Origin of the sequence: Pseudarthrobacter sp. SL88 (genome assembly GCF_026672455.1) — a bacterium.
Classification (GTDB): Bacteria; Actinomycetota; Actinomycetes; order Actinomycetales; family Micrococcaceae; genus Arthrobacter.
On record NZ_JAPPRD010000001.1, the window covers coordinates 1,705,812 to 2,167,184 of the forward strand.

The window sequence follows — 461,373 nt, forward strand, 5'->3', positions numbered from 1 at the left end:
GGGCCGGGAGCATCGACCCCGGCCTCGGCGTGCATCTGGCCCGCATCCCACAGGGAAAGCACCAGGCCGTGGTTGGCCTGGATAAAAACCACTTCGCCGGCAACCTCACGGTGAACAGGCCACCCGAGGCCATCGACATAAAAGGCCCGGGAGGCCGGAACACTGCGGACACCTAGCGAGATGAAGTCGACTCTGGGTTGCATGCTTCGATACTGTCAGAAGATGGCAACAATTCAAGGAAACGACCGGGATGCACTGGCCGACAAGGAACAGCTCGCCGCAGTCCGAATTGCCGTGGATGAGGTGGATGATCAAATCGTCACCCTTATTGCGCGCCGCGAACGCCTGATCAGGATCGCCGGCACCCTCAAGGGTGACGACGCCGAAGTCCGCGCCCCAGACCGCGTGGAGAAAATTATCCAGCATGTCCGCTCGGCAGCTAACAAGAAGGACATCGACCCGGACATAGTGGAAGCGACGTACCGGGCCATGATCTCCGGATTCATCGAACTGGAGCTGCGGGTCCACCACGAAGACAACGGCTGACCCTCCCGGGTCACATACCTTCCCCTGCAGCTGTAACGCTGCGGGGAGCCCTAGAGGTTTTCGTCCACCTTCACGCCGGACTGGAAGTCCCGGCCGTCAGCCTCGCTGAAGCCTGTCATCACATGGCCCTTGCCGAGGCCATTGATTGCTGCCATGGGAAAGTTACCTGTGATGGTGCTGCCTGAATGGCTGACGCCGCCCAGGTCATAGTTCTCCTCACAGTTCTGTTCGTGGTTAAACGAAAAGAAGGCTATGGCCTCCCCGTTCATGAATTCAATGCCCAGCCGGCGCTGGGATGAGTAGTCCGGACTCGCCGCCACGAGACCCACCACGTAGGCGCCGGAACCGGGAATGTTGCCGTCTATATCGAACGTGGCCACCAGCGTGGAGTCCTGTGCCTTGATGCTGACTTGTTTGAGGAGTGCGTCAGAGGTGCTCATGCACCCATCCTGCTCCCTGCCGAACTGTCAGTCCACCCCCTGAACCGCGATTCTATGCATTGGGTGGAGCCGGGCGTAGACTGGAATTATTCGAACACATATTCGAATCAATTTCCCAGTTTGCAGTACCAGCCAGTCCCGGAGGCGCCATGGGCATGTTCAGCGAATCAGTTGATGTCGCATGCACCCCCGACGGCCTTCCCCGGAGCCTTGTATGGTCCGGGCGTACGTACGACATCTGTGCCGAACCCCTCCGATGGTACGAACGCCGCCAGTGGTGGGCGGAGGAAAGCCGGGTTCCCCTGGGAAGCGGGCCCGGCATGGTGGACCACGAAATCTGGCGGGTTCAGGTCCTGCCCCGGATGTCGCCAGGGCGTCCCTCCGGCATGGAAAGCCAGCCCATTGAACCACTCACGCTGGACCTCACCAGGCACATCCGCAGCGGCAAGTGGCGGCTCCTGCGCATCCACGACGCCCTTCGACCCAGAACAGCATGAGTTTCACGCACCTGCATGTCTCCACCGCCTTCAGCGCGCACTATGGAGTCTCCTGGCCGGAGGAATTGGCCCAGGCCGCCGCTGACGACGGCGCTTCAGCGCTGGCCTGCACAGACCGCGACGGTCTATACGGCACCATCAAGCACCTCAAGGCCTGCATGGCCGCGGGGCTCGACCCCATTGTTGGGGTGGACCTTGCGGTGCTTGACGACGACGGCGACCGCCGCACAGATGTCGCCGGACGGGTTGTTGTACTCGCCAAGGGGCACAACAACGGGGCCGGCTACAGGGCGCTCTGCCGGCTGATCTCGGACGCCCACTCCAGGACTTCCGGCAAGGCAGGAGGTACCGTCCCCGTGGCCGTTACCCGGGCAGAGCTGGCTTCAAGGACCCTCGACCCCCAAACGCTCAAACCGGTCCTGGTGGTCCTCATTGGGCCAGATTCCGATGTTGGACGCGCCATGGGCGGAAGGCGGTACCTTCGCCCACGCACCCTGTTCAAGCAATGGCTCGATACCATGCCTACAGGGACCGTGGTGGCAGAGATTGTTTCCCAGCTCAGCGCCCCCGGCTCACCCTTGAGCACCGCCCACGCGGTAAGGATGCTCCGCCTCGCCGAAGAACACCGTGTTCCTGCGGTCCTCACCAATGCCGTCCGGTACTGCGGAGCGGACGGAGCACCCACCGCAGACGTCCTCGACTCCGCCCGCACGCTCAAATCACTGCCTGAACTTGCCGGCGAACCCCTCCTGCAGCCCACCGGCCAGGGATGGCTGAAAACCTCAGGCCATATGCGCCGGCTTGCCCAGGAAATCATTTCCGCGGCAGGCTACGGCGCCGCAGACCTCACGCAACTCCTTGCACAGACCGAGGCGCTCGCCGATGCCTGCCGGATCGATCCAACCAGTGACATGGGGTGGAAGCAGCCGGTTGTCCCGGAAGCATCCATCATCGGGATCGACCAGGACCCCGCCATGGAACTGGTCCAACGGTGCCATGCCGGAATCGCCAGGCGGTTTCCGGGCATTACCGGTACCGCGGAGCAAGCCATGCTCACAAGGCTCGAGCATGAGCTGAGGATCATCCGCAACCTCAACTTCTCCTCCTACTTCCTGACGGTGGCTGAGGTCTCCCGGATGATCCAGGACATGGGAGTCCGCGCCGCAGCAAGGGGTTCGGGCGCTTCCAGCCTGGTCAACTACCTGATTGACGTCAGCCAGGTAAATCCGTTGCAGCACGACCTGATCTTTGAGCGCTTCCTGTCCCAGGACAGGGCCACCCTGCCTGACATCGACATCGACGTCGAAAGCGCCGAACGCCACAACGTCTACCGAAAAATCTTCGAACGGTTCGGAGCTGAGCGGGTCACGTTGATGAGCATGCAAAACGGATACAGGGCCAGGGGAGCAGTCCGCGACGCCGGCCTCGCCCTGGGCATGGACGGCGACGAGGTGGGGGAGATCGCCAAGCAACTGTGGCGCTTTTCCGCAGGAAAATTCCGGGAAGCGCTCCAGGAAAAACCTGAACTGCGCGATTTCGCCGGCCGTGTGGAACAACGGGACACGGACGGCAACCAGCAACTGGATCTCCTGGTGGACCTGACGGAGCGCCTTGACCGGTTGCCCCGCCATATCTCCATGCACCCCTGCGGAGTAATCCTGGGTGACGCCACCCTGCTGGACCGCACCCCGGTCCAGCCCAGCGGGTTGGGGCTGCCCATGAGCCAGTTCGACAAACATGACATGGATCCCATGGGAATGCTGAAACTTGATGTCCTGGGCGTCAGGATGCAGAGCGCCATGGCGTTTGCCGTCCGTGAGATCATCCGGATCCATCCCTCCAAGGGCGACGTTGTGGCAGCAGGGCAACATGCGCCCGGTCCGGAAGGGGCTGGCCCTGACTACATTGCCGCCAACGGCCGGATCGATCTCAATGCTGTTCCGCTGGATGACGAAGCCACGTTCGAACTCATCAGGAGTACCCATACACTCGGATGTTTCCAGATCGAATCACCCGGCCAGCGGGAACTGATCGGCAAAATGGCACCCCGGGAATTCAACGACCTCATCATCGACATTTCCCTGTTCCGGCCTGGGCCCATGAAGTCAGACATGGTCCGGCCCTTCCTGGAGCACCGGCACGGCTTCGCCCCCGAGGTATATCCCCACCCGGACCTCAAGCCAGTACTCGCCGAAACCCACGGGGTCACGGTGTTCCATGAACAGATCCTCAAGACCTTCGACGTCATGACCCACTGTGGGCTTGCCCGTGCCGACGAGTTCCGCCGGGCCCTGGGCAATGAAAACCGCGAACCCGCTGTGGAGGGGTTCTTCCGCAAGGCGGCCCGCGCCGAAGGGTATGCCCCTGAGGTAGTGGACAAAGTATGGGGAACCCTGAAGGCCTTTGGAAGCTTCGGGTTCTGCAAGGCACACGGCGCCGCCTTTGCCGTTCCCACATACCAGTCCGCCTGGCTCAAAACACACCACCCGGAAGCCTTTCTGGCGGGGCTGTGGGAACACGACCCCGGCATGTACCCCAAACGGTTGCTGGTCGCTGAAGCACGGCGCCTGGGCATTCCCATCCTTCCCCTGGACATCAACCGGAGCAAGGACGAATACCGGGTGGAACGGATCCTGTCCGGAGCCGATTCAGGAAAGCTGGGGATACGGCTCAGCCTGAAAGGCATCTACGGGCTTTCGGCAACTGAACTTAAGCGGATCGTTGCCGGGCAGCCCTTTGACTCGCTCGCGGACCTTCGGTCGCGTTCAAGGATCAGCAAGCCCAGCATCAAGCGGCTTGCCCAGCTTGGCGCGTTCGATTCCCTCCACCGGGAGGCAGGAGGAACTGCCAACCGGGCCGACCTCGTACAGCACCTGCAACAACTCCAGGTCTCAGGAAGCCGGAAGGGCACCGACGTGCTGGAAGGGCAGCTGTCCTTCCCGCTGGGCGATATTGAGTTGCGCAACGTCAAACCCGGGCTGCCCCAACCGACCCTGGTGGAAACCGTTCGGGCTGAACTTGACCTGATGGCTGTAGATGTCAGCACCCACCTGATGGACAGCCACCGCCCCGTCCTGGAAAGGCTGGGCGTCACTACGGCTGACAAGCTGCTGGGACTGCGGAACGGAACCGAAGTGCTGGTGGCCGGCGTCCGGGTCGCCACCCAGACGCCTCCGATGCGTGGGGGCAGGCGCGTGGTGTTCATCAGCATCGACGACGGTACCGGATGCATCGATTCAGTGTTCTTCCACGAAGCCCAGGAAAGCGCCGGCCCGCTCCTGTTCGGCACGCGGATGCTGCTGATCCGGGGCACCACCCGCAGGACCGGCCCGCGGGGAATCAGCCTAAGCGCCAGCATGGCGTGGGACCTCAGCAGGCCCGAAACGCTGCCGTTCCCGCCGTCGGAAACTCCCTTCCAGGACGTGGCGCACCCGCTGGACGGCATTGCCAGGAGCCTTGCCATCACCGGTTTCAACGGCTGACTTCGGCTTTCCCCCAGCCGTGTGCCGCGTTGGTCGGCCCTCCGCCGAACCGATAGCATTGACGGTGGCTGGCTGTGGTCCCCGTACGCCACAAGCTATGAAGCCTCAACTTTGAATAGGAGACACCCGTGTCAGATGCCCAGCAGATCACCCTTCTCGTCGATGGCGAAGAGACCAAGGTGACTACCGGGACAACCGGTGCGGAACTCTTCTTTGAGCGCCGCGAAGTTGTCGTGGCCCGCGTTAATGGCGAACTCAAGGACCTGGACCAGGAACTGCCTGAAGGTGCCGAGGTGGAAGGCGTCACCATCGAATCCCCGGACGGTCTGAACGTCCTGCGCCACTCCACCGCCCACGTCATGGCCCAGGCCGTCCAGCAACTGCGCCCCGACGCCAAACTCGGCATCGGCCCCTACATCACCGATGGCTTCTACTTCGACTTCGATGTTGCTGAACCCTTCACTCCCGAGGACCTCAAGACCCTCGAGAAGATGATGCAGAAGATCATCAACCAGAACCAGAAGTTCGTCCGCCGCGTTGTCAGCGAGGACGAAGCCCGCGACGCCATGAAGAACGAGCCGTACAAGCTTGAGCTGCTGGGCAAGAAAAACGAAGCCGCCGAGGCCGGCGAAGGCGTGAACGTCGAGGTTGGCGCCGGCGACATCACCATCTACGACAATGTGGAGCGCAAGGAAGGCACCACGGTCTGGTGCGACCTCTGCCGTGGCCCGCACCTGCCCAACACCAAGCTCATTTCCAACGCCTTCGCCCTGACCCGTTCCTCTTCCGCCTACTGGCTGGGCAACCAGAAGAACCAGCAGCTGCAGCGCATCTACGGCACTGCCTGGCCCACCAAGGACGCCCTCAAGGCCTACCAGGAACGTATCGCCGAGGCCGAGCGGCGTGACCACCGCAAGCTCGGTTCCGAGCTTGACCTGTTCTCCTTCCCGGATGAGCTGGGCTCGGGCCTACCTGTGTTCCACCCCAAGGGCGGCATCATCCGCAAGGAGATGGAGGACTACTCCCGGCAACGGCACGTCGAGGCCGGCTACGAGTTCGTCTACACCCCGCACATCACCAAGGGCCACCTGTACGAAGTTTCCGGGCACCTGGACTGGTACAAGGAGGGCATGTTCCCGGCGATGCACGTCGACGCCGAGCTCAATGAGGACGGCACGGTCCGCAAGCCCGGCCAGGACTATTACCTGAAGCCGATGAACTGCCCCATGCACAACCTGATCTTCCGTTCCCGGGGCCGCTCGTACCGCGAACTTCCGCTTCGCCTGTTTGAGTTCGGGTCTGTCTACCGGTACGAGAAGTCCGGCGTGGTCCACGGCCTGACCCGCGTCCGCGGGATGACACAGGACGATGCCCACATCTACTGCACCCGCGAACAGATGAAGGACGAGCTCACCAAGACGCTCACCTTCGTCCTGGACCTGCTCAAGGACTACGGCCTCAACGACTTCTACCTGGAGCTGTCCACCAAGGATCCGGAAAAGTATGTCGGCGAGGACGCTGCGTGGGAGGAAGCCACCCGCACCCTGGCCGAGGTGGCCCAGGAATCGGGACTGGAGCTCGTGCCGGATCCGGGTGGAGCCGCGTTCTACGGCCCCAAGATCTCCGTGCAGGCCAAGGACGCCCTGGGCCGCACCTGGCAGATGTCCACCATCCAGCTGGACTTCAACCTGCCCGAACGCTTCGAACTTGAATTCCAGGCCGCCGACGGCAGCCGGCAGCGTCCCGTGATGATCCACCGTGCGCTTTTCGGCTCGGTGGAGCGGTTCATGGGCGTCCTCACCGAACACTACGCCGGTGCCTTCCCGGCATGGCTGGCGCCCGTCCAGGTGGTGGGCATCCCGGTGGCGGAGACCTTCAACGAGTACATGTTCGACGTCGTCGACCAGCTGAAGGCGGCCGGTATCCGTGCCGAGGTGGATACTACCTCGGACCGCTTCCCGAAGAAGATCCGCACCGCCAGCAAGGACAAGATCCCGTTCGTGCTGATCGCCGGCGGAGACGACGCCGAAGCCGGCGCGGTTTCCTTCCGGTTCCGGGACGGCAGCCAGGACAACGGCGTGCCGGTGGCAGAGGCAGTCAAGCGGATCACCGAAGCCGTCCGTAACCGGACCAGCTAGCGAACGGAACAGCACGTGGAGGAGAACGCAGGCGCCGGGTATCCAGGGGATGCCGGTGTAACCGACGACTTTGCCCTGGCCGGTGTCCCGGACGCTTTCCAGCGCCTGTGGACTCCGCACCGGATGGCCTACATCAAGGGCGGGCAGCACCAGTTCAAGAATGAGAATGACTGCCCGTTCTGCGTGGGCCCGGGCCGAACCGACGAGGACGCCCTCATCGTGTACCGGGGGAAAACCTGCTACGTCGTGCTGAATCTCTTTCCGTACAACCCGGGGCACCTGCTGGTCTGCCCGTACCGGCACGTACCGGACTACACGGACCTGACAGTGGAGGAAACTGCCGAATTCGCCGACCTGACCCAGACGGCGATGCGCGTCCTGCGAAAGGTGTCCAACCCGGGCGGATTCAACCTGGGCATGAACCAGGGTGTGGTGGGCGGTGCCGGTATCGCCGCCCACCTGCACCAGCACATTGTTCCGCGCTGGGGCGGCGACGGGAACTTCTTCCCCATCATTGCCCAGACCAAGGCCATCACCCAGACCCTCGATGAGGTCCGGCAGATGGTGGCCGACGCCTGGCCCGGGGAGACTGATGCTGAATAGGCACGCCCGCGGCTTCTTTACCGCGCTTTTCACCCCGCTGGCCCGCTGGCTCCTGCGCCTCGGTGTCTCGCCCGACGCCGTAACAGTCATCGGAACCGCGGGTGTCGCCGTGGGTGCCCTGGTGTTCTATCCCCTCGGGCACCTGTTCTGGGGCACAGTCTTCATCACGGCCTTCATCTTTTCCGATGTCCTGGACGGCATCATGGCCCGCATGCAGGACGTCAAGAGCCGCTGGGGCAACTTCCTGGACTCCACCCTGGACCGCGTCGCGGACGGTGCGCTCTTCGCCGGGCTGGCGGTGTGGTTCTTCACGGGCGGGCAAAATGCTGCCATCGCCGTGGCGGCCATGGTCTGCCTGGTCCTGGGCATGGTGGTCTCATATGCGCGGGCCAAGGCCGAATCACTTGGCTACACGGCAAATGTCGGCATCGCGGAGCGGGCCGAGCGGCTCGTCTCCGTCCTGGTGGTCACTGGCCTCACCGGCGTGGGACTGCCGCCGGTGGTGCTCCTCGTGACACTGGTACTGCTGGCGCTGGCGAGCTTCGTGACGATCATCCAGCGCGTTTCTTCCGTGCGCCGGCAGGCGCTGGCACAACCGCTTCCCGCGGACGAAACGTAATTGCCGCGGCTGGCCGCCGGGGGACTACTATAAAGATTGCCCGGTCAATGGACCCGGCAATCCGTGTGTGTAGAGTCCGGCATCAGCATGCCCGCCTGCATACCCGGCGAAGATCGTCTATCTACCCATAGGGGTTTTTGTGTCTACACCAGATGTAAGCAACGAGGCCGGTTCGTCCGCGAACAGCGTCACGGGCAGCAACCGCGTAAAGCGCGGCATGGCTGAGATGCTCAAGGGCGGCGTCATCATGGACGTCGTCAACGTTGAACAGGCCCGCATCGCCGAAGACGCCGGTGCTGTTGCAGTCATGGCCCTGGAACGCGTTCCGGCCGATATCCGCGCCCAGGGCGGAGTGTCGCGCATGTCCGATCCGGACATGATCGACGCCATTATCGACGCCGTGTCCATTCCGGTCATGGCGAAGGCCCGCATCGGTCACTTTGTTGAAGCCCAGGTCCTGCAGTCCCTCGGCGTGGACTACATTGACGAGTCCGAGGTCCTCACCCCGGCCGACTACGTCAACCACATCGACAAGTGGAACTTCAAGGTTCCCTTCGTCTGTGGCGCCACCAACCTTGGTGAGGCCCTGCGCCGCATCAACGAAGGCGCGGCGATGATCCGGTCCAAGGGCGAAGCGGGCACGGGCGACGTCTCCAACGCCACCGGCCACATGCGCCAGATCCGCTCCGAGATCGCCAAGCTCGCAGCCCTGCCCGAGGACGAACTCTACGTCGCGGCCAAGGAACTGCAGGCCCCGTACGAACTGGTCAAGGAAGTTGCCGCTGCCGGCAAGCTCCCCGTGGTGCTGTTCACCGCCGGCGGCATCGCCACCCCGGCCGACGCCGCCATGATGATGCAGCTCGGCGCTGACGGCGTGTTCGTCGGCTCCGGCATCTTCAAGTCCGGTAACCCCGCCCAGCGCGCGGCCGCCGTCGTGAAGGCCACCACTTTCTTCGATGACCCCGACGTCATCGCCAAGGCCTCCCGCGGCCTCGGCGAAGCCATGGTGGGCATCAACGTCGACGAGATCCCCCAGCCGCACCGCCTCGCTGAGCGCGGCTGGTAAGTCTCAGCCCGTTGTAACGACGGGCGGCGAGATCCTCTGCGTGCTATTCCCCGCCTCCCGCTGCCGCCATACTGGCGGTAGTTCGGGGCGGGGCCCCTTTTACGCACGCTGCCGGACCGCACCGCCCGTCGCCTGCTTTTTGCTGTAACTTACGACGCCGGTTCCTCACCTTTTTTTGGTGGGGGACCGGCGTCGTACTTCTTTAAGTGGGGTAGGTTAGGGAGCTTGGCTAGTCCAGGCCGCGGCGCTTCAGCAGGGGCTCGAGTTTGGCGTCGCGGCCGCGGAGGATCCGGAAGGACTCCAGGGGGTCCCGGCTGTTGCCGCGCGAGAGCAGTTCCTGCCGGAACCGGTCGCCGTTGGCCCTGGTGAGGCCGCCGTTTTCCGTGAACCAGTCCACCGTCTCGGCGTCCAGGACCTCGCTCCAGATGTAGGAATAGTAGCCGGCGGCGTAGCCCGCGCCGGCAAAAATGTGCTGGAAGTAGCCGGTCCGGTACCGCGGAGGGATGAGGGCGTGCGTGATGCCCGCAGCGGCGAGGGACTTCGCCTCAAACGTGAGGGCGTCGTCCGGGACGGCATCCTGCTCCAGCACGTGCCACGCCAGGTCCAGCAAGGCAGCGCCCAGATACTCCGTGGTGGCAAACCCTTCGCCCCAAAGCCTGGACTCCTCCAGCCGGTCCGCAACATGCTGCGGCAGCGGTTCGCCGGTGGCATGGTGGCGGGCGTAGTTCGCGAGGACCTCCGGCCACATGATCCACATTTCATTGACCTGCGAAGGGAATTCCACGAAATCGCGGGGGACGGCAGTCCCGGAGAACCGCGGGTAGGTCACGTCGGAGAAGAGCCCGTGCAGCGCGTGGCCGAACTCGTGGAAGACGGTCCGCACCTCGTCAAGTGTCAGGAGTGTCGGTTCACCGGGCGCGGGTTTGGCGATGTTGAGTGTGTTCATCACCACGGGCCTGGTGCCCAGCAGGGCGTTCTGGTCCACCAGCGAGTTCATCCATGCACCGCCCCGCTTGGATTCGCGGGAATAGTAGTCACCCAGGAACAGCCCCAGCCCGCCGCCGTCGGAGTCCCTGACCTCCCAGACCCGTACGTCGGGATGATAGCCGGCAAGGTCCTCCCGCTCATGGAAGCTGATGCCGTACAGGGATCCGGCCGCAAAGAAGACGCCGTCCCGCAGCACGCGCTCCAGCTCGAAGTAGGGGCGGAGGGCCTGCCCGTCCACGCTGTACTTCTCCCGTCGGACCTTCGCTGAGTAGAAGGCCCAGTCCCATGGTTCCAGGGCATGGCCCGCGGATTCGGCCAGGGCAGCCGCTTCACGGTCCGCGTTGCGGATAGCGGCGGGAGCCATCCGGTTCAGCATGGACTGCACCGCTTCGAAGTCGGGCGCCGTCTGGCGGTCTGCCACCAGTTCCGCGTAATTCGCAAAACCCAGCAGCGTGGCTTTCTCTGCGCGCAGCCGGGCCATGGACCTGGCCAGGGCCAGGACATCCAGGGTGCCGCCGCTGCTGCCCCGGGCAACAGACGCTTCGAACAGCCGACGGCGGACGGCCCGGTCCGTGAGTGAGGCAAGGGCAGGCTGGTTGCTTGGCTGGATAAGCCCCAGCAGGAACTGCCCCTCATGTCCTGCTGCCCGGGCCGCTTCAGCCGCGGCGGCGACGTCGTCGGCGGGCAGGCCGGCAAGTTCTTCCGCATCCACGACGAGGAGCGCCGCGGCCTTCATCCCCTCCTTGACGCGCTGGCCGAACTCCGTGCCCAGCCGGGCAAGCTCTGCGTTAACGGCCCTGAGCCGGTCCTGTCCGGCGGGATCGAGCTGGATACCCGTTTGCCGGAACTCCTTCAGGTACTCATCCACCAGCCGGACCGACTCGGGGTCACATGCAGAGGTGTCGATGCCGCGGAAACGCTCATACAGTGCATGGTTCAGGAAGAGCTCATCCTGGTGGGCCGAAAACCGGGGTGAGAACTTCGTTTCCAGTTCCCTGATCTCCGGCGAAGCATCCGCCGAGACCAGGGTGAAGAAGGAGGCGGCTGCGCGGTCCAGCAACCGCCCTGACTGCTCCATCGCCACAGCGGTGTTCTCGAAGGTGGGCATCTCCGGATTCTGCGCAATGCGGTCTATTTCAGCGAGATGCTCAGACAGGCCCGCTTCGATGGCCTCGGCGTAATGGGCGGCGTCGATGCGGGCGAAGGGCGGAAGCCCGTACGGCAGGGGGCTGGGAGCCAGCAGCGGGTTAGTCATGATGAAAACCTTTCACATGAGGGCACGCTTCTCAATGCAGCCAAATGCCCGCTCCGAAGGCTGGCCATTCCTAGACTTGGCGGTATGGGGAAAAGTACCGGGAGGGCTCCTGCGCGCTCCCACGCGGGTGTCAGGCTGCGCCACCGGGTCCGCGCTGTGTCGGTCGCGTCCCTGCTGCTCGTGGCCGGTCCGCTCGCCGGGTGCGGGATCATGGCGCAAGGGGGCGGCTCCGGCGAGTCTGCCGCTGGCACCGGGCCCACCAAGAGCGCTTACCCCGGAATGCCGTCCACGGCTTCCGGTGCCCCGACAGCCCCCGCCCCTTCGCAGACACCGGGCAAGGGCCCGCGGTGCCCGGTGCTGCGCTGCGCGTCAGTGGTGGTCACCGGCGGCATGCTGGTCCACAGTGGGATCTGGCAGGAGGTGCAGAAGGAAGCCGCTGCCGCCGGGAAGCCGGGCCTGGAATTCCTGCCGATGCTGGAGGGGCAACGTCGCTACCTGGAGAGGGCTGACCTGGCCATCTGCCACCAGGGGAGCCCCGTGGCAAAACCGGACGGGCCGTTTGCCGGCCACCCCTCGTTCAATGTACCGCCGCAGATCGTCACTGCCGCGAAGGATGTGGGCTACCAGGCCTGCACCACCGCGGGCGACCACATTCTCGACCGCAGTACCGACGGACTCCTGCGGACCGTGGACGCCCTGGACGCGGCCGGCCTGAAACACACCGGTTCCTACCGCACCGCCACAGAGTCCCAACAGATCCTCATCATCCAGACCCCTGCGGCGAAGGTGGCTGTCATCGAGGCAACCTTCGGCCTCAATGGGAAGACTCCGGAATACCCGTGGCAGGTGGACGTGCTGGACCCCAGCGCCATGATTGCCAAGGCCAGGAAGGCGCGGACGCTGGGCGCCGACGTCGTGATTGGTGCCATGTACGCAGGAGACGCGCACACCGGGAACGCCGGTACCCCTGGCGCCCAACAAACCGAGGCAGCGCGTGCGCTGGCGGACAGTGGGCAGTTCAACCTGGTCTATGGCCACTCCCAGGCGGTGCTGCCCATCGAGAACTACAAGGGCACCTGGATCGCCTACGGACTGGGGAGCGGGATCACGGACGTTGCTCCTACGCATCCAGCCAAAAACGAGGGCCTGCTGGTTCGCGTACAGTTCGGCCAGGACGCCGCCGGAATCTGGACAGTCACGGACTTGGCATGGACGCCGACCGTCATGCTTGGGAATCCCTACCGGTGGTGTTCGGTGGCCGCAGATGCGCCTCAGGGGCCGTGCGCCGGCACAGGGGCTGACGCCGCCACGCGGCAGCGGACCGTTGGAGTGGTCGACTCCATGGGCGCCGCAGCTGCCGGCGCCCATGAACTCCTCATCACCCTCGAACCCTGAAGGCCGCCTAAGAGTGGCGGCCGCCCAGAAGCCAAGGGGAGAACCCTAGGCCCGGCGGATCAGCGCGGCCTGCGTGCCGCGTGGTCCCGTGCGAGTTCCGCGTACCGGTCGTCCGGGAGGCCGGGCTCGAAAGCCCCAAACTTGCGTTCAGCAGCTATGCGGATCAGGAAATCCGCGATGGCCGGGTTCTTCGGAAGCAGCGAGCCGTGCAGGTAACTGGCCACAATGTTGCGGTAGCGGGCGCCTTCGTGGCCGTCGCTGCTGTTGTTGCCTGTTCCCTTCGCCACGCTGCCAAGCGGGCGGACCCCGCCCCCCAGGGAGGTCTGGCCGCTGTGGTTTTCGTAGCCCAGCACCTCGCCGAATTCGGAGGTGGCCACCTTGACGTTACCGATCAGGCGCTCATCGGTGCCATGCGTTTCGACGTCGAGGATACCAATTCCCGGAATCACCGAGCCGGTCCTGGTCTTGAAGAACCGGCCGAAGAGCTGGTACAGGCCGCAAATCACCAGCATCGGTGTTCCGTCTTCGGCGAGCTCCTTAAGGGAATCCGCCCGGGCCTGCAGGTCGTCCTGGATGACCAGCTGACCGCTGTCCTGGCCGCCGCCGCCCACAATGATGTCCACATCGTCAGGGAAGGTGTCGCCCACGTTGTATTCCAGCAGTTCGGGCGTATAGCCGTGCCACCGGATACGTTGCTGGAGCACCAGGGCGTTGCCCCAGTCGCCGTAGATGTTCATGTCGCGCGGATAGAGCTGGACCACCCTGAGGGTGCCCTTGCTGCCGGCGGGCGCCGGACCGGATGTGCCCGGCGTTTCCTGGCTCAAGAGACAACCTCCACAGTGGTGATCTTCGACAGTTCGCGGCGGATGGCGAGCATGGCCGTATAAGTACAGAAAATGCGCTTGGGCTGGCCTTTCGCCCCCCGGATAAAAGCGGCGAGGGCCGGCGCAATGTCAGGTTCAACAGCACCGATGCGGACGTCGTCATACTGCAGGCGCAATGCCATGTCGTAGGCGCGGGAACCGGTCAGCTGGTCTACGCCGCCGTCCCGGAGGGAATCGAACTCCACGTCCCACAGCCAGGACATATCCCGGCCGTCGGCGTAGTTGTCGTTGATGGCGATCATGGTGGCGTAGCCGCCCGCCGGGAAGGACTTCAGGCCAAGGCGGAACCCGCTGGGGTTCTTCACCAGTACCAGGTCCAGGGGCTGGCCTTCCACCGTGAGGCTTTCGCCGCGGCCGAAGGCAGGCGCCACCTGGGACAGCGCCGCCAGGAGGGTCCCGTGGTCGGTATCCGCTGCGGCTCCGCCGCAAATGCCGCGCGCCAGGGTCAGCGCCGCGGCTGCGTTGAAGATGTTGTACACCCCGCGGAGCTTCATCGCGGTACTGACGGTACCGCCGTCGTACTCAAACTCGGCCGTGTCCGCACCCACTTTGCGAAGCACGACGTCGGCCGCGGGCTTCTCCGGGAGGCCCGCCGGCGCGGGGCTGCCCGGAGCGGCGCGCATATCGTCGTCGTTGGGGAACGTCCCCAGCAGCGAGTCGTCCAGGCCGAAATACCGGACCTCCTGGCCAGTGAGAGTTTCCGCGATCCTGGCCACCCTCGGGTCTTCGCGGTTCAGCACCACGGTCCCGGTGGTCTTAGCCGCGATGTGCTGCAGGAGCTGGGCTGTCTTGTCGATCTCGCCGAACCGGTCCAGCTGGTCGCGCAAGACGTTCAGCAGCAGGCAGTACTTCGGCGGCACGCTGTTCACGAAGTGCACGGCGTGCGCCTCGTCGAGCTCGAGGACCGCGACGTCGGCGTCCAGCCGCCCGCGCCAGTCAACCTCGCCGAGCAGGGCGGCGGCTACGCCGCGGGTGAAGTTGCTGCCAGTGCGGTTCGTAAAGACCTTCAGGCCCTGGCTTTCCAGCAGCTCCACCACCATCTTGGTAGTGGTGGTCTTGCCGTTCGTGCCGCTGACGACTGCCACACCGTGCGGCAGCGTGGTGAGTGTCCGCCGCATGAAACCGGGGTCGATCTTTTCGACGACGAGCCCCGGAAGCGCGGACCCGCCGCCTCGAAGCCGGGATAGCCGGCGCACCAGTTTGCCGAGCGGAACACTGAGGAAGGACATAATTCGAATATATCCCAGCCGCGGCATGCAACCGCCGGAGTGTGACCCGCGCCGGCCGGGCGGACAGCAGCGGGCCCGTATGCTGGACGGATGACAAACTCCCTTTCCGCCGATTCCGCACGCGTGGGCTCGGGCCTTCGGATCGGCGTCCTGGCGCTTCAGGGCGACTTCCGCGAGCATCTCCGTGCCGCCGCGGAATCCGGCGCCGAGGGGGTCAGCGTCCGGCGCCCCCAGGAACTCGACGGCCTGGATGGGCTCATCATCCCGGGCGGCGAGTCCACAGCCATCGACAAACTCGCGCGTGCCTTCGGGCTGGCGGAACCACTGCGTGAACGCATCGCCGGCGGACTGCCGGTTTACGGTTCCTGCGCAGGCATGATCCTGCTGGCCTCGGACATTGCCGACCCCGCCACAGACCTTTCGGGCGCTCCCCAGCAGACATTCGGCGGGCTGGACATGACCGTCCGCCGCAACGCCTTCGGACGCCAGCGGGAATCCTTCGAGACGGACCTGGACTTCAAAGGCCTGGACTTCAGCGCCACCGACGCCGGTGTGGCTCCGGTCCATGCCGTCTTCATCCGCGGTCCATGGGTGGAGCGTGTGGGCCCCGGGGTGGAAATCCTGGCCCAGGTTGAACCGGCCGATCCCGAGCATGCATCCCACAGCGCCGCGCTGCCCGGGGCGGCTAGAATTGTCGCAGTGCGTTCCGGCCGGCTGCTGGCCACCTCCTTCCATCCGGAAGTGACCGGGGAGAAACGCGTACACGAACTTTTTATCCGCATGATCAGAGGAGAAGCGTAAAGCATGTCAGGCCACTCCAAATGGGCGACGACCAAGCACAAAAAGGCGATCATTGACAGCCGCCGCGCAAAGTCCTTCGCCAAGCTGATCAAGAACATCGAAGTTGCCGCCCGCATGGGCGGACCGGACCTGGCCGGCAACCCCGGCCTTGAACTGGCTGTCACCAAGGCGAAGAAGACTTCGGTCCCCAACGACAACATCGACCGCGCCATCAAACGCGGCGCCGGGCTCACCGGCGAAGTGGTGGACTACACCGAAATCATGTACGAAGCCCGCGGCCCGCAGGGTTCCGCCCTGCTGATCGAGTGCCTCACCGACAACAAGAACCGCGCGGCATCCGAGGTCCGCCTCGCCATCTCCCGTAACGGTGGCACCATCGCCGATCCCGGGTCCGTCAGCTACCTGTTCAACCGCAAGGGCGTGGTGAACCTGCCCAAGAACGGCCTGGGCGAAGACGACGTCCTCATGGCCGTCCTGGACGCCGGCGCCGAAGAGGTCAAGGACAACGGCGAATCATTCGAGATCCACTCCGAGCCGGGGGACCTTCCGGCCATCCGCGAAGCCCTCAAGGACGCCGGCATCGAGTACGACACCGATGAAGTGGAGTTCGTTCCGTCCATGCAGGTGGAGCTGGACGTTGACGGAGCGCGGAAGTTCCTGAAGCTGGCCGACGCCCTCGAAGAGCTGGACGACGTGCAGAACGTCTACAGCAACGCCGATCTCAGCGATGAAGTCCAGGCCGCCCTGGAATCAGAGTAAGCGGCGGCTTTGCCAGCTGACCTGCGCCCGCCGCAGCAGCGCCCATCCCGCCATACTCCGTCCCCATGACTCTCCGTGTCCTGGGCGTGGACCCAGGCCTGACCCGCTGCGGCATCGGGGTGGTGGACGTCGAGCGGAACCGGCGTGCCACCATGGTGGCCGTCGGCGTCGTCGGAACCTCGCCCGACGAATCCCTGGACCAGCGGCTGCTTGTGATCGCGACTGCCATCGACGAATGGCTTGATCGCTATGAGCCCCAGGTGCTCGCCGTCGAACGGGTTTTCTCGCAGTTGAACGTCAGCACCGTGATGGGTGTGGCGCAGGCCTCCGGCGTAGTGATTGCAGCAGCGGCGCGGCGGGGGATCCCGGTGGCGCTCCATACGCCGTCGGAGGTCAAGGCCGCCGTAACGGGCAGTGGCTCGTCGAACAAGGACGCTGTGACCAAGCTGGTCACCAAGATCCTCCGCCTCGACGCGCCGCCCCGTCCGGCCGATGCCGCGGACGCCCTGGCACTGGCCATCACGCACGCCTGGCGCGCCGGAAGCGGGGCATCGGTTGCCACCACCGGTCCGGGCAGTTCGGCACTGACACCGGCCCAGCGGGCATGGGCCGAGGCCGAAGCGAAGGCGCGCCGCGCACGCTGAATGTCCCTGCAGCTTGCTAGGGTATTCGTAAATATGTTCGGATAACCGGCTCCGCCTCTTGCCAGGCAGCGGGCCGGCAGCACAAGCAGGAGCCAGGCCTTGATCAGTTTCCTCCGCGGAACCGTAGCGCACGTAGGCCTGTCCACGGCCGTCATCGACTTGAACGGTGCGGGCATGAGCGTCTACGCCACCCCCCAAACCCTCAGCAGGCTCCACGTTGGCGAAGAGGGAAAAGTTTTCACCTCCCTGATCGTCCGCGAAGATTCGATGACGCTGTTTGGTTTTGCGGACGACGACGAACGTGAAGTTTTCGAGGTCCTGCTGAGTGTGAGCGGCGTGGGCCCGCGCCTCGCACTGGCCGTTTTGGCGGTCCATGAACCTGAGGCGATCCGCGTTGCGGCGCATACCGGCGACAACAAGACCTTCACCAAGGTTCCCGGGATCGGTCCGAAGGTAGCGGGACGGATTGTCCTTGAGCTGGCAGGCAAGCTTGTTCCGCACGGCACGGCTCCCGCTGCCGCCACCACCGCGGCGGAGGCCAGCTGGAAACCGCAGGTGGTTGCCGCCATGACCAGCCTGGGCTGGTCCGAAAAGGACGCGTCGTCGAGCATCGACAAGGCCCTGGCGGACGAGCCCGAAGTGTCCTTCCGCGGCAACGTCCCGGAAATCCTCCGGACCACCCTCCGCTGGCTCGGCCAGGACGGTGCGCGGGCAGGCAACCGCGTAGGCAGCCGTGGCTGAACCGTCACTGGTGGCAGCGGGGGAGGAGCCTGAGGAACGCGCCATTGAAGCCGCGCTCCGCCCCAAGAACCTGGACGACTTCGTGGGCCAGCACCGCGTGCGGAAGCAGCTGTCCCTGGTCCTGAAGGCGTCCCGCATGCGCGGCCGCAGCGCCGACCACGTGCTTTTTTCGGGTCCGCCGGGTCTCGGCAAGACCACCCTCGCCATGATTGTGGCGGCGGAAATGAACGCACCGCTGCGCATCAGCAGCGGCCCCGCCATCCAACATGCCGGAGACCTCGCCGCCATCCTGTCCTCGCTGTCCGAGGGCGAGGTCCTCTTCCTCGACGAAATCCACCGCATGTCCAGGCCGGCCGAGGAAATGCTCTACATGGCCATGGAGGATTTCCGTGTGGACATCGTGGTGGGCAAGGGCGCGGGCGCCACCGCCATCCCGCTGGAACTTCCCCCGTTCACTCTGGTGGGTGCCACCACCCGGGCCGGGCTGCTTCCCGGTCCGCTGCGGGACCGCTTCGGTTTCACCGGCCACCTGGAGTTCTACTCGGTTCCGGAGCTCGAACTTGTCCTGCGGCGTTCCGCCGGCCTGCTGGACCTGAAGGTCAATTCTGCCGGCTTCAGCGAGATCGCGGGCCGGTCCCGGGGCACGCCCCGCATCGCCAACCGGCTGCTGCGCCGCGTGCGCGACTGGGCCCTGGTGCACGGAGTAGACCAGATCGATGCCCGCTCCGCGTCGGCAGCACTCGACATGTATGAGGTGGACAAGAAGGGGCTCGACCGGCTGGACCGTTCCGTCCTTGAGGCGCTGATCACCAAGTTCGGCGGGGGGCCCGTGGGGCTCTCCACCCTTGCGATCGCCGTCGGCGAAGAAACCGAAACAGTGGAGACGGTGGCGGAGCCGTTCCTCGTCCGCGAAGGTCTCCTGGGCCGCACCCCGCGTGGCCGCATCGCCATGGCACCGGCCTGGACACACCTTGGCTACGCCATCCCCGCCGGCGTGTTCGGCCAGGAACAGCTGGATCTCTTTGACCGCGAAACGGGTGCCGAGGTCCCGGGGGACTGGGCCCCGGAGAGCCAATAACAGGCTCCCTCCAGCTTTTCCCCTTAGACTGGTATGACGCTCGGCACGTTCGGGTCTTTGTTGTGCGCATGGCCTGTTGGTCGCGCTGCCGGTGCAGGAGGTCCGTCAGGGATCGGCTTCCATGACTGTTCCGCCCGGCACAGACAAAGTCCGGCGCTGCCGGAAAACCAGCCAGGTACCACAAAGGACGGAATTCCCCTTGGATCCAATGTCAATTCTCCTGTTCGTCATGCTCGGCGTGTTCATCTTCATGATGTTCCGCCGCAACAAGAAGACGCAGCAGCAGCAGGCGGAGCTCCAGTCGAAGTTCGGCCCGGGCGTCGATGTCATGACCAGCTTCGGACTCTTCGGCCGGATCGTTGACATCGATGAGGCCGAAAACAAGGTCACCCTGGAACTCTCGCCGGGCAACCTGGCCACCGTGCACCGGCAGTCCGTCACCAAGGTGATGGAACCGGCCGTTGCGCCGGAAGCCGCTGCTCCCGCCGTACCGGACGATGCCTCGTCCCTGACCGCTCCGGAAGCCGCCGGCACCACGGCTGCGCCGGCCACGGCCGCCGAGACAACAGCGTTCCCGGCCGAGACCCCGGACGAAACCCTGAAGCGCCTCAACGATGAGGGCAAGAAGGACAGCTAGCCCTTCCGGCTCCTTAACCCCTCTACCGCTGCGGACAACCGCCGGTGCACATGCGCACCGGCGGTTCCTCCGTGAATAAGAGAAAGATCGACAATGGCACGAACTGGCCCCAAGAAACCCGGCCTCAGGGTCCTGGTCTGGCTGGGCGTAATCATCGCCGCGTTGACCGCCGTCCTGGCCGCCGGCACCGCCGCCGGACAGGCAAGCTGGTCGCCCAAGCTGGCACTTGACCTCGAAGGCGGTACCCAGATGATCCTGGCGCCAAAGGTCGAGGGCGGTTCTGACATTAATGAGGAACAGCTGAACCAGGCCGTGGCGATCATCCGCCAACGCGTTGACGGTTCCGGCGTGGCCGAAGCGGAAATCAGCACGCAGTCAGGCCGCAACGTGGTGGTGAGCCTCCCCGGCACGCCGTCCACTGCCACCCGCGACCTTATCCAGGCATCCGCGGACATGAACTTCCGGCCCGTGCTCCTGAACGGAGCCGGAGCTGTTGTTCCGGAGGAGTCCCGGGCACCCGAGGATCAGCTGCCCAAGCCAACCGCGGCGCCCGCCAACAGCAGCGACATCAACTGGATCACGCCGGAAATCTACCGCGAGTTCGAGGCCCTGGACTGTGACAACGCCTCAGCCGAGAAGGCCGAGCGTTCGGATCCGACCAAGCCGCTGGTCACGTGTGAACCGGCAACGGACACGAGCCCGGCCATCAAGTACATCCTGGGACCTGTCGAGGTGAAGGGCAGCAACATCGTCACTTCCTCGTTCCAGCTGCAGCAGGGCGCCCAGGGAGCCGTCACCAACGACTGGGCAGTCAACATCCAGTTCAATGAGGAAGGTACCGCGAAGTTCAAGGAGGTCACCGAGCGCCTCAACCAGTTCTACGTGGCCGCCGGCGGCGAGTCGGGCAACGACCCCAAGGCACAGTTCGCCATCGTCCTCGACGACCAGGTCATTTCCGCTCCGCGTTCACTGGCTGTCATCACGGACGGCCGTCCGCAGATCACGGGCGGCTTCACCGAGCAGACAGCGAAGGCACTGTCGGACCAGCTGCGCTTCGGCGCCCTCCCCATCAGCTTCGAGATCCAGAGTGAACAGCAGATCTCGGCGACCCTGGGTGGCGAGCAGTTGCGCATGGGCCTGCTGGCCGGCCTCATCGGGCTGCTCCTGGTGGTGGTCTATTCGCTCTTCCAGTACCGTGCCCTGGGCTTCGTGACCATCGCCTCGCTGGTGGTGGCAGGCGTCCTGACGTACCTGGCCATCGCCATCCTGGGCTGGACGGAAAATTACCGTCTGTCCCTGGCCGGCGTTGCGGGCATCATCGTGGCCATCGGCCAGACGGCTGACTCGTTCATCGTCTACTTCGAACGTATCCGCGATGAGCTGCGTGAAGGACGCGGCCTGGTCTCCGCCGTCGAGAACGGCTGGAAGCGGGCCAAGCGCACCGTGCTCGCCTCCAAGGCCGTCAACCTGCTGGCCGCGCTGGTCCTCTACTTCGTCGCGGTGGGCAACGTGCGGGGCTTCGCCTTCACGCTCGGCCTGACCGCCATCGCCGACCTCATTGTGGTCTTCATGTTCACCCACCCGACGCTGCAGCTGCTGGCGCGGACGCGCTTCTTCGGCGAAGGCCACCGGTTCTCCGGGCTTGACCCCAAGCGCCTCGGCGCCGTACCGCTCTACCGCGGTGCCGGCCGCGTCCGGACCCCCGAAGACCGTCCGGCCAATGTCCGTGCCAAGAATGCGGGAGCCGCCGCGGAAGCGGAACGCAGGATGACCATTGCCGAACGGCGGCTGGCGGAGAAGCAGGAACAGCTCGCCGGTCCCTCGAAGACCGCTGCGAAGGAGAACAAGTAATGTCAGGCTTCGCCAATTTCGGCAACGAGCTCTACACCGGGAAGCGCTCCTACGAATTCGTGGGAGCCAAGAAAATCTGGTTCCTGATCGCGCTGGTGGGTGTGGCGCTGTCCATCATCATTCCTGTAGCCAAGGGCGGGTTCAACCTGGGTATCGAGTTCCGGGGCGGCTCGGAATTCACGGTCTCCAACGTGAAGACCACGGACGCCACGGTGGGGGAGAAGGCCGTCACGGATGTTGTGGCCGGCAGTGTTCCGCGTGTGGCCAACGTGGCCGGAACCACCATGCGCATCCAGACGGACAAGCTCACGGATGACGAGACGCTGCGCATCAAGGAGGGGCTGCATACCGCCTACGGTGTCACCGAGAACGAAGTTACCTCCACGTTCGTGGGACCCACCTGGGGTGCCGACGTCACCAAGCAGGCCCTGATCGGCCTGGTGGTTTTTGTCCTCCTGGCGGCCGTGCTGATGGCCCTGTACTTCCGTACGTGGAAGATGTCCGTCTCGGCCCTCGCCGGGATGCTCGTCACCATGTTCATCACCGCCGGCGTCTACGCCCTCAGCGACTTTGAGGTGACCCCGTCCGCCATCATCGGGTTCCTGACGGTGCTCAGCTACTCCCTCTACGACACCGTGGTGGTCTTCGACAAGATCCGCGAGAACACGGCGGAGATTGACTCCTCAACCCGCCGCACGTTCGCCGAGGAAGTCAACCTTGCCGTGAACCAGACGCTGGTGCGTTCCATCAACACCATGATGGTGGCGATCCTCCCGGTGGGCGCCATCCTGTTCATCGGCGCCGGCCTTCTGGGCGCGGGAACACTGCGCGACCTGTCGCTCGCACTGTTCGTGGGAATCCTGATCGGTACGGCGGCCACCATCTTCGTGGCGGCGCCGATGTACGCCTGGCTGCGGCAGAACGAACCGGACCTGGTCAAGCAGGCCCGGCGTGTGGAGCAGCGGCGCAGCAGCTCCGCCGAGCGCAACGCTTCAACGGAGCCTGCCCAGGCCTGATCGACATAACCCGCGCCGGTCCAGCCGGTGTTCCCGGCCACGGGCCGGACGGTGTGGAAATCACACTGTCCGGCCCGTGGTCGTTTAAGTGCCCCGGTTATAAATCTCTGCGTGCGGAGGAATAGACTGAGGTAATTAAGACGGTGGTGAGGGGTGCTTCATTGGAAGAACGTTCGGCGTCGGCGCCAACGGCTCAGGGAGAAAACAATTCCACCGGTGGCCATACCGGGGTGGCTGCATCGGCGCGCCCCGGATCCTTGGTGCCGGTCGACAACTCCGGCACCCGCGCCACGTTCCCCGGCCGCAGGGAGCGCACCCGTTCAAGGCTTGCCCGCCTGACCGGCCGTGGCGCCGCCACCTATTCACCCATCCTTGAGCCGCTGCTGCGCACCGTCCGGGCCAACAACCCCAAAGAGGACTTCGACCTCATCCAGCGCGCATTCGATGTCGCTGAACGCAGCCACCGGGGACAGAAACGCAAGAGCGGCGACCCCTACATCACCCACCCGGTGGCGGTGGCCACCATTCTTGCCGAACTCGGTTTGAGCGGGACCACCCTGGCGGCGGCCCTCCTGCACGACACCGTTGAGGACACCCCTTACACCCTGGCGGACCTGAAGCGTGATTTCGGTCCCGAAGTGGCCATGCTGGTGGACGGCGTGACCAAGCTGGACAAGGTCAGCTTCGGCGAGGCAGCACAGTCCGAGACCGTCCGCAAAATGGTCGTAGCCATGGCCAAAGACATCCGGGTGCTCATGATCAAGCTCGCGGACCGGCTGCACAACGCCAGGACATGGAGGTTCGTCTCCGCCGAATCGTCCGCCCGCAAGGCCCGCGAAACACTCGAAATCTTCGCGCCGCTGGCACACCGCCTGGGCATGAACACCATCAAGTGGGAACTCGAAGACCTGTCCTTCGCAGCGCTGTATCCGAAGGTCTACGAAGAGATTGTCCGGATGGTGGGGGACAGGACCCCGGAGCGTGAGAAGAGCCTCGGCGTCATCCGCGACCAGATCACCGACGACCTCCGTACGGCCAAGATCAAGGCGACCATCACGGGCCGCCCCAAGCACTACTACTCGATCTACCAGAAGATGATCGTCAGGGACAAGGACTTCGACGACATCAACGACCTCATGGGCGTCCGGGTCCTCGTTGACTCCGTCCGGGACTGTTACGCCGCACTCGGCACCATGCACTCGCGCTGGAACCCGCTGCCCGGCAGGTTCAAGGACTACATTGCGATGCCCAAGTTCAACATGTACCAGTCGCTGCACACCACGGTCATCGGCCCCGGCGGCAAGCCCGTGGAAATCCAGATCCGCACCCATGAAATGCACCGCCGCGCAGAGTACGGCGTGGCAGCGCACTGGAAGTACAAGGACCAGCCCAACCGCGCGGCGGTGGGCCCGGGCAGCCCCCGGGACGGCGATATGGGGTGGCTGCGTTCCCTGGTTGACTGGCAGCAGGAGACCTCCGATCCGGGCGAATTCCTCGATTCGCTCCGATTCGAGATCAACGCCCGTGAAGTTTTCGTCTTCACGCCCAAAGGTGAGGTCATGGCGCTGCCTGCCGGATCCACACCGGTGGACTTCGCCTACGCGGTCCACACCGAGGTGGGGCACCGCACCATCGGTGCCCGCGTCAACGGGAAACTGGTTCCCCTCAACAGTGAACTCAACCACGGCGACTGGGTGGAGATCTTCACCTCCAAGGCGGAAGGCGCAGGGCCCAGCCAGGACTGGCAACACTTCGTCAAGAGCGCCCGGGCACGGAACAAGATCCGCCAGTGGTTCAGCAAGGAACGCCGCGAAGAGGCGATTGACCGCGGCAAGGAGCTGCTGACCCGTGCCATGCGGAAGCAGAATCTGCCGCTGCAGCGGCTGATGACGCACGAGGCCCTCGCCACCGTGGCCGAAGAATTCAAGTACGTGGATATTTCCGGCCTGTACGCCGGTGTGGGAGACGGCCACACGTCCGCGCAGTCCGTCATGGAGAAGCTAGTCGAAAGCCTCGGCGGCACCGAAAACGCCGACGACGACATCAGCGAAGTCAGCATTCCCACCCAGGTCACCAAGGCACGGTTCTCCGATTCCGGTGTTGTGGTCCGCGGTGTGGGTGATGTGTGGGTCAAACTGGCACGTTGCTGCACCCCCGTGCCGCCGGATCCCATCCTCGGCTTCGTCACACGGGGGTCAGGGGTGTCTGTGCACCGCACAGACTGCACCAACATCTCGGACCTCAAGGATCAGCCGGACAGGATTGTTGATGTGGATTGGGCACCCACCCAGTCCAGCGTATTCCTGGTGGAAATCCAGGTTGAGGCGCTCGACCGCAAGTCACTGCTCTCGGATGTGACGCGAATCCTGTCGGAAAATCATGTGAATATCCTGGCTGCCAGTGTCCACACCTCCACCGACAGAGTTGCCATTTCAAAGTTTGCTTTCGAGATGGGTGACCCCAAGTACCTCAGCCACGTCCTCAGCGCCGTCCGCCGGATCGACGGGGTCTTTGATGTCTACCGCACCACCGGGAACAAGCGCCGGAGCTAGCCGGGAAAGCTTTTCCAGTGCCGCCTTTTTGTGTGGCACGCGCGGGGTCGCCTCGATCGCGAGCACCAGCAGCCGCAACCGCACGTCCTTTTCGGGGCGGGCCAGCAGGTTCGCCAGCGTGGGAACGGCACGTTCGGCGTCCACATGCAGGGCGATATCCAGAGCGGTCCGCAGTGGGCTGGACACCATGAGTCCGCCCATGCTGACCACGTCGAAGGGACCCAGCTTCACCTCGTGCAGCGTGCAGCCCCGGGTATTCCGCAGGCTCGAAACGCGGCGCTTGGCGTCCACCAGGAGGGCAAGGCGGTCCGGCTCGTCAGCACAGCCGTAGATCCAGGCTGCAGTCATCCGTCCCGCCACGACGCGCTGCCGGACCTGGGACGGCACGGAGCCGGCGGCAGCACGGGCACGCAATTGGGCAGAGGCGGCAGATCCCGGGAGGGTGTAGCCATGCTGATGGAAGCGGGCCAGGATCCCGTCGGCGGCCAGTGACTGCAGTTCTGGCCAGGCGAAAGGCCGCCCGGGCGCATAGAGTTCCGGGAACCGCGCCGGGGCCGTGTGGTGCGGCGGCGGATACTCCAACCCAGCTCCGGCCGGCGTGGAATCAGATGGTGAGGCCATTCCTCCATCCTGCCAAGGAGGTCCTGATACACGCAGGCCCGATTCGGGTTATGTGGATAACCGGAACCGGGCCTGCGGCGTCGTCAAACAGGAAAGGCGTCAGCTCAACTCGCTGGCGGAACGCTGGATCTGGTCGAGCCAGGCCTGGCGTGCCTCAAGGGCTTCCCTGGCTGCCTTAATCTTGCGCTCGTCACCGCTCTGTTCTGCCTTGGCAAGGTCATCCTGCAGGCCGGCAATGGCGCTCTCGAGCTGTGACAGGGCACTGTTGGTACGCGCCTTGCGCTCGGGGTTCGAACGCTGCCACTGTTCTTCTTCGGCCTGCCGGACGGCGTCTTCGACCTTGCGCAGCCCGGCTTCGATCCTGCCCATGTCGGCCCGCGGGACCTTTCCGGCCTCTTCCCACCGGTCACGGACGGACTGCAGCGCCTTCTTGGCACCCGCCAGGTCCTTAATCGGGAGGATCGTGTTGGCCTCGGCCAGGAGGGCTTCCTTGACCGTCAGGTTTGCGGAGTATTCCTGGTCGATCTCGTCGTTGGCAGCCTGCCGGGACGTGAAGAAGACATCCTGCGCGGCACGGAAACGTGCCCACAGTGCGTCATCGTCCTTGCGGCTGGCGCGGGGTGATGCCTTCCACTGGTCCATGAGGCGGCGGTATTCGCCCGCGGCGTAGCCCCAGTCGGTGGAGCTGGACAGGGCCTCAGCCTCGGAAATCAGCTTTTCCTTGGCGGTCTTCGCAGCGGAATTGTTGCTGTCCAACTGGGAGAAGTAGGCCCGGCGGTGCCGGTCAAACACGGTGCGGGCCGCCCTGAAGCGCTTCCAGAGGGCGTCCTCGTTGCTGCGGCCCAACCGGACGCCGCTCTTCTGTGCGGCCTTCCAGTTTTCGAACAGCTCGTTCATCCGGGCACTTGAGGTCTTCCACTGGGTCTGCGCCGGGTCCTGCCCGGAGATCTCCTCGGCCTCGGACACGATGGCTTCGCGGGCTGCAAGTTCAGCCGCCCGGACGGCGTCGTGCTCTGCCTTTTCCGTCTTTTCCAGCTCGGCAATGTGGGTCGCCAGGGTGTCCAACCGGGCTTCGGCCGCCCGGAGGTCGCCCACCATGTTGCGTTCCGCAAGCTGTTCGTGGAGGTGGGTGACAGTTTTCTGCATGTCGGTGCTGGGCGCCTTGGAGCTTACGCGCTGTTCAAGGAGCACGATCTGGGCCACGACGTCGTCGTACTTCCGCGCGAAGTAAGCCAGCGCTTCGTCATCGCTGACGCCCGGGTACTGCCCGACGGCGTGTTCTCCGCCGTCGATCGTCAGGAAGACGTGGCCGTCGCCTTCCACGCGTCCCCATTTGGCTGCCTCAGCAGGCGAGGTGGCTGGTGCCGCAGGTGCCACGGCAGCGGCCGGTGCAGCAGCCGCCGGCTTTGGACGTGACGCGAAAGCTGCAGGGGACGGGGCCGAAGGCCGGGGTCCGGGTGCAGGAGACGGGGCAGGGGCTGCCGGTTCTGCGTCCGGGGCAGGAGCCTCGGCGGGCTGTTCTGCCTGTGCGCCGGCCTCCTCCACGCCTTCGGTCGCGGCTTCCGGGGCCGTTGCGCTGGTTGCTGCAGTTTCTGCGTCCGTGGCGGGAGCCGCCGCGTCGGTCACGTCTGCTGCTGTTTCGTCGGATTTCTGACTGTCTGTCACCGCTAAAAGTCTTTCGCTTGGAGGGAACTGCTCACGTCCTGCACCGCGGCCGCCATGGCCGGGCTTCCTACTTCAGAGAAAACGAGTCTATCGTGACTGCTTGAACGGGCGCGCCGTCCGTGTCGCTGCTGCCCGGGGTGATCCCTTCGGCAGCGATGCCGGTCACCACGTCCAGGCCTGAGGTCACCTTGCCCACCACGGTGTAGCCGCCGGCGGAATCCGCTGGAATGTTCGTGTCTTTGTAGACGATGAAGAACTGCGTTCCGTTGCCGTAGGCGTTGTTGCCGCTCCGTGCCACGGCAATGGTTCCGGCCGGGTAGGAGTTGTCCGCCGGGGTGTTTTCCAGGGGGCCCCACGTGTAGTTGGGATCGCCCTGCCCGTCGCCGTTCGCGGAGCCGCACTGCAGCACCCCGAAGGCGTCCGAGGTGGTGAGCCGGTGGCAGCTCTTGCCGTTGTAGAAGCCCTCGTCGCTGAGGGACTTGAAGACCGCGGCGGCCTGCGGTGCGGTGGTTCCGTTGAGTTCGACGCCCAGTGGCTTGCCGTTCAGCACGAGATCCCCGGTGAACGTCTTCCCCGCCGCGGTGCCGGCGGCCGGAATGTTGGGCCCGTTAGTTGCCGGTGCTGACGGAGTGGCCGACGCCGACGGGTTGGTGAGGCCGGCTTCGGTGGCAGCAAACTCATCCTCGGTGGGGTTGCCGGCGAAGGCCGTCAGCTGAAGCACGACGGCGAGCACCACGGCGGCGGTTCCGGCGCCGGCGGCGACCAGGTTGTCGCGCTTGCGCCGCTGTTCCTGGTCCCGCCTCAGCTCGCGTTTGGCCTCCATCTGATGGATACGCCGTTTTGCTTCGCGGGCACTGCGTGAACTGGCCGCCAAGGCTCCTCCTCATGTGTGGCTGTGTTGTCTCTGTACTGCCTGGTTGCGCCAGGGTCCGTGGTGGCACCGGGCGCAGACCTCTGACGGCCAGGCCCTGCAGGTCCGGCGTATTAGAGATGCACACCGATGACGCATAAACTGACTGCCGCACATAGTTTATGCATGACAGGCTGGACAGCCGCCGCAGGGCGCCCCGACGGGCGGGACGCGGCTGGCGTCCGGCACCTTAAGAGGAGAGAACTTCCATGGCACGCACCGCCTCCCTGTCCGGATTCCCCGAGTGGCTTCCCGAGGAGCGGCTGGTGGAGCTACATGTGCTGGATACCCTGCGCCGTGTCTTTGAGCTGCACGGCTTCGCCTCGATTGAGACGCGTTCGGTGGAAACGGTGGGACAGCTGCTGCGCAAGGGCGAGATCGACAAGGAAGTCTACGGGCTCAGCCGGCTCCAGGACGATGAGGGCGGGACCCTGGACCGGGGCGGCAAAGCCGACCAGCACGCGCTGGCGCTGCACTTCGACCTGACGGTTCCCTTCGCCCGCTACGTCGTTGAAAACGCCGGCTACCTGGCCTTCCCCTTCCGGCGTTACCAGATCCAGAAGGTCTGGCGCGGCGAACGCCCCCAGGAAGGCCGCGCCCGTGAATTCACCCAGGCGGACATCGACGTCGTGGGCGATGGCGAGCTGCCGTTCCGCTATGACGTTGAAATCGCCCTGGTCATCGCCGAGGCACTCAGTGCGCTTCCCATCCCGGACTTCCAGCTCCGGGTCAACAACCGCAAACTGGCCGAGGGCTTCTACCGCGGCATCGGCCTGACGGACACCGCGGGCGTCCTGCGCAGCATCGACAAGCTGGAAAAGATCGGTCCGGCCAAGGTTGCCGAACTCCTGAAATCCGAACTCGGCGCCACCGATGAGCAGGCACAGAAGGCCCTGCAGCTTGCCGGCATCCGTACCGGGGACACGTCCTTCGTGGCCCAGGTCCGTGCTCTCGGCGTCAGCAACGACCTGCTCGACGAGGGGCTTAACGAGCTGGAGCAGGTCATCGACGCGGCCGTCCAGCGCGCACCCGGCAAGGTGCTGGCGGACCTTAGTATTGCCCGCGGCCTGGACTACTACACGGGCACCGTGGTGGAGACCGTCCTGGTGGGACACGAGCAGCTGGGTTCCATCTGCTCGGGCGGCAGGTACGACGCCCTGGCTTCCAAAGGCAACCGGAAGTTCCCCGGCGTCGGCCTGTCCATCGGCGTGACCCGGCTGGTTTCGCGCATCCTGAGCCAGGAGCTGGCCAAAGCCTCCCGTTCCGTGCCCACGGCGGTCCTTGTGGCCCTCGCGCACGACGACAGCTGGGGCGCTGCGCAGGACGTCGCCGCCCAGTTGCGCAGCCGGGGGATTCCCACCGAGGTGGCCGCCAAGGCCGAAAAGTTCGGCAAGCAGATCAAGTTCGCGGACCGCCGGGGCATCCCGTTCGTCTGGTTCACGGACGACGACGGCACTCACCAGGTCAAGGACATCCGGTCCGGTGAACAGGTAGTGGCCGCCCCGGAGACGTGGATGCCGCCGGCCGCCGACCTCGTGGTGCAGGTGGCAACCGCCGACGCCGTTCCTGCCCACGTCCCCTGAGCAGGGCTCCTCGCTGCTCTCCGTCCTGCCAGAGCTCCGGCCGTGGACGTCGGCTTCCGTCCTACGGGTAAACTCGGACGGAACCGGTCCCGGAACCATCGAGACCTTCCCTAAGTTTTTCCCGCTGTTTCCTCTAGAAAGGTGTGCTGTGCTTCGCACACATGACCTCGGATCCCTTCGTTCCGAGCACATTGGACAAACCGTAACCCTGGCCGGCTGGGTAGGCCGCCGCCGTGACCACGGTGGTGTGGCCTTCGTGGACCTGCGTGATGCGTCCGGCGTGGCACAGATTGTGGTCCGCGAGGAGGAAGTGTTCCACGGGCTGCGCAACGAGTACGTCCTGCAGGTGACCGGCACCGTCTCCAAGCGCCCCGAGGGCAACGAAAACCCTGCGCTTGGCACGGGTGAGATCGAAGTCATCGCCGAGGACGTCACGGTGCTCAACACCTCCGATCCGCTGCCGTTCCAGATTGATGAGCACGTGGAAGTGGGCGAGGAAGCCCGCCTGAAGCACCGCTACCTTGATCTCCGCCGCCCCGGCCCCAGCCGCAACATCCGGCTGCGCTCCGAAGCCAACCGGGTGGCCCGCGACTTGCTCCACGACGAAGGTTACGTGGAGATCGAGACGCCCACGCTGACCCGGTCCACGCCCGAAGGTGCCCGAGACTTCCTGGTTCCGGCCCGCCTGGCACCGGGCTCCTGGTACGCCCTTCCGCAGTCGCCCCAGCTGTTCAAGCAGTTGCTGCAGGTGGGCGGTTTCGAGAAGTACTACCAGATTGCCCGCTGCTACCGCGACGAGGACTTCCGCGCGGACCGCCAGCCGGAATTTACCCAGCTGGACATTGAGGCCAGCTTCGTGGACCAGGACGACGTCATCCGCCTCGGCGAGAACATCGTCAAGGCTGTCTGGAAGCTCATCGACGTGGAGATCCCCACGCCTATCCAGCGCATCACCTACGCGGACGCCATGGCCCGCTACGGTTCGGACAAGCCCGATCTCCGCTTCGGCCAGGAACTGACGGAGCTCACGGAGTTCTTCAAGGACACCAACTTCGGCGTATTCAAGGCACCCTATGTTGGCGCCGTGGTCATGCCGGGCGGAGCTTCGCAGGCACGCCGTGCACTTGATGCCTGGCAGGAGTGGGCCAAGCAGCGCGGGGCCAAGGGCCTGGCGTACGTCCTTTACAAGGAAGATGGCGAGCTCGCCGGTCCGGTCGCGAAGAACCTGACCGACACCGAACGCGCTGGCCTGGCCGACGCCGTCGGCGCCAAGCCCGGTGACTGCATCTTCTTCGCCGCCGGCGAAAAGACCCCGTCCCGTGCACTGCTGGGTGCTGCCCGCGTTGAAATCGGCCACCGCACCGGCCTGATCGATCCCAAGGACTGGGCTTTCTGCTGGGTTGTCGACGCACCGATGTTTGAGCCGGCTGCTGCCGCCGTCGCTTCGGGCGACGTCGCAGTGGGCGCAGGCCAGTGGACCGCTGTGCACCACGCCTTCACCTCGCCCAAGCCGGAGTTCCTCGACACGTTCGACAAGGACCCCGAGTCCGCGCTGTCCTACGCCTACGACATCGTCTGCAACGGCAACGAGATCGGCGGCGGTTCCATCCGTATCCACCAGCGTGACGTGCAGGAACGCGTCTTCGAACTGATGGGTCTGGACAAGGAAGACGCCCAGACCAAGTTCGGGTTCCTCCTCGAGGGGTTCAAGTACGGAGCGCCCCCGCACGGCGGCATCGCGTTCGGCTGGGACCGCGTGGTTTCGCTGCTGGCCGGTGTCGAGTCCATCCGCGACGTCATTGCCTTCCCGAAGTCAGGCGGCGGTTTCGATCCGCTGACCGCTGCCCCGGCACCCATCACTGCGCAGCAGCGCAAGGAAGCCGGCGTCGATTTCAAGCCTGAGGCGGTCAAGCCCGTCGAGGCCAGGAAGGCCGAAGCGGTCAAGTAACGCACCTCGCTGAGCGGCAGGAGGCCCCCGGATTCGTCGGGGGTGCCTCCTGCTCCTGCTTAACCCACCTTGGAGGAGATTGCCGTGTCCAGCACCCAACTTGACGCCGATGTGGCCGGATTCCCTGGCCTCGAAGCCGCCATGGACGCGGCATGGCCTGCGCCGGAACGCCACGACCTGGGCCCCTGGGTTCTTCGTGCTGCCGGGGGAGTGACCCAGCGGGCCAATTCGGTCTGGCCGAGGCCCGCCAGCGGTGCGGGGGAGCCGGAGCTGGCCGGGCTGCTGCGGGATGCCCGGTCCTGGTACCGCAGCCGCCGGCTGCCCCTGATCTTCCAGGTCACCGCCACCGCCGAAGCGGCTGCCCTCAATACCTTCCTGGACGTGGAGGGTTTCACCACGCAGTCCGAAACCCTGCTCATGACCCGGGGGCCAGCGCGCCTCGCCCGGGTTACGGAGCCGCGCCGGGCCGTCGAGCTCGATTCTGTTCCCTCTGCCGAATGGCTTGCCGTGTGGTGGGCGGTGGACGGACGCGGGGGTGACGACGAACTGGCCATCGCCCGGACCATCCTCCAGGGCTGCCCTGCCGTGTACGCCCTGGTCCGGGACAGCGCCGGCCGGCCCGCCGCCGTCGGACGCCTTGCCCTTCCGGACACCGGGCCAGGGGCGCGGGGCGGCCTGTACTCCATGGCGACGAGCCCCGAGGCACGCCGACGCGGTTACGGGACCGCCGTCCTGGATACGCTCCTTACGGCGGGGGCGGAGCGGGACCTTGCCGGGTACTGGCTGCTCGTCACCGCAGCGAACCACGGAGCCCAGGCGCTGTACGCCAACGCCGGATTCCGGGAAACCGGCCGCTACGCCTACCGCCAGGAACGGCCCAAGCGGCAGCTGACCGGCTGCTGACCCAAGCACCGCCACGGCCCGTCAACCCGGTTCGACGGCTCTCTGCCCGGATGATTTGCGGAACGTCGCGCCGGCACGGGCACAGTCGAATGGCGGAAGCTACAGCCCTGGCGGGTCCGTGACGGTGATCCGGATGGAACAGGCGTCGGAGGCGGCCTTCTTAACGACGGCGGCCCGTGGCTCCGGCACATCCAGGTACGCCAGGCGGTGCAGGCCGGCCCACCTGGCCAGCGCCGGGTGTCCCAGGACCGCTTCGGCGAGGGCCCTGTCCCCGCCCGGGCAGACATATTCGAAGGGTTCGGCCGCAAACACCTGGGCGGCCTGCAACGCCACGGCATCCACCAGGGCGTCAGCCTGGTTGGACCGGCGCCGGGCAAACCGCTGTTGTGACTGCCCGCCGGCCGCGGTGCGGGACTGGACATACCTGGTGCCCGCCTTGGAGGCCAGCAAGAGGCCCTCGGCGGCAATGCCGACACCATAGCCGCCGCGCCTGACCAGGAGCAGGCCGCACCGGCGTGGCTGGGCGGCCAGCGACGCGAGGCGTTCCAGCGGGCCGGCTCCCCGTCCGGGCCGCCCATGGGCGGGCCAGGGAGCTTCAAGGAGCGCTTCGGCGCCGTCACCGGCCAGGAGCCGCACGCCGTCGTCGTCTTCCCTTAGTACGAAACCGTCGTGGCTGGCGGCGAACCGCCCGGTCCAGCCGGCCAGCCGTGAACCGGAAACAAACGCCGTCCGGACCGAGGGGGAGCGTCCGCTGCCGGCGGCATTGATGGTCATGGCAGGTTCGGGTTCCTTCCGGATAGCTGTGGCGGGATCGCCGGGTGACTGGAAGTAGCCTATCTATGTGGATGATCTCTTTGGGCCGGGGCAAGGCAATGACGACGACGGCGATTCGGCCGCCGCGGGCAGCGCACCCGTGAGCTCCTCACCACGCAGTCCGCTGGCCGTCCGCATGCGGCCCCGCACCCTCGACGACGTTGTGGGCCAGCAGCACCTGCTGGGCCAGGGGTCGCCGCTGCGCCAGCTGGCAGCCGGAGCCGACGCCGCCGGACCGGCCGGACCAAGTTCGCTGATCCTGTGGGGACCGCCGGGGACGGGAAAAACCACGCTGGCCCATGTGATCGCCCGCGGGCCGGGCCGCAAGTTCGTGGAGCTCTCCGCGATTACCGCCGGCGTCAAGGACGTCCGCCGCGTCATGGACGACGCCCTGACTGCCCGTGACCTGTACAAGACCACCACGGTGCTGTTCCTTGACGAGATCCACCGGTTCAACAAGGCCCAGCAGGACGCTCTCCTGCCTGGGGTGGAAAACCGTTGGGTGGTCCTGGTGGCCGCCACCACCGAAAACCCGTCCTTCTCGGTGGTATCGCCGCTCCTTTCCCGGTCCCTGCTGCTGACCCTCAAGCCGCTCACCGACGCGGACATCGAAGGGCTGCTCAGCCGCGCCGTGGCGGACTCCCGCGGATTGGACGGCAAGGTTGAACTGGACCCCGAAGCCCTGGCGCACCTGGTCCGGCTGTCCGGCGGCGACGCCCGCCGTGCCCTTACCGCCCTGGAAGCCGCGGCCGGCGTGGCATTCGGTGACGCCGACGACGCCGAAGCCGGGCCGGTGACCGTGGAACTCAAGCACACCGAACGGGCCCTGGACGTCGCAGCCGTCCGCTACGACCGGGCGGGCGACCAGCACTATGACGTCGCCAGTGCCTTCATCAAATCCATCCGCGGCTCCGACGTTGACGCCGCCCTCCACTACCTGGCGCGCATGCTTGAGGCCGGCGAGGACCCGCGGTTCGTGGCCCGCCGCATCGTCATCTCAGCGGCCGAGGACGTGGGCATGGCCGATCCCACGGCGTTGCAGACAGCCGTGGCCGCCGCCCAGGCAGTGCAACTGATCGGCATGCCGGAGGGCCGGATCATCCTGGCCGAGGCGGTAGTCCACCTTGCGACGGCGCCAAAATCGAACGCCGCCTACATGGGCATCAACAAGGCCGTCGCCGACGTACGCGCCGGCATGGGCAACGGCATCCCGCCCCACCTGAGGGACTCGCACTACCCGGGTTCCAAACAGCTGGGGCACGGTAAAGGCTACAAATACGCCCACGACGCTCCGCACGCCGTGGCTGCGCAGCAGTATCCGCCGGACGATCTGGTGGGCCGGGACTATTACCAGCCCAACGGCAACGGCGCTGAACGCGACATCGCCGCCAGGCTGGAGCGGCTGCGGAAGATTGTCCGGGGCAAGTAACCGCCGTGCTAAGGTAGATGTTTGTCTGGCAAGGCACGGACGCACAATCCACCGAAATTTTTGTTCGATGGAACTGTGCCCTGCGCCCAGTAGCAAAAGGCAGCGGTTGGCCGATGCTCTCCATCAAGGAGGCCAGTAACACTGACACACCGCAGATATTGGAAGGACACAAGTGGCTAACAACACTCGTGCTCGCCGTCAGGCCCGCCTCTCGCGGTCCCTCGGCATTGCTCTGACCCCCAAGGCCGCCAAGTACATGGAGCGCCGCCCGTACGGCCCCGGTGAGCATGGCCGTGCCCGCAAGAAGCAGGACTCCGACTACGCCGTACGTCTGCGCGAAAAGCAGCGCCTGCGCGCCCAGTACGGCATCCGCGAAGCACAGATGACCCGTGCCTTCGAGGAAGCCCGCCGCACCAAGGGCCTGACCGGTGAAAACCTCATCGAACTGCTCGAAATGCGCCTTGACGCCCTGGTCCTGCGTGCCGGTTTCGCCCGCACCATCGCCCAGGCCCGCCAGCTGGTTGTGCACCGCCACATCCTGGTTGACGGCATCCGCGTTGACCGTCCGTCGTTCCGCGTCGGCGAGGGCCAGCTGGTCCACGTCCACAGCCGCAGCGAGACCATGGTTCCGCTCCAGGTTGCAGCAGCCGGCGCACACCGCGATGTCCTGCCTGCCGTCCCGGCCTACCTGGACGTCAAGCTTGAGGCACTGCAGGCCCGCCTGGTCCGCCGCCCCAAGCGCTCTGAAATCCCGGTGACCTGCGAAGAGCAGCTCGTCGTCGAATTCTACGCACGCTAAATACCAGCAGCGTATCCAAAGAAGCCCGTGGCAAGCGCCACGGGCTTCTTTGTATGTAAGGTACTTGGGGGACATCTGCCCGGCGCGGTTCGCGGGGTGCACAGAATGGTTCCGGTCCACAGAATTTCAAGGAGATGAACGTCTATGACTGGTGGCGATATCGCCGGCCTGGTCGCTGCCGGAGTGTTTGCACTCCTGGTGCTGCTGCTCGCTGTGCCCATCCTCAAGCTGGGCAAGGTGTTAGACGAGGTGCGGACGTCCATCCGGTCACTGAGCGACGGCGCGACGCCCCTGATGGATGAGGTCACGGCCACTGTGACCACTACCAACCAGCAGCTGAAGAAGGTGGACGGCATTTCGTCCAACGTCTCTGATGCTTCCGCCAACCTTTCAGCGTTGTCGTCGCTGGTGGCCGCCACCGTAGGTTCGCCGCTGATCAAGGTGGCCGCGTTCAGCTACGGCGTCCGCAGTGCGCTCTCCAACCGCAAGAAGCCCTCCACCGGCCGCCGCAGCCGCTAAGCCCCGAAAGTACACCATGAAACGACTTGTCTGGATGGGAATCGGCGTGGCCATCGGCGTTATCGCCTTCCGCAAGGTCACTGAGGCCCAGTCCGCTTTGGGCCCGGAAGGCCTCAACAGGGCTGTAGGCAGGCTGGCTGACGGCGTCTATGACTTCGCCGATGCCGTCCGCGCCGGAATGCAGGAACGCGAAACCGACCTGCGGAGTGCGCTCGGCGTCGAAACCGCGGACCTGGTCCGCAGCTGACGCCCCGGGCCATCAGCCCGCAACAACCCGGCAGGGAACCCGACCAGGCCCTGCCGCCTGAACGAACTTTCCGCGTGGTCAACCGCGGACCAAGAAGGGTATGAAACAGCTCATGAAATCGCAGGAGATCACCAAGCGCTGGGTGGACTTTTTTGTCAGCAAGGGCCACACGGCGGTTCCCTCCGCATCGCTGGTGTCCAGCGACCCGTCGCTGCTGTTCACTGTGGCCGGCATGGTGCCTTTCATCCCCTACCTCACAGCCCGCGAAGAGGCGCCCTACACCCGGGCCACGAGCGTCCAGAAGTGCATCCGCACCGGCGATATCGAGGAAGTGGGCAAGACCGCCCGGCACGGCACCTTCTTCCAGATGTGCGGCAACTTCTCCTTTGGCGACTACTTCAAGGAAGACGCCATCAAGTTCGCCTGGGAGCTGCTCACCACCAGCGTTGACGACGGCGGGTACGGCCTGCCGCCCGAGCTCCTGTGGGTGACGGTCTATGAGGAAGACGATGAAGCCAAGGAACTGTGGCTGAAGAACACCGGCGTTCCCGCGGAGCGCATCCAGAAGATGGGCAAAGCCGACAACTACTGGAACACCGGCCAGCCCGGCCCGGCCGGCCCCTGCTCAGAGATCTACTACGACCGTGGGCCCGCCTACGGCATCGAAGGCGGCCCGCTCGCTGACGAGACGCGGTACATCGAAATCTGGAACCTTGTGTTCATGCAGTACCAGATCGACAACGTCCGTTCCAAGGACGACTTCGACATCGTGGGTGAGCTGCCCAAGAAGAACATCGACACCGGCCTGGGCATGGAGCGCCTGGCCATGATCCTCCAGGGTGTCGAGAACATGTATGAGACGGACCAGGTCCGTCCCGTCATTGACAAGGCCGCCGAACTCTCCGGCAAGGAATACACCTCCGCCGAAACCCCGGATGACCCCCACCACACGGACGATGTCCGGATGCGGGTTGTGGGTGACCACATCCGGTCCGCCCTGATGCTGATTTCCGACGGCGTAACCCCTTCGAACGAGGGGCGTGGCTACGTCCTGCGCCGCCTGATCCGCCGTGCCGTGCGGTCCATGCGCCTCCTCGGCGTCGAGCAGGCGTGCCTCCCGGACCTGTTGCCGGCCTCGCGTGACGCCATGAAGGGCGTCTACCCCGTCGTCGACACGGACTTCGCGAGGATCAGCCGGATTGCCTACGCCGAAGAAAAGGCCTTCCTGCGGACCATTGCGTCCGGCACGGCGAGGCTCGAGGACGCAGTCAAGGAGTCCAAAGCAGCCAACAAGCAGCTTTCCGGCGAGGATGCCTTCGCCCTCCACGACACCTACGGCTTCCCCATTGACCTCACCCTGGAAATGGCCGAGGAAGCCGGGCTGAAGGTTGACGAGGCCGCCTTCCGCAGCCTGATGCAGGAACAGCGCCAGCGTGCCCAGGCCGACGCCAAGGGCAAGAAGGGCGGCCATGCCGATCTCAGCGCGTTCCAGGAGATCCTGGCCCAGGGCGAGACGGTCTTCACCGGGTACACCGAGCTCGACGGCGAATCCCGCGTCCGCGGGCTGCTCACCGGCGGCCGTCCGGTCCAGCAGGCAGCCACCGGCGACGAGATCGAACTCGTCCTGTCGGAAACACCGTTCTACGCCGAGGCCGGCGGCCAGGCCGCCGATACCGGCCTCATCACCGGCGACGGCTTCGTGGTCGAGGTCCTGGACGTCCAGCGCCCCATCAAGGGCCTGAGCGTGCACAAGGCGATTGTCCGCGAAGGTGAAATCGGCGCCGACTCGCTGGTGCGCGCCGCCGTCGACCGCGAACGGCGCCACGCCGCCGAGCAGGCGCACACGGGCACGCACATCGTGCACGCCGCCCTGCACCAGATCCTCGGCCCGGAAGCCACCCAGCGCGGATCCTTCAACAAAGCCGGCTACCTGCGGTTCGACTTCGCCTGGGGCGAGGGCCTGAGCACCGCAACCCGGTCAGAAATCGAAGAGGTTTCCAACCTGGCCATCCGCAACAACTACGCGGTGCAAACAAAGGTCATGGGCCTCGCGGAGGCCAAGGCCCTGGGCGCGATGGCTTTGTTCGGCGAGAACTACGGCAGCGAAGTCCGCGTCGTCGAGATCGACGGCGCCTGGTCCCGTGAGCTGTGCGGCGGAACGCACGTAGCCAACACCTCGCTGATCGGCAGCCTTTCCCTGCTGGGCGAACAGTCTGTAGGCTCCGGAAACCGTCGCGTGGAAGCCTTCGTGGGCATGGAGGCCTTCCGGCACCTCGCGGCCGAACGGGCACTCGTCACCGAGCTCACCGACCTCCTGAAGGTGCCGTCCGGGCAGCTGGCTGACCGGATCTCCGCAACGCTTGCCAAGCTCAAAGCCACGGAAAAGGAACTGGACCGGCTCCGCAAGGAACAGCTGGCAGCCGCAGCGGCCCAGCTGGTCAACAGCGCCAGGGACGCAGCAGGCGTCAGCGTCATCGCCCATGACGCCGGTTCCGTCAGCGGCGCCGACGACATCCGCGGCCTGGCGCTGGACCTCCGCAACCGCTTGGGCTCATCACCTGCTGCAGTGGCTGTTGCGGGCGTGGCCAACGACCGCCCGCTCGTCCTGGTAGCCACCAACGAAGCCGCCCGGAACGCCGGAGTCAAGGCAGGGGCCCTGGTCCGCCTGGCTGCCGGAGTCCTCGGCGGCGGCGGCGGCGGCAAGGACGATGTCGCGCAGGGCGGCGGCACCGATGCAGGCAAGGTGGGCGCCGCGCTGGCGGCAATCCTGGACGCCGTCGAGCGGCGCCAGTCCTGACATGACCGATCCCGCAACCGCCGGCGGCTACCCCCAGGGCGTCAAACTGGGGGTAGACGTTGGCACGGTCCGGGTGGGGGTGGCCATCTGTGACCGTGACTCCATTCTGGCCACGCCGTACAAGACCCTGGACCGGAACACCAAGAAGAACTCCGACGTTCGCCTGATCGCGAAGCTGGCGGAGGAGCTGGGAGCTGTGCAGGTCATCGTGGGCATGCCCCGCACCATGAAGGGCGAGGAACACGCCTCGGCCAGGATGGCGTCCGACTATGCCCGGCTGCTGGCGGCCGAGCTCGCCGCCCGTGGCCTGGACGTTCCGGTCAATATGGTTGACGAGCGGCTCAGCAGCGTCACGGCGCACCGCAACCTGCACGAAGCTGGCATGAGCAGCAGGAACCACCGTAAAGTAGTTGATCAGGTCGCGGCGGCAGGCATCCTGCAGCACGCCATCGACATGCAGAAAGCCCGGGGAGCGGATGTCGGCTCACGCGTGGCAGCGCCATTCCCGTCCGTGGACCTGGGGGACAGCGGGGCGGATGAGTCCGTCCGCGCCACCCCGGATACGGCCCGATTTTCAGATAATGGAAGGCAACAGTGAGCCCTGCCAACATTGACGACGCCTCAGGGCCCCTGGACTCCGGGGGAGGGAGGCCGCTGACGCGCAAGGAGATCCGGGCACGGGAAAAGAGCCTCGACACCGGCGGCCAGGGCGCTGTCCCTGAGCAGGCCTACGAGACTGGTGCCGACGTGCCCCCGCAGCCCGCAGATCCTCCCGCCGTCCCTGCGCAGCCGGCCACCGGCCCCACTGCCGCAGCGCCGTTGCCGGCCGCACCGGCCGTGCCCCCTTCCATCCAGGAAACAGCCCCGGACAACAGGACGCCTGACCACGGGATACCTGGCAACGGAACGCCCGACGACGGAGGTCACCATGGTGCCGCACAGCAGGACCCCGCCGCACACGGTGCGCCTGAGCAGCCTGAACCCGTCGCGGACAACGTGAGTGACCCCCACGAACCCGGATCGCGGCACGGCGAAGTGTTCGCTGCCGACGACCACCAGGACCTGCATGCGGCCGGGGAACACCCGGCGACTGACGTTCATGAGTACGCGGGAGACCCGCACTACGCTGACCCGGCCCAGTATCCGGACGGTCACGAGTACCACGACAACGCCCATTACGGTCCGGCCCACGGCGACGCCGACTACCACCACGGCCTCCACGCCGAAGAGGCCGGCCACCACACCGGCCACCCGGAGGACGTGCACCATGCCGATACCGCAGCGCACAGCCTCATCGCCGGTTCACCGGCAACCCAGGTAGTGGGCAGGCCCTCCAAGAAGGTCCGCCGCCGCCGCCGGCTGCTGGCGCTTTTCCTCACCCTCGCCGTTTTCGTTACCGCCGTGGCGGTTGGTGCGCAGTTCCTCAAACCCCTCCTCGGCAGCACCAAAGCCAGCGACTTCCCGGGCCCAGGCTCGGGCCAGGTCCAGGTAACCGTGGACAACGGGGAAGGCACCCGGTCCGTGGCCATGGACCTCGAAAACAAAGGCGTCGTGGCCAACGCTGACACGTTCCTTCAGGCGTTCAGCGCTTCGGGCGGCACGCTGGCGCCGGGTGACTACACCTTCAAGTCTGAAATGAAGAACAAGGACGCAGTCGACGTCCTCCTTGGCCAGGACAAGGGCAAGGTGATCTACTTCGCCCTCAGTGCGGGCCTGCGGGTCAATGAGTCCCTCCAGGCCATCTCCGAAGGTTCCGGCATATCGATCCAGCAACTCCAGGCGCTCAGCAACGAGCCGGCGCAGTTCGGCTTGCCGGCAAACGCCAAGAACCTGGAGGGCTACCTTGCGCCGGGCGAGCACCGCTTCCCGCTGGGCACGTCCGCCAAGGACATCCTGCAGGCCCTGGTCAAGGTGACCGTGGACGAGCTGGTGTCACAGGGCATCACCGATCCTGCCAAGCAGTACCAGTCCGTGATCGTGGCCAGCATTGTCCAGGCCGAAGGCGGCCAGGCCGAATACGGTGACGTCGCCGGAGCCATCTACAACCGGCTCAAGCCCAACGACCAGACCGGCGGCTTCCTGCAGGTCGACTCGGCCGTCACGTACGGGCTTGGGACGAAGAGCTACAACTTCACGGACGAGCAGCGCCAGGACAAGTCCAACCCGTACAACACGTATGCGAACCCCGGGCTGCCTCCGGGACCCATCGGCTCGCCGGGCAAGACTGCCATCGACGCCGCCGCCAGGCCCAAGACCAACGACTACCTCTTCTGGGTGACGGTCAACCTGGACACCAAGGAGACCAAGTTCGCCAAAACCCTGGCCGAACACAATGTCTACGTGGAGCAGTACAACTCCTGGTGCCGGGCGAACGCGGGCCGCTGCACATGACCCTGCGGGCCGCAGTGCTGGGGCACCCGATCAGCCATTCAAAGTCCCCGGCCCTGCATCTTGCTGCCTACCGGCAGTTGGATGCAGACATCAGCTACACGGCAATCGACGTCACCGAGCAGCTCCTTCCAGGCCTGATGGGGCAGGTCCGCCACCAACGGGGATGGTGCGGACTTTCGGTCACCATGCCGTTGAAGACCGCCATGCTGGACCATGTGGACGAGGTCCGCGGCATCGCCCGGACCCTCGGCGTGGTCAATACCGTTTCCTTTGAGGACAACGGACAGGGGCCGCGGGCCATCGGCTCCAACACGGACGTGGCTGGAATAGTCAATGCCCTCCGGCAGGCGGGAGCGACTACCGCACCCTCCGCAGTCATCCTCGGCGGCGGCGGCACCGCGGCGTCCGCGGTCGCCGCGCTGCGGGAGCTCGGAACCCGATGTGTGCAGATCTTCGTACGGGACCCTGCCCGCACCGCAGACGTCCGTACAGCGGCCGCAAACGCCGGCGTCAACCTTGAGGTGCTGACGCTGGCCGAAGCCGTGCTGCCCACGGCTGCTGCCGACGTCGTCATTTCCACGTTGCCGCCCCGGGCGGCGGACGGCCTTGCCGCCGAGATAGCCGCCCTGAAAACGGCAACCCCGGGCGTCCTGCTGGATGTTGCCTACGACCCCTGGCCCAGCCTGATCGCCTCCGTATGGCAGGCGGGCGGCGGTGCGGTGGTCCCCGGACTGGAGATGCTGCTGTACCAGGCAGTGGAACAGGTGCGCCTTTTCACAGGCCGCGGGGATGACGTTAACGCAGCTGTCATAGATGTGATGTGCGCCTCAGTCGGCCTTCCCCGACGGGCTTTGTAACCGCCCTACGTGGCAGGATGGAAGATATGTTGCGTTGGTTGACTGCCGGTGAATCCCATGGTCCGGCTCTGATGGGAATTATTGAAGGCGTCCCCGCCGGTGTTGAAATCACCAGCGGGCACATCGCTGACTCCCTGGCCCGCCGCCGCCTCGGATACGGCCGCGGTGCCCGGATGAAGTTCGAGCAGGACGTCGTCACCATCCTGGGCGGCGTCAGGCACGGTGTGACCCAGGGCGGTCCCGTGGCTGTCCAGGTGGGAAACACCGAATGGCCCAAGTGGGAGCAGATCATGGCGCCGGATCCGGTGGATCCGGAACTGCTTGCAGACCAGGCGCGAAATGCGCCCCTGACGCGCCCGCGTCCCGGCCACGCGGACTTCACCGGCATGCAGAAATACGGCTTCGATGAAGCCCGTCCCGTACTGGAACGTGCCAGCGCCCGCGAGACCGCCACCCGGGTGGCCATGGGTACCGTCGCCGCCCGGTTCCTCAAGCACCTCGGCATCGAGCTCGTCAGCCACACCGTGTCCATCGCCAGCGTATCCGTTCCCGACGGCCGGCCGCTCCCCGAGCCGGCAGATGTCATCGCCCTGGACGCCGATCCACTGCGCTGCTTCGACCGGGAAACCTCCGACGCCATGGTTGCCGAGGTGGACGCCGCCCACAAGGAAGGCGAAACCCTGGGTGGCGTGGTGGAGGTCCTGGCGTACGGCCTGCCGCCCGGACTGGGCAGCTACGTCCACTGGGACCGCCGGCTGGATTCCCGCCTGGCTGCTGCCCTCATGGGCATCCAGGCCATCAAGGGCGTGGAAGTGGGCGACGGATTCCGGACTGCTGCCCGCCGCGGCTCTGCGGCCCACGACGAAATCGTGCGGGATGAAGACGGCCGGATCGTGCGTACCAGCAACAGGGCAGGCGGCATTGAAGGCGGCATGAGCATCGGGGACGTCCTGCGTGTCCGCGCCGCGATGAAGCCGATTGCCACGGTGCCCCGTGCCCTGAAAACGATCGACGTCAGCACCGGCGAACCGGCCAAGGCCCATCACCAGCGCTCTGACGTCTGTGCCGTTCCGGCCGCAGGCGTGGTCGCGGAGGCCATGGTGGCCCTGGTCCTGGCCGAAGCCGTTACCGAGAAATTCGGCGGGGACTCCGTGGCAGAGACCGCCCGCAACATCAAGGGTTACCTGGACAACATTCCGGCGTCCCTGGACTCGATCGGCCAGTAGTGCCCGCCCAGAGCAGTACCGGGCCCGTCGGTAACCGGCCGATCGTCCTGATCGGCCCAATGGCCGTGGGCAAATCCGCCATCGGACAGCAACTGGCCCAACAACTCGGTGCACCGTTCGTAGACACGGATGCCGTGATCGTGGCGGGCCACGGTTCCATCGCCGACATCTTCACCGGCCGGGGCGAACGCGCCTTCCGCGAGATCGAGGCGCGTGCTGTTGCCTCCACCGTTGAAGCGGCCGAAGGCACGGCCACGGTGATCTCACTCGGCGGGGGCGCTGTTTTGGACTCGGGAACGCAGCAGCTGATTGGCCGCTGCACAGTGGTCTACCTCGAATGCGATGCGAATACCGTTGCTGCCCGCATTGCCCGCAACTCCGGACGCCCCCTGCTGGCAGGGGACGCCATGGGGCGCTGGACAGAAATGTTCGCCGCCCGCAAGCCGGTCTACGAGAGGCTTGCAGACATCACCCTGGACGTGCGCCAGGGCTCGGTATCCGAGCTCGGCAACCGGCTGGAAGCAGCGCTGCACAACTACGCAGCTGCCAAACAGGAAGTTGAAAAGTGAACACCTCATCAACAGTCATCAAGGTCACCGGTGAATCCGCAGCCAACAACTACGACGTTGTGGTGGGGCGGGGCCTGCTGGGAACCCTTCCGGAAATCCTGGGGGAGCGGGTGCGGCGCGTGCTGGTCATCCACCCCAGGGCCCTGCGCCTCACCGGCGACACCGTCCGCGATGACCTTGAATCCGCAGGCTTCACCGCACTGACCGCGGAAATCCCTGACGCCGAAGAGGGCAAACACATCCAGGTTGCCGCCTTCTGCTGGCAGGTCCTGGGCCAGAACGACTTCACCAGGTCAGACGCCATCGTCGCCGTCGGCGGGGGAGCGGTCACCGACCTGGCCGGCTTCGTGGCCGCCACCTGGCTACGCGGCGTCAAAGTCATCCACATGCCCACCAGCCTGCTGGGGATGGTGGACGCCTCCGTCGGCGGCAAGACCGGCATCAACACTGCCGAAGGCAAGAACCTGGTGGGCGCCTTCCACCCGCCCGCAGCTGTCCTGGCCGACCTGGACACCCTGGACACCCTGCCCAGAAACGAACTCATTTCCGGCATGGCCGAAGTAGTCAAGTGCGGCTTCATCGCGGACCCCGCCATCCTCGAACTGGTGGAGAAGGACTTTGCCGCGGTCACCGATCCGCGGTCCGAGACGCTCCGCGAGCTCATTGAACGTGCCATCGCTGTCAAAGCCAAGGTGGTCTCCGAAGACCTCAAGGAATCCGGGCTCCGCGAAATCCTCAACTACGGCCACACCCTGGGCCACGCCATCGAACTGGTGGAACGCTACTCGTGGCGGCACGGCGCCGCCGTTTCCGTCGGCATGATGTTCGCCGCGGAACTCGCCCGCAGCGTGGGCCGCCTGGGCGATGCCGACGCCGACAGGCACCGAAGCATCCTCGAAGGCCTTGGGCTTCCGGTCACCTACCGGCGGGACCGGTGGCAGGGCTTGCTGGACGGTATGCGGCGGGACAAGAAGTCCCGCGGCGACTTGCTGCGGTTCGTCGTGCTGGATGGTGTGGCCAAGCCGGGCATCCTGGATGTGCCCGACACGTCCCTCCTGTTCGCTGCCTACCAGGAAGTCGCTTCCTGATGCAGGGCGACATGGAAGGCACCGCCGAATGGCCCGAAGCAGGCTTCCCGGGAATCCGGATCAACCCTGAAACCCTGCTCCCGCAAATCGTCAACGATGATGCGTGCCGGGAAGCGCTTGCGGCCTCCACGGATCCTGCCGACCACGTTTTTGTACTGCTGGTCGAGGGCCACGGGGCAGAAGCTGCCGAACTGCTGGCCGAAGCCAGGTTCAAGGACCCTGAATCCTTCCGGCTGCGTGCCTTCGAGGCAGAGGTCCTGCGGGTTTCGAACCGGTTGGACAGGGCTGTGGAGCTGTTCCGCCAGCTGCTGCACGAGGTCCAGGGCACCCCCAAGGAAGCCCTGGCACTGCAGTTCCTCGGCAAGACCCAGTACACGGCCGGGCAGACCTCCGCTGCCGTGGAATCCTTCGCCCGGGCATTGGACCTGCGCGTAGCACAGTCCGCTGATGCGGCGCTGATCTACTCGTCGACCGTTGCCCTGCAGCGCGCGCGGGACGTACTGGACCTGGCCTGCTGAGACCCCGCTTTGGGCCGCCGGGGAAGTCCGCGTCCAATTGCCGGTAGACTGGTTTTTGAATTTTTTCCCAGCTCCCCGGATCTTTGACAAAAACGTGCAGGCACGCCATGCGGCGGACTGCCCGGCATAGAACGTCTGACCACGCGCCAGACTGAGAAACCTAAGGAAACCCAGTGGCAACCACGAACGACATTAAGAACGGAACGGTCCTGAAGCTCGAGGGCCAGCTCTGGAACATCATCGAGTTCCAGCACGTCAAGCCCGGTAAGGGTGGCGCTTTCGTGCGAACGAAAATGCGCAACGTGATGTCCGGCAAGGTTGTAGACAAGACGTTCAACGCCGGCCTCAAGATCGAAACCGCCACGGTTGACCGCCGGGACTACCAGTACCTGTACCAGGACGGCGCCGACTTCGTGTTCATGGACACCTCGGATTACGACCAGATCACCGTCTCCGGCGCCACCGTGGGCGACGCCACCAACTTCATGCTCGAGAACCAGATGGTCAACATCGCCATCCACGAGGGCAACCCGCTGTACATCGAACTGCCGCCGAGCGTTGTCCTTGAAATCACCTACACCGAGCCCGGCCTGCAGGGCGACCGCTCCTCCGCGGGCACCAAGCCGGCCACGCTGGAAACCGGCTACGAGATCCAGGTTCCGCTGTTCGTCGAAAACAACACCAAGGTCAAGGTGGACACCCGCGACGGCAGCTACCTCGGCCGGGTCTCTGAGTAGTGAGCGCACGCGGTAAAGCCCGCAGCAGGGCACTGGACGTTCTTTTTGAAGCCGAGCAGCGCTCCGTTTCCGCCTTTGACGTCCTCCGTGCACGGCGCGAAAAGACCGACCAGATCGTCAACCCCTACACCCTGGAAATTGTCGAGGGCGTGGTGTCCCGCCAGTCAGCCATTGACGAGTTCCTGGAGACCTATTCGCAGGGCTGGAGCCTGGAGCGCATGCCTTCGGTGGACCGGATCATCCTGCGCATCGGCACCTGGGAGCTCCTCTACAACGACGACGTCCCCGATGGCGTCGCCGTCAGCGAGGCCGTGACCCTGGCCAAGACCCTGTCCACGGACGAGTCGCCCCAGTTCATCAACGGGCTCCTGGGCCGCCTGCAGCAGCTGAAGCCGTCGCTGCTGGCCTGACCCACGAACCAGCCATGAAGGCCGCACCCTGAGGGGTGCGGCCTTCATGCGTTAAGGCGGCCGGCCGCCGTCGAACCCTGTCCTGTTCGCGGGTCAGAACCTGCAAGGTCCGGTTCCGCGAACAAGCCCGGGACGGGACCAAGGAACCCGGCGCACCCCGGTACGGGCTAGGCGACAATTGCTGCCCGGAGTGCCAATACCCGCTGGAGCTGCTTGCGCTCCTCAGCCTGGTGGAGCTGCACATCGCGGCCGCTGAGGATCCGCTGCCGGATATTGGCCAGCACCGTGGCTGCCCTGAGGAAGTCCTTCATCTGTTGTTTCTTGCCGTATCCGGCGGCCCAGTTCAGCACGGTCCGCCGCCCGCCAATGGTACCCAGCAATTCGACCTCCGCCGGCGTAAACCAGCCCGCGGCGGAATACTCAAGCAGCCGCTGCCTGGTCAGCCGCTTTTCCGCCACCCGCAGCACAACAATCCCGGCAACCGCGAGGCAGAAGATGGGCACCTGCACCACGATGTAGTCCACCAGGAAGCCGTTGCCCATGCTGTTCCACCGGTTGTGCAGGAACATCGCCGGCAGCAGTCCCACGAAGAAGGCCAGGATGGAAACTCCGGTGTGCCATCGCCGGGCCGCGAAGCCCATGATCAGCCCGGTGGTCCCGGTGAAAATGGCGTGGGCGAACGGAGACATCACGCCACGGAGGAAGAACACCTGCGCGAAATCGCCGCCCGGGCCCGGCGCCTCGGAGATGGCGCGGCCAAAGTAGAGGATGTTTTCGGTGAACGCGAAGCCGCCGGCAATCGTGAAGGCGAAAACCACGCCGTCCACCGGCCCGTCGAAATGCTTCCTGGCCAGCAGGAGGAGGACCAGCAGGCCAAGGGACTTCGCGAACTCTTCAACGATGGGTGCCTGCACCGTTGCCATGTATGTCCGCAGGTCGGGTTCATCCGAGAACTGGAACGTCAGCACAAACAGCGGCTGGACCAGCAGGGTGACGGCAATCGACACCGCCGCGCCCCACGTGAAGGCGAACAACAGCAGCCGCTTTGGCTCCGGCTCCCACTTGTCGATGATGGCAACGGCCAGCAGTACCAGGGACAGCGGTATCAGGGACGCGATGAAGCCCCCCACGAACCCGGCCGTTCCCGTGTTAGCCAGCAGGAACGGCACCACCAGGAACAGGCTGAGGAAGGCGAGGATTCCGCCCGCCACCGTGAGGCCAACCAGTCCGCCGTTGAGCCTGCCCGGGTTGCGTGCCGCTTCCTGGTCCGGGGGAGGCAGGACGCTGCTGACGGGGCGGCCGCGGTGGTCCGGGGCAGCCAGGTAATGCTGCGGTGCCACCTGGCCCATCCAGCTGGGATTCGCTGGGCCGGGCAGGGGGCCGGAAGCGCCAGGGTGGGGACCGTAGGGCGGGCCCGACGGCGGCTGGCGGGGATGCGTCGACATATCCGCAAGCCTAGGTGGCGGGGTGGTCCGGTCCAAGGACCGTCCGCACGCCGCGTTTCAATGTGACGATCAACGCGTTGATCCGGCGCCGCCGGGGGGCGGGCCTATGGTAATTTTGAAACGCACATGATCCTTTTTTAATTCCGTCCTGTGAGGCGGGGAAAGGGGAGACGAGCGTTGACTTCTGTCACCAGCGCACCGGTTCCAGCCAGGGTAGTACTCAGCCAGGCTGACATAGACCGTGCCCTCACTCGTATCGCCCATGAGATCCTCGAAGCCAACAAGGGATCCCGGGACCTCGTCCTGCTGGGCATTCCCCGCCGCGGATATCCGCTGGCAGTCCGGCTGGCCCAGAAAATCGCCGCCGCGGACAGCACCGTTGACGCCGCCGCCATCGTCGGCCAACTGGACGTCACCATGTTCCGGGATGACCTTTCGCACCAGGGAACCCGCCCGCCGCACCCCACCAAACTGCCCCGTACCGGCATCGACAACAAAGTCGTGGTCCTGATCGATGACGTCCTGTACTCCGGCCGGACCATCCGGGCAGCACTGGACGCCCTCGTGGACCTGGGCCGCCCGCGCATCGTCCGCCTCGCCGTCCTGATCGACCGCGGACACCGTGAGTTGCCCATCCGGGCCGACCATGTGGGGAAGAACCTGCCCACATCCTCCGTGGAAAAGGTCCGGGTCCGGCTCGAAGAGACCGACACCCCGGCCGGCGGAACCCCCGTCAACGAAGTCGTGATCGAGGGCGGACTGTGAAGCACCTGCTCTCCACCCAGGACCTCAGCCTCCACAACGCCATCCGCATCCTCGACACCGCCGAGGAGATGTCGGCAGTGGGCGACCGTGAAGTGAAGAAGCTTCCCGCCCTGCGCGGCCGCACCGTGGTAAACCTCTTCTTCGAAGATTCCACCCGCACCAGGATTTCCTTCGAAGCGGCAGCCAAGCGGTTGTCCGCGGACGTCATCAACTTCGCCGCCAAAGGATCATCGGTCTCCAAGGGTGAATCCCTCAAGGACACCGCCCAGACGCTGTCCGCGATGGGTGCCGACGCCGTCGTCATCCGCCACTGGGCCTCCGGCGCACCGCACCGTCTCGCCGCGACGGACTGGATCGATGCCGGGGTCATCAACGCCGGCGACGGCACCCATGAGCACCCCACACAGGCACTGCTGGACGCCTTCACCATGCGCCGGCACTGGGCGAAACTGTCGGGTACCCCCTCTGAGGGCGCCGATTTGAAAGGGATGCGCGTGGCGATCGCCGGCGATGTCCTGCACTCCCGCGTGGCCCGTTCCAATGTCTGGCTCCTGCGCACCCTCGGTGCGGAAGTCACCCTGGTTGCGCCGCCCACCCTGCTGCCCATCGGCGTCGAAAAGTGGCCCTGCAGCGTCAGCTACGACCTCGACGAGACACTCGCCCGGGGCGTAGACGCCGTCATGATGCTCCGCGTCCAGGGCGAGCGAATGAACGCTTCGTTCTTCCCCAGCACCCGCGAATACTCACGCCGCTGGGGCTTCGATGACAACCGCCTGCGCGCCCTCGACACCCTGGGCATGAAGGACACCATCATCATGCACCCGGGCCCCATGAACCGGGGGCTCGAAATCAGCGCAGCCGCAGCCGACTCACCCCGTTCCACCGTCCTCGCGCAGGTCCGCAACGGTGTGTCCGTTCGGATGGCTGCGCTGTACCTGCTGCTCTCCGGGGACTCCCGGGAAGCGGCCGCAACCCCGGTCCTGGCCACCGCCGGAACCGCCCATTCCACCAAGGAGAGCATCTGATGGCCGGCAACACCGGAACGTACTTGATCCAAGGCGCCTCCATCCTGGGCGGCGAGCCGGCAGACCTGCTGATCCGCGACGGCATCATCGCCGAAGTCGGCACAGGCCTCTCGCCGGAAGGACAGGACGGGGACGTCACGGTCATTGACGCCGCGGGCCTGGTGGCGCTGCCCGGCATGGTGGATGTCCACACCCACCTCCGTGAGCCCGGGAGGGAGGACGCGGAAACCGTGGAGACCGGAACCCGCGCAGCTGCCCTCGGCGGTTATACGGCCGTCCACGCCATGGCCAACAGCACCCCGGTTGCCGATACCGCCGGTGTGGTGGAGCAGGTCTACACCCTGGGACGCACCGCAGGCTGGGTTGATGTCCGCCCGGTGGGCGCCGTCACGGTGGGCCTTGCGGGGGAGCAGCTGGCAGAACTGGGTGCCATGGCCGATTCCCGGGCCCGGGTCAGGATGTTCTCCGACGACGGCATCTGCGTCCACGACCCCGTCCTGATGCGCCGGGCGCTGGAGTACGTCAAGGCGTTCGACGGCGTGGTGGCCCAGCACGCGCAGGAACCGCGCCTGACCGCCGGCGCACAGATGAACGAAGGCGAGGTGTCCGCCGTCCTGGGCCTGGCCGGCTGGCCCGCCGTTGCGGAAGAAAGCATCATCGCCCGGGACGTGCTGCTCGCCCAGCACGTCGGCTCCCGGCTGCACGTCTGCCACGTGTCCACCGCCGGTTCGGTGGAAATCATCCGCTGGGCCAAGGAACGCGGCATCAACGTCACCGCCGAGGTCACTCCGCACCACCTGCTCCTCACCGACGACCTGGTCCGCAGCTATGACCCCGTCTTCAAGGTCAACCCGCCGCTGCGCACCGACGCCGACGTCCAGGCATTGCGCGCCGGGCTGGCAGACGGCACCATCGACGTTGTGGGGACCGACCATGCGCCGCACCCCAGCGAGCACAAGGAATGCGAATGGGCACAGGCGGCCATGGGCATGACCGGCCTGGAGACCGCGTTGTCCGTGGTCCAGCACACCATGATCGAGACCGGCCTGATGACCTGGGCCGACTTCGCCCGCGTCACATCCGCGGCGGCTGCGCAGATCGGCCGGCTGGAAGACCAGGGCCGGCCGCTCGAAGCCGGCGAACCGGCCAACGTCATCCTGGTGGACCCCGCCGCCCGCTGGACGGTGGACCCGTTCCGGATGGCTACCATGGGCCGGAACTCACCCTTCAAGGGACGCGAGCTCCCCGGCAAGGTGGTGGCCACGTTCTTCAAGGGCCACCCCACCGTCCTGGACGGCGAGCTCAACACTCCCTACCCCCACGCCGCAGTCGAGGCAGGCGCCGCCTGATGGAAAAAATCCTTCCGGGACTGGCGATGCTGGCGATCATCGCCGTCGTCTTTGTCCTCCTCGGCATTGGCTGGCGCAACCGCCTGAAGCGCCAGTCCGACGTCGGGCCCCTGCCCCAGGCGCCCGCGGAACCGGGCGAGACGTCCGCCGAAGCCGAGGGACAGTACGTTGCCACCACCACCGGCGGCGACTGGCTTGACCGGGTGGCCGTCCACAGCCTCGGCATCCGCACCAACGCAACCCTGGCCGTGTACCCGGACGGTGTGCTGTTCGACCGGGCCGGCGCCCCCGCCCTCTACATCCCCGCTGCATCGCTCACCGGCGTACGGCAGGAAAGCGGCATGGCCGGCAAGTTCGTGGAGAAGGACGGCCTGCTCGTCCTGACCTGGCTGCACGGCTCCCACGAGCTGGACACCGGCTTCCGGACCCGCCGCGCGGCGGACAAGGACACCCTGTACACAGCACTCCAGGAATTGATCTCTTCAGCCCCGGCGGCTGACGCCACCAGTGGAAAGTAAGACAGTGAAAGCGAATACAGTGACTTCAACCACCGCCACCCCGGCAGCCCCCGCTGCGCTCGTCCTCGAAGACGGACGCATCTTCCGCGGCACCAGCTACGGCGCCACAGGAACCGCCCTGGGCGAAGCTGTCTTCGCCACGGGCATGACCGGCTACCAGGAAACCATCACCGATCCCTCCTACGCCCGGCAGCTGGTGGTCCAGACCGCACCGCACATCGGCAACACCGGCGTCAACAGTGAAGACGCCGAATCGCGCCGCATCTGGGTGGCCGGCTACATTGTCCGCGACGCCGCCCGCCGTCCCTCGAACTGGCGCTCCGAACGGTCCCTGGACGAAGAACTCGTCGAGCAGGGCATTGTCGGTATCCAGGGCGTGGACACCCGTGCCATCACGCGCCACCTCCGCGAACACAAGACCATGCGCGCCGGCATCTTCTCAGGTGACGCGGCCCGGGCATCGGACAAGGAACTGGTGGACGCCGTCCTCGCCAGCGCCCCCATGGAGGGCGCCCGCCTCGCCGAGGAAGTCAGCGTAGACGAAGCCTACGTAGTGGAGCCCAAGGACCACGGCTGGGACGCCGAACCCCGGTTCAGCATCGCCGCCATCGACCTCGGCATCAAGGCCATGACCCCCGTCCGGTTCGCTGAGCGCGGCGTGCGCGTCCACGTCCTGCCCGCCACCGCCACCCTCGCGGACGTCAAGGCCGTCAACCCCGACGGCTTCTTCATGTCCAACGGACCCGGCGACCCGGCCACTGCCGACGCCCAGGTCAAGCTGCTCCGCTCCGTCCTGGACGAGAAGCTGCCGTACTTCGGCATCTGCTTCGGCAACCAGATCCTGGGCCGCGCCCTCGGCTTCGGCACCTACAAGCTCCGCTATGGCCACCGCGGCATCAACCAGCCCGTCATGGACCGCCGCACCGGCAAGGTGGAAATCACCTCCCAGAACCACGGCTTTGCCGTGGACGCACCGCTCGACGGCGCCACCCAGGCCCCGGAGGAGCGCTACGGCCGGGTGGAGGTCAGCCACGTCAGCCTGAACGATGACGTCGTGGAAGGCCTCGCCTGCCTCGACATTCCGGCTTTCTCGGTTCAGTACCACCCCGAGGCCGCGGCCGGCCCGCACGACGCCGCGTACCTGTTCGACCGCTTCATCGACCTGATGGAGGGGACGCGGGACGGTAAGACCGCCAACGAGTCCAAGGATCCCGTGGACTCCGCCCACCCGGCAGGCGCTGAATCGGCAATGCCGAAGAATTCCGACAACAAGACTGAGGACAAGAAGTAATGCCGAAACGTACAGATCTCAAGAGCGTCCTCGTCATTGGTTCCGGGCCGATCGTCATCGGCCAGGCCGCCGAATTCGACTACTCCGGTACCCAGGCACTGCGTGTCCTCAAGGAGGAAGGCCTCCGCGTCATCCTCGTGAACTCCAACCCGGCCACCATCATGACCGATCCCGAGTTCGCCGACGCCACCTACATCGAGCCCATCACCCCTGAGGTGGTGGAGAAGATCATCGCCAAAGAGCGCCCGGACGCTGTGCTGCCCACCCTGGGCGGCCAGACGGCGCTCAACACCGCCATCGCGCTGGACAAGAACGGTGTGCTCGAGAAGTACAACGTGGAACTGATCGGCGCGAACATTGCCGCCATTGAGCTCGGCGAAGACCGCGAAAAGTTTAAAGGCGTGGTGGAGCGCTGCGGTGCCGAATCCGCCCGCAGCCACATCATCCACAGCATGGACGAGGCCCTGAAGGCTGCCGACGACCTGGGCTACCCCATGGTGGTCCGCCCCTCCTTCACCATGGGCGGCCTGGGCTCCGGCCTGGCCTACAACGAGGACGACCTCCGCCGCATCGTGGGCCAGGGCCTTCAGTACAGCCCCACCAGCGAGGTCCTGCTCGAAGAGAGCATCCTCGGCTGGAAGGAATACGAGCTCGAGATGATGCGGGACAAGAACGACAACGTGGTTGTCGTCTGCTCCATCGAGAACTTCGACCCCGTGGGCGTGCACACCGGCGACTCCATCACCGTGGCGCCGGCCCTGACCCTGACGGACCGCGAGTACCAGAAGCTCCGTGACGTCTCCATCGCCGTGATCCGCGAAGTGGGCGTGGACACCGGCGGCTGCAACATCCAGTTCGCCATCGATCCCGCCACTGGCCGCGTTGTGGTCATCGAAATGAACCCCCGCGTCTCCCGCTCCTCGGCCCTGGCGTCCAAGGCCACCGGATTCGCGATCGCCAAGATCGCCACCAAGCTCTCCCTGGGCTACACGCTGGACGAGATCCCCAACGACATCACCCAGAAGACCCCGGCATCCTTCGAGCCGACGCTCGACTACGTGGTGGTCAAGGTTCCCCGCTTCGCGTTCGAGAAGTTCCCGGCCGCGGACAACACCCTCACCACCACCATGAAGTCGGTGGGCGAAGCCATGGCCATGGGCCGCAACTTCACCGAAGCCCTGCAGAAGGCCCTCCGTTCCCTGGAGCAGAAGGGCTCGCAGCTGGACTTCAGCTCCGTCCCGGAGTACGAGGTCGCCGAGCTCATCGAAAAGGCCAAGCGCCCCACCACGGACCGGTTGTACCAGGTCCAGCGCGCCCTGCTGGGCGGCGCCACCGTGGAACAGCTTTTCGAGGCCACCAAAATCGATCCCTGGTTCCTGGACCAGCTCGAACTGCTCAACGAGGTTTCCCGGGAGATCCGCCAGGCCGGCGCCCTCACCACGGACATGCTGCAGCGTGCCAAGCGCCACGGGTTCTCCGACGAGCAGATCGGTGCCCTGACGCACAACTCCGAGGCAGTGGTCCGCGGTGTCCGCCAGGCCCTGGGCATCCGCCCCGTCTACAAGACCGTTGACACCTGCGCCGCCGAGTTCGCCGCCTACACGCCGTACCACTACTCGTCCTACGACGAAGAGGACGAGGTGGCGCTGCACTCCAAGCCGTCCATCCTGATCCTCGGTTCAGGCCCCAACCGCATCGGCCAGGGGATTGAGTTCGACTACTCCTGCGTCCACGCTTCCATGGCCCTGCGCAAGGCCGGGTACGAGACTGTGATGGTCAACTGCAACCCGGAGACCGTCTCCACCGACTACGACGTGTCCACGCGCCTGTACTTTGAGCCTCTGACCCTTGAGGACGTCCTTGAGGTCATCGCAGCCGAAGAACGCACCGGCGGCGTCATGGGCGTGTTTGTCCAGCTCGGCGGCCAGACCCCGCTGAAGCTGGCCCAGCAGCTGGCCGACGCCGGTGTCCCCATCCTGGGAACCTCGCCCGAGGCGATCGACTTGGCCGAGCACCGCGGCGCCTTCTCCCGCGTCCTGGACAAGGCGGGCCTGATCTCCCCGAAGAACGGCACCGCCGTCTCCTTCGAGGACGCCAAAAAGATCGCTGATGAAATCGGCTATCCGGTCCTGGTCCGCCCCTCCTACGTGCTGGGCGGCCGCGGCATGGAGATCGTCTACGACGAGCCGAACCTCTCCCGCTACATCGCCAACGCCACAGAGATCACCCCGGACCATCCGGTCCTGATCGACCGGTTCCTGGAAGACGCCGTCGAAATCGACGTCGACGCCCTCTTCGACGGCACTGACATGTACCTGGGCGGCATCATGGAGCACATCGAGGAAGCCGGTATCCACTCCGGCGACTCCGCCTGTGTCCTGCCGCCCATCACGCTGGGGAGCAACGTCATCGAGCGGGTCCGTACCGCTACCCGCGCCATCGCCGAAGGCGTGGGCGTCCGCGGCCTGATCAACATCCAGTTCGCGCTGGCCTCCGACGTCCTGTACGTCCTCGAAGCCAACCCGCGGGCCTCCCGCACCGTGCCGTTCGTCTCCAAGGCCACAGGCGTCCAGATGGCCAAGGCGGCGGCCCTCATTGGGACCGGCGTGACCATCAACCAGCTCCGCACCGCCTACAAAATGCTGCCCGAGACCGGCGACGGGTCCACCCTGCCCCTGGATGCGCCCGTGGCCGTCAAGGAAGCAGTGCTGCCGTTCAGCCGGTTCCGCACCGTTGAAGGAAAAGTGGTGGATTCCCTGCTTGGCCCGGAGATGCGCTCCACCGGCGAGGTGATGGGCATCGACAAGCACTTCGACACCGCGTTCGCCAAGAGCCAGGCGGCCGCCAACAACGCGCTGCCCACCGAAGGCAAGATCTTTGTCTCCGTGGCCAACCGCGACAAGCGGTCCGTGATCATGGGCGTCAAGCGGCTCTCGGACCTGGGCTTCGAAATCGTGTCCACCGGCGGCACCGCGGACGTCCTGCGCCGCAACGGCATCCAGGCCACCCCAGTCCGCAAGGTGGCAGAGGGCAGCAGCGCCGAGGGCGAAGGCACCATTGCGGACCTGGTCGTCGCCGGCGAGATCGACATGGTCTTCAACACGCCTTCGGGCGGAGAAGCCCGCAGCGACGGCTACGAACTCCGCGCGGCAGCAACGTCCATCGGCATTCCCTGCATCACCACGGTGGCCGAGTTCAACGCCGCCGTCCAGGCGATCGAGGCCATGCGCACGTACGAATGGTCCGTCACCAGCCTCCAGGAGCACGCCGCAGCGCTGGGCGAAGCCCAGAAGGCCGCGGCCGGGAAGGCAGACCTGCAGCATGCCTGAGCAGGTACCAGCGTCAGCTGACGTGCAGGGCCGGGAGTCCTTTGGCTCCCGGCTCGGCGCCGCCATGTCCTCCCGCGGCCCGCTGTGCGTGGGCATCGACCCGCACCCGGCACTGCTGAAGAGCTGGGGATTGGCCGACGACGTCGCGGGCCTGCGCCGCTTCTCGCTCACCGTAGTCGAGGCGGTGGCGTCGCTCGCTGCCGCGGTCAAGCCCCAGGTGGCGCTCTTCGAGCGCCACGGCTCCGCCGGCATGGCGGTACTGGAGGAAGTCCTGGCTGAGTCGCGGGACCACTCGGTCCTGACCATCGCAGACGCCAAGCGAGGCGACATCGGCTCCACCATGGCCGCCTACGCCGACGCCTGGCTGCGCGACGGATCCCCGCTGGCGGCAGACTCTGTCACCCTCAGCCCCTACCTCGGCTTCGAATCCCTGCGCCCGGCGCTGGACCTCGCGGCCGAGACCGGGCGCGGCGTCTTCGTCCTGGCGCTGACCTCCAACCCGGAGGGTGCATCCGTGCAGCACGTCGGGGGAGCGGACTCGGTGGCACGCCGGATCACCTCCGCAGCCGCCCGCGAGAACGAACGGTACCAAAGCGGCCTGGGCTCGGTGGGCCTGGTGGTGGGGGCCACCGTCGGCAGCGCCCTGGCGGACCTTGACCTTGACCTCGCAGCCGTCCGGGGCCCCATCCTGGCCCCCGGGCTGGGCGCCCAGGGCGCAACGCCGGCCGACCTGCGGGCCACCTTCGGGGACGCCTACCCGCTGGTCCTGGGCACATCCAGCCGGGACATCCTGGCTGCGGGACCGGAACCCCGCGGATTGCGGGAAGCCGCCCAGCGGACCCTGGCGGGCCTGCGCCAGGGCTGAGCCGGGAATAGTTCCCGGTTTGCGCCCATCCATTGATTCATCCAGCACCAGAGGGTAGTTTCAGGACAGGTCCAAGGGCGGCCGCCCTTGGATAAATTCCGCCGATTCCGGGGGTATGCGTCATGGTACTGCGACCGTTATCCGCGTCGGAACGGGCCGAGGCCCTGGGCAAGGCGGCGGCCGCACGCGCTGCCCGGGCTGCCGCGAAGGAAAGCCTCAAGAACGGCAAACGGTCCGCAGCCGACATCATCGACTCGGCCGCCGCCGACGACGCGCTGGCGAGGATGCGGGTGTCCGAACTCCTCGAAGCGCTGCCGGGCATCGGCAAGGTGCGGGCAGCTGCCATCATGGAACAACTGGGCATTGCCGCGTCCCGCCGCGTCCGGGGCCTCGGCGTCCACCAGCGTCGGGCGCTGGTAGATTTTATAGACGAACATTAGGGCCGGCCGGCGCCGGCCCGCCCCAACCCCGAAACCTCGGCAAAGGAATACGTGAGCAAGAAACCCGGACTGACAGTCCTCGCAGGTCCGACAGCTGTTGGCAAAGGCACCGTATCCACCTATATCCGCGACAACTACCCCGAGGTCTGGCTGTCCGTCTCAGCCACCACCCGTGCCCCCCGCCCGGGCGAAGTGGATGGCGTGCACTACTTCTTCAAGTCCACGGAGGAGTTTGAACGGCTCATTGCGGAGGGTGATCTCCTGGAGTGGGCAGTAGTGCATGGCCAAAACACCTACGGCACGTTGAAGAGCACCGTCAACGAGGCCATTAAGGAAGGGCGTTCCGTCCTTCTGGAAATCGACCTCCAGGGTGCGCGCCAGGTCAAGGAGGCCGTTCCGGACGCCAAGTTCGTGTTCCTCGCCCCGCCCACCTGGGACGAAATGGTGCGCCGCCTGGTGGGCCGCGGCACAGAAACCCCGGAAGAACAGCAGCGCCGGCTGGAAACCGCTAAACTTGAACTTGCTGCTGAACCGGAGTTCGACCATACCGTCATCAATGACGACGTCCGCCGGGCAGCGGACGAGCTTGTTTCACTCATGGGGCTGACTCCTCATGCACACCTGCAGGAACCGTCAGCCCGCTAGAATTTTTGGAGAATTCGTGTCCACGAACCTTGAAGGCATCATCAACCCGCCGATCGACTCGCTGCTCGAAGCGGCCGACTCCAAGTATGGCCTGGTGATCTTCGGTGCCAAGCGCGCTCGTCAGATCAACGCCTACTACGCCCAGCTGCACGAGGGACTCTTCGAGTACGTCGGCCCCCTGGTAGACACCAAGCTGAACGAGAAGTCCCTCTCCATCGCCCTGCGCGAGATCAACGAGGGCAAGCTGGTATCCACACCGATCGAAGCCGCAGAATAACATCTGCCGCATGACGTGCTGCTGACGGAGGTCACGTGCGCATAGTCCTCGGAGTCGGGGGAGGGATAGCCGCCTACAAGGTGGCATCGCTCCTCCGGCTTTTTACTGAAGCCGGCCACCATGTCACGGTGATCCCCACGGAGGCGGCAACCCGCTTCGTCGGGACTGCCACCTGGGAGGCCCTCTCCGGCAACCCCGTGAGCAACAGCGTCTTCGACGACGTCCACCAGGTCAACCACGTCCGGCTGGGCCACGAGGCGGACCTCGTGGTCATCGCCCCGGCCACGGCCGACCTCCTGGCCAAAGCGGCCACGGGCCAGGCGGGCGACCTCCTCACCAACACGCTGCTGATGGCCCACGGCCCCGTCCTCTTCGCGCCGGCCATGCACACCGAGATGTGGCAGCACCCCGCAACCCGGGCCAACGTGGAAACACTCCGCGGGCGCGGTGCGGCGGTACTGGAGCCGGCTTCCGGCAGGCTGACGGGCTCGGACTCCGGGCCGGGACGGCTGCCCGAACCTGATGCCATCTTCGACGCCGCCATGGCGCTGGTCCACGGACAAACTGATTTCCAGCTTCCGCTGGCCGGCAAGACCGTCACCATCAGCGCCGGCGGAACACGCGAACCACTGGACCCCGTCCGCTTCCTGGGCAACCGGTCCTCCGGCAAGCAGGGCGTAGCCCTGGCCGTCGCCGCACGGAACGCCGGTGCAACCGTCCGGCTGCTCGCAGCCCACATGGAAGTTCCGCCGCCCCCGGGCGTTGACGTGGTCAACGTCGAAACTGCCCTGCAGTTGCGCGAGGCTGCGCTTGCTGCCGCCGTTGATTCCGACGTCGTCATCATGTCCGCCGCTGTGGCAGACTTCCGCCCCGCGGACATCTCGGACACGAAAATCAAGAAACGCGACGACACTGCAGATCCCGTCATCACCCTGGTCCGCAACCCGGACATCCTGCAGGAGCTCGTCGAGCGCCGCAACCAAGGTATCGCCGGTCCAGCAGCGGGCGGCCAGCTCATTGTGGGCTTTGCTGCTGAAACGGGTGACCAGCACGGGGATGTCCTGGCCTACGCGGAGGCCAAACTCCAGCGCAAGGGCTGCGACCTGCTGGTGGTCAACCATGTCGGCTCGGACAAGGTCTTCGGCAAGGACACCAATTCAGTGGTCATCCTGGCCCGTTCCGGCTCCGAACCCCAAGAGGCGTCCGGCACCAAGGCAGACGTTTCCGCGGCCATCATCAGCCGCATCGGTTTCGAACTGAACCAGGTGTCGCCCCGGGCGTGACGTGTTTAGTACCACGTTTGCTTAGTACCGTGACATCCCGCGACGTCTCCTGACGGCCGCGCGTGATCCAACCAGTAAGGTAGTTGAGTGACTTTACCGCTGCACCTTCACCAGACCTCCGGGGCTACGCCCTCGTCCCTTCGGCTCTTCACCTCGGAGTCCGTCACCGAAGGCCACCCGGACAAGATCTGCGACCAGATCAGTGACGCCATCCTGGACGCCCTCCTTGCGGCCGATCCGGAGTCCCGGGTGGCCGTGGAGACCATGGCCACTACCGGGCTGGTGCACGTTGCCGGCGAAGTCACCACCGACGCCTACGTGGAGATCCCGCAGATTGTCCGGGAGACCATCCTCGGCATCGGCTACGACTCATCCGCCAACGGCTTCGACGGCGCACGCTGTGGAGTGTCGGTGTCCATCGGGCAGCAGTCCAATGACATCGCCGGGGGAGTGTTCAACTCCCTTGAGGCCCGCGAAGGACGCCAGGAGGACGACTACGACCTCCAGGGCGCCGGCGACCAGGGCCTGATGTTCGGGTATGCCAGCGACGAAACGCCGTCCTACATGCCCACCCCCATCTGGCTGGCGCACCGCCTGTCTGAACGCCTCACGGAAGTCCGCAAATCCGGCGAACTTGCCTACCTGCGCCCCGACGGCAAGACCCAGGTCACGGTAGGTTACGACCACGACAGGCCTGTGTCCGTCGAAACTGTGGTGATCTCGAGCCAGCACGCTGAGGGCGCCAGCCTGGAACAGCTCCGGTCCGACCTCGCCTCCATTGTCATCAAACCGGTCCTCGCCGCCGCAAACCTTGATGTCTCCCGGGCGGCCAACATCCTCAACCCCGCCGGCGAATTCGTCATCGGCGGTCCCGTGGGTGACGCCGGGCTGACCGGCCGCAAGATCATCGTCGACACCTACGGCGGCATGGCCCGCCACGGCGGCGGAGCGTTCTCGGGCAAGGACCCGTCAAAGGTGGACCGTTCCGCCGCATACGCCATGCGGTGGGTCGCCAAGAACGTCGTAGCCGCCGGGCTGGCCAAGCGCGCCGAGATCCAGATCGCGTACGCGATCGGCCAGGCCCGCCCGGTAGGCACCTACGTTGAAACATTCGGTACCGAGACCGTTGACCCTGCACAGATCAGTGCCGCCATCGCTGAGATCTTTGATCTCCGCCCGCGGGCCATCATCGACGCTCTGGACCTGAAGCGCCCCATCTACGCCAAGACGGCAGCGCACGGGCACTTCGGCCGGGACGACCCCGACTTCACCTGGGAACGCCTGGACCGGGTTGACGACCTGAAGGCCTGCTTCAACGCCTAGCCTCTAGGCTGCGGGGGGCCGCGCCGCCGTGCACGAGCCGCGCGGATGTCGGTGCCCCGTGGTTGGCTGGCCTTTTCGCCCGGGAGCTGAACGGAGGTAGCCGCCATGGCCAAGGACTCCGCACAGCCCGCCCTGGATCTTCCTGTACCGGTCGGCGGGCCGGTCCAGCCCACGCTGCTGCAGGGCTTCCCTGCCAGCACCCAACCGGTCGGCGTACCTTTGGCAGAACACCTGCCGGTGGCACGGGTCCTGGTGGAATCCTCCTTGCCGCACCTCGACCGCCCTTTCGACTACGCCGTCCCCGCTGCCATGGACGCGGACGCCAAGCCTGGCGTGCGCGTCAAGGTTCCCTTCAACGGCCAACAGCTCAACGGCTTCCTGATGGACAGGATTTCCGTTTCCGACGCCGGCCATACGCTTGTGCCGCTGGCGAAGGTGGTCTCCCCGGTGCCTGTCCTCACCCCGGCCGTGGCAGAGCTCGCCAACGCCGTGGCAGCCCGGTATGCCGGAACCGTCAGCGACGTCCTTCGGCTCGCTGTGCCGCCACGCATGGCCAGGCTGGAAAAGGACTACCTTGCCGGTCCCGAAGAAGCCGCACCTGTGCCGGCTGGCCGTGAAGGCGAAGGCAGCCCGTCCGGCGGCGCGTGGGGAGGCTACCGCAACGGCGTGGCCTTCCTCCGCCACCTTTCCGCCGGCGGATCCCCCCGCGCCGTCATCAGCCCGCTGCAAGGCTATGGCCCGTCCGGCTGGCCTCAACTGCTGGCTGAGGCCGTCGCCGCCACCTACGCCGCGGGGCGCGGAGCCGTGGTGGTGGTTCCGGACTACCGCGACCTTGACCGGCTGGAGCAGGCGCTTACGGCCCTGATACCGGTAGAGGCGGTGGCCAGGCTCACTGCCGACGACGGGCCCACACCGCGGTACCGCAGCTTCCTGCGGCTCCTGGCCGGCTCCGCCCGGGTTGCCATCGGCACCCGGTCGGCCGCGTTCGCGCCCGTGGCCAACCTCGGCCTGGTGGCTTGCTGGGACGATGGTGACGATCTCCATATTGACCAGCGCGCCCCCTACGCCCACACCCGCGAGGTCCTGCTCCTGCGCGCCGAACAGGAGGGCTCGGCCTGCCTCCTCGCCGGACATGCCCGGAGTACCGAGGTGCAGAGGCTGGTTGACGCCGGCTGGGCCCTGCCTGTCGAATCGGATCGGCAGACCACCAGGCGCACGGTACCGCGGGTCCTCAATACCGCGGACAGCTTCGAACAGGAACGCGACCCACTCGCCCGCATTGCACGCCTGCCCGGTGCCGCGTGGCGGGCCGCCAAGGAGGGGCTCGAACGCGGGCCTGTCCTGATCCAGGTGGCACGGGCAGGTTACGCGCCGTCACTGGTGTGCGACTCTTGCCGCGAACCTGCCCGGTGCGGCAACTGCCAGGGGCCGCTGGCCCTGGGCGGAAGCTCAGCCATACCCCAGTGCCGCTGGTGTTCGGCGCCCGCACCGGACTGGCGGTGCGTGCATTGCACCGGGCGGCGGCTTCGCAAGGGCGCTACGGGCGTGCTGCGGACGGCGGAGGAGTTGGGACGCGCGTTCCCCGGCACCACTGTGGTGACATCGTCCGGCGATCACGTGAAGGCCTCGGTAGGCCCTGGCAAGGCACTGGTGGTGGCGACGGTGGGAGCTGAACCGGTGGCCGAGGGAGGGTACGCCGCTGCCCTTCTGCTGGACGGCGATTCGTTGCTGCGCCGCGAAACCCTCCGCGCCGGCGAGGACACCGTCCGGCGGTGGTTTAACGCTGCAGCCCTGGTGCGTCCCGCTTCCGAGGGTGGACTGGCCGTCATCACTGCGGGGGACACAGCTGCGGTGGGTGCGTTGCTGCGCTGGGATCCGGCAGGCTACGCCCAGCGGGAATCGTCGCTGCGGGTAGAACTCCAGCTTCCCCCAGCTGTCCGGATTGCTTCCGTTACAGGCCCGCGTGCCGCCGTCGAGCACTTCACCGGGGCAGTCTCTGCAGACTTGGCCGGCTCCGGCATCCACCTGCGCCTGGCCGGTCCTGCCCCGGTGCTGCTGGCCGGACCTCCGGCACCCGGCCGCTCCGGCGAGGACGTCCGGACCCTGCTGTTCTTCCCCTACGGCCAGGCCGCCGTCGTCGTCCGCGTCCTGCGCGCTACCCGTTCCGCGGTAGCTGCCAAACGGGCCGTCGATCCTTTCCAGCTCCGCCTGGACGGCGTGGACGTCCTCTAATGGAGGCGGCTCCGCAGCAGGAGGTTGCTACCGGCGCCGTTTCGCCACGATTTCCCGGGCCGTTTCCATCAGCTGGCGCGCTGATTCATCCCAGGTGAATTCGTTGGCGCGGATAACGGACAGCCGGGAGATTGTCTGCCAGTGTTCGTCATCCTGCAAGCGGGACACGGCCTCCGAGAACTGGGAGGGCGACGCCGGGTCGACGTAGGTTGCGGCGTCCCCGCCCACTTCCCGGAAGATCGGAATGTCGCTGGCAATCACGGGTGTCCCCAAAGCCATGGCTTCCACGAGCGGAAGGCCATAGCCTTCGGCGCGGGACAGGCTCACCAGGGCAGTGGCCGTTCGCAGGTACGAGTCGTACTCCGCATCCGTCACACCGTTGTGGAAGACCACGGAGGCTCCGGCCGGGACCAGCAGTTCCAGCTCTGCGCGCCGCCCGGGCGTGATCCGGCTCAGCAGGTGCAGGGTGTAGCCGCGCAGCCCGGCCATCCCGGCCAGCATCGTTTCCACGTTCTTGTAGGGCATGAAGGAGCCCATGTAGACGATGGTCTTGTCGGCGCCGTCGCCGGGGCGGCGCGGTTCCTGCGCGGGCTGGGGCGCGTTGCTGATGATCCGCACCGGACGCCGGGTGAGGCGGTACTTGGCGATCAGGGCTGCCGTGGTACGGCTGATGGTGGCCACGGTGTCGGCCCGGTTGAGGAGCAGCCGCTGGGGCCAATAGGCCTTGTGGTACAGCCGCCAAAGCAGCCGCACCGGCGCGGGGAGGAACCCGGGTGGGGCGGGGTGTTCGTAGTAGATCAGGTCGTGCAGCGTCAGCACCAGCCCGTACTTGCGTCCCCAGGTTCCCATGGTCTGCATGGGACAGACCACCACATCGGCGTTCAGGGGGTTCACCTTGCGCGCAACGAACAGTTCCAGCGGTGAGAGCGGACTGTTGATGAGGGTGTAGGGGACGTCAGGCAGCAGGGCCAGTTGCCGCTTGTCCGATATCAGCATGCTGACGTCCGCGATCTTAGCCGTGGCCGCGATCAGGCTGGCACCGTAGCGGCTGATGCCGTCGTGATGGTCGGTCCGGGTAAAACGGGCGTCGATGACGATCTTCACGCGGGGTGGTCCTTCAGGAAGGTTTGGATATGGCGGGCAGCCGGTTCCGGCGTCTCGTAGTGGATCAGGTGTCCGACGCCGGGAATCACCTTGAGTTCGGCGTCAGGCAGGAGCGCCAGGAGCTTGTGCTGGTCCGGCAGGGCGGCGATTTCGTCTTTTTCCCCGGCAATCAGCAGCACGGGAAGTTTGAGGCCGGTGGCCACTTCGCTGACATGGTGGCTGACCGAGGCCGTGAAGGACTCCAGCAGGCTGTCCCTGTCCGCAAAGGAACTGAAGTAGGCGTGGTGCTGGCCATGGATGAAGGCGCGGAGCTCCCTGTCTCCGGTCTTGGCCATGGCTTCACTCATGACCCGGACAATCAGCGGGTTGCGGAGCAGTGCCTGGCCCGCTTTGCTGGGGAGCCGGGCGGCGAGGCGGTAGTAGAGCACCGCCAGCCTGGTCATGATTCCCTTAGGACCCTCAAGGGCCGGGGCGGCGATGGGATTGACCAGGATCAGCGGATTCACGGCCCCCGGGTGGCTGGCCGCAAAGTGGGAGGCGACGATGGAGCCGAACGAATGCCCCAGCAGAACCGTGTCCGGCCCGAGGGACAGGGCCTCCATGAACGCTGTGATGAACCGGCCGTACTGTTCCACCGAGTGGGCACCGGACGGGAAGGCCGCGGAACTTCCGAAGCCGGGCAGGTCCGGCATGATGATCCTCATGTCGGGGAGGTGGTCGGCAACGCGCAGGAGTCCGTGGTGGTCACCGCGGAATCCGTGGATGACCAGGATGGTCCGCGTTCCGGGCTGCACTTGCACAGGCTCGTAGGTCCAGTAGGCGACGGGGGCGCCGTCGAGGTGCAGTGTCGAAGCGGTGGTGCGGGCCGCCAGGTCCGCGCTGATGAAGCTGGCCGTGCCGGAGCCGGCCGGGTGTGTTGTGTTCATGGGTGGTCCTGGTTGACGTTGTCCGGGTGGGAGCCGGTGCGGTGCCCGCGGTCCAGGCCTGCGAGCGCCGCCATGTCCCGCGGCGACAGCTCAAACCCGAAGACGTCAAGGTTCTCCCGGATGCGTGCTTCTGAGCTGGCCTTCGGGATGGCAACGTGGCCCAGCTGCATGTGCCAGCGGAGAATGACCTGCGCGGGAGTCCGCCGGTGTTCGGCAGCGCACGCCTGGATGACGGGGTCGGCCAGGACCTGGCCGCGCCCCAGGGGACTCCATGCCTCAGTCAGGATGCCGAGCTCTTTGTGCTTGTGGCGGAGCTCCTCCTGCTGGAGCCAGGGGTGGAGTTCGATCTGGTTGACGGCTGGCACCACTTCGGCCGTCTGCAGGAGCCGGTCCAGGTGGGCCGGCTGGAAGTTGCTGACGCCGATGGCCCGCACCCTGCCCTCCCGGTACAGCGTTTCGAGGGCACGGTAGGTTTCCGGGAACAGACCCTTGCGCGGGCAGGGCCAGTGGATCAGGTACAGGTCAACGTAGTCCAGCCCCAGGTTGACCATGGAGTCGTCGAAGGCGCGCAGGGCTGCGTCGTAGCCGTGGTGATCGTTCCAGAGTTTCGTGGTGACGAAGAGGTCTTCCCGGGAGATCCCCGGAAACAGCTCTCCCGATCCTCCGCTGATACCCGTGGACGGTGTGCCGAGCTGGGCGCTGATACCCCGCGCCACGCCGGTTTCGTTGCCATACATGGCAGCTGTGTCAAAGTGGCGGTAGCCGGCGGCGAGCGCGGTCTGCACCAGCCCTGCGGCGTCGGCGGGCGGCACCTTGTAAAGCCCGAACCCGAGCTGGTTGATCAGCACGCCGTTGTTGAGGCTCAGCCGCGGTGAGGTTTTCATGGTCCCGACTCTACCCATTGCGTGGGGCAAGGCTTTCGAAATCCACCAAGCGGCGCGCGGTGGCCTCATCCAGGATCAGGTCTGTGGCCAGGTTGGCTGCCAGGGCGCCGCGCAGTCCGTTGATCTTGGACACGCCTGAGACCACGCAGATCCTTCGGCGGACCTGCCTGAGCTCGGCCAGGGCAGGGCCGGTGGAGCGTTCGTTCAGGATGATCCCGTCGGACGAGCCGTCGCTGCGGAAGAACACCGTGGCCACGTCGCCCACCACATCGGAGGTGGCCAGGATGTTGAGGTCGGTTTCATCGAGGTAGCCGCCTGCATAGACGTGGCTGGGGTAGTCGGCATTAACGGAGCCCACACCGAAGATGGCGATGCTCATCTTCGCCTGGAGCTCAAGGATGCGCTGCACGCTGCGTTCATTCCACATGGCGGTCTTGGTGGCGGCATGGTCGAAGAACGCAGGTACCGGAAACTGTTCGACGCGGGCACCATAGGCGCTGCCGAACCTGCGCATGATGTCGCTGGCGTAGGTAATGCCGGTGGTGTGCATGTTGCCCGCGCCGTTCAGTTGCACGATGACGCTGTCGTGGGTGATCTTCCTGGTCAGGTGCCGGCTCACGGCGCTGAGGGTGGAGCCCCAGGCCACCCCGATGATGGCGTTGGAGTCCACCAGCGGGCCGATGGTGCGCGCAGCCTGCATGGCCACCCGGTCAAGGGTTTCCGCCTCGTTGAGGGTCTCCAGGACAGGGACCACATGAACGTCGACGTTGAAACGCCTGCGGATCATGCCCTCGAGCTCAGGGCCGGTGTCGAGCGGGTTGCGTATCTGAACCTGCACCAGGCCGGAGTCGCGGGCAGCCGACAGCAGCCGCGACACCGTGGAACGGGACGTCCGGAGTTCGCGCGCTATCGCATCCATGGTGAGGTCCTGCAGGTAATACATTTGTGCAGCGCGGAGCGCGTCTGCGTGCCGTGAGGCGGCCATTTCGGGTCCGATCTGCACATTTGTGCATAGTGCTTGACTCCATTTTCCATTACTCCAAAGAATGGTGCATACAGCGCCGCATCCACGGCGCGGACGCACCATGCACGCAAAGCCCAAGGGAGTCGTTTTGGGACCCAAGGATCCAACTGTCCAACCATCCGCAGCAGCACCCGCGCCAAAGCCGGCGGCGGAGCGCACGTCCGTCCACAACCTCAGGCTCCGTCCGCACGCAAAAGTGCTGGTAGTCGGTGGAGGCATCAACGGCGTCGGAACCTTCCGGGACCTCGCCCTGCAGGGCGTTGACGTGGCCCTCGTAGAGCGCGGCGACTACTGCCAGGGCGCCAGCGGAGCGTCGTCCCACATGATCCACGGCGGCATCCGATACCTGGAAAACGGCGAATTCCGGCTGGTCCGCGAATCAGTGGTGGAACGCAACAGGCTGCTGCGGATCGCACCCCACTACGTCAAGCCGCTGCAGACCACCATTCCCATTTTCAGCACATTCTCCGGAATCCTTTCGGCGCCGTTGCGGTTCCTGACGCACAAGCAGCAGGGCCGGCCGAAGGAGCGCGGCGCCTTCCTCATCAAGCTGGGACTCAGCCTCTACGATTCCTTCTCCAGGGACGGCGGCAGTGTTCCGCGGCACCAGTTCCGTGGACACAAGCGCGCCCTCGCGGAGCTGCCGGACCTTCGGCCCGACATCAAATACGCGGCCACCTACTTTGACGCTTCGGTGCACAACCCCGAGCGACTCACGCTGGACGTCCTGCAGGACGGCGAGAAGGCAGGCCAGGCGAACGCGGGGGGAGCTGCCGGCCAGGGAAGCACAGCACGCGCCAGCAACTACCTTTCCCTGCAATCCATGACCGGCCGCCCCAATCCCGGCACGGGCAAGGGCGGCACCGTCCGGCTGCGCGACGAGCTGACGGGGGAGGAGTTCGACTTCACCGCGGACGTCATCGTGAACACCACCGGCGCCTGGGTGGACCTGACCAACGAAGCCATGGGTACCACGTCGTCATTCATGGGCGGCACCAAGGGCTCCCACATTGTGCTCGACTCTCCCGAACTGCTCGCTGCATGCCGGGGGCGGGAAATCTTCTTCGAACACACTGACGGCCGGATCGTCCTTATCTACCCGATGGGGGACCGGGTCCTGGTCGGAACCACCGACGTCGACGCCGACATGTCCCGGGACGCCGTCTGCACCGACGAGGAAATTGACTACTTCTTCGACCTGGTGGGGCATGTGTTCCCGAACATCCCGGTCACGCGCAACCAGATTGTCTACACCTTCTCGGGTGTGCGTCCGCTGCCCAGGCACGATGCCACCCAGCCGGGCTTCGTCTCCCGTGACTACCGCATCGAAACCCGCCGCCCGGCACCTGCGGGGACCGGCGCCGTCGTACTCAGCCTGGTAGGCGGGAAATGGACCACCTTCCGTGCCCTTGCCGAACACCTCACCAACGATGTGCTGGCAGAGCTCGGCATGCACCGCAAAGTCTCGACAGCGCAGCTGCCCATCGGAGGCGGCGCCGGGTTCCCGGCGGACGACGCCGGAGTGCAGCGGTGGCTCAAGGCACACATGGGCCACGGCCGGGACGCTGACCGCACCGCAGGGCTCCTGACCCGGTACGGCACGCGCGCAGAAGCGGTAATCGAATACCTCGACGCCGGTCCGGACCGGCTCCTGCATTCAACGCGCGAACTGAGCGTCCGCGAACTGGAGTTCATGGCAGCTCACGAACAGGTGGGGCACTTGGTGGATGTGCTGATCCGGCGCACCTCCCTGGCCTTCCGGGGACTCGTGACCGGCGAACTCCTGAACGAGGTTGGCCGACATCCTGTCCGTTCCGCTGAAGTGGGACGCTGCAGCCCGCAGCGCCGAGATCAGCCACGCCCAGGAAGTCCTGCAACGGCTGCACAGAGTGGAAACACACAGCCTGGTCGCTTAGGCCGGGCTGCCAGCCGGGACGAAAAACCGTCCCGGCCCGACGGCCCCTCAACCCGCGAAGGGCCAACAACAAAATATAGAGGAGTCAAAGATGTCTCTTGGAATTGTTTTCTTATCCGAGGTGTTCGGAACGGCGATGCTCACCCTGCTGGGCTGCGGCGTTGTTGCCAACGTCGCCCTGCGGGGAACGAAAGGCAACAGCGGCGGGTTCCTGATGGTCACCTGGGGATGGGGTATCGCCGTGTTCTGCGGCGTGTTCGTCGCCGCAAAGTCGGGCGCGCACCTGAACCCGGCCGTGACCGTGGGCCTGCTCCTCAACGGGAAGGCCGAGTACGCCCCCGGCGTCGCCGTGGACGTAGCGTCGACACTGACCTACTTCGCCGGTGAAATGCTGGGCGCCTTCCTCGGCGCTGTGGTCTGCTGGCTCGCCTATAAGCAGCACTTCGACACGGAAGAGGCTGCTGCCAGCAAGCTCGGCGTCTTCTCCACCGGCCCCGCCATCCGCTCCACCCCCTGGAACCTGGTCACCGAGATCATCGGCACGTTCGTTCTGGTGTTCGTCATCCTCACACTGGGTGGCACCCCCTCGGGCCTCGGGCCGCTGGCTGTCGCACTGCTCGTCGTAGGCATCGGCGTCTCGCTGGGCGGCCCCACCGGCTACGCCATCAACCCCGCCCGTGACCTTGGTCCCCGCATCGCCCACGCCCTGCTTCCCATCCGGGGCAAGGGTTCCAGCGACTGGGGCTACTCCTGGATCCCGGTGGTCGGTCCCCTGGTAGGCGGTGCCCTCGGCGGCATCGTTGCACGGATCGCACCCATCATCATCACTGCCGCTTCCTGAACAGCTGATCCAACCCATCCACCAACCAGACAAGGACGTCACCATGAACCAGTACGTAATCGCCATCGACCAGGGCACCACCAGTACGCGCGCCATCATCTTTGACCACAGCGGCGCCATTGTCTCCTCGGGCCAGATGGAACACGAGCAGATCTTCCCCAAAGCAGGATGGGTGGAACACAATGCCGCGGAAATCTGGAACAACACCCGCGAGGTCATCGCCTCCGCACTGTCCAAGGCGAACCTGACACGGCACGATATCGCCGCCGTCGGCATCACCAACCAGCGCGAGACGGCTGTGGTGTGGGACAAGACCACCGGCGAGCCCGTGTACAACGCCATCGTGTGGCAGGACACCCGGACGCAGGACATCGTGGACGAGCTGTCCAAGGACGGCGGCGGTGACCGGTTCAAACAGAAGGTCGGCCTGCCGCTGGCCACCTACTTCTCCGGCACCAAGATCAAATGGATCCTGGACAACGTGGACGGGGCCCGGGAAAAGGCCGAGGCCGGCAACCTGGTCTTCGGCAACACCGACTGCTGGGTTCTGTGGAACCTGACCGGCGGCGTGGACGGCGGAGTGCACGTCACCGACGTCACCAACGCATCCCGGACGCTGTTCATGGACCTGGAAACCCTGCAGTGGGATGACGGGATCCTCGACGTCTTCGGTGTTCCGCGCAGCATGATGCCCGAGATCAAGTCGTCCTCGGAGGTGTACGGCACCGTCCACACCTCGCAGCTGCTGCGTGAAACCCCGGTGGCGGGCATCCTGGGCGACCAGCAGGCGGCAACCTTCGGCCAGGCGGCCTTCGAAACCGGCGAAGCCAAGAACACCTACGGCACCGGCTGCTTCCTGATCTTCAACACGGGCGAGGAAATCGTCCACTCCAAGAACGGGCTGCTCACCACAGTGGGCTACAAGCTCGGCGACGCCAAGCCCCATTACGCCCTGGAAGGCTCCATCGCTGTCACCGGTTCGCTCATCCAGTGGCTGCGGGACAACCTGGGCATGATCAGCAGCGCTCCCGAGGTCGAAACACTGGCGGCAAGCGTCAAGGACAACGGCGGTGTGTACATCGTTCCGGCGTTCTCGGGCCTGTTCGCTCCGTACTGGCGCCCGGACGCACGCGGCGCGATCGTTGGCCTTACCAGGTTCGTGAACAAGAACCACATTGCCAGGGCGGCGTTGGAGGCGACGGCGTTCCAGACCCGCGAGGTGCTGGACGCGGTCAACGCGGACTCCGGTGTCCCGCTGACCGAGTTGAAGGTCGACGGCGGCATGGTTGCCAATGACGCGCTGATGCAGTTCCAGGCGGACATCCTTGGCGTGCCCGTGATCCGCCCGAAGGTCATCGAGACCACGGCGCTGGGTGCAGCGTATGCGGCCGGGCTGGCCGTCGGGTTCTGGAAGGACCTCGGCGAGCTTTCGTCCAACTGGTCCGAGGACAAGCGCTGGGAACCCCAGCTGGATCAGGCCGAGCAGGACCGTCAGATGCGGCTCTGGCGCAAGGCGGTCACCAAGTCCATGGACTGGGTGGACGAAGACGTGCAGTAGGACCGTTGTCCATCAGGGGCCACCTTGCCATCCAGGCAGGGTGGCCCCTGGCGTTTCACGTCGCCGGTGCGGATCCGGGCGGGAGGTCCCGGATGGCGGGCCCCTGGATGACGTGGCCGTCCACGGTGAAGCGGGAACCGGGCGTTGGGCCTGGCCAACGCAACGGCCGCCGGACCACCTATCCTGCAGCTGAGGCTGCAGGAGCGGGCGCAGGGAAGGCAGACACCGGACAGGGGGCGGGCCGGGTGCGCTAAAGTAGGTCTATGCGTGCGATCCTTCTGCTTAGCCAGCCGCCAGGTGTCCGAAACAACGGATAGCTGAGCGGCAGCCCCTCCTTTGTCGAGGGGCTTTTGTATGTCCGGGTCAGACCGGGCCCGCAGCAGGAGGATCAGGCCGTTATGGCAGCACACGTGCCGTAACAGAACAGAAGAGGGCAGCAGTGGGCGTTCAGCCGGAGACAGACACCGGAACAGCAGCAGTGGCGGCAGATGGGCCCGAAGAGGGCACCTACAGTTTTGCCGCAATGGAGGCCAGATGGCCGCAGGTGTGGGAGGATCTCAAGGTCTTTACCCCGGCCGATGACGGCTCACGGGAACGGCGCTACGTGCTGGACATGTTCCCTTACCCTTCCGGCGACCTGCACATGGGCCACGCGGAAGCGTTCGCCATGGGCGACGTGGTGGCCCGCTACCTGCGCCAGCAGGGGTTCGACGTGCTGCACCCGATCGGCTGGGACTCCTTCGGCCTCCCGGCCGAAAACGCCGCCATCAAGCGCAACGCCCACCCCAGTGAGTGGACCTACACCAACATCGACACCCAGGCGGCGTCCTTCAAGCGGTACGCCATTTCCGCCGACTGGTCCCGCCGCCTGCACACGTCCGATCCTGAGTACTACCGCTGGACCCAGTGGCTGTTCAAGCGCTTCTACGAGCGCGGCCTGGCCTACCGGAAGAACTCCCCGGTTAACTGGTGCCCCAAGGACCAGACTGTCCTGGCCAACGAACAGGTTGTCAACGGCGCCTGCGAGCGCTGCGGCACCGTGGTCACCAAGAAGTCCCTGAACCAGTGGTACTTCAAGATCACTGACTACGCCGACCGCCTGCTCGACGACATGGAACAGCTCCGCGGACACTGGCCCGAGCGGGTCCTGGCGATGCAGAAGAACTGGATCGGCCGCTCCGAAGGTGCGCACGTCAACTTCGTCATAGAGGCCGACGGCGGCAAGCCCGCCAAGAACGTCACGGTCTTCACCACGCGCCCGGACACCCTGTACGGCGCCACGTTCTTCGTCGTCGCCGCGGACGCGCCGATCGCCGTCGAGCTCGTCACGGATGAGCACGCCGCGGCGCTGGACGAATACCGGGAGACGGTCAAGGCACTGTCCGAGATTGAACGGCAGTCCACCGAGCGGGAGAAGACCGGTGTGTTCACCGGCCGGTATGCCGTCAACCCGCTGAACGGCGAGAAGCTGCCCGTGTGGGGCTGCAGACTACGTCCTCGCGGACTACGGCACCGGAGCCATCATGGCCGTGCCGGCCCACGACCAGCGCGACCTCGATTTCGCCAAAAAGTTCGACCTGCCGGTCCGTGCCGTCCTGGACACCGGCGAGGAGGATCCTGCCGCCACGGGCACCGCCACCGCCGGCGAGGGGACCCTGATCAATTCGGGCGAACTGGACGGCCTGCCCAAGGCCGAAGCCATTCCAGCGGCCATCGCCATCCTGGAGCGCCAGGGCACTGGCGAGAAGTTCGTGAACTTCCGGCTTCGTGACTGGCTCCTCAGCCGCCAGCGGTTCTGGGGCACGCCCATCCCCATCATCCACTGCCCCTCCTGTGGAGAGGTTCCGGTGCCCGACGAGCAGCTGCCCGTCACCCTCCCGTCGGACCTGCGCGGCGAGGACCTGGCGCCCAAGGGCACCTCCCCGCTGGCCGCAGCTGAGGACTGGGTCAACGTGGAATGCCCCAACTGCCACGGTGCCGCCAAACGCGACACGGACACCATGGACACCTTCGTGGATTCCTCCTGGTACTTCCTGCGCTTCGTCTCACCGGACTACACCGGGGGGCCGTTCGATCCGGCCAAGGTCAACGACTGGATGCCGGTGGGGCAATATGTGGGCGGCGTCGAGCACGCCATCCTCCACCTGCTGTACGCCCGCTTCTTCACCAAGGTCATCAACGATCTTGGCCTGATTGAAGCCAATGAGCCCTTCAGCGCCCTCCTCAACCAGGGGCAGGTGCTCAATGGCGGCAAAGCCATGAGCAAGTCCCTGGGCAACGGGGTGGACCTCGGCGAGCAGCTGGACAAGTACGGCGTGGATGCCGTCCGCCTGACCATGGTCTTCGCGTCCCCGCCTGAGGACGATGTGGACTGGGCAGACGTCTCCCCGTCCGGATCCGCGAAGTTCCTGGCCCGGGCATGGCGCCTGGCCCAGGACGTGACCAGTGCCCCCGGTACCGAGGCCGGAGCCGGCGACCGTGGACTGCGCTCCGTCACGCACCGCACCATCGCCGACGCTGCCGAACTTCTTGATGCCAACAAGTTCAACGTCGTGGTGGCCAAGCTGATGGAACTCGTCAATGCCACCCGTAAAGCCATTGACTCCGGAGCCGGCGGGGCCGACCCCGCAGTCCGCGAAGCAGCCGAAGCAGTGGCAGTGATCCTCAGCCTGTTCGCCCCGTACACGGCGGAGGACATGTGGAACGTGCTGGGCCACCCGGCGTCCGTGGCCAACGCCGGTTGGCCGGAGCACGACCCGTCCCTGCTGGTCCAGGACACCGTCACGGCGGTGGTCCAGGTCCAGGGCAAGGTCCGGGACCGGCTGGAAATCTCTCCGGACATTTCCGAGGACAGCCTGCGTGAACTGGCGCTGGCCTCGGAGAATGTGCAGCGTGCACTGGACGGCCGCGGCATCCGCACGGTCATTGTCCGGGCACCTAAACTGGTCAACATCGTTCCGGCCTAGCCGCCGATGCAACCTCGCCGGAACCGGCCGCCCGTCAAACCGGGCGGCCGGTTCCGGCTTTTCCGGACTCTGCACGAGGACACCAGGAGGCCATGTGCCCGACAGTAAAGCCGCCCCCTGGCCATGGGTCCGGGCCCGACTTTCCGCGCTGCGTCCGGCGGCCAGGCCCGGAGCAGCCGCTTCCGGTGCGGGCGTGCCGATGGCGCGGACCGCCGTCGTCACCGATTCCGCGGCCGCGCTGCCGGTTGGCTATCTCCGCAGCCTGCCGGCGAAAAGCCTCCTCACCATCACTCCGATGCCCGTCATGGTGGGTTCGGAGATTTACGGTGAGGGCGAGGACGACATCCTGGAAACCATTGCCCTGGCGTTGGCTGCGGGCACCCAGGTCAAAACATCGCGCCCTTCGCCGGGGCAGTTTGAACAGGCTTACCGGTCGTTGCAGCAGCAGGGGTACGAGTCGGTGGTGTCTGTGCACATCTCGGGTGACCTCTCGGGAACGGCAGACTCGGCCCGGCTGGCCGCCCACCGCGTTGGCATCCCCGTGCAGGTCATCGACTCACGGACCGTGGGTATGGCGCAGGGCATGGCCGTGCAGGCAGCGGTGGAGGCTGCGGCCGGGGGAGCCGGGCAGGCCGGAGTTGCCGCGGCGGCTGAGGCCCAGGCGGAGCGCACCAAGGTGTACTTCTACGTTCCCAGCCTGGAACAATTGCGCCGCGGCGGCCGCATCGGCGCCGCCGCTTCGCTGTGGGGAACGATGCTGGCCATCAAGCCCCTCCTCGCGGTGGACGGAGGCAAGATCATCCCGCTGGAAAAGGTGCGGTCGGCGGCCAAGGCGGTGGCGCGGTTGGAGGAAATCGTGGCCGCGGATGCGCTGGCCCGCCCCGCCGGCAGTGTCCGGTTGGCTGTCCATCACTTCGGTAATCCGGAGGAGGCTGAGAGCCTTGCCGTCCGGCTTTCTGCCGCGTTGCCGCAATGCCCGCCCCCGCAGATCAGCTCGCTGCCCGCCGTCCTGGCTGCCCATGCCGGCTTGGGCGTCCTCGCGGTGATCGTAGGCCAGGAGGACACCGCCCCGGCGAGCCTTTCCACATAGGCCCGGGCATGGCTGTTGCCGGGCCGGCACCCTCCATAGCGTTGAGTTATGTCACGCCGGGATGCTGCAGCAGCAGGCCAGCGGGCTCGCCATGCCCGGGCCCGGCTGCAGGCAACCCTGGGTGGCGGGTCCGGCGGAATGCTAGCCGTTGACCATGCCCGGGACGACGACGGCGGGGGCTTCGAGTACCGCGACGCCGGGGCAGGTGGTTTGGTCGCCGGAGACCTGCAATCGGCGGAGCTCGGCCCGAACACGCAGTCCCCGGCCGGCACGGGACCTTCGCTGCGCTGGCGGCTGAGCCTGCGCGTCGCCGTTGCGGTCGGCCTGCTGGCTGTTGCAGCCGGTGTCCTGTTCTGGTGGCAGACGGCCGGTGGACGGCCGGAGATCCTGCCGTTGAACACTGTCAGCCGCGAAAGCGCCCCGTCACCGGATAGTCAGGCCACCCCGGGCGGACAGGCGGGGGAAGGTGCCGGGGCGGAGGAGCCCTCCAAGGCGTCAGACGATGTCATGGTGGTCCACGTAACAGGAGCCGTACTGGCCCCCGGCGTGGTGAACCTGCCGGCCGGGAGCCGTGTCCATGAGGCCATTTCGGCTGCCGGCGGTGCTGCTGCCGACGCCGACCTGGACATTCTCAACCTCGCCGCCGTGGCGGAAGACGGGCAGAAGGTCCACATTCCCCGCCACGGGGAACAGCCAGCCGGGGACACCGGCGTATCCCAGGGCCAGGGAATTGCCACTCCGCCCGGGGCCGCCGGAGCGGGCGCCAAGATCAACATCAACACTGCCGGCGTTGCTGAGTTGGACTCCCTGCCGAAAGTCGGTCCCGTCCTGGCCCAGCGGATCGTCGACTGGCGAAAAGAGCACGGGCTCTTCAACGCGGTCGAGGATCTGGACGCTGTCGACGGCGTTGGCCCCAAGATGCTTGAGACGCTGCTGCCCCTGGTGACGGTCTGACATGCCGGTTGCGGATAACGGGAAAGGCCGGGCCCCGGGTCCCGGGCAGGTGCCCCCAAGCCCCTGGAACCGCTTTGTCGAGTCCGCGGTCCGGGGTGCAACGGAAGGGCCATCTCCTACGGACGCAGGCCGGACCGCGGTTGCCGGCCAATTCGTTTCCGGTGGCGGGAACAGCCCGGCACCGGCAAGCAGGGAGACTTCCACCCGGGCCGGCAGGAGCAGGGGCGCCTTGCAGGCTGCCCGGGTACGGGCAGTCGGTGATGCCCGGCGCCGACTGGGAATTCAAGACCGGGGCGGTGCTCCAGCAGGGGAGAGTGGGCCATCCGGCGAAGGCACCGGACCCCGGAAGCGCACCGATGTCCGGCTCGCCTTGCCTGCCGTCCTGGTCTGGGGCGCCGCCGTCGCCGGGCTCTGGCTGGCGCCGGCCGTATTGCTGGGACTCTGCATCGCCCTGCTTGTGCTGGCAGCCTCACTCCTGATGCTTTTACGTGGCACCGGGATGGGCCGGAACAAGCCTGCAGGCGCAGGTTCCTGGACGGGGCGCCGTCCGGAAAGGAGGAGTTTCCTGGCGACTACTGCCGTTGGCCTGCTGCTCGCGGTGGCTGCGGCGGCGCACTCCGCAGTAGCCTCCAGCCAGCGGTTTGAGGGTCCCTTTGCCGAGGCGGTGGCGGCGGGAAAGTCAGTGGTGGCGGTGCTGGAGGTCGCCGGTGCGCCGCGGCCGCTTCCCACGCCTGGCCAGTCCGGGGATTCCGCCAGGTGGTCCGTCGCCGTGTGGACGCGGGAAGTGAGCACCGGCGGCGTGATGCTGCGGACGCGGGCGCAGCTCGTGGTGACCGGCGGCAAGGAGTGGGAACGGTTGGTCCCGGGGCAGACGGTGCGTGCCGCCGGCAAGCTTCGGCCGCCGGATCCGGGCCGGCCGGAGGCGGGTGGAATGTCTGCAGCCACCGCCCCTGACCTGCGGGGCAGCGGGCGGGGGTTGGAAGCGGCTGCCAAGGACCTGCGTGCACGCTTTGTGGCTGCTTCCGCATTCTTGCCATCCGATGCTGCAGGGCTGCTGCCAGGCATGGTCACGGGGGACACCAGCGCCCTGGATGAGGGCCTGGCCAATGCCATGAAAACCGTCGGCATGACACACCTGACAGCTGTCAGCGGGGCCAATTGCAGCCTGGTCCTCGGTGCGTTGCTGGCGGGCTGCCGCAGGCTCCGGCTGTCGCGGGTTCCGGCCGCCGGGACGGCGTTGGCCGGACTGGGTCTGTTCGTGGTGCTGGTGGGCCCTGACGCCAGCGTGCTGCGCGCGGCCCTGATGGGGGCTGTCGGAATTGCTGCCCTCGCCGGTGGCCGGACCGGCCGCGGGCTGAGCTTTCTTTGCCTGGCAGTCATTGGCCTGCTGCTGCTGGACCCGGCGCTGGGCGGCAGTTTCGGGTTCCTGCTTTCCGTCCTGGCCACCCTGGGCATTATCCTGCTGGGCCGGCGCATCATGGACTGGACTCCTGCGGCCGTGCCCCGCTGGGCCGCCGCAGCTGTTGCGGTGCCGTTGTCGGCCCAGATGCTGTGCGGCCCCGTCATCGTCCTCCTGCAGCCGCAGTTCTCCACCTACTCACTGCTGGCCAATGTAGCCGCGGCACCGCTGGTTGCTCCGGTGACCCTGATGGGAACCGCCGCCGTTCCGCTGCTGGCGGCTGCCCCGTGGCTGGCAGTGGCGTTGATCGCCGTGGCGGGCACCTTCAGCGCCGGTGTTGCCGCGACGGCCTGGTTCTTTGCCCGGCTTCCGGGTTCCTCGTTGCCATGGCCCGAGGGGGTTCCAGGACTGCTGACGATGGCGGTTCTGTCAGCCCTCACCCTCGCGGCGGCCTGGGCAGCTGCACGGCCCCGCAGCGTCAGAGCCCTCGTTCTCCGGTGCCATGGCCGGGTGGTCAGGCTTCTGTGGTTGGTGGAAAGAAGCCCCGAGGCCGCCAGGCACGCGCATTGCCGGGCTGCTTCCAACAACGGCCCCTTCGCCAACGGCTTTGCTGTTCGGCGCAGACGTGGCAGGCTTGAATTCCCCTCACACCTTTCCGGAAGGAACCCATCATGGCTGCTGCGCAAAAGCGCGGAACCCGCCCGCCGGCGTCGAATCCGGCAGCCTGGCGGGACGTAACTCCCGCGGCCATCGTCCTGGTGAGCGGGCCGGAGGATTACCTGGGCATCAGGGCCATGGACAGCGTCCGCTCCCAGGTCCGCCAGGCAGCACCGGACGTTGAAGTGAGCCGGATCAACGCTGCGGCCTACGAACCAGGCTCCCTCCTGATGCAGGTCAGCCCGTCGCTGTTCGGTGAGAGCAAGCTGATCGAGGTTGAAGCAGTGGAGGCCATGAATGAGGCCTTCCTCACCGACGCCCTGTCCTACCTCGGCCGGCCAGCCGATGATGCCGTCCTCGTCCTCCGCCATGGCGGGGGCGCGCGTGGCAAGAAGCTCCTGGACGCTGTCCGAAAGGGCGGCTGGCCTGTTGTGGACTGCCAGCCGCTGAAGAAGGACGCGGACAAGATGGCGTTCGTGTCCGCCGAATTCAAGGAGGCCGGGCGCCGCATCGACCAGGAGGCCGTGCTGGCCCTCGTCAATGCGGTGGGCGCCAACCTCTCCGAGCTGGCGGCAGCGTGCAGCCAGCTCATTGCAGACTCAACAGGGACCGTCACGCCGGATGTCGTGGACCGCTATTACGGCGGACGGGTGGAAGCCACGGCGTTCAAGGTGGCTGACGCCGCAATGGCCGGAAACGGTCCGCTCGCCCTCTCCACCCTGCGCCATGCACTGGCCACCGGGGCAGACCCCGTGCCGCTGGTCGCAGCGCTGGCTGCGAAGCTCAGGACCGTGGCCCGGGTTGCCGGGGCGTCTGGATCCGCGGCCCAGATTGCGGCCGAGCTGGGAATGCAGCCCTGGCTGGTGGAACAGGCCCAGCGGGACGTCCGCCGGTGGACCCCTGACGGACTGGTGCGGTCGATCCAGGCCACGGCTGAAGCCGACGCACAGGTGAAGGGGTTGTCACGCGACCCCGTTTACGCCGTGGAACATGCGGTGACCGTGATTTCCATGTCCGTCCAGGGCAGGTAGCGGCAAGGGCAGGAGCAACAGCACCGGACAGGCAACAGTGCGCTTCTTCCGGCAGTGCCAGCCCTCCATGGGCGCACCGGATAGGCATCCGGAGGTTAAAGGCGTGTGGCCGGTACCCGAGGGTACCGGCCACATCCATCAGTTCATGGAACTGGAAACCTTACAGTGCGTTGACCTTCTTGGAGATCGCCGACTTGCGGTTCGCTGCGTTGTTCTTGTGCAGAACACCCTTGCTGACAGCCTTGTCCAGCTTGCGGCTGGCAGAAACGAGCGCAGTAGCAGCAGCGTCCTTGTCGGAGGACTCAACGGCCGTGTTGACAGCGCGGATGGCCGTCCTCAGCTCAGACTTGACTGCGTTGTTACGCAGACGGGCCTTTTCGTTGGTCAGGATGCGCTTCTTCTGGGACTTGATATTCGCCACGTGTGAACTCTCTATTGTAATGCGGAAATGGTCTAGAGGGCTTTCAAGCTGGCCTTGACTGAGCGGCGTGGGGATACCTATGGCGGCCAGCCATCAGTGACCGTCGACCTGCACGGACACACAGCTATAAAGAATAGCAGGCCAGCGGCGTGACTGGCCATTTTCCGTCCTACCGCCAGCCGTGTCGCGCGCGCAGTCCGGCGGCGACGGCGTCAAACCGGGCCCGGTCCAGCACGGCGCCCTCCCTGCGGATGCTGTCCGGACGGATTTGCAGCACCCGGTCCAGCTTCGCTTCGCTGGGCCGGCCCTGGCGGTCCCAGCCGCCGGCCCCCACGTCTACATAGTCCCGGGAAGCGGACGCTGCCGGTACCCGGTCCTTGCTGGTGAGCATCAGCCCCAGCAGGTATTTTCCATGGCGGCCCACTATCAGGACGGGCCGGTCCTTGCCCCGGGAATAGTCCTCTTCAAAGGGGACCCACGTCCACACAACCTCGCCCGGATCGGGCTCGCCGTCTGGCTGTGGCGCATAGCGGATTTCAGCCCGGCCGGTGAAATCCCCGGGATAGCCTGCAGCAGCAACGCCGTCCATGGTGCCTTGGGCGTTCTGACGGGCAGGTCGCGGGGCCGGACGCCGATGTGCCGTGGGTTTGTCCGCGTTCCGAAGCAGCCTCAGGCCTGCCCGGACAGCGTTACCCAGCGTGCGGAGGTTGATAGCCATGCCGCCACCCTATAGCCCGGGCCTGCAGGCGGGGTGGGTCCGGTGCAGGTAATGCGGTGCGAGTGGCCAGGACGTGGGAGACTGGTGGCTGAAGAAGCGCGGCTAATCCGCGGGCAGCATGTGGTGTGCCTGCCGGACGGCCGCGGAAAAGCCAACAGTAAGGACCCTGCGTGTCTCCCATGGCCCGCACCGCACCGGTGCCCGCCGCGACAGATCCGGCTATTATTCGGAACTTTTGCATCATCGCGCACATTGACCACGGCAAGTCCACCCTGGCTGACCGGATGCTTCAGTCCACCGGAGTAGTCCAGGCGCGTGACATGAAGGCGCAGTACCTGGACCGGATGGATATTGAGCGCGAACGCGGCATCACCATCAAGTCGCAGGCCGTGCGCATGCCCTGGGAAGTGGAAGGCGTCAGTTATGCGCTGAACATGATCGACACCCCGGGCCACGTGGACTTCACCTATGAGGTGTCACGGTCCCTCGCCGCCTGCGAGGGCGCAATCCTGCTGGTGGACGCGGCCCAGGGTATCGAGGCCCAGACCCTCGCCAACCTGTACCTGGCGATGGAAAACAACCTCGCCATCATCCCGGTGCTGAACAAGATCGATCTTCCGGCAGCGCAGCCGGAAAAGTACGCAGCGGAGCTTGCCAGCCTCATTGGCGGCGATCCCGAGGACGTGCTGCGCGTGTCCGGCAAGACGGGCGTTGGCGTGGAGGCGCTCCTGGACAAGATTGTCCGCGACCTGCCGGCCCCCGAGGGCAACCCCGACGCCCCTGCCCGTGCCATGATCTTCGACTCGGTCTACGACACCTACCGCGGCGTGGTGACGTATGTGCGCGTGGTGGACGGCATGCTCCACCCGCGTGAACGCATCCAGATGATGTCCACCAGGGCCTCCCACGAGCTCCTGGAAATCGGCGTCAGTTCCCCGGAACCCACACCCTCCAAGGGCCTGGGCGTCGGCGAAGTGGGCTACCTGATTACCGGCGTGAAGGACGTCCGCCAGTCCAAGGTGGGCGACACCGTCACCAACCTGGCCAAGCCGGCCGCCCAGTCGCTCCCTGGCTACGCCGATGCGAAGCCCATGGTGTTCTCCGGCCTCTACCCGCTGGACGGTGCCGACTACCCGGTACTGCGCGACGCCCTTGAGAAGCTCATGCTCAATGACGCTGCGCTGGTGTATGAACCCGAAACCTCTGCAGCGCTGGGCTTCGGCTTCCGCGTGGGCTTCCTGGGCCTCCTCCACCTCGAGATCACGCGCGAACGACTGGAGCGCGAATACAACCTCGACCTCATTTCCACCGCTCCGAACGTGGAGTACGAGGTGACCCTGGAGGACAAGAAGGTGGTCCGCGTGACCAACCCCAGCGAGTATCCCACCGGTAAGATTGCCGAGGTCCGCGAACCCATGGTCTCCGCCACCATCCTGGCCCCCAACGAGTTCGTCGGTGCCATCATGGAACTGTGCCAGTCACGCCGCGGCGTCATGGGCGGCATGGACTACCTTTCCGAGGACCGGGTGGAAATCCGCTACCGCCTTCCGCTGGCGGAAATCGTGTTCGATTTCTTCGACATCCTCAAGTCCAAGACCCGTGGCTACGGCTCACTGGACTGGAAAGCCGACGGCGAGCAGGTGGCCGACCTGGTGAAGGTGGACATCATGCTCCAGGGCGAACAGGTGGATGCCTTCAGTGCCATCACGCACAGGGAGAAGGCGTACGCCTACGGCGTGATGATGACCGGAAAGCTCCGCGAACTGATCCCGCGGCAGCAATTTGAGGTTCCCATCCAGGCGGCCATCGGTTCCAGGATCATCGCGCGCGAAAGCATCCGGGCCATCCGCAAGGACGTCCTGGCGAAGTGCTACGGCGGTGACATCTCGCGTAAGCGCAAGCTGCTGGAGAAGCAAAAAGAAGGCAAGAAGCGCATGAAGATGGTGGGCACCGTGGAGGTGCCGCAGGAAGCGTTCATCGCCGCCCTCACCACCGACGAATCGAAGGACAAGGCCAAAAAGAAGTGACCACCGCGCAGCGGGGTACCCGCTGATGCCCAGCGTACTTCCCCTTGGTGACCCGGCGCCGTCGGACGGCATCCTGCCTCCGCAGGCGGCCGTCGGCGCGGGAGAGCGCGCGTTCGGGCTGTATGTCCACATCCCCTTCTGCGCCGTGCGCTGCGGTTACTGCGACTTCAACACCTACACAGCCACCGAACTCGGCGGCGGTGCCTCGCAGGATGCCTATGCCGGTACGGCAGCGTCCGAGGTGGCGTTTGCGGCTACGGTGCTCAAGGCATCCGGTGTACCGGACCGCAAGCTCAGCACCGTCTTTTTCGGCGGCGGCACACCCACGCTGTTGCCCGCCGAAGACCTGGCTTCGATTCTTCGGACGGCTATCGACCAATGGGGGATCGAGGAAGGCGCCGAGGTCACCACTGAGGCGAATCCCGATTCGGTGACCCCGGAGTCCCTGGCTGTGCTCAGGGATGCCGGCTTTACACGGGTCTCATTCGGGATGCAGTCCGCCGTTCCGCACGTCCTGAAGGTTTTGGACCGCACCCACACACCGAGCAGGGTTCCCCTGGTGGTGCAGTGGGCACGGGACGCCGGCCTGGCAGTGAGCCTCGACCTGATCTATGGGACGCCGGGGGAGTCGTTGGCCGATTGGCAGTTCTCCCTTGAAACTGCGTTGTCCTATCGACCGGATCACATCAGCGCCTATGCGCTGATCGTTGAGGACGGCACCAAGTTGGCGGCGCAGATCCGGCGCGGCGAGGTCCCGGGCATCGACGACGACGATCACGCAGACAAGTACGAGCTCGCTGACCGCCTGATCACCTCTGCAGGCCTGGAGTGGTACGAGGTCAGCAACTGGGCACGCACGCCGGAACAGGCCTGCCGGCACAACCTCGCTTACTGGCGCGGCGACGACTGGTGGGGAATCGGGCCGGGCGCGCACTCGCATGTGGGCGGCGTGCGCTGGTGGAACGTGAAGCATCCTGCCGCGTATGCCGGCCGGCTGGTGCAGGGGAACTCTCCGGCCGCCGGACGCGAAACCCTGGACGCAGAGACCCGGAACGTGGAGCGGGTCATGCTTGAGGCCCGCCTCCAGTCCGGGCTGGAAGTGGCAAGCCTGGATACAGTGGGGCGGCACCAGATCGCCGGGCTCATTGCTGAGGGGCTGGTGGATCCGGGCGCAGCATTCCGGGGGACGCTGGTCCTGACGCTGAAGGGCCGGCTCCTGGCCGACGCGGTGGTACGCCGGATCCTGCCCGACTAGGGCTGGGATGCTGCGGGTGGGCCCAGGGCCGAAGAGGTCCCCGGACCGGCTTGCGGGGGCAGGGAGCCGGCGGGACTACTTGATCCAGCGCAGGTTGAACTGGTACCGGTGCGGTTGGCCGCGGTTGACGTGGATGCCGGCCGCCACCGAAAAGCACGTCAGGGCAATCCAGATCAACGTGGCGATCACGGCAAAGATGTTTCCGACCACGGGAATGAACACCAGGATGTTCGCCACTACCGCTGCGATGGTGGGCGGCAAGCTGAAGTTCAGGGCCTCCTTCGACTCCTGGGCCGTGAAGGGCCCCCGGTCGCGGAAGATGAGGAAGATCAGCAGGGCGGGGACGCAGCCCAGGATCCCGCCGAAGTGTGCCAGGGTGGCCCATTGCCGGTCTTCGCTGGCCGTGAGCGGCAGCGCATTCGCGGGGACGCCGTGGTATTCGGAACGGCCGGTGCTGCTTTGGCCGTCCCTGTGCTCGCGTGCGTTTTCTGCCACAGTCTGTTCCTTCGAAAAGTGCAAATTGATGCTGGGGATGCAGTTGGTGCTTCGGCGCCCCTGCGGATCGCGGGGCACCGCAGTATCAAGAATACTGGTGTTTGCCGGTCCGGCGTCCGTCAGGGTGCTGTGAGGAAGTCGATGACTTCCTCGACCCGGCCCAGCAGTGAAGCCTCCAGGTCCGCGTAGGTATGGACGGCGCCGAGCAGTTTCTGCCATCCCAGCCCGACGTCCTCCTTCGTGGAGTGCGGCCAGCCGAACGCCTTGAGGATCCCGGTTTTCCAGTCCTGGCCCCGCGGTACGGACGGCCACTGCGGAATGCCCAGCACGGAAGGCCGGATGGCCTGCCACACATCCACATAGGGGTGGCCGACAATCAGGACGTTGCCAGCAGCGCCAGGGCCGGCCATGACAGCGTCAGCAATGCGGGATTCCTTGGAGTCAGGGACCAGATGGTCCACCAGCACGCCCAGCCGACGGCCCGGGCCGGGCCTGAATTCCTTTACCGCCCCGGCGAGGTCGTCGATGCCATGCAGGGGTTCGACGACGATGCCCTCCACCCGGAGGTCGTCTCCCCATACCTTCTCGACGAGTTCGGCGTCGTGCTTGCCTTCCACCCAGATGCGGCTCGCCTTGGCCACCTGCGCGCGCTGGCCTGCGACACGTACGGAACCTGAGGCGGTGCGCCCGGCTGACGGGCCGCCCGCTGCGGGCCGGGGTGCCGGTGGCATCAGCCTGATGGCACGGCCCTCGAGGAGGAACCCAAATCCCAGCCGGAAGGTCCGCGACTTTCCGCGCCGGTCTTCGAGGGCCACCACGTGCATGCCGCCGGACTTTTCCACCCGGGTGACGGCCCCTACCCATCCGGACTGTACGTCTTCGAGCACCATGCCCCGTTCCACAGGCACTTCCGGCAGTTGTGTACGGGCGGGAGCCGACATGTCCCTCGGGCCCCAATTCTGGTAATCCATGGTCACTCCGCCTCGCCGTAGGTCTTGTCCCGGAATTTCGCCCGGAGCGGTACCAATGCTAACAACGGGCCAAGGCATAATAGACTGTTAGCACTTAGGCATGTCGAGTGCTAACAATTCGAGCGCTAACAGTTCGAGTGCATGTTCGAGTGCGTGCAGACTGGCAGGAAGGAACGGGTGGCTGATCCACCCCGACTGGATGGAGGTGGAGTGTGAGTGAGCCGCGCAAGCTTGAAGTACTGCGGGCCATCGTGGAGGACTACGTCCACTCCCGCGAGCCGGTAGGTTCCAAGGCCCTGGTGGAAAGGCATCACCTGGGCGTTTCCAGTGCCACCATCCGGAACGATATGGCGGCGCTTGAGGACGAGGGCCTCATCACGGCGCCGCACACCAGCGCCGGCCGGATTCCCACGGACAAGGGTTACCGATTGTTCGTGGACCAAATTTCGGCCGTGAAGCCGCTCTCGCAAGCCGAACGGCGCGCCATCCAGTCCCTCCTGGAGGGATCCGACGACCTTGACGACGTCCTCGACCGCACCGTGCGGCTGTTGTCCCAGCTGACCAACCAGGTGGCAGTGGTCCAGTACCCCCACCTCAGCCGGGCGCTGATCCGGCACATCGAGTTCGTCCTGCTGGCGCCGCGCAAGGTCCTGGTGGTCCTGATCGCGAACAGCGGCAACGTGGAGCAGCGCGTCATCGACGCCGGGCAGGACCTCGCGGACGAAGCGCTGTCCGCGCTGCGTAGCCGTTTCCTGGGAACCCTGGCCGGAACACCGCTGGCCCGGCTGGCGCAGGCCCTTCCCGCCGTCGTCTCCTCTGTCAGTCCGGGGGAGCGGCAGGCGGCGCAGTCGCTGGCCCACGCCCTGGAAATACTCGCGCACAGCAGTCGCGAGGACCGGATGGTCATGGCCGGCACGGCCAACCTGGCCCGGTCCAATGTCGACTTTCCGCTGAGCATCGGCCCCGTGCTGGAAGCTTTGGAAGAACAGGTGGTGATGCTGCGGCTGCTGAGCGACATGGCGCAGGACCACCGTGGCGTGGCCGTCAGCATCGGCCGCGAAAACCCTTACGACGGCCTGGCCGAAGCGTCGGTCGTGGCCACCGGCTACGGTCCGGACAGCGTGGCCAAGATCGGCATCCTGGGTCCCACCCGGATGGACTATCCCAACACCATGGCGGCCGTCAGGGCAGTTGCCCGTTACCTTTCCCGCATCCTGGGTCCCTGACCGGCCCGGCCCGGCACCACAGCCGCCGGGCCCGCACGGCAGCCCCACCGCAGGCAGTACAACAAGGAAGAGATACGAACTTTGAGCAGCCACTATGACGTCCTTGGAGTTTCACCGGAAGCCACCGGAGAAGAAATCAAGAAGGCCTACCGCAAGCTGGCCCGGACACTCCACCCTGACGTCAACCCGGGCGAAGATGCGGCGGACCGCTTCAAGGCGGTGACGCACGCCTACGAAGTCCTCTCCGATCCGCAGAAACGCCGGGTTTACGACACCACCGGCAACGAGAACGGCACCGACAACGGATTTGGTGGCGGAAGCTACGCCGGCCAGGGCTTTGCCTTCCAGGACATCTTCGACACGTTCTTCGGCGCCGGGGGATCCTCCGGACCCGCCTCACGGGTCCGCCGCGGCCAGGATGCACTCATCAGCGTCCGTATCGAACTGCGGGACGCTGTCTTCGGCGTCAACAAAAAACTTGAGGTGGACACTGCAGTCACCTGCCCCACCTGTGAGGGGTCATGCTGCCGTCCGGGGACGCACCCCGAACGCTGCGACATCTGCGGGGGCAGTGGCCAGGTCCAGCGCGCTGTCCGTTCGATCCTCGGCCAGGTCATGACCGCTGCACCGTGCGGTACCTGCGAGGGTTTCGGCACGGTCATCAAGGACCCCTGCAATGAATGCAGCGGCCAGGGCCGCATCCGGAGCCGCCGCTCCCTGACCATCAAGGTTCCCGCCGGCGTCGCAACCGGAACACGCATCCAGCTGACCGGACAGGGCGAGGCCGGCCCCGCGGGCGGCCCCTCCGGCGACCTCTACGTAGAGGTCCGCGTCAACAACGACGCCACCTATGTGCGGGACGGCGACGACCTGCACGCAACCCTGAACATTCCCATGACGGCGGCGGCGCTGGGCACCGACGTCAGCCTGGAGACCTTCGACGGAACCCAGGACATCGACGTGAAGCCAGGCACCCAGTCCGGTGAAATCATCACCCTCCGCGGCCTTGGCGTCACCCACCTGCGCGGATACGGCCGCGGCGACCTGAAGGTGCACCTGCAGGTGGAAACGCCGGCCAAGCTCGACGCAGCGCAGGAGGAGCTCCTCCGGCAGCTTGCCAAGCTCCGCGGAGAACAGATCACCGAAGGCAAGCTCGCTGCCAGCGGCGGGATGTTCGCGAAGCTGCGGGACCGGCTGGGTAACCTGTAGCGGTGAGCAACCCCGTCTTTTTTGCCTCCGCCGGATCCCTTGACGGGCTGGAGGAGGGCATGGAGTTTGTCCTGGAGGGGCCGGAGGCACGCCACGCTGTTGCCGTAAAGCGCCTCGCGGCGGGCGAAGCCGTGGACATCGTCGACGGCGCGGGTACCCGCATGAGCGGGACGGTGGCCGAGGCCGCAGGCACCCGCCTCACGGTGCGGTGCGGTGCCCTGGTGGAGGAGGCCCGCCCCAGTGTCCGACTGGTGCTGGTGCAGGCCCTCGCCAAGGGCGACCGCGATGAGCTCGCCATCGAGACCGCCACTGAACTGGGCATCGACGCCGTCATTCCCTGGCAGTCCGAACGTTCCATCGTGCGATGGAAAGGTGACCGGGCCGCCAAGGCGCACGCCAAATGGCAGTCCGTGGTGGGCGCTGCCGCCAAGCAGGCGCGGCGGGCATGGATCCCTGAGGTGCGTCCCGCCGTCGACACCGCTGCACTTGCTGCCGCCGTGGAAGCCGCGGACCTGGCAGTCATCCTGCACGAAGACGCAGTGCGGCCCCTCCGTTCTGTGCTGGAAGGCTGGGACGGTGCCAGCGGCACCGGAACCCGTGAAGTGCTCCTCATCGTGGGCCCGGAGGGTGGAATCAGCCCACGGGAGGTGACGCGCCTCTGCGACCGCGGAGCCGTCACGGGCCTTCTGGGCCACCACGTGCTGCGCTCATCCACGGCCGGTCCTGCCGCCGTCGTGCTCTCCAGCGACATCCTGGGGCGCTGGGACGCTACCTGACCTTGAAGGACCGGTTGTCCTCGAACTGGTCCGGCCCGCCGTCGGACCCGGCCTGGGCGACCCTCAGTTCGTAGTCCCCGGCGGGGAGGGTCAGGGCCAGCGTGAACACTCCTGCCTGCCCCTGTTCCGACGACGCCGTGGTTTCGCCGGTGAGGAAGGGCGCCTTGGCGCCGTTGTCCCCGGTCCGCAGGATCTGCCAGCGAAGCTTGCCGCCCGCCGATGTGCTGCGTCCGGTGATTTTGACACTGCCGTCCGCCACTTCGGAGCTTTCCTGGGGATCGATGATCCAGACAGGAGCCACCAGGCCCGCCGTCCTGGTCATCAGGGCGCCCAGCTGAACCTGCCCGAAAGCCATGTAGTCGGTGTGGCCGTCCACAAGGATCCGTACCCGGATCTGCTGGCCGGAGTCGATCAACCCGGAACTGGCTGCGGCAGCAGTGGCCGTGTAGACGAGCTGCTGGACTGCCCGGGCGGCCATGTCCGCATCCAGGTTGCTGTTGAAGGCGTCCTCGGAGACATCGACGGTGATGACGTCCTTGCCGGAAATCGAGGTGGCCAGCTTGCCGGGGTTCTGCCACGGGGTGAAGAAGTCAGGGTCAAGGGGCTTATCGGACATCATGGCACGCAGTGCGCGCGTCACCGGGTTCTCCTGTTCAGGCACGTCCCGGAACTCCCTGTACAGGAAGACGTTGCTGCTGCTGCGGCCTATCCAGTAAACGGGCGCCTTGTTGGACGACTGCGTGGTTTCCAGCGGGGCGCTGGTGGAAGGCGGCTCCGGGCTTCCCGTGGTCGCAGGCCCGGTCATGAGGGTGCCCGTGGGGGAGGGGCCAGGTTCTGCTACGCAACCGGCAAGGATCGGCACGGCCGTCAGGACACCTGCCAGCACGAACGCGCGGGCGCGGCCCACGTGTCGACCTGCCCGGCGGGGCGCAACGGTATCCGGCACTTGTGCCTTTCCTTTCCTGTCGTGAGGGCCGTTCCCCGGTCGGCCCAATGTCACAGCCGTGGCTGGATTTCCAGCATTGCACAGCCCGGCGAAGCGATTTGCCCGGTTCCGGCCATGGGGCACAACTGCAACGGGAACGATATGAGGACGATATGAAGTTGATACCTAATGACCGATACTGCGTGGGCGCAGCTGCTCCCTGTCCCCTCGTGCGTGTGGCCGCCTACGGTCTCCCTCTGTTCCGCTTTGCCGAAGGGCAGGGTGCGCTGGCGTAAGATAAAAGGATCACGGAGCGCAGAAACCTGGCACTGGTTTCCCGGACCGGGACGACAGTAGAAACTACCTCGAGGGGACCACAGGCCTGCGGGCCAGCACCATGACTGAATCAGCCAACGGAAAGCGCCGGCTCAACACGGGAGAGGGCACTGCCGGGGAATTTCCCCACACCCTTCCCGGCGTCCGGACCGAGGTAGTCCTTTTCGACAATTCCGATCAGATGGTCCAGTCACTCGGCAGCCACGATGAGGCGCTGCGGTACATCGAGGAGCAGTTCCCGGACGTCAACTTCCACGTCCGCGGCAACGAACTTTCCCTCAGCGGCCCGGCCGGCGACGTTCCCCGGATCATGCGGCTCCTCCAGGAAGTCCGCGGGCTGGTGGCACGCGGCACTGTCATCACCCCCGCGGTCCTGCAGCAGCTGGTGGCACTGCTCCGGAGCCAGTCGCTCCAGAACCCCGTGGATGTGCTGACGCACGACATCCTCTCCAGCCGGGGCAGGACCATCCGGCCCAAGACGCTGAACCAGAAGAACTACGTCGACGCCATCGATGACAACACCGTCATTTTCGGCATCGGCCCCGCCGGAACCGGCAAGACGTACCTGGCCATGGCCAAGGCTGTCCAGGCCCTTCAGCAGAAGGAAGTCAGCCGCATTATCCTTACCCGCCCGGCCGTCGAAGCAGGCGAACGCCTCGGATTCCTGCCCGGAACCCTGAGCGACAAGATCGACCCCTACTTGAGGCCGCTCTACGATGCGCTCCACGACATGATGGACCCCGAATCCATTCCGCGGCTCATGGCAGCCGGAACCATTGAGGTGGCTCCGCTGGCCTACATGCGCGGCAGGACGCTCAATGACGCATTCATCATCCTGGATGAGGCCCAGAACACCACCCCGGAACAGATGAAGATGTTCCTCACCCGGCTGGGCTTCGGTTCCAAGATGGTGGTCACCGGTGACGTCACCCAGGTGGACCTGCCCTTCGGGACACGGTCCGGGCTGCGGATCGTGGAGGAGATCCTGCACGGCATCGAAGGCGTGAACTTCTCCGTCCTTGATGCGGCGGACGTGGTACGGCACCGCCTCGTGGGAGACATCGTCAATGCCTACAGCATCTGGGACGACAGGCAAAGGAACCGTGCCCGGCAAACGGCCGGCAGGGAAAAGCGGGGGGAGCACGCATGAGCATCGAGGTGAACAACGAATCCGGCGTCCAGGTGGACGAGGCGGGGCTGGTAGCCCTGTCCCGGTACATTTTTGAACAGCTTTACATCCATCCGCAGGCCGAACTGTCCATTCTCCTGGTGGATGAGCCAGCCATGGAGAAGCTTCACGTCGAACTCATGGACGAGCCCGGGGCAACCGACGTGTTGTCGGTGCCCATGGATGAACTCACGCCCGGAACTCCGGACCGTCCCACCCCGCAGGGGATGCTCGGCGACATCGCCATCTGCCCCCAGGTGGCACAAGTCCAGGCCAAAAACGCCGGCCACGCCCTCCAGGATGAGATGCTGCTGCTGACCACGCACGGCATCCTGCACCTTTTGGGCTATGACCATGCCGAGCCCGAAGAGAAAGAAGAGATGTTCGGGCTCCAGCGCGAACTCCTGACCGGCTTCACCGGCAAGGAAGCGCCCGCCGAGACCACCCAGTGACGCCCCTGCTCCTGGTGGCGATGGCCCTGGTCTTCCTGGCCATCGCCGCCGTACTCACCGCGGCCGAGGCCGCCTTCAATTTCCTCCCCCGCCACGATGCGGAAGAAGCACTGCTCCGCAGCCGCGGAACTGCAATGCGCAACATCCTCCGCGAGCCCGTTGCGCATATCCGGGCCCTGCGGTTCTGGCGTGTCTGGTTCGAAATGGCCTCCGCGGTTGCCGTCTCGGTACTGCTCTACAGTCTCCTGGACGACATCTGGCTGGCCGGCCTTGCAGCGACCGGCATCATGGCGCTGCTCGGGTTCGTGATCGTGGGTGTCTCACCCCGCCAGTTGGGCAGGCTCCACTCGGCTGCAGTGGTGCGTTTCACGGCGCCGATGATCCGTTTCCTGACGTGGGTCCTCGGACCCATCCCGGGATGGCTCGTCGCGTTGGGAAGCGCTGCAGCCCCGGGCGCACCCGGAGGGGATGAAGCCTTCTTCAGCGAGCAGGAATTCCGTGAACTGGTGGACCGCGCCAGCGAATCCGACATGATCGAGGACACCGAAGCTGAGATGATCCAGTCGGTGTTTGATTTCGGGGACACCCTGGTCCGTGCCGTCATGGTGCCCAGGACGGACATTGTCGGCATCGACTCCGGTTCGAGCCTGCACGAGGCCATGTCCCTGTTCCTCCGGTCCGGCTACTCCCGGGTCCCGGTCATCGGCGAGGACACCGACCACATCCTGGGGATCGTCTACCTCAAGGACGTGGCCGCCGTCGTACACGAACTGGACGCCGGCGTCGAACCGCCCACGGTTGACTCCATGGCCCGCGAGGTCCGCTACGTGCCGGAATCAAAACCGGTGAGCGACCTGCTGCGCGAACTGCAGAAGGAATCGACGCATGTGGCCATCGTCATCGACGAGTACGGCGGCACGGCCGGCCTGGTCACGCTGGAGGACCTGATCGAGGAAATCGTTGGCGAGATCGTTGACGAATACGACACCGAAAGCGCCGAGGCCGTCGAGCTCGGTGACGGTTCCTACCGCGTCAGCTCCAGGATGAGCATCGATGACCTCGGAGAGCTCTTTGATATCGAGCTTGACGACGACGAGGTGGACACCGCGGGCGGACTCCTCGCCAAAGCGTTGGGACGCGTTCCCATCGTGGGCAGCCGGGTGGAAGTCCAAGGCGTATCGCTGCGGGCCGACCGGCTTGAGGGCCGCCGCAACCGCGTCAGCCACATCATTGCGGCGCCCGTGCCAACAGTAGACACTGACCTTGAAGACCTCTTCCATGAGGCGGAAGCAACCCAGCAGGGAGTTCCACGTGAGCAAGAAAAGTAAGGCCCAGGCAGAGGACGATTTCGGCGGATTCCGGGCGGGGTTCTCGGTCCTCGTCGGGCGTCCCAACGCGGGCAAGTCCACTTTGACCAACGCCCTGGTGGGTAAGAAAGTAGCCATCACGTCTGCCAAACCCCAGACCACCCGGCACACCATCCGGGGGATCGTTCACCGGGAGGACGCCCAGCTGATCCTGGTGGACACACCGGGGCTGCACCGGCCGCGGACCCTGCTCGGCAAGCGCCTGAACGACCTGGTGGCCGACACCCTCGCAGAGGTGGACGCCATCGGCTTCTGCCTGCCCGCCAACGAAAAGATCGGTCCCGGCGACAAGTTCATCGCGGCCCAGCTTGCCGCCGCGGGCGGGAAGCCTGTGATCGCCATCGTGACGAAGGCTGACCTTGTGGACAAGCAGGCGCTGACCGAACAGCTGCTGGCCGTCGATGCCCTCGGCCGTGAAGTATTGGGCGAAGACGGGTGGCGGGACATCGTCCCCGTGTCCGCGAACGATGGATTCCAGGTGGATACTGTGGCCGACGTCCTGATCAGCCACATGCCGCCGTCGCCCCCTCTGTATCCGGACGGTGAACTGACCGACGAGCCTGAGGCTGTCATGGTGGCCGAACTGATCCGCGAGGCGGCGCTGGAAGGCGTCCGGGATGAACTTCCGCATTCACTCGCCGTGGTGGTGGAAGAGATCGTTCCCCGCGAGGACCGGCCGGAAGACAATCCACTCCTCGACGTGCGGGTAAACCTCTACGTGGAACGTCCGTCCCAGAAAGCCATCATCATCGGCAAGGGCGGAAGCAGGCTGCGGGAGGTGGGGACCAACGCGCGCAAGGGCATCGAGGCGCTGCTCGGCACACGCATCTACCTGGATCTCCATGTGAAGGTGGCAAAGGACTGGCAGCGGGATCCAAAACAGCTGGTCAAGCTCGGTTTCTGACGTCTTTGGCGGGGTGTCGCAGGTCACCGCCCGGCGTTTTCCCAGACTCGGCCACTAAAATGGACCGGATTTTGTATTTAGAGGAAGGTTCAACACGTGGCGCGAGGCCGTGGCAAAAACGAGTTCGGCGCTGAGCCGCCACCCGGCTCTGGCCCCGTTTCCAGGCACGCCGACCAGGCCGGCCTGGGCGCTGCCCGGCACTTTGGGCCCATCCGGGGGATGCCCGTCTGGTTGAAGATCATCACCGCCATCGTCGCTGTGGCGTTGGTGGGCGGCCTGGCCTTTGCCGGATTTTGGTTCATCCGCCTCCAGAACAACATCTCGAAGGCGCCACTGAACGCCGGCGGATCGGGCACCGAGGGGCCGGTGAATGACGCCACCGGGCGGATGCAGATCCTAATCCTCGGGTCTGACACCCGCGACGGCAAGAACTCGGAATACGGCACATCCGATGACTCAACGGGCTATGGCAAATCTGACGTCATGATGCTGATGGACATCTCGGAGGACAACAAACGTGTGAGCGTCATCAGCTTCCCGCGTGACCTGCTGGTCAACATCCCCGCATGCAAGGACTCCAAGACCGGCCGTGAATATCCCGCGCGCAGTGGAGTGATGATCAACGAAGCCATGGGTGAGGCCGGAATCGGTTGTGCCGTGGATACCGTCAACAAACTGACCGGACTGGAAGTGGACCATTTCATGATGGCCGACTTCAACGCCGTAAAAGAGCTGTCCAACGCGGTGGGTGGCGTGGACGTCTGCGTCAGCGATGCCATCTATGATCCGGATTCCCGGCTCCGGCTGCCGGCAGGAACCTCTGCCGTGCAGGGCGAGCAGGCACTCGCCTTCCTTCGCACCCGGCACGCGTTCGCCGACGGCGGGGACCTGGGGCGTATCCAGGCACAGCAGGGCTTCCTGTCCTCGCTGACCCGGAAAATCAAGGACGAGGGAACGTTGTCGGATCCGGCCCGGATGCTGAAGATCGCCGACGTCGTCACCCAGAACCTCACGGTGGACGAAGGGCTGGCCTCGGTGCCCACCCTGCTGACCATCGGTAACCGGCTCAAGGACATCGACCTCGGGAAGGTGGCGTTTGTATCCGTGCCCACCACGCCTGCCGTGGCCGATCCCAACCGCCTCGAAATTGCCGAACCCGCGGGTTCCCAGCTTTTCACCGCGCTTCAGAAGGACGTCGACCTGACGGACCCCACTGCACCCACCACGCCGTCGCCCACAGAAAGCCCGTCCCCGTCAGCGACTCCGACGGAAACCGAAGCGCCCCTCCCGCCGTACAACAAGGCCCTCCAACCTGTTTCGGTGGCAAACGGCTCCGGCGTCCCCGGCCGTGCCCAGGAAATCGTCCAGGCACTGGTCTCCGGCGGCTTTACCCAGGCGGCCCAGTTCGAAGCGCAGGCCATAGCCCAGTCAGGCGTCTACTACGGTGCCAACTACGCTGACGTCGCAGCGGACGCGGCCGCGCTCCTGGGGATTCCCGCCTCACAGGTAATCCCGGCGCCCGGGGTGTCGGGTGTCCAGGTCTACCTCGGCAGCGATTTCACGTCGGGGGCCACCTACGGGAGCGGATCCGGCACGGCCCTGCCGGGCGACATCGTCAACCAGACTGCCGGGGATGCCCGCTGCCAGCAGGCCAACCCCGAACTGATCGTCCGGTAGCTCACCAGCCGCGCTGCGGCATCGGAGCCATTACAGCAACGGCCGCGGTGCCAGCCCGTCAGGCTGGCTCCGCGGCCGCTGCCGTTCTCCGGACGGATTACCAGATGCTGACCCGCTCGGCGGACGGCATCCACATCCCGTCCTGCTCGGTCACCTCGAAGGCTTCGTGGAAAGCGTCGAGGTTGCGGGCGATGGCGTTGGTCCTGAACTCGTTGGGGGAGTGCGGGTCAGTTGCCAGGCGGCGGATTGCCTCCTCCTGCCTGATGACCTGGCGCCAGCCGGCCGCCCACGAAGCGAAAAACCGCTGGTGGCCGGTCAGGCCGTCCAGGACCTCCGGTTCCCGGCCTTCCAGGCTGATCCGGTAGGCCTTGTGCGCAATGGCCAGACCCGCAAGGTCGCCGATGTTCTCGCCCAGGGTCAGCCGGCCGTTGACGTGGTGTCCCGGGGCGGCCGCGGGGGAGAGGGCATCGTACTGCGCCACGAGGCGGGCGGTGAGCTTCTCGAACGCCTGCCGGTCCGCGTCCGTCCACCAGTTGCGGAGGGCGCCACCGCCGTCGAACTGGGAACCCTGGTCGTCAAAGCCGTGGCCGATTTCATGACCGATTACAGCCCCGATACCGCCATAGTTAACGGCGTCATCGGCGTCGGCCGTGAAGAACGGCGGCTGAAGGATGGCGGCAGGGAAAACAATCTCGTTCATCATGGGGTGGTAGTAGGCGTTGACCGTCTGCGGTGTCATGAGCCACTTGTTGCGGTCTACCGGCTTGCCCACCTCATCGAGGTGCCGGTCGACGTCGGCGTTATGGGCGCGCTCCACGTTCCCGAGGAGGTCACTGGGGTCTATCTCCACGGTAGAGTAGTCGATCCATTCGTCGGGGAATCCGATCTTGGCGCGGAACCCGTCCAGTTTGCGCAGGGCTTCGGCTTTGGTGTCCGAACCCATCCAGCCCACTTCGGTGATGCTGCTCCGGTACGCCTCGATGAGGTTGCCCACGAGGGTCTGCATCCTTGCTTTGTGGGATTCCGGGAAGTGCCGTGCCACGTAGATCTGCCCGACGGCCTCACCGAGGGCCGCCTCCACTACAGCGACGCCGCGCTTCCAGCGGTCCTTGTTTCGCGGGGTGCCACTGATCGTGGTGCCGTAGAACGCAAAGTTCGCATCGACGACGGCCTGCGACAGGTAGGGTGCCGCGGCGCTGACAACGCGCATTGCCAGCCAGTCCCGCCACGCGTCCAGCGGTTCGGTTTCCAGGAGGGCTGCCGCGCCCGAGAAGAAGTCGGGGGTGCTCACCACGATTTCCTGCCGCTTCTCTCCGGCAATGTCCGCGGCCTCGAACCAGGTGGCAAGAAGTGGGAACAGTTCCCCGGCTTGCTCTGCTGTCTTGAGGTTGTAGGTCTTTTGCGGATCCCGCAGGGTGACGTTGTCCCAGTGGTGCGAGGCCAGCTTGGTTTCCAGGTCCACCACACGTTCCGCGGCAGCCTTTGCGTCCTCCCGCCCCGCCAGCGCCAGCATCGTTGCTACGTGGGTGCGGTACGCGGCGACCGTTGGCGCAAACTTCTCGTCGCGGTAGTAGGACTCATCGGGGAGGCCAAGGCCGCCCTGTCCGGTGTACAGCAGGACACGGTCCGGGTTTCCGGCATCAGGGGCCGGGTAGATGTAGAAGAGCCCGCCCACGTCCGAGCGGAAGAGCCGTCCGGCCAATGCAACGAGGTCAGTGGCCGAGGCTGCTGCGTAGACATCCGCGAGCCGCTGACGGATCGGTTCGAGACCTTTCGCTTCAGCTGCGGCCTCATCCATGAAGCTGTTGTACAGCCCGCCGATCTTGCGTTCTATGCCGCTCGCCGATTCACCCTTGGCGGCGGCTTCCTCGATGATGTCCCGCACGGCGAGTTCCGAGCCGTCCCGCAAAGCGGTGAAGGTCCCTTCCAGCGGCCGGTCGTCCGGAATCTCGGTGGCCTTCAGCCAGGCACCGTTGACGTGCTGGTAAAGGTCGTCCTGCGGCCGGACCGTGTGATCAATGGTGGAAAGGTCGATCCCCGAAATGGGCACTGAAACTCCTTTTGCTGCGACGCCGCTGCCGGCACAAATGCCCGGTGCGTCTGCATGATGGACTTTACGGACGGTAGTGCCCTTTCATCTTACGCACCCGTGTTACCCTCAAAAGGTGCGTGCAGAGTTCCTCCTCCTTAGCTGCCGCGGCGAGGCTACAGACGCTATCTAGCGCAAGGCCCACCCTCGCTGCGGAGTTTGTGTTGCCCGGCCACCCTTTCACTGAAGATCCATAGAAAAGGCCCCAAGTAATGCGAAACGCACAGAAGTCCTCAGGAATGCCCTTCCGCCGCTACACGCCGTTCCAGGACCAGATCACCGTCGAGATGCCGGACCGTACATGGCCGGACAAGGTGATCACCAAGGCCCCGCGCTGGTGTGCAGTGGACCTGCGGGACGGCAACCAGGCGCTGATCGATCCCATGAGCCCGGCACGGAAAATGAAGATGTTCGACCTGCTGGTGCGCATGGGTTACAAGGAAATCGAGGTCGGCTTTCCGTCCGCGTCGCAGACTGACTTCGACTTCGTCCGCCAGCTGATCGAGGGCAACCACATCCCGGATGATGTCACCATCCAGGTCCTCACCCAGGCCCGAGAGCACCTGATTGAGCGGACGTACGAATCCCTCGTAGGTGCGAGGCAGGCCATCGTCCACCTGTACAACTCCACGTCCGTGCTGCAGCGGCGCGTCGTCTTCAACCAGGACGAGGACGGCATCCTGGACATCGCACTCCAGGGTGCGCGGCTGTGCCGGAAGTACGAGGAAACGCTGGCCGACACACACATCACCTACGAATACTCACCGGAGTCCTTCACCGGAACGGAACTGGAGTACGCCGTCCGCGTCTGCAACGCCGTCGCCGATGTCTTTGAAGCCTCGGCAGACCGGCAGGTCATCATCAACCTGCCTGCCACCGTGGAAATGGCCACCCCCAACGTGTACGCCGATTCAATTGAATGGATGAGCCGGCACCTGCACCCCCGCGAAGGCATCATCCTCTCGCTGCACCCGCACAACGACCGCGGCACCGGCGTGGCCGCCGCCGAGCTGGGCTACATGGCCGGCGCAGACAGGATCGAAGGCTGCCTGTTCGGCAACGGCGAGCGTACCGGCAACGTGGACCTGGTGACCCTGGGACTGAACCTGTTCGTGCAGGGCATCGACCCGATGATCGACTTCTCCGACATCGATGATGTCCGCCGGACCGTTGAATACTGCAACCAGCTGCCCGTCCCCGAGCGGTCCCCTTACGGCGGCGACCTGGTGTTCACAGCTTTCTCCGGCTCACATCAGGACGCCATCAAGAAGGGCTTCGAGGCCCTGGAACGCGACGCCGCCGCCGCCGGCAAGGACGTTGCGGACGCCACCTGGCAGGTGCCCTACCTGCCGGTTGATCCCAAGGACCTGGGCCGCAGCTACGAGGCCGTCATCCGCGTCAACTCCCAGTCCGGCAAGGGTGGCGTGGCCTACCTGCTCAAGAACGAGCACAGCCTGGACCTGCCCCGCCGGGCCCAGATCGAGTTCTCCGGTGTCATCCAGCGGCGCACGGACACCGTGGGCGGCGAAGTCAGCGGCGCCCAGCTCTGGCAGATCTTCCAGGACGAGTACCTGCCCTCCGGCAAGACCGACGGCCAGTGGGGACGCTACTCCCTGGGCTCGGTCAAGACCGAGACTGATAACGACGGCGGCATGACGCTGCACGCGTCACTCACCGTCGACGGTGCACAGGTCAGCCGTACCGGTACCGGAAACGGTCCCATCGCCGCGCTGCTGAACATCCTCACCCAAGATGGTGTGGACGTGCGCGTGCTGGACTACAGCGAGCACGCCCTGTCCGAAGGCGGCAACGCGATGGCCGCAGCGTATGTCGAATGCGCAGTGGGCGAGCGGGTCCTGTGGGGCGTGGGCATTGATGCAAACACCAGCATGTCCTCGCTGAAGGCCGTTATCTCCGCCGTCAACCGCGCCATCCGCGACGCCCAGTCCTGATCCGCGGGCCGCCGCGTTGCCCTTGTTTCGGGGCCGCGCGGCGGCGCAGGGGCTGCCGGACCGTTCAGGGATGGGAAGATAGAGCGTGGCCCAACAATCCTTCGCCTCCCGGGCATACCGCGACGACGCCGTGGTTCTTCGTACCCACAAGCTGGGCGAAGCCGACAGGATCATCACGCTACTGACGAAGCACCACGGGCAGGTCCGGGCAGTTGCCAAAGGCGTACGCCGCACCAGCAGCCGTTTCGGTGCGCGGCTCGAGCCGTTCATGGTGGCTGATCTCCAGCTGATCTCAGGCCGGACCCTGGACATCGTGACCCAGGCTGTGGCCAAAGGCGCCTACGGCGGCAGCATCGCCGCCGATTACGGCCGCTACACCGTCGCCGCAGCCATGACCGAAACAGCCGAGAAGCTCACCGACGTGGACGGTGAGGCTGCCACGGCCCAATACAACCTCCTGGTAGGTGCATTGGCCGCCCTGAGCCGGAACGAGCACGCTGCCGGCCTTATCCTCGACTCCTACCTCCTGCGGGCACTGGCCACAGGAGGCTGGGCCCCGAGCTTCACCGACTGCGCCCGGTGCGGTATGCCGGGCCCGCACACGGCATTCGCCACTGCCCTGGGCGGCATGGTGTGCCCGGACTGCAGGCCACCGGGCTCGCCCGCTCCGGCCGCCGAAACTGTCATCCTGCTGGCGGCACTGCTCACCGGAGACTGGCCAACGGCTGATGCTTCCTTACCGCTGCACCGCAAGGAAGCCGCCGGCCTGGTGGCCGCATACCTGCAATGGCACCTCGAACGGGTGCTGAAATCCCTCAAACATGTGGAGCGTAGCTGACAGTGGCCTTGGGAAAAAAGACGAACCCCGCCCGCAGGCGTACCCAACCGGTGGTCCCGCCTTCCCCGCACCCCTCGGGGGCCGTTCCGCCGTCCATCCCGGCTGAATTCATTCCCCGCCACGTGGCCATTGTCATGGACGGCAACGGCCGCTGGGCAAACCAGCGGGGACTTCCCCGGATCGAAGGACATAAGGCAGGCGAACCCGCACTGCTCGATGTCATGGCCGGAGCCATCCAACTCGGCATCGAGTATGTCAGTGTCTACGCATTCTCCACGGAAAACTGGCGCAGGTCCCCTGAAGAGGTCCGCTTCCTCATGGGTTTTAACAAGGACGTGCTACGTCGCCAGCGCAACCAGCTGGACGAATGGGGCGTCCGGGTCCGCTGGTCGGGCCGGCGGCCGAAGCTCTGGGGCTCGGTAATCCGGGAGCTGGAAGAGGCAGAGGACTACACGGCCGGCAACACCACCTGCACGTTGACCATGTGTGTTAATTACGGCGGACGGGCGGAGATCACCGACGCTGTGTCTGCCATAGCTGCAGAGGTCGCCGCAGGACGGCTGAAGCCCGGTGCGATTACGGAGCGCACCATCCAGAAGTACCTTGATGAACCGGACCTTCCCGACGTGGACCTTTTCCTTCGCAGCTCAGGGGAACAGAGGTTGTCGAACTTCCTGCTCTGGCAATCGGCGTATGCCGAGTTCGTATTCATGGACACGCTGTGGCCGGACGTGGACCGGCGGACACTGTGGGCGGCGGTAGAGGAATATGCGCGGCGTGACCGGCGCTACGGCGGCGCAGTGGACGCAGCGGCCCGGCCCGGTGGCTCCTCGGCGCCGTAGGCACTCAGCCATCGCGCGAGGCGGGCGTAGGCGTCGGCACGCACCTCGGCAGGGGAGAGGAAAACATCGTGCAGGGCACCTTCAATCCGCTCCACCGTGACGCTCCGGCCCAATGCCAGGGCCCTGGCCCCGATGATGTTCACATCCAGCACGGCGTCAGTGCGGCGCATGGCTTCGGACCACAGCAGTCCGGTCGCACTCCCGGCGGAGAGCAGCACCAGGATGGGCACCTGGATGTTCAGCCCCCGGGCAACGCGCGCATGGCCCGCCAGCACTGCGCTCAGCCAGCCTGCCCGCACCGGGAAGGCCATCGGTGGCCGGTACCGGTCGTCGATGGTCCACTCTCCCTCGGCCGCGCTGCTGATGGTCCGCCAGTAGAATCCCCGTTCAGGCAGCCGAAGGACGGCCGTGGGCCGCAGCCTCGCCATCGGCGCCATGAGACCCGAAGCGGCGCGCCGGACCAGTGAGCTGCCGTGCATTTCCAGCCATGGGCTGTTGAGCACCAGCCGCGACACGGAACCCGGGTGTCCCGCGGCCCACAGTGCTGCCACGAGGCCCCCGGTCGAATGTCCCATCAGGGTGATGGGCCCGGGCGGGTCCCCGCCTCCGATGATGACCCGGGCCGCCTCAATCTCGGCATCGTAGTCAGCCAGATGCGACACAAAGCCCCCCGGTGCGTCCGGGCGCAGGCTCCTGCCGTGGTTATGCATGTCCAGGGCGTAGAAGTCATAGCCTGCCGAGTTCCAGAACATGGCCAGGTCCACGTTGAAAAAGTAGTCACTCCAGCCGTGCAGGAAGAGGACGGGCCGGCGCGTTTGTTGTGGCGGGGCGGTGCCGCCCGGCGCCGGCCGGAAGCGCACCAGCGTGGCGGTCCGTTGCACGCCGTCGGCTCCCTTGGCCTCGAACGCAAAGGACTGGAATCCGGCGCCCAGGATGTCCTCTTCCCATGCCATGGACCCATGCTAATCCGGCAGCGGGTGGCGCGGACCCAGCAGCCGCGCCCCTGTTTGGGCGTCACCGTTTTGGTCCACGGCCCGTGAGGCGGAAAACTGGTTGCATGCGCGTTTACCCCACATTCTTCAAGTTGGCTTTCTCCTGGATGGACGCCGAGCGCGCCCATACCCTCGGCTTCAAGGGGATCCGGCTGGCGCATTCGTCCGGGGCGGGGAAGGTGCTCCGCAGGCTGACCGCACCGGCCCCATCCCTGCAGACCACCGCCTTCGGCGTCACCTTCCCGTCACCGTTCGGACTTGCAGCGGGGTTCGACAAGGAAGGGCACGGCATCGAAGCCCTCACCGAGCTTGGCTTCGGCCACGTTGAAGTGGGCACCATTACCGGCCAGGCGCAGCCGGGCAACGAGCAGCCGCGGCTGTTCCGCCTGGTCCAGGACCGTGCGGTCATCAACAGGATGGGCTTCAACAACGACGGCGCCGCTGCCGTGGCTCCCCGCCTCAAGTCCGCCCGGGCCGCCCTGCAGCGGACGCACCCCGCGGTGCGGCCGGTCATCGGGGTCAACATCGGCAAGACCAAAGCTGTTGAGCTTGCCGATGCGGTGGATGACTACCGCATCAGCGCACGCACCCTTGCACCTGCCGCCGACTACCTCGTGGTCAATGTCAGTTCCCCCAACACGCCGGGACTGCGGCTGCTGCAGGATGTCGAAACGTTGCGCCCCCTCCTCACCGCCGTTGGCGAGGAAGCCGACCGTGCTGCGGGCCGGCACGTGCCGCTGCTGGTGAAGATTGCTCCGGACCTCAGCGACGAAGACATCGACGCCGTTGCACAGCTCGCCCTGGACCTGAAGCTGGACGGCATTATTGCCACCAATACCACCATCGCCAGGACGGGGCTGGCTTCCCCGGACGAAACAGTCGAACAGTGCGGGGCGGGCGGGCTGTCCGGCGCACCGCTGAAGCAGCGTTCCTTGGCGGTGCTCCGCCGGCTCAAGCAGGCAACCGGAGACGCCCTGACCCTCGTCGCCGTCGGGGGCGTGGAAACAGCCGAGGACGTGCAGGACCGGCTCGACGCGGGGGCGACCCTGGTCCAGGGTTACACGGCATTCCTGTACGAAGGCCCCTTCTGGGCGGCCCGCATCAACCGGCAACTGGCCCGCACACGGCGGTCCTGAAACACTGCGGGTCCTGACCCGTTAAACAGCAGTCCCCGGCAGGTGACCCGCCGGGGACTGTTGTTTAACGGAACTCTGACTCAGGAGGGAAACTGGCCGCGGCTGACCTGCGGCTTGGGCAGCCTCAACTTGCGGAACTGGAGGGAGCGCATGGAACCGTACCAAACGGTGCCGCGCTCAACCTCGCCGAACTTCTCCGCCAGCCGCTTGCGCAGTTTGCGGGACAGCAGGAACACGTCCACGAACACTGCCAGGAACATGACCCAGAAAGCACCCAGGACGTAAATCATGTAATCGCTGGATGCCGGCACCACCAGGGAAACCAGAACGAAAACAAGGGCGCCGAACATGAGAAACTCGCCCAGGCTGAACCGGGCATCGACGAAGTCGCGGGCAAACCGCTTCTGCGGTCCCTTGTCCCGCAAGGGCAGGAACTTTTCGTCCCCGGTGTCAAGGGCCTGGCGCATCTTCTGCCGCTGGTCCTGGATGACCTGGCGCTCGGCAGCCTTGGAGGCCTTACGGTCCTCCGGCACCAGCGGACGCTTGCGGGCGGCTTCCTGGGCCCTCCGCGTTGGAGTGGGGGCACCCTTGCCGATGACACCCGCCTGGCGCGCCGCCGCTTCCGCCGCCTGCTGGTCTACTGTCTCCTGCGCCGAGGGCGCTTCTTTTTTACGTCCGAACACCTGACCAGAATACCTTGCGGGACGTGTCGGGATTCCTTGGCTGCGGCTGTTGCCGAAGCAACAGATGTGACGGGAGTAATGTTTTGGCCATGACTCCCTCGCCAACGGCAACCCCGCATGATCCGCAAGGCCCCTCATCCCCGGGCCCTGAGACAACAGGCCAGACGGACCAGCTCCGGGCCGCCGTCGACCGTTCCTTTGACCAAACACTGCGCCGCCTCAAGGAACTGGTGGCGATTCCCGGGATCGCCTGGCCCAGCTTCGACCGGGCCCCGCTGGAACGCAGTGCCGAAGCGGTGACGGAACTGCTCCGCGACGCCGGACTGGACGAAGTGCAGACCCTCGCCTGCCCCAAGCCGGACGGCACGCCCGGCGGTCCCGCCGTCGTCGCACGCCGTCCCGCAGCTCCCGGCAAGCCAACCATCCTGCTGTACGCCCACCATGACGTCCAGCCTCCCGGCGACGAAGCCCTGTGGGAAACACGGCCGTTCACCGCGGTGGAAAAAGATGGCCGTCTCTATGGCCGGGGCGCCGCTGACGACAAAGCCGGCATCATGGCCCACATTGCCGCCTACGCCGCAGTCTCGGAGGTGGTCGGCGAACTGGGACTGGGCGTGACGTTCTTCTTCGAAGGCGAAGAGGAAGCCGGATCGCCCACCTTCCGGCCCTTCCTGGAGGCCAACCGCGAACTGCTGCAGGCCGACGTTATCGTCGTTGCAGACTCAAGCAACTGGAAAGTGGGCGTCCCTGCCCTCACCACCAGCCTGCGTGGCCTCGTTGACGGCACCATTGAAGTGCAGGTGCTCGACCACGCCGTGCACTCCGGCATGTACGGCGGCCCGGTGCTGGACGCCCCCACGCTCCTCTCGCGGCTGATCGCCACACTCCATGACGACGACGGCAACGTCGCGATCGACGGGCTCGTGGCCACGGACAACGCTGCCGTGGACCTCCCGGAAGCCGACTACCGCGCCGATGCTTCAGTGCTCGACGGCGTCCGGCTCGCCGGAACGGGCAGCATCGCCTCCCGCCTGTGGACCAAGCCTGCGCTGTCCATCATCGGCTTTGACGCCCCCGCCGTGGACGTCGCCTCGAACACCCTGCTGCCGCGGGCCCGGGCCAAGTTCAGCCTCCGACTCGCGCCGGGCCAGGATCCCGCCGCCGCTATGGACGCTGTTGGCCGCCACGTGGAAGCCAAGGCACCGTTCGGCGCGAAGGTCATCTTCACGCCGGGGGAGAGCGGCAATCCCTTCCAGACGGACACCGCATCACCGGCGGCCCGCCTGGCAATGTGGGCGCTGGGGGAGGCCTGGGGCGTCCCGGCCGTCGAAACAGGGATAGGCGGTTCCATTCCCTTTATTGCGGACCTGCTGGAGCTGTACCCTGACGTGCAGATCCTTGTCACGGGCGTTGAAGACCCGGACTCGAGGGCGCACAGCGCCAACGAATCCCTGCACCTGGGCGACTTCCGGCGTGCAATCCTGGCCGAGGCGCTCATGCTTGCCCGGCTCAACAGCGGAGGCCTGGACGTGCAGCCCGGCTGATTCGGCTGACAGGTGGGCAGGGCGTTCCCCGCCAAGCCGGCTAAGGAACAACGGCGAGCCTTTCATGGTTACGTCAGGAGTTAGAGCTACAAGGCTGTCCGACGTAGCATGTAGCTATAGCCCATACCCAATCCGTAGGGGCAGGCACCGCAGAAGCGGAGCCGCCAGGACCCGTCCCAAGAAGGTAGGCCAATGAGCACCGCAACCAATGAGAACAGCACCGCAACCACCAGCGAATCCGGCGAACTGCCGGTCCACGAGGTCAACCTGACCGATGTCGCCGCAGGCAAGGTACGCAGCCTTCTCGAACAGGAAGGCCGCACGGACCTGCGCCTTCGGGTTGCCGTGCAGCCCGGCGGCTGCTCCGGCCTGATCTACCAGCTGTACTTCGACGAGCGGATTCTCGACGGCGACGCCGTACGTGATTACGACGGTGTCGAGGTCGTGGTGGACAAGATGAGCGTCCCGTACCTCAGCGGCGCCAGCATCGACTTCGAAGACACCATTTCCAAGCAGGGATTCACCATCGACAACCCCAATGCCGGTGGCTCCTGTGCCTGTGGAGATTCCTTCCACTAAGCCGGTCATTTTGCCGTATGCCTGCGCCGTGTCTCCTGCCAACCAGATTGGCTGGGAGGCGCGGCGCCGACATGTGGGCGAAACGTCCGGGGGAGCGGTAAGCTCTACACCGAGTAGTAAAACTTTTAGTGTGCCCGGGGCCGCCGATGGCTGCCCGGACAACAGCAACAAGTAGGAAGGGCCGTCTGTGAGTTCGCAGAACCGAACCGGCAGCCGACGCAAAACGATCACAACGATCACTGGCTTGGCAATTGCCAGCGCGTTGGTTTTGACCGGATGTTCGCCAGAGGTAGAGAAGGGGTGGCTGCCGACTGAACGCGGCACCACCAGCAACACCGACCGCATCATGGACCTCTGGGTCAACTCATGGATTGCCGCGCTGGTGGTGGGCACCATTACCTGGGGCCTCATCATCTGGTGCCTGGTGGCGTACCGCCGCCGCAAGGGGACTGTTGGGTTCCCGCGGCAGACCAGTTTCAACCTTCCGCTTGAGGTCTTTTACCTGACCATCCCGATCTTCATGGTCCTGGTGTTCTTCTACTTCACCGACCGTGACCAGCAGGCCATTGATGACCGCTCCCAGCCGGCCGACGTCGTAGTTGACGTCCGCGGCAAGCAGTGGGCCTGGGACTTCAACTACAAGTCCGGCGACGTCATCCAGGAAGACCTCCACGAAGCCGGTGTCCAGGCGCACCTGACCGGCAACACCATCGACAAGGAACAGCTCCCCACGCTGTACTTGCCGGTGAACAAGTCTGTTGACCTCGAGCTCAACGCCCGCGACGTCATCCACTCGTTCTGGGTTCCCGCCTTCCTGCAGAAGCGCGACATGATCCCCGGAAAGACCAACTACATCAGGTTCACCCCCACTAAAGAGGGCACCTACGACGGCAAGTGTGCCGAACTCTGCGGCGAGTACCACTCCGAAATGCTGTTCCGCGTCAAGGTGGTGTCGGAATCTGAATTCCAGGCCCACATGGACGGGCTGAAAGCAGCCGGCAACACCGGGCTGCTGGGCGTGGAGTACGACCGCAACCCTAACCTGAACGAAATTAAGTAAGGGGAGCGACGTGGCTACGTACACTCAATCCGCACCCACAGGAGCCCTGCAGGCTCCGGTGGTACCGAAGTCCAAGGGACGCATCGTCGTCAACTGGATCACCTCCACTGACCACAAGACCATCGGGTACATGTACCTGATCGCCTCGTTCGTCTTCTTCTGCCTCGGCGGCGTCATGGCGCTGCTCATTCGTGCCGAGCTCTTCGAGCCCGGCATGCAGATCCTGCAGACGAAGGAACAGTACAACCAGCTGTTCACCATGCACGGCACAGTCATGCTGCTGATGTTCGCCACTCCGCTGTTCGCCGGCTTCGCCAACGTCATCATGCCGCTGCAGATCGGCGCGCCCGACGTTGCGTTCCCGCGTCTGAACGCCCTGGCCTTCTGGTTCTTCCTCTTTGGCTCCACCATTGCGGTGTCCGGCTTCATCACCCCGCAGGGTGCAGCATCCTTCGGCTGGTTCGCCTACGCACCACTGTCGAACACAACATTCAGCCCCGGCATCGGCGGTGACCTTTGGGTCTTCGGCCTGGCGCTCTCCGGCTTCGGCACCATCCTCGGTGCGGTCAACTTCATCACCACCATCATCTGCATGCGCGCCCCGGGCATGACCATGTGGCGCATGCCGATCTTCACCTGGAACACCCTCATCACGGCCATCCTGGTCCTGATGGCGTTCCCCCCGCTGGCCGCCGCACTGTTCGCCCTGGGCGCCGACCGCCGGTTTGGTGCACACATCTTCGATCCCGAAAACGGCGGTGCCGTCCTCTGGCAGCACCTGTTCTGGTTCTTTGGCCACCCCGAGGTGTACATCATCGCGCTGCCGTTCTTCGGCATCGTTTCCGAGATCTTCCCGGTGTTCAGCCGCAAGCCGATCTTCGGCTACAAGGGCCTCGTTTACGCCACGATCGCCATCGCTGCACTGTCCGTGACGGTGTGGGCCCACCACATGTACGTCACCGGCTCGGTGCTCCTGCCGTTCTTCGCCTTCATGACGATGCTCATTGCCGTTCCGACCGGCGTGAAGTTCTTCAACTGGATCGGCACCATGTGGCGCGGCTCCATCACGTTCGAAACCCCCATGCTCTGGAGCATCGGGTTCCTCGTCACGTTCCTGTTCGGCGGCCTGACCGGCATCATCCTGGCTTCGCCTCCGCTCGACTTCCACGTCTCGGACTCCTACTTCGTGGTGGCGCACTTCCACTACGTGGTCTTCGGAACCGTGGTGTTCGCCATGTTCGCCGGCTTCTACTTCTGGTGGCCCAAGTGGACCGGAAAAATGCTCAACGAGCGCCTCGGCAAGATCCACTTCTGGCTCCTGTTCCTGGGCTTCCACGGCACGTTCCTCATCCAGCACTGGCTTGGCGTCGAAGGCATGCCCCGCCGCTACGCCGACTACCTGGTGGAAGACAACTTCACCTGGATGAACCAGTTCTCCACGGTGGCGTCCTTCGTCCTCGGTGCCTCGCTGATTCCGTTCTTCTGGAACGTCTACATCACGTGGCGGAAGGCCGAAAAGGTCCAGGTTGATGATCCCTGGGGCTTCGGTGCCTCGCTCGAATGGGCCACGTCCTGCCCGCCGCCGCGCCACAACTTCACCTCGCTGCCCCGGATCCGTTCGGAGCGCCCCGCCCTGGACCTGCACCACCCTGAGCTGCGCCAGGTCCACACCGTCGAGTCGCCGGCACCTGCGGCCAGCGTCCTCGGCAACGCCGACCAGAAGGACACCGCACAGTGAAAATCGAATCTTGGATCTTTGGATCGGGAGTATTCTTCTTCATCCCTGTCTCCATCGTGTACGGGTTCCTGACGCATTGGAACGAGTGGGTCGGCACCCTGGGTGTCCTGCTCGTAGGCGGACTGGCCGGCATGATCGGCGCGTACCTTGGTTTCACCGCCAAACGCGTGGGGATGCGCCCCGAGGACCGCAGCGACGCTGAGATCCACGAAGGTGCCGGCGAGCAGGGGCACTTCAGCCCCTGGAGCTGGTGGCCCCTGGTCCTCGGTCTGGCCTGCGCCACCGGGTTCCTTGGATTGGCCGTCGGGTTCTGGATTGTCTTCATTGCTGCCGGCCTTGCGGTCGTAGCGCTTGTCGGCTGGGTTTACGAATACAGCCGTGGGGACCACGCCCACTAGGCAACACACTTAACAACGACGCCGGCCCCCACCATTGGTGGGGGCCGGCGTCGTTGGTTCTCGGCTAGCTTGTGCCGAGCTAGTGCCGGACAGCGGGCTGCAGGGCTCCCTGCGCCGCGAGGAGGTCTCCGAGGGACTGGAGGGCTCCCGCGGCATTTTCCGCGCTCACAGGTCCGTCCAAGGCTGTATCGCTGACCGTGAGCTGCACTTCACAGCCGTGCTGGAAGTCGGCAGCCATCACCTGAAGCAGCGACCTCGCATCGACGGCCGGGCTGCCGTCCTTGGCAATGACCACGGGAAGGCCCGTATCCATGACGGCCCGGACAAAATCGGCCGCAGGCCTTGCATGAAGGCCGACAGAAGCCGTGACCACGGCCTTGTGTGATGGCAAAGGGGACTCCTTCGTCTTGACGGAACCGTCCGTCTGTCGCGTAAATCTTCCAGCCCAAATATATATCCGGCTTCCAGTCGCTGCCGCCATGGAGCCTTCGGCAGGAACACAGCTGGTCTAGACCTGACCTACGATTAGAAACGGTACCAAGCAGGAAAAGGCGGACTCATGGCGGCTGCAGCCAAAACCATCAAGGGCGACATAGACCGCACCAGCGGTGTCGCCATTTACATTCAATTGCGGGAGATTTTGCGCGCCTACATCGCGGAGGCCTGCCCGCCCGGATCGGCGCTGCCTTCAGAGCGTGACTTGGCCGAACGATTCGGTCTCGCCCGGATGACTGTCCGCCAGGCCATCGATGCCCTGGTGGGCGAGGAAGTCATTGAACGCGTTGTTGGCCTTGGTACCTTTGTCCGCCGGCCTAAGCTTGACCTCCAGGTAAAGCTCACCTCGTACAGCGAGGAAATGCAGCGCCGTGGCATGGTCCCGGCCGCAAAGGTCCTCAGCTTTGAACAGATCGGTGCCAGCGCCTTCCTCGCCCGCGAACTGCAGCTGGACGAAGGCACCCCGCTGGTGCGTTTCCGCAGGCTCCTCCTGGCGGACGGAGAGCCCATGAGCGTGGATGAGAACTTTATCCCCGCCCACCGCGTTCCGGGCCTGCTCGACGGCGAGCCCCCCACATCCCTGTACAACGTCCTGAGCGAACAGTTCGGCCTGGTCATGGAGTGGGGTGAGGACATGATCGAGGCAACGGCTTCCTCTCCGTCCACGGCGCGCCTCCTCAACGTGGAAGTGGGTTCACCGCTCTTGAAGATCCAACGGCATGCCTTTGTGGCCCGCGCCATGGTGGACTACTCCGTTTCCTACTACCGGGCAGACCGCTACAAGCTCTGGGTGCCCCTGCAGCGCCCGGGGGCACGCCGGGCGCGGAACCTCTAAGCGGGCTGCGAAGGGGAGCGGCCCCACCGAATCCTGGCGCTGCGGCCACCTGGACGCGGGATACAAACAGAGCAGGGCCCGGTCCTTTCGGATCGGGCCCTGCTCTGTTTGGTGCCTGGGTGAACCTAGTGGGAGAGGCTCTTGGCTTCCTCGGAGGCTTCCACTGCCGCGTGGCCGTGGCCGTGGGCTGCTTCAAGCTCTGCAGGTGTAGCCGGAGCTACACGGTCCTCGAAGAACCACTTGGAGAGGAAGGCGCGGCGCTTCTCGTTGCCGGTCACCACACCGTGCTCGTTCGGTACCGCGGGGAGTACCTCGGGCGATTCGAATCCGACCAGCTTGTACCGCTTGTACTCGTCGAGCGGAGCGTGAACCTCGATGAACTCACCGTGGGGCAACCGGACGATGCGTCCGGTTTCCCGGCCGTGCAGTGCAATCTCGCGGTCTTTGCGCTGGAGCGCAAGGGCGACGCGCTTGGCAACGATGAATCCGATAATCGGTCCGATGAAGAACAGGGCACGGAGCCAGTAGGTGACGTCGTTGAGGGACACGTGGAAGTGCGTGGCAATGAGGTCAGAGCCGGCAGCCGCCCACATAACGCAATACCAGATGAAACCTGCAACACCGATGCCCGTACGGGTGGGGGCGTTGCGGGGACGGTCCAGAACGTGGTGTTCGCGGTTGTCCTTCGTGATCCAGCGCTCGATCCACGGGTAGGTGAACATCACCGTGAACAGAATGCCGGCGGGTACCAGGGCGGGAAGCAGCACGTTGAATGTGAAGACGAAGCCCAGCCAGGTCTGCTCTACGTGCCAGTCACCAAAGGTGCCGGGCATCAGGCGCAGCGCACCGTCCACGAATCCGATGTACCAGTCAGGCTGTGTACCGGCGGAAACGGGGGAGGGGTCGTAGGGACCGTAGTTCCAGATCGGGTTGATGGTGAAGAACGCTGCCATCAGTGCCAGGACACCGAAGACGATGAAGAAGAAGCCGCCGGCCTTGGCTGCGTACACGGGGCCAAGCGGGTAGCCGACAACGTTGTTGTCGTTGCGTCCCGGGCCGGGGTACTGGGTGTGCTTGTGGACCACAACCATGAACAGGTGGAGCACGATCATGAGGAGGATCAGTGCCGGCACCAGCAGGATGTGCAGCATGTAGAGGCGGCTGATGATCGCCGTTCCCGGGAATTCTCCGCCGAACAGGAAGAAGGAGATGTAGGTACCAACCACCGGGATGGACTTGATGACGCCGTCGATGATGCGGAGGCCGTTACCCGAGAGCAGGTCATCAGGAAGTGAGTAGCCGGTGAAGCCGGCAGCCATGGCCAGGATGAGCAGGACGCAGCCCACAACCCAGTTCATTTCACGAGGACGGCGGAATGCGCCGGTGAAGAACACGCGAAGCATGTGTACGGCGATGGAAGCCACGAACAGAAGGGCTGCCCAGTGGTGGACCTGGCGCATGAACAGGCCGCCACGGATATCGAAGGAGATGTCCAGCGAGGAGCTGTAGGCGACCGACATTTCGACGCCCTTAAGGGGCACATACGATCCGTCGTAGTGGGTCTCCGCCATGGACGGGTCGAAGAAGAACGTCAGGAACGTACCCGAAAGCAGCAGGATCACGAACGAGTAGAGCGCGACCTCGCCGAACATGAAGGACCAGTGGTCGGGGAAGACTTTGCGGCCGAATTCCCGGAGGATTCCGGACCCGCCAACTCGAGAATCGACGAAGTCGGTAACCCGGCCTGCCTTGGTTTTGGCGACGAAAGCGGGCTCAGCTGTTGATGCTGCGCTCATGCATATCACGCTCCCAGTAACTCGGTCCTACAGGTTCATGAAAGTCGCTGGTGGCGACGAGGTAGCCTTCGTCATCAACTGCGATGGGCAGCTGGGGGAGAGGGCGGCTGGCCGGTCCGAAGATCACCTTGCACTCTTGAGTGAGGTCAAAGGTTGACTGGTGGCACGGGCACAGCAGGTGGTGCGTCTGCTGCTCGTACAGAGCAACAGGGCAGCCAACGTGGGTGCAGATCTTGGAGTACGCAACGATGCCGTTGTATCCCCAGTCCTCGCGGCCTTCAGAGGGATGCAGGGACGCCGGGTCCAGGCGCATGAGCAGCACAACAGCCTTGGCCTTCTCGTTGAGCTTGCCCTCGTGGAGCTCGTTCAGGCCTTCCGGAATGACGTGGAAGGCCGAACCGATGGTGACATCTGCGGCCTTGATCGGCGTACCGTCAGGGTCGCGGGCCAGGCGCTTGAGCTTGCCGTCCTGCGGCGCCCACATGGTGTGGGCAAGCTTGTTATCGGGCCGGGGACCCAGATCGCCGAAAATAGCCACTGCGGGCAGGGGAGCGAGGGCCACAGCGCCGAGAAGGGTGTTGCGGATCAGGGGGCGGCGCTTGATGCCGGTCTCTTCCACAATGTCATCAACGATGCGGACTGCAGCCTGGCGGTCCTCCTCGTAACGGATGGCGTGGCGCTCTTCCGATACTTCGTGATCCGGCATCAGGGCCTTGGCCCAGTGGACGATGCCGGTACCGATGCCGAGCATGGCGAATGCCGTGCCAACACCAAGGAGGGCATTCTGCAACCGGATGGTTGCGATGTTGGAATCCTCGCCCAGGTCGATGGCGAAGTACGCCACCAGGAAGATCAGGGTTCCAACGACAGAGATGCCAAATAGTAAGGCGACCTGCCGTTCTGCCCGCTTTGCGGCTTTCGGATCCGTGTCAGCCAGGCGCAAACGATGCGGGGGAATTCCAGGATCCTGGAACTTCTCCACCTCATTCTGACCAGCCGTAGCTACGGTGCCCGAGTGGTTCGGACTGCCGTCACTATGGTTGCCCATAATTCGCCTCATCCTTCTCTCGTCCCGGCGGCTGCCGGGTTAGTTTCTAATATCAACCTGCTGGACTTTGCAGCAGAAAGTTTGGTGCGGGACCGCGTCAGGATGTGCGGGACGTCAGCCAGATGGTGAAGGCAATGATGACACCCAGGCCGGCAACCCAAACGAAGAGGCCTTCAGCAACAGGACCCAGCGAACCGAGGTCGGCGCCACCCGGGGAACCGGTGCTTTCGATCTGCTTCAGGAACGTGATGATGTCCTTCTTGCCTTCAGGGGTGATGTTCGAATCGCTGAAGACCGGCATGTTCTGCGGACCGGTCGCCATTGCTTCGTAGATGTGCTTACCTGATACGTCGGCGAGGGCCGGAGCGAACTTGCCGCGGGTCAGGGCGCCACCGGCAGCGGCGGCGTTGTGGCACATGGCGCAGTTGGTGCGGAACAGCTCACCGCCGGCGGCAGCGTCACCGCCGCCGTTCACCAGGTCTTCTTCAGGGATTGCCGGGCCGGCACCCAGGGAAGCGACATAGGCTGAAAGCTGATGGGTCTGCTCGTCGTTGAACTGGGCGGGCTTCTTGAGGGCCTGCGGTCCGTTCATCTGCATCGGCATGCGGCCGGTGCCCACCTGGAAGTCAACAGCAGCGGCGCCGACGCCCACCAGTGACGGGCCATCAGCGGTACCGCTGGCACCCATGCCGTGGCACGTTGCGCAGTTCGCCGCGAAGAGCTTGCCGCCCTCTTCAGTGTCGTTGGCACTGTAGGTGGTAGTGGAAGCCTTTGCCTCGTTGACGGTGGTGGCCACAGCGTACAGCCCACCCGTAAGGAGTAGCCCCATCAGGAGCAGCGCTATTGCTGCCAGTGGGTGACGCCGCTTTTGTGAGAGTGCCTTCACGTGGTGGTTCCTTTATTCGTTCCTGCGACGGCTTGTGGAGCCGCGACCTGAAATTCTGCCTCGTGTAGAAAAAGTTTCAAAACTGGTTACTTGAGTACGTAGATGACCAGGAAGAGGCCGATCCACACGACGTCAACGAAGTGCCAGTAGTAAGAGGTGACAATCGCCGAGGTGGCTTCGAAGTGACCGAACTTCTTGGCGGCGAACGACCGGCCCATGATGAGCAGGAAGGCAACGAGGCCGCCGATGACGTGAAGACCGTGGAAGCCGGTGGTCATGTAGAAGGCGGAGCCGTAGGCGTTCGAGGAGAGCGAGACGTGCTCGGAAACCAGCATCGCGTACTCGGTGGTCTGGCCCGCGACAAAGAAGGCGCCCATGATGAACGTCAGGGTGAACCATTCGTTCATGCCCCAGCGGGAGAACGAGAACACCCCTCCGGTGCGGCGCGGCTGGAGCCGTTCGGCGGCGAAGACGCCCATCTGGCAAGTAAAGGAACTTGCCACGAGGACGATGGTGTTAACGAGCGCAAAGGGGAAGTTGAGCTTGGCTGTCTCGTCCGCCCACATCTGAGCGCTCGTGGAGCGCAGTGTGAAGTACATGGCGAAGAGACCGGCGAAGAACATCAACTCGCTGGACAGCCACACAACGGTTCCAACGGAAACCATATTGGGGCGGTTCAGCGTGGGGTGCGCCGGGGTACTGGGGGCATGGGTCGCAGATGTCACATAGACATTATGTCTGTAAAAGTCCGTGCTGCCCAACGCAAACCGCCTTTTGGGGAGACTTTTTCTACAAAGACGCGAAATCGCGCTGAAAAGTTCCCGCACCGGTTCATATTGGTCAGCCGCCGCCATCCCTCGATAGCATCAGCAGGTGACTTCACAGGCTTCCCCAGCGTCCGGCAACACCTGGCCCCGACTGATCTCAGCGCTGATCAGCGGGCGTGACCTCACCGCGGACAACACTTCCTGGGCCATGGACACGATCATGTCCGGGGAAGCCACGCCTGCGCAGATCGCCGGCTTCCTGGTGGCCCTCAGTGGCAAGGGGGAGACGGTCGAGGAACTGTCGGGACTCGTGGACGCCATGCTCGCACACGCCAAACCCATCAGCATCTCAGGGGAAAAGCTCGACATCGTCGGTACAGGCGGTGACCAGCTGAATACCGTCAACATTTCCACGATGGCGGCGCTGGTCGCAGCCGGCGCCGGCGCGCGGGTGGTGAAGCACGGCAACCGGGCCGCGTCGTCGTCGTCCGGCTCTGCCGACGTGCTTGAGGCCCTCGGGGTGCGGCTGGACCTGGCGATCGACCGCGTGGCCAGGAACGCGGAAGAGGCGGGAATCACCTTTTGCTTCGCCCAGGTATTCCATCCTTCGTTCCGCCATACCGCCGTGCCGAGGAAAGAACTGGCGATCCCCACTGCCTTCAACTTCCTGGGTCCGCTGACCAACCCCGCCAAGGTGCAGGCATCTGCCGTTGGCGTCGCAAACGCCAGGATGGCACCCCTGGTGGCGGGAGTCCTGGCGCGGCGGGGGAGCAGGGGCCTGGTGTTCCGCGGTAATGACGGCCTTGATGAGCTCACCACCACCGGCCCCTCCACGGTGTGGGAGATCCGTAACGGCAGCGTCGAAGCTTTGGAGTTCTCGCCCCGTGACCTGGGCATCAGCCCGGCCACCGTGGAAGAGCTTCGTGGCGGCGATGCGAGGGCGAACGCGGTGGTTGTCCGCGAGGTCCTGGCGGGAAAGGAGGGGCCGGCGCGGGACGCCGTCCTGCTGAATGCTGCCGCCGGCCTGGTGGCCTTCGATCTTTCAGCCGAGGGAACATTCCTGGACAGGATGCACGGTGCCTACGCCCGCGCGGCCGCGTCCATCGATAGCGGTGCCGCGGCCGCAGTGCTTGACAAGTGGGTCTCGCTCACAGCCTCATAGAGGCAGATGCCTTGCCTACTGTTCGAACCCCAGCGAAAAGGCCGCGTCAAGGTCGTGCTGGGAGTAGGCCCGGAACGCTATGTGGGTGGTGGTGTGGACCACCGCCGGAACTTTCGAGAGCCGGTCGGCAATGACATCCGCAAGGTCTTCATGCCGGGTAACCCTGGCGACGGCGATCAGGTCCCACTCGCCGGTGACGGAGTACACCTCGCTGATGCCTTCGATCGCTGAGATCTCCTCGGCCGTCTCGGGAATGCGGGAAGCGTCCGTTTTGATCAGGACGAATGCGGTGATCACGTTGAAACCCTCCGGATCTGTTGCGCCGCGGCATTGACCGGCGCGTTTCTTGGTCCTGCCAGCCTATTACATCAGTGCCTGCCCCGGCCTGATCCAACATGGTGGGCCCGGGGGAGAGCCGGCGCTCAGCTTCGACGGCGCCGGATGATGCGGTACAGCGCCCGGTACCCCATGAGCAGCACGGCCAGGCTGAGGAGGGCGACGACGACGAAAGGCACCACGACGGTCTGCCCCGTAAGGGCCCTGAGCAGCATGCCGCCAATGAGGCTCCCCAGCCATACACCGGCGCCGGCCCGGCGCAGGGACATGGGGGCGCGCCATGCACGTGTTGCGAGCCAGCCCGCGGCCGCCCCGGCGAGGAAAGGCCAGGCCGTGAGAAAGACGCCGGTAATGATCCCGTCCCGGGCATGTGCGTCGCGGCCGATCGCCGCGAACACCAGGATCAGGACAACGTCCGCCACGGCAGCGACGACAACCAAGGGGCTGGAGGCAGGCCCGGATTTCGAAAGACTCATGGTTTCGAGCCTATCCGTCGGCCGCGAAGCTACCCGCATCGGCACCTGCCGCTGTGGCAGGCTCAGAGGCGGTGCACCAGCCAGCCAGGTTCCCACCGCACTGAATATGGGCCGTTGCCGTCCTGTTCAACCAGGATGTGCGTGACCGTGTACGCGATGGCCGAGCCAATCACGGCGCGCACTTTCACCGGCGCTGGCCGGCGCATCAGCACAGGCCTTCCCGGCGCATGCGTCAGTGCCTCTTCCCGCAGTGCACTCGGCGTCCGGCGGCCGGGGGGCTGGGGGAGTACAAACAATGATGTGCTCTGGTCTTCGAGATACGGGGACTGCGGCATCGGGCATCCTGGCGCTAAGGAGTTGCACCGGCACCATCTTCATAGGCGCAGGCGGCTTGTGGAGACGCCGGGAACCCGTTTTGCCAACTGGCGGGCCCGGATTGATGGCGCCTTAGGGGAACGACGATAATCGGCCGGCAAGACGTTTGGCATCCGTAGGCTGTACCCGACTTGCCGGCCGCGGGCTACCTGTCCGCACGCGGTTGGGGGAAGGTCTGGCTGGATGAAGTAGATTCAGTCCTAGGCCTGCCCGCTGGATGATTGACTGCGTTGGAGGAACTGTGAACAAGCCGCTGTGGATCTGTTGCCTGCTCGGTGCGGCCTTGGGCATCGCCATCGGGTTGGCATTCTTTGACACTCCCTTCCTGGGCTTTGCTCTTGGACTTGGCCTGGGGGCGGTGGTCGGGGCCGGCATGGGCGTCCGGCGCTAGACTGGAACGGTCATGAACGGCGCGCGTCCCCGTCACAGCGTATGGCTGGCAGCATTGGCCAGCCTGCTTGTGGCATGCACGCCGGTCAACAGCACAGATGCAGCTGCCGGCGGCGCGTCGCCCACAGCGACCGTACAACCGGCGGGCGGGACTGCCGGGTCTTCCCCGCAACCCGCTGCTGCCGCCACAACGCCGGCACCCCTTCCCACTGTCACTCCGCCGCCGGCACCCGGACCGTATGCCATCAATCTCTACCGCGAAGGTGACTTCGTTCCGCAGTACACCTTCGACTGGTGCGTTGCGGCGAGCGTCCAAATGGCCCACAACCTGATCGATGACACAGGTGGGGGAACGTGGTCGGACAGCGTCCAGCAGGGGGAGCTGTGGGACTTGGCCCGCGCACGGTCATCCGACTCCTTCAACGGTGCCAACCCGTTTGGCTGGGCGCACGTGCTCACCGCTTCCGGGATGGGTCCCTACAGCGTGGTCAGCGTCGCCGACTATGGGGTGGCCCTGCAGACGGCGGCGCGTGCAATCGCCGAGACGGGCCGGCCGGTGGGCCTGGTGATGTGGAGCGGCCGGCATGCATGGGTGATGAGCGGCTTCGAGTCGGTTGGTGATCCGGCGAAGTTCCAGAACTTCCGTGTCACCGGAATCCATGTCATGGATCCGTTGTACCCCTACGGCAGCCAACAATGGGGGCCGTCACCTGTACCCAACAGCCTGCTGACGCCTGAGGAACTCGCCACCCAGTTTGTTGTCAGGGAACCCCGGCGATGGAGTTCGCAGCTGCCGGCCGGATACCTCCTGGTGCTTCCACAGGACGCTGCCTGATGGGCCGATCTGAAGGCCTCGCACACAGAACGAGGGGAGAGGCTGACCGCCCCTTCCGGAGCGGCAGTTTCCAGTTGATGGCGAAATGCGTTATCCGTTTTGTCAGGATGCTCAGGTGTGCTGTTGCTTGAGGCTGACGTAGTCAGCCATTCTCGTGGCCGATCTCGCGGCGTGTTGGGCGATGATGGCGGGGCTGTAGCCGAGTAGATCCATCAGTGTTCGGGCGTCCACTTCCTGGGTGAGATCGCGCAGGGTGGCGTTTCGTGCTCTTTGGCTGTCGATGCCGAGGACTTTGATTCGTCCGGAAAGGGTCGCAGGGTGGATGTGCTGGCCTGCTCGGGTTCCGGGGAACAGCCATTTCGTGTTGGTATTCGTGGTGTTCCGGTTTTCGCTTCCCTGGCGTTGGTGCCAAAACATCTCGGTGATGGCTTCGGGTATTGCGGCGGGGATAGTGCCCAGCTTGAGGAACATGCCCTCGGGACTGCTGTCGATGTCGTCATGGGTGAGCATGGCGATCTTGTTTATGGGGTGGGCCCAGAGCAGCAGGATGAGGCCTGCAAGGCGCGTTGACGTGGTGACGTGGTTGTAATCGAGGCAGTTGCGAACCAGTTCGATACGTTCGTTTTGGGTGATCATCGGCACGGAGTGTGCGGGTCGGAACGGCGCGTCGAGCTGCCCGTACGGTCTGCGGTTTTGCTGGTTGAGCCAGCGTACGAAGTTGCGGACGTGTTTGCGGGTGCTGGGCCCGCTACTGAGATATTCGTCGATGTGGGCCTGCCTGAGTTCGTCAGCTCCGATGGCATGGGTGCCGCGGAGCCAGATGAGAAGTTTGGCGGCTTCGGTAATCTCCTGTTTGGCCGCGTGGGTGACGGTTTCAAGGTTCACGGTTGGGTCCGTGGCTCTGTCGCGGACGCGTTTGAGGTGATGCCATACTGCGAAGCGTTCGATGATCTTGGCTGTTCCATCGTCGGGGAGGCCGCTGATTTTGGTGGCAAGCCATTGCTCGAAGCGTACGAGCCTTTCGTTACCGCGTCCGGGCATGATGCGGTGGTGCATGAGCAGGTAGCGCAGGTGTTCGGCTGCTGTGGACTGGGGGAGCGCGTCGAAGGCTTCGTGGGTGAGTGGGAGTGTTCGGTCGCCGATGGCGTTCAGGAGTTCCCTGGCCTGGGTGCCGGGGCGCATGTAGGTGTAGATGCTTTCGGGCCTGCCGGCCTCCGCCAGGAGATCAATGAGGCGGTGCAGGCTGAGGTTGTCACCAGGTTTGAGCGCTGCGGTGAGGTCGTCCTTGAGAGCGCAGCGGATGCATAGGCCGCCCCGGAACCTTTCGACTTCCCGGTTGCATCGGGTGCAGGTGAGTGTGGTCGTGATGCCTGCGCAGTCGCGGCAGATGGGCTGGTGGTCGGGTGAGCGTCCGGGGAGCATGCGGGTTTCGAGGCAGCGGGGGCATCTGCCGCGGGTGTGGGTGGCCTCTGTGAAGCAGGCTCCGCAGACCGGCCCGTCAGGCCAGCGCACCCTGATTTTGGCCACCAGCTGGTTGCATCGGCTGCAGAGATAATCCCCGCTCGAGCGGGGCCGGCCACGCTTCCTAGGGATCGGCAGGTCGTTGAGTGTGGGCGGCCGCACGGATCCGTTGCCTCCGGTGCCAGGTCGGCCCGGGTTAGCCATCGTCCTCCACGATTCGTGCACGCACTGGGCGGTAGTTGTGCAGGTCAGGGATGTCTTCGCCCGCAGCTTTGCGGTGCCGGATGGTCTTGGCTTCGGTGGCTGAGTAGGTGATGAGGTCGTTGGGTGTTACGTCCAAGGCATCACAAAGCGCGACGAGAACCTTGAAGGAGATCCGTTCGGGTTCCTGGGTCACGATCCGCCAAATTGCGTTGGCAGTCAGGGTGATGCCGCGATCGTGCAGGAGGGCAGCGAGCTCCTTGGCCGTGTGGACCCCTCGTCGGGCCATGATCTCGCGGACCCGCCAGGTGTAGGCGATTTCTCGTCTGCTCATGGGTGCTTCCTTTCTGAGGGCAGCGCCAGGGCCGCTTTGATGGTCCGATCATGCACCCGCTCCAGGGCGAGGCGCTGGTAGTCGGGGGAGGGCAGCGTGTATAGCGACGTCGTGTAGGCGTGATCATGGCCGAGTTGCAGCTGCACGAAGGTCAGGTCAAACCCTTCGCCTGTGGTCAGGTGCGTGGCATAGGAGCGGCGGAAGGAATGCAGGTCCAGTCCTGGCGGGTATCCCAGCTCATCCAGGAAGTCATGGAGCCGGCCGTTCAGGTGCGACTCGCCCACGATTTTGCCGCTGCTGGTGGGGAACAGGTCAGTGACCGGATAGCCGTAGCGGGGGAGCCCGTTTTTGATCCAATCGGCCACCATTTCCGCGGACCACTCCCAAACGGTGAGGACTGAACGGACCTTCTTGGCTGAACCCTTGTGAGGCTTTCCCCAGCGCACGAGGACCACGCCGTGATTTCCGAGGAAGGGTGCCTTGCCGTTGCGGGAAAAATCAGACACCTGCAAGCGGCGAAATTCCTCGGAGCGCAGACCCCAACTGTAGGCCGACTTGAAGGCAATCGCGTCACGCCATGCAGACAATGCGCCCTTGCGGCCCGAGTCCAGGATCCGCTCGACCTCGAGATCTGCAAGGCCGAAGAGTTCCTGCAGTTCACGCTGGCTGAAAGGTCGCTTCCCCGGTCGTGCTTCCGTCGGCTGCGAATGTGTGACCCGGTTCAGTTCGGTCACGACCTGGGCAAAGACCCGGCCGAATAGCTTCGCGCTTTGCTCGCACCAGTCGTAGCGCGGACTGCAGGCGTAGTCGCAGAACAGTTTCACCGCACCCTGATACGACCTGACAGTGCCGTGGGACAGGTTCCTCACGGCACGGGCGTGGGAGAAATAATCGTCGGCGTCGACGAGGCTCCATTCCCATGGATACCTGCCCGAGAAGTCCACGAGGCTCAGTACTACATTGCGCCTGGTACGGATTGTCGCTGCCGAGAAATCCTTCGCACGCTGCTGGCGTTCCCAGCCATCCAGGACGAGCGCTAGGAACGAGTCCGGATCCGGCGTCTGACCGCCGAAAGGAACATAGAGAACATTTCCGTTATCCCGTGCCATGGTTCGCCTCGCATCATCAAGAACCCTTTGCAATTTTCGCACGCAGTTTGCGAGAAACGCAATCGGTCAACGACGAAACCGCAGTTCGGATGCCGAATACGGCATCCGCGACGAGCACGGAACAGTACGCGCCTTCAGAACCCCGGCAATCCTGCCGTCAAGGCAAAATCGCTGGTCAGCACCGCTTTAGGGGAGGTACAGCAGGCGTTTCCCACATCCTCACGATGTGCAGGAATAGCACTTAGAGTCATTACTACTTGACATAATGTTGATTATCGGCGTTCCGGGAGCATGTGCGGATAGGGGCAGCCGGGGGCAATTCCGCAGGTCAAACCGGTGAACCATTGTCTTTGTGGATGGGCTCGTTAAGAATGGGTCAATGACGGTCTACGTGCGTTCACTTGAAACTGCAGTTCCGGCAACAAAGCTGATCCAGGCAGAGGCGCGTGACGTTTTCGCCGCGCAACCCGGACTCAGCAGGCTCGGTTCACGGCTGGTGGGCACGTGCTTCGACTCGGCTGCCATTGAGACCAGGTTCACGGCCGTCAACGAGCTGACCAACGCATTCCGCTCCGAAGATCCACAGTTCTACGACCCGGACTCGGGACTTCTCCTGAATCCCAGCACCAAGGTCCGCAACGACATCTTCGCCCGTGAGGCCACCAAGCTGTTTGTCGAGGCCTCCGCTGCCGCCGTCAAAGCCTGCCCGGACCTCGATTTACTTGACATAACTCATCTCATAACAGTCTCCTGTACCGGCTTTTTCAACCCCGGCCCTGACTACAAGATCGTCCGCGTGCTCGGCCTGGACCCGTCGGTGCAGCGCTACCACCTTGGCTTCATGGGCTGTTACGCGGCCTTTCCGGCCCTCCGCGCGGCCAAGCTGTTCTGCGAAGCCGACCCGAACGCCGTCGTCCTCGTCGTCTGTGCCGAACTGTGCTCACTGCACGTCCGGACGTCCAATGACCCGGACACCATCATGGGATCGGCCCTGTTTGCCGACGGTGCCGCGGCCGCCGTCGTTACGGCCAACCCGGCGGCGGAGGAAACCGCCCTGCTGCAGCTCGACCACTTCGAAACGGTGCTGACGCCGGTTGGCGAGGACTCCATGGCCTGGAACATCGGCGACCACGGCTTCGAAATGGTGCTCGGCAACTACGTCCCGCACATCATCGACGATCACATCGTCGGCGCGCTGCAGCCCCTGCTGGCCCGCGAGCCCCACCTCGAAGCACTCCCCTACACCGGCATCAGGCACTGGGCTATCCACCCTGGCGGCCGCAGCATCCTGGACAAGGTCCAGTCCCGGTTGGGCCTCACCGACGAACAGCTGGTCCCGGCCCGGGAAGTCCTGCGCAACTACGGGAACATGAGCAGCGCCACAGTACTCTTTGTCCTCCGGCACATCCTCGAACAGGACAGCGAACCGGGAGACGAACGGATCTGTTCCATGGCATTCGGCCCCGGCCTGACAGTGGAAACAGCGCTCCTGACCAAGCTGCGGCAGGCGCCGGCAGCGGCCGGGGACCCGGCTGGGATGAGGCAGGAAGAGCTGCTGCAGGAAATCCCGGTGGCCTGAGCCGGTGCGCATCTGGCCCGAGCGTGCGGCAGGCGAGCTGGAACAGATGGACCTGCCGGACTGCGATGCGCGGAAGCTGGAGAACACCTACCGCCAGTTCGGCCCGGTCAACAGGATCGTGTCCGGCTGGAGGCGGCTGTACGTCGCGGAACTTCGTCCTGTCCTGTCAGCCGGACCGGCCAGCATCCTTGACATCGGGTCCGGCGGCGGTGACCTCGCCGTCATGCTCGCCCGCTGGGCCGCCAGGGATGGGCTTGCCGTCAGGATCACGGGCATCGACCCGGATCCGCGCGCGGCTGCCTTCGCCCGCAACCGGCCGCCGACCAGCGGCGTGGACTTCCGGCAGGCGCACAGTGCCGAGCTGGTCAGCGAAGGTGCCGTGTTCGACGTCGTTATCTCCAACCACGTCCTGCACCATCTCGGAACGGAAGAATTCACCGACCTGCTGTCCCACTCGGACGTGCTTGCCCGGAAGAAAGCCCTGCACAACGACCTGCGCCGCAGTCCGGTGGCCTTCGCCCTTTTCGGGGTAGCCACCCTCCCCCTTCAGAACTCCTTCATCCGGGAAGACGGGCTGACCTCGATCCGGCGCAGCTATACGGCCGCGGAGCTGTCCGCCCTCGCTCCCCCGGGCTGGACCGTGGAACCCGGTGCAGCCTTCCACCAGGTGCTGGCACTGCGCAGGCGGCCATGAATGCTGATGTGGTCATCGTCGGGGCCGGGCCGGTGGGCCTGTACCTGGCCGCCGTCCTCCTCCGGCAAGGAATTACCGTCCGTGTCCTGGAACAGAGATCCGCCAGGAACCATCATTCCCGGGCCATTGGCATCCACCCGCCGGCCCTCGCCGCACTGGACCAGCTGGGCATCGCCGGCCGGATGGTGGCCGAAGGCGTCCCCATCCATTCCGGGCTGGCGGTCAGCCGTGGCCGGACCGTGGGCCGCATGCCGTTCGCCGGAGTATCGGAAGCATTTCCGTTCGTCCTTTCGCTGCCGCAGTACCGGACCGAGCAGTTGCTGGAAGAACAGGTGCACGCCCTCGACAGCTGCGCGCTGGTCAGGGGGATGGAGGTACGCGAGGTAGCGTACGACGGCGGCAGCGCCAGTGTGTCGGCAACGCCCGCCGGGGGTGCCGCGCAAGGGAGCAGTACATTCCGGGCGTCGATAGTGGTCGGCGCGGACGGTCCACGGTCCACGGTCAGGGACCTGCTCGGCGTCCCGGTCCTGCGGAAAACCTACCCCGACCACTATCTGATGGGTGACTTCGCGGACCACCCGGAATTTGGTGACCGGGCCGTGCTCTTCCTCGAGAGCGCAGGCATCGTCGAGTCGTTTCCGCTGCCGGGCGCCGCCCGGCGCTGGGTGGTCCGGCTGGGACAACGCGCCGGAGGGGCAACCCCGGAAGAACTGGCCCGGCTCGTAGCGGACCGGACCGGCATCCACCCGGTGCCCGCCACCAATACGATGCTCAGCGCCTTCAGCGTCAGATCATCGGTGGCCCGCAGGACCGTGGCCGGACGCGTGATCCTGGTGGGGGACGCCGCCCACGAAATCAGCCCCATCGGTGGGCAAGGGATGAACCTGGGATGGCTCGACGCCCAGGCCCTGGCCCCGCTGATCGTCCAGACAGTCACGGGCAGGCACGCCCCGGAGGCCTTCCGCGATTACGAGCGGGGCCGCAGCCGGGCAGCCCTGCGGGCGCGGCGGCAGGCTGAAATCAATATGCTGCTGGGCCGGCCGCTGCCCGCCCGGGTCCTTGCATTGCGGAACACCGTGATCGGCGCGGCCGCTGCATCCCCTGCCATCAACCAGTGGGTGGCCGGGCGGTTCACCATGCAGCAGGAGTTCGACGCAACCGGTCTCAGCGGAAGTAGCAGTCGTAGCTGTCCTGGCTGACGATCAGCCCGTCACGGACTTCGAAGACCGACGAGGTCCGCGCCCGGATAGTCTCACCGCGGTCCCAGTAGCGGATGTCCATCAGCACGGTTGCGGACCAGTCAGCTTCGACAGCCACGCGTCCGCCTTCGCAGGTTGTCCTCCTGATGATGAACTCCTGGTTGGCCACCACCTGCGAACTTTGGTCGGCGCCTGCCAACACGTCCGCGAGGGTGCGGGTAGAACCCCCGGGCGCCAGCAGGTGGGGTGCTTCCACGAGCGTGAACGTATCAGCCAGGTAGGGCCTGATCTCGGCCGCTCCCCCGCCGGCTTCCAGGATCCGGATGAACTCGAGGACGCGGTCCACCGGGCCGGAGGACGCCGCGGGTTCAACAGGCTCAACAGGTGCAGCGGGTTCAACAGGTGCAGCGGGTTCAACAGGTGCAGCGGGCGCGCCAGGCACAATGGTTTCGTCAGCCATGGAATAGACCTTAGCGGAGGACCGGAGTCCCCCGGACCGGCCGTTAGGCTTTCACCATGACCCTCTCCGCACCAGCCACGGCACTCACCGCCGAGCAGATCCGCGAGACTGTGGAGCGCATCCTGTCTGCCGGAACCCTCCCGCCGATCGTGCAGGCAGGCCACCCGGCGCTGCGGCAGAAGGCGGCTCCCTTCGACGGCCAAATATCCCCCGACCAGTTGGCCAGGCTTGTTGAGCTCATGCGGCAGGTCATGCATGAGGCTCCGGGCGTGGGACTGGCAGCGCCCCAGCTCGGTATTCCCCTGCAACTGGCCGTCCTGGAGGACCAGTACGACGTTGACCACGAGGCCGCTGCCATCCGCAGGCGTGCGCCGCTCGAATTCCTGGCCATCCTGAACCCCGCCTACACCTCCGCGGGTCCGGACCGCGCCGCCTTCTACGAGGGCTGCCTTTCCCTCAATGGCCTGCAGGCGGTGGTTTCACGCCCCCAGGCGGTGCTGCTGGACTTCGTCAGGCCCGACGGCGGCGCGGAGCGGCGTGAGTTCTCCGGCTGGCAGGCACGCATTGTCCAGCATGAGACGGACCACCTGAACGGGATCCTCTACGTGGACCGGGCGCAGCTCCGATCGCTGTGCAGCAACGCCGAGTACGCTGCCCACTGGGCCGGGCCGGGGACCGGCAAGGCAAGGGAGGGCCTGGGCTTCGATGACGGCCCTGCCGGAATCAGTGTGCCCTAGCCGCTTAAGATAGAGGCCATGCCCCTTCCCAATGACCTGCCGCTGCTATGCCCCCTCTGTTTGAAGCCGTTGGCGGCGGCCGATACCCGCGCCTCGGGACCTGCCCGAATGGCGTGCGGGTCCGGGCACAGCTTCGACGCGGCACGGCAGGGATACTTCAACATGCTGGTGGGCAAGGGCACGTCCTTTGAGGCGGACACGGCTGCGATGGCCGACGCCCGTTCCACCTTCCTTGGAACGGGACACTACGCACCGCTGGCACGCGGGGTGGCAGCCGCCGTCGTACCTTGCCTGTCCAGCGAACATGCAGCCGTCCTGGATGCCGGTACAGGTACCGGCCACTATTTGAGGGCCGTGCTGGACTCTGCCGCGGAGCAGGGCCGGACGGTGAACGCTGTGGGGATCGACATCTCGAAGTTTGCCCTGCGGCGGGCGGCGCGGCTCAACCCGGAGGCCGTCAACCTCGTCTGGGACGTGTGGAAGCGCATTCCCCTGGCCGATGGGTCGGTGGACGCGGTGACGGTCATTTTCGCCCCGAGGAACCCGGCGGAGTTCGCCCGCGTCCTCCGGCCGCACGGCCGCCTTGTGGTTGTCACACCACGGGCCGGGCACCTGTCCACCCTTGCCGCGCTGACCGGCATGCTGGGGATCGAGGAAGGCAAGGACTCCCGCCTGGCCTCCGCCATGGCGGAGCACTTTGACGCAGAGTCGGCTACCGACGTCGATATTCCGCTGTCCCTCACCCGCCGGGAAGCCGCCGACCTGGCCTTCATGGGACCCGCCGGGCACCACCAGGGCCGCGACGCCATCGCAGACCGCTTGGACAGCAGCCCCGAGCCCTTGGCAGCTGATGCGAAGTTCAGGGTGCTGGTGTACCGGCCAAAGAGCCGCCTGTAACGACTTGGCCACTATCCCCGGTCTTCCGCTCCGGGCCCGCACCCCGCCTGTGGTGCCCGACTAGGATGGAAGTCACAGTTACTCAAAGGTCCGCGTCAGGACCTTGTAACGAAGGGGGAACACAGTGTTCGAGTGGTTGGGTGAAAACTGGTGGGCCGTGTGGCTGACCGCATTCCTGGCGTTCGCGGTGGTCGAAATGATCACCCTCGACCTGTTCTTCATCATGCTGGGCGGCGGTGCACTGGCTGCCCTGGTGTCCGATTTCGCCGGCGCAGACCCGTGGCTGCAGATCGTCATCTTCTGCATTGTCTCCTTGCTCATGGTCGCCTTCGTCCGGCCCGTTGCCCTGTCCCACCTGAAGAAGGGCCCCGCCGAGCAGCGGACAAATGTGGACCGCCTCATCGGTGAGCATGCCGTAGTCATGGAGGCGGTGACATCGGATGGCGGCCTGGTGAAGATTGGCGGCGACATCTGGAGCGCACGCTCCGCGGCCGGCATCCTCTCTGCCGGGCAGATGGTGGTCGTCGCAGCCATTGACGGCGCCACCGCCGTAGTGTCGGCGCCGCCTCCGGCCGAAGACCGTACCTGACACAGCTTTATCAATTGGGGAAGAAGGAAATGTATGGATAACGCAGGCAGTGCCGCCTTGGCCGTCGTGCTGGTAGTACTGATCATCTTTGTGATCATCGTCCTGGTGCGGTCGGTCCGCATCGTTCCGCAGGCCCGGGCGGGTGTCGTGGAGCGCCTGGGCAAGTACCAGCGGACGCTCAACCCGGGGCTCACCATCCTCATTCCGTTCGTGGACCGCCTCCTGCCCCTGCTGGACCTCCGCGAACAGGTCGTCTCGTTCCCTCCCCAGCCGGTTATCACCGAGGACAACCTCGTGGTCAGCATCGACACCGTGGTCTACTTCCAGGTCACGGACGCACGGGCTGCCACCTACGAGATCGCCAACTACATCCAGGCTGTGGAACAGCTCACCACCACCACCCTGCGTAACGTCGTGGGCGGACTCAACCTGGAGGAGGCGCTGACCTCCCGCGACCAGATCAACGGACAGCTCCGGGGCGTGCTGGACGAGGCCACCGGCCGTTGGGGCATCAGGGTTTCCCGGGTGGAACTCAAGGCCATCGATCCGCCGCACTCCATCCAGGACTCCATGGAAAAGCAGATGCGCGCCGAGCGCGACCGCCGGGCGGCCATCCTCACGGCTGAAGGCACCAAGCAGTCAGCCATCCTGACCGCTGAAGGGCAGCGTCAGGCCGCCATCCTCAAGGCCGAAGGTGAGGCAAAGGCGGCCATCCTCCGGGCGGATGGTGAGTCCCAGGCCATCCAGAAGGTCTTCGACGCAATCCATAAGGGCAACCCGGACCAGAAGCTTCTGGCTTACCAGTACCTCCAGACCCTGCCGAAGCTGGCAGAAGGCACGTCCAACAAGCTGTGGATCATCCCCAGTGAAGTTGGCGAGGCGCTCAAGGGCATCGGGAGCGCCTTGGGCGGAACCAACCCGGACCCCGCAGCAGCGGGCGGCCTGTTCGACCAAACAGCGGCCAAGACATCTGAGCCCTGATCAGTTCAGGGGCATCACAGCCCTATCGGCAAGGGGAGGAGCCTTCGCGGGTTCCTCCCCTTGTTTTGGACCCACGTGTCTGCAGCCCGTATAATGGGGTATTTGTCCGGCAGGTATTGTTCCGCTGGAACAACAAAGCTTCGGAATGCGTTGAATCTTATGATGCAGCACAGAGCACACAGTAGTCCGGCGGCGTCTCGACGCTGCCGGCTAGCGCGGGTTTCCATTCCGCGAACCGACCAGAGGGAGAAATCATGAGCGATCGCAGCCTGCGGGGTATGCGCCTTGGCGCGCAGAGCATGGAGACAGAGTCAGGCGTCGAGCCGGCTCCGCGCCAGCGTGTCGAATACCGTTGCGAGGACGGCGAGCAGGTCTTCGTCACTTTCTCCTCCGAAGCAGAGATCCCGCCGGTGTGGGTTTCCAAGACCGGCAAGGAAGCGCTGCTGGTCGACGGCGAACGCCCCGATACAAGCAATGACAAAGCAGTGCGCACGCACTGGGACATGCTCCTGGAACGCCGCTCCCTGCCGGAGCTGGAACAGATCCTGGAAGACCGGCTGACCATCCTGCGCGAACGCCGCGGAGAGCGCCGCTCGGCCTAGGCTCCGCCAGCCACAACGTAAAGGAACTGCCCCGGCACATGGTGCCGGGGCAGTTCCTTTTCTGTTGCAGGTGGCCGGAATCTACCGCTTCGCCGCGGCCTTGCGGGTGAGGGTGTTCCAGCGGGCGGCCAGGCCCCATTTGGTGACGTTGATCATGGCCTCGACAACGATATTGCCGCTCATCTTCGAAGCGCCCAGTTCACGTTCCACGAACGTGATGGGGCGTTCCTCGATGCGCAGGCCCATCCGCGCCACGCGCCAGGCCAGGTCCACCTGGAAACCGTAGCCCACGGAATCCACCTGGTCCAGGTTGAGCTTCTCGAGGGTGGACCTGCGGAAGGCGCGGTAGCCGCCGGTGACGTCCTTGATCTTCAGGCCCAGCATCAGGCGGGCGTACGTGCTGCCCACCCGTGAAATGGCCTGGCGGTACAGCGGCCAGTTGACCACGCTCCCGCCGGGAACCCAGCGCGACCCCATGGCCAGGTCTGCGCCCTGCTCCACGGCCTCAAGCAGCTGGGGAAGCTGTTCGGGCTGGTGGGAGCCGTCGGCGTCCATCTCCACAAGCACGTCGTAGCCGGCGTCGAGTCCCCACTTGAACCCGGCGATGTAGGCGGCGCCGAGTCCTTCCTTGCCCTTTCGGTGCAGGACGTGGACCTGGGAATCTTCGGCCGCTTTGGCGTCGGCCAGCTGGCCGGTGCCATCGGGGCTGTTGTCATCCACTACCAGCACATCCGACGCCGGCACGGCGGTCCGAAGGCGCTGGAGCGTCTTGGGCAGCGATTCCAGTTCGTTGTAGGTGGGGATGATCGTAAGGACGCGCACAGAGGGCCTTTCCTGGTGGGAGCGGTCGGTGCACCGGCCGGCAAGCAAGCTGCCTGTTGGCGCAACTACCAAGTATAGGACGGGTGGCTGGGTCAGGATCGCAAGGCCGGGCTTGCGAACAGTTCGACGCCGTTCCGCACCGTCTGCAGGCAGGCGGGGTCGGATCCGGTGTCCAGGGCGGGCAGCAGCGGTGTGCGCGCCCGGGGATCGGTGCTCCAGGACTGGACGCGGCCGTCGGCCACCTGGACCATCAGCTCGTCGACCTCCCACACGGCAAAGCTTGCCGGCGCTCCCGGTACCAGCTGTCCGGCCATGGGGTCGGAGTACTTGGCGGCCCGCCAGCCGGCTCGGGTATGCCCCAGGAACGCGGCCCGGGCGGAGATGCGCTGACCGTCGTTGTGGTGTTCCAGGCATGCACGCACGCTCGACCAGGGGCGGAGCGGAGTCACCGGGCTGTCACTGCCGAAGCATACGGGCACACCTGAGGAGTACAGGGCGGCGAACTGGTTCATGGACCCGCTCCGCTCCCCCAGGCGCTGGCCATACAGGCCGCCTGATCCGCCCCACGCGGCATCGAATGCCGGCTGGGCGCTGACGGTCACCGAATATTTGGCAAGCCGGGCTACCGCATCGGCGTCCGTCATTTCCACATGTTCAAAGCGGTGGCCTGCCGCGCGCACGCGCTGCTCCCCTACCTGTTCCGCCGCCAGGTCCAGCGCAGCGAGTGCCGTATCCAGGCCTGCGTCGCCTATGACATGGAACCCGCCCTGGATGCCGGCCAGCGAGCAGGCTGCCAGGTGCGCCGCAGCTTCCTGAACGCCCAGGTACAGGCTGCCACGCTCCTCGGGGGCGTCACTGTAGCCGGCGCGCAGGGCTGCGGTGCGTGAACCGATCGAACCATCAATGTTCAGGTCACCTGCCAAGCCGCGGATATCGAAGCCAAACTGCGAAACAAGGCTGCGTGCCTGTTCCTCGGTTCCGGCCAGCTCGCCCCAGTAGGGCAGGATTTCCGGTTGTGCAGGCCTTCCGGAACCCTCGGTGTTCCACGCGGCCGCAAGCCGCAAGTCATCCGCGCCACCAATGTGCGGGGCACCCATCTCGGCCAGGGCCACGTAGCCATTCGCTGCCGCCTCTGCCAGGGCCTTCGCCTGGTATCCGCGAAGGACGTCGGCGGGTAAGCGGCGCGCGGACCGCCTGGCAGCCGCATGGGCCGCGCGCGAGACTCTCGCACCGCCGTCGTACCCCTCTGCGTCCTGCAGGCCAGGCTCCCGTGCCAGGGCACCCGAGACCAGCGCAGAGTGGACGTCCACGCGTGACAGGTAAACGGACCGGCCGCCGGCCGCCCGGTCCAGTTCGTCAGCGGTGGGCAACGTCGCGTCCGTCCATTGCGTCTCGTCCCAGCCATGACCCAGGACGGGCCCGCTGCCGCCGGCCGAAGCAACGGCGTCCAGCAGTTCCCGGGCGGAGTTCACGGATGCAAGCTTCAGGGAGCCGAGGGCAATGCCGGTTTCCGTAAGGTGCGCATGTGAATCCACAAACCCCGGCGTGACAAGGGCGCCCCGCAGGTCGATGATGTCCATCGTTGAATCAGCAATGGAGGACGCCGCCTGCTCGGACCCCACCCAAGCCACGGTATCGCCGTCCACCAACATGGCCGTGGCAAACGGATCGGCCGCGGTGTAGACGGATCCGTTGCGGTAGAGCACTGCCTTGGAACGGGAATTGGACTCTGGACCGGACGTGGTCATTGGCGAAAGGCTCCTCGCATAGGGGCGTGCCGGAACAGTCCCGGCACCATGGGGCAGGCGGTACGTTTACTGGACAGATGAATAGGCCACGACGCCGCGGCGGATCAGGTTGATTGCCTCGCCGCACAGCCGGGCGAGCCGTGGTTCGAGGCCTGGAATCTTGGCGATCTGGTCCAGCAGGTCCACCACCTGCTTGACCCAGCGGACGAAGTCTCCGGCGGCGAGGTCGGTGCCGCTCAGCACATCCTGCAGGTGGCGCCCACGGGCCCACTTGTAGATGGGCCACACCAGGCCGAGTTCGGGCTCACCAGTGAGCGGCAGCTTGTTCGATTCTTCGACGTCCTCAAGCGCGGACCATTCCCGGACCACGATGTCCACTGACGTTTCCAGGGAGACACTGGGCATCCGGGGGCGCAATCCGCGGTCCTCGCGCTTTGCCTGGTACACGAGCACGCTGGCCAGGGCGGCAACCTCGACGGCGTCCAGGTCGCCGAAGGCGCCAAGGCGGAGCGACTGGGAAATCAGGAGGTCCTTCTCTCCATAGATCCGCCGGAGCCGCTGCCCGTCCGGGCTGATGGCCAGCCGCCCGTCAGTTGAGGCGTCGAGGTAGCCGTAGGCGGACAGGACGTCGCACACCCGGTCAAAAGTCTTGGCAATGGTATTGGTCCGCCCCTGGATCTGGCGTACCAGGTTGTCCGTTTCGCGACGCAGCTTCCACCAGCGCTCGGACCAGCGGGCATGGTCTTCCCGCTCGCTGCACCCGTGGCACGGGTGGGCGCGCAGGGCACGCCGGAGTTCGGCAATGCGCTTCTCCTGGTCCGGCAGCGCAGTGGCAAGCCCAAAATCGTTGTTGCGGTTGTGGCCCGGCGCGGGCGGCCGGTTCTCGCGCAAGGCGTTCCTGGCCGAGGACGCAAGATCGCGGCGCGACTTGGGGACCTTGGCATTGAAGGACTTGGGGATGCGGATCCGGGTAACGGGCGCGATGGGGCCCTCCAGGTCGTCCGTGCCGATCCTGCGCAGCTGGTTATCGAGGGTCAGCACAGCGGGCCTCGGTTCCCTGCTGCTGTGGTCCGAGCTGAGCACGATGGCCGGTCCGGGTGCCCGGCCGCCGGGAACATCGACCACATCACCGGGCATGAGGCGGGCCAGGGAGTCGTCGCTCATGGACTTGCGTGCGCGGGTTGTGGTGCGCGACGCAGCGTTTTCCACGTCCGATAGTTCGCGGCGCAGCCGTGCGTATTCAGTGAAGTCACCCAGGTGGCAGGTCATGGATTTGGCGAAGCCCGCGAGGGACTCCTCACGGCTGCGCACCTGCCTGGCCAGGCCCACCACGGACCGGTCCGCCTGGAACTGTGCGAATGAGGACTCGAGGATTTCCCGGGCCCGGGCGCGGCCGAACTGGGCCAGGAGGTTGATGCTCATGTTGTACGTGGGACGGAAACTGGAATTGAGCGGGTAAGTGCGCCTGGAGGCCAGGCCGGCCACCGCTGTCGGGTCCCCTCCCGGCTGCCACAGAACCACGGCGTGGCCCTCGACGTCGATGCCGCGCCGGCCTGCGCGTCCGGTGAGCTGCGTGTACTCGCCGGCGGTGATGTCCACGTGGGCTTCGCCGTTGAACTTGTCGAGCTTTTCCAGCACCACCGACCGGGCCGGCATGTTCACGCCCAAGGCAAGGGTCTCCGTGGCGAAGACGGCCTTGACCATTCCGTCGGCGAAGAGCTTCTCCACCACTTCCTTGAAGGTGGGCAGCATCCCGGCGTGATGGGCGGCGAATCCGCGGAGCAACCCGTCGCGCCAGCTCCAGAAACCGAGGACGTCGAGGTCATCCGGCGGAATGTCGTGGCCGGCCTCATCGACGCGTTCGGCGATGATCCGCTGTTCCTTTTCGGTGGTCAGCCACAAACCGGAAGCAACACACTGGGCCACTGCGGCGTCGCAGCCGGCCCTGGAAAAGATGAACGTGATGGCGGGCAGCAGGTCCATCCGGTCCAGGCTGGCGATGACCTGGGGACGGCTGGCCCGCCGCACGCCCGTTTGTTCGGCAGGGCGCGCCGGCCGGTCGTTGCCCCGCCGGCCGCGCTGCACGCGGCCGGGCCGGCTCCGGAAACCCTGTTGACCTTCGTTGCGGGCCACGGTCAGGAGTTCCGGGTTGACGTCGAAGCCGCGGTTCGTGTCCTTGCTCCGGTTTTTGCCGCTGACGTCTTGGGGCTGTTCATCCTCAGCAGCATCGACCGCAGGGGCGATTTCGTCGAAGGTGGTTTCCCCGGCGAACAGGTCCATGATCCGCCGGCCCACCATGACGTGTTGCCAGAGGGGAACCGGCCGGTGTTCGGAGACGATGATGTCCGTGTCACCGCGGACAGTGTCCAGCCAGGCCCCGAACTCCTCAGCGTTGGACACCGTGGCGCTGAGGGATACCACTTGCACCTCGCTTGGCAGGTGGATGATGACTTCTTCCCACACGGCGCCGCGGAACCTGTCGGCCAGGTAGTGCACTTCGTCCATGACGACGTACCCCAGGTCGTCCAGGGTGGCGGAATCGGCGTAGAGCATGTTGCGGAGGACTTCGGTGGTCATGACCACCACGGAAGCCTCGCCGTTGATGCTGGTGTCGCCGGTCAGCAGGCCGACATTTTCGGCCCCGTACTTCTCGCCGAGTTCGCTGAATTTCTGGTTGCTGAGCGCTTTGATGGGGGTGGTGTAAAAGGCCTTGAGGCCACGCTTGAGTGCCAGGTAGATGGCGAATTCCCCGACGATGGTCTTACCTGCACCCGTCGGAGCGGCCACCAGGACGCCCTTGCCCCCTTCAAGGGACCGGCACGCCTGCCGCTGGAAGTCGTCGAGTTCGAAGTCGAGGGTCTGGATGAAGGCACCGAGGTCCGTGGCGGCCTCCGCGCGCCGCTCCGCGCTGGCCCGGTACCTTTCGGCGGGTGAGGGTTCTTCGACATCGTCACCCGGCCCCGGCGAGAACGGTCCGCTGGTGGTTGGGCCTGTGGAGAACGGCCCGGTATTGGAGGACATACACCAAGCCTAATGGGAGCTTAGAGGTTCCCCAGTTCACTGCTGGGGGTTGCGACGTCTGCGGTGGCTTCCGTTTCGGCAGCTACCTTCGACTCGCGGCGCGCACGGCGTTTGTCGTTCATGAGGCAGACGCCGATCGCTGCGAAGAACAGCACCAGCAATGGCCCCGCGAGCATGAACATGGAAATGGCATCGGCGCCGGGCGCCGCGATGGCCGCCAGCACGAAGACCAGGAAGACTGTGATGCGCCAGGCTTTGAAGATGGTGCGTCCGGACAGGATGCCGGCCATGTTGACGCCCACCAGTACGACGGGCACCAGGAAAGCTATACCCAGGACCAGGACCATGCGCGTAACGAACTCGATGTAGGTCCGCGCGTCAATGACGCTGGATGAGCCTTCGGGTGTGAACTGTGTCAGCGCATGGACCACCTGGGGTACCACCAGCCAACCGGCCCAGATCCCGGCAAGGAACAGCGGAACCGCCGCAGCCATGTAGCCCAGCGTGTAGCGGCGCTCCTTCGACGTCAGGCCCGGGGTGATGAAAGCCCACAGCTGGTAGATCCAGATGGGGCTGGAGATGACCACACCGATGAGGAGCGACATCTGGAGCTTGAAGTCGAACGGCGACGCGATGCTGCCGAAGTTGATGGCGGCGAGCCCGCCGGTCTGATCGGAAATGCGGTTGACGGGCTCTGCCAGGGCCTTCAGCAGCGGATCGTAAAGTATCCAGCCGCCGATGCCCCCGATGACGACACCGATCGCCGACTTGATGAGCCGGTTCTTCAGCTCCTTGAGGTGGTCCCAGAGGGACATCCGCCCCTCGGGGTTGGCTTTACGGGCCCGCTTCAGTGCCACTGGGGTTTAGGCGCGGTTCGACGGCGGAACGTCAGTGCCGTCGGTCGGCTCTCCCGGCTTCGCCTTGGGGTGGTTCACGATGGTTCCCTCCACCGGGCCGGAGGCGTCGGTGGACTCGGTTTTGCCGTCGTTCTTCATTTCCTTGACCTCGGACTTGATGATCCGCATGGACTGGCCAAGGCTGCGCGCCATGGCAGGGAGCTTGGGCGCGGCAAAGAGAAGCAGTGCAACGACGATGATAATGACGATGGGCCAGGGGCCATCAAAGAGTCTTCCCATGGGAAATCCTTTCCTCTAAAAACATCCTACTTCTATGTGAAGTCGAGATCTGTGAGAGCCTGCGGCTGGCCCCGGTCCTTCTTGCGCTGCACTCGCCGAAGGCGGCGTTCTTCCCGGCGGGAGGACTTGGATGCCTCGTAATCATGTCGCATGTCGGCTGGCGAGGCAAAAACGGCAGAGCCCGCGGCCGGACGGCCCATGCTGTCCTGTCGATCCTGGTGATCAGCCCCGTGGAGCGGGCCAACGTGGCCCAACTTGTCGCCGGCGGCACCCAGGTCCTTGACCGTGGCCATGAACTTACGGAACAGGCGAACGCCCAGCACAAAATAGAAGAGGAGTGACACGGCAACCAACGCCACCCATAACAGGATCCAGAACCACCAAGGCATGCTGAGAAGTCTAGCCGCCGTACCTTGCCAGGGCGGCTTCCAGCCAGTCCCGGGCCGTGTCAGCAAGCCCGGCAGGTTCGAGGATCCGGACCGCTCCCCCGTGCTGGGCCACGAACATTGGCAGCCAGCCGGTGCTTCCGAACCGTATCTCCGCCACGAGTCCGCCGTCGGGAAGGTCCGCCGTGCGGTCCGCGTAGTAATCCTCCGCCAGGCCCCGGCCCTGCCTGGTGAGCTGCACGGTGACCGTTGTGTCGTCGTCGTTCGGCGTAAAGAGCTTGGCCGGTACACCCTCCGCGGGCGTCCTGTTCCCTGCCACGCGTTTCCCGTTCGGGTGGACATCCTGCACCCGGTCCAGCCGGAAGTTCCGCAACCCGTTGACCCGGTGGCAGAACGCCTCGAAATACCAGGTGTTATCCAGCGAATAGAGCCGGAGCGGGTCGACGTCGCGCTCGGACACGGCGTCCCGCTGCGGCGACAGGTACGTGAGATGGAGTTGTGCACGCGAGGCGATGGCCTCCCTCACCGTTGCGTGGGTTGTTGCGTCGCCGGGTGCAACTTCCGGGCCGGACAGGGAAGCGGCGCGCAGGCCCTCCTCCCCTGCCGCCGCCAGCAGCTTCAGCGTCACCGATTCCAGGGCCCCCCCTTCGGCGACGTCCGGCAGCCCGTTCAGCGTTTCGAGGCCGGTGAGGAGCGCGCAGGCTTCCTCCACGGTGAAGCGAACCGGCTTCTTCAGGTCCAGGTCCTGGGTGATGAAGACATGGTCGTCTTCCCACTGGATGTCCAGCAGGTCATCGGGGTAGCCCTCGGGCAGGCCCGAACAGATGAGGATCCGCAGGTCATCCTCGAGTTCACCGCGGCTCACCCCGAAGTGCTCAGCGACGTCCTGGATGTGCAGGCCCTGGTTGTGGACCAGGAACGGGACCAGCTGGAGCATGCGTTTGAGCTGGTCCTCCGAGGTGCCTTTGCGCACCTTGCGTACGGGGGCGGCCGGGAAAGCATACTCAGGGGCAGGTGCGGCACTGAACGCGGCTGCGGCTCGCAACCTGCGCTCCACGGCCCGGACCAGTTCAGCGGGGGCGACCGGCAGCGCGTCGGGACCGTAGGACGCAAGCTCCTCGGCCAGGACTTCCGGGTCGCGGAAGTCAAGGCTAAGGCGTTCATGGCCTTCGGCAGCCGCCCGGGCGGCGGGATCCTGTTCGGCTCCGGCGTCCCTTGCCCGGCCCCTCAGTGCCAGCAGGCGTCCTTTCCGGACATCCACGACGGCGGTGCGGAGCGGCAGTTCCGGCAGGCGGGCAAGCTCCAGCCGGATGTTGAAGTCGGCAGGCGGCTCGAAGGACTCTTTCGCGAGCGTCGTGACGGGACCCGTGAAACGCGACAGGCGGAAGTGCCGGGGCTCCTGCCGCGCCCGGTCATACCCCATCAGGTACCACTGCCCGAAGCGGCTCCCCAGGCCCCACGGTTCAACGGTGCGGACTTCTTCCCTGCCGGTGGTGCCGGCCAGGTAGGGGAAGGTCACGGCGTGCCGGGAGTGCATGGCCGCCACGAGGTCGTCGAATGCCTGGCCTGCCGGCCTGATGCGGGGCTGGACGCCCGAGGGAAGTTCGACGTCGGCCATCCGCCCGGACGCCTGGAGCTTGCGGAGCGCGCTCTGGGCAGCGGTGCCGAGGGCTGCGCGTTCCCAGAGCTGGGATGCCAGCAGCAGGACTGTCCACTCTTCCGGACCGAGCTCGACGTCGGGAAGCCGGTTGGATTCCTTGCCGATCCGGTAGCGGGTGGTGGCGGGGTCGTCCTCGCTCCAGCCAAGGTCCGTCAGGGTTTCAACGTCGAAGCCGAACTGCCGCAAATCATTCTTGTCGCGTTCGAACATCCGGCCAAACGCGACGTCGTTACCGGACTCGTCGTGGTAGACCTTCTGCCTCAGTTCGCTGCGGCGAAGCCCGTAACGGGTGTTGAGCAAGGCGATCAGGAGGTTCAGGAGGCGCTCAGTTCGGGATAGGGACACCCTGTGTACGTTACTAAAGTCCGTGCCCGAACGCAGAAAGCGCGGCAGCCCGCGGGACTGATGTCCTGCGTGCTGCCGCGCTTCGGACGGCGGAGCTGCGCCGTGCGTCTCCGGCCCGGTCTAGCGGACTCCGACCAGGTCCACGACGAAAATCAGGGCCTCGTTGGGGGCAATCGCCCCACCAGCGCCACGGGAGCCATAGGCCAGTTCCGAGGGGATTTCGAGGCGGCGGCGGCCGCCCACTTTCATGCCCAGCAGGCCCTGGTCCCATCCCTGGATGACCTGGCCGACGCCGACGCGGAAGTCCAGCGGCGCGCCGCGGCCCCAGGAGGCGTCAAACTCTTCGCCGGTGGACCAGGCAACGCCCACATAATGGGTGGAGACGGTGTCGCCGGCTTTGGCTTCGCGGCCGTCACCCTCGATGAGGTCGGTGATCACGAGTTCGGTGGGGACATCGCCCTGGGGGAAGTCGATTTCAGGCTTAGTGCGGTCGAACTCCCGCTGTCCAAATGACATGCTTGCTCCTTTGATCTGTGCTGTGAAGATGCTGGTGTTAATTCCGCGGACTGGCCGCGGCCCGTCTGTAAGTGTGGCTACTTGGCGCCGAGGATGTCCACTACGAAGACAAGATCGCCCTTGGCTTCGCCTTGTCCGGCGTCACCGTAGGCCAGGTCCTTGGGGATCACCAGGAGGACCCGGGAGCCCACCGTCTTGCCGGCGAGGCCCTGGGTCCAGCCCTTAATGACCTGGTTCAGCCCAAAGCTGGCCGGTTCGCCGCGGTCGAAGCTGGAGTCGAACTTGGTGCCGCCCACCAGGTTGACGCCCACGTAGTTGACGGTCAGGGTGTCAGTCTCCTTGACGGTCGCCCCGGTGCCCTTGATGAGGTCCTGGGAGACCAGTGCGGTGGGGGCTGCTGCGCCTTCAACGTTGATTTCCGGTTTGCCGTCTTTTTCCGTCACGGTGGGCAGGCCTGCCGGCGGGGTGACGGTTTCGCCCTGGGGCTTGTCCAGTGCGGGAGTCGCGTCGGCGGCGGAGAGCACCTTGATGATCAGCAGCTGGGTGGGGCTGGCCGGGGTGCTTGGCGCCGGGGTGGCTCCGGTTGACGGGCTGGGGCTGGCCGCGGGGGCACTCTTCTGTCCCGGCACGGCCAGTGCAATGCTGGAGCCGACCTTCGCGCCCACGAACGCGTTGTAAATGACGGCGCTGTTGGTCTTGAGGTCGTCGTTGAGTTCGAGGGGTTCGGGCTCGCTGGGGAAGGTGTCTTCCAGTGTGGAGCCGTCTGAACCGTTGAGGGCGAGGACCGAGATGTTGGCGATCTGGTTTGCCTTCACGGTGTCACCGGTTCCCTCAGCGACAACCTTGACCGTGGGCTCAGCCACTTCGAACGGTTTGGGGAAGTCCACGCCCGGGGCTTTTTTGTCCCCGTTGTCGGTCAGCTTAAGGGTGTCGAACTTGGCAGTGTCGCCAGCGGACTGGCTGGTGGGTTCCGGCTCGGCGGTCGAGCCTCCGCAGGCGGTGAGCAGCAGCAGGCCGGGCAGGAGGATTGCTAGTAGACGGCGCACGTAAAGAACTTTCGTCGGGGCAGGGTGGACGCGATGTTCCGCATGGCAGCGGACAGCATCGCTGCGGGCCCGTTAAAAGGGCCTTATCCAGAATAGCCCGTGAAGCTGGGTGTCAGCCCATAGAGTCCAGGAGGGCATCAACCCGGTCGTCCACGCTCCTGAACGGGTCCTTGCACAGGATGGTCTGGTGGGCACGGTCGTTGAGCTTCAGATGGACCCAGTCCACCGTGTAGTCACGTCCCAGTTCCTGGGCCCGGCGGACAAAGTCGCCGCGGAGTTTGGCGCGGGTGGTCTGCGGCGGTGCGTCCACGGCGTCCTTGATGACGGTGTCGTCCACCAGGCGGCGGACGGCTCCGCGGGACTGCAGCAGGTAGTACAGGCCCCGGCTCCGCGAGATGTCGTGGTAGGTCAGGTCCAGCTGGGCAATTCGCGGCGCATCCAGGCCCAGCCCGTGGCGTTCGCGGTAGCTGTCCATGAGCTTTTTCTTGATGGCCCAGTCAATTTCGGTGTCGATGCTGCGTGTGTCTCCGCTTTCGATGGCCTTGAGGGTGCGTTCCCACAAGTCGAGGATCAGCGGTACGTGGGGGTTGTGGGCACCATGTTCCCGCACGAAGGCGGTGACCTTCGTCAGATACTCCTGCTGGATTTCCAGTGCAGTCAGTTGACGGCCGTTGGCCAGCCTGACCAGCGCGCGGCCACTGAGGTCGTGGGAGATTTCGCGGATGCTGCGGATGGGGTTTTCCATCCGCATGTCCCGCATAATGACGCCGGCCTCGATCATCCGCAGGACCAGGTCGACAGTGCCCACCTTCATCAGGGCGGTGGTCTCCGACATGTTGGAGTCGCCCACGATGACGTGCAACCGGCGGTAGAACTCGGCATCGGCGTGCGGCTCGTCCCGGGTGTTGATGATGGGGCGCGACCTGGTGGTGGCGGAGGATACGCCTTCCCAGATGTGGTCCGCCCGCTGGGAAAAAGCGTAGGTTGCCCCGTGCGGTGTCTTGAGGATCTTGCCGGCCCCGGCGATGAGCTGGCGGGTGACGAGGAACGGGATCAGGATTTCGGCGAGCCGGGAGAACTCACCCCGCCTCGGAATCAGGTAGTTCTCGTGGCTGCCGTAGGAGTTTCCGGCGGAGTCGGTGTTGTTCTTGAACAGGTAGACAGTGCCATTGAAGCCTTCGGCGGCGAGGCGTGCCTGGGCTTCGTCCACGAGGTCGTCCAAAATGAGTTCGCCGGCCCGGTCATGTGCGATGAGCTGGGCAAGATCGTCGCACTCGGCAGTGGCGTACTCGGGGTGGGATCCGACGTCCAGGTAGAGCCGGGAACCGTTCGTGAGGAATACGTTGGACGAACGGCCCCAGCTGACAACCTTGCGGAACAGGTAGCGGGCTACCTCCTCCGGGGCAAGAGGCCTCGAATCGGGGCTTGAATACGAGATTCCGAATTCTGTTTCGATGCCGAAGATTCTCTTGTCCATCTCTCCTCCTACGCCAGCAATGCAGTGATGTCTGCGTCGTTGAGCCTGCGGAAGGCACGGCGGGCGCCGCGGACTTCCTCCGAGTGCCGGTCAAGGACCGCCACTTCAATCGCGCGTGCCGGGACCGGCTTGGCGGTTTCTTCAGCCTCGGCTGCGGGAGCGAGGCCGTTGAGGGCGAGACGGACGGCGTCCGGGAACCCCAGTGACGCCCGCCAGCCCTGGTCAATGGCTGAGGCGACGCGGTCTGCCTGACCGCCCATCACCACGAAGCTGTGTTCGTCCGCGATGGAGCCGTCGAACGTCAGGCGGTAAAGGTGGTCCTCAGCCTGCGTGGCACCTACCTCGGCCACGGCCAGTTCCACTTCGAACGGCTTCTGTTCGGCCGTAAACACGGCGCCAAGGCTTTGGGCGTACACGCTGGCAAGTCCGCGGGCGGTGACATCCTCGCGGTCGTACGAGTAGCCGCGGACATCCGCATAGCGCACTCCGGCCTGGCGCAAGCTTTCGAACTCGTTGTATTTGCCGACGGCGGCGAAGGCGATTTTGTCGTAGATCTCACCGATTTTGTGGAGTGAGGGAGAGGGGTTTTCGGCTACCAGGGCGATACCGTCTTCGCAGCTGATCACCACCACTGACTTTCCCCGCGCGATGCCCTTCCGTGCGAAGTCCGCACGGTCCTTCATCAGCTGTTCGGGAGAGACATAGAACTGCTGCGTCATATCAGGCCTCCCGTCCGGCAATGGTGCGGGCCTCGATGACGCTCAGTGAGGCAGCGGCGAGTTGTTCATCCGCCACGCGGCGGGTGCCGGTGTTGTCCACCGCGTACACCACAGGCCAGAGCCTGCGTACGGTATCCGGGCCTCCTGTGGCGGAGTCGTCATCTGCGGCGTCGAACAGCGCCTCGATGGCAACGGAGACGGCTTCCTCTGCGGAGAGGTTGGGGCGCCAAAGTTTTTTGAGGGCTCCACGGGCGAAGACCGACCCGGAACCCACCGTGTGGTGTTCGTGTTCTTCGTACCGGCCACCGGTCACGTCGTACGAGAACAGCCTGCCGACACCGGCGCTGGTATCGAAGCCGGCGAAAAGGGGTACTACAGCCAAACCCTGCAGGGCCATGGGAAGGTTCCCGCGGATCATCGCTCCCAGCCTGTTTGCCTTGCCTTCAAGGCTGAGGAGGGTCCCTTCGATTTTTTCGTAGTGTTCCAGTTCCACCTGGAACAGCCGCGTCAGGTCAATGGCGATGCCCGCGGTGCCGGCGATGCCCAGGACGGAGTACCGGTCAGCCGGAAACACTTTCTCGATGTGCCTGCTGGCAATGACGTTGCCCATGGTGGCCCGCCGGTCCCCTGCCATCAACACGCCGCCGTTGTAGCTCATGGCCACGATGGTGGTGGCATGGGGCACCTGGAGCGGGGCGGCGGCCGTTGCGCCGCCCTGCCCTGAGCGGTTGAACGGCAGAAGCTCCGGCCGGTCGCGCTGAAGGTGTTCGGTGAATGACGAGGTGGCGTTCGCGGCTACCTTGTTGGCGGTTGATTCCTGCACTCATGCACTCCTAAAACGTGGTGTTCAACGTCGGTACAGATTCCGGCCGTCCGCGGCTTCCGCCACCCTCCGGGGTCCGGGTTACTGGCCGCCCTTTTGGACGAAAGCCCGGACGAATTCCTCGGCGTTCGATTCAAGGACGCCGTCGATTTCGTCGAGCAGGTCGTCCACGCCTTCAGTCGATGCAGAGGCCTGCGCCTCCGGGGGTGCGGGCGGTGTCTCGGGAATGTCTTCGTCGACCTGGCTGTCGCGTGATTGCGGCTGCTGCTGCTCCTGGCCTGCCATTGCTATCCCTTCCCTTTTGTTGCCGGCGGATCCGGCCGATCCACCAATATATGCCCATCCTGCCACGCCCCGGGGCGTCCCGTGCGGTTTACGCCGCAGGCGGAGCGGTGTTGTGTCCCAGCAGTTCACCGAGGAACGGACCGGCCTCGCGGTAGCGCTCAAACAGGGCCCCCGTCAGGGCCTTTGTACCGCGAAGGGGCTCGCGGGTAGGCACCCGCTGCAGCCGTCCGTAGCCAGGAACATCGAAGATGACGGAGTCCCAGCTGGCGCCCACTACGTCCTTTCCGAAGCTGCTGATGCACTTGCCGCGGAAGAACGCCCGGGTGTCAGCGGGCGGTTGCCCCGCAGCTGCCGAGATTGCGGCGTCCTCCACCACGCGTTGCATCCGGTTTCGTGCCAGGACCCGGTAGTAGAGGCCCTTCTCCGGGCGGATGTCGGCCCACTGGAGATCCACCAGTCCCAGCCGGGCGTCATCCCAGTCCAGGCCATCACGCTGACGGTAGCCGTCCAGGAGCGAAAGCTTGGCAAGCCATTCCACCGAGGACGCCGCGGCCGCCCGGTTGCTGTCCAGCTGTGTGAGGACTTCGGCCCAGCGTTCAAGGACCTCGTGGGTATGGCCGTCGCCGTCCACGGCGTCGCCGACACCGGTGTCCTGGGCCAGCTTGGCCGCCGCCTCGTGGTACATCCACTGCAGGTCGAGGGCGGTGACCCGCCGGCCGTCCACCAGGCGCACCGTGGCTGTCAGGGAGGTGTCGTGACTGACTGCCTGCAGGGCCCGCACGGGTTCGTGTACTTCGACCTTCGGTGCCAGCCCGGCCTCGATGAGGCTCAGCACCATGGCAGTGGTTCCGAACTTGAGGTAGTTGGAGACCTGGCTGAGGTTGGCGTCGCCAATGATCACGTGGAGCCGGCGGTACTTGTCCGCCGTGGCGTGCGGTTCATCCCGGGTGTTGATGATCGGCCTGCGGATGGTTGTCTCCAGCCCTACTTCGGCTTCGAAGAAGTCCGCGCGCTGGCTGATCTGGTAACCCGCCGTCGAACTGTCCTGGCCAATGCCCAGGCGTCCGGCGCCGCACACGGCCTGGCGGCTGACGAAGAAGGGCGTCAGTCCGCGGACAATGTCGGAGAAGGGAACCGAACGTGGCATGAGGTAGTTCTCGTGGGAACCGTAGGACACTGACTTGTTGTCAGTGTTGTTCTTGTAAAGATTCACGGGAGGCAGGTCCGGGTCTGCCGCGAGCCGGCGGACCGCGGCCAAGGCCACGAGGTCCCCCGCAGCGTCCCAGGCCACGGCGTCCCGGGGGTTCGTGACCTCTGGGCTGGAATACTCGGGATGGGCATGGTCCACGTAGAGGCGTGCCCCGTTCCCGAGGACCATGTTCATCAGCAGGGACCCGGACTCGTCCTGGCCGTCGAGGTCCAGGTCTTCCCGTCCGTAGGCCAACGCCACCGCTTCGGCGTCAAGAACGGGCGGCTGGTCAGTGAGCTGGCTGGGATGGGCCGACTCCCGGTCCACGGTCCACCCGCGGGCGTCATGCAGCGGTTCCTCGTCCGTGTAATCCCAGCGGGTTTCCGCTCCGCCCGCTGCGCGCTGCCGGGTGACCTGGGCGTACGCCTGGACGACCCGGGCACTCATCATGGTGGCATTGGCCGTGGGCGCTGTCGGAGCGTGGATCCCATATTCGGTTTCTGCGCCCATGACCCGCATGGCGCCGCCGGCGGGAAGGCCTCCCCCGCCCGCCGGGTCCGGTGCAGCCGTCACAGATACTGTCCGGTGGTCGGCGTGGTTTCGATGGACTTGCCGGGTTCCTGTCCGGCCTTGCCCTGGACAATCGTCCGGATGTAGGTGATCCGTTCGCCCTTCTTGCCGGAGATCCTTGCCCAGTCATCAGGGTTGGTGGTGTTCGGCATGTCCTCATGCTCCCGGAACTCATCAACCACGGCACGCAGCAGGTGCTCGATCCGAAGCCCCTTCTGCTGGCTGGTGAGCAGGTCCTTGATGGCGTACTTCTTGGCACGGTCCACCACGTTTTGGACGACGGCGCCGGAGTTGAAGTCCTTGAAGTACAGCATCTCGGTGTCCCCGTTGGCATAGGTCACTTCGAGGAACTCGTTGGACTTGTCGGTGGAGTACATGGCCTCCACGGTCCGCTGCACCATGGCGTCCACCGTGGCCTGCACGTCGCCGTTGTGCTCGGCAAGGTCGGACTCGTGGAACGGCAGGTCCGGAGTGATGTACTTGTTGAAGATGTCCGCAGCCGCTTCGGCGTCGGGGCGGTGGATCTTGACTTTGACGTCCAGGCGGCCGGGCCTGAGGATGGCGGGATCGATCATGTCCTCGCGGTTGGAGGCGCCGATCACGATCACGTTGTCCAGCCGTTCCACGCCGTCGATTTCGCTGAGCAGCTGCGGGACGATGGTGGTCTCGACGTCGGATGAGATGCCGGTGCCCCTGGTCCGGAACAGCGAATCCATCTCGTCGAAGAAGACGACCACCGGGCTGCCGTCCGACGCCTTCTCACGGGCACGGGCGAAGATCAGCCGGATGTGCCGCTCGGTTTCGCCCACGTACTTGTCGAGCAGTTCCGGGCCCTTGATGTTCAGGAAGTAGCTTTTCAGGTCCACGTTGCCGGAGCGTTCCGCGGCGCGGGCGGCCAGCGAGTTGGCCACCGCCTTGGCGATCAGGGTCTTGCCGCAGCCTGGAGGGCCGTACAGGAGGATTCCCTTGGGGGCCTTCAGCCCGTGCTCACGGTAGAGGTCGGGGTGGAGGAACGGCAGCTCCACGGCGTCGCGGATTTGTTCGATCTGCGGGCCAAGGCCACCAATGTCCTCGTAAGTGATGTCCGGAACTTCTTCGAGAACCAGGTTCTCGACCTCGGAGCGGGGCACCTTCTCGAGTGCGTACCCTGTCCGTGAATCGATGGACAGGGCGTCGCCCACGCGGAGCTTTTGTGCGAGCAGGACACCCGAGAGCCGGACCACGCGTTCTTCGTCGGCCCGGCCCACCACGAGTGCCCGGTCGGCCCCGAGCATTTCCTTGAGCGTGGCCAGCTCACCGGCACGTTCGTAGCCCAGGCCAGCCACTACGAGCAGGGCCTCGTTCAGCAGGACCTCCTGGCCCACGGCGAGCTGGTTGATGTTCACCAGGGGGCTGAGGCCGACGCGCATCTTCCGGCCCGCGTTGAAGATGTCCGCAGACTCCTCCGTTGCTGCCTGTCCGCTGCTGCCCGGGGCCGGTTGCCGACGCGGGTTCAGCTGCAGGATGGTGCCAAAGCTGTACGGTGGCTGCCCCTCCTGGTCCAGCGCGTTCTTGAGGCGGAGGATCTCCGCCTTCGCGGTTTCAAGCATGCTGACCAGCTTGGTGTTGTTCTGCGTTGCCGCAGCCAACTGGCGGTCAATGTGCCTGAGTTTGTCCCGGAGGATGTTGACCTGGCGGTCGGCAACCGAGAGGTCATTGGCGGCAAATTGCTCTGCCGGTGTACGTCCGGAGTCCTGGTTCGGTGTCTCCATGATGCATCAGCCCCTTCCTGCTCTTCTCTTAAGACATTAGTCCCAAGAGGGCAGCTAGGGATGGAGACTCCCGAAATGTGGACTAGTTCGTGACCTCGGGGGCGTCCTTGACGTTGGTCCCGGCAATCGCATCGCGGGCGGCGCGGCGAAGTTTCTTGTCCGACACGGCCCGCTCCCCCACGGCCCCGGGGGTCCAGGCGTTGACGTCTTCTTCGTTGAATTCAGTCTTCGACGGCCGGCGCTTGACGGAGATGCCGGTGACGCCGTCGGCGAGCCGCCGGGTGACCAGCAGGAACCCGGTGTGGGCCACCATGCGGTGGTCCGGGCGGACGGCAAGGCCTTCGAGGTGCCAGCCGCGGACCATTGATTCCCAGGCGTCCGGTTCGGTGAACCGGCCGTCTGCGCGGATGGCTTCAGCCGTGCGGGAGAGCTGGGTGACGGTGGCGACGTAATTGATCCAGACGCCGCCGGGGGCAAGTACGGTGGCGACGGCGTCGAGGCATTCCCACGGTGCAAGCATGTCCAGGACCACACGGTCCACGGAGCCGGGGGCTTCGCTGCGGACCACCTCTTCCTGGAAGTCGCCGAGGGAGATCTGCCAGGCCGGGTGCGGGCCGCCGAAGATTGTCTCCACGTTGCCGCGGGCGATGTCCGCAAACTCTTCCCGGCGTTCGAAGGAGTGCAGGTAGCCCTGGTCCCCCACGGCGCGCAGCAGGGAGATGGAGAGGGCACCCGAGCCGACGCCGGCCTCAACGACGCGTGCCCCGGGGAAGATATCCGCCATGGTGACGATCTGCCCCGCGTCCTTGGGGTAGACGACGGCGGCGCCGCGCGGCATCGACAGGACGAAGTCTGAGAGCAGGGGGCGCAGCGTCTGGTACTGCTGGCCCACGTTGTTCACCACAACTGAACCGTCCACCTTGCCAATGATTTCGTCGTGGTTCAGGAAGCCCCGGTGGGTGTGGAAGGCCCCGCCGCGTTCAAGGGTTACGGTGTTCATCCGGCCCCGCTCGTCGGTCAGTTGGACGCGTTCGCCTTCACGGAAGGGTCCGCGGCGCCGCGCGGCTCCGACGGGCTGCGAACCGCTGGGTGCGTCACCGGCCCCGGCTGCTGCTGTGGCGTCGTTGACGGCAGTTTCGCTGCTCATGATGTTCCTCACTCCTGTAAACCTGTGGTGCCTGCGCATGGCTGCCTGGTGCTTGCGTCGGCGGCATGGCACACCGGCAGGTAACTCTACCGGTTCCGGCCGCTCCGCTGCTCGCGGGAGGGCTGCCCGGGGTTCTTATGCCTGGCGGGTGCGGCGGTTCTTCCCGGTAATGGCGGCGAGGACCGCGTCCTGCGTCAGCAGTCCGGTCACCGCCCCGTTGTGGTCAACGACGGCGTAGTGTTTGCCCTCAACCTGGGCAAGGAACTGGATAAGTTCCTGCCCCTTCGACCATTCCGGGACGTAGGCGCCAGGGGCCAGTGCAAAGGACACGGCGGTGACCGGAGTGGATCCTGCCGCTGCTTCGGGAACGGATGCCAGGGCGGCCGGGTCAACAACCCCCTGCGGCCGGCCGTCGGGGCCGCAGACAACCATCGACTTATGGGCGGCCGCACCGTAGCCCAGGAGGTCCCGGACTGAAGCCGTGGCCGGCACCGCGATGGCCGGCGTGGAAAGTCCCGCGGCCGTCACCAGCGGCAGTCGCGCCCGGAGGGTGCCTTGCTGGATCGAGGCCGAGGCTCCCATCCACAGGAAGCTGCACACCAGGACCGTGATTATCACCATCATGAAGTCCGGATCGCTCCCGGCTAACATGGGCCGGAAAATGAACCAGGCCACCAGCGCCACGACGATGATGCGGCCCGCCCAGCCTGCGGCCACCGTGCCCTTCGCCTGGCTGCCGGTTGCTTTCCATACGGCTGACTCGACCAGGCGGCCGCCATCGAGCGGGAGACCGGGGAGGACGTTGAAAGCGCCGATGAGGAAATTAGCCCACATGAAGATGTTGTTGAGGATTCCAACCGCACTGTCCGGCGGCAGGTACGGAAGAAGTAGCCAGCCAGCTCCTGCAAGGACGAAGTTGACCCCCGGTCCGGCCAGGGCAACTATCACGGAACGTCCAGGGGAAGCAGTAAAGCTCTCGAACTGCGTATGTCCGCCCCACAGGTTGAGCACGATCTTCTGTGTCGGCCAGCCGTAGACTCTGGCGCTGAGCGCGTGGGCCAGTTCGTGCACCAGGACCGAAATGAGCAGAAGGACCGAATAGCCGAAAGCGACAATGAAGGCACCGGTCCCAAGATGTGGGTAATTCCGTTGCAGCACCGGCCCATACACAATGACTGTGAACGCGGCGATGATGAACCACGAGTACGCAAGGACCACCGGCACACCGGCGATCCGGCCCAGGGGAATCCCTTCACGGTGGCCCGGTGCCGCAGGTTCAGGGTTTGCCGGTTCCCGCATGCCGGGTTCTCCGGGCGCCGGCGCCGTCACGGCGTTGTCCCGACGGCGGTGGCGGACCCGGCAGCAGGGCTTGCCTTGCCCGCGGCGGCGAGGAGTTCCTCGAGGTCTGTGCGGGAACGACCGGCCAGCGTGTCCCACAGCGTGTAATGGGAGTGCTCGGGCAACGGGACAATGTGTGGAATGGCCACTGTGGTGACCCCGGACGCAACCGCCGCGGCCACGCCTGGTGCCGAGTCCTCCAGCGCTACGCAGTGTCCGGGATGCAGGTGCGGGTCGGTTTCCCGAAGCCGTTCGACGGCGGTCAGGTACGCCTCCGGGTGTGGCTTGCCACGGCTGACGGTATCGCCGGTTACGAGGACCTCGAAATATGGGCGGGGAAGGCTGTCCACCACCTGGCGGGCCAACGGCCCCTCGGACATGGTGACCAGGGCGCACCGGATGCCGGCGAGGTGAAGGTCTTCGAGCAGTTCACGCGCCCCGGGCCGCCACGGCACTTCCTGCCGTACGCTGCTGACTACCTCGGCGGTGAGGTGGTCGATGATGTCTGGGATGCTGAGGGCAACCCCCGCCTTCTGCAGGAGGCCGGCGGAAAATGTCAGGGACTGCCCCACCAACTGCATGGCCTGTTCATGGGACCAGGTGCCGCCGTGGGCTTCCACCAGCGCATGCTCGGCGGCAATCCAGTATGGCTCCGTGTCCACGATGGTTCCGTCCATGTCCCAGAGGACGGCTTTGAGCGGTGATTCCGAGCCATGAAGTTGCATGCCCCAAGTCTACGGGGGCATGCTGGACGGTCCCTGAGGCTACGCCCTTGGCGAATACCCGGCTGATAAGGCCCGTTGTGGCCGGTGTTTGCCGATGTTGCGGCGCTTCATTCCCTGCACGCCCGCACTCCTTGGACGTAGGGTGATGGAATGAATAGCTTCGAGGAAGACACCGCCGATACGGGTGCCGGACCCGAGCGGGAACGGTTCCTGCAGCCAGTTGCCGGGGGGCAGCGAGTCACGGTGATGCTGGCCGCCTTTGAAGGCTGGAACGACGCCGGCGAGGCCGCAAGCGACTCGTTGCGCTACCTCAACAAGCTGTGGGGCGGCAAGAAGGTTGCCTCAATCGACGCCGACGAATATTACGACTTCCAGTTCACCCGGCCCACGGTGCGCAGGAACGCGGCGGGGGAACGGAAAATCAAATGGCCTTCCACCCGGATCTACAAGGCCAGTGCGCCCAACTCCAATGTGGACGTCATCTTTGTCCAGGGCACCGAGCCCTCCTACAAGTGGCGGGCCTACACGGCCGAACTGCTGGTGCATGCCGAAGCCTTGAACGTGGACTACGTGGTGCTGGTGGGTGCATTGCTGGCCGATGTTCCGCACAGCCGGCCCATACCGGTGAGCACGTCATCGGATGATGCTCCGCTGCGGGAGCGCATGAACCTGGAAGCGTCGCAGTACGAGGGCCCTGTGGGCATCGTCGGCGTCCTGTCTGAAGTGGCCCTCCTGGCCGGGCTTCCCACCGTGTCGCTGTGGGCCGCCGTTCCGCACTATGTGGCCCAGGCGCCGTCCCCCAAAGCCCAGCTGGCACTTCTGCACCGCATCGAGGAACTGCTCCAGGTGCCGCTGGACACCCACGAGCTGGCCGAGGAAGCGGACGCCTGGGAACGCGGGGTGGACGAGCTGGCTACCGAGGACCCGGAAATCGCGGCGTACGTCCGCCAGCTGGAAGAGGCCAAGGACACGGCCGACCTTCCGGAGGCCACCGGCGAGTCGATCGCCCGGGAATTCGAGCGTTACCTAAAGCGGCGGGGCCAGGACAGGCCCTGACCACTAACGGCAAAGGGGCCCGGCCGGGAATACTCCAGGCCGGGCCCCTTTGCCGTTAATGGTGGCGCGGGAAGCCTACAGCTGAACGCCCAGGAGGGCGTCGACGGCGTCCCTCACCAAGGCCTGGTCCGAAGCGCTGGCCGGGGCGCCGCCGTCGTTCGCCTGCCGTGCCCAGCGCGACACCGCCGCGACGGCCGCAGGAGCGTCCAGATCGGCTGCCAACGCTGCGCGCATCTCTTCCACCAAAGGGCCCGCGGACCCGCGCGGGGCATGATCCAGTGCCCGGCGCCAGGCGGCCAGGTCCGCCTTGGCTGCGGCGAATCCCTCGTCCGTCCAGGACCAGTCCGACCGGTAATGGTGGGCCAGGATCGCCAGGCGGATGGCCGCGGGCTCCTCCCCCGCTGCACGGAGCTTGGAGACGAGTACCAGGTTGCCCTTGGACTTGCTCATCTTTTCGCCGTCCAGCCCCACCATGCCGGCGTGCGCGTAATGCCTCGCGAGGGGTACCCCGGCCAGCGAGTAGGCGTGCCCTGCACCCATTTCATGGTGCGGGAAGATCAGGTCGGAGCCGCCTCCCTGGACGGTGAAAGGTGCGGGCAGGTATTTCTGCGCAATCACGGTGCACTCAATGTGCCACCCGGGGCGGCCGTCACCCAGGCTGGCACCGGGCCAACTGGGTTCGCCGTCCCGCGCCACCCGCCACAGCAAGGGATCCAGCGCCTGCCGCTTGCCGGACCGGCCGGGGTCCCCGCCACGTTCGGCAAAGAGTTCAAGCATCTCGCTTTCGGACAGGCCCGAGATGGAACCAAGGCTCCACGCTTCGGGGGCCACTGACTGCTTTCCGGCCGCTTCGACGTCGTAATAGACGTCCCCGTCAGGCTCGCCGTTGGTTCCCGGAACTGTGTACGCAAGGCCCTGGCTGACCAGCCGTTCCACCTCGGGCACGATGAGGCTGATGGACTCCACCGCGCCAACATAGTGGTCCGGTGACAGGACGTTCAGTGCTTCCATGTCGGTCTGGAACAGGTCGATCTGGCTTTGCGCAAGCTCACGCCAGTCCACGTTGGTGGCCGTTGCGCGCTCCAGGAGCGGATCATCGACGTCCGTAACATTCTGGACATAGTCCACGTCCTTGCCGGCGTCCCGCCAGGCGCGGTTCAGCAGGTCGAAGGCGACATAGCTGGCTGCATGGCCCATATGGGTGGCGTCATACGGCGTGATGCCGCAGACGTACATGGAAGGCCGGTCCCCGGACTCCAACACCACCTCATGGCCTGCTGCGGTGTCGAACAAGCGGATGGCAGGCATGGTGCCGGGCAGGGTTGGAACGGGGCGGGAAGTCCAGGATTTCACAGACCAAGCCTAGTGCTAGGCGCTTATGACGCCGAAACCGAGGAGCAGGTAGAGGGCCAGGCCCAGGAAGATCCGGTACCAGACGAACAGCCGGTAGCTGCGGGTGGACACGAACTTCAGGAACCAGCCAATGATGACGTAACCCACCACGAACGCGATGACTGTGGCCAACGCCGTTTCGGGCAATCCGTAGGGGCCCGTGATGCCGTCCTTGGATACCACCTTGTAGAGCTGGTACAGGCCGCTGCCGAAGACAGCAGGGATGGCCAGGAGGAAGGAGTACCGGGCGGCCGCTTCGCGTGTGTAGCCCATCAGGAGGCCGGCGGTGATGGTGCCGCCGGAGCGGGAAACGCCGGGAATGAGCGCCATTGCCTGGGCAAAGCCGTAAAGGATGCCGTGCTTGTAGGTCAGCTGGGTGAGGTCCCGTTCCTGCTTTCCGACGGCGTCGGCGACGGCGAGGATCAGGCCGAAGACGATCAGCATGGTGGCTACGATCCACATGCTGCGCAGCACCGATTCGATCTGGTCCTGGAACAGAAGCCCGAGGACGATAATGGGAAGGCTTCCCAGGATGACCAGCCAGCCCATCCGGGCATCCGGGTCCTGCCGGGACACCTTTCCGGCGAGGGAACCCGCCCACGCCTTGACGATGCGGACGATGTCCCGCCAGAAGTAGACCACGACGGCCGTTTCAGTGCCCAGCTGGGTGATGGCCGTGAATGCTGCTCCGGGGTCCTCTGCGTTGGGCAGGAACTGCCCCACGATCCGCAGGTGCGCGCTTGATGAAATCGGTAGAAATTCGGTCAGTCCCTGCACAAGGCCCAGCAGGGCCACCTCAAACCAGTTCACGCTAAGACCCTACGGCATGGGCATGGGTGCATCTGCCCGTAAGCTTGCTGCTATGCAGCAGCGTTACGTCGGCAACAGTGGATTGCGGGTTTCAGCCTTATCGCTCGGCACCATGACGTGGGGCGGGGAAACCGACGAACAGGACGCCTCGGAGCTGCTGAGGACCTTCCTTAATTCCGGCGGCCGGCACGTGGACACGGCGGCGTCATATGCCGATGGCCGGTCCGAAGCGATGCTTGGTTCGCTGCTGGGCGACGTCGTCTCCCGCACCGGGCTGACCATCTCCACGAAGGCGGGGATGACGACGCCGGATGGCCGGCGCGGCGTCGACACTTCCAGGAATGCGATGCTCACCGGCCTTGACGCGAGCCTTGCCCGGTTGGGAACCGACTACGTGGACATCTGGTTCGCCGAGGCCTGGGACGGCAACGTTCCGCTGGATGAAACCCTTTCCGCCCTGGAGTTTGCTGTCCGCAGCGGCCGCGCCCGGTATGCCGGCATCTCGAACTACACAGGATGGCAGGCGGCGAAGGCAGCAGTCCTGGCCGGCTTCCCCCTCGTGGCGGCGCAGGCTGAATACTCCTTTCTGCACCGCAGTCCCGAGGCTGAACTCATACCGGCCGTGGAGGATGCAGGGATGGGCCTGATGGCCTGCGCACCCCTTGGCCGGGGCGTACTCACCGGAAAATACCGGGGCAGCATTCCGTCGGGTTCACGCGGCGCGTCCGCAAGGGGGTCGGCTTCCGTTGAGCCGTTCCTGGCGGAAAAACCGTCCCGCACCGTGGAAGCAGTGTGCACCGCAGCGAAGGGCCTTGGCCGGACGCCACAGGACGTGGCGCTGGGATGGCTGCTGGCGCAACATGGGGTTGCCACCGCCGTTGTGGGTCCCCGGACGCCTGTCCAGCTCAAGGAAATCCTCGAAGCCCAGCTGTCTCCGCTGCCGCCCGAGATTGCGCGGGCGCTGGAAGACGTGTCCGCCGCGGCATAGGCTGGGGCCGGCGGCCCCGGCTACTCTTCGACGATCTCCAGATCCTCGTCGTCCACGTCGCTGTCTTCGTCTTCGTCGTCCTCGTCGTCGAAGACCTGAAGCGGGGTCACTTCGTTGTAGGCCTCGTAGAGGGCGTCTTCATAAACTTCGAATGCATCTGCCACTGCAAAAAAGGCTGCCTCCACGGAGGGGTCACCGTCTCCGCGGCGGTTCGATGCTGCTATAAGGTGTTCTTCCAAAGCGGTGGTCAGGGACGAAAGCGCGACACGCGGATCGATGCTCATGACTTCACGTTAGCGGGAAAAGGACGAAAATGGAGAGCAATGAAGGAACAATTTCTCACCAGCTCGGTCCAGCGGGAACGGGACTATTTGAGGCAGTACGAGTACCTCGTGCTGACGGTAAGTCCGAACGAGTCCCTGCCTGAGGCGCGCCGTCGCCTGGTGGAACACTCCGAATACGGCAAGTGGGAACTGGAGCGCAGCAAGCTCTACATGGGCGGAGGCCGTCGTTTCTGGCTCCGCCGCCGGGTCATGCAGGTCCAGAGGACCGTCTAAGGCACGGCTCCGCACGGGTTAGCCGTCCAGCGGACCCAACCAGGCGTTTGCCACCGTGTTATGGGCGGATTCGTCGTCGGACGGATGGAACATCCCGGCCAGCACGTCGCGGTAGAGGCGCTCCAGCTCGGACCCGCGGAAGTAGCTGGACCCGCCACTGACTCTGATGGCCAGGTCCACGACGCGCCGGGCGGTTTCCGTGGCGTTCACCTTCAGCCCCACCAGCTTAGGGAACCACTGCGGTCCGTGCTCGGCCAGCGCATCAACATCCTCCGCGACGGATGCCAACTGCGGATACAGGTTATCCATCGCCATGGCGGCGTCCGCCACCTTCCAGCGGATGTCCGGATCCTGCGCGTAGCTGCGGCCGTTGTTCTTGAATGACGTGCGGCGTTTGGCGTTTTCCACGCCCAGGATCAGCGCCCGCTCCCCCAGACCGGTGTAGACGGCTGCCAGCAGTATCTCGAAGCAGGCGAAGATGGCGAAGATAAGCGGGTCGGCGTTGGGGCCAACAGGCAGCTTCCGGAAGATTCGGTCCGCCGGGACTTCCACACCCTCCAGGACGGTGGTGGCCGACTGGCTGGCCCGCATGCCCAGCGTGTCCCAGTCGTCAAGGATGCGGTACCCCTCCGTCTGGCGGGTGATGAAGCCGTGGACCAGCTCTCCCACGCCGTCCCGGGCAGCTGCGTCCTTGCCGAAGATCCCCAGCCGTGTCCAGGCGGGCGAAAGGCTGGTGAAGATCTTGGTGCCGGTGAACGAGTAGCCCCCGCCGGGCAAGGGAGCAGCCACGGTGCGGGAGTCGAACAGCACCGAGTCATTGCCGGCTTCGGAGTTCCCGAACGCGAAGACCTCGCCCTGGGCTGCCTCTTCCAGGACGAAATCCAGGGAGGTGTCACCGCGGGCTTTCAGGACGTGCGCGACGCCGGTCCACACCAGGTGCATATTTATGGCCAGGGCGGTGGCTGGCGCTGCCGTCGCCAGCCTGCGCTGGCACTGCGCCGCAGCCGCGAGGCCAAGGCCCAGGCCGCCGTCGTCCGCCGGCACGAACAGCTTGAGGTACCCGGCGTCCGCGAGGTCCCGCAGGTCCTCGTGGAAGAAACCGTTGTTCCTGTCATAGTCCGCGGCACGCCCGCGGATCTTTTCCAGGAGCGGATCCGGCAGCACGTCCTCGGGGGTCACGGGATTTCCTATCAGTAATTGGTGAGCAGGGTGTTCAGGACGCGGGCACCAAACTTCAGCGAATCCGCCGGGACGCGTTCGTCGACGCCGTGGAACATGCCGGTGAAGTCGAGGTCGTCCGGAAGCATCAGGGGCGCGAAGCCGTAGCCGGTGATGCCGAGCCTGCTAAGGGATTTGTTGTCGGTGCCGCCGGAAAGCGTGTAGGGAAGCACCTTGGCGCCCGGATCCTCCGAGTGGAGTGCATCGATCATGGAGTCCACGAGGTTGCCCGCGAATGGGACTTCCAGGGACACGTCGTTGTGGACGTAGCTGACGTCCACGCCGTTGCCCGCAAGTTCGCGGACGATCTCCAGGACCTGCTGCTCCTGGCCCGGCAGGGTCCGGCAGTCAATGAGGGCCTCGGCGGACTCGGGAATGACGTTGTGCTTGTAGCCGCCCTTGAGGAGCGTGGGGTTTGTGGTGTTCTGGAGGGTCGCCCCCACGAAGCGGGCCACAGTGCCCAACTGGTCCAGGAGCCGGTCCGGATTGTCGGCGTCGAACTCGACGCCCGTGAGTTCGGTGACGCCGTCGAGGAACTGGCGGGTGGTGGGCGTCAGTTCGATGGGCCACTTGTATTCGCCGATGCGGGTTACCGCGGCGGCCAGGCGGGTCACCGCGTTGTCCGTGTTGATCTGCGAACCGTGCCCGGCCCGGCCGTGGGCAACGAGCCGGAGCCAGGAGATTCCCTTTTCGGCAGTCTGCAGGAGGTATGTGCGCTGGCCGCCGATGGTTGCCGAGAACCCGCCCACTTCGGAGATGGCCTCCGTGGCACCTTCGAAAAGTTCAGGACGGTTCTCCACGGCGTACCGTGCGCCGAGTGCGCCGCCGGCCTCCTCGTCCGCAAAGAAGGCGAAGATAATGTCCCGCTTGGGCTTCGTGCCTGTACGGGCAAAACTGCGCAGGACGGAGAGGATCATGGCGTCCATGTCCTTCATGTCGACGGCGCCGCGGCCCCAGATCAATCCGTCCTTCAGTTCGGCGCCGAACGGGTCCACGGACCACTGGTCGCGCAGGGCGGGCACCACGTCGAGGTGGCCGTGGACCACGAGGGCGCTGGCTGACGGGTCCTCACCGGCCATCCGTGTGACCACGTTGGCCCGGCCCGGCTCGGATTCGAAGAGTTCCGCATCCAGCCCGACTTCTTCGATGAGCCCTGCAACGTGCTCTGCCGCCGCCCGTTCGCCGGGGCCTGAGCCGTCCCCGTAGTTGGACGTGTCAATGCGGATGAGTTCCTGGCAGATCCGGACAACTTCATCCTCGGGCAGGACGTCAGGCATAAGGGCTCCTCGCTGGGTTAATCGGCTGGTTTGCACACGCGATAGCGATGCCCTCAGCCTACCCAGTTGGCCCGATTCGTTGTTCCCGGAAAGTCATGTTAGAGTTTTTCTCGCTGCTTCGGAGAGGCGCGAAACGTTGAAAGACGAAAGACGCTTCCCGGATTACCACCTGCGCGGGTGGCGGAATGGCAGACGCGCTAGCTTGAGGTGCTAGTCCTCGAAAGGGGGTGGGGGTTCAAGTCCCCCTCCGCGCACAAGGGAAAGCCCCGGAAAATCAGTGATTTTCCGGGGCTTTTTTCGTGCCCTGGATTTTTGGCGCAACCAGTTCACGCTGCCGCTTTGGCTATGAGTTCTGTCATATTGAATCCTGGCTCTCCAAGAGGCGCCCGGCCCGCCCGCGGTGGAATCCCCCGGCCGGGACTGTGACGGACTACGTCCGGGCAACAACCGAGGGTAACCAGACCAGCACGTCACCAACCACGTCTGCGGCCAAGGGGCGGACCTTGCAGACCCCATCAACTTCCCACTGACAAATAGTCCCGCACGCGGCTTCACCACTAGAGTCAAAACAATGCCGAACGAACAGCACACTGATGATTCCCAGTTGACCACCCCGGCGCACCAGTCCGACGGCTTTGTCCGTGTCCGCGGTGCCCGGGAAAACAACCTCCGCAACGTCAGCGTGGACGTTCCGCGGGATGCCATCGTGGCGTTCACCGGCGTCTCGGGCTCCGGTAAGTCGTCGTTGGCCTTCGGCACGATCTATGCCGAGGCCCAACGCCGCTACTTCGAGTCCGTGGCCCCCTACGCCAGGCGCCTCATCCAACAGGGCCACAATCCGAAGGTGGAGCTGATCAGCGGGCTGCCGCCCGCCGTCGCCCTTCAACAGCGCCGGAGCACAGCGAGCAGCCGCTCCACGGTAGGAACTGTCACCACCCTTTCCAACTCGGTGCGCATGCTCTTTTCCCGGGCAGGCACCTACCCCGAGGGAAGCAGCCAGCTCGACTCGGACTCTTTCTCCCCCAACACGGCCGCAGGTGCCTGCAGGGAATGCCATGGCCTCGGAGTTGCCCACACGGTGTCCGAACAGTCACTGGTCCCCGATCCGTCCCTCACCATCCGGGAGGGGGCCATTGCCGCCTGGCCCGGAGCGTGGCAGGGAAAGAACCTGCGGGACATCCTGACCCACCTGGGTTACGACGTCGACGTCCCGTGGCGCAAGCTGCCCAGGAAGCACCGCGATTGGATTCTCTTTACGGAGGAACAACCGGTGGTGGAGGTAACCCCGCAGCGTGACCGGGTTGCCAAGCCATACAAAGGCCGGTTCTGGAGTGCACGGAGTTACGTGCTCCATACGCTGGCCGACTCGCAAAGCGCCTCCATGCGGGACAGGGTCCTGGCATTCATGGAGTCAGGTCCCTGCCGGCGCTGTTCGGGCACCGGGCTGATTCCCGAGGCACTGGCCGTCACCTTCGCCGGCAGGACCATTGCGGAGTTCAACGCACTCCCGCTGGCAGACCTGGCGGACATAGTCCGTCCAACCAGCGAACTGGCACAGGCCGGCACAGCCTCACGCACCCAGCGTTCCGGTGAGTCCAACGAAGTGGCCGTCACCATCACACGGGACCTGCTCCAGCGGATCAACGTCCTCCTGGACCTTGGGCTGGGATACCTGGCCTTGGGCCGGGGAACCCCAACCCTCTCGCCGGGCGAGATGCAGCGGCTCCGGATCGCCACCCAGCTGCGCTCCGGACTGTTCGGAGTGATTTATGTGCTCGACGAACCGTCAGCAGGACTCCATCCCGCAGACGCGGAGCCGCTGCTGGAAGTTTTGGAGCAACTGAAGTCCTCCGGCAACTCTGTCTTCGTGGTGGAGCACAACATGGACGTTGTCCGCAGGGCAGACTGGCTGGTGGACGTTGGCCCCCGCGCCGGAGAAGGTGGCGGCGAAGTGCTGTACAGCGGCCCGGTGGAAGGACTGGCCGAGGTTGAAGCATCCGTGACCCGCCCGTTCCTCTTCGATGCGCCACGGCCATCCGCACCCCCTTCTCCGTCCCGTAACGGTGAACCGCGCGAACCGGCCGGGTGGGTGGAGCTGGAAGATGTCCGGCAGCACAACCTGCAAGGGCTGGACGTCCGTTTCCCCCTGGGAGTCCTGACGGCCGTGACCGGCGTGTCAGGCTCCGGCAAGTCCACCCTTGTTGGCCGCGTTCTGGGCGATGTGGTGGCTGCCTCACTCACGACGGACAGAACAGCAGGGGAACGGGACAGGCCGGCGGAGCAGCTTCATGTAGGTGCGGTCCAAGGGAGCAACACCATCGACCGGCTGGTCACGGTGGACCAGAAACCCATCGGCCGGACGCCCCGTTCCAACCTGGCAACCTACACGGGCCTCTTCGACGCTGTCCGCAAAGTGTTTGCCGGTACTGAAGCCGCCAAAGCCAAGGGGTTCGGCGCCGGCAGGTTTTCGTTCAACGTCGCGGGAGGCCGTTGTGAGACGTGCCAGGGCGAGGGCTTTGTGGCGGTGGAGCTCCTGTTCCTCCCGGGGAGCTACGGACCCTGTCCCGAGTGCGAAGGATCCCGCTTCAACCCCGCCACGCTGGAGGTGGAGTACCTCGGCCGGAATGTGGCCGACGTCCTGGGGATGACTGTGGACCTCGCTGCAGAATTCCTGGCAGGTATCCCCGCTGCGGCCCGCAGCCTCAAATGCCTGCAGGATGTGGGGCTGGGCTACCTTCGCCTGGGACAACCGGCCACGGAACTTTCCGGCGGTGAGGCCCAGCGCATCAAACTGGCCACCGAGCTGCAGCGCGCCCAGCGCGGGCACACCCTGTACCTGCTGGACGAACCCACCACGGGCCTCCACCCGGCGGACGTCCAGCTCCTGATGGCCCAGTTGCACGGCCTCGTGGACGCGGGGAACACGGTGGTGGTGGTCGAGCATGAGATGTCGGTTGTTGCCGCCGCGGACTGGGTCATTGATCTGGGACCGTCTGGAGGGGACCAGGGCGGCCGGATCATGGCAAGCGGCTCGCCGGAAGACGTGGCGCAGGCCGCAGGGAGCCGCACCGCGCCGTATTTGGCGGCAGCGCTCGGCCGTTGATAGCTAGGCGCCGGGTGGGACCGGCTGCTGGCTGACTGAGCGGCCCAGCCACTCGGTAACCAAAGCTTCGATGAGGTCCGGCTGCTCATGCGGGAGCACGTGTCCTGCCTGGTCAAGCACGGCGAAAGTGGCCCGGGGGTAGAGCTGAAGGAGGTCCCAGGCACCGGCGTAGCCCACCGTGGCGTCCTGCCGGCCGGCAAGGATGAGCGTAGGACCCACATACGACTGGCTGTCGGGAGCGGTGCTGCGGAACTCCCACTGCCGCGCAATCCGTTCCAGCGCTGCCTCGTCTGCCAGGCCCAGGGAGGGAGCCACCGCTTCCAGGAATCGGTCCAGCGTTGCCTGCGTCTGGACCACAAAGTACTCCCCGAACGATGCGGCCTCTTCGGTGCCCAACAGCTTGTCCGGATCGACGGAAGCAACCAGGACCTTGTGTTCCGGAACGTCCTTGGCGCTCCCGCCCAGTGGACAGACCAGGGCGAGCCCTGCGACCTGCCGCACCCTCTTGCCCGCCATCGCACGGGCAAAGTAGGCGCCCGCAGAGTGGCCGATGAGCCGGAAGGGTTCCGGGCCGACGATGGCGTCGACGAAACCAAGCAAAAGGTCGAGCACGTCATCGGCACCCGCAAGCGTTGCGGCCGCCGGCGTGCGGCCCATGCCCGGGAGGTCAGGGTAGATCCTCCGATAGCCGGGCAGCCTGCCGAATATTGGCTCAAAAACGGCTGCCATCTCCCGATGGTCCACGCCGGCGCCGTGCAGGACCAGGACCGGGTCGCCGTCGCCGAATGCCGCGTAGTGCACCGGAACACCGCTCACCTCACACTCCACAGCGCCAGCCTAGGCCGCGGCGTGACGCTGCGGAACCCAATGTTTGATGCAAAGCAAAAGGGAGCCCGGTCGATATGATCGGGCTCCCTTTCGTCAAGGCCGTGGGGCTATCAGCCCGCGGGCTGGTCGAACCGCTGCCCGGCCGGATTGGACGGCAGGATGGCAATGATGATGAGCGCCAGGGCCCCCAGGAACGGGACCAGGATGATCAGCACCAGCCAGCCGCTGATGTTGACATCGTGCAGGCGGCGGACCAGGAGTGCCAGTGACGGCACGAGTACTGCCAGGCCCCACACGAAGGCAATGATGGAGCCCACCAGGAAACCCGGCCCGGGAACGCTGGAACCGTTCGCGGCGACGGTGGCACCTGCTGCGCCGCCGACCTGCATGATGATATTCAGGACGACGCTGACGGCAAAGCCGATCAGCGCCCACCACCAGTACTCGCTCCGGCTGGCCCGGCCCGAGAAGGTGGCGTACTTCTTGAAGAACCGCTTGGCGGCAATGGGCAGCGTGGCACCGTAGTACGGAGCCCACAGCGGCGGCTCTCCGCCAGGCTGGTAGGACGTTGCCTGTTGCTGCTGCTGGTTTGGGTATTGCGGATAGCTCATTGATTCCCCCCGGAATGGTAGACAGAGTGATGCGAGACCATCGTAGGGCTAAACGGAGCAAAAACTCCGTTCGATGGATAAACTTCACCGGATTACTACGAAGTGTTCTTCCATGACTCCAGGTGGACTGCGGTGACGTTGATGCCGCAGCCCGTAGGGCGCCTCAGTGCGGACGCAGCGTCCTCGTCCGGGAATGTCGCCTGCGGCCCTCCGGGCGGGAACCCGCCGCGACGGGACGGTACTCCACTCTGCGCCTGTGGTCTCCAGCCCGGGTGTCACGCCGCTCCTGGCGGCGGGCTTTGCGTTCCGGCCGGTCGATGGCGGAGAGGATTACCAGCGTCCCGGCCATCCAGACGAACGCTGTCAGCAATACCAAGGCAATGCCAATCTCGGTGCCCATGACTCCATTTTAGGATCGACGCCGCCGCCCGGCGCTTCCCTAATCCACAAATTTTGCTCAAGCCGGGAACAGGCCGAGGCCGATTACCGCTGACAGGACATCGTCAACCTCTACTCCCAGCAGGGCCGGGTCCGGAACGTCGGAAAAGGTGTCGCCGCGGCGGAGCTTTGCCTTTGTGAGCACAACGTGCGGGCCCGGCGGGGGACCCCAGATTTCCGGTGGTGCCGGCCCGAAGAGCACCACGGAGGGCGTGCCATAGGCCGATGCCAGGTGCGCGGCGCCGGTGTCAGCGGAGATCACGAGCCTGGCGCCGGCAATGATGGCAGCGAACCCAGCCAAACCCAGGCTGCCGGCGAGAACGCATTCCGTCGGGAGCGCAGCCAGCCGGCAGACAGCACGGGCGCGGTCTCTTTCCCCCTCCGCACCGGTGAAGACCACGTGGTGACCGGCCTGTGCGAGTTCCGCGGCAACGGCGGCAAACCGTTCGACAGGCCAGAGCCGGCTGCCGTACGCGGCACCAACGTGCACCACCGTTGCTCCCGGCACAGGGTTGGGAACCCTCGGATGATCAAGCCGAAGATCTGTTGGATCGGTTTCGATCCCGTGCCAGGACAGCAGATGTGCCCAGCGTTCGCGCTCATGCAGTTCTGCCCGCCATGGTGGACCATCAAGGTTGCCACTTCGGTAGGCAATGGTTCGCCGGGCCTCCAGCGCCTCGATCCGGCCAGCGCTTTCCGGTCCGTTTCCGTGGAGGTTCACGGCCACGTCCACCACTCCGGGCCGAAGGGCCAACGGCTCGTCGAGCCCGTGCGTGGGCAGCAGCTCATACCCGCCCACCAGGCCCAGCATCTCGGACAACCAACCCTGGGCTGCATATCGGAGCCTGTGCTCCGGGAAAGCCCGACGGATGGCCTTCAACGCCGGAACGGCCACCAACAGGTCTCCGAGCTTCAGCGCCCGGAGCACCAGCAGTTCGGGCTTGTCGGCTGTTCCGCTGCCCAAAGCGTCCGTGGGCACCACTCCCCCGTTCACGCCAGTGACCTCCTCACGGCTGTGGCCACCAGGTTCCGAACATCCTCGTAGACCTCCCTGACCTCTACGCCGGCGACGATTGAGTCGTCGTGCACACAACGCGGTGCCGTCCAGCCCACCTGCGTTATGTCGATCCCGCAGGTGGGGCACTCCGTGAGCCAGGACATGTGCACACGGTGCATCGCCCGTCCAAGGGCCCCCGCGTTGATGACATTCCCCACCCAGAAAACGCCCACAGTTGGCACACCAAGAGCCTGGGCAAGATGGCGGGGGCCGCTGTCGTTTCCCACCACCACGGAGGCGTCGGCCAGCAGGCCTACCAGTTCGGCCATAGTGAGCTTGCCCGCCAGGGACTCCACGGACTTTGAGGCGGCAGTACCAGCGATCTGTTCTCCCAGCTCCTGTTCGCTGCCATCGCCGATGACCACGACGCGGCAGCCGTCCGCGGCGCATGTGCCGGCAAGCTGTGCAAAGCGCTCAACGGGCCAACGACGGCGGGGGTCGGTTGCCCCCGGGTGGATCACCACGAGGGGCCGCGCACCGTCGTCTTTGGCTGCCTTGCGTATCGCCCGCACCCCCGCCGCGGGGACAAGCCTCGCTTCAAGGTCCACAGGCGTGGCGCCGGCGAACCCTGCCACCTCCAGGGCACGCAGGGGTTCATGCTGGTAGTAGATGTAGGGAACGGTCCGCTCCAGGGCCGCGGCATCCGACGTCTGGGTGCCCACCGTATGCCGTGCGCCCAGGCGGAGCAGGAAAGGGTTCGAGTACCGTCCGCCGCCATGAAGCTGTACGGCGAGATCAAACGGTCGTGCCCGCTGCCGGTCGAAAAAACCATCCAGCTCTGAGTGATCTTCACCACCGGGCCGAACGCCTTCCGCAAACGGCAGCAGGCAGAAATCGTCAACCGGACTTTCCACAGCAGCCAAAAGCGCCTGCTGAACGGGCGTGCCGAGAAGCGTCAGGGCTGCCTCCGGATAGGCCGCTTTAAGCGCCGCCATCGCGGGAATAGCGAAGATCAGGTCACCCAGTCCACCGCCGCGCAGGACGGCAATCCGCGAGATGCCGTCGAATTTCTCCAGGACGGGGCCAACGCCCGTTGCTACCTGGGCGGCACCGCCAAATCCTGCAGTGAGTAGTTCCACGTACGCCCTTTCGGATCCTTTGGACGCACAACTGCCGTTGCGCCCACCGCTTCCGGCACGGAAATCATCCATTGGTCATGGCCCGGCCGCGTCATGGAACCTGTACCCAGGCGGCGGCAAATATACTCCCTCTCTTGGGGAATACCCCCTTGATGCTGTACGTTTCATACGCGACAGGCCAACCAAAGAAAAGAGAAGCACCTAAATTGGCAACCGATTATGATGAACTGCGCTCCGACGTCAAGGAGTCGCAGGACAACTCGCTCGAGCAGCTCCAGTCCGCGAATGCTCCCGATGCGCGAAGTGTCGTCCTTGAGCTGGATGAGGCTGATGGGCTCGACAGCGCGGGCGTACCGGGCGGCGAATTCGTTGCCGAAGAGCTCGTGGTGCAGGTCATTCCGCAGGCTGACGACGAATTCACCTGCTACTCCTGCTTCCTGGTCCGGCACCGGTCCCAGATAGCCCGCCAGAAGAATGGTCACAGCTACTGCACCGAGTGCGAAGGCTAGGCACCAGGAACCCTTCGGATCCTCCCGATCCGGCCGCAACGGAAGGCACGCCACCCGGCGTGCCTTCCGGCTTTAAGGGGACGTCCAGCGTGGACCGGTAGCGTTGGAGCCATGGACGGCACCCTAATCATGAGACGTGGCACGTTCGGATGAACGGGGCCGCCGACCTGTGGCAGGTCCTGCTGACATCCTTCACCCGCACGCCACTGCCCCTCATCACCTTGACCGAACTTGTGCTGGCGCTCCTCGCCGCGACTGCACTGTCCGTACCTCGGCGCTCCTGGAAGTACTTTGGTCTCCTGACCACGGCCACGCATGAGCTCGGCCATGCTTTTGCTGCCGTCACCAGCGGGCAGCGGCTCTCCGGAATCCACTTGCGCCTCGATCATTCCGGCACCACCACAACATACAGCCGCAGCAGGCTCGCCACTGTGTGGTCATGCTTCTGGGGCTACCCTGTTCCGGCGGTGACCGGCGCTGTGTTTGTGGTGTGCGGATTCAGCGGTTGGGGGCCGGCCGCCATCGCCGCGGGAGGCCTTGCCCTGGTGGCCACCCTGCTGTTCCTGCGCAACCTTGCCGGATTCCTCATCACGCTGGCAGCGATTTGCGCTGCACTGGCCATGGTCCTCGTTGTGCCCAGGGAATTCACTGGCCACGTCGCCGTGATCCTGGGACTGGCCTTGCTGGTTGGGGCGGTGAGGGACCTCATCAAACTGGCCCATGTACACCTCCGCAGGCGGAGCCAGCTTGCGACCTCGGACGCCTACCTGCTGTACAGGGCCACCCATGTTCCCTCGGGCGTATGGATTGTCCTTTTTTCGGCTATCGTGGCCGGCTCGTGGATGGTCGCGTTGCAGCCTGTCACCGCTGTCCTGTCTGCTGGCGCATAGGCTGGGCAGATGAGCCACGACACGGAGAGCACCCTGACGGCCGGCGGAACCGGGGAGCACAGCACCCGGGGCGCCTACGTTACCGGCGGCCACGAATTTAAGCGGGACACCAACTACATTGAGGACCGGGTGACCCGGGATGGCAGGCCCGGGGACCACGGCGAGCCAGGCTGGCCCGCCGAAGCGGGACGCTACCGGCTGGTTGCAGCGCGGGCGTGCCCCTGGGCCAACCGGACAGTCATCGTGCGCAGGCTGCTGGGCCTCGAGGAAGCAATCTCCCTTGGGCAGCCCGGACCAACGCATGATGCCCGGTCCTGGACATTCGACCTTGATCCCGGCGGAAAGGATCCGGTCCTGGGCATCGAGCGGTTGCAGGAAGCCTTCTTCAAGCGTTTTCCTGACTACCCGCGGGGCATCACTGTTCCTGCCCTGGTTGACGTACCCACCGGCGCTGTCGTGACCAACAACTTCCCCCAAATCACGCTGGATTTCTCTACGGAGTGGACTGAATTCCACCGGCCGGGCGCCCCTGACCTTTATCCGGAACGGTTGCGGGACGAAATCGATGAGGTGAACAAGCGGGTGTTCACCGAAGTGAACAACGGCGTGTACCGGTGCGGGTTTGCAGGATCCCAGGACGCGTACCAGGCCGCCTACGACCGGCTCTGGACAGCCCTGGACTGGCTGGAGGACCGCCTCACCGCCCGGCGTTACCTGGTTGGTGACACCATCACGGAGGCGGATGTCCGCCTGTTCACGACGCTGGCACGCTTTGACGCGGTCTACCACGGCCACTTCAAATGCAACCGGCAAAAGCTCAGCGAAATGCCGGCCCTGTGGGCTTATGCCCGCGACCTCTTCCAGACTCCCGGTTTCGGCGACACCACAGACTTCGTGCAGATCAAGCAGCACTATTACATCGTTCACGAGGACATCAATCCCACCGGCATCGTTCCGGCCGGGCCGGACCTGTCCGGGTGGCTCGAAGCGCACGGCCGGGAAACACTCGGCGGGCGGCCTTTCGGCGACGGAACGCCACCAGGGCCAGTCAGGAAGGGCGAGGAAATAGCCCCGGGGCACGGAGCGGCACACTAGGCGGAAAGCGGTTTCCTCTAGAATGTGGGGATGCAGATTTCCCGCGGCGCGGTAGCGGCCGGCTTCGAAAACGTCCTCGACCTGTTTGAGTCTTTCCTGGCCGAGGATCCTGGTTACAGCGCCCAGCTCGCTGCGTACCACGGCGGCGTCCGCGTTGTGGGACTTACCGGCGGCCCGGACATGGCTGAGGACACAGTTACCGGGGCCTACTCATGCTCAAAGGGTGTCGCCGCCATGGTCATTTCACTGCTTGTGCAGGACAACGTCCTTGACCTCGACCGGCCGGTGGCCTTCTATTGGCCGGAGTTTGGGGTACACGGCAAGGACCGGCTGCTGGTACGCGAGGTCCTGTCTCACCAGGCCGGGCTGCCAGGCATCGCGGGCGGCTTCGGGCTGGGCGAGTTCACAACACCCGGAGCTGCGGCCAGGCTGGCCTCAGCCCGTCCTTTGTGGCAACCGGGACGGCAGTTCGGCTACCACGCGCTCACCATAGGCATCATGATGGAGGAGCTTTGCCGGCGTACGTCGGGAGAGTCATTGCAGGACCTCTACGACCGGCGGATCCGGATCCCGTATGATGTGGAATTCTTCCTGGGGCTGCCCGAGGAAGAAGAACACCGTTACAGGGACGTCCTATACACCACTGACGCGGACCAGCCATGGCTCGATCCGCTGAGCCTGGACGGGCTCAACTCGAACTCGCCGGTCAGCACCATCATGGAACTACCGAACATCAGGACCATCCGCGCAGCCGGAATGTCAGCCGCCGGAGGCGTGGGCTCAGCCGACGGCCTTGCCCGCCTGTACGCTGCGGCCACCACCGGCGCGGACGGCTCAGAACCGTTCCTCGGCGACGACACGGTCCGCCGGATGTCAGCCGAACAGGTCTGGGGGCTGGACCGTTCTTCAGGCCTGGACAACGCTTTCGCCGTGGTCTTCATGAAACCTCATCCATCCCGCAACTTTGGCAGCCACCGGGCCTTCGGCCATGAGGGCGCCAACGCCGCCCTTGGCTTTGCCGACCCCGCATACGCCCTCGGGTTCGGTTACATTCCGCGGCGGGCCGAGGACGGGCGGACGCCAGGCCGGGCCCACCGGCTGGCGGCCGCAGTACGGCGCTCGGCGGCCGCGCTGGCGTAGTGCGCCCAAGCCGGCCGGCCCGCTGACCTGCGCCTTTTGGGGTTGAGGGTCAAACCACCCTAAGGTTGGGCGGATGAGCACGCCGCAAGCCAGAACGCAAGTCATATGGGGCCAGGGCACCGAGATCTTTAAGCGGGCCATCAAGGGGCTGACAGCAGCCTTCGCCGCCCAGCGGCTGCAGCTGGCCACCAAAGCAGCCATCGCGGCAGGGCTTGCGTTCCTGATCGCGCCCCTGATGCCAGGCGCTGCCGCCAACTACCCGTACTACGCTCCCCTAGGAGCCCTGGTGGCGATGTACCACAACGTTGTCGGCTCGGTCCGGCAGGGTGCGCAGGCATTGGCCGGACTTGCCGTCGGCATCGGCTTGGCGTTCCTCCTGGTGTCCTACACCGACCCCTCTCCCCTGACGGTGGCAATTTTCATGGGCATCGGCGTCCTCCTGGGTGGACTGCCCGGCATCGGGTCCGGCAGCGACTGGATTCCGACGGCGGCGCTTCTTGTCCTGCTGGTGGGAAACAGCGACCCCGATGGCTTCTCCTTCGGCTACCTCGTTCAAATGGGGGTAGGTGTCGCTGTGGGCATTGGCGTCAACTTCCTGATCTTTCCGCCGCTGCACTTCAACGCCGCCGCAGCCAGCCTGGATGAACTCCGCCGGGCACTCGGCACGCAACTGACCGACATGGGTAAGGCACTTCGCGAAGAATGGCCACCCGAACATGCCGAGTGGTCCCGCCGGTCCGATGAGCTGGCGGAGGCCACCCGCACCGTACGGCACCTTGTCCAGGAAGCGGACGCCAGCCGCCGCGGAAATCCGCGGCGGCGCCTGCACCCCCGCGACATGGATGAAGATTACAAGCACCTGCGCGAATTGGAGCGTGTGACATTCCACATCCAGGACATGACCGATGTCCTGAGCGACGTCATCTGGGAGAGCGACGCTCCCTACGACGTGCCGGTGGAAGACAACGAGTCACTGTCGGCGGCAATGATGGCCTCCGGAGACCTGCTGGCGTCCTGCGGAGACGATGACGCACCTGGGCACCGGGAGCGCTTTGACGCAGCGAAGGCGGCCCTGGACACCTGCATGGCTGTCACCTCCGAGCGGGAAACCGATGAGGGTACGGTTCACGCCTCGGAATCGCTCCTGCTCAGCCTCCACCGCATTCTCCGTGCCGTCCGTCCGGCAGACTAGCGGGCGTTCCTAGATTCGCTCTTCCTGCACCGGCCCGGAAGCGCCGGTTTCGGTGAGGCCAGGTGTGTCCTTTCCGGCCCGTTCGTCACCATTGCCGGCAGCCGCGTCATCAAGCGCCGCAACTGAACCGTTGAAGTGGCGCCGCCCGGACCGCGGGTTCCAGGCGACGAAACTCGAACGGTGCCAAGCGCCTGTGCCTTCCTGTTCAGTGGTGATGTCCAGGGCAACCCGGGCCGGCAGGAACACCGGTGTTTCGAACCCGACCTCCCAAATGAAGGAATCGCCGCGGGCAGGGCCGACGTCGGCGAGCGCCCTGGACGCCAAATACATGCCGTGGGCTATCGACCGGCGCATGCCCAACGCCTTAGCAGACAACACACTGAGGTGGATGGGGTTGAAGTCACCGGAAACGGCGGCGTAAGCCCGGCCCGCGTCCACACCCAACTGCCAGAGTGCAGTCGGATCGGGCGCACGGAAGTCGGGCTTGCCGTGTTGGGCCGAGGGCTTGTCGATTCCCGGCAGGAAGATCCCCTTCGCCAGGTAAGTGGAGACTCCCAGCCAGCAAACGGCATTACTGCCGGATTTGCGGACCTCCGCCACAACGTCCACCTGCGTGCCGGACCGGTGCCCCCGCAGGTTCTCTACCCGCGCCGTGATGTCCAGGGCCTCGGTGAAGAGCAGCGGCACGCGCTGTTCCACCCGGTTGCCCAGGTGGATCATGCCCAGCAGTGGAAGCGGGAAGTCGTCCCGGTTCATCACGCTCATGGCCAGCGGAAACGCCAATGCGTGGATGAAACCCGCGGGCAGCACATCACTGGCGGTCTCGCCCAACAGGTGCTGGTAGGCGGTGAGGTTTGCGACATCCACCGCGACTGCCCGCACCTCGTGGCTTTCGTCGGGCAGGTGGGAGGAATCGCCTGTCCCGAGGAGCCGCCGCCGGGCAGCCTGCGCGGCGGCGTTAATGTACAGCTTGGACAGTGACGGCATCTCCCCCAGGATGAGGGGCTGCACCGCCATTACGCGCCGACCAGGTTCTGTCCGCATACCCGGAGCACTTCACCGCTGATGCCTCCGGCGGAGTCGCTGGCAAGGAAGGCGATGGTTTCAGCCACATCCACGGGCTGGCCGCCCTGTTTGAGCGAGTTCAGGCGCCTTGCTGTTTCCCGGAGGGCCAGGGGGATCCGTGCAGTCATCTCCGTTTCGATGAACCCCGGCGCCACTGCGTTGATGGTTCCGCCGGCTTCTGCCAGCAGTGGCGCTGTTGCCCTGACCATGCCCATGACTCCCCCCTTGGAGGCCGCATAGTTGGTCTGCCCCCTGTTTCCGGCGATCCCGCTGGTGGACGCAACAGTCACGATACGCGGTGACTGGCTGAAGTGCTCCGAGCCCAGGAGGGCCTCGTTGATCCGAAGCTGGGCAGCGATGTTGATGTTGATGACCGAGTCCCAGCGGGCGGGATCCATATTGGCGAGAAGTTTGTCGCGGGTGATGCCGGCGTTGTGGATGACGATATCGAGCCGGCCGTGGCGTTGGACGGCATGGTCGATGATCCTCTGCCCGGCGTCCGCACGGGTGATGTCCAACTGCAGGGCTGTTCCCCTGACCTCGTTGGCCACGGCCGCCAGGTGGTCCCCGGCTGCGGGGAGATCCACCACCACCAGAGTGGCGCCGTCCCTGTGCAGGGTACGGGCAATCTGCGCGCCGATCCCCCGGGCTGCGCCGGTGACGACGGCGATCTTTCCTGCCAGCGGGAGGTCAGGGTCTTCGGGCAGCGTGCCTCCGGCGTCGGAAATCTTCAGGAACTGGCCGTCCACGAACGCTGAACGCCCGGAGAGGAAGAAGCGCACCGCACCCAGGGCGCTGGGGCTCGTGATGTCCACGCCCTCCGCCAGAAGGATGCCGTTTCCGGTTGCCCCGGCACGCAGTTCCTTGGCCAGGGACCGCAGGAGCCCGTCGATTCCCTGACGGGCCGCTGCAGCTGCAGGCGAACCGGCTTCAGCGGCGGGACGGGAAACTGTGAGGACCCTGCCGCTTGGCGCGAGGTCCCGAAGGGAGGCGGCCGCGCTCAGGACTGTCCTGCCGAGATCCTCCGGCCGCTCCACTTCGTCCAGCACCAGGATGATGGCCCCGAGCTTCTCGCCCGGAACCGCGTGCCGGCGGACGTCCAGGTCCCAGGACAACAGCTCTGCGCCCAGTTGGTCGGCCGCCGCGGAATCACCCTGGATGACGACCGGCCCCGCTATCAGGGGCTGGCCCGGGCGGTACCGGCGCAGGAGTGCCGGCTGGGGCAGCCCAAGCCTCTTGGCAACGTTCTTGCCGAGCCCCTGGTTGACCAGTTGCGTGTATTTGTCTGCCATGCCGGCCTCCTATACCGATTCCAGGATTGCGACGACGCCCTGGCCGCCTGCAGCACACACCGACACCAGTCCGCGGGCCGGCCGCCCGTCCGTGCTGCCCTTGGCGTGCAGCAGCTTGGCCAGCGAAGCCACGATGCGTCCGCCGGTGGCCGCAAACGGGTGTCCCGCTGCCAGCGACGAGCCGTTCACATTCAAACGTGAGCGGTCCACCTTGCCGAGGGCACCGTCCAGGCCCAACCGGGTGCGGCCGAAGTCTTCGTCCTCCCAGGCAGCAAGCGTGCTCAGTACAGTGGCCGCGAAGGCCTCGTGGATCTCGAAGTAGTCGATGTCCGCCAAGGTCAGGTTGTGGCGTGCCAGCAGCCGGGGAACCGCGAAGACCGGAGCCATCAGGAGCCCGTCCTTGCCGTGGACGAAGTCCACTGCCGCGGCCTCCGCATCCACCACGGCAGCCAGCTTCGGCAGGTCGCGTGCGTCTGCCCATTCGTCCGAGGCCAGCAGGACCGTCGAGGCGCCGTCTGTCAGCGGCGTCGAGTTTCCGGCGGTCATGGTGGCGTCGGCGCCAAGGTTCCTGCCGAAGACGGGCTTCAGCGACGCGAGCTTTTCCGCCGAGGTATCGGCGCGCATGTTGCCGTCGCGGGACAGGCCCCGGTAGGGGGTGACGAGGTCGTCAAAGAACCCGGCCTCGTAAGCTGCGGCAAGGTTGCGGTGGCTGTTGAGGGCAAGCTCATCCTGGGCTTCCCGGGAAACCTTCCATTGGGCGGTCGTCAGGGCCTGGTGCTCGCCCATGGAGAGGCCGGTGCGCGGTTCTGCAGTACCCGGAGCCAGCGGAGCCAGGTCCTTGGGCCGCAGCCGGCTGAGGATCTGCAGCCGCTGCGGCAGCGTCTTTGCCCGGTTGAGGTCGAGGATGACCTCCCTGAGCCCTTCGCTGACCACCACCGGGGCGTCCGAGGCGGAGTCGACGCCACCGGCGATGGCGGAGTCAATCTGGCCGAGCTTGATCTTGTTGGACAGGCCCACCACGGTTTCCAGGCCCGTCGCGCAGGCCTGCTGGAGGTCGTAGGCCGGCGTTTCGGCGGACAACGCCGAGCCGAGGACCGCTTCGCGGGTGAGGTTGAAGTCACGGGAATGCTTGAGCACCGCGCCGGCTGCCACCTCTCCCACGCGTTCGTCCTGGAGGCCGAACCGGGCAATGAGACCGTCTAGGGCTGCCGTCAGCATGTCCTGGTTGGAGGACTTTGCGTAGGCACCTCCGGCGCGGGCGAAGGGAATTCTGTTGCCGCCCACAACGACTGCCCGGCGTAGCGCGGTGGCCCCCGCAGTTGGGCGGGCTGACCCGTCGGGGCCGGTGGCTGACTGTCCGTCAATGGACATGGGTGTCTCCTCTGGTCGCATGCGGTTACCGATACCCAGCGTACCTGATACGCTGGGTATCGTGAACATGCCCGAAGCACGAACCGCAGCACGCGCCCTCGGGCCCTCCCCTGCCGCCAGTCCGGACGGCAGGTCGTCCCGCTGGGAGTCCCACCGTGAAGAACGCCGGCGGCAGCTGATCAAGCAGGCCCGGCGCGCGGTACACGCCCTTGGCAGCGACGCCCCCATGGAGGACATCGCCGCAGCTGCCGGAACGTCCAAGTCGGTGTTCTACCGCTACTTCGGCGACAAGGCCGGGCTGCAGCAGGCGGTGGGCGAGGTGGTCCTGGACCAGATGCAGCGGCGCATCCGCGAGGCCGCACAGAGCGCCGTGACGCCGCGGGAAGGGTTGTTCGCAATGGTCTCCGCCTACCTGCAGATGGCGTCCACCAGCCCGAACGTCTACACCTTCGTGACACGCCACGCCGAGGCGTCCGGCGCCGCGGCCGTCTCCGGCGCCCTGGGGCACTTCTTCGACGCAGTCGCCGAGATGATCGCCAGCCCCATGCGCTCCCACCTGGGCGACGGGAAGGAAGCGGTCATCGGATTCTGGCCCAAGGCCGCCATCGGGCTGGTGCGGAATGCCGGCGAACAGTGGCTCAGCACCCCTGACTCCGCCGCCAAACCGGGCCAGGACGCCATGGCCCGCCAGATCACCGACTGGCTCTGCGTCGGCATTGCACCCGAACTGTCTACTCCCAGCACCACCAAGCAACCTGTCAGCACCAACGAAGGACATTGACATGACTGAAGTAGTGGACCGACCCGCCGCCAAGGGTTCCCGCCCGGCCGGCCCCACCCGGGTCGCTGCCGGCACAGACCGACCCCAGCCTGCCGTCGACACCGAAGCGCTGGGCAGGCAACTCCTGGGCAAGTGGGCGGATGTCCGCCGCCAGGCACGGGACCTCGCCGCCCGTCCCGAACTGCACAAGGTCGAGGGCCAGACCCACACGGACCACCGTGCCAGGGTCTTCGGGCAGTTGCAGTACCTCGTTGACAACGGGGCGGTCCACCGCGCCTTCCCCTCCGGGCTTGGCGGCTCCGACGACCACGGCGGCAACATCGCCGGCTTCGAGGAGTTGGTGGTTGCGGACCCGTCGCTGCAGATCAAGGCGGGGGTCCAGTGGGGGCTGTTCGGCTCAGCCGTCATGCACCTTGGCACAGAAGAGCACCATGCCAAGTGGCTGCCGGGCATCATGAACCTGGCCATCCCCGGCTGCTTCGCCATGACGGAAACCGGGCACGGCTCCGACGTTGCCAGCATCGCCACCACCGCCACTTACGATCCCGCCACCGCGGAATTCGTCATCCACACGCCCTTCCGCGCTGCCTGGAAGGACTACATCGGAAACGCCGCAACGGACGGACTCGGCGCTGTGGTGTTCGCCCAGCTGGTGACGCAGGGCGTCAACCACGGGGTCCACGCCTTCTATGTGGACCTCCGCGACCCGGACACCAAGGAATTCCTGCCGGGCATCGGCGGTGAGGACGACGGAATCAAGGGCGGCCTCAACGGGATCGACAACGGACGGCTGCACTTCACCAATGTCAGGGTCCCGCGCACCAACCTCCTCAACCGCTACGGCGACGTCGCTGCCGACGGCGCCTACAGCTCCCCCATAGCCAGCCCCGGACGGCGCTTCTTCACCATGCTGGGAACCCTGGTCCAGGGCCGGGTATCCCTGGACGGTGCAGCGGTGGCAGCATCCAAGGTGGCGCTGAAAGCCGCCATCCAGTACGCCACCGAACGCCGGCAGTTCAACGCCTCCTCCCACACGGACGAGGAAGTGCTGCTGGACTACCAGCGCCACCAGCGCCGCCTGTTCACCCGGCTCGCCACCACTTACGCCGCCGGGTTTGCGCACGAACAGCTGCTGCAGAAGTTCGACGACGTCTTCTCCGGCGCCGCGGACACCGACGCCGACCGCCAGGACCTCGAAACCCTTGCGGCGGCCCTCAAGCCCCTCAGCACCTGGCATGCCCTGGACACCCTGCAGGAATGCCGGGAAGCCTGCGGTGGCGCCGGGTTCCTGATCGAAAACCGGTTCGCCTCCCTTCGGGCGGATCTTGACGTCTACGCCACGTTCGAAGGCGACAACACCGTGCTGCTGCAGCTCGTTGCCAAGCGGCTGCTGGCTGACTACGCCAAGGAGTTCCGCAACGTGGACTTCGGCGTGCTGGCCCGCTACGTGGTGGGGCAGGCCACCGGCGCGGCCATCCACCGCACCGGCCTGCGCCAGGTTGCACAGTTCATCACCGACACCGGCTCCGTGCAGAAGGCTGCGATCGCCCTGCGGGACGAGGAAGGACAGCGGGCCCTCCTCACCGACCGGGTGCAGACCATGGTCGCTGAGGCCGCCACCGCGCTCAAGGGCAGCAACCGGCTCCCGCAGGACAAGGGCGCGGCCCTCTTCAACCGCCACCAGAACGAACTGATCGACGCTGCACAGGCCCACGCCGAATTGCTGCAGTGGGAGGCATTCACCGAGGCGCTCGCAGACGTCACCGACCCCGGCACCAGGAAAGTCCTGACCTGGCTGCGTGACCTTTTCGGGCTTTCCCTGATCGAAAAGAACCTCTCCTGGTACCTCATGAACGGCAGGCTTTCCATGCAGCGGGCGCGTACCGTGGGCGGCTACATCAACAGGCTGCTCGAGAAGATCAGGCCGCACGCATTGGACCTGGTGGACGCGTTCGGGTACGGCGATGAACACGTGCGCGCCACCATCGCCACCGGCGCCGAGAAGGAACGCCAGGACGAGGCCCGCGCCTACTTCCGCAGCCAGCGTGCCAGCGGACAGACCCCCGTGGACGAAAAGGTGCTGCTGGCGCGGAAGGCCGGCGGCCGCAAGGCCTAAAGCCCGGCAGGGGCTCAGCGCCGGCGTAGCGCAAAGTCCTGCTACGACGACGGCGCCGCTTCCCTTCCACGGGGAGCGGCGCCGTCGTCGTACTGCTGAGGGGACGTCAGCTGCTGGCGGGCAGCACCGAGCGGTACACCTCAAGGGTGGTCTCCGTGATGGACTCCCACGAGAAGTGCTTCTCGGCGCGCTCACGGCCCGCCTGTCCCATGGCCCTCGCGCGGTCCGGATCGGACACGACTTCCGTGAGGGCGGCCGCGAACTCACTGACGAACTTCTCCGGGTCCAGCGGCGTCCCGGTACCGTCCGTGACCTGCTCAAGGTCCACCAGCAGCCCGGTCCGGCCGTGCTCCACCACCTCGGGAATGCCACCGGTGGCGCTGGCCACCACTGCGGCGCCGCAGGCCATGGCCTCGAGGTTGACGATACCGAGCGGCTCGTAAATGGACGGGCAGGCGAAGGCGGTGGCGTGGCTCAGGACCTGGATCAGCTCGTGGCGGGGCAACATCCGCTCGATCAGCACAACACCGGTCCGCTGCTTCTGCAGGTCCTCGATCAGCGCGGCGGTCTCGGCGGCCAGTTCCGGGGTGTCAGCCGCGCCCAGGCACAGGACGAGCTGGACGTCGTCAGGAAGCTTCGCGGCTGCCCGAAGAAGGTACGGAACTCCCTTCTGCCGCGTGTTTCTTCCCACAAAGACAACACTTGGCCTGGCGGGATCAATGCCGAGCGCACGGATGGCGTCGTCGTTTTCATCACGCTTCCACAGCTCGACGTCGATCCCGTTGTGCACCACCCGGACCTTCTCCGGGTCCACGTCGGGGTAACTGCGCAGGATGTCCTGCCGCATGCCCTCGGACACGGCGATGATGGCGGCGGCGGCCTCATAAGCGGTCTTCTCGACCCACGAGGACAGAGCGTAGCCGCCACCAAGCTGCTCCGCTTTCCACGGGCGCAGGGGTTCCAGGCTGTGGGCACTCAAAACATGCGGAATTCCGTGCAGCAGCGAGGCCAGGTGGCCGGCCATATTGGCGTACCAGGTATGCGAGTGGACCAGGTCGGCACCGGCGATGTCCGGGACGATCCTCAGGTCCACACCCAACGTCTGCACAGCGGCGTTGGCGGAGCCGAGGTCCTCCGGTACAGCGTAGGAAGTCACCACAGCACCGTGATAGTCGGCGTCGCGGGGGGCACCGAAGGCACGAACCTGCAGGTCAACGTGCTTACTAAGCACCCTGCTCAATTCGGCGACGTGCACCCCGGCGCCACCATAAATTTCCGGCGGGAACTCTTTAGTCACAATGTCTATTCGCACAAGACCCAAGGTAGTCCTTCACGCATAACTGTTCTAGTGTGAAGGAGTCCGGGCGTACCGGATTGTCTTGGGGAGTTACGAAGGCGTACAGGAGCGACCACTATGCCGTTGAATAAAAAAGTCCTGGCCATTGTCCTCGCAGGTGGCGAGGGAAACAGACTGATGCCACTGACGGCAGACCGGGCGAAGCCCGCGGTGCCTTTCGCCGGCAGCTACCGCCTTATCGATTTCGCGATTTCCAACCTGGTGAACTCGCGCTACCTGCAAATCGTGGTCCTCACCCAGTACAAATCCCATAGCCTTGACCGGCATATTTCCGAAGCCTGGCGCATGTCCACCCAGCTCGGGAACTATGTCGCCTCCGTCCCCGCACAGCAGCGCGTAGGCAAGAGCTGGTTCCTGGGCAGCGCCAACGCCATCTACCAGTCCCTGAACCTGATCCATGATGCCAACCCCGACATCGTCGTCGTGGTCGGCGCAGACCACGTCTACCGCATGGACTTCGCCCAGATGGTGGAACAGCACGTCCACAGCGGGGCCAAGGCAACGGTTGCCGCCGTCCGCCAGCCACTGAGCATGGCCGACCAGTTCGGTGTCATCGAGGTGGACCAGAATGATCCGCAGAAGATCGCGGCATTCGTGGAGAAACCCGCCACCACGCCTGGCCTCGCTGCGGATCCGTCCCAGTTCCTCGCCTCCATGGGCAACTACGTGTTCGACGCCGACGCCCTGGTGGCTGCCCTGCACGTGGACGCCGAACGGCTCGACACCAAGCACGACATGGGCGGTGACATCATCCCCTACTTCGTGAACCAGGGCGAGGCAGGGGTCTACGACTTCACGCTCAACGAAATCCCCGGCTCCACCGAACGCGACCGCACCTACTGGCGCGACGTCGGCACCATCGATTCCTTCTACGACGCCCACATGGACCTCATCTCGCCGCTGCCGGTGTTCAATCTCTACAACTCCGAGTGGCCCATCTACACGCGGCAAAGCATCTCCCCGCCCGCCAAGTTCGTCCGCGGCGTCAACAACACGGTGGGCACCGCCCTGGATTCGATCGTCTCCAGCGGCGTGGTGATCTCCGGCGGTGTGGTGGAGGGGTCCGTCCTTTCCAACGACGTGTACGTGGCGACCAGCAGCAGGGTCATCGACTCCGTCCTGATGGACAAGGTACAGGTCGGCGAGGGCGCCGTGATCAACCGGGCCATCATTGACAAGAACGTCAAGGTGCCGGCCGGTGCCGCCATCGGTTTGGACCCGGACCTCGACCGTGCACGCGGCTTCAAGGTCACCGAATCAGGCATCACCGTCCTGTCCAAGTACCAGGAAGTCCCGGAGCCCGGCGAACACGAACGCCAGCTGGCAGCCAAGAACCTGCATCTGGTCCCCAACGCCGTGAAGGCCGCCGCGGAGCAGTACCCGGAGGTGCGCGAGTCGGTGGACAAGGTGGCCCGGACCCATGCCGCCGCAGCCGAAGCCTCCCCCGGGGCACGCGTGTCCTGACACGCCGCTGACATCCGGTGGAAGGACCGGCGGCGCCTGCACGGCGCCTCCGGTCCTTCAGTCATGATGCCCTGTGTCCACGCTGTAAAATTGACCCAATGAGCTCCCCCGACCTGACCCCTGAGGAAATCCAGGCCTGCCTCAAGGTCCTGAACACCATCCACGTCTACGACGAGGAGCACCCCGACTACATCTCGGTGCGCCGGGCCACCGGCAAGATGTTCAAGGCGGTCAAGCGCCACCGCAGGGTCACCAAGCGCGACCTGATTGCCGACGCCGACCGCGCCGTTATTGCCCTGACGGCCACGGCCGCCCCTGACCGGATCGACGACGAGACGCGCGGAAACAAGCTCGCTCCCTCGGCCACCGGCGAAGTGGCCGGCCACCTCATCCGGTCCCGGCCGTGCTACATCTGCAAACAGCACTACACCCAGGTGGACGCCTTCTACCACCAGCTCTGCCCGGAATGCGCGGCGTTCAGCCACAGTAAGCGCGATGCCCGGACCGATCTCACCGGCCGCAGCGCCCTGCTGACCGGCGGCCGCGCCAAGATCGGCATGTACATCGCGCTCCGGCTGCTGCGGGACGGCGCCCACACCACCATCACCACTCGGTTCCCCAAAGACGCAGCGCGGCGGTTCGCTGCCATGGAGGACAGCGCCGACTGGCTGCACCGGCTGCGGATTGTCGGCATCGACCTCCGCGACCCGTCCCAGGTCATGGCACTGACCGACTCCCTGAACGACGCCGGGCCGCTGGACATCATCATCAACAACGCTGCCCAGACCGTCCGCCGCTCCGGCAATGCCTACAAGCCGCTGGTGGATGCCGAGGACGAACCGCTGCCCGCAGCGCTGGAGCAGGCAAACGGCGGGCCGGAGCTGCTGACGTTCGGCCACGCCCATGACAAGCATCCGCTGGCACTCGCAGGCACCGTCACCGAGCACCCCGTCCTCGCCGGGGATGCCGTGACGTCGTTGGCATTGTCCACCGGTTCCGCCTCACTGGAACGCATCGCGGCGGGAACGGCCATCGACGCCGGCGGCCTGGTCCCGGACCTGGCCACCATCAACAGCTGGACGCAGGTGGTGGACGAGGTGGACCCGCTGGAGATGCTTGAAGTCCAGCTCTGCAACGTGACGGCACCGTTCCTGCTGGTCAGCCGCCTCCGCGGGGCCATGCAGCGTTCCACGGCACACCGCAAATACATCGTTAACGTCTCCGCCATGGAAGGCCAGTTCTCCCGCGCCTACAAGGGAGCCGGACACCCGCACACCAACATGGCCAAAGCCGCGCTGAACATGATGACAAGGACCAGCGCGCAGGAAATGCTCGATACCGATGGCATCCTGATGACCGCCGTGGATACCGGCTGGATCACCGACGAGCGGCCGCACTACACGAAGGTCCGGCTCATGGAGGAGGGCTTCCACGCGCCGCTGGACCTGGTGGACGGTGCGGCCCGGGTCTACGACCCCATTGTCATGGGTGAAAACGGCGAAGACCAGTACGGTGTCTTCCTGAAGGATTACAAGCCCAGCCCCTGGTGAAAGGCGTATGCTCACGGCATGAGCAACGAGTCATCACCTGACGTCCAGAACCTCGAGCACCATGAATGCTGGGCCATGCTGCGCACCGTCTCCGTTGGCCGGCTGGCCGTCCTTGCTGACGGCCGCCCGGATATCTTCCCCGTCAATTACACGGTGGACGGCGGCACGGTGGTCTTCCGCACCGGCCAGGGCAGCAAGTTATCGGCCGCGTCCGGAGACGCGGCCGTGGCGGTTGAGGCCGACGGCGTGGATCCGGAGAGCGGACTCGCCTGGAGCGTGGTGGTCAAGGGAACCGCCGAAGTGGTGAAGGGGGCCGAGGAGGTCCTGGACACCTCCCGGCTCTACCTCTTTCCCTGGCAGGCGGGCCGCAAGGACGCATTCGTCCGGATTACCCCCGACTCCGTCACTGGCCGCCGGTTCAAGGTCACCGAGCCGATGACCTGGTGGACCCAGATCAGCAGCTCGGCCAAGTCCGCCCACGAGTAGGCACCGGCCGCGTGCGCGCAGTACGCACGCCACCGGTCAGGCGAGCTGGGTAATCTCCACGCTGACGTTCAGTGCCGATCCGCCGCCGCCGGACAGGATGCCCTTGAGTGGCGTGACGTCCCGGTAGTCCCTTCCGCGTGCCACGGTAACGTGGAAATCGCCGGCAGGTTTGTGGTTGGTAGGGTCCCAGCTGCGCCAGTCCCCGTCCCACCACTCCAGCCAGGCGTGTGACTGGCCGGCAACTGTCTCTCCCACGCCGGCGCTGGAGCGCGGGTGCAGGTAACCCGAGACGTAGCGTGCGGGGATGCCGCAGCTGCGCAGTGCACCGATGGCCAGGTGCGCGAGGTCCTGGCAGACGCCCTGCCGCTGCGTCCACGCCTCTTCCGCGTTCGTGGTGACGGCGGTGGACCCTGACATGTAGGTCATCTCGCCGCGCATCCAGGCGAAGATGGCCATGGCGGCCTCGTGCGGGTTCTTGCCGGCAACAACGCCGGGGATGATACCCAGGACTTCGTCACCCGGTCCGCTGAGCCGGGACTGCGGCAGCCAGTCGCTGTGGGTGTTGAGGGTTTCCGGCGACGCCAGCACATCCCAGCCGGCGATGTCGGACTCGGACGGGATTTTCCCGGCACGGTGGACCTCGACGGTGATGTTGGAGATGACCTCCAGGTGGTCGTGCGGCATCTGCATGTCGAAGGCCGTCACCCTGGTGCCCCAGTAGTCGCGGTAGGTGCTCACGGCCGCCTGCGACGGGGACACCTTAACCACTGATTCGAGGACCACCTGCTGGGAGTCCGTCAGCGGCGTCATCCGTGCCTCGTTGTAGGAGAGGGTGACGCGCTTGTTGTACTTGTACGCCGTCCGGTGGACGATGCTCAGCCGGGTCATGAAACTTCTCCCACCCAGGCCAGTTCGTCCGCCTGATTGAAGTACTTACGGGAAATGGCGTCCGAGGCCTGGGACACAGCCTTCTGCACGCGTTCCATGTGTTCGGGCAGTTCGGACATGAGGTCGTCCGTACGGTGGAACTCGAGGAAGGTGCGGGCCTGGCCCACAATGCGGCGGGCGTCGTTGATGAAGCCCACGCGCTGGGCTGAGGGGTCCAGCTTGGCGAGGCATTCGTCGGCGTCACGCAGTGCGTACACGATGGAGCGCGGGAACAGCCGGTCCAGCAGCAGGAACTCAGCCGCGTGCTGGTCACCGAAGGCTGCCCGGCGGGTCCGCAGGAAGGATTCGTAGGCGCCGGCGCACCGGAGCATGTTCACCCAGGACATGCCTGCGGACAGGACATCCCTGGTGGACAGCATGCGGGCTGTCATGTCGGCCCGCTCAAGTGACCGGCCCAGGACGAGGAACAGCCAGCTTTCGTCGTGGCTGACGGTAGTGTCCGCCAGGCCGCTGACCATGGCGGTGCGCTCCAGGGTCCAGTTGCAGAACCGGTAGGTGCCCACCACGTCCTTGCGGTGCTGGCTGAGCCCGTAATAGGTGGTGTTGAGGCTCTCCCACAGCCCGGAAGAGACCGTTTCGCGGGCACGCCGGGCGTTCTCGCGGGCAGCGCCCAGGGACCCGGCAATGGACGTGGCGCTGGTCTTGTCGTAGGCCAGGGCGTGCAGCAGCTCGGGCAGGCCGAAGTCGTCGCTTTGGGGCCGTGCTCCCATCACAGCCAACAGCTCCTGGGCCACGCTTTTGCGTTCGTCCATGGGGAGGTGGTTGAGCCGCTCCAGGTGCACGTCGAGGATACGGGCGGTGCCGTCGGCCCGCTCCACATAGCGGCCGATCCAGAATAGGGATTCGGCAATACGGCTAAGCATTCGCGGCTACCTCCTGCGGGGCCGAAACGGACAAGAAACGGTGCCGGGCGGGGCGGGTCACTGCTGCTGCTCCGACTGGCGGTCGCGCCAGTTGCTTTCCACGGGCCACACCGAGACCCGCTCGCGGACCGAGATGGATTGCCTCGGCACGGACTCGACGGGCATCTGCGGCGAATCGGCCAGGACCCATGTGTCCTTGGAACCGCCGCCCTGGCTGGAGTTCACGATCAGCGAGCCCTCCTTCAGCGCCACGCGGGTGAGTCCGCCGGGCAGCACCCAGACGTTGTCGCCGTCGTTCACGGCAAACGGGCGCAGGTCCACGTGGCGCGGACCGAACTTGTCGCCGCTCAGCGTGGGCACCGTGGAGAGCTGCAGGACCGGCTGGGCGATCCAGCCGCGGGGATCGGCGATGATCCGCTGCCGCAGGGCGTCCAGTTCGTCGTTGGAGGCGTCCGGGCCGATGACGAGGCCCTTGCCGCCGGAGCCGTCCACCGGCTTGACCACGAGTTCGGCGAGGTTGTCCAGGGTGTATTCCCGGGCTTCCTTCTCCTCGAGGCGGAACGTGTCCACGTTCGCGATGATGGGCTCCTCGCTCAAGTAGTAGCGGATCAGGTCAGGAACGTAACTGTAAACCAGTTTGTCGTCCGCGACGCCGTTGCCCACGGCGTTGGCGATGGTGACCCCGCCGGCGCGGGCCGCGTTGACCAGTCCGGGGCAGCCGAGCATGGAATCGGCCCTGAACTGGAGTGGGTCCAGGAAGTCGTCGTCGATGCGCTTGTAGATGACGTCCACGCGCTGTTCACCTGCGGTGGTGCGCATGTATACGCGGTTGCCGCGGCAGATGAGGTCGCGTCCCTCAACCAGTTCCACGCCCATCAGCCCGGCCAACAGTGTGTGCTCAAAGTAGGCGCTGTTGAATACGCCGGGCGTCAGCACGACGACGGTGGGATCGTCCACGCCCGAAGGTGCGGTCTTGCGCAGGGCCGAGAGAAGCCGGCGCGGGTACTCCTCGACCGGGCGGATGAGCTGCTGGCCGAAGGCCTCCGGCAGGCCCTTGGCCATGGCACGGCGGTTCTCAAGGACGTAGCTGACGCCGGAGGGAACACGGACGTTGTCCTCGAGGACTCGGAAGGTTCCGGCGGCGTCGCGGACCACGTCGATGCCGGAAATGTGGACGCGGACGCCGCCGGCGGGTTCAAACCCGTGCACCTGGCGGTGGAAGTGGGCGCTGGTGGTCACCAGCTGGCGGGGGATCACGCCGTCGGACACCACCGTCATCTTGTCGTACACGTCGTTGAGGAAGGCCTCGAGGGCGCGGACGCGCTGCGCGACACCGCGCTCCATGACGTCCCATTCGGCAGCGGGAATGACCCTGGGCACGATGTCCAGGGGGAAGGGCCGTTCCTCCCCCGCAAAGTCGAAGGTGACGCCGCGGTCCAGGAAGGTCCGTGCCATGGAATCGGCACGGGCGCTGACATCGGCCAGCGAGAGCTTGCGGAGCGCATCCGCCACCTGCTCATAGGAGGGGCGGGCCTGTTGCCCGGGGGCGAACATTTCGTCGTAGGCTCCGGTCCGGCCCGCGGCCTCGGAGTAATCCTGGAAGAGGTCTGACATGCCCAATAGCCAACCACCTTTTTGTTTCGAATTCATAAACGGCCTTCCATTGTGGCGTGTTGGTGCGCGCAGCCGGTTCGGACATTCCGGGCTCCGTCCGGCAAAGTGGGTGAGTGCCAGTCAGCAGAAGCTCCCCCACTCCCCGCCCGGGACGCCCGCGGGGAGCCACACGGCTGCTGCCCGGCCTGGCCGCTGCGGCAGTGGCGCTGGTGCTCGCCTTCCTCATCCACGCACTGGTGCCGTCCCTTCCGGCGATGACCCTGGCCGTGGTGATGGGGGTCCTTGCCGCCAACCTGCCGGTGACCGGAGGATGGACGGCCGGACGTGCCCGCCCCGGCCTGGACTTCGCCGGCAAGCACCTGATGCGCGGCGGAATCGTGCTGCTGGGCCTGAAAGTGGGCATCGGCGACGTCCTGGACCTGGGGTGGCTGGCACTGGTGCTGATCACCGCCGTGGTCGCGGCCAGTTTCGGCGGCACGTACCTGATCTCCCGGCTGTTCAGGTTGCCGCCGGTGACGTCGCTGCTGGTGGCCACCGGGTTCTCCATCTGCGGGGCCTCAGCCATCGGCGCGATGGCAGCGGTGCGGCGCATCCGGCATGTGGACACCGTACTGCCGGTTGCGCTGGTGACCCTGTGCGGAACACTGGCCATCGGCGTCCTGCCGCTGCTGGTCCACCCGCTCCAGCTCAGCGCCGAGGTCTTCGGCGCATGGACAGGCGCGTCCGTGCACGATGTGGGACAGGTGGTGGCCACGGCGCAAACCGCAGGCCCCGCGGCCCTGGCGATCGCCGTCGTCGTCAAACTCACCAGGGTGCTGCTCCTGGCGCCCGTGACGGCGCTGGCGGGGGCACACCACCGGATTTCCCTCCGTCCTTCCGGTGACGACGCCGGCCTGCCGCCTGTGGTGCCGCTGTTCGTGCTGGGATTCGTGGCGATGGTGGCGGTGCGCTCCACCGGGTGGCTGGCCGACGGGTGGCTGGAGGCAGGGGCCCTGCTGCAGGACGTGCTCCTGGGGGCGGCCCTCTTCGGACTGGGGTCCGCGGTGCGGATCCGAACGCTGCTCCTGACCGGCGGGCGTGCCCTGCTGGCCGCGCTTGCATCGTGGCTGCTGATTGCGGTCCTGGGCCTCGCGGCCGCCCTGCTCATCGCCGGCTGACCTGCCCGTGAGGCAGGCGATGGCGGCCGTTGCAGCGTGATTAGATAGCTGGGTGTCACATGAGAATCTGCACCGCGATGAAGCTGCCGGCCGCTCGGCCCTGATCAGCACCGCCAGCTACGACGTCTCCCTCGACGTCCGCCAGGCCGAGAACCCGGATACTGCCGGCTACACCACCCGCAGCGTCATCACCTTTACCGCCGCGGAAGCGGGCACGTCCACGTTCCTGGACTTCATTGGCAGCGGCGTGCACAGCGTGTTCCTCAACGGCAAGGGCCTGCCGGTGGAGGACGTGGTGGACGGTGCACGCATCAGGCTGGACAACCTGCAGTTGGAAAACCAGGTCACGGTCACCGGAACAGCCCTGTACAGCCGCTCCGGTGAGGGCATGCACCGGTTCGTCGACCCCGCCGACGGACAGACCTACCTCTACACGCAATACGAACCCGCAGACGCGCGCAGGGTCTTCGCCAACTTCGAACAGCCGGACCTCAAAGCCACCTACACCTTCCACCTGATGGCCCCGGCTTCCTGGCACGTGGCATCCAACGGCGTCGAAACCGCCAGGACCCTGCTCACCAGCGATCCCGCCACCGCACGCTGGGATTTCGCCACCACCCTGCCGATGTCCACGTACATCACTACCGTGCTGGCCGGCCCCTACTTCAAAGCTGAAGACCGCTGGCAGGGAACGCTGGAGGACGGCACGCACCTGGACGTTCCGCTGGCGCTCTACTGCCGCGCCTCCATGGCCGGATCCTTCGACACCGCCGAATTGTTCCGGCTCACCAAAGCCGGCCTGGACTTCTTCAACCGGCTCTTCGACTACCCCTACCCCTGGGGCAAGTACGATCAGGCCTTCGTGCCCGAATACAACCTGGGCGCCATGGAAAACCCGGGGCTGGTGACGTTCACCGAGAGCTACGTCTTCACCTCCCGGGCCACGGACGCCCAGTACCAGGCGCGGGCCAACACGCTGATGCACGAGATGGCGCACATGTGGTTTGGCGACCTCGTCACCATGCAGTGGTGGGACGATCTCTGGCTCAAGGAATCCTTCGCCGACTACATGGGCACCCTCGCCGTGGACCGGGCCACGGACTGGGACACCGCCTGGGTCAACTTCGCCAACAAGCGCAAGGCCTGGGCCTACGTCCAGGACCAGCTGCCCACCACGCACCCCATCGTGGCGGACATCCCGGACCTGGAAGCGGCCAAGCAGAACTTTGACGGCATCACCTACGCCAAGGGCGCCTCAGTGCTCAAGCAGCTGGTGGCCTATGTGGGCTTTGACGCCTTCATCGCCGGTTCCCGGGAGTACTTCCGCAAGCACGCCTACGGCAACACCACCCTGGCAGACCTGCTGGAAGCCCTCAGCTCCGCTTCCGGACGCGACCTCTCGGAATGGGCACGCCAGTGGCTGCAGACATCGGGGATTTCCACGCTGGCCCTGGAGGCCGCCACAGAGGCCGCGAACGACGACGGCGGGCTTGGTTCCGCCGCCATCGTCCAGGAGGCCACGGACCCCGTCACGGGACGGGACGAGCTGCGGCCGCACCGGCTCCGGGTGGGCCTGTACGACTTCGACGGAGCCGGCGCTTTGGTACGGACCGACAGCATCGAAACGGATGTGGCCGGTGCCCGTACGGAGCTCCCCCAACTTACAGGCCGGAAACGGCCAGCCCTCCTGCTGCTCAACGACGACGACCTGACCTACGCCAAGGTCCGCCTCGACCCCGCCTCCGAAGCCACGGTCCTCGCCTCCCTGGACAGGATCAGCGACCCCATGGCCCGCGCCCTGTGCTGGACTGCGCTGTGGAACTCGGCCCGTGACGGCGAAACCCCGGCCGAACGGTACGTGGCCGCGGTGGCCGCGTTCGGTCCGTCGGAAACCGGGATCGGCGTGCTCCTGAACATCCTCGATAACGCCTGCACCGCCGTCGAACGCTACACACCCGCGTCCCGCCGCGCTGCGGTCCGTGCTCCCTTCCTGGGCACCGCCGGCGCGGAGTTGCGGCGGGCGGAGCCGGGCTCGGACCAGCAGCTCGCCTGGGCGCGCACGCTGGGAACGCTCAGCAGGCATGACGCTTCGCTGCTGCCGCTGCTGAGCGGGTTGCTGGACGGTTCCGAACAGGTGCCCGGACTGGCCGTCGACGCCGAACTCCGCTGGCACTTCTGGCACGCCCTCGCTGCCCACGGCCAGGCATCCGCGGCAGAGCTCGATGCTGAACTGGCGGCGGACACCACCGCCTCGGGACGGGCCGGCCACGCCACGGCCGGTGCTGCCCGGCCGGAGGCGGATGTGAAGGCTGCGGCCTGGGCCGAAGCCGTGCAGGGCACAGCCCTGTCCAACCAGCTCCTGACCGCGACCATCACCGGGTTCGGCACCGCCCCGGCTGCCCTGCTGGAACCCTACGTTGAGCCGTACTTCGGCTGCCTGCGGGAGGTCTGGGACAGCCGCAGCATCGAGATCGCCAGCCGGATCGTGCGGGGCCTGTTCCCCTCAACCCAGGACCTGGCCGACGGCGCGGAGCCCGGCGCCCACCCGGCGCTGCGCCGGACCGACGCCTGGCTTGAGGCGAACGCCGATGCGCCCCGTGCGCTGCGCCGGATCATCGTGGAACAGCGCAACCACCTGCTGCGGGCACTCACCGCGCAGGCCGCCGTCGTTGGCTCATCCGATCCGGCCCACTCCGCGCCGTAACAGCCAAGGGCCGCTGCTCCGGGGCTGACGGTGCGCAGTGGCGCTGCAGGCTGGTGTTCGGGGCGGATCAGGGGACGCGGTGCAGCCATTCCCCGGTGCCGAACTTGGTGGCCGCGCGTTCCCGCGCCGCAGCGAGCTCGGCATCGGTCAGCTCCGAGTGCGTTGCCCCGTACCGGCCCGTAAACACGTCCATCATGGCCCCGATGATGTCCATGCGGGCCAGCCCGGTCTGGCGGCGCAGCGGATCCACCCGCTTCTTGGCGCTGCGGGTGCCCTTGTCCGAAAGCTTCTCCTTGCCGATGCGCAGGACGTCCACCATTTTGTCGGCGTCGATGTCGTAGCTCATGGTGACGTGGTGGAGCATGCCGCCGTTCGCCAGCCGCTTCTGGGCGGCGCCGCCGATCTTGCCCTGGTCCGTGGCGATGTCATTAAGCGGGACGTAGAAGGCTGTCACGCCGATTTTCTCCAGCGCCGCCATCACCCAGGAATCGAGGAACGGGTAGGAATCGGCGAAGCTGAGCCCGTCCACCAGTGTCTGGGGAAGGTACAGGGAATAGGTGATGCAGTTGCCGGCCTCCATGAACATCGCTCCCCCGCCGCTGATCCGGCGGACCACCTTGATGCCATGCCGGGCCACGCCGTCGGGATCCACCTCGTTCCGGACCGACTGGAAACTGCCGATGACCACGGACGGTTCCTGCCAGTCCCAGAACCTCAGGGTGGGGTTGCGGCGGCCCGCGCCAACTTCCTCGGTGAGTACCTCGTCGAGGGCCACGTTGATTTCGGTGGGCAGGACGCTGGGCGCAATGACGTTCCAGTGGTGGTCCGCCCAGGAGGTGGCCTTGGCCAGCGCCCGGCGTACGGTCACGGCCACGGCGTCGGCGGAGAATCCGAACAGGGTGGCGTCGGCGGGCAGCGCAGCGGTGACTGCCGCTGCGAGGTCTGCGGCCGGGGTGGTCTCCGGAAGCCCGGTGAGGGCCCGGTTGATGGCGATGAGGGCCTCGTCCGGCTCGAGGAAGAAGTCGCCACTGATCGAGACGTCGGCCAGGACGCCGCCGGCCACGGACAGGTCCGCCACCACCAGCTTGCCGCCCGGAACCTTGTACTCGCCGTGCCGGCGGGGGTTTGTTGCTGCGTCCTGGTCCGGGGAGGTCATATGGCTCATGGTTTACATCCTGCCGTACGGTGTGCCCGCCCCGCCAACGCAAAGAAAGCCCGCACCGTTGCCGGTGCGGGCTTTCCGAAAAGCCATGGGAGGAAGAATTACTTCTTGCCGCCGAAGCCCTTGAAGCGTGCGTTGAAGCGCTCGACGCGGCCTGCGGAGTCCATGATGCGCTGCTTGCCCGTGTAGAACGGGTGGGACTCGGAGGAGATTTCGACGTCGATGACCGGGTAGGTGTTGCCGTCTTCCCACTCGATGGTCTTCGAGGAAGACACGGTGGACTTGGTCAGGAACTTGGTACCGGAGGCCAGGTCATTGAAAACGACGGCTGCGTACTTCGGGTGGGTATCAGACTTCATAATGGGGCCTTTGTTCGCGCAGCTGGATTTTGCCAGCTGCCAGGTATGAATGGGATGGCCCGGTTCCGCGTCGAAAGACACAAGAGGGCCAGCAGTCAATAATAGCGGATCACGGGGACACCCGCGAACCACGCCACGGCACCTGCCCGCCTTCTCCTGCAGGTCCCGGCTCAGCTTCGGGGACGCAGTTCCCAGAACGCCACTGCAGACGCCGCGGCCACGTTGAGCGAGTCCACACCATTGCGCATGGGAATCTTCACGGCAAGGTCGACGGCGGCCAGCGTCTCCGGGCTCATGCCCGCTCCTTCGGTTCCCAGGACCAGGGCCAGCCGGTCCGGGTTGCCGGCCGCGACGTCGTCTACGTCCAGTGCATCGGGGGTCAGTTCCAGTGCGGCCACGGTGAAGCCGTGGTCCTTGAGGACCTGCAGGTCGTCCGGCCAGCTGTCCAGGCGTGCCCAGGGAACCTGGAACACCGTCCCCATGCTGACGCGGACGCTGCGCCGGTACAGCGGGTCGCCGCAGCGGGGCGAAACCAGCACGGCGTCGATGTCCAGGGCGGCCGCCGAGCGGAAGATTGCGCCCACATTGGTGTGGTCCACGATGTCTTCAAGCACGGCAACCCTGCGGGCGCCGGCCAGGAGCTCCGGAAGGGGCACGGGCTGGGGCCGCTCCATGGCAGCCATGGCTCCGCGGTGGAGGTGGAAGCCGGTGATTTCCTCGAGGAGGGCGGCTTTTCCGATGAAGACCGGGACGTCAGGATACGCCTGGAAGACGTCGTCGAGGTCCGCGAGCCATTTCTCCGCCAGGAAGAACGAACGCGGCTGGTGCCCTGCAGCGAGGGCGCGGCGCAGGACCCGCGAGGACTCGGCGATGTACATCCCCTCGCGCGGTTCGCGGAGCTTGCGGAGATGGACATCGGTCAGCGTGGTGTAATCGCTGACCCGCGGGTCGCTGGCGGATTCAAGGTAGTGGAAAGTCACCGGAGGATTATTTCAGGAGGTTGGCGACCATGACGACGAGCGCCACAATGCCCAGGGTGAAGATCACGCCGCGGAGGACTTTCGGGGAAAGCTTGCGGCCCACCCGGGCACCGGCGAGTCCGCCGATGGTGGAGCTGACGGCGATCAGGAGGACCACCAGCCAGTTGATCCGGTCGAATGCGAACAGCAGGTAGGAGATTGCAGCCACCATGTTGACGCCCAGGACCAGGATGTTCTTCATGGCGTTGGCGTTTTGCATGGTGCCGCTGAGGAAGACGCCCAGGATGCCTACCAGCAGGATGCCCTGGGCGGCCACGAAGTAGCCGCCGTAGACGCCTGCCAGGTAAACGAGCACCACCAGCAGCACGCCGTGGCTGCGGTCGCGGACGGCATGTTCGGGGTTCTCTTCACGGTTGCGCACCCAGGACTGCAGCTTGGGCTGGAACATCACCATGAGCAGCGCCAGGACCAGCAGCACCGGCGCTACGTAATGGAAGACCTTCTCCGGCAGGTGGAGGAGCAGCCAGGCGCCGGTGATCCCGCCGAGCAGCGAGGCCGGGAGCAGCTTCAGGAGCTGCCGGCCCCGTCCCGCCAGTTCGCGGCGATAACCCCAGGCGCCGGCGGCAGTGCCCGCCACCAGGCCCATGGCGTTGCTCATGGACGCGACAACGGGGGTGATGCCCAGTGCGATGAGGACCGGGAAGGTCACCAGCGTGCCGGAGCCGACCACCGCGTTGATGGTGCCGGCCCAAAGGCCCGCGAAAAAGACCAGGATGCTGCTAAGGATCTCCACAGGAGGTGTTCAACCCCGCCCTTAGCGGCGGGCGGTGGCGGCGTAGCGGCCGCCGTTTTCCGTCACGTCCAGGGCCAGCCCGAACGTTTCGCTGAGGTGCTTGTCGGTGAGGACCTCGGTGATGGGGCCGGCCGCCACCACGCCGCCGTCGCGCAGCAGCATGGCATGGGTGAAGCCCGGTGGTACCTCTTCAAGGTGGTGGGTCACCAGGACCATCGCGGGCGCGGCCTCGTCCCGGGCCAGTTCGCCGAGCTTGTGGACCAGTTCTTCGCGGCCGCCCAGGTCAAGGCCTGCGGCCGGCTCGTCCAGCAGCAGCAGCTCCGGATCGGTCATGAGGGCGCGGGCAATCTGGACACGCTTGCGTTCGCCTTCGGACAGGGTGGCGAACGTCCGGTTCAGCAGCGGACCCATCCCCCAGTCGTTCAGGAGACGGAAGGCGCGGCGCTCGTCGTCGCGCTCGTAGCCTTCACGCCAGCGCCCGGTGACGCCGTACGCGGCGGTGACCACCACGTTGAGGACGTTCTCGTGCTCCGGGATCTGGGTGGCCAGGGCGGCCGATGACAGACCGATGCGGGGACGCAGTTCGAAGACGTCGGTGCGGCCGAGTACTTCGTCGAGGATTCCGGCCTTGCCGCTGCTGGGGTGCAGGCGTGCCGCCGCGATCTGGAGGAGCGTGGTTTTTCCGGCGCCGTTGGGGCCGAGGATGACCCAGCGTTCGCCTTCGTTGACCTGCCAGTCGACCTTGTCCAGCAGGGTCTTTTTGCCTCGGACAACGCTAACGGAGTCCAGTTCCAGAACATCACTCATAGGAATAGACACTAGGACAAAAAAGTGGACGACTGATAACCGGTGTGACCGCTCCCCCGGCGCTTGTCCAGCCACGGTGCCGGGCCGGCCGCGCTCCGCAATGAATACGCGGGACCATTCTTCCGCTGGCTAAGATTGCAGGCATGACTTCCAACGTGACTGCGGTCAGCTATGGCCAAAATCTGACCGACACCGGACTGGAGCAGCTGCGTTCCATCCTCGCGGAGCACGGTGCAGCTGCAGGAGCCGAATCCAGCGCCGGCGACGACCGCTACCAGGTGCGCATCACGGAACTGGAGCTGCCGGATGCCACCGAGGCCGGCCTGGCTGCGCTCCGCAGTGCCGTGGCGGATGCCGCCATCCCCGGCGTGGACACCGCTTTGGTGCCCGCGGGCCTGCGCTCGGCCGGCCGGAAGCTGCTGATCATGGACGTGGACTCCACCCTGATCCAGCAGGAGGTCATCGAACTCCTGGCCGCGTATGCGGGCAAGCGGGACGAGGTGGCCGCGGTCACCGCGGCGGCCATGCGCGGGGAGCTGGACTTCGCCCAGAGCCTGCACGCCCGGGTGGCAGTCCTCGCCGGGCTGCCGGCCGACGTCGTCAATTCCGTCCGCCACGAAGTGAAGCTCAGCGAAGGCGCCGCCCAACTCGTGGCTGCGTTCAAGGCGGCCGGGCATCCGGTAGCCGTAGTCTCCGGCGGGTTCAACCAGATACTCGAGCCGATCGCAGCGGACCTTGGCCTGGACTACTGGCAGGCCAACGAACTGGAAATCGTTGACGGTGCCCTGACCGGCAAGGTCCTGGGCGCGGTGGTGGACCGGGCGGCCAAGGAGAAGTACCTGCGCGAGTGGGCGGCCGCCGAGGGGATCGCCATGGAACACACCATCGCCGTGGGCGACGGCGCCAACGACCTCGACATGCTGGGCGCAGCGGGGATCGGGGTGGCCTTCAACGCCAAGCCGGCCGTGCGCGCGGTCGCCGATTCGGCCGTCAACATGCCCTACCTTGACGCGGTGCGCCACATCGCCGGGGTCTGAACCGCCCACGGATGCTGACAAAAAGAGGTGCCCGGCGCGTTTGCTGCGGGCACCTCTTTTTCACTCAGTGGGCTATTGGCCGCTCTTACCGAAGTAGTCTGCGCCGCCGGCGTATTCGGTGTGGCCGGACTCGACATCAGCGGTGGCCATTCCGGCCACCACCTGGGCAAACTCTTCCACGGAGTACAGCTTGCCGGCTTCGGCGCGGCGGGCCTCGATGGCGCCAGGCGTCGAGCGGTCCAGCAGCGTGGCGGTGACGGTGCCTTCGATCATGTCGCCGGAGACCACCACCAGGCTGATGCCCTTCTCGGCGAGGTTGGGGATGAGTTCCCGCAGTGCGTCCTCACCGGCACGCTTGCTGCGGGCCACGGCCTCGTAGGCGGGCATGGTGGGAACGGTGTTAATGAAGTGTGCCTGGTGGCTGGTCACGAAGACAACGCGGGAGCCTTCCGGCATCAGCGGTACTGCGGCGTTGAGCATGTTGAGCTGGGCGTCGCGGTTGAGCCTGAGGGCGTAGTCCTCCCCCATGCCGGTTTCCATGCCGCCCGAGGCGTTCAGGACCAGGATGTCCAGGGAACCGAAGTTCTCCATGGCAGCGGAGGCCAGCGCCTGCACGCCTTCCTGGGTGGTCAGGTCGGCCCCAACGGCGACGGCGCGGCCGCCGTCGGCCTCGATGCCCTGGACCACCTTGTTGGCGCGCGGCGCCTTCTGGCGGTAGTTGACCACGACGGCGGCGCCCTCCCCGGCGAGGATCTTCGCTACGTCAGCGCCGATTCCGCGTGATGATCCGGTGACGATGGCGGTCTTGTTGTCCAGCAGTCCCATCTGGGCTCCTTTGTTTGAAACGTCTAAAGTGAAGCGGCTCTGAACTCCATCATGCCAGCGGGTGCCAGTGATTCCCTTGTCCGGGTTCCACAAAAGAAGGGCCGGACCGCTGGTGGCAGCCGCGTGGGGTTCGACGGTCAGTGGCCCATGCCCAGGCCGCCGTCCACCGGGATAACGGCGCCGGAGATGTAGGCCGCTTCGTCGCTGGAAATCCAGCGCACCACGTTGGCCACCTCGTCGGCGTCGGCGAACCGGCCGGCGGGGATGCTGGACAGGTAGTCCTTCTGCGTGGCTTCCGGGAGTTCGGCCGTCATGTCCGTGTTGATGAAGCCCGGGGCCACGACGTTCGCGGTGATGCCGCGGGAGCCAAGTTCGCGGGTCAGCGACCGGGCGATGCCCACCAGGCCGGCCTTGGAGGCGGAGTAGTTGATCTGGCCCGGGGCGCCGTACAGGCCCGAGACAGAGGAGATCAGGACCACGCGGCCCTTGCGCAGCCGGATCATGCCCTTCGACGCACGCTTGATGACGCGGAATGCGCCAGTGAGGTTCGTATCGATGACGGACGTAAAGTCGGTTTCGCTCATCCGCAGCAGGAGGGTGTCCTTGGTGATGCCGGCGTTGGCCACCAGTACTTCCACGGGGCCATGCGCTGCCTCCACTTCCTTGAACGCCGCGTCCACGGATGCTTCGTCGGTGACGTCGGCCTTCACTCCCAGGATTCCTTCAGGCAGTTCCGATTCACTGCGGTAAGTAACAGCCACCTTGTCCCCGTTGGCCAGGAATGCTTTGGCGATGGCCAGGCCGATGCCGCGGTTGCCGCCGGTGATCAGGACGCTGCGGGGGGCGGTAACTGCTTCAGTCATGGAGGAACTCCGGAATTCTGCGGCAGGATGCGCCGCTGTAAGAAGGTGGAATTTGGCTGCCTCCGATCTTAGCGCCCGGGCCCGCCCGGGTTTGGGTGCCACTGCCGATGGTGAGAGAATTGACGCAAGCCTTTGGAGCGTGAGAAACCACTGTGACCCTTGAAAACCACGCGGGACGTTCGGTGCCCGGAGAACCCGGCCGGTTCTCCGAGGACGCGGAAGTCCACAGCATTACGGATGCCGCGGAATCCCATTCCGAGGACATTCGCAGGCGCATGGTCAAGTACGCGCTGGCGATGGGCATCCGCATGGTGTGCCTGGTCATGATTTTTGTCCTGGACGGCTGGCTCAAGATCATCGCTGTGGCCGGTGCAGTGTTCCTGCCATGGATCGCGGTAGTCATTGCCAACGGCAGCGACATGGCCGAAGAGCACAGTGACGCGCTCCTGGATTCAGCGCCGCTGGCGGAGTTGGAAGCGCCCCCGCTGCCAACGGGCCACGAGGAGCAGGGTTCCGAGGTGCTGCAGGGCGAGCTTATTAATGATGACGACGAACCGGACACCGGAGAGGGGCGGCAGGGGCCGTGAGTATTTTCGATTTCGCCGCCGGAACCAGCCCGGCAGCATCAGACTCCGCACTCTGCTCCCGGAAGGCATGCCGTGCCGGAGCGTCCTGGCAACTGCTGTGGAACAACCCCAAAATCCATACCCCGGAGCGCCGGAAGACGTGGCTGGCATGCGAGGACCACCGCGGCTGGCTGGAGGACTACCTGCAGACCCGCGGCCTGTGGAAGGAAACCCTTCCCCTTCAGCCCGGCAGCACGGACAGCTTTTCGGAGCAGGACAACTGAATGTACCGTTTCCTCTTTTCCAGCAAATGGCTGGGTTATCTCCTGCTGGCCGCGGTCTTTGCCACGGCCTGCGTGTTCCTGGGCCGTTGGCAGATGGACAGGCGCGCCGAAACCCTCGCCGAGATCAACCGCGTCGTCAGCAACTATTCCGCCACACCCATTCCTTTCGCGGCAGCCCGGGACCAGTTCACGAAGCTTGATCCCGCCAAGGAATGGACGCAGGTGGAGTTGCAGGGCACCTACGACACCGACGGCCAGCGCATCGTGCGCAACCGCCCCCTGAACGGCCAGCCGGGCTACGAAGTGGTGGTTCCGTTCAAGCTGGCCACCGGCGAAACGGTCATCATCGACCGCGGTTGGCTGCCCATCGGCAACAACAACCCCGGCAGCCCGGACTCGGTCCCGGCCCCGCCCTCCGGCGAGGTGACCGCCGTCGTCCGCCTCAAGCACGCGGAACCGGAGCTGCAGCGCGGCGCCCCGCAGGGCCAGCTCGCCTCCATCGACCTCCCGACGTACGCTGCCCAGCTCGGCTACCCGGTGCTGACCGGAGCCTACGGCCAGCTCGCCTCGGAGACGCCCACGGCCGCTGAGATGCCAGTGGCATTCCCGAAACCGTCCACCGAAGAGGGCACCCACCTGTCCTATTCGCTGCAGTGGTTCGCGTTCGGAGTGCTCATGTTCGTGGGCTTCGGCTACGCGGCGCGGCAGCAGGCCCGCAACGCCGCCATCGACGCCGAGGAAGACGAGGCCGAAGAAGCGGGGACCATGCACGCTGCGGTGCCGTCCCGCCGTCGTACGCCTCCTGCACGCAAGCGGAAGAAGGCGACGGCCGAAGAAGAGGAAGACGCGCTGCTGGACGCGCAGGGGTACTGAAGCATGACAACGCACGACGACGGGCCGGTCAGCCGGGTGCGCACGGTACTGGTTGAGTCGGGCATCGGCGACACGGTGCGCCGCTTCCCTGCCGGCGTTCCCACTGCCGTTGCCGCGGCTGAGGCGCTGGACTGTGACGTTGCAGCCATCACCAACAGCCTCATCTTCGACCTCAACGGGGCGCCCCTGCTCATCCTCGCCAGCGGCGCGGCCCGGGTGGACACGGCTCTGGTGGCGGACCGACTGGATGAAGGCCGCATCCGCCGCGCTTCGCCGGACTTTGTGCTCGAGCACACGGGCCAAAAGGTGGGCGGAGTGGCACCGGTTGGCCATCCTCGCTGCATCAGAACCCTGCTTGATGTGAGCCTGCGGTCCCATAACCTCCTCTGGGCCGGAGCGGGCGATCACGAGTCGATGTTCTGCATCACCTACCAGGACCTGCACCGGATCACCGGCGCCGAGGAAACCGCGGTGCGCTGACGCACCGGGGCAAACCGGCGTGGTGGGGTAATGCACGACTCACCCGCCCCGGGTGTGCACCGGCCTGGCGTTTGCTGGGGGTTCCCCCACCTCGTGGATGGTGTGGCCGCTACAAGCCGTCTTGGTTACGCTGGCCCGTTCGATGCGCGCGACGGTGAACCATCGCATAGCGTTGCGCAGCCGGCACCACCCCACCAGGTACCACTGGCCGTTAGTGGAGGCGAACAGCACGGGCTCAACGTCGCGGGTGGTCGTGGTCCCGTTTTTCGATGTGTAGCGCATGCGGATCACTCGCTGCCCGGCCATCCCATCCTCCAGCGCAGACTTGATGGCCCGGGAAGAGGACGGAAGTGCGTTGACCCAGACCCGGCTGCCCAGCTCGTCGGCTCGTGCCCGGGTCTTAGGATCGAGCACGTCCAGGATCTTCTGGATACCTGCTGCTGCCAGATCGGCGTAGGGGGCCTCCGGCGCAGCGGACACGGCCGCCATGAGCGCCATCGCCTGCGCTGGGGAAAGGGTCACAGGCGGAAGAGACGCTCCTGAAGCCAAACCGTAGCCGCCGCCCGGACCCGGCCGAGACCATACAGGTGCACCACTGTTTTCCAACGCATCGAGGTCTCTCTTGATGGTGCGCACAGACACCTCAAACTCTCGCGCCAAGCGTCCGCCGGACACGCCCCGTTTGCCGCTACGGCGCAACATCTCGGAAAGGGCATGGAGCCGTTCCACCCGCTTCAAAGTTCAGCCCTTGGCAAATTCATGACATAAATAGTGACATACCGTTGTCCGGAGAGCCTGCAAGGGTATGGACATGACAACTACTGCAAATCCCCCGCTCATCCTCGTCATCGCCGGCCACTGGCTGGGCGCCTGGGCCTGGGATGAAGTGCTGGGACACCTGGCACCCGGCAACGCCCGGGCAATCGCGATGACGCTGCCTGGTCTCGACGGGGACGACCCGCAACGTGCGGCGAGGACCCTCGACGATCAATCCGCAGCGGTCTTGGACGTCATCACCCAACTAGGGGTCACCGAGGATCAGCCGGCAACCCTGGTGGCTCACAGCGGGGCAAACGCCCCGGTCAGCCTTGTCCTTGACCAACATCCCGAGCTGGTCCATCGAGTGGTGTGGGTCGACTCCGGCCCCGTGGCAACGGGAAGCGCCTTCGGCCCGGGCCTACCGGAGGACGTGGAGGAGCTGCCGCTTCCCTCTTTCGACGTACTCGCACAGCAAGCGAGCCTCGAAGGCCTGAGCGCAGAGGTCCTTGAGCGTTTCAGGGGCCGGGCCGTCCCTGAGCCCGGGCCCGTGCTTCGCCAGCGGGTCGAACTCACCAACAGTGCCCGCCGCAAAGTCCGGACCACCCTGGTGTGCTGCTCGATCCCCAGCGCGAAAGTGCTGGAGCTGGCACGTGCAGGCCATCCCATGTTCGCCGAGGTCGCGAACATCGAGCACCTCGACGTCATTGACCTCCCGACGGGGCATTGGCCTATGTGGAGCCGTCCCCGCGACCTCGCCAAGGCCATTGAGTCGGCAGGCAGGTGGGCGTCATTCCCTCATCGCGGTTGATGATGACAACGCTGCCCTATCCCGGGAAGCCCGGACCCAACGATTGGTTCGAGGTTTGCGAACGCTACCTGCAGGGCTACCGGACGCGGCCATGACTGGAGCGCCCGGTTAGGAATCTCCTTATCCCCCTCCGAACAGCCGAGGTGCTGCGCAGCCTTACCCAGATCCACACAATGAAGCCCTTCCCGGGCCACCCGGGAAGGGCTTCATTGTGTCCATGTTCAGGCTGAACCAATTCTTAGTCACCACCACCGCCTCCACCGCCGTCAGCACCGCCACCACCACTGCCATCAGGACCGCCACCATCCGCATCAGTGCCGCCACGTTCGTCAGAAGACGCAGCCGCACCTCCTACGACCACTCCGTAGTCACCGTGACCTCCGCCGGTACGGGTGGATGCCGAACCCCTGGAGGCCCGCCGGCGGCGCCGCGTGATCTCGCCGGAAACGAATAGCACCAATGCCAGCGCTGCCACCCCGATGAAGAAAGCCAGCATCTTCATTTCGCCTTCGTCCACGTCAGAATCCATTCAGAAAGTTCAGCGTGAGGACCAACCCCACCGTCCAAGTTTTACGTATGGCCTCGGGATTACACCGCCGCAAGCGCCGTGTTCTGGGTTGAAGTCCTGCGACTGGTGTGCGGTAGTGGATCCCCTTCCGGGCACGTGGGCGGCTGTGCAGACGACTGTGGACATTCCGTGCAGACGACTTCGGAAAATGACACTGCGGTTTCGTGAACCTGACGTTCAGGGTGTCCCGTATACCCTGCCCGCAAAATTGCCCGGTGAAGGTGCCCTATACGCTACACACCAATGTGTACCGAGAGCGGTGACGTACTCGACATCTCCGGCCAGCCAGGCTCTTGCAAAGGCGGCGAAACCCTGTTCCTTAGAGACCGACACAGGACGCTCGGAAGACCATGCTTCGCGTCCTTTTCCGGTCATAGCATCCGGTGTTCTCACGCGAAGTGGCCCGCGAGTCATCCCCACACAGGACGGGCGTGGGCGAATCACCCAGACGGAACGTTCGGCGCCGGATCAGACATGCGCGGAGACGGCCGCCGCCCGGTGACGCCACCGGAACCAAAATTACTCATGACCTACGCTTGAGCACAGTGAAGCCAGCCCCTTGGCGGCACCGCCAGTCGCTGTTCAAGCCGACGGCGCACCTCGGGCCTTCCTCACGCGGGATCGGGTATAGGGCCGTATCACGCCAACTACCGTCCGCTCGTCGTTGAACGTGCCTGAGCACACCCACCGCCTCCGGCTAGGCACCAATCCGCTTTATGGCCGCTCGTGAACGGATATTCAAGACATCGGCCTTCAGGCGCACTCGCTCGATACCGTGGGCTAATGCGGCGTCCAGCGGGAGCCGTTTGGGGTCCGTGTTAACCCCGCTTCCCATACATGGGGAGCATTAGCGGTCCATCCACTCAGGTCTTCCAATGGCCGCGAACAATGCCGGCAGGTCCCCGTCCGGCGTCGGGCCGCTTCGCACTGCCTAGGCCAGCGTGATCAGGTCCAGGTAGTCCTCGTTCCAGTGGTCCTCGACGCCGTCGGGCAGCAGCACAACGCGTTCGGGGTTCAGCGCCTCAACGGCGCCTTCATCATGGCTGACAAGGACGACGGCGCCGGTGTAGTTCCGGAGCGCGCCGAGGATTTCCGCGCGGCTGGCGGGGTCCAGGTTGTTGGTGGGTTCGTCGAGAAGCAGGACGTTGGCGCTGGACGCCACGATGGTGGCCAGTGCCAGGCGGGTCTTCTCACCGCCGGACAGGACGCCCGCGGGCTTGTCGACGTCGTCACCGGAGAACAGGAATGAACCCAGGATGCCGCGGACCTCAGCGTCCTTCATGTCAGGTGCGGATGACCGCATGTTCTCGAGAACGGTGCGGTTGACGTCGAGGGTTTCGTGTTCCTGAGCGTAGTAGCCAACTTTAAGCCCGTGCCCCGGCACGATTTCGCCGGTGTCCGGCTGGTCTACGCCGGCAAGCATGCGCAGCAGCGTGGTTTTGCCGGCACCGTTGAGGCCGAGGATGACCACTTTGGAGCCGCGGTCGATGGCGAGGTCCACGTCCGTGAAGATCTCCAGGGAGCCATAAGACTTGCTGAGCCCGTCTGCGGTGAGCGGGGTCTTGCCGCACGGCGACGGATCCGGGAACCGGAGGGCGGCCACACGGTCGTTCTCGCGGACGGCTTCGAGGCCACTGAGGAGCCGCTCAGCACGCTTGGCCATGTTCTGCGCGGCCACGGCTTTGGTGGCCTTTGCCCGCATCTTGTTGGCCTGGTCGAAGAGGACCTGGGCCTTCTTCTCGGCATTGGCACGTTCCCGCTTGCGGGCGCGCTCATCCGTTTCGCGCTGGGTGAGGTACCGCTTCCAGTCCATGTTGTAGAAATCGATCTGGGCCCGGTTGGCGTCCAGCAGGAACACCTTGTTGACCGTGGCTTCGAGGAGTTCGGTGTCGTGGCTGATGACAATGAGACCGCCCTGGTGGTTCTTCAGGAAGTCGCGAAGCCAGGCAATGGAATCGGCGTCGAGGTGGTTGGTGGGCTCGTCCAGGAGCATGGTCTCGGCATCCGAGTACAGGATCCGGGCCAGTTCCACGCGGCGGCGCTGGCCACCGGAAAGTGTTTTGAGCGGCTGGTTCAGGAGCCGGTCAGGCAGTGCCAGGTTCGAGCAGATGGATGCGGCTTCGGCCTCCGCGGCGTAGCCGCCCGCTGCCAGGAACTCGGATTCCAGCCGGTCGTACCGGTTCATGGCCTTCTGCTGCACGGCAGCGTCTTCGCTTGCCATCTCGTCATGGGCCTTGCGGAGCTTACCGACGACGACGTCCAAACCACGGGCAGAGAGGATCCGGTCCCGCGCCAGCTGCTCCATGTCCGGGGTGCGCGGGTCCTGCGGCAGGTAGCCGATCTCGCCGCTGCGGGTCACCTTGCCGGCTGCGGGAAGCCCCTCGCCTGCAAGGACGCGGGTGAGGGTGGTCTTGCCCGCTCCGTTGCGTCCCACCAGGCCGATCTTGTCGCCCTTATCGATGCGGAAGCTCACCTGATCCATCAGGAGCCGGGCACCGGCGCGGAGTTCAAGATCCTGGACAGTAATCACAGAAGGTAAGGCCTTTCACAACGGGGAACGCCGCAGCCCCAACAGGATATGGCGGGGGCTGGAGGCAGAGTGGCCGGAGAACGGCCTTGACAAGTCTACCGTCCATGCCAAGGAAACCGGACCTTCCGGCGCGGACCGGAACATCAGAAGGCGTAGCGGACCCGGCAATAGGGGGCGATCTCCTCGATCAGTGCCGTCAGCTGCCGTACATAGCGGCCCTTGCTTCCGCTGCGGTAACGGACGTTGCTGAAGCCGTTGGAGGAGGTCTTGGACTCCTGCAGGTCCGGACGCCAGAGGACCTTCTCAGCCTGCGGGTGCCATCCGAGGTTGACCTTGTGAAGTCCCTCATTATGGGTCAGGAAGATCACTTCCGCTGCAAGCTGCGCTTTGGCTGCGGGCGTCACGTTGGCGTCGAGCTGTTGAAGCAGTTCACGCCAGTCCTCAAGCCAGGTCTCGGTGACCACCACCGGGGAGAAATTGACGTGCACCTCGTACCCGGCGTCGACGAAGTCGTTGATCGCGGCAATGCGTTCGGCTACCGGGGACGTCCGGACATCTATGGACTTCGCCAGGTGCGCGGGCATCAGCGAAAAGCGAATCCGGCTGTGCCCGCCGTGGTCCCACGTGAGCATGTCGCTGTTGACGTACTTCGTAGCGAATGACAGCTTGGCGGTGGGCAGTTCCCGGAATAGCCCAACCAGGTCCTCTACGTTGTCACTGATCAGCGCATCCACGGAGCAGTCACTGTTTTCACCGATGTCATAGACCCAGAGTTCGGGATCGCATTGGTTGGGTTCGAGCTTGATGCCCTGCTTCATGACGTGCCGTTCAAGCGTCGCAGCGATCTGGTTGATGTTGGCAAAAACGGTAACCGGGTTGCTGTAACCCTTATGGCGGGGGACGTAGCAATAGGCGCAGGCCATGGCGCACCCGTTCGCCGTGGAGGGGGCGATGAAGTCTGCCGATCGCCCGTTGGGCTTCACGGTCAAGGACTTTTTCACTCCGAGGACCAGCGCCTCGGTCTTGATCCTGGACCACCGCGGCACGTTGGTCTCGTCGCCGTGCAGCTCCGGGATGTTCCAGTGGTTCTCGACAGGTACGACGTCGGCGTCCGGCCAGCGCTCGACGATCTCGCGGCCACGGGGCAATTCCAGCGCCTCCGGCTGGGCGAAGATGCGCCGGATCTGCAGGAGCCGGTTAAATTCCATGAGGCTATTCTTCCGAACCGCTGCAGCCGCTGCGGGCGGTTAAGCCTAGGGCTCACGCTGTTCGGCTACCTCCAGCGCACCAGCTTCTTCGATGCTGCCCGCGCTCCGGACCCGGTCAGCAGCGAGGATTCCGTCCCGCACCGCTGCCCTGATAACGCCGTAAAGAATGTAAAAGAAGACAAGCGGCAGCACCACGAATACGACAATTTCCAAAACTTCCCCCAAACATGCAACTGCCAGGAACGGCCTTGCCAGCGTACGTCCTGTTACTCGACGACGGTAGTTGCCTTGTAGGCCTGTATTGGAAGTGGCGCAACGTCCGGAGCTGGATCCGTCAGCAGCCGCGCATGGGTCTCCACGTCGAACCGTTGGCTGCCGTACCTGAGTTTCTTGCGTTCTATGCCTTCAGGAACAAAGCCCGCGCGGGTAGCGACATTGCAGGATGCGGGATTGTTAACGCGATGCCCCAGCTCAAGCCGGAACAACCCCTCCTGGAACGCGACCGAAGCAACCGTGGCAAGAGCCCGGGCGGCCAGACCGCGCCCCCGATAGGGCGATGCCAGCCAGTATGAAGCCCAGGCAGTCCCGTGACGCCGTTCAACTCCCGAAAGCCCGACGTTGCCGATCGCCACGTAGTCGACGCATATTGCCCAGTTCCTCCGAGTTTCACTCATCACCAAATACTCATTTATGTATTTCTGCGAGCTACCCAGGCTTCCCAGATCGACTCCGCCAAATTGGGCCTGCAAATCCTGATCTCCCCCATTGGCGGTGCACAGTGCAGCGGCGTCCTCAGTCGTCCACGGGCGAAGTTCAACAATCATGCCTCCCATCCTGCCCCGCAAAGGCAGCAGTCGGTGGTAAGCGGTACTCCCGCCCTGCGCGAACTTGCCTTGCCTTGAGGCCACCCCATGTGTGTAGGTAGGAATTGCAAAGACGTGCCTGACCTACGGATAAGGAACAACCACGAATGACTGGAACAACAACAGTGGAGCGCGCCCAGCAGCTCAAGGCCCTCCACGAAGCACCCGAGATCCTCCAGGTAGTCAACGTGTGGGACGCCATCAGCGCGGCAACCGTCGCGGGCCTCCCTCAGACTAAAGCGATCGCGACGGCGGGCCACTCGATCGCAGCCGCACTTGGCTACGCGGATGGCGCCATGCCGTTGGACGTTGCCCTCGAAGGCGCAAAGCGCATCGTCGACGCCGTCGACCTGCCCGTCACCGCGGACCTCGACGACGGCTACCAGGACCCTGCCGAGACCATCCGGCGGGCCATCGGACTCGGTATTGCCGGTGCCAACGTCGAGGACAGGCTACGGCCGTTCGATGAAGCAGTCTCCCGCGTAGCGGCGATCGTCCGGGCCGCCGACGCGGAAGGCGTCCCCTTCCAGTTGAACGCGCGCACGGATGCGCTGGTCCGCGGCGGGGACCGGCCCGTACAGGACAGCATCGAGGATGCCATTGCCCGGGGCCGTGCCTTCCTCGACGCCGGTGCGGCATTGGTCTTTGTCCCTGGCGCCCTGACCCGGGACGTCATCGAACCCCTCGTCGACGGCCTCGGCCGCGGAAAGCTGTCCATTATTGGCGCCCCCGGTGCGCTCCCGGCAGCCCAACTCCAGGAACTTGGCGTGGCGAGGGTGTCGTACGGCCCCTTCACCCAAAGGGTGGCACTCCGGGCCCTGCGCGACCTTGCCACGGATCTGTACGGAGCCGGTGTCATTCCCACTGATACTCCGGCGCTGAACTAGCGAGGGAACGGCGGGAGAGACGGCATGCCAGATGCCGTCCCTCCCGCAACGGCGAGCCAACCAGCCGGTTCCGCCCGCCGTTGTGCCCTGCCCCCAATCTCCGGGCCCGCCGCTTAGTAGGTCCCCTACAAAATGGGCCCTGTTCCGTCCCAGTAACGTCGGCTGTACATTAGATTCCGCTTGTACAACCCCGACAGGACCGCCATGAGCAACACCGACACTGCCGTCACCTCAGACCTTCCATCCGGGCGCCGCCGCTGGAACGCCACCGACCTTGGACTCATCGGCGTCTTCGCCGCACTGGTGGCCGGCGCCGCGCTCGTGCCGGGCCTGGCGGTGAACGGCTTCGGCGTCCCCATCACCTTCCAGACCCTCGCCGTCATGCTGACCGGCCTGGTGCTCGGACCCGGAAGGGGCTTCGCCGCCGTCGGCCTCTACACCCTCCTGGGCCTTGCCGGGCTGCCCATCTTCAGCCAGGGCCGCAGCGGCTTGGGCATCCTTGCCGGCCCGTCCGCGGGCTACATCATCGCTTTTCCCATAGCTGCCGCACTTGTCGGATGGCTGGCAACGGTGGTGATCCGCCGCACCACCAAGGCCCGCGCGCTGTGGTTCTTCCTCGCGGCCACGGTGACCAGCATTGTCACCGTCCACACCCTGGGCGTCGCCGGCATCGCGATCAACGCCAAAACCACCCTTGGCCAGGCCTTCCTCAGCGACGTCGTCTTCTACCCAGGGGACATCGTCAAGAACGTCCTCGCCGCCGGGATCGCCGTTGCCCTGCACCGCGCCTTCCCGGACATTCTGGTCCGCCGCTCGCGCCGCAGCCAGTCACCTGTCCAGCGCGCCAAGGCCTAGGAAGAACGTCAGTGCCAGTTGTCGCCTTTGACCAGGTAACGGTCACCGTAGAAACGGACCACTCCCCCACGCCCAAGGTCCTCCTCGACGGGGTGAACCTCCGCCTGGCGGAACGTCGCGTGGGCGTCATCGGCTCCAACGGTTCCGGCAAGTCCACGCTGCTGCGCCTGGTAAACGGACTCATTCAGCCAACGGCGGGCAAAGTAGCTGTCGACGGCGACGATACAGTCCGCTCGGTCCGGAAAGTCCGCCGGAGCGTCGGCTTCGTCTTCACCGACCCGCTTTCCCAGCTGGTCATGCCCACCGGCCGGGAGGACGTTGAGCTGTCGCTGCGCCGCTCTGTCCGGAACGGCCGCGAACGGCAAACCATGGCCGAAGCCGCACTCGACCACCTCGGCCTGCTGCCCCTGGCCGACCAAAGCATCTACGAACTCTCCGGCGGGGAACGCCAGTTGATGGCACTCGCGGCGGTCCTGGCCGTCAACCCCTCGGTGCTGGTCCTGGACGAACCGTCCACGCTCCTGGATCTCAGGAACCGGGAACTGCTGCGCCATACCCTTGGAGGACTGGAGCAGCAGGTCATCATGTCCACCCATGACCTCGAGCTGGCCCTGGACATGGACCGGGTCCTGGTGATCGAGAACGGAACGGTGGCGTTCGACGGCGCTCCGGCAGACGCCGTCGCCTTCTACCGTGCCCTGTGCCTGGACGGCATGCGGCACCCCACCGGCCCGGCCACCGGTCCGGCCACGCCATGAGGGGCCACGGGTTCCTGCTGGCCAACTATGTGCCGGGCAACTCCTTCATCCACCGGTCGCCCCTGGCCCTGAAATTCCTGCTGGTGTTCGCCTGCGGCCTGGCATCGTTCCTGGTTGTCGACTGGGGCGTATCCCTGGCGGTGCTGGCTGCGCTGTGCGGGCTGTTCCTTTTGACCGGAGCCGGGCCGAAGCGGCTGGGGCGTGTGGTCCGCCCGCTGTTTCCGGTGCTCCTGGTGATCGGGCTCTTCCAGTGGTGGCAGCTGGGTGCGCCCACAGCGGGCAGGATCGTCCTGAACATCCTGGTCTGCGTGGTGGCCGCGTCCCTGCTGACGGCCACCACCCCCGTCCAGAGGATCCTGGACGGCGTGGTTGCGGCCGCAACACCATTCCAGCGTTTCGGAGCCGATCCGGAGCGGTTCGCACTCACCATCGGAGTCATGCTGCGCAGCATCCCCTACATCGCCGGCGCCTTCGCCGACGTCAGGGATTCCGCAAGGGCACGGGGGCTGGAGCGGAACCCGCGGGCACTGGTTTTGCCGGTTTTCATCACCTCGGTGGCCTACGCCCGGCAGACCGGTGAGGCGCTCGCCGCCAGGGGGCTCGGAGACGCTGGAGACGACGGCCCCGGGGACTAAGCGGCGGACGGACTGCGGGTCAGTCCAGGTGTCCGTAGCGCAGCAGGGCCGCCGTTCCCATGCCGCCGGCGCTGCTGATCATGGCCAGCCCCAGGCTACGGGGCGTTCCTTCCCTCCGCGCCTGGGCAAGCAGCCTGGTCACCAGCACGGCGCCGGAGGCACCGTAGGCGTGCCCCAGGGCAAGCGCTCCGCCGTCAAGATTGGCGCGGGCAGGATCTATGCCCAATTCATCAAAGCAGGCCAGAACCTGGGAGGCGAACGCCTCGTTGAATTCCACCAGGTCCAGCCCGGCAGCCTCCACGCCATGGGCGGACAGCAGTCTCCGTGCCGCCTCGGCGGCACCCACGCCCAGCACGTCCGGTTCCACCCCGGCGGTACATGTGCCCAGCACCAGGAGCCCGTCTTCGGCGCCGAGTTCGCGGGCCCGCTGCAGGGAGGTCATCACGACGGCGGACGCCGCGTCCGCGTCGAAGCAGGAGTTTCCAGCGGTGACAGTTCCCCCGGCCACGAACGCGGCGGGGAACCGCCCCATGACTGCAGGGGTGAGACCGCGCCTCGGGCCGTCATCAGCCGCTACCGTCCCTCCGGCCGTAGCCAGCGGAACAATCTCCCGCTCATAGCGGCCCTCCGCCATGGCCTCCAGGGCCTTCCGGTGGCTGCCGAGGGCAAAGGCGTCCTGCCGGTCCCGGGCAATGCCATACCTCCGGGCCACCGTCTCTGCGGCCACACCCATGTCCGGGTCGCCAAAACGTGACGGCACGAACTGGGCGCGGTCGTAGAACTCCGGGCCGCCGTCGGACTTCCTGTGCGCGCGCAAGGGAGCCGTGCTGGTGCTCTCCACTCCCCCCGCGAGATAGAGCGGGTTCCCGCCGGCGGCCACCAGCTGCGCGGCGAGGGCGATCGCGTCCAGGCCGGACCCGCACTGGCGGTCCACGGTGATGCCAGGAACACTCACGGGCAACCCTGCGTCCAGGAGGGCCAGCCGGGCAACATTTCCGCCGCCGCCCACCGCGTTGCCAATGACGACGTCGGTCACCGCGCCGGGTGCCGCGGCAGTTTCGTGGAGCAGGCCGCTGAGCACCGGTGCAAGGAGTTCATGGGCGCGGACGGTCCGCAGGGCGCCATTGGTCCGGCACACAGGGGTCCGGCGGGCCGCGATGATCACGGGCTGGCGGTCCGCCGGAAGAAGGTCAGCTGCCAAGGCTCTTCACCCGTGGATCCCTATGGGCGATCCAGTCCAGCAGCAGGTTGCGGCTGACCTTGCCGCGGTCCGTGACGGGAAGCTCGGCGAGGACGAAGTACTGCAGCGGACGCTTGTCCCGGGCCAGGATGTCCTCCAGGCCTGACCGCAGCTGGGTCGCGGTGATCCCGCCGTGGGACGGGACGACGCCGGCCACCACCTTTTGCCCGCGCAGGTCGTCCGGCATTCCGGCGGCGATGGCGGCGGAAACACCGGGCAATGCGCAGAGCGCCAGCTCCACCTCGTGCGGGTAGACGTTCCGGCCCGAGGTGAGGATCATGTCAGCCCGGCGGCCCAGGATATGCAGCCCGTCCGGGCCGAGGTAACCCTGGTCTCCCACGGTGTGCCAGTCGCCGAAGGACCGCAGGGCCTCGCCGTCGTCGCCCCACAGGTAGCCGTTGCTGACCATGCCGCTGCGCACACAGATGTTCCCGTACCCGCCGTCCGGTACCGGCTGCCCGGCGTCATCAAGGATGCGCACCTCAGCGCCGGGAAACGGCTGTCCTATGCAGGTGCTCCCGACGGCGGGTGGCTGGTGGGCGGACAGGCCGGCACCTGAGACGAAGCTCAGTTCCGAGGCGCCGTAGTACTCGTAAATGGTGGCATTGGGAGCCCAGCGGCGGGCCGCTTCCAGGGTCCTGGCATCAAGCTTTGAACCGGCGCAGACGATGGTCCGGATGCCTGATGCGTCCACACACCCGGTCAGCCCGCGTTCGCTCAGCATCCGCAGCATGGTGGGCACCAGCACCAGGCGGGTCACGCGGTCATGGGTGACGGCTGCGTGGACGTCGCCGACGTCGAAGTGTTCCAGGGTCTGGAATTCGGATCCGGCGTAGAGGCACTCGGCCAGGGCGTAGAGATTCAGGCTGGCGGCCAGCGGTCCGGGGGCGAGTGTCACATCGTCCCGGCGCAGGCCGAAGAACTCGATGGAGGCCTCAAAGGACTCCTGCCACGAACGCCGCGACCGGGTGAACGCCTTTGGCACGGATGTGGTGCCTGACGTGAGGCCGATCAGGAACGTTGAGCCGGGCGCACCGTCCGCCAGGGGATCGTCCGGAGCGACCGCCGCCGGGTCCGCTGACGACTGGACCCGCCGGACGATATCCTCCTGCAGGTGCGCGGGCCAGGCAGGATCCAGGACGGCGCACTGGCGGCCGCCGGCGACGGCCGCGGCAAGCTTCAGCGCGAAATCAGTCGAATTGGCTTCACACAGCGTGGTCACCGATTCCGTCTTCGGAACCATTGCAGCCGCACCGCCCCGCAACTCGGCCCAGGACAGCCGGCGGCCGGCAACGGCCACAGCTGTGCCGTGCGGCCGTTCGGTGGCCCAGCGCTGGATTCGGTCAAGGAAAGGCATCGGATCAACTTTACCGGCGGCCCTGATTGGGCGGCCGATCCGCGGGTATTGTGACGATATGAGTTTCAACGACAATGTGCAGCTCGATCCGTCCCAGGTCCAGGACCGGCGGGGCATGGGCCGCGGCGTAAAAGTCGGCGGCGGCATCGGCGGCGGACTTGTGCTGCTCGTAGCGCTGCTGCTCGGCATCGACCCCAACCTGCTGGGGGGCCTCACCGGTGGTGGAACTGGGGAGCAGCCCCAGACCCAGGGCAGTGCTCCTGCCTGCAGTACCGGCGCCGATGCCGACGCCCGGCTGGACTGCCGGATCACCGGCACGGTCAACAGCCTGAACGCGTTCTGGCCCGGCTACCTGCAGCAGTACAACGTGCAGTACCCGCGGCCGGAAGCCGTGATCTTCACGGGCGGCACCAACACCGGGTGCGGTGCAGCGACCTCCGAGGTAGGCCCGTTCTACTGCCCCACGGACACCACCGCCTACTTCGATCCCGGGTTCTTCCAGGAACTGGTGGACCGGTTCGGTTCCTCCGGCGGTCCGCTCGCGCAGGAGTACGTGGTGGCCCATGAGTTCGGCCACCACATCCAGAATGTCCTCGGTGACCTGGGCCGGGCCCAGCAGGATCCGCAGGGCCCGGAATCCGGTTCCGTCCGAACAGAGCTGCAGGCCGACTGCTATGCCGGGCTGTGGGCCAAATACGCGTCCACGACGCCGAACCCCGATACCGGCCAGCCGTACCTGGAGCCGTTGAAGCAGCAGGACGTCAACGATGCCCTCTCCGCCGCCGCCTCCGTGGGCGACGACCGCATCCAGAAGGCCGCCACCGGACGCGTTTCCCCTGAAGGCTGGACGCATGGTTCCAGCGAGGAACGCCAACGCTGGTTTGCCCGCGGCTACGAGTCCGGCGACATCAAGCAGTGCGACACGTTCAGCGCCCCCACCCTTTAGCCCAAGCACAACGGCCGGTCACCTTCGTGGAGAAGGTGACCGGCCGTCGTCGTACTTCAGGTATTTCAGATGTTGAAGCCGAGGGCCCGCATCTGGTCCTTGCCGTCGTCGGTGATCCGCTCAGGACCCCATGGCGGCATCCACACCCAGTTCAGGCGCCAGTCATCCACAACGCTTTCCAGGGCTTTGCCCACCTGTTCCTCGAGGACATCGGTGAGGGGGCAGGCCGCCGTAGTGAGCGTCATGTCGATCAGGAGCGCACCGTCGTCATCGGAGTACTTCAGGCCGTACAGCAGCCCAAGGTCCACCACGTTGACGCCAAGCTCGGGATCAATGACGTCCTTGAGCGCTTCCTCGACGTCTTCCAGGGCCGTGCGGCCCGGCTTGATTTCGGTCATCGCAAGTCCTAACTAGGCCTGTGCTGCGGCTTCAGCGGCAATGATGGCAGCGCCTGCACCCTTGGCGTAGCGGTCGTAGCCTTCTTCTTCGAGGCGGTCAGCCAGTTCCGGGCCGCCTTCCTCGACAACCTGGCCGTCAACGAAGACGTGGACGTAGTCAGGCTTGATGTAGCGCAGGATGCGGGTGTAGTGCGTGATGAGCAGCGTGCCCATGTTGCCCTCGGCGTGTGCGCGGTTGACGCCTTCGGAAACGATCTTGAGAGCGTCGACGTCCAGGCCGGAGTCCGTCTCGTCCAGCACGGCGAACTTCGGCTTGAAGAGCTCAAGCTGCAGGATCTCCACGCGCTTCTTTTCACCGCCGGAGAAGCCCTCGTTGACGTTGCGCTCGGCGAAGTCGGCGTCGATGCGCAGCTTCCCCATGGCGTCCTTGACGTCCTTGGTCCAGGTGCGCAGCTTGGGTGCTTCGCCGTCGATCGCGGTCTTCGCGGTGCGCAGGAAGTTGGTCATGGTGACGCCGGGAACCTCCACCGGGTACTGCATGGCCAGGAAGACTCCGGCGCGGGCACGCGCGTCAACGCTCATCTCCAGGACGTCTTCGCCGTCCAGGGTGATGGAACCGCTGGTGACCGTGTAGCGGGGGTGGCCTGCGATGGTGGAGGCCAGGGTGGACTTGCCGGATCCGTTGGGGCCCATGATGGCGTGGGTTTCACCCGTGCGGATGGTGAGGCTGACGCCCTTCAGGATCTCCTTGGTGCCCTGTTCCGTCTCAATGCTGACGTGCAGGTCCTTGATCTCAAGAGTTGACATGCTCTTCTTTCTGTTCGTTCGTAAGTCTGTGCTGCGGGGCGCTCAGTAGTTGTTTACTGCCGCGCCGTTCAAAACGTTGGTGACATCCACGTAGACGTCGTCGCCGTCGAGCTCGATGGCGAACACCGGAACGGGGTCGTAGGCGGGAAGCTGGAGTGGCTGGCCGCTGCGCAGGTCGAACTGGGAGCCGTGCCCCCAGCATTCGATCGCGCAGCCTTCCACGTCGCCTTCGGACAGCGAAATGTCAGCGTGCGAGCAGGTGTCGCCGATGGCGTGGATGTCACCCATCGAATCCCTGACCACGGCGACGGGGTAGTCGTCGATCAGGATGCGCAGCGCCTGCTTGACCTTGATGTCATTGGCGCTGCACACCAGCTCGCCCTTGGGCTTACCACTCATGTGTTCCTGCCTGCCTGTCGTCTAGTTTTCCGTTGCCGAGAGTTCGCGTTCCACAGCCTCGGTCAGGCGCTCTTCGAGTGCCGGGACCTTGATCTGCTGGATGATCTCGTTGAGGAAGCCGCGGACCACCAGGCGGCGGGCAACATCCTCAGGGATGCCGCGTGCCATCAGGTAGAACAGGTGCTCGTCGTCGAAACGGCCGGTGGAGCTGGCGTGGCCGGCACCCTCGATCAGGCCGGTCTCGATTTCGAGGTTAGGCACGGAGTCCGCGCGGCAGCCGTCGGTCAGGACCAGGTTCTGGTTCTTCTCGTAGGAGTCGGTGCCTTCGGCCTGCTTCTGGATGAGGACGTCGCCCACCCAGACGGTGTGCGCACCCTTGCCCTGCAGTGCGCCCTTGTAGAGGACGTTCGACTTGCAGTTGGCCAGGTTGTGGTCAACGAACGAACGGTGCTCCAGGTGCTGGCCTGCGTCGGCGAAGTAGAGGCCGAGGAGTTCGGCATCGGCGCCTTCACCGGCGAAGCGGACGTTGGAGTTCAACCGGACGATCTTGCCGCCAAGGGTCACCGCGATGTGCTTGTACACGGCGTCCTTGGAAACCTCGGCGTCGTGCTGGGCCAGGTGGCGTGCGTCGTCTTCCCAGAGCTGGACGGAGACCACGGTCAGCTGGGCGCCTTCACGGACGAAGACCTCCACGTTGCCGTTGTGGTCGGCGGAACCGTCGTGTTCCAGGATCACCACGGCGCGGCTGTTCGCGCCGGCCTCGATGACATGGTGCGTGTTGGTGCGGCGGCCTGCGCCGTTGCCGGTCATGAGCACTCGGATGGGCTGGTCCAGTTCGGCGTCCGCGGGAATGCGGATGAGCTGGGCCTCCTCCACATTTGCGGAAGCGACGACGGCGGCACGGTCTGCGGGGACCAGTGTGGCACCGCGGGGGGCCTCACCGGCGCGGAGGACACCCTGGACAAAGGAGTCCGGGCCTTCGACCGTGACGCCGAGCGCGCCGGCGTCCGAAGGCGAGTCCGAGAGCAGGTTGGCCAGCTCGCGGACCGGGGTGAAGCGCCATTCCTCTTCGCGGCCGTTGGGCAGGGCGAAGTCAGCGACATCGTGGCTGGTGAGGCGCTCCGCGCGGGAGGCCATGACCTGTGTGCCGTGGCTGTGGTGGCGGTCCACCTTGGAGGCGACCAGGTGTTCGCCTTCCTCAGTGAAACCGGCGATTGACGGCGCGCCGATGCGGGCCTTTTCAGTAGTAGCTTCGGCAGTCATTAACCGACGGATCCTTCCATCTGGAGTTCGATGAGGCGGTTCAGCTCGAGGGCGTATTCCATGGGGAGCTCACGGGCGATCGGCTCGATGAAGCCGCGCACGATCATGGCCATGGCCTCGTCCTCGGGCATGCCGCGGGACATGAGGTAGAACAGCTGCTCCTCGCTGACTCGCGAAACAGTTGCCTCGTGTCCCAGCTGTACATCGTCCTCGCGGATGTCGATGTAGGGGTAGGTGTCAGACCGCGAGATGGTGTCCACCAGCAAGGCGTCACAGCGCACGGTGTTGGCGGAGTGCTTGGCGCCTTCGCGGACCTGGACCAGGCCGCGGTAGGCTGCACGGCCGCCGCCGCGGGCCACCGACTTGGAGATGATGGAGCTCTTGGTGTTGGGCGCGATGTGGACCATCTTCGAGCCCGTGTCCTGGTGCTGGCCTTCACCGGCGAACGCGATGGACAGGGTTTCACCCTTGGCGTGCTCACCCACCAGGTACACGGCCGGGTACTTCATGGTCACCTTCGAGCCGATGTTGCCATCCACCCATTCCATGGTGGCGCCTTCTTCGCAGATGGCACGCTTGGTCACCAGGTTGTACACGTTGTTGGACCAGTTCTGGATGGTGGTGTACCGGACGCGGGCGCCCTTCTTGACCACGATTTCCACCACGGCAGAGTGCAGGGAGTCCGACGTGTAGATCGGCGCCGTGCAGCCTTCGATGTAGTGGACGTAAGAGTCCTCGTCGGCGATGATCAGGGTCCGTTCGAACTGGCCCATGTTCTCGGTGTTGATGCGGAAGTAGGCCTGCAGCGGGATGTCCACGTGAACGCCCTTGGGGACGTAAACGAAGGAACCGCCGGACCAGACAGCCGTGTTGAGCGAGGCGAACTTGTTGTCACCAACCGGGATGATGGTGCCGAAGTACTCCTGGAAGATTTCCGGGTGTTCCTTCAGCGCCGTGTCGGTGTCCAGGAAGATGACGCCCTGCTTCTCAAGGTCCTCACGCAGCTGGTGGTAGACAACCTCGGACTCATACTGGGCGGCGACGCCGGAGACCAGGCGCTGCTTTTCAGCCTCGGGGATGCCGAGCTTGTCGTACGTGTTTTTGATGTCCTCGGGCAGTTCCTCCCAGCTGGTGGCCTGCTTCTCCGTGGAGCGCACAAAGTACTTGATGTTGTCGAAGTCGATGCCTGAGAGGTCTGCACCCCAGGTGGGCATGGGCTTGCGGTCGAAGTACTTCAGCCCCTTGAGGCGAAGGTCCAGCATCCACTCAGGCTCGCTCTTCTTAGCCGAGATGTCGCGGACTACCTCTTCGTCGAGTCCACGGCGTGCGTTGGCGCCGACATCGTTCTTGTCAGCCCAGCCGTACTCGTAGTTGCCGATGCCGTGGAGCTCGGGATTCTTTTCCAGAATCTCCGAGATCACAGTGTTTTCGGCTACTGCTTTCTCTGATAGTTGGTCCGTCATCACGGCCTTTCTTGCTGATGGTTTGTTACTTCGTTCAGGCTGGCGGGGGCTGCAGAAGGCCTTGTGGGCCCGGGCGCAGACAGCCTGCCTGTGGGAATGTGGGTGGTGCAGACGTGCCCGCCGCGGGCCAGTGTGGACAGGCGGCGCACGTCGACGCCCACCAGCCGTGAGAACACTTCGGTTTCCACGTCGCAGAACACCGGGAAGCGGGCCGCGAGTTGCTGGATGGGGCAGTGGCCTTGGCACAGCTGGACGCTGGAGAGCGCGGCCGGCAGTGGAGCCTTGGCCTCGATGGAGGCTGCGGACGCAACGAAGTTGTCCCTGCTGAGTGCTTCGGCGAGAGCCCTGGCCCGGTCAGCGATGTCCGGCCCCGCCTTGTCGATTTCGGGGGCGTAGCGCCGTTCCATCTCAGCGAAGCGCTCGACCGCAAAGGCACGGACGGCGTCCGGTCCTGCTGCTTTCTGGAGCTGCTGGAGCGCCAGCGCGGCAATGTCCAGGTAATCGTTGCCCAGGCTCGACTGGCCTTCGGAGCTGAGGACGTAACGGCGCGCGGGGCGTCCGGCACCCGCCCCGGCCCTGGCCACCCTCTTGACTTCGATGATGCCGGCACGGGATAAATGGTCGAGGTGCCGGCGGACTGCCGCCGGAGTGAAGCCCAGCATGTCGCCAAGCTCGGCCGCGCTGACGGGTCCGTGTTCCAGGACAGCCGAGAGCACGCGGTCGCGGGTGCGCTCATCGGCGTCAGCCACGGGACCGGGCACAGTTTGGGCGCGCCCTTCCTGGGCCTGCGCGGCCCCGTGCCCGGCGATAGGCACAGCAGTAGCATTGCTCACGGAATACACAACACAATCATGTCGTAATTTAGTCCCCGGCTCCAGTAAGGGCAGGCTGACCTTCCCCTGGCAGCACGGCGGGACCCGGCAAGTACTACATCCCGTAGAATACTGGGGTGCGATCCCCCCAATCCCCCGTCCTGTCCATCAGTGGACTCGTTAAGGACGTCGGCCCGCTGGCCAGCCTGGACGGAAAGATGCTGAGGGTAGTCAGCGATGTCTCGCTGATCGCCGGGCGCGGCGAGGTGACGGCCCTGTTGGGACCCAACGGCGCCGGAAAGACCACCACGCTTGAGTGCGCGCAGGGCCTCCAGCGGCGGAGCGGCGGAACCATCAAACTTCTCGGCGAGGATCCTGCCTCCGCCGGCGCAGACCTGCGCTCCCGTGTAGGCGTGATGCTCCAGGACGGCGGGCTCCCGCCGTCGGCCAAGCCCGTGCCGCTGCTGCGGCACATCGCCGGCCTGTACGCGAACCCCTGGCCCGTGGAGGACCTGGTGGAGCGGCTGGGCATCGATACGTTCAGCCGCACCGGCGTGCGGAGGCTGTCCGGCGGACAGAAACAGCGGCTCGCCCTGGCGGCGGCCCTGGTGGGCAGGCCCGAGGTCCTTTTCCTCGATGAACCGAGCGCCGGGCTCGACCCGCAGTCCCGCGCCCTCGTCTTCGACCTCATCTCCGAGCTCCGCAGCAGCGGAATGGGCATCATCCTCACCACCCACCTGATGGACGATGCCCAGCGCCTGGCGGACTACGTCTACATCATCGACGGCGGCCGCAACGTTGCCGAAGGAACAGTGCAGCAGCTCCTGCAGCGCGAACCGGCCGTTGACAGCGGGGCTGACCACGTCCGGACGCTGGTGTTCGAAGCGCAGCCGGGCCTGGATGTTTCCGCTGTACTCCCCGCGTCCATCGCCGTCGCCGAGACCCGTGCGGGCAGCTATTCAGTGACGGGAGCACTCACGCCGGCACACCTGGCGGCGCTGGCTGCCTGGTGGGAAGCGATGGGCATCATGCCCGCCGCCATGAGCCTGCAGGCGCGTAGCCTTGAAGACGTCTTCCTGGACATCTCTGGAAAGGACATTCGATGAACGGGACCGGTACTGCCGCGGGCAGTGCTCCCGGGAACGGCCTGGCGGAAGCGGCCGGCGGCCGCCAGCACCCTGCTTCCCTGCTTCGGCGCGTTCTCCTACAGGGCAAATATGAAGCCATCACCATGCTGCGGAACGGTGAACAGCTGATCCTTGCCGTGGTGCTGCCGCTGCTTGCCCTGGTGGGCCTCACCGTCACGCCCTTCCTTGATGGTCTGGGGCCGAGCCGCGTCAACGTTGCCGTTCCGGGCATCCTGGCCCTGTGCGCCATGTCCACGGCCTTCACCGGCCAGGGCATCGCAACAGGCTTCGACCGCCGCTACGGCGTGCTCCGGTTCCTCTCCACCACCCCCCTTGGCCGCGGCGGCCTGATTGCGGGCAAGGTCCTGTCGGTGCTGGTGGTGCTGTGCCTGCAGATCGTGGTGGTGTCCGCAGTGGCGTTTGCCCTGGGCTGGCAGCCCGTCGCCGCGGGCTGGCTGCCCGGCCTGGTCCTGCTGGTCCTGGGTGCGGCGGCGTTCACGTCACTGGGCCTGCTGGTTGCCGGTACCGTCCGGCCGGAGGCAACGCTCGCCATCACCAACCTGCTGTGGATCCTCCTGGGTGCCATGGGCGGAATCGTGATTCCGGCCGACAGGCTTCCCGCCGCCGCGCAATCCATTGTGCATTTCCTGCCCTCCGGCGCCCTGGGTGAATCCCTTCGCGACGCCTTCCTCCATGGCGCCCTCAACGGCGGGGCCGCCCTCATCCTGGTGCTCTGGACGGCGATTGCCGGAGCAGCAGCCATCCGTTGGTTCAAGTGGAATTGAGATATTCGTGAGCACGGCTTCGCGCCTCCCCCAGTTCGCCGGCCGCCTGGCATCGCGGCTTCCCCGCACAGTCGACGCCAGGGTGCGCCGCCTGGCCGTGGCCTCCCTGATCGGACAGACACTGCTGGTGGTGACCGGCGGCGCCGTGCGGCTCACGGCCTCGGGCCTGGGCTGCCCCACATGGCCGCGCTGCACCGACACATCGCTGGTCAACACGGCGGAAATGGGCATCCACGGCTTCATCGAGTTCGGCAACCGGCTCCTGACCTTCGCCCTCGCCGCCGTCGCGGCCCTGATGCTGGTGTACTTGTGGAACCTCCGCAAGGAACGCCGCGACCTTTTCCTGCTGGCGCTCGGCCTTCTGGCCAGCATCCCCGCCCAGGCCGTCATCGGCGGCATCACCGTCCTCACCGGCCTCAATCCTTGGGTGGTGGGCCTGCACTTCCTGGTCTCCATGGCCCTGGTGGTGTTCGCCACCCTGCTGGTCAACAGGGCCTATGGCCGCACCGGCCGCTACATGACGGTGTCCCTGCGCCCGCTGCCGGGGACCCTGCGTCCGGTGACGTCCGCCGTCGCGCTGTTCTCCGCCCTGGCCGTAATGCTGGGCGTGGTTGTCACCGGAGCCGGACCGCACGCAGGTGACGCGGATGCACCCCGCAACGGCCTGGACTGGGACCTCTTCTCGCACATCCACGCCGTTCCGGCCTACCTCGTGACTGCGGGTTCGCTGGTGGCGCTTGTCCTGGTACTGATGCGCCGCATTGCCGGACCGTTCCGGACGGCCGTGTTCGGCCTGCTCGGCGTCACGGTCCTGCAGGCGGTCATTGGTTTCACCCAGTACTACAACGGCATTCCGGCCCTGCTGGTGGGCGCCCATATGCTGGGCGCCGCGCTGCTGATGGCCACCGCCACGAATGCCTGGGACCTCGCCAGGTCCAGCCCGGTGGAGTAACACCTTAAACGTCAGGGCGCCCCGGTTCCAGACCGGGGCGCCCTCACGTTTTAAGGCGGTTTGCGTCGGTGCTCAGCCGGCTGCCGCGCCAGTTGCCTGCACCAAGGCTTGGGCCGGATCCAGGGACTCAATGCCGTGCGGTGTCACCAGGACCACTCGGGCGGTGGCGATGTCGTAGAAGAGCCCGGTGGCCTGGACATCCCCGGCGGCGATGGCGGGACCAACCACCGGATGGTTGTCGAGCTTGCTGAGCTGGACTGCGACATTCACCATGCCCAGCTGGTCGAGGCGGCAGTAGCCCGCCGCCGCAGCGGCCCGCGCCACGGGGTGGTCCGCCAGCAGTTCAAGGTAGCTGGGACGCGCATGCTCCAGCCAGGCGTCGAAGCCGGCACCCAGTCCCGGGTTCCCCGCGCCTTCGGCGTCGGCGATGACGGCCTTCATGGCACCGCAGTTCGAGTGCCCGCACACCACGATGGTGTTTACCTCGAGGCCCTTGACCGCGAACGAAAGCGCCGAGTCGATGGAGGCGTCCTGGCCGTCATGGCAGACCACATTGCCGATGTTGCGGAGGGTCAGCAGGTCGCCCGGGCCGCTGCTGGTGATGAGGTTGGGGTTGACCCTCGAATCGACGCACGCCACGAAGAGCGTATCCGGATGCTGCTGCTCCGCCAGGTCCTCCACCAGGGGACGGACCTGGTCAGCGAAGCGTCGGTGGTACTTGCTGATTCCCGCCAGGACTGCCGGCAGCCGTTCACTGCCGCGCCGGTCACAGTCGTCAGTGCCGTCCGCGGTCCGGGAGTTGCGCGGAGGCAGCGGAAGTTCGCGGGCTTCCTGCCGCTGTGGCGCCCTGTGCTCGGCGTCCTGGAACAGCGTGTTCCCGTGTTCCTCAAGATCGACGGAGCCGCCGGCGGCACGGTACTGGTCGCGCCAGGCCACCAGGGATTCACGGAAGGCGTGGTCCACGTAATCGGCATTGAGTTCAACCACCACGGCGTTTCCTGCCGGCACCGAGTGCAATACGCGGTTCAGGCGCGGCAGGGCGAAGAAGCTGCACGATCCGGCGATGGTGATCCGCCATGCCGACGACGGCGAGACTGGCTCGTGTACGCGGATTGCCGCGCGCAGCACGCGCCACAGCACGCTGGCCGCGGCAAGCGCCAGGCCGATGAGCACGCCCTCCAGCAGATTGAGGAAGACGACGCAGAAGAGGGTCACGACGTAGATCAGCAGGTCGCCGGTGCGCCTGCTGGTACGGATGTCGGCAACCTTGATCAGCTTGGCCCCGATGACCAGGAGCAGCCCCGCCAGCACCGACAGCGGAATGAGCTGGATCATGCCGGCGAAAAGCGCCGAGAAGATGAGGATCCACACGCCGTGCAGGATGGCGGAAGTCCGTGACTTGGCACCGGCTTCCACGTTCGTGGCGCTGCGGACAATGACGCCGGTGACCGGCAGGCCGCCCAGGGCACCGGAGAGGATGTTGGCCGTTCCCTGGCCCATCAGCTCCTTGTTGAGGTTGGTCCGCGGACCGGAGTGCATCTTGTCCACGGCGACGGCTGACAAGAGCGATTCGATACTGGCGATAAGCGCCATCGACAGGACAGCGAAGGCTACGGCGCGCCAGTTCCCTTCGGGCAGTGCAGGCAGGGCCACAGCGTCCAGGATGGAGCCCGAAAAGGAGATCCGCTCCACGGCCGGCGCCAGCGGTACCGACAACGCGGTGACGGCAGCAACTGCAGCCAGGGGGCCGGGGGCTTTCCGTACCGCGGCGGGCAGGTGCTTCCAGGCCACGAGGATGATCACCACGGTGAGCCCAAGCAGTGCCGCATGGATCTCGACGTTGGTGATGGCCGCCGGGAGGTTGGCCAGGTTCTCGATCGCGGAGCCTGCCGGGCCGGAGCCCAGGAGCACGTGGATCTGCTGGACCATGATGGTGACGCCGATGCCGGCAAGCATCGCCTTGACCACCACTGGCGAGACCGCCAGGGCAGCCCTCCCCACCCTGCTCACGCCGAGCAAAAGTTGTACGACGCCAGCAGCGGCCGTGATGGCACAGGTGGCCTGCCAGCCGAATTCCTGGACCAGCCCGGCGACAATCACGGTCAGGCCAGCGGCCGGTCCGCTGACCTGCAGCGGAGCGCCGCCCAGGCTTCCGGCGACGATGCCGCCGACAGCCGCGGCGATGAGTCCGGCCATGATCGGCGCACCGGAGGCAGCAGCGATCCCGAGGGACAGCGGCAGCGCCACCAGGAACACGACCAGGGAGGCGGGCACGTCAGCACCCAGGTTCGACAGAAAAGGCCGGAAGCGGTTGGCTCGGCCGCGCTGTCCGCCGGGCGGGCTGTGGTTGGAGGCTGTTGTTGTGGCTGGGCCGGGCGTCATTGGATTTCCTTTGCTTCGCGGGAAGGATCCAGTCCACCGTATGCAGGTTGTCACGCAGGATTACACTTAAAGTGACGGACATGACAAAATTAGTCATTCTCAGTTACCCGCATTCGTGCCGGGGTGCCCGGTTCGCCCCGGCGATTAAAAGGAGAACGGCCCGGACTCTAAAGTCCGGGCCGCTCGTCGGCACATGGGTGGTGTCTAGTTGCCTATGACAGCAGGTCCAATGAAAGGATCCGCGGCCAGGGCAATGAACAGCAGGGTGAGGTAGCTGATGGAGCCGTGGAAGACCTTCATGGCCCGCTTGTCCGGGATGTCCTCACGCTGCGCGCGGTTGTAGAGAGCGTGCGACTCATAGAGGAACCACGCGCCGGCCAGCACGGCTGTGACCGTGTAGACCCACCCGGCGCCGCCCGCCGGAACCATCAGCAGTGAACACGCCACCATGGCCCAGGCGTACAGGACCACCTGCACGGACACCACCTTGGCGCCGGCGATGGCTCCAAGCATGGGTACCTTGGCGTTGCGGTAATCCTCGCCGTAGCGCATGGACAGCGGCCAGTAGTGCGGCGGCGTCCAGAGGAAGATCACCATGAAGAGGATGATGGCCGGCCATTCCACCGAGTTGGTGACGGCGGCCCAGGCAATCAGCACCGGGAAACAGCCGGCTGCTCCGCCCCAGACGATGTTCTGGGCTGTGCGCCGCTTCAGGATGATCGTGTAGATCACGACGTAGAAGAAAATGGCTCCGAGCCCGAGCCAGGCCGACAGCGGGTTGGCGCCAAACCAGAGGATGGCGATGGCCGCAGCGCCCAGCAGCCATGAGAAGACCAGCGCTTCGCGCGGAGTGACTTCACCGGTGACCAGTGGCCGGTTCTCGGTGCGGGCCATCAGTTTGTCGATGTCGCGGTCGATGTAGCAGTTGAACGCGCCGGCGCTGCCCGCGGCGAAGGCGCCACCTACCAGTGTGGCCAGGATCAGGCCGATGGACGGGAAACCCCGCTCCGCGTAGATCATGGTGGGCAGAGTGCTGACCAGCAGCAGTTCGATGACGCGCGGCTTGGTGAGGGCGAGATACGCCTTGGCCTTACGGGCAAACCCTGGGCCGGAGGCCCGGGAAGCGTTCAGCGGCGTATCTGTTGTGCTCACGGTGGCAGTCACCCGTTCTGTGTGGCAGTTGTATCTGGCATTGCAGCTGCGGGCGGTTGAAAAGGTCCGGCGCCCGGCATTGGCCTCCGAATATCATACCGCGCCGCCACACGCCCAAAGCCCGGCTGATAGGCGCACTTGATCGCTCGCAGCCCGATTCGAGCAGATTAACTCATCCTCACTTCAGGCATATTCACAAAAGGCGAAATTGCGTCCAAAACGTGAGATTTCAGCCTCCCGGAGATTGGAATGGAGCTAAGCTGTCACCAGATCAGCACGTGGCAGGAACGTGGGGGAAAACGCATTCCCACGTAGCTCGCGGCTGAACGAGAGACCAACATTCGACGGCGACTGGTACACACCGCAACGGGCGCCTATTTCGTGCCTATAACCGGACCGGGTGTGCCGTGCGCCGTCAGCAAAGAGAGGGGCCCGGTTTTCGTGCCACATTTGGAAGAGCAAGAACTGTCCTGGACCAGCCTGGATGAGCGTGCCGTGGATACCATCCGCGTCCTGGCCGCGGATGCTGTGGAGAAGGTGGGCAACGGACACCCCGGTACGGCGATGAGCCTGGCACCGGCCGCGTACCTGCTGTTCCAGAAGCTGATGCGCCACGATCCGCGGGATCCGCACTGGCTGGGCCGTGACCGGTTCGTCCTGTCCCCGGGCCACACCTCGCTGACCCTTTACATCCAGCTGTTCCTCTCCGGCTACGGCCTGGAACTGAAGGACCTGGAAGCCCTGCGGACCTGGGGTTCATTGACCCCGGGCCACCCCGAGTACAAGCACACCGCCGGCGTGGAGATCACCACCGGCCCCCTGGGCCAGGGCCTGGCATCCTCGGTTGGCTTTGCCTACTCCCAGCGCCGCCAGCGCGGTCTGTTCGACGCCGATGCCGCACCCGGCACCAGCCCGTTCGACCACACCATCTGGGTCATCGCATCAGACGGCGACCTGCAGGAAGGCGTCACGTCCGAGGCTTCCTCGCTGGCCGGCCACCAGGAACTCGGCAACCTCGTGGTCATATACGACGAGAACCACATCTCCATCGAGGACGACACCGACATCGCCTTCACCGAGGATGTCCTGAAGCGCTACGAAGCCTACGGCTGGCACATTCAGCGGGTGGACTGGACCAAGACCGGCGAGTACAAGGAAGACGTCCAGGAGCTGTACTCCGCCCTGCGCGCCGCCAAGTCCGAAACGTCCAAGCCCTCCATCATTTCGCTGCGCACCATCATCGGCTACCCGGCTCCCAAGAAGCAGAACACAGGCAAGATCCACGGTTCTGCCCTGGGCGCCGAGGAAGTTGCAGCCCTGAAGGAAGTCCTGGGCTTCGACCCCGCCAAGTCCTTCGACGTGGACCAGGAAGTCCTGGCCCACGCCCGCTCCGTGGTTGACCGCGGCGCGGAAGCCCGCAAGGAATGGGAAGAGTCCTTCAACGCCTGGCAGGCCGCCAACCCCGAGGGTTCAGCCCTGCTGCAGCGCATCGAGGCCCGGGAACTTCCCGCGGACATCGACGCCGCCCTTCCGGTCTTCCCGGCCGGCAAGGACGTCTCCACCCGCGCTGCTTCCGGCAAGGTCCTGAACGCCCTGGGCCCGGTCATGCCCGAACTCTGGGGCGGCTCCGCCGACCTCGCCGAGTCGAACAACACCACCATCGAGGGCTCACCGTCGTTCGTCCCGGCTTCCAAGCAGACTGACGCCTGGAAGGGCAACCCCTACGGCCGCGTGCTGCACTTCGGCATCCGCGAACACGCCGCCGCCTCGATCGTCAACGGCATCAGCCTGCACGGCAACACCCGCGCGTTCTCCGGCACGTTCCTGATCTTCAGCGACTACCAGCGTCCCGCCATCCGCCTGGGTGCCCTGATGGGCGTTCCGTCGCTCTACGTCTGGACGCACGACTCCATCGGCCTGGGCGAGGACGGCCCCACCCACCAGCCGGTGGAACAGCTCGCCTCGCTGCGCGCCATCGTGGGCCTGGACGTTGTCCGCCCCGGCGATCCCAATGAGGTTGCCGTGGCCTGGAAGACCATGCTGGAGAACCACAGCAACCCTGCCGGCATTGTCCTGACCCGCCAGAACATCCCCACCTGGGAGCGCGGCGAAGGAGCAGCCGACGGCGACACGTTCGGTGCCGCGTCCGGCGTCGCCAAGGGCGGTTACGTCCTGGCCGAGGCAGCGAAGGACGGCGCCACCGTCCCCGCTGACGTCATCCTGATCGCCACCGGGTCGGAGGTCCAGCTGGCCGTCCAGGCCCGCGAAACCCTGCAGGCTGAAGGCATCGCCGCCCGCGTCGTCTCGATGCCCTGCGTCGAGTGGTTCAACAAGCAGGACGCCGCCTACCGTGAATCGGTGCTGCCCGCCTCGGTCAAGGCCCGCGTCTCCGTCGAGGCCGGCCTCTCCCTGGGCTGGAAGGAATTCGTCGGCGACGCCGGCCGTTCCGTCAGCCTCGAGCACTACGGCGCTTCAGCCGACTACAAGCGCCTTTTCCAGGAGTTCGGCATCACCGCGGAGGCAGTCGCCGCCGCAGCCAAGGACTCCCTCGCAGGCCTGAACGCCTAACAACGATTTCCAGGAGATAACCACCATGACAACTCCCACCCAGCAGCTCTCCGAAGCCGGAGTCTCCATCTGGCTCGATGACCTTTCCCGGGGACGCCTCGAAACCGGCACCCTCCGCAAGCTCATCGAAGAGAAGAACGTGGTTGGCGTGACCACCAACCCGTCCATCTTCCACGCCGCGATCACCGCAGGCACCGACTACGATGCCACCGTCGCTGCCAAGGCAGCGGCCGGCGCCAGCGTGGAGGAGACGATCTTCGAGATCACCACCACGGACGTCGCCGACGCCTGTGACCTGTTCGCCCCCGTGGCCGCAGCCACCAAGGGTGTTGACGGCCGCGTCTCCATCGAGGTGGACCCCCGCCTCGCCTGGGACACCAACGGCACCATCGCCGAGGCCAAGCACCTTTACAAGAAGGTCAACAAGGACAACGTCCTGATCAAGATCCCGGCCACGATCGAGGGCCTGGAAGCCATCACCGCCACGCTCGCCGAAGGCATCAGCGTCAACGTGACCCTGATCTTCTCCCTCGAGCGCTACCGGGCGGTCATCAACGCCTTCCAGGCTGGCCTGGAGCAGGCGAAGGAGAACGGGCACGACCTCTCGAAGATCCACTCCGTGGCATCCTTCTTTGTCTCCCGCGTGGACAGCGAAATCGACAAGCGCCTCGACAAGATCGGCACGGACGAAGCCAAGGCCCTCAAGGGCAAAGCCGGCCTGGCCAACGCCCGCCTCGCCTACCAGGTCTACGAGGAACTCTTCGCCACCGAACGCTGGGCACTCCTCGCCGAAGCCGGCGCGCTCCCCCAACGTCCGCTGTGGGCCTCCACCGGAGTGAAGGACCCGGCCTACCCGGACACCCTCTACGTGACCGAACTGGTTGCTCCCGGCGTCGTCAACACCATGCCGGAAAAGACCCTGGACGCCACCTTCGACCACGGCGTGGTCACCGGTGACACCGTTTCCGGCACGTACGCCGACGCCAACGCCACCCTGGATGCACTGGAAAAGCTCGGCGTCTCCTACAACGAAGTCGTCGCCCTCCTGGAATCAGAGGGCCTGGATAAGTTCGTGGCCAGCTGGAAGGAACTGCTGGCCGATGTCGAAGGCGCCCTCGCCTCTGCACGGAAGGCCTCCTAACCACCCATGAGCACACTCAGCTACGAAGCCACCGGTGCCGCGCAGCAGGCACTCGAACAGCACCTTCCCGCCCTCGTCGAGGAAAGGATTGCCACCCGGATCTTTGCGAAGGACCATACCCTTTGGGGTCCCGACGCCGAGTCGGAGTCCGCAATCCGCCTCGGCTGGGTGGAGGCTGCCACGGTCTCCCAGCCGCTGGTGAAGGACATCCTGGAATTGCGCGACGCCCTCCGGGCCGAGGGAGTCACCCGAATTGCCCTGTGCGGCATGGGCGGATCCTCGCTGGCTCCCGAGGTCATTGCCGGTACCGCCGGCGTCGAGCTGACTGTGCTGGACAGCACGGACCCGGACCAGGTCCGTGCTGCCCTGGCGGACCGCCTGGCCGAAACCGCTATCGTTGTCTCCTCCAAGTCGGGTTCCACCGTTGAAACCGACTCCCAGCGGCGGGTCTTCGAGAAGGCGTTCAACGACGCCGGCTTCGACGCCGCGAGCCGGATCATCATCGTCACCGATCCGGGTTCGCCCCTGGACAAGGCCTCCCGCGAAGCCGGGTACCGCGCCGTCTTCAACGCCGACCCCAACGTTGGCGGCCGCTTCTCCGCACTGACCGCCTTCGGCCTGGTGCCCTCCGGCCTGGCCGGCGTGGACATCCAGGCATTCCTGGACGAGGCTGAAGAAGCCGCAGAGGTCCTGAACGACGACGCCCCCGAAAACATCGGCCTGGCCCTCGGAACCGCACTGGGCGGCACCAGCCCGCTGCGCAACAAGATCGTCATCGCCGAAGACGGCTCCGGCATCGTCGGCTTCGCCGACTGGGCCGAGCAGCTCATCGCCGAATCCACCGGCAAGCTCGGCACCGGGGTGCTTCCCGTCGTCGCAGGTCCCGACTCCCCCGAGGTCAACTCCGGCGCGAAGGATGTCCTCGTGGTCCGCCTCGTGGCCGCGGATGCCGACGTCGAACTCGGTGAAAACGAAGTTGCCATCGCCGGCGGCCTCGCCGCCCAGATGATGGTCTGGGAGTTCGCGACCGCAGTGGCCGGCAGGCTCCTGGGCATCAACCCGTTCGACCAGCCGGACGTGGAAGCCGCCAAGGTTGCGGCCCGTGGCCTGCTGGACGCACAGCCTGAACCCACTCCGGCAGCGTTCGTCGATGGTTCCATCGAAGTCCGCGGCGGGGAATGGCTCGGCGGCGCATCAACGGCCGCAGAAGCTGTCAGCGCACTGCTGGACACGCTCCAGCCGGACAGCTACCTCAGCATCCAGGCCTACTTCGACCGGCTGGCGTTCGCGCAGCTTGAAGGCGTCCGCGACGAGTTCGCGGCGGCGACGGGACGCCCCGTGACGTTCGGGTGGGGCCCCCGGTTCCTGCACTCGACCGGCCAGTTCCACAAGGGCGGCCCCGCCATCGGCGTGTTCCTCCAGGTGACGGCTGCGTCCACGGAGGACCTGGCCATTCCCGAGCGTCCCTTCACCTTCGGCGAACTGATTTCCGCCCAGGCCGCCGGCGACGCCCAGGTCCTCGAGGAGCACGGCCGCCCCGTGCTCCGGCTGCACCTGACCAACCGAGCCGCCGGAGTGGCACAGCTGCAGGACATCGTTTCTGCACTGACCGCCCGGGCATCCGCTACCGAAAGCTAAGGCGCACAAGCAACATGCCAGAAACTGAATACGGCAGGACCTCCGGGACACGTTCCGGAAAGTCAGGCCGGAATCCCCTGCGGGATCCGCGTGACCGCCGGTTGAACCGCATTGCCGGTCCGTCGTCGCTGGTGCTCTTCGGTGTCACCGGCGACCTCGCCCGGAAGAAACTGATGCCGGCCGTGTACGACCTCGCCAACCGGGGCCTGCTGCCGCCGAGTTTCGCGTTGGTCGGCTTCGCCCGCCGTGAGTGGGACAAGGAGGACTTCGCCGCTGAGGTGAAGGCCTCCGTCCAGGCCCACGCACGGACCCCGTTCGATGAGGCCGTCTGGAACCAGCTCTCCGAGGGCATCCGGTTCGTCCAGGGTGAATTCGACGACGATGCTGCGTTTGAGCGGCTCGGCGAAACCATCAAGGAACTCGATGATGTCCGCGGCACCCGCGGGAACCATGCGTTCTACCTGTCGATCCCGCCGAAGGCCTTTGAACAGGTCTGCCGGCAGCTGTCCAAGCATGGGCTGGCACAGGCCGACGGCGACAAGTGGCGGCGCGTGGTCATCGAGAAGCCCTTCGGCCACGACCTCCAGTCCGCCCGGCAGCTGAACGACATCGTCGAGTCGGTTTTCCCGCCGGATGCAGTGTTCCGGATCGACCACTACCTGGGTAAGGAAACGGTCCAGAACATCTTGGCGCTGCGGTTCGCCAACCAGTTGTTCGAACCGCTGTGGAACGCGAACTACGTGGACCACGTCCAGATCACCATGGCCGAGGACATCGGTACCGGCGGCCGTGCCGGGTACTACGACGGCGTGGGTGCTGCCCGCGACGTCATCCAGAACCACCTCCTCCAGCTGCTGGCGCTCACAGCGATGGAGGAGCCCATTTCCTTCAACGCCGATGACCTGCGCGCGGAGAAGGAAAAGGTCCTCGCAGCGGTCAAGCTCCCCGAGGACCTGTCCACGCATTCTGCGCGGGGGCAGTTCTCCGGCGGCTGGCAGGGCGGCGAGCAGGTCCAGGGCTACCTGGAGGAAGAGGGGATCCCCGCGGACTCCACCACCGAGACCTACGCCGCGGTGCGGGTGGACATCCACACACGCCGCTGGTCAGGAGTCCCGTTCTACCTGCGTGCCGGCAAACGCCTGGGCAGGCGGGTCACGGAGATTGCGGTGGTATTCAAACGCGCCCCCAACCTGCTGTTCCGTGACCACGGTGAGGACGACTTCGGGCAGAACGCGGTGGTCATCCGCGTCCAGCCCGACGAGGGCGTCACCATCCGGTTCGGGTCAAAGGTCCCGGGCACCCAGATGGAAGTCCGGGATGTCACGATGGACTTTGGCTACGGCCATTCGTTCACCGAGTCCTCCCCCGAGGCATACGAGCGCCTGATCCTGGACGTACTCCTGGGTGAGCCGCCGCTGTTCCCCCGGCATGAGGAAGTGGAACTGTCCTGGAAGATCCTTGACCCGTTCGAGGAATACTGGGCGCAGCTGGACGAACAGCCCGAACCCTACGCCCCGGGATCCTGGGGCCCTGCCTCTGCTGATGAGCTGCTGGCCCGTGACGGACGAACCTGGAGAAGGCCATGATTGTCGATTTGCCGGATACCACCACTTCGAAGGTGTCCAAGAAACTCATGGCCCTGCGGGAACAGGGCGGTGTGATCGCCCTGGGCCGCGTCCTGACCCTCGTGGTGGTGACGAAGTCCGGCCTTGAAGAGGAAGCGATTGAGGCCGCAAACGACGCCAGCCGGGAACATCCCTGCCGGATCATCGTCCTCGCCGACGCCGGCAAGGACGCAGGTGACCGCCTGGATGCCCAGATCCGGGTGGGCGGCGACGCCGGTGCCTCGGAAGTGATCGTGCTGCGCGGCTACGGACAGCTCGCCCACGAAAGCGAGTCGCTCGTCGCGGCGCTGCTGCTCCCGGACGCGCCGATCGTGGCCTGGTGGCCGCACGGCGCCCCGGAGAACGCCTGCGAAACCTCCATCGGTGCCATCGCACACCGCCGGATCACGGACTCGGCGAACGAACCCGACCCCCAGGCGGCCCTCGAACGCATCCATGGCACCTACAAGGCCGGTGACACAGACCTCGCCTGGACGAGGCTGACCAACTGGCGGATCCAACTCGCCGCAGCCCTCGACGAAGCGGATTCCTCCCCTGTCACGGCCGTGGCTGTGGAAGGTGCTTCGGACTCGCCCAGCACCATCCTGCTGGCCGCCTGGCTGACCCTCACCCTGGACGCCCCCGTCACCATCGTGGCGGATCCGGCAGGAACCGGTATCCGCCGGGTCCGGCTCACCCGGCCCGGCGGTGATGTCCAGCTGTTCCGCCCCGGCCTCTCGGTGGCCGAACTCACCCAGCCCGGGCAGCCCGCCCAGCGGATCTCCCTCCCGCGCCGCAGCCTCCGTGACTGCCTCGCGGAAGAACTGCGCCGGCTCGATCCGGATGAGGTGTTCGGTGAAGTGATTACTATTGGACTGCCACGTACAAACCTAAGGAGCGTCCGGCCCAGTGAGCGTTGACCCAAGAGTAAGCATTCATCCCGATTCGTCCGTGCTGATGGCTGCCATCGCGGCACGCCTGATCACCAAGCTTGTCGATGTCCAGGACAAACACGGTGAGGCCACCGTTGTCCTGACCGGCGGTACGGTGGGCATCGGCACGCTGAAGGCTGTTGCAGACTCTCCGGCGGCTCCGGCCGTCGACTGGTCAAAGGTGAATTTCTGGTGGGGCGATGAGCGGTTCGTTGGATCTGCCGACGACGACCGGAACACCAGGCAGGCGTACGACGCCCTGCTGAAGCACATTCCCGTGGATCCGGAGCGGATCCACGAGCCCGGTTCCTCGGACGACTTCGAAACGCCTGAAGAGGCGGCTGATGATTATGCGCGCCGCCTTCGTGAGGCTGCGGCCGCCGAACATGCCGCCGACATGTCCGACGACCGACCGGAAGAGCCCGGGGTCCTCCCCCGGCTTGATGTTGTCCTGCTTGGTGTGGGTCCCGACGCGCACGTTGCGTCGCTCTTCCCCGAGCAGGCCGGTATCCGCGAGAAGGACCGCACGGTGGTGGGGGTCCGGAACTCCCCGAAGCCGCCGCCGCTGAGGATTTCGCTGACGCTGCCGGCCATCAACACTGCCGCCGAGGTCTGGATGGTGGTGGCCGGCGAGGACAAGGCCGGCGCCGTCGGCCTGGCCCTCGCCGGGGCCACCCCGGTCCAGGTGCCCGCGGCGGGGCCCCGGGGAACGTCCCGGACTTTGTGGCTCATCGACGAAAATGCGGCCTCACGGGTCCCGCAGCAGCTCGTCCGGAAGGACGCCGCGGGCGCGTAGCCGTTCCAGCGCTCCGGCCAGCACGTCTTCGGCGTCCTGGTCGGAGCGCCGCTCTTTAACGTATTCGAGGTGCGTTTTGTAGCCGTCGTCGAGGGCCTCGGTGACAGCGGCCTCGGAACCGTCCCTTGATGCCGGGGCCCCGCAGCGGCGGCAGTCCCAGACGGCCGGGATCTGGACGTCAGGGAGCTGCAGGAATACAGGCTCCGTGACGTGCCCCTTTGCACACCAGTACGAGATACGGATTCGTGGAAGCGGGTTTCCGTGGCCGGCGCCGCCTTGGAGGCTCGAGCCTGTCCCCGCTGTCACCCCTGCCCGCGTACCGCGGAAACCTGACACTGGATGGACCATCGGAACTCCTGCCTGGGGATGACTGGTTCTGCCGGTTAAACAAAACTGTGGCTGTCGGAAGCCGACAGCCACAGTTTAGTTCGCGGGCGCGCGGGGCGGGAGGGCCCAGCGCATGCCAGCGCATGACGTTGGGGGGTCAGGAGTCCCCGGCGCCGCTGAACCTCATGATCAGGCCCAGGGCGATGATGACGATTCCCCAGGTCACGCCGAGGATGATGGTGAACCTGTTGAGGTTGCGTTCAGCCACACCGGATGAGCTGAGTCCTGAGCTCATGCCACCGCCGAACATATCCGACAGCCCGCCGCCACGTCCTTTGTGAAGGAGGATGAGCAGCGTCAGCAGGAGGCTGGTGATGCCCAGGAGGATCTGCAGGATGACATGAAGAACGTCCACGACGGCCTTTCAGGAAGTTGGTGGGGCGGGAGTGCGTGCGCCGGGACGGACTAGTCCGTCACCAGGTGACTCTCGAACCTGACAATATTAGCAAACTCAGCGGGATCCAGGCTGGCGCCACCCACAAGCACGCCGTCAACGTCGCGTTCCTTCAGGATGGCTGCTGCGTTGTTGGCCTTGACCGAGCCGCCGTAGAGCAACCGGGTCTTGGCAGCAACGTCCGCACCGAACAGTTTCTCCAGCTCGGCCCGGATGGCGGCGCACATCTCCTGGGCGTCCTCCGGTCCGGCAACCTCGCCCGTTCCGATGGCCCAAACGGGTTCGTAGGCAACCACGAGCTCTGCCGCCTGCTCATCGGTCAGGCCTGCCACGCCGCCGCGAAGCTGGTCTAGGGTGTGGTTGACGTGCGTGCCGGCCTGGCGGATCTCCAGGCCCTCACCGACGCAGAGGACCGGCGTGACGCCGTGCTTGAACGCCGCCTTGGTCTTGGCGTTCAGGACGTCGTCCGATTCGTTGTGGATGGTACGGCGTTCGCTGTGGCCCACCAGTACGTACTTGCAGCCCAGCTTGCTCAGGAACTGCCCGGAGATGTCGCCGGTGTAAGCGCCGGAGTCGAACTGGGAAAGGTCCTGGCCGCCGTAGGCCACATCCAGGTCGTCGCCCTGGACGAGGGTCTGGACACCGCGGAGGTCCGTGAAGGGCGGGAAGACCGCAACCTCGACGCGGCTGAAGTCGTGCTTGGCGTCCGAGAGTGTCCAGGCCAGCTTCTGCAGGAGCGTGATGCCCTGCACGTGGTCCATGTTCATCTTCCAGTTGCCGGCGATGAAGGGCTTACGGTCGAAGGCGCCGTTAGTAGACGTTGTCACGTGTTCTCCAAAATGGTCGTGTAAAGTGTGCGGCCGGCAGGCTGCCGCGGGCAACCTGCCGGCCGAAGGACAGGAGCGTTGCTGCTCCCGGCGGCTGTTCCTACCGGTCCAGGATGCTCAGGCCGGGGAGCTCCTTGCCCTCAAGGTACTCCAGGCTGGCGCCGCCGCCGGTGGAAATGTGCCCAAACTGGTCGTCGGCGAAGCCGAGGGTGCGTACAGCTGCAGCGGAGTCGCCGCCGCCCACCACGGTGAACGCTTCGGTTTCGGTCAGGGCCTGGGCGATGGCGCGGGTTCCGGCGGAAAAGGCTTCGAATTCGAAGACTCCCATGGGTCCGTTCCAGAACACCGTCCGTGCGCCCTTGATCCGGTCCGCGAAGGCAGCCGCCGAGTCGGGACCGATGTCCAGGCCGATGCCGTTGGCGCCGAAGCTGCTGCCCTCGATGGCGTCCGCCGCAACGGTTTCGTGCGCGGCGTCGGCAGCGAACTTCTCCGCCACCACAACGTCCGTGGGGATGACGAACTCGGTGCCGGCATCCGCAGCCCGCTTCAGGTAGTCCTGGACAACGCCGATCTGGTCCTGTTCGAGCAGGCTGGCGGCCACCTTGTGCCCCGCCGCAGCGAGGAACGTGAACAGCATGCCGCCGCCCACCAGGATGGTGTCTGCCTTGCCGAGCAGGTTGTCGATCACGGCGAGCTTGTCCGAGACCTTGGATCCGCCCAGGACCACCACGTAGGGACGCTGGGTGTCGGCGGTGAGCTTTCGCAGGACCTCCACCTCGGTGTGCACCAGGTCGCCCTGGTAGGACGGCAGCCGGGACGCGACGTCGTAGACGCTGGCGTGCTTGCGGTGGACAGCGCCGAAGGCGTCATCCACGTAGGCGCCGTTGCCACCGGTCAGCGACACCAACTCGTCAGCGAAGGCGCCGCGCTCGGCGTCGTCCTTGCTGGTTTCGCGGGCGTCGAAGCGGACGTTCTCCAGGACCAGGGCTTCGCCGTCCTGCAGGGAAGCTGCTGCTTCCCTGGCGGAGTCACCGACAGTGTCGGCGGCGAGGGTGACCTTGAAGCCCGCCAGTTCAGCGAGGCGGTCCACGGCAGGGCGGAGGGAGTACTTATCCTCGGGGGCGCCCTTCGGGCGTCCAAGGTGGGCTGTTACCAGCACGCGGGCACCGGCGTCCGTGAGCTTTGCCAGCACTGGAAGGGAGGCCTTGATGCGGCCGTCGTCAGTGACTGTAGAGCCGTCGAGCGGCACATTCAGGTCGCTTCGGACCAGAATGTACCGCCCGCGGACACCTTCAGCGATCAGTTCGTTGAGGGTGTGGGATGTCATGTGTCTAACCCTAGCCCAGCTTGGACGCGACAAGCTCCGTGAGGTCGACGAGGCGGTTTGAGTAGCCCCATTCGTTGTCATACCAGGAAACAACCTTGACCTGGTTGCCGATGACCTTGGTCAGCCCGGCGTCGAAGATCGAGGATGCGGGATCGCCAACGATGTCCGAAGAAACGATGGGCTCTTCCGTGTAGGTCAGGAAGCCCTGCAGTTCGTCGGACTCGGAGGCGCGCTTGAGGGCGGCGTTGACTTCCTCAACGGTGGTTTCGCGGGACACGGTGACCGTGAGGTCCGTGGCGGAACCGGTGGGGACGGGAACGCGGATGGCGTAGCCGTCCAGCTTGCCCTTGAGCTCCGGCAGGACCAGGCCGATGGCCTTGGCCGCACCGGTGGAGGTGGGCACCATGTTGATGGCGGCGGCGCGGGCGCGGCGCAGGTCCTTGTGCGGGCCGTCCTGGAGGTTCTGGTCGGCCGTGTAGGCGTGCACGGTGGTCATCAGGCCACGCTCGATACCGAACTCGTCGTTGACCACCTTGGCCAGCGGGCCGAGGCAGTTGGTGGTGCAGGACGCGTTGGAAATGATGTGGTGCGTGGCGTTGTCATACAGGTTGTGGTTTACGCCCATCACGATGGTGATGTCCTCATCCGAGGCCGGGGCGGAAATCAGTACCTTCTTGGCGCCGGCGTCGATGTGCTTCTGCGCATCAGCTGCCTTGGTGAAGAAGCCGGTGGATTCGATGACGATGTCCACGCCGAGCTCGCCCCACGGAAGGTTGGCGGGATCGCGTTCCGCCAGGACCTTGATGACGTTGCCGTTGACGACGATGTTGCCGTCCTTGACCTCGATGGTTTCCTTCAGGCGTCCGCCCACGGAGTCGTACTTGAACAGGTGGGCCAGCGCCTCGGGGCTGGTGAGGTCGTTGACGGCAACGATTTCGAGGTCCGCACCCTGGGCGAGTGCTGCGCGGAAGTAGTTGCGGCCAATACGGCCGAAGCCGTTGATACCAATACGGGTCGTCACTTTTCAGTCTCCTTGGTGCTTGAAGCAAGCACTACTAGTTGAGCGGGCGTTCAAGCCAACTAACAGATCCCGCACGCCATTGGGCAGAGATGATTTACAGACGGAGGGCGACCAGCCTCATTGCTGAAGGCTAACCGCCTTCCGTGACCTATCTTACGTTTAACTGGGTCCGCCCCCGCAAGTGCGGGGGCGGCCAGTCCACATGGCGGCCTTATTAAGTCCGAATGTGAAGTTTGTAACAAGCATGTGTGCTGCAGGTTACGGGAGGGTGATGAGCCCGGTTGCGTTGCTGCGGGCGGCGTCGAAGCGCTTGGCGACGTCGGCCCAGTTCACGATGTTCCAGAACGCCTTGACGTAGTCCGCCTTGACGTTCACGTAGTCCAGGTAGAAGGCGTGCTCCCACATGTCCAGCATGAGCAGCGGCGTGGTGCCCAGCGCCACGTTGCCCTGCTGGTCGTACAGCTGCTCGATGACCAGGTTTCCACCGATGGGCTCGTAGGCCAGGAAGCCCCAGCCCGAACCCTGCAGGCCGAGGGCGGCTGCGGAGAACTGGGCGCGGAAGGCGTCGAAGGAACCGAACGCGTCATCGATGGCTGCAGCCAGTTCACCCTCGGGCTTGTCGCCGCCGTCCGGGGAAAGGTTGTTCCAGAAGACGGAGTGGTTGACGTGTCCGCCGGTGTGGAACGCGAGGTCCTTGGAGAGCCGGTTGATGTTGGCGAAATCGCCCTTCTCCCGTGCCTCAGCCAGCTGGGCCAGCGCGTTGTTGGCGCCGGCAACATAAGCTGCGTGGTGCTTGCTGTGGTGCAGCTCCATGATCCGCGCAGAGATGTGCGGCTCAAGGGCGGCGTAGTCGTACTTGAGTTCGGGCAATACGTACTCAGTCACAAAATCCTCCAATATCGTGGACTTTCGGTCCGGTTGGTGACTCTCGGATTATGCATCCGGACGTCTGGCGCCCGGAATTATTTTTGATTCTAGGGGCCCGCTACTCGTCGAGCATTTCGGGCGTCACATTGGCGTCGGTGCCGGGAATCCCCAGGTCAAGGGCCCTCTTGTCCGCCATCGCCAAAAGCCGGCGGATCCGGCCCGCGATGGCGTCCTTGGTCATGACGGGATCGGCCAGCCGGCCGAGCTCGTCCAGGCTGGCCTGCTTGTGGGCCACGCGCAGTTCGCCGGCGTACTTCAGGTGGTCGGGTACGTCGTCGCCGAGGATTTCCAGGGCGCGGTCCACGCGGGCGCCGGCCGCGACGGCGGCCTGTGCCGAGCGGCGGAGGTTGGCGTCATCGAAATTGGCGAGGCGGTTCGCGGTGGCGCGGACCTCCTTGCGCATGCGGCGCTCTTCCCAGACCATGAGGGCGTCGTGGGCGCCCATGCGGGTCAGGAGCGCGGCAATGGTGTCGCCGTCGCGGATTACTACGCGGTCAACGCCGCGCACCTCGCGCGCTTTGGCCTGAATGTCCAGCCGCCGGGCGGCACCCACCAGCGCCAGTGCGGATTCAGGCCCCGGGCAGGTGACCTCAAGCGAGGACGAGCGGCCGGGTTCGGTCAGCGATCCGTGAGCCAGGAACGCACCCCGCCATACTGCTTCGGCGTCCGCCGCGGAGCCGTTGACGACGGCGGACGGCAACCCGCGGACGGGACGTCCGCGGCCGTCCAGGAGGCCGGTCTGGCGGGCCAGCGCCTCGCCGTCGCGCACTACCCGGACTACATACCTGCTGGCCCTGCGGAGCCCGCCGGCGGAAACCACGATGATTTCGCTCTGGTGCCCGTAGACCTCTGCAATGGCTGCCCGGAGGCGCCGCGCGGTGGAGGCTAGGTCCACCTCTGCCTCGATGACGATCCGGCCGGAAATGATGTGCAGGCCGCCCGCGAAACGGAGCATCGCGGAGACCTCAGCCTTGCGGACGGACGACTTCTTAATGTCCAGACGGGACAGTTCTTCTTTGACTGATGCTGTCAGTGCCATGGCACCTTCCTAACTGTTCCCAAAAATGTCCTGGTACGCCGTGGCCAGCCGCAGGGGGTCATGGACGGGACGGCGTCCCGACGCCCCTACTTTACCCAAGACCACCTTGGCACCGATCATCGCGGCGGCCTTCTCGAACTCCTGGCGGTCGGGGACGGAGGCGGGATCGGCCAGGACAACATCAACGTTGAAACCGGGAGCGTAGCGGCGCAGGACGTGCAGGTGGTCTGCGGCCGTCATGCCCGAAGTCTCCTTGGTGTCCGTGGCGAGGTTCATGGTGAGGCAGCGTTTGGCGGGGGTGTTGCACAGCGCCTGGCGCATCTCCGGGAACAGCAGGTGGGGCAGCACCGAGGTGTACCAGGAGCCCGGGCCCAGGATGACCCAGTCGGCGAGCTCGATGGCGGTCAGCGCTTCCGTGCAGGCGGGTGCCGCCTCCGGGAGCAGGCGGACGTTCTCCAGCGATCCTGCCACGGCGCAGCGGGCCTGCCCGTGGACCGTCTGCAGCACCGATCCCCCATCCGGCGCTGTCACCCGGACATCGCCTTCGATGGTCAGCGGCACCGTGGACATGGGCAGGACCTGACCTCGGGCGCCCAGGAGCGCCCCCGCCCAGGTAAGACCGGCGACGGCGTCTCCCAGCAGTTCCCAGAGGGTCACGATCAGCAGGTTCCCCATGGCGTGTTCGTCCAGTGAGCCGCCGGGGCCGCTGCCGGGGCGGAACCTGTGCTGCATGACGTCGCGCCAGGTCCGTCCCCAGTCCGTATCGTCACAGAGCGCGGAGAGGGCCATCCGGAGATCTCCCGGCGGGAGGACACCGTACTCTTCGCGCAGACGCCCGGATGAGCCGCCGTCGTCCGCCACTGTGACGATCGCCGTGAGCTTGGAGGTGAGGAGGCGGAGGGCGGACAGCGAGGCGGAGAGCCCGTGGCCGCCGCCCAGCGCGACAATGGTGGGCTCGGTGTCCTGCGGGCCGGCGCCCGGCCCCGTGGCAGGGGGAACCAGCGGCAGCGCGCCGGTGAACAGCGCCATTACTCGCGGCCCAGATCCCGGTGGGTGGTGGTCACGGTGACCCGGGGATACTGCGCGAGCTTTTTGGACAGCTCGACTGCGACTGCCACGGAACGGTGTTTCCCCCCCGTGCAGCCCACGGCGATGGTGGCGTAGTGCTTGTTTTCGCGCCGGTAGCCATCGAGGACCGGCTCGAGTGCCATGACGTAGCGGTCCACGAAGTTCTTGACTCCCTCGGCCTCGAGCACGTAGTCGCTTACGTCCTTGTCCAGGCCGGTGTGCGGGCGCAGTTGCGGCACCCAGTGCGGATTGGGAATGAACCGGACATCGGCCACGTAGTTGGAGTCCACGGGCAGGCCGTACTTGAAGCCGAAGCTCATGACGTTCAGCCGCAACGCCACGGGACCGGTTTCGCTGAAGAGCTCGGTGATGGCCGTGGCCAGGCCGTGCACGTTGTAGCCGGAGGTGTCCAGCACGACGTCGGAGCTGTCGCGCAGTTCCTGGAGGAGCTCGCGTTCGGCGGCGATACCGTCCAGGATGCGGCCCCCGCCCTGCAGCGGATGCGGCCGGCGTCCCTGCTCGAAGCGGCGGACCAGTACGTTGTCGCTGGCGTCCAGGAACAGCACCCGGAAAGTGACACCGCTGGCGGCCAGGGCGCCCAGGGCGGCCCGAATGTCTGCGAACAGGCCTTTGCTGCGGACATCGATGACAACTGCCAGCCGCGGGATGGACTGCGGTGCGTGCGAGACGAGCTCGGCGAGGGTTCCCAGCATCTGGGGCGGCAGGTTTTCCACGACGTACCAGCCGTGGTCCTCAAGTGCGTCGGCGGCGGTGCTCCGCCCCGCACCGGACATCCCGGTAACCACCAGCAGCTCCGCTTCGAGGGGTTTGACGGGCTCCATGCCGTCCTGCCCTGCCTCGGATTCCGCCGAAGTGCCTGCCATTGAGTCCGCCCCATTTCCGTTGTTGGTCCGCGGGGCAGCGCCGGCGCAAACCCCGCCACTTACCCTAGCTAAGTTTCAATGATTTCGCCGGTGGTCATGTTGATGGCCGGCACAGTGACCGCGGCGGGGCCGTCTCCGGAGAAGTGGCTGACGATGGCTGCGGCCAGCGCCGGACCGATACCCTTCGCCTGGGCGAGCTCCTCGGGAGTTGCCGCCTTGACGCCCTTGACCGACCCGAAGTGGGCCAGCAACGCCTTGCGCTTGGAGGCGCCCAGCCCCGGAACGCCGTCCAGCGCCGAGACTGTCATGGCCTTGCCGCGCTTCTGGCGGTGGAACGAAATGGCGAACCGGTGCGCCTCGTCGCGGATGCGCTGCAGCAGGTACAGGCCCTGTGACGTGCGGGGAAGGATAACCGGGAAGTCGCTGTCCGGCAGCCACACTTCCTCCAGGCGCTTGGCCAGGCCCACCACGTAAACGTCGTCGATGCCCAGGTCCGCCAGGGCGCGTGCGGCTGCGTTGACCTGCGGCTGGCCGCCATCCACCACCACCAGGTTCGGCGGATAGGCGAACTTGCCCTTCGGCGCCGGAGTGGTGGTGTCGGCCACCGCGGCCTCGGCGGCAGCGTCCGCGGCTGCCTCTGCGGCCGCCTCGGCGGTGCCTGCTTCGAGAACGTCCTCGTCCACCTGGGCGGACTTGTCCTGGAGGTAGTGGCGGAAGCGCCTGGTGAGGACGTCGTGCATGGCGGCGGTGTCATCGGAGGCAGCCGGGCCGGTGATGGAGAACTTCCGGTAGTCCGATTTCTTGGGCAGCCCGTCCTCCACTACCACCATTGACGCCACCACATTGGTTCCCTGGACATGGGAGACATCGAAACATTCGATGCGCAGCAGCGGGACGGGAAGGTCCAGCGCTTCCTGGAGTTCCTGGAGTGCCTGTGACCGCACGGTGAGGTCCCCTGCACGGCGGGTCTTGTGCAGCTTCAGGGCGTGCTCGGCGTTCTCCCGGACGGTGGACATCAGGGCGGCTTTGTCGCCCCGCTGCGGGACCCGGACGTCCACCCTGGCGCCGCGGATGCCACTGAGCCATTCCGTCAGCTCCTCCGCGTTGCTGGGTGCAACCGGAACCAGCACCTCCCGCGGCAGCCGGCCGTGCGTCTCGCCGTCCTCGCCGTAGACCTGCTGGAGCAGGTGTTCCACAAGGTCTGGTGTGGTGAAGTCCTCCACCTTTTCCACCACCCAGCCGCGCTGGCCGCGGATCCTGCCGCCGCGGACGTGGAACACCTGCACGGCGGCCTCGAGCTCGTCCTCGTGGAGCGCGAACACATCAGCGTCCGTGTCCTCGGCCAACACCACGGCATTGCGCTCAAAGACCTTCCGCAGGGCCGTGATGTCGTCGCGGATCCGGGCGGCCTGTTCGTAGTCCAGCCTGGCAACGGCGGCCGCCATCTGCTTTTCGAGCTTGTTGGTGAACCGCTTCGCTTCGCCGCCCATGAAGGCGCAGAAGTCTTCAGCAAGGGCCCGGTGGTCTTCCGGGGAAATCCGGCCCACGCAGGGCGCCGAGCACTTGTCGATGTAGCCCAGCAGGCACGGGCGACCACTGGACTCCGCACGTTTGAACACCCCGGCGCTGCAGCTGCGGACCGGAAAGACCCGGAGCAGGGTGTCCATGGTTTCGCGGATGGCGCCGGCCGTGTACGGCCCGAAGTACCGGGTGCCTTTCCGCTTGTCACCGCGCATCACCTGCACCCGGGGGTATTTCTCGCCGAGGGTGACGGCCAGGTAGGGGTAGGTCTTGTCGTCGCGGAACACCACGTTGAAGCGCGGCTTGAATTCCTTGATCCAGGTGTATTCCAGCTGCAGGGACTCCAGCTCGCTGCCCACCACGGTCCACTCGACGCTGCTGGCCGCATGGACCATGGCGTAGGTCTTGGGCAGCAGTCCTGCGGGGTTGGCGAAGTAGGAGTTCAGGCGGGAGCGAAGGCTCTTGGCCTTGCCCACGTAGATGACCCGCCCGTGCGGATCCCGGAACCGGTAGACGCCCGGATTGGTGGGGATTTCACCGGTCCGGGGCCTGTAACTTGCTGGATTTGCCACCTATACAGTCTACTGAGCCGCGCCGCCCGCCTTTGCCGCGGCCGGAATATCTGTGCACGATTTCCCCATGGACACACCGTGGGGGGCACTTGCGTCGCCCTACTCCGCGACTTTGCTTTGGTTGTAGCTGGTGGAGCGCTGCTGCCCGCTGAGTTCGGCGATGGCATCCATGATGCGGTCCGTCACTTCGCGCCGTGCAGGCAGCGAGTGGTCAGGTCCGGTCTTGTCGAAGTACAGCGGCTCTCCCACCTTCATGGTGAAGTGCTGCGGCTTCACGCCTTTTTCTCCGGCCCGCTGAAGGTTCTCCGTGCCGATCAGGCCCACGGGAACCACGGGCGCCCCCGTGGTCAGTGCCAGCCAGCCCACGCCCGTGCGGCCACGGTAGAGAAGGCCGTCCCGGGAGCGGGTGCCTTCCGGGTAGATACCGATTCCCTTACCTGATTCAAGGATGTCCAGCAGGGTCTTGAGCGCCTGGACGCTGGCGGCCTGCTCCCCGCGTTCCACCGGGATGGAGCCGACGGACTCGAAGAAAGCCTTCATGACTTTCCCTTTGACGCCGCCGGTGGTGAAGTACTCGGCCTTGGCGAAAAATGCCACCGGCCGGGGCATGAGGGCCTGGACGATGACGCTGTCAAAGAAGGACAGGTGGTTGGGGGCCACGATGAACGGCCCGTCCTTGGGGACGTTTTCCAGGCCGACGACGGTGGGCCGGCAGGTGCCGGAGATCAGGTTGCGGGTGGTCCAGCGGACGGCATCAAACATTTCCATCGTTGGTCACCTCGCTCATGGCGGAGGCGTGGATGGACTGCAGCCGATCCACGGCGTTGACGAGTTCGGCGGCGTTTGCGACAACGGTGAAGGCGCCGGCGCCTTCCATTTCGCCGTCCGGCGCGAATCCCCATGCCACGCCGATGCAGTCCAGCCCGTTGGCAATGGCGCCGGAGACGTCCTGCGCGCGGTCCCCCACCATGACGGCGTGGTGGGTGTCGAGGTCCTTCAGGGCGGCTGCGATGATCTCCGTTTTTCCGAGCGGAACGCCGTCGACTGCGGATTCATTGTCCGCGGAGCCGTGGATGCCGCGGAAGAGCCCATCGATGCCGTGGTGGGCCAGGACGGTCCGGGCGATGGTCTGCGGTTTCTGAGTCGCCACGGCTAGGGGCAGGCCGGCTGCCACGAACGTTTCCAGGACTTCCCGGATACCCGGGTAAAGCCGGCCCTGGGCGATTCCGGTCTCCGCGTAGTAGGCGCGGTACCGGCGGATCACGTCGTCGAGGCGGTCCGCCGGCACCTTCGCCACGCTCAGCAGGGAATCGCTGAGCTTGGGGCCAATCATGGAGTCGAGCAGGTCCTGGCTGGGCACGGGAAGTCCCAGCTCCTTCAGGGCCGAGGAAATTCCGTCAGTTATCCCACCGGCAGGATCGACAAGAGTGCCGTCCAGGTCAAAGATCACGGGCACTGTTGTTGAAGTCACCGGGTTAGTTTCTCATGCCTTTACGGGTGCCCGAAACTCGCATTCCACCAGCGGAATACTTCCGGTGGAACCGCGCAGAGGTCAGCTGAGGATTTCCGCCAGGAACGCGGCGGTGTGGCTGGTGGTGGAGGTGGCCACCTGCTCGGGGGTTCCCGTGGCCACGATCTTCCCGCCGCCGGAGCCGCCGTCAGGCCCCAGGTCAACGATCCAGTCCGCACTCTTGATGACGTCAAGGTTGTGCTCGATGGTGATGACCGTGTTGCCTTTGTCCACCAGCCCCTGCAGGACCAGCAGAAGCTTCCGGATGTCCTCGAAGTGCAGGCCAGTGGTGGGCTCGTCCAGGACGTAGACGCTGCGGCCGTTGGACCGCTTCTGCAGCTCGGCCGCCAGCTTCACGCGCTGCGCCTCGCCGCCGGAAAGGGTGGTGGCAGGCTGTCCGAGGCGGACGTAGCCCAGGCCGACGTCCACCAGCGTGTTCAGGTGCCGTGCGATCGGCGAAAAAGCCGCGAAGAACTCGGCACCTTCCTCGATGGGCATGTTGAGGACGTCGGCGATGGTCTTGCCCTTGTAGTGGACTTCAAGGGTTTCCCGGTTGTACCGGGCGCCGTGGCACACCTCGCAGGGCACGTAGACATCCGGCAGGAAGTTCATCTCGATCTTCAGGGTGCCGTCGCCCGAGCATGCCTCGCAGCGGCCGCCCTTGACGTTGAAGGAGAACCGGCCGGGCAGGTAGCCGCGGACCTTCGCTTCCGTGGTCTCGGCGAAGAGCTTGCGGATGTTGTCGAAGACGCCGGTGTAGGTGGCGGGGTTTGAACGCGGTGTCCGGCCGATGGGGCTCTGGTCAACGTGGACCACCTTGTCGAGGTGCTCGAGGCCCTGGACCGTCTTGTGCCGGCCGGCCACCTGCTTGGCCCCGTTGAGTTTGTTGGCGAGCACCTTGTAGAGGATTTCGTTGACCAGCGTGGACTTGCCGGAGCCACTGACGCCCGTAACGGCTGTCAGCAGGCCCAGCGGGAAGGCTGCGTCCACGTTGGTGAGGTTGTTCTCCCGCGCGCCGACCACCTTCAGTTCGCGCTTCTTGTCGTACTTGCGTCGCTTCTTCGGGATCTCGATACTCTTCCGCCCGGACAGGTAGTCGCCGGTCAGGGAGTTGGTGTTGTCGAGGAGCTCCTTGTAGGAACCGGAGTGAACCACCTGGCCGCCGTGCTCACCGGCACCCGGCCCAATGTCGACGATCCAGTCCGCCACCTGGATGGTGTCCTCGTCATGCTCCACCACGATCAGGGTGTTGCCCATGTCGCGGAGCCTGGTGAGGGTGTCGATCAGGCGGCGGTTGTCGCGCTGGTGAAGACCAATGGACGGTTCGTCCAGGACGTAAAGGACACCCACCAGGCCGGAGCCGATCTGGGTGGCCAGGCGGATACGCTGCGCCTCGCCGCCGGACAGGGTGGCGGAGGGACGCTCCAGGTTCAGGTACTCCAGGCCCACATCCAGGAGGAATGTCAGCCTGGCCTGGATCTCCTTGAGCACCTGGTGGGCAATCTGCGCTTCACGGCCGGTGAGGACAAGGTTGTCCAGGAACGCTGCGCATTCACGCATGGGCAGGGCCGCCACCTCGGCAATGGACTTACCGTTGATCAGCACCGACAGTGAGGCCGGGTTCAGCCGCGCTCCATTGCAGGCAGGGCAGGGAATCTGGCGCATGTACTCTTCGTAGCGGTCGCGCGCCCAGTCAGAGTCGGTCTCGCCGTGCTTGCGGTGGACATACTGGATGGCACCTTCGAAGCCGGTGCTGTACTTGCGTTCGCGGCCGAACCGGTTGCGGTACTGCACCACCACCTTGTGGTCCTTGCCGTGCAGGACAGTCTGGCGGACATCCTTGCCCAGCTTTTCCCAGGGGGTGTCCATGGAGAACCCGAGCTCCTTGGCCAGGCCCTCCAGGAGCCGGTTCCAGTACTCGGTGGTGGCGGTGCCGAGGGACCAGGGCGCGATGGCGCCTTCCGAGAGGGAAAGCTCGGGGTTGGGGACGATCAGCTCGTCATCCACCTCCAGCTTGGTGCCGATGCCGCTGCAGGCAGCGCAGGCCCCGAACGGGTTGTTGAAGGAGAAGGACCGCGGTTCAATTTCATCGATGGCGAGCGGGTGCTCGTTGGGGCAGGCAAGGTTTTCGGAGAAGGCCCGCGTGCGCCCGGCGTCATCGGCGTCGAGGTCGACGAACTCGGCCAGGACCCGGCCTTCGGCGAGGCCGAGGGCGGTTTCGATGGAGTCGGTAAGGCGCTGGCTGATGCCTTCCTTGACCACCAGGCGGTCCACCACCACTTCGATGGTGTGCTTGTACTGCTTGCCGAGCTTGGGCGGATCACTGAGCTGGATGAGGTCGCCGTCCACCCGCGCCCTGGAGTACCCCTTGGCCGAAAGCTCCTTGAAGAGGTCCACGAATTCGCCCTTGCGTCCCCGGACTACGGGTGCTAGGACCTGGAAGCGGGTTCCGTCCTCAAGCTCCAGCAGCTGGTCCACGATCTGCTGCGGCGTCTGCTTGGCCACGGGTTCGCCGCAGACGGGGCAGTGGGGCCGGCCGACGCGTGCCCACAGCAGGCGCATGTAGTCGTAGATCTCGGTGATGGTTCCCACCGTTGACCGGGGGTTCTTGCTGGTGGACTTCTGGTCGATGGAGACCGCCGGCGACAGTCCTTCGATGAAGTCGACGTCGGGCTTGTCCACCTGGCCCAGGAACTGGCGGGCGTACGCGGAAAGGGACTCGACGTAGCGGCGCTGGCCTTCGGCGAAGATGGTGTCGAAGGCGAGGGATGATTTGCCGGAACCGGACAGGCCGGTGAAGACGATCATGGCGTCACGCGGCAGGTCGAGGTCCACGTTGCGCAGGTTGTGCTCGCGCGCGCCCTTGACCACAAGCCGGGAAAGATCGTGGCGTTGGGGGCTGTCGGCGGAGGTGGCGGTGAAGGAAGCGGGGACGGCTGTTTCTTCGGCTACGGCTTTAGGCACCCCATAATGCTAATCGAAAATTTCTTCGAACGCGCACGGTTCCGCCCTCAGGGAACATCGTAGGCGGCGGCCAGCAGCTTCACCGCTTCCGCAAACGTTGCACCTTGCGCTTTGGCGGTGGCAGCGTAGGCCGCGGCGGCGTCGGACAGCCCGCCGAGTCGTTCGTCACGGGCGCAGACCACGGTGCCGTTCCTGCCCCGGGTTGCCACGATCCCTGCTGCTTCGAGCTCCTTATAGGCGCGCGCCACAGTGTGCGGTGCGACGTCCAGCCGCTCTGCCAGCGCCCGGACCGCGGGCAGCCTGGTGCCGGGCACCAGGGCCCCATTGTCCACCTGGTGGATCACCTGCAGGCGCAGCTGCTCAAAAAGGGCCACGGTGCTGGTGGAGTTTGGCTTCCACGCCCCGGGAAATTCGGCCGCGGAGCTCACAACCCGGCCTCAAGGGCATCGGAGCGGCCCGGAGCCGCCGAGAACTGGGCGCTGTAGAGCCGTGCGTAGAAGCTGTTCGCGGCCAACAGGCCCTGGTGCGTGCCCTGCTCAACAATGCGTCCGTGGTCCATGACGAGAATTAGATCAGCGTTCCTGACGGTGGACAAACGGTGCGCGATGACAAAGCTGGTCCTCCCCCGCCGCAGCCGGAGCATGGCCTGGCGGATCAGCAGTTCCGTCCTGGAATCGACGGAACTGGTTGCCTCATCGAGGATCAGCACGGCGCGGCCGGCCAGTTGTGCCCTGGCGATGGTGATGAGCTGCCGCTGGCCCTGACTGAGGGGTTCGCCCCCGTTTTCCAGCACGGTGTCGTAGCCGTCCGGCAGCGACCTGGCGAAGCGGTCAACGTAGCTGGCCTCCGCCGCCGCCAGGATCTCCTCTTCAGAGGCGCCGGGCAGTCCATAGGCGATGTTGTCCCTGATGGTCCCGCCAAACAGCCACGTGTCCTGGAGCACCACACCGAACTGCCCGCGCAGCTGGTCCGGCTGGACAGCGGCGATGTCCGTGCCGCCCATGGTGATCCGGCCCGTGCCCGGTTCGTAGAACCGCATCAGCAGGTTCACCACCGTGGTCTTCCCGGCCCCGGTATGGCCCACAATGGCAACCATCTGGCCAGGTTCCACTGCGAAGGACAGGTTCCGGACTGCGGGCGCCGCGCCGGGGTAGCCGAACGTCACGTCGTCAAAGACGATGCGGCCGCCCGACGGCGCTTCCAGCGTGCCGCTCTCCGCGTCCTCTTCCGAGTCGAGGAGGGCAAACACGCGCTCCGCCGATGCCACGCAGGACTGGATCAGGTTGAGCAGGCCGCCGATTTGGCCCACCGGCTGGGTGAACAGCCTGCTGAACTGTATGAATGCCTGGATCCCGCCGATGGTCATGGCGCCTGCGATGACCTGGAGGGCGCCAACCACCGCGACGGCGATGTAGTTGAGGTTTGCCATCAGCACCATCAGGGGCTGCACCACGCCGGCGGAATACTGCGCCTTGGTTGCCGCGCGGGCCAACCTGCTGTTGCTGCTGGCAAAAACCTCGGCCGCCTGCGGCTGCTGCCCGAAGGCCTTGATCACCTCATGGCCCGTGATGAATTCCTCAACGTGGGAGTTCAGCTCCCCTGTTTCCGTCCACTGGCGGGCGAAATGCTCCTGCGACCTGCGGGCCACGAGCACCGTCACACCCATGGACAGCGGAACGGAGGCGATGGCGATGCAGGCCAGGAGGGGCGATATCCACAGCATCATCGCGAGCGACCCGAACAACATCAGGACGGACATGATCAGCTGGGTGAGGAGCTGGTTCAGCGCCTGGGAGATGTTGTCGATGTCGTTGGTGGCCCGGCTCAGCACGTCGCCGCGGGACCGTTCCCGGAAGTAGGTGGACGGGAGCCGGTGCAGTTTGCCTTCCACCGCGCCGCGCAACCCGTACATGACGCCCTGAACGGACCGGGCAGTCAGGGAACCCTGAACCCAGTTGAACAGCGACGTGAAGATGTACATCAGCGATACAGCAGCCAGCAGGAGGCCGAGCCTTTCCTGGTCCAGCGCTCCCCTGACCACCCCGTCCACCACCAGGTCGGTGGCGTCGCCGAGGAGTTTTGGAGCTGCCACATTCAAGGCCGCGAAGCAGCAGGTGGCGGCAACGGCGCCCAGCATGAGGGCCCGGAATGGCCGCAGCAGGCCCAGCAACCTTCCGGCGGTGCGCCAGAAGCCGGCACCGCCCGTGTCGGTGCCGCCCGTGTCGGTGCCGGGAGCCGCCGTCATTGCGGGCCGTCCAGTGCAAGCTGCGAGTCGGCGATTTCCCGGTAGGTGGACGACGTTTCCAGCAGCTCGCCGTGTGTTCCCTGCGCAACGAGCCGCCCGCCGTCGAGCACCAGGATCAGGTGGGCATCCTCCACCGCGGCGATGCGTTCGGCCACGACAATCCTGGTGGCCGCGGCCAGACGCACGTCCAAAGCCTGCCGAAGCCGGGTGTCCGTGTCATAGTCCAGGGCGGAGAAGCTGTCGTCAAAGAGGTACAGCGGGGCCTTGCGCAACAGCGCGCGGGCTATGCACAGCCGCTGCCGCTGCCCGCCGGAGAGGTTGGTGCCGCCCTGCCCTACCGGCGTTGCCAGCCCCAGCGGGAGGTCCCGCATGAAGCGCATGGTTTGTGCCGCCTCGAGGACCTCCCAGAGCTCGTGGTCGGAGGCTTCGGGTGAAGCCATCCGCAAGTTGTCTGCAATAGTCCCGGAAAACAGGTGGGAGTGTTGCGGGACGATCGACATGGATCTGCGCAGGAAGTCCAGCGGCAGTTCCCGGACATCGGTGCCGTCGAGGAGGATGCTGCCTTCGGTGGTGTCGAGGAACCTCGGAACCAGGTTCAGCAGCGTTGATTTGCCGCTGCCGGTGGATCCGATGATCGCCGTGGTGGTGCCGGGCGCGGCCACGAAATTCAGGCCTGCCAGCACCGGCGCTTCCGCCCCCGGGTAGGAGAAGCCAACACCCCTGAACTCCAGCGCTCCGGGCCCGGCGGAGGGCGTCACCGGATCCTCCGGGGCCACGGCAGGGCGCGACGGCGGGAAGCCGGCAGGGCCGGCGACGGAGGGTTTGGTATCCAGCACCGCAGAGATCCGCTCGGCGCAGACTGCCGCCCGCGGGGCGGTCATCAGCACGTACATGGACATCATGATGGCCAGGAGGATCTGCAGGATGTAGGCGATAAAGGCCGTCAGTGCGCCCAGGTTCATCTCGCCGGCCTGGATCCGGTGGCCGCCGAACCAGACCACCGCCACCGAGGAAAGGTTCACCACGAGCATGATCATGGGCAGCATGCCGGCCACGAGCAGCGCAGACTGCAGGTTGTTGGCCGTGAGGCTGGAGTTGGCGCGGGCGAAACGGCGCGTCTCGTGGTCCTGCCGGACGAAGGCGCGGATGGCGTTGGCGCCGATGATCTGCTCACGCAGGATGCCGCCGGCGTTGTCGAGCAGGTCCTGGCCGTCGCGGTAGAGCGGAATGAGGCGGCGGACGATCAGCGCCATGATCAGGACGAGCAGCGGCACGATGACGATGACGACGGCGGACAGTGCCACGTCCTGCTGCAGGGCAAGGATGATGCCGCCCACGCCCATGGCTGGGCCCGCCACCAGCATCGTGAACACCAGGATGGCGAAGGACTGCACCTGCTGGGTGTCATTGGTGGCCCGGGTGGTCAGGCTTTGGGTGCCGAACCGGGCAACTTCCAGGGAGGACAAGGACTGGATCCGCGCAAAGATTTCCGCGCGGAGCCGGTGGCCGATCCGCATGGCCACCACGGCGCCCAAATACCCCGCGGCGATGGCAGCCGCTGCCTGGATAACGGCGATGCCGGCCATCACGACACCCAGGCGGGAAATCACGCCCGTATCACCGGGAACAATTCCGTCATCAATGATGGCGGCGTTGACGGTTGGCAGCAGGAGGTTGGCGGCTGCCTGGATCAGCTGCAGAAGGACGACGGCGGCGACGGAGCCTTTTTGGTCCGAAAGCAGCCGCCTCATCAAACCGATCAGCAACGAACCTCCAGTTCAGTCGGGGGCCGTCGGGGCCGGATGGCGGCCTCTCCCCCAGAAGCCACTCGGCCATTGTAAGCCAGATCACTTTCCAGCACCGTCAAGGACATGACAGGCCCGTCGACCCGGCTGCACAACGGCAGGACAGCGGCGGGAAAGCGCTCAGTCCGCCTTGCGGCCAACCGCGAAGACCCTGCGGAAGGGAAACACGGTGCCGTGCCGCCCCTGCGGGTAGGCAGCACGGAGCGCGTCCGCGTATTCCGCTTCGAAAACAGCACCGTCCTCCGCCGGGAGCACGGCCAGGACGGGGCGGAGGGCGGTTCCCCGAACCCATTCCAGGACGGGGTCGGGCCCTGGCAGCAGCTGCTGGTAGGTGGTTTCCCACGCGTCCGCGGTGCAGCCGGCGTCGAGCATGATCTCAAGGTAATCCGCCGGTTCACTGACGGATTCTCCGCCCCGCAGGACGCCGTCGAGCTGGGCGGCCCACCGCGGTGATCCTGCCAGCTGGCGCATCAGCTGATGCGACGGGGCGTTGAAGTTCCCGGGCACCTGCATGGCGAACCAGCCTCCGGGGCGCAGCCCGGCCAGCCAGGTCCGGAGCAGGTCCTGATGGCCGGGGACCCATTGCAGCGCCGCGTTCGTCACCACCACATCCGTGTCATCAGACGGCGTCCAGTCACGGATGTCCTGCTGCTCAAACGCGAGGGACGGCTGCGCGGCGGTGAGCTCCGCGGCTTTGCCCAGCATCTGGGCCGAGGAGTCCACTCCCACCACCCGGGCTCCGGGCCAGCGGCTGGCGAGCGTTGCCGTCAGGTTGCCGGGTCCGCAGCCGAGGTCAACCACCTGGCCGGGGTTGGCGGCGTGGATCCTCCCGGTGAGGTCGAAGAATGGGCGGTTCCGGTAATCGCCGAACTGAACGTACTTCGCCGGATCCCATTTCATAAGTTGCTCCCTGCCTTCGTGCTGACTCTGCTACGGGAAGCCTAGCCGGGGCGAACAGCGGCAGCACCGTACGCCGGACCCACGGATTTCCTGCCGCAGCGGGGCACTAAGCTGGAAAACAATGAAACTCGTTGACCAGCTGACCGATCTGACCGCGCCGGGACCGTCGGCCGCCGTCGACCCCGACGACCTGTACACCCGCTTCGTGGAATGGACTGAAAGCCGCGGCCTGGACCTGTATCCGGCGCAGGACGAGGCCATCATGGAGCTCGCCACCGGCGCCAACGTCATCCTCGCAACACCCACCGGGTCCGGGAAGTCCCTGGTTGCCATCGCAGCCCACTTCCAGGCGATGGCGCTGGGCCGGCGCAGCTACTACACGGCGCCCATCAAGGCGCTGGTATCGGAAAAGTTCTTTGCGCTCTGCGAGATTTTCGGTGCTGAGAACGTGGGCATGATCACCGGCGATTCGGGCGTGAACCAGGACGCCCCGATCATCTGCTGCACCGCCGAGATCCTGGCCAACATCGCCCTGCGCGAGGGCGACACTGCGGACCTGGGCTCCGTCATCATGGACGAGTTCCATTTCTACTCGGACCCGCAGCGAGGCTGGGCCTGGCAGGTGCCGCTGCTGGAACTGCCGCAGGCACAGTTCCTCCTCATGTCCGCCACACTGGGCGACGTGACCCGGTTTGAGAAGGGCCTCACAACGCTCACCGGGCGCCCCAGCACCACCGTGAGCTCGGCCGAGCGGCCCATCCCGCTGCATTTCTACTACCACGAGACCCCGGTCCACGAGACCCTCGAAGAGCTGCTGTCCACCAGGCAGGTTCCGGTGTACGTGGTTCACTTCAGCCAGCTCGAAGCGATCGACCGCGCCCAGACGCTCATGAGCATCAACGTGTGCACGCGGGAAGAGAAGGACAAAATCGCGGACCTCATCGCGAACTTCCGGTTCGCGGCCGGGTTCGGGAAGACGCTCAACCGGCTGGTCCGCCACGGGATCGGGGTACACCACGCCGGCATGCTGCCGAAGTACCGGCGGCTCGTGGAGCAGCTGGCGCAGGCGGGACTGCTGAAAGTCATCTGCGGTACGGACACCCTGGGCGTGGGCATCAACGTTCCCATCCGCACCGTGCTGCTCACTGCCTTGAGCAAGTACGACGGCGTCCGCACCCGGCTGCTCAACTCCCGCGAGTTCCACCAGATTGCCGGGCGCGCCGGCCGGGCAGGGTACGACACCGCCGGCACAGTGGTGGTGCAGGCCCCGGAGCACGTCACCGAAAACGTCAGAGCCATGGCGAAGGCCGTGGCCAAGTTCGGCGACGACCAGAAGAAGCTGCGCCAGGTGGTGAAGAAGAAGCCCCCTGAGGGTTTCGTGTCCTGGGGCGAACCCACCTACCGGCGGCTCGTGGAATCCGTTCCGGACCCGCTGGCGTCCAGCTTCACGGTCACCCACGCCATGCTGATGAACCTGATGGAACGTCCCGGAGACCCGTTCGCCGCCGCACGGCGGCTGCTGACGGAGAACCATGAAAGCCGGCCGGCGCAGCTCCGGCTGATGAAGAAGGCCCTGGGCATCTACCGCGAGCTGCTGGCGGCCGAAGTTGTGGAACGGATCCCGGAAGCCGAACAGGGTCCGGACGGCCGCGCCGTCCGCCTGACGGTGCACCTGCAGGCCAACTTCGCACTCAACCAACCGCTCTCCCCCTTCGCGCTCGCCGCGCTGGAGCTCCTGGACCCGGAGTCGCCGTCGTACGCCCTGGACGTGGTGTCCATCATCGAGGCGACCCTGGAAAAGCCGCGCCAAATCCTCTCCGCGCAGCAGAAGAAGGCCCGCGGCGAGGCTGTGGCCGCCATGAAGGCTGACGGGATCGAGTACGACCAGCGGATGGCGATGCTGGACGAAGTGACATACCCGCAACCGCTGGCGGACATCCTGGCCGAGGCCTTCGAGGTCTATCGCAAGGCCGCCCCGTGGGTTGGCGACTTCGAGCTGGCGCCCAAATCCGTGGTCCGGGACATGTACGAACGCGCCATGAACTTCGGCGAGTTTGTCCAGTTCTATGGGCTGGCCCGCTCGGAAGGCATCGTGCTGAGGTACCTGGCCGACGCGTTCAAGGCCCTCCGGCAGACCGTCCCGCAGGACATGCTCCGCGACGATTTGGAAGACCTGACCGCCTGGCTGGGCGAACTGGTCCGGCAGGTGGACTCCAGCCTCCTGGACGAATGGGAGGAACTGGCGTCCGGGGCCATGCCCACGCCGCACGACGCACCGCCGCCTCCCCCGCCGTCGCTGACGTCCAACATCCGCGCCTTCCGCGTGATGGTCCGCAACGAGATGTTCCGCCGCGTGGAGCTCTTCGCCGATGAGGACGCCGCGGCACTGGGTGAACTCGACGGCGGCTCCGGCTGGGACGCCGACCGCTGGGAAGACGCCCTGGACGACTACTTCGACGAACACGACGACATCGGCACCGGACCGGACGCCCGCGGGCCCGGACTGCTGATCATTACGGAGGAAGCCGGGGTGTGGAAGGTGCGCCAGATCTTCGACGACCCGGCGCGGAACCACGACTGGGGCATCTCCGCCGAAGTGAACCTGGCGGAATCGGACGAAACCGGCACCGCGGTCCTCAGGGTAACGGGCGTCAACCGGCTTTAGGTAAGCTCGGATAATGAGTGTAATCCGCCCCGCAACCGAGCACGACGTCCCGGCAATCCTCCGGATGATCCACGAACTGGCGCACTACGAAAAGGAGCCGGACGCAGTCCGGAACACCCCTGAAATGCTGCAGGCCGCCCTCTTTGGCGGTAACCCGCGGGTGTTCGCGGCCATGGCCGAAAATGCGGCAGGCGAAGTGCAGGGCTTCGCCCTGTGGTTCCTGAACTATTCCACGTGGGAGGGCGTTCACGGGATCTACCTCGAGGACCTCTACGTCAGTCCGGCGGCCCGCGGCGAGGGGCACGGGAAGGCCCTGTTGAAGCACCTGGCGGGTATCGCCGTGGAGAACGGCTACGCCCGGGTGGAATGGAGCGTGCTCGACTGGAACGAGCCCTCCATCAACTTCTACCGCAGCCTGGGTGCCCGGCCCATGGACGGGTGGTCGACGTTCCGGCTTACCGGCGAAGCCCTGGACCAGTTTGGCAGCCCAGTTCCGGCCGCGGCCCGTGGCTGAGGCAGGCCACCGGATCCGTGCACGCCATGAGTTCCGCGGCATGCGCACCGTGGAGCACGTCTTCACCGTGCCCCTGGACCATGCCGCCAGCGGCGGGGACGCAGAAACCATCACCGTCTTTGCACGCGAATATGTTGCGGCCGGCCACAGCGCCGAGGAAGCGGAGAACCTGCCCTGGCTGTTGTTCCTGCAGGGCGGGCCGGGAGGGCGCGGCAACAGGTTCGGGACCCTGGGCGGTTGGAGCAAGGCAGCGGCCAAGGACTTCCGCATCCTCATGCTGGACCAGCGCGGAACCGGCCTGTCCACCCCCGCGGACCGCAACACGCTTCCGCTGCGGGGGTCGGCCGCCCGGCAGGCCGCCTACCTGGAGCACTTCCGCGCCGACTCGATCGTCGCCGACGCAGAACTCATCCGCAAAGCGCTGGGCATCCCGTACTGGACCATCTATGGCCAGAGTTACGGCGGGTTCTGTGCCCTGACCTATCTCTCCTTCGCCCCGGACGCCCTTCGCCAGGTGCTCATCACCGGGGGGCTCGCCCCGCTGACGGGTCCGGCGGACGACGTATACCGCGCCACGTACCAACGGGTTGCGTCACGGAACGCGGAGTACTTCTCGTGGTACCCGGAGGACCGGGAGGCCCTGGAACGGATCGCACGGCACTTGCGCAGCAAACCCGAAACCCTGCCCGACGGCAGTCCGCTCACAGTGGAGCGGCTGCAGATGCTGGGGGCGTTCCTGGGCGGGAACACCCGGGTGGACAGCCTCCACTACCTGCTCGAGGACGCCTTCACGGACACCCCCGACGGGCCCAGGCTCGCGGACGGGTTCCTGGAGCAGGTGCATGGCGTGGTCTCGCGGGGGTCCAACCCGCTGTACGCCCTGATGCACGAGTCCATTTATGGCCAGGGCCAGGCAACGGACTGGGCCGCCTGGCGGGTGCTGGACGAGTACCCCGAGTTCCGGCCTGACGCCGAACCGCTGCTGCTCACCGGCGAGATGGTCTACCCCTGGTACTTCGACCAGGACCCCGCGCTGCGGCCGCTCCGGGAGGTGGCCGGACTGCTGGCCGCCAAGAACGACTGGAAGCCGCTTTACGACGTCCGCGTGCTCGCCGCCAACCGGGTGCCCGTGGCTGCTGCTGTTTACTCGGACGACATCTACGTGGACCGGAAACTCTCCTTGGAGACCGCAGCCACGGTCCGCGGGCTCCAGGTCTGGGAAACGGGCGATTTCCACCACGATGGCATTGCCGACGACGGTGAGGGAATCTTCGCGCGGCTGTTGGGGATGGTGGCGTCAGGCCGCCGCTGATTGCCGGTGCGCCGAAGCCCTGGCCATCACCGCGGCAGCCAGGACGCAGGCGGCGATAGCGCCGGCAAGCATGTTGAGGCCAAAGTACCCTGCCCCGCTCAGGACCAGGCCGGAGGCGGCGCCGCCCACTGCTCCTGCCGCACCCATCAGCATGTCCGAGACCCCCTGGACCACCACGCGTGCGTCCTGCTCCACGCTTTCGGCCAGCAGCGTGGAGCCGGCCACGGTGGATGCTGACCAGCCCAGTCCCAGCAGCACGAGTCCGGCGGCCACCGCGGCGGTGGAGTCCTGCCCGAAACCGGCCACGGCGACACCCGCAATCAGCGTGGCGAAGCCGATGATAATGGTCTCCGTCCTGCCTGCCTTGTCCGTCAGCCACCCCATGACTGGAGACAGGGCGAACATGCCGGCGATGTGCAGCGAAATGGTGAAGCCGATGATCACCAGGACCCCACCGTCGGCTGCGTGGCCGGCGTGCGGCAACCCTGGCCCCTCGACCAGGTGCTGCAGGTGCAGCGGCGTCATGGACATCACGCCCACCATGACGGCGTGGGCACCAACCACCGCGGTGACGGCCAGCAGCGCCATCCGGGAACCGTGGATGGCCCGCCAGCCGGTGGTGAGCCTTCCTGCCGGCTTCGGCCGACGACGCGTGCCGGTTCCGGCGCCGGCCGCAGGGTCAACCCCGGCGCCGTAGGCGGCCTTGTCCCGGTGATCCGCGTTCTGGTGCCGGGGAGTGTGCGCTTGGGGCTGGCCTGCCGGCCCCGCGGCACGGGCCGCAAGTTCCCGCGCCAGCAGCAGCGGGTCCGGGCGGAGGCCGGCGAACACGAGGATGATGGCCAGCAGCAGTCCGGCGCTGGAGATGGCGAACGGTCCGGCTACTGGCGGCAGTCCCAGCGCCTGCCCTACAGCGGCGCCGGGCTGAATCAGGTTCGGGCCGGCCACGGCGCCGATGGTGACCGCCCAGACGACCGTTGCCAGCGCCCGGCCGCGGTGTCCGGCGTCGGCAAGGTCGACGGCGGCGAAACGGGCCTGCAGGTTCGCGGCGGTGCCGGCCCCGATGCCCGCCGCACCCAGCATGAGGAGCACGAACAACCCGGTTACCACTGAGAGCACCATCAGGAGGGCGCCGGCCAGCGCCGCGAGCATGCCGGCCACCTGGCCTGCCCTGCGGCCCCTGCGGTCCGCCAGTGCCGCGAGCGGTAGTGCCGTCAGGGCGGCTCCGAGGGTCATGACGGTGGCCACCGCTCCTGCCCAGGCGCTGGAGCCGGACAGTTCGACGGCGAGGATGGAGCCGATGGAGACGGTGGCGCCCGTGCCGATGCCGCCAAAAACCTGCGCAGCAGCCAAGAGGGCTACGGTGCGCCGCTGCACCCTTACAACCTCATGCTCCGCCATGATGGCCATGGACCGAGCATAGTCCCGCGGTACGCCGTCCAGCAGTGGTTATGAACCAAAGACCGCAGTCCCGGCGCTGATGCTGCCGGGACTGCGGTCCGCTGAAACGGGATGAAGCGTCTATTCGGCGTCGCTGTGGCTCTTCCGGACGTCCTCTTCGAGGCGCGGGTCCATGTGGGCTTCCTTGGCCTTGGAGCTGAGCAGGCTGGCAACGACGGCGATGACGATGGTGCCGACGATGACCGCGAGGGACACGAACGTGGGGATTTCAGGTGCCCATTCGATGTGCTTGCCGCCGTTGATGAACGGCAGCTCGTTCACGTGCATGGCGTGCAGGACCAGCTTGACGCCGATGAACGCCAGGATGACGGACAGGGCGTGCTTCAGGTACACCAGGCGGTTCATGAGGCCGCCGAGCAGGAAGTACAGCTGGCGCAGGCCCATGAGGGCGAACAGGTTGGCGGTGAATACGATGAACGGGCTCTGGGTGAGGCCGAAGATTGCGGGAATCGAGTCCACGGCGAACAGCAGGTCTGTCAGGCCGATGGTGATGAACACGATCAGCATGGGGGTGAAGACCTTCTTGCCGTTCACGGTGGTGCGCAGCTTGCCTTCGTCGAATTTCTCCGACATGGGGATGACCTTGCGGATCCGGGCGATGAGGGGGTTTTCCTTGTCCTCTTCGTCTTCGCCCTCATCCTGGGCCTGCTTCCACGCGGTCCACAGCAGGAACGCGCCGAAAATGTAGAACACCCAGCTGAACTGCTCGATCACGATCGCCCCGAGCAGGATGAAAATCCCACGCAGGACCAGGGCGATGATGATGCCCACCATCAGCACTTCCTGCTGGTACTTCCTGGGCACCGAGAACCGGGCCATGATGATGATGAAGACGAAGAGGTTGTCGATGCTGAGGCTGTACTCAGTGACCCAGCCGGCAACGAACTGGCCGCCATACTCGTGGCCGGCGAAGAGGAACATGGCGCCGGCAAACAGCAGCGCCAGGGTGACGTAGAACGCCACCCACAGTCCGGCTTCCTTCATGGACGGTTCGTGCGGGCGGCGAACGACCAGGAGCAGGTCGATCAGGAGGATCAGGCCGAGGACGACAAATGAGCCGACCTCGAACCACAAGGGCAATTCGAGCACAGGGGTAGCCTTTCGCGGGGTACAGAGATGCGGTGTAAGTCTCTCCGGCCAGCCTGGGCACTTGGTGCTGATGCGGCGGGCCCGCTACGCCCGGCTGGGCAACCATGCCCTGCGTGTTGACGATCGTAGCGCTTGGGATACTCCCCTACGTGACGTTAACTGTACCGCAGCGCGGCTGGATGCGACCCCGTGGTGACGTATGTGTCAGGCGTGGCCGGCGGCCTGCATCTGGCGCAGTTCCTTCTTCAGTTCGCCGACCTCGTCCCTGATCCGGGCGGCCACTTCGAACTGCAGTTCCGCCGCAGCCCCGTGCATCTGCTCGGTCAGCTGCGCGATCATCCCCACCAGGTCCTCCGCCGGTGCTGCGGCCAGGCCGTCCGCCCGTACTTGCGCAGCGCCCTTCTTCGCGCCGGCCTTGGTTGACCCCGTGATGCCGCGCTTGCCCTTGCCGTAGTCGAAGCTTCCCAGCAGTGCATCGGTGTCGGCGTCTTCCTTGGCCAGCTGGTCCGTAATGTCGGCGATCTTCTTCCGCAAAGGCTGCGGATCAATCCCATGCTCGGTGTTGTACGCCACCTGGATGGCACGGCGCCGGTTGGTTTCATCGATCGCGTGGGCCATGGAGTCCGTGATCCGGTCTGCGTACATGTGCACCTGGCCGGAGACGTTACGGGCCGCGCGGCCGATGGTCTGGATCAGCGACGTGGAGGACCGGAGGAAGCCTTCCTTGTCGGCATCGAGGATGCTGACCAGCGAGACCTCGGGCAGGTCAAGGCCCTCCCTCAGGAGGTTAATGCCGACAAGGACATCGAACGTCCCCATCCGCAACTCCCTCAAAAGCTCCACGCGGCGCAGGGTGTCAACGTCCGAGTGCAGGTATTCGACTTTGACGCCGTGGCCCAACAGGTAGTCAGTGAGGTCTTCGGCCATCCGCTTGGTGAGGGTGGTTACCAGGACGCGTTCATTCTTTTCGGTACGCTTCTTGATCTCGCCCAGCAGGTCATCGATCTGCCCCTTGGTGGGCTTGACCACCACCTCGGGATCGATCAGGCCGGTGGGCCGGATGATCTGTTGGACAAAGCCGTCAGCCTTGCCCAGCTCGTATTTGCCGGGCGTTGCCGACAGGTAGACGGTCTGGCCGACGCGCTCAAGGAATTCGTCCCATTTCAGCGGCCGGTTATCCATGGCGGAGGGCAACCGGAAGCCGAAGTCCACGAGGTTCCGCTTCCGGGACATGTCACCTTCGTACATGGCGCCGATCTGTGGCACGGTCACATGGGATTCGTCGATGACCAGCAGGAAGTCGTCCGGGAAATAGTCCAACAGGCAGTGCGGCGCCGTCCCGCGGGCGCGGCCGTCGATGTGGGAGGAGTAATTTTCGATGCCGTTGCAGAAACCCATCTGCTGCATCATTTCCAGGTCATAGGTGGTGCGCATCCGGAGCCGCTGGGCCTCGACGAGCTTGTTCTGGCTCTCAAGGACCTGCAGGCGCTCTGCCAGTTCGTCCTCGATGCGCTTGATGGCGCGGCTCATCCGCTCGGGACCGGCCACGTAGTGCGAGGCCGGGAAGACGTACATTTCCTCTTCATCCTGGATGATTTCGCCGGTCAGCGGGTGAAGGGTCTGGATGTTTTCGATTTCGTCCCCGAAGAACTCGATCCGGATGGCGAGTTCCTCGTACATCGGGATGATTTCCACGGTGTCGCCGCGGACCCGGAACGTCCCGCGGTGGAAGTCCATGTCGTTGCGGGCGTACTGCATGGAGACGAACTTCCGGAGGAGGTCGTCCCGGTTCATTTCGGCGCCCTTGCGCAGCGTCACCATGCCGGCGATGTACTCTTCCGGGGTGCCAAGGCCGTAGATGCAGGACACGGTGGCCACCACGATGACGTCGCGCCGCGTGAGCAGGGCGTTCGTGGCGGAGTGACGCAGCCGCTCTACTTCCTCGTTGATGGACGAGTCCTTCTCGATGAAGGTGTCCGTCTGGGCCACATAGGCCTCAGGCTGGTAGTAGTCGTAGTAGGAGACGAAGTATTCCACCGCGTTGTTAGGGAGCAGTTCACGGAATTCGTTGGCCAGCTGCGCGGCGAGGGTCTTGTTCTGGACCATCACCAGGGTGGGCCTCTGCACCTGTTCAATGAGCCAGGCCGTAGTGGCACTCTTGCCGGTACCAGTGGCACCCAGCAGCACCACGTCCTTCTCGCCGTTGTTGATCCGCTCCGTCAAGTCGGCGATGGCGGCAGGCTGGTCGCCGGCCGGCTTGAACTCGCTGATGACTTCGAAGGGCGCTACAACACGGTTGATATCCTGCGCAAGGCTCATGCATCTAATCTACAACCGGGCACCGACACTGGACGGCCCAGTCCGTTACGGGCGAACAGCACAGCGCGGTATCCGCGCCTTCAGGGAGCGTACGACGGCGGTTCCCACCCGGTTGCGGCGGCCCATGCCCCCATCGAGGGCCACGCAACGTGTGTGAACCACGGCTCCTTGGCTTCGGCATACGGCCTGGTGCTGCCGGCGCCGGCGAAGCTCTGTGCAAGTGCAGTCTTATGCGCCTCGTACAGCCGCCGCGCCTGGCCGTCAACCCGAAGCCAGTCCCGGAACAGCAGGGCATAACGCCAGCCCGGAGAGCCTGCCACCCGCACGTGGAGGTTGACCGCCCTGCCGGGATCGGCGTTCGCATGGAACCGCTTCTGCCACTGCGCCGGATCGGGGTCGGCTGGTTTCGGAGTGTCCTTGCCGGCGCCGGGCACCAGTGGGAAGCCTGCCGCACCCAGCAACGGCGCCAGCCTGTCTGCGGCGTCCAGTCCGGACACCGCAACCTGCAGATCGATGACGTCTTTCGCGGCCAGGCCCGGGACAGAGGTGGAGCCGATGTGGTCCACTGCGAGGATCAGCCCGGGAGCCGCGGCCATGAGCTTCGCGGCGATCCTTGCGGCCTGCTGTGGCCAGTCATCCCGGTACGGCTCGAGGACAGGCGCACCGGTCCTTTTGGCCCGTACACCGGCTGCAAGGTTCCGGGCGTACGGCAGCAGGCGGGTGTCCCAGAGGCTGTCCACCTGCTCCAATAAGTGCACCAGGGGGCCGGAGTTGTCCAGGACGACGTCGGCCGCGGCCAGCCTGGTTTCCCGGGGGGCCTGCGCGGCCATGCGGGCACGGGCGGCTTCAGCACTCATGCCCCGGAGTTCCTGCATCCGCTCCAGCCGCAGCCCGTCCGGGGCATCGACCACCAGGACAAGGTGGAAGTTGCTGCCCTGGCCGGTCTCCACCAGCAGGGGAATGTCCTGGACCACCACCGCACCTTCCGGCGCGGCCGCCGTGATGGCCGCCGCCCGGGCGCGCACCAGTGGATGCACAATGCCGTTCAGCGCAGCCAGGCGGTCCTTGTTGCCGAACACCGCCTCTCCGAGCCGCGGGCGGTCAAGCTGGCCTTCGGCGTCGAGCATGTCCTGGCCGAACACGGCAACGATGCGTTCCAGGCCCTCGGTGCCGGGCTCCACCACCTCGCGGGCGAGTGCGTCTGCGTCCACCAGGACCGCCCCGCGCTCCTTCAGCCGGGAGGCAACCACCGACTTCCCTGACGCGATCCCGCCGGTCAATCCGATCTTCAGCACCGTCCCAGCCTAGACGGACAGCAGGCGGCACCGCGCCCCGTTCCCGGCACGGGCCGCAGGACCGGGAGGGCCGCGTGGTTCGGTAGTCTGAGTCCATGACTGCAGGGGGTGCGGACACGGAGCCGCTGGTCCATATCGCGGATTTCCGGATGGATTTCGGTGACGCCACCGTCATCAGGGACCTGTCCTTCGATGTGCGCGCCGGGGAAACCTTCGGGTTCCTGGGGAGCAACGGATCGGGGAAGACCACGACGCTCCGCGCTTTGCTGGGGATCTACCAGCCCACCGCGGGGACGCTCCACATCGGCGGGAAACCCTTCGAACCCAGCGACGGCGCCCGGCTGGGCTACCTGCCGGAAGAACGCGGCCTGTACAAAAAGGAACCAGTCCTGGACGTCATGGTCTATTTCGGCCGGCTTAAGGGCCTGGGCAAGGCGCAGGCCAAAGCCTGGTCCCTCGACTACCTGGAGCGCGTGCAGCTCGCGGACAAGGCCGCCTCCAACCTGGATAAGCTTTCCGGCGGCCAGCAGCAGAAGATCCAACTCGGCGTGACCATCATGAACGCCCCGGAACTGCTGATCCTGGACGAACCCACAAAGGGCTTCGACCCCGTGAACCGCCGCCTGCTGATGGACATCATCGAAGAACAGAAGCTGGCCGGTGCCACGGTCATCATGGTCACCCACCAGATGGAAGAAGTGGAACGGCTTTGCGACCGCGTCATCCTCCTCAAGGACGGCACCTCCCGCGCCTACGGCACAGTGGAGGAGGTGCAGGAGCAGTTCGGCGGAACCGTCTACAGGGTGGGCTACGACGGCGTCCTGCCCCGCTCCACGCTGTACGACATCGCCCTCGACTCCGGCGGGTACGCCGAGCTGGCGCCGCGCCCGGGCGCAGGGCAGGCTGCCGTCCTGCGCGAGCTGGTCACCGCCGGAGTCAGCGTCAGCAGCTTCACCACAGCCCGCGTTTCCCTGGATGAAATCTTCATCCGGGTCTACGGCGGACAGGACCAACCCGCGGAGGCCCGGCCATGAGCACTGCACCATCCCGTTCGTCCTCCACTCCGCCCATCCCTGCCCGGCGCCCCGCCGTGCGCTGGCACAACCTGGGCACCGTGGTGGGGTTTGAGTTCTTCCGCACCACCAAAAAGCCGCGGTTCTGGATCGCCACACTGGCCATCCCCGTGGTGACAGCGATCGTCTTCGCCCTGATCTTTGTCAGCAACAGTTCCACCAGCGCGTCCGCGGATGCACAGAAGAACGCGGCACTGTCTTTCACCTACACCGACGCATCGGGGATCATCCCGGAGGCCACCGGCCGGGCAGCCGGCGGGACCAAAGCCGCAAACCCGGAGCAGGCACTCGCTGACGTCAAGGCCGGCACGGTGGACGCCTACTTCGCCTATCCGGCCAACCCCGCTGCCGAACCGGTGCAGGTGTACGGCACGGACCGTGGCGTCTTCGCCAACGGGACCTATGAGGCGGTGGCCAAGCAATTGCTCATGGTGGCGGCGCAAGCAGACATCGGCTCACCACAGCTCACGGCGGCAGCCAGCGGGAACGTCAAGGTGGACACCGAGACCTACCGGGACGGGCAGGCATCCGGTGGCTTCGGCGCCGCCGTTCCGCCGCTGATGTTCCTGGTGCTTTTCTACGTGATGATCATCCTGCTCTCCAACCAGATGCTGAACAGCACCCTGGAAGAAAAAGAGAACAGGGTCACCGAGATGATACTGACCACGCTGAACCCCACTACCCTGATCATCGGGAAGATCATCTCGCTCCTCCTGGTGGGCCTCGTTCAGATTTCGGTGTTCCTGGCGCCGGTCATCGTCGGCTTTGCCTTCTTCAGGGACAGGCTGTCGCTTCCGGACATCGACCTCTCCGACGTCGTGTTCGAACCGGGGCCGCTGCTGGTGGGCGCGCTGCTGTTGCTGGGCGGCTTCCTGCTGTTCACAGCAGTCCTGGGTGCCATTGGCGCGGTAATGCCAAACGCCAAGGAAGCCGGGGTGGTCTTCGGCCCGCTGATGGCGCTGATCTTCGTACCGTTCTACGCCATCAGCCTCATCCTGAGCGACCCCCAGTCACCCATCGTCCAGGCGTTCACTTACTTCCCGCTCTCGGCGCCCGTGACTGCCATGCTCCGGAACGGCTTCGGAACCCTGAGCCCCGCCGAGTCGATCATCGTGATCGCCGAACTGTTCATCATCGGCGTCCTCATGCTGCGCCTGTCCGTACACCTGTTCCGCTACGGGTCCATCCAGTACACCGGCAAACTCTCGCTGGCCAAGACACTGCGCCGCCGTCCGCGCGGGTCTGCCGGCAAGTAGGGCCGCCGCAGTGGCGGCCCTACGGCTGCGGCTAGACTGAGGCCGTGGTAGAAGCAGCGGAGCCCGGGAACAGCAGGGCCACGGCCTACACCACCCTGTTAGCCGGGGAAGACTTCCGGCACGAACTGGAGATCAAGCGGTCCCGGTTCATCACCGTGCTGCGCCGCTCCGGCAGTGAAGGCGAAGCCCGTTCACTGGTGGCAGACCTTCGCCGCGAGTTCCACGACGCCAGGCACCACTGTTCCGCATTCGTGATCGGACCGGACCGTGACATCCAGCGCTCCAGCGACGACGGCGAACCCTCCGGAACCGCCGGCATCCCGATGCTGGAAGCCCTCACCAAGAAGGAAACCGTGCCCGGGGCCACGGACCTCAGCGACGTCAGCGCCGTCGTCGTCCGCTACTTCGGCGGCATCCTGCTGGGCGCCGGCGGCCTGGTGCGTGCCTACTCGGAATCTGTGTCCTCGGCGCTGGCCCTGGCGCCCCAGGTGCGGCGCAGCCGGCTGCGGATCTGCTCCATCCCCGTGCCGCACGGCGTTGCGGGACGTCTTGAGAATGATCTCCGGGCCGGCGGCTTCACCATGGCCGACACCAGCTACGGAGGCAGCCATACAGTGCTGCGCATCGCCGTGCCGGACACCGGCGCTGAAATCTCCGCCGCAGCCGAACGGGTGCTCGGCCTGACCGCCGGGTCAGCCACACTGGCCCCTGAAGGAACGGAGTGGATTGATGTGCCCCATGCCTGAATCACCGCACTCCCCCGCCGTGACGCTCGTCGACGTCGATGAGCTGGTGCTGGAACAGCTGCTGTCCCTTGCCCACCGGGATGCGTCCCCGGGCGAGGTGGCTCCCCCGCTGGGCGGGCCCGGCTGGAACCCCGAACGCACGGCATGGTTCCGCAACTACCACCGCGAAGCCGCGGCCGGACTGGACGGCCAGGCCGGGGAAAAGAGCTGGGCGGTCTTCAGCGCCGGCGGCGCCGCAGGGTCAGTGCGCCTGAAACGGGTTGCATCGGCAGAGGTCCCCACGGCAGAGACCGGCATCTGGCTGGGACGCAGCTACCGGTCCCGGGGCATCGGCAGCGCGGCGCTGAAACTGGTCCTGGAACACGCCCGCAGGGCAGGGGTCTCCCGGGTCACCGCCCGGACGCTGGCCGGGAACCTGGCCGCCCGGCAGCTGCTGGCCTCAGCCGGCTGCCGCCTCACGCCCGGCGACGACGGAACGGTCCTCGCCGTCGTCGACCTCTAGACCAGCAAGGCCGCCGCCCAGCCTCGACCGCCTTAAAGCAACAGGCCCCCTGCCGTGTGGGCAGGGGGCCTGTTGTGTCAGCCCCGAAGGGCCGGTGGCAATTAGTTGCCGGTCAGCTTCTCACGCAGGGCAGCAAGTGCCTCGTCCGAAGCCAGGGTGCCGGCACCGGAATCGGTGGCAGCGGGCTCCGAGGAGTAGCTGGTGGTACCCGAATCGCTGTCACCGGACGTTGCTGCTGCAGCGTCGTCGGCGGCGTGCTGGGTAACCTGCTTCTTGTGGGCTTCCCAACGGGTCTGGGCGTCAGCGTACTGCTGCTCCCAGGCGGCGCGCTGGTTCTCGTAGCCTTCAAGCCACTCGTTGGACTCCGGATCGAAGCCCTCGGGGTACTTGTAGTTGCCCTCTTCGTCGTACTCTGCGGCCATGCCGTACAGAGCGGGATCGAATTCGGTGCTGTCGGCGTCGACGCCCTCGTTGGCCTGCTTGAGGGACAGCGAGATGCGGCGGCGTTCCAGGTCGATGTCGATGACCTTGACGAACAGCTCGTCACCAACGGAGACAACCTGCTCGGCCAGCTCAACGTGGCGCACGGCGAGCTCGGAGATGTGGACCAGGCCTTCGATGCCGTCTTCGACGCGGACGAACGCACCGAACGGAACCAGCTTGGTGACCTTACCCGGAACAACCTGGCCGAGGGCGTGGGTGCGGGCGAAGGTCTGCCACGGATCTTCCTGCGTAGCCTTGAGCGACAGGGAGACGCGCTCGCGGTCCAGGTCGACCTCGAGGACCTCGACGGTGACTTCCTGGCCAACTTCGACAACCTCGGACGGGTGGTCGATGTGCTTCCAGGACAGCTCGGAAACGTGAACGAGGCCGTCTACGCCGCCCAGGTCCACGAATGCACCGAAGTTGACGATGGAGGAAACGACGCCGGGACGGACCTGGCCCTTTTCCAGCTTGTTGAGGAACGTGGAGCGGACCTCGGACTGGGTCTGCTCGAGCCATGCACGGCGGGACAGCACAACGTTGTTGCGGTTCTTGTCCAGCTCGATGATCTTGGCTTCGATCTGCTGACCGATGTACGGAGCAAGGTCGCGCACACGGCGCATCTCGACGAGGGATGCGGGCAGGAAGCCGCGCAGGCCGATGTCGAGGATAAGACCACCCTTGACAACCTCGATGACGGTACCGGTGACGACACCGTCTTCTTCCTTGACCTTCTCGATGTCGCCCCAGGCACGCTCGTACTGAGCACGCTTCTTGGAGAGGATCAGACGGCCTTCTTTGTCTTCCTTGGTGAGCACCAGGGCTTCGACCTGATCGCCAACGGAGACGACGTCTCCGGGATCAACGTCGTGCTTGATGGACAGCTCGCGGGAGGGGATGACACCTTCGGTCTTGTAACCGATGTCGAGCAGGACTTCATCGCGGTCGACCTTGACGACGGTACCTTCGACGAGGTCTCCGTCGTTGAAGTACTTGATGGTCGCGTCGACTGCTGCGAGGAAGTCCTCAGCGGTACCGATGTCGTTAATGGCGACTACGGGGGTACCGGGCTTCTCGGTGGAGGTGATGGTCATGTAGTAGGGGCTCCGTTGTGGATAGTTAGTCGGTCAGGCCAACCGGCGCGCCCGCGTCATAGAACGCAGCCGCGATTCTCGGGAAATCCGATGGATTCCCCGGGTCATCCTGATTTATGGATTGGTGTACTGAGGTGTTTTATGACCGCAGAAGCGTGCACGTGGTACACGCCCGTTTATTCTAGTCGCAGCGCACAACAGGGGTCAAAAGCAGCAGCCGGCCGTCCGCCCCTGGCGGTCCCCCCTCGCCGGAGGGCCGGCAGCCGTGGCGGTCAGAAGTGGGTGAGGCAGTGTGTTGCCCGCTCAACGGCGAACATCTGCTTGGCCTTGAGTGCGGACCCCTGTGTCGCCTCCCGGATTTTCCCGGCCGCCTTCAGCGTCACCGGGCACACACCGCCCAGATAGATCGACGACAACGCGGAGACGTCCAGTTCGAGGTCAGCGGACGTTCCGTCGGGCACGCGTTCGACGGCGGCCTGGCCGCCGTCGACATCCAGGGCGAAGGTTCCGCCGGTGAGGCCGAGGTTGTCCCCGACGGCGAGCACCAGCCGGCCGTCTGCCGGGTAGTGCCTGGCGGCCAGCGCAGCGGGAACGTCAAGGAGCCGCAGCCACAGCATGTCGCGGCTGTCCGAGGCGTCGATGCAGCGCGGGTCCGCCAGCGCCCAGGCCAGCGGATCATCCACCGGCGCCTCGTTCCAGGAGACGCGCTCCACGAGGTCGATGGCCGCAAGGTACTCCCACAGCTCAAGGTAGGCGTGGTCCGTGGCGGCCACCAGGTCCACCACCTCCACTGTGTACGGCTCGGTATCCCAGCCGAGGAACTTGTAGGACACGTAGCCGTCCACGCCGCCGTCGGCAGCGTAGTGGAGCGCCACCTTGATGGCAGGGTCCTCCTTGCCGTCGCGTCCCAGGGAGCCGGAGGCCAGCTGCCGGTACCAGTCCTGCCGGCCGATGGACCCCGGGGTGTTGCGGTGGACGCGGCTGAAGACGGCCGGCGCCACGTCCAGCAGCACTTTGGGGTCGGCGACGTCGATGGTTCCGGTGGTCTGGTGTGCCAGCTTGAAGCGCGCAGTGGTGTCCACCTTGACGGAGCGCTCGAGGCTTGCCACGCCGTAGCCGAAGCGCCCGTAGATGGATCCTTCGGAGGCGGTCAGTGCGGCGACGGCGATGCCGTCGTCCTTGGCACCCTGCAGGTCTTCGGTCATCATGCGGCGCAGCAGCCCGCGCCTGCGGTGCGACGTGCGGACGGTTACGGCCGTGACCAGCTGGGCTTCGAGCATGCGGCCGAAGCCGATGTTCAGCGTCTTCCGGAACGTTCCGAACGTGGCCACCGGGACGTCTGCCGGCAGCGACGACGGTGCCACCGGACCGGCCTGGTAGGCGCCGGTGAAGATGCGGCCGTCCACTTCGTAGGTGGCGAGCGAACGTTCGCGGTGCTCAGGGGTCCGGGTGGACTCATGGAATCCGAACCCAACGGCCTGCGCCCAGGTTTCGGCTTCGACATACCCGTCCTTCCCCTTGGATACCGCCGGAAAGCGCCGGATGTCATAGTTTCCGCTCAAATCAGCCACAAGGGAGAGCGTAACCAATGCATCCGGCGCCTGACCAGCGCAGACACGCCCGGGCCTGGGCGGGTCTGCGCACGCAGCCTAGTGGCCGGCGTCGTACCAGGAGGGCCCGACGCCGATCTGGACTTCCAGCGGCACGGTGAGGTCAGCGGCGGCCGCCATCTGCTCGGTGACCAGCGCCTCCACCGCCGCACGTTCTCCGGGCGCCACCTCGAGGACGAGTTCGTCGTGGACCTGCAGCAGCATCCGCGACTTGAGCCCCCGGGCCTGCAGTTCCGCGTGCACACCGAGCATGGCCCGCTTGATGATGTCCGCTGCAGAGCCCTGGATGGGGCTGTTGAGTGCAATGCGTTCGGCGTTCTCGCGGAGCTGGCGGTCCGTGCTGGTAAGGTCCGGCAGGTAGCGGCGGCGGCCTTCGATGGTGGAGGTATAACCGTCCACCCTGGCCTGGTCCACCACTCCCCGCAGGTAGTCACGGACGGCACCGAACCGGTCGAAGTAGTCCTTCATGAGGGTGCGGGCCTCGTCCACGGAAATCTCAAGCTGCTTGGACAGCCCAAAGGATGTCAGGCCGTACGCCAGGCCATAGGACATGGCCTTGACCTTGGAGCGCATGGCGCTGGTGACCTGGTCCGTCGGCACGTGGAAGATGTTCGATCCCACGAACCGGTGCAGGTCTTCGCCGTCCTTGTACGCCTGGATCAGCCCCGCGTCGCCGGAGAGGTGCGCCATGATCCGCATTTCAATCTGGGAGTAGTCCGCGGACAGCAGGCACTCGTACCCTTCGCTCACCACGAAGATGCCGCGGACGCGCCGGCCTTCCTCGCTTCGGATGGGGATGTTCTGCAGGTTGGGGTTGTTGGACGAGATCCGGCCCGTGGCTGCCACGTTCTGGGCATAAGTGGTGTGGATCCGGCCGTCTTCGGCTACCGACTTCTTCAGGGACTCGATCATCTGGCGCAGCTTGGCGGCTTCGCGGTGGGCCATGAGCTGGACCAGGAACTCGTGGCCGGTTTTTTCCAGGAGGTTCTTCAGCGATGCCGCATCGGTGGTGTAGCCGGATTTGATCTTCTTGGTCTTGGGCAGCTGCAGTTCCTCGAACAGTACGGTCTGCAGCTGCTTTGGCGAGCCAAGGTTGACCTCATGGCCGATCGCCGCGAACGCCTGCTCCTGAGCCTGGTCGATCACCCTGGCGAGGTCGGCGAGCTGTTCGTCCATACGGTCCAGGTCGATGCCGATGCCGGCCAGTTCCATGTCCGCGAGGACGCGGCTGACCGGCAGTTCCAGCGTGGACAGGAGCTCTTCGGCCCGGCGTTCCTTCAGCTCGGTTTCGAAGAACCGGCTCAGGGTGGAGACAACGGCGGCAGCCTGGACGAGTGCCTCGGCCGCGGCGGCATCGTTGCCGTCGAAGGACAGCTCCAGCTGGCCTGCCTTGGCGGTGGCGGCCGGCATCCCGACGTTGAGGTGGTGCTGGGCCAGCTCGGCGAGCTCGTAGGTGCGCCGGTCCGGCTGGATGAGGTAGCCCGAGATGGATGTATCGTCCACCACTCCTTCGAGCTCCAGCCCGCGGGCGGTGAGAGCCTTCAGCGCGGCCTTGAACCCGTGCAGGACCTTGGGCGACTCGGGGTCGCGGAGCCAGGCCACCAGCTCATTCTCAGTGTCCGCGTCCAGGGCGGTGAGGTCCAGGTAGACGGCAGCGCCGGCTCGGACGATGGCCAGGCCGGCGGCGTCTTCGCCAATGCGTCCCGGGACAAGATCGACGGCGAGGGCTGAACGCTGCCCGGCTCCTCCGGCCAGGAACGAGGCCAGTTCGTCGGCGGTGGCCGGGACGGAGTAGGCGGGAGCTTCGATGCTTTCGCGCTCGGCGGCGGGGGCGTCATCGTTGCCGTAGAGCGCGAAGAGCCGGGTGCGGATGGTCTTGAATTCGAGCTCATCGAAGAGGTCTTCCAGGGCCGCCTGGTCAGGGCGGGGCTCGTACAGGTCATCCAGGGTGACCGGCAGTTCCAGGTCCGTGTGCAGCTGGTTGAGCCGCCGGTTCCGCTTGACGTTGTCCACGTTTTCGCGGAGGGCGTCCCCCACCTTCCCGCCGATGGAGTCGAGGTGCTCCAGGACGCCTTCGAGCCCGCCGTAGAGGTTGATCCATTTGGCAGCCGTCTTGGGGCCGACGCCGGGCACGCCAGGGAGGTTGTCCGCGGTCTCGCCCACCAGTGCGGCGAGGTCCGAATAGCGGGACGGCGGGACGAAGTACTTCGCTTCGATGGCCGCGGCGTCCATCCGCGGGATGTCGCTGACGCCCTTCTTCGGGTACAGGACAAAGACGTTGTCGGTGATGAGCTGGAACGCATCGCGGTCACCGGACACCAGGAGCACCTCATGGCCGGCCTTCTCGCCCATCGCCGCGAGGGTGGCCAGGATGTCATCGGCCTCGTAGCCGGGCATCTTGATGGTCTTGATCCCCCAGGCTTCCATCACCTGGCCGATGAGGTCGATCTGGCCGCTCATCTCCCGCGGCGTTTCGTTCCTGCCGCCCTTGTAGTCGCTGTACTCGGCCTTGCGGTGGGTCGATTCGTCGGAGACGTCGAAGGCCACGGCAATGTGGGTGGGCTGCTGTTCCTTGATGAGGTTGATCAGCATTGATGTGAAGCCGTGGATGGCGTTGGTGTGCTGCCCGTTGGACGTGGAGAACTTGTCGGCAGGCAGGGCAAAGAACGCCCGGAACGCCATGGAATGGCCGTCGAGGACCAGGAGCCGGGGCTGGCCGGTCATCGGTACGACGGGGGCGGCAGTGGCTGAAACCGACTCACCGGCTGAGGGGGCCGCATCCTGGGCGGTGGCGCCCTGCGGAAGTACTGGGGATGGAAGAGGGGCCGGTTTGGTTGTTTCACTCACAGGTGCCAGCCTAGTTGGCATGATGGACAATTTCACGCCCGGCCCCTTTGCGGCCGAGCTGACCGGGGCCGGCGTCCCGAAGCACCTGCACGGCTGGCTGGGACAGTTCGGCATCGGCGCGCTGGTGGTGAAAATGGGCATCCGGTTCCTCGAAATGAGCCCGGAACGGACCGTGGCCACCATGCCGGTGGAAGGGAATACCCAGGTGGCGGGGATTCTGCACGGCGGCGCGCACGTGGTCCTCGCCGAAACCCTCGGCTCGTTCTCGGCCGCGATGCACGCCGGTCCTCACCGGCATGCCGTGGGAATCGAAGTGAACGCCACCCACCACCGGTCCATCGCGAAAGGCCTGGTGACAGGCACCTGCACCGCCATTCACCTGGGCGGCACACTGACCACCCACGAAATCGTCATGACCGACGAACAGGGCCGCAGGCTCTCCACCGCCCGGATCACCAACATGCTCCGCGACAACGACCGGGCGTAGGGCAACTGGCGGAAACTCTAGGAGGTTCCGCCGCTGAGCAGGTACCGGGACTCCACGATGCCCCTTCCAAGGGTTCGCGAGGCAGTCAGCTCAAGCGGCGGCGTCGGGCCCTGAATGGGCAGCAGGCGCTTGCCATCGCCGAGGATGACCGGGATGACGGACAGGATGATCTCGTCCAGGAGACCCGCAGCGGCGAACTGGGCGGCGAGGTTGCCGCCACCTACCACCCAGATGTTCCGGCCCGCAGCGTCCGCGCGGAAGTCATCGGCAAACTCCGTGACGCTGCCCCGGACGAACGTGATGTCCGAGCCAGGCGGGGCCGCGTGTTCGTGGTGGGTAAAGACGTAGCAGGGGGTGGACGGGTACGGCCATTTGCCCGGTTCGTGTTCCATGAGCCAGGCGTAGGTTTCCCCGCCCATGACGATGCAGCCCACATCTGCCATGAACGATTCGTAGCTTTCGCTGCCGCCTTCGAAACCGTCGAATTGCAGGAGCCAGCCGAGATCGTCCCCGGAGGTGGCGATGAAGCCGTCCAGGGAGGCAGCGACGAAATACTGGATGCGTGGCATGGGCCAAGCCTAGCCAACGGCGCAGGGCCTGCATAGTACGCCTGCCCGGGCCCTTGCGCCGGGCAGACCGGGATGGCTGCCTGGAGGGCGGTGGCTACTTGGAGAAGTACGGAATGATCAGGTAGAGCCCGAAGAGGACCGCCGCGCCACAGAGTCCAAAGCAGAGGTATGCCAGCGACCGCTTCAGCCCGGGAGAGGGCTGCTGGGCATCGGCAGCAATTGCCGTCAGCCGGACACCCAGCGCGTACAGCGTCACCACCGTGGAAGCGGCAATGAGTGTGGCGCCGGCAACTGTCAGGAGTTCCAACCACTTCATCGCTGCGTTTCCTTCGAGTTGGTTGCGTCGGCGTCGGCCGGCGCCTGTGTCTGCGACTCCGGTTCCGCCTGCGGCGTGGCGTTTGCCTTGGTGCTGGCTTCGGCTTTCGCTTTGGCCTTGGCTTCGGCGCGTGCCCGGGCCATCGCCTTCTTCTTGGCGAAGCGGACGGCCTGCCCGGCCTCCTCGACCTCCACGGCATTGTGGTGGCCCACGGCAGATTTGCGTGAGTAGAAGAACATGAACAGTACGGCGCCTGTACCGGCGATCGCTGCGATGAGGACTCCCACCACGCCGGTGTTGACGAGCAGCGCAGTCAACGCGCCGACAATGCCGGCGGCCGGAAGGGTGAACAGCCAGCCGATGGCAATCTTTCCCACCATGTTCCAGCGGACGGTGGTGCCCTTGCGGCCCATTCCAGAACCGATGACGGAGCCGGAGGCCACCTGCGTGGTGGACAGTGCGAAGCCCAGGTGGGAGGAAGCCAGGATGGCTGATGCTGTGCTGGTCTCGGCGGCGAAGCCCTGGGCCGGCTTGACCTCGGTGAGGCCGGATCCCATGGTGCGGATGATGCGCCAGCCGCCGGAGTAGGTGCCGATGGCGATGGCCAGTGCACAGGCAGCGATAACCCAGAACTGGGGACCGGTGCCCGGTGCCTGGGTGCCGGCGGCGATCAGGACCAGGGTGATGATGCCCATGGTCTTCTGGGCATCGTTGGTGCCGTGCGCCAGCGCCACGAGGCTGGAGGTGAAGATCTGGCCCGTGCGGAAGCCGCCACGCTTTTGCGTCAGCTTGCTGCCGGTCTCGGGGTCGTGCCGGGAAGTCAGGGCATAGGCGAGGCGGGTGCACACATAGGCCACCAGCCCGGCGATAAGGGGGGCGAAGATGGCAGGAAGGATGACCTTCTGCAGGAGCGTTTCGAGGTTGACGGAGCCGAAGCCGATGCCCGCGATAGCTGCGCCGATCAGGCCGCCGAACAGGGCGTGCGAGGAGCTGGACGGCAGTCCCTTGAGCCACGTGATCATGTTCCAGAGGATGGCACCCATCAAACCCGCGAAAATGATCTCCGGGGTGATCTGCACGCCGTCGGTGCCTTCGCGGATGATGCCGCCGGAAACTGTCTTCGCCACCTCAGTGGACAGGAACGCACCCACCAGGTTGAGGAGGGCGGCCAGCGTCACCGCGGTCTTCGGCTTGATGGCACCCGTGGCGATGGGTGTTGCCATGGCGTTCGCGGTGTCGTGGAAGCCGTTCGTGAAGTCGAAAAATAGAGCCAGTGCAATGACCAGCGCCACCATGAAGGTGATGTCCACCTGTTGCCCAATCTGCAGAGTTGGTGTTCAGCAGTTTCCGTACCCCGGCTGCCCTGCACAGCATAATTCACCGGATGTTCGTGGGGAATGTCCTGTGCTGCTAACCAAACCGGCGTGAAACCCTATCGATCGTACGCGCCCGAAGCAGCAGGTCAAAACAGCGATCCGGCCAGGAAAGACCGGATGGACTCCAGCTCGGCGGGCGAGATTCCGCGCCGGGGATCGGGGGAAACGGCTAGCATCCGGCGGCCCAGCAGCCGCACCCATGACTGCGCTTCGGCCTCGTAGCCGAGCTGGTCGTCGATCCACACGGCGGCGTCCGGACCGGTGGATTCCAGGTGGTCCATGATGGCGTGCAGTTTCCACCACCCCTCGCCCGTCCCCGCTCCGGCTGCGGTGAGATACAGCCAGTCGCTGCCGTCCAGGCCGATTGCCGGGCACAGGTACTGGGGGGCAAGTTCCTCCCAGCTGGTGAGCCAGACGCAGCGGACGCCTTCGGTGCGGGCGATGTTGTTGAGCCCGGTAACCAGCTCAGCGGCGTAGGCCACGGGCAGAAGCCCGGCGTCGGCCCTTCGCCACGCAGTACCCCAGCCGGTGGTTCCGGCCGGCCCAAAAGGGCAGATGACGCCGTCGACGTCGATATACAGCGTGCGCGCCACGGTGCCGGTCCGCGCGGATCAGCCTGGCTGGTCCGACGGCCTGCGTCCGGCATCCAGGCCGGGCGCCGCGAGCCTCTCCAGCGCGGCGATGGTCACGTCCGGCAGGACGATCAGCCCGTCCAGTTCCCGCCGCGCCCGCTTATAGGCGGCCTGGCGCTCCGCCGGGGTGGCGGCCGCGTTCTCCGCAATCATCAGCAGCTTCCTGGCCGTGGCGAGGCGCTCACGCTCGGGTCCGGAAAACTTGCGGTCGCGGATCCGACGGGCTTCCCGCTCTGCCACGTCCAGGGCAACGGCAAAGGCATTGACTGCCGTCCGGTAGGCGTCCAGCTGGGCCGGCGACAGGTCCGCGGCGGAGTGGGGACGCTGGCCATCGGCGTCGCGCTTGGCCCGCAGGAATGCGACGGTCAGGGGTTCACGCACGTCCGTCATGAGTGGAAAGTCGATGAGCTTGCCCACGTCGAGTTCGTAGTCGAGCCACCGGCGGTTGGTGGCGTCATGCGTGGCGGTCAGAGCCTCCAGGTCCGCCACCGAAGCCTTTCCGGCCTCCCGCGCCTGGTTCTTCAAGGTGAGCAGTTCCACCTTGCGCCGGTGCCGCCGCTCGCTGGCCTTGCGCCACGAATTGGCATAGTGGCCAGCGAAAGCGGTCAGAGGAAAGACCAGCCACCATTTATCGGAAAGGAATTCAAAGAGGGGCTCCACTGCACCATCCTCGCAGGCGGCAGGGGCTGCCTCAAGGCTGCTGTTCGACATGGTCATCAGCAGTGCCGTGGGCCCTCGCGGAAAATAGGCCTGCCTGTTCGGGCCACGGCGGCAGCAGTACGCTGGAAACGATGTCCCGGAGGGGCCAATGACGGAACTGGACCAGTTGCTGGCGTCCGGGCGGGAAGCGTTCGCCCGGAGGGACTGGACTGCGGCCGAACGGGACCTCCGCGAAGCGTCCGGGCTGGCGCCCCTGCCTGCCGGCGACCTCGAAGCCCTGGCGGACTCCGCCTGGTGGCTGGGCGATATAGCGGCATCGCTGGCCAACTCCGAGGAACTGTACCGGCGCCTCGCGGAAAGCGGCGACCGTGCCGGTGCTGCCATGACGGCCATCGAACTCAGTCTGCGGTGGGGCACCCGCGGGGACCTGGCCCTCGCGTCCGGATGGCTCAGCCGGGCCCGGCGGACACTCCTCGGGCTCGAGACGCTGCCCGCTTACGGCTACCTCCAATACCTGGAGGCAACCATGACCATGGATTTCAAGGGTGACCCGGGACCTGCCACAGACGCCGCTGCGGCACTCGAGGACCTCTCCCGCACATGCAGTGACCCTGCCCTGGCGTGCTTCTCAAGGGTTCTGGCAGGCCTGGCCCTGGTACGTGCCGGCGATGTTGAAACGGGCTTCCGGCACCTCGATGAAGCGATGCTGCCCGTGCTCGCCGGCGAGGTCCCGGCGGAGTGGAGCGGCGACATCTACTGCACCGTGACGCACCTCTGCCACGCCTTGGGCGACTACGCACGGATGCGGGCGTGGACCGATGCCCTGCAGCGGTGGACAGCCGGGATGTCCGGCACGTTCGTGTATGCCCAGGTGACCCGGGTCCACGAGCTCCAGCTGCTCAGCACCGAGGGCTCCTGGGCCGAAGTGCTCAGGGAGATCGGCCCGCTGAGCGAAGCGCTGGCCGGTGCTCACGGGTGGATGGCGGGCGCCGGCTTCTGCGAACTGGCTGACATCCTGCGGCTCCGCGGGGACTGGGCGGGCGCCGGGTCGGCGTACGCCAGGGCGCGGCGGGCCGGGGTGGATCCGCAGCCGGGCGAGGCACTGCTGCTGCTGGCGTCCGGCCGGCACACCGAAGCCCTCGGACTCCTGGGCCGTTCGATGGGCGAGGGCACCGCCCTGGACAAGGCCCGTCTCCTGCTGCCGGCCACGGAAGCTGCGCTGGCTGCCGGGCAGCGGGCGCTCGCCGAAGCCTATTGCGCCGAGCTGGAACATAGCGCAACCCGCTATGCCTCGCCCGGCTTCCTTGCCTGGGCGGCCCATGCCCGCGCGCGGGTACTCCTGGCTGCGGGCCGGCACGCTGATGCGCTGGAGCCCTTGGAGACCGCCATCAGGATCTACCGCCACCAGCATGCGCGTTACAGCATCGCCGCCGTGCATGAACTCCTGGCCGCCTGCCGGCACGGCCTGGGGCAGCAGGGCGCCGCTGCAGCGGACCGCGCCACAGCCCTGGCGATCTACCGCGGGCTCGGCGCGCAGCCTGATGTCCGCCGTCTGGACGATCCGCTGCCCGGCGGACTTACGGCGCGCGAGACTGAGGTCCTTGCCCTGGTGAGCCGCGGTGCCAGCAACCGGGATGTCGCGGCCGCCCTCGTCCTCAGCGAGAAGACGGTGGGACGGCACCTGGCCAACATCTTCGCCAAGATCGGCGTGGCCTCGCGGACGGCGGCGGCGGATTGGGCGCGGGACAACCACGTGGCCTGAGGGACGACGCCGGCAGGGACACCCGGCGCGGGCCCGCCTGGGTGCGCCCCGCCGTCGCACGTCCCAGGCGCGTGCCCGCCTGCATCATCCGCACCACGCCGGACCCTTGGAAATGCATCATCCGCCCGACGCGGCGGCCTGCTCCTCCGCCTTACGGTGGTGGCATCCGGAGAGCCCGGATAACCCCGGGCCGGAGGAACCGACGCCGGGGACAGGCAAGACAAAGGACAGGCGATGACCACTTACCAGGCGGAAAAGGGAAGCGAACCGGCGGCGGCCCTGGAAGCAGCGGCAGCGGAACGGCTCATGGGCATCCTGAACGACGGGTCTGCCGCCGTGCTCATCAGCATCGGCCACCAGGCGGGGCTGTTCAATGTCCTGGCGGGCCTGCCGCCGGCCACCAGCCTGCAGATCGCCGATGCTGCCGGGCTGAACGAACGCTATGTGCGCGAGTGGCTGGGCGGCCTGGTGACCGCAGGCATCATCGGCTACGAGCCGGCGTCGGAAGCTTACGTCCTGCAGCCGGCCTACGTGCCGTCCATGACCGGGACAGGCGTGGACAACCTTGCCAGGACACTGACCTTCGTAACGCTCATGGGCGAGGTGGCCGGGAAGGTCGCTGCCAGGTTCCGCACCGGCGGCGGACTGCAGTACGGCGAGTACCCCGGTTTCGTCCAGATCCAGGCCGCTGACAGTGCCGCCGTCCACGACTATTCGCTGGTGGACGTGATCCTCCCGCTGTCCGGGAGGGTGGCGGACCTGCGGTCGGGAATCCGGGTGGCCGATGTGGGGTGCGGCGCCGGCCATGCGGTCAACCTGATGGCGCAGGCGTTTCCAGCCAGCACATTCGTAGGTTACGACTTCCTGGCGGAAGCCCTGGAGGCAGGCCGGGATGAGGCGCTGCGGCTGGGACTGTCCAACGTCCGCTTTGAGCTTTGTGACGCCGCCGCACTGGACCTTCGGGAGGAACTGGACCTCGTCACCGTGTTCGATGCCGTGCACGACCAGGCCCACCCTGCAGCAGTGCTCCGGAACATCCGGCGGGCCCTCAAACCCGGTGGGACCTTCCTGATGGTGGACATTAAGGCCTCCAGCGCCCTGGAAGACAATGTGGACCTCCCCTGGGCTGCGTTCCTCTACGCCATTTCCACCACGCACTGCATGTCCGTTTCGCTGGCCCAGGACGGCGACGGCCTGGGCACCGTCTGGGGCGTCCAGAGGGCCGAGGCCATGCTGCGGGACGCCGGCTTCCGTGACGTGGAGGTGCTGGACCTCGCGGAGGACCCCTTCAACGCGTACTTCGTGGCGTCGGTGTAGCCCCGGCCAGGAACAGGAAGGGCACCCCAGCAGTGATCGCGGGGTGCCCTTTGCTGACTTGACCGCCGGATCAGGGGGCGTCCGTGGCACGCTCCCCCGCGTTGGCGTTGACCAGCCAAGCGACGCCGAACCGGTCCGTGCACATGCCGAAGACGTCACCCCACGGGGATTTCTCCATCGGGACGGTGACGGCACCCCCGTCGCCGCTGAGCTTGTCGTAGTAGCCGCGAAGCTCCGTTTCGTCCTCGCCGCTGAGCGAAATGGAGATGGCGGAGCCCTCGCTGAATTCCATGTGGTTGGGAGTGTCCGAGCCCATGAGCACCAGGCCGTTGGGCGTGGTCAGCATGCCGTGCATGACCTTCTCGGCTTCCGCCGGGTCCTCGGCCATCTGGTATTCGCCGAACGTGCTGACCCTCAGGTCGCCGCCGAAGACTGACTGGTAGAAGTTCAGGGCCTCCCGGGCGTTGTCCCGGAAGCTGATGTACGGGTTGAGGATGGTCGGCATACTGGATCTCCTTCGCGTGGTGTCGTGCTCATGAACCAGACAACATCCTGCACCATGGGCGCCCGCGGGGGTAGGGGTTGCGGGCGGACGCCGCGGCAGGGTTGTCAGGGCACGAACCGGTACCCGATGCCGGGTTCAGTGAGCAGGTGCCGCGGCTTACCGGCGTCGGCCTCCAGCTTCCGCCGCAGCTGCGCCATGTAAACGCGCAGGTAGTTGGCCTCCTTGACGTAGCCGGGACCCCACACCCGGGCCAGCAGCTGCTGCTGTGTGATGAGCCGGTTGGGGTTCAGGACCAGGATTTCGAGGATCTTCCACTCGGTGGGTGTCAGCCGGACCGCAATGCCGCCGCGGTCCACCCGGCGGGCCGCCAGATCCACGCTGAACGCCGCGGAGGCCACCACTGGCGCCGCTTCCGCGGCAGGGACGCGGCGCTGCAGGGCCCGCAGGCGTGCGAGGAGTTCGTCCAGGCCGAAGGGCTTGGTGATGTAGTCGTCGGCGCCGGCGTCCAGGGCGCCCACCTTGTCCGCCGAGCCATGCCGCGCCGACAGCACCAGGACGGGTAAGGTGCTCCACCGCCGCAGGTCGCGCAGCACATCGACGCCGTCCATATCCGGCAGTCCCAGGTCCAGGATCAGCAGGTCCGGTGCATGCCGCGAGGCCGCGACAAGCGCCGAGGCCCCGTCGGCGGCGGCGTCCACCGCGTACCCGTGGGCGGCAAGGGTGATCCGCAATGCCTTCAGGAGATGGGGATCGTCGTCCACCACCAGCACCCTGGCGTGGGCCGCCGCAGCTCCGGCCGCCGTCGTATCCTGGTTCGCCAGCGTCATGCCCGCCCACCTCCCGCCGGCCCGGCACCGGGTCCCGTCAATGCAATGCCGGTAGCGGGAGATCCTGTGACGGGCGACCCGGTGGACAGCGGCAGGCGGATGACCATCGTCAGACCGCCGCCCGGTGTTTCTTCAGCGTCCAGGCTTCCGCGCATCGCCTGCACGAAACCCTGCGCCACAGCCAGTCCCAGCCCGATGCCGGTTCCCTGGTCCGCGTCCCCCAGCCGCTGGAACGGCTGGAACATCTCCACCACCTTGCGGGCCGGAACACCCGGGCCGTGGTCGATGATGCGCAGCTCGCCGGCAGGGTGGCCGCCCGTGGCAGCGCCGGCCAGTTGCACCGGAGTACCGGAAACGGTGATGCCCGCCCCGGGGGCGTACTTCAGCGCATTCTCCACGATGTTGGCGACGGCGCGCTCCAGCAGCCCGGGGTCCGCTTCCACAGCCGGCATATTGGCAGGCAGCGCTACCGTCACGGTACCGGCGGGGCACGTCCGGAGGGCGCGGTCCACGGCGTCCCGCCACCGCACGGGCTCCAGCAGCGGTTCAACGGACTGGGCCGTAATCCTGGACATGTCCAGGAGGTTGCCCACCAGCCCGTCCAGCCGGTCCGTGCATTCATCAATGGTTTCCAGCAGTTCCCTCCGTTCCTCCGGACCGTAGCCGACGCCGTCCTGGAGCAGGCCCCCGGCCGCCAGCTTGATGCCCGCCAGCGGTGTCCGAAGATCGTGGGACACTGCCCGGAGGATGGCGGTCCGCATGGCGTTACCCTCGGCAAGGCGGGAAATCTCGAGCCTGCTCGCCGCCAGCTGCCGCCGTTCCAGCAGTGCTTGGACATGAACCCCGAAAGCATCCACCAGCCGGCGCTCCGCACGGGAAATCTCCCGCCCGAACAGGAGCAGCCACGTGCGGCCGCCCAATTCCTCGGCAGTCCGCGCCGCCGAACCCTCCGGGCCCTTTTCCCAGCCCGGGATGTCCCCCGTTCCCGCCACAAGGTCCCAGCCCTGCTGCGGAGGGTCGGCGGCAGCCGTGACCACGGCCGCTCCGGAGACCCCGAAGACACTGAGGGACTCCGCGAGCAGTGCCTGCAGCGAGTCCTCGGAGCGGGAGGCCCCCAGGGCAAGGTCACCCAGGGTTGCTGCTTCGGCCCGGGCCAGGGCCGCTTCCTTGGAGCGGCGCGCCGATCCGTCCACCACGCCGGCCACTGCAACGGACACCCCCACGAAGACGCCCAGCGCCAGGACGTCCTGGGGGTCGTGGATGGCGAGGTCCCCCACGGGCGGCGTGGAAAAGTAGTTGACCAGCAAGCTGCTCCAGAGCGCACCGGCCACCGCCGGCCACAGCCCGCCCACCAGGGCGACGGCTACCGCCCCCGCCAGCTGGACCAGCACCGCCGTGGCCACGCTGTGGTCCAGCACGGCCAGGAGCAGCTGAAGGCCGGCCGGAAGGATGGCCGCCAGCGCGAACCCCGCCAGGGTCCTGCCCCGGCCAAGTTCCGTCCGTACCCGCCGCGGCGGGCGGGCGGCCGGGTCACGGGGCACCACCTGGACGTCGATGTCGCCGGCGTCGCGCACCACCCGGGCTTCAACGGTGCCGCGGAAGAGTCCAGCAATCCGCTGCCGCCGTGACTGTCCCACCAGGATGTGGGTCGCCTGTACCGACCGTGCGTAGTCCAGCAGGGCCTGCGCGACGTCGTTTCCGGCGAGCGCGTGGTACTCGCCGCCGAGGCCGGCCACTGCGCGGCGCTGGTCTTCGAGGGCGCGTGGCGAGTCTCCGCCGGTCCCTGACGGGGTCCTCACGTGCACCGCCAGCAATTCCCCGCCGCCGCGCCCCGCAAGGCGCGCGGCGCGCCTGACCAGGAGTTCGTCGTCGTCCCCGCCCTTGAGGCCGGCGACGATCCGTTCGGTTGCCATGAGGCACATTCTTCCACCGTTGCGGCAGGTGGACGCGCTGTGGGGCCGCGGTGTGTGGGTCCGCTCACAACGGCGTTAAGGATGCATCAAGATCGTCCCATTGGCGGCTCCGCTGCCCCCGCCCGGTGCTACGTTCGGCTGTGCCCGGCGGCGTGCCGGGACTTTGAATCGAAAGGCATGGCGATGACCACCATGAGCCGGCCCCCGGCTGATCCCTCGGTCCCACCGCTCCCCCGGGGCGTGGCGATGAAGAACTGGCTGCTGTTTGGGCTGCAGGACACCAAGGGCACGCACCAGGGTCCGGGCGGCGTGGCTGCCAGCGGGCACCGGAAGCACCGCTGGTGGCAGGTGATGTGCCTGACGGGCGTGGACTACTTCTCCACCCTGGGCTACCAGCCCGCTATCGCTGCCCTTGCCGCCGGTGCCATCTCCCCGCTCGCCACGCTGGTACTGGTGGCGGTCACCCTGTTCGGGGCGCTTCCCGTGTACCGGCGGGTGGCGTCGGAGAGCCCGCGCGGCGAGGGGTCCATCGCCATGCTTGAACGCCTCCTTCCGCGCTGGGGCGGGAAGCTTCTGGTCCTGGTTCTTCTCGGCTTCGCGGCGACTGACTTCATGATCACCATGACGCTGTCCGCGGCCGATGCCACCGCCCACCTGATCGAGAACCCGTTCGCACCCGGCTGGCTGCACGGCCAGAACGTCGCCATCACCCTGGTGCTGTTGGGCTTGCTCGCGGCAGTGTTCCTGCGGGGCTTCAAGGAGGCCATCGGCATCGCGGTGGTGCTGGTGGCCGTGTACCTGGCGCTGAACGTGGTGGTAGTGGCCCGGGCGCTCGCCGAGGCGGCCACCCACCCGGTGGCGGTCAGCGGATGGTGGGATGCCCTCACCACCAGCCACGGAAACCCCCTGATGGCGGTGGCCCTGGCGTTGCTGGTATTCCCCCGCCTGGCGTTGGGCCTCTCCGGGTTTGAGACGGGGGTGGCTGTCATGCCGCAAATCCGGGGCAGTGCAGGCGACACCGAGGCCAACCCCGCGGGGCGGATCCGCGGCACCCGCCGCATGCTGACCACTGCCGCCCTGATCATGAGCACGTTCCTGATCACCAGCAGTTTCGCCACGGTGGTCCTGATTCCGGAGCAGCAGTTCCAGCCCGGCGGCGAGGCGAATGGGCGCGCCCTGGCGTTCCTGGCGCACACCTACCTGGGCCCGGAGTTCGGCACGGTGTACGACATAAGCACCATCGCCATCCTGTGGTTTGCGGGCGCCTCCGCGATGGCCGGGCTCCTGAACCTCGTACCCCGGTACCTGCCCCGGTACGGCATGGCCCCGGAGTGGGCCAAAGCGGTCCGGCCCCTGGTGCTGGTCTTCACGCTGACGGGCGTCCTCATCACGGTGCTGTTCGAGGCCGACGTCGATGCCCAGGGCGGTGCCTACGCCACCGGCGTCCTAGTGCTGATGACCTCCGCCGCAGTTGCCGTGACGTTGTCCGCGCGCCGGCTCCGGCAACGGCGCAGGAGCTTCGGCTTCGCCGTCATCGCGTTGCTGTTCCTGTACACCACAGTGGCCAACATCTTCGAGCGGCCCGAGGGCATCAGAATTGCCGGGTTCTTCATCCTGGCGATCGTGGCCATCTCCCTGCTGTCCAGGGTGCTGCGGTCCTTCGAGCTGCACGCCACCCACGTCCGCCTGGACACAGAGGCGCTGCAGTTCGTCACCTCCGCGGTGGCCGGCCCCATCGGCATCATCGCCCACGAGCCGCTGCGCCAGTCCGCCGAGGCGTACCGCCGGAAGCTGGCCTCCGCCACTGAAGCGAGCCACTTCCCGGACAATGCCACTCCCCTGTTCCTGGAAGTGATGGTGGATGACTCCTCGGACTTTGAGACGGCCCTGGAAGTACGGGGTTTCCTCCGCCACGGCTACCCCGTGCTGGAAGTCCACGGCCCGGTGGTTCCCAACACCATCGCCTCGGTGCTCCTGCACATCCGGGATGTTACGGGGCTGATGCCGCACATCTACTTCCGCTGGACCGAAGGCAACCCAGTGTCGAACCTCCTGCGGTTCCTGGTGCTCGGCGAGGGCGAGATTGCCCCGGTGACCCGCGAAATCCTGCGCGAGGCCGAACCGGATGTCACTCAGCGCCCGTGGGTCCACGTCGGCTGACCCGGGTGGAAAGTGGTGCCTAACGGTCCGGAGGAAAGTAGGCTCGGGTGATGGCCAGATTCTTCGATGTTCATCCGCACGATCCCCAGCCCCGCGCCATTGCGCAGGCCGTCAGCATTGTCCGCGACGGCGGGCTGATCGCTTACCCCACAGACTCCTGCTATGCGCTGGGGGCACAGATGGGCAACAAAGAGGCGCTGGACCGGATCCGGACCATCCGGCACCTGGATGACAAGCACCACTTCACCCTGGTCTGCCGTGACTTCGCCCAGCTGGGCCAGTTCGTGAACATCGGCAACGATGTGTTCCGGAGCATTAAGTCCGTGACACCCGGAAGCTACACGTTCATCCTGCCGGCCACCAAGGAGGTCCCCAAGCGGCTGCTGCACCCGAAGAAGAAGACGGTGGGCGTGCGGATCCCCGACAACCGGGTAGTCCAGGCCCTGCTGGCCGAACTGGGTGAACCGCTGCTGTCCAGTACCCTGCTGCTGCCGGACGAGGACGAGCCCTTTACCGTGGGCTGGGAGATCAAGGAACGGCTGGACCACCAGGTGGACGCGGTGATCGACGCCGGCGACTGCGGGGCCGAACCCACTACGGTGGTGGATTTTTCCAGCGGGGTGGCCGAGGTGGTCCGGCGCGGCATGGGAGACCCGTCACGCTTCGAGTAATCCCCGGCCGCACCTGCGGTCCCGGGGCACATTGCCGCCGCCCGCCGTCGTGAATGACGACGGCGGGCGGCGTGTCCGTGCCAAAGTGCCCTGTTTTGGAGGGCTCAGGTCAGTCGTTGGCAGTCTCAGTCTGCTTTTTCGCCCGGCTGGGCTGGACCCGGGGCGGTTCGCCGGGCATCTTGGGGTAATCCGGCGGGAACGGCATCTCGCCGAGCCCGTCCTTGGCATCCCTGTCCCACCACTCCAGCAACGTGCCGATGCTGCCCGGCTTGTTACCGAACCCGGCCCAGGGATCGCCGACAGTTTTCAGCCGGTCAGGGACGGTGAGGACGGTCAACTTCTTGGGATCCGTGGTTTCCAGTTCATCCCACGTGATGGGACAGGAGGCCGGGGCGTGCGGCAAGGCGCGGGGGCTGTAGGCGCCGGCGATGGTCCGGTCCCGGTTGGCCTGGTTGAAGTCCAGGAAAATCCGCTCACCGCGCTCCTCCTTCCACCACGCCGTGGTCACTTTGTCCGGCATCCGCCGTTCCACCTCCCGGGCCGCGGCAATGACGGCGTGCCGGACGTCCAGGAATTCGCGTTCCGGCTTGATGGGTGCATAAACATGCAGGCCACGGTTGCCTGAGGTTTTGATGAACGATTCGAGTCCGGCTTCGGCCAGGACGTCCCGCAGCACCTGGGCGGCCGGGATGGCGTCGTCGAAGTCCGTACCGGGCTGCGGGTCAAGGTCGATGCGGAGCTGGTCGGGGTTGTCCGGGTTCTCCGCCCGGGACGGCCAGGGGTGGAACACCACGGTGTTCATCTGCACGGCCCAGACGGCGGCCGCCGGCTCGTCCAGCACCAGTTGTGGGTGGGAACGCGCGCTGGGATAGACCACCTTGACGGACCGGACGAAATCCGGAGTGCCCCTGGGCGGGTTCTTCGAAAAGAACATCTCGCCGTCAATGTTGTCGGAGTACCGCTGCAGGGACACCGGACGGCCGCCGTTCGCTGCGATGAATGCCTCCCCCACGTCGCAGATATACCGGGCGAGATCCAGTTTGGTGAGGCCCAGGTCCGGGAACAGGACCCTGCCGGGACTGGAAATGCGCATCTCGCGCTCGCCGTGGGGGCCCGGGACGGTGATGGTGGTCTGTTCGCTCGCCATGGGGACAACGTACACCCCGCGCTCCGAACGGCAGCACATTTGCCCTGCCAGGTCCGGCATGATGGACCCATGCCCGCAACCGATCAGCACCTGTCCATCCCGGTGGGCGATACCGCCGTCTCCGCCGTCTACGCCCGCCCGGACAACCCGGCGGGCCCCGTGGCCACTGTGGCGGTGGCGCACGGCGCAGGGGCCGGGATGGAGCACCCGTTCCTGCGCGGGTTCACCGATGCCCTGAACGAATTGGGCCTGGCCACGCTCCGGTTCAACTTCCCCTACCGTGAAGCGGGGCGCCGGTTTCCGGACCGCCCTCCGCTGGCCATCGCCACCTGGCGGGCCGTGATGGATACCGCCGCCGAGCAGGCAACGGTCCAAGGTGACACGGGCACCGTGTGGGCCTGCGGTAAATCATTTGGCGGCCGGATGGCGTCAATGGCCGTGGCGGAGGGGATGCCGGCGGCCGGCCTCATCTACCTTGGCTACCCGCTGCACCCGCCGGGCAAGCCGGAGAAGCTGCGCGACGAACACCTGTACGGGCTGACCACTCCCATGCTGTTCCTGCAGGGCAGCCGGGACACCTTTGCCACGGCCGCCCTCCTTGAGGACGTGGTGGCCAGGATCGGCCCGACGGCGGTCCTGCAGTGGGTGGACGGCGGTGACCATTCCTTTGCGGTGGCGGGGGCTAAACGGCCCGCAGACCAGGTGGGTGCCTCGGTGGCGGCGCCGGTGGCGGATTTCATCCGGTTTAGCGGCTGAAAACGCCAAAGAACGGCGCCGGCTAAGCGGCGTCCTCGTGCCACCAGCCCTCCCACGCTGCAGAGGTCAGCCGGCCCGCCGGGAACGTGCCGGACTCGGTGTTGCGGGATCCGCCGGCGTCGTTGCTGCGGCCATCCAGCAGGAGGTTGAGGCTGGTCAAGAGAAACATGGTGAGTCCTTCCGTAGGTGGTGCGGACCACGCTGTCCGCGTAGGAAAGAGCCTAGGCAAAGGATGTTTCAGCACGTCGACGGGACGTTTCGGCTTTGTATCGTTGTTCTCACGCGGCCGCCTGCGCAGCCGTGCACCGGAGCCGGACCCCGGGGCCGGGCGCCTCAGTTCCGCCGGTTTGTCCTTGCGGTGGCCGGGGCGGCCCACGGGTCCTCGGGCCACGGATGCCGCGGATACCTGCCGCGCATCTCGGCCCGAACCTGGGCATAGGGCCCGGACCAGAAAGAGGTGAGGTCGTCAGTGACGGCCAGCGGCCGGCGTGCCGGGGACAGCAGGTGGAACAGGACAGGAACCCGCCCGCCGGCCAGCCGCGGGGACTCGGCCAGCCCGAAACATTCCTGGAGCTTCACGGCCACCACAGGCCGGGTGGTTTCCTCTCCGGGGACCGGGTAGGCCACCCGGATCCTGGATCCGCTGGGGACCTCAAGCCATTCGGGCGCCAGGTCATCGAAGCGTGCCGCGTCCGGCCAGGGCAGCAGGTTCCGGAGCGGCCCGGCCAGGTCGACGCGCGCGACGGCGGCCCCTTCCGCGAGTGCCTGAAGTTCCGGTCCGAGCCACTCGTCGAGGCGCTCCAGGAGCGCCCCGTCCGAGACATCGGGCCACGGGCCGCCCAGTTCGCGGTGCAAAAGGGCGAGGCGCCCGCGAAGGTCCCGTGCCGCCGCCGACCATTCCAGCAGGGCGAGCCCGTCCCGGCGCAGTGCCGCGCCGACCGCTGCACGGCCCGCTTCCGGCGTAGGCCGGACGGGGGTCTCTGCCAGCACGATGGCACCCAGGCGCCGGACCTTCCGTGCCGTGACCCGCCCCTGCCGGAACTCCGCCTCAACGGCCTCGGCCAGGAGATGGCTGGCGGCGGACTCGGCCTGCGCTGCGGTGAGCGGCGCCGCGGACCTGATCACTGCCCCGGTGCCCGCGGCATCGCGCCCACCGGCCCGCGACACTTCCGCGACCGCGAGCCACTCATGGCCGCCCAGTGAACTGCCCGCCGGCAGTCCGGCCCTCGTCCCGGAGCTCAGCAGGTAGCGGGCCGGTCCATCGCCGGGCACCAGGCGTGCAACCCGGTCCGGGTATGCCAGCGCGACGACGGCGCCCGGCGCCTCGCCGGTGGCCGGTCCGGTGGGTCCGGCCGCATTGCCGCCGGCCGCTGCGTGGCCGGCGGCGTTGCGCCCGTGCCGGCGGGCGAGTGCTTCCAGGCGACGGACCTCCTCAAGCCACCGCCGCTGGGCCGGTCCCGGCTCCGTACGCAACTTGCCGAGCAGCCGCGGCAGGTCGGCGTCGTGCGCCCGCTGGTCCCCACCAAGGGCCGCCACAACCTCAGCGGCCGCCTGCGCACCCACGTCCGCCGCGCCGTCGAGCAGGGCGCGGGCCAGCCGGGGGTCTGCCGGGATCTCCGCGAGTACCCGTCCGGCGGCGGTGGCATGGCCGTCCCAGGTGACGGCGCCGAGCTCGCGCAGCACTTCCATGGCCTCGTCCATGGCCTGCCGCGGCGGCTCGTCCGGCAACGCCAGGCCCTGGCCTCCGGGGGAACCCCAGCAGGCCAGGGTGAGGGCGGCGCCGGCCAGGTCCGCCACCCTGATCTCCGGAGTGGCGTGCGCGGGCGCCGCACCGAAGGCCTGCTGGCTGTAGCAGCGGACCACGGTGCCGGGCCCCTGCCGCGCGGCACGGCCCGCCCGCTGCTCCGCCGAGGCGCGTGCGCAGGACACGGTCACCAGGCCGGCCATGCCGCGGGCAGCGTCGCGCCGGGGTTCCCTGGCCAGGCCGGAGTCAATCACCAGGCGGACCCCGGGCACCGTGAGCGACGATTCGGCCAGGTCCGTGGACACGATGATCCTGGGCTTGCCTCCCGGCGGGCGGCCCGAGACTGCCCGGTCCTGTTCGGCGGCGCTGGCCTGGCCGTGGAGTTCGAGGACGTCCACGGCGGCGCCCGCCCGGTGCCGCAGTCCGGCCGCAACGTGGGCCACCTCCCGGGCGCCGGGAAGGAAGACCAAGGCATCGGACGAAGGGTCCGTGCGCAGGGCATGCAGCTGGGCTTCTGCTGCGGTGGTGGCGATGTGGTCAAGGAAGGCACGCGTCACGCCACGGTCATCCAGCCGGGAAGCCGCGGCGGGATGCCAGCGGACCTCCAGGGTGTGGAGGACCGACGGCGAGTCCACCACGGGAGCCGGCCGGCCGCCGTCGGGATCCCCCAGCAGCGCCGCGAACCGGGCAGCCTCCACCGTGGCGGACATGGCCACCACCTGCAGGTCGCCGCGCAATTGGCGCACCTCGGCGAGCATTCCCACCAGCAGATCCGTTTCCAGGCCCCGTTCATGGACTTCGTCCAGCACGACGGCGGCCACGCCCGTCAGCCCGGGATCGGCCAGCAGGCGGCGCAGCAGGATGCCGGGGGTCACGAACTCGACGAGGGTTTCCGCTCCGGCCCGGCGCTCGCCGCGGACGGTGTAGCCCACCCTGTTGCCCAGCGGGCTGGCATCCAGGGCGGCCAGCCGCCGTGCTGCGGCACGGGCTGCGACGCGGCGCGGCTGGGTCACGATGACGCGGCCCGTTCCGCCGGCCAGGTTGGCCATCAGCGGCGGCAGCATTGTGGTCTTGCCGGTGCCGGGAGGGGCCTGGACCACCGCGGCGGCTGACGGGCCGCCGGCGTCGAGCGCCTTCCGGAGTTCCGGGAGGGACCGTGCGAACGCCAGGTCCGCGCCGATGGCAGCGAGGTCAAAGGGCTGGATATCAGGGATGGCGGACGGACCGGCGGACAAACTCACCTGTCCATTCTGCCTCCGGTACCGTCCCCTGCAGTCCTGCAGGATGGTCCCGGCGTACAGGTCAGGGTTTGTTGTGGCCCTTGGCTTTGCCCTGGGGTGCTGTGACGCCGGGCGGAGGGCCGGGCTGCTGCTGCACGGCCGGTGCGGGTGCCGGCGCCGCAGGGGCGGGTGCCGGCACGGCTCCGGCGCCCGCGGAACCGGAAGTTGGCGTGCCGTCGGCGGTCGTGGTGGTGTCCGCTGCGGGGGCTGTCCCGGCGGCAGCGGCGGTCCCCGCCACCGCAGCCCGGGACTCCAGTTGTCCGCTGATGTCGGCCCGCACGGCGCCCAGGGCACTCTCGATGCCGCGCAGCCTTGGCGCGGTGATCCGGCCGTCGAGGGCAGCACGGTCGAGGTCGTCCTCGAGCCCCTGCAGCGCCGCCAGTGCGCCTTCAGGCCTGTTTTCCGCTACCGCCTGGCTGATGCTCAGGACCCGGATCTGGAAGCCCCGCAAGGTGGCTTGGTCAGTGTCGCCGGCCTGCTGCCCCTGGTAGACCGCCAGGGAGGCGGCCGTGAGGCCCGCAGCGAGCAGGACGGCGATGCCGCTTCGGAGCAGAGTGGAGCGCGACAGGCGGCTGGGGCGCCGTGTTGGCAATGACGGGGCAACTGGAACGGCGGCGGCGGCTTCACCGCCGGGCAGCAGCTCAGGCAGCATGCCGGCCGCGGAGTGGGGCCAGGGATGCAGCCGGGCGCATCGGCAGGGTGGAAACCTGCGCCGGAACAGGGGCTGCGGCGGTATCGCGCAGAGCGGCATCCGCACCGGCAACTGCCTGTGGGCCCGGATGGGTGGCAGCACGGAGGCGCCGGAGCACCACCTGCACCGTGGCGCGCAACAGGACCGCTGCCAGCTGCCCGATGCCCACGCCCAGCAGCACGTGGCCCGCCAGGTACTGTCCGCCCGGTGCCGCACCGCCATAGGGGGCTGACGCGGCAACGGCTGCTCCTCCGGCAGTGAGCATCAGTGACCAGGCAACGCCGAATACTGCGCCCATTGTTCCTGCTTCCATCGTCCACTAATCAGCAAGCTTACGGTAATGCTCAGCAAGCTTACTACTCGGCGGTGCCGATGCAAGAACCCCCGCAGGAACCCGGGCTCAGGACCGTGCCGCGTCCCGGACGGAAATGGCCGCCTGCAGCTTCGGTCTCCCGAAGCGGAAGAACGTGGTCAGCTGGCGGCTTCGAGCAGGCGGCCCTGCGAAAGTCCGGCGTACCGGCCTTTGAAGAACAGGAGCGGCTCGGCGTCGTTCCGGGCACTCAGATGCCGCACGCTGGCCACCACAATCGTGTGGTCGCCGCCGTCGTACTCCGCGTGAAGTTCGCAATCGATCCAGGCGAGGGCATCGTCAAGGATGGGGTTGCCCAGGGGCGAGGACGTATGGCTGACCCCGGCGAACTTGTCTATTCCGGAGCGGGCGAACTGTCCGGCGAGGTGCTGGTGTTCGGCCGGCAGGATGTTCACCGTGAAGGAGCCCGCATCCCGCAGGACGGGCCACGTGCTGGAGGTTCGGGCGGGGCTGAACGTGACCAGCGCGGGTTCGAGCGACAGGGATGCAAACGACTGGCAGGTAAAGCCGGCGGGCCCTTGCGGTGTTGAGCTGGTAATCACCGTCAGCCCGCTGGCAAAGGTTCCAAAAATATCGCGAAGCCGGCGGGGAGCAAGATCTGATGTGGCAGTCATTATTTGGCCTCTCGTTTGGATCGTTACCTCACCAAACCATTACCCAATTCAATTCGACAAGCACCGCTGCAATGCACTGACGCGCACCGCAACGCAGCTTCACGCCGGTACCCGCGGCGTCATCTGCCGGCACTGTTACGCCGATCATGACTATTTCTTACCGCCCATTGATCCGCGTGTCCTGCAATTTCGATTTGTTTATTCCGGTTTCATCCAGGTTCGCGGCACGGGGGCCAACAAAGCTAATTTCCCTTAGAACCGAAATGGAAAATGACGCTCCGGGAAAATTCCCCTTTCCCCTCCTGTCACATTCTTCCGCCATGCACCCACCCCGAAAGAGATCCGGCATGACATCAGCAGAACCCGAAGCGCGGCCGCGCCCCACCCATCCGCAACGGGCCGTGGACTCATTCGTCCTGGAACTGTCCGCCCGCCACCCGGACATTGACGCGTTGGCGCCGGCACCGGAAACCGGGCCCTACCGTTACGACGCCGCGACGGCGAAAACCGCCGGGCCTGACGGCGGCGCGGCTGGTCCCGCCGTCGTTTTCCCCGCCAGCGCCGGTGAGGTGCAGAAGGTGGTCCGGCTGGCCGCTGAATTGGGAGTTTCGGTGGTTCCCCGCGGCGCCGGTACCGGCCTGTCCGGCGGCGCCACCGCCGAAGCCAGCCAGGTGGTGGTGTCCACGGAACGGCTGACAGCTGTCATCGAGGTTTCGCCGCTCGACGAAGTTGCCGTAGTGGAACCGGGCCTCATTAACGCTGACCTAAACGCACGCCTCGCACCGTACGGACTGTTTTATGCCCCTGATCCTGCCAGCTTCGATATCTCGTCGATTGGCGGCAACATCGCTACCAACGCCGGTGGGCTGAGGTGCGCCAAGTACGGCGTGACCCGTGAATCCGTCCTGGCCCTCGACGTCGTCCTCGCTGACGGCAGCCTGGTCAGCGTGGGGCACCGCTCCATCAAGGGCGTGACCGGGCTGGACCTGACCTCGCTGTTTGTCGGCTCGGAGGGAATCCTGGGGATCGTGGTCCGAGCCACCGTCCGGCTGCGGCCCATCCCGGTGGCCCGGAAGACCGTCACGGCGTTCTTCGACAGCACGGAAGCCGGTGCCAAGGGCCTCTCCGCCATCACCCTCTCCCCGGTCCGGCCCGCGGCCATCGAGTTCTTCGATACCCCCAGCCTCGAAAACATCGACAGCCATTCCGGTACCAGCCTCCGCGGCCGCGGCGCCGCGCTGATCCTGATCGAACTCGACGGCTACGGCATCGAGGCGCAGTCCGCCGACCTTGCAGCGGCGCTCACCGCCGCCGGCGGGCGGGTCACCGTGGAATCGGACGACGACGGCGTGCGGCTCTGGGAGCTGCGCCGCAGCGGCCGCGGCCTCCCGCAGGACAAGTGGTACATCGGCGAGGACATTGCCGTCCCGAACTCCCGGCTCCCTGAGGTTTACGCAGCGTTTCCAGCCCTGGAAGCACGCTTCGGCGTGGACATCTCGGCCGTATCGCACGCCGGTGACGGCAACCTCCACCCGCTGATCACGCTCGACAGGCAGCCCGGCGACGACCCCGCGCGGCCGCCGGCGGCCCTGCAGGAGGCCGCCACCGAACTGGTCCGCGTGGCACTCTCGCTCGGCGGCACCGTCACCGGCGAACACGGCATCGGCAGCATCAAACAGGACTGGGCCGCGCTGGAACTGTCCCCGCGGATCCGCCAGGCGCAGCACGCCATCAAATCAGCCCTGGACCCGCACGCACTGCTCAACCCCGGCAAAGCCATCTAGCCCAGCGGGCTCCCACCACTTCCACCCAGGAGAACTCCCATGACCCCCATCGAATTCCGCCGCCGCGTCTTCCTCGCCGGCATCACCGCCATCACCGGCTCCGCCGTCCTCACCGCATGCGGAGGCCCCGCGGCCACCAGCTCCTCCGACGCCGGCACCCCGGTTGACGGCGGAAATATCACCTTCCTCATCCAGGGCTACGACACTGGCTGGGTCTCCAGCAAGACATCCATTTCCAGCTACGAGGGCAACCTCTGGGGCCAGATCACCGACAAGCTGGTCTACGTCGACGACAAGGGACAGCTCAGCCCCTGGGTCGCCAGCAGCTGGGAGGAACTCAACGGGGCCAAGGACTTCGTCCTGCACCTCAAGGACGGAGTGACCTTCTCCGACGGGACGCCCCTGGATGCGGCCGCCGTCGTGGCCAACCTCAACGCCTGGGCCAAGGGCGCCCCGGACCGCGGCGTCAGCAAGGTGGGCCTCTTCCCGTCCAGCAACTTCGTCAGCGCCGAAGCCGCCGACGCCACGACGGTCAAGGTCTCCTTCTCCTCCCCCGCCCTGGGCTTCATCGCCACACTCGCCTACCACGGCTGCATCCTCCTGTCCCCCAAGACCCTTGCCCTGCCGGTGGACGCCCAGGCGGACCTGGCACAGGAAATCGGCAGCGGCCCGTTCGTCCTCAAGTCCTGGAAGCAGGGCGACTCCTACGTGCTGGAGAAGCGCAAGGACTACAACTGGGGGCCCGCCGCCCTGGGCCACACGGGCCCGGCGAGGCTGGACACCATCACCTACAAGGTCATCAAGGACACGTCGGTGCGGACCTCCACGGTGGCGTCCGGCCAGGCTGAGGTCGCCTTCAACGTGGAACCGCAGGAAATTGAGTCCCTCAAAGCGCAGGGCTTCACCGTGGGAACACCCAAGTACCTGGGCTTCGTGGACGGCTTCCAGGTCAACACCCAGGCCTTCCCCACCAACGATCCCAGCGTCCGCCAGGCCATCCAGCACGGCATCGACCGCGAGGAGATCCGCAACACCGTCTACACAGAGGACTGGGACGCGGCCACCACCTTCATCCAGGGCAACGTCCCGGAAGCCGGCGACTACAGCAGCGCCTTCGCCTTCGATGCGGACAAGGCAAAGAAGCTGCTGGACGACGCCGGCTGGAAGCCCGAGCCCGACGGGTTCCGCGTGAAGGACGGCAAGGTCCTCGAATTCCCGCTCACGCCCAACCCGTACGTTCCCTCCACCAAGGCCGAGGACGAGCTCATCGCCCAGCAGCTGGAGCGCATCGGCATCAAGGTCAACCTCAAGGTGGTGGACGTGGCAGGTTACGCTGCCATCCAGGCCAGCCGGCCGCCGCTGTTCCAGACTTCCCGCAGCTTCGTTGATGTGGGAACGGTGGCCGGCGTGCTGACCAGCCAGAACAACGGCGAAAACTGGTTCAACCTGGGCACCAGCGACCAGAAGCTCAACGAACTGTCCACCGCCATCGCCAGCGCGTCTGACCGGGAATCCCGCGAAAAGATCGCCGGCGACCTGCAGCAGTACGTGCTGGAGCAGGGCTACTTCATCCCCCTCAACCAGCTGGTACAGCGGCTGTACCTCATCTCGCCCGCGGTCAAGGGCGTCCAGTACAACGGCCTGGCGTACGCCAACTTCTACACTGCCTGGGTGGCCAAGTGACGAGCGGCTATGGCCGCTTCGCCCTTGCCAGGGCCGGGCAAGCGGCGGTGGTGGTGCTCCTGGCCTACGTGCTGACGTTCCTGGTCATCAGCGTCCTGCCCGGTGACGCCATCACCAACTCGCTGCGTGACCCGCAGTCCGGCCTGAGTGAAGCCGACATCCAGCGGATTGTGGAGTTTCACGGGCTGGACCAGCCGGTCCTCGTCCAGCTGGCGTTGTCGCTGGGCCGTTTCCTCACCGGCGAGCTGGGATTCTCCCTTCAGTCCAACCTGCCGGTGGCCCAGATCGTGGGTGACGCCCTGCCGTCAACGCTCACGTTGGCCACCACGGCCCTGGCCATCGCCGTGGTCTTCGCCGTCGCCATCGCCTACGGCGCGCACTACGCTCCGCCGGGGTGGGCCGGCGTCCTGCGCTCCATCCCGTCCTTCTTCCTGTCCGTGCCCAACTTCGTGATCGGCCTGGTCCTGATCGAGCTCTTCGCGTTCCGGCTGCACGCCTTCACCACCACTGACCCGAACAGCGCCACCGCAACCCTGTTCGCGGCCGTCACCCTCGCCATCCCGGTCTCCGCTCCACTTGCCGAAGTGCTGATCGCCAGCCTGGACCACGAATCCCGCCAGGAGTACGCACTCGTGGCCCGCTCCCGGGGCCTCGCCGAAGCGCAGCTGTTCGCCCGGCACCTGGTGAAGCCGTCGGCGCTGCCTTCAGTGGCCATGGTCGCCCTCATCGTAGGCGAACTGCTGGGCGGGTCCGTCATCACCGAAACGATCTTCGGCCGCGACGGCATCGGCACGGTGGTCCAGAAAGCCGTCACGGGTGAGGACCAGCCGGTCCTGCAGGCGGTGGTCTCGCTGTCCGCCGTCGTCTTCGTGGCCGTGAACCTCGCCGCAGATCTCCTTACCCCGTTGCTTGACCCGCGGGTCAACGTCCGAGAGGCAGCCAACGCATGAGCGCGGACCTGAACTTCGCCCGTCTCCGCAGCGCCGGGACAGCAACGCTCCGCACCCGGGCCGGCATCCCGCCCACGGTGCTGGTGTCCTTCCTCGTCATCCTGGTAGTGGTGCTGTGGTCGCTGCTGCCCTCACTGTTCACCGGGTACAGCCCCGTCAACGGTGACACCGGCAGCAAACTCGACCCGCCCAGCCTGCAGCACTGGTTCGGCACCGACTACCTGGGCCGGGACCAGTACGCCCGGGTGGTCTACGGAACAGCGTCCTCGGTCACCAGCGCCCTGGTTGCCGTGGCCATTGGCCTGCTGGTGGGCAGCGCCATCGGCCTGGCCAGCGGCTTCCGCGGCGGCTGGCTGGATGCCACCCTCGGCAGGTTCGTGGACGTACTCCTGGCCATCCCCGGTTTCCTGCTGGCCGTGGTGATTGTCAGTTCGCTGGGCTTCCAGACCATCAACGCCGCGATCGCCACCGGGGTATCTGCCGTGGCGGTCTTCGCCCGGCTCATGCGCGCGGAGGTCATCCGGGTGCGACGCTCGGCGTTCGTGGAAGCGTCCTACCTGGAGGGCGGCAACAGGCTCCAGGCCTTGCTGACGCATGTCCTGCCCAACGCCTACCGTTCGGTGCTGGTGCTGGCGGTTCTGCAGTTCGGAACGTCCATCCTGGTGATCGCATCCCTCGCCTTCCTGGGCTACGGTGATCCGCCCCCGTCCTCGGACTGGGGCCTGCTGGTGGCCTCGGGAAAGACCTACGTCACCGCGCCGTGGCTGGTCTATGCCCCGGCCCTGGTGATTGTTGCCACGGTCCTGTCCATCAACCGCATCAGCCGGTGGCTCAGGAACAGCAAATGAGCGCCCCCAACCCCGGTGGAACCACCAAAGGAAAGGACACGACAGTGCCGGAAACCAAGGCATCCCCGCTGCTCAGCGTCGAGGGCCTGAATGTCGCCTACGGGGACCGGAAGGTGGTCCACGATGTCGGGTTCACTCTCCCCCGCGGCGGAAGCCTGGCCCTGATTGGCGAATCCGGGTCCGGAAAGTCGACTATCGCCAAGGCAGTGCTGCGTTTGCTGCAGCCCGCCGAAGCGTCAGTGGGAGGCAGCGTCCGGCTGGCCGGGACTGAAGTACTGTCCCTGGCGGAGCGGCAGTTCCGCCCCCTGCGCGGCCGGCAGCTCGGGTTCATCCCGCAAGACCCCGGCTCGGCACTGAATCCGGTGCGCAGCATCGGCGCCCAGGCCCACGAGGCCGCCGCACTGACCGGCGAGCGGGACGCCGGAGCCCGGCGCCGGATCATCCTGGAGGTCTTTGACCAGGTGGGCCTGCCCGACCCTGTCCGCGTCTACGATTCCTACCCCCACCAGCTGTCCGGCGGGATGCTCCAGCGGGTACTCATCGCCCTGACGGTGCTGCCGCGGCCGTCCCTGATCGTGGCGGACGAACCGACGTCGGCCCTCGACGTCACAGTCCAAAAGCTCATCCTGGACCTGCTGGGCGATCTGCGGAAGGAGCTGGACATCGGCCTGCTCCTCATCACCCACGACCTCGCCATCGCCGCCGAACGCGCCGACACGCTGGTGGTGCTCAAGGACGGGGCGGTCCAGGAACAGGGCCCCTCGGCCCAGGTCTTCGCCGCACCCCGCACGGATTACGCCCGCAACCTGCAGGCGGACGTTCCCGCGCTCAATCCCGACCGGTACCGCGGCCAGCGCACCGGCGAGCTCCGGGACACGCTGCAGGTCTCCACGCAGGACAGTACGACGGCGGACGCCACCACCGCGGACCGGCCGGCGCAGATCGCGGTCACCGATGTCACCAAGAGCTTCCGGACGCGCGGCAAGGAGGTGCGAGCTGTCGACGGAGTCTCCTTCGCCGTCGAACGCGGCCGAACCCATGCCCTGGTGGGCGAATCCGGATCCGGCAAGACCACAGCGGTCCGGCTGCTGCTGGGGCTGGAGCACCCGGACAGCGGCACCATCACCGTGGGCGGCCACTCCACCGCCGGGCTTTCCCGGGCCGGCCTGCGCGACGTGCGCCGCCACCTGCAGCTGGTCTACCAGAATCCGTTCACGTCGCTGGACCCCACGTGGCGGGTGGGCAGGATCGTCCGGGAGCCCCTGGACCGGTTCGGTGTGGGCAGCACGGCTGACCGCGCGGACCGCGTGCGGGATGCCCTGCAGTCCGTGGGCCTGCCGGAGGACGCCGCGGACCGCCGTCCGGCCCAGCTCTCCGGCGGTCAGCGCCAGCGCGTGGCCATCGCCCGCGCCCTGGTGGTCCGTCCCGACGTCGTGGTCCTGGACGAGCCCACCTCGGCACTGGACGTCAGCGTGCAGGCCGGCATCCTTGAGCTGCTGTCCCGGCTCCAGCGGGACCTTGGACTGACCTACGTGTTCGTCTCCCACGACCTTGCCCTGGTGCGGCAAGTGGCGGACACCGTGTCAGTCCTGCGCCGCGGCCAGGTGGTGGAGCACGGCCCGGTGGGCCAGGTCTTCGACCGGCCGCAGCACCCCTATACCCGGGCGCTCCTGGACGCCATTCCGGGCACCTCCGGGCTGGTGCTGCCTGCCCTGGCGGACGCTCCCGCGGAACACAGCAAGATCCCGAACCTAGCAGAGGCAGCACTATGACTTTGACCCCCACCGCAACCGCCGGCCCGGAATTCCTGCGGAAGCCGGCCCTCATCGCAGGCTTCACCGCCCCCAAGGGGTTCGGTGATGCCACCCTGCGGGACAAGCGGGAGGATGCCATCGAGCTGCTGGGCGGCGTCCCGGACCCCGGCGTCCTTCCCGCGGCGGAACTGGCCGCCGCCACCGCAAGGGTGCTCTCGAGGCCCGGGCTGCCTTCCCTGCAGTACTCCCGCACCGAAGGCATTTCGCCCCTGCGCGAGTGGATCGCAGACCGCGAGGGCGTGCCCGTCGAGCGGATCATCATCACCAACGGCGGATTCCATGGCCTGTCCCTCGGCATCCAGACCGTTGTGGAACGCGGCGACCTCGTAGCCGTGGACAACCCGATCTTCCCGTTGTTCCTGCGCGGGCTGCAGCTCTCCGGCGCGCAGACCCTGCCAGTGACGGTAGGTGCCCACGGCATCGACGTGGATGAACTGGAAGACAAACTGCGCCGGGGCGTCCGGCCAAGAGCTCTCTACACCGTGCCGGACTTCCACAACCCGTCCCAGGGCACCCTCCCCGCCGAGGCCCGCAACAGGCTGGCAACACTGGCGGAGCACTACGGATTCGTGGTCCTGGCTGACAACCCCTACCGCGAGCTTTGGTATTCCGGCGGGCCGGAGAGCGTGGATGCCTTCAATCACTCGGACCACGTCATCCACATCAACACTTTCACCAAAACCCTGGGACCGGGCTTGCGGCTGGGCTGGCTGGTGGCACCGGAGCGCCTGTTGCCGGACCTGGTGGCACTGCGGAGCCGCCAGGATTCGCACAGTTCCACGCTGGTGCAGGCGGTAGTGGGCGAAGCGCTGACGGCGGACCCGGGCCTGTTCGATTCGACCCTTGGCCGGGCGCGCGAGCTGTACCGCACGCGGGCCGAAGCGCTGATCGCGGCACTGGACCGGGAGGCTCCCGGGGCGTTCGACAGCGTGCTTCCCGGCGGCGGGCTCTTCCTGTGGCCGCGGCTGCGCGATGCCGGCATCGATCCGGATCTCCTGGCGGCGGCGGCCAGTGCCGAAGGCGTCGAGTACCAGCGCGGTTCGTTCTTCGCCTCCGGGCCCGGCACGGGTTCGGACCGTCACCTGCGCTTTGCGTTCGGCGATGTTTCCGTGCCCCGGCTCGAGGAGGCTGTGGCCCGGCTGGGACGGGCGCTGAAGAGCCTCTGAACCCGGTCCGGCCAGCCCGGCCCCGGGCCTGCGCGGGTCAGCCCGGCTGCCCCCGCAGGTCCAGGGCATCCAGGAGCCGGCGGACCGAGCCGCCAAGGTTCCAGTCAGTGGCGATCCGTTCCAGTTCCGCCCGCTGTTCCCCTTCCACCGGTTCCAGCATGGCGCCAATTTCCTCCACGGCGGGCAGCTGCAGGTTCCGCACCAGGCGGACGACGGCGGGGGCTGCTTCAAGGTAGGCGGCCGCGGCGGACAGCCGCGCCCGGACGGGTCCGGACACGCCGCCGTCGGGCGTGTCCGCTGCGGCCAGGAGGGCATCCAGGGTGCCGTACTTGAGCAGCAGCGACGCCGCCGTCTTCTCACCGATGCCGGCAACGCCGGGCAGGCCGTCTGACGCGTCGCCTCGGAGGGTGGCGTAATCGGCGTACTGCTGCGGCAGGACCTTGTATCTGGCCACGATGGTTTCCTCCGTGCAGATCTCCAGGTTCCGCATTCCGCGCGCCGTGTAGATCACCCGGACCTGCCGTTCGTCGTCGCACACCTGGAAGAGGTCCCGGTCCCCGGTGACGACGTCCACGGGCATGGCCGCGTGGGAGGCATAGGTGCCGATGACGTCGTCGGCCTCATGGTCCGCTGCCCCCACGATGGCGATGCCGGCGAGTTCCAGGGCCTTCCGGATCATCGGCAGCTGCGCCTCCAGCGCATCCGGCACCACTTCGACGTCGGTGCCGCCGGGCTTGGCCTCGGCCACCCGGTGCGCCTTGTAGGTGGGGACCAGATCCACGCGCCACTGCGGGCGCCAGTCATCGTCCCAGCAGGCCACCAGGTGGGTGGCCTGGTAGTCAGTGGTGAGCCGGGCAATCATGTCAAGCAGGCCCCGGACGGCGTTGACCGGCGTTCCATCGGTGCGCCGGATGGTGTCCGGGAGGCCGTAGAAGGCACGGAAGTACAGCGAGGCAGTGTCGAGCAGCATCAGGCGCTGGGGCATACCTGATCCTGCCACGGAACCGCCGCCAATGGTGGCAGCGGCAGGATACCGCCGCCACCCGGGGACCTAGAAGGACGGAGCGGTGAAGCCCAGGCCCAACAACCCCCGGCCGGCCTGTTCCAGGATGGGATCGATGCCCAGGGTGGGATGGCTGAGCAGCACGCCGACGTCGCGCTGGATGCGCTGCAGGGGATGACTCAGCCGGTGGGCGCTGCCGCCCGAACCAGCGAGGACCACCCGGACGGCTTCCTGCGCTGCCTCGGCGCTCAGGGCGAGTGAGAGTCGGAACGCGGCCCGGTCCCCGTCCGGAAGCCCGGACGCCTGCCGCAGGCCGGACTGCGGCTGCACCGAGGCCGCCACGGCGGACAGCCCGGCCTCCCAGTGCTGCTGCGCTGAGGCCAGCAGTCCGGCGGCGCGGGCGTAGCGTGCCTGCGCCAGCGGGGAATCGGCCTGCCGGATGTCGACGCCGTTCTTCACCTTCGGCGCGAGCAGCTGGTCACGGAACAGTTCCAGCGCATATTCGGCCGAACCCAGGGCCGCCGCCGGGGCCACCAGGTTCAGCAGTGTGGCCATTGGGGTGTGGATCAGGGGATCGGAATGGATCAGGCTGCCGGGGTTGTCCGCCGCGCTGAGCAACGCCCAGTCCAGCACCCGGTAGTCCGGGACGAACAGATCCGCGGCGCGCAGGTCGTTGCTGCCGGTGCCCCGGAGCCCGTCCGTGTGCCAGGCATCAACCAGTTCCAGGTCGGCGAGGGGAACCAGCGCCTGCAGCCGGTGGCCGTCCTGCTGGACGGCCAGCAGCGCCCACTCCGAATGCATGATGCCGGAGGCAAAGCTCCAGTGGCCCGAGACCGCGTAGCCGCCGGGCACCTTCCGGGCAGCACCGACGGGTGCGCTGGTAGCGGCCGCGAGCGGCATCCCGCCACCGGCGAAGACCTCATCCTGAACCCGCTTCGGCCAGCGGGCCAGCATCCAGGCATGCTCGGCGAGATGGCCTGCGGTCCAGGCCGTGGAGGCGCATCCCCGGGCCAGGCGGCGGACTGCCTCGCCGTACGTTTCCGCGCCCAGTCCAAAGCCGCCCACCGCGGCAGGCGCCAGCATGCGGAAAACCCCCGCGGCCTTGAGGCTTTCAACCGTGGCATCGGGGAGGCGGCGCAGCCCCTCGGTTTCTTCGGCCGCCGCCCGCAGTGCGGGCACGAAAGCCGCCGCACGGTCGAGCATTTCCTCATGGCCGGGCACCTCCGCGGCGCCCTTCGCCATGCCGGGCACGACGGCGGGTTCGGCACCTGTGCCTTGGCCCGGTCCAACGCGCGGGTCATGATCCAGGTCCAGGGTATGGCCGGTACGGTCACGTTTGGCGGCCAGGTAGCGGCTGTTCGCGGCGGACAGGTGGACACCCGTGGGTACCTTTTCGCCGACGCCAATACCAAAAGCGGTCAGCTGCCCGGCTTTGTCCGGGTTGTTGCTCAGGAGCCGGATGCTGGTGGCACCCAGCGCTTCGAGCATCTGTGCTGCGGCGGAGTAGTCACGCTCGTCCTCGGCGTGGCCCAGTGCGAGGTTGGCATCGTAGGTGTCCAGGCCCTGGTCCTGCAGTGCGTAGGCATCGAGCTTCGGGTACAGGCCGATGCCGCGGCCCTCCTGCCGGAGATAGAGGAGGAAGCCGCCGGCGCCCGTGATGGTTTCGGCAGCTTCCCGCAGCTGCGGACCGCAGTCGCAGCGCTCGCTGCCGAACACATCGCCGGTCATGCATTCGCTGTGGAGGCGGACCATCGGTTCACCGCTGAGAAGGGCCTGCTCCCACGGCCCGAGAGCCAGCAGCAGGTGTTCCTTGCCGTCCGCCAGGCCGTGGAAGGTGAGGATCTCCGCCGTCGTGGAATAGCCATCCGGGAAACGAAGCGGGACGGTGACGCGGCTGCGGACCGTGGCCGCGGGGAGGGCGGCGTGCGGCAGCGGGGCGTGGGCAACAGCAGTCATGGGGGTCCTCGGCAATCAGAAAACGGAAATACTTGAAGCTTGAACTAAATCCTACGTCCAGTTAGTTTAATGTTCAAGAAATTGCGTCTCCCGGTGACCCTCTTTCCTGCGGCGTTCTCCGGTCACCTGTTGCCGGGCGGGCCGGTGAGCACCGTGGGAACGTACTCCAGCAACTGCAGCCGGCCGTCAAAGGTCCTGCTCTGCACCATCTCCAGCATCACGTCCGGGTAACCGTCGTAGATCCGTTCCCGGCCGGTGGCGCCAGTGATCACCGGGAAGACAACCAGCCGGAAACGGTCCACCAGGCCAGCGGCGAGCAATGACCTGGTCAGCTTCAGGCTGCCGAGAGTGCTCAGCGGTCCTGTTCCGGTCCGCTTCAGCTCCCGGACTGCCTCCACAGCGTCCCCGGTGACCAGGGTGGAGTTCGGCCAGTCCAGGGGCGCCTGCAGCGTGGACGAGAACACCATCTTGGGTACGGCGGCCAGGCCGGTGAGGCTGGCGCCCTCCTCCGCGGAGAACCCGGTGCGGTCGGCCGCTGCCTGGGCAGACATGCCGTACATCAGCCGGTACGTATTGGCCCCCAGCAGGAAGGTGTAGTTCTTTGCCGCCTCCTCGTCCAGCCAGGCAAGGTACTCCGGCCCCTCCAGTCCCCACCAGCCGGGCCATCCCTCGGCGGAGGCATACCCGTCCAGCGAGATGATCAGGTCCACCATCAGGGTCGCTGGTGACGTTTCAGAGGGTGTGGCGCCCATAGCCGGCTCCTTGGACTGATCGGCGTGGATGTGGCCGCCATGTTATGCCCGGACGGGAACAGGTTCAAGGGTCCGCCCTGCTGACGTTCCACCGCGAGCACCGCCCCTGGCTCGCCGAGCTCATTTCGGAGGCTGGCCTGGACACCGGAATTGCCTAGAGGGCCCAGTCGGTGTCGCTGTAGGAGCTGCGGACGTGGGCGCGGAGGTACTCCCCCACCACTGCGGCGCCCAGGCCGCCGACGTCCGGGGCCACCACCCGCGCCTCGATCCGGCGGGCCATCCGCTGCACAAAGCGTTCCAGCCCGGGGTCGTCGCCGAGCCGGAAGAAAGTGGCCTGCACGCCGGAGCGCCCCAGCCGGTCCAGCTCGGCGACTGTGACGCGGATGGTTTCGGTGTCCGGCGGCCAGTTGAACCAGGAGTCGCCGTCCGGGAGCAGGTGTGCCGTCGGCTCGCCGTCGGTCACCACCAGCAGGACGTGCTGCATGGACGGGTGCCGGCGGAAGAAGCGCGCGGCCAGCAGCAGCCCGTGGTGCAGGTTCGTCCCTTGCTCCCGCAGTGCCGGCAGCGACGTGAGTTCACCGATGTCCATGGACTGCGCATAGCGGCCGAACGTGACCAGCTGCAGCCGGTCGCCGCGGAACCGGGTGGACACAAGGTGGTGCAGCGCCAGGGCCGTCCTTTTCATCGGCACCCACCGCCCCTCGGCGGCCATGGAAAAGGACACGTCAACCAGGAGCACCACGGCGGCCTGGGTGCGGGCTTCGGTTTCGGCCACCTCGATGTCTTCCGGGGTGAGCCGGAGTTCCCGGGCCGGGTTCCCGCCGTCGGACATGGTGCGCTGGATCGCGTTGGTCATGGTGCGGGTGACGTCCCAGGGCTCCGCATCCCCGAACTCCCACGGACGGCTGGAGCCGGTCTGCTCTCCGGCCGCTCCAGCCAGGCGGGTGTCCCGCTGCCCCTGCCGCCCGGACAGCTGCCGTGCAGTGTCCTGCAGCAGGGACTTGCCGAGCCGCCGCATGGCCTGCGGGGACAGGCGGAGGTCGCCATCGGGCCCCCGGCTCAGGTAGCCGCCGTCCTCCATGGCCCGCTCGATCTCGGCCAGGGTGCGAGCGCTGACGGCGGCGTCCGGGCCCAGCTGGCGGCTGAGGGCGTCGAGGTCAAGATCGTCCAGTCGTGAGCCGTTATACGACTGCGAAAGCTGTTCCGACAATCCGTCCAGCTCTGCCAGGTCCTGCAGGACTCCAGTCCCGTCCCCCAGGCCCAGGCCTTCCTGCCCGTCGAAGGGCGCCGAACCGTTCCAGTCTTCGCCGGGCCGCAGCGCCTGGAGGTTTCCGTCGAGTTCGTTGAGCTGATCCATCAGCCCTGCCGAGCCGAAAGCTCGGGCGGAGAGGCGCATCAGCTCTTCGCGCTGCTCCGATGACATGGACTGCAGAAGCCGCTGTGCGGCGGCGGACCGCTTGGCCAGCGCGTCCACCAGCTCTTCGACCGAATGCGGGTTTTCGGGAAAGTACTGCCCATGCTTTGCCATGAACTCCTGGAAGTCCGCCGCGGTGTCCTCGCCCCGGCGGTGCTTGCCCAGGAGTCCGTTCAGGTCGCGGAGCATGTCGCTGACGGCTTCGCGGTCCTCGTCGGTGGCGTTCTCCAGGGCCTGTTTCATGCCCGCGAACCGCTGGTCCAGGACTTCGCGTCCCAGGAGGTCCTTGATGCGTTCGTACGCGTCCCTGGCGGTGCCCGACTGCCAGTCGTAGGAGGCGAGTTCGTTGACGGCTGCTGCCGTGGACGGCGGCAGGTTCTGCAGCCGCATCTCCCGGATGGCGCGGTCGGTGTTGTCCATCATGGCGTCCCTGGCCAGCTGTTTGCGCTCCTCCAGGACTGCCGTATCCAGCAGTTTGCGGACGGCATCGAGCGTGCCGTCGAGCCGGTGCCGGCTCAGCAGGTCCTTGCGCCGTTCCTGCACGCGGCGGGCCAGGTTGTCCAGGCCGTCCCGGTTCCGGCCGCCGCGCCGGAGGAACTCCTGCAGGGCGTGGCGGGGCGAGTAACCGTCCATCACGTCCTCGGCCACGGCGTCGAGTGCCTCGGCCAGGTTCCACGGGCGGGGCCAGCGGGTCCGGACCGCCGGCGTACCGGCCGTACCGTGACCTGTCGTGAAGGGTCATGCTGCCTCCTGTTGTGGCTGCAGGCCTGCGGTCAGCCGTAGACCGTTTCTTCGTCGTCGGCTTCTTTGGAGATCCGCCGGCCGAGGTACAGCCCTTCGAGGGCAAGTTCGACGGCGGCGGCGCGCTGCCCGTCGTTCTGCGCACCCATGCGCTTGCCAATCAAGTCGTACAGGCCCGATCCGTTCAGCGAGGGGAGGTTGGCCAGGAACTCCTTGGCCGTGACCTGCCCGCCGGTGGTCACTGTCCGGTGGCCGTCAAACGCGGCTACGAGCGGGCCCATGTCGATGCCCTGGAAATGGGCCCTGACGGCTTCGGCGGTGGCGGTGCGCAGGAGGTGGTCCAGGATGCCCTGTTCGCGGCCTTCCTCACCGGATTCAAATTCCAACTTGCCGCTGAGGACTTCCACTGCCGGCTCCAGGTCGATGATCCGGGCAACAGCCTCGTCCTCGCCGCGGAGGCTGGCCCTGCGCAGGGCCGCGGCGGCCACCGTCTCCGCCCCGGCAATGGCAAACCGTGCGGAGACCCCGGACGTCTGGTTGATGGCCGGTGAATGCCGCAGGGCACGTGTGTACCGGGCGAGAATCTCAAGGATGACGGCGGGCACGTCCGCCACGAGCCGCCCCTCCTGCCGGATGACGGCAACCTCGTCCTCCAGTTCTATGGGGTAGTGGGTGCGGATCTCGGCGCCGAAGCGGTCCTTCAGCGGGGTGATGATCCGGCCGCGGTTGGTGTAGTCCTCGGGGTTCGCCGACGCCACCACCAGGACGTCCAGTGGCAGCCGCAGCACGTAGCCGCGGATCTGGATGTCCCGTTCCTCCATCACGTTGAGCATGGCCACCTGGATCCGCTCGGCAAGGTCCGGAAGTTCGTTGATGGCGATGATGCCGCGGTTGGAGCGCGGAATCAGTCCGTAATGAATTGTTTCGGGATCGCCCAGGCGGCGGCCCTCGGCCACCCGCATGGGGTCCACGTCACCGATGAGGTCCGCCACGGAAGTGTCCGGGGTGGCCAGCTTCTCCACGTACCGTTCCGAGCGGTGCCGCCAGCCAACCCGTAACCGGTCACCCTCCGAGGCGGCAAGGGCCCGCGAGGCTTCCGTGATCGGTTCGTAGGGATGTTCGTTCAGCTCAGAGCCATCGATGACCGGCGACCACTCGTCGAGCAGCCCGGCCAGCGTGCGCAGCACCCGGGTCTTGCCCTGGCCCCGTTCGCCCAGCAGCACCAGGTCATGGCCGGCGATCAGCGCCCGCTCCAGCTGGGGCAGGACGGTCCGGCCGAACCCGTACAGCCCGGGCCAGGGATCCCGCCCGTGCGCGAGCGCGGCCAGCAGGTTGTCTCGGATTTCGTGGCGCAGGTCCTTCAGGACATGGCCCGTGGCACGCAGTTCGCCAACGGTGGAGATTTCGGGACGGTCAGTCACCCCTCTACGGTAATCCCCGTCCTCCCCCTAATCGAGGGATTCGAGCATATTCCCAGCGAGGGAACACGCTTCGGATGGCGGTACGCCCGGCCCTCAGGTCTGAGAGCGGTGGCCGGACCGTGCAGCCCGGCCACCACGGCCTATGCCTGGTGCGGAACCACCACGGCGCGGGCGCTCAGCTGCCCGCCTGCCAGCTTCCGGTAGGCGGTGAGCCCGTCCTCCAGGGAAAAGGTTTCGATTTCGGGGATGATCTGCCCCGCCCGGTACATGTCCACCACTTCGTGGAGTTCCTCAATGGTTCCCCAATATGTGTTGGTGATGGTGGACTCGTAGGGGGTGTTGAAGAACGTCCATTCGTGTACACCGCCGGCAATCCCGACGACTGTCAGCCGCCCGCCGACGGCCATCGACCCGGTGGCGGTGGCGATCGTCGGGGTGACACCGACGAAGTCGAACGCGGCGTCAACGCCGCGGCCGCCGGTGATTTCCCGGATCCGTGCCACCTGGTCCGCGCCACCGGGAACCGTGAGGGCCCCTGCCGCTTCCGCCTTGGCCATCGCATCGGGCTTCATGTCCGTGGCAATAACAGTGGCCCCGGTCAGCGCTTTGAGGATCTGGACGGCGATCTGCCCCAGGCCGCCAAGCCCCACCACCAGCGCAAAACGCCCGCCGCCGTTCAGGTGCGGCAGGGCGGTCTTAATGGCGTGGTACGGGGTCAGGGCGGCGTCGGCCAGCGGTGCCGCCGCGATGGGATCCGCATCCCCGAGCGGGATCAGGTTGCGCACGGGGACCGTGACGTACTCAGCCATGCCGCCGTCGCGGCCCAGGCCGATGCCCAGGTAGGGGTTGGTTGCGGCATTCTCGCAGTAGGTGTCCTGGCCGCGGGAACATGCCTTGCAGTGGCCGCAGCCGATGGGGCCGTAGACCAGGTAGGCGGCACCCACCTCGATGCCGTCCACGCCCGCGCCCAGTTCCTCCACCCAACCCGAGTTCTCGTGGCCCAGCACGAAGCCCTTGGTCATGTTCCCGGGAACTTCGGCAGTGAAGTCCTCGAAGATGCTGACGTCAGAGTGGCAGGCTCCGGCCCCGGCCACCTTCAGCAGCACCTCGCCTGGACCGGGAGTGGGCCGGTCCACCTCTTCGAGTTCGGGAAACTGCTGCCATTCCTTGAATACGATCGCGCGCATGCGATGCCCTTCCTGTTGCTGCTGAATTGTGGTCGGTTGGATGCTCGGAGGTGGTCCGGTCAGCGGGCGGTGTAGCCGCCGTCGACCACCAGTTCGGCCCCGGTCATGAATGCGGCGTCGTCGCTGGCGGCGAAGAGTATGACGGCGGCAACGTCCTCGGGACGGCCCAGCCGGGCCATGGGCGTGGTGTCCGTCAGGAGCCTGCGGTCCGTGTCACCGAGGATCGGGGTATCGATGAACCCCGGGTGGACGGAGTTCACGCGGATTCCCTGGGTGGCCCAGCCGAGTGCGGTGTTCTTGGTGAGGGTGCGGACGGCGCCCTTGGCCGCCGCGTAAGCGGGAGAGGTTCCGAAGCCACCAACGATGCCGAACATGGAGGACACGTTGACCACGGCACCGTTCCCGGACGCCTTCAGGGCTTCCGCTGCAGCCTTCTCGCCGAGGAATACGCTGGTCTGCGTCACGGCCACCACCTTGGCATACGTCTCAACGCTGGTGTCTTCGATGGCCTGGTTGTCGCCGATGCCCGCGTTGTTAACCAGTACGTCGAGCTGGCCGAATTCCCCGAGAGCGAAAGCCACGACGCCGGCCCAGCCGGATTCGCTGGTCACGTCCAGATGGAAGGCCCGCGCCTGGCCGCCGGCGGCGCCGATCTCTGCGGCCACTTGGGCGGCCAGTTCGTCCTGGATGTCCGCAACCACCACAGACCCGCCTTCACTGGCAAAGCGGACAGCAGTAGCCCGGCCGATGCCGCTGGCTCCTCCGGTAATGATGGCGACTCGTCCGTCAAAACGGGACATGGGTGCTTCCTTTCCACAGCGGGCCGGGTTGTCAACGAAGCGGCCCAAGACATTTATCCGACATTTGTTGGATAGTTAGAACGGTACGCTCGATGTGGCGGTTTATCCACCGCCGGCGGCCAAGATCACCCGGGAGTGTGACCTGCATGACATTGCAACCGAAACGGGACCCCGAAGCCCCGGTGCTTCGCGACCCGCGGGCTCTCCGCAGCCGGGAAAAGCTGGCCTCGGCCATCCTGGACCTTGCCGGGGAGAACGACGCCGGAGTGCTGGCCGCGGGGCAGGTCGCAGCCGCCGCCGGGGTCAACAGGTCCACCTTCTACCAGCACGCCGCCTCGCCTGCAGCCCTGCTGCGGAAGGTCCTTTCCGAAGAACTGGATGTGCTCCGCGCGGAACACCTCAGCGCCGCTGGCGGCGACATCGGCCCTGCCATCGGCGCGGTCACGGCCGGCGTGGTCCGGCACCTGGACCTGCACCGCGCCATCTACCGCCGGGGACTGGTCACCGACGCGGGAACGGGTGGCCTGCATGCCATGCTCGGAGCACACTTCGAGGGTTCCGTCCGCCTGCTGCTCGAGCGGCGCGCCATTGCGGTACCGGCACCGGGCGGCCGGGAAGTCCCGCAGCCGATGGTTGCCCGGTTCATCGCGTACGGCGTGGTGGGGGCGCTGGAGTCCCGCCTGGTGGAGGCCTCGCCCCGCCCGGTGGACGAATTCCTGGCGGACCTGCGCGAACTGCTTCCCGAGTGGTGGCCCATCGGCTGAGCGTGCATCGCCCCCGGGCAGCCGGCAGACGGCTAGAAGCGTCCGTACCGCGCCCTCGCCATCGAATACACCCCGTAGCAGGCCAGCCCCACCGCGATGACAGCCAGCAGGACGGTGCCATAAGGTTGCGAGCCCAGCGTCTTCAGTCCCCCGTCCAGGCCGGTGGACTTTGACGGATCGGCTGTGACGGCGGCCGCGATCACCAGGGCGCCAACGACGGCGAGCACCACACCCTTGGCCACATACCCCACGCTGCCGGTCCATTCAACAGCGGTCCGGGCGCTGCCGGGGTCCTGCAGGTCCTCCATGAAGTTCCGGGTAAAGCCCTTGTAGGCGTAGTAGCCGCCGGCGCCGATGATGGCGAGGCCCACGGCAACCAACAGCACAACGCCGGCAGGAGCAGCCATCAGTTTCGCGGTGAAGTCCGTAGCGGACTGGCTCGAACTCTTGCTTCCGCCGGTGGCAAACACCGCGAACGTGAAGGCAAGGACCCCGAACACCAGCGCCTTCCCGCCGGCAGTGCCGGCCTTTTGCAGCTTCTTCTTGGACTCGGACTGGGAACGCGCCTCAAAAACTGCCTCGCTGACCATCCACAGTGCGAGCGCGGCGCAGGCGACGGCACCCGCCCACAGCAGGAAAACGCCGCCGGGCTTTGAAGCCACGGCCCCGATGGCGCCGGTCTGGTCAGCCTCGCCGCCCTGCCCGCCGGCGATCTGCAGGGCAATCACCCCGATCAGGATGTGGAGCAGCCCGATGACGACGAATCCGGCGCGGGCCAACACCCGCAGCGCGGGGCTCCGGCTCGCCGACGCCGCTCCGGAAACTGCACGGTTTGCCTTCTCCGAGGCGTTGCCCATGGCCGGCCCTTTCGATCTGACGCTGATCATCTGTTCCGCAGCGTCCGTGCCCTGGCCGCGGTGGGAATGCTTCAGTGTAGATCTGTAAATGCCGTGCGGACAGACCCGCGCGGCCGGGATCCGAGGTGGGCAAGCATATGGGTCCCAGGCTGCTGGAGAACGGGTTCCTGCTGCGGGACCGCGGCAACCTCGACAAGGCCCAGGACTTCCTGCGGCGCCGGGGCGGGTTGCCAAGCCTTGACGGCGGTGGTGGCCGGGCGTATACCGAAATGGTCAGCGCGCTGGCCCCCGCTGGGCCCGTATGGAGTCGGCTGCCCCTGGTCTTGGTACACATCTGGAGTTGTCATGGGTAGCGATCGTTTCGACGTGCTCCGCGAGCAGGTCCGCGGACCGGTCATCGAAGAAGGGGACGCCGGTTACGAGGAGGCGCGGCACGTCTACAACGGCATGATCTACCGCCGGCCAGCCGCGGTACTGCAGGTATCCCAGGCGGCGGACGTCATGGCCGCCGTGCGCTTCGCCCGCGGCCTCGGCATTGACGTTGCCGTACGCGGCGGCGGGCACAGCGCCCCCGGATTCGGAACGGTCGACGGCGGACTGGTCCTGGATTTCTCGGCGCGCCGCGGGGTGCGGGTTGACCCGGCAGCGAGGACAGCCCGCGTCGAGGCCGGCGCGACCTGGGCGGACTACAACCACGCCACGCACGCTTTCGGCCTGGCCAGTACGGGCGGCATCGTCGGCACCACAGGCGTCAGTGGACTGACCCTGGGCGGTGGCATCGGCTACCTCGCCCGCAAGTACGGCCTGTCCTGCGACAATCTCATCGGGGCCGACGTCGTGCTGGCTGACGGTTCATTCCTGACGGCCAGCGACGCCGAGAACGTTGACCTCTTCTGGGCTTTGCGCGGCGGCAGCGGCAACTTCGGCGTGGTCACCTCGCTCGAGTTCCGGCTGCACCCCGTGGACGTGGTCCATGTGGGCATCATGTTCTTCGATGCATCCACAGGAGCCAGCGTGGGTGCTGCTTACCGCGAATGGATCGGCGCCGAACCTGAGGAAATGGGCGCGTTCCTGGGCTTCCACCAGGGGCCGCCGGTTCCGTTCCTGCCCGAGGAATGGCATGGACGGCCGGTTACGGTCATCGTGGGCATGTGGACTGGCGATCCCGACGCCGGCCCGGCCCATTGGCAGCCAATGCTGGACGCAGGAGAACCGCTGGGCAGCTTCTTCGCGCCTATGCCCTATCCCGCACTGAACATGATGTTCGATGGACTGAATGTTCCCGGACTCCAGGGATACTGGAAGGCCGATTTCCTTCGGACCCTCAGCGATGATGCGCTGCGCGTCGCCGTCGAGAATTCGCCTGGCATCCCGAGCATCCATACACGCCAACCACTTCTACCCGATCGACGGGGCAGTCCAGCGGGTAGCACCCGAAGCCACAGCCTTCGCCTACCGGAACGTCAATTTTGCACCGGTGATCGCGGCGCAGTGGCCTGACGCCTCGGAGAATGAGGCGAACATCGCGTGGGTCCGCGATTACTGGGCGGCACTGCATGAGTACTCCGAGCCGGGCGGGTACCTCAACTTCCAGGACGCCGACGATCAATCGCGCATCAAAGAGACGATGGGTTCGAACTACGGGCGGCTTGCCGAACTCAAAGCCAAGTACGATCCCGACAACTTCTTCCACATCAACCAGAACATCGCACCGGCTTCGGCAAAGGGCGCCGGGGTTAAACATCCTGCCGCGGAGGCACCTGTATCCCTGCAGCGGGAGGCAGCAGACCTGCAAACCGGGGCGGGCTCGGACGCCGCGCCTCCGGAGACCGCTCCGGCATCCTGAACACCTGCACCGCCGCTGACGCCGGTCCGGGTCCGGGGCGTCCCCACATGGTGGGGACATGTCCGCCCTGCCGCCTGGCGGCGCGGCGGGCCTGCCTTCGTGGCCCGGATGCCGTCGTCGTGCGCTGTTTTGTTGCCGCGGGCAAATATCAGGGGCCGGGCTATGGACTCTTCGGCAGGCCGCAATCAGACTGACTACAACAGTTGGCCAGCGGATGGTCAGTTACGGGCACAATTGATCGGCCGGGAATGGGCAGCTGCATTATTGGGGCGTTATCCGAGGCGGGTTTCCGAACCCGTGAAAGGACCTGGTCATGCCGGACTTCTCACCATTCTTCCCGCTCATTGCGATCATCCTGGGAGTGCTTTTTGCCGTTGGCTTCATCTGGGTGGCCACCAAACTGATGTGGAAAGTGGCAGAACCCAACGAAGCCCTCATTATTTCCGGGCTGACCCGTGGAACCCTGGATACCCGCGCCGGCATGGACTTCAAGATCGTGACGGGCAAGGGAGCGCTGGTACTTCCCGGGCTGCAGACTGTGCGCCCGCTTTCCCTCCACCCTGAATGAAACGGAACTCAAAGTTTCCTGTGTCACCTCGCAGGGAATCCAGGTGGTGGTGGAAGGTGTGGTCATTTACAAAATCGGGGACGCACCACCGTTTATTGCCAATGCAGCCCGCCGTTTCCTCGGCCAGCAGCCCAAAATGGAAAGCCAGGTCTACAACGTCTTCGAGGGGCATCTGCGCTCCATTATCGGCAGCATGACGATGGAGGAAATCATCCGGGAACGGGACAAGCTCGCTTCGCAGGTCCGCAGCGCCAGCGGCGTGGAAATGGAGAAGCTCGGCCTGGTAGTGGATTCGCTGCAGATCAAGGACCTGCAGGATCCCACCGGGTACATCCAGAACATCGCCAAGCCGCACATTGCCCAGGTGAAGATGGAAGCCAGGATCGCCGAGGCCACCCGCAACCGGGAGGCGGCCGAGAAGGAGGCCGAGGCCGCCGCGCTGATCGCTGACGCCCAAAGCCTTTCCGCCATCAGGCAATCGGTAGCGCAGGCCAACGCGGAACGTGCCCGGGCCAACGCCGCCCAGGCCGGTCCGCTGGCGGAGGCCACGGCACGCCAGCAGGTGGTGGTCCAGGAAACCGAAGTCGCCAAGCTCGAGGCGGACCGCGAGGAGCAAAAGCTTCAAACCTCCATCCGGAAGCCCGCAGACGCCAAGGCCTACGCCAAGCGCACCGACGCCGAGGGGCAGAAGGCCGCGGACATCAGCGCCGCGGAAGCCCTGGCACGGCGCACCGAACTCGAAGCCCAGGCCAACGCCCGCCGGACGGAAGTGACGGCGCAGGCAAACGCCACCGCCGCGGCTGCTGCGGCGGGCGCCACCAAGGTGACCGGTGAGGCCGAGGCGGCTGCCACCAAGGCCAAGGGCGACGCTGCCGCTTCAGCCATCAAGGCCAAGGCCCTGGCCGAGGCGGACGGCATCAAGGCACGTGCCGAAGCCCTGGCCAGCAACCAGGATGCGGTGATTTCCCAGCAGCTCGCCGAAAACATGCCCGCCATCATCGCGGCCGCCGCCGAACCCTTCTCGCACGTCGGGCAGATGACAGTCCTGAACGGCGGCGAGGGCGTCAATAAGATGCTCGGCGGAATCCTGGCACAGGCCGGCGACTATCTGCCGGCACTGCGCACCGCACTCCGCAACGGCAAAGACAGTAAAGACGCCACCCGGACACCACCGGCTCCCGGCGCCTAGGAAGGCCATGCACAGGGACGCCGACCGCAGCCTGACAGGCAAGATCGCACGGGTGACCGGACGGATCGGGCCCGGCACCATCGGCGAGGTCATGTTGCCCTACCTCGGCGGGACCATGGCCTTCCATGCCCACCCCTTCGACAAGGCGAGCGGTTTCGCAGTAGGCGAGGAAGTGCTGGTGATCTACTTCGAACCGCCCCAGACGGTGTACGTCGAAGAACTCCCGGACGTGCTCCGGCACGGGGAGTAACCCACCCGGCATCCGATAGAATCTCCTGTCGGCGAGCCTCCGCTCGCCCCTGATTTTCCCTGCGCCCGGCGCGGGACTGAAGAAGTACACAGAGGGGACGCAATGAGGCATGCCTCCGCGGTCAAGCGCGCCAACAACGGAACCGGGCACGCTCCAAGGCCCGACATCCAGGGGCTCCGCGCGCTGGCCGTTGGCCTCGTGGTCATCTACCACCTCCGGCCGGAAGCCCTGGCGGGCGGGTTCATCGGCGTAGACGTCTTCTTCGTCGTTTCAGGGTTCCTGATCATCGGTTCCCTTGCACGGGAAGCTGCCAGGAACTCCTCGATCTCCGTCCCCGCCTTCTATGCCAGGCGGATCCGCAGGCTCTTCCCGGCGTCGGCCGCCGTCCTGGTGGCGGTCCTGCTGGGCACCGTGCTGCTGCTTCCGCAGAGCCGCTGGCAGGGCATCTCGGCCGATGTGCTCTTTTCGCTTCTCCAGGTGCAGAACTGGCACCAGGCGTTGTCCGCAGTGTCCTACGCGGGAGCCACCGGGGAAGTGTCGCCGCTGCAGCACTTCTGGTCCCTCGCCGTCGAGGAGCAGTTCTACCTGGTGATCCCGTTCTTCTTCCTGGGCCTTGTGCTGGCCGCCCGCCGCATGAACCGGGCGTCAGACAGGTTTATCGTTCCCGCGCTGTCTGCAGTGGCACTGGTGTCCTTCGCCTACAGCATCCACCTCAGCAACCACGAGCACACCCTCGCCTACTTCGTCACGGGCACCAGGGTGTGGGAGTTGGCTGTCGGCGGGCTGGCGGCCCTGGTACCGGCCGTGGGCTTTCTCACTGGGCGCCGTGCTGCCCTGGCCAGCTGGGCGGGCGTGGCTGCCGTCGTCATCCCCGTATTCTTCCTGACCACCGAAATGCCGTTCCCCGGCAGCATCGCCGCCATACCCGTGCTCGGCACTGCACTGCTCCTGAGGTCAGGCAGCGCGGCGGCAGCCGTTCCCTGGTCAGCGTCCAGGGTGCTCAGCCTCCGTCCGCTGACCTTCATCGGCGACGTCTCGTACTCGCTCTACTTGTGGCATTGGCCCGTCATCGTGTTCGCCGTCGCCCTGCTGGGCCGCGCGCCACGGATCAGAGAAGCCATCCTTTTGGGCGCGCTGAGCCTTGCGCTCGCAGCTGCGTCCTATTACTGGGTGGAGCAGCGCTTCCGGCACCCTTCCAGCCGGAACACCGGGTGGGGCGGCCACCGGAAGGTGTATGTCCTTGCCATGTGCAGCGCGGTGCTGGTGACCGTGGCGGCGTGGGCGCCGTGGCAGGTGGTCGAGGTCAAGCGGGCCCAGCTGTCCACTGCCCTGTCCGACCGGGACTACCCCGGCGCCCGGGCGTGGTCCGAGCGTCCCGCGGCCGTTCCCGCGGGCATGCCCGTCCGCCCGGATCCGTCCGTGGCGATGCAGGACGTTCCGGCCACCAGTGCCGGCGCGTGCGGTGTCTACGATCCGGCCTCTGTGCCTGATACTGACTGCTGGTTCGGGTCCCAGGACCTGGAGGCCCCGGTGGTGGTCGTGGTGGGCGATTCGCACGCCGGCCAGTTCGTGGATCCGCTCGTTGCGGTGTCACAGAAGATTCCGCTCAGGATCCATGCGATGGTGCGCAACGGATGCCCGTTCGCGCTGACGCCTCCCCGCTCAGCGGACACCGTGTATGCCAACTGCTCGGCCCAGAACGCCGTAACCGCAGAGAAGATTATCGGGCAGAAACCGGATCTGGTCCTGGTGGCGGGGATGCGTGAGGACGGCTACCGCAAGGCGCTCGGATGGCACTGGGCTCCGGAATCCACGCTGGCTGACGGTTACGTCGAGTCCCTGTCTCGGCTGCGCGGGGCGGGCCTGCGCGTCGCCGTGATCGCAGATCCGCCGTACCCCGGCGGAAATCCGGTGGAATGCCTGCAGAAGCACGGCAGGCAGGATCAATGCGCAACGGCCGCCGCCGAGGCCCTTGCCGGAACGGACACGCTGGTGGCTGCCGCCGGCGGTGTTCCCGGGGTTGAAACCATCGACCTGTCCCGCCATTTCTGCCGCGACGGTGTTTGCCCCGTGGTTATCGGCAATGTCCTTGTCTACCGCGACAACCACATGACGAACACGTTCGCGAAGTCGCTGGCCCCGGACCTCGCCGTGGCACTGCGCCTGGGCTAAGGCCCGGGAGCCGGCAGGCCAGTCCCCTAGTTACCTTCGTTGACGATGGTTCCGCCCAGCCACTCCTGGACCTGGTCCGGGGCCTCCGTGCCCACAATCCAGTTCTTTCCGACATTGATGGTGTCCCCGGTGTAGGTCTTCCTTGCCGCCAGTTCGCTGTCGAGGGAAGCGCCGTTGGCGTAGATCCCCAGGCCGATTTCGCCGCAGCTCCCTGAAGCGGACGCGTATTTGAAGCGGTTGTGAACCATCATCTCGGGGCATTCAAACCCGGCGGCTTCGAGTGCCTCGCGCAACTCGCCGACGGTCTCGAACGTTCCGCCGTCAGCCGGCGGCTCCTCCCCGGGTCCGGAGGCCCACGGTCCGCTGCACGCCGACAGGGATTCCGGCCAGGATCACTGCACCGATGGACGTGGCAACGTTCTTTTTTGCCACAATTCCCCCCATTGTTTGCTGTCATTTCACCCTAACGGGGCCATGCTGACAGCCGGCCGGGCGCTCCAGTCCGCCCTTAGGCGGCGCTGATACCGCGCTCTTGCCTTCAGCCCTCGCACTCGCTGCAGTACGAATGGCCGTTGCTTTCCCGCGCCAGCTGGGAGCGGTGGCGGACCAGGAAACAGGAGTAGCAGGTGAATTCGTCCGCGCCCTGCGGAATGACCTGTACGGTCAGTTCCTCGGAGACGATTTCTCCGCCGGGGGTCAGCCCTTCGTCCAGTGCGTCCGCTTCGTCCAACTGGGTGACCACGCTGCGGGCGTCGGGGGCGTTGGCGGATTGCAACGCCTCCAGGGAACGGTCCTGGGACTCCTTGACGTCGGAGCGGACCTCGTCATAATCGGTTGCCACGGGTGCATCTCATTTCTCTTGCGGGCTGCTCACTTGACGTGTCTCCAACGTGCGCCGCTGCTCCGTTGTTCCCGGACAGGTCAACGCACCTAGAGTTCAATCCATGGCTTCCACGAATTTCCGTCCGCAGTACATCTCCTTTGACTGCTACGGCACGCTGATTAACTTCCAGCTCGATGCAACCACCCGGCACCTCCTCTCGGGCCGGCTTGCAGAAGAGCAGTGGCCTGCCTTCAAGGCGATGTTCAGGGGTTACAGGTATGACCAGGTGTGCGGGGACTACTACGCGTACGAACAGGTCCTGGAGGATGCTTTCAACAGGGTCTGCAGAAGGTGGGGCTTGGAACCCACCGAGGGGGCCGGGGCCCGGTTCGGCGACGCCGTCCGGGGTTGGGGGGCGCACGACGACGTCCCCCGGCCGCTGGAGATCATGGGCCGGAACTACCCGCTGGTCATCCTCTCCAACGCCGACCACAGCTTCCTCGACATCAGCGTTCCACGCCTCGGCGCGACGTTCCACGCGGTGTATTCCGCGGAACAGGCAGGGGCCTACAAGCCGAGGTACCAGGCCTTCGAGTTCATGCTTGATTCCCTGGCTGCCTCAACGGAGGACTTCCTGCACGTGTCCTCCCACACCCGGTACGACCTGATGCCAGCCCACGACCTCGGTTTCACCAACACGGTGTACTTCGACCGCGGCTACGACCCCCACAGCCCCGGTTACAACTACACCACCGTCCGGTCGCTGGATGAGCTCAACGGGCAACTGGGCCTGTAGACCGTGCCCGGCAACCGCAAACGGCCGGTCGTCGCCGTCCTGTACCGTGAGGAACTTCCGCCCCGCGTCCACGACATCGAACAGCTGGCAGAAGTCCGTGCCGTGACCGCGGATAAGCTGGCGGATGCCTTGACGGGAGCCGACGTCCTGTACCAGTGGCACTCGTTCTCACCGGCGTTGCGGGACAACTGGCAGGCAGCCTCCTCCCTGCAGTGGATCCACGTTTCCGCCGCCGGCGTGGACAAGCTGCTGTTTGAGGAACTGGTTCGCAGCGACGTTACCTATACAAATTCCAGGGGCGTGCTCAGCCGCGCCATTGCAGAATTTACCCTGGGTTTCGTCTTGGACATCGCCAAGGACACGCAAGGTTCGTTCCTGCTGCAACAGCAGCAGCTATGGCAGCACCGGGTCACCCGGAAGATCCAGGGCCGGCGTGTGCTGGTGGTGGGTACCGGCTCCATCGGCCGCGAGATCGCGCGACTGTTACGCGCCGTGGGGATGGACGTGAGCGGAGCCGGGCGCAGCAGCCGGCCCGGGGATTCGGACTTCACAGACATCCACAGCTCAGGAAACCTGGCGGGCGTGGTGGGCAGCTTCGATTTCGTGGTACTTGCCGCTCCCTTGACCCCAGCCACCCGCGGAATGATCGGCACGGAGGTGCTCGCCGCGATGAAACCTTCGGCCCACGTCATCAACGTCGGGAGGGGCGAACTCATCCAGACCGATGCCCTGGTCGAGGCCCTCACCGGCGGGTGCATCGCCGGCGCCGCACTCGACGTGGTCCATCCGGAGCCCCTTCCCCTGGAGCATCCCCTGTGGAGCATGCGGAACGTGATCCTCACGCCCCACATGAGCGGAGACACCGAGGCTTACCTGGACGAGCTGGCCGAACTGTTCGTCCGCAACCTGCAGCGGTTCGTCCAGGGCGAACCCCTGGTGAATGTCGTGGACAAGTCGCTGGGCTTCGTTCCATGACGGGTTTGCCGCCGCGGAACGTCAGCTGTGTTACTCCCCATCCCGGACCCCGGTTTCCCACCGGGCAAAAGGTTAGGCTAACCTAAACCGTCCTAGTTTCTTCTGCCCAACCCGTTCGGGCACTTCTTCAGGCGGTTCCAGTGCGCAAACTCGGCCAACTTTCAGCGATGGGCCTTGCCGCCCTCACGGCCCTCACAGGCTGCGGACTCAGCGGCGGCGGGACAAGTGCCGCCAGCAAGGTGGCCGACACCAACCAGCGGATCGTCGTCGACAACTTCCGGGCGCCCGTGGCCAACTGGGCCCTGGAATCGGATGCCGCGTACATCCTGTCCCTCTCGGGCTGCCTTGAAACACTGACAAAGTACGACTCCGGCCAGGGGAAGGTTGTTCCCTTCCTGGCCACGGAGTGGAAGCAGGCTTCACCCCTGGAATGGGACTTCACCATCCGAGACGGAGTCAAGTTCCAGGACGGCACGGACCTCACCGCCGAATCGGTCGCGGCGTCCCTCACATCCGTCCTCAACGCCAAAGTACCCGCCCGTGCGTTCAGCCCCAGCATCGTCAGCAAGGTCGAGGCTACAGACGCCAACACTGTACGGGTCACCACCCCCTCGGAGAGCCCGCTGGTGCCGTTCCGCCTGGCGAGCGTCAACACCGGCATCCTTGCTCCCGCCGCCTATCAGGGCGCCACCGTGGACCCGTTCGGGCACTGCACCGGCCCGTTCACTCCGGTATCCGAGAAAGCAAAGCAGTCCCTCACGCTTGACCGCAACGGAAACTACTGGGGCGGGGACGTCCAGCTTGCCGGCGCCGAAGTACGGTTCATCACCAACGGCGCCACCCGGGCAACCCAGGTCCAGACCGGTGAGGCGGACATCTCCCTCTCCATCCCGGCGTCAGCCCTGTCGTCGCTGGAGAACGCCCCCGAAGTATCGGTCCTCAAGGCGGACTCCCCGCGGACTGCCACGCTCTACATGAACAACGGCCGCGCCCCTTTCAACAACGTTGACTTCCGCAAGGCACTCCGCTCCGCCCTGGACCTTGGGGCGCTGGCCGCCAGCGTCTACGAAGGCGCCGCACTGCCCGCGGCTGGCCCCTTCGCACCCTCCGAGCCTTGGGCGGGTTCGGCCACCGCACCACAGCAGAATGTAGAGGAAGCCAAGAAACTGCTTGAGGCGGCGGGGTACACGGCAGACAGGCCGCTGGAGATCATCGCCATCGTTGAACGGGCCGAATTCGCGGACGTCGCCACCGTCATCCAGGACAACCTCAAAGCGATTGGCGTCCCGGTCAGCATCCAGGCCAAGGAATACGCTTCCGCTGAGCCGGACGTCCTGGCCGGGAACTACGACATGATCCTCAGCCAGCGGAACCGGCTGATCGACATCGCCGATCCCATTGGCTTCCTCACCGCCGACTACACCTGCAAAGGCACCTACAACCTGAGCCACTTCTGCAACCAGGACTATGACGAGGTCATCGCGCAGGCGGCCCGGACGTCCAGCACCGAAGACCGCTACAAGCTGTACGCGAAAGCCGGCGAAATCCTGGACGCAGAAGCCGTCAACCTCTGGCTGGTCAATGAGCAGGCGACGGATGCCCTGCGCAGCAGCGTCCTGAACTACGTGCAGGATCCCCTGTCCCGGTACGTGCTGACGGCCCAGACGGCTACGTCCGCGTCCTAAGGACCGGTCCAAGGCCTTCGGACCAGCAGCATGCTCACCTTTCTTGCGAAGCGGACGGCGACCCTTGTGGCCGCCGTCCTGCTGTCGTCCTACGCCGTCTTCCTTATCCCCTACGTGACGCCGGGCGATCCCGTCCGGAAGATCATCCGTTCCCGCGTCGCCGGGGATGTGGTGGATGATTCCACCGTCAAGGCCCTGAGTGAAAGCCTGGGGCTTCAGGACCCGTTGCCCATCCAGTACCTTCGGTGGCTCGGCGACTTCTTCACCGGCGACATGGGCCTGTCCCATGTCAGCCGCACACCCGTGGCGGACCAGGTCATCCCCGCGCTGGGAATCACCCTCAGCCTGGTGATCGTTGCCCTGGGCACCGCCGTCCTGGTCTCGCTGCCGCTGGGCATCATCGCAGCGCTCAGGCAGGGCGGCAAGGTGGACAAGCTGATCACCACCATCACGCAATCCTTTATTGCCATGCCCGAGTACTGGCTGGCGCCGCTCCTGGTCCTGGTCTTCGCCCTGAAGCTTTCGCTGCTTCCGTCGGCAGGGTGGAGTAAGCCCGCCTCGATGGTGTTGCCGGCAGCCACACTGGCCCTGAGGCCCATCAGCTTCTTCACCTCGGCCGTCCGCTCCGGGGTGATCGATGCCCTTGAGGCCGAACACATTCCGGCCGCCAGGGCACGCGGGCTGAGCCGGACGCAGACCATCCTCCACCACGTGGTGCCCAATGGTCTTGTCCCGCTGTCCACGCTCTTTGCCGTCTGGTTTGCCGGGCTCCTGGGCGGTTCGGTCATCGTTGAGGTCATCTTCGCCATCCCGGGCATGGGCCGGTTGCTTTACGACGCCGTCATCAACAGCGACATCCCGCTGGCGCAGGGCGGCGTGGTGTTAGTGGTGGGACTCGCCGTGGCCATCACCACCCTGGCCGACTTCCTGCACCGGATTCTCAGCCCCAAGGTGGGAGGCACCCTTGCGTAAGTGGCCTGCAATCGACGCTGTCGCCGTCGTGATCCTCATCCTCGCGGTAGCCGCCGTTGCGGCGGCCCCCTGGCTGGCGCCCTTTCCCCCTGACGAGCAAAATCTCGCCGCCCGCCTGGCAGCTCCGGGAGGCGCCCACCTGCTGGGAACGGACCACCTGGGGCGGGACACCCTGAGCAGACTGCTCGACGGCGGGCGCTTCTCCATGCTGGTGGCGGCGCTGGCCACGGTCCTCACCGGAGTCATCGGACTGTCCATCGGCATCCTCAGCGCCCGGCGCAAAGGCTGGCTGGATGAGTTCTTTACCCGCACCAACGATGTCCTGCTTGCCTTTCCCGAAATGGTGGTGGCGCTCTTCATCGTGGCTGCCATGGGTACCGGCTTCACCTCTTTGCTGGTTGCCCTGACGGTGACGGGATGGACGCCGTTCGCCCGGCTTGCCCGCACCCTGGCCTACGACGTGTCGGCACGGGGATTTGTCGAGGCGGCGCGCGTGGTGGGCTGCCCGCCGTCGTTCATTATCTTCCGCCATGTCCTCCCCCATCTGGCCGCTCCCATGCTGGGGCAGGCAACGCTTCGGTTCGGGCAACTGCTCATCAGCGTGGGTGCACTGTCCTACCTGGGACTTGGGGTGCAGCCGCCGCAGTCGGACTGGGGCTCCATGCTTGCGGCGGCTCAGCCATACGCAGAACGGGCCCCGTGGGGAATCCTGGTGCCCGGCCTCGCCATCTTCGTCATCGCTTTGTGCGTCACCCTCATCGGGCAGCGCGCGGCCCGCCGGGCAGCAGATCCGATCGACGCAATCGTGACAGAGGGCCAGCATGCCTGAGCTTGTCATCGAGAACCTGTCAGTGGGCGGACCCGGACACACGGTGCTGTCCGGGGTCAGCCTGACGGTCCGGCCAGGTGAGTTCGTGGCGCTGGTGGGCGGTTCGGGTTCCGGCAAGACCATGACAGCCCGCTCAGTGCTGCAACTGCTGCCTCCGGCCTTGGGCGTGCAGCAGGGCTCCATCCGATTGGGCGGGCAGGAGCTTACGACGGCGTCCGAGACTGAGCTGAACCGCGTCCGTGGCGGCCGGTTGGGAATGCTCTTCCAGCAGCCCAAGAAGATGTTTAACCCGAACAGGACCATCCACAAGCATCTCCTTGAGCCGCTGAAGCTCCATGGCGGACTTCGCGGCAGGGCGGCCGAGGCAAAAGTGCTGGACCTCCTGGCCGAGGTCGGCTTCGAAAATCCGGAGTGGGGCGCCCGCGCCTACCCCCACCAGCTCTCGGGTGGCATGGCCCAGCGGGCCATGACGGCGATGGCCCTGGCCGGCCAGCCGGAGATCCTCCTGGCGGATGAGCCGACGTCGGCCCTGGACAAAGTCCTGGAGCAGCAAGTCCTGGAACTGCTGGACCGGGAAAGGATCCAGCGCGGACTGGGAATCCTCTACATCACCCATAACCTGGCCTCCGTGGCGGCGTTTGCGGACAGGGTGATGGTGATGCAGGACGGGAAGATCGTGGAATCGGGAACCACAGAGTCCGTGCTGCGGAACCCCCAGACCGGCTATACCCGGAAACTCCTGGAAGCATCCAGCCTGGCTCCGTCCGGCACGTTGGACACCGCCGGCGGGCAACCCGATGTGCTGACCCTGGCCAATGTCTGCAAACAATTTGGCTCCGGACGGCGCCGGGGACGACCGGCCCTGGATGACGTCTCCCTCACCCTGAAGCGCGGCGAGATTCTTGGCGTGCTGGGCCAGTCGGGCTCCGGGAAGAGTACCCTGGCCCGGGCCATTGTGGGACTGGAGACCATCAGTGGTGGAACCATGAGCCGGGCGTTGTCGCCCGGGGCCGGCGATGCACCAACAGCCGTTCAGATGGTGTTCCAGGAACCGCATGACTCCTTCGATCCGCGGATGACCCTCCGGGCCAGCCTGGAGGCGCCCCTGAGGCGCGGACTTGATCCGGTGGAGCGCAGCCGCCGGCTTGGGCAAGTCATGGAGGACGTCGAGCTCGATCCGGCGTTGCTGGACCGGCGCCCCGGGGACTGCTCAGGCGGGCAGCTGCAGCGCGCCACCATCGCGCGGGCCCTGCTGATGGAACCCGAGGTACTCATCTGCGACGAAGCGACCTCGGCGCTGGACGCGCTGACCCAGCGGACCATCCTCGACCTGCTGCAGCGGCTCAACCGCAAACGGGGCTTGTCCCTGATGGTCATTACCCATGACATGGATGTAGTGCGGCACATGTGCCAGCGGGTGGCGGTCCTCTATCAAGGGCGCCTCGTGGAACTCACCGACACCCACCGCTTCTTCGCCGACCCACAGCATCCGCACAGCCAGGACCTTGTATCGGCCGCCATCCCCTGCCGCGGACTGCACCTTAAGCGGATGCGGGCGGCGGCTTCCGTCTGACCCGTGCCGGAGATGATGCCCCGGCCGGGTCTATTTCAGGGTGCCGGTCACCGTTGCGTAGGTGACCGCTTTGTCCTTGACCCGGCGGAGGTAGGCGTCGGACTGGTTGTACGAGTAGATGGCCTGCGTCCACCCCTGGGAGGTCCGCAGGTCACGGCCGTGCAGGCAGAGATAGGTGGCAGCGCTGACGGCAGCGTCGTCGATGTTGAAGGGGTCCGCTGTTCCATCTCCGTTGCCGTCACGGCCCACCAGCCGCCAGGTCGAAGGGATGAACTGCATGGGTCCGACGGCCCGGTCCCACCGGGCATCTCCGTCCAGTGCGCCGCCGTCGGTATCCGGAATGGCGGCGAATCCTTCGCCGTCGAGACTAGGGCCCACAATGGCGCCGCCAGCCTGCCCATCCGTGTCCAGGCTGCCGCCGCCGTGGGTCCCGTGCCCCGATTCCACGGAGCCGATGGCCGCCAGCGTGTTCCAGCCGATCCCGCAGGCCGGCGAAGAGCCGTTGGCTGAGGCGGCCGCGGCAACGTAGGCACGCAGGGCCCGGGAAGGGATGCCGGTCTGCGCGGCTGCATCCGTGAGCCACTGGGCATCCGGGCTGGCCGTGACGTTCACGGCCGTTGTCATGCCGGTACGCCCTGCATCGAGTTTCACCCCCGCCAACGGCGGCGGCGGGAGGAGCCGGCCGGTGTCCTCCGCACCGGACTGCCCGGCAACCCGGAACGAGAATGCGGTGCCCACGCAGATCAGGAACAAGCAGAGAACCACATAACGTCGAATACGGAGCACTGACCAATCAAACCATTCACCGCCGCCGATCAGTTCATCTGTACACATCTGTGGCGTCACCGTGGCTTGAGGGCGTTGGGTGGGGTATCTTGTTGCTACTCGTGGTTGAGCAGCCAGCCCGCACAGTGCGCGCAAGGGAGCCCCGTGAGTTCTACCCCAACCATCAATGGTTCAGCGTTCCACGGCGCCCCCCTCCGTAGCTTTGCCCTGGAAACGGGCTAAAGACCACCTGTTGCACCGAGGATGCGGTAACAGGTGAGGGTGGCCCAATGCAGTTCCGGCCCCCGCCGTGGGCCGGTACCGGGATTGGGGGCCGGCCCACGGTCCACCCGCGAAGGACACTGCGGCCCGGAACAAGAGGGCACGACGGCGGCGGGAGGGTTCGCGTCCGCGCGCTTAAGTTCTCGGAGGCGTCCGGCATACTCACACCGGCGAACCGCGGCGCAACATCCTTACGCGTCACAGGCCCCCGGGGCCCCGGCACAGCCGACATGGTCATGCTTGTTAAGGGTTGGCCGGGGCGTCGCCGAAGTCGCGGATGGGAAGCCGCGCCCCGTTCTGCTGCGCTGAGGCGTGGGCGACGATACCGGGAAGGGTGAAGCGTGCGGCTACCCAGGCGTTGACCGGGGGCAGCGTTCCCTCGTTGACGGCGGTGACGAAGTCGTCCACCAGGAAGTGGTGGCTGCCCTCGTGCCCGTTGGGGGCGCCGCGGAACTCTTCCGGCAGCCGGTCCGCGTCGTGCACGGGAGCAAGCCCTGATACGAACGCGTCACGCAGTTCGGGTGCCACGTTGGCCAGGGACGGATCGTCCAGCGGAATGCTGGGCCGCGTCTCCATCTGCCCGGAGATGTCGTGGACGTCCTTCTTGTCCTGCCATACCGTGACTTTGGCGAGCTGTTCGAAGCTGGCTTCGGTTCCGAAGAAGCGGAACCGGGACTCCCGAATGTGGGAGGGGTAGCCCACGCGGCGCATTTCGTTGGTGCGCATCACGCCGCCGTCGTTCAATTCAAAGAGGGCAGTGGCGTTGGAGAAGTCGTTGCCGAACATGCTGACGTCCTTGTTGAAGACGCCGTCATTGCGGTCGTCCTTTACGCCGAAGCAGCTGACGCTGACGGCATGCGACGGCAGGGCGCCGAGGACGCCGCCGATGGCGTGCGTGGGGTACAGCATGGGCGGGTAGCTGGCCGTTTCCTTCCAGCGGTCGCCGCCGCTGTACTGGTAGGCGTCGTAGAAGCCCAGGTCCATGTCATGTACGTAGTCACCTTCCGAATAGAAGATCCGCCCAAATTTGCCTGCGGCGTGTTGCTCGCGGGCGTAGACCGTGGCGGGGTTGTAGTAGCTGGTCTCACCCATCATGTACACCAGGCCGGTTTCACGGACGGCTTCGATGATGCGGGCGATCTCGTCTTCCGTCACCGCCATGGGCACAGCCGAGTAGACGTGCTTGCCCGCGCGGAGGGCCTGCTCAACCAACGGACCGTGGGTCCAGCGCTGGGTGAAGATGGCCACGGCGTCAACATCGGAGGCCAGGAGGGCCTCGAAGTCCGGCTTCACTCCGGTGAGGCCGTAGCGGTCCACCGCCTCTGCAGCGCGTTCCGGGCGCTCGTCCACCACATACACCTCCTTGACGCCGGGGTGGAGGTTGAACAGGTGGGCAAACTGGCCGCCGAACTGGCCTGCGCCAACGATGCCGATTGAGAACGTCATTGTTTTCCTTCTGTGTGGAAGTGGGTGTGCGCCGGTGGCGGCGCGGAAGCAAGCAGGAATTCGGTAAACGTTTCCAGCCCTGCCACTGCTGGACTTTCAGTGTTCTACTCGAGTCAACAACTCTGTGACGCAAAAAACAAGCCGTTTTGGCGCAGAAATTAATCTCTTGCCCCACAAGATCTACTCGTGTAGATTGCTGGGCAGGTTGTTAGGCACATCACACAATCAGGAAGGGTCGAAGATGACCACCCTTACCAGGAACCCCCGTTCGCGGGAACAAAACCCCAAGCGAACACTGTTGAACCGGAAGCTGCCCGGCACCCGCAGCGACGTCAGGATTGCGCTGTTCTTCATCGCACCGGCCATGATCGGATTCGTCCTCTTCTACCTGGTGCCCACTATCCGCGGGATCTACCTCAGCTTCACGGAATACAACATCCTCGGAGATCCGGAATGGATCGGGTTGGAGAACTATCAGGCGATCGCCAAGGATCCCCTGTTTTGGAACTCACTGGCCGTCACCGGCCAGTACGTCATCCTGAACATCGCGCTGCAGACGTCCCTGGCACTGGGCCTGGCGCTGCTCATGCACCAGGTGGCAAAGTCCACCATCATCCGGGGCGCACTCCTGCTTCCCTACCTGATGTCCAACGTCATTGCCGCCCTGCTGTGGTTCTGGATGCTGGACTACCAGATCGGCGTGGTGAACCAGTTCATCGAGTGGGCCGGGATGCCCCGGGCGGCCTTCTTTGGCAGCGAGGAGTGGGCCATCCCCACGCAGGCGCTGATTAACACCTGGCGGCATATGGGCTACACCGCACTGCTGATCTTCGCCGGCCTGCAGTCCATCCCGGGCCACGTCTACGAGGTAGCCAAGCTGGACGGTGCGTCTGCCTGGCAGACCTTCAGCAAAATCACCATCCCGCTGCTGCGTCCGGTCCTGGTACTGGTACTGGTGGTCACCGTCATCGGTTCCTTCCAGGTCTTCGACACCGTCGCGGTGACCACAGGCGGCGGCCCGGTGAACGCCACCCGCGTCATCCAGTACTACATCTACCAGCGCGCCTTCACGGAGTCGGACTTCGGCTACGGATCGGCCATCGCCGTCATTCTCTTCCTCATCCTCGCCCTGGTGGCCTTCATCCAGATGAAGTTCCTCAAGGGCAACGAGTCGGACCTGGACTAAGGAGTCCTCCATGACCACCACCGCAAGCCGCGCGCCGCTGGCCAAGCCGGCCTCCCGCCGTCGTCCGTCCAAACGCCGCCCGTTCAATCCCCGCCGCGCCGGCGCCTGGGCCCTGCTGATCCTGGCCATCGCCGTCTCCGTCCTTCCCTTCCTCTGGGTGCTGCGGACCGCACTGTCCACCAACAACGCGCTGGCCACCAACGCCGGCAGCCTCCTCCCGGCAGAATTCACCTTCGGTGCCTTCAAGCGTGTTTTCGGCCTGCAGACTCCCGCGGAAGCCGTTGCCGAAGGCGGCTCGGGCGCCGCTATCGACTTCTGGATCTACCTCCGCAACTCCGTTGTCTTTTCTTCCATCACCACCGCCGGGGCCGTGTTCTTCAGTGCCATGGCCGCCTACGCTTTCGCCCGGCTCCGCTGGAAGGGCCGCAACGCCGTCTTCAGCCTCTTCCTCGGCACCATGCTGGTCCCGCCGATCTTCACGGCACTGCCCAACTTCCTGCTGATCAAGAACCTGGACCTGCTGAACACCATGCTCGGAATGGTCCTCCCCTACCTGTTCATGACCCCGTTCGCCATCTTCTTCCTCCGCCAGTTCTTCCTGAACATGTCCCGCGAGGTGGAGGAAGCGGCAATGCTCGACGGCGCCAAGCACCTCCGCATCTTCTTCCAGATTGTCCTGCCCAACGCCGCAGCCCCCATCGCCACCCTCGCCCTGCTCACCTTCATCGGCCAGTGGAACGAGTACTTCTGGCCGCTGCTGGTTGGTTCCCAGGATGACGTCCGTGTGCTCCAGGTGGGGCTCGGCGTCTTCAAATCGCAGTCCCCGCAGGGTGCTCCGGACTGGTCGGGCCTGATGGCAGCCACCCTCGTCTCGGCCCTTCCGGTCCTGGTCCTCTTCGCCGCCTTCGGCAAGAAGATCGTCAACTCCATCGGCTTTTCCGGCATCAAGTAATTTCCCTCTTTCCTCCCCCACCTCGCGCGGGCCATGGCGGCCTGCCCGAAAACATCCCTGAAAGGTCCTCCCATGAAGAAAATGAAAGCAACCGGCGCCCTTGCTGCGGCCGCCGCAGCGGTCCTCGCCCTCTCAGCCTGCGGCAGCGGCGGCGGCTCGGCCGAAGCCGGCAAGGGCGAAATCAGTTACTGGCTCTGGGACGCCAACCAGCTTCCGGCCTACCAGCAGTGCGCCGACGACTTCACCAAGGCCAACCCGGACATCACCGTCAAGATCACCCAGCGCGGCTGGGACGACTACTGGAGCACCCTCACCAACGGCTTCGTGGGCGGCACCGCACCGGACGTCTTCACGAACCACCTGGGCCGGTACGGCGAGCTCGCCGAGAACAAGCAGCTGCTGGCCATTGATGACGCAGTGGACAAGGACAAAGTGGACCTGTCCGCCTACAACGAGGGCCTCGCGGACCTCTGGGTGGGCCAGGACGGCAAGCGGTACGGCCTGCCCAAGGACTGGGACACCATCGGACTGTTCTACAACAAGGACATGCTGTCCGCCGCCGGAATTTCCGAGGCCCAGATGAAGGACCTCACCTGGAACCCGGAGGACGGCGGCACCTACGAGAAGGTCGTCGCCCACCTGACCGTGGACAAGAGCGGCAAGCGCGGTGACGAGCCCGGGTTCGACAAGAACAACGTCCAGGTCTACGGCCTGGGCCTGAACGGCGGCGGTGACTCCTCCGGCCAGACCGAGTGGAGCTACCTCACCAACACCACCGGCTGGTCCCACACAGACAAGAACCCGTGGGGCACCCACTACAACTACGACGATCCGAAATTCCAGGACAGCATGCAGTGGTTTGCGGGCCTGGCGGACAAGGGCTACATGCCCAAGCTTGAAACCACCGTCGGCGCCAGCATGGCTGACACCTTCGCCGCGGGCAAGTCCGCCATCAACGCCCACGGTTCGTGGATGATCGGCCAGTACACCGGATACAAGGGCATCCAGGTGGGCATCGCTCCCACCCCGGTGGGCCCCGAAGGCAAGCGCGCTTCCATGTTCAACGGCCTGGCCGACTCCATCTGGGCCGGCACCAAGAAGAAGGACGCCTCCATCAAGTGGGTTGAATACCTGGCTTCATCCGCCTGCCAGGACGTCGTTGCGTCCAAGGCCGTGGTCTTCCCCGCACTGAAGGCATCCTCGGACAAGGCCGCCGCAGCGTTCCAAGCCAAGGGCGTGGACGTCACCGCCTTCACCGAGCACGTGAAGAACCAGACCACGTTCCTGTACCCGATCACGGACAACACCGCCAAGGTCAAGGGCATCATGGAACCGGCCATGGACGCCGTAGTATCCGGCAAGGCGCCGGTCAGTTCGCTGACGGCCGCCAACGAACAGGTCAACGCGCTGTTCAAGTAACCCCCACAATCGTGGCTGCGTTTGTGGTCGCAGCCACCCGGCCGGGCGCCGCCGTCCTCCTCCTCGCGGCGGCCGCACCCGGCCACCCCTTCCCTGGCATTTCCGTTATGCGTAACTTAAGACGCACCCCTGAACACCGAAAGAGACCACCATGGATCCCCTGCACCTCCGTTCCGCCGGCACCAGCCTGCTGATCAGCTTCGACAGCGGGGAGGCCGAGGTCATCCACTGGGGCGCGGACCTGGGTGCAGCACTTCCAGACCTCGCCATCCTCACCACGCCTGTGGGAAATTCCTCCGTGGACGCCCGCGTCCCCGCCGCGCTCCTCCCACAGGCTTCCTCGTCCTGGCGGGGCCGCCCTGCCCTCCGCGGCAACCGGATCACCGACGGCGCTCCGGGCCTGGACTTCTCGTCCCGCCTCCGCGTCACGTCGGTGGACACAGCGGGGGCCGGGCGGGCCACCATCGTCCAGGCCGACGCCGACACCGGCGTCAGCGTCGCCACCTCTCTCACGCTGCACCCCGGCGGCCTGCTGGAACTGCGGCACACCCTCACCAACAACGGCACCACACCCTTCCAGGTGGACGAACTGGCTACCGTCCTGCCGGTGGCGCCGGACGCCGTCGAACTCCTCGACCTGACCGGACGCTGGTGCCGCGAACGCCAGCCGCAGCGGCCGGCCCATCCAGCAGGGCACGTGGGTCCGCTCCGGACGGCACGGCCGCACCGGCCACGACTCCTCCCTCCTGTTCGCCGCCGGCACCAAAAGTTTCGGAAACCGGCACGGCAAGGTCTGGGCCACCCACCTGGCGTGGAGCGGCAACCACGAACAGTTCGCGGATACCATCGGCGACGGACGGACCATGATTGGAGGCTCGGAACTTCTGGGCTCCGCGGAGGTCATCCTCGCGCCGGGCGGCAGCTACAGCACTCCTGCCCTGTTCGCTGCCTATTCGGACCGGGGCCTGGACGGCATCACCGAGGCTTTCTACAGCTGGTTCCGGTCACGCCCCCACCACATCCTTCCTGCCGCCACGGCCGGGACGGCCGGCGCGAAGCCGCGCCCGGTGATGCTGAACACCTGGGAGGCCGTGTACTTCAACCACGACCTCGACACCCTGATCGAGCTTGCCGATTCCGCCGCGGACCTCGGCGTGGAGCGCTTCGTGCTCGACGACGGCTGGTTCCGCGGCCGCCGCGACGACCACGCGGGCCTGGGCGACTGGTACGTGGACGAGACCCTCTGGCCGGACGGGCTGACGCCGCTGATCGATGCCGTCACCTCGCGGGGGATGGAGTTCGGGCTGTGGGTGGAACCGGAGATGGTCAACCTGGACTCGGATGTTGCCCGGGCACACCCGGACTGGATTTCGGGTCCGTCGGCGGTGGCCCACAAGGACGGCGGCCGGCTGCCCCTTGAATGGCGCAACCAGCACGTCATCGACCTCGTCAACCCGGAAGCCTGGCAGTACGTTTTCGACCGGATCTCGGCACTTCTGGGCGAGAACAACATCAGCTACCTCAAGTGGGACCAGAACCGGGACATCGTTGAACAGGGCCATGCCGGCCGCGCGTCCGTCCACGAACAGACCCTTGCCGCCTACAGGCTGTTCGACGAGCTCCGCAAGGCCCACCCCGGCGTCGAAATTGAAAGCTGCTCCTCCGGCGGCGGGCGTGTTGACCTGGGAATCCTGGAGCGGACCGGGCGGGTCTGGGCATCGGACTGCAATGACGCCCTGGAACGGCAGGCCATCCAGCGCTGGACCGGCGCCGTGGTTCCGCCGGAGCTCGTGGGCAGCCACATCGGCCCCACCACATCGCACACCACCGCACGCACGCATGACCTGTCCTTCCGTGCCATCACGGCCTTCTTCGGCCACTTCGGGATGGAATGGGATGTCCGCGGCGTCCAGGGTGCCGAGCGGGAGGAGCTGCGGCGCGTCGTCGGGCTCTACAAGGAGCACCGGGGCCTGATCCACAGCGGCCGCCCGGTCCACGCGGACATCACTGATGAGGCATACCAGCTGCACGGCGTGGCGGCGGCGGAACCCGGTGCAGAAGGTACGACGGCGGCGCTGTTCGCCTTCGTCTGTGCCCGCACCTCGGGTGCCGAGCAGCCGGGACGGATGGGATTGCCCGGACTCCACCCGGACCGGACCTACCGGGTGGAGCCCATCTTCCCGGCCCCCGGCGACGCCGACTACGGACACACGTTCACCCAGGTGCAGCCGCCGGCCTGGTTCACTGACGGCGCAACAGCCAGCGGCCAGTTCCTTGGCGAAGTTGGCCTGCCGATGCCAATACTCAACCCGGAACACGCGCTGCTCATCAAGGTCACGGCCCTCTAGGCAGTCACAACCCACGACACGTATGGCCCGGCGGAACCTTCCGCCGGGCCATACGTGTCGTGCGTCTCCCTGCCGGGTGGATCGCGCAACGCTGATACAGCGGCAGCCCCGTTGCCTTCTTTGGACGTTGGGAATATATACTGAGCGCACTCAGTTATGAGTGTAGTCACCCTGAAGAAATGCCGGGTGGTGAGCGGGGGTCGTCCGGTCCCCGCACCGTTCGCTCCAACCGGCGCGCACGGCCAACAGCCGAGGAAGGTTTCCACTATGTACCCACTCAATGGAGCAGTCGTCCTCGTTACCGGTGCCAACGGCGGCATCGGCACACAACTCGTTCACGGCGCCCTGGCCCGCGGCGCCAGCAAGGTTTACGCCACCGCCCGCACCCCGCGCAGTTGGGATGATGAGCGCATCGTCCCGCTTGCCCTCGATATCACGGACCCGGACTCAATCCAGGCGGCCGTGAAGGCCGCGGATGACGTTACCGTGTTGATCAACAATGCTGGAGCCAGCGTCGCTACCCCGGGCATCCTCACCCATTCGGACGCGGAAATCCGTAACAACGTCGAGACGAACTTCCTCGGCCCCCTGTTTCTGGCCCGCGCTTTCGCACCGGTCCTGACAGCGAAGGAGAAGTCCGCGATGATCGACATCCACTCCGCGATGAGCTGGTACGCCGTTGGCGGCATATACAGTGCCACCAAGGCAGCACTATGGTCGGTCACCAACTCGCTGCGCCTGGAGCTGGCACCCGAAGGGGTGCACGTGGTGGGCGTCCATGTCGGCTATGTCGACACGTCGATGGCTGCACACGTCACCGACCCCAAGATGGACCCGGTTGATCTGGTCACCACGGTGCTGGACGCCGTGGAAGCCGGCGAGTACGAGGTCCTCGCCGACCAGACGTCTGTTCAGCTCAAGGCCGGGCTCAGTGCCCCCATCGAGGCGGTCTACCCGCAACTTGCGCGCAGCAAGTCCTAGATACAGCCGCACCGCCGTGGGCCGCGATGCTGCCGTGGCCCACGTCAGCCCTATGAACACCACCCCGAAGGAGCAACCCGGATGCGGGCTTTTGTTATCAACAGTTACAAGGAACCACTCAGCGAAGCTGAGGTTGCCGAGCCGATAGTTGGCGAAGGGGATGTGCTGGTGAAAGTCCAGGCAGCCGGCCTCAACCAGCTGGACGAGAAGATCCGCACGGGTGAGTTCAAACAGATCCTCCCCTACAAGCTTCCACTGGTGCTTGGCAACGATGTTGCCGGCACTGTGCTCTCAGTGGGGGCAGCCGTCCGCGGGTTCAAACCGGGGGATGAAGTGTACGCCCGTCCCCGGCAAGACCGTATCGGCTCGTTTGCTGAGCGGATTGCCGTTGCAGAGGGAGACTTGGCGCTGAAACCGGCTTCGGTCAGCATGGTGGAGGCGGGATCACTGCCGCTCGTGGCGCTCACCGCGTGGCAAGCCCTCGTGGAGCGGGGAAATGTGCGCCCCGGGCAGAAGGTCCTCATTCATGCCGGCGCCGGCGGGGTCGGTTCCATCGCTGTCCAGCTCGCCAAGCACCTGGGCGCGACAGTTGCGACCACCGCGAGCCACCGCAACGCCGACTTCGTACGGGACCTCGGGGCCGACATCGTGATCGACTACCGCAGCCAGGATTTTGAGCAACTCCTCAGCGGCTACGACCTCGTGCTGGACAGCCTCGGCGGGAAGACCCTGGAAAAGTCACTGCGTATCCTCAAGCCTGGCGGCAAGGCGATCGGAATATCCGGGCCGCCGGATCCCGGCTTTGCGCGCGAAGCCCGGCTGAACCCCGTACTGCGCCTGGCTATTGCAGGCCTCAGCAGCAGGGTCCGCAGGCAAGCACGGAAGCTCGGCGTCAGCTACGAGTTCCTTTTCATGCGGGCCAGCGGGGACCAACTGCGAAAAATCAGTGCACTGGTGGACACGGGCGTGTTGCGGCCCGTCGTCGGGAAGGTCGCCAGCTTCGACGAAACGCCTGCGGCGCTGGAGTCCCTGGCCGCAGGGGGCTTCCGGGGTAAAGCTGTACTCACCGTCACCAACTGACTCACTACCAGCCACTACTCATGCAGAAAATCCAGGAGAATACCGCCATGGACACCACCGGCGCACCCAACGGACCAGCAGTCACCTCCTACGCGAAGGCCTCCACCAGGACTGTCGCCGCCGGAGGCGTCAGCTAGCCTACCGCGAGCTTGGGCCGAAGGGCGGCATCCCCGTAGTTTTCTTCGTTCACCTGGCAGGCACCCTTGATAATTGGGATCCCCGCATCATCGACCCCATTGCCCGGAACCGCCACGTCATTACCTTCGACCAGCCCGGCATCGGCGCGTCCACGGGACAAGTCCCCAAAAGCATTGAAGCTATGGCCGACGACGCCTACACCTTCATCACGGCCCTCGGGTTCGACGTCATCGATGTATTCTCCTTTTCATTGGGTGGCATGGTCGCCCAGGACCTGGCGGTCAAACATCCCGGCCTCGTCCGCAAACTCGTGCTGACAGGAACCGGCCCGCGGGGAGGCAAAGACATCGACAAGGTCATCGGCACCACGTATTGGGACATCCTCCGGGCAGCCCTGACCCGATCCGACCCCAAGGAATTCCTGTTCTTCAACCGCAACAGCACCGGCAAAGCCGCTGCGAAGGCGTTCATCAAACGACTCGGGGAGCGGACTGGGAACCGCGATAAGGCCATCAGCCCCCGTGCCTTTCAGACGCAACTGAAAGCAATCCGGCAGTTCGGCCGCTCGGCGCCGGCGGATCTGTCCATCATCACTCAACCCACCCTCATCGCCAATGGCGACAACGACCGCATGGTGCCCTCTGGACTCTCCGAGGACCTGCACCAACGCATCAAAGGATCCGAATTGATCATCTACCCTGACTCCGGCCACGGTGGTATCTTCCAGTACCACTCGGGGTTCGCACCCGCAGTCGTCGAGTTTCTCGGCCCCTGACCAGTACGCCCGCGAACTCTGGCATCATCGCCGCCACACCAGGGCTGGAGGAGCACAGCGTCGCCTTCCCGGCCGACACTGTCGGAGCTCGCGCGATCATTAAGAGGGGCCGGGTACTCCACCACTTCGACGAGTCGGGGCCGCCGGATACAGACCTACTTCTGGCAGCTTCGATATGCTCATAATCGAGGCCAGTCAGTTTACGTCCGGAGGAACACCCCATGCCTGTCACGTCCCAGCCACTCGGACGGCGCGAGCGGAACAAGCGGGAGAAGCTGGACCGCATCACTGCCGCGGCCAGCGAGTTGTTCGCGGAATTCGGGGTCGAGGACGTCACCACCCAGCAGATCGCCGACAAGGCTGACATCGGTACTGGAACCTTGTTCCTGTACGCCAGGAACAAGGGCGAACTGCTCCTCCTCGTTCAGAATGTCCACTACGCCGAAGCGCTGGAACGGGGCCGGACTGAGGCTCAAGCCAATCCGGATGCCCTAGGTGCCGTAATGTCGATCGTTCGGCCCATTGTGGAGTGCAATCGCGTCCAGATCGACAACGGACGCTTCTACTTGCGGGAAATGGTCTTCGGGGACCCAACTGAAACGCACCACAACGCTGCCCTGTCGATCGTTGGGCAAACTGAGGAAGCCATCGCCGAAATCCTCGGCCGGGAAAAACTGGCTGGCGCGGAAGACGCCGCGACGGCTGCCCGCATCGTCTCGGCAATCATGTTCGTCAGCCTGGCCGCCAGCGTGAACGCCGGCATGGACATCGAGGCGCTGGAGCGGGACATCAGGACGCAGATCAGCCTGCTCATACGGCGCTGACGCGCCCGGCAGACGCGAACACCGGAGCTGTAGAACTAGCCACTGGTTCTGGGGGCGAGGAGGATCTGTACCGCTTCGATCCGCCTGCCCAGACCCGTGGTACCCGCCGTACCGCCGTCGGCTGCAAATGACTGCCATCCCTCGTCCTGCACGTGGGCGCGGTAGTAAACGGTGTAGTGGTTCGCCAGCTCACCGGTGAGCCTGACTTCAAACGCTTCCAACGGGCGCCCCTGCCCGGTGGTGCCGACGGGATTGGCCGATGTGGTCCACGGCTGCCAGCCGATGTCCTGCACATGTCCCCGCCACTGGATGCCTCCGGCGTAAGCCGCGCTGGCCACGGTAAGACGCAGCGCCTCAACCCGAAGCGCCTGGCCGGTGGTCCCGGCCACCGTGCCATCGGAGACGTTCGTCGTCCAGCCGATGTTCTGCACGTGTGCGGCATACACGGCAGTGAACGCCGGGGCCATCTTTGGAACCAGATCGATGGTTACCGCTTCCACCCGCAGGCCCTGCCCGACGGTGCCGGCCGTGGCTCCGTCAACGGCGTAAGGCTGCCAGCCGACGTTCTGCACGTGGGCGCGGTACCTGATGCTGTACTGCGTGGCGAGATCCCCCGTCAGCCGCAATTCCAAAGCCTCCAACCGCAGTCCGAGTCCGGTGGTCCCTAAGGGGGACGCCGCCGTCGTCCATGGCTGCCAGCCGATGTTCTGCACATGCCCGCGCCACAGAATGTCGCCGGACAAGCGGTCCCCCGCCACGGACAGGCGCAGTGCCTCCAGCGGCAGTGACCGGCCGGTGGTACCAGCCGTGCCGCCGTCGGAAACGCTGGGCTGCCAGCCGATGGTGGCAACGTGGGCCTGGTAGACGCCCGTGCAGGTCATGTCGTAGTCGTAGGTGCCATCGGTCCATTGCGTGAGGTGGACGCTGCCGCCGGAGAAGCTGGGATTTACGCAAAGGTCTGAGGCTTCACTGGCGAAGTCGAGGCGCCCGGCCGGTGACCAGACGGGCACATCGGGAAGCTGCCACGATCCGGTGATGGCCTCCCACGCACCCTGATAGGAGTAGAAGCCGTGCGGAAACCCGGCATCCGCCAGTGCAGCCAAAAGCCCGGAGATGATGTACCGGTTCTCCTGCCGCTCGGCCGCCGTAGTGCTGGGCCAGGGCTGTTGCGGGCGGGGCTCGACGTCCACCCAGATCCGCTCGGGCCGCCATCCCACTCTGGCGAGGGACGCGAGGGCCGCGCGCCCCTCGGCGTACCCGACGTTGCGCAACCGGTCCGCCCGGTTGGTTGCGGGGTACGGTCCGCCGCCGCCGTACGTGTCGTATTGGGCGGTGGTGGGGAACGTGGCCATGGCATACGCCTGGGCCCTGACGCCCCGGTCCAGCACCCACTGGTACTGCTGCTGCAGGCAGGGATTTTCGGTAAAGGCGAGCCCGCGCGTCAGCCCCACCACCAGAAACTCAGTGTTCTCAGGCGGCATCGGCAGCCCGCCGGGGCACTGCGGCCACGAGACGTCATGTCCATAGTCGACTGCCCGGGCCGGCGGAGCGAACAGCACACCGAGCGCGAGCACCAGCAAAACCGCCAGGAGCCGGGGCATGGATGCCCGGGAGCGGCGGCCAGGTTGAAGAACACCAAGGCTGGCCATGATGGCCCCCCTCATTCAAAGGATGACCAGAATTATCCCACCCCGGGCGCGCCGCTGCCAGCGGTGAGAACAGTCCGGAGACGGGAAATCTGCCAACCTTGCCAGCCGGGACCTCCCCTACCCTCTGCGGGCGGGAATCGGGGTCTACAGTTGATGCATGGCTCTCAGCCGCAATCCGCTCGACGACCTGCGCGAAACGATCGCCCACCTGACCGATCAGCTCAAACTGCCCGGTTCGGAACGCGTTGACGACCTGATGGGTGAACTGATGGGCGCCAAGCCTGGGCCAGCCCGTCCGCTGGCCGAACTGCAGGCCGAGCTCGACGCACTGGTCGGACTGGAGACCGTAAAGGAACAGGTACGCGCCCTCGTCGCACTGCTCCAGGTCCAGGCCCGCCGCAAGGCGCACGGCCTGCCGGAAGTGGCCACCTCACAGCATTTGGTCTTCCTGGGAAATCCGGGCACGGGCAAAACCACAGTGGCCCGGCTCCTGGCCGAGATGTACCGGGCCGTCGGGCTGCTGCAGAAAGGCCACCTGGTGGAGGTGGACCGTTCCGGCCTGATCGGGCAGTATGTCGGCCAGACCGCCATCAAGACGGACCGGGTGATCCGGCGTGCGCTGGACGGCGTCCTGTTCATCGACGAGGCGTATGCGTTGGCACCGGAGGACGGCCGGATGGACTTCGGTCCCGAGGCGATTGAGATCCTGCTCAAGCGGATGGAGGACCACCGCCACCGGCTGGTGGTGATCGTGGCCGGGTACCCCAGGCTGATGGAGTCCTTCCTGCTCTCGAACCCCGGACTGCGCTCCCGGTTCGCCCGCGAAATTACCTTCCCCGACTACTCCGTCGACGCTCTGCAGACGATCTTCCACCAGATGCTGGCCCAGCACGAGTACACCCTGGAACCGGGCGCGGACCAGATGCTGCGCCGCATCTTCACAGGACTCCACGCGAGCGAGGACTCCGGCAACGCACGGTTCGCCCGCACGCTGTTCGAGCAGGCAATCAACCGCCAGGCACTACGGCTCTCCCTCGATGAGGAACAAAGCCTCGACGCGCTCGACCGTGAGGCAGTCATGACACTTACCGTGGACGACATCGTCCAGGCCGCGCTGGCTTTGGGCGAAGAACCGGAACCCGAACCGGCGCCGGAGCCGGAGCGGCCTCGGTGGTGGCGCTGGCTGCTGGCCTGACCACGTTTGAACACTGCCGGACCTGGCCGCCACCTGGGGCGCCGGGGGCGCCGGGCGCTCAGCTCATACTCGGGCGCAGGCTAGGCAGTTCGCTGCCTGCGGTTCTTCCGGAGTCTTTTGATGATAAGGACCAGGCCAAGGGGAATGGTGAATATCAGCAGGAAGAGGGCACCAATTCCGCGGACGGAAACGCCACTGCCGTCGTAGCCCACAACGATGGCCTTACCGGGATTCGATTCACTGTAGATCACAGTAACGTCCCCGCCAACCGTGGGGTGCTGTTCATGGTCCACGGAAGCGAAGGTCGAGTAGCCGGTGCCGTCCGCCGCAATGTACTCCACAGTGATTTTCCGGTTCGACGCTTTCCGGACGTCGTCAAAGTCCACAATGGAGCCAGTGGCGTGAATGCCGGTGCGCGCGAGTTCCTCATCCGAACCGGCCATCGAGGAGCCGATCCCGATCAGCGTTGGTCCCGTCAGGAGCAGTATCGTGACGAACGCGAAGCCTCCCAAACGGGCCAGGAAGGTCTGGCGTTTTGGCGGCAGGACGGCGTCTGGGATGTTCACGGCGTCCATTCTTCCTGATGCCGATTGAAATAAGGGCCACGGGCGAACGTAGCGCATACCAAGATTCCGGCACCGGTAGGAGAATATTGAATTTGGTTGGCGCCTTGGACTGTATCTGCCCGCTCACTACAACAGTGCCCGCACGCAGCGAGACCTGTTTTTGAGTAATGGCGGTGTTCCGGCTGGAATCAGTTCTTAAATGGTTGGACCACCACGGCTTCCCGCTCATGCCTTCATACCGGAAGGCAATCAGAGGCACGTGTGGATCCTTCCCTGAACTTGTGGTGCGGCGAAACCTTGCTAGGGTACTAAGCACACTTAGTATCCAGTTTCGGCGGAGGACTGCTAGGTTTGCCCACCCAAAGGAGAAGCACCGTGCCAGAAGAAGCAAGCACCAATATTCCCGGCGTCCCGGCAAGCGAACCGGCCGCCCTGGAAGAACCCACAACTCCGCGGGAGCCCCTGCCGCCCAAACCGGACCAGCGGGGACCTGAGGCGGTTTCGCCCACGGGAAGCCCCACCGGGGCGCCGGAGACGGCACGCGCCCAGTCGGGCCAGTACCTGACCACCGCCCAAGGTCTTCGCCTCCGCGATACCGATCACTCGCTCAAGGCAGGCTCCCGCGGTCCCATCCTGCTGCAGGACCACCACCTGCGCGAAAAGATCACCCACTTTGACCACGAACGCATTCCCGAGCGCGTCGTCCACGCCCGCGGCGCCGGTGCCCACGGCGTCTTCCGTTCCTACGGCACCGCGGCGAACATCACCCGCGCGGGCTTCCTGGCCAAGGACGTGGAGACCCCGGTATTCGTCCGCTTTTCCACCGTGCTCGGCTCCCGGGGTTCTGCCGACACCGTCCGCGATACGCGCGGATTCTCGACCAAGTTCTACACGGACGAGGGCACCTACGACCTGGTGGGCAACAACATTCCCGTCTTCTTCATCCAGGACGGAATCAAGTTCCCGGACGTTGTCCATGCCGCCAAGCCGCACCCGGACCGGGAAATCCCCCAGGCTCAAAGTGCCCACGACACCTTCTGGGACTTCGTTTCCCTGCACACCGAGGCACAGGCACACACCATGTGGAACATGTCAGACCGCGGCATCCCCCGGTCCTACCGGACGATGGAAGGGTTCGGCGTCCACACCTTCCGGTTCGTCAATGCCGAAGGCCGCACCACGCTGGTGAAGTTCCACTGGAAGCCCAAACAGGGCGTCCATTCCCTGGTGTGGGAGGAAGCGCAGATCATTAACGGCATGGATCCCGATTTCCACCGCCGGGACCTCGCCGATGCCATTGAGGCTGGCGCCTACCCCGAGTGGGAACTCGGCGTCCAGACCTTCCCGGACACTGAAGACCAGATGTTCGAAGGCATCGATTTGCTTGATCCCACCAAGTTCGTCCCCGAGGAACTGGCACCCGTCCAGCCGATCGGCGTCATGACGCTCAACGCCAACCCCACCAACTACTTCGCTGAGACGGAGCAGGTGGCGTTCCACCCGGGCCATTTGGTTCCGGGCATCGATGTTACGAATGACCCGTTGCTGCAGGTCCGGCTTTTCTCCTACCTGGACACCCAGATCTCCCGCCTCGGCGGACCCAACTTCGGCCAGATCCCCCATCAACCGGCCCCAGGCCCCGGTCAACGATATGCTCCGCGACGGGATGCACCAGCAGGCCGTCCACGCCGGAGTCGCCCCGTACCGGCCCAACTCGCTGGACGGCGGATGCCCGTTCCTCGCCGGAGATGATGTCGGGGCTTTCATCGACGTGCCCGAGGAAGTGGCCGCCGCCATCAAGGAACGCCGGAACCCCGCCTCCTTTGATGACCACTACAGCCAGGCAGGCCTGTTCTTCCGCAGCCTGAGCCCGGTGGAGCAGGACCACGTCATCCAGGCGTACACGTTCGAACTCGGCAAGTGCTACGAGAAATCCATCCGGGAACGGCAGCTCGCAGCCCTTGCCAACATCGACGCCGGACTTTGCGCCGCGGTGGCCAAAGGCCTCGGCCTCCCCGCTCCGGAGGCGACGGAACAGGTGTCTTCGCCCGAGGCCAGCCCTGCGCTCTCCCAGATCGGCAAGACCTGGCCCGTTGCCGGCCGCGTGGTCGGGATCCTGGCCGACGAGGGCAGTGACCTCGCTGCTGTGAACACGGCACGCCAGGCCCTGGACGCCCAAGGCATCGTCCCGCTCGTCATCGCGCCGGCCGGCGGATTCATCGGACAGGAGGACGACGGCGGGGTCCCCGTACAGCGGACGTACCTCACCGCACGCTCCACGGAGTTCGACGCCGTCATCGTCGCCTCGGCAGCAGCCCCGGCGGCCGTCGCCGCACCCGGGCTCGATGCGAAGGCCGGCGCTCCGGGCGGCCAAGTGGATCCGCGGGCCACGCTCCTGTTGACCGAAGCGTTCAGGCACGCCAAGGCCATCGCGACCCTGGGTGAGGGCTCAGCAGCGCTGACCGCCGCCGGCATACCGCAGGACGCTCCGGGAATCGTTGCCAGCGACGACGCCGAAGCCCTGGTCACGGAGCTCAGCGGACTCCTGGCAGCCCACCGGGTCTGGGGCCGTTTCCCGGCCCAGACCGCCTAAGCAAAACCCAGCTCAGAAAGGGAGCGGCCGTCCCTCACCGACGGCCGCTCCCCTGCTGTGTTTATTCTGTGGTGCCAGGGTTGCCAGCCGGCGAACAGCTAAGTGGAGCGATACCCCGCCCGGCATACGCAGACCCACCCCGGCCGTTCCGGTGATGTTAGCGGACGCATCCAAAGCTGGAATCGTCCAAAGGTCCCTGTTTTTGTGGGCGTGGCAGTCGTACGCTGTCCACAACCATCGGACGTAGGAGGCACCCTTGCGCACACTAAAGCCGGCAGTTGAAGCGGAACAGGTTCGCCATCTGGCGGAACCCTTCCTACATCAAGTGGCTAAAGGCAAGGAGTGGGCCACCCCTGGAGTGCAGGTTGCACTTCAGCGGGCCGTGGCAGGGCTGGACGCTGGCATCGACTCCGCCTCCCCCAGGCTGCAGGCGCTGTTGCGGCACCTTGCAGACGAACTGGCCGGCGGGGTGGAAACTTTGACGCCACGGGTGCAGGAACAGTTGAAACACCTGCGAACGGGCACCTCGAACCAGGTCGTGGAGACCGCCCCCGTGAAAACCCGTTCACCTTTCGGAATGCTGTGGTGGATCATTGGGTTGGCTGTCCTGGCGGGAGGCGGCGTCGCGATATGGCGCTCCCGGCAGGCGGCCAAAGCTGGGCCGGCCACTTCGCAGACCGAGCAGGAACCTCCCACCATAGACCCCGATACCGATCCCGACCTTGCTGCCGGCCGCATGTAGATGCGGATGCCTGGAATATGGGAGCGGAACCACAGCGCCGGAGCGGGCGGCAGGGCAGTGATGAAAGGTCCGCAACTTTTCAGGATGATCGGCGACCCCAGAGGGCCGGAAGCAACCACCGCCACGTTGTCGGACGACGAACTGGCCAAGCTGTTGGATGCCGTGTACCGGCACTTGGATGCTGACCAGCCTGCGCCGAGCGCCGTCTTCTGGTACGAGGCGGCGCTTGAGGAAAGCCTGCGCCGCGCCCCCAGGAATACCTAGGTGCGCGTGCCGTACCGACCGGTCTGTCTGCCGTCGGGTAAGGTGTGCTGGTGATGGAACATCTTCAGCGCCCCCTTCCAGGCCCGGTAACCACTCCCACCCAGCACTCGGTGTCTTCTGCGGGTGCGCGTGACCGCATCTTGGGGGCCGCTTACGAGTTGTTCGCGCAGCGTGCCATCCGCGATGTTGGGATTGCTGAGCTGATCGCGCGCGCCGGGGTTGCAAAGGCTACCTTTTACGGACACTTTGCGTCCAAGGACGAGCTGGTCCTCGCGTTTCTGGAGCACTGCCATCAGGAGCTCACGGTCGAGGCAATCATCGCCGAATGCAACCGCAGATCGGATGACCCGGCAGCCAAGCTGTTGATTATTTTCGATGTCCTGGATGGATGGTTCCGCCAGGATGGCTTCCAGGCCTGCGCTTTCGTCAGCACAATGCTGGAGATGGGTCCCGATCATCCGCTTGGCCAGGCCTCCGTCGGCTATTTGGCCGAGGTGAGAGCCTTTATGCGGACACTCGCCCAGGAAGCGGGCCTCGACCAGCCGGACGTTTTTGCCCGGTCATGCCACATCTTGACCAAGGGCTCCATCATCTCCGCAGTCGAGGGAGACCGGGAGGCAGCTGTGTTCGCCAAACGGATGGCTGTTTGCCTCATCAAAGGTCATGGGGGCGATGTTGGCGCTCTGGCCGGTTCCGTCTTCGCTGGTTCTAAGGCGTAGTTGATGACTTCCGCGCCGGATTCAGGAGCCGTGGGCAGCTTCTCCGCCGGTGAAGATTGGAATTTCCCGCCCCTGGACCGCTTTCTCCGGGACTGCATCACTGCGGACTATTCAGCTGATTATGGCCTCACCAACGATGAGATGTATGGGCTATATGTCAGCTGGTGCGTCCTTCAGCTGCAGACACCACAACCCAGCGAGCCCTTCTGGCACGCGATGTCCGCGTTGCCGCCGTGTGCACACCGACGAAACCACGATGGAACCTTTTGGCCGGGACTCAGGATGACCGGACCCGCTGCCGTGGACTACATCCTCACGAGCAGACCCTTGTTGTCCTGATAGCCCCAACTTGCCAGCCCCGCACCCCAAGGGGAGCCTCTGCTCCCGGGCTTGCCCACGCCCCCTGACTTGAAAGCTCCCAATGCCCTCTGATCCGGACACCTTGAGTTTCGCGCTGACGTATGGCGGAACCCTGACGGTGGCGCTGCTCATGCTCCTCGGACAACTGGCAGCGGTCAGCATTCTTTTGATCCTCGCGGGAACAGTCGCATTCGTGGCGCACTCTGTGAAAGCCATTGCACGATCCATCAAAAGGCCCGGCAGGACTCAGGCGTAGTTCCCTCGACTGCCGGCGCAGGCCTGCGCCCCCGCCACGTCCGGCACGCATTGGCCCTTCGGCAACTCGCTCCGGCTGCCCTGATCGCGACGGTGGGCAGCAGCGCCCTTACCCACCATTTTCGGACGAAACGAGGCCCCCTCGGGACGCTTTTGAAGGGGGCCCCGTTGCGTTCAAAGTCCTACTTACCGGCGGCGAAGCTGCTCACGCACTGCCCTTGGTTCCTGTACACGGGCGAGGGGCTCGTTTTCCAGCCATCGTTGAAGCATGCGTCTTTACCGGTAGACACCGCCACCCGGTACTCCTTCATGGTTCCGTCCGGGGCAGTCACGGTGACTGCCGCCGTCGGGCTTTCCGCCGTTGCCTGCCGAACCGTCACCTTGGCGTTCGTGTCCAGCGGGTAGCCGACGACGGCGGGAGTCGCCGTCGAGGTCAGCGACCGGTAGCTGGTGGTTCCGGGGTCAAAGCCAACAACTGATGCCTGGTTGACGAGGAGCCTTCCGAGATCGGCGAGCCCGGCGTCAGCCAGGCGGGTTCCAACGATGGCCACCTCGGCGACCTTGGTGTACGAGGCCGTGGTCACGAAGGACACCCTGACGCCGCGCGTGGTCACGGGATCGAAGGAAACCGTAGTGGGTGATGTGATCGAGAGGCCATTCACGGTCCCCACCGATGTGTCTTTCCATGCGCCGGCGGCATCCTGGTACTGGACCTTGAGGCTTGTTGCAGCCTTCTCCGCAGACGTGACGGTCACTGACGAGACGGAGTACTCACGGGCGAAGCCATAGCTCAACGAGTCACCTGCACGGCCGCCGCTCACCCAGTTGGACCAGCGTGTGGATGGGTTGGCATCGCAGGTGTTCCTGGCGATGTAGGAGCCTTCGGTGTAGGAAGCTGTGGCTGTCGTGGCGGGGTCGTCCTTACAGATGTTGGCTACAGGAACGCGGTCCACCACAATCACGGTCAGGGTTGCCGGGAGCCCGTTGGCGGTTCCGGCAACTGTCACCTTACCCGGGGCTTGCAGCGAGGACTCGGCCACGGAAGACCAGTCCCAGCTGACGGACAGCGGGTTCCGGGCAGGCCCATCCGCGATCTGGCCAGGAACAGTAGCGGGAGCCGAAGCCTGCACGGCAGCCAGCGATTCGCCAACACCAACAGTCACTGAGACGGGATCGGTAGCAATGTAGGCACCCACGGTGATGGTCAGGACAGCTTCGAACGTCTGACCGTACGGGTCCACGCCGGAACCGTATACCGTCACTTTTCCGGCTTTCTGCCAGGAGGCAGCGTCAACGGGCGTCCACGTCACGGCCAGCGGTTTGCCGGGGCCGGCCTCATAAACGGGAGTGACGGTGGCGGGCAGAACGGGAGCTGTCCCCACGGGCGTGCTCATCTCAACGGGCGAGACACCCAGCAGCTTCAGATCGGCGATGTCCGTGAAGGCCCATGCCTGATGTGGGCTAGCCAGAGCTGTTGCAGTGGTGCCCGTTGAGGAGGCCAGGGCAACTGGTGTCCCAGCCGCTGTTTGGTTCCCAGAAACCTGAAGGGCAATGGCAGCCGCGGCATTCACCAGGGTCCACTGCTTGCCGTTTTCCGAAGTCACTATCCACTGTGCAGAAGGAGTGGCCTTGGCCTGCTCCAGCGTCAGGGAAGCAAGCGAAGCCGCCCCGCCCTGGCTGCCGTTCAGCACGCCTCCGTTGCCGGTAAGAACCCGCCCGTCCGCGCCGGTAACAACCCAGCGGCGGTCGTTGGCGAACTCGTTGCCGGAGTTCACTGCTTTGAAGGTCCAGATCTGCGGGGAAACACCCGCTGCATCCGTGCCAAGATCCTGGATCGATGCGCCGGTGCCGGAGCCCGCAGTCAGGTACTTGCCGCTCGCTTCGCCGCTGAGGTGGTAGCTGTGGCCGTCCTGCACAGGTGCGGCATCGTCCGAAACTCCACTGACGCCGTCGACGACGAACGTCACCACGGACGCTGCAGGAACTTCAAGCGTCGCGGACTTCATCGCGGTATCCACGGCCACCGGGGTGCCCTCGACCAAGGCGTTCTTCTCGATGTCGTCCAGCGGCGACTTGGTGGTGACCACAGGCGTGACCTTGGCACCGGGCGCGATGCTCCCGAAGCGGCTAAGGTCTATGGTGACCTTTTCCGGCGTCGGGGTGTCATTGAAGTGGACCAGCGTGGCACCGTTGCCGTCGGCCCGGAGGGCGCTGGCGGTTTTGGGGTCGTTGTTCTGGATGAGGAAGTCGCCCGGCCGGATGTAGTGCGTGAAGTTCCGGGTGGTGTTGTATTTCTGGTTGGTCAGGACCTTGCACTTGGCGGCGTCCGGGGTGGCGCCATCGTTGATGCGGCGGTTCGAGTAGCCTTCGCGGCCCGCGTAGTTGCAGTCGAAGTCGACGTAGATGGAGCCCCAGCCCTTGTCTGCCTTCTCCTGTTTGTACGTGTCCTCCACGGGCTGCCAGAACACCCAGGCATTGGGATCGAGTTCGCGAAGGTCATTGACCATTCGGCTCGCGATGCCCAGGCCGTTGGTGATGTTGGAGCGGTCCCAGCCGCTGGTTGAGTCACCCAGGGCGGGGTTTCCAGTCCAGAAACCGCCCACCTCACTCATCCAGAGCGGCTTGTCCGTGGAGCTTGCCAGGTCCCGGACACGGCGGCGATCGTTGGTCCCATACGTGTGGACGTTGAGCTGTGCCACGGCGTCTTTGGCGTCCTGGCTGTAGCCGTTCCAGTTGGTCATGAACTTAGTGGGGTCGGTCTCGTCCATCGCGGAGATAACCGCGTCAGTGCTGCCCTTCGCCAGCTCAGCGGCGAGCAGTTTGGTCACGCGGTCCTGGGCCGCCGGGTAGATCAGCGCGCCCTCCTGCTTCTGCGTGTAGGTGGTGGGTGGCTTCCCGGTGGCCGCATTGATGTCAGTGCCCCAGTAGCCGGAGTTGGGCTCGTTAAAGGGATCGATGGTGTCCACCTTGATCCCGCTGCCCTTTTCAAGAAGTTCGACGGCGTGGCGCATGTAGGCGGCGAACTTGCCTTCCGCTTCGGGCAGCAGATTTTCGCCCTTGGCGGTGTTGACCTGCCCGGACACGTAGCCGCTCTTGGTCATGAACCACGGCGGCGAGTTGCTGAACGCTTCCCAGTGCGTGATCTGCTGGTCCTGGGCCAAACGCTCCACCCACCAGCGCTGGTTCTGATCGGCATCGGGGTTGAAGGACGCAGGATCGTCCGGGTTCCAGGCCTTGAGGAAGGCGAGTTTGTTGGCCTGGGTCTTATCGACACTTCCGTCCGGGCTATACAGGTCCGACGCCGGCTGGCCGGGTGTCGCTTCAGCCACTGGCTTCCACCAGCCCTCCACTGCGCTGCCATCGTTGAGGTAGTCCTTGACGTCCGAGGCATTGCCGCCGCCCACGTTGTAGCGGGCAATATTAAGGTTCAGGCCGTCCTCACCAAAGACCTTCTGGTACAGCTGTTCGCGCAGCTCCGGTGAGTATCCCGCGGTCGCATTCGCGAACCAGACAAGGCTGGTGCCCCAACCTTCAAACGCTTCGCCGCGGCTGGCCGGGTTCGGGGTAATGGTGACGGCAGTTGAGTCTGCTGCCTTGGCTGCCGGAGCTGCCGGCAGGAGTGCCAAGCCGGCGGCTGCGGTCACGGCTGCTGCCAGGGCGGCGACTGGCCTTCGGATTCTGTGTGCTGATATCGCCATGGAGGGACCTCATCGTCGGGGTGTCGGGTGCTGTGTGCCGGGCGGTTCAGGAAGGCCGGGCACCCCGAGACTATGAGCCTGATGCCGGCGTCACAATACACTCGAACATGCTCGAACAAGGTTGATCCGAACCGTTCTGAGTACATCCGCCGGAACCGCGCTCATGCCAAACCTGGCCAAGCCAGGCCCCGCGGCGCAGCGCCCTAAGGCCTACCCTCGAGCCGCGAACAGCCGCGGAACGCTGTGCCCGAGGTGGGACTCGAACTGTCTTCCGGGCCTTGCAACTACTTGGGAGCCGCGCAAACATGCGCAATCCGGAGCAGTCCAAAGGCATTACGAAGCAGTCCGCGACGAAAAGTGTGGACATTGTCCACGCGTTCAGAAGGGGTAATTCAGAGGCAGGTTCAAGCCAACAGCAGGTCCACTGTCGATGATCGAAAACAAGCAAGAAGGGACCCAAAAGGAGCCGCTCCTGCTACGGAACCGCCTTTTCGCAGGCAAGGCAGCCGGGACGGTGGTAACAGCGGGAGCGACGTGATGGCCCAAAACCAGCGCACAGTGAGCACGCCCTCATTCGTACCAGAGCTGCCTGCCCGGCGGGACAGCTTGGAAGGGGCGTTTATATCCGAGGCTGAGGCGTGTGCGGTGGGTCTTGGCACTCCTTAGACTGCGGCCTTGGAGTCGCCGTCGATGGGGAACATCTGTCCGGAGATGGTGCGGGCGTGCGGGCCGGCGAGGAACATGACCAGTGCGGCGATGTCGTCCGGGTTGATGAACTTCTTTACCGACTGGTTGGCCATCGCGGAGTCGATCTCTTCCTGGACGCTGCGGCCGGGAACGGAAGCGCGGCCTTCGAAGACGCTCATGATGCGGGGGCCGTCCACAGCTCCCGGGTGGATGGTGTTCGAGGTAATGCCGAACGGGCCCAGTTCCATGGCCAGGGTCTTGGCGAAACCGACCAGGCCCCACTTGGTGGTGGAGTAGGCAACCCGGTTCGGATAGCCGAAGCGGCCGGCCAGGGAGGACATGGTGATGATGGACGCAGCATCGGATTCCTTGAGCAGCGGGATGGCCTGCTGGGTCACATTGAACGTGCCCTGCAGGTTCACGCTGACGACGGCGGCGAACGCGCCGGCGTCGTATTCCTCTACTGGAGCGGTGGGGCCAGCAATGCCGGCGTTGTTGATCAGCACGTCCAGCCCGCCCAGTTCTTTGACGACATCAGCGAACAGGGCGGCGACGGCATCAGGATTGCTGACGTCTGTGACGGATCCGGTGATGTTCTCGAATTCGCCGGTGACCGCGTTGACGGCGTCGGCGTCGATGTCGGCGATGTGGACCTGGGCGCCGGCGGCAGTGAAGGCCTTGGCGGTAGCTAGGCCGATCCCGTTGGCACCGGCGGTGATAAGTACGCGTTGTGACATTGTTGTTTCCTCGTCCGTAGTTGGGACAGGCTCAGGCGCCGGCGAGGCCAAGTAGCCGGATGGCGTTCTCGCGCATGATCAGCGGCCGGACTTCGGGCTTGATGGGCAGATTCTCAAAGTCGGCGATCCAGCGGTCCGGCGGGATCATCGGGTAGTCGGAGCCGAACAGGACTTTGGTCCGCAGGAGTGAGTTGGCGTACTGCACCAGCTGCGGCGGGAAGTATTTCGGGGACCAGCCGGAGAGGTCGATGTAGACGTTGGTGTGCCGCGCCGCGACCGCCAGCGCCTCGTCCTGCCAGGGAAAAGAGGGGTGGGCCATGATGATCTTCAGGTCCGGGAAATCCACGGCCACGTCATCGAGCACGATCGGGTTGGAGTATTTCAGCCGGATCCCGCCAGAACCCGGCATTCCGGACCCGATTCCGCTCTGTCCTGTGTGGAACAGCGCAGGAACCCCCAGTTCCTGGATGGCCTTATAGAGGGGATAGGCCAGGGGATCGTTCGGGAAGAATCCCTGCAGGTTGGGGTGGAACTTGAAGCCTTTAACTCCGAATTCCTTCACCAGGATTTTCGCTTCCCGCACACCCTCTTCCCCGCGGGAGGGGTTGATGCTGGCGAAGGGAATAAGGACATCCGGATGCGCTGCGGCCTGGCGGGCAATCTCACGGTTGGAGATGGGTGGATGCCCGGTCTGGGATTCGTGGTCAACGGTGAAGACCACGGCGGCCATGTTGCGTTCGCGGTAGTGCGCGGCCACGCTGTCCACGTTCAGGGGTTCGTGGGAGGTGCGGAAATGCTTGCGGGCGGCTTCGCGGAAGTCCTCAGGCATGTCGGTGTGGCCGTGGCCGTCGGCTTCGATGTGGACATGCATGTCGATGGCGACGAGGTCGGGAATATTCATGGGAACTACCTTCCTGGTAGTAGTCATGCGGCGAATGCTTCCTTGATGAGCCGTACTGTCTCGCCGACATCATCGGGTTTCACCAGGACGCCTGGGTCCAGGGCATCGCCCAGCACGGCGCCCTGGATGACGCGCTTGAGTGGGATTTCGAGCCGCTTTCCTGAAGGGTTGCGTGGAATGCTGGGGACGAAGACGACGTCGTCCGGAACGTGGCGGGGCGACAGTTCCGTCCGCAGGGCACGCCGGACAGCGGACTCCAGTTGTGCCGTATCGGCACCTTCCTGGGCTTCAACGAGCAGCGCGAGACGGCCCATTCCCCCGGCGGGATCCTCAAAGTGCAGCACCATGCTGTCGTTGACCTGTGGCAGGCCATCGAGCACTGCATAGAACTCTGCCGTGCCCAGGCGCACGCCGCCCCGGTTGAGGGTGGCGTCGGACCTGCCGGAAATCACCCATGTGCCACGTTCGGTCTCGATGAGCCAGTCGCCGTGTCGCCAGACCCCCGGGTACGCGCTGAAATAGCTGTCGGTGTACCGTTCGTTGTCCCTGTCCCCCCAGAAGAACACCGGCATGGAGGGCATGGGTTTGGTAGCCACGAGCTCGCCCGCCGTGCCGTGCAACGGATGTCCGTCCCGGTCCCAGGATTCCACTGAGACGCCCAGAGGCCGGCAGGACATTTCGCCGGCGTAGACGCCGGTCAATGGGCTCGCGCCCAGGAATGCGGCGCAGATATCAGTACCCCCGGAGGTGGGGGCAAGCACCAGGTCCGGGCTGACGTCGTCGTACACCCACCCCGCAACGTCCGCCGCGAGCGGCGAGCCGGAGCACTGGATCTCGCGGAGGCGGCTGAGGTCCCACGTCTTGCCGGGTGTGAGGCCAGCGTGGGCGCAGGCCGCGAGGTAGGCAGATCCCGTACCAAGGTACGTGGCTTCTGTCTCGGCCAGCACCGCCCACTGGGACCATTCGCCGTCGAGCGTTGGCCAGTTGGGATCCCCGTCCATGAGGACGACGGCCGCGCCGGTCAACAGGGTGGAGACGCCCAGCGTCCACACCATCCAGCCGGTGGTGGTGAACCAGAATGCCGTGTCCGTCGGGCCCATGTCGAAGTGCAGACCCATGGCTTTGAAGTGCTCCAGCAGCAGACCGCCGTGCGAGTGAACGATCGCTTTGGGCTTGCCCGTGGTGCCGGAGGAGAACAAGACGGTCAACGGGTGGGAGAACGGCACGGCTTCGAAGCGGATGTCGGCGCTCTCACGGGTGAAGTCTGCATAGGCAATGGTGTTGGCCGGAAGTGCGCAGTCCGGATCGAGGTACGGCAGAAGCACCACTTGGGTCTCAGGCAGTTCCATCCGGACCCGTACCAGGTCCTCCGCCCGCGAAAGGTCCTTCTTGCCCCACCGGTAGCCGTCGATGGCGATGATTAGTTTCGGTACCAGCTGGCTGATCCTGTCCACTACGGACTTGGGGCCCATTTCCGGCGGGACGGAGCACCAGACGGCGCCCAGTGCCGTGGTGGCCAAGTAGGCCGCTAGGGTCTGCGGGATGTTGGGCAGATAGCCGGCAACCCGGTCCCCCGCCACGATGCCGTGGCGGATCAGGCCCTGCTGGATGCGCCCGATTTCTTCCAGGAGCCGGCCGCCGGTCCAGTCGGAACTGCCGGCGGTCTGGCTGCGGGACTTGACCATAATGTCGTCCTGGCGGGCACGGACCGCGCGGACAGTGTGTTCCGTGTAGTTGATGGTGGCGCCGGGGAACCACTCCGCACCCGGCATGGTCCGGTTACCCAGAACTGCCTGGTAGGGGGTGTGGGAGATGATTTCGAAGTGGTCCCAAACTTCTGCCCAGAATTCTTCGAGGTTGTCCACGGACCACTGCCAGGCGTCCTCATAGGAGGCGAACGTCCTGCCGGTCTTCTGCTCGACGTCGGCCAGGAAGCGGCCCATCCGGGAGCCGGGCCATTCCTCACGTTGGGGGGCGGACCGCAGCAGGGTACCGGTTTCAACTGAACGCATGCGTTTTTCCTTCTATGTCTTGACGTCGAGAGTGCGGGTTCCGATTACGAGGCGGGTGTGGAGGGGGCGAGGGCGGTGTCTGCAAGGGCAGGCGGCCGGGTCCGCTTCAGCGATACACCCAACGAAACAATGCACAGGGCGGAAGCCGCCAGCGGGATGGCGAAGAGGAAGAAGATCCGCTCCGGCTGCCAGCCGCCGGAAATCAGGTAGCCCACCAGGATGGGGGCAACAATGGACACCAGGCGTCCCAGACCGATCATCCAGCCGATACCAGTGGCCCGTGCCCGCGCGGTGTAGACGTCGGGTGCCACTGCGTAGAAGCCGGCGATCCCGGCGGTGGTGAGGATACCAAGGAACAGAGCAACCACGACGGCGACGCTGACCTGGGTGAACACCACGCCGAAGAGCAGATAGGCGGCGGCGGCGAGGCCAAGTGCCCAGACAAGCAGCGGGCGGCTGCGGTATTTGATGGCGAGGCCGCTGAAGATGAAGCAGCCCAGGATGCCGCCGGCGTTGGCGATCACGCCGATCGTCACGCCGAGGGAGTCATCACCGGAGGCAGCGGCCACAATCTTGGGCGTCCACGTGTTGGCGAAGTAGTACGCAGCCACCAGGCAGGCGTAACCGATCCAGAGGGCAAGCGTACGGAAGCGGGTGGGGCGGCTTAGGATCTCAGCTACGGCGCCCTGCTGGCGGACGGCGGCAGGGAGGGCGGGCAGGTCAGCCAGGGCCGGGCGGCCGATCTGGGCAAGGATGCCATTGACCCTGGGCAGGGCATTCTGCGGACGGCGGGTGAGGAGGTAGTCAAGTGACTCGGGCAGGAAGCGCCAGGAGATGAGGAGCATCAGGACCGTCAGGGCAGCGCCCACCACGAAGACGGACTGCCAGCCGAACACGGGAATCATGGGTCCGGCCACAAGCCCACCCACGGTGGCGCCGATCGGGTAGCCGGCGGCGTAGATGCCGATGATGGTGCCGCGGCGCTTGTCCGAGGAGTACTCAGAGACCAAGACGTTCAGGTTCGCCATCATTCCGCCCACACCGAGCCCGGTGATGATCCTGAACGCCATCAGCTGGACAGCATCGGCGGCAAAGACGGAGAGGACCATGCCTGCGCTGATAATGACCAGCGAGATCAGGGCCAGCTTCCGGCGGCCGATCTTATCCGCGACCGGAGTCAGGAAGATCGAGCCCGCAGCCATCCCGAACAGGCTGGCGCTGAGCAGGAAGCCGAGCGTGACAGGGTCGATCCCCCATACTCTCGAGAGGCTGGGAGCTGCATAGGCCATGACGGCCACATCGAATCCGTCGATGAGGATCAGCGTCAGTGCGATCACGACGGCCATTACCTGGAATCGGGTCATCCGCGACTGGCGGATCTCGGTTAAGCTCGGCACGTACTACGGGGCACCCAAGCCGGGCGAGCTGGCCTGTCGGTGGTGGGCGGCGAGGTGACACCAGACCGCTTTGTCGTGGACAAGGTGGGCCTCGGCATCGCCGACAGGACTTTGGGTAACAAGATCATTGAATACCGCCGCGGTGACGCGCCGGTGGACGTTCCCGCCGATCGCCGGGACGTGCTGTGCCTGCAGGACAATGAGGTGGTGGCTCTAGCGACGCTCGGCAAGAAGCTGGAACGGATCCACCAGGCGCCTCAGGACATCGAGTTCGCCGTGGACGAAGAGCTCCCGGAGGGCAGCAACCTGATCCTGCTCCAGTGCAGGCCGGAAACAGTCTGGTCCAATGCCAACCGCAAGCCGGCTTTTGACGCCACGGCGGGCATGATGTCCTGGATTACCGGCAGCATCTCCGGCGCAGCCACCCACCCTGCACACGCGCACGGGGCCTTACACCAGCACTGACGCGTAATACCCCTGCACCATTACAGCCGGTCCGGTCATCCACAAGATGACCGGACCGGTCTCGATCGTGCAACTGCACGTCGGTACGTCCCCTACAGCCGCGTGGGCAGGAGAATCAGCACGGACGAGGCATGGCAGCGACTGTGTGACGGCAACGAGCGTCACAGGAGAGTCGCTGCCCTGAACCAGAACGCCTCCCGGCGGCGTCGTGACCGGGAAAGTTACTGCAAAGCAGAGGAGTCCGTCAAAGACGATAGCGATCGGGTCGCCCACCCCCTGCTCGACCTGAAGAGGTAAACACGCCGAGCCATCAAGTCTTAAGTGGAAGGAGCCCGCCGGCCACAGAAACGGCCACCAACGAAAAAGGGCCCCCGCAAGGGCCATCGGTGAACAGTTCGTGCACACTCGGAGGCACACAAGGCCCTATACATGGAAAACACGTGCCCGAGGTGGGACTCGAGCTACACTCCGATCCTTAAACATTGGGAACTGACGAAAACATAAGCAATCCGAGCCAGCCCGGCGCTAGAAAGCACGATCCAACGTGAATAGTGTAGACATTGTCCATACCTCCCAAGCGGCCTATTTCCACAGTCCTTCCACGGAACATAGCCCTAGTGGGGGCTTCATCTGGGTCTCCACTTACTAACTGTGGTGCTTTGGCTCCCCCTCGCTGCGGTTGAACCAAGGCTCTCCGTCGAATTCAGCATCCATGAAGCCGCCGGCCGTCATGTTGACTAGCCTTGGTGCATGTAGATCTGCGGGTACAAACTTGTCATCGTCCGGATGCCGGTAGAGATGTTCTTGGCGTGCTCTGCCGCGTGCTCGCTAAACAGTCGTTCCATTGCCGCTGATCCAGTTTGAGCGCGGTCTGCTGCTCCCTGCAGGACCGCTGCTATGACAGGCCAAGGGATGGAATCGTCGCCGTCTCGGGCGATGGACCTGCCGCCGGGCTACTGCACGACGCCAGCAGCATGGAGGCTCCAAGGCTAAAGGTCAGCAGGGCAGGCCGGCATATGGGGACAGACTTCATGGGGTATTCCTCTGAGTTTTGGAACGGGAGAGCAGCGGAAGATGCCGATGTCCTGCTACGCGGGGAAGGCTGTGCGGCGTCCGGCAAGAGCGGATAAGAGCGCGACGGCGGCAAGTCCCACCAGGGCAACGGGCAGGACCAGCCCGTCGAAGCTGCTGATCACCATCGCGCCCGCCAGGCCCGCGGCGAAGATGGCCAGGTTGAAAGCGACGCCGAGCATGGAGTTGGCCACGTCGGCGTTTTCGCCGCTCGCGGCGCTGATGGCCGTTTGCAGCTGGGCTGCCGCGCCGCCAAAAGCGATACCCCACAGGATGATGGCTGCAAAGACTGCCACCGCTGACGCCTGGCCAACGATGAAGATCACTCCGGCCACGGTGAAGGTCCCGAGGCTGAGCAGGACCATGCGCCGAACGCACTTGTCGATGACCGCAGCGGTCAGCGCGATCCCGGCGATGGCGGCCGCACCAAACGTCAACAGTGCGGCCTCGACCGGGATATCCACGCTTGCGGCGCGCAGATACGAGCCGATGTAGGTGTACATGATGTTGTGCCCCAGCATCCAGCTGACGATGACTCCGAGGATGACCGCAACGCCGGGGATGGCCAGGACCCTTCCGAGGGGTACCCGCGTTGCAGCACGTTGGCCGGGAGCATCCGGGACCAGGAGTGCCGCCAGCAGCAAGGTGAGAACCGTGAGGATGGACAGTACGCCGAAGGACCAACGCCAGTCGAACGTCGTTCCGATCCAAGCACCGAAGGGCGTTCCCACTGCCAGGCCCACCGGTGTTCCTATGGACGCGACGGATAAGGCCCGCCCGGCATGTTTGGGGGCCGTGATGCGGCGGGCGTAGCCAGCAAGCATGCCCCACAGCAGGCCGGAAAATGCACCGGCCAGGAGTCGAGCTACCAGGGAGAGGACGATGTCAGTGGAGGCAGCTGCCGTGAGGTTCGCTGCCAGGAATCCGAGGATACCCACAATGAAAACGGGTTTCCTCCGCATACCCCGAGTCAAGGCTATGGCGGGCATGGCAGCAACAACGGTGCCCAGGGCATACGCACTGACAAACTGCCCCGCTGTCCCTTCGGTGACGTCCAGTTCCGCAGCGATCTGAGGCAGCAGGCCGGCGGGCATGGTTTCGGTGGCAATTAGGACGAATCCCATCAGGGCCATGACCAGCAGGGCCGCCCAGGGAAACAGCTCTGCCGGGGCGGCAGGATCGCTTTCCGGCGCCGCGGCCTCCGAATCCCCATACGTTCCGAGGTCTTCATAGGGCAGGCTGTCGACGGGCGCTTGGCCGAGGTCATCTTGGAAGTCTGCTCGGGTCAACATGGTTCCGTTCATTGGTGGAGAATTCGGGGTGCTGCTGCGTTGCAAGCTCACCTCGCGGCAGTCAATGTGGCGGTGAACTCTTCCGTTTGGTCCCGGATAGGACGGAGGTCGTCGAACGATCCAATTCCCACGATTCCGCGTGCGTTCCCGACGTGCTCGTAATAGAGGACGATGGCTTGGTCTGGCGCGTAGTAGCCGATTGCCAGTGGATCAGCGCTGTCGCCGGCGGGGACGCCGTCGAGCGGGAGTGGCTCCGGCAACACTGCGATCTTTTCCTGCCCGCCGTAGTCCCTGAACGAGAGCGTGACGGGAAGCATCCCCGCCAGGGATCGTGCAGTTGCGTTGCCGGAAAGCCTACCTGTCACGACCCCGCCACCGATATCTATGGTGATCGGGGTGCTGTCCGCAACATTTGCGGAGGACGGGACAGGTGAAGGCTGCGACGGCGATCCGTGGGTCTCCGTGGACCCTTCCATCGGGGAGGACGCCGGTTCATTACTGGGGGCCGGGCGATCCGACGGGGCGCCGCACCCCGCCAGGGGCAACGCCAGCACGCACATCGCCGCCAGGGCCAGTGTCTTCAGGTGCATGGGAGAGGATCCGTTCCAAATCATGAAGGTGGGACCATTCCAGCAAAGCACCTGGCGAGAATGTGTAGGAGCCCCTGTCGTGAAGGGTACTGGGAGGGACCCCCAAATAACCGAGTCAAAGCCCCTGCCGCGCGTGGCCACTCAGCGGCCGTTGCCGGCAGGTAGGGAACGGAGTCCGCCTCGTCGGTCGAGACGTGTTACTGAGGTGCGGAAGTCTCCCTCATTTGTCTGGACACTCCAGAGAGTTTCGGTTAGTGGCACCTGTTAGTGCGCAGGGTCACCTCCGCCGATCCTCAACGGAAACCTGCGCTGCCTAGTTGGATACCGTCGGGCGCTGGGGCGGCATGGAGCACCTGGTCAGACCAGTAGGGCATGGTCACAGTCCCGGGCCATTGAGTGGCCAGCCAGTTGTCTGCGGAGGCGGTCAAATCCCGACCAGCAGCGGCGGCCCGGAACATAACTCCTTGGCGATCACACCGCCGACTCCGCTGGTGGGCGGAACCAGGAAATTGCGGATGATACCGAATTCCGCGGCTGCCTCCCCGCGCGGCCGACGTCCGCGTTCTTAGGCTGGCAGCCGGTGAGAGGCGCGCGCCGCGGGACGGCGCGCGCCACCTGCCTTGGTTAGAGCTGGGCCCGGAAGAAGTCCGTGAGCTTGTCGAAGGGGATGAGACCCACGCGGTCGTAGAGGTCTACGTGGCCGGCTCCTTGAACCCAGAAGAGTTCTTTCGGTCCGGTGGCGAGGCGGTAGGCCTCTTCGCTGAACTCCCTGGAGTGGGCCTGGTCGCCGGCGATGAACAGCAGCGGCCGCGGTGAGATCAGGTCCAGGTCGTTGAACGGGTGGAAGTTCATGAACTTGGTGTTGGTGGCCAGGGCGGGGTGAGTGGTGGTGTTCGGGTGGTAGCCGCGGGCGGTCCGGTAAAAGTCGTAGAACTCCCGGTCCACCGCCGTGGATTCTGCCGTGAGCTCGTCCGGGGTGCCGCCGGTGTACTCGATGGCGCCGCCCGCCGATTCGACGTCGCGCTGCGCAGCTGCCTGCACGATGAAGGACTTGCGCTGTTCCAGCGTCACGGACTTGTTGAGCCCGTCGCGGTTCGCTGCGCCCATGTCGTACATGCTCACCGTGGCAATCACCTTGATCCGGGGATCAATCTTGGCAGCGCTGATCACGAAGCTGCCGCTGCCGCAGATCCCTATTGCTCCAATGCGTTCCCTGTCCACAAAGGCCTGAGCGCGCAGGTAGTTGGCGGCGGCACTGAAGTCCTCGGCGTAAATGTCAGGAGAGACCGAGTTTCCGGGCTTGCCGGCGCTCTCACCCCAGAACGATAGATCGAAGGAAAGCGTTACGTACCCCTGCTCGGCCATCTTGGTGGCGTACAGGTTGGCACTCTGTTCCTTAACTGCACCCATGGGGTGTCCAACCACGAGTGCCGGGTGAGTCGTCCCACCGTTCAGATTGTTGGGGACGAAAAGGTTGCCCACAACCTTCATTTCGTACTTGTTCTTGAACGATATCTTCTTCACGGTGACCTGATCGCTGGTGTAAAAGTTGTCAGCCCCATTCGAGGTGTCGCCAGGCTCCAGGCGGTTGCGGGAAGCAGTCGGCGCAGCCAAAGCTGGCCCGGCCGCGGCCAACCCGGACATGCGGCTACCCATGGTGCGGCACCTAGGTGTCACCGCTGCCGCAGGTGGAGCCGTCTATCTATTAGCATGCTTGCACCAATCGTGAGGCGCTCGTGGCGACGGCTCCTTCATCGCCGGCAAACAGCAGCCTTCGTTCCACCGTCGTTCATGGCCTGCAGGGCCGCCCAACCGCCGGCACTGGTCGGCCCTGCTGCTCATCACAGGGCCATACGAACGCGCGACCGCTGCGGGACCGCAATGCCTGTTGGGATCCGAGAAATTATCCGCGAAATCATGAAGACCTCCCTGCGGTGTCCGTCTGCCACATCCAAGGACCCTTTATCACCGCGGCGCGGGGGTCCCTCTTGGTACCCCCCTCGACAGGGACTCCCGGGCTTTCAATTCTCGCTGTTGAATCTGATGTGTAGACCTCGGAACGACCCGGAGACCTCCACGATGCGGACAGCCCACAACAGCCGACGGCGCCCTAATCGCGCTGGCGCTACACCTCGCGGGATGCGGCCCTGCGTCATCCCCGGTGAGCCCGGCTCCCGTGCAAACCAAGGGCGGGTCGTAGAGCCTGAGAGTCAGGCAGATGGCAACTCTCCTTCTCGAAACCGACCTGCCAGGACCGGCGAGACCGAAGCCATCGACCGTATCGAGCTGCTGGACCGGCAGCAGCTGACCATAGCCGTCGTCGGCTGAGCAAAGGAATTGATGAGAATGACGCCTAATGCGATTCCCTGTACCAGGCGCAGCCTCCTGCTAACCGGAACGGCGCTCGGCGCAGTGGTCCTGGCCGCCTGCACCAGCGCTCCCCCGCAGAACGCCTCGACGCCTGCGCCTACGGGAACTCAGCCCGACCGCCCTCCAACATCCGGAGGCGACGTCGGGGCCCAGGGCGGGCTGTACGGCGTCGGCGTCTACAACACCCGACAAGTCGCCGACGAGCTGGCTTGGATCCACGAGAACATCCACCCGCTCGCCGGCGACACGAAGCGCATCCTCATCACCGGCTCCGCAGCCGGTGCCGGGCAACTCTGCGCGGCATATCTCCTCAAGCGCGGGCACACAGTCGTCGCCCACGCCCGCAACGTTCAACGCGCCGCCGACGTCAGGCGCGACCTGCCGGGCCTGGAGCACGTAGTGACCGGCGATCTGCTCGACCTCGACGAGACGAGAGCGCTGGCCGGGCAGATCAACGCCCTCGGCGATTTCGACGTCATCATCCACAATGCCGGCGAGTACGGGCTCCCCGACGGCGATCTGCTCAACTCCAACTCCCTCTCGCCCTACCTGCTCACCGCGCTGGTGACCCCGCCGCAGCAGTTGAGCTACCTCACCTCCGACCTGCACCTCGGCGGAAGCGTCAGGCTTGACGAGGTGCGCTCGGGCGGCGGCATCAGTTACGGAGACAGCAAGCTGCACGTCGCGATGATCGCCACGGCAGCGGCCCGACTCTGGCCAAGTCGGCAGGTGAACGCCGTCGCGCCCGGCTGGATCCCAACGCTGATGGGCTTCCACAACGGGAACACCAGCACGCCCGACAGCCTTCGCGACGGCTATATGACTCAGGTTTGGCTGGCCGAGGGCGTCGAGCCCGGCAGCGACGTCACCGGTGAGTTCCTCTTCCACCAGCAGGTCGAGACGCGCGTGAACGAACTTGTGCACGACCCTCAGGCGCAGGACCGGCTGCTGGCCGCCTACGCCGAGCAGACCGGCGTCGCGTTCCCCTCGGAAAGTTGAACACCGGCCCAGGCTCACCAGAAGAGAGCCGCACCGCCCACAGAGAGGATCGACGACTTTGAGCGTCTCCACCCACACCGACCGTCCACTCCGCCGAGGCCTTCTGGCCACGGCAGCTCTCCTCGCCGCCGCTGCGATCACATTGGTTCCGGTGTCACCGGCCGCCGCGCACCACGGCTGGAGCGGCTTCGAGACCAATGAACTCGTCTACATCGCCGGCACCGTCTCGTCCGAGGGGACCTGGGGCGATCCGCATTCGCTTTTTGATGTGAGACTGGATGCCCAGCTTCCGGCCAGCACGCCTGATCTGCCGATCCCCGATGAGCTGTCGGGACCGGAGGACAGTATCAGGGTTGAGGCGGCTCCCACCTATGACGGCCCCCACGACGAGCTTGAGGTCATCATCGCTCCGCCGTGGTGGTCGAGCAACAACGGATTGAACCGCTCCCTGGAGGTTGGAGAGCGCTTCCAGGGCGTCGGGTACATCAACAGTACCGATGACGGCCTCTTCCGTCCGGTCGCGTTCTGGTACGGCGACGATCATGCGCCCGTTAACCAGGTGATCGGAAATACGCTCCCGGTCAGGGCACCACTGCCAGGGCATGCTAAGGCCGGCGACGAGCCTGTCACCGTGCCGTCAACCGTGGAGGACCCAATGGAGACGGACTCTCAGGCAAACGATACCGACATCGCCGACGCCAGCGGCCCGCAGACATGGGCAGTCTGGGCGGTATTCGGTGCCGTCCTCGTCGTCGCGGCCGCCGGCGGCGTCCTCTACATACGCCGCCGTAACCGCCAGGATAATCGGAGCCAGGATGCCTGAATGGCTTGAACAGAACCTGCGCTGGCTGCAGGATTCCGTGCTCGGTGATGCCGTGCGCTCCACCCCCTTCATGTATCCGACGCTTGAGAGCCTCCATATCCTCGGACTCGCAGTGCTCGTCGGCCCGGCCTTTGCGTTCGACCTCCGTCTCCTGGGCGTGGGACGTGCGCTGGTATCCGTCACGAGGGCCGCGCGTTACCTCCTGCCCGTGTCCCACATTGGACTGGCCGTCGCGGTCGTCACGGGCATCCTGCTGTTCAGCGCGCAGGCTGTCGGCGTCGCTGGCTCAGGTGCCGCACCGTGGAAACTCGGGCTCCTGCTCCTGGCCGGTCTGAACGTCCTCGTGTTTCACCGCGGCGTCCACCGTCGAGTCGACGAATGGGCGGCCGCCGACGTGACACCGGTCGCTGCCCGCGTCTCGGCGGTCGTTTCCATGACGACATGGACGGGCGTAATTTTCGCTGGACGGTTCCTGGCCTACGTCTGATGGCTCGTTCCATCTGGCAGCGCGGCACAGAATCTGCCGAACTGAACATCCCTGCTGCTCCCGCCGGTCGGCTGGCAACGGACCCCACCGACATCATCGACGCCCACCACTGTTAGGAGAGAGAGAAATGACCCAACTTTACTACGACTTCACAGGCGAGACCGCCTTCGTCACCGGCGGCAGCGCCGGCATGGGCGAGGCCACCGTCCGCGCCTTCGCCGAGTCCGGCGCGAACGTCGCCATCGTCGACCGCGACGCCGACGCTGCCATGGCTCTCGCCGACGAGCTGACTGGTAAGGGCTTCAAAGCCATCGCAATTCCATGCGACGTCACTATCGAGGATCAGGTCGCCGCCGCCGTCCGCACCACCGTTCGGGCCTTCGGGAGCCTGGACATGGCGTTCAACAACGCCGGCATCATGCTGCCCCCGGTTGACTCGGCCGACGAGACCGAGGAGGCCTTCGACAAAATCGTCGCGGTCAACCTCAAGGGCGTCTGGGCCTCGATGAAGCACGAGCTGAAGCAGATGCGAGAGCAGGGCTCCGGCGCGATCGTCAACTGTTCTTCCCTCGGCGGCTTGGTAGGCGGAGACGGCCGCAGCACCTACCATGCCACCAAGCACGGCGTCATCGGTGCCACGAAGAGCGTCGCCCTGCAGTACGGGAAGCATGGCGTACGCTGCAATGCCGTCTGCCCCGGCACCATCGAGACCCCGATGGTGGCGCGTATGGCCGACGGCGGCGAGCTCGACCGCGACCAGGCCGCCGCCGGCGTGCCGCTGGGCCGCCTCGGCCGACCCGACGAAATTGCCGCTGCGGTCCTCTGGTTGTGCTCGGACGCAGCCAGCTACGTCACCGGCGCAGCTCTGCCCGTCGACGCCGGCCACACTGCCCAGTAACCCCTCCGCCTAGCGCCTGACGCCGAAGAAGCCCCGAATCCAGCCGGATCCGGGGCTCTTCCTTTGTCGCGCGTGGTGTGTATTCGCGCGGTGGATTTCAGGGAACGTTGTGGCCCGCGGCCTGGATGAGTCCGTAGCACTCGCTGCGCGTGAGCAGGATGTCGGAGCCTGCCGAGGCGTCGACGATGCGCTGGGACTTCGTGGTGCCGGGGACCACCTGCATCACTGCTGGGTGCCGGGTAGTCCTCGCCACCGCGATCGCCGTCGGTGTCACCTGGTACTTGCCCCCGAGGCGGTCTAGCTCGGCGTTCAGCACCGGGTAGTCCGGCGAGCCGGGGAAGACCCCGTCCTGAAAGGCCTTCTGGAACGGCGACCAGGCCTGCAGTGTGATTCCGCTGATCCGGGCATAGTCAACCAGCCCGCCGCCGTCGCGGGTGATCAAGTCGTCGAATCCGGTCATGTTCGACGACAGTCCCTGGGCGAAGATCGTGGAGTGGGTTCCAGGCCGGAGTCGCAGCCGGTGCGGAAAGGGAGTTGCGGCGGGCAGGCCTGCAGCTGCTCCCCGGATCAACGGACGATGATTCTTCGCGCGAGCCGGAGCTCGCAAAAGCCATGATCGACCGCAGAATCAGCGCGCTGATGATGATGCCCGACGGAAACGAACGCAGCTACCTCACACCAGACCACCTTTTCGGCACTCCCGTAGTTTTCGTCGGTCGTCCCGCTGAAGGCATCGACGTTGATGTTTTGATTACCGACGACGACCGGGGGTCGAGGAAGCAACGAAGCACCTCCTAAACCTTGGCCACCGTCGAATAGCTGCCCTGGCGGGTAGAAGTGACTCCTTCCGGGCCAGGCAGCGACTCAGCGGCTGCAGAGCCGCCCTGACAAAGAACGGCGTCGCCCCTGCTCCTGAACTAATTGTCGACGGCCTTGTCACCTCGGAGCAGGCCCAGCAGCCATGTCCGGCCTAATGCGGCTCCCCTCTCCCCGAGCGCAGCCCTGGCACTGAACCTCGGCATCAGCACCGGAGTGCTCCTGGCCCGTATCGACAACCAGCGCAAACTGGCCTACATCGCGTTCGATGAAACGGAACTGTCCGCTGGAATGCATATCTCAGCCGTCGTCCGCGACCCGGAAGAAGTCGGCAGACAGGCTGCCCTCCTCGCCAGAGTCACCGAGCCGAACGATCCCGCCCGGACGGTGACCCTGCCGAGTCGCCTGATCAAACGCGGCTCAGGCGAGATTCCGCACCAAGAGACTTCAGCGGTCGGCCGTAGCGGGATGCGTCCCCGCCCCGCTTCCGTCACCGGCTGAGCTGGAACCCACGTGCCAAGGAGGAACCATGCCGGCCGAAACCCGTCCCGTCCCCGCTGACAACATCTTGGCGGCTGCCCGAGTGGACATGGAATACCGCACCAACCTCACGGCCGCCCGGCATCACCTGGAGAGTCTAGTGAACGCGTTTAGTGGTGCAGTCTGCAGGCGTGATGTCAAGGACCTAAACGAACTCATGGTCCCGTACAGTTAGGCTGGACGGCCAACTGTAAAGTAGAGAATCGAACCAATCAGGATCATCGATGGTTCGGGCACGCCACCGATACCGTTCAGACTGTTAGCAACCTCAGCCTCCGGTTCGGGGAAAGTGCAGTGCTGTACAGGGCCACCTACCAGGATTGGGATACAGAGTGGCTGCCCCATTGCACTTCGATTGACAGATATACCGGTCATCTCAAGGCAGAGTCCCAGGTCTGGCGCTGGGAAGGACACCAAATCACCAAACTGAGCGGCCTTGCTGGCAACCACGAACCCACTCCGCAGGCGACTGCCGTGCGAAATCACGGACAAAATCAATTGCAACCGCAGTCTCACGGATTGGCTTCTGCTTCCGGCTGATTACGGGTCCTCCGGGATCACAGTGACTTATGGAGCGACTGCATGTGGAAAAGCAGGCCCCAGCTCCCATGAGTAAGAGGTACAGCGCAACCTGACAACTGGGATCTTGACTTCCTTGTAGGACGAGCCTAGAAATTGACCTCCCTTTCCCCCGCAGAGGATGAGGTCAGGGGTCGGCTGCCTGGCCCTGTCCAGAGAACAAGGCCAGGCGCGACTACGGAGGTAAGGATCAGGCGGCTCCGATGCCGAGCTGCAGCAGGTCTGTGCCGAGGATCAGGTTGCCCTCAGACAGTGATGGACTGCTGCCGTGGACGGGCTATGGCGACGGCGACCGCCGCGACTGCAGAGAGGGCGCCTAGGATACCCATGGCTATCGGGAGCCCGTTGACCGCTCCCGCCGCGATTCCGAGGGCGACGGGTGAGACAAACTGCCCGATGTAGAGGGAGCCGGTCCAGACGCCGGTGCCGCGGCCCCGCTGCTCGAGCGACAAATCGGACAAAGCCCATGTCAGCAGGGAGGGCAGCAGAAGCCCGGTGCCGGCGCTGGTCACGACGGCCCCGGCCAGCGCGACAGGCACGGAACCGGCGATTGCGACGATGGTAAGGCCGGCGGCAGCCAGTCCGAATGCCACTGGGAGGAGGCGGCCGGTGCCGGCGCTGGAAATATAGCGAAAGGCAAAGGCTCCCGCTGCGGTGGCTAGTGAAGCCAGTGCGGTGCCGGCTCCGATCACTCCAACTTCGGTCACACCCAGGTTTGAGAGGACGTAGGGCAGTTGGACGACGAGGGCGTAAAAGACAATGCCGCCGAAGAGGGTTACCGCCGAGGGAACGGCTACCTGCCGCCACGGCACCGCAGACTTGGCGTGATCTTCGCTGCGGTGGATGGGTTCGCGCAGGACGAGTGCCATAGGAACAGCGATGATTGCTGCGGCCAGGTATAGCCAGAAAGGCATCCGCCAGCCTTGGCTGCCCAGTGCACCGCCAAGAGCGTAGAAGGCAGTCGCCGCGAGAGTAGCGACGAGAACCTGCATGCCGAGGTATTTGTCGCGCTGTTTGCCGGAGTAGTAGTCGGCGATAAGCGTCGTGCAGACCGTCATGATCGCCGCTTCGGCGATGCCAACGCCGACACGTGACGCGAGGATTGCTGGCAGGGAGTCGAGCCACAGGGGTGCTGTCCCAAAGATGGAGTAGACGAACATGGCGACGAGCAGAAGCATTTTGCGGCCAACTTTGTCCGCTATCGCCCCTGCAAATGGTGCCAGCAACGCGATCATCAATGCGGGGACGGTGAGAACCACCGGCACAAGTATCTGCGCGCCGGGAATATCAGCGAAAGCTGATGTCATTGACGGAAGCACCGGGGCGAGAAGCACGGCGCCGAGGACCGGCATACAGCTGCCGGCGAGCAGGAGGACTGCCGGCAAACGCCCCTCGGAGGTAGCCTCAGAAAGATCCAGCGCCTTTTGCGGTGTTGTGGCAGGACTTGAAAGTGGCTTCATCTGATTTTCCCCTTCGAAGAATCAGGTTGCATTTGGGAGGGAAATCCAAGTCTTTCTTCGGGTATTGGGAAGATGGTCGGCGCGCACGTCGACTTCGTGCCCACCGTGCAGTGCCATTGCTTGGGATTTGCGTCCTTGCCCATCGAGAGGGTGACGTACGGCACACTTGGAGGTTCTGATTTTTGCTGTTGCATAACTGACTTGTCAACATGTTGCCAAGATTGCCATGCATTCGATACGGGACTAGCGCGATGTACGGCAGGACAGCCGCCCGCGTGGTGCGCATTGACGGATCCCGCCTCACGCTGGCGGGGTGCCGACTCGGAGCGCGCTGGCGCCCCTGTGGCTACAAAGCCGGGCTCATCCGCGACACTGCAACGCGTGTTCTCAGGTGGCAAAAGAGGCATGTATTGCGTCACATCATCACCCTCGGCCGCGATTGCGGACCATCAACGGACGGCTAGGCCCGGGTAGCCGGCCTGCCGTCTGGAGCCACGAAGGAAATCGATTGACAACATGTTGCTAATCTAGCAAGATGTTGTCATGAGGGTATGGATGTGCCCCAGGACACAAAGGAGTGGGTATGAGCGATAGCCCTGTTGGCCTCGCCGAAGGAAGCTTCGGTGTCGCCCGTCTGCGAAACAGCGAGGGTGAATTCCCGGCGATCGTTCGCCCGGATGGCACCGTGCTTGACCTGTCCACGCAATATATTGATACGCATGCTGTGTTTGCCGACTGGAACCAGGCATTTGCCCGGCTATTTGACCTAGCCGGGTCACCTGCAGTGACCGGTGAGTACGCGAGCTACCGCGCTCTTCCGCCGCTGGCACACCCGAACCTCATGGGGGCAGGGCAAAACTTTAAAACGCACACCGCGCAGATGCTGACCAAGAACAAGTTCAACCAGCATAAGAGGCTGCCGGGAGAGACCGACGAAGTCTTCTACGCCCGGAATCTGGAGCTGATGGAGGAGCGATCGCGCACCGGCGTGCCCTTCTTCTGGACCGGTCTTCACTCTTCCCTGGCCGGGGCCGGCGACGACCTTGTACTGCCGCTCATCGGGGAGCAGCCCGACTGGGAACTGGAGCTGTGTGTCGTTGTAGGCGAGACCCGGCGGTTTGTATGCCCCGAAGAGGCCGATTCAGCGATCGCCGGGTACATGATCATGAACGATATTGGTACCCCTGACAATTTTCGCCGGACGGATATCCATTTCGGATTCGACTGGATCGGCAAGCACCAGCCCACGTTCAAGATCGCAGGACCCTTCGTTGTGCCAAAGGAATTCGTGGATCCGGCCAAGGTACAGATCCAGCTTGATCTGAACGGGACGCGGATGCAGGACTGGCCGGCCGGCGACATGATCTTCAGCCCCCAGCAGTTCGTGACCTACGCATCCGAGCGAGTGAACCTGATGCCTGGTGACCATATTTTCCTGGGTTCGGCTCCGGGCAACGGCGCTCACCATAACCGTTTCCTGCGACCCGGGGACATTATTGACGCCAGCCTTACCGGTCTGGGCCGCCAACGCAACCTTTGCGTGGCAGAAGACACCAACGGGCGCACCCCGGTGTATCCCTCTTACCCGTCCGATTAGCAGCAGCTGGACTCTGCCCGTTCTCAAGACAAGGAAGTCACAATGGCCGAACTCGTGTACATCGGGATCGCCCCGCACGACCCAACTCTCCCCCACCAGGTCGCCAATGCAGACGCCGGACACCCCGTCTTTCGCCGGATCCGGGATGACTATGAGCGTGTCCGTACATCATTGGCCAAGGCGCAGCCGGACCTCCTCGTGATGGTTTCCGGTGACCACTTCAACCAGTGGTTCTACAACAACATCCCGACCTTCGCCGTGGGGAAAAGCAGACGCAGCGAAGGACCTTTTCAGTGGGAACGAGAAGTGTACGGCCTTGGGCCGTACAAGGCCCCCGGTCATCACGACTTCGGGCGTTACCTCCTGGAAGCATTGCTCTCACGGCAGTTCGACCTTGCGGCATCCGATGACTACCGCATCGACCACGGCTTCACCGTTCCTCTCCAGGCGCTCCGTCCGGAACAGGACATCCCCGTCGTCCCGCTGTGGGCAAATGTCCTGGTCCCCCCACTCCCCCCAGGCCAGCGCTACTTCGAATTGGGCGTGGCGCTGCGCGAGGCAATTGCTGCCGCACCGGGTGATCTGCGTGTCGCCGTCCTGGCCACAGGGCACATGACCAATTCGGTCGGCGGACCAGCCATGGACCGCTTCACCCGCGAACCCGTCACAGCCTGGGATCTGCGAACCTGGGAACTGTTCACCAACGGCCGGGTCGATGACCTGCTGCCGGAGTGCACCTGGGACAAACTCTACGAGCAGGGAAACGGCACCCCGGGCTTCCTGGTGCATCTCGTCGCCTGGGGAGCAGCCCGCGGCGCCGTCCCCTCGTGGTGCGACCTCACCTCATCACCAGCCAGCTTCGTCAATACATTCCTGGAATGGGAACAGGAAACCATCACTCAGGGAGGACCCCGGTGAGCATCTACGGAATCAACTCAGCGCTTTGGGGCGTCTACACCTCCCCTGAAAACGGACAGCAGCTCCGGGAGCAGCCTGACGACTATATCGCTCGGTTTGACCTCACCCCGCAAGAAGCGACCGCCATTACCGCCCAGGACTATGCGGCACTTCTTGACATGGGCGCTCATCCTTTCCTCATGTACAAGATGGCTCTGCGCCTGGAGGGACGCTTCAGCATCGAGTTCCTCCAGCGCTACCTAGGGCGCCTGCGCGGCCACCAGCTACGCGACATCGTGACCTGACCATCTGCAAAACCATGTCAAGGGAGACAGTGCATGCCCACCATTAGAAAAGCCCTCATCGTTGGCGGGGGCATAGCAGGACTTACCGCCGCCACCACCCTGGGTCGCCGCGGAGTTGCCTGCGACGTTGTGGAACTCCGTGATGAGCCCGCCGGCGCAGCCATCACCATCCAGAATCGAGCCATCAACGCGCTAAGCGAGCTTGGACTCCTCGATCAACTGCTCGAAGCAGGAGCAGTCCACCCGCAAAGGGACATCTTCCGCTACCTGGACGCAAGGGGCGAGGTCATACCAACGCCTCCGATGCCGCCCGAGCCTGAAAGCGGACTGCCATCAGCTGTTGCCATTCATCGTGTCGAACTCGCACGCATCCTCCGAGCCGCTGCAGAAGAGGCCGGCGCGGTGATTTACAACGCCACGACGGTCAAAGAACTCGTACAAAACGATGACTCGGCGACCGTTACCCTCTCCGACGGGACCACCAAGGACTACGACCTGGTCATCGCTAGCGACGGCGTTAGATCGGCTACACGGTCCATGGTGTTCGGCGACTCGGTCCAGCCGCAGTACACGGGCACGACCATGTTCCGGTGGATAATTCCCGGCGTCCCGGACCTCGGACCGACAGGTTTCTACCAGGCCTCCAACCTGGTGGTCCTGGTCCGGCTGCGCGATGGAAGCATCTATCTCGCCACCGGACGCGACTACGACCAGCCGCCCCGGTTCACGCAGGAAGAGGCCCGCCACGTTGTTCGTGAGAACTTGGAGCAGTTCGATGCTCCCCTGACCCGGGAACTGCTCAAGCGCCTGGACGACAACTCCCACATTGTCATCAATGACTACCACTGGCTGATGCTTCCCGCCCCATGGTTCAAGGGCCGAGTCCTGGCCGTCGGCGATGCAGCCCATGCCACGACCGCCCATCTCTCATCCGGTGGTGCCATGGCTATCGAAGACGCCGTCGTCCTGGGTGAAGAAATTGATGCTGGGGGGAACGTGGAGGACATCCTGTACCGCTTCATGAACCGACGCTTCGAACGCACCAACCTGGTGGTCTCCACCAGCGTCGAACTCGGCGAAATGCTCAAGCGGGGAGCACCCGCGCCCGAGCAAAACGCCCTCCGAGCACGAGCACTGGGCGCGCTCAGGGCCCCCTTCTGACTGATGACAACGCGAACCGGATAGATCCCAGTGAACTTTCACCCTCCCGCCCCAACCTCCGAAATCCGCCCCACTCCAACCGAGACAATGATATGAGCAGAACTATGCGCGCCTATGTACTCTATAGTTTCGACGAGAAGGCCCGCCTGGCCGACGTCAGCGTCCCCGAACCGGGGCCTGGCCAAGTCAGGGTCCGCGTGCTGGCCTCCTCCATCAACCCGGTCGACATCGCAACAGCGAACGGCTTCTTCCGCTCGATGCACGAATACCGATTTCCCGCGGTGCAGGGCAGGGACTTCGCCGGCATCGTCGACACGGTCGGGCCGCAGGTAACTGCCTACCGCCCAGGCGACGAAGTTTTCGGCATGGTCAAGCGCGACTACATCGGCGATGGCACCTTCGCCGAGTACGTCGTCGTGGACCAGGACCGCTTCCTCGTCAAACGGCCAGCGGCACTGGATCGGGATGCCGCCGGCGCGCTGGGCCTGGCAGGGGTAACCGCCCTGCAATGCCTTGACGCGCTCGACCTTCAGCCAGGCGACGCCGTATTCATCAACGGCGCAACGGGCGGCGTCGGATCATTTGCCATCCAAATCGGCCGTTCACGCGGTCTGCATGTCATTGCGACCGCCCGCGCAGGCGAGGAGGACAGGCACGTCCGGGAACTCGGCGCGAAGGACACAATCGACTGGACAACAAGCGACGTGGCTGCGGCGGTGCGCCAATTGCGGCCAGAGGGCGTACGAGGCGTCATCGACCTCGTCTCACGCGACACCGATTCCTTCCTCCATATCGCAGGCAGTGCCAGCCCGGACGGCACTGCAGTCACAACACTTAGCGCCGCACCCGCCGAATCAACCGATGGCCCCGCTATGGTCAATATCCACTCCAACAGCGACCCTGCACTCTTGCGCAGAATCGCTGACCTGGCCGTTGAAGGCCACGTCCGTGTTCCTCTGGTGAAGGTTTTTTCTTTCGAGCACATCGACGAGGCCTTTGCATTACAGGCAACAGCACCACTGGGCAAAGTCGGACTGACCGTCGCAACCTAACGACATTGCTTAAAACAATGCTTCGAGGAGGGTAGAAAATGTTGGGATTCGAGAATGCGGCCAGGCAACATGCTGACCGCTATTCTTTCTCAGTGACTAACCCCGACGCCGTGCGGCACATGCTGCGCCTCCTCACATGGACTGCCGCCTCAACCCATGCCAACGGGGAAAAGGCGGCAGTCGCGGCAACAGGACATGGGCTCACTAGATGGCAGCTGCTGGACCTGATGTCGGGACCCGGCACCACAGTCCCCGCTGCTGCACGGGAACTGCGACAATCGCGGCAAGCTACCCAACGCCTCACAGACGCTCTCGAACAGGCCGGCCTGGTCGAACGAGCACCCAATCCAGGCCACCGGACATCCCCCATCTTCCGCACCACTGCCCGCGCCACAGAGACACTCAAGGACCTCGACAACAGTGTCTCGGGCTGGATTGATCATCTCTGCTCGCGAATGACAGCTGAAGAAGTTGACCACTTCATTCACCTCCTGGGACGGGTCCGAGAGATCGCGGACGAGTACCGCGTCGACTGATGCTCGTCCCGACGCTACCTGCCTCTTAGCTGATGCCGGGAGGGCAGTCTCCCTCACTTCCTTCGGGTTTTCATGCAAACAGATGATGCCCAAAATCCTGAGCCGGCGTACCAGATGACCCCTCTGGCCGGGATAGCGGTCCGATCCCACGGCGAAGACCGGATCCAAACATGATCGAGTCAACCAGCCCTCTCCAATCCTGCAGCTACTTCATGACGACGTACCAGACGGCATCGTCACTCGCCTTGGGCGCCCTACTCACCCAGCACCAGAGTCCAACCGACGGAAAGCAGTAAGCCGTGACCAATCAGGAAACAGCTGTAAACACCGGCACCGGGGAATCCAACGATTCCCCGGTGATCCGGCGTGAAGACGCACTGGCCAGCATCACCGCTGCCGCCGACAAGTACAACAACTGGGGCCGCTGGGGCGAGGACGACGTGCTGGGCACGCTGAACTTCATCGACACCGGCAAACGCATCGAGGCAGCCTCGCTCGTGACAACAGGCGGGGCATACTCGCTGTCGCAGCCGTTTGACACCAACGGCCCGCAGAAGGGCTGGCGGCGCAGGACCAACCCCGTGCACACCATGACGGACACGGGCGTGGACGCCGAGCGCGGCAACCAAGGCTTCCCGCACGGGTTCGGCGGCGCGGACGACGTGATCGCGATGCCGTTGCAGTGCTCCACGCAGTGGGACGGGCTGGGCCACATCTTCGACCGCGGCAAGGCCTGGAACGGCCGCACCGCAGGCGACGTGGTCACCTCCGAAGGCGACCTGGTCACCGGTATCGAAACCGCCGCGGCCAAGATCGTCACCCGTGGCGTCCTGCTGGACGTCGGACGCGCCCTGGGCCCGGACCTCGGCCGGACCGACGACGAACTTCCGGACGGCTTCGCCATCACCGTGGAGCACCTGGAGCGCACCATCGCCCTGCAGGGGCCCAGCTCGCAGGTCCGGCGCGGGGACATCGTGGTGATCCGCACCGGACAGTACACCCGTGCGCGCCGCGACGGCTGGGGCGACTACGCCGGCGGTTCCGCCCCCGGGCTGTCCTTCAGCACGGCACCGTGGCTGCACTCCTCGGAGATCGCGGGCATCGCCACCGACACCTGGGGTTTTGAGGTCCGGCCCAACGAGTTCGACGCCGCCTTCCAGCCCCTGCACCAGATCGCCATTCCCAACCTGGGGCTTTTCCTGGGCGAGATGTGGGACCCGGACGGCCTGGCGGAAGCCTGCGCCGCGGACGGCAGGTACGACTTCCTGCTCACCGCAGCCCCGCTGCCCATCACCGGCGCCGTGGGCTCCCCCGTAAACCCCATCGCGGTCCGGTAGGCATTTCGGCATTGATGCCGCCAGTCAATCCATCATCTGTAAAAGGAATTCACATGAGCAGCAATTCACCCACTGTCGACGTCCACGCGCACGTCCTGCTCCCGGCCCTGCAGCAGCTGGTCGCCGAGCAGGACCCGGCCGGGTTCGCCACGCACCAGGAGCTGGAGGTGCGGCGCAACGGCCCCGAGTCGATGGCCGCGTCCGGGAAGATGATCAAGGAACGCTGGCCGCAGCTGACGGACCTGGACCGCCGGCTGCAGGACATGGACGCCCAAGGGGTGGACGTGCAGCTGGTCTCGCCGTCGCCGTCGCACTTCTACTACTTCGCCGGCGGGGAACTTTCCCTGGAGCTGGCACGCCGCGCTAACCGGGCAGTCCGGGAGTTTGTGGAGCGGGCTCCGGAGCGGCTGAACGGCCTGGGCCTGGTGCCGCTCCAGCACCCTGCCTTGATGGTCGAGGCGCTGGAGCATGCGGTGCTGGAGTGCGGGCTGCTGGGCGTGGAGATCGGTTCGTACGCGGCCACCCCGGAGGGTGACCGGACTACCGTTGAGCTCTCGGACCCGCGGCTCGAACCGTTCTGGGCCCGGGCCGAAGAGCTGGGCGCGCTGGTGTTCCTGCACCCCTTCGGCTGCTCGCTGGATGAACGGCTGGACCGCTTCTACCTGGCCAACACCGTCTCCCAGCCCGCCGAAAACGCGGTGGCCCTGTCCCACCTGATCTTCAGCGGCGTCCTGGACCGGCACCCCGGCCTGAAGGTGCTCGCGGCGCACGGCGGCGGCTACCTGCCCACCACGCTGGGCCGCTCGGACCACGCCTGGAAGGTCCGGCCGGAGGCACGCGAGTGCGCCGAACCGCCGTCGTCCTACCTGAAGAAGCTGTACTTCGACTCGCTGGTGCACAGCCCCACCGAACTGCGCGCCCTGGTGGCGTCCGCCGGGCCGGAACAGGTGCTGCTCGGCTCCGACTACCCCTTCGACATGGGCTCGGACAGTCCCGTGACCGACGTGCGCGCCGCCGTACTGCCAGCGGGCGACGAGGCACAGGTCCTGGGCGGCAACGCCTGCAGGCTGGGCATCACCGCGGCCGATTCCCTTACCGCCCGACCGACCGCTTAAGGAAGACGACGCATGGTCAAGATCGCACGCTGGAATGACGACGGCGGGACGCACGCCGGGTTCGTAGCGGGCGGCAACTGCTACGCCCTGCCGCCCGGGCACACGGTCAACACGCTCGTCGAGGCCGGACTGTCCGAGGCCCTGAAGCTGGCGGATGAAACCGTTGGCTCTGCGCCGCCGGTGCCGCTGACCAGGGTGACACTCCTGGTACCGCTGGTTCCCGCCACGATCAGGGACTTCGTTGCCTTCGAAGAGCACGTGGAGGGGGTCCGGAAAAGCATCGACGGTGCCGCCGGCGTGGTCGCGGAATGGTACGAGGCCCCCACGTTCTACTTCACCAACCCGCACACCGTTACCGGCACCGGCGAAGTGATCGGCATACCGGCAGGCTGCACGGACCTGGACTTCGAGACCGAGGTGGCAGCCGTCGTCGGACACGTCCCCGGCAGCGACGGGCGCAACCTGACCGCCGAGGAGGCGCACCGGCACATCTTCGGCTACACCATCCTCAATGACTGGTCCGCCAGGGACCTGCAGCGCCGCGAGATGAAGGTCAGCCTCGGCCCCTGCAAGGGCAAGGACTTCGCCAATACCCTGGGGCCCTGGATCGTCACTGCGGATGAGTTCGAGGATCGGCAAGACGCCGAAGGCTTCCTGCCGATATCGATGGCGGTCGAAGTGAACGGTGAGCAGATCGGCCAAGACCTGCTCTCCAACATGGGCTGGCCGTTCGCGGAGCTCGTGGCGTACGCCTCCCAGGACTCCGTGGTGAAGCCCGGCGACGTGCTCGGCTCCGGCACCTGCGGCAGCGGCTGCCTGGCCGAACTCTGGGGCCGCAACGGCGCCCAGACTCCCCCACCGCTCACCACCGGCGACGTGGTCCGGATGACCGTTGAAGGCATCGGCACCATCGAAAACACGGTGGGTGCCCGGCGCGAGGCCGTGACCCGGATTCCCGCCCAGACCCGTCCACGCAACCGGGTTGCCACTGCCAAGTAGCCTCAAACGTACATAAAAGGACCATAACCGGCCGATTGAACTACGCCCCCCTTTCTTCACACCCTTGTCTCTCAAAGCCCTAGGGTTTTGAGAGACATAGGAGTTCCCTGGCCTGGGAAGCCCCATCTCCCAGTTCATTGTCGCCGGTCTCATTTCCGAGAGCGCCGTCGACGTCTGGGCCGGCTCGCGCCCTCCGTGGCTCAGGTCGTGTTCGCTATCCGCAACGTCGTCGTCACCGCGAGGGCCGTCGGCCCAAAGCTCCACACACGCGCACTGCCATCATCCTCGACGGCGGCTTGCCCGCCAGCATCGTCGGTGTCCCCGCGTTGCCTGGCACAACCCCGTTCCTGACATTGGCGGTCCTCGCACTGATCACCGCGTTCCCGATCAAGCAGATGGCTGTGTCCGACCCGGCGAATCGCGTGTGTAGTCCATCGGGGGCCAAATCGCCCGACTTCTGCCTCCACGAAGCACGAGGCGGCCGCTGCGCTACCGCTCCATGGCCGCGATAGCGATCCGCGTTGTGTCGGGTAGCGCGCCAAGCCGGTCTGGCGGCAGGTCGAAGCGGCCGATTCGCAAGAGCCCGGACCTATTATCGTCAGTGCCAGCTCTTTGTCGGACCAGGAATCCCGGGTCAGCCGCGAGGTTTGGACGGCTTACCGTCCTGGGCCGCCTTCGGCACTCTGTACGTGTCCGGCGCCCCTGGATCTGCGCTTGCCGCCCACGAGGCCAACAGCTGCATCCGCTCGGCCGATGGCGTGCCTGGCTCCGCGGCATAGATGGTCAGGGTCAAGCCCGGTTCCGACTCCATCTCCATGCCTTCGTAGGCCAGCGTCATCTCGCCGACTACCGAGTGGTGAAAGGTTTTAAATCCGGTGCCGTGGTGACGGACGTCGTGTGCCCCCCACAACCGGCGGAACTCTTCGTTCCGCGTTGAGAGTTCACCAATCAGGTCATGCAGCTCCTTGTTATGCCGATCGCGCCCGGCTTCGGTTCGCAGGATCGAAACCGTGATCTCTGCGAAGGAATCCCAGTCGGGGTAGAAGTTGTGTGCACGCGCGTCCAGGAAGGTGAACCGGGCGATGTTGGGTAGTTGCCCCGGCATGTCGTAAGCGTCCTGGTAAAAAGCACGGCCCAAAGCGTTGGCCGCGAGCAGGTCCATCCGACCATTCCGCACGAACGCTGGCCCGACGGTGATAGCGTCCAGTGTCCACTGCAGGCTCTGGTGCGGTATCCAGGATTTCGGGTTCCGCCTACGCGGCGGCCGCGCGACCGGGCTGGCCGCCTGGGCGAGGTCGAAAAGATGCGCCCGCTCCGCCTCGTTCAGCCGCAGCGCCTTCGCTACGGCATGCAACACCTCCGGAGACGCACCGCTGATTGCACCACGCTCCAGCTTGGTGTAGTACTCAACGCTCACTCCAGCGAGGGTGGCGACCTCGCTGCGCCGCAGTCCTGCCACCCGCCTGTTCGTCCCTTCGGGGAGACCGACTTCTTTCGGATCCACCTTTGCGCGGCGAGAAATAAGAAACTCACGCACTTCAGCCCTGTTATCCATGCATTCAACCCTAAGTCGGAGGAAACCCGCGAGGGAGTCCCTGCCGGTACCTACATCGACCGTGACTCGGAGCACGGTGGACCGTCGGTTTTCATACCAGCAGCTGCTCTAAGACCCTCGCACACTTTGCCGTGTTGGGGTGCCCGGAACCGGGGCACACAGCGAGGCCGGGTGTCGTTTAAGGGGATGACGTCGCTGCACGCGGCGCCCGTGGGCCCGCCGCGCTACGCGGCACGTTACCTGGACTGGGACGTGGCGTCCCCCATCAGCCATATTGGCTCCGGCATATGCCGCGCGTGCCGGACGGAGGCTTCTCGCCCGTTCTAGCGGCGGCACCTTCGCATATCTCCAAAGGCTCCTGGCCGTCCATCGTTTCTGCGGTAGAGGCAAGACATCCATCGACTCTTGGGCGAGACGGCCCCGATCTGAGGGGTCGCACCATTGCCGAGGGCCCAGATTCTGCATGCCGCCGCAAGGCAATGTCATTCTGCCCGACTTCCCCGGGCGTCAGAGCGGCTGTGTAATCGCGGAAAAAGCACAAACAGCATTCGGCACCGGGCAGGCGTACAGAGGCAAGCAAGAGAAGGCGGGCTGATAAATCAGCCCGCCTTCTCTTGGTGTTTTGGGTTTAGATCACGACGAAGAGGAGCCAGGCCAGTAGGGGTGCTGCCGCGATCATGGACATGCCCCAGATCATCATGCCGCGGAAGGTCTTGTCGCGTTTGTCTTCCTCGGTGTTGGCGATGACCAGTGCGCCGCCGGTGGAGAAGGGGCTGGAATCAACGGCCGAGGCGGCAATGCAGAGGGCGATCACGAAGCCCAGGACCCCGATGGAGCCGGTAGTGAGCAGGGGTGCCGCCAGTGGAACGAGCACAACGAACATGGCGTTGGTGGAGGCGAAGGCAGATACGACGCCGGCCACAACGAGCATCATGAGTGCGGCGAGGAGAGGTGTGCCGATGCCGGCGACGGAGTTGGCGAGTTCTTTGATGACACCGGCGGTTTCGAGAACGCTGATGTAGGTCACGATTCCGCCGATCAGCAAAATGACGTTCCAGCCGATATGGCCGAGGGCTTCCTTGGAGTGTTTCGGGTACAGAGCGGAGAGAACGACGGCTGCGGCGAGGGCAAGGAACCCGACGTCGAGCTTAAAGCCCAGGGCGCCGACGAGAATGCTGACCATGAGCACCACGGTGACGATTTTCTCGCCCGTCCAGGTAGCGGTTTTGGTGATCGTGGCGGTGCCGCCGCCGAGGTAGGAGGTGGTGGAGTCCGCAGTGTCTTCCTCACGGCCGCGGCGCATCAGTTCCAGTCCCCCGAGCAGAATGAACGCGACCACGTTAATGACAACATTGGCGATGAAGGTCCAGAGGAAGAGCTGGCCGGCGTCGACGGAGACTCCGACTTTCGCCAAGACTCCGTTGACGATGTTGTAGTAAACGGCGATGGGCGAGAAACCGCCGGCGTTGGTGCCGTTGATGATGCACAGCCCGACCAGTAGCGGGTTAATCCTGTAGCGCTGCGCGAAGGCGAGGCCCACCGGGATAAGAATAGCGTTGGTAGCTGCAGACAGCGCCCCGGATCCGGTGATGATGGCGGCCAGGATAAAGAAGACCCATGGGACAAGGGCAACCCGGCCCCGCACAGCACCGACGGCGCCTCCGACGATTTGGTCGATCGTTCCGTTGGCCCGTGCCATGCCGAAAAGGTAAGTGACGCCCAGCAGGGTGATCAGAAGGCTGCCAGGGAAGCCGGAGGCGATGTCGGCGGCTGTCTGACCGAAATAGATTACGCCGAGAAGAAAGGCAACAACCAGGGCGACGGCGCCCATGTTGATGTTCCGCCACATTGACAGGCCGAAAATGAGAATAAGGCCGGAAACGGCCACGAGTTCTTGCATGGCTTTAGTTGATCTCCACTTGGTATCGGAATGATGATGCCAGCCCGTAGGACTCGCGGTACTCGGCGACGTCGCCGGTGTGGGTTCGTGCGGTGCGGTTGATTTTGACCAGGGGTTCCCCGGCGTTGCAGCTCAGAAGTTCTGCTTGGGCGTCTGTTGTCTGGGTGACGGAAAGTTCCTCGGTTGCCGAGCCGATGATGACGCCGATCCGGTTTTCGTATTCCGGATACAGCAGATTGCCGAGCTCATTGAGCTCAATATCAGTGATGGCCTGAAACTGCGGCAGGGGCAGCCAAATGTCTTCGACCAGAAAAGGGGTGTCCTGCCACAGGCGAAGTCGGTGAAGGTGCAAGACGGAGGAATGTTCAGGGACCTTCAGGGCGGCGGCCACGTGGGCGGGTGCGTCCTCCGTGGTCCGTTCGAGGATGCGGCTGCCGGGCGTCTGTCCGGCTCCACCCTGCATACGGAAGAAGCGGAACAGGGAGTGCTGAAATGTAGCCCGACGAACATACGTGCCGCGGCCCTGGTGGCGTTCCAAAATCCCGTCCGCCGCCATTTCTGCAAGCACACGCCGCAGCGTTCCCACTGAGATGCCGTACTCCTCAGCCAACGCAGACTCGGGCGGCAACGGTGTGGTGCTGGCCCATTCGTTTGCCCGGACGCGCCGGATCAGGTCGTCTTTGACCCGGGCGTGAAGCGGCAGTCGCTGATCCGTCTGAGCCAAAGCCGCGGAACTGGAAGCTTGTGTCATGCCTCACAGCCTAGATGATATTCCTATATAGGTCTAGTCCTATAAATGATTAGTTGTTTCGTTTACAGTGATTGCATGATTGGATTGCCCAACGCCGCGACTGATACCCACGCCCATATCTTTGAGCCGACCCTGACGTCTGTGGCCGATGCCAGATACGTGCCGGATTACGCCGCCACGCTGGACCAGTATCTTGACGTGCTGACCGCCCACGGAGTGGATCGGGGCGTTCTGGTGCAGCCGAGCTTTCTGGGATCGGACAACAGCTACCTTCTCTCTGCCCTCGCAGCCGTACCGGACCGGCTTCGCGGAGTTATCGTGGTGTCACCCGAAAAACTTTGCTCCGAACTCTCCGCAGGGAGAGTGGAAGACCTGCACGGGGCAGGCGTCCGAGGTGTCCGGCTGAATCTCATCGGCCAGCCACTTCCGGATCTTTTCTCTCCGAGCTGGCAATCCGCAGCGGTCACGATGGCAAAGCATGGATGGCACCTGGAAATCCAAGCCTCCGGGCGGCAATGGCTTCATCTCGCAGCGGCTGTTAGAGCGTGGCCAGGGAAACTGGTCATAGACCACTTGGGCCTTCCGCAATCTGATTGTCCCGAGGCCCTTCAGGCCGTGCTTGAGCTCGCCCTTTTCGAACATGTCTGGGTCAAAGTTTCCGGCCCTTACAGATCCTCCCGCCAACAAGCCGCGGTGGTGTTCACCGAACTCGTGGAGCGGGGCTGCGGTGCGAGGATGGTCTTCGGCAGCGATTGGCCGTTCACCAGGCATGAAGACCATACCTTTACGGAAGTATTGACCTGGGCCCAAGCCCTGGCGGGGGACGATCTCCTGCGGAACATGATGTCCACAAACCCAGCGACCCTTCTTGGATGGCCTGCGCCAATCGACGACAAAGCATCAAAGCCGATGCTCCGTTCGTGATCATGCAACCTACCCGCTGACCTTCTACCGCCGGATTTGCCAAAATATCGCCGCCTGGGACCATGGCGGCCCCCGCTCGCTCCTCTTGGACCGCCGCGGCCAGGCTGACCGCTTGGCAGTTTTCGGGCACTGTCGGTTTTGTGGCCGTGATGGGTGGTCTGGCCGACCACTGTTCATCTCGCCCTTCCAGGAAGACTTGGCAGCCGGTTGACTGGTGTTGAGACGAGAGGATTGACATGTTAGAAACAACGATCGCCCTGAACAACGGACTGGAGATCCCGGCCTTGGGACTCGGAGTCTTGCAGAGCGAGGGCAGCGCAGCGACATCGGCTGTGTCGACAGCGCTGCAGACCGGGTACAGATTGATCGACACGGCAGCGGCGTACTTCAACGAGCGCGAAGTTGGTCAGGGCATTCGTGAGTCGGGAGTCGACCGAGCGGACGTGTTCCTCACGACGAAGCTATGGATGACAGATTACGGCTTCGATAACGCACTGCGCGCGTTCGAGATCAGTACCTCTAGGCTCGAGGTCGACTACCTCGATCTCTACCTCCTGCACTGGCCCTGGCCTGCGAACTGGAGCCAGACGATCGCGGCCTACAAGGCGGCAGAACGGCTGCTGGAAGAGGGACGGGTGCGTGCGATCGGAGTGGCGAACTTCAAACCAGATCACTTGCGTGCCCTCGTGAGGGAGACTGATGTAGTTCCCGCGGTAAACCAGGTCGAGGTACACCCGAACTTCCAACAGCCCGTCCAGGTCGCCCTCCACAAGGAGCTGGGGATCACGACACAGGCTTGGTCGCCGATCGGCGGTGTATACAGTTGGGCCGGCGAAAACGGTTCTGTCCCCCCACTGCAGAACGAGTTAATTCAAGCCATCGCCGAGGCACGCGGCAAGACGCCCGCTCAGGTGATCCTGCGCTGGCATCTTCAGGAAAGGCGCAGCGCCATCCCCAAGTCCGTGAATCCGCAACGGATTGCGGAGAACTTCGACGTGTTCGACTTCGAACTGACCGCCGAAGACATGGCGGCCATCGCCAAGCTCGACAGCGGCCGGCGAGGTGCGATCGATCCCGACGACGCGACCCCCGAGGTCATTGACCTCACCATCGACGAGGCCTGAGGTGTCCGTTCCCGAGGAGATCAGCAGTTTTCTGACCTCGCGGCGTGCCCGGATCAGCCCGGAACAGGCGGGCGTGCCGGTCTTCCCCGGCCACCGACGTGTCCCTGGCCTGAGGAGGGAGGAAGTCGCGCATCTGGCGGGTGTCAGCACTGACTACTACTCGAAGCTGGAACGGGGCAATACCCGCGGCGCGTCTTTCGAGGTGCTCGATGCAATCGCCCGCGCCCTGCAGCTGGATGACACCGAGCGGGAGCATCTGATGAACATTGTGGGCATAGCGTCATCTCCGCGCCGCCGAAACCCCCGGCCCAAGAGCCGGACGGTGGTTGCCCCCGGAACCCAGGCGGTGCTGGATGCGATCACCGTTCCCGCCCTTGTGCAAAACTCCCGGTTGGACTTTGTCGCGACCAACAGACTGGGCGCGGCACTGTATGGCTTGCCGGGTCCGGTCCAGGGCGGGGAGAAATTCAACGCGGCCAGGTACCAATTCCTTGACCCCCGCGCGGTGGACTTCTTCATCGACTTCGACCGGGCAAAGAGGAATGCGGTCGCGTTGCTGCACCAGGCCGCCGGGCGTGACCCGTTTGATGAGGAACTCATCCGGCTCGTTGGCCAGCTTTCCACCCAGAGCGCGGAGTTCCGGGCGATGTGGGCGTCCCATGACGTCATCCGCTACCAGCGCGGCACGAAAAGGTATCGGCACCCGAACGTGGGCGACCTCGAGTTCGGCTATGAGTCCTTCGACCTCACTACCGATCCCGGCCTGACCATGCTCGTCTACACCTTCGAACCAAACTCTCCTACGGCCGAACGGGTGGGACTCCTGGCCTCTTGGGCCACAACGCCCGCCAACGGTAAAACCAGCCCCGCGAGACGCGCCCCCACAGGGGCTTCGTCCCGATCACTTTTCCCACAGGAGGAACGATGAACTATCCAATTACCCTGAACAACGGGGTGAGCATGCCCACGGTCGGCTACGGCGTGTTCCAGAGCGCGCCGGAAGAAACCGCCGTTGCCGTCGAGACCGCCCTCAAGGCCGGCTACCGGCACATCGACACATCCGCAGGCTACGGAAACGAACGCGAGGTCGGTGAGGGGATCCGCCGGTCCGGCATCGACCGGGACGATGTTTTCATCGAGACTAAGGTCTGGGTCAGCGATTACGGCTACGACGAGACGCTCCACGCGTTTGAAAAGAGCGCTGCCAAACTCGGCGTCTCGCAGATCGACTTGCTGATCCTGCACCAGCCCATGCCTCAACACTTCGAACGCACCCTCAACGCGTACCGCGCGCTCGAGCAACTCCTCGCAGACGGGAAGGTGCGATCCATCGGCGTCAGCAACTTCATGCCCCACCACTTGGCGGCGCTGCGGGCACAGACGGAGATCATCCCGGCCGTCAACCAGGTGGAACTGCACCCCTATTTCACACAGTCGGCGGTCCAACGCGCCAACGCCGAGCATGGCATCCTGACACAGGCATGGTCACCCATAGGTGGGATCACCTTCTACCCCGGATGGGGCGAGAACCGAAAGAGTGTCCTGGAAGACGAAACCATCGGTCGTATCGCTGCAGAGCACGGTAAAACCCCTGCACAAGTCATGCTGCGGTGGCACCTCCAGCAGGGTCGTTCGGTGATACCCAAGTCCACAAACGCCCAGCGAATCGCGCAGAACATCGACGTGTTCGACTTCGCCCTTGTCGACGACGACCTCAACGTGATCAACGCCCTCGACCGCGGGGTACGCGGCGGACCCGATCCCGACGCAGTCGACCCCTCGACGTGGAAGCTAGAAATACCCGAAGCCTAACCGCGGCTATGACGAACACCGCCACGGGGCAGCGCTGGATCTGATCATGAAACACCCGGCCAGCCGTACTGAAAAACGACGAAGACTCCCCCAAGGCCACCGTCGTGCTTCGGCACGAGGCTCTGCGTTGGCGGACTCTTCTCCTCTGGAAAAGGGGTTCAAGCGCCGTCCACGGTTGTCGCTGGCGAACGGTTGTCCACGCTGCTCCGTGAAAGTGCCGCCCCTTGATGGCAAGTGGCGGCACTTTCGTGGCGAGACGGACCCCCCGCAGCTCTACAGGGGTGCTATGAGCGGCCGTCCGTAAGCTTCCCGGCCTGAAAGGTGCCGAACGAGGCGTTGTGGTGGATGAGCGGTGCGTATTCGGGGGCGATACTCGATCCGGTGATCGCGAGCACAACGAGGAGGTGGTCGCCTGCGGGATGCTCCGCTGCGACTTCACACTCGAGCCACACGGGCGAATCGTAGAGGGTGACGGCTCCCGAGGGCAGCCGTGTGTACTCAAGACCGTCGAAGCGTGCTGCGGCGTTCCTCGACGCCAGCCGGTTGACCGATCCGCGGTGAGCGGTTCCGAGGATGCTGACTCCCAAACGGGGAGCTCCGCGTAGCCGTGGCCAGGTGGACGACTGCTGCTGCACGGCAAAGGAAGCCATCGGCGGGTTGAAACTTACACCGGGTGCAAAGGAGGTGGCGACCATCACCGTCGGTATACGTTCCACATCCGCGGCCACAGCGACGACTCCCGACGGGATGCCTTTAAAGGTTGCTCGCACACTGTCGGTATCAGGGTTCCCGTAGACGAGATTCCAGTCTGCGAAGTGCTCTGGCCGGAGTGTCACGAGAGGACTGCCTTTTCGGTGGGCGGCGCGACCGGGTCGGCTCCGTGGGTGGTTCGGTATACGGCACCGGGGTGGTTGTCCGGCAGCCGATCACTGTCATGACCAAGGATGCGCCGCCTCATCGAACCCGTGCGGGGCTCGTCGGGCAGCATCCAGCGATCCCGGAGGAGAGGGACCACATGATCAATGAAGTCGCGGTAGGTCGCCATTCCACCGTAGGTGTACTCGATCAGGAAACCGTCAATGTCCGTGTAGTCGACGATGTGCTGCAACTGGTCCGCAACCGACTCCGGCGTTCCGGTCACCCGGATCCCGCCGATGGAACTTGTGATCCTGTCGAGGATCTCGGCGATGGTGGGACTTTCGTCGCCCATTTGGAACGTGCCGAGGGTGGACTTGCCCACTTCAGTCGAGACGTCGGCAAGCGTGGCGTTAAGAGGGAAGCTCATCAGGTCGACTCCGCTCCAGCCCATGAAGAGAGCAGCCGCAGATTCCCGCGACGGCGTGCGGTCGAGCTCCTCGCGCAGTCGTCGCGCTTCCTCCTCCGTGGAGCCGACGACAATCGCGACGGCGTCGATCACTTTAATGTCACCTCCGTCGCGGCCGTTCTCCACGGCACGGGCGCGGAGATCAGCCACGTTAGCTTTCACCACGTCGAGATCGCGGTCTTGGATGAAGATACACTCGCCGAATCTTCCCGCGAAGGCGCGGCCGGCCGGGGAGGTGCCGGCCTGCAGGAGTAGAGGGGTGCGCTGCGGTGACGGGATTGCGGTGAAGTATCCGTCCAAGTCAAAGAAGTCACCGTGATGGGTGATGCGGTGGACTTTCGATGGATCAGCGAAGGTCCGGGTTGCCTTGTCATGCACCACCGCGTCGTCCTCCCACGCACCTTCCCAGAGCTTCAGCGACAGTTCGAGGAACTCCGTCGCCCGACGATACCGCTCGGCGTGCGGAGTCACATTCGTCTGCCCGAGCAACTTCGAAAGCGCAACCTGGTTGTCGCTGGTCACGACATTCCAGGCGATTCGGCCCTGGCTAAGGTGATCGAGGGTGGCGAATGTTCGGGCGTTGAGGTTGGGCTGCTGGGCTGTCGTCGAAGCGGTCACCACGAACCCGAGGCGGTCGACTGTCGCTGCGAGACCAGAAATGAGGGCCATCGGGTCGTGTACGGGAACCTGCACGGCCTCGCGGATGACGACCTCTGGCACTGCGCCGTCCGGCTGCATGGGGTAGCCTAAAGCCTCGGCAAGGAACAGGAAGTCGAAGCCGCCGGCTTCGAGCTCTCGCGCCATGTTTTGCCAGTAAGGAAGCGTGGCGAAACCCTCGGTGTCGCTCCTTGGATGACTCCAGGCGTTGCTAATGAAATTGGGCGTGAACTCCTCGAACGCGCCCAGGAAGATCTGCTTGGTCATGCGTGGTACTCCTTCGAATCGGATAGCGGTGCCCGCGACGTACGATGAACGGCGCGGCGGATGATGATGTAGAGGGCAAAGGCAAGCAGGAAGCCGGCTAGGGATGTCACGTCTCCTAGCCCGGGAAGTGCGCTGGGCAGAAGTCCGACGTACAGGGCCTGATTCGCGAACAGCAGGACGGACGCCACCATGGCTGTGACCATGGCAATTGGACCCGCGACATTGCGGAAGCCGGGCTTCCTGTACGCCGCGAAGTCGACACGCGGAGCGAGAAACCGATCCGCAAGAATCACTCCCAGCCAGGGCGCGATCCAATAACCCATGATGAGCAGGAAGCCCTCGTACGACGAGACGTCCTCGAGTGCGAGGATGCCGAGAGCGATTCCCACGGCGCCCACGCACAGAACTATCGCCGCGCGAGAGAAGGCTGTCGGAGGATGGATACCGATCGCCGCAAAAGAGAGTCCACTCGAGTACAGGTTCAGGGCGTTTGCGCATAGGGCTCCAACCCAGATCGCTAGCAGTGTTGCAACACCGAGCCATCCAGGTAGGAGATCGGTGTAGGAAGACGTCGGATTGGCGAAGTCCCACTGCTGGAGCCCCACAGCAGTGACGGCGGCAGCTCCCGCGGATTGAAGCACGATGTTGGGCATCCAGACGCCCGCCCCTGCGAAAAGCCCTGCCTTCGGGCCATGTCGCGGATCGAGATAGCGCGAATAATCGGCGGCAAAGGGCGACCACGCGATCGTGTATCCGAAAGAGGTGCTGACAGCTATCCAGAACGCCCCTGGCAGGGGCTGTTGACGCCAACCGAAAATAGGGCCAAAAGCGCCAACTGAAAATGAGGCCACTGACCATTATGGAAGGTGATCACATTGGATGTTTGGGCGCAGATACGCCATCGATACGCGACGGAGAAGATCTCCAAAAGGGAGCTGGCTAAGCAGCTCGGGGTTTCCCGGGGGACGGTGGACCGGGCGTTGGAGGCGGAGCGGCCGCCGAAGTATGAGCGGAAGCCGGCCGGTTCGAGCTTTGATGCATACGCGCCACGGGTGCGGGCCTTGTTGGTTCAGACGCCGACGATGCCGGCCTCGGTACTGGCCGAACGCGTCGGCTGGACGGGCTCTGCGTCCTTGTTCCGGGACAAGGTCCGTGGACTCCGGCCCGAGTATATGCCGGCGGATCCGGTGTACCGGCTGGTTCATGAACCGGGCCAGGCGATGCAGTGCGATTTGTGGTTTCCCCATGAGCCGCTGCCTCTGGGTCACGGGCAGGAGGGCAAGCCTCCGGTGTTGGTGATGACGTGCGCGTTCTCCGGATACATCCAGGCCAGGATGCTGCCGACCCGCACGACCTTTGATTTGCTGGGCGGGATGTGGTCGCTGCTGCAGGAGGCCGGCGCAGTGCCTAGGCAGCTGGTCTGGGACAACGAATCAGGGATCGGCCAGGGCAGGCTGACCGAGCCGGCGGCGGCGTTCGCGGGCGTGCTGGGCTGCGAGATCCGGCAGTTGCCGCCACGGGACCCGGAATCCAAGGGCATGGTGGAGCGGATGAACCGTTACTTCCGCCAGGGCTTCATGCCGGGCCGGACGTTCGCGTCCCCGCTGGATTTCAACGACCAGCTCGCGGACTGGCTGCCGCGGGCGAACGCCCGCTATTCCCGGACCCGGCACGGACGCACGGACGAGCTCTTCGTCCGGGACAGGGAAGCGATGCGGCCGTTGACGCCGGTGGCGCCGGCGAGCGTGTTCCGCAGCAGTGTCCGGCTGCCACGGGATTATTACGTGCGGGTCTTCTCCAACGACTATTCCGTGGATCCGGGTGCGATCGGGCGAATCGTGGACGTTGAAGCAGACCTGGAAAAGGTCACGGTGAGCGTCGACGGCCGGCTGCTGGCCAGCCACGAGCGGCGGTGGGCCAGGCACCAGATCTTCACCGACCCCGCGCACGTGGACAAGGCAGCCTCGCTCCGGCGGATCCACCGCAGCGTCAAGACCGGACGGTCCGCCGTGGTGGAGGAACGGGACCTGTCGATCTATGACGAACTGTTTGGGGTCGCCATCCCCGACGATGCCCGCGAGCTGTCCGGGGCGGGACGGTGAACGGGGCAGCGAAGGACATCGAGTACTACGCCCGTGCGCTTCGCGCGCCGCGGATCGCCGACGGCTACCGATCCCTCGGGGACCGGGCACGGGAAGCAGGCTGGTCACACGAGGAATACCTCGCCGCTGTCCTCTCCCGAGAGGTCGCCGAACGAGAGGCCTCCGGGGCCGCCCTGCGGATCAGGGCAGCGAGGTTCCCCGGACACAAGCTGCTGGAGGAGTTCAACTTCGACCACCAGCCTGCCGCGGACCGGAACCTCGTCGCGCACCTGGGCACCGGGGTGTTCCTGGAAGAAGCCAAGAACGTGGTCCTGCTCGGCCCGCCGGGGACCGGGAAAACCCACTTGGCGGTCGGGATCGGGATCCGGGCCGCACGCGCCGGGCACCGGGTCCTGTTCGACACCGCGACCGGGTGGGTATCGAGGTTGGCCGAAGCCCACGACCGCGGTCGCCTGCCCCAGGAACTGGCCAAGCTCCGCCGATACAAGCTGCTCATCGTTGACGAAGTCGGCTACATCCCCTTCGACCAAGACTCGGCCAACCTGTTCTTCCAGCTGGTCTCATCCCGCTATGAACACGCCTCCCTGGTGCTGACCAGCAACCTCGCCTTCAGCAGGTGGGGCGAAGTCTTCAGCGACGCGACAGTGGCCTCGTCAATGATCGACCGAATCGTTCACCACGCAGAAGTCCTGAACCTCACCGGCAGCAGCTACCGACTCCGGAACAAGACAAAAACCCAGCTTCAGGCACAATAGAACAGCAACCCGTGGCCCCGTTTTCAGTTGGCAAAACTGGCCCTAATTTCGGTTGGCGTTAACACAATGCAGGTATTAGGGACACGCGAGCAGGTCCTGGGGCCAGCGCCGGGCGCGCAGCTCGATCGCAGCGAGGCCCACTTGCCGCGCCGATCTTCTTGACGTGTGGTCCCGCAGGAAGGTGGCGTGATGATTATTCGCCAACACCGGGACAACGAGGACTAGGAAAGCTTGTCGAGTACAGTGGGACTGCTCGCGTAGTTAGCTGCAGAAAATCGCGTATTGTTCCACACCCCCGCTACATTGCCTTCTCGTTGACACGGCTGACGGCAGCTATGGGCTCGGCACCTGATTGCCGGTGTGGATGGCTTCCCTGTAGGCGCTGATTTTCCGTTCCAGGGCACCGAGGTGCACATGTACTTCTGCGAGTCGTGCAAGAACCGCCTCGTGGTGCTGCTCAAGCAGGGCGAGCCGGTCCTCGGCAGAGGCCCCCGCCTGGTACGCAGCGGCGTACTCACGCATCTGTTGGATATTCATGCCGGTACCGCGGAGCATGAGCACCCCGGCGAGCCAACTCACGGAAGAAGCATCGTACCGGCGCCACCCGCTCGGCCCTCTTCCCGGCGCGGGGGCGATGCCTTCCTTCTCGTAATAGCGGATGGTGTCCACGGTGGTGCCAAGAACATCTGCCGCTTCACTGATAGTGAGGCCGGCGTCGGGTCCGGCCGGTGTCAGGGGAGGCATGCTCCCCAGTCTCCCATTTGACATGGTGTGCACACCAGCACCGACGCTGGAAGCATCCGGACGCTCCGGACCTTGATGTGAAAGGGCAGCATATGAAACAGGTTCCACTGGGCTCGCAAGGCCTGACCACCTCCGTCATGGGCCTTGGTTGCATGGGTATGAGCGCCTTCTACGGCGGCGCCACCGAGGACGAATCGTTCAGGACCATCCGCCGGGCGCTGGACCTCGGAGTGACTATGTTCGACACCGCTGAGGCCTACGGGCCCTTCACCAATGAGCAACTGCTGGGGAAAGCGCTCGGCGGTGATCGCGATCGCGTGAGCATTGCCACGAAGTTCGCCATTGAGTTCGACGACGACGGGACGCCTCATGGGCCCAACGGTTCCCCTGAGTACGCACGCCGGGCCCTCGACCGGTCCCTTCGTCATCTGGGAACCGACCATATCGATCTCTGGTACCTGCACCGCGTCGACCCGGCAACACCGGTTGAGGAAACGATCGGGGCGATGGGGCAGGCGGTGGAGTCCGGCAAGGTCCGCTACATCGGCGTCTCCGAAACGTCAGCCCAAACACTGCGGAGAGCTCATGCAACGTTCCCGATCACAGCCATTCAGTCGGAGTACAGCCTGTTCGAGCGGGATGCGGAGCACAACGGAGTCCTTGATGCCGCCCGTGAACTGGGCATCGGGTTTGTTCCGTTCTCACCGCTGGGCCGGGGCTTCCTCAGCGGCACGATCACCAGAAAGGATGATCTGCCGGAAGGTGATGCCCGCAGGAACCTGCCTCGATTCTCCGATTCAGCCATCGAGGCCAACCTCCGGATCCTGGACGTGCTGCGGACGATCTCGGAGCGAAGGGGCATCACACCAGCGCAGCTCGCACTTGCCTGGGTGATCCACAACGGGACAACCCCCATCCCAGGGACCACCAAGACCCATCGCGTGGAAGAGAACGCGGCCGCAGCGGACGTCGAGCTCACCACGGCGGACCTCGCCCAGATCGAGAAAGCCTCACCCCACGGGGCAGCAACCGGCACTCGGAACACGCAAATAGCCATGGCGCGGGACCGAGGCTAGCACGACCAGGCGCCATCTTGGGATGTATGTGTCTAGTGGCCGGGTCAGGGCTCCTGCGAACTCCTACACCAAGGTCAGAACGTCGGCAGGCCGCGCCTGCTACAGCGGACATTCCCCTTTCCGTCGGAATAACAATCAGCGGTATGGCCGTGGCAATTCCTCCAGCGCTGCACTAGCACTTAGGAGTTAGCACCGAAAGCAGTTCGGGATGAGAGGTGGCAAGGGGTGAGTCAGGGCCGCCGCCCGAAGGTGGCCGTCATCATGTATGTCGCATTACTTGTCTGGTATCCCGGATGGGCGGGTTTCCGTCTTGAGTGCCTCGTGTGCGGCTTTCAGGCCAGTTCGACGCGCACGGGCAGGGATTCCCAGGCCCGCAGGGTGTTGTTGTGGTGCCGACGGGTTGGGCCGTTGATTTCAAGGGATGTGATGCGTTTCGCCAGTGTGTTCAGGATGGTCGACGCCTCTAGCCGTGCGACGTGCTGGCCGACGCATTGGTGGATGCCGAAGCCGAACCCGACGTGGCCGGAAGGGTCCCGGTTCAGGTCGAAGATTTCGGGGTTTTCCCAGCGGCGTGGGTCGCGGTTAGCTGAGCCAAGGAACATCAGGATCTTTCTGCCCTCGGGAATGAGGGTTCCGCCCACTTCGATGTCGCGGGTCGTGGTCCGGAAGAACGTCTGCACGGGCGACTCGAACCGTACGGCCTCGTCAAAAGCAGTGCGCGACAGGGCAGGACCTTCGCGCAGCCGGCCCCACTGGTCTGGGTTGGTGGCGAACGCGAAAAGAACGGCAGCGAGACCGTTCACTGTTGTGTCGACGCCGGCAGTGAGCAGTGACCGCACAATCAAAGGTGCCTGGGCTTCAGTGATGTCTCCCCTGTCAGCCGCTGCCCAAATCTGCGCACCAAATCCATCCGGTGTCAAAACATCGCGGGCGCATTGAGCGGCAATGGACGCCGAAAGCTCGGCGACGCGCGGTGCTCCCTTGGCGACGAGCTCATTGGGAGGGCCGAACGCGTTGAAGACGTGGTCTCCGTAGGGCAGGAGGTTCTCCCGCCCCTCTTGGGGTATGCCGACGGCATCCGGAAAGATCCTGAGGGGGAACGCTGCGGCGAGGTCCGTGACAGCGTCGAACTCGGTGCCCTTCGCCAGTAGATCGTCCACAAGTTCCTCCGCGTCGGCTGCCCAAGACTTGGCCAGCCGGCGGAGCTCGCGGGGCCCAAGTATTTTGGAAAGGATTGCGCGGGGTGCATCGTGGTGAGGAGGGTCAGCTTCTAGGAGCAGGCTCGGCGGCCGCCACGGCTTTTCATAGCGGAAGTTGCTCAGCCCCACGCCGGCGGCAGATTGGAAGGTTTGCCAGTCAGTCAGGGCAGCATGAACTTCCGCGTAGCGGCCCATCGCATAAACATCGTACTTTTCCAGATACACAACAGGACCAGCCTCGCGGAGGGCGGCTTGGAACGGTAGGGGGTCCTCGAGTACGTCGTAGCTGAACGGGTCGACGTTGCTTACGGGGGTATCCGAGGTAATTGGTTGTGCAGTCATCGCGGGTCCTCTCTCAGGAAGCCGGGTTAGAGGTCAACAACTAAGCGGTCACTGCAGGAGCGTGAGACGCATGGAAGCATGCAGTGGCCCGCGGCCCGGTCAGCGTCGCCGAGAATGGAGTCGCGGTGGTCAGGCTCCCCCGCAAGGACGGTCACTTCGCAGGTTCCGCAGGTCCCTTCCCGGCAGGACGTCAAAACGTTTATTCCTGCCCCCTGAAGTGCGTCAAGAACGCTCTCGTCCGGGGAAACAGTAACGGAGAGGCCTGCCCGGGCAAGCTCGACTTCGAAGGCTGTGTCCCGCGCCGGGGCGCCCTGCGCCTTGGCCGCGAAGTGTTCCAGACGTAGCAAGCCTGTCGGCCATTGGGCGCAATGATGTTCGACGGCGGTCAGAAGGCGTTGCGGACCGCAGACGTAGACTTTCGTATCCATGGAGGGCCCGCCGATGAGCTCACCCAGGTGACACGGCCCGGTTTCGTCCTTGGGCATGACCACAACCCGCTCGCCGTAGGCAGCGAGCTCGTCCAGAAAGGCCATAGTGGTCCTTGACCGGCCAAGATAGAGCAGCTTCCAGTCAGCCCCAAGCATCTCTGCCTGCTGGATCATCGGAAGCATCGGGGTTATGCCGATACCGCCAGCGATGAACAGGTACTTTTCGGAAGGCACAAGAGGGAAATTGTTCCGGGGCCCGCCCAGCGCCACCATAGTCCCCTTCGTCAGCTCTTCGTGGATGTAGGCGGAGCCCCCGCGCCCGGTCCGCTCATGCAGGACAGCAATGCGGTAGCTGTAGGCGTCCCACCTGTCCCCGCAAAGCGAATACTGACGAATAATGCGGGATGGAAGCACTACATCCACATGGGATCCTGGCGTCCAGTCAGGCAACCTCCGCCCATCAGGGCGGGCCAGGTTCAGGGCAACCACGTCTGTCGAAACCCTGATCTTCGCCGTCACGGTCAGCTGGATTTGCGACCCGTCGGCGACGGAATTCTTTCCCGTGAACATCTCGGCTCCTTTGCTCGCAGCGTTCTACCCAAGGTTCAACCGAACGTGACCGACACCACTACACGAGTCTCAATGATTGAGAGAATAAATCTTGGGGGGAGCTATGAAGGAGGGGGCGCCGGGTACCCCATCGCACGGGACACAGCGGCGGAAGCGGCCTGAAGGACGGCGATCCGAGACTTTGCGGCGGCGTCGTTCGGTACAACAATCGCCAAGGCGGCCACTACTTTTCCGGCCGGGTCCTTGACGGGCACGGCGACGCCGGTGGCATCGGGGTGTATGTGTCCGGACAGGAAGGCATATCCCTGGCGACGCACCTCTGCCAGGGCTGCCCGCAGCTGTGAGGGGGTGCTGATGGTCTGTCCTGTGAACACTTCCAGCGGTTGCCCCAAGATGCGTTCCTGCTGCGCCGGCGGGGCGAATGCCAGGAGCAGCAGACCTGAGGATGAGGCGTGCAGGGGCAGGCGACCTGCAACCCTCGTGATGTTGATGACGGCTCCGGGGGCTGTGAGACGCTCGACGAAAAGCACCTCGTCGCCTTCCATGACACCCAGTTGGATGTTCTGGCCAACAATCGCATGGAGGTCCTCCATGACAGGCATGGCGGCTTCCCTGAGGCTGAGGGTTGGCGAGGCGCGCGAAACCACTTCCCACATTCGAACCCCGATCCGCACACGGCGGTCCTCGTCCCTTTGAAGCCACCCAAATCTACCGAGTTCTTCCACCAAGCGAGATGCGGTCGCGATGTGCAGCCCGGACCGCCGCGCAATTTCAGTGATTGTCAGGGCCGTATCGCCGGGCCCGAAAGCCTCTACGATTCGGACTGCGCGCGAGAGGACCGATTCCCCTCTTTGAGTACGAGGCATGTTCTATAGCTTCCGGTACTGCCAAGGAAGTGTCGAGCCTGCTTAGACCATGGCGAACGTCAGTCTAGGCGAAGAATCCACCATCGACCGGAAGGCTGGTGCCGGTCACGAAGAGCGCACGGACTGAAATCAGGAAGGCTGCAGCGTAACCGACCTCCCCTGGCTCTCCCATTCGTTTGATCGTCTGAGGGGCAATCAAACTTTCGATAACCTTCGCAGGCGCGGTACCGGCGAGAGGTGTGCGAATCGCATTGGGGAGAATAGCGTTGACTTTAATACCGCGTCCCATAGCCTGTAGCCGCGTTCTTGGTGACCCCAATTACGCCGTGCTTGGTTGCGGGTTCTGCCACTCGATCATCTCCCCGCTGCCCTTCTCGGTGATGAGCGAGGTGGTGTCCTTGGAGCCCCTGGCGCCGTACACTTCGGCGAAGTGCGCCGCGATCTCCTCGGTCGTGAGCCCTTTCGGGCTCAGTGACAACACGATCTCTTCAACACCAGTCAGCCGCCGCTGCCGCTTGCGCACGATGGAGGATCGGAAATCGAGCCGGCGTCCCGCGGCGCATCGATCTCCACCGGCCCGATCTCAGTCAGCAGGGTTTTCGTGCGGGTGCCTTTGCCGGAGCTCCCGCTCCCCAGCCCGGCCACGTCGTGCTTTTCGTATCCGAGGTGTTCGTTCCTTTCCGCTTCCAAAGCGGTCTCCAATACGTTCTTCGTCAACGGTTCAACACCCCGTCAGGGCCGACGAGGTCCATGCCCCGCTCCCTGGCCTGGGCCAGGAGCTGCTGCGCTAACTCTTCCTGATCCACATCAGTCACCATGGGATCCATGGTTACGCTCATGATCAGTCCTCCCCGCCAGATCAGCCAGCCATAGCCTGGGCAATCCGGGAAGGCCGACGGCCAAGGAGATCAGTGATGGTCTGGCCCGCCCGCACTACTGCGTCCAGGTCAACGCCTGTACTTATTCCCAGCCCGTGGAGGAGCCACAAGAGTTCCTCCATGGCCAAGTTGCCCGTCGCGCTTCCTGCGAAAGGGCATCCACCTATGCCGCCGGTAGATGCGTCGAAGCAGGTGATCCCGGCCTGGAGACCGGCCAGGACGTTGGAGAGCGCCTGCCCGTACGTATCGTGAAAATGCAGGGCAAGCCGCTCCAGCGGTACGCCGCCTTGGACGTGCTCATCTATTAGGGCTTTCACGTGCCCGGCGGTGGCGACGCCGATGGTGTCACCGAGGCTGATTTCGTAACAGCCCGCGTCCAGCAGTTGACGCGAAACTTCTGCCACCGTGTCTTTCCCCACGGGTCCTTCCCACGGGTCCCCGAAGCACATGGACACGTAACCGCGGGCTGTCATGCCTCTCTTGATGGCTTCAGCGACGACTTCCATCGCCGTCTCACAGGCTGAGGCGCGGCTCATGTTGAGGTTCTTTCGGGCGAACGTCTCGGTGGCGCTGACAAACACTGCCACGGACTTCGCTCCGCTCTCCCGGGCCCGTTCAAGTCCGCGCATGTTGGGGACCAGAACAGGATGGCTGGTGAGGTCGCCGAGTTCCGCGAGCACCTCCGCAGCGTCGGAAAGCTGGGGCACCCATTTCGGCGACACAAAGCTGGTCGCCTCCACGACTGGCAGGCCAGCCTCAGCAAGCTCTTTGATGAAGCGAACCTTTACATGCGTGGGTACGAGCGTAGCTTCTGCCTGAAGGCCGTCGCGGGGTCCCACCTCGTAGACCCTGACATCCGTGGGGAAGCCTGGAGTGCTGTAGACCGCTGGCCGCGGCCCCGTCATGCCCGGGCTCCGGCGCGGATTTCGGCGAGGACCTTCTCCGCAAAGTCGGTTCGGACGCTCTTCTCTGCAATCATCCGGGCGACGACGGCGTCCACCTCGTCCAGATGCGCTCCGACAGTGACTGCGATGGTGCGCGCGTGCAGGGACATGTGGCCCCGCTGGATGCCCTCTGTTGCCAAGGCACGGAGAGCCCCTGCGTTCTGGGCCAGACCGACGGCCATGATGATCTCTGCCAGCTCGGTTGCGGTGCCCACACCCAGAACGGCAACATTCGCCTGCGCCGCCGGGTGAACCTTGGTGGCGCCTCCGACCAGGCCGACCGGCATCGGCAACTCCAACGTTCCGACGAGGTTTCCTTCCGCGTCCTTCTCGAAACGCGACATCGACGTATACCGCCCATGTTCATCGACTGCATGGGAGTGGGCACCTGCCTCGACAGCCCGTGTGTCATTTCCCGTCGCCAGGACAACTGCACTGATGCCGTTCATGATGCCCTTGTTATGCGTGGCTGCACGGTAGGGGTCCGCTACGGCCAGTTCGGCCGCGTCAAGCATGTTCTCCACAACTTCTCCTCCGCCGAGGGCAGCAGCGTCAAACACAGCCCGGACTCTGGTGATCCGGAGATCGGCTTTGTTCGTGAGGATCCGTAGCAGGCTGCGCCCGCCGGCGATCTCGGCAACCCGGGGTGCAATTGCTTCGGCCATGGTGTTCACAGCATTGGCGCCCATTGCATCGCGGACATCAACCACAAGGTGGAGCACAACGTACGTCTGTCGCGAGCTGGGTACAAGGCGCACCAGGATGTCGACTGCGCCGCCTCCGAAGGACACAAGCTGTGGGTCTTGGGCATTGGCGATCTCGATCAGCTCTTGCCGGGACTCCAACAATCGCAACCGCGCGGCTACGGGATCGACCACATCGAGCACCTGTACCTGCGCCTGCATACGCGGTGGGGTCGAGGTAGTCACGAACCCGCCGTGGTCACGCGTCATGCGGGCCAGATTGCTCGCGGCAGCGACAACCGAAGGTTCTTCTGTCGCCATCGGAATGAGGACGTCCCGTCCATTCACAGTGAAGTTGGTGGCGATTCCAACAGGGATGCCCAAGACTCCTATGACGTTTTCCACCATATGGTCGGCCTGTTCGAGCCCCAGACCGTGTTCGGGGCTCAGAGCATCGAGCCGCCGGGCATCCAGGGCCGATTCAACGATCACTTTTGCGCGGCGGTCCTCGATGGAGAGATTGCGAAAACCGGAGATTCTGCTGTTGGTCATGATGGTCCTTCCCGAGGGAGTTGTGTGATGTGCATCCAAGGCAACCAAGCGTGGATCCGCAGTTGCCTAGTTTGCGAGGGCGATAAGTTGGGGAACGGAGAGCACAGCGACATAGAAGCCCATGAACTGCACTCCTGAATGCACTTGGAATGCCCTGTTCAACAGCCCGCCGAAAAGGCCCACGGTGACGGTTACAGCCAACGCCAGCAGGCCGCCCTCATACAGGCAGATCACGATGATCAGACCGACAAAGGCTCCGATGATGGCCTCGTGGGAAAGCTTCCGCATCACCCAAGAGGCCGCCCTGTGTGCGCTTGTCATGGCGAACGGGTACGCCACGAGGCCTGCTATGGCGACGGCCAGGAGGCCGAAGCCGAGGAATTCCCACGTTGACAAGAGATTGTGCAGGTTATGGGTGTCTCCTGTCTCAGCATTGACGCTGTAGACGGGCGGTGCATTGAACAGCGGAGCGGCCGGCCCTGCAGCCAGGGGCGATAACGGCAGTCCCAGCGCTATCAGCGGAATCAGGGTTTCAGCAATGTACGTGGATTCCGTGGTGCCGTTCCTTGCGGCAATAACAGTTGTGAGCCGGTGATACCCCTTCTTTACACGACTACCAACTAATTCGCCCATTAACACCGTCATCGCAACGGGCGAAAACACGAAGGTTGCACTTGAGATGACGGCAGCGCCGCTCGTGTAGGCCAGCTGGCGGCGGTCCAAGACCATGAAGGGATTTGGTATCCGGCCCTTCCAGGTTCGTACGTCCGGAGCCAGGCTGAACTGCCGGGGCTCCGACCGGCTCATCAACCTCCTGTTTGACGGAGACAGGGTACTGAAGAGATCAGCGATGAGCGGCCCAACAGCGATGCCAAGGAAGAAGCTGATGGATAGGCCCTTTCCCGTGTTTGCGGTGAGGAATGCCTGCAGGCCGGCAATTACGAGTACGAAGGGGACCAGCGCTGCCACGGCTGCCCAGCGTCCCTTGGAGGTATATGCGATGACAGCGGCGACAACAAGAAAGATCCAAGGCGCGGCTTTGCCGATTGCGTCGGCCGCCGGGGCCAGCAGCGTGGCGAACATAATGGCGAACGGAACGGCGATAAACGCCGCGATGATGCCCCCGGAGACTGCTTTTCGGAGTGCAATGTGGGGAACCCCCAATTCGCGCAAGAGCTGCGCTTCCCGCATCAGTGGCACGGCCATAGTGTCACCGGGGATGCCCAACAAGGTTGTTGGAATCATATGGGTGATGTGCTTCGCCACAACCCCCGCAAGGAAAAACGTGAATACGCCGGAGGCGGGAACTCCGAGCAGGACAACCAGGAGCGTCAGGGGTGCCACCGTAGCGGTTTCATCCGTGCCGGACACAAGACCGATGGCTGCGAATACGACGGCGCCCACGAGTCCCATGCTGACTGCCCAGGTGAGGGAAGTCAGCAATTCCGGGCTCATGCTCCGCTTCCCTTCGCCAATGCGAGTTCGGCGTTGCTTACGTGGTCCTGACTGCGTTGGTGTTCAGCAGCGAAGACGTCGTGCAACCCCAACGCACGAAGTTCCTTCTGGACCGCCGGTGCGAGCTCAGCAGGATCACCAAGCGCGCCTGAGTCCGCGATGATCTCCTTAAGCGCTGCCCGCTGTGCGGTTTCATCAATCTCCGTTTGTTCCCGCAGCACCCGCTTCGGACGGAAAAGTCGGGCAGCCACGGTCCCGGCGAGCAGACAGCCCAGCAGACCGGCCAGCAGGGCATAGCTTTTGCCAAGTGCAGGATTGCTGACGGCGCCGACGAAGATGGACTCTGAGATCAGATAGATCGGAACCGGAACCAAAATGCCCAAACCAATGGACGCACCGAGGTGACGGCTGTCAACGGTGTCGCCCCAGACGTCTAGGAGTCTTGTCATGTTCCTACTTCTTTCTAATCTTGGAGTGCACAGACACGGCTCGCGCGGTCGGGGAGAAGGGCGCGCACCTGGGCCGTTCCAGCAATGGGCTGGCTGTACGTCGGTAAAAGCGTTGTGGTCAGGAAGATCCCTGGTGGCAGGATGCGGGGTCCAGGGTCCAACTCATTCTTTTGGTAGTTCTATTCAAACAAGTGCACCGAAGGAGTCCTATGGCCAACCTTCACATTGAAGCGGTGCTTTCGGTGTTGACCCCAGACACAGGCAAGCCGGTTCCCTGCCTTCCAAGGACGCTCACACCTCTTAGGCAGTGAAGGGCACTGGGCACGGCGAAGCCGGCTGGAGTCGCTGTGCTGTCTGTGCTGTGATGAAGAAATGAAGCCAACAGTCCCCCTGTCCGCTGACGGGGCCTTCGTGTCCCTGGTTCTGGATTTGCTTGATTCCGGTGAACAAATCTCTGAAACAGGTGTGGCCGATCTTCTGACCCGGGCAAGTATGTCGGTCGACGCTTCCCTGTCTCAGCGCGTTGCCGTATCGGTGGCGCGGACGGCCCGTTGGAGGCGGCGGGATGGCGAACTGTCAGCGCTGATTTCAAGTGCAAGGGAACTGTCGGAATTGCGCGACGCCCAAGTCCTGCTGCAAAGACTCGTAGACAGGGCCCACGATTTGATGCATACAGACCTGACGTATCTGTCGGAATACGATGACCGGTCCGACGAATTATTTGTCCGCGCTAACCGCGGGGCTGTGTCAGCTCGTCTTACACACCTGCGGGTACCTGCAGGTGTAGGGCTGGCCAGCAAGGTTGTGCGGACGAGGACTCCGCAATGGACAGCTGACTACGAGACCGAAGAGGACGTCCGCCGGGCGCGTGAAGTTGATGAAGCAATCCAGGCCGAGCATATGCGCTCCCTCCTGGGCGTACCGATGATCGCAGGGGGACACCTCATGGGGGTCCTGTTCGCGGCAGACCGCGAAGTCCACACATTTGGGGCGGAAGAAATCGCCCTCCTGTCGGCGTTCGCAGACCATGCTGCCATTGCGCTTCAAACCGCCCGGCTCTTCGAGGCAGTGAAATTATCAGCAGCTGAGGCCCAGGCCGCGCAGCAACGGGCGCAGGAGCGTGCCGATCTGATGACCCGGTCTGCATCCATCCATGAAGAGATGACGAGGGTCGTGTTGGAAGGGCGCGGATCTTCGGACCTGGCAAATGTCATCGGGCGGGCGTTGGGACGTACTGTCGCGATCCTGGATCGAGACTACAAGCCTGTAGGTGCCTTCGATGAATCTGAGTGGTTGCGGACTGACGGCATCCTTCTGAATGACGTCAGGGATTCCCTCGAAAAGAGCCGGCAAACGGGACTGTGCGTTCCCATAGGGTCCAGGCCCGCCTTTGCGGCCGCTGCGGCCGTGGCCGGAAAGGTTTTTCTTGGAGCTCTTCTCGTTGGTCCCGGAGCCAGTGCGTTAAGTGACGTTGAACGTCGCACCGTTGAGCGGGGTGCGCAGACACTGGCTCTGCTGACCATGCAGCAGGACGCGATCGTGAATGCTGAAGAGAGAGCACGAACCGACCTGGTCGCCGATCTGATATCGGGGAGGAGCCCTGTCGAGGAGGTATTAAGACGGGGTAAGTCCCGGGGAATAGAACTGGACCGTACGTGGGTAGCCGTTGCCGTGCCAACGCCGAAGAACGGGCGGGACAGGGCTCTGAGATTTCTTAACCAAACCCATCGGGGGTGGCTGGCAGCGCATCACGATGAAGGTGTCACGGTGCTGGTACCCGAGGTGGACGCCAAAGCCGCGGCTCAGGCCGTACGTTCAGGCTTATCCGCCCTCGACAACCCGCTTTTACTAGCCGTAGCGTCAGGCAAGGCCGGCTCTCTCGGGGACCTTCCATCAGCAGTGACGGAGGCGTGGTCATGCGCTGAGTTTCTTCCTCATTTGGGAGTGGTTGATGCTGCCGTTGCTGCCGTGGATTTTGCGCCCTACTTCACTCTCTTTGGCCCCACGGCAGCACGAGCTGAGGAATTCATTCGATCGACGATCGGCGGCATCATCCAGTGGGATGATGAACACAACAGCGAACTCGTCAAGACCCTGCTCATGTTCATAGATCAGGGAACCAGCACGACGGCGACCGCACGTGCCCTGTTCATACACCCCAACACGGTGAAACAGCGCCTGGACCGGATCACCGCGCTGATCGGCCCTTGGCGTAGCGCAGAGACAGTCTTCCGTTTGTCAGTAGCGTTGAGGCTCTACTCAATCCAGGCTCAGGCCTGAAGCCCTGGGCTGAGCCGTGGATTCCCGAACCACAAGCGTGGGCGAAACGATGGTTGTCACGGCATCCTGCCTCCCCTGGATGCGCTCTACGACCAACCTGGCGGCCAACGACCCCATCTCGAATCCCGACTGGTCCACGGAGGTGAGGGCGATCGAGGGAAGAGATGAGGCAAGGATATTGTCGTAGCCCACCACCGAAAATTCCTTGGGTACGCTGACACCTGCTGCTGAGAGCGCCGTCATCACGCCGAACGCGGTCATGTCCGTTCCCGCATGCACTGCAGTGGGCAGCGCCTCGCGGGCAAGCATTTCCTCACCCGCCGCCTGCCCTCCTTCGTAGCTCCATCTGGTCTCGATGACGTCGATTTCCTTTTCCAGGCCATTCCGGATCATCGCTTCCTTATAGCCTTGTGCCCGGACTTCCTGCGGCATGTCCGGCTGATTCATTTCCTTGCCGACGTGCATCAGGTGTGCGATGTGCCGATGACCCAGCGCAACGAGATGATCCACGATCAATCCGCTTCCTAAAAGATCGTCGCTTGCCACCGTGTCGTAGGACTTCCCCGGCCCTTGCCGCCCAAGAACCACGGTGGGGGTGGTCCTCCCAATGGCCTCAAGGTCTTCGAGCGAACCGAACGGGGCGATCAGGAGAAGCCCGTCCATTTTCCTGTCGGTCATGGCTTCGACCATGGCTTGCTGCTGCGCGAGACCCCGCTCCGCCTGCCCGATGAAAACCTGATACCCATGAGAATCCGCTTCGGCGCGGATCCCGTCGATCAGAACGGACATGAAGGTATTCTTCAGGTCGACAACGAAGACACCCAAGGTGAAGCTGCTCCCCCGCATCCCGCGGGCCAGCGCCGACGGACGATATCCCAATGCGTCAACGGATGCCTCAACCCGGGCCTTCATGGTCCCACTCACACCGTAGGCACCCCTCAGCACCTTCGAAACCGCCGCCCTGGAAACCCCTGCATGCTGCGCCACATCACTAATAGTGGCCCGCTTCAAATCCGACATTTCGCTTCCTCTGCTCCACTCCCGGGGTAGTCCTCGACTAATTGTAGACTGATCTACGAAAAACCCTTGTGCTCATACAGGACATGCCCTAAGGTGATTCGTAGACCGATCTACAGGGCGGATCTACAGGGCCATTCACCACCACGCCCGCAACCCACATCAAGACACCTGCAGGCCCTCCGAGGGCCTGGGGCTTTACAAGGAGGTAAAGATGGCCATCAGAACTAAAGGTCGTTGGTCCGTTCTAGCCGGCAGCATGACTGCCGCGGCGTTAGTACTGACAGCCTGCTCCGGCGGCAGCACAGGCAGCGACGCAGGCACCAAGACCATCACATGGTTGGTCGACAACACTGAAACCTCTGTTACGAACGCGGAGCAGGTCGCCAAGGATTTCAGCGCAGCCAATCCTGACATCAAGGTAGAGATCGAGACCAGGCCCCAAGGCGCCGAAGGCGACAATATCGTCAAAACCAAGCTGGCCACCGGGGACATGACCGACGTCTTTTCCTACCCCGCCGGCTCCTTGTTTCACCAGATCAGCCCCAAGCAAAATCTTCTGCCTATCACCAATGAGCAGTACATGGCTAACGTCTCTGATTCGTTCAAGCCTGTGGTGACCGACGGCGGGGAGACCTACGGTGTCCCAGTGGGAACCGGCAATGCGGGCGCGGTGCTGTACAACAAGAAGGTTTACGAGAAACTCGGCCTGTCAGTGCCCAAGACCTGGTCCGAGTTCATGGCCAACAGCCGCAAGATCAAAGACGCGGGCATTGACCCGATCATCCAGACCTACCAGACCACGTGGACGTCCCAGCTGTTCGTGCTGGGCGACTTCGCTAACGTAGCCAAGGCCGAACCGGACTTCGCAGCCGATTACACGGCCAACAAGACCAAGTACGCCACGGATCCCGCGGCGGTAAAGGGCTTCGAGCACCTTGAGGAAGCCGCAAAGGCGGACCTGTTCAATAAGGACTTCGCCTCAGCCACCTACGCACAGGGACTCGAGAAACTGGCCAACGGGAAAGGCGCCCAGTACCCCATCCTGAGCTTCGCCCTGCCGGAACTGAAGAAGACCTTCCCGGACAAGCTCAACGACATCGGCCTCTTCCCTCTGCCGGGCGAGGACGCCGCTAAGAACGCCCTGACTGTTTGGCTGCCGGGCGGGGTTTACATCCCCAAGTCCACCAAGAACGTTGAGGAGGCCAAGAAGCTCCAGGCCTTCATTGCAAGCAAGGCCGGCTGTGACTCCCAGACCAATGCCGTCGGAGCCAACGGCCCCTACTTGGTCAAGGACTGCGAGCTGCCCAAGGACGTTGCCCCGGCCGTGGCCGACATGCTTCCCTACTTCCAGGACGCCTCCAAAAACAGCCCTGCCCTGGAATACGTCTCCCCGGTCAAGGGCCCTGCCCTTGAACAGATCACCGTCGAGGTCGGTTCCGGGATACGTTCCGGCAAGGACGGCGCCGCCCTCTACGACGAGGACGTCAAAAAGCAGGCCAAGCAGCTGAACCTGCCCGGCTGGAACTAACCTCCTAACCCAACCCGCCGTCCGGGCCCGCCGGCCCGGACGGCCCTTAGGAAATCCCATGACAACCAGCACAGCAACTACCTTGCAGGGCGCACCGCCACGGCGGACAGAGGTCCGCAAACGCTCCAAGACCAAGTCCCCGTACCCCTATTGGTTTTACCTGCCGGCGGCAGTGGTCTACACGGCCCTGTTCCTGGTCCCGACCTTCGCGTCGTTCTTCTTCAGCTTCACGCGCTGGACCCTCACGGACTTCACCTTCATCGGCCTGGACAACTTCGTCCAGTTCTTCCAGGAACCAGCTCTCCTCAAAGGCCTCACCAACACGTTCATCTACGCTGTGGTGACCGCGTCCCTCAAAGTAGTCCTCGGCATGCTCCTCGCCGTACTGCTGACATCGCAAATCATCGCCCGCGGCTACCTCAGGTCGGTCATCTTCTTCCCCGTACTCCTGAGCAGTATCGGCGTGGGCATCGTCTTCACCGTGCTGATGGACCCCAACAACGGGATGATTAATGAAGCACTGGCAACCATCGGCATCCAAGGCCCTGCATGGCTGACCGACCCGGCCTGGGCGCTGATTTCCGTCGCACTGGTCGATGTCTGGAAGGGCGTCGGCCTGGCCACCGTCATCTACATCGCCGGCATTGTCTCCATTCCCCAGGAATATTTTGAGGCCGCAAAGATGGACGGCGCGAGCTCCGTCAAGTCCTTCTTCAACATCACCCTCCCACTGGCCCGCCCCGCCACGGCAACAGTGATCATCTTGTCCCTGATCGGCGGGCTCCGCTCCTTCGACCTCATTTGGGCCATGACCAAGGGCGGCCCGGGCTTCACCTCGGACGTGATCGCCTCAGTCATTTTCAAGCAGTACCAGGCCGGGTTCTACGGCCTCTCCACTGCGGGGAATGTCGTGCTGTTCCTGATCGTCACCGCGATCATCCTCCCCCTGTCCACGTTCCTGAACCGCAAGGAGGTCGACCAGTGACCAAGGCTCTCAAACGCTACGGCCTGGGCATCGTCGCCATCGCCGTCACCGTCGTCGTCTTCATCATTCCATTGGTCTTTATGGCGCTCACGGCAATGAAGGACCGCAAGGAGGCGGCCAAACTCGATTTCTCCTGGCCCACCAGCTTCCAGTTCGTGGATAACTTCACTCAAGTTCTCTCAGCCAGGAAGTTCATGCTGGTCACGGCCTTTATCAACAGCACGATCCTCACCGTGGCCAGCGTCGCGATCCTCGTGGTACTCGCAGCCATGGTGGCTTGGGTGCTGCAACGCCGCAAGTCGCGCTGGAACGGAGTAGCCAATTTCCTGATCCTCTCCGGACTGATCATTCCCCCAGCCATCGTGCCCACCGTCTGGGTCCTTCAGGGCTTGGGACTATTCAAAACACTCCCCGGCCTGATCCTGATCGAAGTGGCCTTTGGACTCTCCTTTTGCGTCATGCTGTTCCGCGCCTTCATCTCCTCCATTCCCAAGGAACTCGACGAAGCGGCCGTTATCGACGGCTGCGGGCCAGTCCGCCTGTTCTTCCGCGTCATCTTCCCGCTGCTTCGCTCAGTCATCGTGACAGTGATCGTGGTCCAGTCCGTGGCCATCTTCAACGACTTCCAGCACCCGCTCTACTTCCTTCCGGGTGACGCGAACGCCACTGTTCAGCTGACCCTGTTCAACTTCCAGAGCCAGTTCACCACCAGCTACAACCTGCTCTTCATGAACATTCTCCTCATCACCATCCCGCCGTTCATCATGTACCTGTTCTTCAACCGCCAGATCGTCAGTGGCATGACCGCCGGAGCAGTCAAGGGCTAAACACCGCCCCGCCAATCACGCCGACGGGCCTCTTCCGCCGCCCGTTCATCCCCCCATGCACAGAAAAGACCCACCATGACCGCCACCGTCAAGCCGGTGACCTTCGAACACCTTCCCGGCGCCCTCGGGATCGGCACAGGAACCCCCCGGGTCTCCTGGAAAATTACCGCCGAACCGGGCTGGATCCAGAGCGCCTACCAGCTCACCGTCACCACCGACGGCGGGAGCTGGACCAGCGAACGCGTCACGTCGCCGGAGTCAGTCCTGCTCCCCTGGCCCGCGGAAGCCCTTGCCTCCGGCCAAAGGGCCGAGGTGCGGGTAAGGGTATGGGGCAAGTCCGACGTCGAGCCGAGCAACTGGAGCCCAGCCTCCGCCGTCGAACCCGGGCTGCTGAACCCCACGGACTGGACCGCCCGGCCGATCAGCCCGCCATGGCAGGAAGACCCGGATACGGACCGGCGCCCGTCCCTGGTGCGCCGGAGCTTCATCCTGGGCCGGCCGGTCGCGTCGGCGAGGTTGTACGCGACCGCGCACGGACTCTACGAACTGGAACTCAACGGAGCCCGGGTGGGCACCGATGCCTTCTCCCCCGGCTGGACCGTGTACGACAAACGACTCCGCTACTACACCTACGACGTGACCGACCACCTCCGCGATGGCGAAAACACGCTCGGCGCGTGGCTTGCCGATGGCTGGTACCGCGGCCGGATCGGGTTCAACGGCGGCTACCGGAATCTCTACGGGAACAAACTCGCGCTCCTCGCCCAGCTTCACCTAACCCACGACGACGGCTCCGTCACCATTGTGGGAACGGACGGCAGCTGGAAGGCTTCTTTCGGCCCCATCCTCTTCACCGGCCTCTACGAGGGCCGAAACCTACGATGCCCGGCAACTGCCGGCCGGCTGGAGCGAACCAGGCTTCGACGACACAGGGTGGCAGCCCGTCATCGAAAGCCAACGGGATCCTTCAACCCTGGTAGCACCGGAAGGACCACCCGTCCGCTGCACCGGCGAAGTGCGTCCGGTCAGCGCGGTAACGTCGCCGTCAGGCAAGCTGGTGCTGGACTTCGGCCAAAACCTTGTAGGACGGCTGCGCATCACAGTGCAGGCCCAGGCCGGTGCCACGGTGACGCTGCGCCATGCAGAAGTCATGCAGGACGGCGAGATCTACACCCGCCCGCTGCGGGGAGCGGCCGCGACCGACCGCTACACGCTGGCCGGGGAAGCCCCGGAAACGTGGGAGCCGCGCTTTACAATCCATGGCTTCCGCTACGCGGAAATCGACGGGTGGACCGGAGGAGACCCTGCTGAGAACATTACGGCACGGGTGTACCACACGGATATGGAAAGGACCGGATGGTTCAGTTGCTCCAACCCGGACCTGAACCGGCTCCATGAAAACGTGCTGTGGAGCATGAAGGGCAACTTCGTTGATATCCCTACCGACTGCCCGCAGCGGGACGAACGGCTGGGCTGGACAGGGGACCTCCAAGTATTCGGCCCCACCGCCAGCTACCTTTACGACTGCTCCGGGATGCTTTCGTCCTGGCTGAAGGACGTCGCTGCCGAGCAGGCACCGGACGGCACGGTGCCCTGGTATGTCCCCTCGATCCCGGGCGGTAACTACTGGACGCCGTCCCGGCCTGGAGCTATATGGGGTGACGTCGCCGTCCTGACCCCCTGGACCTTGTACCAGCGATTCAACGACCCTGCCTTCCTGGCCGAACAGTATGAAAGCGCCAAGGCGTGGGTGGACCTGCTGGACCGGCTCGCAGGCGACGGACACCTGTGGAACAGCGGCTTCCAGCTGGGCGACTGGCTGGACCCCAGCGCGCCCCCGGAAGACCCCACGCGGGCCATGACCGACAAGCACCTGGTGGCCAGCGCGTACTTCGCCTGGTCCGCCCGGCACATGGCCAAAACCGCCGGCGTGCTGGGCAAAACGGATGACGAAAAACGTTACAAAGAGCTGGCGGGCGCGGCAGCGAAGGCCTTCGCCGAGGAGTACATCGGGCCCGACGGCCTGATGACCAGTGATGCCCAGACCGCCTATGCCCTGGCAATCGTCTTTGAGCTCTTTCCGGACGAGGAGCTGCGGCAGAAGGCGGGGCGGCGGCTCGCAGCCCTGGTCCGGCAAGCAGGAAACCGGATTGCGACGGGTTTCGCCGGGACACCCGTCATCGCCGACGCCCTCACCGCCGTCGGCGAACTGGAGGCTGCCTACGACCTGCTGCTGGAGCGTGAATGCCCCTCCTGGCTGTATGCCGTGGCCCAGGGCGGCACTACAATCTGGGAGCGGTGGGATTCCCTGCTTCCCGACGGATCCGTCAACCCCGGAGACATGACGTCCTTCAACCACTACGCCCTGGGCGCGGTTGCCGACTGGATGCATCGAACCGTGGCAGGCCTTGCCCCGCTTGAGCCCGGGTACCGGCGGATTCTCTTCCGGCCCCAACCCGGCGGCGGACTCACCTCCGCATCCGCCCGCCACGAAACCCCTTACGGGACAGCATCCATTGCCTGGGAAACCACCGATGACGGCTACACCGTCACGGTGCACGTGCCCACCGGGACCACCGCACGGGTGGAGCTGCCGGGCCATGAACCCCACGATGTGGGTTCGGGACGTTTCGACTACTACCCGGCATTCGCCGGCGCTGCCAGCAGCACCACTGTATGAAAGGCTCAAGGAGCACCTCAATGAAACCCGCCCCTCCCGCCGTCCCCGCTGAGGAACAACTTTCCCCGCTGCTCCTGGAGCGACAGGCCGACGCCGCAACCGAGGCCCGCCTCCGCGAGCTCGTCGAATCGCTCACCCTGCCCCAGCAGATCAGCCTCCTGACCGGGGCCGACGTATGGTCAACGACGGCAATTCCGGAAATTGGCCTTGGCCGCATCGTTATGTCTGATGGTCCGTCCGGAGTCCGCGGCGAAGACTTCGATGAGCGGCACGACTCGGCCAGCCTGCCTTCTTCCAGCGCATTATCGGCAACCTGGAGCGTGGACCAGGCTTTCCGTTATGGGCAAGTGCTCGGCCAGGAAGCGCGTCGCAAGGGAGTCCACGCAGTGCTGGGTCCCACGATTAACCTGCACCGGTCACCCCTGGGAGGGCGGCATTTCGAATGCATGAGCGAGGACCCTTTGCTCACCGCCAGGATGGCAGCCGGCTACGTGGCGGGCGTTCAGTCCATGGGGGTCGGTGCGACGCCCAAACACTACATCGCCAACGAAGCTGAGACCGAACGGTTTACCGCGGACTCAGTAGTTGCCGAGCGGCCCCTGCGCGAGCTGTACCTGGCAGCGTTCGAAGAGGCCGTCACCGAGGCCAAAGCCTGGCTTGTCATGAGTTCCTACAACTCCATCAACGGCACCACCGCAAGTGAGAATGAGCTCTTGAAGACTCCCCTCTGCACCGAATGGGGATTCGACGGGGTTGTGGTTTCCGACTGGACCGGAATCCGCTCCACCGAGGCCTCGGCGAATGCCCGCCAGGACTTGGAGATGCCCGGCCCGAACGGAAACTGGGGGCCCAAGCTGCTCTCGGCCGTTGAGGAAGGGCGGGTCAGCCGTGCGGCCATCGTCGAAAAGGTAACCCGCATCCTGCGCCTTGCGGCAAGGGTAGGAGCACTCGAGGGCTTCCAGCCCGCGGTATCGGAAATCCCCGCCGAACTCGATGTCCGGCAGGTTGCCCGGGACGTAGCAGTCCGCGGCGCTGTCCTGGTCCGCAACGAGGGCAGCGTCCTCCCCCTGGACACAACAAGCCTGCACCGGGTGGCCGTCATCGGGCACAACGCGCAGGAAGCACGCATACAAGGTGGAGGCAGCGCCACCGTCATGCCCCGGCACGTCATCTCCCCCCTCGAGGGACTGCAGGATGCGCTCCCCGGCGTGAAACTCAGTTATGCCCGGGGTGCAAAAGTAGCAGAGGGCATCCAGCCCCTCCTGCGCACCGACATGGCCAACCCCTCAACCGGGGGCAAAGGAGTCCGCGTGACGTTCCTGGACAAGGACGGCTCGGAAATCTCGGGCGAGGACCGATACTCCTCCCAACTGATCTGGTTTGGTATCGGCATCCCCGAGGGCACTGCCGCCATCCGTGCGAGCACGGACTGGACCGCACCGTCGTCCGGCGCACACCACCTTGGCGTCGCCACAGTCGGCTCGATCAAACTCACCGTGGCCGGCAGAACGTTGTTCGACGGCGAGCTTGAGAACCACACCGACGTGCTCGGCGCTGCCCTGTTTTTCCCTCCCACCTTCAGCGCCAGCGTAGAGGCACGGCATGGACAGGTACTGCGGATCGAAGTCACTTACCAAATGCCCACCAAGGGCCGCAGCTCCCTGCGCACTTTCACGTTCGGAACAGAAACAATCGTCGAAGATCCGCAAGCGGAAATCGCTGAAGCCGTGCAAGCGGCCCGGGACGCGGACGTGGCTGTGGTGGTTGTCGGCACGAACTCGGCCGTCGAATCGGAAGGGTTCGACCGGACCGACCTCAACCTCCCCGGGCATCAGGACCGCTTGGTCGAGGCCGTCGCCGCAGCCAACCCGAGGACCGTCGTCGTGGTCAATTCAGGGGCTCCTGTACTGATGCCGTGGCGCGAACGCGTCGCCGCCATCCTCCTTGGCTGGTTCGGCGGGCAGGAGTTCGGGGCAGCAATCGCGGACATCCTGCTCGGGGCCCAAGAGCCCGGCGGCCGCTTGCCCACCACTTGGCCGGCCGCCATGGAAGACGTACCCGTCCTCAGCACGACGCCTGTGAGCGGGAAGGTGGTGTACCAGGAGGGCATCCACATCGGCTACCGTGCCTGGCTGAAAAAAGGGCTCGGGCAGGGTGCAGCCCCGGCTTATCCCTTCGGCTTCGGGCTCGGCTACACCACGTTCGAACGAGGCACCCCGACGGCGCCGGCTGTCCTCACCGTGGGCGAAGACCTGACGATCGAGGTTCCGGTAAGAAACATTGGAAAGCGGGCAGGACGGGAAGTCGTCCAGGTCTACCTTTCACGCGAGGACTCCGCGGTGGAGAGACCCGTGCGCTGGCTCGCTGGCTTCGGGGACATCGTACTGGAGCCCGGCGCAGGCGGGACTGTCTCCGTCCGTGTGCCCAGCCGCAGCTTCGCGCATTACGACGGCGAGTGGCGGACTGAGGAAGGAACGTTCAGGGTTCTAATCGGTCGCCACGCAAACGACGAAGAGTTCCAGGCAGTGGACGTTCGAGTGGCATCTCACCACTGACACGCCCAGTTTCGACGCTGGCGGCGCCGTTTCGCCGGGGCACCGCCCCGTCCCGGTGTCAGCGCCTGATCAGGCGTTCTGCTTGCTGAGGTCTTCGGCTTCATTGAACGATGCGTCGGCTTCAGGAACATGCCCAGGCTATCCGGATCGTCCGAGGGAGGCGGCACCAGCCACGTTAACTCGGTGGCTGCCGAGTTGGGGTTGAAAGATGACTTAGGCCAGCTGGCTGACGCGCTCCTCGGAAATGATGGCGGGCGTGTCGCTACGTGCAAGCAGAGCCAGGCCCACCACCGAGGACTCGCTGTCCGTGGAACTGCGAATAATCTAGCGGTCTCGTAGGTAGCTGGCCTCATTAGTTCCGGAGAATTGGCGTCAAGAGCTATGTTTGCCAGGTCGGGCACACCTCAACCTGACGTCCGGCAGCAGTCCCGGATGCTTCTATGTTCGTCAAGCCGTCAACCACCCCCGATCCAAACTCGTACGCACTTCTGTCCGGCCAGCAGCGCGTCAATGCGTTCTGGGCCGATCGCACTTGCGAAGGTAGCCGGGTATGTCGGTCACTTCGCCATGGGTGCCTTGGCCGAGGAAGACCACGTTTCCGTAAAGATGTAGCTCAGCGGCAGGCCGGTTGTCACTCAATGAAAATGGTGATGTCCACTTGGTTCCCGATAGAGAATCCTAAGTCGGACAACTGGGGTTTGCCCTAAGAACTTTGAGGAATTCGACGATGCCATTTTTGACCGAGTGGGACCTTGCGGTAGGGAACTTTCCGCTGATCAGGGATGCGGTCCGCGGGGCCTTGCATGTAGAAGCTGTGGAAGATGGGATTAGCATTTCGCGCCTTCCTGGTTGGACGCGTGCTCAGGACGGTGGGGATCTGATGATCGGGCGAGCATCCTCAGAGAGTTCGGGAGTCCGGCTGGTATTGACGACCGCTGCCAGTTGGATCGAGTTGGAAATGACATTCACCCGAGTCTCGCTGGAGTGGCTCGGATTCCCCGCCCGGCCCGCGGCGGTTTGCCTCACGACCGGAGGCGGCCACGAGGAAAGTGTGTTCTTCGAGGAGGGCGATATTCTGCAGGTCGGTGATCGTGATCAGCCACCTGTCACGGTCCCGGGTTCGCCGAGCATTGTGCGGTTCGAACTACCTCCCGCTGATGGCGATCAGACTGTCGAGATTTGGCTGCCGCACAACTCCAGTATCCGACTTCACCGGCTGCGTGCTGATTCTGAGCTGCGACCGGGAAATCGGACCGGTCCGCGTTGGATCCACTATGGGAGTTCTATCAGCCAGGCAGCCGCGGCCGACACACCTTTGGGTGTTTGGTCGGTGATCGCCGCGCGTGAATTGGGTTTGGATTTGCTCAACCTCGGGCTGGGCGGTTCGGCACATCTTGATCCGTTCGTTGCCAGATCCATCAGGAATGAACCGGCTGAACTCATCACGCTCAAACTCGGAATCAATGTGGTTAATGGAGCAACCTTTCGAAAGCGCACCTTTGGGCCAGCAGTTCACGGCTTTCTGGACACGATCCGTGAGGGCCAGCCAGAGACACCAGTCGTCGTTATCGGCCCAATTTTCTGCCCGGCGCACGAAGAAACACCTGGACCGACGATATCCGAAAACGGGACCGTTCGTGGCAGCGATATTCCTCGCCGACCCAATGACGGGCAGCTAACATTGGTCGAAATTCGAAAGATTCTTGCGTCCATCGTCGAGTCGAGGGCCGCAAATGACCCGAACCTCTATTTCCTCGACGGGCTCCGACTTTTCGGCGCCGGCGACGCCGAGTACCTGCCGGATGGTCTGCACCCTAATGCTGCGGGATACGAACTCATGGGCAAACGCTTCACAGCGATTACCCGCTCTGAACCGTGGCACCCGGCTATTTCACCCTCGTAGTCCTGGCTGTGGCTCCAGCCGTAGCCAGCCAGCCTAATCGCTTTCGCAGGCCCCCAAGCCGCGGAAGAGCAGCATCCCTTTGCTGATGTATCTCGCGGTGGAAGGCTGTGCTGGCTGACGTAATTACAAACTTCCGGAGGACGCGAGCCCATTAGCCGGCCTGGTCGGAGAGCACGCGACCGAACCTGCTTATACGCCTAAAATTTACCGGCGTCAAGGTTTGTACACACTAAACAGCAAAAAAGCCGCTGACCTGCGGAAACACTGTGCCCGAGGTGGGACTCGAACTGCATTCCCGCCCTGCAAACTCAGGGAACTCCCAAAAACATAACCAATCCGAGGCAGTCCGGCGCCAGTACGGCCGAAATTGAAGCCGGAAGTGTTGACACTGTCAACAGCAGTTGAATTGATATCTGGGCAAAATGAAAGCGCTCCATCGGGGCCATCCTCCGTGGTGACGACTGCACCTCGTCGCTGGGGTCTGCGACCGCGCCAACGAAAATTCTCAGAGCGGCGAACGCTCGTGTTCCTTCACGATTGTGCGAAGCCAGTTATCGAGCGGCTTGACCGCCTGAGGGACGGCCTTGCGTGTGGCAAGGTGCTCTCTCAGGAGAGCCGACGGCAAGTGAGGCTTGACCTTCCCTGACTTCTTGCCTGTGGAGTTCCATCCCTTCGAGCCAAGCCACGCCGCCAGCTCCTCTTTGCCAGTGACGCCCGACACGAATTTATCCGACGCCACTTGGTCAATCTCGTTTTCGCCCGCCGGCCCGAGCATTTCGGCGAGCCTCCTATGGCCGATGGTGTCAAGCAGCAAGCCTTCAAGATCGGATGCCAAAACGAACGCGTCCCACATGGCAAGGCTGCGATTGAGATCCGCCTGCTGCTCTAGCGCGCCCTTTAAGTTCAATACCGTTGTATCCGCCAAAACGTGCAAAGCCTGAAGTTCCCGCTGGGACGGAGCAGGATCTCGGGCTTTGAGGATTTCCAGCAACTTGCGCTGGCCTTGACCGCCCGGCTTGTGTACCCCGTCTTTGTCAGTAAGGACGTAGGCGCGAACGCCGAAGTACTGTGCGAGGCCCACGAGATGCTTGATTGTGTCGATGCCCGACGCTTCGATGACAGCGATACCCATGGCATAGTGGCCGCCTGCCCCGCCGGTGATGCGAGCAAGAAGATGGTCAATAAGGAGCTTGTCACCATGGCCTTCGACAAGAACTACCGAGTTCGCGAAGACGAGCTCACTATTTGTTGCGTCGCAGTATCTGGTCAGCCGGCCCTCTTCAGCCTCGGTCAGCTCCTTACGACGCGCGGTGTAGTTGGTGCCACCGGAACAGTGCGGAAGCCATACGATGCGTCGGACCGAGAATGAATCGACCAAGACCGGGCTGTGGGTAGTCACAAGGACCTGCGCACCTGCCGAGATTTCCCGCAGGATCTTTGCCATCGCCCGCTGAGTCTGCGGATGGAGGAAGGCTTCAGGCTCCTCTATAGCAAACACCACGTTTCCCCCCGCCTGCTGGCTCTGAGAGGCCACGTACCGAAGTATGCCGAGCACCATCGCGGACTGGAAGCCGGTACCGCGTTCGGCGATCGGGACCTCTACCTCGTCCCGGCTGGTTATCACCGCCTCCTGGAGCATCCCTCGAAGCGCATGCTTTGAATCAGGCAGATTTATACCAAGATCACGCTCCCTGAAAGGAAGCTCGGTCGCCACAGCGACAACGGACTCACTCAGGACCTTGTGTACGAGGTCCTCGACTGGTTTGATCGCATCCTCGAACTCCTTTTGTAGCTGAGTCTTGCGAGAACCACCCGATCTCACGAGCACGCCCTCAAGAGTCTCGTACAGCCTGATCAGCGACTGGTCGTTTTCGCCCTGCCCGGATTCGCTCACGCGGACGGACGGGATCTTCACAAAGCTGAACGATTGTAGTACCGCTCTATACAGTTCGCTCGCCCGTGCTGACTTGCGGCTCGCTTCGTACGTGATCTTCCCGCCCCGTGAACATGAGATCTTGATCCAGAAAGTGCCGTTCTTGAGGACCGCGTCGGCGAACACCTCCTGCTCGGCATCGGAAAGTACGCCGAAATGCACCACGATGCTAGACATCATCCTGGGGCCTCCCTGCACGTAGTATTCGTGCAACGGCTTCAACCGCAGCATATCCGACCCGCTCGGATCGGCGAAGAAGGTCTCTAGAACGCGGAACAGCGACGACTTCCCGGCGTTGTTCGGACCGGCAATCAGCTGAAGCTGCGAATCCACCTCAATGCTCAGCTTCTCGAACCCAAGCAGCCGCTCTACGTCAACGCGATCAATGTGCACGTGGGTCAGTCTATCGGCGTAGCTGCCGAGGACCGGGAGCGACGACACCTGGAGTGCTGTTCATCAACTTCAACGACGTAGGCTGCTGGGATAAAGGGCTGGATACCGGTTCCACGTCCATCCCGCGGGAATTTTCACAGCCGAGAAAAGCATCCAAGCTCGGTCTTCGATACGCTTCAGAAGCCACCTCGCGTCGACTTCGGCGGGAGGCCTGTTCACATGCCGACGGTTCCGGCCACAGTTGATCTGGAAACTTGGATCGCGCATTGACGGCCTCCACTTCCAAGCGGCTGCCGCGGCTCGCGCCATCGCATCGGGTCGGACGGAGGTTGAGAAACGGCCCCTCAAGTCGAGTATCCTCCCGCTCGAGGTCACAGTTAAGCTCCGGCGGTGGACTGAGCATTGTCTTCCCTGGATCCTCAGGTTGGTCGCATCCTATTGCCCGGATCTAACGCCAAGAGTGCCCAGCGGCACAAAGATTGCGGCTTCCGACGAGGCTGCTCGGCAGTCACCATCGCCTCTCGCGGGACTTAGGTGGAGACCTGGAGCGAGAGCCCGATGCGGAGTCGGGTGGGGCCAATAGATTCTACGGCGGTAGCGTACAGATCAGGCCGGAGGAGCAGGTCGGTCCCCACGATCGCAGGTTCAAGCGGTTCGTAGTTTCCGTCGTGGATGGGAAAAGAACTCCATTGTCGGCAAACGAGGGCTGGGCCGGTGCCGTCGATCAGCATCAGTCGGTTCGACGGCGACTCTGGAGAGAGCTCAAGGAGCGCACAGAGCTCGATGTGCGGTGCGAGGAGGAACGGGTGGAGCCCGGGGGCCGTATCAGGGTGAGGGATGCCGTGCGTGGAATCGAAGTCAAGAAGCGCAACCAGGGGTCTTGCAAGGACAGAGAGGTTGGCATGTGCCTGAGCTCGGTGAAGCGCTGGTTCAAGTTCTGTGGCTCGATGGGTCCAGATAGTCGGGATCGATCCGGCGAACGGCAGGTCTGGTCGGCGAGGGTCCCCGTTGGTCACTTCGAGACCGGTAGAGATGATGTAACGACGGGCAGGCCGGTCGGGATGTTTGGTGGCATACGTGCGTTGTCGTTCGATGAGGCCGAGTTGCACCCAGTTTTCGTAGGGGGCTTCAGTGCAGCGGGGCAGTTCATTTGAGGAGAGTTCATTTTGCCGTTGAAGGACGACAGCGTGTGGTGGTGGCCATGTGTACGCGCTGTCGTTGAGCCACGGAACCGCTGGAAGTGTCCACGAGAGCGCGGCGGGCCGTGTTGGTGGGCGTGGGACGCGTGCGGCTTCGCTTCGAATTGCCCAGGCGGCCGTTGAAGCAAGTTTTCGTGTCGCGGCTTGTTCGAATGGGATTGCTTCGACGAGGTGGCCTTCCATCGCCATGGCGGTGCGGATGCCGGCGGCCGCTTCTTGAAGGCTCGTTTCGAGCGCCTCTTGGTATGCGTAGTAGGCCTGGGGCCGGTCGAGTTCCCGGGCGCCGAGATGCTTGAATTGACTTTTGACTCGGTCGGTAACCTCATCACACATACCGGCGAAGCGGGCCTCGACTGCGTCGCGCAGGCCAGGTGGCCGTTGTGCTAGTTCGAGACGTTCCCCAAGATATTCATTTACGGCCTCTTTCGCGAACTCCCGGGCGTTCTCGTTCATGCCTCCTCCATCGCTTTGTTGATGGCGCGACGCACTGCACCATCAGGGTTTGTCGCCGGAGGGTTTGGGACGGGGAGACCATGGTAGTTAAGGATTTGACCGGCGAGGGCGCGCACTGACAGGCGGTTCGTCGTTGCAAGTCCGGTCAGTTTGTCTGCGAGGGCCTCGCTGAGGCGTCCGTACGGCAGGTGATCGCGGATGGTTTCGAGGACCCAGGTTATGCGGCCGGCGTCGAGGTCGGCCTGGAGTACTGGAATTACAGCTGTTTGGGCGAGCTGTGGTCGGCAGGCGATAAGCAGTGTGAGGGCGAGGAGCGCGGTGCGGATGTCTTCTGTCTTAGGTTGGCAGAGCGTTGCTATGGCGAGGGAGGTGAGTGCTTCGTTCAACTCGTTGTGGCGGTCTGGCGTTGGGGTCGGGGTGTAACTGGGGCCGGCTCTTCTTACGGTTCCGGGTAGTCGTCGTTCGAGGATTTCGAAGGCGGCCTCCCAGATCTGAACTGCGGTGCCGGAGGCGCCTTGTGCGGGTGCCGCTGCAAACGCTGCGACTACGGCTTGAGTAACGCCGAAGAGTCCGTAGTGTTCGGTTGCGATGTTGTAGGCGATGGCGGCTGCGAGGGTGTGGTCGGCGGTGTCCCGGTGGAGGGATTGGGCTTGTGTCCAGAGTTCGATGCGTTCGCGTCCGGCGAAGGCTTGCCACCCGCCCCCGCCTCTGATGCGCGTGTACGCGAGGACGTAAGCGTAGCTGGCGACTTGGTCGAGTTCGGGAATTGTGCCGTCGCAGCGTTGGGCGAGTCCGTCGGCGAGGGTGGCAAACAGCTCGTCGGCAGTCATACTGCGGAGTTCGCGGGCTACAGCGTCGAGGACATTCTTACCACCTTCGGCGCCGTCAGTGCTGGTGGCTTCGAGGATGCGCCAGCCGATGGTGCTGGCGAGAGTGTCAAAGTTGTATCTGATCGTGTTCTGGTCCGGTCGAAACCCTTTGTCTTGGTAGTCGCGTACGGCAAGTGCGGCACCTTTCGCCCCGGGGCTGAACGTGGGGCGTTGCGATGCTTCAAGTAGTTCGAGCAACGATTCGGGGCCGCCGTGAGCTCGATCAGGTGAGTTCTTCCCAGTGTCGTTCTGTTCGTCGCGAGGTTCGCGCGGTGTGAAGGCGGGGCCGCCGAGGGCCTGGATGGCGGCGACGAGGTCAGGTGGCGCTGTTCCGCTTGGTAGGTCGCGGGCGTACATGAGAGCTTGGTTGTCGTAGCTAGCTGCGACCTGGTTCGCGAAGACAGCGAGGGCTACGTCGCCTTGGGCGCAGAAGCCGGTTTCGGCTCTGAGACGATCGAGCAGGGCCAGGTCTGTGGCCGGATGTCGCCAACCGGGTCCGACGGTCAGGCGGAGCGCCGCGAGCGCGATAGGGTCCGCCGCGTCGGTGAGCGTTTCCAGTAGTTCGATGTGGGTGGTGTTCGCGAGGTAGTCCTCGTATCCATACTCGCGGATGAGGATGCTCGCAGAGCTGGTCGCTGCTGCGATTGGATCGAGGCTAGCGGCTTGTCGCCACCAACTGGCTGGGGCCTGGTTGGTTCCGCGTCCATCGGTGTGGGCAGCAGCGAGGTAGGCGGCGTCTTGGACACGTCCGAGAGCTGCACGGGCTTGGTCGAGGTCGATAGCCGCGATGTCTTCGATTGCTTCGATGAACTCATAGATGGTCGCGTCTTTGTGTCCGCCGTAAGCGCATAGCAGAGTTGCGGCTCGTCTCCAGCAGGCGTCAGCTTCGGCTTGGTCGCCGGCATCGAGGCAGATGCGCGCAGTTGCTGTCTCGAAGTCGGCCGTGACTGAGTACATAGTGTTGGCGTCGTAGCGGTTGGCCCTGATGGCGGGCATCAGTTTGTGGATGGGTTCGATACCGATGCGGCGGGCTGCTCGGCTGAGGATGGCAAGAAGGTCATTGGTTGCAAGTGGTCCTCCTTCAGCCATGCCCATGGTGGAGGCGGTTGTGTTCTCGCCGATAGTGGTGAGGTGGGCGACTACCTCGTCAAGGTCGTGCGGTTGGACGACGAGTAGGGCTCGTTCGACGACTTCGTGGATGAGGTGGCGGATGGACCAGAGGTCGACGGCACGGGGGGTGCCGGTGAAGTGATCAGCTTGGATTGCAAGTTGCTCGAGGGCGACTCTGACAGTGGTAGACGCGGCGTCAAGTGTTGTCGCGGCATTAGCGGTGTCCTCGTTGAGGCCGACAGTTGCAACAGCGAAGCGGAGCCAGGCGCGGTAGAACCCAGCACCGCTGATATCGCTACTGATGATGAGGGCAATGCTGGGGTCAGTGGCGTGCGCTAGGCGTAGAAGGTCGAGCCATCGGCGAACGTGTTCCGGGCGTTCAGCCATGAGGTCATCGAGCAGGGCCAGGGTGGCGGCGTGTAGCTCGGCTCGTAGGTCGGACAGGGCCAGCAGCGTGAGAAGTTCTTCTGCAGCAACGCCATGGTCTAGATATTCGGTGATATATGCCCCCGGGGCTCGGGCGGCAGCTTCAAGGGCGAGTTCAGCTGCGTCTGGGAGGTTATTGGGCCCTGTGGCAGCGAGGTCGGCAAGGGTGATGAGTACAGTGGCCGCGTTCATCTCATCTGTCATCTCGCGCGCTGTATCAAGAAGGTCTTCGGCAGGGACGGCAGCGGCAAACACTTCGACGAGCTGGTCGAGAGGCGGTTGGCTGTCGTGATCGTCGAAGTACTTGGCGAGCTTGGACCGGTCGACGGTGCGGCCTGCGGCGAGGCGCTGACGGAGGTAGCCGAGCTGTTCGGAGACTCGCAAGCGGGCGTCGCTGTCGGCGCCGTAGTGGGTGTTGTCAGTTTTGACTTCCCGTCTACGGGCGGACAGGTAAACCTCCCAGGGTGCGGGGACACCCGCTCGGTCGACCGCTTCGCACAGGCGGAGGCCCCAGCGGGCTGGGAACGTGGTGCGGCCCTCGTAGACGAGGCGTTCAGCGACGATGTCGGCTCCGAGGATGCTGACGACGACATCAGCGTACTCAACAAGGGTGTCAGGGAGCGATTCATTCTCGTAGACCCCGACGGCGCGGAGTGCTTCGACACAGGTGATTAAGGCTTTCCAGTCGCGACGGCTCTGAGCTTCAACGGCGACAGTTGCGAGCACATGCTTAATGGATTCTGGGGGTTGCAGTTGGGCAACTGACTTACTGACGAAGTCGGGGTCAATGAGGGCGATGAGCTCGTCGTACTTGCCCAGTTCGGCAAGGAGCTGGGGCAAGTTACGGAAGGATCGGGTGTCCTTGAAAAATCCTCGACCTCGGAGCCAGTCGGCTGCGCTCTGTCGAATGTGGTTGCACCATCGTTCCGGTTTGTCGCGGCGTGTGAAACGGCTGAGGCTTTCGTGGTGGACCTTAAGACCTCCGGCTCCTGGGAGCGACACGAGGACGGGTGCAAGTGTTGCGAGTGCCCCGTCCAAGAGGGGTTCGAAGGCGGGGAGAACTTGGCCCAGTTCGTCCTTGGTGAGCGCGAAGTCGCAGATGGCCAATGCGCCGACCGCTTGGAGTTCGCCATCGGTGAGGCTATTGAGGAGGTGCTGGTAGTAGGTGTCTAGGTCGTTGGCAGTGTCGGGAACTTGCTGGATACGCTCGATGACTTCTGCCACGGTGGCGGGTGCCGAAGGCGATTGACCGAGAGAGGATGTGCCGGTTGCATGGCGGCAGAGGTAGGTGGCATATAGCGCGTTCCCATTGGAGCGGGCGTCGAGGAGGCTGACGATGGTCTCCCGGTCGCTGTCCGTGATGGGGGCCCCGGTTCCAGGTTCTTTGAGTACCTGGTGCCGGTCGGCGAGGGAGGTGAGTTCGTCGGTTGACATGCGTGGCACTTGGAGTGGCGTGCCATGGTCGGCATTGGCGTCAACAAGGTGCATTCCCGGTTGGCTGGCCACGAGAAGGCAGGTACCTTCGGGGAGGTCGACGCTCGCGAGCTGGTTGACCACTGCTCGCGAAGGGTCTGCAGCCCCTCCCCCGATGTTGCGTCCGCGTACTCGGTCGATGTGGTCAAGCCCGTCGACGATGAGAAGAATTTGCTTACCCGGGTGCTGGCCACGGCAGTCGTGCAGAGCCTTGGCGAGCGTGTCGGCGGTAGCAGCGAATCGGGGGCGGATCCCGGCTACGGCGTCAGGAGCTTGGAGTTCGAGCTGGTTGAGGAGGCTACCGATGACGACCTCAGCTAGAACTCGTTGGCTGCGGTCGGAATCGGTTTCGCCGAGCCAGCAGTGATGACGAGCCACAATCCAGTCGCTGGCCCGGTAAGCGTCGGCGACCTGCTGGCTGAGCCAGGATTTGCCAGCGCCCGGCTCACCGACGAGAACCACACGGCCACCTTTTTGCGCCGCGCTATCGACGTGGTTCTTGAGTGCGGCGAGCGCTCCTTCACGCGCGACTGCGAGAACGGGTTCAACGGGACTTCCATCGCGGACAGCTCCGAAGTCAGTTGTCAGACGTACTTCGGCGGCAATTGAGGCGCGAGTGACGTAGCCGTTGGTGGCTCGAGCTTTCGTGGCCGCATGGACCAGTGTGAGCGCGATTTCCTCGGGCGACCTGTTGACGTTCGGCGGCCGGCCGGCGCCCAGTTCCACTGCGACTCGTTGAGCGAGAGCAGCGTCGGCTGGACCTGGGTCGTGGAAGCTGAGGGAGGCGGCAGGTGCACCTACATCGACGATGAGCCGATCACAGGCGCGGCGAACTTCTTGCTTACTAAGTCCCGACAGTAAGGTCTTCCACGGCTTCGCCTGGTCGAGCTGATCTGGAGCGAACTTGTATCGCCGGGTCGTGACGCCGGGAAGTGGGTCGCCGGGGTCCTCAGACGGGTCCACGGCGACGAGAACGCCTGCGAGGTCGGCATCGGGTTGCCCGTCTCGTACGACCACTCGATAGGTGGTGTCCGGATTGGCGTCGAGATCTGTAAGCAACGATTGCAGGATTAAGTCGAGGCGCAAATGACGACCGTCGGCTGTAAAGGTGCTTTGGGACAGTTCGCGGTCGAGCGCCGTGTGCTTGATTTGGAGCCGGACGCGGCGGCCGTCAGTGTAGGCGATAGTGATGTCGTCGAAGCGGTCACCGTCGAAGTCTTTCAGGTCGACCCTAATCGAGACAGCCGTCCCGAGGAGGAGGTCGACGAACGCATTCCCGGTGACGATGTCCTGGTATGCATACCCACGGTGACCCGGACGCAGGTTCATTGCGCGCCTCCGTTCCGAGCATCGAACTTTACCAAGACCAACTCTACGGTGCCGGTCACGCAACACATGGCTTGACTGCTGCAACGGATCCGCGTTTTGCGGGCACCCGGGATACCGGATCGATGCGATCCAATGCCACTCAAAATGCACAAGAAGGCACCAAGTTTGCGCCCCGAGCGTACTCCGCAGGTCGCCCTCGTGGCCCGCGCGGGAGCGGCGCACCGGACCGCGGACGTCAAAGCGGGTTTCAGCTCTCATCCGAGCAGGGTTTCGGGTGGGCCTAGAAGAGAACATCTAGTCCGATGGGTGCAGAGGATGCTGCGCGATCCAGAGCTCATTGCCTGAGAGACGGAGACTGTCGCAGGCGACGAATTTCGAAAAGTCAAGCTTTGTCAACACTAGAAAGCCAAAAAGCCCCTGACCTGCGGAAACACTGTGCCCGAGGTGGGACTCGAACTACATTCCAACCCCTGAAAACATTGGGAACTCGCGACAACATGCGGAGACAGGGACAGTCCGGGGGCTGTACGTCCCATACTGACGGAAAAGGTGTTGACATTGTCAACACGCCTACTTCGCCCGTAAAACTCCTGAACCACAGCGCGCTTCCGAGCTAACGGCGGGGTCCTCCTCTTGTCCAAACTAGCCCGATTCCGGGACGACGAACGCCCGGGACGACCTGACTTGCCGAGACACGCCTACACCCACAACAGTGCCCAAAATCGCGCCGTTTGAATTGTCGCCTTTGATGAAGGAATGAAAGCTACCTCGCCCGTTTGTTCCGCCGTGTCCATGATCGGTGGAAGGGCCCCGCGCGACCACCACGCTACCGCGCCGCCCCCAGGAACCGAACAACTTTCCCCGCTCCCGCAGTAAAGGCAGTGCTTTCGGATAGAGTCTTTCTGCCCCGTTGCCAGTCCTCCAAGTTGCGCTCTCTCCAAAAACTCAGCGGCGGAAGCTGGTTGGGTGGGCGATCGAAAGCGCCTTTGAAAGCAGCATGTCCTTGAAGCCGGAACGAGACGTGGACGAGATTGTTGGCCAGATCTGTGAACCGGCCCTCCAAGAGGCTTATCGGTCCCGTGCTCAGCCAACACGTCACCACCCGACGAACCCTAGCTGCTCTAACAATCTTTGCCCCCGCCCTTAGACCACCCATAGCACCACGCGACGCATACGAAGCTGGCTGTGCGTACAGGCACCATGGCCTCGAACGGGATTATGGCCTGCTGCCCTGGCCCTCGACGCCCCGCCGGCTACGCGCAGCCGAGGCTAGGATTCGTAGTCCTCGATCTGCTGCGTCGCACCACCAAGCCAGAGATGCTACCTCTTTCGCCCTAAGTTCCGCGTTGGCCGTCTCAACCGCATCAAGGGCCTTACGCCATCCGTACCAAACTAATGTAGCCAGGAGAGAGAGCGAAAGTGCCTCTGCATCAAAGCGATCCCCGGAAATATCCTGATACTCAGCTAAGAACCAGTCCGGATCGAGTTCCGACCGCACCAAGCCCGACGGTAGGAAGCGCGCGATCTCGAGGGCAGGGGGTCCAACAAACGCCTGTCCCCAATCGACCAACACCAGATCATTGGCAGCCCATGCCATGTTGACGGCGGCGATATCGCCGTGACAGAACGTCGATGGTCGTGCCATCAAAGCATCGACGAGAGCGTGCGGACGATTTTTTAATTCAATGATCGCTTCCGCACTTTTGTGCGGCACGATGTCTCGGAATACCTTCCAACCACGCTGAACATCCGCTGCGAGTCCGGTCGCGCCACCGTCACGGAGTCCTTGGTGATCAAAGAGCGAGATCAGCAGCTTGAGGGGTGTGGAGGTTGAAGGCCTCAATCCGCTCCGGTGCAACTGTTCGACGCGTTCGAGCAAGGCCACGGCCTCATCCGCTGAAAAGCTGTGCTCGCCGCCGAGTATGCTCTCGCCAAGGTCCGCCATGACGATCGTCGTGCCCGATCGCGATAACCAAGTGCCGAGTATCGCAGAACGTACGCCCGAGGGAAGCCGACCCAGCGTCCCATCCTGCCAAAGGATATGATCCAGGCTTATCGGGTGACCGAGCAGGCGCTGAAACAGATCAGACTCCGAGGAGGACCGCTTGACGACGACCGGCGTACCGTCGCACAGGATTGCACGAGAAATACGGGCACCCGACATGCCGGAGTGACTGGCGACTTCTACCTCGTCGAGCAGGTCATGATCATTAGTGGGAGTTTCCATTTCCATCCTGTATGAGATTGAGGAACGAATACATCATGTCCGATGAAAGCTACATATTGGTCAGCGGCGCGACGGGCGTTGTCGGTGCTGCCGTCACCCGCGACCTCCTGCGCCGAGGTCGACGGGTGATCGCTTCCTACACTCATTCGATGTCGACAGCAGAGGCGCTCAGGAGTGGTGCTCCACTTGGATGCCTGCAGATTGTTGAGGCGGACCTGACTAATTTATGCGGGATCGAGTCGTTCCTTGCCAAACTAGATGAGCGCGAGTTGCAGGTAACTGGGTTCGTTCACGCGGCCGCACTAGTCGATCACACTACGACCGTGAACCTGGAGCCATCGCGTTTCGGGGAAGTGCTCATGGTCAACGTTACGGCTGGCTACGCCATCGCACGGGCTCTGACGTCTCGCGGGAAACTCGCCTCGGTCGTGCTGCTTTCATCGATCGGTTCCGAGTTCGCGGACCTCGGCTCAGTTGCCTACACGACCTCCAAAGGCGCTGTTGACGCTCTCACCCGCGCCCTGGCCTCCGAGCTCGCTCCTGTGCGCGTCAATGCGGTGGCCCCTGGGGTCGTACGGAGCCATCGAACGACGGAAGACCCTGTTTTTTCAGGCTCAGAATTTGCAGCACGAATTCCCCTCGGAGATCTCGTCGATCCAACCGCTCTGTCTGATGTGGTCTCGTTCCTGCTAGGCCCGGAATCCCGCGCCGTGACCGGCCAGATTTTGCGGGTTGACGGCGGGCACTCCCTTAGGCTCCTATCATGAAGGCTGCGCGATGAGAGATCGACTAAGGGGCGTACCTTACGCACCGCGCCTGCCGTTTATTGGTTCACTCCTCCATCTACGTTGCGCGCGAACTGACGTCCTGCTCGACGCCGCAAGCAGGCTGGGCGACGTCTTTGCGCTCGACCTCGTTTCGGATCACGTTCTCGTCACCGGCAGCCCTGCCCATGCCGTCCGAGTGCTAGAGAAACGACCGGATATCTACACAGACAAAGGTGGCGCCACCGGCTTCCGACGCAGCTCTCTACCGTTCCTCGGAGGTGGGCTGTCAACCTGGGACGGGATGGATGCCGAGTGGCGTCGACGACGCACTGGTATGGCGCGCGTCTTCAGATCAGACACAATGCTTCCCGATGTGTCACACGAGTTCACGGGCACGACGATGGATCAGCTGCGTGGAATGCTCGAGCGTGAGATTGTCATCGACCTCGCGGCCCTACTCCTCGCACACAAGCCGAACCGGGTCGAGGCCGACAAGGTGGCCCGCGCTCTACATCGTTTGGCCCGAACGTTCTGGACTGGCAAGATGCCCGGACCACATCCTGTACTTAGTACGCGAATCGGACAAGAGGTGACCGCCCTTGAATCGATCGTGCAGGGATGGGCGTCAGCGGCGCTCAGAACTCCAAATTCGCCGTTAGCACTCCACCTCGGCGGGCTCACCGAAGTACAGGTCCGCGATGAAGTGCTGTCGCAGTTGCTCAGCGCAGGGACCCTGGCAGTCCCGATGATGTGGGGACTCGATATCCTGGCACGGCATCCAGGGGCACAGGACCGGCTGCGTGCCGCTTTAGCACCGGGGTCCGATGACTCCGCCTACGTGACATGGACAATTCGCGAGATCCTGCGGATGTGTCCCTCGACCTATTGGGTGCAGCGTCGAGCAATTCGTGACGACGAGCTTTCCGGCGTGACGGTCCCAGCTGGCACGCGCGTGGTCATACATGTGCCGCGGGTGCACCGGCATCCCGAGTATTGGTCCGCCCCGGATGTCTTCCGTCCGGAGCGATTCGGCGAGAGCACAGACTGGAAGCGTGCGTGGATGCCGTTCGGGCGCGGCTCCCGCTCCTGCATCGCCCGCAGCTATTCAGTAGACGTGATGAACCACGTGCTCGGCAATATCGTCCGAGCGTACCGCATCAAGCCGATTGGCCCCCCGCCCCGCCTAGTCCCGGCCTTCAGTCTCATCGCACGGCCCGCCCCAGCGCTCTCGATCAGCCCGCTCTCTGTGGGCTAAACCTCCGCGACCTTTTTCGCGACGATCACTCCGTGCGGCGTCCAGGTATCGGAGCGAATGCGTTGCACGTCACTGAACCCGGCCACCTTGAGCCAGCCTTCGTAGGCACTCCACGGATAAATACGCCCGCCCTCGACTGGAATGGCCGCGTGGTAGAGGCTTGCCATGGCCGCGATGAACGGCCCGTCCTCGCTGTCGTCAGTCATCGAACTGAAGATCAAAACTGTCCCTCCAATTGGCAACGCGGCGTTAGACCGACGCAGGAGAGCCAGATTCTCTTCCTCCGTCCAAATCACTAACTGATGTGCGAAAAGAACGAGATCATGGTCGTCTGGAAATGAAGTGGCGAACATGTCGCCGGCCACAACGCTGACCCGATCGGTCAATCCCTCGTCCTCGATGCGCGCCCGCGCTACGTCGACATTCTCGGGCAATTCAAGGATGGTCACTTCCAGCCCTGGCATCCGACTGGTGGCCGCAATCGCGTGCACTCCGTCGCCACCGCCGATATCGAGCATTCGGGTTGGCGCAATCTCGACAAGCGCGTCCCACAGTACCGGCCCACCGATGCGGGACCACGCCCGCATATAGGTGTAGAACACCTGCCTGAGCTTGGGGTCGGCACTGTAGCGCACGTAGAGCGAGTCGCCAGCACGGCCAGGGAAGTTGTCAATCCCTGCATTGGTTTCTCGAATCAGGGACTCCGTGAACATCGAGATCCCTCGGTAACTGAAGTGGTGCTCGAATGCCACAGTTGCGGTGAACAGGCTCCATTCCTCGCTTCGGACTGCAGGAGCGATCTCGTCCGCCAGACTGTACCGGCCGCGGCGATCGCGGCGGATCAATTCGGCGGCCGCGGCGGCGGTGAGTAGGGTGTCGAGCCAGCGGCCGCGCAGCCCAATTCGCGTTCCGATTTCATCACGATCGAATCCGTCTGGTGCGTCGAGGAGCTGTTCGAGCAATCCAGTTTCGCAAGCAGCCCGGAGGGTCTGGAATGCAGCCGCAGCGAAAACCAGCCGGCCGAGGACATCGAAGGCTGGGCGTTCAAGCCGCCGGGACTCGGGGGACGCAGCATCTTCGGCGTTTGTGGAGGTCATGTGGCTGCCCACTCTCGTTCTTCAAAGTAATACTCGTCTCCACCTTCGCGCACGACGTCGACGGTGAAGCAGTGAAACCCGCCGCCGAACAACCGGCGATGGCGGTGACGCACTGGAATGACTGTTAATCCGCGATTTTCGAGTGCCGCGATGAGCTCGGGGAAGAGCGAGTTTGCTACGACCGTGTCCTCGTCGACAGAGAGGATGTTCATATCGATGTACGGGCTGCTGACGAGGAGGTCATCGTCGTCGTATGAAGGAAAGTTATGCGACTGGGGCTCCGGAGCGTAGATCTTGTCCCAGCGCTGCAGGGGTAAGGGCAGGCGGTCTGCGACACCAGGGTGTCGCAGCAAGAGGAGCCCGGGACGGAGTGGTAGTACAAGACTGTCGATGTGGTTGTCTGCGAAGCGCTCCATCACGTGCACCCGGAAGCGTCCTTCGAGATGCCTGGCTAACCATCGCGCTCCGAGCCAGTGGTTTGCAGTGGCGACGTTGACGATGATGTCACGCCCGAGCCGGATGCACTGAGCACCGTCAATCATTATCTCGTAATCCATGGCAGACCCCTGGGCTTCGCCAACGTCCTCGATCGCCGGCGTCGCTCGTCCCGAAACATACGACGTATCAAACGAATGATCGAGCAGACGAGGTCGCGGCATGGAGGTCCACTTGGACCCTTCGCGGAAATACCGGGCAAAGATCGGTTTGAGCAAATCGCTCTCGTAGGAGCGTGCGCGCACTTGGCACGAGGTCTCAATGATTTCGTCGCCGAAGACGATCGTTTGGTCCCGAACATTGAGTGCCGGAATCATGGTCGCTTCCCAGTCCGGGGTGGCGAAGGTTGCACGCGACGGGAGGGGGTCGGGGCGGTGGACTACGACTCCCAGGGCCGCGAGGGTTTCCGCGAAGTCCTCGAGATCCTCGCCGAGCTCCTTGACATAGCGGTCATTCAGCGGTCGGCGCGAGTCCGCGGCGTCGAGTGGATGCCGCGCGTCAAGTGACGGGTAGTAGAAGGACGAGTTCGCGACGTCGTTGAAAAACAAGCGGAATGAAAGCTCCATGTCATGCGCTTCATAACCTGCCGAGGTACCGACTATCACCTCCCGCAGTGGGGACCATTCATCGAAGCTGTGTGCCTTCACAGGGGTACTCTCCTTCAGGTCGGGGAGGAAAGGTCGCGAGCTTGCGTGCTAGTCCTCGGTACTTCGGGGGTCCACTTGCGTCGTGAATCCGGCTAGTGGACTAGCCGTTCCGCGATTTCCTAGAGCATAAGCGAATGAGCTTCAATACCTTGATGACACGACCGTCCGAGGGAAACATGACGCTTTTTGCGAGCCCTCCAACCACCCGCAGGCCAGTATGGCAAACTCTGTCGTAAGCGCACGAGTGCGAGACCGCGGAGAAGGGTGGACCATGGCCTGTGGCAATAACCACATCTCGAGAGGGTCCCTTTCATCCCCGCCCGTCTCGCCAGCTTCGAGTGCGGTCGCGTTTTTGCAGTCCGCTCGGGGCGCTGCTAAGTCTTCCAGACAGGAGTTGGGGGATCGCGGGGAAGCGCTCGTTGCCGAGTTCCTGGTGGAATTTCAGCAGCACTCGCTCGTATATCAGCACACCCCTGGTGAACGGCCACAAGGAGTGGACGTAGTGACTCTTGATCCAGAGGGTCGTTTGGTCGTTACGGAAGTGAAAGCCACGGGTGCCAACAAGCATCGTGCTCCGAATACGACTCAGAACGTCGCGGACCATCAGCTCGATCCGCAGTGGACGTCAAAGAATCTCAACCAGACCGGACACGTATCCGTCGGTCCTGTAGCCGTGGGGCCGGAGACTGATCAGGTGTCCCGTCAGCTCGCTCAGTTCGACGCCGTAAGCGGAACGCTGTCCTTCTGGGACATCTCGCCGGATGGTCGGCGCGACGGAGGAGATCCGGCAGAGGTCTGGGACGTGCATGAAATTGAGGACCTAGGTTGACGAGACGGCTGAGCGTGGCGGTTGTCCGCACCAGCCCGATTAGGGCCACACAACATATGTCACAAGCTTGTCAAGGCGGGTGTTCCGATCTTGCCCGGTACTGAGGAGTTATTCAAATCTCTTTCTGAAGTCTACGCGCGCCGTTGGAGCGCTGGAGTTGAAGCGTGCTTACTCCGCCCTCCCGGAACCGACTCTCGACAGAGCTACCTCGACGCCCTGGATGTTCTCGTAGGACACGAACTGCCGCCTGATTTTTTACCCCTCGCAATCGTCGATGCAGCGTCAGTGGCGTGCGTGGTGCTCAATAACCGTGACCGTTTCCGGCGCGGAGACGTCGTGCGCTACTTCAGAACTGATGTGCCTGCAGACGCGCAGGCGTCGAAGCTTGACGTAGATCCCCTCCTCTACGTCAACTCACTTGAGGAAGAACTCAACGCCCGACAGTCCGGCCTGCGGAGAGTCCTAGATCAAATCGGGCCCGCGTACGAACGCAGCCATCTTGAGCAGGAGAAGCGACCGCGCGATTTCGTCGTTCGACCCGTCCGTGTCGCCTGCCAAAATGTCATCGTTGCTCTAGGTGCGATCGCTCATGACTCGAGTTTCGACGGCCTGTCGGTCCCAGCCTGGCAGACTTGCGAGGTACCACACGTCGCTACGCACGAGGCCAACCGAGCGCTTGCCGCCCTCACTTTGTGTGATGCCTTCCAGAGCGGAGGCACAATGGAGATTCGATTCGATCGCAAGACTCGGATTCTTCACAAAGGCCATCCGCTCGACTACGAGGGCCACCCCGAGAAGGCAGTACCGGCCAGCTTACGTCGGTTTGGTCGCGCCGTTGGCGTCGAGCTTGGTGCGGAGGACCGCGCAGCCATTACGCCACGCGAAGCCCGCGAGCTGTTTCTAGCCATCACCCCAATGCCAACCGCATTGCGCGCACGAGTTGATGACGCAGTCCAATATCAAGGGATCCCACCAGAACGTATCTGCTTTCTCCTCCTCTCTCAGGTGTGGCGCGAAGTCGAGATGGACTACCTGCTCGCGGCCAGTGGCCGCACCGCATCGATCTTGAGCGGCGGCGCTGAGTGGCCCGATCGCTTTGCGCGTCAGGCCGAGTCAGAGATGTGTCGAGGCGCCGTCAGCATCGGCATGCTGTTTCGCCGCCTGAATTCGACGGACCGAGCTGCTGATGACAAGTCGGTGGTGCGAGTGGTCGAGGACAGTACAAAGGGCGTTGACTGGGAAATTCATCCCGATGAGGCCGCAGTTACTTTCGTCGGTCTTGATCCCACCGATCGTGTTCCCTGGACCTCTGGGTTGTCGAGCATCGACATGCTAACTGTCTTCCCGCGTACTGCAATCACCTTGGAAGCCCTAAACGAGGTGGCCAGCTCTGACCTCCCAGGTCATAAGGTCTTGCTGGTACCAGCAGACGCCCCGGCGCCGCCCCCAAGGCTGTCCGTCACCGTGTTGCGCTGTCCGGACCGCCTCGCAGACATCGACAAGTCCATCGAGGACCGCCTGCTCAAGTCAAGGATCACCCGCGGATGAGCACCGAGATTGCGTGGATCATCGGATTGCCCACAGACACCCCCTACCTTGATCTTGTCAATGACATTCGCTCTGCTGCCAGCCGTGCAAGCAAGGCAGATCCAGGCGACCGGCTCGACATCGCACGATTCGAAGCATTGGCAACCCGGCTCGAACAAGCAGCGCTGAACCATCCCGGCGCCCCACGCATGGCTGTATCTCTCCCTGAGAGTGGACACACGATGCTACTGGGGACAGATCCGGACACTTGGTCGGCCAGTCTGCCGCAGGATCTCCGCCAGGCCGCGAGTTCGCTCGTTGCCATGAAGCTCCTCCCGGTCCTGGTCGTCAATCCCCACACATATGGCATCACGAGCGCTCAGATGATTGGGCCGGCTGAGAGCCCAGCGAAGACGTGGGAGGCCGAGGATGGTGTGTCCGGCAGTCGAGCCGTCGAGGCTCGGTTCCGCGCCCAAATCGCCGAAGCACTCACCCGCGATGCCACTCGCCGTGTGCCCATATCGCCGAGCGGCATCAACAACGCCGTAGTCACCGAAGTCCTGCGGGAGTTCGTCGAGGCCGCACCAGGCACCGTTCGCGTGGACGTCCCGGTGGAGTATCGCGACGGATCCAGGTCCGCACATCGTTTCCCTCTCAGGGCGTTGCCGCTCGTTGCAGAGCTTCCTCCTGCGTCATTGGAACTGAAGCTCGCACTGCTTTCCATAAGGCACACCGAGATGGATGCCGTGGTGCACGGCGCATGGCTCCGTAATGCAGAAATTTCCCGTCCCCGTCCAGCCGCCCAGACTGACGACCTGGTTTATGACATCACCCTCCGACAACTCGAGGAAGTCTGCCGAAAAGAGCGCCACGTGCGCCTGAGGATTTACCAAACGGGCTTGGAGACGGCGGTCGTAGGCTTCTACCGTGCGCTGACGACTCACTTGCTGAAGTTTCCAGGATCACTGTCGGTGCAACCCATGTACTACGTGGCGCCCCGCAGGCCGCGAAAGGAAGCCGGGCAACAGCAGCTCAGCAACAATGGGCCACGCTCTGGGAGATCCGGCTTGGGCAACTCGCCCCGTTCCCAGTCGCGCAATTACGTCCACGCAGATAACAGCTCTCACAGGTCTTCACCCCAAGCACCGAAGGTGTTGATTACTGAAAGCAGCACGTTCAGAAAGGGGTCGGTGTGGTCGACCTAATCAACAGTGAAAGCCCGAAACGCGGCATGTCCGCATCACATATGCGAGCTTTCACATGCAAGGACTGCCAGCGAGATATTGAAGGTCTGCAAGAGGAAATCGCCACGCTGGAGGCGAGCGGCGAAGGAAAAAATCAGCTCAAGACGCTGCGGGCGACGCTCCGAACGCGGATGGACAAGGCCACATACAACGAGAACTGGGCAAAGAACCTAGTTGAGCGGGGCGGCTCTCGCTCTGACCGGTGCAAGGACCACCGGCTGAAGCACCGTGTCAACATCCAGGGTTTGGCGGTCGCCTACATTGATCTAGAGACGGTCGGCGAGGTCGCCGACCGTGCCAACCCGACCGGCCCGCTCGGCGGGCTCGGTCCGCTGCCTTCCGTCCACGAGGAAGTCGAAGGAACGTCATACGACCTCCAAGAAGTCCGTGTCGGCATGACCGACAAGCACGTCGAAGAGATGGTTGAGAAGCTTCGTGAGAAGCAAGTTCTAATCGTTAAGGCGGGCACGGGAACCGGCAAGTCCACCTTCGCCCCCTACCGTCTGATGGACCCGCCTCCATCCACCCTTACGGATGTGCCAAGCGGGGCGCCATTCGCGAAGCTCACCGACCTTGGCCCAATCATTGTTACCGAGCCACGCGTTCAAGCCGCCGTCGGGGTCGCCTCCTTCGTAGGGGGTGTGATGTCCGGTGCTGGTGGCGTGGGCCCCGGATACCCTGTCGGCTATCAGGTGTCCGGAGATCGCAACCATGACGAGGCGTGCGAACTCATCTACGTCACGGACGGCACCATGATCAACTGGCTTCGTGAGGGTCGTCTCAGCCGGATCGGTACGGTAATCGTCGACGAAGCACATGAGCGCAGCACGAACATTGATTTCATCCTGGGGTACCTCAAGCGAGAACTACCTCGTTACCCACACCTGCGCGTCATCGTCACGTCGGCCACGTTCAATACAGATTTCTACCTTGAATACTTCGGCGGGTCAGCGAACGCCAACGTAATGGACGTCCCCCCAGAGAAGACATTCGGATACGGGATGCCGTTCTTCCCCAATCTGGACGCCCCAGAGGATGGCGAGGATGACGTTCTCGAAAAATGGACCGACAGTGCACTGCCACTCAGCTTGCAGATCCCCCGTGACGAGCAAAGCTTCATCCGCACTCATTGGAAGACCCAGTTCGCCGAGCCGCTTCGGTTCCCAGAAGACGTAAGCAATGAGGCAGACGATGGGTACACCGAGGACGTGTGGCAAACGACCCGACTCATCTCCAGCCTACGGTTTGATGGGAAGATCCAAGCCGACCAGTGGCAGGAGCGTATGCCCGCCGAGATGGCGAAATTCGTCATCAAGCTCGCGCGGGGTTTGGACGAGGCAGGAGTCTACGGTGACATTCTGGGGTTCCTGCCAACAAAGCGGACCATCGAGCCAGTCTGCGAGGAGATCGAGAAGGTGCTCGGACGCACTTATAAGGACCAAGTCTTCCCTTTGATCTCCAGCCTGCCGAAGGACCGGCAGAAGAAGGCACTTGCAAAAAGGAGGAAGGGCGATCCCCGCAAGATCGTCATATCAACGAATCTTGCCGAAACCTCCCTGACAGTGGAAGGTGTTCGATTCGTCGTCGACAGCGGCATCATCGCCCAATCCGAGTGGGATCCGGAACTGGCCAAGGGCACGATCCCAACCAAGCCGCATAGTCAGGCGGGCATCAAGCAGCGTTGGGGACGAGTGGGGCGAAAGGCACCGGGGTGGGTCTTTCCGCTTTACACTAAGGCACAATTCCTCGAACTGGCCGAAGACACTCCTCCTGGATCAACCAGGGACAATCTCGAAGCTCTCGTAATGACTGCCAAAATGGGTGGCATCGATGACGTGCTCAATTTCGACTGGCCTGCATCGTTCCAGCCAACCACGGTGGTCCTTGACGAAAAGGCAACTCAAGCGCGCGAGGTGTTCATTAGGGAACTACACCGAGCCGACGGAGCCCTGCGCACGGGCGGGGCCGTGGATAACGAGGGCCACCCTACTTCGTTCGGTAAGGAGTTGGTGCGCTTTCAAGGGCTCGGGTCCACGGCAAGTGCCCTAGCAATCCTGTATGCCGACCGCCTCGCCTGCATCCCTGAGGTCGCGACTGTCATAGCCCTTTTGGAAGACAAACGCCTAATCGGTCAGCGCGGACTGCTTCTCGACGACTTCGACTGGCCAGACGAATGGCGGCTGGAGGCCGCGGAGCGCCACCGAGGTTTCGCATCAGTCTGCGAGGACGAAGCAGAACTAGTTCTTCTCATCGCGGCGGCCTGGGAGAGAGCAGATCCAGACATGCCTCCGTGGGAGCATTCCCCTGCCCGAGAGGGCTGGGCACGAATGTGGTGGGTAAACCACCAAGTACTCCTCGAAGCCGCTCAGAGACGACAGGAAGTACTAGCTGCCCTGGCACCTGCAATGAAGGAGGAAGTCAAGCGATTCGTCGAGCCAGCCCTTATTAACCGAACCCGTGGGGTCTTGACGCGCGCGATGGCCGCAAACATTTTCATTGGTGGCGAAGGCGGCCGCTACCAGCCGGCGAACACACCAAAGGTCCCATCTTCCGCCGAACAATCACCACCGGAGGTTACTCCACCCGTGGATGCAGATGAGCCAGTCACCGCGCCAGCTCCAGTAACCGCGCCGGTAACCTCACGCGTGTTCAGATTCGAAGAAGAAGCGTTGCTCAAGCCTCGCAGCGAACACGTTGTCGCTCTACGGCGGAGGGAGTCCAAGCTCGACAATCGCATCTCCTCCCTGGTCATCGCCCAAGATTGGGCGATGAACCAGCCGGAAGAGCACCAGCCGTCTAGTGTCGTCGATGCGATGCGCATGCTAATCGCTGCATCAAAATATGCACCTGCCGAAGCGGCCAAAAACGCAGCGCTGCAGTACATCGAGAGCTGGCCGGTGGGTCAACGCATAAAGCTCGAACTGGAAAACGTTGGCGCCGTTACAAGGGGCAAGGCCCTGACATTTCCAGTGCCCCCGTTTCCCCGACCCAAGACTCGCGAGGAGCGTGGCGAGAATCCCCTACGTCGCCGTGCGGCCCCCACCCGAATCACTCTGGCGTCAGACGAAGACGACCCGGCAGGTGCATCAGACGATATCAAGACTGACATCCGCCTCCATCCCCGCCGTGGATACGACGATGAAGGCGCATGGAAGGCCGAACTACTCGAAGCTGATCGAGATACTGCCACGCTGCAGGCATGCGGCCAGTGTTTCCCCTGTCGTGACGACCGTCCCGAAGACTGCGAGCGACAATCTAACCCACCCGAACCTGGGCGCCGCGAAGACATGGTTTCAATTTGGCTCGAGAAGGCCAGTACTGGGACGGACGTCTCGACTCCCCGGATCCAGGTAGACCGTGGGTACTCGATCGACTCCCACGGGTGGTATGAAGTTACCGGCTATCAGCGCGACGAGGACGGTTTCGTCGTCACGGTCCGCCCGGACTGGCGTCGTGGCCAGATGGGCAACGCGGGTCAGCACCCAGACCTCAAAGCAGGCGACCCAATTGAGGTTAGCGTTGGCCAACCGCTAAGGCACCACGGCGGCTCGCTCCGCGCTTTCGATCGGCTCGACGGCATGGGCCGGTTCATCCTCGCAGAAGCCCGCGGCCGATATGACGACGAGCAAGTCCGGCGACGCGAAATCGCCGTCAGTTTGGACCGCGGCAACGTCCTCCTGCTCGAAAGCCTGGTCCCTGGCGCGCTTGTGAAAGCAACAGCGGTGCCCGCACGCGCAGAGGGCACTTTGACCATCACGCTACTCGAGCTACTTCATCAACACTGGTCCAAAGCACAAGTCGGTCGTGGTGTGAGAAACGAAATCCTCGACAGATCACGGCGAAACCAGTACCACGAGAAGGTATACCCCGCTCTCGTGGAATCGCCGCCTAATCCGAACGGTTACGTAACGGCCCGCCTGCTCCATCAAGACAGTTCAGTAGGAATCCTGCACCGATTCGACTTCAGCGTGAAGCCGAAGCAGCAGCAGAGGCCCGACCAATCTGAGGCTCCCAGCGATTCTGATGCCACAGGCGAGACCCCACAACTCGACGTGGGCGACCCCATTATGCTCAAACTTGGCAGTGATAAAACTAGCCTGGACGTCAGCGGACTCAGTGCCGACAAGCTCCGCGATATAGAGTCCCACCAGGCTGGGCAGATCATCATAGACGGCCTGCCTAACGACGATGATCGGAGCCACCCCTACCCTGCCAAAGCGAGACGGAGGAACAAGGCGAAATCACCGGTCGGTGTTCAGAAGGCAACAAACCGCAGGCAAACACAGGACGGCGATGATGAGGAAGTTCTCGCCCCATCCGGAACGCTCGTGTTCGCCAAGACAGAAAAGCCCCTTTCGCGGTCTGCAGCAGCGGCCCTGGCTGAGCTGAGTGATGAGCCCGACTGGCCGAACGAGGTCTGGTCGTTCTGGGCACGCACCCACCACCTACGAGTCGATAATCGCACCCCGTTCATCCCGGGCACGCTTACCGAGCCGTTTGAGTTTCAGGCGTCGGTCCACATCGAAGAGACAACACCCCTCGCCCAACGGCAAGCGCAGATCACCGCATTCGCCGCCGAGCACCCCCTGCATAGCGTCCTTGAATGTATCGTGAAGTCGCTTTCCAACGGAGGCGCATTCGTCGATCTCGACGGGCACATCGAGGGGTTCATTCCGACGCAAGAGCTGTCATGGGGAAACCGTCTCAGGCATCCCGACCAAGTCGTTACCGTGGGAGACAGACTTCGTGCCGTGCTCCTAGACGTACCTGAGCTCCAGGGCAAGCCGAGGCTGTCGATCAAGGCTCTCACACCTGACCCATTCGAGGCATTCAAGAATCGTTTCCCACCGGGAACACGTACTTCGGGCATCATCAACGGACGCATCGAACACGCAATCTTTGTCGATTTGGGGAACGACGTCGATGGCTCGATTCACGTCTCCGAACTCGAACACCTTCGCCTACGTACGGCAGCAGAGTTCTCCGAGATCGGCGCCACAGTCGAGGCTGAGATAGTGGGTTTCGACGACAAGGCCCGCAAGGTAGTCCTTTCGCGTAAGAAAACACTCCCGCATCCATATCACGAGTACAAAGGCCGTCACGCTATAGGTGACAGAGTCGAAGGACGCATCGTGCGTGCGACCCGCACCCACGTCTACGTTGAGCATTCAAACGGCGCTACCGGAGCGGTCTTCGCAAAGAACATAGTTCACGGTGGCGTTGACGATGCCTCGACCGTGGTCACGATTGGCGAGAAACTCACCGCACAAATCATCGAGTTTAAGGACGAACGCTTACAAGTGGAGTTGTCGGTGAAGGCACTCCTTCCGGAGCCATACCCTGCCTTCAAGTCGACGGTGCCCGTCGGCACCTCGGTCACCGCTGTGGTTACCGGCTTTAACGACTCCTTCGCCTACGTCGCGCTCCCTGGCGGAGTCAGCGGTAGCATCCATGTCTCTCAACTTTCGCCGACACGCATTGGCAAACCGGCCGATGTGCTGCAGAAGGGCCAGACGGTAGCCGCAGCCGTCATCGGGTTCGACGACCAGCGTAAGAAGGTGCAACTCTCGCTCCGCCAATCGTCCAGCACTCCGGTGCAGAGTGTGCCGCAGGAGAGCAGGCCTGCTCCTACGACGTCCCGGACTGCCCCTGCCCGAACCCAAGTAAAACCTCCACAACGCTCTATGGTGGCGGAGGGCGATACCGTAGAGGCAGCCTTGGCCGACGCGTGCCGACAACTTGGCATATCGGCAGCGTCCATCACTTACGAGGTTCTGGACAAGGGCGAAAAAAAGAGGTTGTTTCGTGCGGCGCGCCCCGCGCGCGTGATGGTCAGGGAAAGGTAGCGGGACATCGAACGGCGAGGAGCCGACATCCGATGAGTCGGCGAATGTCGATACAAGCCGGGCGGTTTTTCGCTGGCACCCACAAGGTGCACGAAGTGTTCTACAAGTTGAGCTACGATCTCGGACTTCCTGTCCAAGGACAGAACAAAAAGATCTGGAAGTCGAAGGACTTCACGTCGGCGCTCGTGGACTGCATGGCCAGGGCGACGCCGAAGCGTAAGAAGGCCTAATGTGGCTCTTCGCGGTTCGTGGGGAAACGGGTCCCTGAGATAAATGTCATGCCGCCGTCCGGACGGCACTTCTCAAGAGAATAACCGATTTGTAATTGGCAGGGTTGCGGTAGCCGCGGGCGGTGCGTTTGATGTTTTTTATCGCGGTGTTGTTGGCCTCGACCTTGCCTGTCGTGGCGCCGGTAATGATCAGCACTTCGATCTCTTTCCACCACCGGCAGACGGTTCGGTAGAGCCTGTTGGTCTCGGGCCGTGCTGCTGCCTTCACCAGTTCCTTGAGTACTTTCTTGGCCGCGGCGGCGTCTTCCAGGGAGCCGGTACGGAGCAGGGCCCGGAGCTGTTCTTTGACCTGCCAGACCGCCTGGAGGGTGCCCGTGGGGTCGTCCAGGGTGAACACTTCCTCGAGCCGGAGGGCGGCCCGGCAGCTGAGTGTGTCGCCTCCCCGGAGGAGGAGCATGCGGTGGGCCCAGGCCTTGTCGATGGCCCTGCCGCGGCGGCCCTTGACCTGCTGGGAGAGGTTCTGCCTGGTCTCAGTCATGACCTGGTTGGCCAGGGAGATCAGGTGGAAATGATCAACCGCGACCGCGGTCCGTGGAAGCCACATCCGCAGCGCTTTGCGGAACGCCGCCGAGGGATCGATCGCCACGACCTGCACCGCCAGCCGCCACTCCAGGGGCCGGGCGAACAGCCATTCCCCGACGCCCTTGTGGTCCCGCCCGTCGACGACGCCAAGGACCTGACCGGTGTCCAGGTCGACGATGGTGGTCATCCATGGTTCGAACCGGGTCCACGTCTTGGTTCCCGGGTCCTGGAAGTAGCGCACGGACCGGAACCGGTGTTCATCAATGCCGAGCATTCGAGGGCTGAGCTTGTCCACGTCGGGCAGCTGCAGCAGGCACGCTTCAGTCACCGCGGCGCGGACCATCCACCAGGACACGGCGAAGCCGGCCGCTGTTTCCGACACCGCGCGGCCGCAGCGGATGACCGCGTCCACGAGTTGGTCCCGCAGTCGGCCCGTCGAGCGGGCGCGGGGCGGGACTTGGGGCGTGGATTCAAAGAATGAGAGGCGGTCACACGCTGGCTCGTCGCAGTACCAGCGGTACTTGGACCAGAGCACGTCCACCGTGCCAGCGACCGGAATATCGCGGACCCGCTGGAGGCGGCGTTCCTTTCGCCGGGAGGCGATGACTCCGCAGCTCGGGCACCCCGGCGGGTGATTGGTTTCGATGATGACCTGCCGCCGGCCGGCGGTGATGGTGGTGGAAATGACGCGGTAGTCGGGCAGGTTGAAGAGGATGGTGGCAGCGTCGGCTGCGACCCCGGTAGGCTCGATCAAGGCTCGTGGTCCTGTTCCAGGTTGAATGCTAGACACACTCATCCCAGCAGGGCCACGGGCTCCTTTGTCTTCAACGACACGAACTCAATTCCCCACCAACCGTGAAGAGCCCCGTTACGACCTTATAGCTGGCAGGCTCGTCATCGTCCGAATGCAACTGCCGAGACAGGACAGCAAATCCGCGCAGAGCTTCCTTCGGCGGTCCCCCAACTTTCAGCTCTTCGACTTGGTCGTCAACAACACTGACTGACACCCTGCCGGCAGTATTGATAAGGCTTTAGCCTGCCAGTTCCTGGCAAACTTCAATGTAGCTATAGACCGGCTCAGAATCCCTACCATCCAGTGGTTGCGGCAATGGGGGAACAGCGCTGGATCGGGAAGCCCGAACACGTAAATCATCCTTGCCCACTGGAACAGAAAAGCTTGAGGGTCGCCGGACAACTCAGCATATGGCGGGAAAAGCGCGGCCGCGCTTCCTCCAGCATTCGCAACTCGTGTTCATTCAGGTCGTATTCGGCTTCAGGCTCACCCATGACCAATATCCTAGCCATGCCAGCTGCACGTCTTAGTATCTGAACCATTACCTTTACATACACTTCCGCTGAGCCGGCAGAGATTGCCTCCGGCATTCGCACTCTTGCCGAAAAAGCTGGCATTTTGATCGTTCCAGGCGCAAAATTCGAAGGCGAGGGTCACATCGCGCGCAGTGGCGGTGACCTTCCCCCAGCTGAGGCTGTGACTTACGGCGATACGTGGCGGCGTTCTGGCGGCGCTATTTGGCGCATGAGCTGAGTCTGCAAGGGGATCGCTCACCGGGCGCTGCTGAGCGCCGCAGAGCTCATAGGGCCAGGGCGGTCACCGAAACTTGCCCAAGCCACAATTACGGCAACCACGATGGCCACCAGCATAAGAGCAGCGATAAGAGTTCCGCGAGGTTTCATACCCGCAGACTAACTGGCGTCGCAGCACACTGGGCGTGCTTTATCGCCTAGAGCGGGCCGCAGGGCCCAGCCTCGTCAGCGTCACCTCAATCCGTGTTGAAGCGACAGCTGCGCTCGGGGGCCGAACAGCCGGTGACTTACCGATAGAAACGAATCCACCGGAGAACATCCATTTGGGGTTGGCTGCGGGGGCCCTTCAGATTCAAGCCCGTGCCGGTCACCTTTAGCTGAAGACCGGCTAATTCGGCCCTTGCCGCTCAATGTTCAGCAGCTTAGCGAACGAAATTTCTCGATCAGATATGCCGGTCGCACGGTCGACGCTGTAGACAATCTGTACACCTTCGAGGTGGTCAGGGGCGGGGGGCCGGAGCACGGTTGATGCCATATTGGGCTTTCCTAAGCTCGTCGCCGTGCAGCACTCTCGCTTTGGTCCCTTATGGCGAAGCGTGAAGAGTCCTCTACACCTCGATGCGGGTTGCGATCTGCTGTGCGACAGGTGTCCAGAGGTCAACGTCCACCTCTGGTGCTTCGATGCTCACCACAAGCGAGTAGTTCACGCCGTCGCTGCTTTTGTCCATGTGGGGCCGGTTCTTCCACCAGCCAGCGACGGGATAGACGACGACCGCTTCTTTGCTCGCCAGGTCGACGGCCGCTCCTGTCCAGATGTCAGTGTGCAGTGAGCCAGCCGCTGTCTGTTGGTCTCGTCCGAACAACCATCCAGTCTCGGTGTTGAGCGTCAGTGGTTTTTGTCCGTCATCCCGAGCTTGCTTGTTGATTCGCTGGCGGAACGCGTCGATGCTGTCTTCGGGGCGCTTCATCGCAAAGCGCAATCCATGCGACGGGTATATGTAGCGACCGGTCCATCCACGGCTGGAAGGGTTCGGCTCAACGAAATACGAAAGGGTTACCCTCAGTCGGACATTTGTCTCGCCGAGCCCCGATAATTCTTGGATAGGCCACGGAAGCTGATGGAAGTTCATCTCTCGAGCCTTGCCACTACTGGACTGACCTTCGCGTTCATAGGGATGGATCAATGCTTCATCCACCAGGGTCAATGCGTTGGATGCGCTTCGGGTCGCTCGTTCGAGGCTGGGCACTCCCATCCCGTACCGCCGCAGGAGGTTGACAGCATCCTTCTTGGTTGGCGCGGCGTCGATCCGCGACCACATCGCATCGGTCCATTCGGCCGAGTGGACAACCAATGCGCGTACGGTTTCCGGCCTGAGGTGCGGGTAGACCATACGAATATCCGCGGCGATCGCTGCAACTCGGGCTGTAGCGGCGGAGGTATCGCGCGTCGTCGTGAAGAATCCTTCGCCTGGGCGCTGCATGCGGGTCGTAAGCGTAGCCAGGTTTTCCGGGGTGTCGACTCCGGTGCCGTCAGGCGTTCGTGCGAGGTTTCCGCCTGGAGCAACAACATCCGGTTTGAATGGCCATCGCTTCTGGTCGAACGACACTGAAGTGCGACTAGTTGGTGACAACTCGCCGCGCCTAGCCACCGGCACATAGCCACGGAAAATCTCGGGCGCGTGGTGCATCGCATCGTGCTCGGCATATGCGCCGACGGTGAGCGCGTTCCATGACTGTGAGGGGTCTTCGACAGCCTCGGCATCGCTGCGGTCGAGGTGATCATCCTTCGCTTGGACATCCCGGATGTTTCCTGCCGAGATCACGAAAAGGCGAGGAGTGGGTTCTTCATCACGGTCGAGGTAGGTGAACTTCGCGGCGGTGTCGTCAATGGCGCGTCCGAACGCGAGAGCATCCACTGTCGCAGACCATGCTGTTGGCTTACCGGATTCCTGTTTTGGGCGATCTTGGACGCTGGAACCCGGATTCGGTGCGGCGGCGGGAGCAGTTACTGCGAGCATGAACACGCGAGACCGATCGCGGTCGGTGATCTCGGGCTGGTCTACGGCGCGGGCAGTAACTGCCCCGTACACGTCAGGGTCGTTGTCCCCGCTATCGGGAAGAATCTTCACCGATTCGAGCCGGTGCCCGAGCTGGATGCGGTGGCTGGATGCAATCGCCTCGTGGAGGTCGCCATAGAGTGCCAGTCCAGCCATCTCCGTGCCATGCGGATGAATAGTGATGTCTTTGCGCCAGCTGGTCTCTACCGCGTGGAGGTCATCTGATGCCAGCGAGTCATCGAGTAGGGGGTGGCCAGCTTGTACGCCCCGGTCCAGAATGCACACAACCGGAGCACCCATTTCGGCGTGGTCGACACGCGATTGGAGATCGCGCACCCACTCCCGCTGTTCGGAGGCGGAAAGCCCCGGGACGAAGGATGAGACCTCGTGAGGCCGGCGAAGCTCAGCGATGTCGTCAATGCTTTGGAACGTCGTGGCGAGCTGCTCGGCGGTGGCCCGCATGAGGATCACCGTACGGTCGCCGAACCCGAGGTAGTGGTCGCTCGTACGCAGTTCATGGTCTCGGGCGTATTCGGCAAGGCGCTCCTGTTCCTTGCCGTCCGTCTTCCGGAGCCAGATTTCCCACCATCGGGGTTGCCTCGGGTCGGCCGGGAACTCGTCGGCAGGGTCCGTCCAGAGTTCGCGGATCGTTGCCCGCCGGATGGAGGCGATCCCTTCGATCAGCGCCGCATTACGCGGATTGCCGTCCGTGGCTTCGGCAGTGGACACGTACTGCTCGAGCTTCTTGAGGAAGAATTCCTTCTTCCCTTCCGGGATGAATACCGTCGCGTTGAAGACGATGCCGGCTGGAGTGGCCTCTTCCTGGACCGCCACCAACTCGGGTTGCGTACCCGAACGGTGAGACTCAAGGCTCTCTAGCGCGAGTTCCAGCCCAGGGAAGGACGCGAACGTAACGTAGGTACCTTTTGGCTCCGTGTCCTCTTCGGCGGGGGCCGTCCACGCAGTCTCGAATTCAGAAGTCAGTCGTGTTCCGTGGGCTTTGCGGTCACCGGGGAAAGCCGGTTTGTCCCCGCCGCCCCCAGGGCCAGCGAGCGTGAAGGGTTCAGCGGAAGGCGGCGTGGGCACAACAATGTGCGGGCGGTTTCGTTCTGCCATACCAGTTAGTTAATTCCCTCAGACGAATGCCGTGCTCGGGGGCGCTCTTCGAGCGCGCTGATGAGATCGTCGGTGCGTACCCGGGTGCGGCTGCTGAGGACACTTCGCTTCGCCGCGTTCTCCGCTGCCGTCGAGACCTCGGCGTGGCTGAGTCCCCGTGCTGCGGGGACGATGCGCGCCCAGCTAAGGTTGCTGATCTGGAACAAGGCGAGCCGGTTCCGAATCACCGATTCGACGATCTTGTCGTCCGGAAGCGTAAAGTCCATGACGGTGTCGAAGCGACGGAACAACGCGTTATCGAGCAGACTTGCGTGGTTAGTTGCGGCGACGATGACACTTTCCGAGGCGTCTTCTTCGAGGAACTGAAGGAATGAGTTCAGAACCCGGCGGATCTCCCCCACATCGTTCTGCGCGGCACGGTCACCGCCGAGCGCATCAACCTCGTCGAAGAGGTAAACACCACGGGTTTGAGCGAGTGCATCGAAGATGAGCCGCAGCTTCGCCGCCGTCTCCCCCATGAATTTGGTCAAGACAGTGTCGAGCCGGATCGAGAACAACGGCAAACCGAGCTCCCCTGCGATGACCCGCGCCGTGGAGGTTTTCCCGGTCCCTGGCGGACCCATAAGTAGCAGCCGCCGCGCAGGTGTCAGACCGTGCTTCGCGAGCGCGTCTCGCTGGCGCTGTTCCAGGAGGACGTGCTGCACTCTCTCAGCTAGCTTGTCGGTGAGCGCAAGGTCGCCGAGACGTGCTTCGGGGTACGAGACGTTCAGTAACGAGCCGAGTTCGCCCTTGGGTTGTGCGAACGGGACGATCGACGCTACACGGGCGGTGTTCCCTGCGTGTTCCCGCAATTCGTTGACGAGGTCGCGAAGCTCCTGAGCAAACTTCGATTGTCCGGCACGTGCGGCTTTGGCGGCCACTTGCATCGCGACCGCGTAGAACTGGGGGTCGTCACCATCGCCGTGGCTCTTCACGAGTGCTTTGACCTGATCGTTGGTCGCCACCTGGGACCTCCTCTCAGCGCGCTCTGTATGCCTCCCGATCTCTCTAGACAGATTCATTGTAGCCCGGCACTGTCACCATTCGTGGGCGACCAACGCCCTGCCGGTTGCATGGCTTCGGGCCCAGGCCTGAACCGAGGGCACCTTGGTACCCTACAGATGCCAGACCGCCGCCCTACAGTAGGCCATCCGTCTCCATGTGGAAACATCGACCTTTCCACTGCCGTCAACGGCGCCCTAAACGTTTTCGGCTCCGAAGCGCCGTTGACGAGCAGCTCAGCCCGTAGAACTCCTCCCAAGGGATGGACTCTCTTCTTCTGACAAGATGACTTCATGACTACTCTGTTGGAACCAACCCGTGAGCTTCGACGATTAGCCACTCGGATCGACTTTGCCCTAGGGCGATACCTAAGCGTGCGTGGGAACTCGGCCCTCAAATCAGAATTCGAGGCCCCACGCCACGGCTGGACACTGAGCAACCTTGCACTCCGCCACGCCGAGGCGACGCTCGCACTGGCCAAGACGGACATGGTTCTAGCCCCAACAGCCTGGATCACCGCACGAGCCGCGCTGGAAAGCGCTGCAAAATGTCTATGGCTCCTTCAGCCAGACGACGAGTGGCAGAGAGAATCGCGATTTGTTGCGTTCTTGACGGAAGGAGTTCGTATCAAGCGGGAAGAAACAGAAGGCTTACCCCACATCGTCGCTCAGTCCGCGTCAATCGAGGAGTTGAGAGACGGCGTCAAAGCTAAGCTGCTCGAGAAGCGCGTCGATGTGCCGGACGTTCCCTCCATGAAGAACATCCTGCTTGCGGAAAATCTGGGGCTCGCCCAGTTCTATGTCTTGGCATCTCAGTACACCCATGCCGCAGAACTTGGCACGAGGTCCTATCGCAAGGATCTTGGTACCAAAGCGATCTATGGCGAGTTCGTCGCGGCCAAGGACTGGATACAGCCCATGTGGATTGCCTACTCGTCGTTTCGGGTCACGGCCCTGCGATTGATTGACCTTCAGGGAGAAGATCATGGCGAAGATCTTGACCTTGCCGACCGCCAAGTTAGTGAAGCTCGCGACGACTTTCTGGCTGCACTCTAGAGGGACACAAGTCGCTATGAGGCGAACGACCGAGGTCTGCGGATGGTGGCCCGATCTCCGGTCGTTCGCCTAAGCGCTGCCTTAGCGACGCGACAAATCGTTCCAGTGGTACGTCGACAGCGCATCCTCGATGGTCCGCTCAGGATTGCCATGACCGTGACGTGACGGGTCATTGGTGACGTAGGCATGCACGCTAAAGCGGTATTGGCCGCCGTCCGGGCGCTCATAGATTTCGACGGTGATCTCTTCCGAGCCCTGGTAGCCGGTGTACTTACCTACCAGCTCGTAAATCTCGTCAAGCTGCGCCCACCTGGCGATCTGCTCGATGATTTCCTTGCTCAAGTTTCCCCTCTTTGGTGTTGTGCGAGTGCTTAGACTCTATCGGTCCACCCGTAGAGTGCTTACGAACATCGAGCGACATGGAGGAGTATCTCGAGCAGCTCGAGACCTGTAACCGAGCCACGCTCCAGACCGTCACCGCCGACGACCCCACCTGAGCAGCAGTTCTACGTCGTGTTCGACGGACAGCACGAGGTAAAACGCATCGAGGCGGAGATCGTCCGGGACCTGGGGGAGGGATACCCGGCGTCGTCGTCAATGGCCCGTACACCGTCATCCACTTTTTCGAGGTCTCCGATGACCACCGGAGTTCACCCCCGCTTATCGCTGAAGCCGTCCGAGGGGCTGAAGGGCTTAAAGCCCACGCCGCCGTGTCTGCGCGGTGACCCCCGCGGAATGCGCCCCGGTGCCGGCGGGCGAACGGGACCAGGGAGCTCTACCGCCGGGGGGTGGTGGACCTCTCGCCTTTTCGTGGGAGCCGATCCAAGCGGTCTACGAGCAGCTCGGAACTGAAGCCAAAGTAGCTGCCAGTCCCGTCGGGGAACGCGGGGCTGTCAACCGTTGGCACCTCCTGGCTGCACTGGCCTTTACCTCGATCAATGCACAGATGCAGAGGTCCACGGGCGTCCGTCCGGAACGGCACGGCAAGACGGCGGTGAACAACAAAGGTCCTCCAGCGCGTACCGCCGTAGGCAATCGGGTTGTCTCCCGAAATGACCCCGCAGTGGGGGCAGCAATAGGCCAGGTAGGTCTTCTCCGCCGGCTTGCTTTTGCGGGTGATCAGCTTCGCCGCGCGGGGAAGATCCACCTGATCGTGCTCAAGCCACGGCAGGACCTGGTCGGCGATGATGCGTTCAATCCGGTCCTGCAGGAACATCCGGGATTCGAGGTGGTACACCCCTTCGATGGTTCCTTCCAGGCCGCAGCGCGTCTTAACTTGCAGGTCTTCAAGGCGCCAGAGCGTGAACCATTTCCCGCAAGCCTTGCGCCAGCACTTCGTCATGGCAACGTCCATGGAATACGCCTGGACGTAGGGTTCACTGTGGGAGCGGTAGTCCCCTCGGAGGATGTGCACGACTGCGTCCTCGAAGGGCAGTTCAGTCCTGCTGTAGCGGTCCAGCGTCGTACGCATGGGAATGTGCCACTCGCCGGGGGGCTCCCCCGATGGTGTGGGAGGGAACGGTCCCTGCGTTGTCGGAGTTCTTCGGCGCCACGAACCAGATGCTTTCGACACCGTCCGCCTCGTAGCGTTCCTGGCGGCGAACGAAGTCCTCGCTGCCTTGGCGCGACCATTGCACCTCCAAGGCGATCCGGCGCTCCCCTTTGGTGACCATGACGTCGGCGATCCAGTCGCGCTGTGGCGATGGCACCTCAAGTTCAGCTTCCCAGCCGGCGGCCTTCGCAGCCTTGACGAGAAGGGATTTCAGTTCGAGATGCTCGGCAGTTTCCCCGCCCTCGTGCATATCGCAGTCTGCAGCCTTCTTGTGGGCGAAGAACTTCAGGCCCCGAGAGGAGACTCTGGCCGATCCCGGCTGGCCGCACGACATCAGCAGGGGCTCGCCCGCGCGGTAGCGCTTCTTGAGGGAGTCCCACTCGTCCTGGGTCAGGTCGATGGAAACGACACGCTCTCCGGCTAATGTAGCGACCAAAGGCATGCGCTCCTCCATCTTTCCATGCTGATTCACCCAATGGAAACACGGGCGGGGCTGAGTCGTCAGAACTTCAAGATAGTGGCGCCATGATGACGCCGTCGGTGACGAGGCAGCCGACGACGCCCACAACGAAGAGGAAGTGCATCCAAGCCGCAAGCGGTATCCCCGTCGGTGGCCAGCTCGCCCCAACACTCAACCCCGAGAGTCATCGAAATTCGGGGCAGTCCGCTGAGATGCGGGAGTTGAAGAAGCGGCACCGGTTGTTGGAGCAGGATAATGGGATGCCGCACGGGTCATGCACTCATCGAAGCGTCAGACGTCGATCACCCACCCTTAAGCGTCATGAGCCTTGCAAGGGAACGAACACCATCGGCGAACTGGTCGAACTTCAACTTGATGTGACCGTTCTGCAGGCCGCCCGTGCTCCGAACGAGTTCATTCGCCTTGAGCTCCAGCAATTCATCCGGCACAAAGCGCGGAATTGTTCGACTTACCCAGGGGCCAACGATCTGCCTCTTCGCCTCTTTCGAAACGGTAATCATCGGGAAGGAATAACGGCCACGAGGGCCAGAGCCGAGCCCGTGTCCAATTCGCCAGTGGTAGGTAGCTCTGCATGGGTGAGCTGACGAGCTCGCGAAAGAAGCTTTTCTAGGTCTTTCGCCGTCACTCTCCGACTGGGCCAAACGCCGACGGTTCTCCCGACAGTGCACACCTGCGCCATTCCCAGCTCAACGCCAAGCTCAAAATTCGCAGCCTTCGAGCTGCCTAGACCGGCTCCAGTGAGGTTCGCAGATCCAAGGAAGCCGCGGCTTCCAACAAGGAACGTTTTCGCGTGCAGCCTTTCAACGTGACTGACGTTGACACCGTTCTGCTCTAGGTGAATCAGGCCTTCGATGGAGAGGTAGCCGTTCGCTACCGCCGTCGGGTCTAAGCATGTAAAAAGATGCCACTCGTAATTTGAATTTTTACAGACGTCGACCAACCGCTTGCATACTTCGGCAGACACATAGGGACTAGCCAGGATTACATCGCCGTCGACGTCGTCGATAGCCTTGTACAGCCAATCTGCAGCGTTGGTGTAGACCAAACCTTCACTCATCACGATGACGACCCTACGGTGATTTGCAGGGAGTTTCGGGATTCGGCACGACCGGGACAACTTCAGGCCTGAGTGAGCGACAAGCGCACCAAGCTAATTCACCTCGACGAGGCATCGATGCTCCTCGGCACCAAACGTAAAAAATGTCAAGCTTTGTCAACACTCAAACAAGAAACAGGCGTCTGACCTGGGGAAACACTGTGCCCGAGGTGGGACTCGAACTACATTCCAACCCTTGCAAACACTGGGAACCGGCGAAAACATCGGGAATCCGGAGCAGTTCGGCCGAGCTCCTCCCCAGTAAGAAGCGAGAAGCGTTGACATTGTCAACACCCCCTATTTCAGTATTGAACCCGTTCCAGGCCAGCATCGACTTCATGGCTTCCGACCACGTCGATCCCGGAACGGCCCCTACCAGTCGGCTCTCCATACAACGCCGCTACTCCCCACGTCTCCCCCCGTAAAAGCTTCTCCAGAGTCACGCAGCAGTTTTGGATCTTGTCCTGCGACGAGTCTTCCCGCCACCTTGTCAGCCCCGGGACGCATACTGTCCCCATGATCGAGATCCGTCCGCTGTACCCGCGCACCTGGGAGCCCTCTGAGCCCCTCGTCGCGTACAACAACGCAGACAGCACCGTTGTCGCAGCCGCCGAGATGACCCGCGGGAACAACTCGTTCTACGACCGTTACGGATACCAGGGCTCCCAGGACATTGTGTGCGCCGACTGCAAGCAGGACGGCCGCGACGTTCCGGTCATCCTCGTCGACGCCAAAGGAAAGCGCCTGCACTTCCGCCACAAACAGGGCGAAGCGCCCGCCGGCCTGGGCCGGCACGGGGAGACTGCTGAACATTTGCGCGGCAAGCAGCTCATCAGGGACTGGGCACGAAACCAGCACCGCATCCTCCCCTGGTCCGTCGAGGAAGAGTTCTGGGTGACCGGTACCAGGCTGCGCAGCGACGTAAAGGCTGAGCTGGCCGACGGCCGGCACCTCGCCTTTGAAATCCAGCGCAAGACCTTGGACTGGAAAGACTGGGACCGCCGCCATGGCGGGTACCAGAACGGCGGCGTGCACGATGTGTGGCTGTGGTCCCCGGACGTTCCCGATCCGCTTCTGGACCTGCCCCTGACGAGCGTTGTGCTCGATATGGAGCACGATTCGCTGGGAATCTTCATCGTTAACTACGGCGGCGGCTACCGCCACCCCACCGCCGAGAAACACCTGCGCCCGCCCACGCACTATGCGGCCGCGCCCCTGACGGAGTGGAACATCTCGGCTACAGGCGCCCTGGTACCACCACTAGAGATGACCGAGTACCTCGGTGACAAGCCCGAGCATGCCCGGCGTCACCAACTCACGATGCACCGGGAAGCAGTCGCGAGGGAGCTTAGGCCCTCGGCAGCTCCTCCGCTGCAGCCCCGCGTCGTCCTCCCCGAGAAACATGCCCCCTCCGGCGGCTACGAGACGCGCGTCGATCCTGTGGAGCAGCAACGCATAAACGAGGCGATCGCTCGCATTTTCAACAGGGAAAGGTAGGCGGAGGCAACACCTGCATGTTCGCCCTATCCCAGAGACCGACGTCCCCAAGGCGCGGTCTTCAGAGCCGCGGCGGTGTCTCGAATGCTGTCGTCTTTCAACACACTGGGCACCTGTCTCATAACTAGAGATGTGTACTCGAGCTTCGCCACAAGGTCATGAAACATAGTTATGAGAATCGCGCTTGCCATCGCGTGTACGAGATCCGCGCAAAATCCTGTGTCGGTGCGGGTCATACGACTGTCTGCCCGCTGCGACGTTTCGTTTCCCAAGGGTTATGCGGCGGAGCCTTCGGGCCTGTCGTCGGAATTTTGCAGGATCTGTGCCTTGGAGGGTTCCTCTGAACACCCCGAGTCAGAAGCTTGGGATCTGAGGAGTTTCTCGTTCTCGTCTTGATAAGGGATCCATAATTTATGGGCACACAAACCTGCCCGGCCGGTAGGGAAGCACCTATGCGTGTTCTACAGGACCGCAGTCATCATGGGTGGCTGCTGGCGGGTAATCAACATACTCAGGTCCCTGCTTCATGAACCTCGTGCTAAAGGTGTACACGTAAGGTCCGTGTTTCGGGGTGGTATTGGTGAGCCGTTGCTGTCGTGTTCTCACGGTGTACTTATTCACCATGCCCCTGACCGCTTCCGTCGCAAGGTAATAGTCAATGAAGGTCGTAACCCAGCCCTCAAGGTGTGATCTCCTGTATCTCGGTTCGCCGGCTTTCCTGACTGTGAGGACTCGGGTGCCTATTCTCCTCAGGTCGTTGAGGGTAGTTGTTTCGTGGTAATTAGGCTGCCTGTACTGCTGAAAGACTTCATGCATGGGGTTCTGATTCTCACGTTGGAGGCACACCTGCAATTCCATGGGCAGGTCCTGGGCGTAGGGAATGATGTCAGCGTATGCGGCTTCTGCCTGACCGAGACGTTCAGCAATATGTGCTTTGATTGCCGGGTTGTCATTGACTGCCTTGAGAACTTTCCGTAGATGCTCCTCGCTAATCCTGCGCGGAGGGCATTCAGCGAGGTATTCAAGGTCCCGGATGAGATCCATGCCGTTATTGGCTATCACCCTCAAGGGGTGGCTGAGGGCGAGAAAGCGGGATTGTGCTTTCTTCTGTGCAGGCAGTACCACCACCAGCAGATTGAAAAGGTACGCACCAATGATGGCGAGGGCTAGGTCATACGCCAACGGCAGTTCGGTGGGCTGCATGGTTCCCGGTTCTGCCACGGGTTTGGCTTCAAGGCTCAGCCAGTAGGTCCAGCCCACAACGATGAGGGAGATACCGAAAGCTACATGGATGCCCCAGTGTGTCAGCAGATGCTTAATTCGTTCCACCGGTTGAGGTTCCCCATCTAGATGTCTCGAAGTCTCTCTGCGCCGCAATTGAGCGGGAGTGTGTCAGATGCTGGGGGAAAAAATCGTGATTTCCCCGCTGGTTAACGCTTGATCCATGCACTCCCCAACCCGCATTGCATCGATTTTTGATCATCCTGCATCCAGGCGTATACCGAGGCGGGAAGCAGGCATGTCGGTGCTCATTACGGCACCTTATACGCTTGGATCGTCCTCGCAGGAATCCATTGATTCAAGAACGGGAAAACTAACACCGACGCTCCAGCGGTCGTCGGCAGAGGTGGCGTGGGGGTAGTCTGCTGGCGCAGCCGGCACACAAGCGGTCAGCAGAATCACCAGTAGTGGAGTAGATGTCTGTCTCCGCGTGAAGCCCCCTGAAAGCCAAGAGCCCGTACGCCTAACTCTATGGAGTACTAATTCGCCCGCCCATCCTCTGCGAATCGCACGGGGAAGGAACGGGCTCCAGTGGATCTGCCATCGGATGGGGAAGCATCCTGGCATCCGAGGCTTTGCCCTTGAGACTGCGACTGTGGTCGCGGGGCTGCAGTACGTGATCGAAGATATCAGGCCGGAGCCTCATCTATATATCGTCAAAGGTGTCGAAGCGCTGCCCCAGCAGCGAATGAACGTATCCCGTGTGCGGCTCGATACTTGGGCCGCCTAACCAACTGGTTCAAGCGTTGTTAGCACTTGCTACTTAGGCCGCGACCCCTTCGAGGGCGGAAGCGAGAACTGGCGAGGGTGATGGCAAAGGCATAGATCACTCGCTACTCAGCTAGGGCTAGAGACGATACCCGAGGATAAGGGCCAACCTGTCCTGCTGCTGCCGGACGGGCCCTAGCTCCCAATCGTCCTCCTCCCACTCACCCACCAGTCGGGCACTGTACGCGTCATAGCCCTCATAGGCGGCTGCCACCAGGACGTGCCGCTCATCGACTGTCAGGGGGTCCATCTCCGGATCAGGCTTCCTGCGCGTCAGGAGGTTCGCAGCCCGACTGACGATCCGATGTATGTCGAGAATTTCTGTTCCGTCTCCCGCAGGGACACAGAGCGCGCGCCTGTCACCCTCCGGCAACTGTGCGATGGCGTCCAATACCTCGTTTAGTGCTGATTCGGCTGTTTCAAAGACGTCCTCGATGTCGTAGTTGCCATCCTGCCCGCTAATACAGCCGAGTTCGGCGGTTCCTGCCGGAGTCATACGGTATGAAACGGATGCCGCGCCGGGGACAGCAAAGCGGAGGTCGCTCAGTGCGACGGCCAGCACATTTGCCAATTGCTGTTGCCGGAGGATCCGCAGCTGGGCGGCCAGAAAGACCTCCTGGTCGTGCCAGCGTCGGCGATGGGCGTCAAGGACGGCATAGGGGTCATGTGCTGGGCTTAGTGGTTGGTTGCTCATCATCGTCTCCTGCTGCGAGCCCGGTCGTCCGTTTTGAGCAGGCCTAATGCGTAGGGGTCGTCAATCCCGGAGAGAGCTAGATACTCAAGGTCGTAGGTGTCATCTCCAGGGAATGCGAGGCGCCTGAGCAACCTGCCCTTCTCTTCTCGAGCCCGCAAGACTGATGACCTCATGCTGTGTCCAAAGTCTTCCAACTCGTCGTCCGTGTAGTCGAATGACTGGAGGACTCGGAAGCGTTTGCGACGCAGGGAGCTGTGGGCGATGGCACGCCGCTCGGTGACGGAGGGGGCCGAAGCATCTCCAATGAAGGAGTTGCACTGCCGACACGCAGGTACAGTGAGTACGTGCCTGCGCACTGCCTTTCCCGTGTAAGTGACGGGCAGGAGGTGGTCACGGCTGTCTGCGTATTCACCGCAGTACACGCACACACTGGCCGGATAAAGGAGGCGCTGGGGGCTGCGGAAGATCATGTGCTTCACGTCCAGGCATGATGTGCTGCCGCAGGTGGTCTCAACCCAGCACCAGGGCATGACTGTAAGGCCAGCCGCAACGGCCGTCAGTGCAGCCTGTTCCTGGTATTCCTCCGGGTCCCCGGCCCAGGAAGGACCTGGGCAGAAGCCGCCAGTATCGTCCAGTTCGTTTGGCTGTTCAACCTTGCCATCAGTCTCGGCCGGTGCGGCCACATCGTGCCAGACGAGCTCGTACTCCTGGGTAGAGGTCACTGCAACTGGTTGGGGACGTGGCTGGGCTGGAGGCGGAGCCATCCTTTCTGTTGGGACTGCAGCAGCTGCCGCAGCTTCTTCACGCAGCCGCAGTGCTTCCCGCACCAGAATCTCTACATAGTCGGGTTCGGCAGCGGACCGGGCTAACCTAGCCGCTTCGTAAGCGACATGCTGCAACTCGGAGTCGAGCCCCTTATTCAGTCCCCCACCGCCGTCCGTCTGTGCTGCCTCCGCATGTCGCTGCTCAATATACCTCCAGTCACGCCGGTTTCGGGCGACAGCCGGTGAAACCGACCGGGGCCAGTACTTCACCTGGGCCTACGGGCCGATCGGCGCCGCCCAAGAGCCGACAATGCGAGGAGTACACCGACTCGAAAGGCCACCCTGTCACCCGCGCTGAGCTGTCCAAGCTGCGGCAGGAGCTTTGGGATGCCCAGCGGAAACTGCGGAACCAGATGACCAGGCGACGGGAGCAGCCGGCTGAGGAAAGACGACACCAGCATTCAACCGGGGCGCCTTCGCTTCATACCAGCATGCCAAACCGTCGATACGGCTCTACTGAATCGGCCCGCTGTCGACGCCCACAATGACGTCCTCGCCCTCGGCCAGAAGCTCGGCTATCTGGATGAGATAGTCATCCGGAAGACCGTGGTCGCGGGCGCGGAGGGCTGTCTTCAGGTCCGCGGCGATGTCCTGTGGGTCGTCGCCGTTACGGTCGCCGAGGGACTTGATGGCTTCGTTGATCATCCTCTCTTTGTAGGCCCTGGAATCAAGCGAGATGTGCATCTCGACGCCGCCTTCGGAACTCGGGCGCTTTGAGCTGGTGACGATGCTGCCCTGGTCTGCCTGCCGCTCTTTCAGCGCTGTGTAGGCAGCTTCATGTTCGTCTTCCATGAGGCCTTCTTTCCGGAGCGCCTCGTAATAGCCCAGGGAGTCCTTGCCGTGGGCCCAGGCGAGGAACGCACGCCGCGATACGTCCTTCATCAGTTCATGGATACCTGAGTTATCAAAGTCCGCCATGGTGGGCAGTCTAATGGGCGACGATCAGGAAACCGGGTTGACATGCACGATGACCACCTGGACGTCCTTCGAGCTGTCATAACGGAGGTCATATGTGATCTGGAGATAGACGTGTCCCTCAGTTCGTTTACCGCGGAACGCTAACGAACATCTGGGGCGGGCGGTCCTGCTCTGTAACATGTGCGTAGCGTGCCCGTCCGAGGGAGTCCCAGAACTCGTCGGCGCCGGCAGAAGATGCTTTCTCTCTTTCGGCACGGCTTCCATTATCTGTTCTGATAACGGTCGGAGCCGCCTGTTGCCCCTAAAATCGCTGGTGTGATTGAACCGTGGACGGACTCACCGCTCAAAAATCCGAACAAGGACAAGCTCGACCGAGGTCCTTTCGTTGAAATGGCTTCCGGCCTGATCCAAAACCTCGCAAACAGCAATGACAGCACGGTGTTTGGTCTGGTCGGACCATGGGGATCCGGTAAGTCCTCCGTGCTCAACTTCATCCAGCGGAAGCTTACGAAGGACATCGCCGTCGTAAAGTTCAATCCGTGGTCGTTTGATGATGAACGCTTGCAAGCCGAACTTTACAGCACGATCGTGTCGGCCTTCCCCCAAGGCTCCCGTCAAAGCCTTCGAACGAAGTCCTTCAATCTCATCAGACGTACTGGCCCAGGTCTAAAGTTCATACCCGAGGTGGGCGAGAAGTTGGCAGCGATTGCCGAGGAGCTCATTCCGGATGATTCCTGGGACACTGCCTTCAAAGACTTATGGGACACCATCAAAAAAGCCAGCGTCAAAGTACTTATTGTCGTCGACGACGTTGACCGGCTACAGCCACAGGAATTGCTGCTGCTCATGAAGACGATTCGCTTGCTCGGTCGCTTTCCTCGGGTCAATTACTTGCTGTCCTATGACAGGAAGTCCACGATCTCGACCTTGGGGCAGGCCTTGGGTGACGATAACGCAGCTGCCGTGTACCTCGAAAAAATTGTCCAGTACCCGTTGGACTTGCCCGATCCGCAACAGCACTTCCTGCAGAAAATTGTGCAGGACGCTCTGGGGCCCATAGTCACCGCGGCTTCGCTCGGGTTGATTGGTCCCACGCCAAAGATGAGGTTCGATGCGTTCCATGCCGAACACATGTCGGCAACCCTTACGACGCCACGTGCTTGCCGTCGTTACGTTCTTCAGGCACAGACATTCCTTACCCTTGCCGGTGAAGACGTCGACGCAGCGGACTTCTTTGCGCTGACCTTCCTGCGGGTCTTCCACGCAAACCTCTATGCCCGACTCCCAGGCTGGATAGATGACCTGGCTTCCTCCGATGTTGCCTACGCACCGCAGGGTAAGCGACTGCCAAAAGAGGTCTGGATCGCCCGTCTCAGGTCACTGCTCTACACAGCAGAACAAGCCGAAGACTTGGCAGAAGCCCTGGGATCTCTGTTTCCGCGGGCATTCGATAGCCCTCAATGGACCATGGTCGGCGGAAAGCACCGTGTCTATGAACGTGAGTACTTTGAGCGATATTTCAATTTCTCCCTGCCCGCTGGCGATGTGTCGGACGTCCTGGTGAGGCAGGACCTTGAACGGATCTTCCGCGGTGAGTTGGTCAACGGCGCCAAGTGTTCGGGGACTTTTAACCATCCGGTCGAGGGTGTGCAGACCAAAGCGCTCAAGAAAGGTTCCAGAGAAACTGATCACCAGAGAGACACAAGCATCTTGTTGACTATCTCGCCTACGGTTTGGCCCATTTCTCGGCGATTGAAGGTTTCTCCGCACCCGTCTACCTCAAGACGCAGTGGCTGGGAAAGGCAATGCCCGCCGTCCAGGATTGGTCTGACGGCGACGTCCAAAAATTGGTCCAGCTGTTTGAGCGTCCCGAGAAGCTCGGCTACGCCCTGCAATTGCAACAGGTCCAAAGCGAAAGTCCGTTGGGGCACCTTGAAGCCGAAGCCAGCCTGCCACCTACACCGTCTTTTGTTAGTGCTGTCAAGGCAGCCTGGGTAGGACGAGCAGTTTCGTGGCTCATCGATCAATGGGCCCACCCCGATCCCTCCGTTCCGGAGAGCGAACGTTTCATAGTGTGGGAGTACCTGGCGGTGTTCAGCGCTCTGCCGAAGCTCCAGGAAGCCACAAGCAAAACGCTGGAGTCGAAACAGTTGACCCTGACGGCCGTAATAACGGCCTTCACGGTTTGTCCACGTATCCTCGGTGACACCAAAGCGCTTCCGACAGATCTGCAGTTGGTCATCCCGAAATTGAGGGAGACGGTGCCGATGCAGATGTTAATGGATCTTCCCTTGGAGCCGCGGACTCTCGCCGAGGAGACAGACGAGCACGAAATGCCTACGGCCGCGCAGCGCACGAACTTTGCTGTGGAGCACCTGCTGAAGTGGCGCACCATGAAGCCTGAGGCAACCGACAGCAAGTAATCCTGCGATTCAAGCTGTGGCTCTTGAACCAAATAGGGGATCAAACATCAGTACCCGCGACGAACTGCGCTCCGGGAGACGCGCCGGTAGGTTGTCTCACATGTCGATTCGTGAAACAAAACTGGATGAACTCCTTACTGCACTCCTCGTGTTATGAATCAAGACTGCACATCCTCGGTCTCGTCGCCTACATCACGGCCTCGCACTTTTATAAATGGCCCCTCACTTTCCGTTGAGTCAACGGTGGAGACAACTGTCGAGTACCAGATGTCCGAGAAAGCCATATCTTGAAATTCGTCGTCGCCGTCATAGAGAGCATGTTTTTCGCTTAGCGTTGCGATCACCAGATCTGCCTGAAGGGCGTGAAGTCGGTTCTCGATCCATCGGCGATCAGCCACGAGTACGGTCTGACTATGATGGCCATCGATCCGAACGGCTTTGACTACTAGCCCTGTTTCGGTTCGCCACTCAGAGGAAAAACTGGCCCTTTGTGCTTCACCTAGGAGTTCATTCGTCGGGACGTACAGATCTACGCTCTCGTCAATCGAGCAGTCGAGGATGTTGCCCTCCCAGAGGTATTGCTCAACGGCAGGTCGACATGAAAGGCCGAGTGCTTGAAGGAGCTCAGGTTGGTCTTGCTCATCACGTTGTGCCGAGCTGGTCTGAACGATCGGCGCCCATCTTTGCTCTCCGAGGTATTGAGTGTAGGGCTGGCTGACGTCGGGCATCCAACGGCCGTTGAGTCCGCGCTCGACGAGGACGTCATGCAGCTTTTTGCCGTCACCGGCTGGTGTTAGCCATGCGAATTGAAGGAAGAACACGTCTCGTTCCCGCTTGTAGACCCCGCTACGCTTGGCGTTGTCTCGGTCCCAGGAGGCGTAGCGTTGAAGAGCTACCCATTGTCCTCCAGTTGAGTCCGTAGGAAAGAACATCTGACTGGCTTGAGGAAGGTCCTCCGTCCGCCCGACCCACTGGTCTGGATCAGTTGACGAATCCATATCTGGCGATGCAAGCTCTGCCCACTTCTCCTGATGAGTCCATCCAACCTTGCAGATTCTTCTGCCATCGACATCGTCCGCTGGCGGGAGACTAGGGTCGAAGTCGCGGCCATACCAAACCCACGGTCCCTCATATGTGGCTGGCGAAGTGAACCACGACTCAGCAGCGGGGTGGAAGTTGTCGGCCAACCGGGCGAGTAATTCCTGATGCGCGATCCACTGGTACTTTTTCCCAAAGCGCTCAGCTTTGTGTGCGTCGCGGCCTTTTCGCAAATCATGATTGCGCTCGAACGACTCGAACCTCTCAGCGGTCCAGCCTAGTCCTATGGCACGGTGTGCTATCCACCTGCCGGCCCAGTCTGCCTCAACCTCTCCTTTGGGATCCCCGTACTTCTCGGAGGGTGGGGGCCCGGACAGCGGGTACCAACTGAAAAAGCCAACATCTGACTTAACCACATACTTGTTGAAGTCACCCATCCAGTCCAAGCATGAGCTGAGGATGCTGTATGCACGCCACTCGACAAACTCCCCATTCTCGTTCTTGACATAACCGTGCACTTTTTTGAGGGCTTCAGCAGTCGGAGGCTCTTCTGGCGGTCGCGCGCCGTACGGCGGCGATAGTCGATGAACTAGAAGGTCATCTGCCAACCCAAGGTGCCGGGCATAAGACATGAGACCCCGCGCCGAGTCCCGGGCCACGGCGTGTATGGGCAGACCAGCGTTTGACCACTGCTCGAGGGACCCTACGATTTGGGCGACGGCTTCTTTGTGATCGCTCCCACTCACCATCACTGCCCCATATACGCAAGTAAGGGCACGTTCCTGGACATATGGGTCATTGATACCGCGCGCCGTGTCAAGGAGATAGGCACCGAGATCAAGATGCTGTGCCAGCAGCGCTACGAGGCTTCTGCTAGTGCGGTCACGAAGAAACCTGTTGGGCGAAGTTAAAAACCACACGAGCATAGTGCAAACCAAACGCACCTGCTCCGAGTCTGCCAGCTCCCCTCCCCGGTCTGCCCACTTGGAAACTCGAGCAAAAGCTGGCGAAGTGTCATCGGCCTGGTAACTGTCAATAGACCATGTAGCGTCGCGTTCAGGCAAAGCTATGGTGACCAATCGTGCGTGGAGCCAGTCGGCGTTTGCAGGATGCCCCTCCTGAGGCGCAAGTGCAAGGACAGTGTCAACCCAGTCCTCCGCAGATAAGGACAGCTCCCCCTCGAGCATGCGCACGGTCCGCTGGCTGAACGCTGCTGTCGCTCTGTCGGTTAGGCTCTCCCGCGTTGCTTGAACCATTAGGTCGTCCATAGTCTTATGCGGCAGCACGTCAATCAGTTCTATTCCGTAGGTTTCTGGAAGTAGAACGCTCATTGTTCGCCATAGCCAATTCTCTTTGTTCAGTCTCTTTCGCAGTGGGTTCGAGAGCGTGCGGCGCTGTGGTTTCAGCAGCCGGGTCAGCTTCCCGCGGCGAGCGGCGTCTAGATCCAGTAACCGTTTTGCCAGTAAGTGCTCAGAGTAGGCTTGGAACGGAAAGGCCGCAGACTCTGTGCCTTCATAGTCAGGTCGGATTTCGAGCAGCCCTTCGCTCACGAGCTGTTGAAAGAGCGTGTTCGGCCAAGGGCGCCCGGGAAGCAAATCATCAATTCGGTCTTCGATGGTCGACCGTGGTACGGCACGGCCGCTGTTCTCAAGGAGCAGATCTGCCGCAAGGGTAATGGCGTCGGCGACTATGGGCGAGGTAGGGGGCAGGTGCAATGTGTCCCGAACGCGTCCCGACTGCAACTTCGCGAAACTTGAAAACAACGTGGAGCGCGTCGGGGGAACTTCAGAGGCCATTTTGTTGCCTGCGACGACAGCGCAATACATTCGTAGAAACAGTGGACTGCTGAACGAAGGACCTAATGATGCATTCGGTGAAAGCGAAATGTTGTAGAGCCTGGAGTAAGCAGATAAAGCGTCCATCTCATATCCGGCAAGTCCAGGGTGACGGACGATCGATAAACCCTGTGGCGGCGAGATTGTTTGCCGGTAATCCGATCTGTATGAGACGACTAACGAAATGTGGCGACGCGCCTCGATTTGTGAAAGCAAGGCAGGGAGTTCGCTGCGCCACATCCGTGGATCCTGAGCTTCGTTCAGTGCGTCTACGACGATTAGGGCTCGACATGCCTTTGCTTCAGCAAGCGAGTCGAGTGCATCTAGAAATTCGTCACTTGAATGCGCGAGCCCTCCGAGTGCAGATTCTACCGACGACCACCAATTGCCTTCCTTCAACCTTTGCCCAAGTATGGCAATTGCCGGCACGCCCGCTTCGAGAAGCGCGTCAACTTGCTTCATAAGTGCGTGGGTTTTTCCTTGACCCGCCGGGCCTTCAATCGCAACGGCTTTTGCACGGTAAAGACGCTCTACCGGGCCAGCGACAAAGTTGATCAGCGCAGACGTTGATGCGATAACTTGATCCAGAGCCTGCTGTTCATGGGTATGTATTCCATTGAAGCGGACTAGGGCAGCGTCGTGAATGGCCGTCGCCGCCGTCCTTAGGGATTCAAAATCCATGAAGCCTGTCGGGACGGTTTCACCTTCGGTTCCTGCACCCACAGACTGTTCTCTCATCGTCTCAAGAGTAGACAGACGTGTCTTTACGGGATGGGTGCTCTCATCCCAGAGACCACGGTCCTGACGGCATGTGACCAGGACACGTTCAATGAGCACGTTGACGTGCGACAGGAATGCCGGGGTAGCACTGACTGCGTCGAGGGAAGTTTGCACACGGGACGGTGAATCAGCTTCCGGTGTGTAGCGATCACCAGCAACGTTAACCGCCTCAGCCCACCTTTGCCTGAACCATGCCTCGCTGAGCTCTAGCTCCTGAAACCAATATGCCCGACGGCCCGCATGTTCGGCTCGCGATAAGGCCGAAACAATGTCACCGGCGCGGATGATGTCGAAGTCGAGCCGCTCGGCTCCACTGACGTCACGCCTCCAACGCTCTACCGCGTCCTCCCACCGTTGTTGATCCGACTTGGAGCGCCTCGACGCGGCATCTGTGAAGTCATACGGAACAATGAAGGTGAGGCGCGTCATGGCAGGCCGTTTGTCGGCGACAGCTTTCACTGACTCGAGCATTCCACCGAGTGCATCCTCAAGTGATTCGTTGAATTTGGCCTGGAATCCTTCATGGTGGCCATCGCTGTAAATTTCGTACCACTCCACGCCGCCATCCGGAGCACGAGTCTTCCTCGTCTCGATATGGCCATCCCGAACCGGTGGACGCAGCTGATAGACCAATTCTTCCCAGGCACGAGCCTGCGTTCCTTCGTGTTCTCGAATATCGCGGAGACGAATTCCGGTTGTCGACGCCAAGACTTGTTTCCTCGATCCTCTCGAAGGCCGACGTGTTGGACAGCTCATGCGGCTGTCGCCCCCTGTAGCTTGCCAGACAAGTAGCCCGGTGTCCGAGAACGGCGCGCATCGATGAACCAGGTCCGCCCCCATGTAGAGAGGCCCCATGCGCCTTCCTGAGTCCAGCATCCATAGCGGGATTGTTGTC

At 64.9% G+C, this 461,373-nt stretch carries 393 protein-coding genes, 1 tRNA gene and 9 pseudogenes (1 of these 403 cut by a window edge); 213 read left to right on the plus strand and 190 right to left on the minus strand.

What is annotated here, in order from left to right:
* Positions 1–203, minus strand: the start of a protein-coding gene (locus OVA06_RS07875; RefSeq protein ID WP_056079514.1) for a VOC family protein. Its footprint begins 220 nt before the window's first position; 203 of the gene's 423 nt are visible here — the first part of the coding sequence; the start codon lies at positions 201–203; its stop codon lies off the left edge, out of view.
* Positions 204–222: 19 nt separating this feature from the next.
* Between OVA06_RS07875 and OVA06_RS07880 the strand changes: the two genes are divergently transcribed.
* A complete protein-coding gene (locus OVA06_RS07880) occupies positions 223–546 on the plus strand; it encodes a chorismate mutase (RefSeq protein WP_056079511.1) in 324 nt (107 codons plus the stop codon).
* A gap of 50 nt (positions 547–596) precedes the next feature.
* Here the strand turns inward: OVA06_RS07880 and OVA06_RS07885 are convergent, their stop codons facing one another.
* Positions 597–986 (minus strand): hypothetical protein, encoded by a 390-nt coding sequence (locus OVA06_RS07885; protein WP_015937238.1) that lies wholly within the window; start codon positions 984–986, stop codon positions 597–599.
* A 149-nt stretch (positions 987–1,135) separates the two neighbouring features.
* Here OVA06_RS07885 and OVA06_RS07890 point away from each other — a divergent pair, with 149 nt between their 5' ends.
* From OVA06_RS07890 to pdxS, 6 genes are all read left to right on the plus strand, one after another.
* The gene (locus OVA06_RS07890) at positions 1,136–1,483 is read left to right on the plus strand and encodes a DUF6504 family protein (RefSeq protein ID WP_268157464.1); all 348 of its coding nucleotides are present in this window, start codon (positions 1,136–1,138) and stop codon (positions 1,481–1,483) included.
* Positions 1,480–4,965, plus strand: a complete 3,486-nt coding sequence (locus OVA06_RS07895) for a DNA polymerase III subunit alpha (protein WP_268157466.1) — start codon at positions 1,480–1,482, stop codon at positions 4,963–4,965. Before OVA06_RS07890 ends, OVA06_RS07895 begins: the two co-directional genes overlap by 4 nt.
* 128 nt (positions 4,966–5,093) lie before the next feature.
* Positions 5,094–7,103: a threonine--tRNA ligase gene (thrS, locus tag OVA06_RS07900; protein WP_056079502.1), complete on the plus strand. Its 2,010-nt coding sequence runs from the start codon at positions 5,094–5,096 to the stop codon at positions 7,101–7,103.
* 15 nt (positions 7,104–7,118) lie between these two features.
* On the plus strand, positions 7,119–7,706 hold the full coding sequence (locus OVA06_RS07905; RefSeq protein WP_268157469.1) for an HIT family protein: 588 nt from the start codon (positions 7,119–7,121) through the stop codon (positions 7,704–7,706).
* A complete protein-coding gene (gene pgsA / locus OVA06_RS07910) occupies positions 7,696–8,325 on the plus strand; it encodes a phosphatidylinositol phosphate synthase (protein ID WP_056079497.1) in 630 nt (209 codons plus the stop codon). The genes OVA06_RS07905 and pgsA overlap by 11 nt, the downstream gene beginning before the upstream one ends.
* 139 nt (positions 8,326–8,464) lie before the next feature.
* Positions 8,465–9,391 (plus strand): pyridoxal 5'-phosphate synthase lyase subunit PdxS, encoded by a 927-nt coding sequence (pdxS, locus tag OVA06_RS07915; protein ID WP_056079494.1) that lies wholly within the window; start codon positions 8,465–8,467, stop codon positions 9,389–9,391.
* 229 nt (positions 9,392–9,620) lie between these two features.
* Here pdxS and OVA06_RS07920 read toward each other — a convergent pair whose 3' ends face one another.
* Positions 9,621–11,633, minus strand: a complete 2,013-nt coding sequence (locus tag OVA06_RS07920) for a M3 family metallopeptidase (RefSeq protein ID WP_268157472.1) — start codon at positions 11,631–11,633, stop codon at positions 9,621–9,623.
* Positions 11,634–11,717: 84 nt separating this feature from the next.
* On the opposite strand from OVA06_RS07920, the gene OVA06_RS07925 reads away from it, so the two are divergent.
* Positions 11,718–13,028, plus strand: coding sequence for a CapA family protein (locus OVA06_RS07925; RefSeq protein WP_268157474.1), 1,311 nt, complete (start codon positions 11,718–11,720; stop codon positions 13,026–13,028).
* 59 nt (positions 13,029–13,087) lie between these two features.
* Here OVA06_RS07925 and OVA06_RS07930 read toward each other — a convergent pair whose 3' ends face one another.
* Both OVA06_RS07930 and OVA06_RS07935 read right to left on the minus strand, forming a co-directional pair.
* A complete protein-coding gene (locus OVA06_RS07930) occupies positions 13,088–13,852 on the minus strand; it encodes a type 1 glutamine amidotransferase (protein WP_268157476.1) in 765 nt (254 codons plus the stop codon).
* The gene (locus tag OVA06_RS07935) at positions 13,849–15,141 is read right to left on the minus strand and encodes a Mur ligase family protein (RefSeq protein WP_268157478.1); all 1,293 of its coding nucleotides are present in this window, start codon (positions 15,139–15,141) and stop codon (positions 13,849–13,851) included. Before OVA06_RS07935 ends, OVA06_RS07930 begins: the two co-directional genes overlap by 4 nt.
* Before the next feature lie 90 nt (positions 15,142–15,231).
* Between OVA06_RS07935 and pdxT the strand changes: the two genes are divergently transcribed.
* The 9 genes from pdxT (at position 15,232) to OVA06_RS07980 (ending at position 25,220) form a co-directional block, all read left to right on the plus strand.
* Positions 15,232–15,942 carry a pyridoxal 5'-phosphate synthase glutaminase subunit PdxT gene (gene pdxT, locus OVA06_RS07940; RefSeq protein WP_056079483.1) on the plus strand — a complete coding sequence of 237 codons (711 nt, stop codon included), beginning with the start codon at positions 15,232–15,234 and terminating at the stop codon, positions 15,940–15,942.
* Positions 15,943–15,945: 3 nt separating this feature from the next.
* Entirely contained in the window at positions 15,946–16,701 is a 756-nt protein-coding gene (locus tag OVA06_RS07945) for a YebC/PmpR family DNA-binding transcriptional regulator (RefSeq protein WP_056079481.1), read from the plus strand.
* A 65-nt stretch (positions 16,702–16,766) separates the two neighbouring features.
* Positions 16,767–17,345 carry a crossover junction endodeoxyribonuclease RuvC gene (ruvC, locus tag OVA06_RS07950; protein WP_261619698.1) on the plus strand — a complete coding sequence of 193 codons (579 nt, stop codon included), beginning with the start codon at positions 16,767–16,769 and terminating at the stop codon, positions 17,343–17,345.
* 99 nt (positions 17,346–17,444) lie between these two features.
* The gene (gene ruvA, locus OVA06_RS07955) at positions 17,445–18,086 is read left to right on the plus strand and encodes a Holliday junction branch migration protein RuvA (RefSeq protein WP_056079476.1); all 642 of its coding nucleotides are present in this window, start codon (positions 17,445–17,447) and stop codon (positions 18,084–18,086) included.
* Positions 18,079–19,164 carry a Holliday junction branch migration DNA helicase RuvB gene (gene ruvB / locus OVA06_RS07960; RefSeq protein WP_261619696.1) on the plus strand — a complete coding sequence of 362 codons (1,086 nt, stop codon included), beginning with the start codon at positions 18,079–18,081 and terminating at the stop codon, positions 19,162–19,164. Before ruvA ends, ruvB begins: the two co-directional genes overlap by 8 nt.
* A 208-nt stretch (positions 19,165–19,372) precedes the next feature.
* Positions 19,373–19,801, plus strand: coding sequence for a preprotein translocase subunit YajC (gene yajC, locus OVA06_RS07965; RefSeq protein WP_261619695.1), 429 nt, complete (start codon positions 19,373–19,375; stop codon positions 19,799–19,801).
* A 93-nt stretch (positions 19,802–19,894) separates the two neighbouring features.
* Positions 19,895–21,652 (plus strand): protein translocase subunit SecD, encoded by a 1,758-nt coding sequence (secD, locus tag OVA06_RS07970; protein WP_268157485.1) that lies wholly within the window; start codon positions 19,895–19,897, stop codon positions 21,650–21,652.
* Positions 21,652–22,668 (plus strand): protein translocase subunit SecF, encoded by a 1,017-nt coding sequence (secF, locus tag OVA06_RS07975; RefSeq protein WP_268157487.1) that lies wholly within the window; start codon positions 21,652–21,654, stop codon positions 22,666–22,668. Before secD ends, secF begins: the two co-directional genes overlap by 1 nt.
* Before the next feature lie 161 nt (positions 22,669–22,829).
* Positions 22,830–25,220 carry a RelA/SpoT family protein gene (locus OVA06_RS07980; protein ID WP_326493574.1) on the plus strand — a complete coding sequence of 797 codons (2,391 nt, stop codon included), beginning with the start codon at positions 22,830–22,832 and terminating at the stop codon, positions 25,218–25,220.
* Here the strand turns inward: OVA06_RS07980 and OVA06_RS07985 are convergent.
* From OVA06_RS07985 to OVA06_RS07995, 3 genes are all read right to left on the minus strand, one after another.
* Positions 25,101–25,841, minus strand: coding sequence for a type IV toxin-antitoxin system AbiEi family antitoxin (locus OVA06_RS07985; RefSeq protein ID WP_261619692.1), 741 nt, complete (start codon positions 25,839–25,841; stop codon positions 25,101–25,103). The two genes, OVA06_RS07980 and OVA06_RS07985, sit on opposite strands and share 120 nt — an antisense overlap.
* A 99-nt stretch (positions 25,842–25,940) precedes the next feature.
* The gene (locus tag OVA06_RS07990) at positions 25,941–27,506 is read right to left on the minus strand and encodes a DUF349 domain-containing protein (RefSeq protein ID WP_261619691.1); all 1,566 of its coding nucleotides are present in this window, start codon (positions 27,504–27,506) and stop codon (positions 25,941–25,943) included.
* Positions 27,507–27,573: 67 nt separating this feature from the next.
* A complete protein-coding gene (locus OVA06_RS07995) occupies positions 27,574–28,380 on the minus strand; it encodes a peptidylprolyl isomerase (protein WP_268157492.1) in 807 nt (268 codons plus the stop codon).
* Positions 28,381–28,625: 245 nt separating this feature from the next.
* On the opposite strand from OVA06_RS07995, the gene hisS reads away from it, so the two are divergent.
* From hisS to OVA06_RS08010, 3 genes are all read left to right on the plus strand, one after another.
* On the plus strand, positions 28,626–29,999 hold the full coding sequence (gene hisS, locus OVA06_RS08000; RefSeq protein ID WP_268157494.1) for a histidine--tRNA ligase: 1,374 nt from the start codon (positions 28,626–28,628) through the stop codon (positions 29,997–29,999).
* A 148-nt stretch (positions 30,000–30,147) separates the two neighbouring features.
* The gene (aspS, locus tag OVA06_RS08005) at positions 30,148–31,947 is read left to right on the plus strand and encodes an aspartate--tRNA ligase (protein ID WP_268157496.1); all 1,800 of its coding nucleotides are present in this window, start codon (positions 30,148–30,150) and stop codon (positions 31,945–31,947) included.
* Positions 31,948–32,088: 141 nt separating this feature from the next.
* On the plus strand, positions 32,089–32,850 hold the full coding sequence (locus OVA06_RS08010) for a GNAT family N-acetyltransferase (RefSeq protein WP_442793576.1): 762 nt from the start codon (positions 32,089–32,091) through the stop codon (positions 32,848–32,850).
* A 99-nt stretch (positions 32,851–32,949) separates the two neighbouring features.
* On the opposite strand, the gene OVA06_RS08015 is transcribed toward OVA06_RS08010, so the two are convergent.
* A complete protein-coding gene (locus tag OVA06_RS08015) occupies positions 32,950–33,624 on the minus strand; it encodes an acVLRF1 family peptidyl-tRNA hydrolase (RefSeq protein WP_268157500.1) in 675 nt (224 codons plus the stop codon).
* 67 nt (positions 33,625–33,691) lie between these two features.
* On the opposite strand from OVA06_RS08015, the gene OVA06_RS08020 reads away from it, so the two are divergent.
* The 14 genes from OVA06_RS08020 (at position 33,692) to nusB (ending at position 47,250) form a co-directional block, all read left to right on the plus strand.
* Positions 33,692–35,092, plus strand: coding sequence for a replication-associated recombination protein A (locus OVA06_RS08020; RefSeq protein WP_268157502.1), 1,401 nt, complete (start codon positions 33,692–33,694; stop codon positions 35,090–35,092).
* A gap of 172 nt (positions 35,093–35,264) precedes the next feature.
* Positions 35,265–35,891 carry a 30S ribosomal protein S4 gene (rpsD, locus tag OVA06_RS08025; RefSeq protein WP_015937210.1) on the plus strand — a complete coding sequence of 209 codons (627 nt, stop codon included), beginning with the start codon at positions 35,265–35,267 and terminating at the stop codon, positions 35,889–35,891.
* Positions 35,892–36,035: 144 nt separating this feature from the next.
* Positions 36,036–36,410 carry a DUF948 domain-containing protein gene (locus OVA06_RS08030; RefSeq protein ID WP_015937209.1) on the plus strand — a complete coding sequence of 125 codons (375 nt, stop codon included), beginning with the start codon at positions 36,036–36,038 and terminating at the stop codon, positions 36,408–36,410.
* Between the two features lie 16 nt (positions 36,411–36,426).
* The gene (locus OVA06_RS08035) at positions 36,427–36,657 is read left to right on the plus strand and encodes a DUF6167 family protein (protein ID WP_015937208.1); all 231 of its coding nucleotides are present in this window, start codon (positions 36,427–36,429) and stop codon (positions 36,655–36,657) included.
* Between the two features lie 112 nt (positions 36,658–36,769).
* Entirely contained in the window at positions 36,770–39,454 is a 2,685-nt protein-coding gene (gene alaS, locus OVA06_RS08040) for an alanine--tRNA ligase (protein WP_056079943.1), read from the plus strand.
* Position 39,455: 1 nt separating this feature from the next.
* The gene (ruvX, locus tag OVA06_RS08045) at positions 39,456–40,052 is read left to right on the plus strand and encodes a Holliday junction resolvase RuvX (RefSeq protein ID WP_056079436.1); all 597 of its coding nucleotides are present in this window, start codon (positions 39,456–39,458) and stop codon (positions 40,050–40,052) included.
* On the plus strand, positions 40,049–41,845 hold the full coding sequence (gene mltG, locus OVA06_RS08050) for an endolytic transglycosylase MltG (RefSeq protein ID WP_268157504.1): 1,797 nt from the start codon (positions 40,049–40,051) through the stop codon (positions 41,843–41,845). The genes ruvX and mltG overlap by 4 nt, the downstream gene beginning before the upstream one ends.
* Positions 41,842–42,702, plus strand: a complete 861-nt coding sequence (locus OVA06_RS08055; RefSeq protein WP_268160706.1) for a shikimate dehydrogenase — start codon at positions 41,842–41,844, stop codon at positions 42,700–42,702. Before mltG ends, OVA06_RS08055 begins: the two co-directional genes overlap by 4 nt.
* A 26-nt stretch (positions 42,703–42,728) precedes the next feature.
* Complete coding sequence (gene aroC / locus OVA06_RS08060; protein ID WP_056079429.1) at positions 42,729–43,928, plus strand: chorismate synthase; 1,200 nt, start codon at positions 42,729–42,731, stop codon at positions 43,926–43,928.
* A 59-nt stretch (positions 43,929–43,987) separates the two neighbouring features.
* Positions 43,988–44,497: a shikimate kinase gene (locus tag OVA06_RS08065; protein ID WP_056079938.1), complete on the plus strand. Its 510-nt coding sequence runs from the start codon at positions 43,988–43,990 to the stop codon at positions 44,495–44,497.
* Complete coding sequence (aroB, locus tag OVA06_RS08070; RefSeq protein WP_056079427.1) at positions 44,494–45,585, plus strand: 3-dehydroquinate synthase; 1,092 nt, start codon at positions 44,494–44,496, stop codon at positions 45,583–45,585. Before OVA06_RS08065 ends, aroB begins: the two co-directional genes overlap by 4 nt.
* Positions 45,585–46,103, plus strand: coding sequence for a tetratricopeptide repeat protein (locus OVA06_RS08075; RefSeq protein WP_056079424.1), 519 nt, complete (start codon positions 45,585–45,587; stop codon positions 46,101–46,103). The genes aroB and OVA06_RS08075 overlap by 1 nt, the downstream gene beginning before the upstream one ends.
* A gap of 173 nt (positions 46,104–46,276) precedes the next feature.
* Positions 46,277–46,840: an elongation factor P gene (gene efp, locus OVA06_RS08080; protein ID WP_056079419.1), complete on the plus strand. Its 564-nt coding sequence runs from the start codon at positions 46,277–46,279 to the stop codon at positions 46,838–46,840.
* Positions 46,840–47,250, plus strand: a complete 411-nt coding sequence (nusB, locus tag OVA06_RS08085) for a transcription antitermination factor NusB (RefSeq protein ID WP_056079416.1) — start codon at positions 46,840–46,842, stop codon at positions 47,248–47,250. The genes efp and nusB overlap by 1 nt, the downstream gene beginning before the upstream one ends.
* Positions 47,251–47,417: 167 nt before the next feature.
* Here nusB and OVA06_RS08090 read toward each other — a convergent pair whose 3' ends face one another.
* On the minus strand, positions 47,418–48,695 hold the full coding sequence (locus OVA06_RS08090; protein ID WP_268157512.1) for a PrsW family intramembrane metalloprotease: 1,278 nt from the start codon (positions 48,693–48,695) through the stop codon (positions 47,418–47,420).
* Between the two features lie 177 nt (positions 48,696–48,872).
* On the opposite strand from OVA06_RS08090, the gene pyrR reads away from it, so the two are divergent.
* From pyrR to OVA06_RS08155, 13 genes are all read left to right on the plus strand, one after another.
* The gene (pyrR, locus tag OVA06_RS08095; RefSeq protein WP_056079410.1) at positions 48,873–49,460 is read left to right on the plus strand and encodes a bifunctional pyr operon transcriptional regulator/uracil phosphoribosyltransferase PyrR; all 588 of its coding nucleotides are present in this window, start codon (positions 48,873–48,875) and stop codon (positions 49,458–49,460) included.
* Positions 49,457–50,485, plus strand: coding sequence for an aspartate carbamoyltransferase catalytic subunit (locus OVA06_RS08100; protein ID WP_268157514.1), 1,029 nt, complete (start codon positions 49,457–49,459; stop codon positions 50,483–50,485). The genes pyrR and OVA06_RS08100 overlap by 4 nt, the downstream gene beginning before the upstream one ends.
* Positions 50,485–51,834, plus strand: coding sequence for a dihydroorotase (locus OVA06_RS08105; RefSeq protein WP_261619681.1), 1,350 nt, complete (start codon positions 50,485–50,487; stop codon positions 51,832–51,834). Before OVA06_RS08100 ends, OVA06_RS08105 begins: the two co-directional genes overlap by 1 nt.
* Complete coding sequence (locus OVA06_RS08110) at positions 51,834–52,352, plus strand: PH-like domain-containing protein (RefSeq protein WP_268157516.1); 519 nt, start codon at positions 51,834–51,836, stop codon at positions 52,350–52,352. Before OVA06_RS08105 ends, OVA06_RS08110 begins: the two co-directional genes overlap by 1 nt.
* 19 nt (positions 52,353–52,371) lie before the next feature.
* Positions 52,372–53,643: a glutamine-hydrolyzing carbamoyl-phosphate synthase small subunit gene (gene carA / locus OVA06_RS08115; RefSeq protein WP_261619679.1), complete on the plus strand. Its 1,272-nt coding sequence runs from the start codon at positions 52,372–52,374 to the stop codon at positions 53,641–53,643.
* Entirely contained in the window at positions 53,643–56,972 is a 3,330-nt protein-coding gene (carB, locus tag OVA06_RS08120) for a carbamoyl-phosphate synthase large subunit (protein ID WP_268157519.1), read from the plus strand. Before carA ends, carB begins: the two co-directional genes overlap by 1 nt.
* The gene (pyrF, locus tag OVA06_RS08125) at positions 56,965–57,837 is read left to right on the plus strand and encodes an orotidine-5'-phosphate decarboxylase (RefSeq protein ID WP_056079393.1); all 873 of its coding nucleotides are present in this window, start codon (positions 56,965–56,967) and stop codon (positions 57,835–57,837) included. The genes carB and pyrF overlap by 8 nt, the downstream gene beginning before the upstream one ends.
* A gap of 122 nt (positions 57,838–57,959) precedes the next feature.
* A complete protein-coding gene (gene mihF, locus OVA06_RS08130) occupies positions 57,960–58,277 on the plus strand; it encodes an integration host factor, actinobacterial type (RefSeq protein WP_015937189.1) in 318 nt (105 codons plus the stop codon).
* Between the two features lie 51 nt (positions 58,278–58,328).
* Positions 58,329–58,922, plus strand: a complete 594-nt coding sequence (gene gmk, locus OVA06_RS08135; RefSeq protein ID WP_056079391.1) for a guanylate kinase — start codon at positions 58,329–58,331, stop codon at positions 58,920–58,922.
* Between the two features lie 16 nt (positions 58,923–58,938).
* The gene (rpoZ, locus tag OVA06_RS08140) at positions 58,939–59,199 is read left to right on the plus strand and encodes a DNA-directed RNA polymerase subunit omega (protein ID WP_003800778.1); all 261 of its coding nucleotides are present in this window, start codon (positions 58,939–58,941) and stop codon (positions 59,197–59,199) included.
* 35 nt (positions 59,200–59,234) lie between these two features.
* Positions 59,235–60,482: a bifunctional phosphopantothenoylcysteine decarboxylase/phosphopantothenate--cysteine ligase CoaBC gene (gene coaBC / locus OVA06_RS08145; RefSeq protein WP_261619676.1), complete on the plus strand. Its 1,248-nt coding sequence runs from the start codon at positions 59,235–59,237 to the stop codon at positions 60,480–60,482.
* A gap of 87 nt (positions 60,483–60,569) precedes the next feature.
* On the plus strand, positions 60,570–61,805 hold the full coding sequence (metK, locus tag OVA06_RS08150; protein ID WP_268157524.1) for a methionine adenosyltransferase: 1,236 nt from the start codon (positions 60,570–60,572) through the stop codon (positions 61,803–61,805).
* A gap of 105 nt (positions 61,806–61,910) precedes the next feature.
* Positions 61,911–64,037 (plus strand): primosomal protein N', encoded by a 2,127-nt coding sequence (locus OVA06_RS08155; protein ID WP_268157526.1) that lies wholly within the window; start codon positions 61,911–61,913, stop codon positions 64,035–64,037.
* Between the two features lie 27 nt (positions 64,038–64,064).
* Here the strand turns inward: OVA06_RS08155 and OVA06_RS08160 are convergent, their stop codons facing one another.
* From OVA06_RS08160 to OVA06_RS08175, 4 genes are read right to left on the minus strand one after another with little or no spacing between them, the layout of a single operon-like run.
* Complete coding sequence (locus OVA06_RS08160; protein ID WP_268157528.1) at positions 64,065–65,141, minus strand: glycosyltransferase family 4 protein; 1,077 nt, start codon at positions 65,139–65,141, stop codon at positions 64,065–64,067.
* Positions 65,138–66,067 carry an alpha/beta fold hydrolase gene (locus tag OVA06_RS08165; protein ID WP_268157530.1) on the minus strand — a complete coding sequence of 310 codons (930 nt, stop codon included), beginning with the start codon at positions 66,065–66,067 and terminating at the stop codon, positions 65,138–65,140. Before OVA06_RS08165 ends, OVA06_RS08160 begins: the two co-directional genes overlap by 4 nt.
* On the minus strand, positions 66,064–66,951 hold the full coding sequence (locus tag OVA06_RS08170; protein WP_268157532.1) for an aldo/keto reductase: 888 nt from the start codon (positions 66,949–66,951) through the stop codon (positions 66,064–66,066). Before OVA06_RS08170 ends, OVA06_RS08165 begins: the two co-directional genes overlap by 4 nt.
* A gap of 10 nt (positions 66,952–66,961) precedes the next feature.
* Entirely contained in the window at positions 66,962–67,936 is a 975-nt protein-coding gene (locus OVA06_RS08175; protein WP_056079935.1) for a sugar-binding transcriptional regulator, read from the minus strand.
* A gap of 100 nt (positions 67,937–68,036) precedes the next feature.
* Between OVA06_RS08175 and OVA06_RS08180 the strand changes: the two are divergent.
* The 8 genes and pseudogenes from OVA06_RS08180 (at position 68,037) to holA (ending at position 80,386) form a co-directional block, all read left to right on the plus strand.
* Positions 68,037–69,891, plus strand: a pseudogene (locus tag OVA06_RS08180) (glycerol-3-phosphate dehydrogenase/oxidase).
* 90 nt (positions 69,892–69,981) lie between these two features.
* Entirely contained in the window at positions 69,982–70,731 is a 750-nt protein-coding gene (locus OVA06_RS08185) for an MIP/aquaporin family protein (protein WP_056079368.1), read from the plus strand.
* Positions 70,732–70,774: 43 nt separating this feature from the next.
* On the plus strand, positions 70,775–72,289 hold the full coding sequence (gene glpK / locus OVA06_RS08190; RefSeq protein ID WP_261619670.1) for a glycerol kinase GlpK: 1,515 nt from the start codon (positions 70,775–70,777) through the stop codon (positions 72,287–72,289).
* Between the two features lie 439 nt (positions 72,290–72,728).
* Positions 72,729–75,255, plus strand: a pseudogene (gene leuS, locus OVA06_RS08195) (leucine--tRNA ligase).
* A 94-nt stretch (positions 75,256–75,349) separates the two neighbouring features.
* Positions 75,350–76,345, plus strand: a complete 996-nt coding sequence (locus OVA06_RS08200; RefSeq protein ID WP_268157535.1) for a DegV family protein — start codon at positions 75,350–75,352, stop codon at positions 76,343–76,345.
* Between the two features lie 48 nt (positions 76,346–76,393).
* A complete protein-coding gene (locus tag OVA06_RS08205) occupies positions 76,394–77,299 on the plus strand; it encodes a ComEA family DNA-binding protein (RefSeq protein ID WP_268157536.1) in 906 nt (301 codons plus the stop codon).
* 229 nt (positions 77,300–77,528) lie between these two features.
* The gene (locus OVA06_RS08210; protein WP_268157538.1) at positions 77,529–79,436 is read left to right on the plus strand and encodes a ComEC/Rec2 family competence protein; all 1,908 of its coding nucleotides are present in this window, start codon (positions 77,529–77,531) and stop codon (positions 79,434–79,436) included.
* Entirely contained in the window at positions 79,370–80,386 is a 1,017-nt protein-coding gene (gene holA / locus OVA06_RS08215) for a DNA polymerase III subunit delta (protein WP_056079347.1), read from the plus strand. The genes OVA06_RS08210 and holA overlap by 67 nt, the downstream gene beginning before the upstream one ends.
* A 160-nt stretch (positions 80,387–80,546) precedes the next feature.
* Here the strand turns inward: holA and rpsT are convergent, their stop codons facing one another.
* On the minus strand, positions 80,547–80,807 hold the full coding sequence (gene rpsT, locus OVA06_RS08220) for a 30S ribosomal protein S20 (RefSeq protein ID WP_056079344.1): 261 nt from the start codon (positions 80,805–80,807) through the stop codon (positions 80,547–80,549).
* Between the two features lie 169 nt (positions 80,808–80,976).
* The gene (locus OVA06_RS08225) at positions 80,977–81,525 is read right to left on the minus strand and encodes a type II toxin-antitoxin system PemK/MazF family toxin (protein ID WP_268157541.1); all 549 of its coding nucleotides are present in this window, start codon (positions 81,523–81,525) and stop codon (positions 80,977–80,979) included.
* Positions 81,526–81,695: 170 nt separating this feature from the next.
* On the opposite strand from OVA06_RS08225, the gene lepA reads away from it, so the two are divergent.
* Positions 81,696–83,552 carry a translation elongation factor 4 gene (lepA, locus tag OVA06_RS08230; RefSeq protein WP_200937764.1) on the plus strand — a complete coding sequence of 619 codons (1,857 nt, stop codon included), beginning with the start codon at positions 81,696–81,698 and terminating at the stop codon, positions 83,550–83,552.
* 25 nt (positions 83,553–83,577) lie between these two features.
* On the plus strand, positions 83,578–84,807 hold the full coding sequence (gene hemW / locus OVA06_RS08235; RefSeq protein WP_268157544.1) for a radical SAM family heme chaperone HemW: 1,230 nt from the start codon (positions 83,578–83,580) through the stop codon (positions 84,805–84,807).
* Positions 84,808–84,882: 75 nt separating this feature from the next.
* Here the strand turns inward: hemW and OVA06_RS08240 are convergent, their stop codons facing one another.
* Complete coding sequence (locus tag OVA06_RS08240) at positions 84,883–85,302, minus strand: DUF4870 domain-containing protein (RefSeq protein WP_045731418.1); 420 nt, start codon at positions 85,300–85,302, stop codon at positions 84,883–84,885.
* A 119-nt stretch (positions 85,303–85,421) separates the two neighbouring features.
* A complete protein-coding gene (locus OVA06_RS08245; protein WP_268157547.1) occupies positions 85,422–86,273 on the minus strand; it encodes a DUF3097 domain-containing protein in 852 nt (283 codons plus the stop codon).
* A gap of 212 nt (positions 86,274–86,485) precedes the next feature.
* Between OVA06_RS08245 and hrcA the strand changes: the two genes are divergently transcribed.
* The 3 genes from hrcA to OVA06_RS08260 all read left to right on the plus strand — a co-directional run bounded on the left by hrcA (position 86,486) and on the right by OVA06_RS08260 (position 89,484).
* Positions 86,486–87,499 (plus strand): heat-inducible transcriptional repressor HrcA, encoded by a 1,014-nt coding sequence (gene hrcA, locus OVA06_RS08250; RefSeq protein ID WP_056079328.1) that lies wholly within the window; start codon positions 86,486–86,488, stop codon positions 87,497–87,499.
* An 81-nt stretch (positions 87,500–87,580) separates the two neighbouring features.
* Positions 87,581–88,708 carry a molecular chaperone DnaJ gene (gene dnaJ / locus OVA06_RS08255; RefSeq protein ID WP_056079325.1) on the plus strand — a complete coding sequence of 376 codons (1,128 nt, stop codon included), beginning with the start codon at positions 87,581–87,583 and terminating at the stop codon, positions 88,706–88,708.
* Positions 88,709–88,710: 2 nt separating this feature from the next.
* Positions 88,711–89,484 carry a 16S rRNA (uracil(1498)-N(3))-methyltransferase gene (locus tag OVA06_RS08260; RefSeq protein ID WP_268157550.1) on the plus strand — a complete coding sequence of 258 codons (774 nt, stop codon included), beginning with the start codon at positions 88,711–88,713 and terminating at the stop codon, positions 89,482–89,484.
* Here the strand turns inward: OVA06_RS08260 and OVA06_RS08265 are convergent.
* Positions 89,477–90,430 carry a GerMN domain-containing protein gene (locus OVA06_RS08265; protein WP_268157551.1) on the minus strand — a complete coding sequence of 318 codons (954 nt, stop codon included), beginning with the start codon at positions 90,428–90,430 and terminating at the stop codon, positions 89,477–89,479. The genes OVA06_RS08260 and OVA06_RS08265 overlap by 8 nt on opposite strands.
* Before the next feature lie 376 nt (positions 90,431–90,806).
* Here OVA06_RS08265 and OVA06_RS08270 point away from each other — a divergent pair, with 376 nt between their 5' ends.
* The 5 genes from OVA06_RS08270 to OVA06_RS08290 all read left to right on the plus strand — a co-directional run bounded on the left by OVA06_RS08270 (position 90,807) and on the right by OVA06_RS08290 (position 96,313).
* Positions 90,807–91,895, plus strand: a complete 1,089-nt coding sequence (locus tag OVA06_RS08270; RefSeq protein WP_015937162.1) for a PhoH family protein — start codon at positions 90,807–90,809, stop codon at positions 91,893–91,895.
* On the plus strand, positions 91,892–92,365 hold the full coding sequence (gene ybeY / locus OVA06_RS08275) for an rRNA maturation RNase YbeY (protein WP_056079315.1): 474 nt from the start codon (positions 91,892–91,894) through the stop codon (positions 92,363–92,365). Before OVA06_RS08270 ends, ybeY begins: the two co-directional genes overlap by 4 nt.
* Positions 92,362–93,693, plus strand: a complete 1,332-nt coding sequence (locus tag OVA06_RS08280; RefSeq protein ID WP_268157554.1) for a hemolysin family protein — start codon at positions 92,362–92,364, stop codon at positions 93,691–93,693. Before ybeY ends, OVA06_RS08280 begins: the two co-directional genes overlap by 4 nt.
* Positions 93,677–94,636 carry a GTPase Era gene (gene era, locus OVA06_RS08285; protein ID WP_056079309.1) on the plus strand — a complete coding sequence of 320 codons (960 nt, stop codon included), beginning with the start codon at positions 93,677–93,679 and terminating at the stop codon, positions 94,634–94,636. Before OVA06_RS08280 ends, era begins: the two co-directional genes overlap by 17 nt.
* A 219-nt stretch (positions 94,637–94,855) precedes the next feature.
* Positions 94,856–96,313 carry an LCP family protein gene (locus OVA06_RS08290; protein WP_442793577.1) on the plus strand — a complete coding sequence of 486 codons (1,458 nt, stop codon included), beginning with the start codon at positions 94,856–94,858 and terminating at the stop codon, positions 96,311–96,313.
* Between the two features lie 97 nt (positions 96,314–96,410).
* Here the strand turns inward: OVA06_RS08290 and OVA06_RS08295 are convergent, their stop codons facing one another.
* Complete coding sequence (locus OVA06_RS08295; protein WP_268157558.1) at positions 96,411–98,363, minus strand: M13 family metallopeptidase; 1,953 nt, start codon at positions 98,361–98,363, stop codon at positions 96,411–96,413.
* Between the two features lie 251 nt (positions 98,364–98,614).
* Here OVA06_RS08295 and leuA point away from each other — a divergent pair, with 251 nt between their 5' ends.
* From leuA to OVA06_RS08310, 3 genes are all read left to right on the plus strand, one after another.
* A complete protein-coding gene (gene leuA, locus OVA06_RS08300; protein ID WP_268157560.1) occupies positions 98,615–100,354 on the plus strand; it encodes a 2-isopropylmalate synthase in 1,740 nt (579 codons plus the stop codon).
* Between the two features lie 85 nt (positions 100,355–100,439).
* Positions 100,440–101,192 (plus strand): DNA repair protein RecO, encoded by a 753-nt coding sequence (gene recO, locus OVA06_RS08305; RefSeq protein ID WP_056079297.1) that lies wholly within the window; start codon positions 100,440–100,442, stop codon positions 101,190–101,192.
* A 2-nt stretch (positions 101,193–101,194) separates the two neighbouring features.
* Positions 101,195–102,034 (plus strand): isoprenyl transferase, encoded by an 840-nt coding sequence (locus tag OVA06_RS08310; protein ID WP_056079294.1) that lies wholly within the window; start codon positions 101,195–101,197, stop codon positions 102,032–102,034.
* On the opposite strand, the gene OVA06_RS08315 is transcribed toward OVA06_RS08310, so the two are convergent.
* Positions 101,980–102,987 carry an alpha/beta hydrolase gene (locus OVA06_RS08315; protein ID WP_056079292.1) on the minus strand — a complete coding sequence of 336 codons (1,008 nt, stop codon included), beginning with the start codon at positions 102,985–102,987 and terminating at the stop codon, positions 101,980–101,982. The genes OVA06_RS08310 and OVA06_RS08315 overlap by 55 nt on opposite strands.
* Before the next feature lie 104 nt (positions 102,988–103,091).
* On the opposite strand from OVA06_RS08315, the gene OVA06_RS08320 reads away from it, so the two are divergent.
* Positions 103,092–104,162, plus strand: coding sequence for a quinone-dependent dihydroorotate dehydrogenase (locus OVA06_RS08320; RefSeq protein ID WP_056079289.1), 1,071 nt, complete (start codon positions 103,092–103,094; stop codon positions 104,160–104,162).
* Between the two features lie 80 nt (positions 104,163–104,242).
* On the opposite strand, the gene OVA06_RS08325 is transcribed toward OVA06_RS08320, so the two are convergent.
* A complete protein-coding gene (locus tag OVA06_RS08325; RefSeq protein WP_056079287.1) occupies positions 104,243–104,845 on the minus strand; it encodes a DUF3043 domain-containing protein in 603 nt (200 codons plus the stop codon).
* 89 nt (positions 104,846–104,934) lie between these two features.
* Here OVA06_RS08325 and OVA06_RS08330 point away from each other — a divergent pair, with 89 nt between their 5' ends.
* The 5 genes from OVA06_RS08330 (at position 104,935) to OVA06_RS08350 (ending at position 110,164) form a co-directional block, all read left to right on the plus strand.
* The gene (locus OVA06_RS08330) at positions 104,935–106,389 is read left to right on the plus strand and encodes a dipeptidase (protein ID WP_268157563.1); all 1,455 of its coding nucleotides are present in this window, start codon (positions 104,935–104,937) and stop codon (positions 106,387–106,389) included.
* A gap of 192 nt (positions 106,390–106,581) precedes the next feature.
* A complete protein-coding gene (locus OVA06_RS08335) occupies positions 106,582–106,968 on the plus strand; it encodes a HesB/IscA family protein (protein ID WP_015937148.1) in 387 nt (128 codons plus the stop codon).
* A 187-nt stretch (positions 106,969–107,155) separates the two neighbouring features.
* Positions 107,156–108,028: an aa3-type cytochrome oxidase subunit II gene (gene ctaC / locus OVA06_RS08340; protein WP_268157565.1), complete on the plus strand. Its 873-nt coding sequence runs from the start codon at positions 107,156–107,158 to the stop codon at positions 108,026–108,028.
* A 10-nt stretch (positions 108,029–108,038) separates the two neighbouring features.
* On the plus strand, positions 108,039–109,766 hold the full coding sequence (ctaD, locus tag OVA06_RS08345) for an aa3-type cytochrome oxidase subunit I (RefSeq protein ID WP_056079279.1): 1,728 nt from the start codon (positions 108,039–108,041) through the stop codon (positions 109,764–109,766).
* Positions 109,763–110,164 carry a cytochrome c oxidase subunit 4 gene (locus OVA06_RS08350; RefSeq protein ID WP_056079276.1) on the plus strand — a complete coding sequence of 134 codons (402 nt, stop codon included), beginning with the start codon at positions 109,763–109,765 and terminating at the stop codon, positions 110,162–110,164. The genes ctaD and OVA06_RS08350 overlap by 4 nt, the downstream gene beginning before the upstream one ends.
* 79 nt (positions 110,165–110,243) lie before the next feature.
* Here OVA06_RS08350 and OVA06_RS08355 read toward each other — a convergent pair whose 3' ends face one another.
* Complete coding sequence (locus OVA06_RS08355) at positions 110,244–110,555, minus strand: HPr family phosphocarrier protein (protein WP_268157568.1); 312 nt, start codon at positions 110,553–110,555, stop codon at positions 110,244–110,246.
* Between the two features lie 168 nt (positions 110,556–110,723).
* Here OVA06_RS08355 and OVA06_RS08360 point away from each other — a divergent pair, with 168 nt between their 5' ends.
* Positions 110,724–111,494, plus strand: a complete 771-nt coding sequence (locus OVA06_RS08360; RefSeq protein WP_261621216.1) for a GntR family transcriptional regulator — start codon at positions 110,724–110,726, stop codon at positions 111,492–111,494.
* Between the two features lie 125 nt (positions 111,495–111,619).
* Here OVA06_RS08360 and qcrB read toward each other — a convergent pair whose 3' ends face one another.
* The 4 genes from qcrB to ctaE all read right to left on the minus strand — a co-directional run bounded on the left by qcrB (position 111,620) and on the right by ctaE (position 115,985).
* A complete protein-coding gene (gene qcrB / locus OVA06_RS08365) occupies positions 111,620–113,290 on the minus strand; it encodes a cytochrome bc1 complex cytochrome b subunit (RefSeq protein WP_056079268.1) in 1,671 nt (556 codons plus the stop codon).
* Complete coding sequence (qcrA, locus tag OVA06_RS08370) at positions 113,268–114,338, minus strand: cytochrome bc1 complex Rieske iron-sulfur subunit (RefSeq protein WP_056079264.1); 1,071 nt, start codon at positions 114,336–114,338, stop codon at positions 113,268–113,270. Before qcrA ends, qcrB begins: the two co-directional genes overlap by 23 nt.
* Before the next feature lie 97 nt (positions 114,339–114,435).
* Entirely contained in the window at positions 114,436–115,224 is a 789-nt protein-coding gene (gene qcrC / locus OVA06_RS08375) for a cytochrome bc1 complex diheme cytochrome c subunit (protein WP_015937140.1), read from the minus strand.
* 86 nt (positions 115,225–115,310) lie between these two features.
* The gene (ctaE, locus tag OVA06_RS08380) at positions 115,311–115,985 is read right to left on the minus strand and encodes an aa3-type cytochrome oxidase subunit III (RefSeq protein WP_390896676.1); all 675 of its coding nucleotides are present in this window, start codon (positions 115,983–115,985) and stop codon (positions 115,311–115,313) included.
* A 112-nt stretch (positions 115,986–116,097) separates the two neighbouring features.
* Here ctaE and trpD point away from each other — a divergent pair, with 112 nt between their 5' ends.
* Positions 116,098–117,153 carry an anthranilate phosphoribosyltransferase gene (gene trpD, locus OVA06_RS08385; protein ID WP_268157573.1) on the plus strand — a complete coding sequence of 352 codons (1,056 nt, stop codon included), beginning with the start codon at positions 116,098–116,100 and terminating at the stop codon, positions 117,151–117,153.
* A gap of 15 nt (positions 117,154–117,168) precedes the next feature.
* Here trpD and OVA06_RS08390 read toward each other — a convergent pair whose 3' ends face one another.
* From OVA06_RS08390 to OVA06_RS08400, 3 genes are all read right to left on the minus strand, one after another.
* On the minus strand, positions 117,169–117,450 hold the full coding sequence (locus OVA06_RS08390) for an Lrp/AsnC family transcriptional regulator (RefSeq protein WP_268157575.1): 282 nt from the start codon (positions 117,448–117,450) through the stop codon (positions 117,169–117,171).
* Positions 117,451–117,575: 125 nt separating this feature from the next.
* Positions 117,576–117,965, minus strand: coding sequence for a DUF3054 domain-containing protein (locus OVA06_RS08395; RefSeq protein WP_268157578.1), 390 nt, complete (start codon positions 117,963–117,965; stop codon positions 117,576–117,578).
* 62 nt (positions 117,966–118,027) lie between these two features.
* Positions 118,028–118,300, minus strand: a complete 273-nt coding sequence (locus OVA06_RS08400) for a hypothetical protein (RefSeq protein ID WP_268157580.1) — start codon at positions 118,298–118,300, stop codon at positions 118,028–118,030.
* A gap of 281 nt (positions 118,301–118,581) precedes the next feature.
* On the opposite strand from OVA06_RS08400, the gene OVA06_RS08405 reads away from it, so the two are divergent.
* Together OVA06_RS08405 and OVA06_RS08410 are read left to right on the plus strand one after the other, a co-directional pair.
* Positions 118,582–118,731 (plus strand): hypothetical protein, encoded by a 150-nt coding sequence (locus OVA06_RS08405; protein ID WP_268157582.1) that lies wholly within the window; start codon positions 118,582–118,584, stop codon positions 118,729–118,731.
* 12 nt (positions 118,732–118,743) lie between these two features.
* Entirely contained in the window at positions 118,744–119,565 is an 822-nt protein-coding gene (locus OVA06_RS08410) for a hypothetical protein (RefSeq protein WP_268157584.1), read from the plus strand.
* Between the two features lie 111 nt (positions 119,566–119,676).
* Here OVA06_RS08410 and OVA06_RS08415 read toward each other — a convergent pair whose 3' ends face one another.
* The 3 genes from OVA06_RS08415 to OVA06_RS08425 form a co-directional block, all read right to left on the minus strand.
* Entirely contained in the window at positions 119,677–121,092 is a 1,416-nt protein-coding gene (locus OVA06_RS08415; RefSeq protein WP_268157586.1) for a site-specific recombinase, read from the minus strand.
* A gap of 130 nt (positions 121,093–121,222) precedes the next feature.
* Positions 121,223–121,561 carry a helix-turn-helix domain-containing protein gene (locus OVA06_RS08420; protein WP_173160762.1) on the minus strand — a complete coding sequence of 113 codons (339 nt, stop codon included), beginning with the start codon at positions 121,559–121,561 and terminating at the stop codon, positions 121,223–121,225.
* Complete coding sequence (locus tag OVA06_RS08425) at positions 121,558–122,670, minus strand: tyrosine-type recombinase/integrase (protein ID WP_268157590.1); 1,113 nt, start codon at positions 122,668–122,670, stop codon at positions 121,558–121,560. Before OVA06_RS08425 ends, OVA06_RS08420 begins: the two co-directional genes overlap by 4 nt.
* A 379-nt stretch (positions 122,671–123,049) precedes the next feature.
* On the opposite strand from OVA06_RS08425, the gene OVA06_RS08430 reads away from it, so the two are divergent.
* From OVA06_RS08430 to OVA06_RS08440, 3 genes are read left to right on the plus strand one after another with little or no spacing between them, the layout of a single operon-like run.
* Entirely contained in the window at positions 123,050–124,249 is a 1,200-nt protein-coding gene (locus tag OVA06_RS08430; protein ID WP_268157593.1) for a type III polyketide synthase, read from the plus strand.
* Between the two features lie 46 nt (positions 124,250–124,295).
* Positions 124,296–124,943 carry a class I SAM-dependent methyltransferase gene (locus OVA06_RS08435; protein WP_442793578.1) on the plus strand — a complete coding sequence of 216 codons (648 nt, stop codon included), beginning with the start codon at positions 124,296–124,298 and terminating at the stop codon, positions 124,941–124,943.
* Positions 124,940–126,142, plus strand: coding sequence for an FAD-dependent oxidoreductase (locus tag OVA06_RS08440; RefSeq protein ID WP_268157595.1), 1,203 nt, complete (start codon positions 124,940–124,942; stop codon positions 126,140–126,142). Before OVA06_RS08435 ends, OVA06_RS08440 begins: the two co-directional genes overlap by 4 nt.
* Here OVA06_RS08440 and OVA06_RS08445 read toward each other — a convergent pair.
* Positions 126,108–126,602, minus strand: coding sequence for a nuclear transport factor 2 family protein (locus tag OVA06_RS08445; protein ID WP_268157597.1), 495 nt, complete (start codon positions 126,600–126,602; stop codon positions 126,108–126,110). The two genes, OVA06_RS08440 and OVA06_RS08445, sit on opposite strands and share 35 nt — an antisense overlap.
* Positions 126,603–126,658: 56 nt before the next feature.
* Between OVA06_RS08445 and OVA06_RS08450 the strand changes: the two genes are divergently transcribed.
* The 5 genes from OVA06_RS08450 to OVA06_RS08470 all read left to right on the plus strand — a co-directional run bounded on the left by OVA06_RS08450 (position 126,659) and on the right by OVA06_RS08470 (position 130,408).
* Entirely contained in the window at positions 126,659–127,339 is a 681-nt protein-coding gene (locus tag OVA06_RS08450) for a peptide deformylase (RefSeq protein ID WP_268157599.1), read from the plus strand.
* Between the two features lie 18 nt (positions 127,340–127,357).
* Positions 127,358–128,236, plus strand: coding sequence for a methyltransferase domain-containing protein (locus tag OVA06_RS08455; protein ID WP_268157600.1), 879 nt, complete (start codon positions 127,358–127,360; stop codon positions 128,234–128,236).
* A gap of 124 nt (positions 128,237–128,360) precedes the next feature.
* A complete protein-coding gene (locus OVA06_RS08460; protein WP_056079241.1) occupies positions 128,361–128,825 on the plus strand; it encodes an NfeD family protein in 465 nt (154 codons plus the stop codon).
* Positions 128,826–128,858: 33 nt separating this feature from the next.
* On the plus strand, positions 128,859–129,806 hold the full coding sequence (locus tag OVA06_RS08465; RefSeq protein ID WP_056079238.1) for an SPFH domain-containing protein: 948 nt from the start codon (positions 128,859–128,861) through the stop codon (positions 129,804–129,806).
* A gap of 254 nt (positions 129,807–130,060) precedes the next feature.
* Complete coding sequence (locus OVA06_RS08470; RefSeq protein WP_013600997.1) at positions 130,061–130,408, plus strand: RNA polymerase-binding protein RbpA; 348 nt, start codon at positions 130,061–130,063, stop codon at positions 130,406–130,408.
* Between the two features lie 81 nt (positions 130,409–130,489).
* Here the strand turns inward: OVA06_RS08470 and OVA06_RS08475 are convergent, their stop codons facing one another.
* The 18 genes from OVA06_RS08475 to OVA06_RS08560 all read right to left on the minus strand — a co-directional run bounded on the left by OVA06_RS08475 (position 130,490) and on the right by OVA06_RS08560 (position 151,112).
* Positions 130,490–131,230 (minus strand): polyprenol monophosphomannose synthase, encoded by a 741-nt coding sequence (locus OVA06_RS08475; protein ID WP_056079234.1) that lies wholly within the window; start codon positions 131,228–131,230, stop codon positions 130,490–130,492.
* A 92-nt stretch (positions 131,231–131,322) separates the two neighbouring features.
* Positions 131,323–132,978: an amidohydrolase gene (locus OVA06_RS08480; protein WP_268157604.1), complete on the minus strand. Its 1,656-nt coding sequence runs from the start codon at positions 132,976–132,978 to the stop codon at positions 131,323–131,325.
* A 66-nt stretch (positions 132,979–133,044) separates the two neighbouring features.
* The gene (locus OVA06_RS08485; RefSeq protein WP_268157606.1) at positions 133,045–135,999 is read right to left on the minus strand and encodes a DEAD/DEAH box helicase; all 2,955 of its coding nucleotides are present in this window, start codon (positions 135,997–135,999) and stop codon (positions 133,045–133,047) included.
* Between the two features lie 20 nt (positions 136,000–136,019).
* A complete protein-coding gene (gene tatC, locus OVA06_RS08490) occupies positions 136,020–136,814 on the minus strand; it encodes a twin-arginine translocase subunit TatC (protein ID WP_268160708.1) in 795 nt (264 codons plus the stop codon).
* 48 nt (positions 136,815–136,862) lie between these two features.
* On the minus strand, positions 136,863–137,135 hold the full coding sequence (gene tatA, locus OVA06_RS08495) for a Sec-independent protein translocase subunit TatA (protein ID WP_045731378.1): 273 nt from the start codon (positions 137,133–137,135) through the stop codon (positions 136,863–136,865).
* 32 nt (positions 137,136–137,167) lie between these two features.
* The gene (locus OVA06_RS08500; protein ID WP_261620341.1) at positions 137,168–137,524 is read right to left on the minus strand and encodes a hypothetical protein; all 357 of its coding nucleotides are present in this window, start codon (positions 137,522–137,524) and stop codon (positions 137,168–137,170) included.
* 10 nt (positions 137,525–137,534) lie between these two features.
* A complete protein-coding gene (locus tag OVA06_RS08505) occupies positions 137,535–139,526 on the minus strand; it encodes a helix-turn-helix transcriptional regulator (protein ID WP_268157610.1) in 1,992 nt (663 codons plus the stop codon).
* 120 nt (positions 139,527–139,646) lie between these two features.
* Positions 139,647–140,042, minus strand: coding sequence for an FKBP-type peptidyl-prolyl cis-trans isomerase (locus OVA06_RS08510; RefSeq protein WP_056079214.1), 396 nt, complete (start codon positions 140,040–140,042; stop codon positions 139,647–139,649).
* A gap of 77 nt (positions 140,043–140,119) precedes the next feature.
* The gene (locus OVA06_RS08515) at positions 140,120–141,088 is read right to left on the minus strand and encodes an FKBP-type peptidyl-prolyl cis-trans isomerase (protein ID WP_268157612.1); all 969 of its coding nucleotides are present in this window, start codon (positions 141,086–141,088) and stop codon (positions 140,120–140,122) included.
* A gap of 112 nt (positions 141,089–141,200) precedes the next feature.
* Positions 141,201–142,565 (minus strand): Pup--protein ligase, encoded by a 1,365-nt coding sequence (gene pafA / locus OVA06_RS08520; protein WP_056079210.1) that lies wholly within the window; start codon positions 142,563–142,565, stop codon positions 141,201–141,203.
* An 8-nt stretch (positions 142,566–142,573) separates the two neighbouring features.
* Positions 142,574–143,284: a proteasome subunit alpha gene (gene prcA, locus OVA06_RS08525; RefSeq protein ID WP_268157614.1), complete on the minus strand. Its 711-nt coding sequence runs from the start codon at positions 143,282–143,284 to the stop codon at positions 142,574–142,576.
* A 1-nt stretch (position 143,285) separates the two neighbouring features.
* The gene (prcB, locus tag OVA06_RS08530) at positions 143,286–144,107 is read right to left on the minus strand and encodes a proteasome subunit beta (protein WP_268157616.1); all 822 of its coding nucleotides are present in this window, start codon (positions 144,105–144,107) and stop codon (positions 143,286–143,288) included.
* Between the two features lie 81 nt (positions 144,108–144,188).
* Entirely contained in the window at positions 144,189–144,392 is a 204-nt protein-coding gene (locus OVA06_RS08535) for a ubiquitin-like protein Pup (protein WP_268157618.1), read from the minus strand.
* Between the two features lie 88 nt (positions 144,393–144,480).
* Positions 144,481–146,100 (minus strand): depupylase/deamidase Dop, encoded by a 1,620-nt coding sequence (gene dop, locus OVA06_RS08540; protein ID WP_268160710.1) that lies wholly within the window; start codon positions 146,098–146,100, stop codon positions 144,481–144,483.
* A 50-nt stretch (positions 146,101–146,150) separates the two neighbouring features.
* On the minus strand, positions 146,151–147,902 hold the full coding sequence (arc, locus tag OVA06_RS08545) for a proteasome ATPase (RefSeq protein ID WP_268157620.1): 1,752 nt from the start codon (positions 147,900–147,902) through the stop codon (positions 146,151–146,153).
* An 82-nt stretch (positions 147,903–147,984) separates the two neighbouring features.
* Positions 147,985–149,049, minus strand: coding sequence for a tRNA (adenine-N1)-methyltransferase (locus tag OVA06_RS08550; protein WP_268157622.1), 1,065 nt, complete (start codon positions 149,047–149,049; stop codon positions 147,985–147,987).
* Positions 149,050–149,184: 135 nt separating this feature from the next.
* Positions 149,185–150,348 (minus strand): site-2 protease family protein, encoded by a 1,164-nt coding sequence (locus OVA06_RS08555; protein WP_268157624.1) that lies wholly within the window; start codon positions 150,346–150,348, stop codon positions 149,185–149,187.
* A gap of 26 nt (positions 150,349–150,374) precedes the next feature.
* A complete protein-coding gene (locus OVA06_RS08560) occupies positions 150,375–151,112 on the minus strand; it encodes an HAD family hydrolase (protein ID WP_268157625.1) in 738 nt (245 codons plus the stop codon).
* 150 nt (positions 151,113–151,262) lie between these two features.
* Here OVA06_RS08560 and OVA06_RS08565 point away from each other — a divergent pair, with 150 nt between their 5' ends.
* Positions 151,263–152,168: a PAC2 family protein gene (locus OVA06_RS08565; protein WP_056079185.1), complete on the plus strand. Its 906-nt coding sequence runs from the start codon at positions 151,263–151,265 to the stop codon at positions 152,166–152,168.
* A 75-nt stretch (positions 152,169–152,243) separates the two neighbouring features.
* Here the strand turns inward: OVA06_RS08565 and mshC are convergent, their stop codons facing one another.
* Together mshC and OVA06_RS08575 are read right to left on the minus strand one after the other, a co-directional pair.
* Positions 152,244–153,521 carry a cysteine--1-D-myo-inosityl 2-amino-2-deoxy-alpha-D-glucopyranoside ligase gene (mshC, locus tag OVA06_RS08570; protein WP_268157626.1) on the minus strand — a complete coding sequence of 426 codons (1,278 nt, stop codon included), beginning with the start codon at positions 153,519–153,521 and terminating at the stop codon, positions 152,244–152,246.
* A gap of 15 nt (positions 153,522–153,536) precedes the next feature.
* Positions 153,537–154,370, minus strand: coding sequence for an undecaprenyl-diphosphate phosphatase (locus OVA06_RS08575; protein WP_015937105.1), 834 nt, complete (start codon positions 154,368–154,370; stop codon positions 153,537–153,539).
* Between the two features lie 52 nt (positions 154,371–154,422).
* On the opposite strand from OVA06_RS08575, the gene OVA06_RS08580 reads away from it, so the two are divergent.
* Entirely contained in the window at positions 154,423–155,358 is a 936-nt protein-coding gene (locus tag OVA06_RS08580) for an aldo/keto reductase (protein WP_268157627.1), read from the plus strand.
* A 20-nt stretch (positions 155,359–155,378) separates the two neighbouring features.
* Here OVA06_RS08580 and OVA06_RS08585 read toward each other — a convergent pair whose 3' ends face one another.
* Entirely contained in the window at positions 155,379–155,642 is a 264-nt protein-coding gene (locus OVA06_RS08585; protein ID WP_015937103.1) for a hypothetical protein, read from the minus strand.
* Positions 155,643–155,681: 39 nt separating this feature from the next.
* Between OVA06_RS08585 and OVA06_RS08590 the strand changes: the two genes are divergently transcribed.
* The gene (locus OVA06_RS08590; RefSeq protein ID WP_015937102.1) at positions 155,682–155,915 is read left to right on the plus strand and encodes a DUF5703 family protein; all 234 of its coding nucleotides are present in this window, start codon (positions 155,682–155,684) and stop codon (positions 155,913–155,915) included.
* Positions 155,916–155,933: 18 nt separating this feature from the next.
* Here the strand turns inward: OVA06_RS08590 and OVA06_RS08595 are convergent, their stop codons facing one another.
* Positions 155,934–157,094, minus strand: a complete 1,161-nt coding sequence (locus tag OVA06_RS08595) for an acyl-CoA dehydrogenase family protein (protein ID WP_268157628.1) — start codon at positions 157,092–157,094, stop codon at positions 155,934–155,936.
* 11 nt (positions 157,095–157,105) lie between these two features.
* On the minus strand, positions 157,106–158,410 hold the full coding sequence (locus OVA06_RS08600) for a M20/M25/M40 family metallo-hydrolase (RefSeq protein ID WP_268157629.1): 1,305 nt from the start codon (positions 158,408–158,410) through the stop codon (positions 157,106–157,108).
* Between the two features lie 171 nt (positions 158,411–158,581).
* Here OVA06_RS08600 and OVA06_RS08605 point away from each other — a divergent pair.
* Together OVA06_RS08605 and uvrA (OVA06_RS08610) are read left to right on the plus strand one after the other, a co-directional pair.
* Positions 158,582–158,664, plus strand: a tRNA-Leu gene (locus tag OVA06_RS08605).
* 317 nt (positions 158,665–158,981) lie between these two features.
* Positions 158,982–161,513: an excinuclease ABC subunit UvrA gene (uvrA, locus tag OVA06_RS08610; RefSeq protein WP_268157630.1), complete on the plus strand. Its 2,532-nt coding sequence runs from the start codon at positions 158,982–158,984 to the stop codon at positions 161,511–161,513.
* 3 nt (positions 161,514–161,516) lie between these two features.
* Here uvrA (OVA06_RS08610) and OVA06_RS08615 read toward each other — a convergent pair whose 3' ends face one another.
* The 5 genes from OVA06_RS08615 to OVA06_RS08635 all read right to left on the minus strand — a co-directional run bounded on the left by OVA06_RS08615 (position 161,517) and on the right by OVA06_RS08635 (position 165,526).
* On the minus strand, positions 161,517–162,329 hold the full coding sequence (locus OVA06_RS08615; RefSeq protein WP_268157631.1) for an alpha/beta fold hydrolase: 813 nt from the start codon (positions 162,327–162,329) through the stop codon (positions 161,517–161,519).
* Between the two features lie 122 nt (positions 162,330–162,451).
* Positions 162,452–162,952: a DUF805 domain-containing protein gene (locus OVA06_RS08620; protein WP_268157632.1), complete on the minus strand. Its 501-nt coding sequence runs from the start codon at positions 162,950–162,952 to the stop codon at positions 162,452–162,454.
* Positions 162,953–163,115: 163 nt separating this feature from the next.
* Positions 163,116–163,352, minus strand: a complete 237-nt coding sequence (locus OVA06_RS08625) for a hypothetical protein (RefSeq protein WP_056079164.1) — start codon at positions 163,350–163,352, stop codon at positions 163,116–163,118.
* A 57-nt stretch (positions 163,353–163,409) separates the two neighbouring features.
* The gene (locus tag OVA06_RS08630) at positions 163,410–164,384 is read right to left on the minus strand and encodes a glycosyltransferase family 9 protein (protein ID WP_268157633.1); all 975 of its coding nucleotides are present in this window, start codon (positions 164,382–164,384) and stop codon (positions 163,410–163,412) included.
* Complete coding sequence (locus tag OVA06_RS08635) at positions 164,381–165,526, minus strand: glycosyltransferase family 9 protein (protein WP_268157634.1); 1,146 nt, start codon at positions 165,524–165,526, stop codon at positions 164,381–164,383. The genes OVA06_RS08630 and OVA06_RS08635 overlap by 4 nt, the downstream gene beginning before the upstream one ends.
* A gap of 206 nt (positions 165,527–165,732) precedes the next feature.
* On the opposite strand from OVA06_RS08635, the gene OVA06_RS08640 reads away from it, so the two are divergent.
* The 5 genes from OVA06_RS08640 to OVA06_RS08660 all read left to right on the plus strand — a co-directional run bounded on the left by OVA06_RS08640 (position 165,733) and on the right by OVA06_RS08660 (position 170,352).
* Positions 165,733–166,035, plus strand: a complete 303-nt coding sequence (locus OVA06_RS08640; RefSeq protein WP_045731354.1) for a DUF4193 domain-containing protein — start codon at positions 165,733–165,735, stop codon at positions 166,033–166,035.
* 149 nt (positions 166,036–166,184) lie between these two features.
* Positions 166,185–166,925 carry a M50 family metallopeptidase gene (locus OVA06_RS08645; protein WP_268157635.1) on the plus strand — a complete coding sequence of 247 codons (741 nt, stop codon included), beginning with the start codon at positions 166,185–166,187 and terminating at the stop codon, positions 166,923–166,925.
* A gap of 9 nt (positions 166,926–166,934) precedes the next feature.
* Entirely contained in the window at positions 166,935–168,020 is a 1,086-nt protein-coding gene (locus tag OVA06_RS08650) for a glutathione S-transferase family protein (RefSeq protein WP_268157636.1), read from the plus strand.
* Between the two features lie 30 nt (positions 168,021–168,050).
* Positions 168,051–169,160, plus strand: coding sequence for a serine hydrolase domain-containing protein (locus OVA06_RS08655; RefSeq protein WP_268157637.1), 1,110 nt, complete (start codon positions 168,051–168,053; stop codon positions 169,158–169,160).
* Positions 169,161–169,233: 73 nt separating this feature from the next.
* Positions 169,234–170,352: an FUSC family protein gene (locus tag OVA06_RS08660; RefSeq protein WP_268157638.1), complete on the plus strand. Its 1,119-nt coding sequence runs from the start codon at positions 169,234–169,236 to the stop codon at positions 170,350–170,352.
* Positions 170,353–170,361: 9 nt separating this feature from the next.
* Here OVA06_RS08660 and OVA06_RS08665 read toward each other — a convergent pair whose 3' ends face one another.
* From OVA06_RS08665 to OVA06_RS08675, 3 genes are read right to left on the minus strand one after another with little or no spacing between them, the layout of a single operon-like run.
* The gene (locus OVA06_RS08665) at positions 170,362–171,369 is read right to left on the minus strand and encodes a MaoC family dehydratase (protein WP_268157640.1); all 1,008 of its coding nucleotides are present in this window, start codon (positions 171,367–171,369) and stop codon (positions 170,362–170,364) included.
* Positions 171,369–172,709: a 3-oxoacyl-ACP reductase gene (locus tag OVA06_RS08670; protein WP_268157642.1), complete on the minus strand. Its 1,341-nt coding sequence runs from the start codon at positions 172,707–172,709 to the stop codon at positions 171,369–171,371. Before OVA06_RS08670 ends, OVA06_RS08665 begins: the two co-directional genes overlap by 1 nt.
* A gap of 9 nt (positions 172,710–172,718) precedes the next feature.
* Complete coding sequence (locus OVA06_RS08675) at positions 172,719–174,080, minus strand: acetyl-CoA C-acetyltransferase (protein WP_268157644.1); 1,362 nt, start codon at positions 174,078–174,080, stop codon at positions 172,719–172,721.
* A 67-nt stretch (positions 174,081–174,147) separates the two neighbouring features.
* Here OVA06_RS08675 and OVA06_RS08680 point away from each other — a divergent pair, with 67 nt between their 5' ends.
* Positions 174,148–174,861: a TetR/AcrR family transcriptional regulator gene (locus OVA06_RS08680; protein WP_268157646.1), complete on the plus strand. Its 714-nt coding sequence runs from the start codon at positions 174,148–174,150 to the stop codon at positions 174,859–174,861.
* Position 174,862: 1 nt separating this feature from the next.
* Positions 174,863–176,977 carry an acyl-CoA dehydrogenase family protein gene (locus OVA06_RS08685; RefSeq protein ID WP_268157649.1) on the plus strand — a complete coding sequence of 705 codons (2,115 nt, stop codon included), beginning with the start codon at positions 174,863–174,865 and terminating at the stop codon, positions 176,975–176,977.
* Between the two features lie 106 nt (positions 176,978–177,083).
* On the opposite strand, the gene glgA is transcribed toward OVA06_RS08685, so the two are convergent.
* Positions 177,084–178,289, minus strand: coding sequence for a glycogen synthase (gene glgA, locus OVA06_RS08690; protein WP_268157651.1), 1,206 nt, complete (start codon positions 178,287–178,289; stop codon positions 177,084–177,086).
* A gap of 102 nt (positions 178,290–178,391) precedes the next feature.
* Here glgA and glgC point away from each other — a divergent pair, with 102 nt between their 5' ends.
* From glgC to OVA06_RS08705, 3 genes are all read left to right on the plus strand, one after another.
* Positions 178,392–179,798: a glucose-1-phosphate adenylyltransferase gene (gene glgC, locus OVA06_RS08695; protein WP_268157653.1), complete on the plus strand. Its 1,407-nt coding sequence runs from the start codon at positions 178,392–178,394 to the stop codon at positions 179,796–179,798.
* 98 nt (positions 179,799–179,896) lie between these two features.
* Positions 179,897–181,348, plus strand: a complete 1,452-nt coding sequence (locus OVA06_RS08700) for an SDR family NAD(P)-dependent oxidoreductase (protein ID WP_056079119.1) — start codon at positions 179,897–179,899, stop codon at positions 181,346–181,348.
* A gap of 18 nt (positions 181,349–181,366) precedes the next feature.
* Positions 181,367–181,834, plus strand: a complete 468-nt coding sequence (locus OVA06_RS08705; protein ID WP_056079115.1) for a pyridoxamine 5'-phosphate oxidase family protein — start codon at positions 181,367–181,369, stop codon at positions 181,832–181,834.
* A gap of 36 nt (positions 181,835–181,870) precedes the next feature.
* On the opposite strand, the gene OVA06_RS08710 is transcribed toward OVA06_RS08705, so the two are convergent.
* The 3 genes from OVA06_RS08710 to OVA06_RS08720 are packed head-to-tail and all read right to left on the minus strand — an operon-like array spanning position 181,871 to position 185,259.
* Positions 181,871–182,722 (minus strand): transglutaminase family protein, encoded by an 852-nt coding sequence (locus tag OVA06_RS08710; protein ID WP_056079112.1) that lies wholly within the window; start codon positions 182,720–182,722, stop codon positions 181,871–181,873.
* Complete coding sequence (locus tag OVA06_RS08715; RefSeq protein WP_056079109.1) at positions 182,719–183,645, minus strand: alpha-E domain-containing protein; 927 nt, start codon at positions 183,643–183,645, stop codon at positions 182,719–182,721. The genes OVA06_RS08710 and OVA06_RS08715 overlap by 4 nt, the downstream gene beginning before the upstream one ends.
* Positions 183,646–183,702: 57 nt before the next feature.
* Positions 183,703–185,259 carry a circularly permuted type 2 ATP-grasp protein gene (locus tag OVA06_RS08720; protein ID WP_015937077.1) on the minus strand — a complete coding sequence of 519 codons (1,557 nt, stop codon included), beginning with the start codon at positions 185,257–185,259 and terminating at the stop codon, positions 183,703–183,705.
* Positions 185,260–185,372: 113 nt separating this feature from the next.
* Here OVA06_RS08720 and OVA06_RS08725 point away from each other — a divergent pair, with 113 nt between their 5' ends.
* Positions 185,373–186,416: a YeiH family protein gene (locus tag OVA06_RS08725; protein WP_268157656.1), complete on the plus strand. Its 1,044-nt coding sequence runs from the start codon at positions 185,373–185,375 to the stop codon at positions 186,414–186,416.
* Positions 186,417–186,468: 52 nt separating this feature from the next.
* Positions 186,469–189,120: an aminopeptidase N gene (gene pepN, locus OVA06_RS08730; RefSeq protein ID WP_268157658.1), complete on the plus strand. Its 2,652-nt coding sequence runs from the start codon at positions 186,469–186,471 to the stop codon at positions 189,118–189,120.
* A 67-nt stretch (positions 189,121–189,187) separates the two neighbouring features.
* Here pepN and OVA06_RS08735 read toward each other — a convergent pair whose 3' ends face one another.
* From OVA06_RS08735 to OVA06_RS08755, 5 genes are all read right to left on the minus strand, one after another.
* Entirely contained in the window at positions 189,188–190,285 is a 1,098-nt protein-coding gene (locus OVA06_RS08735) for a lipoate--protein ligase family protein (protein ID WP_268157660.1), read from the minus strand.
* A gap of 98 nt (positions 190,286–190,383) precedes the next feature.
* Positions 190,384–190,641: a type B 50S ribosomal protein L31 gene (locus OVA06_RS08740; protein ID WP_056079094.1), complete on the minus strand. Its 258-nt coding sequence runs from the start codon at positions 190,639–190,641 to the stop codon at positions 190,384–190,386.
* A gap of 170 nt (positions 190,642–190,811) precedes the next feature.
* Positions 190,812–191,621, minus strand: coding sequence for a TrmH family RNA methyltransferase (locus OVA06_RS08745; protein WP_261620359.1), 810 nt, complete (start codon positions 191,619–191,621; stop codon positions 190,812–190,814).
* A gap of 7 nt (positions 191,622–191,628) precedes the next feature.
* Positions 191,629–192,414: a sulfite exporter TauE/SafE family protein gene (locus OVA06_RS08750; RefSeq protein WP_056079089.1), complete on the minus strand. Its 786-nt coding sequence runs from the start codon at positions 192,412–192,414 to the stop codon at positions 191,629–191,631.
* A 21-nt stretch (positions 192,415–192,435) separates the two neighbouring features.
* Positions 192,436–193,221, minus strand: coding sequence for an ABC transporter ATP-binding protein (locus OVA06_RS08755; protein ID WP_056079086.1), 786 nt, complete (start codon positions 193,219–193,221; stop codon positions 192,436–192,438).
* Positions 193,222–193,364: 143 nt separating this feature from the next.
* Between OVA06_RS08755 and serB the strand changes: the two genes are divergently transcribed.
* Positions 193,365–194,258, plus strand: coding sequence for a phosphoserine phosphatase SerB (gene serB / locus OVA06_RS08760; RefSeq protein ID WP_268157664.1), 894 nt, complete (start codon positions 193,365–193,367; stop codon positions 194,256–194,258).
* A gap of 72 nt (positions 194,259–194,330) precedes the next feature.
* Here the strand turns inward: serB and OVA06_RS08765 are convergent, their stop codons facing one another.
* Positions 194,331–195,083, minus strand: coding sequence for an SDR family oxidoreductase (locus OVA06_RS08765; RefSeq protein WP_268157666.1), 753 nt, complete (start codon positions 195,081–195,083; stop codon positions 194,331–194,333).
* Between the two features lie 137 nt (positions 195,084–195,220).
* Positions 195,221–195,946, minus strand: a complete 726-nt coding sequence (locus tag OVA06_RS08770) for a beta-ketoacyl-ACP reductase (protein ID WP_056079076.1) — start codon at positions 195,944–195,946, stop codon at positions 195,221–195,223.
* A 152-nt stretch (positions 195,947–196,098) separates the two neighbouring features.
* On the opposite strand from OVA06_RS08770, the gene OVA06_RS08775 reads away from it, so the two are divergent.
* Genes OVA06_RS08775 through OVA06_RS08790 form a run of 4 tightly spaced genes read left to right on the plus strand, consistent with a single transcriptional unit; the run spans position 196,099 to position 198,149 of the window.
* Positions 196,099–196,533 carry a DUF3099 domain-containing protein gene (locus OVA06_RS08775; RefSeq protein ID WP_056079073.1) on the plus strand — a complete coding sequence of 145 codons (435 nt, stop codon included), beginning with the start codon at positions 196,099–196,101 and terminating at the stop codon, positions 196,531–196,533.
* Positions 196,530–196,796: a hypothetical protein gene (locus OVA06_RS08780; protein ID WP_261620362.1), complete on the plus strand. Its 267-nt coding sequence runs from the start codon at positions 196,530–196,532 to the stop codon at positions 196,794–196,796. Before OVA06_RS08775 ends, OVA06_RS08780 begins: the two co-directional genes overlap by 4 nt.
* A complete protein-coding gene (locus OVA06_RS08785; RefSeq protein ID WP_268157669.1) occupies positions 196,797–197,669 on the plus strand; it encodes an SURF1 family cytochrome oxidase biogenesis protein in 873 nt (290 codons plus the stop codon).
* 3 nt (positions 197,670–197,672) lie between these two features.
* On the plus strand, positions 197,673–198,149 hold the full coding sequence (locus OVA06_RS08790) for a YbaK/EbsC family protein (protein WP_268157671.1): 477 nt from the start codon (positions 197,673–197,675) through the stop codon (positions 198,147–198,149).
* Positions 198,150–198,188: 39 nt separating this feature from the next.
* Here OVA06_RS08790 and OVA06_RS08795 read toward each other — a convergent pair whose 3' ends face one another.
* Positions 198,189–198,887, minus strand: a complete 699-nt coding sequence (locus OVA06_RS08795; RefSeq protein ID WP_268157673.1) for a helix-turn-helix transcriptional regulator — start codon at positions 198,885–198,887, stop codon at positions 198,189–198,191.
* Between the two features lie 73 nt (positions 198,888–198,960).
* Between OVA06_RS08795 and OVA06_RS08800 the strand changes: the two genes are divergently transcribed.
* A complete protein-coding gene (locus tag OVA06_RS08800) occupies positions 198,961–199,716 on the plus strand; it encodes an alpha/beta fold hydrolase (RefSeq protein ID WP_268157675.1) in 756 nt (251 codons plus the stop codon).
* A 217-nt stretch (positions 199,717–199,933) separates the two neighbouring features.
* Positions 199,934–200,170, plus strand: coding sequence for a hypothetical protein (locus tag OVA06_RS08805; RefSeq protein WP_268157677.1), 237 nt, complete (start codon positions 199,934–199,936; stop codon positions 200,168–200,170).
* A 1,045-nt stretch (positions 200,171–201,215) separates the two neighbouring features.
* Here OVA06_RS08805 and OVA06_RS08810 read toward each other — a convergent pair.
* The 4 genes from OVA06_RS08810 to OVA06_RS08825 all read right to left on the minus strand — a co-directional run bounded on the left by OVA06_RS08810 (position 201,216) and on the right by OVA06_RS08825 (position 204,846).
* Positions 201,216–202,814 carry an ABC-F family ATP-binding cassette domain-containing protein gene (locus tag OVA06_RS08810; protein WP_056079041.1) on the minus strand — a complete coding sequence of 533 codons (1,599 nt, stop codon included), beginning with the start codon at positions 202,812–202,814 and terminating at the stop codon, positions 201,216–201,218.
* A gap of 143 nt (positions 202,815–202,957) precedes the next feature.
* Positions 202,958–204,022 (minus strand): spore photoproduct lyase family protein, encoded by a 1,065-nt coding sequence (locus OVA06_RS08815; RefSeq protein WP_268157679.1) that lies wholly within the window; start codon positions 204,020–204,022, stop codon positions 202,958–202,960.
* A 45-nt stretch (positions 204,023–204,067) separates the two neighbouring features.
* Positions 204,068–204,235: a hypothetical protein gene (locus OVA06_RS08820; protein ID WP_235501487.1), complete on the minus strand. Its 168-nt coding sequence runs from the start codon at positions 204,233–204,235 to the stop codon at positions 204,068–204,070.
* 53 nt (positions 204,236–204,288) lie between these two features.
* On the minus strand, positions 204,289–204,846 hold the full coding sequence (locus OVA06_RS08825) for a GNAT family N-acetyltransferase (RefSeq protein WP_268157681.1): 558 nt from the start codon (positions 204,844–204,846) through the stop codon (positions 204,289–204,291).
* A gap of 146 nt (positions 204,847–204,992) precedes the next feature.
* Here OVA06_RS08825 and OVA06_RS08830 point away from each other — a divergent pair, with 146 nt between their 5' ends.
* From OVA06_RS08830 to OVA06_RS08845, 4 genes are all read left to right on the plus strand, one after another.
* On the plus strand, positions 204,993–205,772 hold the full coding sequence (locus OVA06_RS08830) for an isocitrate lyase/PEP mutase family protein (RefSeq protein WP_268157683.1): 780 nt from the start codon (positions 204,993–204,995) through the stop codon (positions 205,770–205,772).
* A 204-nt stretch (positions 205,773–205,976) separates the two neighbouring features.
* A complete protein-coding gene (locus tag OVA06_RS08835) occupies positions 205,977–206,627 on the plus strand; it encodes a biotin transporter BioY (protein WP_268157685.1) in 651 nt (216 codons plus the stop codon).
* A gap of 11 nt (positions 206,628–206,638) precedes the next feature.
* On the plus strand, positions 206,639–207,385 hold the full coding sequence (locus tag OVA06_RS08840; protein ID WP_268157688.1) for an energy-coupling factor ABC transporter ATP-binding protein: 747 nt from the start codon (positions 206,639–206,641) through the stop codon (positions 207,383–207,385).
* A complete protein-coding gene (locus OVA06_RS08845; RefSeq protein WP_268157690.1) occupies positions 207,382–208,020 on the plus strand; it encodes an energy-coupling factor transporter transmembrane component T family protein in 639 nt (212 codons plus the stop codon). The genes OVA06_RS08840 and OVA06_RS08845 overlap by 4 nt, the downstream gene beginning before the upstream one ends.
* Positions 208,021–208,039: 19 nt before the next feature.
* Here the strand turns inward: OVA06_RS08845 and OVA06_RS08850 are convergent, their stop codons facing one another.
* Together OVA06_RS08850 and OVA06_RS08855 are read right to left on the minus strand one after the other, a co-directional pair.
* The gene (locus OVA06_RS08850) at positions 208,040–209,221 is read right to left on the minus strand and encodes a thiolase family protein (RefSeq protein WP_268157692.1); all 1,182 of its coding nucleotides are present in this window, start codon (positions 209,219–209,221) and stop codon (positions 208,040–208,042) included.
* Positions 209,211–210,617, minus strand: coding sequence for a class I adenylate-forming enzyme family protein (locus OVA06_RS08855; RefSeq protein WP_056079016.1), 1,407 nt, complete (start codon positions 210,615–210,617; stop codon positions 209,211–209,213). Before OVA06_RS08855 ends, OVA06_RS08850 begins: the two co-directional genes overlap by 11 nt.
* Before the next feature lie 58 nt (positions 210,618–210,675).
* On the opposite strand from OVA06_RS08855, the gene ypfJ reads away from it, so the two are divergent.
* Positions 210,676–211,563 carry a KPN_02809 family neutral zinc metallopeptidase gene (ypfJ, locus tag OVA06_RS08860; RefSeq protein WP_056079014.1) on the plus strand — a complete coding sequence of 296 codons (888 nt, stop codon included), beginning with the start codon at positions 210,676–210,678 and terminating at the stop codon, positions 211,561–211,563.
* A 65-nt stretch (positions 211,564–211,628) separates the two neighbouring features.
* Here ypfJ and OVA06_RS08865 read toward each other — a convergent pair whose 3' ends face one another.
* From OVA06_RS08865 to OVA06_RS08890, 6 genes are read right to left on the minus strand one after another with little or no spacing between them, the layout of a single operon-like run.
* Positions 211,629–211,961 carry a metal-sulfur cluster assembly factor gene (locus OVA06_RS08865; protein WP_045732257.1) on the minus strand — a complete coding sequence of 111 codons (333 nt, stop codon included), beginning with the start codon at positions 211,959–211,961 and terminating at the stop codon, positions 211,629–211,631.
* A 12-nt stretch (positions 211,962–211,973) separates the two neighbouring features.
* A complete protein-coding gene (gene sufC, locus OVA06_RS08870; protein ID WP_056079011.1) occupies positions 211,974–212,768 on the minus strand; it encodes a Fe-S cluster assembly ATPase SufC in 795 nt (264 codons plus the stop codon).
* A 42-nt stretch (positions 212,769–212,810) separates the two neighbouring features.
* Positions 212,811–213,167, minus strand: coding sequence for a non-heme iron oxygenase ferredoxin subunit (locus OVA06_RS08875; protein ID WP_015937043.1), 357 nt, complete (start codon positions 213,165–213,167; stop codon positions 212,811–212,813).
* Positions 213,168–213,188: 21 nt separating this feature from the next.
* Positions 213,189–214,430, minus strand: a complete 1,242-nt coding sequence (gene sufD / locus OVA06_RS08880; RefSeq protein ID WP_056079008.1) for a Fe-S cluster assembly protein SufD — start codon at positions 214,428–214,430, stop codon at positions 213,189–213,191.
* A complete protein-coding gene (gene sufB, locus OVA06_RS08885; protein WP_056079005.1) occupies positions 214,430–215,893 on the minus strand; it encodes a Fe-S cluster assembly protein SufB in 1,464 nt (487 codons plus the stop codon). The genes sufD and sufB overlap by 1 nt, the downstream gene beginning before the upstream one ends.
* Positions 215,893–216,735 carry a helix-turn-helix transcriptional regulator gene (locus tag OVA06_RS08890; protein WP_390896643.1) on the minus strand — a complete coding sequence of 281 codons (843 nt, stop codon included), beginning with the start codon at positions 216,733–216,735 and terminating at the stop codon, positions 215,893–215,895. The genes sufB and OVA06_RS08890 overlap by 1 nt, the downstream gene beginning before the upstream one ends.
* A 107-nt stretch (positions 216,736–216,842) precedes the next feature.
* On the opposite strand from OVA06_RS08890, the gene OVA06_RS08895 reads away from it, so the two are divergent.
* The 3 genes from OVA06_RS08895 to OVA06_RS08905 are packed head-to-tail and all read left to right on the plus strand — an operon-like array spanning position 216,843 to position 219,569.
* A complete protein-coding gene (locus OVA06_RS08895; RefSeq protein ID WP_056079002.1) occupies positions 216,843–217,811 on the plus strand; it encodes an ABC transporter ATP-binding protein in 969 nt (322 codons plus the stop codon).
* Positions 217,808–218,617 (plus strand): ABC transporter permease, encoded by an 810-nt coding sequence (locus OVA06_RS08900; RefSeq protein ID WP_235501486.1) that lies wholly within the window; start codon positions 217,808–217,810, stop codon positions 218,615–218,617. The genes OVA06_RS08895 and OVA06_RS08900 overlap by 4 nt, the downstream gene beginning before the upstream one ends.
* A gap of 7 nt (positions 218,618–218,624) precedes the next feature.
* Complete coding sequence (locus OVA06_RS08905) at positions 218,625–219,569, plus strand: COX15/CtaA family protein (RefSeq protein ID WP_268157699.1); 945 nt, start codon at positions 218,625–218,627, stop codon at positions 219,567–219,569.
* Positions 219,570–219,641: 72 nt separating this feature from the next.
* Here the strand turns inward: OVA06_RS08905 and OVA06_RS08910 are convergent, their stop codons facing one another.
* Both OVA06_RS08910 and OVA06_RS08915 read right to left on the minus strand, forming a co-directional pair.
* Entirely contained in the window at positions 219,642–221,951 is a 2,310-nt protein-coding gene (locus tag OVA06_RS08910; RefSeq protein WP_268157701.1) for a bifunctional SulP family inorganic anion transporter/carbonic anhydrase, read from the minus strand.
* 204 nt (positions 221,952–222,155) lie between these two features.
* Positions 222,156–223,115, minus strand: a complete 960-nt coding sequence (locus OVA06_RS08915) for a heme o synthase (RefSeq protein WP_268157703.1) — start codon at positions 223,113–223,115, stop codon at positions 222,156–222,158.
* Between the two features lie 438 nt (positions 223,116–223,553).
* Between OVA06_RS08915 and tkt the strand changes: the two genes are divergently transcribed.
* The 6 genes from tkt to pgl are packed head-to-tail and all read left to right on the plus strand — an operon-like array spanning position 223,554 to position 231,782.
* Positions 223,554–225,671 carry a transketolase gene (tkt, locus tag OVA06_RS08920; protein WP_268160713.1) on the plus strand — a complete coding sequence of 706 codons (2,118 nt, stop codon included), beginning with the start codon at positions 223,554–223,556 and terminating at the stop codon, positions 225,669–225,671.
* A gap of 25 nt (positions 225,672–225,696) precedes the next feature.
* Positions 225,697–226,812, plus strand: coding sequence for a transaldolase (tal, locus tag OVA06_RS08925; protein ID WP_268157705.1), 1,116 nt, complete (start codon positions 225,697–225,699; stop codon positions 226,810–226,812).
* Between the two features lie 6 nt (positions 226,813–226,818).
* On the plus strand, positions 226,819–228,450 hold the full coding sequence (locus OVA06_RS08930) for a glucose-6-phosphate isomerase (RefSeq protein WP_268157707.1): 1,632 nt from the start codon (positions 226,819–226,821) through the stop codon (positions 228,448–228,450).
* 14 nt (positions 228,451–228,464) lie between these two features.
* Positions 228,465–230,036, plus strand: a complete 1,572-nt coding sequence (zwf, locus tag OVA06_RS08935) for a glucose-6-phosphate dehydrogenase (RefSeq protein WP_056078980.1) — start codon at positions 228,465–228,467, stop codon at positions 230,034–230,036.
* Positions 230,033–230,974 (plus strand): glucose-6-phosphate dehydrogenase assembly protein OpcA, encoded by a 942-nt coding sequence (locus tag OVA06_RS08940; RefSeq protein ID WP_015937030.1) that lies wholly within the window; start codon positions 230,033–230,035, stop codon positions 230,972–230,974. The genes zwf and OVA06_RS08940 overlap by 4 nt, the downstream gene beginning before the upstream one ends.
* Positions 230,975–231,011: 37 nt before the next feature.
* A complete protein-coding gene (pgl, locus tag OVA06_RS08945) occupies positions 231,012–231,782 on the plus strand; it encodes a 6-phosphogluconolactonase (protein ID WP_442793579.1) in 771 nt (256 codons plus the stop codon).
* Here pgl and OVA06_RS08950 read toward each other — a convergent pair.
* The 17 genes from OVA06_RS08950 to OVA06_RS09030 form a co-directional block, all read right to left on the minus strand.
* A complete protein-coding gene (locus OVA06_RS08950) occupies positions 231,735–232,130 on the minus strand; it encodes an RNA polymerase-binding protein RbpA (RefSeq protein WP_268157711.1) in 396 nt (131 codons plus the stop codon). The two genes, pgl and OVA06_RS08950, sit on opposite strands and share 48 nt — an antisense overlap.
* A gap of 136 nt (positions 232,131–232,266) precedes the next feature.
* Positions 232,267–232,524, minus strand: coding sequence for a preprotein translocase subunit SecG (secG, locus tag OVA06_RS08955; RefSeq protein WP_015937027.1), 258 nt, complete (start codon positions 232,522–232,524; stop codon positions 232,267–232,269).
* 50 nt (positions 232,525–232,574) lie between these two features.
* On the minus strand, positions 232,575–233,390 hold the full coding sequence (gene tpiA, locus OVA06_RS08960; protein WP_268157713.1) for a triose-phosphate isomerase: 816 nt from the start codon (positions 233,388–233,390) through the stop codon (positions 232,575–232,577).
* A gap of 100 nt (positions 233,391–233,490) precedes the next feature.
* Positions 233,491–234,717, minus strand: a complete 1,227-nt coding sequence (locus OVA06_RS08965; protein WP_056078970.1) for a phosphoglycerate kinase — start codon at positions 234,715–234,717, stop codon at positions 233,491–233,493.
* A gap of 10 nt (positions 234,718–234,727) precedes the next feature.
* The gene (gene gap / locus OVA06_RS08970) at positions 234,728–235,738 is read right to left on the minus strand and encodes a type I glyceraldehyde-3-phosphate dehydrogenase (RefSeq protein ID WP_015937024.1); all 1,011 of its coding nucleotides are present in this window, start codon (positions 235,736–235,738) and stop codon (positions 234,728–234,730) included.
* A 258-nt stretch (positions 235,739–235,996) separates the two neighbouring features.
* Complete coding sequence (locus OVA06_RS08975; RefSeq protein WP_015937023.1) at positions 235,997–236,623, minus strand: superoxide dismutase; 627 nt, start codon at positions 236,621–236,623, stop codon at positions 235,997–235,999.
* Positions 236,624–236,723: 100 nt separating this feature from the next.
* Positions 236,724–237,704: a DNA-binding protein WhiA gene (gene whiA, locus OVA06_RS08980; protein WP_015937022.1), complete on the minus strand. Its 981-nt coding sequence runs from the start codon at positions 237,702–237,704 to the stop codon at positions 236,724–236,726.
* 9 nt (positions 237,705–237,713) lie between these two features.
* Entirely contained in the window at positions 237,714–238,733 is a 1,020-nt protein-coding gene (locus OVA06_RS08985) for a gluconeogenesis factor YvcK family protein (protein ID WP_268157715.1), read from the minus strand.
* A complete protein-coding gene (gene rapZ, locus OVA06_RS08990; RefSeq protein WP_015937020.1) occupies positions 238,733–239,656 on the minus strand; it encodes an RNase adapter RapZ in 924 nt (307 codons plus the stop codon). The genes OVA06_RS08985 and rapZ overlap by 1 nt, the downstream gene beginning before the upstream one ends.
* Before the next feature lie 68 nt (positions 239,657–239,724).
* Positions 239,725–241,749 carry an excinuclease ABC subunit UvrC gene (uvrC, locus tag OVA06_RS08995; protein WP_268157716.1) on the minus strand — a complete coding sequence of 675 codons (2,025 nt, stop codon included), beginning with the start codon at positions 241,747–241,749 and terminating at the stop codon, positions 239,725–239,727.
* A 99-nt stretch (positions 241,750–241,848) separates the two neighbouring features.
* Complete coding sequence (locus OVA06_RS09000) at positions 241,849–242,517, minus strand: lysophospholipid acyltransferase family protein (RefSeq protein ID WP_056078962.1); 669 nt, start codon at positions 242,515–242,517, stop codon at positions 241,849–241,851.
* Positions 242,504–243,220 (minus strand): HAD hydrolase-like protein, encoded by a 717-nt coding sequence (locus OVA06_RS09005; protein WP_268157717.1) that lies wholly within the window; start codon positions 243,218–243,220, stop codon positions 242,504–242,506. The genes OVA06_RS09000 and OVA06_RS09005 overlap by 14 nt, the downstream gene beginning before the upstream one ends.
* Positions 243,221–243,301: 81 nt before the next feature.
* On the minus strand, positions 243,302–246,223 hold the full coding sequence (uvrA, locus tag OVA06_RS09010; RefSeq protein ID WP_056078956.1) for an excinuclease ABC subunit UvrA: 2,922 nt from the start codon (positions 246,221–246,223) through the stop codon (positions 243,302–243,304).
* 47 nt (positions 246,224–246,270) lie between these two features.
* The gene (locus tag OVA06_RS09015) at positions 246,271–246,651 is read right to left on the minus strand and encodes a GntR family transcriptional regulator (RefSeq protein WP_056078953.1); all 381 of its coding nucleotides are present in this window, start codon (positions 246,649–246,651) and stop codon (positions 246,271–246,273) included.
* On the minus strand, positions 246,648–248,468 hold the full coding sequence (locus OVA06_RS09020; protein WP_268157718.1) for an ABC transporter ATP-binding protein: 1,821 nt from the start codon (positions 248,466–248,468) through the stop codon (positions 246,648–246,650). The genes OVA06_RS09015 and OVA06_RS09020 overlap by 4 nt, the downstream gene beginning before the upstream one ends.
* Entirely contained in the window at positions 248,465–250,219 is a 1,755-nt protein-coding gene (locus tag OVA06_RS09025) for an ABC transporter ATP-binding protein (protein WP_268157720.1), read from the minus strand. The genes OVA06_RS09020 and OVA06_RS09025 overlap by 4 nt, the downstream gene beginning before the upstream one ends.
* A 174-nt stretch (positions 250,220–250,393) precedes the next feature.
* The gene (locus tag OVA06_RS09030) at positions 250,394–251,173 is read right to left on the minus strand and encodes a trans-aconitate 2-methyltransferase (RefSeq protein ID WP_268157721.1); all 780 of its coding nucleotides are present in this window, start codon (positions 251,171–251,173) and stop codon (positions 250,394–250,396) included.
* A gap of 121 nt (positions 251,174–251,294) precedes the next feature.
* On the opposite strand from OVA06_RS09030, the gene OVA06_RS09035 reads away from it, so the two are divergent.
* From OVA06_RS09035 to OVA06_RS09045, 3 genes are read left to right on the plus strand one after another with little or no spacing between them, the layout of a single operon-like run.
* Positions 251,295–253,838 carry a DEAD/DEAH box helicase gene (locus OVA06_RS09035; protein WP_268157722.1) on the plus strand — a complete coding sequence of 848 codons (2,544 nt, stop codon included), beginning with the start codon at positions 251,295–251,297 and terminating at the stop codon, positions 253,836–253,838.
* Positions 253,839–253,851: 13 nt separating this feature from the next.
* The gene (locus OVA06_RS09040) at positions 253,852–254,352 is read left to right on the plus strand and encodes a GNAT family N-acetyltransferase (protein WP_261619758.1); all 501 of its coding nucleotides are present in this window, start codon (positions 253,852–253,854) and stop codon (positions 254,350–254,352) included.
* A 40-nt stretch (positions 254,353–254,392) separates the two neighbouring features.
* Complete coding sequence (locus tag OVA06_RS09045; protein WP_268160716.1) at positions 254,393–255,664, plus strand: alpha/beta fold hydrolase; 1,272 nt, start codon at positions 254,393–254,395, stop codon at positions 255,662–255,664.
* Here the strand turns inward: OVA06_RS09045 and OVA06_RS09050 are convergent.
* The 4 genes from OVA06_RS09050 to coaE all read right to left on the minus strand — a co-directional run bounded on the left by OVA06_RS09050 (position 255,650) and on the right by coaE (position 261,825).
* A complete protein-coding gene (locus tag OVA06_RS09050; protein ID WP_268157723.1) occupies positions 255,650–257,071 on the minus strand; it encodes an MFS transporter in 1,422 nt (473 codons plus the stop codon). The genes OVA06_RS09045 and OVA06_RS09050 overlap by 15 nt on opposite strands.
* Positions 257,072–257,182: 111 nt before the next feature.
* Positions 257,183–258,211, minus strand: coding sequence for a TerC family protein (locus OVA06_RS09055; protein ID WP_056078930.1), 1,029 nt, complete (start codon positions 258,209–258,211; stop codon positions 257,183–257,185).
* Between the two features lie 204 nt (positions 258,212–258,415).
* On the minus strand, positions 258,416–260,530 hold the full coding sequence (gene uvrB / locus OVA06_RS09060; RefSeq protein ID WP_056078927.1) for an excinuclease ABC subunit UvrB: 2,115 nt from the start codon (positions 260,528–260,530) through the stop codon (positions 258,416–258,418).
* An 80-nt stretch (positions 260,531–260,610) separates the two neighbouring features.
* Positions 260,611–261,825 carry a dephospho-CoA kinase gene (gene coaE / locus OVA06_RS09065; RefSeq protein WP_268157724.1) on the minus strand — a complete coding sequence of 405 codons (1,215 nt, stop codon included), beginning with the start codon at positions 261,823–261,825 and terminating at the stop codon, positions 260,611–260,613.
* A 95-nt stretch (positions 261,826–261,920) separates the two neighbouring features.
* On the opposite strand from coaE, the gene OVA06_RS09070 reads away from it, so the two are divergent.
* From OVA06_RS09070 to OVA06_RS09085, 4 genes are read left to right on the plus strand one after another with little or no spacing between them, the layout of a single operon-like run.
* On the plus strand, positions 261,921–262,859 hold the full coding sequence (locus tag OVA06_RS09070; RefSeq protein WP_056078922.1) for an ABC transporter ATP-binding protein: 939 nt from the start codon (positions 261,921–261,923) through the stop codon (positions 262,857–262,859).
* Positions 262,856–264,154: an ABC transporter permease gene (locus OVA06_RS09075; protein ID WP_082497374.1), complete on the plus strand. Its 1,299-nt coding sequence runs from the start codon at positions 262,856–262,858 to the stop codon at positions 264,152–264,154. The genes OVA06_RS09070 and OVA06_RS09075 overlap by 4 nt, the downstream gene beginning before the upstream one ends.
* A gap of 44 nt (positions 264,155–264,198) precedes the next feature.
* Positions 264,199–264,900 (plus strand): IMPACT family protein, encoded by a 702-nt coding sequence (locus OVA06_RS09080; protein WP_056078919.1) that lies wholly within the window; start codon positions 264,199–264,201, stop codon positions 264,898–264,900.
* Positions 264,884–265,402 (plus strand): GNAT family N-acetyltransferase, encoded by a 519-nt coding sequence (locus tag OVA06_RS09085; RefSeq protein ID WP_268157725.1) that lies wholly within the window; start codon positions 264,884–264,886, stop codon positions 265,400–265,402. Before OVA06_RS09080 ends, OVA06_RS09085 begins: the two co-directional genes overlap by 17 nt.
* A 101-nt stretch (positions 265,403–265,503) precedes the next feature.
* On the opposite strand, the gene rpsA is transcribed toward OVA06_RS09085, so the two are convergent.
* The 3 genes from rpsA to polA all read right to left on the minus strand — a co-directional run bounded on the left by rpsA (position 265,504) and on the right by polA (position 271,271).
* Positions 265,504–266,979 (minus strand): 30S ribosomal protein S1, encoded by a 1,476-nt coding sequence (gene rpsA / locus OVA06_RS09090; protein WP_056078912.1) that lies wholly within the window; start codon positions 266,977–266,979, stop codon positions 265,504–265,506.
* Between the two features lie 272 nt (positions 266,980–267,251).
* Positions 267,252–268,541, minus strand: a complete 1,290-nt coding sequence (locus OVA06_RS09095; protein ID WP_442793580.1) for a GNAT family N-acetyltransferase — start codon at positions 268,539–268,541, stop codon at positions 267,252–267,254.
* A gap of 87 nt (positions 268,542–268,628) precedes the next feature.
* Positions 268,629–271,271, minus strand: a complete 2,643-nt coding sequence (gene polA, locus OVA06_RS09100) for a DNA polymerase I (RefSeq protein WP_268160719.1) — start codon at positions 271,269–271,271, stop codon at positions 268,629–268,631.
* A 184-nt stretch (positions 271,272–271,455) separates the two neighbouring features.
* Here polA and OVA06_RS09105 point away from each other — a divergent pair, with 184 nt between their 5' ends.
* Positions 271,456–271,923: a hotdog fold thioesterase gene (locus OVA06_RS09105; protein ID WP_268157727.1), complete on the plus strand. Its 468-nt coding sequence runs from the start codon at positions 271,456–271,458 to the stop codon at positions 271,921–271,923.
* A gap of 17 nt (positions 271,924–271,940) precedes the next feature.
* On the opposite strand, the gene OVA06_RS09110 is transcribed toward OVA06_RS09105, so the two are convergent.
* The 5 genes from OVA06_RS09110 to OVA06_RS09130 form a co-directional block, all read right to left on the minus strand.
* Positions 271,941–272,492, minus strand: coding sequence for a dihydrofolate reductase family protein (locus tag OVA06_RS09110; RefSeq protein WP_056078906.1), 552 nt, complete (start codon positions 272,490–272,492; stop codon positions 271,941–271,943).
* 94 nt (positions 272,493–272,586) lie between these two features.
* The gene (locus OVA06_RS09115) at positions 272,587–272,808 is read right to left on the minus strand and encodes a hypothetical protein (protein ID WP_056078903.1); all 222 of its coding nucleotides are present in this window, start codon (positions 272,806–272,808) and stop codon (positions 272,587–272,589) included.
* Positions 272,805–274,118, minus strand: coding sequence for an inorganic phosphate transporter (locus OVA06_RS09120; RefSeq protein WP_315967727.1), 1,314 nt, complete (start codon positions 274,116–274,118; stop codon positions 272,805–272,807). The genes OVA06_RS09115 and OVA06_RS09120 overlap by 4 nt, the downstream gene beginning before the upstream one ends.
* Before the next feature lie 152 nt (positions 274,119–274,270).
* Positions 274,271–274,777, minus strand: coding sequence for an HAD domain-containing protein (locus tag OVA06_RS09125; RefSeq protein ID WP_261619750.1), 507 nt, complete (start codon positions 274,775–274,777; stop codon positions 274,271–274,273).
* Between the two features lie 18 nt (positions 274,778–274,795).
* Positions 274,796–275,476 (minus strand): hypothetical protein, encoded by a 681-nt coding sequence (locus tag OVA06_RS09130; protein ID WP_268160722.1) that lies wholly within the window; start codon positions 275,474–275,476, stop codon positions 274,796–274,798.
* Between the two features lie 148 nt (positions 275,477–275,624).
* On the opposite strand from OVA06_RS09130, the gene OVA06_RS09135 reads away from it, so the two are divergent.
* Positions 275,625–277,238 carry a helix-turn-helix transcriptional regulator gene (locus OVA06_RS09135; protein ID WP_268157728.1) on the plus strand — a complete coding sequence of 538 codons (1,614 nt, stop codon included), beginning with the start codon at positions 275,625–275,627 and terminating at the stop codon, positions 277,236–277,238.
* A gap of 234 nt (positions 277,239–277,472) precedes the next feature.
* Positions 277,473–278,555 carry a class I SAM-dependent methyltransferase gene (locus tag OVA06_RS09140; RefSeq protein WP_056078892.1) on the plus strand — a complete coding sequence of 361 codons (1,083 nt, stop codon included), beginning with the start codon at positions 277,473–277,475 and terminating at the stop codon, positions 278,553–278,555.
* A 70-nt stretch (positions 278,556–278,625) separates the two neighbouring features.
* Here OVA06_RS09140 and OVA06_RS09145 read toward each other — a convergent pair whose 3' ends face one another.
* The 3 genes from OVA06_RS09145 to OVA06_RS09155 all read right to left on the minus strand — a co-directional run bounded on the left by OVA06_RS09145 (position 278,626) and on the right by OVA06_RS09155 (position 281,800).
* The gene (locus OVA06_RS09145) at positions 278,626–279,060 is read right to left on the minus strand and encodes a VOC family protein (RefSeq protein WP_056078888.1); all 435 of its coding nucleotides are present in this window, start codon (positions 279,058–279,060) and stop codon (positions 278,626–278,628) included.
* A gap of 104 nt (positions 279,061–279,164) precedes the next feature.
* The gene (locus OVA06_RS09150) at positions 279,165–279,887 is read right to left on the minus strand and encodes a response regulator (protein WP_261619748.1); all 723 of its coding nucleotides are present in this window, start codon (positions 279,885–279,887) and stop codon (positions 279,165–279,167) included.
* Positions 279,884–281,800, minus strand: a complete 1,917-nt coding sequence (locus tag OVA06_RS09155; protein ID WP_268157729.1) for a DUF4118 domain-containing protein — start codon at positions 281,798–281,800, stop codon at positions 279,884–279,886. Before OVA06_RS09155 ends, OVA06_RS09150 begins: the two co-directional genes overlap by 4 nt.
* A gap of 183 nt (positions 281,801–281,983) precedes the next feature.
* Between OVA06_RS09155 and OVA06_RS09160 the strand changes: the two genes are divergently transcribed.
* Complete coding sequence (locus OVA06_RS09160; RefSeq protein WP_268157730.1) at positions 281,984–283,960, plus strand: amino acid transporter; 1,977 nt, start codon at positions 281,984–281,986, stop codon at positions 283,958–283,960.
* A 50-nt stretch (positions 283,961–284,010) separates the two neighbouring features.
* On the plus strand, positions 284,011–284,631 hold the full coding sequence (locus OVA06_RS09165; RefSeq protein WP_268160725.1) for an L-threonylcarbamoyladenylate synthase: 621 nt from the start codon (positions 284,011–284,013) through the stop codon (positions 284,629–284,631).
* 109 nt (positions 284,632–284,740) lie between these two features.
* Here the strand turns inward: OVA06_RS09165 and ligD are convergent, their stop codons facing one another.
* Positions 284,741–285,778 (minus strand): non-homologous end-joining DNA ligase, encoded by a 1,038-nt coding sequence (gene ligD, locus OVA06_RS09170; RefSeq protein ID WP_268157731.1) that lies wholly within the window; start codon positions 285,776–285,778, stop codon positions 284,741–284,743.
* A gap of 69 nt (positions 285,779–285,847) precedes the next feature.
* Between ligD and OVA06_RS09175 the strand changes: the two genes are divergently transcribed.
* Entirely contained in the window at positions 285,848–286,534 is a 687-nt protein-coding gene (locus tag OVA06_RS09175) for an alpha/beta hydrolase family protein (RefSeq protein ID WP_261619744.1), read from the plus strand.
* Positions 286,535–286,556: 22 nt separating this feature from the next.
* Here OVA06_RS09175 and OVA06_RS09180 read toward each other — a convergent pair whose 3' ends face one another.
* The 5 genes from OVA06_RS09180 to OVA06_RS09200 all read right to left on the minus strand — a co-directional run bounded on the left by OVA06_RS09180 (position 286,557) and on the right by OVA06_RS09200 (position 291,233).
* Positions 286,557–286,703 (minus strand): hypothetical protein, encoded by a 147-nt coding sequence (locus tag OVA06_RS09180; protein ID WP_268157732.1) that lies wholly within the window; start codon positions 286,701–286,703, stop codon positions 286,557–286,559.
* A 164-nt stretch (positions 286,704–286,867) separates the two neighbouring features.
* Positions 286,868–289,513, minus strand: coding sequence for an ATP-dependent helicase HrpB (gene hrpB, locus OVA06_RS09185; RefSeq protein WP_268160728.1), 2,646 nt, complete (start codon positions 289,511–289,513; stop codon positions 286,868–286,870).
* A gap of 67 nt (positions 289,514–289,580) precedes the next feature.
* Positions 289,581–290,210, minus strand: a complete 630-nt coding sequence (locus OVA06_RS09190; protein ID WP_268157734.1) for a hypothetical protein — start codon at positions 290,208–290,210, stop codon at positions 289,581–289,583.
* Positions 290,200–290,547 (minus strand): hypothetical protein, encoded by a 348-nt coding sequence (locus OVA06_RS09195; RefSeq protein ID WP_268157735.1) that lies wholly within the window; start codon positions 290,545–290,547, stop codon positions 290,200–290,202. Before OVA06_RS09195 ends, OVA06_RS09190 begins: the two co-directional genes overlap by 11 nt.
* Positions 290,548–290,720: 173 nt before the next feature.
* A complete protein-coding gene (locus OVA06_RS09200; protein WP_268157736.1) occupies positions 290,721–291,233 on the minus strand; it encodes a flavin reductase family protein in 513 nt (170 codons plus the stop codon).
* 347 nt (positions 291,234–291,580) lie between these two features.
* Between OVA06_RS09200 and OVA06_RS09205 the strand changes: the two genes are divergently transcribed.
* Genes OVA06_RS09205 through OVA06_RS09230 form a run of 6 tightly spaced genes read left to right on the plus strand, consistent with a single transcriptional unit; the run spans position 291,581 to position 299,478 of the window.
* Entirely contained in the window at positions 291,581–293,017 is a 1,437-nt protein-coding gene (locus tag OVA06_RS09205) for an FAD-binding oxidoreductase (protein WP_268157737.1), read from the plus strand.
* Positions 293,018–293,056: 39 nt separating this feature from the next.
* Positions 293,057–294,700, plus strand: a complete 1,644-nt coding sequence (locus OVA06_RS09210) for an ABC transporter substrate-binding protein (RefSeq protein WP_268157738.1) — start codon at positions 293,057–293,059, stop codon at positions 294,698–294,700.
* Positions 294,697–295,650 (plus strand): ABC transporter permease, encoded by a 954-nt coding sequence (locus OVA06_RS09215; protein ID WP_268157739.1) that lies wholly within the window; start codon positions 294,697–294,699, stop codon positions 295,648–295,650. The genes OVA06_RS09210 and OVA06_RS09215 overlap by 4 nt, the downstream gene beginning before the upstream one ends.
* Positions 295,647–296,498 (plus strand): ABC transporter permease, encoded by an 852-nt coding sequence (locus OVA06_RS09220; protein WP_268157740.1) that lies wholly within the window; start codon positions 295,647–295,649, stop codon positions 296,496–296,498. Before OVA06_RS09215 ends, OVA06_RS09220 begins: the two co-directional genes overlap by 4 nt.
* Positions 296,495–298,270, plus strand: coding sequence for a dipeptide ABC transporter ATP-binding protein (locus OVA06_RS09225; protein ID WP_268157741.1), 1,776 nt, complete (start codon positions 296,495–296,497; stop codon positions 298,268–298,270). Before OVA06_RS09220 ends, OVA06_RS09225 begins: the two co-directional genes overlap by 4 nt.
* Positions 298,267–299,478, plus strand: a complete 1,212-nt coding sequence (locus OVA06_RS09230; protein WP_268157742.1) for an aminotransferase-like domain-containing protein — start codon at positions 298,267–298,269, stop codon at positions 299,476–299,478. The genes OVA06_RS09225 and OVA06_RS09230 overlap by 4 nt, the downstream gene beginning before the upstream one ends.
* Before the next feature lie 37 nt (positions 299,479–299,515).
* Here OVA06_RS09230 and OVA06_RS09235 read toward each other — a convergent pair whose 3' ends face one another.
* The 7 genes and pseudogenes from OVA06_RS09235 to OVA06_RS09265 all read right to left on the minus strand — a co-directional run bounded on the left by OVA06_RS09235 (position 299,516) and on the right by OVA06_RS09265 (position 308,752).
* A complete protein-coding gene (locus tag OVA06_RS09235; RefSeq protein WP_268157743.1) occupies positions 299,516–300,463 on the minus strand; it encodes a 5'-3' exonuclease in 948 nt (315 codons plus the stop codon).
* A 66-nt stretch (positions 300,464–300,529) separates the two neighbouring features.
* Positions 300,530–302,437 carry a GTP cyclohydrolase II RibA gene (gene ribA / locus OVA06_RS09240; protein WP_268157745.1) on the minus strand — a complete coding sequence of 636 codons (1,908 nt, stop codon included), beginning with the start codon at positions 302,435–302,437 and terminating at the stop codon, positions 300,530–300,532.
* Positions 302,438–302,559: 122 nt separating this feature from the next.
* Entirely contained in the window at positions 302,560–303,189 is a 630-nt protein-coding gene (locus tag OVA06_RS09245; RefSeq protein WP_268157747.1) for a dihydrofolate reductase family protein, read from the minus strand.
* A gap of 154 nt (positions 303,190–303,343) precedes the next feature.
* Positions 303,344–305,345, minus strand: a pseudogene (locus OVA06_RS09250) (VWA domain-containing protein).
* Between the two features lie 31 nt (positions 305,346–305,376).
* Complete coding sequence (locus OVA06_RS09255; protein WP_261619737.1) at positions 305,377–306,765, minus strand: sigma 54-interacting transcriptional regulator; 1,389 nt, start codon at positions 306,763–306,765, stop codon at positions 305,377–305,379.
* Positions 306,766–306,905: 140 nt separating this feature from the next.
* Positions 306,906–307,952 (minus strand): NAD(P)-dependent alcohol dehydrogenase, encoded by a 1,047-nt coding sequence (locus tag OVA06_RS09260; protein ID WP_268157749.1) that lies wholly within the window; start codon positions 307,950–307,952, stop codon positions 306,906–306,908.
* 59 nt (positions 307,953–308,011) lie between these two features.
* Positions 308,012–308,752 (minus strand): SDR family NAD(P)-dependent oxidoreductase, encoded by a 741-nt coding sequence (locus tag OVA06_RS09265; protein ID WP_268157753.1) that lies wholly within the window; start codon positions 308,750–308,752, stop codon positions 308,012–308,014.
* 146 nt (positions 308,753–308,898) lie between these two features.
* Here OVA06_RS09265 and OVA06_RS09270 point away from each other — a divergent pair, with 146 nt between their 5' ends.
* A complete protein-coding gene (locus tag OVA06_RS09270; protein WP_268157755.1) occupies positions 308,899–309,516 on the plus strand; it encodes a TetR family transcriptional regulator in 618 nt (205 codons plus the stop codon).
* Between the two features lie 32 nt (positions 309,517–309,548).
* Here the strand turns inward: OVA06_RS09270 and OVA06_RS09275 are convergent, their stop codons facing one another.
* Positions 309,549–310,373, minus strand: a complete 825-nt coding sequence (locus tag OVA06_RS09275) for a DUF1206 domain-containing protein (RefSeq protein ID WP_056078822.1) — start codon at positions 310,371–310,373, stop codon at positions 309,549–309,551.
* Positions 310,374–310,718: 345 nt separating this feature from the next.
* Between OVA06_RS09275 and OVA06_RS09280 the strand changes: the two genes are divergently transcribed.
* The 6 genes from OVA06_RS09280 (at position 310,719) to OVA06_RS09305 (ending at position 316,398) form a co-directional block, all read left to right on the plus strand.
* A complete protein-coding gene (locus tag OVA06_RS09280) occupies positions 310,719–311,873 on the plus strand; it encodes an FAD-binding oxidoreductase (protein ID WP_268157757.1) in 1,155 nt (384 codons plus the stop codon).
* Complete coding sequence (locus OVA06_RS09285) at positions 311,851–312,219, plus strand: BBE domain-containing protein (RefSeq protein WP_268157759.1); 369 nt, start codon at positions 311,851–311,853, stop codon at positions 312,217–312,219. The genes OVA06_RS09280 and OVA06_RS09285 overlap by 23 nt, the downstream gene beginning before the upstream one ends.
* Positions 312,220–312,532: 313 nt before the next feature.
* On the plus strand, positions 312,533–312,787 hold the full coding sequence (locus OVA06_RS09290) for a hypothetical protein (RefSeq protein ID WP_268157761.1): 255 nt from the start codon (positions 312,533–312,535) through the stop codon (positions 312,785–312,787).
* The gene (locus OVA06_RS09295) at positions 312,780–313,976 is read left to right on the plus strand and encodes an SPFH domain-containing protein (protein ID WP_268160731.1); all 1,197 of its coding nucleotides are present in this window, start codon (positions 312,780–312,782) and stop codon (positions 313,974–313,976) included. Before OVA06_RS09290 ends, OVA06_RS09295 begins: the two co-directional genes overlap by 8 nt.
* Before the next feature lie 7 nt (positions 313,977–313,983).
* Positions 313,984–314,226 carry a hypothetical protein gene (locus tag OVA06_RS09300; protein WP_056078813.1) on the plus strand — a complete coding sequence of 81 codons (243 nt, stop codon included), beginning with the start codon at positions 313,984–313,986 and terminating at the stop codon, positions 314,224–314,226.
* A gap of 102 nt (positions 314,227–314,328) precedes the next feature.
* Complete coding sequence (locus OVA06_RS09305; protein WP_056078810.1) at positions 314,329–316,398, plus strand: acyltransferase family protein; 2,070 nt, start codon at positions 314,329–314,331, stop codon at positions 316,396–316,398.
* 26 nt (positions 316,399–316,424) lie between these two features.
* On the opposite strand, the gene OVA06_RS09310 is transcribed toward OVA06_RS09305, so the two are convergent.
* Both OVA06_RS09310 and OVA06_RS09315 read right to left on the minus strand, forming a co-directional pair.
* Positions 316,425–316,649, minus strand: a complete 225-nt coding sequence (locus tag OVA06_RS09310) for a hypothetical protein (protein ID WP_268157763.1) — start codon at positions 316,647–316,649, stop codon at positions 316,425–316,427.
* Positions 316,650–316,936: 287 nt separating this feature from the next.
* Complete coding sequence (locus OVA06_RS09315; protein WP_056078803.1) at positions 316,937–317,239, minus strand: DUF4193 domain-containing protein; 303 nt, start codon at positions 317,237–317,239, stop codon at positions 316,937–316,939.
* 103 nt (positions 317,240–317,342) lie between these two features.
* Here OVA06_RS09315 and OVA06_RS09320 point away from each other — a divergent pair, with 103 nt between their 5' ends.
* The 6 genes from OVA06_RS09320 to OVA06_RS09345 all read left to right on the plus strand — a co-directional run bounded on the left by OVA06_RS09320 (position 317,343) and on the right by OVA06_RS09345 (position 324,051).
* Positions 317,343–318,017, plus strand: coding sequence for a haloacid dehalogenase type II (locus OVA06_RS09320; RefSeq protein WP_268157765.1), 675 nt, complete (start codon positions 317,343–317,345; stop codon positions 318,015–318,017).
* A 3-nt stretch (positions 318,018–318,020) separates the two neighbouring features.
* Positions 318,021–318,992: a D-2-hydroxyacid dehydrogenase gene (locus OVA06_RS09325; protein ID WP_268157767.1), complete on the plus strand. Its 972-nt coding sequence runs from the start codon at positions 318,021–318,023 to the stop codon at positions 318,990–318,992.
* Between the two features lie 140 nt (positions 318,993–319,132).
* Positions 319,133–320,677, plus strand: coding sequence for an ABC transporter substrate-binding protein (locus OVA06_RS09330; protein WP_268157769.1), 1,545 nt, complete (start codon positions 319,133–319,135; stop codon positions 320,675–320,677).
* Positions 320,678–320,707: 30 nt separating this feature from the next.
* Positions 320,708–321,649 (plus strand): ABC transporter permease, encoded by a 942-nt coding sequence (locus OVA06_RS09335; RefSeq protein ID WP_268157771.1) that lies wholly within the window; start codon positions 320,708–320,710, stop codon positions 321,647–321,649.
* Entirely contained in the window at positions 321,642–322,478 is an 837-nt protein-coding gene (locus OVA06_RS09340; protein WP_268157773.1) for an ABC transporter permease, read from the plus strand. Before OVA06_RS09335 ends, OVA06_RS09340 begins: the two co-directional genes overlap by 8 nt.
* Complete coding sequence (locus tag OVA06_RS09345) at positions 322,471–324,051, plus strand: ATP-binding cassette domain-containing protein (RefSeq protein ID WP_268157776.1); 1,581 nt, start codon at positions 322,471–322,473, stop codon at positions 324,049–324,051. The genes OVA06_RS09340 and OVA06_RS09345 overlap by 8 nt, the downstream gene beginning before the upstream one ends.
* A 30-nt stretch (positions 324,052–324,081) precedes the next feature.
* Here the strand turns inward: OVA06_RS09345 and OVA06_RS09350 are convergent, their stop codons facing one another.
* Positions 324,082–324,837 (minus strand): lytic transglycosylase domain-containing protein, encoded by a 756-nt coding sequence (locus tag OVA06_RS09350; RefSeq protein WP_268160733.1) that lies wholly within the window; start codon positions 324,835–324,837, stop codon positions 324,082–324,084.
* Positions 324,838–325,341: 504 nt separating this feature from the next.
* Positions 325,342–326,544: a Gfo/Idh/MocA family protein gene (locus OVA06_RS09355; protein WP_268157779.1), complete on the minus strand. Its 1,203-nt coding sequence runs from the start codon at positions 326,542–326,544 to the stop codon at positions 325,342–325,344.
* A 241-nt stretch (positions 326,545–326,785) separates the two neighbouring features.
* Here OVA06_RS09355 and OVA06_RS09360 point away from each other — a divergent pair, with 241 nt between their 5' ends.
* From OVA06_RS09360 to OVA06_RS09395, 8 genes and pseudogenes are all read left to right on the plus strand, one after another.
* Complete coding sequence (locus OVA06_RS09360) at positions 326,786–327,730, plus strand: carbohydrate ABC transporter permease (RefSeq protein WP_268157780.1); 945 nt, start codon at positions 326,786–326,788, stop codon at positions 327,728–327,730.
* Positions 327,731–327,740: 10 nt separating this feature from the next.
* Complete coding sequence (locus OVA06_RS09365; RefSeq protein WP_056078768.1) at positions 327,741–328,682, plus strand: carbohydrate ABC transporter permease; 942 nt, start codon at positions 327,741–327,743, stop codon at positions 328,680–328,682.
* 72 nt (positions 328,683–328,754) lie between these two features.
* The gene (locus OVA06_RS09370; protein ID WP_056078766.1) at positions 328,755–330,101 is read left to right on the plus strand and encodes an ABC transporter substrate-binding protein; all 1,347 of its coding nucleotides are present in this window, start codon (positions 328,755–328,757) and stop codon (positions 330,099–330,101) included.
* A gap of 151 nt (positions 330,102–330,252) precedes the next feature.
* A pseudogene (locus OVA06_RS09375) lies at positions 330,253–332,449 on the plus strand (alpha-galactosidase).
* Between the two features lie 267 nt (positions 332,450–332,716).
* Positions 332,717–333,430, plus strand: coding sequence for an SDR family oxidoreductase (locus tag OVA06_RS09380; protein WP_268157781.1), 714 nt, complete (start codon positions 332,717–332,719; stop codon positions 333,428–333,430).
* An 81-nt stretch (positions 333,431–333,511) separates the two neighbouring features.
* Positions 333,512–334,510, plus strand: a complete 999-nt coding sequence (locus tag OVA06_RS09385) for an NADP-dependent oxidoreductase (RefSeq protein WP_268157782.1) — start codon at positions 333,512–333,514, stop codon at positions 334,508–334,510.
* A gap of 47 nt (positions 334,511–334,557) precedes the next feature.
* Positions 334,558–335,423 (plus strand): annotated as a pseudogene (locus tag OVA06_RS09390) (alpha/beta fold hydrolase).
* Positions 335,424–335,644: 221 nt separating this feature from the next.
* Positions 335,645–336,247, plus strand: a complete 603-nt coding sequence (locus OVA06_RS09395; RefSeq protein WP_268157783.1) for a TetR/AcrR family transcriptional regulator — start codon at positions 335,645–335,647, stop codon at positions 336,245–336,247.
* Between the two features lie 35 nt (positions 336,248–336,282).
* On the opposite strand, the gene OVA06_RS09400 is transcribed toward OVA06_RS09395, so the two are convergent.
* Positions 336,283–337,896 (minus strand): hypothetical protein, encoded by a 1,614-nt coding sequence (locus OVA06_RS09400; protein WP_268157784.1) that lies wholly within the window; start codon positions 337,894–337,896, stop codon positions 336,283–336,285.
* A 157-nt stretch (positions 337,897–338,053) separates the two neighbouring features.
* On the opposite strand from OVA06_RS09400, the gene OVA06_RS09405 reads away from it, so the two are divergent.
* The gene (locus OVA06_RS09405) at positions 338,054–339,091 is read left to right on the plus strand and encodes an AAA family ATPase (RefSeq protein WP_268157786.1); all 1,038 of its coding nucleotides are present in this window, start codon (positions 338,054–338,056) and stop codon (positions 339,089–339,091) included.
* Between the two features lie 80 nt (positions 339,092–339,171).
* Here OVA06_RS09405 and OVA06_RS09410 read toward each other — a convergent pair whose 3' ends face one another.
* Positions 339,172–339,657, minus strand: coding sequence for a DUF3592 domain-containing protein (locus tag OVA06_RS09410; RefSeq protein WP_268157788.1), 486 nt, complete (start codon positions 339,655–339,657; stop codon positions 339,172–339,174).
* A gap of 375 nt (positions 339,658–340,032) precedes the next feature.
* Here OVA06_RS09410 and OVA06_RS09415 point away from each other — a divergent pair.
* From OVA06_RS09415 to OVA06_RS09435, 5 genes and pseudogenes are all read left to right on the plus strand, one after another.
* Positions 340,033–342,250: pseudogene (locus tag OVA06_RS09415) on the plus strand (catalase).
* Between the two features lie 325 nt (positions 342,251–342,575).
* Positions 342,576–342,992 carry a hypothetical protein gene (locus tag OVA06_RS09420; protein WP_268157790.1) on the plus strand — a complete coding sequence of 139 codons (417 nt, stop codon included), beginning with the start codon at positions 342,576–342,578 and terminating at the stop codon, positions 342,990–342,992.
* 6 nt (positions 342,993–342,998) lie between these two features.
* Positions 342,999–343,256, plus strand: a complete 258-nt coding sequence (locus tag OVA06_RS09425; RefSeq protein WP_268157792.1) for a hypothetical protein — start codon at positions 342,999–343,001, stop codon at positions 343,254–343,256.
* A 53-nt stretch (positions 343,257–343,309) separates the two neighbouring features.
* Positions 343,310–343,975, plus strand: a complete 666-nt coding sequence (locus OVA06_RS09430) for a TetR/AcrR family transcriptional regulator (RefSeq protein ID WP_268160735.1) — start codon at positions 343,310–343,312, stop codon at positions 343,973–343,975.
* A gap of 421 nt (positions 343,976–344,396) precedes the next feature.
* Positions 344,397–344,591: a hypothetical protein gene (locus tag OVA06_RS09435; protein ID WP_268157794.1), complete on the plus strand. Its 195-nt coding sequence runs from the start codon at positions 344,397–344,399 to the stop codon at positions 344,589–344,591.
* A gap of 181 nt (positions 344,592–344,772) precedes the next feature.
* On the opposite strand, the gene OVA06_RS09440 is transcribed toward OVA06_RS09435, so the two are convergent.
* From OVA06_RS09440 to OVA06_RS09460, 5 genes are all read right to left on the minus strand, one after another.
* Complete coding sequence (locus OVA06_RS09440) at positions 344,773–348,234, minus strand: Ig-like domain-containing protein (RefSeq protein WP_268157796.1); 3,462 nt, start codon at positions 348,232–348,234, stop codon at positions 344,773–344,775.
* Positions 348,235–348,950: 716 nt separating this feature from the next.
* Positions 348,951–349,712 carry an SDR family oxidoreductase gene (locus tag OVA06_RS09445; RefSeq protein WP_268157798.1) on the minus strand — a complete coding sequence of 254 codons (762 nt, stop codon included), beginning with the start codon at positions 349,710–349,712 and terminating at the stop codon, positions 348,951–348,953.
* A gap of 31 nt (positions 349,713–349,743) precedes the next feature.
* Positions 349,744–350,640 (minus strand): amidohydrolase family protein, encoded by an 897-nt coding sequence (locus tag OVA06_RS09450; protein ID WP_326493576.1) that lies wholly within the window; start codon positions 350,638–350,640, stop codon positions 349,744–349,746.
* Positions 350,637–352,625 (minus strand): acetoacetate--CoA ligase, encoded by a 1,989-nt coding sequence (locus tag OVA06_RS09455; protein ID WP_268157800.1) that lies wholly within the window; start codon positions 352,623–352,625, stop codon positions 350,637–350,639. The genes OVA06_RS09450 and OVA06_RS09455 overlap by 4 nt, the downstream gene beginning before the upstream one ends.
* Positions 352,626–352,669: 44 nt before the next feature.
* Positions 352,670–354,022: an MFS transporter gene (locus OVA06_RS09460; protein WP_268157802.1), complete on the minus strand. Its 1,353-nt coding sequence runs from the start codon at positions 354,020–354,022 to the stop codon at positions 352,670–352,672.
* A gap of 42 nt (positions 354,023–354,064) precedes the next feature.
* Here OVA06_RS09460 and OVA06_RS09465 point away from each other — a divergent pair, with 42 nt between their 5' ends.
* Entirely contained in the window at positions 354,065–354,487 is a 423-nt protein-coding gene (locus tag OVA06_RS09465; RefSeq protein ID WP_268157804.1) for a PEP/pyruvate-binding domain-containing protein, read from the plus strand.
* Between the two features lie 1,088 nt (positions 354,488–355,575).
* Here OVA06_RS09465 and OVA06_RS09470 read toward each other — a convergent pair.
* The 3 genes from OVA06_RS09470 to OVA06_RS09480 form a co-directional block, all read right to left on the minus strand.
* Positions 355,576–356,850 carry an MFS transporter gene (locus OVA06_RS09470; RefSeq protein WP_268157806.1) on the minus strand — a complete coding sequence of 425 codons (1,275 nt, stop codon included), beginning with the start codon at positions 356,848–356,850 and terminating at the stop codon, positions 355,576–355,578.
* 47 nt (positions 356,851–356,897) lie between these two features.
* Positions 356,898–357,464: a cyclophilin-like fold protein gene (locus tag OVA06_RS09475; RefSeq protein WP_326493577.1), complete on the minus strand. Its 567-nt coding sequence runs from the start codon at positions 357,462–357,464 to the stop codon at positions 356,898–356,900.
* Between the two features lie 600 nt (positions 357,465–358,064).
* Positions 358,065–359,096, minus strand: coding sequence for an alpha/beta hydrolase (locus tag OVA06_RS09480; protein WP_268157808.1), 1,032 nt, complete (start codon positions 359,094–359,096; stop codon positions 358,065–358,067).
* 690 nt (positions 359,097–359,786) lie between these two features.
* Here OVA06_RS09480 and OVA06_RS09485 point away from each other — a divergent pair.
* The 4 genes from OVA06_RS09485 (at position 359,787) to OVA06_RS09500 (ending at position 363,017) form a co-directional block, all read left to right on the plus strand.
* On the plus strand, positions 359,787–360,809 hold the full coding sequence (locus tag OVA06_RS09485; protein ID WP_268157810.1) for an SDR family NAD(P)-dependent oxidoreductase: 1,023 nt from the start codon (positions 359,787–359,789) through the stop codon (positions 360,807–360,809).
* Positions 360,810–360,867: 58 nt separating this feature from the next.
* Positions 360,868–361,632, plus strand: a complete 765-nt coding sequence (locus OVA06_RS09490; RefSeq protein WP_268157812.1) for a hypothetical protein — start codon at positions 360,868–360,870, stop codon at positions 361,630–361,632.
* On the plus strand, positions 361,625–362,119 hold the full coding sequence (locus OVA06_RS09495) for a DUF6644 family protein (protein ID WP_268157814.1): 495 nt from the start codon (positions 361,625–361,627) through the stop codon (positions 362,117–362,119). The genes OVA06_RS09490 and OVA06_RS09495 overlap by 8 nt, the downstream gene beginning before the upstream one ends.
* A 127-nt stretch (positions 362,120–362,246) precedes the next feature.
* The gene (locus OVA06_RS09500) at positions 362,247–363,017 is read left to right on the plus strand and encodes an SDR family NAD(P)-dependent oxidoreductase (RefSeq protein WP_268157816.1); all 771 of its coding nucleotides are present in this window, start codon (positions 362,247–362,249) and stop codon (positions 363,015–363,017) included.
* A 97-nt stretch (positions 363,018–363,114) separates the two neighbouring features.
* On the opposite strand, the gene OVA06_RS09505 is transcribed toward OVA06_RS09500, so the two are convergent.
* A complete protein-coding gene (locus tag OVA06_RS09505) occupies positions 363,115–363,477 on the minus strand; it encodes a hypothetical protein (RefSeq protein WP_268157818.1) in 363 nt (120 codons plus the stop codon).
* 152 nt (positions 363,478–363,629) lie between these two features.
* Here OVA06_RS09505 and OVA06_RS09510 point away from each other — a divergent pair, with 152 nt between their 5' ends.
* Genes OVA06_RS09510 through OVA06_RS09520 form a run of 3 tightly spaced genes read left to right on the plus strand, consistent with a single transcriptional unit; the run spans position 363,630 to position 364,334 of the window.
* Positions 363,630–363,815 (plus strand): hypothetical protein, encoded by a 186-nt coding sequence (locus OVA06_RS09510; RefSeq protein ID WP_268157820.1) that lies wholly within the window; start codon positions 363,630–363,632, stop codon positions 363,813–363,815.
* Between the two features lie 26 nt (positions 363,816–363,841).
* Positions 363,842–363,991, plus strand: coding sequence for a hypothetical protein (locus OVA06_RS09515; RefSeq protein WP_268160743.1), 150 nt, complete (start codon positions 363,842–363,844; stop codon positions 363,989–363,991).
* On the plus strand, positions 363,951–364,334 hold the full coding sequence (locus tag OVA06_RS09520; RefSeq protein ID WP_268157822.1) for a hypothetical protein: 384 nt from the start codon (positions 363,951–363,953) through the stop codon (positions 364,332–364,334). The genes OVA06_RS09515 and OVA06_RS09520 overlap by 41 nt, the downstream gene beginning before the upstream one ends.
* Positions 364,335–365,197: 863 nt before the next feature.
* Here the strand turns inward: OVA06_RS09520 and OVA06_RS09525 are convergent.
* Entirely contained in the window at positions 365,198–366,412 is a 1,215-nt protein-coding gene (locus OVA06_RS09525) for an MFS transporter (RefSeq protein WP_268157824.1), read from the minus strand.
* A 583-nt stretch (positions 366,413–366,995) separates the two neighbouring features.
* Here OVA06_RS09525 and OVA06_RS09530 point away from each other — a divergent pair.
* The 9 genes from OVA06_RS09530 to OVA06_RS09570 all read left to right on the plus strand — a co-directional run bounded on the left by OVA06_RS09530 (position 366,996) and on the right by OVA06_RS09570 (position 375,411).
* Complete coding sequence (locus OVA06_RS09530) at positions 366,996–368,009, plus strand: fumarylacetoacetate hydrolase family protein (RefSeq protein WP_268157826.1); 1,014 nt, start codon at positions 366,996–366,998, stop codon at positions 368,007–368,009.
* A 42-nt stretch (positions 368,010–368,051) separates the two neighbouring features.
* Positions 368,052–368,927 (plus strand): hypothetical protein, encoded by an 876-nt coding sequence (locus tag OVA06_RS09535; RefSeq protein WP_268157828.1) that lies wholly within the window; start codon positions 368,052–368,054, stop codon positions 368,925–368,927.
* A complete protein-coding gene (locus tag OVA06_RS09540; RefSeq protein ID WP_268157830.1) occupies positions 368,924–369,211 on the plus strand; it encodes a hypothetical protein in 288 nt (95 codons plus the stop codon). Before OVA06_RS09535 ends, OVA06_RS09540 begins: the two co-directional genes overlap by 4 nt.
* 33 nt (positions 369,212–369,244) lie before the next feature.
* The gene (locus OVA06_RS09545; RefSeq protein ID WP_268157832.1) at positions 369,245–370,372 is read left to right on the plus strand and encodes an FAD-dependent oxidoreductase; all 1,128 of its coding nucleotides are present in this window, start codon (positions 369,245–369,247) and stop codon (positions 370,370–370,372) included.
* A gap of 104 nt (positions 370,373–370,476) precedes the next feature.
* Positions 370,477–371,424 carry an NADP-dependent oxidoreductase gene (locus OVA06_RS09550; protein ID WP_268157834.1) on the plus strand — a complete coding sequence of 316 codons (948 nt, stop codon included), beginning with the start codon at positions 370,477–370,479 and terminating at the stop codon, positions 371,422–371,424.
* A gap of 92 nt (positions 371,425–371,516) precedes the next feature.
* Entirely contained in the window at positions 371,517–371,960 is a 444-nt protein-coding gene (locus OVA06_RS09555; protein ID WP_268157836.1) for a MarR family winged helix-turn-helix transcriptional regulator, read from the plus strand.
* Between the two features lie 299 nt (positions 371,961–372,259).
* The gene (locus tag OVA06_RS09560; RefSeq protein WP_268157838.1) at positions 372,260–373,297 is read left to right on the plus strand and encodes a cyclase family protein; all 1,038 of its coding nucleotides are present in this window, start codon (positions 372,260–372,262) and stop codon (positions 373,295–373,297) included.
* A 53-nt stretch (positions 373,298–373,350) separates the two neighbouring features.
* A complete protein-coding gene (locus tag OVA06_RS09565) occupies positions 373,351–374,412 on the plus strand; it encodes an amidohydrolase family protein (RefSeq protein ID WP_268157840.1) in 1,062 nt (353 codons plus the stop codon).
* A gap of 12 nt (positions 374,413–374,424) precedes the next feature.
* Positions 374,425–375,411 (plus strand): fumarylacetoacetate hydrolase family protein, encoded by a 987-nt coding sequence (locus OVA06_RS09570; RefSeq protein WP_268157842.1) that lies wholly within the window; start codon positions 374,425–374,427, stop codon positions 375,409–375,411.
* 634 nt (positions 375,412–376,045) lie between these two features.
* Here the strand turns inward: OVA06_RS09570 and OVA06_RS09575 are convergent.
* The 3 genes from OVA06_RS09575 to OVA06_RS09585 form a co-directional block, all read right to left on the minus strand.
* Positions 376,046–376,966, minus strand: coding sequence for a helix-turn-helix transcriptional regulator (locus tag OVA06_RS09575; RefSeq protein ID WP_268157844.1), 921 nt, complete (start codon positions 376,964–376,966; stop codon positions 376,046–376,048).
* A 628-nt stretch (positions 376,967–377,594) separates the two neighbouring features.
* Entirely contained in the window at positions 377,595–378,866 is a 1,272-nt protein-coding gene (locus tag OVA06_RS09580) for an SLC13 family permease (protein WP_268157846.1), read from the minus strand.
* 4 nt (positions 378,867–378,870) lie between these two features.
* Entirely contained in the window at positions 378,871–379,617 is a 747-nt protein-coding gene (locus OVA06_RS09585) for a GntR family transcriptional regulator (RefSeq protein ID WP_268157848.1), read from the minus strand.
* A gap of 75 nt (positions 379,618–379,692) precedes the next feature.
* On the opposite strand from OVA06_RS09585, the gene OVA06_RS09590 reads away from it, so the two are divergent.
* From OVA06_RS09590 to OVA06_RS09605, 4 genes are all read left to right on the plus strand, one after another.
* Positions 379,693–380,541 carry an amidohydrolase family protein gene (locus OVA06_RS09590; protein WP_268157850.1) on the plus strand — a complete coding sequence of 283 codons (849 nt, stop codon included), beginning with the start codon at positions 379,693–379,695 and terminating at the stop codon, positions 380,539–380,541.
* Between the two features lie 236 nt (positions 380,542–380,777).
* Positions 380,778–381,665, plus strand: coding sequence for an aldo/keto reductase (locus OVA06_RS09595; protein ID WP_268157852.1), 888 nt, complete (start codon positions 380,778–380,780; stop codon positions 381,663–381,665).
* Between the two features lies 1 nt (position 381,666).
* Positions 381,667–382,593: a helix-turn-helix transcriptional regulator gene (locus OVA06_RS09600; protein WP_268157854.1), complete on the plus strand. Its 927-nt coding sequence runs from the start codon at positions 381,667–381,669 to the stop codon at positions 382,591–382,593.
* Complete coding sequence (locus OVA06_RS09605) at positions 382,590–383,477, plus strand: aldo/keto reductase (RefSeq protein ID WP_268157856.1); 888 nt, start codon at positions 382,590–382,592, stop codon at positions 383,475–383,477. The genes OVA06_RS09600 and OVA06_RS09605 overlap by 4 nt, the downstream gene beginning before the upstream one ends.
* A gap of 284 nt (positions 383,478–383,761) precedes the next feature.
* Here the strand turns inward: OVA06_RS09605 and OVA06_RS09610 are convergent, their stop codons facing one another.
* Genes OVA06_RS09610 through OVA06_RS09620 form a run of 3 tightly spaced genes read right to left on the minus strand, consistent with a single transcriptional unit; the run spans position 383,762 to position 386,576 of the window.
* On the minus strand, positions 383,762–384,313 hold the full coding sequence (locus OVA06_RS09610; RefSeq protein WP_268157858.1) for a flavin reductase family protein: 552 nt from the start codon (positions 384,311–384,313) through the stop codon (positions 383,762–383,764).
* Positions 384,310–385,725 carry an NtaA/DmoA family FMN-dependent monooxygenase gene (locus tag OVA06_RS09615; RefSeq protein ID WP_268157860.1) on the minus strand — a complete coding sequence of 472 codons (1,416 nt, stop codon included), beginning with the start codon at positions 385,723–385,725 and terminating at the stop codon, positions 384,310–384,312. Before OVA06_RS09615 ends, OVA06_RS09610 begins: the two co-directional genes overlap by 4 nt.
* Positions 385,722–386,576 carry a cytosine permease gene (locus OVA06_RS09620; RefSeq protein WP_268157862.1) on the minus strand — a complete coding sequence of 285 codons (855 nt, stop codon included), beginning with the start codon at positions 386,574–386,576 and terminating at the stop codon, positions 385,722–385,724. The genes OVA06_RS09615 and OVA06_RS09620 overlap by 4 nt, the downstream gene beginning before the upstream one ends.
* A 15-nt stretch (positions 386,577–386,591) precedes the next feature.
* On the opposite strand from OVA06_RS09620, the gene istA reads away from it, so the two are divergent.
* The gene (gene istA / locus OVA06_RS09625) at positions 386,592–387,827 is read left to right on the plus strand and encodes an IS21 family transposase (RefSeq protein WP_268157864.1); all 1,236 of its coding nucleotides are present in this window, start codon (positions 386,592–386,594) and stop codon (positions 387,825–387,827) included.
* On the plus strand, positions 387,824–388,582 hold the full coding sequence (istB, locus tag OVA06_RS09630) for an IS21-like element helper ATPase IstB (protein WP_268157867.1): 759 nt from the start codon (positions 387,824–387,826) through the stop codon (positions 388,580–388,582). The genes istA and istB overlap by 4 nt, the downstream gene beginning before the upstream one ends.
* Before the next feature lie 333 nt (positions 388,583–388,915).
* On the opposite strand, the gene OVA06_RS09635 is transcribed toward istB, so the two are convergent.
* Positions 388,916–389,326, minus strand: a complete 411-nt coding sequence (locus OVA06_RS09635; RefSeq protein WP_268157869.1) for a MerR family transcriptional regulator — start codon at positions 389,324–389,326, stop codon at positions 388,916–388,918.
* A gap of 92 nt (positions 389,327–389,418) precedes the next feature.
* Between OVA06_RS09635 and OVA06_RS09640 the strand changes: the two genes are divergently transcribed.
* The gene (locus OVA06_RS09640) at positions 389,419–390,402 is read left to right on the plus strand and encodes an aldo/keto reductase (protein ID WP_268157871.1); all 984 of its coding nucleotides are present in this window, start codon (positions 389,419–389,421) and stop codon (positions 390,400–390,402) included.
* A gap of 332 nt (positions 390,403–390,734) precedes the next feature.
* Here the strand turns inward: OVA06_RS09640 and OVA06_RS09645 are convergent, their stop codons facing one another.
* The 9 genes and pseudogenes from OVA06_RS09645 to OVA06_RS09695 all read right to left on the minus strand — a co-directional run bounded on the left by OVA06_RS09645 (position 390,735) and on the right by OVA06_RS09695 (position 398,768).
* Positions 390,735–391,943, minus strand: a complete 1,209-nt coding sequence (locus OVA06_RS09645; RefSeq protein WP_268157873.1) for a cytochrome P450 — start codon at positions 391,941–391,943, stop codon at positions 390,735–390,737.
* A 26-nt stretch (positions 391,944–391,969) separates the two neighbouring features.
* Entirely contained in the window at positions 391,970–392,941 is a 972-nt protein-coding gene (locus tag OVA06_RS09650; protein WP_268157876.1) for a PDR/VanB family oxidoreductase, read from the minus strand.
* A 101-nt stretch (positions 392,942–393,042) separates the two neighbouring features.
* Positions 393,043–393,807, minus strand: coding sequence for an IclR family transcriptional regulator (locus OVA06_RS09655; protein ID WP_442793535.1), 765 nt, complete (start codon positions 393,805–393,807; stop codon positions 393,043–393,045).
* A gap of 64 nt (positions 393,808–393,871) precedes the next feature.
* Positions 393,872–394,096 (minus strand): SDR family oxidoreductase, encoded by a 225-nt coding sequence (locus tag OVA06_RS09660; RefSeq protein ID WP_268157880.1) that lies wholly within the window; start codon positions 394,094–394,096, stop codon positions 393,872–393,874.
* A gap of 51 nt (positions 394,097–394,147) precedes the next feature.
* Positions 394,148–394,634: pseudogene (locus OVA06_RS19785) on the minus strand (transposase); the annotation flags it as partial.
* Positions 394,635–394,666: 32 nt separating this feature from the next.
* Positions 394,667–395,590, minus strand: coding sequence for a hydroxymethylglutaryl-CoA lyase (locus OVA06_RS09680; RefSeq protein WP_268157888.1), 924 nt, complete (start codon positions 395,588–395,590; stop codon positions 394,667–394,669).
* Positions 395,587–396,912, minus strand: a complete 1,326-nt coding sequence (locus tag OVA06_RS09685) for a hydroxymethylglutaryl-CoA reductase, degradative (protein WP_326493578.1) — start codon at positions 396,910–396,912, stop codon at positions 395,587–395,589. The genes OVA06_RS09680 and OVA06_RS09685 overlap by 4 nt, the downstream gene beginning before the upstream one ends.
* An 18-nt stretch (positions 396,913–396,930) precedes the next feature.
* Positions 396,931–398,319 (minus strand): tripartite tricarboxylate transporter permease, encoded by a 1,389-nt coding sequence (locus tag OVA06_RS09690; protein ID WP_268157890.1) that lies wholly within the window; start codon positions 398,317–398,319, stop codon positions 396,931–396,933.
* Entirely contained in the window at positions 398,316–398,768 is a 453-nt protein-coding gene (locus OVA06_RS09695; protein WP_268157892.1) for a hypothetical protein, read from the minus strand. The genes OVA06_RS09690 and OVA06_RS09695 overlap by 4 nt, the downstream gene beginning before the upstream one ends.
* Before the next feature lie 372 nt (positions 398,769–399,140).
* Between OVA06_RS09695 and OVA06_RS09700 the strand changes: the two genes are divergently transcribed.
* Positions 399,141–401,048, plus strand: coding sequence for a helix-turn-helix domain-containing protein (locus OVA06_RS09700; RefSeq protein ID WP_268157894.1), 1,908 nt, complete (start codon positions 399,141–399,143; stop codon positions 401,046–401,048).
* Here the strand turns inward: OVA06_RS09700 and OVA06_RS09705 are convergent.
* The gene (locus tag OVA06_RS09705; protein ID WP_268157896.1) at positions 401,028–402,068 is read right to left on the minus strand and encodes a LacI family DNA-binding transcriptional regulator; all 1,041 of its coding nucleotides are present in this window, start codon (positions 402,066–402,068) and stop codon (positions 401,028–401,030) included. The genes OVA06_RS09700 and OVA06_RS09705 overlap by 21 nt on opposite strands.
* Positions 402,069–402,279: 211 nt before the next feature.
* On the opposite strand from OVA06_RS09705, the gene OVA06_RS09710 reads away from it, so the two are divergent.
* From OVA06_RS09710 to OVA06_RS09735, 8 genes and pseudogenes are all read left to right on the plus strand, one after another.
* Positions 402,280–403,596, plus strand: coding sequence for an ABC transporter substrate-binding protein (locus tag OVA06_RS09710; RefSeq protein ID WP_268157898.1), 1,317 nt, complete (start codon positions 402,280–402,282; stop codon positions 403,594–403,596).
* Positions 403,597–403,654: 58 nt separating this feature from the next.
* Positions 403,655–404,581, plus strand: coding sequence for a carbohydrate ABC transporter permease (locus OVA06_RS09715; protein WP_268157900.1), 927 nt, complete (start codon positions 403,655–403,657; stop codon positions 404,579–404,581).
* Entirely contained in the window at positions 404,578–405,408 is an 831-nt protein-coding gene (locus tag OVA06_RS09720; protein ID WP_268157902.1) for a carbohydrate ABC transporter permease, read from the plus strand. The genes OVA06_RS09715 and OVA06_RS09720 overlap by 4 nt, the downstream gene beginning before the upstream one ends.
* A gap of 75 nt (positions 405,409–405,483) precedes the next feature.
* A pseudogene (locus OVA06_RS19685) lies at positions 405,484–406,212 on the plus strand (alpha-L-rhamnosidase N-terminal domain-containing protein); the annotation flags it as partial.
* A pseudogene (locus tag OVA06_RS19690) lies at positions 406,211–406,357 on the plus strand (alpha-L-rhamnosidase N-terminal domain-containing protein); the annotation flags it as partial. The pseudogenes OVA06_RS19685 and OVA06_RS19690, both read left to right, overlap by 2 nt.
* A 66-nt stretch (positions 406,358–406,423) precedes the next feature.
* A complete protein-coding gene (locus tag OVA06_RS19695; RefSeq protein WP_326493591.1) occupies positions 406,424–408,088 on the plus strand; it encodes a family 78 glycoside hydrolase catalytic domain in 1,665 nt (554 codons plus the stop codon).
* 20 nt (positions 408,089–408,108) lie between these two features.
* Positions 408,109–410,643 carry a beta-glucosidase family protein gene (locus OVA06_RS09730; RefSeq protein ID WP_268157904.1) on the plus strand — a complete coding sequence of 845 codons (2,535 nt, stop codon included), beginning with the start codon at positions 408,109–408,111 and terminating at the stop codon, positions 410,641–410,643.
* Between the two features lie 727 nt (positions 410,644–411,370).
* Entirely contained in the window at positions 411,371–412,546 is a 1,176-nt protein-coding gene (locus tag OVA06_RS09735; RefSeq protein ID WP_268157906.1) for a GDSL-type esterase/lipase family protein, read from the plus strand.
* A gap of 505 nt (positions 412,547–413,051) precedes the next feature.
* Here the strand turns inward: OVA06_RS09735 and OVA06_RS09740 are convergent.
* The 4 genes from OVA06_RS09740 to OVA06_RS09755 form a co-directional block, all read right to left on the minus strand.
* Positions 413,052–414,872, minus strand: a complete 1,821-nt coding sequence (locus OVA06_RS09740) for an ATP-dependent nuclease (protein WP_268157908.1) — start codon at positions 414,870–414,872, stop codon at positions 413,052–413,054.
* 530 nt (positions 414,873–415,402) lie between these two features.
* Complete coding sequence (locus tag OVA06_RS09745; protein WP_268157910.1) at positions 415,403–416,524, minus strand: hypothetical protein; 1,122 nt, start codon at positions 416,522–416,524, stop codon at positions 415,403–415,405.
* Positions 416,521–421,731 (minus strand): ATP-binding protein, encoded by a 5,211-nt coding sequence (locus OVA06_RS09750; protein WP_268157912.1) that lies wholly within the window; start codon positions 421,729–421,731, stop codon positions 416,521–416,523. The genes OVA06_RS09745 and OVA06_RS09750 overlap by 4 nt, the downstream gene beginning before the upstream one ends.
* Before the next feature lie 1,216 nt (positions 421,732–422,947).
* Positions 422,948–423,958, minus strand: coding sequence for a phosphotransferase family protein (locus tag OVA06_RS09755; RefSeq protein ID WP_268157914.1), 1,011 nt, complete (start codon positions 423,956–423,958; stop codon positions 422,948–422,950).
* Between the two features lie 35 nt (positions 423,959–423,993).
* Between OVA06_RS09755 and OVA06_RS09760 the strand changes: the two genes are divergently transcribed.
* A complete protein-coding gene (locus tag OVA06_RS09760) occupies positions 423,994–424,725 on the plus strand; it encodes an SDR family NAD(P)-dependent oxidoreductase (RefSeq protein WP_268157916.1) in 732 nt (243 codons plus the stop codon).
* A 10-nt stretch (positions 424,726–424,735) separates the two neighbouring features.
* Positions 424,736–425,980 (plus strand): cytochrome P450, encoded by a 1,245-nt coding sequence (locus tag OVA06_RS09765; protein ID WP_268157918.1) that lies wholly within the window; start codon positions 424,736–424,738, stop codon positions 425,978–425,980.
* Here the strand turns inward: OVA06_RS09765 and OVA06_RS09770 are convergent.
* Positions 425,977–427,077 carry a methyltransferase gene (locus tag OVA06_RS09770; RefSeq protein WP_268157920.1) on the minus strand — a complete coding sequence of 367 codons (1,101 nt, stop codon included), beginning with the start codon at positions 427,075–427,077 and terminating at the stop codon, positions 425,977–425,979. The genes OVA06_RS09765 and OVA06_RS09770 overlap by 4 nt on opposite strands.
* Positions 427,074–428,219, minus strand: a complete 1,146-nt coding sequence (locus tag OVA06_RS09775; protein WP_268157922.1) for a hypothetical protein — start codon at positions 428,217–428,219, stop codon at positions 427,074–427,076. The genes OVA06_RS09770 and OVA06_RS09775 overlap by 4 nt, the downstream gene beginning before the upstream one ends.
* Positions 428,220–428,721: 502 nt before the next feature.
* Here OVA06_RS09775 and OVA06_RS09780 point away from each other — a divergent pair.
* From OVA06_RS09780 to OVA06_RS09795, 4 genes are all read left to right on the plus strand, one after another.
* On the plus strand, positions 428,722–429,048 hold the full coding sequence (locus OVA06_RS09780) for a hypothetical protein (protein WP_268157924.1): 327 nt from the start codon (positions 428,722–428,724) through the stop codon (positions 429,046–429,048).
* A gap of 90 nt (positions 429,049–429,138) precedes the next feature.
* Positions 429,139–430,596, plus strand: coding sequence for a hypothetical protein (locus OVA06_RS09785; RefSeq protein WP_268157926.1), 1,458 nt, complete (start codon positions 429,139–429,141; stop codon positions 430,594–430,596).
* On the plus strand, positions 430,593–431,780 hold the full coding sequence (locus OVA06_RS09790) for a hypothetical protein (RefSeq protein WP_268157928.1): 1,188 nt from the start codon (positions 430,593–430,595) through the stop codon (positions 431,778–431,780). Before OVA06_RS09785 ends, OVA06_RS09790 begins: the two co-directional genes overlap by 4 nt.
* Positions 431,768–437,665 (plus strand): S1 RNA-binding domain-containing protein, encoded by a 5,898-nt coding sequence (locus tag OVA06_RS09795; protein WP_268157930.1) that lies wholly within the window; start codon positions 431,768–431,770, stop codon positions 437,663–437,665. The genes OVA06_RS09790 and OVA06_RS09795 overlap by 13 nt, the downstream gene beginning before the upstream one ends.
* Positions 437,666–437,941: 276 nt before the next feature.
* Here OVA06_RS09795 and OVA06_RS09800 read toward each other — a convergent pair whose 3' ends face one another.
* From OVA06_RS09800 to OVA06_RS09815, 4 genes are all read right to left on the minus strand, one after another.
* Positions 437,942–439,231: an ISL3 family transposase gene (locus OVA06_RS09800; protein ID WP_268157932.1), complete on the minus strand. Its 1,290-nt coding sequence runs from the start codon at positions 439,229–439,231 to the stop codon at positions 437,942–437,944.
* Between the two features lie 395 nt (positions 439,232–439,626).
* Entirely contained in the window at positions 439,627–439,764 is a 138-nt protein-coding gene (locus OVA06_RS09805; RefSeq protein ID WP_268157934.1) for a hypothetical protein, read from the minus strand.
* Positions 439,765–440,630: 866 nt separating this feature from the next.
* Positions 440,631–443,195: a S8 family peptidase gene (locus OVA06_RS09810; protein ID WP_268157936.1), complete on the minus strand. Its 2,565-nt coding sequence runs from the start codon at positions 443,193–443,195 to the stop codon at positions 440,631–440,633.
* 5 nt (positions 443,196–443,200) lie between these two features.
* On the minus strand, positions 443,201–444,199 hold the full coding sequence (locus tag OVA06_RS09815; RefSeq protein WP_268157938.1) for an AAA family ATPase: 999 nt from the start codon (positions 444,197–444,199) through the stop codon (positions 443,201–443,203).
* A gap of 330 nt (positions 444,200–444,529) precedes the next feature.
* Between OVA06_RS09815 and OVA06_RS09820 the strand changes: the two genes are divergently transcribed.
* On the plus strand, positions 444,530–445,291 hold the full coding sequence (locus OVA06_RS09820; RefSeq protein ID WP_268157940.1) for a hypothetical protein: 762 nt from the start codon (positions 444,530–444,532) through the stop codon (positions 445,289–445,291).
* An 81-nt stretch (positions 445,292–445,372) separates the two neighbouring features.
* Here OVA06_RS09820 and OVA06_RS09825 read toward each other — a convergent pair whose 3' ends face one another.
* From OVA06_RS09825 to OVA06_RS09845, 5 genes are all read right to left on the minus strand, one after another.
* Positions 445,373–445,633: a hypothetical protein gene (locus OVA06_RS09825; protein ID WP_268157942.1), complete on the minus strand. Its 261-nt coding sequence runs from the start codon at positions 445,631–445,633 to the stop codon at positions 445,373–445,375.
* A gap of 433 nt (positions 445,634–446,066) precedes the next feature.
* Positions 446,067–446,762: a hypothetical protein gene (locus OVA06_RS09830; RefSeq protein WP_268157944.1), complete on the minus strand. Its 696-nt coding sequence runs from the start codon at positions 446,760–446,762 to the stop codon at positions 446,067–446,069.
* On the minus strand, positions 446,728–447,279 hold the full coding sequence (locus OVA06_RS09835) for a competence protein CoiA (RefSeq protein ID WP_268157946.1): 552 nt from the start codon (positions 447,277–447,279) through the stop codon (positions 446,728–446,730). Before OVA06_RS09835 ends, OVA06_RS09830 begins: the two co-directional genes overlap by 35 nt.
* A 326-nt stretch (positions 447,280–447,605) precedes the next feature.
* Positions 447,606–447,824, minus strand: coding sequence for a hypothetical protein (locus OVA06_RS09840; RefSeq protein WP_268157948.1), 219 nt, complete (start codon positions 447,822–447,824; stop codon positions 447,606–447,608).
* On the minus strand, positions 447,821–448,381 hold the full coding sequence (locus OVA06_RS09845; protein ID WP_268157950.1) for a hypothetical protein: 561 nt from the start codon (positions 448,379–448,381) through the stop codon (positions 447,821–447,823). Before OVA06_RS09845 ends, OVA06_RS09840 begins: the two co-directional genes overlap by 4 nt.
* Positions 448,382–448,936: 555 nt before the next feature.
* On the opposite strand from OVA06_RS09845, the gene OVA06_RS09850 reads away from it, so the two are divergent.
* Complete coding sequence (locus OVA06_RS09850) at positions 448,937–449,917, plus strand: competence protein CoiA family protein (RefSeq protein ID WP_268157952.1); 981 nt, start codon at positions 448,937–448,939, stop codon at positions 449,915–449,917.
* A 450-nt stretch (positions 449,918–450,367) separates the two neighbouring features.
* On the opposite strand, the gene OVA06_RS09855 is transcribed toward OVA06_RS09850, so the two are convergent.
* From OVA06_RS09855 to OVA06_RS09870, 4 genes are all read right to left on the minus strand, one after another.
* Positions 450,368–451,246, minus strand: a complete 879-nt coding sequence (locus OVA06_RS09855; protein WP_268157954.1) for a hypothetical protein — start codon at positions 451,244–451,246, stop codon at positions 450,368–450,370.
* Between the two features lie 799 nt (positions 451,247–452,045).
* Positions 452,046–452,660 carry a hypothetical protein gene (locus tag OVA06_RS09860; RefSeq protein ID WP_268157956.1) on the minus strand — a complete coding sequence of 205 codons (615 nt, stop codon included), beginning with the start codon at positions 452,658–452,660 and terminating at the stop codon, positions 452,046–452,048.
* The gene (locus OVA06_RS09865) at positions 452,660–453,382 is read right to left on the minus strand and encodes a hypothetical protein (protein WP_268157958.1); all 723 of its coding nucleotides are present in this window, start codon (positions 453,380–453,382) and stop codon (positions 452,660–452,662) included. The genes OVA06_RS09860 and OVA06_RS09865 overlap by 1 nt, the downstream gene beginning before the upstream one ends.
* A 555-nt stretch (positions 453,383–453,937) precedes the next feature.
* Positions 453,938–454,402: a hypothetical protein gene (locus tag OVA06_RS09870; RefSeq protein ID WP_268157960.1), complete on the minus strand. Its 465-nt coding sequence runs from the start codon at positions 454,400–454,402 to the stop codon at positions 453,938–453,940.
* Positions 454,403–454,717: 315 nt separating this feature from the next.
* On the opposite strand from OVA06_RS09870, the gene OVA06_RS09875 reads away from it, so the two are divergent.
* Both OVA06_RS09875 and OVA06_RS09880 read left to right on the plus strand, forming a co-directional pair.
* A complete protein-coding gene (locus OVA06_RS09875) occupies positions 454,718–456,400 on the plus strand; it encodes a KAP family P-loop NTPase fold protein (protein WP_268157962.1) in 1,683 nt (560 codons plus the stop codon).
* A 74-nt stretch (positions 456,401–456,474) separates the two neighbouring features.
* On the plus strand, positions 456,475–456,825 hold the full coding sequence (locus tag OVA06_RS09880) for a hypothetical protein (protein WP_268157964.1): 351 nt from the start codon (positions 456,475–456,477) through the stop codon (positions 456,823–456,825).
* 158 nt (positions 456,826–456,983) lie between these two features.
* On the opposite strand, the gene OVA06_RS09885 is transcribed toward OVA06_RS09880, so the two are convergent.
* The gene (locus tag OVA06_RS09885; protein WP_268157966.1) at positions 456,984–461,186 is read right to left on the minus strand and encodes a hypothetical protein; all 4,203 of its coding nucleotides are present in this window, start codon (positions 461,184–461,186) and stop codon (positions 456,984–456,986) included.
* Positions 461,187–461,373 lie beyond the last annotated feature (187 nt).

What these genes read in the sequence shown, in the direction of transcription:
- OVA06_RS09820 (WP_268157940.1), top strand. Translation starts at nt 444,530, where the DNA reads ATGACTACTCTGTTGGAACCAACCCGTGAGCTTCGACGATTAGCCACT.
- OVA06_RS08075 (WP_056079424.1), top strand. Translation starts at nt 45,585, where the DNA reads ATGCAGGGCGACATGGAAGGCACCGCCGAATGGCCCGAAGCAGGCTTC.
- OVA06_RS08440 (WP_268157595.1), top strand. Translation starts at nt 124,940, where the DNA reads ATGAATGCTGATGTGGTCATCGTCGGGGCCGGGCCGGTGGGCCTGTAC.
- sufD (WP_056079008.1), bottom strand. Translation starts at nt 214,430, where the DNA reads ATGACTGCCGAAGCTACTACTGAAAAGGCCCGCATCGGCGCGCCGTCA.
- OVA06_RS08910 (WP_268157701.1), bottom strand. Translation starts at nt 221,951, where the DNA reads ATGACGCCCGGCCCAGCCACAACAACAGCCTCCAACCACAGCCCGCCC.
- OVA06_RS08590 (WP_015937102.1), top strand. Translation starts at nt 155,682, where the DNA reads ATGAAGGAACAATTTCTCACCAGCTCGGTCCAGCGGGAACGGGACTAT.
- OVA06_RS09160 (WP_268157730.1), top strand. Translation starts at nt 281,984, where the DNA reads ATGACCACCATGAGCCGGCCCCCGGCTGATCCCTCGGTCCCACCGCTC.
- rpsA (WP_056078912.1), bottom strand. Translation starts at nt 266,979, where the DNA reads ATGACCATCACCTCCACCGAGAAGCCCGGTACCCCCGTAGTCGCCATT.
- OVA06_RS09640 (WP_268157871.1), top strand. Translation starts at nt 389,419, where the DNA reads ATGAAACAGGTTCCACTGGGCTCGCAAGGCCTGACCACCTCCGTCATG.
- OVA06_RS09085 (WP_268157725.1), top strand. Translation starts at nt 264,884, where the DNA reads ATGTGCCCCATGCCTGAATCACCGCACTCCCCCGCCGTGACGCTCGTC.
- holA (WP_056079347.1), top strand. Translation starts at nt 79,370, where the DNA reads ATGGCTGCTGCGCAAAAGCGCGGAACCCGCCCGCCGGCGTCGAATCCG.
- OVA06_RS09615 (WP_268157860.1), bottom strand. Translation starts at nt 385,725, where the DNA reads ATGACCAAGCAGATCTTCCTGGGCGCGTTCGAGGAGTTCACGCCCAAT.
- secF (WP_268157487.1), top strand. Translation starts at nt 21,652, where the DNA reads ATGTCAGGCTTCGCCAATTTCGGCAACGAGCTCTACACCGGGAAGCGC.
- OVA06_RS09360 (WP_268157780.1), top strand. Translation starts at nt 326,786, where the DNA reads ATGACCACCCTTACCAGGAACCCCCGTTCGCGGGAACAAAACCCCAAG.
- OVA06_RS09450 (WP_326493576.1), bottom strand. Translation starts at nt 350,640, where the DNA reads ATGACTACTACCAGGAAGGTAGTTCCCATGAATATTCCCGACCTCGTC.
- alaS (WP_056079943.1), top strand. Translation starts at nt 36,770, where the DNA reads ATGAAATCGCAGGAGATCACCAAGCGCTGGGTGGACTTTTTTGTCAGC.
- OVA06_RS08720 (WP_015937077.1), bottom strand. Translation starts at nt 185,259, where the DNA reads ATGTCAGACCTCTTCCAGGATTACTCCGAGGCCGCGGGCCGGACCGGA.
- ypfJ (WP_056079014.1), top strand. Translation starts at nt 210,676, where the DNA reads ATGAGTTTCAACGACAATGTGCAGCTCGATCCGTCCCAGGTCCAGGAC.
- OVA06_RS08105 (WP_261619681.1), top strand. Translation starts at nt 50,485, where the DNA reads ATGGCCGGCAACACCGGAACGTACTTGATCCAAGGCGCCTCCATCCTG.
- OVA06_RS09485 (WP_268157810.1), top strand. Translation starts at nt 359,787, where the DNA reads ATGACGCCTAATGCGATTCCCTGTACCAGGCGCAGCCTCCTGCTAACC.
- OVA06_RS08205 (WP_268157536.1), top strand. Translation starts at nt 76,394, where the DNA reads ATGTCACGCCGGGATGCTGCAGCAGCAGGCCAGCGGGCTCGCCATGCC.
- OVA06_RS09265 (WP_268157753.1), bottom strand. Translation starts at nt 308,752, where the DNA reads ATGTCCCGTTTTGACGGACGAGTCGCCATCATTACCGGAGGAGCCAGC.
- OVA06_RS09140 (WP_056078892.1), top strand. Translation starts at nt 277,473, where the DNA reads ATGACCACTTACCAGGCGGAAAAGGGAAGCGAACCGGCGGCGGCCCTG.
- OVA06_RS08835 (WP_268157685.1), top strand. Translation starts at nt 205,977, where the DNA reads ATGAGCAACACCGACACTGCCGTCACCTCAGACCTTCCATCCGGGCGC.
- OVA06_RS08030 (WP_015937209.1), top strand. Translation starts at nt 36,036, where the DNA reads ATGACTGGTGGCGATATCGCCGGCCTGGTCGCTGCCGGAGTGTTTGCA.
- pdxT (WP_056079483.1), top strand. Translation starts at nt 15,232, where the DNA reads ATGACAAACTCCCTTTCCGCCGATTCCGCACGCGTGGGCTCGGGCCTT.
- OVA06_RS09150 (WP_261619748.1), bottom strand. Translation starts at nt 279,887, where the DNA reads ATGACGCTGGCGAACCAGGATACGACGGCGGCCGGAGCTGCGGCGGCC.
- OVA06_RS08645 (WP_268157635.1), top strand. Translation starts at nt 166,185, where the DNA reads ATGAACGGGGCCGCCGACCTGTGGCAGGTCCTGCTGACATCCTTCACC.
- OVA06_RS09405 (WP_268157786.1), top strand. Translation starts at nt 338,054, where the DNA reads ATGGCTCTCAGCCGCAATCCGCTCGACGACCTGCGCGAAACGATCGCC.
- OVA06_RS09545 (WP_268157832.1), top strand. Translation starts at nt 369,245, where the DNA reads ATGCCCACCATTAGAAAAGCCCTCATCGTTGGCGGGGGCATAGCAGGA.
- OVA06_RS09365 (WP_056078768.1), top strand. Translation starts at nt 327,741, where the DNA reads ATGACCACCACCGCAAGCCGCGCGCCGCTGGCCAAGCCGGCCTCCCGC.
- OVA06_RS07895 (WP_268157466.1), top strand. Translation starts at nt 1,480, where the DNA reads ATGAGTTTCACGCACCTGCATGTCTCCACCGCCTTCAGCGCGCACTAT.
- OVA06_RS09030 (WP_268157721.1), bottom strand. Translation starts at nt 251,173, where the DNA reads ATGAAATGGGATCCGGCGAAGTACGTTCAGTTCGGCGATTACCGGAAC.
- dop (WP_268160710.1), bottom strand. Translation starts at nt 146,100, where the DNA reads ATGCGGGTCATGGGCGCAGAAACCGAATATGGGATCCACGCTCCGACA.
- OVA06_RS08470 (WP_013600997.1), top strand. Translation starts at nt 130,061, where the DNA reads ATGAGCGATCGCAGCCTGCGGGGTATGCGCCTTGGCGCGCAGAGCATG.
- OVA06_RS08330 (WP_268157563.1), top strand. Translation starts at nt 104,935, where the DNA reads ATGACTCCCTCGCCAACGGCAACCCCGCATGATCCGCAAGGCCCCTCA.
- OVA06_RS09040 (WP_261619758.1), top strand. Translation starts at nt 253,852, where the DNA reads ATGAGTGTAATCCGCCCCGCAACCGAGCACGACGTCCCGGCAATCCTC.
- OVA06_RS09495 (WP_268157814.1), top strand. Translation starts at nt 361,625, where the DNA reads ATGCCTGAATGGCTTGAACAGAACCTGCGCTGGCTGCAGGATTCCGTG.
- OVA06_RS08480 (WP_268157604.1), bottom strand. Translation starts at nt 132,978, where the DNA reads ATGACCACGTCCGGTCCAGAGTCCAATTCCCGTTCCAAGGCAGTGCTC.
- OVA06_RS09435 (WP_268157794.1), top strand. Translation starts at nt 344,397, where the DNA reads ATGCCCTCTGATCCGGACACCTTGAGTTTCGCGCTGACGTATGGCGGA.
- OVA06_RS09280 (WP_268157757.1), top strand. Translation starts at nt 310,719, where the DNA reads ATGGGTAGCGATCGTTTCGACGTGCTCCGCGAGCAGGTCCGCGGACCG.
- OVA06_RS08395 (WP_268157578.1), bottom strand. Translation starts at nt 117,965, where the DNA reads ATGAGTCTTTCGAAATCCGGGCCTGCCTCCAGCCCCTTGGTTGTCGTC.
- OVA06_RS09735 (WP_268157906.1), top strand. Translation starts at nt 411,371, where the DNA reads ATGCCATTTTTGACCGAGTGGGACCTTGCGGTAGGGAACTTTCCGCTG.
- OVA06_RS08550 (WP_268157622.1), bottom strand. Translation starts at nt 149,049, where the DNA reads ATGAGCAGCGAAACTGCCGTCAACGACGCCACAGCAGCAGCCGGGGCC.
- OVA06_RS08735 (WP_268157660.1), bottom strand. Translation starts at nt 190,285, where the DNA reads ATGAGCCATATGACCTCCCCGGACCAGGACGCAGCAACAAACCCCCGC.
- OVA06_RS09300 (WP_056078813.1), top strand. Translation starts at nt 313,984, where the DNA reads ATGCACAGGGACGCCGACCGCAGCCTGACAGGCAAGATCGCACGGGTG.
- OVA06_RS08700 (WP_056079119.1), top strand. Translation starts at nt 179,897, where the DNA reads ATGAGCTCCCCCGACCTGACCCCTGAGGAAATCCAGGCCTGCCTCAAG.
- OVA06_RS09245 (WP_268157747.1), bottom strand. Translation starts at nt 303,189, where the DNA reads ATGGGCGCCACACCCTCTGAAACGTCACCAGCGACCCTGATGGTGGAC.
- OVA06_RS08685 (WP_268157649.1), top strand. Translation starts at nt 174,863, where the DNA reads ATGACTGAAGTAGTGGACCGACCCGCCGCCAAGGGTTCCCGCCCGGCC.
- hemW (WP_268157544.1), top strand. Translation starts at nt 83,578, where the DNA reads ATGCCCAGCGTACTTCCCCTTGGTGACCCGGCGCCGTCGGACGGCATC.
- OVA06_RS07880 (WP_056079511.1), top strand. Translation starts at nt 223, where the DNA reads ATGGCAACAATTCAAGGAAACGACCGGGATGCACTGGCCGACAAGGAA.
- OVA06_RS08410 (WP_268157584.1), top strand. Translation starts at nt 118,744, where the DNA reads ATGAACGGCGCGCGTCCCCGTCACAGCGTATGGCTGGCAGCATTGGCC.
- OVA06_RS09535 (WP_268157828.1), top strand. Translation starts at nt 368,052, where the DNA reads ATGGCCGAACTCGTGTACATCGGGATCGCCCCGCACGACCCAACTCTC.
- pgl (WP_442793579.1), top strand. Translation starts at nt 231,012, where the DNA reads ATGGCTGCCATCGCGGCACGCCTGATCACCAAGCTTGTCGATGTCCAG.
- OVA06_RS09205 (WP_268157737.1), top strand. Translation starts at nt 291,581, where the DNA reads ATGACATCAGCAGAACCCGAAGCGCGGCCGCGCCCCACCCATCCGCAA.
- OVA06_RS08875 (WP_015937043.1), bottom strand. Translation starts at nt 213,167, where the DNA reads ATGAGTGGTAAGCCCAAGGGCGAGCTGGTGTGCAGCGCCAATGACATC.
- OVA06_RS08055 (WP_268160706.1), top strand. Translation starts at nt 41,842, where the DNA reads ATGACCCTGCGGGCCGCAGTGCTGGGGCACCCGATCAGCCATTCAAAG.
- OVA06_RS09480 (WP_268157808.1), bottom strand. Translation starts at nt 359,096, where the DNA reads ATGGGTAGCCGCATGTCCGGGTTGGCCGCGGCCGGGCCAGCTTTGGCT.
- OVA06_RS09310 (WP_268157763.1), bottom strand. Translation starts at nt 316,649, where the DNA reads ATGATGGTTCACAACCGCTTCAAATACGCGTCCGCTTCAGGGAGCTGC.
- OVA06_RS09530 (WP_268157826.1), top strand. Translation starts at nt 366,996, where the DNA reads ATGAGCGATAGCCCTGTTGGCCTCGCCGAAGGAAGCTTCGGTGTCGCC.
- OVA06_RS09355 (WP_268157779.1), bottom strand. Translation starts at nt 326,544, where the DNA reads ATGACGTTCTCAATCGGCATCGTTGGCGCAGGCCAGTTCGGCGGCCAG.
- secD (WP_268157485.1), top strand. Translation starts at nt 19,895, where the DNA reads ATGGCACGAACTGGCCCCAAGAAACCCGGCCTCAGGGTCCTGGTCTGG.
- OVA06_RS09745 (WP_268157910.1), bottom strand. Translation starts at nt 416,524, where the DNA reads ATGAACGAGAACGCCCGGGAGTTCGCGAAAGAGGCCGTAAATGAATAT.
- OVA06_RS09770 (WP_268157920.1), bottom strand. Translation starts at nt 427,077, where the DNA reads ATGACCTCCACAAACGCCGAAGATGCTGCGTCCCCCGAGTCCCGGCGG.
- OVA06_RS08755 (WP_056079086.1), bottom strand. Translation starts at nt 193,221, where the DNA reads ATGAGTGATGTTCTGGAACTGGACTCCGTTAGCGTTGTCCGAGGCAAA.
- OVA06_RS09580 (WP_268157846.1), bottom strand. Translation starts at nt 378,866, where the DNA reads ATGCAAGAACTCGTGGCCGTTTCCGGCCTTATTCTCATTTTCGGCCTG.
- OVA06_RS09290 (WP_268157761.1), top strand. Translation starts at nt 312,533, where the DNA reads ATGCCGGACTTCTCACCATTCTTCCCGCTCATTGCGATCATCCTGGGA.
- uvrA (WP_268157630.1), top strand. Translation starts at nt 158,982, where the DNA reads ATGCCGAACGAACAGCACACTGATGATTCCCAGTTGACCACCCCGGCG.
- OVA06_RS09155 (WP_268157729.1), bottom strand. Translation starts at nt 281,800, where the DNA reads ATGGCAACCGAACGGATCGTCGCCGGCCTCAAGGGCGGGGACGACGAC.
- OVA06_RS09765 (WP_268157918.1), top strand. Translation starts at nt 424,736, where the DNA reads ATGAGAGATCGACTAAGGGGCGTACCTTACGCACCGCGCCTGCCGTTT.
- prcA (WP_268157614.1), bottom strand. Translation starts at nt 143,284, where the DNA reads ATGACGCAGCAGTTCTATGTCTCTCCCGAACAGCTGATGAAGGACCGT.
- tatC (WP_268160708.1), bottom strand. Translation starts at nt 136,814, where the DNA reads ATGTCCCTCTGGGACCACCTCAAGGAGCTGAAGAACCGGCTCATCAAG.
- OVA06_RS09380 (WP_268157781.1), top strand. Translation starts at nt 332,717, where the DNA reads ATGTACCCACTCAATGGAGCAGTCGTCCTCGTTACCGGTGCCAACGGC.
- OVA06_RS09635 (WP_268157869.1), bottom strand. Translation starts at nt 389,326, where the DNA reads ATGCCTCCCCTGACACCGGCCGGACCCGACGCCGGCCTCACTATCAGT.
- OVA06_RS07890 (WP_268157464.1), top strand. Translation starts at nt 1,136, where the DNA reads ATGGGCATGTTCAGCGAATCAGTTGATGTCGCATGCACCCCCGACGGC.
- tatA (WP_045731378.1), bottom strand. Translation starts at nt 137,135, where the DNA reads ATGGGAAGACTCTTTGATGGCCCCTGGCCCATCGTCATTATCATCGTC.
- OVA06_RS08170 (WP_268157532.1), bottom strand. Translation starts at nt 66,951, where the DNA reads ATGAAAACCTCACCGCGGCTGAGCCTCAACAACGGCGTGCTGATCAAC.
- OVA06_RS08765 (WP_268157666.1), bottom strand. Translation starts at nt 195,083, where the DNA reads ATGGGACTGCTGGACAACAAGACCGCCATCGTCACCGGATCATCACGC.
- OVA06_RS09755 (WP_268157914.1), bottom strand. Translation starts at nt 423,958, where the DNA reads ATGGAAACTCCCACTAATGATCATGACCTGCTCGACGAGGTAGAAGTC.
- OVA06_RS08450 (WP_268157599.1), top strand. Translation starts at nt 126,659, where the DNA reads ATGACCCTCTCCGCACCAGCCACGGCACTCACCGCCGAGCAGATCCGC.
- OVA06_RS07935 (WP_268157478.1), bottom strand. Translation starts at nt 15,141, where the DNA reads ATGTCCTTCCTCAGTGTTCCGCTCGGCAAACTGGTGCGCCGGCTATCC.
- OVA06_RS09455 (WP_268157800.1), bottom strand. Translation starts at nt 352,625, where the DNA reads ATGCGTTCAGTTGAAACCGGTACCCTGCTGCGGTCCGCCCCCCAACGT.
- OVA06_RS08660 (WP_268157638.1), top strand. Translation starts at nt 169,234, where the DNA reads ATGAGCACGCCGCAAGCCAGAACGCAAGTCATATGGGGCCAGGGCACC.
- OVA06_RS08620 (WP_268157632.1), bottom strand. Translation starts at nt 162,952, where the DNA reads ATGAGCTATCCGCAATACCCAAACCAGCAGCAGCAACAGGCAACGTCC.
- OVA06_RS09135 (WP_268157728.1), top strand. Translation starts at nt 275,625, where the DNA reads ATGACGGAACTGGACCAGTTGCTGGCGTCCGGGCGGGAAGCGTTCGCC.
- OVA06_RS08500 (WP_261620341.1), bottom strand. Translation starts at nt 137,524, where the DNA reads ATGCCTTGGTGGTTCTGGATCCTGTTATGGGTGGCGTTGGTTGCCGTG.
- carB (WP_268157519.1), top strand. Translation starts at nt 53,643, where the DNA reads ATGCCGAAACGTACAGATCTCAAGAGCGTCCTCGTCATTGGTTCCGGG.
- OVA06_RS08680 (WP_268157646.1), top strand. Translation starts at nt 174,148, where the DNA reads ATGCCCGAAGCACGAACCGCAGCACGCGCCCTCGGGCCCTCCCCTGCC.
- OVA06_RS09025 (WP_268157720.1), bottom strand. Translation starts at nt 250,219, where the DNA reads ATGAGGCGGCTGCTTTCGGACCAAAAAGGCTCCGTCGCCGCCGTCGTC.
- OVA06_RS08740 (WP_056079094.1), bottom strand. Translation starts at nt 190,641, where the DNA reads ATGAAGTCTGATACCCACCCGAAGTACGCAGCCGTCGTTTTCAATGAC.
- OVA06_RS09650 (WP_268157876.1), bottom strand. Translation starts at nt 392,941, where the DNA reads ATGTTCACGGGAAAGAATTCCGTCGCCGACGGGTCGCAAATCCAGCTG.
- OVA06_RS08865 (WP_045732257.1), bottom strand. Translation starts at nt 211,961, where the DNA reads ATGACCGAAATCAAGCCGGGCCGCACGGCCCTGGAAGACGTCGAGGAA.
- rapZ (WP_015937020.1), bottom strand. Translation starts at nt 239,656, where the DNA reads ATGGCAGGCACTTCGGCGGAATCCGAGGCAGGGCAGGACGGCATGGAG.
- OVA06_RS09115 (WP_056078903.1), bottom strand. Translation starts at nt 272,808, where the DNA reads ATGAAGTGGTTGGAACTCCTGACAGTTGCCGGCGCCACACTCATTGCC.
- OVA06_RS09510 (WP_268157820.1), top strand. Translation starts at nt 363,630, where the DNA reads ATGATCGACCGCAGAATCAGCGCGCTGATGATGATGCCCGACGGAAAC.
- OVA06_RS08270 (WP_015937162.1), top strand. Translation starts at nt 90,807, where the DNA reads ATGACTGAATCAGCCAACGGAAAGCGCCGGCTCAACACGGGAGAGGGC.
- OVA06_RS08650 (WP_268157636.1), top strand. Translation starts at nt 166,935, where the DNA reads ATGAGCCACGACACGGAGAGCACCCTGACGGCCGGCGGAACCGGGGAG.
- OVA06_RS08185 (WP_056079368.1), top strand. Translation starts at nt 69,982, where the DNA reads ATGTCTCTTGGAATTGTTTTCTTATCCGAGGTGTTCGGAACGGCGATG.
- OVA06_RS08320 (WP_056079289.1), top strand. Translation starts at nt 103,092, where the DNA reads ATGCGCGTTTACCCCACATTCTTCAAGTTGGCTTTCTCCTGGATGGAC.
- OVA06_RS08625 (WP_056079164.1), bottom strand. Translation starts at nt 163,352, where the DNA reads ATGGGCACCGAGATTGGCATTGCCTTGGTATTGCTGACAGCGTTCGTC.
- OVA06_RS07985 (WP_261619692.1), bottom strand. Translation starts at nt 25,841, where the DNA reads ATGGCCTCACCATCTGATTCCACGCCGGCCGGAGCTGGGTTGGAGTAT.
- OVA06_RS08705 (WP_056079115.1), top strand. Translation starts at nt 181,367, where the DNA reads ATGAGCAACGAGTCATCACCTGACGTCCAGAACCTCGAGCACCATGAA.
- pyrF (WP_056079393.1), top strand. Translation starts at nt 56,965, where the DNA reads ATGCCTGAGCAGGTACCAGCGTCAGCTGACGTGCAGGGCCGGGAGTCC.
- OVA06_RS09750 (WP_268157912.1), bottom strand. Translation starts at nt 421,731, where the DNA reads ATGAACCTGCGTCCGGGTCACCGTGGGTATGCATACCAGGACATCGTC.
- ribA (WP_268157745.1), bottom strand. Translation starts at nt 302,437, where the DNA reads ATGACTGCTGTTGCCCACGCCCCGCTGCCGCACGCCGCCCTCCCCGCG.
- OVA06_RS08675 (WP_268157644.1), bottom strand. Translation starts at nt 174,080, where the DNA reads ATGTCCATTGACGGACAGTCAGCCACCGGCCCCGACGGGTCAGCCCGC.
- tal (WP_268157705.1), top strand. Translation starts at nt 225,697, where the DNA reads ATGACAACTCCCACCCAGCAGCTCTCCGAAGCCGGAGTCTCCATCTGG.
- OVA06_RS09175 (WP_261619744.1), top strand. Translation starts at nt 285,848, where the DNA reads ATGCCCGCAACCGATCAGCACCTGTCCATCCCGGTGGGCGATACCGCC.
- OVA06_RS08510 (WP_056079214.1), bottom strand. Translation starts at nt 140,042, where the DNA reads ATGTCATTTGGACAGCGGGAGTTCGACCGCACTAAGCCTGAAATCGAC.
- OVA06_RS08565 (WP_056079185.1), top strand. Translation starts at nt 151,263, where the DNA reads ATGAATAGCTTCGAGGAAGACACCGCCGATACGGGTGCCGGACCCGAG.
- polA (WP_268160719.1), bottom strand. Translation starts at nt 271,271, where the DNA reads ATGGCGTTCCGGGCGTTCTTTGCCCTGCCTGCCGACAAGTTCTCCACG.
- OVA06_RS08940 (WP_015937030.1), top strand. Translation starts at nt 230,033, where the DNA reads ATGATTGTCGATTTGCCGGATACCACCACTTCGAAGGTGTCCAAGAAA.
- OVA06_RS08600 (WP_268157629.1), bottom strand. Translation starts at nt 158,410, where the DNA reads ATGCCTGACGTCCTGCCCGAGGATGAAGTTGTCCGGATCTGCCAGGAA.
- OVA06_RS09710 (WP_268157898.1), top strand. Translation starts at nt 402,280, where the DNA reads ATGGCCATCAGAACTAAAGGTCGTTGGTCCGTTCTAGCCGGCAGCATG.
- OVA06_RS08950 (WP_268157711.1), bottom strand. Translation starts at nt 232,130, where the DNA reads ATGGTCCATCCAGTGTCAGGTTTCCGCGGTACGCGGGCAGGGGTGACA.
- OVA06_RS08815 (WP_268157679.1), bottom strand. Translation starts at nt 204,022, where the DNA reads ATGGAATTTAACCGGCTCCTGCAGATCCGGCGCATCTTCGCCCAGCCG.
- OVA06_RS09200 (WP_268157736.1), bottom strand. Translation starts at nt 291,233, where the DNA reads ATGACTGCCACATCAGATCTTGCTCCCCGCCGGCTTCGCGATATTTTT.
- OVA06_RS08655 (WP_268157637.1), top strand. Translation starts at nt 168,051, where the DNA reads ATGCAGATTTCCCGCGGCGCGGTAGCGGCCGGCTTCGAAAACGTCCTC.
- OVA06_RS08855 (WP_056079016.1), bottom strand. Translation starts at nt 210,617, where the DNA reads ATGCCTTTCCTTGACCGAATCCAGCGCTGGGCCACCGAACGGCCGCAC.
- OVA06_RS08665 (WP_268157640.1), bottom strand. Translation starts at nt 171,369, where the DNA reads ATGGCGGTGCAGCCCCTCATCCTGGGGGAGATGCCGTCACTGTCCAAG.
- yajC (WP_261619695.1), top strand. Translation starts at nt 19,373, where the DNA reads ATGTCAATTCTCCTGTTCGTCATGCTCGGCGTGTTCATCTTCATGATG.
- OVA06_RS08290 (WP_442793577.1), top strand. Translation starts at nt 94,856, where the DNA reads ATGCCCGTCTGGTTGAAGATCATCACCGCCATCGTCGCTGTGGCGTTG.
- OVA06_RS09050 (WP_268157723.1), bottom strand. Translation starts at nt 257,071, where the DNA reads ATGGCCATCATGGCGGAGCATGAGGTTGTAAGGGTGCAGCGGCGCACC.
- OVA06_RS09165 (WP_268160725.1), top strand. Translation starts at nt 284,011, where the DNA reads ATGGCCAGATTCTTCGATGTTCATCCGCACGATCCCCAGCCCCGCGCC.
- OVA06_RS08315 (WP_056079292.1), bottom strand. Translation starts at nt 102,987, where the DNA reads ATGGCATGGGAAGAGGACATCCTGGGCGCCGGATTCCAGTCCTTTGCG.
- OVA06_RS09400 (WP_268157784.1), bottom strand. Translation starts at nt 337,896, where the DNA reads ATGGCCAGCCTTGGTGTTCTTCAACCTGGCCGCCGCTCCCGGGCATCC.
- OVA06_RS09790 (WP_268157928.1), top strand. Translation starts at nt 430,593, where the DNA reads ATGAGCACCGAGATTGCGTGGATCATCGGATTGCCCACAGACACCCCC.
- OVA06_RS09585 (WP_268157848.1), bottom strand. Translation starts at nt 379,617, where the DNA reads ATGACACAAGCTTCCAGTTCCGCGGCTTTGGCTCAGACGGATCAGCGA.
- ruvX (WP_056079436.1), top strand. Translation starts at nt 39,456, where the DNA reads ATGACCGATCCCGCAACCGCCGGCGGCTACCCCCAGGGCGTCAAACTG.
- OVA06_RS08710 (WP_056079112.1), bottom strand. Translation starts at nt 182,722, where the DNA reads ATGACCCGGCTGAGCATCGTCCACCGGACGGCGTACAAGTACAACAAG.
- OVA06_RS09470 (WP_268157806.1), bottom strand. Translation starts at nt 356,850, where the DNA reads ATGTTGACCCGAGCAGACTTCCAAGATGACCTCGGCCAAGCGCCCGTC.
- OVA06_RS07885 (WP_015937238.1), bottom strand. Translation starts at nt 986, where the DNA reads ATGAGCACCTCTGACGCACTCCTCAAACAAGTCAGCATCAAGGCACAG.
- OVA06_RS08805 (WP_268157677.1), top strand. Translation starts at nt 199,934, where the DNA reads ATGTTCAGGCTGAACCAATTCTTAGTCACCACCACCGCCTCCACCGCC.
- ybeY (WP_056079315.1), top strand. Translation starts at nt 91,892, where the DNA reads ATGAGCATCGAGGTGAACAACGAATCCGGCGTCCAGGTGGACGAGGCG.
- OVA06_RS08465 (WP_056079238.1), top strand. Translation starts at nt 128,859, where the DNA reads ATGGATAACGCAGGCAGTGCCGCCTTGGCCGTCGTGCTGGTAGTACTG.
- OVA06_RS08225 (WP_268157541.1), bottom strand. Translation starts at nt 81,525, where the DNA reads ATGGCTATCAACCTCCGCACGCTGGGTAACGCTGTCCGGGCAGGCCTG.
- OVA06_RS09370 (WP_056078766.1), top strand. Translation starts at nt 328,755, where the DNA reads ATGAAGAAAATGAAAGCAACCGGCGCCCTTGCTGCGGCCGCCGCAGCG.
- OVA06_RS09260 (WP_268157749.1), bottom strand. Translation starts at nt 307,952, where the DNA reads ATGCGCGCGATCGTATTCAAGGAATGGCAGCAGTTTCCCGAACTCGAA.
- OVA06_RS08585 (WP_015937103.1), bottom strand. Translation starts at nt 155,642, where the DNA reads ATGAGCATCGATCCGCGTGTCGCGCTTTCGTCCCTGACCACCGCTTTG.
- OVA06_RS09235 (WP_268157743.1), bottom strand. Translation starts at nt 300,463, where the DNA reads ATGCCCCAGCGCCTGATGCTGCTCGACACTGCCTCGCTGTACTTCCGT.
- pafA (WP_056079210.1), bottom strand. Translation starts at nt 142,565, where the DNA reads ATGGACAAGAGAATCTTCGGCATCGAAACAGAATTCGGAATCTCGTAT.
- OVA06_RS09705 (WP_268157896.1), bottom strand. Translation starts at nt 402,068, where the DNA reads ATGTCGGATTTGAAGCGGGCCACTATTAGTGATGTGGCGCAGCATGCA.
- OVA06_RS09565 (WP_268157840.1), top strand. Translation starts at nt 373,351, where the DNA reads ATGAGCAGCAATTCACCCACTGTCGACGTCCACGCGCACGTCCTGCTC.
- OVA06_RS09035 (WP_268157722.1), top strand. Translation starts at nt 251,295, where the DNA reads ATGAAACTCGTTGACCAGCTGACCGATCTGACCGCGCCGGGACCGTCG.
- OVA06_RS09840 (WP_268157948.1), bottom strand. Translation starts at nt 447,824, where the DNA reads ATGATTACCGTTTCGAAAGAGGCGAAGAGGCAGATCGTTGGCCCCTGG.
- OVA06_RS09575 (WP_268157844.1), bottom strand. Translation starts at nt 376,966, where the DNA reads ATGGATAACAGGGCTGAAGTGCGTGAGTTTCTTATTTCTCGCCGCGCA.
- arc (WP_268157620.1), bottom strand. Translation starts at nt 147,902, where the DNA reads ATGGAGACACCGAACCAGGACTCCGGACGTACACCGGCAGAGCAATTT.
- OVA06_RS08785 (WP_268157669.1), top strand. Translation starts at nt 196,797, where the DNA reads ATGTACCGTTTCCTCTTTTCCAGCAAATGGCTGGGTTATCTCCTGCTG.
- OVA06_RS08245 (WP_268157547.1), bottom strand. Translation starts at nt 86,273, where the DNA reads ATGGATTACCAGAATTGGGGCCCGAGGGACATGTCGGCTCCCGCCCGT.
- leuA (WP_268157560.1), top strand. Translation starts at nt 98,615, where the DNA reads ATGCGAAACGCACAGAAGTCCTCAGGAATGCCCTTCCGCCGCTACACG.
- OVA06_RS09225 (WP_268157741.1), top strand. Translation starts at nt 296,495, where the DNA reads ATGAGCGCCCCCAACCCCGGTGGAACCACCAAAGGAAAGGACACGACA.
- OVA06_RS09345 (WP_268157776.1), top strand. Translation starts at nt 322,471, where the DNA reads ATGCCTGAGCTTGTCATCGAGAACCTGTCAGTGGGCGGACCCGGACAC.
- OVA06_RS09145 (WP_056078888.1), bottom strand. Translation starts at nt 279,060, where the DNA reads ATGCCGACCATCCTCAACCCGTACATCAGCTTCCGGGACAACGCCCGG.
- OVA06_RS08035 (WP_015937208.1), top strand. Translation starts at nt 36,427, where the DNA reads ATGAAACGACTTGTCTGGATGGGAATCGGCGTGGCCATCGGCGTTATC.
- OVA06_RS08110 (WP_268157516.1), top strand. Translation starts at nt 51,834, where the DNA reads ATGGAAAAAATCCTTCCGGGACTGGCGATGCTGGCGATCATCGCCGTC.
- OVA06_RS08845 (WP_268157690.1), top strand. Translation starts at nt 207,382, where the DNA reads ATGAGGGGCCACGGGTTCCTGCTGGCCAACTATGTGCCGGGCAACTCC.
- OVA06_RS09195 (WP_268157735.1), bottom strand. Translation starts at nt 290,547, where the DNA reads ATGGGCGCAGTATTCGGCGTTGCCTGGTCACTGATGCTCACTGCCGGA.
- OVA06_RS09850 (WP_268157952.1), top strand. Translation starts at nt 448,937, where the DNA reads ATGATCGAGATCCGTCCGCTGTACCCGCGCACCTGGGAGCCCTCTGAG.
- OVA06_RS09700 (WP_268157894.1), top strand. Translation starts at nt 399,141, where the DNA reads ATGAAGCCAACAGTCCCCCTGTCCGCTGACGGGGCCTTCGTGTCCCTG.
- OVA06_RS08165 (WP_268157530.1), bottom strand. Translation starts at nt 66,067, where the DNA reads ATGAACACAACACACCCGGCCGGCTCCGGCACGGCCAGCTTCATCAGC.
- OVA06_RS08555 (WP_268157624.1), bottom strand. Translation starts at nt 150,348, where the DNA reads ATGCGGGAACCGGCAAACCCTGAACCTGCGGCACCGGGCCACCGTGAA.
- OVA06_RS08065 (WP_056079938.1), top strand. Translation starts at nt 43,988, where the DNA reads ATGGCCGTGGGCAAATCCGCCATCGGACAGCAACTGGCCCAACAACTC.
- OVA06_RS08985 (WP_268157715.1), bottom strand. Translation starts at nt 238,733, where the DNA reads ATGGCGCTGTTCACCGGCGCGCTGCCGCTGGTTCCCCCTGCCACGGGG.
- OVA06_RS08900 (WP_235501486.1), top strand. Translation starts at nt 217,808, where the DNA reads ATGAACGGGACCGGTACTGCCGCGGGCAGTGCTCCCGGGAACGGCCTG.
- OVA06_RS08435 (WP_442793578.1), top strand. Translation starts at nt 124,296, where the DNA reads ATGGACCTGCCGGACTGCGATGCGCGGAAGCTGGAGAACACCTACCGC.
- OVA06_RS09715 (WP_268157900.1), top strand. Translation starts at nt 403,655, where the DNA reads ATGACAACCAGCACAGCAACTACCTTGCAGGGCGCACCGCCACGGCGG.
- OVA06_RS08485 (WP_268157606.1), bottom strand. Translation starts at nt 135,999, where the DNA reads ATGTCCTCCAATACCGGGCCGTTCTCCACAGGCCCAACCACCAGCGGA.
- OVA06_RS09000 (WP_056078962.1), bottom strand. Translation starts at nt 242,517, where the DNA reads ATGGAAATGTTTGATGCCGTCCGCTGGACCACCCGCAACCTGATCTCC.
- OVA06_RS08930 (WP_268157707.1), top strand. Translation starts at nt 226,819, where the DNA reads ATGAGCACACTCAGCTACGAAGCCACCGGTGCCGCGCAGCAGGCACTC.
- OVA06_RS09605 (WP_268157856.1), top strand. Translation starts at nt 382,590, where the DNA reads ATGAACTATCCAATTACCCTGAACAACGGGGTGAGCATGCCCACGGTC.
- OVA06_RS09730 (WP_268157904.1), top strand. Translation starts at nt 408,109, where the DNA reads ATGAAACCCGCCCCTCCCGCCGTCCCCGCTGAGGAACAACTTTCCCCG.
- ruvC (WP_261619698.1), top strand. Translation starts at nt 16,767, where the DNA reads ATGACTCTCCGTGTCCTGGGCGTGGACCCAGGCCTGACCCGCTGCGGC.
- mihF (WP_015937189.1), top strand. Translation starts at nt 57,960, where the DNA reads ATGGTACTGCGACCGTTATCCGCGTCGGAACGGGCCGAGGCCCTGGGC.
- OVA06_RS07945 (WP_056079481.1), top strand. Translation starts at nt 15,946, where the DNA reads ATGTCAGGCCACTCCAAATGGGCGACGACCAAGCACAAAAAGGCGATC.
- OVA06_RS09105 (WP_268157727.1), top strand. Translation starts at nt 271,456, where the DNA reads ATGATGGACAATTTCACGCCCGGCCCCTTTGCGGCCGAGCTGACCGGG.
- serB (WP_268157664.1), top strand. Translation starts at nt 193,365, where the DNA reads ATGACTTCCAACGTGACTGCGGTCAGCTATGGCCAAAATCTGACCGAC.
- OVA06_RS09805 (WP_268157934.1), bottom strand. Translation starts at nt 439,764, where the DNA reads ATGGGTGAGCCTGAAGCCGAATACGACCTGAATGAACACGAGTTGCGA.
- OVA06_RS08770 (WP_056079076.1), bottom strand. Translation starts at nt 195,946, where the DNA reads ATGACTGAAGCAGTTACCGCCCCCCGCAGCGTCCTGATCACCGGCGGC.
- OVA06_RS09660 (WP_268157880.1), bottom strand. Translation starts at nt 394,096, where the DNA reads ATGGGACGCGGTATTAAAGTCAACGCTATTCTCCCCAATGCGATTCGC.
- OVA06_RS09395 (WP_268157783.1), top strand. Translation starts at nt 335,645, where the DNA reads ATGCCTGTCACGTCCCAGCCACTCGGACGGCGCGAGCGGAACAAGCGG.
- sufC (WP_056079011.1), bottom strand. Translation starts at nt 212,768, where the DNA reads ATGTCAACTCTTGAGATCAAGGACCTGCACGTCAGCATTGAGACGGAA.
- OVA06_RS07920 (WP_268157472.1), bottom strand. Translation starts at nt 11,633, where the DNA reads ATGACTAACCCGCTGCTGGCTCCCAGCCCCCTGCCGTACGGGCTTCCG.
- OVA06_RS08455 (WP_268157600.1), top strand. Translation starts at nt 127,358, where the DNA reads ATGCCCCTTCCCAATGACCTGCCGCTGCTATGCCCCCTCTGTTTGAAG.
- OVA06_RS09230 (WP_268157742.1), top strand. Translation starts at nt 298,267, where the DNA reads ATGACTTTGACCCCCACCGCAACCGCCGGCCCGGAATTCCTGCGGAAG.
- OVA06_RS09595 (WP_268157852.1), top strand. Translation starts at nt 380,778, where the DNA reads ATGTTAGAAACAACGATCGCCCTGAACAACGGACTGGAGATCCCGGCC.
- glpK (WP_261619670.1), top strand. Translation starts at nt 70,775, where the DNA reads ATGAACCAGTACGTAATCGCCATCGACCAGGGCACCACCAGTACGCGC.
- OVA06_RS09070 (WP_056078922.1), top strand. Translation starts at nt 261,921, where the DNA reads ATGACTGCAGGGGGTGCGGACACGGAGCCGCTGGTCCATATCGCGGAT.
- hisS (WP_268157494.1), top strand. Translation starts at nt 28,626, where the DNA reads ATGGCACGCACCGCCTCCCTGTCCGGATTCCCCGAGTGGCTTCCCGAG.
- OVA06_RS08360 (WP_261621216.1), top strand. Translation starts at nt 110,724, where the DNA reads ATGGCGGCTGCAGCCAAAACCATCAAGGGCGACATAGACCGCACCAGC.
- OVA06_RS09020 (WP_268157718.1), bottom strand. Translation starts at nt 248,468, where the DNA reads ATGACGGCGGCTCCCGGCACCGACACGGGCGGCACCGACACGGGCGGT.
- OVA06_RS09320 (WP_268157765.1), top strand. Translation starts at nt 317,343, where the DNA reads ATGGCTTCCACGAATTTCCGTCCGCAGTACATCTCCTTTGACTGCTAC.
- OVA06_RS08800 (WP_268157675.1), top strand. Translation starts at nt 198,961, where the DNA reads ATGACAACTACTGCAAATCCCCCGCTCATCCTCGTCATCGCCGGCCAC.
- uvrB (WP_056078927.1), bottom strand. Translation starts at nt 260,530, where the DNA reads ATGAGCCTTGCGCAGGATATCAACCGTGTTGTAGCGCCCTTCGAAGTC.
- OVA06_RS09305 (WP_056078810.1), top strand. Translation starts at nt 314,329, where the DNA reads ATGAGGCATGCCTCCGCGGTCAAGCGCGCCAACAACGGAACCGGGCAC.
- glgC (WP_268157653.1), top strand. Translation starts at nt 178,392, where the DNA reads ATGCCGTTGAATAAAAAAGTCCTGGCCATTGTCCTCGCAGGTGGCGAG.
- OVA06_RS08335 (WP_015937148.1), top strand. Translation starts at nt 106,582, where the DNA reads ATGAGCACCGCAACCAATGAGAACAGCACCGCAACCACCAGCGAATCC.
- OVA06_RS08425 (WP_268157590.1), bottom strand. Translation starts at nt 122,670, where the DNA reads ATGGCACGGGATAACGGAAATGTTCTCTATGTTCCTTTCGGCGGTCAG.
- OVA06_RS09275 (WP_056078822.1), bottom strand. Translation starts at nt 310,373, where the DNA reads ATGGGCAACGCCTCGGAGAAGGCAAACCGTGCAGTTTCCGGAGCGGCG.
- OVA06_RS09270 (WP_268157755.1), top strand. Translation starts at nt 308,899, where the DNA reads ATGACATTGCAACCGAAACGGGACCCCGAAGCCCCGGTGCTTCGCGAC.
- OVA06_RS09645 (WP_268157873.1), bottom strand. Translation starts at nt 391,943, where the DNA reads ATGACTGCACAACCAATTACCTCGGATACCCCCGTAAGCAACGTCGAC.
- OVA06_RS08445 (WP_268157597.1), bottom strand. Translation starts at nt 126,602, where the DNA reads ATGGCTGACGAAACCATTGTGCCTGGCGCGCCCGCTGCACCTGTTGAA.
- OVA06_RS08790 (WP_268157671.1), top strand. Translation starts at nt 197,673, where the DNA reads ATGACAACGCACGACGACGGGCCGGTCAGCCGGGTGCGCACGGTACTG.
- OVA06_RS07925 (WP_268157474.1), top strand. Translation starts at nt 11,718, where the DNA reads ATGGGGAAAAGTACCGGGAGGGCTCCTGCGCGCTCCCACGCGGGTGTC.
- OVA06_RS09075 (WP_082497374.1), top strand. Translation starts at nt 262,856, where the DNA reads ATGAGCACTGCACCATCCCGTTCGTCCTCCACTCCGCCCATCCCTGCC.
- OVA06_RS09445 (WP_268157798.1), bottom strand. Translation starts at nt 349,712, where the DNA reads ATGTCACAACGCGTACTTATCACCGCCGGTGCCAACGGGATCGGCCTA.
- qcrB (WP_056079268.1), bottom strand. Translation starts at nt 113,290, where the DNA reads ATGAGCGCAGCATCAACAGCTGAGCCCGCTTTCGTCGCCAAAACCAAG.
- OVA06_RS08580 (WP_268157627.1), top strand. Translation starts at nt 154,423, where the DNA reads ATGCAGCAGCGTTACGTCGGCAACAGTGGATTGCGGGTTTCAGCCTTA.
- zwf (WP_056078980.1), top strand. Translation starts at nt 228,465, where the DNA reads ATGCCAGAAACTGAATACGGCAGGACCTCCGGGACACGTTCCGGAAAG.
- OVA06_RS09385 (WP_268157782.1), top strand. Translation starts at nt 333,512, where the DNA reads ATGCGGGCTTTTGTTATCAACAGTTACAAGGAACCACTCAGCGAAGCT.
- OVA06_RS09870 (WP_268157960.1), bottom strand. Translation starts at nt 454,402, where the DNA reads ATGGCGGACTTTGATAACTCAGGTATCCATGAACTGATGAAGGACGTA.
- aroC (WP_056079429.1), top strand. Translation starts at nt 42,729, where the DNA reads ATGTTGCGTTGGTTGACTGCCGGTGAATCCCATGGTCCGGCTCTGATG.
- OVA06_RS08010 (WP_442793576.1), top strand. Translation starts at nt 32,089, where the DNA reads ATGGACGCGGCATGGCCTGCGCCGGAACGCCACGACCTGGGCCCCTGG.
- pgsA (WP_056079497.1), top strand. Translation starts at nt 7,696, where the DNA reads ATGCTGAATAGGCACGCCCGCGGCTTCTTTACCGCGCTTTTCACCCCG.
- OVA06_RS09590 (WP_268157850.1), top strand. Translation starts at nt 379,693, where the DNA reads ATGATTGGATTGCCCAACGCCGCGACTGATACCCACGCCCATATCTTT.
- OVA06_RS08535 (WP_268157618.1), bottom strand. Translation starts at nt 144,392, where the DNA reads ATGGCAGGCCAGGAGCAGCAGCAGCCGCAATCACGCGACAGCCAGGTC.
- OVA06_RS09045 (WP_268160716.1), top strand. Translation starts at nt 254,393, where the DNA reads ATGCGCACCGTGGAGCACGTCTTCACCGTGCCCCTGGACCATGCCGCC.
- OVA06_RS09180 (WP_268157732.1), bottom strand. Translation starts at nt 286,703, where the DNA reads ATGTTTCTCTTGACCAGCCTCAACCTCCTGCTGGATGGCCGCAGCAAC.
- OVA06_RS08715 (WP_056079109.1), bottom strand. Translation starts at nt 183,645, where the DNA reads ATGCTTAGCCGTATTGCCGAATCCCTATTCTGGATCGGCCGCTATGTG.
- OVA06_RS08015 (WP_268157500.1), bottom strand. Translation starts at nt 33,624, where the DNA reads ATGACCATCAATGCCGCCGGCAGCGGACGCTCCCCCTCGGTCCGGACG.
- OVA06_RS09525 (WP_268157824.1), bottom strand. Translation starts at nt 366,412, where the DNA reads ATGAAGCCACTTTCAAGTCCTGCCACAACACCGCAAAAGGCGCTGGAT.
- OVA06_RS09810 (WP_268157936.1), bottom strand. Translation starts at nt 443,195, where the DNA reads ATGGCAGAACGAAACCGCCCGCACATTGTTGTGCCCACGCCGCCTTCC.
- OVA06_RS08825 (WP_268157681.1), bottom strand. Translation starts at nt 204,846, where the DNA reads ATGATTGTTGAACTTCGCCCGTGGACGACTGAGGACGCCGCTGCACTG.
- OVA06_RS09570 (WP_268157842.1), top strand. Translation starts at nt 374,425, where the DNA reads ATGGTCAAGATCGCACGCTGGAATGACGACGGCGGGACGCACGCCGGG.
- OVA06_RS09110 (WP_056078906.1), bottom strand. Translation starts at nt 272,492, where the DNA reads ATGCCACGCATCCAGTATTTCGTCGCTGCCTCCCTGGACGGCTTCATC.
- OVA06_RS09190 (WP_268157734.1), bottom strand. Translation starts at nt 290,210, where the DNA reads ATGCTGCCTGAGCTGCTGCCCGGCGGTGAAGCCGCCGCCGCCGTTCCA.
- OVA06_RS09430 (WP_268160735.1), top strand. Translation starts at nt 343,310, where the DNA reads ATGGAACATCTTCAGCGCCCCCTTCCAGGCCCGGTAACCACTCCCACC.
- OVA06_RS09505 (WP_268157818.1), bottom strand. Translation starts at nt 363,477, where the DNA reads ATGACCGGATTCGACGACTTGATCACCCGCGACGGCGGCGGGCTGGTT.
- OVA06_RS08090 (WP_268157512.1), bottom strand. Translation starts at nt 48,695, where the DNA reads ATGTCGACGCATCCCCGCCAGCCGCCGTCGGGCCCGCCCTACGGTCCC.
- OVA06_RS08175 (WP_056079935.1), bottom strand. Translation starts at nt 67,936, where the DNA reads ATGGCCGCCTCACGGCACGCAGACGCGCTCCGCGCTGCACAAATGTAT.
- OVA06_RS09425 (WP_268157792.1), top strand. Translation starts at nt 342,999, where the DNA reads ATGCCTGGAATATGGGAGCGGAACCACAGCGCCGGAGCGGGCGGCAGG.
- OVA06_RS08965 (WP_056078970.1), bottom strand. Translation starts at nt 234,717, where the DNA reads ATGACATCCCACACCCTCAACGAACTGATCGCTGAAGGTGTCCGCGGG.
- OVA06_RS08400 (WP_268157580.1), bottom strand. Translation starts at nt 118,300, where the DNA reads ATGCCGCAGTCCCCGTATCTCGAAGACCAGAGCACATCATTGTTTGTA.
- OVA06_RS09680 (WP_268157888.1), bottom strand. Translation starts at nt 395,590, where the DNA reads ATGACGGGGCCGCGGCCAGCGGTCTACAGCACTCCAGGCTTCCCCACG.
- sufB (WP_056079005.1), bottom strand. Translation starts at nt 215,893, where the DNA reads ATGACGGACCAACTATCAGAGAAAGCAGTAGCCGAAAACACTGTGATC.
- OVA06_RS09830 (WP_268157944.1), bottom strand. Translation starts at nt 446,762, where the DNA reads ATGCGTACGACGCTGGACCGCTACAGCAGGACTGAACTGCCCTTCGAG.
- OVA06_RS09690 (WP_268157890.1), bottom strand. Translation starts at nt 398,319, where the DNA reads ATGAGCCCGGAATTGCTGACTTCCCTCACCTGGGCAGTCAGCATGGGA.
- OVA06_RS08830 (WP_268157683.1), top strand. Translation starts at nt 204,993, where the DNA reads ATGACTGGAACAACAACAGTGGAGCGCGCCCAGCAGCTCAAGGCCCTC.
- OVA06_RS09500 (WP_268157816.1), top strand. Translation starts at nt 362,247, where the DNA reads ATGACCCAACTTTACTACGACTTCACAGGCGAGACCGCCTTCGTCACC.
- OVA06_RS09760 (WP_268157916.1), top strand. Translation starts at nt 423,994, where the DNA reads ATGTCCGATGAAAGCTACATATTGGTCAGCGGCGCGACGGGCGTTGTC.
- OVA06_RS08670 (WP_268157642.1), bottom strand. Translation starts at nt 172,709, where the DNA reads ATGGCAGACAAATACACGCAACTGGTCAACCAGGGGCTCGGCAAGAAC.
- OVA06_RS09210 (WP_268157738.1), top strand. Translation starts at nt 293,057, where the DNA reads ATGACCCCCATCGAATTCCGCCGCCGCGTCTTCCTCGCCGGCATCACC.
- qcrA (WP_056079264.1), bottom strand. Translation starts at nt 114,338, where the DNA reads ATGGGCAACCATAGTGACGGCAGTCCGAACCACTCGGGCACCGTAGCT.
- OVA06_RS09655 (WP_442793535.1), bottom strand. Translation starts at nt 393,807, where the DNA reads ATGCCTCGTACTCAAAGAGGGGAATCGGTCCTCTCGCGCGCAGTCCGA.
- OVA06_RS08560 (WP_268157625.1), bottom strand. Translation starts at nt 151,112, where the DNA reads ATGCAACTTCATGGCTCGGAATCACCGCTCAAAGCCGTCCTCTGGGAC.
- OVA06_RS09860 (WP_268157956.1), bottom strand. Translation starts at nt 452,660, where the DNA reads ATGAGCAACCAACCACTAAGCCCAGCACATGACCCCTATGCCGTCCTT.
- ligD (WP_268157731.1), bottom strand. Translation starts at nt 285,778, where the DNA reads ATGGCGAGCGAACAGACCACCATCACCGTCCCGGGCCCCCACGGCGAG.
- OVA06_RS09550 (WP_268157834.1), top strand. Translation starts at nt 370,477, where the DNA reads ATGCGCGCCTATGTACTCTATAGTTTCGACGAGAAGGCCCGCCTGGCC.
- OVA06_RS08155 (WP_268157526.1), top strand. Translation starts at nt 61,911, where the DNA reads ATGGCCAAGGACTCCGCACAGCCCGCCCTGGATCTTCCTGTACCGGTC.
- OVA06_RS09695 (WP_268157892.1), bottom strand. Translation starts at nt 398,768, where the DNA reads ATGACAAGACTCCTAGACGTCTGGGGCGACACCGTTGACAGCCGTCAC.
- OVA06_RS08430 (WP_268157593.1), top strand. Translation starts at nt 123,050, where the DNA reads ATGACGGTCTACGTGCGTTCACTTGAAACTGCAGTTCCGGCAACAAAG.
- OVA06_RS09220 (WP_268157740.1), top strand. Translation starts at nt 295,647, where the DNA reads ATGAGCGCGGACCTGAACTTCGCCCGTCTCCGCAGCGCCGGGACAGCA.
- whiA (WP_015937022.1), bottom strand. Translation starts at nt 237,704, where the DNA reads ATGGCACTGACAGCATCAGTCAAAGAAGAACTGTCCCGTCTGGACATT.
- OVA06_RS09475 (WP_326493577.1), bottom strand. Translation starts at nt 357,464, where the DNA reads ATGATTTGGAACGGATCCTCTCCCATGCACCTGAAGACACTGGCCCTG.
- OVA06_RS09845 (WP_268157950.1), bottom strand. Translation starts at nt 448,381, where the DNA reads ATGAGTGAAGGTTTGGTCTACACCAACGCTGCAGATTGGCTGTACAAG.
- OVA06_RS09335 (WP_268157771.1), top strand. Translation starts at nt 320,708, where the DNA reads ATGCTCACCTTTCTTGCGAAGCGGACGGCGACCCTTGTGGCCGCCGTC.
- OVA06_RS08420 (WP_173160762.1), bottom strand. Translation starts at nt 121,561, where the DNA reads ATGAGCAGACGAGAAATCGCCTACACCTGGCGGGTCCGCGAGATCATG.